A 444,169-nucleotide genomic window follows, 5' to 3' on the forward strand; every position below is an offset into this window, starting at 1 on the left:
ACAATGCTAACCTTCTCCATGGACGCTTCCTCCTCGTAGCGAATTTCGACACCGCTACCTTGGCACAGCGATGCCGTGAGGGGGCGTCCACACCATCAAGAGGGCGCGCCTCGACCCGACTTTTGGCGTGATAGCCCGTCCAGCATTTGCGCTGTGCGGAAGGCTCGCGTCGCAAGCCATTGTCGGCACCCGCCCAGATCGGCATATGTCTCGCAATTGCAGCGCGCTATGACGGAGCAACACCCGCATGATGAAAGACAAAACAACCGGATCACCGGGAAGGGTACGGTTCGTCCTTGGCGCGGCGGCCTTCCTTCTCCTGAGCGGTGCCGCGTTCTGGGCCATCGCCGCCTTCGTGGGAGACGGTATCCCCCGGTTCGATCCGCGGCTGGTCGCACCGAGCTCCGTGGCGCTGATTACGCTGTTACTGCTGATTTATTTCCTGGCGGACGGGCTGCGGCTCTACTTCGTCCTGCGCGCCCTGGACGCGCCTGTGACCTTGAGCCAGATCATGCCGCTCGTGTTCGTGAACTTGTTCTTCTCAAACATCACCCCGTTGGCGACCGGCGGCGGCTTTGCCCAGATCTGGTACCTGCAACGCTGCGGTGTCGGGGTCGGGCTTTCGGCGGCGGCAACGACGATCCGGACGATCCTTGCGATGCTGGTGATCTTCGTTTCGGCGCCGCTGTTCCTCGTCTTGGCGCCGGAGGTCGACGTCGCTGGCAGCTCCGGCGCGCTGGTGAACACGATCGCCGGGGTGATCGCGGTGTACATGGCGGGCTTTCTCGTGCTTCTTCTGCGCCCGGCCTGGATGGTTGCCGCCTGCGAGTGGGGCTTGGCAGTGCTGCAGCGGATGCATCTGCTTGGGCAGGAGCGCCGCGCCGCATGGACACAGGCGTTGCGCCGCGAAGCCCGGTCCTTTTCGGACGGCTTCGGCCGTTTCCTCTCAGGCGCGCCGCAGCTGTCGGTCGCGGCGGTGGTCGCGACACTGGCGTTCCTACTTGCCCTCTTCGCAATGCCGGCGCTGCTCATGGCGCTGCTCGGGCTCGAGCCGGACTGGCTGACCGTGATCGGAACGCTTTCGGTGGTGACGTTCCTGATGTATTTCGCACCCACGCCCGGAGGGGCCGGGTTCTCGGAGCTTGCCTTCGCAGGGCTCATGGCCGGGCAGGTGGGCGAGGGGCAGCTGCTTCTTGTCATTTTCGCCTGGCGTCTCTTGACGATCTACCTGGGAATGGCGATCGGAGCGGTGGTGTCGCTCCGGGTCCTGCGGCCGGGAAGGATACGCACGTGAAGCTCCGCAAGTTCCTCTCGCTGCTGCTTGTGATCAACGTCTCCGTGCTGCTCGCGGTGTTGGGGTACAAGATCTACCTCTACGTCAACGCGCCCACCGGGAGCGCGCTGCTGGTGTCGCAGATCGAAAGGATCGAGCAGGCGGACCGGGATCGTGAAACTCTGAGCCTTGCGGTGGTGGGGCAGGCCAATAATTCGATTGGTGTGTTCGAGAACGAGATCCTGCCTCGGATCAACGCGTCAGATGCTGATTTTATGGTTTCTGCGGGCAACATCGTCAGCGCCGGTGGCGAGGACAAGTACCGCGCTCTCCTCGGCACGCTGGGCCATCTGCGCAAACCCTACCTGCTGACCTTTGGCCAGAACGAGGTCGAGGAGTTCGGCGCAGGTCGGTTCTACCAGCGGTTCGGCCCCTATTTCTATTCCGTCAGCCTCAATGCCGCCCGATTGGTTTTTCTCGACGCCACCGGGCGCACCCCGACCGACTGGCAGGAGCGCTGGCTGCGCGACATTCTGGACGCGCGCGACGCGCGGCCGATCATCGTATTTCTCGGGCACCCATTGCTGGATCCGGTGCCCGACACTCTGTTCGAGCCCGACACCGGGGCTTGGTCCGAGCCTGAGGGCCGGGGGCGGCTTCTTGGCCTGTTGGACGAGCTGGGGGTCGACGTGGTGATCTCGGCCGGGGCCTCGACCTATTCCGACCAGACCGTCGACGGCACCCGTCATATCGTTACCGGCGGGGCAGGCGGGCTGGTGCTGAACGACGACACGAGTTTCTACCACTACCTCGAACTGGAGGTCGGGCCGGGCGGCGTCGATGTTGCCATGATACCGGTCGAGACCGCGCCGAGCCCGCTGGCCCGGCGGATCGAGGGAGTGTGGTTCTACATCTACTCACTTTTCTACGTCGGAATCTGGAATTTCCTGCTGGGGTTCACGCTGCTCGTGGTGCTGGGGGTGTACCTCTACGACAAGCTGTTCCGTGACCGGAGCTATTATCCCAGCTACGACATGCCCGATCCGGTCGATCTCGGGCGTCCGATGCGCATCGCCATGTTCACGAACTCCTATCTGCCCTTCACGGGGGGCTTGCCGCTATCGGTCGAGCGTCTCAAGCGCGGGCTCGAGGCGCAGGGACACGAGGTGCTGGTGGTCTGCCCGTCCTATGGCACGAGCCTGACCGAGCCGAGCGTCTGGCGCGTGCCGGCGCTTGCGCGCGAGGGCTCCATGATCCGGCTGGCAAACCCGTTCCACCTGCGCACCTGGAGGCGCCTGAGGGAATTTGCCCCGGATGTGGTCCACCTGCACCATCCGTTCTGGCTGGGGACGCTTGGGCTGCGACTGGCGCGTCGGCTCAAGGTTCCGGCAGTCTTCACCTATCACACCCGGCTGGAGCATTTCGCCCATATCGTACCGTTGCCGGGCGCGCTTTTCCGCAATGTCGTGGCACACTGGATCATCAACCGTTTTGCCAATCGCTGCGATAGCGTCATCGTTCCTACCCCTGTCACCCGCGATTACATCCGTCTGATCGGCGTCGACGGGCCGGTGGATGTGCAGCCGACCGGGGTAGAGACCGAGCTTTACTGCAATCAGGTGCCCGAACGGTTGAGGGACCTACGCCATGAGGTAAACCCCGACGGTCGCCTTCTGCTCGTGACGGCCGCGCGCCTGTCGCCGGAAAAGAACCTGTCCTTCATCCTCAGGGCGACGGCCGCCCTGAGGGATCGAGGCGCTCCCCGCTTTCGCCTGCTGGTGCTTGGAGAAGGGGATGAACGGGCCAGGCTGGAGGCGATGATAGAGGATCTGGACCTGCGGGACTGCGTACGCCTCGTGGGGGCGGTGCCCTCGGACGAGGTACCGTCCTGGCTGACGATCTCGGACATTTTCGTCTTTGCGTCGGCTGCCGAAACGCAAGGTATGGTGGTGCTCGAGGCGATGGCGGCGGGCCTGCCTGTGGTTGCCGTGAACTCCAGCGGCATTGATGCCTTCGTCGAGAACCGGGAGACCGGCTACGCGACGCCCGAGGACCTCGAGATTTGGACCGAGACGCTGCACGGGTTGATGGTCTCGAACACGAAACGTGAGGTCATGGGCAGCGCTGCGCGGGAGGCTGCGATGAAGCACTCTGTCGAAGCTTTCTCGGCCGCTGTCCTGACGATCTACGAGGCCGCCGTATCCAGAAAGGCCGCCAGTCAGAAGAAGGACGTGTGATCGGGCCCTGTAGCGCACCGATCAGGCCCGCGCCCCGCGTTTTACCGAATGGATCAGGGTCCGAAGGCGTGGCACGCAAGATGTTGCGCAACGCGGATCGGTGCCGTGGCGGCGATGCGGGGCAGGGCGACGCCGTCCCTTGACGGGGCGGCGACCCGGCCCGCTTGACCTCAGCCCGACGACATCTTCATCCACATGCCGCCAAGGATCACCAGCCCAAGGAGGACATATCCCGCCGCGACAACCAACCCATCTCTGCCCAGGACGCCCAAGGCAAATACGGCGACAGGCAGGCCAAGAAGCGGCGTCATCACCGGTATCGCGCCGAGAACGAGAAGAGAGCCGCCCGCGATCATGAGCAGGATTGCCATGATCGAAAGAGAAACGCGGCCCTCCGCAAGCGCGCTCCAGCGTGGCCGAAGCCGCTTGCGCAGCCAGTCGGCAACAGGCCGGATGCGATCGGCGGCGCGGCACAATCGCTCCGCCGAAAGTGTTCTGCGACCGAACACGGCCGGAAGCCCGATGCCTTCCCGCCCCAGAAGCATCTGTAGTCCGATTAACGCGACAATGGCCCCGAGAGCGCCACCGATCCCGGGGATCATGCCGATCGGGAGGATCATGAAAATTGAAACAACCATCAAAAGCGGTGCATGGCCCTGAGCCCCGATGGTCCTGTTGAGCTCTGCGAAGGACACAGTTTCGGCGCCGTCCGCGAGCTTATGCAGGCGCTCGACCAGCGCTGGCACCGCCTCAGGACCGGATCGAGGCTCATCCGAGCCATGTTCTGGGGTGTGCTGCCGGGTCGTCATGGCTCACTTTTTCCTTCGTCGGCTGCTTGAGTGAGGACAACCTCTGTTCCGATTAGAATGTTCCTGATGATGCGGGTGCCGCCGGGCACGGCGGCTCAGCCATCCCGCCGCTACCGGCGCCGGAACGCCTGCAGACAAGGCTCTGGGCAGTAGCTTGCCGACATCGCGCCGTGGCCGGAACGTTCAGGGCGCTCGCCTGTTGGGCTGACAACACCCACGGAACAACCACCGGAGATCATCCCCATGGACCATCCCCGCCCCCCGTTTCCCGAACAGTCGCAAGACCTGCCGGGTTATACCGAGCAAATGCAGCCCGTGCCGGACCACGGTGAGGACAGCTACCGTGGCTCGGGCCGCCTTGCCGGGCTGACGGCCCTTGTCACGGGGGCCGACAGCGGCATCGGACGAGCCGTCGCACTGGCATATGCGCGTGAGGGGGCCGACGTGGCGGTGTCCTTCCTGTCCGAGAGCGCCGAAGCAGATCGTACCCGACACCTCATCGAGGACGCTGGGCAGCGTGCCCTTCTGTTGCCTGGCGACATTCAGTCCGCGGAGCATTGCCGTGACATTGTCGCCCGTACCGCCGACCAGTTCGGCCGCCTCGACGTCCTTGTGAACAATGCCGCGCACCAGATGCAGTACGATACGTTCGAGGATATCCCGGACGAGGAATGGGAACTCACGTTCCGAATCAACATCTTTTCGATGTTCTACCTGTCCAAGGCTGCCGTGCCGCTGATGAAACAGGGCGGGTCGATCATCAACACAGCCTCGGTGAATGCCGACATGCCCAACCCGGGTCTCTTGGCCTATGCCAGCACCAAGGGCGCGATCCAGAACTTCTCCGCCGGTCTCGCACAGTCGCTGGGGCCGCGCGGGATCCGGGTGAACTGCGTGGCACCGGGCCCGGTCTGGACCCCTCTGATCCCGGCAACCTTGCCGGCAGAGAGCGTGGCGAATTTTGGCGCGAACTACCCCATGGGGCGCCCGGCCCAGCCTGCGGAACTGGCCTCGGCCTATGTCATGCTGGCGGATCCGGCCTCGAGCTACACCTCGGGGGCGACGATCGCGGTGACCGGGGGGAAGCCCTTCATATGAGACCCGGCGCGCTTCCTTCGGATGGCGCCCCTGATGCCACGCTCGCGCTCTTGCGAGAGGGCTATCGCTTTATCCCGGACCGCTGCATGCGGCTGGGGACAGACGCCTTTCGCACCCGGCTGATGGGGCGCAAGGCTGTTTGCCTGACAGGGGGGCGCGGTATCAGGCTACTTTACGGTGCCGACGGGCTGACACGGCGAGGTGCGATGCCGCCGACGGTGCTGCGTTTGCTTCAGGACAAAGGCAGCGTGCAGCAACTCGATGGGGCCGCTCACAGGCACCGCAAGGCGTTGTTCATGGCGGTCTTGGTGGAGGAAGACGCCGCGGAACGCCTTGCCGAGGCGTTTGGCCGTGTCTGGACCGCTCGGCTTTGCGATGAAGGGGAAGCCAATGTCCTGGCCGAGGCCAGCGATACCCTCGCGCAAGTGGCGTGCGAGTGGGCAGGATTCGACCAGAGCATCAGCGGTGATGCGGCGCTTCGCAAGGCACTCGTCGAGATGAGCGCTCGTGCCGGGTCAGTCGGGCCCGGAACGATGGCCGCACTGCTACGACGACGGCGCGTCGAGAGGCAGCTGGCGCGGGCACTGCCTGGCCTTCCCGAAGGGTGCCCGGCCCGCCGCGTCGCGACGTTTGAGGAAGATGGTGCTCCGCTTGCCACCAAAACAGCTGTGGTCGAGATCCTTAACCTGCTTCGACCGATTGTTGCAGTTGGTCGCTACATCGCCTTCCTTGCGCGCACCCTGGCAGTGGAGCCGGAATGGCAACAAACCCTTAGCTGCGCCGATCGGGTAGACATCGAACAGTTCTGCGAAGAAGTGCGGCGTCAGTCCCCGTTCTTTCCGATGGTCGGTGCGATGACCACCCGGAAGGTGTCGCACGAAGGTCTGGACTTGCCGTCAGGTCAGTGGGTGCTGGCTGATCTTTGGGGCACGTTGCAATCACAAGAGGCTTTCCCGCTGCCAAATCAGTTTCATCCGGGTCGACAGCTGAGTTGGCGGCATCCGAATGAGGACTTTGTGCCCCAGGGCGGAGGGGATGCCGCCACCACTCACCGATGTCCGGGGGAGCGTGTGACCCTGGCACTGATGACGGCGGCGGTGCGCATCCTGTGCGGCAGGCTGAGTTGGGATCTGCCCGAACAGAACCTAGATGTGGCACTGAACCGTATGCCGGCGGCGCCTGAAAGCGGCGTCCTACTATCGGGCATCCGAAGGCTGGATGCGTTATCCTGAAGCTGCCCCACGGCGCGATCACTGGCATCCCCTGCAATGCGGGTCAGCGAATTGTGGGTCAGCTTTGGTAAGGCTGACAGTCTTGCCCGCGTATGTTTGCGTCGCCAGTAAGTGCGAAGCAGTCTTTTGGCAGCTTGGCCAGCCATGCCAAGCCATCCGGGTCGTAGCTCAGTTCCGGGGCGCTTCCTTCGCTTGCGAAGAAACCTGAAATCAGCGTTGTCCCGAGGCCCCGGCGCGTCGGAGCTTGTACCGGAGGGCCGCCGCTTTCGCGCCACGACAGGTCAAGCGTGGCACTGTCATTATCCAACAACCAACGAACCTCCACTAGTCCGTCGGGAACGCTGAGCGCGCCATACTTCGCCGCATTGGTGGCCAGCTCATGGATCACGAGCGCGAGGTCGAACGCCACGGATTCCGTAAGCCTGACTGCGGGGCCATCTATCGTGACCTGCCCGGGATCTGGCGCGTAGGGGGCGACGTGATCTTTCACCAGTGTCGCCAGTGTGTTCTCGCCACCTGCTTCGTTGGCGAGCCGGATGTGCGCGTCAGAGAGGGTGCGCAACCGTTCACCGAAGGTGACGGACAGCTCTTCAACGCTTTGGGAGGTGCGCGCTGTCATTTTGAACAGAGATCGCAGCACCGCAAGGCTGTTGCGGACGCGATGCCGCAACTCGCCGAGCAGGAAGGTGGTGCGTTTCTCTTCCTCTTCCAGCCGCCTAAGCAGATCACGCGTTTGGAACTGACGCTTGCGGGTTCCCGCCAGGGTTCCCAGAAGCCTGACCATAACCGCAGGCGGGGCGGGACGCTCCAGCAGCACGTAGGACGCAGACTCAATTTCTCGGTCGAGCACGGCGCAGGCTGGCGGCGGCCGGTTGGCGACACTCGCGAGGATCAGGATTGGCAGGCGCGACCATTCCGGCTCGGCATTCATCGTGTCGGCAAGGATGCGTCCGACGTCCGCGTCGGCGGCCTCATGGGTGAGCACCACCATTAGGGCCTCCGGCTCGTCCGGCGCAGCAAGACGCTTCGCGAGTTGCGTCGCGCTGGACAGGCAGCATGCTTGCAGCCCGCTCGACTCGATGCATTCGGCAAGGGCATTCGCGTCACCGCCCAGCGGGGCGAGGACAAGCACAGGGTGCGCATTGCGGGCTGCCTGGGGCTTACTATCCGCCAAGTTGCCCCGCTGACTTCGTCCGCTTCTCTGTCTCCGCGGAAATTTTGCGAACCTCGACTGCGCCGGGGCGAATGACCAACTCCTCGATGTTGCGCTTATGGTTGCCGTGCCGTTTCTTGACCACTGCGATGGATCTGCGGATGTCCGCGCCGCTTTCGTATTGCCGCAGCAGGATCACCGAGTCAGCAATGAAACTGCTGTCGACGTCGGTTCTCGGTTGCGCGCCAAGCAGGCCGTGCTGCGACAATGTCGCGATGACCAGCACCTGTCGCCGTGTCAGGTGTTGGATGAGGGTGTGCAGATGCGTGATCGCGTGCTTCTGGTCTGGCAGCGCCTCAAGATACCCGGTGATGCTGTCGATCACCACGACGCGCGCGCCGTCGTCGACCGATTGCAGAACCGCGTTGGAAAATTCGCCGGGTGACAGCTCGGCAGGATCGAAGTGCTTCAGAAGGATCCGGCCCGCCGCCTCCTGATCCTCGATCTCCAGCCCGACACCGGCGGAGCGGCCGCGCAGCACCTCGGGACGTTCCTCGAACAGGAACAGCGCCGCCGTGAGCCCGCGGCTTGCCGCGTCCGCGCTCAGCACCGTCGCCATGGTCGACTTGCCGGTACCCGACTGCCCGGCAATCAAAAGCGAGGATCCAAATTCGATGCCGCCGCCGAGCAGGCTTGCCAGCGCCTTGTGGTGAGGGACAAGCCAATCCTCGAGCCGTACGGGCTTGGCCTGCTGCGGAATGACCCGCGGATAGACGATCAGACCGCCCGTCGCGATCTTGAAGTCATGGTACCCCTGCGTGTAGCGGGCGCCGCGCAACTTGGTGACGGACAAGCGCTGCTGCGGCACACCAATTTCCGGGGTCACCGTCTCAAGCTTGATCACGCCATGCACGATACCCTCGGCGTTCCGTTCGCCGCCAGCCGGTTCGAGGTGATCGACCAGCAGGGAGGTGGCTCCGACCTCGCGCAGCTCGCGGCGCAGCGAGAGAAGTTCCCGCCGGTAATGCGTTGGTGCATCTGACAGCAACCGCAGTTCCAGTAGCGAGTCGAACACGAACAGATCGGGTTTGGTCTCTTCCAGCGCAGCCGCGACCTGGTCCATTAGCTTCACCAGATCGGCTTGGTTGTTGTCCACCGAGAATACCCGTTCGTCGCCCGATGCGCCGAGCTCGGGGGTGTAAATCGAAATCTGATCGAGATCGAAGCCATGCGACCGGGCGATCATATCCAGTTCGGATCGGGACTGCGCGATGCTGAAGAACACCCCGCGTTTCCCCTGCCTGGCACCTTCGACCAGGAATTGCAGAGCCAAGGTCGTCTTGCCTGTTCCGGGTGCCCCCTCGACAAGCATGATGCGGCCCTGCGGATATCCCCCGTGCAGGACACGATCCAAGCCAGAGATCCCGGTTGCGACAGCTTCTCCGAAGGTGGCCTCTGGCATTCACTATCCCCCAATATTGACCTGACGAAAAATCTACTCACGAACACAAGTGATTTGCGCGAAGTCTAGAAGAGAAGACTGGATAATTAAAGGCATACACTGTCAGGCCGAAGACAGGATGTGCCGGGCGCCGCGTGGAGAGGCCAGCTGGGTGCCGCACTGCGTGGAGTGAAAGCATCCGTCGAACGTGAACTCTTTCGTCCGGTCATCACAGCAGTCTGCGGGCGAAGTGAAGCCGTACACCGGTCGGGTCGCAGCGATGTCTGAGCCCCAGACGGCCATCGCGCGCGTTTCAGACCGCGCGACAATCTTCCGCAATAGTTTCGCTCTTTGCGGCTTCTTTTGCGGATCACGAGGCGCGCTTCAGAATTTTTTCGGAACACGATCGCTGAGTGGGCGGTTCTGGCTTTGGGAGCGCCGCGCGTTGTGCGGTTCGAAGCCACCTTCATAAAGGAGAGCCATATGCGCACACGTTTCACAGTGAACGGTGAACCCCGCGAGGTCGAGCACGACACGCGCGCCACCCTTCTCGACATCCTGAGGGACCAGCTGGGCCTGACCGGAACAAAGAAAGGCTGCGATCATGGTCAGTGTGGCGCCTGCACGGTTCTGGTCAACGGCAAGAGGGTGAATTCCTGCCTCTGCCTCGCCGCCATGCACGAAGACGATGAGATGACGACAATCGAAGGACTTGGCAGTCCCGAAGCCCTTAGCGCGCTGCAAAAGGCCTTCGTCTCGCAGGATGGCTACCAGTGCGGGTTCTGCACACCGGGCCAGATCGTATCGGCCACCGCGATGCTCGAAGAACTGCGCGCCGGCGATCCGTCCTTCGCCTCGGCGTCGCTTGAGGGAGAGATGCCGCTCGATGACTCCGAGATCGCCGAGCGCATGAGCGGGAATCTCTGCCGCTGCTCTGCCTACCCGCTGATCCGTGAAGCCATTGCCATGGCGGCCGAGGTGAAATCATGAGGGAGTTCGATTACACACGCGCCGAGACCCTGTCCGGGGCTGCGGGCCAGCTTGGCGAGAACGCTAGCATCATCGCGGGCGGCACCAATCTGCTGGACCTGATGAAGATCCAGGTGATGACCCCATCGCGGCTGGTGGACATCACACGGATCGACGGTCTTAGGGATGTATCCGAAGACGGTGAGGGCCTGCGCATCGGTGCGCTTGTCACCAATTCCGAATTGGCGGCAGATCCCCGCGTCCGCGAAGGGTGGCCGCTGTTGTCGCGGGCCATCCTTGCCGGGGCGTCCGGGCAGATCCGCAACAAGGCGACCACCGGCGGCAATCTCCTCCAGCGCACGCGGTGTCCTTATTTTTACGACACGGCCATGCCCTGCAACAAGCGCAACCCGGGCGAGGGCTGTTCGGCGAAAGAGGGCGATGGGCGGATGCTGGCGATCTTTGGCACCTCCGAGCATTGCCTCGCGGCGCACCCATCGGACATGGCAGTGGCGCTGGCGGCCTTGCGTGCCGAGGTTGAAATCTGCGCGCCGCACGGGGATGCACGCCGCGTTCCGATCAGTGAGCTTTACAAGCTGCCGGGCGATCGTCCCGATATCGAGACCGTGCTGGCCCCGGACGACATCATCACCGCTGTGCATCTCCCCGCGCCGCAGGCCGACACACGGCAGGTCTACAAGAAAGTGCGGGACCGTGCGTCCTATGCTTTCGCGCTGGTTTCCGTGGGCGTTGCCGTCGCGATGGACGGTGACCGTATCGCTTCGGTCTCTTGCGCGATCGGCGGTGTCGCTCCGAAGCCTTGGACTGACCCGGAGATCGAGAAGGCGCTTGCCGGCCAAACCCCCTCCGACGAGGTCTTCGGTCAGGCCGCCGACAAGGCTCTGACGCAGGCCCGCTGCCAGCCCGATACCGAGTTCAAGAAGCCGCTGTTGCGGCGCACCCTGATCGCCGCGCTGCGCGAGGCCACCGGCCTTGCCGCATCAGCGCCCGGCGTCGAGACCGCGAGGATCCCGGCATGACCAAGACATTCCGTATGGACGAGGCGCAGCCGCGCCTTCTGGACGAAACCGGGCAGGGGATCGTCGGCGCACCGCTCGACCGGCCCGAGGGCCCCAAGAAAGTGTCTGGCCGCGCCGCCTATGCCGCCGACGGGCTGCCCGAGAACGCCGCGCACGGCGTGCTGGTGCGCGCGACCATCCCGCAGGGGCGCGTCACCAGGATCGACGAGTCGTCGGTCTCGGAGGTGGCGGGCCTACTTGGGGTGTTTCATGGCCCGAAGATGACCCGCAATCCGGCGCAGGGCATGGCGGGCGCCGCGCCGGTTCAGCCGGGCAACGAGGTGCATTATCACGGCCAGCCGATTGCGCTTGTGGTGGCCGAGAGCTTTGAAGCCGCGCGTGACGCGGCGCAACGGCTTGTGGTCAGTTACGACGCTGACGCTGACGTGATCACCGATCCGTCCCGAAGCGAAACGCATGAACAGGACGACCCGGAAACCGCAGGTGATTTCGAGGCAGCCTTCGCGGCGTCCGAAGTGACGCTCGACCGCACCTACACAACCGCGCCCCATGCGGCCGCGGCCATGGAACCGCACGCGGCGGTCGCGGAATGGGAGGGCGATGCGCTCACCCTTCGCGGCGCACTCCAGATGCTGCGCTTCAACAAGAAGGAACTGGCGGACTCGCTGGGGATTGACCCCGAGCAGGTGCGCATTCTTTCACCCTACATCGGAGGCGGCTTCGGCTCGAAGCTGGGGATCGGCCCGGAGGCGGTGGCAGCAGCGCTTGCCGCGCGCGAACTGGGGCGGCCGGTGCGGGTGGTGATGAGCCGCCAGACGGTCTTTGACACTGTGCTGCGCCGCACCGAAACCAGCCAGCGCCTGCGTCTTGGTGCCGATAAGGATGGCAGACTGCGCGCGCTCTCGCATGACGACCTCGTGTCGAATATCCGTGACGAGGGATTCGCCGAGCCGGTGAGCCAGGCCTCGCAGTTCCTCTACGGTGCCGAAGGCCTGAGCTTCACCCAGACGCTTGCAAGGGTTTGCCGCACGCCTACAGGCTCCGTCCGCGCGCCGGGCGAGGCTGTGGGGATGCTGGCGCTGGAACAGGCGATGGATGAGCTTGCGGAAGAGCTGGGCATCTGCCCGGTCGAGCTGCGCCTGAAGAACCTGCCGGACAAGAACCCGATGACCGACCAGCCGTTCAGCGCCACACGTCTTGCCGACTGCCTGCGCGAAGGCGCTGAACAGTTCGGCTGGGCCGGGCGCAAGCCCATGGGCGAGCGCCGAGAGGGCGATTGGTATGTCGGCATGGGTGTGGCCTCTGCCGCCCGCTCGAACATGCTGATCAAGTCCGCCGCGCGGGTGCGCCTGACCGGCGACGGCGCAGTGGTCGAGACCGATATGACCGATATCGGCACCGGCAGCTATGCCATCCTTGGCCAGATCACGGCCGAGATGCTTGGCCTTCCCGTGGCCAAGGTCGAGGTGCGCCTTGGTGACACCAGCTTCCCCGGCGCATCGGGATCCGGTGGCTCCTTTGGGGCGAGTTCCGCCGGCTCGGCGACCTTCCTCGCCGCGAAGGCGATCCGGGAAACACTTGCCGAGCGCATGGGGTGCAGCCTGTCCGAACTTACCTTGCAGAACGGCATCGCGCGCGGCGGCAACCGGGAGATGCCGCTGTCGGAACTGGTCGACGAGGAGCTTGTAGAGGAAGCCAGCGTCGAGGCGGGGGACACCGCCGACAGCCATTTCTCGGCCGGTTTCGGGGCGCATTTTGCCGAAGTGGCGGTGCATGTCTACACCGGCGAGGTTCGGGTGCGACGGATGCTGGGCGTGATGGCGATGGGCCGTATCCTCAACGAGAAGACAGCGCGCTCGCAGGCTCTTGGCGGGATGATCTGGGGTCTCGGTTCTGCGTTGACCGAGAAGCTCACGCATGATCCGCGCACCGGACATCTGGCGACGCGCGATCTTGCCAACTACCACGTGCCCGCTCATGCGGATGTGCCCGGTGACCTGAAAGTGGTGTTCCTCGAAGAACGCGACGACATGGCCAACCCGATCCAGACCAAGGGGATCGGCGAACTGGGCATTTCCGGCGCCGGGGCGGCGATTTTGAATGCCGTGCGCAACGCGTGTGGCGCCAGGGTCTACGATATGCCTGCTACTCCTGATCGGGTGATCGCCGCGATGGATGCTGCTGGCTTTTAAGACATCGTCTCCCGCCGCTTAGGCGGCGGGAGACGCAGGCGTTTAGTACGTGCCAGGGTGAAGCCAGAGGCTTTGCTGGGATGCGGCAAACTGAGCTGAACGTAGGATATCAACGAACGATGCATCGCCAAGGCAAATTCTGAGAGCGCGCGTTCTCATCCCTGCCGTGCCTTCACGAGCAACGATGGGGGCATTGGCCTAAAGCCGCCGTCTTGAGAGCGACTTAGGCACCACATCCGTCATTTCTTTCGTTTGAAACGCCCCCTACACGCGAGGACGCCACGTCCAAGCCGGGACCGGGTTTTACATGCGCGTCGCCTGCGCGCCTTCCGTCGACGTGCCGATTACCGAGAACGACCCATCAGACTCCAAGATCACGGCCGAGGCATCCATGAGGTCCGGGTGGCCTGCGGTGCGCACGACGGCCTCCAGCTCTTCATGGGTCACGCGAGCGCGGCGCATGGCGTCGGGCAACGGTTCGCCGTCGCGCAGCAGCAAGGCCGGTTCGGCCCGCACCACCCGGGCAAACTTGCGCGAATGCACCGACAAGGTTGTCACTCCGTATTGCAGTGCGATCAGCAAAATGAGCGCCGTTACGCCCTCGGCCAGCGCCACGTCCTCGCTCAGAAGGATCGACGCGAGGGTCGAACCGAACGCCACCGTCACGACAAGGTCGAACGCATTCAGCTTGGCGAGCGTGCGCTTGCCCGAAACGCGCAGTGAGACCACCAAGAACGCATAGGCCAGCGTGCCCACAACCAGCGTGCGAATGATCCCGTTCCATCCCTGAAAGAACATGTCGGACCAGTCCATCTGCGTCTCCTTCGCGGTCTGAGCTGGGCACCTAGCGCGCTATCCAAGTTCATCAACTTGCCCAAGCATCGGTCTGCCGCTTGGGCGTCGCAGAACAAAAGAGGTTATCCCGACAAACGCCCCACGCCTCCGATCTTCATTTACTTCCCCGCCTCACGCGAGACATCATGCTGAGATCGCAGGTGTCATGGCGGGCCGCTTCATGACAGCGGCCCGCGACAGCGATGGTCAGCCGCCTTCTTCGGAGCGCATATCCGCAACGGCGCCTGCCTCGACAGTTCCAGATGCCTCGTTGTTCCAGGCGGTCCGCAGGAAGCTGGCGAGGGTAGCCACCTCGTCGTCGGAAAGACGGTCTGCAAAACCCGGCATGCGCAGGGCGTAGGGGCGCGCCTCGGTCGAGGGCAGGGCACCGCCGTGAAGGATCATCGAGATGAGGCCGGTGGGCTCTCCAGCTTGGACGATCGAGCTCCCGTCGAGCTCGGGAAAGACTTCGTCCGCCCCCTTGCCGTCGACGAAATGGCAAGCCCCGCAATTGTCCAGGTAGAGCCGCGCGCCCTCGGGCATGCCGGGATCCGCAGACGCAAGGATCCGTTCGGTCTGGGTTGCAGGATCGTCCAACAGACGTTCTGCAAGGCCGCCGGAAGGCGTTCCTTGCTCCTGCCCCCTATTCGCGCCGTTCCCGTCAAGGCCAACCAAGTACTGAGATACCGCCATGAGGTCATCGGCAGTCAGGTATTGCGTGCTGTCCTCGACCACCAGCGCCATCTCCCCGTTGATCGCCGCGTGGGCGTTGCGCCCGGTGCCGAGGATCTGCGCGACCTCTTCGGCGGTCCAGCCGGCGATGGCGCTGTCCTCTCCGCGCAGGGCGGGGGCGGTCCAGCCCGCGATGACGCCACCGGTCAGGAAGCCGGCATCGCTGGCGGTATAGCCGTCCTGCACGAAGAGCGTGTTGCGCGGGCTGTGGCAAGCGCCGCAATGACCCGGACCTTCGACAAGATACGCACCGCGTTCGATCGGATCGTCCGAGGTTGCACCTGAAGCAAAGCCGACGTCGGGCATTGCAACCCATTTCCAGGCCCGCAGGCCCCAACGCTGGTCGAAGGGGAAGGGCAGGTCATTCGCGGGCACTTCGTTGCGCACCGGCTCGAGATCTTCGATGAAGTAGTGGTACAGCCCCGCAATGTCGGTTTCGGTCAGCCCGCGGTAATTGGTATAGGGCATCGCCGGATAGAGATGGTGCCCCTCCTCGTCGAGCCCGTCAATCAGCGCGCCGCGGAACTCGGCCAGGGTCCAGCCACCGATGCCGGTTTCGGGGTCCGGGGTGATGTTGGCCGAGTAGATGGTGCCCACCGGACTTTCGATGGGCCGCCCACCGGCGAAGGGCTCGCCCCCCTCGGCGGTATGGCAGGCCGCGCAATCGGCGAGGCGCATCGCGTATTCGCCGTGTTCCGCCGGTTCCGGAGCGTTGGCGGCCACCTGCGTCGGAGCGCTGCGTGACACCGGCCAGAAGATGAACACGAGAAGGGCGACGACGCCGACGATCACCAGCGCGCCGAGAATGCGAAGGAAGGTCTTCATGATGTCATCTCCTCAGACCAGGGGCCCTGGGTTCGGCAGGTATTGGTTCACGATGGCGTCGGTCGTCCAGTAGGCCAGTGCCCCCACCGCGCCGGTCGGGTTGTATTGGATGTTCTGCGGGAAGGAGGACGCGCCAAGCACGAAGACGTTGTGTTGCCCCCACGCCTGCTGGAAGCGGTTGATCGAAGAGGTCTGCGGGCTCTCCCCCATGATCGCGCCGCCGACGTTGTGGGTCGTCTGGTAGGGGCGCACGTCGTAGGTGGCACCGTCTTCCTTGTAGCTCGACTGCCAGCTGTCGGGCTCCATGGCCTCGACGATCTCCTCGATGCGCTGGCGCATGAACTGGGTCATGCGGATGTCGTTGTCCTTCCAATCGAAGGTCAAGCGCAGCAGGGGACGGCCATGCGGGTCGGTATACGTCGGGTCGAGATCGAGATAGCAATCCCGGTACGACATGTTCGACCCGTGCGAGCCGAGCGATGTCGAATGGCCGTAGTGTTCGCCAACCGCCTGCTTCCAGTCCGCGCCCCAGTTCGGCGTGCCCTCGGGCACCGCGATGCCGCGAATGGGCTGGCCGTTGGAATGGCCGCAGGTCATGTAGCTGCCGCCGATGAAGCCTTCTGCGGCGTAGTCGATCTGTTCCATGCCGAAATCGTTGATCGACATGCCAGACGAGCCCGCCGCCACGAAGGGATTGAACTGGCGGTCGTTGAAGAACATCGTGGTGCCGCCGTTCATCTGGTAGCTGTAGTTCTTGCCCGTGGTGCCGGTACCGGTCTGCGGATTGTAGGGCTCGCCGATCCCCGACAGCAGCATCAGGTGGACGTTGTGGATCGAGTAGGCGGCGAGGATCACGATATCGGCGGGCTGGGTCACCTCTTCCTCGGCCTCGGCATCCCAATAGGTGACGCCGGTCGCGGTCTGACCGTCCTCGGCGAGGTTGACGCGCAGCACCTCGGAATTCACCCGGTAGTTGAAGTTTTCATAGCGCTTCAGCGCGTCCAGGACGCAGGTCTGCGGCGAGGATTTCGAATAGTTCAGGCAGCCATAGCGCGCGCAGAACCCGCAGTAATTGCAGGGGCCCAGCTGCATCCCGTATTCGTTCACATGCGGGGCCGAGGCATTGGCGGCCGGGCGCGGGAAGGGGTGATACCCCATCTGCCGCGCTACGTCGGCGAAATGCAGGCTGTCGGGCTGCTGGGCCAGTGGCGGCAGCGGGTAGTCGCGGGACCGGTTCGGCTCAAAGGGGTTGCCGCCCTCGATCGTCTCGCCGTTCACCACGCCGGCCTGACCGGAAATCCCGGCCATGTATTCGAACCGGTCATAGTAGGGCTCCAGCTCCTCGGCGGTGACGCCCCAGTCCTGAATGGTCATGTCCTCGGGGATGGCATCGGCGCCGAAGGTCTCCTCGACATAGGTCCGCAGGCGGTACTCCTGCGCCTGCGGGCGCCAGGTCTGGCCGTTCCAGTGGATGCCTGCGCCTCCCACGCCATCACCGGGCAGGAAAGAGCCGAGCCGCCGGTAGGGCATGGCTTCTTCGTCTAGGCTGCGGCGGATGGTCAGCGTGGATTTCTTGGGGCGCTGCATATAGCCGTAGCGGATGCCGAAGCGCAGCTCGTCGATGACATCGGGATATTTGAAGTCGGGCACGGTGGACCGGTCCGGCCCGCGTTCCAGCGCGAGGATGTCGAGGCCTTCCTTGGCCAGTTCGATCCCAGCGATGGCACCGGTCCAGCCGAGGCCGACAATGACCACGTCGCGTTTCGTATCGGTTCTTGCCATGGCTTATGCCCTTTCGCCGGAGATGGAGACGGGGCCGAGCGGGTAGTCTTCCTCGCGTCCGACCCATTCGGCGTAGCTGCCCCGCGCACCGGGGAAGCCGATGTAGCTCCAAGCAGCCATGTCCGCGTTGCCGCCGTACATCGGGTCGGCGAAATAGCCTTCCTTGGTATTCTGCACGAGCAGCGAGAAGAACTCCTTGAGCTCGGGCGTGAGGCCGAAGGCGGTGCTGCCGTCCGTGTTGGGGGCGCCGCCGCCGGCATCCTCGGCCATGTCGGGGGTGTTGCCGCTGGTCGACGGGCCTTCCTCGAGGGCGCTCAGCACCTCGTCCTGCTGGGTGGGGTCAAGATCGGCAAAGACGTTGCCGTACTCATCGGTGCAGGCGGCATCGATGCGCTCAATGGCGCCGCGGTAGATCTCGGCGGGGGTCAGCGGGCTTTGCGGGCCGAGCGTGTCTGGGGCGTCCGGTTTGAACGGGCCTTCCATGTATAGGTCGGCGGCATTGCCGAAATCCCCGGCCAGCTGCAGGTCGATGAAGACCGGCACCCGGGTCTCGATCGCGCCCGGCCCGGCGCCGTCCGAAGGGATGATCCGCGCGGTGGCGGCCATGACAAAGGCCCATTCGGCCGCGCTCAGGTACTCTGGGGTGTACTCTTCCAGCGGAGGCGCGTCCTGTGCCTGGGCACGGTCCCCGAGGGCAAGTGCCGATGCGGCGGCAGTGCCGCCGAGAAAGCCCCGGCGCGTGGTGTTCAGATAGGTTGGATGGCTCATCGCGTCTGCCTCTCCCAAGGGGTTGGCAAGCACGGCGCGAGGGGTGCGTCACCCCGGGGCCGGCACTTGCAAGCGAATGCTCTCTTGCGTGCCTTTTGACCCTAGGGTGGCAAAGATGATTATCAAATACATTCAGGGTTGCGAACCTGTTGCTTAGCCCGAGACGGGCGGGCTGGCTTAGTTGTGCGGGTCACGCCGGTCGACAAGAGCACGAATTTCCCGGAATTCCTCGGCGATCCCAAGAGGCAGAGCCGCGACCTCGGTGGGCAGCGCCGCAGGGTCTTCTTGCCCGTCTCTCAGGACTTCGCGATCTTCGATCCAGGCGGTCAGCGCGTCCTTTTCCGCCGGCCCCAGCAAGTCCACGAGCCGGGCGAGCAGCTTGCGATGGGCGATCAGGCGGGCCTCGATGGTGGTAAGGCGTGTATCGACATCTGGCATCAAATCCTCCTGTCGAGCCGGCATAGGGCCGGCCGGAATTTCGGGGTGCTGGGCTCTTCAGGCCCTTCTGGCATGAGCCCGGGCTGGTGTTTCGGCGGTGCTTCCGGGCCGGGTGGCAGCGGCAGCACTTCCCATGGTCGCACGGGCGGCATTGTTGGCTGGCCGGGAGGTATTGTTGGCTGGCCGCGAGGTGACGCGGTGCGAGACCCCCTGTGTTAGGGCCTTAACGCGAGGAGCTGCCCAGCAGTTCCCGCATTGGCTGCGGCCGCTCGGAACGTCTGCCGCCGTTGTTGGTTGGCTTTCATAAGGGCACCGCCCGCAGCGACAAGATCTTCAACGGAGGACCCATGTCAGAGCCTGAGAAAAACGAAGAGCGTACGGTCTTTTCAGAACGCGCAGAGCCGGATCGCCCCGGCGGCTATCACGGGGTACGTCAGCCCATGGAGCCTGAGGCCGCCGTTCCCGTCCCCGGCGGAGAGCCTGCCACCGACGCCGGTCTTACCCACGAGGTTGAACAGGCACTTGCGGCAGATGGCAGACTCGAGGGCCAGCGGATTTCGATCCGCGTGTCTGGCAGTGTCGTGGAAATGGACGGGGCAGTGGCACTGGAATTTCAGCGCACGCTGGCAGCAGGTATCGCCCGTTCCGTGCCCGGAGTGCTCAGCGTACAGAACCGGCTCGCGGTAGGGGAGCAATAAGTCCCACGCGCCCGGTGTCGCGGGCCTGACCTAGCAGGCCCGCGGGGCAGGGCCTTGCGGCCCCAAGGCTCAGCCGATCAGCACTGCGAGGCTTTCATAGGGGGCCAGCTGCAGCTGCCGGGGGATGTGATGCCGCTCGCCGTGCGAGGCGACAAGGCAGGTCCCCGCTCCCTCGACACCATCGGGCAGTTCGACCTCCTGCTCTTGACCGGTGAAGTTGCCCAGCACCACCAGCCTCTGAGCGCCAAGGCGGCGCTGGTAAGCCATGACCGCAGGACTGTTTGCAAGGAAGGGCTCGGTCTCACCGAAGGCCACGATGTCGCGCTCTCGGCGCAGGGCGACCAGCTTGCGATAGTGAGCAAGGATACCGTCCGGCTGCGCACTGTCCTGTTCGACATTGATTTCTGAGGCGTTGGGGTTCACCTCGATCCATGGCGTGCCGGTGGTAAACCCGGCGTGCGGCCCTGGGCTCCATTGCATTGGAGTGCGGGAATTGTCGCGGCTGTTGCGCCGCGCCCCGGCGATAAACTCTTCAAGCGGCACGCCCGCCGCGATCTGTGCCTCGAAATGGTTCAGCGTCTCGAGATCGCGGTATTGGTCGATGCGCTCGAAGGGGGCATTCGTCATGCCGATCTCTTCGCCCTGGTAGATGAACGGGGTGCCCTTCAGCAGATGCAGCACGGTCGCAAGCATTTTTGCGGCCTCGCGGCGGTAGGGGCCGTCGTCGGCGTAGAACGAGACTTGTCGCGGTAGGTCATGGTTGCTCAGGAACAGCGAAGTCCAGCCGTCATGCCGCGTCAGATCCTGCCAGGCGAACAGCTCGCGCTTGAACCCGCGCAAGTCGAATGGTCGGGGTGCGAACTTGCCGCGTTCAGGGTCCCAGCCTTCCCGGATGTGGCTGAACTCGAACACCATGTCGAGTTCCCTCCGGTCGCGACCGCAATAAAGCAAACCGGTTTCAGGAGACACCGACCAACTTTCGCCTATGGTCACGATATCCCGGCCCGCCAGCACCTCGCGGTGCATTTCCTGAAGATGGTCGTGCAGGGATGGGCCTTCTTCGTAGACGCGCGCATCGACATCCTTGCCGATGAGACTGATGACATCCATCCGGAACCCCGCGATGCCGCGATCCAGCCACCAGCGCATCATGTCGTAGATTTCGGCTCGAAGCGCCGGGTTGGCCCAGTTCAGGTCAGGCTGTGCAGGGCTGAAATAGTGGAAGTAATACCGGCCCACCTCTTCGACCCAAGACCAGGCCGGCCCACCGAAGGCAGCCTGCTGATCATCGGGAGGGCCGCCGTCCGGAGCTGCGTCACGCCAGATATAATAATCGTGCTCGGGTGCCTCGCGGGAAGCGCGCGCCGCGCGGAACCAGTCATGCAACGATGAGCTGTGGTTGACGACGAGATCCATGACGATGCCGATGCCGCGCTCGCGGGCCTCGGCGATCAGGCGGTCCATATCCTCCAGCGTGCCATACTCGGGGGCGATGGCACGGTAGTCGGCGATGTCATAGCCGTTGTCGACCATCGGCGAGGCGTAGACCGGCGAAAGCCAGATGAAGCCGATCCCGAGGTCTGCCAGATGCCCGAGCCGCGAGATGATGCCGGGAATGTCGCCGACACCGTCGCCATTGCTGTCGGCAAAGCTGCGTGGGTAGATCTGGTAGCCGGTGGCTCGGTGCCACCACATCTCACGCTGCTCTCGGGCGGCTGCCGGGGCGGAGATCGAGCGTTGGGGAAGGGGCATGATGTCCTCTCCTTGTCTGTCGTCTTGGATGAGTCAGGCCAGCGCGACCGCGCCGAGGCCGCCGAGGGTGAGCTCGTCAGCCTCCACCGTCGCCGCACCGCTGGCAAACAGAGCGTTCAGCCCGGCTTGCGGAAGTGTGATCTTTTCGGAGCCTAGGCCGAAGTTAACGTAGCAATTGAGGTGCGTCTCGCCATGCTCGCGGCGATAGCCGATGACGTTCCCGGGCAGGTCATGCAAAGTGACCTCGCGTGCGATGCGCAGCATGGGGAGGCTGCGTCGCCAGGCCAGCAGGTCCCGGGTGCAGCGCAGGACCGACGCGGGGTCTGCCTCCTGCACATCGACCGCCATGGCGCGTTGCCCGTCGCGGGCCCGTTTCCAGGGCGTGTCCGCGTCGGAAAACCCGGCGGAGGCAGCGTCCTCCTCCCACGGGATGGGGCATCGCACGCCGTCGCGTCCCTCGAAATCCGGCCAGAGGGCTTTCGCCCAAGGGTCGGTGATCTCGTCCAGCGAAAGGTCGGGCTGCTCGAGCCCCAACTCTTCCCCCTGGAACAGGATCATACCCCCCGAGAGCGTGGCTTGCAGGAACAAAAGCATCTTCGCCGCCTCGGCGCTGCGTCCGGCGGCGCATGCCTCGGGCATCAGGTTCGAGACCGCGCGTGGGCTGTCATGGTTGGTGAAGACGTTCAGGCTTGCCCCCGGTACGAGGTAGCGCGAGCGGATGTCGAGCATGCGCCTCCAGTCCCAGATCGTCTCGCCACGATTGATGAGGTCGAAATCGTAGACCGCATGCAGGCGATCGTCGCCCACGGTGTACTTCGGCGCCAGACGTGAGCTGTCCACATCAGCGAGCTCGCCGATGAGCGCGCGCGGCGGGTCGTATTCGTCGGCCACACGGCGGATGTGATGCAGCAGGGGAAGTGCCTCGGGCACATCTCGATCAAAGAGGTGCATCTGTCCCTTGAAGGGGTTGTTCGGCCCGCCCCCGACCGAGGGGTTGTCGGCATCCCGCGCCGGTGGGTTCGACCGCAGCGCCGTGTCGAAGGAGAGGCACTGGATCGCGTCCAGTCGGAAGCCATCGATACCAAGGTCCAACCAGAAACGCATCACGTCCAGCATCTCGGCCATCACCTGCTGGTTGGCGAGGTTGAGCGCAGGCTGGCTGCGCAGGAAGGGGCGGTAGCAATACTGCGCCCGGCGCGGCTCCCATCGCCAGGCGCGTCCGCCGAAAGAACTGATCCAGTTGTTGGGCGGCCCGCCATCGGGGGCGGGATCGGCCCAGACGTACCAGTCTGCCTTGTCCCCCTCGCGCGAGGCAGCGCTTTCCTCGAACCAGGGGTGCCGGTCCGAGCTGTGCCCCATGACGAGGTCGAGCAGGATGCGCAGCCCCCTGTCGTGGCAGGCGGCAATTAACGCCTTCATGTCATCCATCGTGCCAAATGGCGGATGGATCGCCCGGAAATCCGACACGTCGTAGCCGTTGTCGTCCTGTGGCGAGGCATAGGGAGGCGTCAGCCAGATGCCGTCGACACCGAGTGAGGCGATGTAATCCATCCGCTCAGTCACGCCGCGAAGATCGCCCAGCCCGTCGCCGGACGCATCATTGAATGATCGCAGATAGACCTCGTAGAATGTTGCGCCGCGCCACCATTCCGGTGGGTCGGGCGGTTCCCTGAGATGGGTAATCGCGTAAACGAGATCCGCGTCGCCTTCCTGACCAGGCATACAAGGCCTCCTTTGAATGAGTGTAAGATAAAGGGGAAGAGCAACGTTTGGATGAATTGGGTTCCGATCCGGGCATGAGCCAGCCAACGACTTGCATCGCAGGTTAACCCGCAAGACCGGATGCCTGGCTTACACGCATCTAAATACCCCGGACGCACCATCTGGCGAAAGTGGAGCGGATGGCATCGCCGAAGCCGCACCGAGCCTAAGATGAACTGCTTGAAGATGCCGGGGCATAGCTTGACCAGGCGCGACTTCGATCATCAGGTCGCCGAACTTCAGGTCGGTGTGAACGGCTGCAACGCGCTCGGCATACCTTCGAGCCAGTCAGCGGGATAAATGCGTCCAGGACTGGGATAGCCCGGGGTTCAAGCGCTTTGCGCAACATAGCCGTCTGAAATCCACCGATATTGGACCCGTTGACGTGCTCCCCTGAAAAGTCCGCGGTTTGAAGTTAGCCTGTTCTCCAAATGAGGAGACTGTCCATGCGGAAAAACCTACGCCATCCCCGGGAGCTCATCTCGGTCTGGCGCGACGCTACAATCATCGCCTGCCGACACGGGCTTGTCCCCATGGGAGTATTACCAACGGTCGTAGAGGACCAAAACCTGGACGGAGCGAACTATAAAACGCGGATACTATGGGGAGCAGGTCAGGTGGCCCCTTGGAGATAGCGACGCTCGGGCCGTGGACCGGCTCGACGAGAGAGGCCTCCCCCCGCCCGGTATTTCAAGATGCTTCGCCTCGTGGTCTGGCCGCGCATGTAAAGCTTCAGCTGAGATTTTACTCATTGCCACGCTACAGCGGAACCCCAAAGCAGTTGATCTGTTTGAAGTTGGCATCCGAATTCAAACAGAGGACTTTGAAACTATGAGCGCTTTCTACAGTCACGCTCCGCTAACGCGATCCTGAGCGCCATGATTTTCGAACAGCTTTCGTCCTTCTTCGCCTTTGAGACCTACCACCTTCAACTCACCTTCTTGGGGATGGTCATCATCCTATGCTACTGGCTGCCTCGGCTGGTGTCCCGGAAGGAGCCCGTCGCTGCGCCTCTCATCTTGATCTTCAGTGGCGGGGCCGCGTTTCTGTTTCCCGAGTTTGCACCACTGTCGGATCCCATCAGCGCGCCGGCGATATGGGAACATATCAGCGAAATGGCGGTGATCGTTGCGCTTTTCGGTGCGGGGATGCGTATAGACGAAATTGGCTCGTGGCGGCTCTGGCGGCCTGCGACGAGATTGCTGATCATCGCGATGCCTCTTACCATCATCGCGGTTGCTATCTTAGGGGCAGGTCTTGTGGGTCTTTCTCTTGCAAGTGCGATCCTGCTTGGCGCCGTTCTGGCACCGACCGATCCTGTGCTGGCATCGGACGTTCAGGTGGGTCCACCGCATAAGGGGGGAGAACGTCCGGTACGTTTCGCTTTGACGACAGAAGCGGGTTTGAACGATGGGCTCGCCTTCCCATTCGTTTATCTTGCTTTGTTCGTGGCGGCCGAAGGGATGGCACCGACGTCCTGGGGGCTGGAGTGGGTCGGCATCGATGTCGTCTACAAGGTCGTGGTCGGGGGGCTGGTTGGCTGGGCTGGTGGCCGGATGCTGGGCTTGGTTTTGTTCAACATTCCCAGAAATGCCGCCCTCGCTGAAACGGGCTCCGGCGTGATCGCCCTGGCGGGCGTGTTCCTGTGCTACGGTTCGAGTGAGCTTGTCGAAGGATACGGTTTCATCGCGGTCGCTGTCATGGGCTTCACCCTGCGCCGGATCGAGAAGGAACATGATTTTCACCGCAGGCTTCACGATTTTTCCGAGGCCATCGAACATGGCCTGACAGCGCTTCTTCTAGTTGCGTTCGGGAGTGTCCTGCCCCTGCTTCTGGCGGACCTGAGCTGGACCCATGTTGCCGTTGCTCTGGGACTGATCCTGGGGATCCGGCCGCTCGCAGGGTGGATCAGTCTATCGGGAACCGGCTTGTCGACAGGTGAGCGGCTGGTTGTCGCAGTGTACGGCGTGCGTGGCGTCGGATCCATCTACTACCTCGCCTACGCCGTCTCCCACGGAGAGATCGAGCAGCAAGCTGAGCTGTGGTCTGTCGTTGCCGTCGTTGTACTGTTTTCGACGATGCTGCACGGTTTCACGGTGGGACACGCGATGGATCGGTTGCGTTCGGTCGGCCAATAACACCTGTCTCCAAGTGCTGCTTGGCACGCGAAGCTGATCAACACGGCACAGTACGCGCATGTCGCGATCAAGACGATCCGCGGCACGGTCAGCCCCTTCGGGATGCTGGCGAAGCTGAAGTGCAGGGCCGCGAAAGGAAGTCCCGGATGATCAGGGGATGGGGTGGCCCAGTCCGGGTAGGGGATCGCCGACATCTTCCGTGACCATGATCCCGCCTGACGGCGGGCCAATGCTGGGCATGTCAGGCTGGCCCAGCTGAAGGTCTTGTAGGCGATCGAGACCTGCCGTACGGAGGTGCTCGGCGGTCATGTGGCAGCCTGCAACGGCTGCGGCCATGCGTGGGCTATCCGTGCCGAAGAGAAAAACTTGGTGAGGCACCAAGCCTTTTGAAGCGTCGATGGTCTTGAAGGTGATCGTCAGGTGTCAATTCCTTTGCCGCAGGTGTGCATGTCGGGCTGAATAACCCTTCGCGTCCGGATGGCGTTTACTGGTGCAGGGAGACTGGCGAGCGGAATGCCGTACGCCAATTCGGCGACATACCTTTGTTCTCAAGCGTGCAGTGTCCGCATGCGCGGGTCGTGCGCTTCAGAGCGTCGGCCCTGAGATTCCGGCTATCGCTCTCTATGCGGCGGAAAGTGGAGGCTTATGCTTTGCTGCGTTTGTGACCTGCTGCCGGTTTCGTGGACACGAAGATAAGATCGTGACCAAGGAACTGGAGAGTGGAAATGAAGAGACGGAAGTTCAGCCGCGAGTTTAAAATTGAGGCGGTAAAGCTGGTGAGCGAGCGGGGCGTGTCGGTTTCTCAAGCTTGCCGGGATCTTGAGCTGGCAGAGAGTGTGCTGCGGCGTTGGATGCGTGAGGCGACGGTGGCGCCTGCGACTGCGTTCCCCGGCAACGGTCATCAACGCCCAGACCAGGCCGAGATCGCGGCCCTGAAGAAAGAGGTCGCCAAGCTCAAAGCGGAGCGTGACATCCTAAAAAAGGCCGCGGCCTACTTCGCGCGGGAAGCGACATGACATTCGCATTCGTTGCGAAGCATCGCCATATCTGGCCGGTCAGCTGGATGTGCGACGTGCTGGGCGTCTCCCGGTCTGGCTTCCATGCTTGGCTAAAGCGACCGATCAGCGCCCGTGCGAGCTACGACGCGAAGCTCGTCATGGAGATCGACAAGAGCTTCAAGGCCAGCGACCGCACCTATGGCGCTCGCCGGATCTGGCGTGACGTGCTCGAGGACGGGCTGTCCTGCGGGCTGCATCGGATCGAGCGCCTCATGCGACAGAACGCCATGAGGGCTCGACCGAAGCGGCGCGGAAAGCCGAAGGACGATGGCGAACGCTCGGTCATCGCCGACAACATTCTTGACCGGGACTTCCAGGCCGACCGGCCGAACCAGAAGTGGCTGGCTGACTTCACCTACATCTGGACCGCCGAGGGCTGGCTCTACGTCTCGGTCGTGCTCGACCTCTTCTCCCGGCGCGTCGTCGGCTGGTCGATGAAGGCGGACCGAGACACTTCGCTGGTCATGGACGCGCTGATGATGGCCGTCTGGCGCCGTGGGAAAGCCGACGCGCTGTTGCATCATTCCGATCAGGGATCGCAATATACCAGCGAGCAGTTCCAACGGCTTCTGCACGACAACGGCATCACCTGTTCAATGAGCCGGACGGGCAATGTCTGGGACAACTCGGCGATGGAGAGCTTCTTCTCATCGCTGAAGACCGAGCGCACCGCCAGAAAGGTCTACCGCACCCGCAATGCAGCACGAGCGGATGTCTTCGACTACATCGAGCGTTTCTACAATCCGAGACGACGCCACTCAAAATTGGGCTATCTCTGCCCTATGGCGTTCGAGGACCGCGCCGTGCAAACCTAACTCTGTGTCCACGGAACCAGCAGCAGGCCATTGTCCGCACTTAGGGAACAAGCTTGCCGATCTCCGAACCGCTGTAACAGCGGCTCCCACTGACACGCCTCAAGCCGCCGACGTCTGGGCGTCGATGCGCAAGCGGCGACCCGTACCTCCTTTGCAGTTTCGGGTGTTTGATCCCACGGTTTGACGGTGTGATCCTTTCGAGGAAATGGAAGGATTCCCTATGGGGCAGGTTCGTCACGGAAGCGCCACGTAGTGTTACCGGGCAGGCGATTTGCACCGCACATCTGCAGAGAGGGCACGCACGCCGTCAGAGCAGCAATACAGCAATCGCGAGCGTCGCTCGCGGCGTTGAGCCGGGAGTTCGGGATCAATCCCAAGACGGTTGCGAAGTGGCGTAAACGGCAGACGGTCGATGATCGTAAGACCGACCCAACAGAGCCTCATTCGACGGTCATCACCGAGGCTCAGGAGACGGCCATCGTCGCGTTTCGACGCCACACGCTGCTGCCGCTTGATGACTGCCTCTATGCCCTTAAGCCGTCCATCCCGCAGCTGACGCGCTCAGCGCTGCACCGGTGTCTACAGCGGCATGGTATCTCGCGCCTGCCTGACGTCGAGGGTTCCTCTCACACATGCAAGCATGTGTTGCCGGGCAGCGGACAAGCCGAAGCGGTCAAAGTTCAAAAGCTACCCGATTGGCATCTTCGACATCGCCGGAGTGCAGACTGCCGAAGGAAAGCTCTTCCTGTTCGTTATCGACCGCACGAACAAGTTTGCCGTGACCCAGCTCGTCGAGAAGGCGGACAGAAGGACGGCTTGGGAGTTCCTGCAACACATGCTCGAAGCCGTGCCATATCGGGTCCATACCGTCCTAACAGGCAACGGCATTCAGCTCGCCGAGCAGCCTCGGAACCGGAATACCGCGTATTCACGGCCGATGCGCTTTGACATGATCTGCGAGGGCGAGACCTTGTCCGCCATTGGTCCGAGGACAATGGTCGAGCGGGAGCGAGCACCGGCTGACCAAACCCAACCACCCTTGGACCAACGGACAAGACGAACGGATGAACCGCACGATTAAGGAGGCGACCGTCAAACGGTATCATTGCGACAGCCACGACCAGCTGCGCACGCAGCTCGCGGACTTCATGGCAGCTTTCAACTTCGCGCGCCGCCTCAAGACCATCAACGGGCTCACACCCTACGAATACATCTGCAAAACCTGGACTTCAGAGCCAGACAGATTCATCCTCGGTCCGATCCACCAGATGCCGGGACTGAACACCTAGGGCGGCCAAGACCAAATCAGCTGCTTGGGCTGATGGCCGCAGCTGGCGGGCGTCAGCCCAAGCGACATTTGTGCAAGGTGCAACTTTATGACAGGCGCCGACACGAAGGGCGGATGCCGGAGTTTAGTTGCGCCTAACACGAAGGTCCGCAGCGTGCAGGAAACCGCCACCGAGGACTTTGAAACCACTTCAGCTTAATTGGCCAGCAAATGCTCTGAGCTTTGTACGCGCCGTGGTTGCAGTTCTGGGCGGCCGATCCTGGCTTGCCCGCAAATCTCATCCTGAACGTCACCTGTGTCGCCGGCACCGGAACCAAGGAGGCTATCTGAGACGGGCGAAAGCCCTACGAAGCTATGTGAAGGAGCTCGTTGATTTCCTTGGAATCAGGCTAGGGGTAATCTTCCTGACGGTCGCCGTGTCGCCGTCATCGAACAGAAGCTGCAGGGCCACTTCGGCAACGCGATCGAATGGGACGCGGACCGTTGTCAGCGGCACGGGCAGGCGGCTGACGATTGGTATGTCGTTATAGCCGACCAACGAAATATCTTCAGGCACGGACAGCCCGGCGCGGGCGATGGCGGACATGCTGCCGATCGCCGTATTGTCGTTGATGGCAAAGATCGCGGTTGGTGGATGCGCCAGAGCCAGAAGGGTCTGCGCCGCGGTTTCACCGGATTCGATGCTGAAGCTCGAGGGTACGACAAGTTCGGGCGCGACGTCGATCCCGGCCTCGCACAGCGCCTGCCTGTACCCGGCGAGCCGCCCCAGGGAACTGGTGGCATAGTCCGGCCCGGCAATGATGCCGATGCGGCGGTGGCCAAGGTCGATCAGGTGCCGCGTCGCCAGATAGCCGCCCAGCTGGTCGTCTCCGACAGAGGCCGCGCTGGCCCCGTTATGGCGCAGAGCGTAGACGAAGGGCACACCGCGTCCGCGCAATTCATCCCCGAAGTGGTTGCCCTCGCGGGCGGTCGTCAGAATCAGACCGTCGACGCCCCGTCGGATCAGCGCCTCGGCGGCCTTGTGGCTGGCCTCGGGGTTGTCGTCGGTGGTCGCCACAATGGCAAAGCGACCCTGCTGGGCGGCGGCGGCACTGACCGCTTCGTAGAACATCGCCATGACGGTGTCCGTCAGGCGCGGCACGATCACCCCGATCGTCCCCGTCGATCCGCGCCGCAGGTTGGCCGCCGACAGGTCGCGGACATAGCCCAGCTTGCGGGCGATGTCCCGGACATGCCGCGCCTTGGGCGAGTCGCTGTTTGGAAGCCGTTCGTCCAGCATCCGGGAGACAGTTGACTTCGAAACGCCTGCTTCGCGCGCAACATCGTGAAGCGTCACCCGCGCCTTTGTTTTCATGGATGTTTCGCCGTCAGCCATGGGATCTCCTCAGGCGCGATCTGCGCCGATGCCCAAAACTATCACTTGACAGGCGCTTCTGGCAATGCACTTTTGGGAACGTTCCCGCAATCGTTCCCAAACGGGAGTTGCAACGCGGGTCAGACAGTTTCTTGAACGCATCTTGAGGAGTTTCCGACATGCAACCCATGGATATGCGCGGCCTGAACCCCGCACCCGTCACCGCCTTCAACAAAGACGGTTCGCTCGACATGGAGGCGAACATCCGCATCGCCAAATGGCTCGCCAGCTTCAATGAGGTCAAATCCCTGGTCATCCTCGGCCACGCTGGCGAAGGCACCTTCCTGACGACCGACGAGCGACTGGAGCTGATCCGCGCCTACAAGGACGCGGTCGACATTCCGATCATCGCGGGCATCACCGGCGAGGGCACCAAGGTTGCCGCCGAAGAGGCCAAGCGGTCCTTCGATGCCGGCGCGACCGGTGCGCTGGTCTATCCGAACCACGGCTGGCTGCGCTTCGGCTTCCAGAAGGGCGCGCCGCAGGATCGCTACAAGGCGATCTACGAAGAGGGCGGCCTGCAAACCATCCTGTTCCAGTACCCCGACGCGACCAAGGCATCCTACGATCTGGACACCCAGCTGGACATCGCCGCACAGCCGGGCTGCGTCGCCACCAAGAACGGCGTGCGCAACATGAAGCGCTGGTACGTCGAGATCCCCGAACTGAAGAAGGCCCAGCCCGACCTGCAGGTGCTGTCCTGCCACGACGAATGGCTGCTGCCGACCATGTTCGACGTCGACGGCCTGCTGGTCGGATACGGCAACATCGCGCCGGAACTGCTGATCGAGTTGATCGCCGCAGGCAAAGCGCAGGATTATACCGCTGCCCGCAAGGCGTTCGAACAGCTTCTGCCCGTGACCCGAGCCGTCTATCACCGCGGTTCGCACATGGAAGGCACCGTGGCGCTCAAGATCGGCCTGCGCCATCGCGGCCTGCTGGACCACGCGACCATCCGTGAGCCGCTCAAGGATCTGGGCGAGGCCGCCGAGCGCGAGATCGAAGCCGCCTTCGACGCCGCCGGCATCGGCCGTGTCGATCTGGCGATGGCCGCCGAACAAGAGTAAACCGTTTGCCCCCGGTCCCGTGCCGGGGGCAGATTGGCCATAAGGGAGGAAATCATGTTCAACTTCAAATTCGAAGGCCTGCGCCTGGCGGCCACCGCCACTGTCGCTGCCGCGATCGTGGCGACGTCTGTCGCCGCACAGGACGTCCGCATCGGCGCGATGCGCGAAGGCTCGTCCTGGTATGTCTTTGCCGCGACGCTCGAACAGATCATCGAGCCTATCCTTGGCGACAACTCGGTCGAGGTCATTGCGCGGGGCGGCGGCGTTGCCAACCCGATGGTGGTGCAGGGTGGCAAGGCGGAAATCGCTCTGTCCAACGTCGCCTCGGCCGTCTGGGCCGCGAACGGCAATGACGTCTATCAGGGCATGAATGCCCCGGACATCCGCGCGCTCGTCGGCGGCCTTAACAACGTTTACGTCGGCGTGATGGCAAACAAGAGCTTTGTCGACCAGATGGGCACTTCGGACCTCGCGGCGATCATGTCCTCGGGCAAGCCGGTGCGCGTGCTGATGAAGCCGGTCGGCTCGTCGGCGGTTCCGGTGGCCGAGATGATCTTTGAGGGGCTTGGCAGTTCCGCAGAGAAGATCAAGGCGGACGGCGGTGACATCATCCAGGTCGATACCGGCCAGATCGCCGACCAGATGCGCAACGGCAATGCCGACATCTACATCGACACGATGATCAAGGGGCATCCAACGATCACCGAGGTCGCGCTGACCACGGATGTTACCTTTCTCGACATCCCTGCATCGGCCATGGCTCTGTTGGAGAAGAACGGTCTGACGCCCGGCAGCTATGGCCCCGAGTGGTACAAAGGTCAGGCGGAGGCGACCTCTGGTGCGAACCTTGGTACCGTGCTGATCGCCAATGCCAACCTCGATGAAGAAACTGCCTATCAGATCACCAAGGCGATCATCGAGAATGCCGAGGCGCTGAAGGCGTCGCATGGCGCATGGTCCGGTTTCGATCCGGCCAAGGCGATGCTGCCCGAGAATGTCGGGATCGAACTGCATCCCGGTGCCGCGCGCTACTACCGCGAAGCCGGCCTGATGTGATCCACGGGCGCTGCCGCATCAAGGCTGCGCCCCCCCCCTGACGCGATGTGCCAACTGGAGGAGATCATGCGCGCCATGCTGTCCCGCAACCCCACCCACGCCATCGCCTTTGCGATCGGCATCGCCTTTGTCGCCTTTCAGGTCTGGCTGTTGTTCGAGGCCCAGCAACCATTGCTGGAACGCCCGGTTCACCTGACTGCCGCGCTTGTCCTTTTGTTCCTTTACAAGCCGTTGAAGTCCGAAACCCTGCCACGCTGGCTCTGTGCCGCGATCGACGCCGCCCTGATCCTTGGCGCGCTTGCGGTGCTTGGCTACTACCTGACCGGGTTCGAGCGCCTGACCACACGGATGGAGAACGTTTCTCCGATCTTCACCACCGACATCGTCTTTGGCGGGCTGCTGGTCTTCCTGTTGCTCGAAGGATCGCGCCGCGCGGTGGGGATGATCCTCGTCTGGGTGCTGCTGGCCTTCATCGCCTATGCGTTCTGGGGCAATGTCCTGCCCGGCTGGCTGCAATTCCGCGGCTTTGGCATCGAAGCGGCGACAGAGATCACCACCATGACCACGGCCGGTGTGCTGGGCATCACCACTTCGACCTCGGTCAGCTTCATCTTCTATTTCATCCTGTTCGGCGCGTTTTACTCTGCGGTTGGTGGTGGGCAGCTGTTCATCGACCTCGCCATCCGCGCCGCAGGCCGCGCCACCGGCGGTACCGCCAAGGCCGCGATCATCGGCTCGTCGCTGATGGGGTCTATTTCCGGTTCTGCCGTGGCCAATGTCGTGTCCACCGGCGTCTTCACCATTCCGCTGATGAAGAAAACCGGCGTGCCGGATCACCGCGCCGCCGGGATCGAGGCCATCGCCTCGACCGGGGGGCAGCTGATGCCGCCGATTATGGGGGTTGCCGCCTTCATCATGGCCGAACTTCTGGGCATGCCCTATGCGCAGGTGGCGCTGGCTGGCCTGATCCCGGCGGTTGCCTTCTATCTTGCGCTGCTGCTGGTCGTCGATCTTACCGCGCGCCGGGATGGAGTCCGCGCCATGACCGCCGCCGAGATCGCCGAGATCCCGGCGCTGTTGCCGCGCCTGCATCTGATCCTGCCGCCGCTGGTGCTGATCGGGCTTTTGGTCAGTGGCTACTCGGCCTCGTATTCGGCCGTGATCGCGTCGCTGACCTGTCTCGCAGCGCCGTTCCTGCGCCGTACCACCCGGATCGGCATGAAGGAGGTCATCGAGGCGCTGCGCGATGCCCCCCGGCAAGCCGCGGAGGTCGCCGTGCCCATCGCCGCGATCGGTATCGTCATCGCCGTGGCCGTTCAGTCGAACCTTGCGCTGAAATTCGCCGGATCACTGCTGTCGCTTTCCGAAGGGTCGATCTACCTGTCGCTGATGCTGGCCATGGTCGGCTGCATCATCATGGGCATGGGCCTGCCGACGGTCGCCGCCTATATCATCGGTGCGGTGCTGTTCGTGCCCGCCATCCAGAAGCTGGGGATCGAGCCGCTGGCCGCGCATTTCTTCATCTTCTACTATTGCGTGCTGTCGATGGTGACGCCGCCTGTGGCGCTGGCCTCGTTTGCGGCCGCAGCGGTGGGGCGGGCGTCTGCGGTCAAGACCTCGCTGTCTGCCTTTGGCCTGTCGCTGGTCGCCTTCTTCGTCCCCTTTGCCTTCGTCTTCGATCCCGGTGTTCTGGCCCAGGGGTCGCTGGCCCGCATCGGCTTCAGCGCCTTGTCGCTGCTGGTCTCGACCGCGCTTTGGGCCGTAGCCTTTGGCGGCTGGGCGGGCAGGCCGCTGGGCTGGGCCACGCGCTTGCCGATCGGACTGGCCGGGTTGGTCGCCGTGATTGCCCCCTCGGGGTCGCTGCCATGGCTGATCGCGCTGTGTGCGGGATGGCTTTTGACAATCTGTGTCGCCGTGCTGTCGCGACGCCACAAATCAACCGCCCTGCCGAACCCCGCGGAGTAATCCATGACCATCCTGCACCGGCCCGAAGGCCGCATCGTCAAGTCCTCTGACCGCGTGACCATCCGGCAGGTCACCGACCACCCGTCGATCCACCACCATCCCTTCTTTTTCGTGGATGCCTGGGATCAGGCGATGTCGTTTCTGCTGCTGATCTCGCACCGGACCGGCAAACCGCAGATCTGTATCGAGCCCGCGCCGGGCGAGGCTCTGGTGCAATTGACCGATGAGCCCGATCTTGCGGAATGGTCGGTGATCCCGTCCCGCGATGGGCGCTGGGTCTATTATGTGGCCGGGCAGATGGGCAAACGCGTCAGCCCGCGCGACGGCACGGTCGAAACCCTCGTTCATTTCGGCAGCCAGCAGATGCGCGAGGCCGGAATGGTGGGCGCCGCCATGGGCACCACGGCCCTCTCGGCCAGCGGACGCTTCTGGGCCGTTCCGGTGAAATCCGGTGCGGTCAGCCAGTTCTGGCTGGTCGACACGCAGGCACAAACCGCCGATGTCTTCCTTGAGGCCCCGACCATCGGTCACCCCCAGTTCTGTCCCGATGACGAGAACCTGATCCTCTACGCAGGCCCGATGACGGATCGTGTCTGGGTGACGAACCGGGCTGGAAAGGCGCGGCGGATCTTTCAGCGCGCTCATGATATGCAGTGGATCACACATGAGGTCTGGCGTTCCGGGCACCGTTCGGTCCTGTTCGTCGACTGGCCCAACGGCATGGGCGAGATCGATGTCGACACGGGCGCAGTGCGAGACGTCACCAATTTTCCGGTCTGGCACGGCGCGCCCGATGCTACGGGCCAACGGCTTGTCTGCGATACGAATTTTCCCGACAGGGGCCTGCATGTTCTGGATCTGACAGGGCAGGGGGACGCGGTTTTCCTGACCGAGCCGAAGGCACGCTCGCAAGGTGCACATTGGGCGCATCCGTTCCCCTATAATGACGGGCCGGTCAAGGTACACGCACCGCAGCATACGCACCCGCATCCCCGGTTTTCACCGGATGGGCGGCATGTGGTCTACACCTCTGACGCCAGCGGCCATGCGCAGGTGTTCGTTCTGACGATCCATTGAGCGGTCCGGTTTGACGTTTGCGACATTGAGGAACGAGTTACCAAGGCCTGACCGGAGTACTTGCCGCTTGCACCGCTCCACCTTCCGTTGCGTAAAGCTCCAATTTTGGGTCGCTGGATCTGCGGCTCTCTCGGGCGGGCTTCGGACCTTCGCTCCGTACGACGTGAATCTCCGCTCTGGGCCGGGAGTGACTGTGCCTCACTTACGACGGCAAGGGCAGAGAGCTGACCTTCGCTGCGCCAGGCACGTAAGTCCGCAAAGGGCCGGGAGCGACGATGGCTGCGGCACGTCAGTTGCTCGGCTCGCTGCGCCGCCGCATGACGGCTTCGAGCCCAAAACACCGGATGCTGCGGAGCATCCAAATGGCTGCTTCGGCAGAGGTACCCTTACCGCAGCGGGGCCTTCCACTTAAACCTGAAGCCACACTGATTGCCGTTTCGTACCCTGCTGAGACGCCTGAAGTGTTCGCGCAGCCGTATCTGCGGACTGCATCCATCAGCACCGTTTTAGTGCTCGCTCTCACAAGCCTGATGATCGGCCAAAGCGTGCAGCACTCGGCAGGGTTGCGCATCGGACTGACCGTCGCAGGCCTTCATGACGCGTTCCAATTCAGACTCCAGCCGCCGCAACCGAGCGATCCTATCACGGATTTCGACAATCCGATCTTTTGCGATGCGGTGCGCGTCGCCGTGGGCAGCATGGGGCGTCTCCTGCAACGTGATCAGTTCGGCAATGGCGTCGAGGTCAAAGCCCAACTGCCGGGCGTGGGCGATAAAAGACAGCCGGTCCAACTCGGCATCGCCGTAGCGGCGTTGCCCCCCATCCGTGCGGCCGGGATCAGGCAAAAGGCCCCGCCCCTCATAGTAGCGGATCGTCGTCACCTTAACGCCTGTGCGCTTGGACAGCGCACCGATGGAATGGCCCTGCATCGCGATTATCCCTTGAAGCTACAGTGGCTGTAGATTGTATCTACCATGGGGACGAAACGAATCAAGAGCACTGCAATGACCAACCAACACCTCCCCAGCCCTGACCTGCCGGTCTTCGATATCGCCACGATCTGTTCAGGAATAAACGCCCGAGTTGCTGACATCCGCCGTCGGCGCGTGCTCCCTAACCCCGGCGGCGGGCGCGCCGCTGACAAGGGTCTTTGGGCGGAGGAGCGGTGATGGGACATGATCACAGTCACGGGCACAATCATGCGCATGGGCATGGTCACAGCCACTCACATGGCCACGCGGGCCATTCGCACGGCCCAACCTTCTCGGCCAGTGACACGCCCGAGGCGCGCCGGTCCAAAGAGCGCGCCATCCTCATCGCTGCTGTCCTGACGGGCGGGTTTATGGGGGCTGAGGTCTTCGGAGGTCTCATTTCCGGATCTCTCGCGCTCCTGGCCGACGCGGGCCACATGCTGACCGACTTCGCCTCGCTGTTATTAGCCTGGTTCGCCTTCCGACTGGCGCGCCGTCCGGCGGACTGGAAACGGACCTACGGCTTCGACCGCTTTTCTGTGCTGGCCGCCTTCGTCAATGGGTTGACGCTGTTCGTCATCGCGGCATGGATTGTCTTCGAGGCGGTCCAGCGCTTGCGCGATCCGCACGAGGTGATGGGCGGCATGATGCTTTGGGTCGCCGTGGGGGGACTCGTTGTGAACGTTCTGGCCTTCTGGGTGCTCAGCCGCGCGGAGGGCGACAATCTCAACGTCCGCGCCGCCGCACTGCACGTGATGGGGGACTTGCTGGGGTCCGTCGCGGCGATCGCGGCCTCGCTGATCATCATCTGGACAGGCTGGACCCCAATCGACCCGATCCTGTCAGTGTTGGTCGCGCTTCTCATCCTGCGCTCGGCCTGGACCGTTGTGCGCGAGAGCGGTCACATCCTGCTCGAAGGCGCGCCCGCCGGTTTCGATCCCCGCGCTGTCGCAGCCGACCTGGAAGCGACGCTGCCCGGTGTGGCCCGCGCCCATCACGTCCATGCCTGGTCGATCACGCAAGAGCGTCCCATGGCCACCTTGGAGGTTGAGCTCGCGCCCGGCGCGGTGGCGGACGACGTGCGCCGTGCCGTGAAAGGCCGCGTGCGCGAGACGACCGGGATGGAGCATGTGACCGTCGAGGTGACGGCAGACGTAGCGCAGGAAGGATGACGTGCCATTCGTCCCCAGGCTGGACCGGGCTATGGATATCTCCCAACAAATCAGACATTCGCGCGTAGCGTCGCGAAAGCCCGGTTTGTCCGCACTGCTGACCTTGGGGCCCTGGACCATGCTGCGCGGTACCATCAAGGTCCGCTATGGGAAAGCCGCGCTGCGGCAATGGTGATCTGGCCAATGACCGCTCTGGGCCGCGAGCTCCCGCAGGTCTTGCGCGCCAGGGCAAAGGGCCTGCCGCTCCGCCGCAGGTCTGCTTTGAGCTCTCACTACCAAATGCTGCGGGGTGTTTGAGCGACGTCTTCGTCCGTTCTCGGCTGTCCCTGTCGACCAGTCCAGATTGCATTGGCTTTGATTTAGGTCTTTGAGGCGCGTTCTGGCTGGAACGCTCAAACCCCCAGCCACCCTAATCCCGCGAAGGCGGCCATACCGAGGGCCATGGTTGCAATAACGTGGTTCGTCCCAATTGCAACGCCAAGCGCGACACCGGCTGCGATCCAGGTCGCCAAGGGTTGGCCGGCCAGCGACGACGCGACCAGGCTGACCACGATCAGCCCGGGCAAATCATCCAGCACCCAGGCGTGACGCGACGCACGGATGCGCCCACCTGCGATAAGCCCGGTCACACGGATCGCGAACGCCGCGATGGCCAACAGCCCGATCACCGCCCAGTATTGCCCACTCATGCGACAGCTTCCTTCTTGCGGCGCATCAGAGCGCAGGCCGCCAGCCCGACAAGCGCCCCGATGACGATCCCGTATGCCTGCGGCACCCCGAGGGAGACTGTGGCCGCCGTCGCCCCCGCCGCAATGACCCAAGGCAGAGCCTGCGGCCGGCCCCGCCACAAGCCCCGCGCCATGGCAATGAAGGCGGCCGTGAACGCAAAGCCAAGGCCAAAGCGTTCGAGGTCGGGCAACACGGCTCCAATCGACGCACCCGCGACTGTCGACGCGGTCCAAACAGAAATCATGACGAAACCCGACCCCAATAGAAACGACGCGCCGATATCCGGCGACTTCGCTCGCTCTGCCATGGTCAGGGCCCAGTTCTCGTCACCCGTGACGTGGATCGCTAGGATCTTCCACCGCCACGAAAGCCCGACCAAGACGTCCGAGAGCGAGGCGATCATGCCGACGTAGCGCAGGTTTAGCGCGGCTCCGGCCAGCACCGCTCCCAGGACCGTGCCCGTCGTGGCGAATTGCTCGACGGCTACAATCTGCGACGACCCGGCATGAACGGACGCGCTCATCAGGCCAACGCCCCACGACGGAAAGCCGACCTGCGCCGCCAGAAACCCAAATGCGAAGCCGTAGACCGCTGCGCCGAGGGCAAGGGGAAGGATGGTAAGGGCACCGTGTTTCATGCCACTCAACATAGGTGGATTAGCTGATGCGAAATATATCGATCTTGGCAACTTAGTGATCGGATCGCATCATGTATGATGTGTGATGCAGGGGAGAAAGTCATGGACGCGACGGACCGGAAGTTACTCGATCAGATGCAGCGGAACTCGAAGATATCGATTCAGACGCTTGCCGACATGATTGGGGTCTCGACGGCATCCGTGCAGCGCAGGATGCGATCGCTCCGAGAGACCGGCGTAATTCAGCGCGAAGTGGCCATCCTCGATCCCAAACCCCTGGGCATTGGCATCACGGCCATAGTCGCGGTCGAGCTCGAGCGAGATCGTCTCGACCAGATCAACACCTTCAAGCGCAAGGCGCGGGAGGATCGGCAGGTGATCAATTGTTACTGCATTGCCGGGGACGCGGACTTCATCCTTGTCGTGATGGCCGAGGATATGGCGGATTACGAGGCGTTCACGCATCGGTTTTTCTTTGCCGACAAGAATGTCCGTAAGTTCAGAACGTCCATCGTGGTGTCGACAGAGAAGGCCACGTCGGAGTTGCCGATCTGACAGGTGGATATGATCTTTGTCGGCAATGATCACGTTCGAAATTTTCAGAATCTGTAGCGGCCATTCGAGACTGCGCTTCGGCAACGGTGATCCTGGCCAAGGTCGGTATCGGGCCGGGAGCGACGGCGGCCGCTGCCTGCCAAACCCACGATCCGCCGCGTTGCCGCATGTCTGCTTCTAGAGATCGCTCAATCAGTTATGGGTACTCGAAGGCTTGCTTTCACACGATCGACGACCACTGATGTGGCAAACCTTCGGATGTTGGGATTTTCAACGAAAACCTGACGCGTAAGGCGATCATAGTCCTTCATGTCCTTTGCCAGCACGATAAGAACGAAATCGGCCTGGCCGGTGACATAGTAGCATTGCTGAACTTCATCCAAAGCCATCATCGACCGCTTGAATTCGTCCAGCAGATCGACGCGCTCCCGTTCCAGTTCGACCTCGACCACGAAGGTCATCTGATCGTCGACCTGCTCCGGATCGATCTGCGCGACCTCTTTTGCGATGACGCCGGTTTCATTCAGTCGTTTCAAACGTCTCTGGATCGATGATCGGGACGCTCCGACCCGTTCCGCCAACGCGTCGGCGGACAGCCGAGCATCCTGCTGCAAGATCGTCAGGATTCTGCGATCGGTCTGATCCAATGTCTTGGTCAACTTGCCTCTCTGGAGCGGTTAATCTGAGACAGAATACTCGCACAAATGCGGTAATTCGAGCAATTATAACCACATCTTTAAGCTAGCTTGCGTCCTGATCGAATAGCAAAGCGACGCGACCACAAATGAGACTTACACCCGACCTCACGCCGGAATATTCAGACCCACACTCTTATCCCGCTGGCGTCGCCTGGCAGGACGGCCAGTACATCCCGGTATCGCAAGCGAAGATCTCGGTTCTCGACTATGGCTTCCTGCACTCGGATGCGACGTATGACACTGTTCACGTCTGGGACGGCGCGTTCTTCCGTCTGGATGCCCATATCGAAAGGTTCCTGGCAGGTGTCGAGCGGCTTCGCATGACGCTGCCGGTGTCCGTTCCGGAAATTCGCGAGATCCTGCACAACTGTGTCTCGCTTTCCGGTTACCGGCGGGCCTATGTCGAGATGGTTTGCACGCGCGGGACGGCGCGGGATTTCAGCCGCGATCCGAGAGCGGCCACCAACAGGTTCCTCGCCTTCGCCGTGCCTTACGGGTCGGTCGCTGATGACGCGCAGATGAAGCGCGGTTTGCACGTGACCATAACCAACACCACCCGTATCCCGCCAAGCAGTGTCGATCCGCGGGTGAAGAACTATCACTGGCTCGATCTGATCGGGGGGCTTTTCGACGCCTACGATCGGGGCGGCGAAACGGCCTTGCTGCTCGATAGCGACGGCAACATTGCCGAGGGGCCGGGGTTCAATGCCTTCTCGGTTCGCGATGGGGCCCTGATCACACCGGAGCATGGAGTCCTGCGGGGTATCACGCGCCGCACGGTCATGGAGATCGGGCACGAACAGGGCAGGACGGTTCGTGAAGGCACCCTGACAAGGGACGCGCTACGCAGTTCGGACGAAGTCTTCATCACTTCGACCGCAGGCGGGGTCATGCCCGTCACCCGGATTGACGGAGCGCCCGTGAACGATGGCGCGGTAGGGCCGGTCACCCGAGCCATCATGAGCACTTACTGGGCCTGGCACAAGGACAAGCGCTTCGTCGAGGACGTGGTTTACCCCAGCCAAGAGACGAAGGCGCCGAGTTGATGCCTGTTCGTGACGTACTGCTATTCGGCGATCCACGCCTGACCGCAAAAGCAGAGACCGTAGACATCGAGAAGGATAGCTGGAGGACAGACGCAGACGACCTGCAGCAGACCCTGGCTCATTTGAAAAGAACCATGGGGTTCGGTCGGGCTCTGGCCGCACCGCAGATCGGTTCATGCTTTCGGATGGTCGCCTTCGACTGTGAGCTGGGAACGTTCGTGGCGCTCAATCCCCGGATCGTCTGGTCGTCCGATAAGCGCCAACCAGTCTGGGACGACTGCTTTAGCCTGCCCGGAACGAGTGTCGCGGTGACACGAAGTGCTTCGGTTACGATGGAGTACAGTGGACTTGATGGGCGTGTTCAAATCCTGGCACGGCTTTGTCCGTCGCATTCCGAACTTGTTGAGCATGAACTTGATCATCTCGATGGGGTCTTGATGACACACCGGATGATCTCGCCTGTCTCTATTGTCGCGAGTCAGATGACCAGTCGCGCCGTCCACCCAGCAGGATCATCGACGTAACTAACCACTGAGTACGGACCCTTAAGCCTGAAGGCTGACAAGACATTGGGGAGCGGCGCAGCGAAGGGCAACTTCGGCCGCCATGCTGAGCTTGGGGCCTTGGGCTATGCCGCGCGACGACGTGAAGATCCGGTATGGGCAAACCGCGCTGCAGCAAAGCCTAAGCTGGCCAATGATCGGTGTGGGCCGGAAGTGCCGGACGACAGCAGATCCTTCATGGTAGCCATGTCCTCCATCAGTTGTGCTTGGTCTGTCCGGGTTGCGGTTTCCACACGCATTGCTCGCTGGCCCGCCGGGACCCGGGGAGCACGTGTGGCCACGCGAGCTCGGGGTGACGCTCTGCAATCTCTGCAATCTCTGCGCTCGAGGCTCTGGTAAACCGTCGCGCAAATGACGCGTTACGTGTTAAGCGAATGAGAGAATAACCCCGAGATCTTCCAGGCGCTTCCAATAGCTTGGAAAGGTCTTGTTGACGCATCCGGGGGCAAGAATGGATACGCCGGGGCAGCGCAGCCCTGCGAGAGCGAAGCTCATCGCCATTCGGTGATCCAAGTGGGGGTCTATCTCGCAGTCGAGCGCGTCGCGTCCTAGGGTTGGCCTGCCGTGAACAATCAGATCGTTCCCTGTAAGGGTTGCAAGGCCGGGTTGCATGCGGTTCAGTCCCTCGTGCAGGACTTGCAATCGATCGCATTCCTTGTGGCGTAGGTTTGAAATACCCGTGAAATGGACGTCTCCGTTCGAAAAGGCACTTAGAACGGCGAGGGCGGGGACCGCATCCTGCATTTGCGCGCCGTTGATGTGGTCGGGCAGCTCGGGAAATCGCCGCATGATCGCACGCGCCATCACGTCCGGCTGCTCTGACTGGGCGATGCCGAGGTCCAGCTGGCCGCCGGTGAGCGCTTCAGCAGCCCAGAAATAGGTTGCCGCAGAGGCGTCCGCCTCCACTTTCAGGCGCGTGGCGCGATACCCGCTGTTTGTAATGCCGATGGTCTGTGCGTCACGGCGCGTGATCTTTGCGCCAAAGGCACGCATGACGGAGATGGTCACATCTAGATACCCGCTGGCGTCGATCCGCGGTTCGGCGATGTGCAGCGTGGTGGGCCGCTCTGCCAAAGGTGCGATCATCATGAGAGCCGATATGTACTGGCTCGAAAGTGCCCCGCTGATCCGCAGGCCGCCGCCGGCGAAACGCCCGGAGCCGATGACGGTGCATGGCGGGCAGCCGGTCGGCGCTTCGATGGCAACGCCGGCTGCCTGGAGCGCAGACACGAGCGGTCCGATGGGGCGCTTGCGCATGTGACGATCCCCGTCCAGCTTGACCGGGCCGTTTGTAAGCACGGCAGCGGCGGCCAGAAACCGCATGGCCGTTCCGGCGTTCCCGAGAAAGAGCGGTGCGCCCGACGCGGTCCATTGGGCTGGTGGTGAGATCTTGAGATCGTCACCTTCGGAGATGCTGACCCCGAACGCACGCAGCGCGGTGATCATGTGCTGCGTATCGTCGCTGCGCAGGGCGCCGCAGATCCGCGACGTCCCGCGCGACAGCGCCGCAATCAGCAGGGCGCGATTGGTGATGGACTTGGACCCCGGAAGGCGGACGTGCCCGCGAAGGGCGCGCTCGGAGGGGTGGATGGTGACGCGCTGGGCCTGCTCGGCCAGTGCGCCAATCGGCGGGAGTGTCATGGTCTCGGGCATGATTGCTGACTAGCGGAACACGGCTTCCGGCCCTACGGTGTTCTTTGAACAAATGTGTTAGTTAAAGAGACCGATGAGATGCGTCGACTGCCTCCGCTGAAAGCCCTTTACGCCTTCGAGGCCGCCGCGCGCCACGAGAGCGTGACCAGGGCCGCAACCGAACTGAACGTCAGCCACAGCGCAATAAGTCAGCAGATCAAGATACTTGAACAGTATTTCAATCAGAAGCTTTTCGAGAAAAAGGGGAACGGGGTCACGCTGACCCCGAAGGCGCGTACCTTTCTGAAGGATGTGACCGAGAGCCTCGATCAAATCGCCGTTGCTTCAGAAAATCTTTCGGTTTCGCATGTGGTCAACCGGATCAGCGTCAACGCGACTCCGACCTTCTCGGTGCAGTGGCTGGTGCCGCGCATCGCGGAGTTTCAGCGCCAGTACCCTAGGATCGAGGTCAGGACGGAAACCTCGACAACCGACCTGCTGAGTAAGGAGTACGACGCCAGCGACATCATCATCAGGCGATTTCCGATGAAACGCACTGGCATGGAATGCACCCGTATTCTCGACGACATCACGGTGGCGGTCGCTTCACCGGAGCTGATCGAGCGTGATCCAGTGACGGAACCTGCGGATCTGCTGCGCTTCAAGCTGCTGCATATCAAAAGCAGGATCTCTGCCTGGCCCAACTGGTTTCGCAAGGCTGGCATCGAGACGAGCCAGACGCTGTCCGGGCAGATCTTCGACCACATCTTCCTGGGCCTCGCATCCGCCCGCAGTGGCGCCGGGATCTGCCTGTGCCCGCGCGTTCTGGTCGAGGACGAACTGGCTTCGGGCCGACTGGTGGCGCTGTTTCCTGAACATCAGGTGTCGGGCTCGGGATTCTATGCGCTCTATGACACCAAGAACCGGAACCTGCGCAACGTCGAGCGGCTCATTTCCTGGCTTAAAGACACATCGGACGACGAGGCGCAGGCGCCGAAGCAGGATGTGGAGTGGGAGCTCTATTCCTGACACCGGCGCAGATCGGACGCGCGGGCGAACTGCAAAGCTGGCGCGGCGTGCCTATTGTAACAAAAACTTATAATCTTAGTGAATTTTGCGCAAAATATGGGCGAAATAAAGTTAGTATGTAAGTAAAACTAACTTATGGGTTAGCGGAACGCGCTGGGATTGCGCGCCGCGTCGCCATTAGGTTCGCCGAAAGAGGCGGGCCGATCATACCCCGCACACACACCACCAGCGGGGTAAATCGGTGACTGAACTTTCCTTGAAAGATGTAAGTAAATCCTACGGCGGCGTAGAGGTCCTCAAGGGTGTCCGCCGGAAAATATCTGACGGCACGTTCTTCACGCTCCTGGGGCCAAGCGGGTGCGGGAAGACGACCCTCTTGAGGATCGTCGCTGGGTTCGTGTCCCCGACATCCGGTCGGGTCCTGTTCGGCGGTGACGATATCACCGGGATTTCGCCGCACCGGCGCGGTGTGGGAATGGTGTTCCAAGACTATGCCCTTTTTCCGGACAAGACGGTTTTCGACAATGTCGCCTACGGGCTGAGGGCGCGGCGCATCCCGGCCCGGACGGTCCGCACGAAGGTGCATGACTATCTCGACAGGGTGGGGCTTGGCGGCCTGGGAGACCGGCTGCCAAGCGAGATGAGCGGCGGTCAGCGCCAGAGGGTCGCATTGGCGCGCGCGCTCGTGATCGAGCCCCGGGTGCTGCTCATGGATGAGCCGCTGTCCAATCTCGACGCTTCGCTGAGGGTACAGATGCGGGACGTGATCCGCAGCCTGCAGCTTGAAACCAAAACCACAACCATCTTTGTGACCCACGATCAGGAAGAAGCGCTGGCGATGTCCGACGAGATCGCGGTGATGAAGAATGGTCGCATCGATCAGTGCGGCGCGCCGGTCGATGTCTACCGCAGCCCCGAGACGGCCTATGTGTCCGACTTCGTCGGCTCCGCCAACCTGCTGCCCGCGGAACTGCTGGGGGAAGTAGCCGGAGGGCTTCACCGCTTCCGCGTGATGGGAACCGAGGTTTCGGGGCGCATTACGCGGCAGTCGCAGACGGGGCGTTATCTCATGGTCGCGAGGCCTGAGAATCTTGGGCTCCGTTCATCCCAAGGCGCCGATCCCGGCGAGGGGCAGCTTCAGGGACATGTCGTCTCACTTCAGTTTCAGGGCTACCGCACGAGCTATCACGTCGCGCTTGCGGACGGTCGGGACATGCATGTCGAGACCTTCGGTGAGGATGGCGGCACCAGCATCGGACGCGGTGACGCGGTTGTCATCAGCCTTGGGAGCAAGTCGGTCTTCGTGCCGGAGGGGGACGCGTGAACCGGTTCTTTCCCTGGGTGCTTCTGACGGTCCTTGCTCTCGTCTTCCTTCTCATTTTCGTCGGATATCCCATTCTTGGTGTCCTCGCCCGCAGCTTCATCGGGGAGGGCGGGGGGCTGTCTCTTGACGGGTTCGCTACCTTCATGACGCGTGGCCGCTACCTCGAAGCGCTGATGAACACGATGATCCTCGGGGTCGTTGTCACCTGTACCTGCACAATCGTCGGCGTGTTCCTTGCGTTCGTAGTGGCCCGCTACGAGGTTCCCTTCAGCAACGTCATCATGCTGCTCCCGCTGTCGGTGCTGATCATTCCCGAGCTGATCTCGGCTCAGTCCTGGGTCATGGTCTTCGGGAACAACGGACTTGTCACCAACCTGTTCGATGCGATCGGTCTGGAGTTTCCGCGCTTCTACGGCTGGTTCGGGCTAGTCTATGTGATGACGCTGACCTTCTACGTCCACATCTTCCTTGCTGCTCTGGCAGCGCTGCGCGGCGTCGATCACAGTCTTGAAGAAGCCGGGCAGAGCCTCGGGACCGCGCCTTTGCCCACCTATCTGCGGGTGGTGTTTCCCACCATCATGCCGGCAGTACTGTCCTCGGGTCTGATCGTCTTCACGCTTGTGGTCGGGAACTTCGCGATCTCGATTGCCCTGGCGCAGCGGGTCGCCCTGCTGTCGGTCATGACCTACCAGAGCTTCATCAGCGAACTCGGCGGAAACCCGACGATGCAATCGACGCTGGCGACCGTCTCAATCCTGTTGGTCGCTGCCGTGCTGTTCATCCAGAAGCGTTACCTCGCCAAGCGTAACTACCAAATGGTGGCCGGTCGCACGCCGCCCCGTATTCGGCTGCGCGGCTGGAAATCCATCGTCGTGTCGGGGCTGGCCGGGCTGATCATCCTGCTCTCGCTTCTTCCTGCGCTGGTGGTCTTGGTCGGATCCTTCACCGTTTCGCGGGGGCCGGTGCTCTATTGGGGGCAGTTCACGCTCGAGCATTACCAGCGCATCTGGACCTTCAACATGCCGGTGATCGTCAACTCGCTGAAGTTCGCGTCGCTTGCCACTGTACTTGGCGTCACCTTCGCAACGCTGGTGTCGTACCTGCTGATCAAGAAGCGCACGGCGCTCAGTCCAGCGGTGGACTACCTGCTGCTGCTTCCTCTGACCATTTCGGGGACTGTGCTGGGCATCGCGCTGGCCCAGGGCTTCAACAGTGGGCCGGTGGTGCTGACCGGAACGGCGATGCTCATGGTGCTTGCCATGATGGTGCGGCGGCTGCCCTTCGGTGTCCGCAATGCCTCGTCCAACCTGCACAACATCTCCAACTCGCTCGAGGAGGCGTCGGTCAGCCTTGGCGTGCCGCCGATGCGGTCGGTTCGCAACGTTGTGCTGCCGCTCATGGCACCGGGCATCGCGGCGGCCGCGATCCTGACCTGGGTGACGACCGTGGCCGAGCTGAGCGCCAGCGTGGTCATCTACCAGGCCGGGCAGGAGACGCTGCCGATCCAGATCTTCCGCCTGATCTCTTCCGATCTGATGGCCCGGGCCTCGGCCTTCGGCGTCATCAACATGATCATCATCCTCGTTCCGGTCTTTGTCGGGATCAAGGTGATGAAAGTCCGTCTCTTCTCATCTTAACCAAAGGACCGAAGACCATGACTTTCCCAAATGCTTTCACCCTTCTTGCCGTATCGGCGACACTTTCAGTGTCGTCTGCGTCAGCCACCCTGGCTGCAGACGTGAACCTCTACACCTCCAACAGCGAGGATGCCGTTGCGCTGGTGCTGGATGCGCTGAACGAGCAGGCGCCCGACATCCGGGTCAATGTTATCGGTGGCGGCTCGGGCTCGCTTCTGCGCCGGATCGACGCCGAGAAATCCGCCCCCGCGGCGGACCTCTTCTGGAGCAGCGGCTTCTCGACCCTTGCCGGGTTCTCCGAGCTTTTCAGTGGCTATGACACGCCACAGGCCGACAACCTGTTGCCGTCGCTTCAGGCGCTGGACGACCCTTGGACCGGCACGAACACCCACGTCATGGTGCTCATGGTGAACGCCGATGTGCTCGATGGCAACGCCCCCGAGAGCTGGCAGGACCTGATGGATCCCGCATGGCAGGACAAGGTAACGATGGCAGATCCGGCCAACTCCAGCTCGGCCTACGCGCAGCTCTACGGCATTTACCAGCTCTACGGCGAGGACGGGGTGCGCAAGCTGGCGGACGTGGTCGAGGTGCAGGGCAGCACAAGCGGCGTCTACAAGGCCGTCGCCCAGGGCGAATACCCGGTTGGCATGACCATGGAGTACGCCGCGCAGCGCTACGTCGCCGGCGGGCAGGACGAGATCTCTCTCACCTATCCCTCCGATGGGACCTTCCTGTCGCCCGAAGGCATGGCGCTGGTGAAGGACGGCCCGAACCCCGAGGACGCGAAGCGGGTCTACGACATCCTGCTGTCGCGCGACCTCCAGCAGCAGCTTTTCGAACTGACCTTCCGGCGGCCCTCGCGCGGGGATCTCGATGAGGCAATCGCGGCAAGCGGTCTGCCGCTGATGAAAGACGTGAGCATTGTCGAGATCGACCAGACCGCCGCCGGAGACGAGCGCGAGCGCCTGCTCGACCTCTGGGCCGAGGCACGCGGCTGAACACTTTGGGGCGGCCCCCTCGGGGGCCGCTTCACCCAACTCCGAAAGGCAAAGACAAGACCATGGGAATCCTATCCTCGAAGCTGGCGGCGGTGAAACCGTCGCAGACCAAAGCCATGACCGCCCTCGCGGCCAGCCTGCGGGCAGACGGCAAGTCCATCATCACGCTCAGCCAGGGCGAGCCCGATTTTGCGACACCGCCCAACATCTGCAAGGCCGCAACCGATGCGATCGCCGCCGGGCACACCAAGTATACGGCGGTTGCCGGCATCACGCCGCTGCGCGAGGCCGTGGTTGAAAAGTTCAGCCGCGAGAACGGGCTGACCTTCTCGGTCGATCAGGTCACCGTCGGGTGTGGCGCCAAGCAGCTTCTGTTCAACGCGCTGGTGGCAAGCCTTGACGAGGGCGACGAGGTGGTGTTCCCGACGCCCTGCTGGGTGTCTTACCCCGAGATGATCAAACTGGCCGGCGGAACGCCAGTGGCCCTCGAGACCCGGGTCGAAAACGGGTTCATCCTCAGGCCCGAGGCGCTGCGGGCGGCGCTTGGTCCCCGCACCAAGTGGCTGATGCTCAACTCGCCCTCCAACCCGACCGGGGCCGTCTATTCACGTGACGATCTGCAGGCGCTGGCCGCCGTGCTGCGCGACTTTCCCGATGTCTGGGTTCTCGCAGACGACATCTACGAGCATCTTGTTTATGGCGATGCCGCCTTCGCCACCATGGCCGAGGTCGCGCCGGATCTTGCGGACCGCGTGCTGACGGTCAACGGGGTCTCCAAGTCCTATGCCATGACCGGCTGGCGCGTGGGCTATGCGGCTGGCCCGCTGGAGCTCATCAAGGCGATGAACACCGTACAGGGCCAGTCGACCTCCCACACCTGTTCGATTGCGCAACATGCTGCGCTCGAGGCGCTGACCGGCGATCAGAGCTTCCTGCCGGAGTTCCGCAAGGCCTTCCAGGCGCGCCGGGATCTCGTGGTGGGACTGCTGAACGAGGTCGATGGCCTGTCGTGCCGCACGCCTGACGGGGCCTTTTATGTCTTTGTCGCCTGCGACGCCCTGCTGGGCCGCACCGCGCCCTCCGGCAAGCGGATCGAAACGGACATGGATTTCGCCATGTACCTGATGGAGGAGGCAGGTGTCGCGGTGGTGCCCGGGTCGGGCTTCCTGGCCGACGGTTTCATTCGCATTTCCTATGCCTCCTCGGAAGAGGAGCTGCGGCAGGCCTGCAGCGCCATTGCCGCCGCCGTCGCGGCCCTTGCTGCCTGACATTCATTCCACAAATCAAGGACACCCGACTATGAGACCTACCAGCAAATGCCTTCGTGAGATCATTTCGTCTGGCGGCATGGCCCGCGTCATGGCGGCGCATGACCCGATGTCGGCCCGTCTGGTCGAGGAAGCGGGCTTCGACGCGATCTGGGCCAGCGGCTTCGAGTTTTCGGCCGCCATGGGGCTCGCGGACGTTTCGCTCGTGTCGATGACCCAGCATCTCGATAACATGCGGCGCATGGCCGACCGGTCGTCGCTGCCGATCGTGGCCGATGTGGATACGGGATATGGCAATGCGGTGAATGTCATACACACCGTGAAGCAGTTCGAGGCGGCAGGCGCCTCGGCGGTGGTGATCGAGGACAAGGCCTTTCCCAAGGTCACGTCTCTGATCGCTGGGGGCCGTCAGGATCTTTTGCCGATCCCCGAGAACCAGGGAAAGATCGAGGCGGCGGTGAGCGCGCGGCAGGATCCCGACTTTCTCGTCATTGCCCGCGTCGAGGCCCTGATCGCCGGGCGTGGCGAGGCTGAGGCATTGGAGAGGGCGCGGGCGTATGAGGCCGCGGGCGCGGACATGATCCTGATCCACTCCAAGCAGAAGACCCCCGATGAGATCGAGAGCTTCATCAACGCCTGGAACGGGGCCGTTCCCATCGTGATCGTACCGACGGCCTATCCTCAGATGACTGAGGCTCGCGCGGCTGCGTTCGGCAAGGTCGGCATGCTCATCTACGGCAACCATGCCATCCGCGCTGCCGTGACCGGGATGCAGAAGGTTTTCGCCCAAATCATCGCCGAAGGGGGAATCGAGACTGCGAACGACGAGATCGTGCCGGTGTCGGAAATCTTCCGCCTTCAGGACATGGACGATGTGAAGCAGATCGAAAAGCGCTTCCTGCGCTGAACAGAATTCAGGGGAGGGGGCAGTCTCTTCCTCCGCGACCTCCTGGCCATCGGGACACACGGAGCCATCATGTCCAGCACCCAGTTTCTTGCCGACGTCGACGCCATGTTCGACGATGCCGTTGCCTGCCTGCAACTCGAAGAAGGGCTCGCCACGAAGATACGCGTTTGCAACGCAACCTATGTTACCCGGTTCGGAGTGCGTCTCGACGGGCGCATGCACACCTTCACCGGCTGGCGGTCGGTGCATTCGACGCACAACTCGCCAGCCAAGGGCGGCATCCGCTTCTCGCCCGGGGCCAACCAGGAAGAGGTCGAGGCGCTTGCCGCCCTGATGACCTATAAATGTGCCCTGATGCGGCTGCCGTTCGGTGGATCGAAAGGAGCGCTGGCCATCGACCCGTCCGACTGGAGCGAGGCGGCCCTAGAAAAGATCACGAGGCGCTTCGCGCAGGAGTTGGTAACGCACAACTTCCTGGGATCTGCCATGAACGTTCCCGCGCCGGACATGGGGACCAACGAACGCCACATGATGTGGATTGCGGATGAGTACCGGCGGCACCGGCCACAAGACATCAACGCGATGGGCTGCGTAACCGGCAAACCGGTTGGCGGCAACGGGATCGAGGGGCGGACGGAGGCGACCGGGCGGGGCGTGCAGTATGCGCTGCACCAGTTCTTCCAGACCGAAACCGACTGGCGGCGGGCGGGGTTCGCGTCTGGAGAAATGGGCGCACTTCGCATCGTGGTGCAGGGTCTTGGCAATGTCGGGTATCACGCCGCCCGCTTCCTGAGCGAAGAGGATGGCTGCCGCATCGTACGGGTGATCGAACGGACCGGCACCGTCACCTGCCCGGAAGGCATCGACATCGTGGCGTTGCGGGCGCATCTCGACAGGGCACGGACCGTAATTGGGTTTGAGGGTGGCGAGGTCGCGCCGCCCGATGCCTCTGATCTCGAGTACCCCTGCGACGTCCTGATCCCGGCGGCCATTGAGGGCGTGATCCACGAGGGCAATGCCGCGCGGCTGCAGGCCCGCCTGGTGGTGGAGGCCGCAAACGGGCCGACAACCTACGCCGCCGACCGGATCCTGAGAGATCGCGGTATCACTGTCATTCCAGATCTTTTCGCCAATGCCGGCGGCGTGGTGGTGAGCTACTTCGAATGGGTAAAGAACCTCACGCATATCCCGTTCGGCCTTATGGAGCGGCGGCGCACCGAGGTGGGCAATCACAGGTTGGCCCGAACCCTCGAGCTGATGACCGGAAATAGCTTTCCCGAAGAGCACGAGAGCACATTCCTGCGCGCCGGGGCCGAGATTGATCTCGTGCGGTCGGGGCTTGAGGAGATGATGCGGTCTGCTTATGCGGCTATGTCGCGGCTGGTGAACGATCGGGGAACCTCGGTGCAGGATCTGCGCACGGCAGCCTATGTCCTCGCAGTAGGAGAAATTGCGGCAGCCTATCGGGCCATCGGGCTTTGAGCCACTTTTCAGAAAGGACAAGATGATGCGGATCCTTGCGTTTAGCGACCTTCACCGAGATCGCGAAACTGCCGCACAGATTGTGGCGGCCAGTGCTAATGCTGACGTGCTGGTGGGCGCAGGAGATTTCGCCATGCGCGGCCTTGGCTTGGCAGATACCCTTGATGTCCTGTCAGACGTGGCTGCGCCTCTGGTTGTCGTGTCTGGCAATCACGACAACTCCGCCGAATTGAGCGCTGCCTGCGAGGCGGCACCCATGCTTCACTATCTCGACGGGGATACTGTCTCGTTTGGTGGGGTAACCTTCTACGGTATTGGCCGCGAAATCCCCTTCCAGAAGGATGCGCCTTGGAGTGAAAGCCGTTCCGAAGACGCCGCACGCATGATGCTTCGGTCATGTCCGGAAGATGCCATTCTGGTTTCGCATGCGCCGCCGTACGGTGTCCTCGACCATCAGGCTGACGGACGATGTGGGGGAAGTCAGGCCCTGCGCGAACTGCTGGGGGAAAGGCCGCCAAGGCTGCACCTCTGCGGGCACATCCACCATTGCGCCGGGCAGAAGTCTCAGCTGGGCGCAACGCGGATCTTCAACCTTGGTCCGAGCCTGACCTGGATCGAATTTTGACCGCTGCCACTGTTGGCGCTGCAATCAAGCCTGACCTAGGAGTTTGGGTCATCATGATAACGGTCGCAATCACAACCGGATCGAGGCGATGTCGACACAGCCCAGGACGCTCTCAGTGGCTTTGTTGTGACGGGTCGCGATCCGCCGGGCATTCGTCAGCTTGTTGAAGCAGCGTTCTTCCAGGTTGCGTAGTCTGTAGAGCGACCGATCCACGCCCACACGCCTCCTGCGGGACTTCCGCTTAGGTATGAGTAGTGACCTACTCTCCGTGTCTTGGACAGCTTCCGAGATAGTTTAAGCCATTCTCTGGCTCTGCTGGTGGGTTGAAGTAGACCACGGCGGGCGGCTGTCTGCCATGGGCGGCGTGGCCCTCGTTTTGAATGTGGCAGGTCATCTGCTGGACGCAGTAGAACGGGGTTTCCGGGAACTGCCGGTCGATTACCTGCACCAGTGCCAGGTTCATCTCGGTCTCGCCCAGCGGTGCACAGTAGAACGATAACCACGAGATCGACAGCAGGAGGCCATTGGACCCAACGATGTGTGGGCGATGGACTTTCTCCACGACCAGCTCGCCTTGGGCAAAAAGCTGCGCATCCTGATCGTTGTCGACAGGCACTCACGCCTCTGCCCGGCAGCCGATCCACACTTCACCTACCGGGGCGAGGACGTCGTGCAGACGCTCGAACGGATCTGCGGGCAGATCGGGTATCCAAGAACGATCAGGGTCGACAACGGCAGCGAGTTCATCTCTCGCGACGTCGATCTCTGGGCCTATGCCAACGATGTCACGCTGGGCTTCTCACGACCGGGCAAACCGAGCGACAACGGATTCATCTTGCGTCGGGGCAAACACTCCCCCGGACTGTTTGCTGATCCCTCCTCACCTTCAACAGCAAACTCAGGGCTGAATGCCTGAACGCGCATTGGTTCATGAGCCTTGCGGATGCCATCGGCAGCTTCCGCTTTGCCTTAATGTTCTCCTACTCCGGCGGTGCTGCTGCAGGAAAGATGGCTCGACATCATCCATGTGGCCGTGACGGCAGTGGTCGGCACCGACCTGCTGTCCCGCGCGGTGCAGGGATGGCTCTTCAGTCATGCCGGTGCGCTGCTTCGGACGGCGCTTGCCATCGGCGGACTAACCATGATCGTGGCTGGCTGGACCAACGCACGCCGTCATTCTGGCCGAGGCCCAGAGCAGCTGGTCGTGGTGGCGCGTGCAACCGGTGTGGCCCCTGTCGCCTAGCGAAAGCTGAGAGTGAATATCGAGTGGGGCGTATTTCAGCATGCCCCATCCATCGGTTCAGGCGATCAGGCGCGCGGCAGCACCAGCCTCACGGTCAGCCCGCCGGTCCCGCTGTCAAGGCGCACATTGCCGCCGTGCCGCTGCACTATCTGTTCAACGATGGCCAGCCCCAGACCCGATCCCTCACCGTTGCGCAACTGTGAGAAGCGCCGAAAGGCGGCGTCCGTCTGATCCTCGGGGATACCCTCGCCGTCGTCTTCGATCAGCACGACGCATTTGTCGCCGTCTGGCAGTGTGCGGACCGCAATGCTGCGCAGGTCCGGTCCGCCGTGTATCAACGCGTTCTCCAACAGGTTCATGACAGCTTCGCCCAGAAGCATCGGGTTGCCCGCGACCACCAGCGGATCGGGTGCGGTGTCCATAACGAAGCCGAGATCCCGTGACAGCGCCTTGGGCGCGAAGTTGCGACAGGTCTCCTCGACAACCGTGTTCAGATCAAGGGGGCCCATCACTGTCCCGGTATCGTAGCGCAGCCGTTCCAGTGACAGCAGCTGTTCCGACAGCCGGGCGGACCAGCGGGCCGCCTTGATCAGTTCGTGATGACGCGCGGTGCGCGCCGCCGGGTCGCGCACGTCGGGCAGGGTTTCGGCCAGGGCCAGCACAGCAGCGGCCGGATTGCGCAGCTGATGCGCTGCATCCGAGATGAAGGCCTGATGCGTTTCGATGCTGTATTGTACCTGTCCAAACAGGCGGTTGAGTGTAGAAACGATGCCTGACACCTCTTTCGGGACAGCACGGCGGATTGGCCCCAGATCGTCCGGTGAGCGTTTGCGGATCGCCTCCTGCAGGTTGTTGAGCGGGCGCAGCCCGATCTGCACGCCGAACCAGATCACCAGCGCCAGCGCTGTCATCAGACCAGCGATGAGCGCCGCAGCGCGCAGGGCGAGTTCCCGCGCAAAGGCGCGACGTTCGCTGACGCGCTGCCAGACCGTGACGACAGTCTCGCCGGAGAGGTTGCCGATGGTGCGGCTTTCGATCAGGCGTAGCACGCGCATTTCTTCGCCCCGGTATTGCGCGACGTAATAGAAGGGCACGTCGTGCTCGACCTTCGTTTCCGGGCGGGGAGGGTAGGCGTAGCCGGTGACGTAGATGCCGCCCGGCCCGGTGACATGGTAGAACAGCTCGCCGCCGCCCGCGTCCGAGATCACGCGGCGCGTGCCGGGCGACAGCGCATCGCCTTCAGAGATCGCCACATCGCGCGAAATCGCCAGTGCTGCGGACAGCAGGCTACGGTCAAAGAGCTCTTCAGAGGTGTGCTGTGCCACATAGAAGCGCCACCAGCCCAACATGATGGACACCACAAGCAGCGGCGGCAGGATTACGAGGACCAGCCGCATCCGCAGCGACAGCGCCTTCATGGGGCGACGATCTCGAGCATGTAGCCAAGTCCGCGGGCTGTCTTGATCTTGATCCCGAAGGGGTCGAGCCTTTTACGCAGGCGCGAGACATGCGGCTCGATCACGCTGTCTTCGGCGTCCGATCCAGTGCCATAGACATGTGTGATCAGTTGCGCCTTGGATACGATCCGGCCGCGCCGTTCCAGCAGGCATTCCAGGGTGGCGATCTCCTTGCGGGGGATGTCCAGCGGCGACTCGTCCTGCAACAGCTGGCGGGATAATCGGTCAAAGATGAGTGGTCCAAGGGGGTCGCGCGCGCTGAATTCAAGCTCCTTGCGCCGCGCCATGGCGCGCAGCCGCGCCTCCAGTTCGTCCATCTCGAAGGGTTTCGTAAGGTAATCATCCGCCCCGGCGTCCAGCCCCGCCACACGCTCTGCGGTCTCGGATCGGGCGGTCAGCAAGATCACGGGCGTGCCGTCGCCCCTGCGGCGCAGTGCCCGCAAGACATCAATTCCATCCATGCCGGGCAGGTTCAGATCCAGGACTACAAGGTCTGCGCCCTCCCGCGACAGGAAAGCATCCGCCTCCGTTCCATCATGCAGAAGGTCCACCGCATGGCCCCGGTCCTTCAACCTGAAGGCGATGCCTTGGGCGAGGGCTTCGTTGTCTTCGATGACGGCAATGCGCATGGTTACTACTTCGTCATGTTGCGCAAGTTTCGCGCAAGGTTTGAACGGCAAGATAGCACCGCTGGAGGAGGGAATCATTCCCTTGAGATAAAAACAGAGTGTGCCGGCCCGTGGTCGGCATCCGCAAGGTCTATGGGAGGACACCAATGACCATCAAGCAACTTGCAACCTCGGTTGCGGCAGCCACACTGATTGCAGCCCCGGCGCTGGCCGAAGTCGACATGTCCGGGAAGACGATCGAATGGGTGATCCCGTTCTCGGAAACCGGCGGATCTGCTAAATGGGGGAACTTCTTCGCGCCGCTTTTGTCCGAAGAACTGCCGGGCAACCCGACCGTCGTGGTGAAATTCATGCCGGGTGCAGGCTCGACCAAGGGGGCGAACTGGTTCCAGGAGCAGGAATACGACGACGGCACGCTGCTGTTCGGCACCTCCGGCTCGACCCAGTTCCCCTACCTGCTGGGCGATCCGCGTGTGCGCTATGAATACAGCGACTGGGTGCCGGTCATGGCCTCGGGCACCGGCGGCGTGGCCTACCTGAACACCGAGGACGGCGAGAAATTCGACGGTTCGGCCAACAACCTTCAAGACATCGACTTCATCTACGGCTCGCAGGGCGCGACGCGCCTCGACTTGGTGCCGCTGCTGGCCTGGGAAATGCTGGGCATGAACGTGGAGCCGGTTTTCGGCATTAAGGGGCGTGGTGACGGCCGCCTGATGTTTGAACGCGGCGAGGCGACGATCGACTACCAGACGTCGTCGGGCTACCTCGGTGCCTCGGCGGATCTGGCCGAGCAAGGCAAGGCTGTGCCGATGATGACCTGGGGCGCACTGGACGACGACGGCAACATCGTGCGCGACCCCACCTTCCCGGATATCCCCACCTTCAAGGAAGTCTGCGAGGCCACCGATGGCTGCGAGACCTCCGGCGAGGCATGGGACGCGTGGAAAGCCTTTTTCGTGGCCGGGTTCCCGGTGCAGAAGATCGCCTTCCTCCCCGCGGGCACCCCGGATGACGTCGCCGCGACCTTTGCAGAGGCCTTTGACGCGGTGCGCTCGCGCGACGACTTCGCCACCATCGCGGCAAAGCAGGTGGGCAAGTACGAGGTGTTCGTCGGCGAAGGCGCCAAGCGCGCCACCGAAACCGGCACTACCGTGTCGCCGGAGGCCAAGGCCTACGTCCAGAGTTGGCTGCAAGAAGCCTATGGCGTGACGCTGAAATAAGCGCCGTTTCGGACGGTCCCGCCGCGCGGCCTCTGGCCTGACGCGGGACCGTCCTCCTCCTTTCTTCACAACTTAAACGAAAGCCGGTGTGATGGACCTTTTCGTCACCGCCCTGCCTGCGCTTGGCCAGGCATGGGCCATGATCTTGCAACCTGCCGTCCTGGGCTACCTTGTCCTTGGCGTCGTCATGGGCCTTGCCGTAGGGGTCTTCCCCGGGCTTGGCGGCATCGCGGGCCTGTCGCTGCTTCTGCCGTTCATGTTCGGCATGGACCCGGTGCTGGGGCTGGCACTGATGGTGGGGATGGTGGCCGTCGTGCCGACCTCCGACACCTTTGCGTCGGTGCTGATGGGCATTCCCGGCAGTTCGGCGTCACAGGCGACGGTGCTGGACGGATTTCCGCTGGCGAAAAAGGGGCAGGCGGCGCGGGCGCTGTCGGCAGCCTTTACCTCGTCACTGTTCGGCGGGCTGGTCGGTGCGGCCTTCCTGACGCTGTTCATCGTGGTGGCGCGGCCGCTGGTGCTGGCCTTCGGACTGCCGGAAATGCTGATGATCTCGATCCTCGGCCTGTCCATGGTGGCGGTTCTGGCGGGGCGCGTTGCGCTCAAGGGCCTTGCGGCAGCCGGTCTGGGCATGCTGATCGGGACCATCGGCGAGGCCGACGCGGGCGGCAGCCTGCGCATGGCCACCTATGACATTCCCTACCTGACCGACGGGCTGCAGCTGGTGATCGTGGGCCTTGGCGTCTTTGCCGTGCCGGAGATCGTCAGCCTGCTGCGCCAGGATCGCGCTATTGCCAAGAACGCCGAACTCGGCGCCGGCTGGGGCGACGGTGTGCGCGACTGGGTCGCCAACAAGTGGCTGTCGCTGCGCTGCTCACTGATCGGCGTGGTCGTGGGTGTGATCCCCGGCCTCGGCGGGTCTGTCGTAGATTGGATCGCCTACGGCCACGCGGTGCAGACCACCAAGGACAAGTCGAACTTCGGTAAGGGCGAGATCCGCGGCGTCGTCGGGCCGGAAAGCTCCAACAACGCCAAGGAAGGCGGCGGGCTGGTGCCGACGCTGCTGTTCGGCATCCCCGGTTCTGGGTCGATGGCGATCTTCATCGGGGCGATTGCCCTGCTAGGTTCGGGCGACATCGAAGTCGGCCCGTCGATGCTGCGTGACAATCTCGACATCACCTATTCCATCGTCTGGCTGCTGGCGCTGGCAAACGTGGTCGGCACATTGCTCTGCATCGCGGCCTCGGGCGGGATCGCACGTCTGACCACGATCCGCTTCACCTATCTCGCTCCGTTCCTGTTCATGTTGATCAGCTTCGCCGCGTTCCAGTCTGGCCAGAACTTCGAAGACATCCTCGCGCTGTTTGCTATCGGTCTGATCGGCATCTTCCTGCGACGCTTCGACTGGTCGCGTCCGGCCTTCCTGATCGGCTTCGTGCTGTCCAATCCGGTCGAGAAATTCTCCAACCAGGCGTTCCAGATCGCGTCCTTCCGCTTTCGCGACTCGTTCGAGGCAGGGATGCAATACATCTTCTCGCCGATTGTCATCGTGCTGCTGATCATCACGGTGGTGTCGGTGGTGCTGGGTCTGCGGCAGGCGAAATCCATCATGGCCGAGGGCGACGTCCAAGCCGGATCAAAGCGCGCGCCGCTGGTCTTCCTGATGGTTCTTCTGGCCTATGTCGTGGCCGCGCTGATCAATGCGAGCATGATCCCCGACTACAACATGACCGACAAGATCGTGCCATTGGTCGTGGGGGGCATCACGCTGGCTGCCGTGCTGATCGTGCTGGTGCAGATGCTGCTGCGCCCGGAGACCGACAGCATCTTCGCCGACAAGGAAATGGCCGGAGAGGACGCCGACGCGCCCTATGGGTTGTGGTCGACGCTGGCGTGGTTCGTGGGGCTGATCGCGGCAACCTATGTGCTTGGCTTCATTCTCGCGCTGCTGGGCTTCCTTGTGTCGTTCCTGCGGGTGCGCGCGCAGGCGGGCTGGCCGAAGACGCTGATCCTCACCGCCGCAGGCATCGCGCTGATGTGCGTGATGGCCGGGGCACTGAACCGTGATTTCCCGCCGGGACTGCTGCAGGACGTGACCGACCTGCCGTGGCCGCTGAACTGATCCAACAGGATGACTGACATGACACAGACAGGGATTCCCTACGTCTTCATGCGCGGGGGCACCTCGCGCGGGCCTTACTTCAACCGCGCCGATCTGCCTCAGGACCGCGAGACGCTGTCCGAGGTGCTGCTGGCGGTCGTCGGATCGGGCCACGTGATCAACATCGACGGCATTGGCGGCGGTGTCGCCGTGACGACCAAGGTGGCGATGCTCTCGCCATCAGACGATGACTGGGCCGACGTGGATTACTTCTTTGCCCAAGTCTCGGTCGAGGACCGGCTGGTGGACTACAAACCCACCTGTGGCAACATCCTGTCGGGCGTCGGGCCGGCAGCGGTAGAGATGGGGCTGGTCGCGCCCACGGGCGACGAGACAGAGGTCCGCATCCGCGCCGTCAACACCGACGCGCGCGTGCTGGCGCGGGTCCAGACGCCGGGCGGCGCGATGCGCTACGGCGGAGACGCGGCGATTGCCGGGGTGCCTGGCACGGCGGCGCCCATTGCGCTGAACTTCATGGGCGTGGTGGGATCGTCCACCGGCGCGTTCCTCCCCACAGGCAACCTGCGCGACAGCTTCGACGGGATTGAGGTCACCTGCATGGATGTGGCCATGCCCATGGTCATCGCCCGCGCAGCGGATTTCGGCCTGACCGGCTATGAAAGCGTTCAGGAGCTGGACGACAACCGCGACTTCTTTGCCCGGATGGAGGCGGTGCGCCTGCAGGCAGGTGCCGCGATGGGTATGGGCGACGTGGCGCAATCGGTGACGCCAAAATTCGGCCTGCTGGCCCCGGCACGGGACGGCGGCACGATATGCACCCGCTACTTCATGCCGTGGACAACGCATCCTTCGATGGCGGTGACCGGATCGCAATGCCTTGCCTCCTGCGCATTGACGCCGGGGACCGTTGCGGATGGTTTGCTGGACCGCCCGGTACAGAGCCCGGCCAATGTCGTGCTGGAACATGCCTCCGGCACCATCGAGGTGCTGGTGGATTTCGAACTGAACAATCAGTTCAAGCTCAACTCTGCGGGGCTGCTGCGGACCGCACGCAAGCTGGCGGATGGCCACGTCTATGTCCCCGCAACCGTCTGGGGAGGGCACTGACATGCCGGTGATGAACCTTCTGGTGGCCTTCAACGGGTCGGATGGGTCGGTGGCGGCCCTGCGCTATGCGGCGGCGCTCGCGAAACGCTTCGACGCCCATGTGACGGCCATGCTGGCGCATACGACACATGAGGTGATCGATAGCCGGTCCCGCTGGATCCCACGCGAGGCCCGCGCTCTGCTGGAGGCCGCCAGCACTGGCCTGCTGCAGGACATCGAGGCGCGCTTCGAAACCGAGCGCGCGGCGCTGGGGCTTGCCAATGCGCTCCAGCTCAAGGGGGTGACGGGGCGTGTCGATGCCGTGCTGTCGGAGGCCGCGCGGCATTACGACATGCTCGTTGTAGGCAACCATTCCGACACCGATGACGAGCACGTCACCTTGCATCCGGATCGCATCGCATTGCTGTCGGGGCGCCCGGTGATCGTCGTCCCGCGTGGCTATGACGCGGGCGCCGATCACGGCCATGCGGCGCTTGTGTGGGACGGCGGGCGTGCCGCGGCGCGTGCCCTGTCGGACAGCCTGCGCCTGCTTGAAGACGATGGCCAGGTCAGCGTTCTGACGGTCGGGCCGCGCCGGGACTGGCCGGTGGAGGATCTTCTGCGCCATCTCGAGCGGCACGGCGTCAGCGCCGTTCACGAAGACTGGCCGAGCACCCATCCCGTCGCCGAAACATTGCTGACGTGGTGTGGCAAGCACGACCCATCGCTGCTGGTGCTCGGAGCCTATGAGCATTCCAAGTTCCGTGAGGATTTCCTGGGGGGCGTAACATCGGAGATCCTGTCGCACACCACGATCCCCGTCCTCCTCTCCCATTGACGTCAAGGAGCCAGATATGAACGATTTCGAACACATCAGCCGCATCCGTCAGGAGCTGGAAGCCCTGCGCAAGGATCTGTGTCACCGCATGGAGCAGGCGCAGGACCAGGGTGATCTGAACCTCCTGCACGAGCGCGTCAGCCGGGCGATCAAGGCGCTTTCGGGACAAGGCTGAAGGCGTGCTATGAAGGTCCATATCCTCGATGACTGGTTCGATACGCTGCGTGGTCTGCCGTGCTTTGACCTGCTGAAAGGCCATGACGTCACGGTCTGGACCGATCATGAGCCCGATCCGGTGAAGCTGGCGGAACGGCTGGCTCAGGCAGACTGCGTCGTGCTCTTCCGTGAGCGGACACAGGTTACCGGGGAACTGCTGCAACGGCTGCCCAGGCTGCGTCTGATCTCGCAGCGTGGGCAGTATCCGCATGTGGACGTGGAGGCCTGTACCGACCATGGCGTTTTGCTGTGTTCCAACAGGGGCGGCGAGGGCGCAAACCACGCAGCGGCCGAGCTGACATTTGCCCTGATCCTGTCCGCCATGCGCCAGTTGCCACAGCAAATGGCTAGTGCGAAGGCGGGCGGCTGGCAGATGGGGGTGGGGCGCAGCCTGCGGGGACGCCGGTTGGGCCTCTATGGCTACGGACGCATCGGGCGAGCCCTGGCAGACTACGCCCGTGCCTTCGGAATGGAGGTGGTCTGGTGGTCGTCAGAGGCAGGCCGGGCGCGGGCAGAGGCGGATGGCCAGACGATTGCCACCTCGCGCAAGGCGTTCTTTGCAGACAGTGACGTGGTCTCCCTGCATCTGCGGCTGACGCCGGAGACGCGCGGCATCGTCACCGCACAGGATTTGGCGGCGATGGGGCCGCGCGCCGTGTTGGTAAACACCTCGCGGGCCGGCCTGATCGCGCCCGGCGCTCTGTTACAGACGCTGGATGCCGGGCGGCCGGGGATGGCGGCGGTGGATGTCTTCGACAGCGAACCGCTGACCGACGCGACTGATGCGCTGCTGTCCCATCCCAACCTGATCGCCACGCCGCATATCGGTTTTGTCACTGAAGACGAGTTCGACAAGCAGTTTGCCGATATCTTCGAACAGGTGAACGCCTATGCGGCGGGCGCGCCGATCCACATGATCAACCCTTCCGTCGTCGCGCGATAAGCCCCGCCACCACGGGCGCGCCGACGATCACGATCACGATGCGCGTCAGGTGGTGCGTGATGACGAATCCCAAGTCTGCGCCGGTCACGATGGCCAGCACCGTCATCTCGGCCTGACCGCCGGGCGCAAAGGCAAGGAAGGCCGGCACCGGATCGCCGAGACCAAGGCCCGTGACCAAGGCGGTGAACCCCGCCGCGAGCAGCGCCAGCAGCAGCACATAGGCCATGCCCGCCGCGACCACGCGTGTCAGCTCGCGCCATGTCACGCCGAGGAAATGGATGCCAATACCGCAGCCGATAAAGAACTGCGCCGCGAGGATTGCCTCTGCCGGGGGACGGAAATGGACCACGCCGGTCAAGGACAGCATTGCCGTGACGATCATCGGACCGAGAATCGAGGCCCCGAAGAGGCCGATGCGCTCTCCTCCTTTCCAGCCGATCACCGCCGCCAGCCCCATGATCGCCAGCTCGTGCCATGGCAGATCCGCCACCGGCGCACCGATTGGATTGCTCAGCTCAGCACCGTAAAAGTGCCCGAGGAAGAGCGGCGCGAGCGTCACGATCAGCAGCACACGGGTTGCGTGGATGAGTGACAGGGCGCGCGGATTGCCACCCGCTTCTGTGCCGAAGATGACCATGTCCTGCAGGCCGCCCGGCATCGCCGCGTAATAGGCGGTGGGCAGGTCAAAGCCCCAGATTCGCCGAAAGAACGGCACGCCCACCACTGCGATCACCGCAATGAAGATAGGCACCAGTGCCACCGACATTGCCATGCGCGGCAGCTCTGCAATCACCTCTGGCGTGATCGACGCACCCACGGCCACACCGAGGATCGTGCGGGCTGCGACGGACACCTGCCCGAAGCCTTTCAGCGGCAGATGCAGAAGCGCCCCGGCCAGGCAGAAGGCCATGGGCCCAAAGAGGAAGGGCAGGGGAAGGCCGAGCCACCAGAACAGCCCGGTGCCAAGGGCTGCTATCACGAAGGTCAGCGCGCGGCGCATGTGGGGCTGTGTGAGATGTTGGCGCAAAACGTCCTCCGAATGGCTTGACGTGAAAATGAATACGCTTGTATCCAGTTGGATACAAGAATCGATTTGAGCGAATGGAGGGTGACCATGACAGCCGACGACGGCACGCCACAGGGCAACAGCGCCTATGCGCGCCTGCTCATGGAGCTGCGCGAGGGACGCCTGAACCCGGGTGACCGTCTGCGCGAAACTGAATTGGCAGAGCGTCTGGGCATGTCGCGCACCCCGGTGCGCGAGGCCATCCGTCAGCTCGAGGCGGACGGGATCGTCACCCATTTGCCCCGGCAGGGCGCGAGCATCCGCAGCCTCGACTACGCAGAGGTCATGGAGCTTTACGAGATGCGCGCCGTGCTCGAAGGCACCGCCGCTCGGCTGGCCACGCGGGCGGCCTCGGATATCGAGATCGAGGAGCTTTTTGACATGAACCGACAGATGAAATCGCTTGGCAGCGCGCCAGAGGCTTTCATCCTGAACCGACAGTTTCATGCCGCGCTGCTGGATGCCTCCAAGAACCGATTTCTCACGCGGTCGATCCACGCGCTGCAACGCGCGTTGATGATCCTCGGCCCGACGACCCTTACCGAACCGGACCGGGCCGAGAAGGCGGTGGAAGAGCATTTCGGTGTGCTCGATGCGATCAAGGCGCGCGACGGCAGCCTGGCCGAGGCCGCCATGCGCGCCCACATCGAGGCAGCCCAGCGCGTCCGCGTTCGGGCCCTGCGCGCCCGTCCTGATCAAACGCCCAGCTATGATGGAGACCTGCTGTGACCTCTGACAGTCCAGACATCACTATCATCGGCGGCGGCAATGCGGCCCTCTGTGCAGCCATCACCGCAGCCGAGGCCGGTGCGCGCGTGCTGATCCTCGAAACCGCGCCAAAACCCTATCGCGGCGGAAACTCCCGCCACACCCGCAATTTTCGCTGCATGCACCACGGCCCGCTCGGGCCGCTGGTAGATAGCTACACCGAAGAAGAATACCTCGCCGATCTGATGAAGGTCACCGGGGGCAAGACCGACGAAGGCCTCGCACGGCTGGCCATCCGCTCCTCTGAAGAGTGCCTGCCATGGATGCAGGAACACGGCGTGCGCTTTCAGCCGTCGCTGTCCGGCACGTTGTCATTGGCACGCACGAATGCCTTTTTCCTTGGCGGCGGCAAGAGCTTGGTGAATGCCTACTACCGCACCGCCGATCGGCTGGGCGTGCAGGTCGAATACGAGGCCGCGGTCACCCATCTGGACCTCGACGATGATCGCGTGACGCGCATCGACTACACGCAGGACGGCAAGCGCCACTCGATTGCGCCGAAATCCGTCGTCGTTGCGTCGGGCGGGTTCCAGGCCGATACCGACTGGCTTGCGCGTGCATGGGGACCTGCGGCGAAGAACTTCCTCATTCGCGGCACGCCCTACAACCGTGGCGTTGTGCTGGCTGACCTGCTGGATCAGGGCATCGAACAGGTAGGTGACCCGACGCAATGCCACGCCGTGGCCATCGACGGCCGCGCGCCGAAGTTCGACGGCGGCATCGTCACACGGCTGGACTGCGTGCCGTTTTCCATCGTGGTGAACAAGGACGCGCAGCGCTTTTACGACGAAGGCGAAGATGTTTGGCCCAAACGATACGCCATCTGGGGCCGGCTGGTGGCCGCGCAACCCGATCAGGTGGGCTATGTGATCATCGACGCCAAGTCGCTGGAATTGTTCATGCCCTCGGTCTTCCCGCCGATAAAGGCCGACACGCTGGAAGAACTGGCCGACAAGATGGGTCTGCCCGCCGACGCGCTGGTGCAGACCGTGGCCGAGTTCAACAACAGCTGCGGCGACACGTCCCAGTTTCACCCGACCGAGCTGGATGGTGTCTCGACCACCGGCCTCAACCCGCCCAAGACCAACTGGGCCCGCCCGATCACCGAGCCGCCGTTCTACGGCTACTCGCTGCGCACTGGCGTGACCTTCACCTATCTCGGGCTGAAGGTGGATGACCGCGCGCAATGCGCCATCGGCAATCGCCCGGTCACGAACCTCTGGGCCGCCGGGGAAACCATGGCCGGGTCGATCCTCGGCCAAGGCTATCTTGCCGGGTTCGGCATGACCATCGGAACCGTCTTTGGACGCATCGCAGGCAAGGAGGCCGCCGCCCATGCAAATGCAACCTGATCTGCTGCAGGAGGCCCGTCGTCAGGCCGAGATCTGCAACGCCTGCCGTTACTGCGAAGGCTATTGTTCGGTCTTCCCGGCGCTGCATGCCGAACGCGCCTTTGCCGATGGGGATCTGACGCAACTGGCCAACCTGTGCCACAATTGCCGGGGCTGCTATTACGCTTGCCAGTATACGGCCCCCCACGAGTTTGACCTGAACCTGCCACAGGCGCTGGCCAATGTACGGCAGGACAGCTGGGAGGAACTTGCCTTCCCGCGTGCCGCCGGCAAGGCGTTCCAGAAGAATGGCGCGCTGATTGCACTGGTGACGGTGCTGGGATTTTCCCTGCTGTTCTGGGCCGCGCGTGCCCTGGCCTCGGTGGGCGGAGAAGGGTTCTACGCCGTACTGTCCCACAATGCGATGGTTGCCATCTTCCTGCCTGCCTTCCTGTTTCCGCTGGTCAGTATCGGCGTCAGCTTGCGCCGCTACTGGCGGCATGTCGGGGCAGGGCCGTTGCGTCCCGGCCAGGTTCTCGCGGCCTTGCGCAGCGCAGCGCAGATGAAGAACCTGAAGGGCGGGCACGGTGACGGCTGCAATTTCGAGGACGAAGACCGGTTCACCCACGCCCGACGCGCCGTGCATCAGGCGGTGATGTACGGCTTCCTTTTGTGTTTTGCCGCGACCAGCGTCGCAACGGTCATGCACTATGTGTTCGGCATGCCCGCGCCGTACGGGCTGTTTTCCGTGCCGAAACTGTTGGGAATCGCGGGCGGCCTGCTGCTGACCGCGGGCTGCGTCGAGATGATCCGGCTGAAGCTGCGCGCGGATCGCCAGCTTGGCGCGGTGCGCGCCTTTGGCGGCGAGCTTGCCTTCATCGGGTTGCTGGGTTTTGTGGCCTTCAGCGGGCTGGCGCTCTACGCTCTTGGCCAGACCCCTGCGATGCCGGTGCTGCTGGTGCTGCATCTTGGCGCCGTGCTGGCCTTTTTCCTGCTGACGCCCTTCACCAAGATGGCACATGGTTTTTACCGTCTTGCCGCACTGACCCTGGATGCGCAGCGCAAGGGCTGACACCGTCCCGGACCCGACCTGACGGGTCCGGGCGCTCATTCATACCGATGCAGAGCGAGGTGCCAGCCGCAGACCCCGGGTGGCGCCATTGGCAAAGCCTTTCCAGAAACAGTGATCGGCGTGCCGCGGGCCATGGACCAGACGCCGTTCTCTTCTGTTTCAAGGAGGCCGATGAGGGGCGGGACGGCCGCCTCGCCCCTCATGTGCAGATACACGATAGTGCCGCAACGCGTCGCGCAGGATCGCCGATCTTCCGAGAGGTCTGTAGCCGATCAGAATGCCACGGCGGGCAGCCCGGTGGGAGGATTGTCGGCGATGCGGGCCGGGGTTTATGGGTCATGTAATGGCGCGCTACGGCCCGTTCACCTTCGGTCTCCGGCGTCAGCCCGGCAGGCGATGGCTGGAGTGTTGGGAAAGATCCTGATGACATCAGCGCGCCGTTTCACCTCGCGGTTCGTGCGCCTGAGGGGATTGGTTGAAGCGATCTGGGTCCAATGCTCGCGCGGAACGGACATGTTGCACAGGGCATACTCGGGGGAGGTGTCCATCGCTCCGCTGAGCTTCGGCTGTTTCTCGCGAAGGATACCGGCAACGATGCTCCGCTGCGCTTCAGCGCCGGTCCTGCTTTCTTGGGCGAAGATCGTCTTCAGCATCGCCGCCACAGCGGTACGCTGCTTCGCCGGGGGGCGCGCCAGGGCCTTGCACAGCTGGTCAATGCGGGGGCGTTGAATATTTCGGCTACGATTGCCCCCCCGGATCGAGCGTGTAACGCCTCCAGCATGGAAGACGCGTCGCGCAGCGGCCCGTGGCCCCCTGTGATCGTCCCTTGCCCGGCTGGCGATTTGGCATGGCCAAATCTGCTGAGAGGGGTCTTTGACCAGCTTGACGCCCCGCAGCCCACGATCGGTCAGTGACCGAAAGAGCTTCTGCTTTAGAGAGGCTGGTGGCCACGCCCGGAACCTCGCGTTTCCCGCCCACCGCCCGACAGGGCTCTGTGCAGCAAGGTTCCCAGAGGGATCGTTCACGGCTACAACGAGTGTCACTGCCTTGTCCTCCTTCCCTGAGCTCGATATATCTGGCGTCGAGCTGCTGGCAGGTCCACGGCTCTTCAGGGGACGGGCCAGAAAGGCGTCGACGCGCTCGTCGATTTCCATGCAAAACCGGCTGATCTGGCTCTTGGACATGCCACCGGTGGCCCTCTTGGCAGATTGCGTCGCAATCGCCTGCCGGGCAATGCATGGCCTTGACCAGTTCATCAATCCGAGACGCACAAAGACATGGTGAGCGTATATTGCCTTGTGGGGACATGTACGAAGGCCATCAGGCATTGCGTGACCGGGCATCCCGCTATGATAATCCTCTTTCACGGAACGTAATCTCGCGCAGAACAACAGCTGGCTCAAGGCACAGCCCATTCCAGTGCTGAAGCTTCACGGCACTCAGAACAATGAAACTTAAGCTGAGGCAGTAGCAAGCGCGCTCGCATCCTCTGACGCGGAGGCCATGGCTTCGCTGCTCGTTTCGATGTGAAAGGTCACACTGCCCATTTCATTCGCTTGATCCTCTGTTCGCTTGGCGAGGTCCTCGGAGGCCGAGCCAATGTTCTTCGTGTCCGCCTTGATCCGCGTTGTGAGATCCCCTGCCGTCAATTCGGCCAATGCCGTGCTGATTTGCTCCATGACGTTGGATTGTTCCGTTTCCTTTCTCGTCAGGTGTTCCGGGAAGCCATCAGGCTGAGTGGCCGCAATAGCGAGAAGCACAAGTGAGGCGGGCGTCGGGCCGACGGAACGTCCGCCCGCACGGTGCAGGATTTCCGGCAGACCGTTCATCAGTCCGATAGTGAGAAAAGTGGCTTCTGCCTGAAAGGTACGACTTGGCAGAGCCAACACAGGCGCCGCGATCATGGACATGGAAACAACAAAATCATGGTGGCAGAGACCCGCGTCCCGGACTCCCGAGGGACTCGATACATGCGGTGGAGATACCATTGATACTTCACCTTGCGGTTAAGCTGCCCCCATATGCCAGTCGCGGAGGGTAGCTTGCCGCTGGACTGCCAATTGACAGATTTGATGCCCGGGTCTACCTCCTGCAGATTCCAAGGAGGCCGTCATGCCCAAACAGAAGTCTCGTAGTTTCGCCGTCATCGGCCTCGGAACTTTCGGCACAACTGTCGCGTCCGAGCTGGCCCGGTTCGGCAACCATGTACTTGGCGTCGACCTCCAGGAACGCAACGTTTCACGCATCGCTGACACGATTGCCGAGGCGGTGATCGCTGATGGCCGCGACGATCAGGCTCTGCGCGAGGTTGGGGTCGGTAGCTACGATGTTGCCGTTGTCGCCATCGGTGAAGAGCTCGACGCCAACATCCTTTGCACCATGAACGTCAAAATGCTTGGCGTGCCGACGGTCTGGGTGAAGGCGATCAACCGCACGCACCATCGCATCCTGTCCAAGCTTGGTGCCGACAGGGTGATCCTGCCCGAGCAGGAAATCGGTCGCCACATCGCCCAGATGCTGCACAACCCGCTGGTTCGCGATTACGTGAGCCTCGGCAACGGCTTTCACGTGGTGGACTTCCGTGTCCCCCAAAGCCTCGACGGCACGCGTATCGACAAGGTCGGCCTTATCGAGAGGTTCGATCTTCGGGCTCTGGGGCTCATGCGCGGCAGCGACTATGTGGCTTGTCAGGACGGGGCGACCGAACTGAGGGCCGACGACAAGCTGCTGCTGCTCGGACGCAGGGAAAACCTGCGCCGCTTTGCGGACGGGCTCTGAACGCCGATGCGGCCCGTCTGGCCCAAGGGGGTATGGCACATGCAACTGCCCCCGCCCGCGATCCTCGCCGGCCTCTACGCGGTGCTGATCGCCGTAGGTGGCGCTTTGCTGATGCTGCCTGCGGCGACAGCGATGCCGATTGCGTGGTCTGACGCGATCTTCACCGCCGCCTCGGCCGTGACTGTAACCGGCCTCGTGCTGTCGGACACCGGCAGCCAGTTTACCCTGCTCGGGCAGGGGATCATCATGGTGCTGATCCAGCTGGGCGGGCTGGGGCTTATGACCTTTGCGGTGCTGCTGTTGTCCATGCTGGGCCTTCCCGTGACCATCTCGCAGCGCATTTTCCTGCGTGAAGATCTCAACCAGACCTCGATCAGCGACCTGCTCCATCTGGTCCGCATGATCCTCAAGACCGTGCTGGCCTGCGAACTTTTGGGCGTCGCGTTGCTGTCTTGCGTCTTCGTTCCGGAATTCGGCTGGGGCAAGGGACTTTGGCAGGCACTTTTCCATACCGTCTCGGCGTTCAACAACGCGGGGTTTGCGCTCTTTCCCGACAGTTTGTCGCGCTATGTGGGCAACCCTATCGTCAACCTCACAATCCCGGCGCTCTTTATCTTCGGGGGACTGGGGTTCATCGTGGTCACCGAGGCCTACGGCAAGCGCCGCTGGAGGGCGTTCTCGCTGCACACAAAGCTCATGGTGGTCGGCACGCTGGCTCTGATCGTCTGGTCCGTTCTGACATTCGCCGCGCTGGAATGGACCAACCCTGCGACGCTGGGCGGGCTTGCCAGTACCGGTGACAGGCTGTGGGCCAGCTGGTTCCAGGGGGTGACAACCCGCACCGCAGGCTTCAACACCGTCGACATCGGTGGGATCCATGACAGCACTTCGCTGATGTTCATGTCGCTTATGGTAATCGGCGGCGGCAGCACCTCGACCGCCGGGGGAATCAAGGTCACCACCTTCATCGTGCTGCTGCTTGCGACCATTGCCTTCTTCCGCCGCAGCCAGCAGCTTCATGTCTTCGGGCGGAGCATCGGGGCCGAAGAGATCATGAAGGTCTTGGCGCTGACCATGGTAAGCCTGATGACGGTACTGGTCGCGATCTTCCTCGTGACCCTGTCCCACGATGGGAACTTCATCGATCTTGCGTTCGAGGTGACCTCGGCCTTCGGTACGGTCGGATTGTCACGGGGGACCACCGGAGAGCTGGACGGCTTCGGTCGCGCGGTGATCATCGCGGTGATGTTTGTCGGCAGGGTTGGCCCCCTGACCCTGGGTTTCTTCCTTGCAACACGATCCAAGCCACGAGTTGGGTACCCTGCGAGCAAGGTTTATCTCGGGTAGTCCTGCGCAAGAACCTGCTGATACGGGCCCTGACCGAGCCGCTCTTTGGTCGCGACCTCGGTCACGGGCTTCTTGGCGAACGAAAAGAGCGCTCGATGCCTGCTTTCATGGCAATGTCTACCACCCGTTGAGGGTCGTCTATCCTCTCTTCCAGCAAGACCTCCCGATCCAGCGGCACAGATCCAGCAACTGCAGCGGACGGCAGAGAACTCCGCTCTGCAGGCTTCCACCCGCGGAAATGCTGCGCGATCCGGCAGCGGTATAACCGCGGCGGAACACGATGAAGACCGTCCCGGAACCTGTTCAGATAGACCGAGCTACGTCTTTGCGGGATGTACACCTGTCAGGCGGTCGCGAATTTTGCCCGGCTATCGGTGTCCTGCAGAATTTCCCTCATCTGACATAGCTTTCAGGATATAGCCCAGCCGCCAAGGCGCGCAGCCGGCTCCGGTTAGCTGATCAGGCGCGTGTTCCGGCGCGTCAGCCCGCTTTGCCGGCTTCGACATGCTGCAGTGGTGGTTTAGCCATCGGTGCAGGGGAAGGGCGCATCAGGCCATGCTCGTGTGGTCGGGACACCGCCCTCCCGCAAGGTCTTATGTTCCCATTTTGGAACGTTAGGTAAAATAAAATGAACTTTTGTCATGATATGGCGCCGCCTAGAGTGAGCTCAGACGAAGATCAGGCCAATGGCGAGACATGAAAGACACGGCGGATACCATGAAACTTCATCAGGGACTGGCACAGGCGCTTGTCGCGCATGGGGCAACCCAACTGTACGGCCTTGTGGGCGATGCCAACCTCTTCATGGTGGACGCTTACGTTGATGCCGGGGCAGGGCGCTACATCGCCTGCACCCATGAAGCCAACGCTGTACTTGCCGCCATCGGCTATGCTCAGGTCACGGGCACCACCGGTGTCGCGACCATCACCCATGGACCGGCCCTGACCAACGCGGTTACCGCGCTGGCTGAGGCGGCGCGGGGTGGCATCCCGCTCGTGCTGCTGTGCGGCGATACCACGCCCGGTGACCTTCAGCATCTCCAGAACATCGATCAGCGCGAAGTGGTCGCGGCCTCCGGTGCCGCCTTCGTCGAGATGCGCAGCGCGCTGACCGCCATCGAGGACCTGGACCGCGCCTTTCGCATCGCGGCCCATCGCCGCTGTCCGGTGGTGTTCAACATGCGCGTGGACATGATGTGGGACGGGTTTGCCCCGTCCGAGATCGCCCCGGTGCCGACGGTGACACTGGCACCTGCCTCGGAAGCTGGAATCGAGGATGCGGCCGGCATGCTTGCCTCGGCCCGGCGTCCGCTGATCCTTGCCGGGCGCGGCGCCTGCACCCCCGAAGCGCGCGCCGCCCTGATCGCGCTGGCGCGCCGGATCGAGGCGCCGCTGGCCACCACGCTCAAGGCGCAGGGTCTGTTCGAGGGCGAAGCCTTCAACCTCGGCATTTGCGGCGGGCTCAGCCATGCCACGGCGATCGAGGCGATTGCCCAGTCGGACTGCATCCTCGCCTTCGGTGCCAGTCTCAGCAAGCATACCACCGAGGAACGCGCCTACACCCGTGGCAAGCGGGTGGTGCAGGTGTTGCCTGACATGGAGGAAACGCCGCGCCTCGATGTGCCGTCCCTACGCCTTGTCGGGGACATCGCGGGCACCGCGCGGGCGATCACCGACTTGCTGGACGTGGCAGAGATCCCCGGATCGGGGGCCACAGACGACCTTGCGGACAAGCTTGCCGCCGAGGCCGAGGCCTTCGCAACCGTGCCCGCTTTTGCTCCGACGGCGCCTGGTACCGTCGACATGGTCCCGGCGCTGCGCCGCCTGCACCAAGCGTTGCCGAAAGAGCGGGTGCTGGTTGCCGACCTCGGGCGGTTCGTCACCACCGCGTGGCGCAACCTGCCGGTCACCCGGCCCGAAGATCTTGTCTACACCTCTCATTTCGGCTCGATCGGGCTAGGGCTCGGCGAGGCCATCGGCACGGCCACGGCCATCACTGACCGGCCCACGGTGCTGGTCGCAGGTGATGGCGGCTTCACCCTGTCGGGCCTCAGTGAGCTGGTCACCGCCGTGCGCGAACGGGCCGACCTGATCGTGATCCTCTGCAACGACGGCAGTTATGGCGCCGAACACGTCCAGTTCACCAATCGCAAGATGGACCCGGAGCTGTCGATGATCGCCCGCATCGACTTTGCCGAGACTTGCGCGACCTTGGGTTTTGCCACCGTCAAGGTCACGGACGAGTCCAGCCTCGATGCTGCTTGTGCCGCCATTGAGGGCCGCAGCGGTCCGGTTCTTGTCGACCTGCGCCTCGATGCCGAGAAAATCGACATGTAAGGCGACCCCGAGATCCCGCCGCCAGCGCAGCGGGTTAACATGGCCGGCCACTGGCATTTGCTCCCCAACCGTCAGGGCGCCGGTCGAATGACAAAGAAGCACATCAACAGGAGAGAGTCTCTCATGAACCTCACCCGACGCAACTTCCTCCGGTCCTCGGCCGGTGCCGCGGCCCTCGGCGCAATCGGCGCTCCAGCGTTCGCCCAAGACGACACCTTCATCGTCAACATGTTCGGCGGCCGCTGGGAAAACGACTGGCGCCAGCACGTGATGCCGAAATTCGCCGAGCAGATCGGCCGTGATTTCGACCTCGATATCGGCCTCGGCATGGCTTGGATTTCCAACTTCCAGGCCGCCGGTCCCGAGAACCCTCCGTTCCCGGCCGTCATGCTGAACGAGAAATACACCGCGATGATCCGCAATGACGGCTACTTCGCGGAACTGACCCCCGAGAACGTGCCGAACATGGCAGACGTGATCGAACCCGCGATCCTCAAGGGCAACACCGCCGTCACCGGCATGCTGGCGCCGCTGGTCATCGCCTACCGCACCGACCTCGTGTCCGAGCCGCCCAAGGGCTGGGCCGACCTCTGGGACGAGCGTTTCAAGGGCCAGCTGGGTCTTTACAAGATCACCAACTCCGCCGCGACCATGATGGCGATGTGGGCGGGCGAGCACTTCGGTTCGGGCCGCGACGACATCGAGACCGCCGTTGCCAAGTTCAAGGAACTTGGGCCCTTCCCGCAGATTGGCTATTCCGCGCAGCTCACCCCGCTGCTGTCGCAGGGTCAGGTGGCCGTCGCTCCGATCGACCTCGGCGAGGTCAAGTCCATGCAGGAAGCCGGCATCCCGATCGACTACGTCGTGCCTGAAGAAGGCATGCTGGTGTTCGACCACTCGTTCTCGGTCTTCGAGAACAGCCCCGACAAGCAGACCGGCTTTGACTACGTCAACTTCGTGCTCAGCCCCGAAATCCAGCTGTGGATGGCGGAAAACTGGCTCATCGCACCGACCAACAAGACGGTCGAGCTGCCCGAGGAGCTTCAGAAGTGGCCGCTGCAGCCGGAAGTCGTCAGTCAGGCAATCCGCTTCGATTGGGACGAGACGCTGGCCATCATGCCGGCCCTGAACGACCTCTGGGAACGGACGATATAAGACATGGCGACGGTTGAAGTCAGGGATCTGCGCAAGCGGTATCAGGATTTCCTCGCGCTCGACGGGGTGTCGCTGAAGGCCGAAACCGGCCAGCTGGTGACCCTCCTCGGGCCCTCGGGATGCGGCAAGAGCACCACCTTGCGGTGCCTTGCGGGCTTTCTCGAGGCGAATGGCGGCGAGATCACGGTAGACGGGGAGTCCATCCTCGGGACCCCTGCCAACCGTCGCGGTTTCGGCGTGGTTTTCCAGAACTACGCTCTTTTCCCGCACATGACCGTAGCCGAGAACATCGGCTACGGACTCAAGATCCAGAAGCTCCCCAAGTCCGAGATCGAGACCCGCGTCTATGACGCCATGAAGCTGGTCCGGCTCGACGGCCTGGGCGACCGGCTGCCGCGCGCCATCTCTGGCGGCCAGCAGCAGCGCGTCGCCTTGGCGCGCGCGCTGGTGCTGAAGCCGAAGCTCCTGCTGCTCGACGAGCCACTGGCCAACCTCGATGCGCGGCTGCGCGACGAGGTGCGCTGGCTGATCCGTGACCTGCAACAGCAGTCCGGCATTACCGCCTTCTACGTCACCCACGACCAGTCCGAGGCGATGGCCATGTCCGACATGGTCGCCGTGATGAAGGCGGGCCGCGTGGCGCAGTTCGCCACCCCGCGCGAGATCTACCAGAAGCCCACCGAACGCTACGTCGCCGACTTCACCGGCGAGGCGAATTTCATCCCCTGCCAGTCGGTGACACCGCAGGGTGAAGGCCGCTATGCCATCACCGCCGCCGGTGCCACGCTGGAACTCGAAGGCGTGCCGGGCATCACCGGCCCCGCCGAGCTGCTGCTGCGCCCCGAGGCACTGTCGCTGACCGCGCCCGAGGCAGGCACCTTCAAGGGCACGGTGACGAAATCGGCCTTCCTTGGCGCCGCGCTGCATTGCGAGATAACGCTGCCGGACGGCTCCATGCTCAAGCTTGCTGCGGAACCCAACCACAAGGTTCGGACCGGCGAAGTGGTCGGCATCGCCATCGACAACAGCCATGCGTGGCTGATGCCCGAGGTCGCGCCATGAGCTTGAAGAACCCGAAGCTCTTGCTCGCCATCCCGGCGATCGCGCTCATCTTCGTGTTCATGATCCTGCCGATCACCAACATGGTCGAGATGAGCTTTCGCACGCCGGGGACCTCCGCACCCTTCGGCGACGATTACACCGCGCAGCATTACGACCGCATCCTGAGCGACGGCCACTACTGGTCCGTCCTCATTCGGTCGCTGCTGACGGCGGGGCTCGTGACAGTGCTTTGCCTGATCGTCAGCTACCCGATCGCCTGGCACATGTCGAAGGCGCGGGGGATGAAGGCGGTGTTCCTTTATGCCTGCATCGCCTCGCCGCTGATGACCGGCGTGCTGGTGCGCAACTTCGGCTGGATGATCGCCGCCGCGCTCAACGGTCCGCTGAACCAGACGCTGCTTGGCCTCGGCATCATCGAGATGCCGCTGCGGCTGCTGTTCACCCAAGGGCTGGTGATCCTGGCGCTGGTGCATGTCTTTGTGCCCTTCATGGTGCTGCCGATCAACAACGCCCTGCGCAACATTTCCCCGACGCTGATCGAGGCATCCTCATCGATGGGCGCCACCCGCCGCGAGGTGTTCCGCGACATCATCCTGCCGCTGAGCTTTCCGGGCATCTACCCCGGCATGATCCTTGTCTATGTCCTCGCTGTCGCGGCCTATGTCACCCCGGCGCTGCTGGGCGGAGCCATGGTCAGCTACATGCCGACGCTCATCATCGGAGAGCTGACCGGCACCTTCCAGTGGCCCTTCGGTTCGGCGCTTGCCATCGTGCTGTCGGTCTCCACCATCCTCGTTGTCGCGCTGTTCACCGCGCTGACCTCACGTCTCATGGAAAGGTCCAAGGCATGAGCGAGATGACCAACACCTTCGGCCACCAGAAGACGATGAACATCGGCTTCGGCGTGCTCATCGTGCTGCTCTACGTGTTCCTGATGGCCCCGCTGGTGATGATCGTCGGCGCGTCCTTCACCGAAAGCCTGATGATCGAGTTTCCGCCGCAGGGCCTGTCCTTCCGCTGGTATTTCGAGTTCTTCAACCGTCAGGACCTTGTGGATGGCCTGCTCATGTCTCTGCGCATCGGCGCCGTGACGGCCATCGTCACCATGAGCGTGGCGATGATGGCGGCGATGGCCGGGCAGGTGATCGCGGGCCGGCTGTCGGGCTGGTTCCAGCTGGGCATGACGCTGCCCCTGCTGGTGCCCGAGCTGCTGACCGCGGTGGGGCTGCTGTTCTTCCTCTACAAGATCGAGATGGCCAAGACCGTCCTGGGCCTGCAGATGGGGCACATCCTGATGTCCTTCCCCTATGCCTACGTGTCCATCGCCGCGGCGATGCGGCAGGTGCCCCATTCGCTGGAAGAGGCCTCGCAGAGCCTTGGCGCGAACGGCTGGCAGACCTTCCGGCTGGTGATCCTGCCGCTGGTGATGCCGGGGCTGGCGATGGGCGGGATCTTTGCCTTCATCAACAGCTTCGATCTCTACACCATCTCGCTGCTGCTCAAGCCGCTCGGGGGCAACACCCTGCCGCTCGCGCTGTTCGACTTCCTGACCTACGAGTTCAAGCCCACCGCCGCCGCCGCCGCGACCCTGTCGATCCTGCTGTCGATTGCCGGCGTGGCCCTTGTGCAGAGACTCGTCGGCCTGCAACGCGCTTTCTGACCCTTCGGGGTCAGGAGCCTCCCTTTCGAAAGACCGCAAGACCATGACCGACCCGTCGGCACCCCCACGCATTCTCTATCAACTGGCCAGCCCGCTGCACCTGACCGCCGGCACCGAGGTGGTGGGCAAGCGTTTGCGGATGCTGCGCGGCTGGGCGCCCTCGGCCGAGGTCGCGATCGACTCGCCGCAGACCGGCCCCCGCGCCATCGAAAGCACGGCGGATGCGGCGATGGTCTTCCCCGCCCTGCGCGAAGCGGCGGCGGACTGGTCGGACAAGCACGACGCCGTGCTGATCGGCTGCTTCAGCGATCCCGCCGTCGATGCGCTGACCGAGATCGCCGGCATCCCGGTGATCGGCCCCGGCGAGGCGGGGATGCTTGCCGCCGTGCAGCTAGGCGAGCGCTTTTCGGTGCTGTCCTCCGACCCCACGCCCAAGGGCCTGCGCCGCCGCATTCGCGGCATCGGCATTGAGGGCAGTTTCGTGTCCGAGATCACCGTGGGCGGATCGGTCGCCGATCTCAACCGCGACCCGGACACACACCTGCCCGCCATCGTCGAACGGGCGCAAAGCTGCGTGGCGCAGGGGGCCGACGTGCTGGTGCTGGGCTGCTTCGCGCTGTCCTTCATCCCGGGCCTGCCCGAACGGCTCACACAGGCGGTCGGCGTGCCGGTCGTCAACCCGGTGATCGCCGGTCTCAAGGCCGCCGAGGCGGCTGTCCTCTACCGCGCGGGCCTGCCGCGCGGCGCAATGCAACAGACCATCCGGAGTGCGGAATGACCTCCCCAGCTACCCCCGCCATGGCCCAGGACGATTTCCAGGCCCTCGTCGATACGGCCCGTTTCCAGCGCAGCCGCCGCATCCCGATCCCGGATTTCGCATACCCCGAGGGCGTGAAGATCGCGGTGAACTTCACCCTAGATTTCGACGCGATGCTGCTGCGCCGCCTGCTGAACGAGCCTTGGGGCCAGAAGGCCAAGGGCGAATTTGGTGGCCGCGTCGGCGTCTGGCGCATCATGGAGATGTTCGACGAAGAGGAGGTCAAGGTCACGCTCTTCACCCCCGGTCGCATCTGTGAGCTCTACCCCGAGGTGCTGAAGGAGGTCGTGAAGAACGGCCACGAACTCGCTGACCACATGTGGGAGCACGAGGTTTATCCCGACCCGGTCATCGAGGACGCGCATCTGACCCGCACTCTCGCCGCGCTGAGTGCCGTGCACGGCAAGCCCATCACCGGCACCCGGTCGAGCCACACGCCCGGCCTGCTGAAATCCAAGGGCGTGGTCTACAACTCTTTCACCTCGGCCCATGACATGCCGTTCTACGAGCTGGATGCCCAAGGCCGGAACCCGATCCTGCAGCTGCCCTTTCACTACGCGCTCGACGACGCGATGTATTTCAGCTTCGGCTGGCTCGACACGCCCAACGATGCGCAGCGGGTCATGGATGTCGACGAGGTGTTCGAGATCTGGTGGGCGGCCTTCCTCCAGCAATACAAACAGGGCGGCTACGTCAACTTCCTGCTGCACCCGTTCGTGTCGGGCCATGCCATGCGGGTCGATATGATCCAGCGGCTGATCCAGCGGATGAAGACTCTGCCGGGCGTCTGGTTCCCGACCTGCGACGACCTTGCCCAGCACATCCTGACCAACCACCCGATGCCGGAGGCGAAGTAATCCCATGCCCTGGAAAGACCATTACACCACCTCCGACGAGATCGGCATCCGCGACAGCGCCATTCAATGGCCCGCCGGGCAGCAGATGGCGCTTGGCCTGACGGTGAACCTCAACCCCGCCGGGGCTGGAAAGGGCATCACCGCCAAGGATCTCGCCTACCCGACATGGCATTATGGGCTGAACGAGGGGCTTGACCGCTTCCTGTCGCTTTTTGCCGAACTGGGCATCCGCGCCACCTTCGCCACCCCCGCCGTGATCGCCGAAAGCTATCCCGACGTGATCGAACGCATCCTCGGGCAGGGCCACGAGATCGCGGCCCAAGGGCTTTACGGCGAGAACCTCGCGCTGCTTGCCCCGGGCGTCGAGGCAGAGCACATGGACCGCGCGTTGGAGGTGCTTGCCCGCGTCACTGGCGTCGCGCCGAAGGGATGGTTCGCCCTGTCACGCCCTGACGATCGCGCCGCCACCGGCTGCGCCACGGATGGCACCATCGGCCTGCTCAAGGCGCGCGGCTACGACTACTTTGGCAACGGCCTTGCGGATGACGCGCCCTATTACTGGGTCTCGGACCCCGCAAAGCAGGAGGCGCTGCTTGCGCTGCCCTATTACTATCATTTCGACGATACATTCTTCCTGATGTTCCCCCGCGAAGGAACGGGCCTCGAGCGCCCGCAAGCGCTGCTGAACAACTGGCGGGCCGAGTTTCGGGCGCAGTATCGCCGGGGCCGCTACTTCAACCTTTGCGTCTCGCCGGCACGCTCGGGCTGGGGGCACCGCTTCGACAACCTCGCCACCGTGCTGCGCGAGGCCATGGCGCACCCCGGCGTCTGGGCCGCCACCGGCACCGAGATTGCCGGGCATTGGCTGGTTGCTCATCCCGCCCACACCTCGCTGAAGCTCGCCCCGAGCATCTGGCAGGATTACGAAGACAGCCTGAGCTGAGCCGTGACCGACATGATGAAGAGCGAAGACATCCTCCAAGGCCTCATGGCCTGGGTCGAGATCGATACTCCCACCGGCGACGTCGTGGGCATCGGCAAGCTTGTCGACCTGATCCAGTCGCAGTTGGACCCGCTGGGCTGCGACATTGAACGCATCCCCGGCCGTGACGGCATGGGCGACCACCTTGTCGCCCGGTTCAAGGGCGGCGAGGGGCCAGGCGTGCTGGTCACGTCACATATCGACACGGTCTGCGCCCCGGGCGCGGTCGAGATCCGCCGCGACGGCGATCGCCAGTATGGGCCCGGCATCGCCGACATGAAGGGCGGCGGCTATCTCGCGCTCTGTGCCATGCGCGAGATCGTCGCCAGCGGCACGCCGCTGCCCGGCCCGGTGACGCTGATCTACAACTCTGATGAGGAGATTGGCTCTCCGACCTCGCATGAGCTGATCCAGGCCGAGGCGCGCAAGATGGGCACGGCGCTTATCCCCGAGCCCGCTCGCGGCGATGAGGCGATCACCTTCCGCAAGGGCCGCGCCAAGTACACGCTCGACTTCCACGGGGTCGAAAGCCACGCCGGGTCGGCCTTTGCTGACGGGCGCTCTGCGATCTTGCAGATGGCCCGCACCATTGGGCAGCTTGAGGCGATGACCGATCTTGCGACAGAAACCACCGTCAACGTCGGCCGCGTGCGCGGCGGCACCGAGCCCAACGTCGTCGCGGGCCACGCCGCCTGCGACATCGACGTGCGCTTTGCCGACGATGCGCTGGGGGTGGCCGTCGAGGATGCGCTCAAGGCGCTGCAATCGCATGACCCCGACGTCACGATCACCCTCTTGGGCGAGATCGAGAAGCCGAGCCTTGCGCGCACGCCGGAAACCCTCGCCATGTTCGCCCGGGCGCGAGAGGTCAACGCGGCCCTCGGCGCCCAGATGATCGAGACCCGCTCCGGCGGCGGCAGCGACGGCAATTTCACTTGCGCCGCGGGCGTGCCAACCCTCGACGGGCTCGGAGCCATCGGCAACAACTGGCATTCGCCGCAGGAACACATCCTCGTCTCGCCGCTGGCGCGCCGCATGGCGCTGCTGCGCGAACTGATCCTGACCTATGCGGGCACCCGCCCCACTGGAGAGACCCAATGAACCCCAGCTTAGGACAGACCCGTTCCGAGATCCGCCGCAACCACGCGCTGCTGACCCCGGAAAGCCACGAGTGGATCACCCAGCCGGACTGGCCGGGGGCAGAGATCGCCTTCCTCATCAGCCCCGACATGGGCGCGAAATTCGCAATGGGTCTCGTGCGGTCGGCGCATGGCCTGAACGATATTGCCCCCGCCGCCCCCGGCGTCGCGCGCTTCGTCTTCGTGCTCGACGGCGAGATCAGCGTCTCGTCCGGCGAGACGCTCGGCCTCGAGTGCTATGGCTTCCTGCCGCCGGAAACGGACGTGACCGTCAACGCGACGCCCGGAGCCTCCTTCCTGCTGATGGAATGGCACTTCGTGGCACGCGGCGACATCCCCGCGCCGGTCTTCGGCAAGCTCTCGGACATCGAGGGCACGCCCCTGCGCGGCGACGATTGGCTCATGGTGCAGAAGATGCTGCCCACCGAGGCCGGGTTCGACGGCGAGGTCAACATCATGACCTTCCACCCCGGAGCCTCGCTTGCCTACGTGGAGACGCATTTCATGGAACACGGCCTGCTGATGCTGGACGGCGGCGGGGTCTACCGGCTGGATGACCGGTGGTATCCGGTCGGCAAGGGCGACGCGATCTGGATGGGCCCGCACGTGCCGCAATGGTTCGGCGCGCTGGGGCGCACGCCGTCGCGTTACCTCATCTACAAGAACTACAACCGCTCTCCGCTCGAGCGGCGATGACCGGCTCAGCCGCCATAGTTCACGAAGATCGTCTTGATGGACGCGGCAAAGGCCGCGGACGAGGCCGTCGGGGCCCGTCCGGCCATGCGACAGCAGGCCACGGGCGGGCTTTCGAATGGCAGGTCCAGCAGCTCCACGAAGGCGAGACGCTCGCGGCGGATCTGCAGGAAACTGCCAAAGACAATTCCGATGCCCATGCCGCTTTCGACCATCTGGCGCAGCAGGGTAAAGCTGTTGGTGTTCATTACCTCGCGCACCTCCACCCCTGCCTGCGCCAGGGCGTTCTCGAGCAGATGGCGCATGGGGATCGAGGTATCAGGAAAGATCACCTTTTCCCCGTCGATTTCCGACAGCCGCACCTGCCGCAGCCGTGCCATGGGATGATCAAGCGATGTGATCGCGTAGGTGCGCCGGCGCAGGGTCGCCAGCGTCTCGATCTCGGGCGTAGGCGGGAAGTTGTAGCCAAGGCCGATGTCGATCTCGCCTTCCTGCAGGCGCTGGACGATCTCGCGGGTGTTCTCGACGACGATGTGGAATTTCAGCCCGGGATGGTTGTAGCTCATGTCGCGCAGGATGCCGGGCAGCAGGTCGGAGGCCAGCACCTCATTCACCCCCAGCCGCAATTCGCCCCGTTGCAGGCCGCGGAGCTCGGCAATCTCGTCCTGCGCGATGGTCAGCTCGTTGACCACTGAGGCGCAGCGGAACATCAGGATCTCGCCGGCCTCGGTCAGCTCCAGCCCGCCACGACCACGATCGCGGCGGAACAGTTCGGTGTCGAGAGCGAGCTCGAGGTTCTTGATCTGCTTGCTCACAGCGGACGGGGCCACGTGCAGCTTGTCCGCTGCAGCCCGGAACGAGCCCTGCCGGGCGACCTCGATGAAATGCCGGAGGCCGGGCAGGCGTCCGAGAAGTGTGCTGGGTTGCATCGGGGCCTTTCACGATCAAACTGCCAAGCGTCAAGGAGCGCAGCATAAATGGACCAGATCGGCATTCAACACGACAATTTCCGAACTGCCGCGCTGGACGAGTTGGCCGTGGCGCTGGGGCACAAGGGCATACTGACCGCCCCCGGCGATTGCGTCCGCTATGCCTCGGATCAATCGGGATTGCACGGAGCCGCGCCGCTCGCGGTTCTGCGTCCGGCGTCCACCGAAGAGGTCTCGGGCCTGCTCGCCATCTGTCACCGCCACCGCATCGGCGTGGTCCCGCAAGGGGGGCGCACAGGCCTGTCGGGCGGCGCTTGCGCCCCTGCGGGCACGGTGGTGCTGTCCACCGAACGCATGACCGGCGTGATCGAGATCGACGAGGACGCCATGACCCTCACCGCATGGGCAGGCACCCCGCTCGAGACTGTGCAGGAGGCCGCGCGGACCGCAGGCCTCGATTACCCGGTAGATATCGGGGCGCGGGGCACGGCCACCATCGGCGGCACCATCGCCACCAATGCGGGTGGTATAAGGGTGCTGCAGCACGGAATGACCCGCGCCAACGTGCTGGGCCTCGAGGCGGTACTGGCAGACGGGTCGGTGATCTCGCGGCTGGGCAAGACGGTGAAGGACAACTCGGGCTTCGATCTCAAGCAGGTGTTCATCGGCTCTGAGGGTGTGCTGGGCGTGGTGACCCGCGCGGTCCTGCAGCTGCGCCGCTACGTGACGCAAAGCGCGCTGGCCCTGTTCGCCATGCCCGACCACGACGCGGCGCTCAAATGCCTCGTGGCGGCGCGCCAGCGTTTCGGCAGCCGGATCACCGCCTTCGAGGGCATGTGGCCTGACTACTGGGATTTCGTCTGTCACGAGACCTCGCTTGCCAGCGCGCCGTTGGAGGGGCGGCACGGCTTCTACCTGCTGATCGAGATCGAGGCCGAGGCCGCCGGGAGCGAAGCCGAGCTGGAAGAGTTCTTTGCCGAGCTCTTCGAGCAGGAGCTTGTGGAGGACGGCGTGCTTGCCAAGTCCCTCAGCGAGGCGCAGGCGCTATGGAAGGTGCGCGAGGCAGTGGGCGAGGTGGACGGTGATTTCGGTCATCACATCAACTTCGACATCGGCGTGTCCCCGTCGGCACTTGGCCGGTTCTGCACTGCGGCCGATGCGCGACTGGCGCAGCTGCCCGAAGCGGGCGCTGCGCTCAAGGTCGGGCACGTGGGTGACGGCAACGTGCACCTGCTGGTGGCCCATGACGGCAGTGCCGCCGCCGAAGAGCGGATCGAGGCGGTGATCTACGCGCTTCTTGAGGAATGGGATGGTGCGGTTACCGCCGAACACGGCATCGGACGGATCAAGGCGCGCTGGATTTCGCACAGCCGCAGTGCCGAAGAACTTGCGATGATGCGTGGCCTCAAGGCGCAGCTGGACCCGCTGGGCATCCTGAACCCCGGAGCGGTGCTGCAGGCAGCACAGGACTCACGGGAGGGGAGGTGGCGATACCGCGCCAACCCGGCGCGTGAGCTTCCGTAGGCAGGGAAGGGGCGGCACGAATACCCGGCACGTCCCCTGCGGCGCTTGGGGGCGGCCGTTACCGGCAGAGGGTTTGCCGTCGCGGGACGCGAAGCGCGGACTCCGCCGCAGAACGGCGTCGCGGCACTGTTCAACTTTCCTGTCTGCCGGCCCCGCCCCATGACGCAAGGCCAATGAGGCCGTTCGAGAGTGGCCGGCCGTGCAAGTCCCGGACCATGCCATGCCGTTGAGGGCGGGCTGCCCCATCCCGCTGATGGACTGGGGCCGGCCGGCGCTAATGCTTGATCTCACCCGCCACCTGCCCGTAGGCCATCAGCGCGAAAAGGCCGGTGCCACCGAGGATATTCCCCAGCAATGCGCCACTGCCTACCGAAAGTGCATGCGCAACCCCGATCTCGCCTGACATCAGCAGCAGGAACAGCTCGGCTGAGCCGGCGATCACGTGTGTGAATTCCGCGATGGCAATCAGGTAGGTGAAAAGGAAGATCACGAGGATCCCAGCGCTGCCGGCCGCGGGCATCATCCAAACGATGGCGGCAATGTAGAACCCCGAGGGGATGCCGTAGCGCAACGCCTCGGAAAAGCTCAGCTCTCCGAAATGCCGCGAGATCGCCAGCATCGAGTCCAGCGTTTCGGGTTTGAGCGTTCCGGCCCAGACACCCAAAGCCATGGAAAGGAACGTGCCGGCGAAGTTGGCCAGCAGGATCACAGACCACAGCCGCGCGGTGACCCAGAGCGTGTGCAGCTTGCGATGGGTCAGCAGCGGCAGGATAGCGCTCAGGGTGTTCTCTGTGAACAGCTGCAGCCGCCCCAGGATCACGAGGATGAACCCCACCGTGTAGCCAAGGTTTTCGATGGCGGCGCGATAGGGGTGGTCCTCGTAGATGCCGTGCAGGATGCCTTCCGCAAGCACCGAGGTCGAGATCCCCATGCCGGCTGCCACACCGGACCACCACAGGGACATCAACGGACGGCTGAGCTCATCGGTGCCGCTACGGTGGATGATCCCGTAAACGGATACGGCACTGAGGCCTTGGTTCTTTTCGATATCGCGCCGTTCCGAATGCGTCGGGTGACGAGGCTTGTTGGAGGGATCGGGTTCTGGCGTGGTCATGGGCGGTCCTTGGTCGGTGGGCCGCCTCGGGCTGGGCGTCCTGTGGCGGGGGGCAGGCGCAGGGCAGCGCCACCCTGTTCGGCACGAGGTTCGGCGCGCGCGCCGGTATCCTGTTCAGCACAGGAATATGGAGCGGGGAGACGCCGCGGAAAGTGCTCATTATTCGCGAGGACTTGTGCGCGCGGCTCATGACGTCGAAATGCAACCGGGGCGCGCAGGGGGACGCTTGGCACTGCGGCGGCGGACCAACCGCTGCGGAAGGGCGTGCCAGATGCCGACTGCAGCAATGCTCCGCGCATGAAGAACGGCGCCCCGGAGGGGGCGCCGCAGGGTCGCATCGGGAGGGGATGCGGATCAGTTCGCCGAAGCCAGCTGTTTCGGCAGTTTGAACGTCCAGACGGTGCCACCCTGGTTGAGGTAGTTGACCTTCTTGGCCACCTCTCCGCCCCAGAGCGGAACTGCGCCGCCCCAGCCGGACACGACCGACACATACTGCTCGCCGTCCATGTCCCAGGTGACGGGCTGGCCGACGATGCCGGACCCGGTCTGGAACGACCACAGCTCTTCGCCGGTCTCGTCATCGAGCGCAATGAACTTGCCCTCGGGCGTGCCGAAGAACACCAGGCCGCCCGCGGTGGTCATGGCGCCACCCCAGAGCGGTGCGTCGTTCTTGTATTCCCACTTCCATTCGCCGGTGGCTGGGTCGATGGCTTTCAGAGAGCCGATGTGATCCTCGTACATCGGCTTGATGGTGAAGCCGGACCCGAGATAGGCCGCGCCCTTCTTGTAGGTCACCGGCTCGTTCCAGATATCCATGCCCCATTCGTTTGACGGCACGTAGAAGAGACCCGTGTTCTGGCTGTAGGCCATGGGCATCCAGTTCTTGCCACCAAGGAAGCCGGGGGCCGAGAACACCACCTCGCCCTTGCCACCATCGGCCGCCGCCGAGGGATCGCCGGGGCGGTTGTCCTCGTTGAAGATCGGGCGGCCGTTGTCGTCGATGCCGCTGGCCCAGGTGATGTCCTTAACGAACGGGTAGGCGTCGACGAAGGCGCCATCCTCTCGGTTCAGCACATAGAAGAACCCGTTGCGGTCGGCGGTGGCGTAGCGCTTGTTGCCCTCCGCGTCCTCGTAGGCGACCACCTCGTTGACGCCGTCGTAATCCCAGCCTTCGCGGGGCGTGGTCTGGAAGTGCCACTTGATCTCGCCGGTGGCGGGGTCGATGCCGACGCGGCTCGCGGCATAGAGGTTGTCACCCGAATTGTCGTCCTTGGGCGTGCCCGCGCCACGCAGGTGGCTGTTCCACGGGGCGGGGTTGCCCGCGCCGAAGATCAGCGTGTCGGTGTCGGCGTCATACGAGCCGCCAAGCCAGGTCGCGCCGCCGCCGGTCTTCCACAGATCGCCCGGCCACGTGGCGTTGAGCGTGCCGGTCATGGTCGACTCTTCGCCGTTGAGTGTGCCCATGTGGCCTTCGATCATCGGGCGGGTCCAGATCATGTCGCCGGTTTCGGCGTTGCGGGCCTGCACCTCACCGACGATGCCGAACTCGCCACCCGAGTTGCCGGTGATGACCATGCCGTTCACCACGAGCGGCGCAGCGGTGTAGGAATACCCGGCCTTGTAGTCGGCGATCTTGTCGCGCCACACCACGTCGCCGGTCTTTCGATCCAGCGCCACGAGCCGCGCATCCAGTGTGCCGAAAATCACGAGGTCGCCGTAGATCGCGGCGCCGCGGTTGATCACATCGCAGCAGGGGAGGATGCCTTCGGGAAGGCGCGCGTCGTATTGCCAAAGCTCCTCGCCGGACGCGAGGTCGATGGCATAGAGCCGCGAATACGAGCCGGTGACGTACATGATGCCGTCATAGATGATCGGCTGGGTTTCCTGCCCGCGCTGCTTTTCGCCGCCCATGGAGAACGCCCATGCGGGCATCAGGTTCTTGACGTTATCCTTGTTGAGGATGTCGAGCGGGCTGTAGCGCTGCAGGTGGCGGCCCATGCCGTTGGTCACGACCTGGCTGGTCATGGTCTGATCGTTGGCGAGGTCTTCCTCGGTGACCTGCGCCTGCGCCACGCCGGTGGCGAGCAGGCTCGCGGTCACGGCCAGGATGAATTTGTTCATGTCGTCCTCCCTGTAGACGGTTCCGGGTGATCCGGCTGGCCCGCTCGGGCCGCGCCTCTCCTCCGGGGAACAGCATCACCGTGTGACCCCGCGTTATGAATTGCACCATGGTCGTACCCGGCGCGCAGCGAAGGATGCAGGCGCGGCGTCGATGGCCTGCCCTTGGTGGAAAAGCGGAAGGTATGTCAGGGGGTTGCGCCGTGTGCTGCGGCGCAGGGCAGGGTGGGAAGCGGTGGTCTATGCCACCTTGGTCCAATGCCCCCCTTGCCCTCTCCAAAAAGCAAGGGGGGATCCGGCGATGGTCACTCCTCCCAGTCGCCGGAAAATCCTTTGGGGATCATGAGGATGTCACGGTCCACGCTGTTGATGTCGGTGCGCCCGCACAGCCCCATGGAGGTGTCGAGCTCGGTGCGCATGACCCGCAGCGCTTCGGACACGCCCTGTTCGCCCATGGCCCCGAGACCATAGATGTAGGCCCGCCCGATCCACGCGCCCTTGGCGCCCATGGCCACGGCCTTGAGCACGTCCTGGCCCGACCGGATGCCGCTATCGATATGCACCTCGATCCGGTTGCCCACCGCATCGAGGATCGGACCCAGCGCCCGGATCGAACTCAGCGCGCCATCAAGCTGCCGCCCGCCGTGGTTGCTGACCACGATGGCGTCGGCGCCGACGTTGCACGCCTCGAGCGCATCGCGCGGGTCCATGATGCCCTTGATGATAAGCGGGCCATCCCACATCTTGCGGAACTGCCGGATGCGGTCCCAGTCCAGCGCCTGGTCAAAGGCATTGGCGGTCCAGGCCGCAAGGTTGCTCGGATCATCGACCCCCTTGGCATGGCCGACGATATTGCCGAAGAACCGGCGCTTGGTCTGCAACATCTCGAGGCCCCATGGCACCTTTGTCGCCATGTTGGCGACGGAGGCGGGCGTCAGCTTGGGCGGGGCCGACAGACCGTTTTTGATGTCCTTGTGGCGCTGTCCCAGCATCTGCAGGTCCACTGTGATCACCGCCGCCGAACATTTGGCGGCCTTGGCCCGGTCGAACAGGCGCTGCATGAACTCGTCGTCCTTGAGCGTGTAGACCTGCAGCCAGAACGGCTTGTCGGTGTTCTCGGCCACGTCCTCGATCGAACAGATCGACATGGTCGACAGGGTGTAAGGCACCCCCGCCTTACCGGCGGCACGGGCGGCGTGGATCTCGCCGTCGGCGTGCTGCATCCCGGTCATGCCCACCGGCGCGAGCGCCAGCGGCATCGACACATCCTGCCCGATCATCTGGGTGGCAAGGCTGCGCCCGGTCATGTCGATGGCCACCCTCTGGCGCAGGTAGATGTCATCGAAATCGGATGAATTCTCACGGAAGGTCTGCTCTGTCCAGCTGCCGGACTCGCAGTAGTCGAAGAACATCTTGGGGACCCGGCGGCGGTAGATCCGCTTGAGATCCTCGATTTCGGTGATCTTCGGCATGGGCTGTCCTTCATCTGGCGCAGATCGGTCAGGTTTCCTTACCGCTTTGCCGCACCGTGCGCAACGCCCGGTGTGATGCATTGCATGAGGTTCTGAAACCGGGACCGGCCTGCACACCGTGTTTGCCGCTGCCACGTTCCCATCGGGAAACCGATCTGCTAAACGCACGGCAACATCCAAAGGAGGGCACAGCATGGCCTGGAACGTGTTCATCGACGGCGAAGCAGGAACGACCGGATTGCAGATCCGAGAGCGTCTCGAGCAGCGGCCCGATATTACCCTGGTCCAGGTCCCGCACGAGCTGCGCAAGGACACCGGCGCCCGTTCCGAGGCGCTGGCCAAGGCCGACGTGGCCATCCTGTGCCTGCCCGACGACGCCGCACGCGAAACCGTGGCTCTGGCCGAACCGCATGGCACCAAGATCATCGATGCCTCGACCGCGCACCGGGTGGCGGACGGCTGGACCTTCGGTTTCCCCGAGATGACCGCCGGCCAGCGCGAGGCCATCGCGGGCGCACGGCTGGTATCGAACCCCGGCTGCTGGTCCACCTGCGCCATCGCCCTCATCCGTCCGCTGGTTGAGGCCGGCGTGCTGCCCGCCGATGCGTCCCCGTCGATCTCCGGCGTGTCCGGCTATTCGGGCGGCGGAAAGGCTATGATCGCCGAATTCGAGGACGGGGGCAGCTCCGGCAGTTTCCTTTACGGCGTGTCCCAGCGCCACAAGCACCTGCCCGAAATCTCGAAACACGGCCTGTTGACGAAGCCGGTCACCTTCGTGCCGTCCGTGGGCCAGTACGCGCAAGGAATGGCGGTGGCGGTCCAGCTTCCGGACCTCGGGGAGGGCGGCCTGAAGGCAGCCGAGGCTGCCCTGCGCAAGGCCTACGAGGGCGAACGCTTCGTGTCGGTCGTCGAGGCCTCGGCCAACGAGCCACGCGTCATGCCGCAGCGCCTCAACGGTACCAACGCGCTGGAGCTGTCGGTGCATGGCAATGCTGAAACGGGCACGGCGGTGCTGGTCGCGGTCCTCGACAATCTCGGCAAGGGGGCGTCGGGCGCCGCGGTTCAGAACCTCAACATCATGCTCGGCTGCGACGAGGGCGCAGGCCTCGACGCCGCTCCGCGCTGAAGCACCACGAAAGACCGATGAGGGGGCCACGTGCCCCCTTTTTCATGTCCGGCCCCACCCGCCCGCGCGGCGTCGATGTTGCCTCAAGCTTCCTTTGACCTCAAATATCCCCGCCGGAGGCCGGCCGACCCTGATCCACGCAATGCACCGCCGATATACCGCGCCAACCAATTGAAAAGGGCGCCCAGACCTCTCCAGTCCGGAACGCCCCCTCGATCATTCGACCTGAAGTCCGGTCAGGCCCGGTGCGCCCCGTCCGACAGGCTCTTGACGAAGGCCAGCACCTCGGCGGCGGGCTTGCCCTCGGCCTGCGCGGCAACGATGGCGGACCCCACGACGCAACCATCCGCAACCGAAGCGATGGCCTCGGCGCTTTGCGGCGTGCGGATGCCGAAGCCGACGATGACCGGCAGGTCGGTGGCGGCCTTGATGCGCGCAACCTCGGGGGCCACGTCGGTGGCCTCGGCGGCAGCGGCACCGGTGATGCCGGTGATTGACACGTAGTAGACAAAGCCCGAGGTGTTCTGCAGCACCTTGGGAAGCCGCGCGTCATCCGTGGTGGGCGTGGCAAGGCGGATGAAGTTCAGCCCGGCCTTCTGCGCCGGAATGCACAGCTCGTCGTCTTCCTCGGGCGGCAGGTCCACCACGATCAGCCCGTCGATCCCGGCCTCTGCGGCATCGGCAAGGAACCTGTCCACGCCGCGGCTGTAGATCGGGTTGTAATAGCCCATGAGGACGATCGGCGTGGTGTCGTCGTCGGCGCGGAAATCGCGCACCATCTGCAACGTCTTCTCGAGGGTCATTCCAGCCTCGAGCGAACGCTGACCGGCCAGCTGGATGGTCGGGCCGTCTGCCATGGGATCGGTGAAGGGCAGGCCCAGCTCGATGACATCGACACCGGCGGCAGGCAGACCGCGCACCACCTCGAGAGAGGCGTCGTAATCGGGGTCTCCGGCCATGACATAGGCGACGAAGGCCTTCTTTCCTTCGGCTTTCAGCGCGGCGAACTTGGCGTCGATGCGGCTCATGACGGTCCTTCCCTTATGATCGGGAGAGGGATGCCGGAACGGCGGGGGAAAATCAATGCCCCGCGCAGCAGGGCACCGTTTTGTCCGGGGCGGGGAGGGGCAGCAGCCTTGTTGATGCGCATCAAGGCAGGGCCACGTCGCATGGGGCAGGATTGGATACGCCATGCCGGGAAGGATAGCCATGACTGACTGGACACAGCCCGCCGCCTCCGCCCTCGACGCCGCCGCTGATGACAGAATGCCGCCTGCCAACGATGGCAGCGCGTCGCCGCCCACCGATCCGACGGGCAAGCCTCACGCTCGTGGCCCGGACGAAATCCGCCACGCCTTCGAAACCGGTGAATATCCATACACCACCCGCCTGTCTCGGCGCAGTTACGAACGCCAGAAAGCGCAGCTGCAGGCCGAGCTCCTGAAGGTGCAGCACTGGAACCAGCAGACCGGCCAGCGCTGCGTCCTGCTGTTCGAGGGCCGCGATGCTGCCGGAAAAGGCGGCACCATCAAGCGGTTCACCGAACATCTCAACCCCCGCGCCGCGCGGGTGGTAGCCCTGAACAAGCCCACCGAGACCGAACGCGGCCAGTGGTATTTCCAGCGCTACATCGAACACATGCCCACCGCCGGGGAAATCGTGCTCTATGATCGCTCGTGGTACAACCGCGCCGGGGTCGAGCGGGTGATGGGTTTCTGCGAGCCCAACGAGTACCTCGAGTTCATGCGCCAGACCCCCGAGCTCGAGCGCATGTTCGTGCGGTCGGGGACGCGGCTCTGCAAGTACTGGTTCTCGGTCACCCGCGAGGAACAGCTGCGCCGCTTCAAATCACGCGAGACCGATCCGCTCAAGCAGTGGAAGCTGTCGCCCATCGACAAGGCCAGCCTCGACAAATGGGACGATTACACCGAGGCCAAGGAGGCGATGTTCTTCTACACCGACACCGCCGACGCGCCCTGGACCGTGGTGAAATCGGACGACAAGAAACGCGCACGGCTGGCCTGCATGCGGCATTTCCTGTCGACACTGGACTATCCAGGCAAGGACCGGCGCATCGCGACACCGCCCGATCCGCTCATCGTCGGAGGAGCGAACCACGTGATCCACCGGTCGGAGCATATCCTCGGCCCCGCTTTACATGCGGCGGGGCGCCACGCCGAGCGCTGAACGGCGGGTCTGCCGCAGTGAAGCTCCGAACGGCGCCGCATTGGCAGCATCATTGGCGGGGCCTGCCGTGATCGACTGCCGTACGCAGGATCGTCAGATCCGGGCCGAGGCGGCGTGGATCATGGTGGCGCCCAGTTCGTACCAGCCTTCGCGGAGGCGGGGCAGGGTTTCGCCGTGGGATTGGGTCACCGACAAAGGCAGGCCAGAGCGATCTCCACTCAGAAGTGCCTCGGCGGCAGCGGCCCCGAAAACGGTTCCTGGCCCGATCCCGCGCCCTGAATAGCCAAAGCAGGCCAACCCGCTGTCCCCGAGGAGGAGGATCTTGGGCACGTGGTCCGACGTCATCGCGATGCGCCCGGACCAGCCGTGCTCGAAGGGCAGATCCGCCGCCTGCGGGAAAAGCTGGTGCAGCTTGCGCCGCGCCCAAGCCGTGTGGATGCCGCCGCCGGGGCCGCTCAGGTTGCCCATACCGCCGATCACCAGCCGCCCGGCAGCGTCGGTCCGGAACGACGACATGACCAGCGCCGTGTCCCAGCAGCCCTCACCTCCGGGCAGGATCCTGTCGCGCAGGGTGTCCGGCATGGGAGCGGTCGCGAACTGGCCGTAGTGAACGGCAGTGAAGGCGGGGGCGGCAAGGCCGGGGATCGCCTCGTGGTAGGCATTGGTGGCCAACAGAAGCGCACCGGCGCGCACCGTGTGGCCGCGGCAGGCCAACTCCCAGCCGTTGGCGGTCTGGCGTAGGGCGGTCACCGGGCTCTGGCCATGCAGACGTGCGCCCGCCGTGATGGCCGCGCGCGCAAGGCCATGGCAGTAGGCCAGCGGCTGCACGGTTCCTGCGCGTGGATCAAACAGGGCGCCGTGCACGGCGGAGCTTCCGGTGCGCTCGCGGGCCTCGCTGGCATCGAGAAGTTGCAGAGGGGCGCCGGCGGCGTTGCCCTGGCGAAAACGGTCCTGCAGATCTTCCATCCCCTTGGCCGAGTGGGCGCAATGCAGGGTCCCATTGCGTGTCGCCTCGCAGGCGATGCCCTCGCGGGCGATGATGTCGAAGACCCGGTCCGGCGCCTGGCCCAGTCGGTCGATCAGCGCGCGCCCGGTCTGCGGGCCAAGCGTGGCGGCGATCTCGTCAGGCTTGAGCCAGAGCCCGGCGTTCACCAGCCCCACGTTGCAACCTGAGCCGCCCTGGCCCGGCTCCTGCGCTTCAAGCAGCGCGACGCTGGCACCCCGCCGGGCAGCCTCGAGCGCGGCCGAGCAGCCGGTGAAGCCGCCGCCAATCACCGCAAGGTCGACATCGACATCTCCTGAGAGGGGAGGCGCGTCCACGCGTTCGGCGCTGCTGGCGCGCCAGAGACTGTCGATCGGGGGCTTCATCCGGATCTCCTTGAGGGGCTGCCCGACCAGTGGTGCAGCCTTTGCCCGGGGGATGCAATGGGGGCCTGCGATTGGGCCATGGAAACGCTGCCCGGGCTGTGGAGGTGGCCGCTCCGATGCCCGTACCTGCTGCGGCCTTGTCCTGTGCCTGTCCTGCTGCAGCGTCCATCCAAGAAAAAAGGGCGAGCCCGCAGGCCCGCCGCTTCTCACGCTGCGATTGGTATAGCGTCAGCCGCCCCAGACGTAGACGGCGGCGAAGAGGAACAGCCACACCACGTCGACGAAGTGCCAGTACCAGGCGGCGGCCTCGAAGCCGACATGCTTGGTCTGGGTGAAATCGCCTTTCTGCAAGCGGATCAGGCACACAAAGAGGAAGATGGTGCCGATGATCACGTGAGCCCCGTGGAAGCCGGTCGCCATGAAGAAGTTGGCGCCGTAGATGTTCCCCGAGAAACCGAAAGCTGCATGGCTGTATTCATAGGCCTGGAAGACCGAGAATATCGCGCCGAGCACGATGGCAAGGATCAGACCCCACTTCATGTCCTGGCGGTTGTTCTCGTGCACGAGCGCGTGGTGCGCCCAGGTTGCGGCGCAGCCCGAGCACAGCAGGATCATCGTGTTGATCAGCGGCAGGTGCCACGGATCGAACGTCTCGATCCCGGCGGGGGGCCAGACGCCGTCGACTGCCGGAGAGTTCGGTCCCATCGGGTACATGGCGTGCTTGAAGAAGCTCCAGAACCACGCGAAGAAGAACATCACCTCGGACATGATGAAGAGGATGAAGCCGTACTTGAGGCCGATCTGCACAACCGGGGTGTGATCCCCGACGCGGCTTTCGGCGATCACGTCCGACCACCAGCCGAACATGACGTACAGCACGCCGACGAACCCCGCGAGGAAGATCCACGGGCCGCTGCCGTGCATCCACAGCACCGAGCCGAACAGCATGACGAACGCCGCGATGGACGCCATGAAAGGCCAGATGGAGGGGTTCAGAATGTGGTAGTCGTGGTCTTTTGCGTGCGCCATCTCATGTCCCTCGTTGGATAGGCGTTCAGTTCACGGAGCTTTCGTCCGTGTTCCCTTGATCGAGATCGGCCCGCTCCTCCTGGGGAAGGTCGATCTCGTAGAAAGTATAGCTGAGCGTGATGTGGTTGGTATGCTTGGCATCCCGATCGTCGACGATCTCGGGGTCGACGTAGAAGCTCACCGGCATCATAACGCGTTCGCCGGGTTGCAGCACCTGTTCGGTGAAGCAGAAGCATTCGATCTTGTCGAAGAAGGCACCGGCCTCGTAGGGGTAGACGTTGTAGCTTGCCTGGCCCGCGATCACTCGGTCGGTGGGGTTGTAGGCTTCGTAGAAGGCAAGGCCCTCTTCGCCGATGCGGATCGTCATCTCGGTCTGGGCAGGTTTGAATTCCCAGCCGAAACCACGCGCTTTGGATCCGTCGAAGCGGATCTTGATGGTACGGTCGAGGATCTCGGACGAGGTGCCATCGGCCACGTTCGTGGTGCCGCCAAAGCCGGTGACCCGGCAGAACCAGTCGTAGAACGGCACCGATGCCCAGGCCAAGGCGCCCATGAACACCACGACGCCGACCAGCTGGAATACGGTTTTCGTCTTCGGATCAGTTGCCATCCGGCGCCTCTCTGGCGTCGGAGCCACCCTGCATCCCGCTCTGGATCGCGGCGTTGAAATTGCCGTTGGTGACCTTCACCACGGTCATGCCAAAGACGATTACGATGAAGGCCACGAGCAGCAGGCCAACGCCCACGTTGCGGCCAAAGCGACGCTTGTGCAGTTCATGTTCGGGCGCGATTGCCATTACCAGCCTCCGTATCCGAATTTGGTGAGCCCCGCCTCGAGCAGGATCGCGCCGAAATGCGCGAAAAGGTAAAGCAGCGAGAGCTTGAAGAAGCTGCGCTCGGCCTTGAAGTTGTCCGCCTCGGACGCGTTCTCGTCGCGGCGGTAGATCGACCATGCGCCGTGCAGGAACATCGCGTTCAGCACCAGCGCCACGGCGAGGTAGACCGGACCGCCGATCGAGGTGAACGCAGTACCCACCGCCAGCGCCGCCAGCAGGATTGTATAGACAAGGATGTGCACGCGGGTCGAGCGGCGGCCGTGGGTCACGGTCAGCATGGGCACACCCGCATCGTCGTAGTCCGAGCGCATGAACAGCGCCAACGCCCAGAAGTGGGGCGGGGTCCACATGAAGGTCAGGCAGAACATCAGCATGGATTCGATGCCGATCTGGCCGGTCGCGGCGGCCCAGCCGATCATCGGGGGAAAGGCGCCCGCCGCGCCGCCGATGACGATGTTCTGCGGCGTCGAGCGTTTCAGCCACATGGTGTAGATCACCACGTAGAAGAAGATGGTGAACGCCAGCAGCCCCCCGGCCAGCCAATTGGTCGCCAGCCCGAGAAACACGCAGGAGAAGGCCGACAGCGCCAGCCCGATGGCCAGCGCCTCGCCCTTGTCGACGCGACCGGCGGGGATGGGGCGCTTGGCGGTGCGCTTCATCACCTGGTCGATGTCCGCATCCCACCACATGTTGAGCGCGCCGGACGCGCCCCCGCCCACGGCGATGAACAACACGGCGCAAAAGCCGATGAAGGGGTGCACCGCGACTGGCGCTGCCAGCAGGCCCACGAAGGCGGTGAACACCACGAGCGTCATCACCCGCGGCTTGAGCAGCGCGAAGTAGTCGGCGAACTGGGCATCGCCGCTCTGCGTGTCGACGGTGCTGTTGGTGCTGAGATCGGTCATCGGGTTGCTGGGCTTCTCGGTCTAGGTGGCTGTGCCGCGCCCCGGTGGGGGCACGGCAGGGCGTGGATCAGGAGTTGGCCAGGAACTGGTTGACCTCCACGTAGCCGCCGTCCTCCTTGGAGGCCGCGAGCCAGGCATCGTAGGCCTCCTGGCTGACCACCTTGACGGTGATGGGCATGTAGGCGTGGGAAATGCCGCACAGTTCCGAGCACTGGCCGAAATAGACGCCTTCGCGCTCGGCTGCAAACCACAGCTCCGCGATCCGGCCCGGCACCGCGTCCTGCTTCACACCGAAGGCGGGGATGGTCCACGAGTGGATCACGTCCGCGCCGGTCACCTGCATGACCACGGTGGCGCCTACGGGCACGACCACGGCGGTGTCGGTGGCCAGCAGCCATTCGTCGCGGGAATAGCCGGCCTCGGTCAGCTGCGCCTCGACATCGGCATTGAGACGGTTGTCGCCGCCGGTGGCGGGCGCGCCGATCATGTAGCCGTCATAGGCGAGGTCCTCGCCCACGTATTCATAGCCCCAGTACCATTGGTAGCCGGTCACCTTGATGACGAGGTCGCCTTCGGGAATTTCCTGCTGTTTGAACAGGATGGGCAGCGAGAACACACCGATCACCAGAAGGATCAGGATCGGAACGATGGTCCACGCGATCTCGACCGGGGTGTGGTGGGTGAACGATGCCGGGGTCGGGTTGGCGCGGCGGTTGAAGCGCACGAAGGCGTAGATCAGCAGCCCTACCACGAAGAGGCAGATCAGCGAGATGATCCACAGCAGCATCCCGTCCAGCCATTGCAGGTCGCGAGCGACCTCCGTCACTGCGGGCTGGAAGCCGATACCGCCCTGATGCGGACGCCCCACCAGCTCGAGATCCTGTGCAAAGGCCGGAGCGGCTAGGAAGCTGGATGTGAGGCCCGTTGCCATCGTAATCTTGCGCATGTGTCTGTCACCTGGTCCGGTTGTTCTGTTCTACAGTCGTTCGCAGGGGGTTAACCCCGGGTTGGTCGCAGGGCATTTTGCCCCGGGTGTTGCCCGTGGTTTCCTCCTCCCTTGCATGTCCCGCACTTTAAAGAGCAGGTATTGCCTACCAAATAAACCGGATGACGGGTCGCAAAAAAGCGATTTTTTTGACTTGGATCAAATAAGACGAGGAAACTATGTCCGAACTCCCCTTCCGTCCCTTCGAAAGCGCCTTGGATCATGATCGTTCGCTCGCTCAACTGCGGGCTGCGCTGGACGGTGCGGATGACGGCGAGCTGTTCCTCGAACGGCGCCGCGCCGAGGCGCTGGTGCTCGATGACGGGCGAATCAGGACCGCGAGCTACGATGCCACGGAAGGGTTCGGCCTGCGGGCGGTGCGCGGCGAGGTTACGGGCTACGCCCATTCGTCCGAGCTGTCCGAAGCCGCCATTGCCCGCGCCTCCAAAACCGTACGCCTTGCGGTGGGGGACGGCGGCGGCGTGATGGCGCCGCCCCCCTCCGGGACCAACCACAAGCTGTACACCGATGCCGACCCGATCGCGGGGCACGCTTTCGGCGTGAAGGTTGATATCCTGCGCGAGATCGACGCCTACGCCCGCGCTCTTGATCCGCGCGTGGTGCAGGTGACCGCCACCGTCGCCGCCAGCTGCCAGGAGGTGGCGATCCTGCGCCCCGAGGGGGGGCTGGTGACCGACATCCGGCCCATGACACGCGTCACCGTCAGCGTCATTGTCGAGGACGCTGGTCGCCGCGAGGCCGGCAGCGCTTCGGGGGGCGGGCGCTTCGTGCTTGACGGGCTGCTGCAGCCCGAGGATTGGCAAGGCAAGGCCCGAGAGGCGCTGCGCATCGCACTGGTGAACCTGCGCGCCGAGGCCGCGCCTGCCGGCGTCATGGACATCGTGCTCGGGCCGGGCTGGCCGGGGATTCTCCTGCACGAGGCCATTGGCCACGGGCTCGAGGGGGACTTCAACCGCAAGGGCAGCAGCGCCTTTGCGGGGCTGATGGGCCAGCGCATCGCTGCGCCGGGGGTGACTGTGCTTGATGACGGCACGATCCCGGATCGGCGCGGGTCGATTTCGGTGGATGACGAGGGCACGCCGTCGGGCAAGAACGTGCTGATCGAGGACGGCATCCTCGTCGGCTACATGCAGGACCGCCAGAACGCGCGCCTGATGGGCGTGGAACCCACCGGCAACGGCCGCCGCGAAAGCCACGCCCACGCGCCCATGCCCCGCATGACCAACACCTACATGCTGGGCGGCGACGTGGCGCCCGGGGACATCGTGGCGGATCTCAAGGATGGGATCTGGGCCACGGGATTTGGCGGCGGCCAGGTGGACATCACTAACGGCAAGTTCGTCTTCTCCTGCACCGAGGCTTACCGGGTGAAGGATGGCAAGGTCGGCGCCCCGGTGAAGGGCGCCACCCTGATCGGCGATGGTGCCACCGCGCTGCAGCAGATCCGCGCCATCGGCAATGACATGGCGCTTGATCCCGGCATGGGCAACTGCGGCAAGCAGGGCCAGTGGGTGCCGGTGGGCGTGGGCCAGCCGACCATCATGATCGGCGGGCTGACCGTGGGCGGCTCGGGGTCCTGATTCGGCACCTTTCGGCCTTGTCGGTCTCATCGAGATGTTCATGCATGATTTCCCCCGCCCTGTCGCCGGGGGTTTTCGTTTGGAACCAGTCCCATGAAGAGCAGGGGTGAGAATTTCTGCTGATGGTTGGGCAACGGTTTACCTCTGGTTAAGCATCCCGGCGCTACACCTTGTCCTGCAAGCAGATGGAGTACGGGATGACCGAGGACAGCAGCAGCTACTCTTCCACTCACCCCCCAATCCCACCCACCACGGAAGATGATCGGGTGTCCTGGCTTCGTCTCTTGCGCTCTCGCAGGGTTGGTATCGCCACCTTTTGGCGGCTTCTGCAGGAACAGGGCAGCGCCGCGGCCGCGCTGGATGCGCTGCCGGGTATCGCCGCCGCCGCCGGTGTGGATGGCTACGAGGTCTGCCCCGCGGGGGTTGCCCACGCGGAACTCTCCAACGGCCGCCGCCATGGCGCGCGCCTCGTTTTCCATGGTGAGCCTGAGTTTCCCCCTCTGCTGGCGGAGATCGTCGATGCCCCGCCGTTCCTTTGGGTAGTCGGCGATCCACAGGTGCTGGCCCGCCCCCAGATCGCCATGGTCGGCGCCCGCAATGCCTCGTCCCTCGGGCTGCGCATGACGCGGTCTCTTGCGAAGGGACTGGGTGAGCATGGGGCCTGCATATCTTCGGGCCTGGCGCGCGGCATCGACACTGCCGCTCATGCCGCCGCAGTGGACACCGGTACCGTCGCCGTACTCGCGGGCGGGGTAGACATTCTTTACCCCTCCGAGAACACGCGCCTTGCCGAACAGATCCGCGACACCGGTGGCGCGCTCATCTCCGAGCACTCCTTGGGCATGCAGCCCCATGCGCGCCATTTTCCTGCGCGCAACCGCATCGTGTCGGGCATGTCCGCCGCAACCGTGGTGGTCGAGGCGGCGGCCAAGTCCGGATCGCTCATCACCGCGCGCTGTGCGCTCGACCAGGGCCGCGAGGTGTTGGCGGTTCCGGGTCATCCGCTTGATGCGCGGGCAGGGGGCTGCAACCTGCTGATCCGCGACGGCGCCCGTCTCGTACGCAATGCTGATGATGTGCTGGAAGCGGTGGGCCCGCTGCTCGCCTCTCCGGCGCAGCGTGAACTGCCGCTCGCCGCCGCCGCACCGCAGCCGAAGGCCGTCCCCGAGGGGCCGCCAGAACGGCGCGGCCTGCGCGAAACCGCGGACCTGCATTCGCAGATCCTCGCCCGGCTCGGATCCGCGCCGCTGGCCGAAGATCAGCTTATCCGCGATCTTGCGGCACCCTCGGGGCAGGTGGCCCCAGCCCTGACCGACCTTGAGCTCGAAGGCCGGATCAGCCGCCGTGCGGGGGGGCTTTTGACCATCGTGAACTAGGGTCAGCAGTAGGTCGGGCCGGAGCTGCGGTCTCGGCGCGGATTGACAATTCCCCCTTGCACCCCACATCTAGCGCCGCCATACGCGAGCCGCGGCCAGCGCGTCGTCCCCAGTTCAGGAAAGGTGGTCTGTCCATGCCCGTTGTCGTTGTCGAATCCCCGGCCAAGGCCAAGACGATCAACAAGTACCTGGGGTCCGACTACACCGTCCTCGCCTCTTACGGGCACGTGCGGGATCTGCCGCCGAAGGATGGCTCGGTCGACACTGACCATGATTTCGAGATGAAATGGGAGATCGCGAACGACTCGCGCAAGCATGTCGCCGCCATCGCCGAAGCGCTGAAATCCGACAACGCACTGATCCTCGCGACTGACCCCGATCGCGAAGGCGAAGCGATCTCGTGGCACCTCAAGGAGGCGCTGACCAAGCGGCGGTCGATCAAGAAGGACACCGCCGTCAGCCGCGTGACCTTCAACGCCATCACACAAGCCGCGGTCACCGAGGCGATGAAGAACCCGCGCGAGATCGACGCGCCGCTGGTCGAGGCCTACCTCGCCCGCCGCGCGCTTGATTACCTCGTGGGCTTCAACCTGTCGCCGGTTCTGTGGCGCAAGCTGCCCGGCGCGCGAAGCGCGGGCCGGGTGCAGTCCGTCTGCCTGCGCCTCATCGTCGAACGCGAGACCGAGATTGAAGCGTTCAATCCGCGCGAATACTGGCAGGTCAAAGCGCTGCTCAGCACCCCGCGCGGGCAGGAATACGAGGCGCGTCTGACCCTGCTGGGCGGCAAGAAGCTCGACCGGTTCGACATTGCCGACGCCACGCAGGCCGAGATGGCGGTGCATGCGATCACCACGCGCGCTCTCAAGGTCGACAGCGTCGAGGCCAAGCCCGGCAGCCGCAACCCGTCAGCACCTTTCATGACCTCGACCCTTCAGCAGGAGGCGTCGCGCAAGTTTGGCATGGGCGCACGGGCTTGCATGAACGCGGCGCAGCGGCTCTACGAGGCCGGGCACATCACCTACATGCGGACCGACGGCATCGACATGGCCCCCGAGGCGGTCAGCGCCTGCCGCGATGCCATCGCCGACCGCTATGGCAAGGACTATGTCCCGTCGAGCCCACGCATCTACAAGAACAAGGCCAAGAACGCGCAGGAAGCGCACGAATGTATCCGTCCCACGGACATGACCAAGGACGCCGCCAGCCTCAAGCTGCGCGAGGACGACCAGCGCAAGCTTTATGACCTGATCTGGAAGCGCACCCTTGCCGCCCAGATGGAAGGCGCCCGGCTGGAACGCACCACGGTCGAGATCCGCTCCGAGGATGGCGAGGTCGGGCTGCGCGCCACCGGTCAGGTGGTGCTGTTCGACGGCTTCCTGCGAGTCTACGAGGAAGGGCGCGACGACGTAACCGACGAGGATGACAACCGCCTGCCGCAGATCATGCAGGGGGAACCTGCGAACTTCGGCAAGCAGAGCCTTCAGGACCAGTTCGTCAAAGCTGCCGAGAAGGGTGGCGACATCGAGGCCTCGGGCGGCATGCGCCGCAGCGGCTCGGCTGTCATGGCCGACAAGGCGCCCGTTCTGGCCACCCAAAGCCACACCCAGCCGCCGCCCCGCTACACCGAGGCGACGCTGGTCAAACGCATGGAAGAGCTCGGCATCGGGCGCCCGTCGACCTACGCCAGCGTCATTACGACGATCCAGGACCGCGAATATGTCCGCAAGGAACAGAACCGCCTGTTCCCCGAGGACAAGGGCCGCATCGTCACCATCTTCCTGCTGAACTTCTTCCGCACCTACGTGGGCTACGAGTTCACTGCGGAGCTCGAGAACGAGCTCGACGAGGTCTCGGCGGGCGAGATGGACTACAAGGCGCTGCTGGAAAAGTTCTGGCGCGATTTCTCGGCGGCGATCTCGGAAACCTCCGAGCTGCGCATTTCCGAGGTGCTGGACGTGCTCGACGATGCTCTGGCGCCGCAGCTCTACCCGCCGCGCGAGGACGGATCTGATCCGCGCATCTGCCCCAAGTGCGGGCAGGGGCGTCTGCACCTCAAGACCTCGCGCACCGGCGGGTTCGTCGGCTGCGGCAACTACCCCGAATGCACCTACACCCGCCCCATCGCGGGCGAGGGTGCCGACGGCGAGGAAAAGCTGCTCGGCATGGATGGCGAGGACGAGATCTGGCTCAAGGCCGGCCGTTTCGGCCCCTATGTCCAGCGCGGCGAGCCGACGCCCGAGAACAAGAAGCCCCCGCGCGCCTCTCTGCCCAAGAAGGGTGGGGCCTACCTGCCCGGATGGTCGCCGGATGACGTGAACCTGGAAAAGGCGGTGACGCTGCTGACCCTCCCGCGGGTCGTTGGCGCGCACCCGGAGGGCGGCGAGATCAAGTCGAACCTCGGGCGCTTTGGCCCCTACATCATGCACCAGCGCCCCGACGAGGAAAAACCGGTCTACGTCAACCTCAAGGAATTCCAGGAGGTGTTCGAGATCGGCATGAACCACGCGGTGGAGCTGCTGGCCGAGAAACGCGCCAACCCTGGCCGGGGGCGTGGCAGCGCCGCCAAGGCGATCAAGGAGCTGGGCGATCACCCCGATGGCGGCAAGATCGCCGTGTTCGAAGGGCGTTACGGGCCGTACGTGAAGTGGGAAAAGGTGAACGCCACCCTGCCCAAGGACGTGGAACCTGCTGACCTCAGCATGGAGAAGGCGCTGGAGCTGATTGCCGAGAAGGCCGCCAAGAAGGGCGGCACCAAGAAGAAGGCGCCGGCCAAGTCCACGGCCAAGAAGGCTGCGCCCAAGAAGACCGCAGCGAAGACCACCGCCAAGAAGACCACCACGGCCAAGAAGGCCCCGGCCAAGAAAACCGCTGCCAAGAAGGATGACGGCGAGGGCTGATCGCCTCCCGAAATGACCCGAATTAGACAGAGTGCCCCCGGTCGTCGCGCCGGGGGCACATTTATGTGATGGGAACGCCACACATGGCGCCTGCGTTGGATGGGAAAGCTGCTGCCACAGCATAACCCCGAAACGAGAGGACGCCAGATGACTGCCCCCCGGTATTCCCGCCGCATGCTGCTTGGCGCTGTCGGTGCCGCGATGGTTCTGCCCGTCGTGCCCGCGCGCGCCCAAAGCTCCAACCTCACCGATCCGACCCCTGGCGCTGGGAACGTGCGCCACAACGCCTCGAGCTTCACCACGCAGCACTGGCGTGACCACTTCGACACCTTGGGCGCCGGGGCCATCGTGGCCGACACCGGCAGCCGCGCGCTGTTCTTCTGGAGCGGTGACGGCAACACCCATCGTGTCTATCCAACCTCGGTGCCCAAAACCGACGCGCTGACCAAGCGCGGCTATACCTCCATCGTGCGCAAGAAGGTCGGCCCGTCCTGGACGCCCACGCCGTCGCAGCTGGAACGATTCCCCGACTGGGAGCCGATCGGGCCGGGGCCCAACAACCCCCTTGGTACTCACGCAATGTACCTGGGCTGGCCCGCCTACATCATCCATGGCACCCACGACACGCGCAAGATCGGTCGCCGGTCGTCCGATGGCTGCATCGGTCTTTACAATGAAAAGATCGCCGAGCTGTTCCAGATGTGCCCCGTGGGCACGCAGGTACGGGTGATCTGATCGCCTCCCCATTAGCTTACGCGATGGCGGCCGCAGGGTGCGTGCCGCCTTCGTTGACTCTGCTGCTGCGGCGCGGCACAACTTTCGGGAACAGCTTCAGGAGGAGATTATTCCATGAAGAAAGTCTACGGGTCGGCGTCTGAGGCGCTTGACGGACTTCTGCATGACGGCATGCTGATCGCTGCGGGGGGCTTCGGCCTTTGCGGCATTCCCGAATTGCTCATCGACGCCATAGTCGAAGCGGGCACCAAGGATCTGACCATCGCGTCGAACAACTGCGGGGTCGACGGGTTCGGTCTTGGCAAGCTGCTCGATTCCAAGCAGATCAAGAAAATGATGAGCTCCTACGTGGGCGAGAACGCCGAGTTCATGCGCCAGTACCTGAACGAGGAGCTCGAGCTGGAGTTCAACCCGCAGGGCACGCTGGCCGAGCGCATGCGCGCCGGTGGTGCGGGTATCCCGGGCTTCTACACCAAGACCGGCGTCGGCACCCAGATTGCCGAGGGCAAGGAAGTAAAGCAGTTCCACGGTGAGGATTATATCCTCGAGGAGGGCATCTTTGCGGACCTGTCCATCGTGAAGGCGTGGAAGGCGGACGACACCGGCAACCTCGTGTTCCGCAAGACCGCCCGCAACTTCAACCCGCCGGCCGCCATGTGCGGCAAGGTCTGCGTGGTTGAGGTGGAAGAGATCGTAGAGCGCGGCAGCCTCGATCCCGATCACATCCACCTGCCGGGCATCTACGTGCACCGCATCATTCAGGGGCAGCACGAGAAGCGCATCGAGAAAGTCACCACGCGTAGCCGGGAGGAAGCATGATGCCCAGTGAAGCAATGGGTTGGGACCGCAACCAGATGGCCGCCCGGGCGGCAGACGAGCTTGAAGACGGCTGGTACGTGAACCTTGGGATCGGCATTCCGACGCTGGTCGCCAACTACGTGGGCGACAAGGACATCACGCTGCAATCTGAAAACGGCATGCTGGGCATGGGTCCTTTCCCCTACGAGGGCGAGGAAGACCCCGATCTCATCAACGCCGGCAAGCAGACCATCACTGAACTGTCGCGCACGTCCTATTTCGACAGCGCCACCAGCTTCGGCATGATCCGTGGCGGCAAGATCGCGGCGGCGATCCTCGGGGCGATGGAAGTGGCTGAGAACGGTGATCTTGCGAACTGGATGATCCCTGGCAAGCTCGTCAAGGGCATGGGCGGCGCCATGGACCTCGTGGCCGGCGTAGGCCGGGTCATCGTGGTGATGGATCACCAGAACAAGGCGGGCGAAAGTAAGCTGCTGAAATCCTGCACCCTGCCGCTGACCGGCACAGGCGTCGTCGACCGCATCATCACCAACCTTGGTGTGCTGGACGTGGTCGAAGGCGGGCTCAAGATCGTGGAGCTGGCTGATGGCGTGACCGAAGAGCAGCTGCGCGAGGCTACCGAGGCGACGATCGTCAACTGATCCCGTCTGTGGAAGGCATCGCAGAGGCGCGGCTCCCCGGGGACCGCGCCTTTTCATTGCGTCTCGGTTTTACGCTGTTCTGGTTTGTGGCGATGGACCGGGGGGAACGGGGTTGCCCATGAAAAAGGCCCGCCTCTAACGTGAGGCGGGCCTTGATGCATCTTGGGGCAGGGGCCGGATCAGGCCTTGTCGGCTGTCTCTGCCGCGGCAGCAGTCGTCTTCTTCGCCACTGCGGTGGTGCGACGGGTGGCGGCGCTGGCAGCAGCGGTGGACTTGGTTGCGGCGGTCTCGGTCGCCTCGGCAGCAGTGGCGCCGGCAGCGGTCGCGTCATCGGCCATGGTTTTGCCGGCGGACAGCATCAGGTCCAGCGTATCAGTCTGCACACCGCGTGCAACTTCGCCGAGGGCGGTCATGTGCTCGGTCATGCTGGTCAACTGGGCCGAGGCAAAATCCGACATCGCCTGCGCATAGTCAGACACTTCGGGGCGCGCCTTGGCGAGATCACCCATGCGGCCATAGGTTTCCATGGCCCAGCCCATGGTGATGTCGGTGGTCTTGTCCGCCGCGTCGAGCGCGATGGCCGATGCCTTTTCGCCGAAGGCGGCAGAGGTCTTCCATGCGTCTTCGGCGGCGTCAGTGTTGACCGGGAAGCTGCCCATCATGTCCTTCATGAAGGTGCCGAAATCCTGTGTCGTTGCCATGGTGTATCTCCTCCTTAAGGGATGCTTGGCGGATTCTCCGCCCGGCTACGCCCTTGGAAGTGTCGTTGCCGCACTGCAGCAATGCAAGGGGCCGGGCGATCGAGAGAGGGTGTTTTCAGAAAAAATTCACGTATTGCGAATGTACTGAGTTCAACAAGAGGGCAGAATCTGCCCGAATGAAAAAGGGGCGGGTCCGTAATTGAACCCGCCCCGTTCGATTGCGCCAATCTGGGAGGAGAGGAGGCGCAATCTCGCGGTCACCGGTGCCGGGAGCGGGCACCGATGCAGTAATTACTTCGTCGTTGCCTTCTTGGCAGCGGTGCTCATGTCGTCGGTCGCCTTCTTCATGGCGGCGGTCGCATCTTCCGAGAAGTCCTTGCCGGCGGCCATCATCAGCTCGACGGTGTCCATCTGGACCTTCTTGGCGATCTCGGCGTAGGCGGCCATGTGCTCGGCGGCGGTCTCGGCTTGTGCGGACGCGAAATCGGTCATCGCCTTGGCGTAATCGGCCGGCTCTTTCTTGATCTTGGACATGTCGGACATCTTCGACAGGGTGTCCTTGGTCCACTTGGTCGAGATCTCGGTCGACTTTTCAGCGGCTTCCAGGGCAACTGCCGACAGCTTTTCATTCAGCGTGGCGGTGGTCTTGAAGGCTTCGTCCATCGCCTTGGTATCGACGGGGAAAGAACCCATCATGTCCTTCATCATGGCGGAGAAGTCTTGCGTCTTGGCGGCCATTTCTAAAATTCCTGTTCTTTGCCTCGGGGGCCCACCCCCCGAATTGATCGGCTGAGATCAATATGAATGCTGCACCGCAGCATTTCAAGGGAAATTTCTGCGGTGCAGCAAAAGCAAGCAATTCAGGACGTTTACTGGTTGGCCTTGACCAGAACGTAGGTTCCGGGCGCATCACAAAGCGGCTCAAGATCCGAATCGCCGGGTTGTCTGGCGTCTATCTTTTTCCCGGATCGCTTGTGCAGCCAGCCAGTCCAGAACGGCCACCACGATCCTTGGTGGAAGTCGCCATCGCTCTGCCATTGCTCGACGGGCAGGCTGAGATCAGGGTTGAGGTAGTGGCCATATTTCTTTTTGCTGGGTGGGTTTACGATGCCGGCAATATGGCCGGATTCCGACAGCACGAAGGTCTTCGACCGCGAGCCCATCTTCTGCACCCCGCGGTAGCAGTCCTTCCACGCGGCGATATGATCGGTCTCGGCGGTGATCGAGATAAGGGGCACGTCCACGTCCGCGAGGTCCAGCGTCTCGCCCATCAGCTCGAACCGCCCTTCGGAAAACTCGTTGTTCTGGCACAGTTGGCGCAGGTACTGCATGGTCATCTTGCCGGGCAGGTTGGCGCCGTCGCCGTTCCAGTAAAGCAGATCGAAGGCCGGGGGCGTCTCGCCCATCATGTAGGATCGGATTGCGGGCGTGTAGATCAGGTCGGTCGAGCGCAGGTAGGAAAAGGTGCGCGACATGATGAAGCTTTTGAGGATGCCGGTTTCGGCGATCTCGGCCTCGATCCCGTCTACGAAATCATTCTGCAGGAAGGGCACGAATTCACCCTGGTCACTGAAATCCGTGAGCGCGGTGAAGAAGGTGGCGGACTTCACCTGCTTGTCGCCGCGTTTCTTAAGCAGCGACAGGGTCAGCGCCAGAGTGGTGCCCGCGATGCAGTAGCCCACCACGTTCAGCCGCTCCACACCGCAGGTCTCGCGGACGATGCGCATGGCGGTGAGGTAGCCCTCCTCGATGTAATCCTCGAGCCCAACGTCGCGGTAGCTTTCGTCGGCGTTGACCCAGGACACCATGAAGATCGTGTAGCCCTCGTCCACGAGGTACTGGATCAGGCTATTCTGCTTCTTGAGATCGAGGATGTAGAACTTGTTGATCCAGGGCGGAAAGATCACCAACGGCGTCTCGTGCACCTTGTCGGTGGTGGGGCTGTACTGGATCAGCTCCATCATCCGGTTGCGGTAGACGACCTTGCCCTTGGCGGTTGCGATGTTGCGGCCAACCTCGAAAGCTTCCTCGTCCACCAGCCGCACCACCAGCTCGCCATGGTTGGCCTCAAGATCCGCGACGAGGTTCTCGAGCCCCTTCACGAGGCTGTCGCCCTCGGTCTCGACGGCCTTCTGCAGGGCGTCGGGGTTGGTGGCGAAGAAATTGGTGGGCGCCATCAGGTCGGTGATCTGCTGGGCGAAAAAGCGCAGGCGGCGCTTTTCCAGTGGGTCCATCCCGTCGATCTCATCGACTGAGGCGCGGATCGCGCCGGCGTTGATCAGGTACTGCTGCTTGATGAAGTTGAAATAGGGGTGGCTGTCCCAGAGCGGGTTGCGGAAACGCTTGTCGCTGGGGCCGGTGTCTTCTGGCGGTGTCAGCCTGCCGCTGGCGAGGGCCTGCTGCGCTTCCATGAAATGTCCGAGCGACTTGCCCCAGTGCTCGACCTGCTGTTCGAAGACCTTTGCGGGATTGTTAATCCATTCCTGCCAGTATGCCTGTGCTGCTTCGGCATAAAGTATGGGGTCGGGACCGTTCAGGGCGGAATTGATAGGCTTTCGGTGGGCAAGAACATCCACCAGCCGTCGAGAGAGCGTTTCGATCTTCTCGAGATTCTCTTCGAACTTGCGGTGTTCCGAACCCACGATGTCCGCATTTGTTGTCATGGTGCCGAATCCCCCCTATCTTCCTACCAAAGCAGGATAACGACGCTGCCATGCAACTCAAGGCAGCGAATTGGTTTGACAACTGGCCTACAGCGCGCGCAGGGGAGGGCGGCGGGCGGTACGGTCCGGCAGACTGCGACCGCCGGACGTTCCGGCTGGCCGGGACACAGGAGAAGACGCACATGCGCTACATGGCGACCTACGATCTGATGGAATCCCTCCGCAACACCAACCAGTGGATGGGCGCAACGGCCAAGGCAATGGCTTCGTACCCGGCGATGGCTGCGCTGCCGAACCCCATGCTGACCTGGATGGGAGCCTGGGGCGAAGTGGCCGAGCGCAGCTTCGAACGCATGACCGTCAAGCCCAGCTGGGGCATCCGGTCCATCACCTGCAACGACGGCAAGGACCATCTCGTCCAGATCGAGACGATGATGGAGAAGGATTTCGGCAATCTCATCCATTTCAACGTGACCGAACGCGAGGAAAAAAGGCGCAAGGTCCTGCTGGTCGCGCCCATGTCGGGCCACTACGCGACGCTCCTCCGCTCGACGGTGATCTCGCTCATCCCGGATGCGGAGGTCTACGTCACGGACTGGAAGAACGCCCGCGACATCCCGGTGTCCGCCGGCAAGTTCGACGTCGAGGATTATACCCTTTACCTCGTTGATTTCATGCGCGCTCTTGGTCCCGATACCAACGTGATCGCGGTCTGCCAGCCTGCGCCTCTGACGCTTGCGGCCACCGCCTACCTCGCAGAGCGCGAGCCCGACGCACAGCCGCGCACGCTGACGCTGATCGGCGGGCCGATCAACCCGGATGCATCGCCGACCGAGGTGACCGATTTCGGCAACCGCGTGACCATGGGCCAGCTCGAGGAAGCCATGATTCAGCGGGTCGGTTTCAACTACAAGGGTGTCGGGCGGCTCGTCTACCCGGGGCTGCTGCAGCTGACCTCGTTCATGGCGATGAACGCCGAACGCCACTCAAAAGCCTTCAACGAGCAGATCCTTCGCGTAAGCCGTGGCGAGGCGCGGGACCACGATGCCCACAACCGCTTTTACGACGAATATCTCGCGGTGATGGACATGCCGGCGGAATTCTACCTCTCGACGGTGGAGCGGATCTTCAAGAACTGCGAAGTGGCCAAGAACACCTTCGTCGTGGATGGCAGCCGCGTGGATATCGGGCGGATCACAGATGTGGCCGTGAAAACCGTAGAGGGCGCGAAGGACGACATCTCCGCGCCGGGGCAATGCGTTGCGGCTCTCGAACTCTGCACCGGCCTGCCGGATTCGAAGAAGGCCAGCCACCTCGAGCCCGGGGCAGGCCATTACGGCATCTTCGCGGGCAAGAGCTGGCGCAACAACATCCGCCCGCTGGTGCTCGACTTCATCGACGCCAACGCGGACACCCCGCGCAAGGCGACCAAGGCGAACGCCGCCTGACGTTTTCTCTGCCCGTGCCGAGACCTGGCGCGGGTGACCTGCGAACGGCAGCGAGGGGCCAGCCCCGCGCGCTCCCCGGCGTATTTTTCTGAAGAGAAGAAGGGGCGGGAGCACTCGGGCGCTGGGTGCTCCGCTCGCATCGCTGCGGGGCTTCGCCTTGGGTCGTCATCGGGCCCCGTCGGCAAGCGGCGAAGTGCCGTGGTGCCGGTCATCAAAATGTTGCGTCCAACCTCGCCCAAGTACTCCGCTTGGAGGTCACCGCAGCTCTTTGTTTTTCTCTACTCAAATACGCGAGAATCCTGAGCGTCGGATCAAGCGCCACGTTTGGATGTCAGAGCCCGTCGAAGGCACAGAGCGCGTGAACGTCCATCCCTAGTTCCTCGAGCCGCTTGCGCCCTCCCAGCTCTGGCAGGTCCACCACAAAGGCACAGCCTGCAATCTCTCCGCCCAGCCGCTCAACGAGTTTGATGCCCGCTTCGGCGGTGCCGCCAGTGGCAAGAAGGTCGTCAACAAGCAGGACGCGTTCCCCGGCGGTGATGGCGTCATCGTGCAGTTCGACCTCTGCCTCTCCGTATTCCAGCGTATAGCGTTCCGAGATCACCGCACCCGGCAGCTTGCCCTTCTTACGGATCGGCACGAAGCCCACGGACAGCTGGTGCGCCACCGCACCGCCCAGGATGAAGCCGCGCGCCTCGAGCCCCACCACCTTGTCCACCCGCAGCCCTGCATAGGGCTGTAGCAGCTGGTCCACCGCCATCCGCAGGCCACGCGGGTCGGAGAACAGCGTCGTGACATCGCGGAAGATGATGCCTTCGTGCGGGAAGTCGGGGATGGAGCGGATATAATCCCGCACCTCTTTGGGCTTGCTCATGTCGCGGTCTTTCCTGTCGCTGAAATGGTCAGAGCACGCGCCCGGCCACGGCGTCAAGTCGGGCCAGAAGCGTGGGATCACGCCTGTCGGGGGCGGTCATGATGGCATGCTCCAGCGCGCGGTCACAGTTGTGGGGGCAGCGATCACGCTGCGTGCCAAGCAAGAAGGGCAGGCGGCCGATCATCCGTCGCGCCTTGTCTCCGTTGCCAGACATGACGCGGATGATATCGCTGATCTCGACCGCGCCGTGATCCGGGTGCCAGCTGTCGAAATCGGTGACCATCGCGACAGAGGCATAGCAGAGCTCGGCCTCGCGGGCGAGCTTGGCCTCGGGCATGTTGGTCATGCCGATGACATCGGCGCCCCAAGCCTCGCGGTACATCCGAGATTCCGCCATGGTCGAGAACTGCGGCCCCTCCATCGCAAGATAGGTGCCGCCCCGGTGCACGCGCACCCCGGCCTCGCGGGCGGCGGCGTGGCAGGCATCGCCGAGCCTTGGACAGGTGGGGTGCGCCACCGACACATGCGCCACGCAGCCAGTACCGAAGAAACTTTTATCGCGGGCGAAGGTGTGGTCGATGAACTGGTCGACGATGACGAAATCCCCCGGTGCCATCTCTTCGCGGAACGACCCGCAGGCCGACACCGAGATTACGTCCGTCACCCCCAGTCGCTTCAGTGCGTCGATGTTGGCGCGGTAGGGCACTTCGCTCGGCGAATGCACATGGCCCCGGCCGTGGCGCGGCAGGAAGGCCATCTCTACCCCACCCAGCGTGCCAGTCAGGATCTCGTCCGAGGGCGCGCCCCAGGGCGTGTCGACCGACACCCATCGCCTGTCCTCGAGTGCCTCGAGCTCGTAGAGCCCCGACCCTCCGATCACGGCCAGTTTCATCTTGTCCATGCGTTCACCCCCTGCTGTGCCTTGCAGGAGAATGGCGAGAATATAATCATGATCAACCGCTTTGGCCTTGGTGGAATCGGTTTGCATAGCCAGCGTGACGGATCTGCGCTTGGGACCGGGACGGAGTGCCGTGAGCAGGCCACGCGTCCGTAAGACGTCGCTACCGGAGAGCGGCAATCTGCATCCCATTGAGGGTGGACAGAAAAGTTCGGCGCACCGCCAGCAACTGCCCAAGATGTGAACGACTGGTCTTTTTTGCTGCATTGCCGTATCAGCGCCGCAACGAATTCACTGAAAAGACAGGACGCGCACATGGCAAAGGCATTGCTGGCAAGATTTGCCAATGGCATCACCAAGCCCGATCTGCGGGTGGCTCCGACCACCGCGCTGAGCCCGGGACAATTCCGCACCGATGTGCTGTCGGGGCTGACCGTCGCCCTCGCGCTTGTCCCCGAAGCGGTGGCCTTTGCCTTCGTCGCCGGGGTGCACCCGCTGGTCGGTCTTTACGCGGCCTTCATGGTCGGGCTTATCACCGCGATCTTCGGCGGTCGGCCTGGCATGATCTCGGGGGCGACCGGCGCGCTTGCGGTGGTCATGGTAGCGCTGGTGGCGCAGCACGGGGTGGAATATCTCTTTGCCACCGTCGTGCTCATGGGCATTCTCCAGCTCATCGCCGGGGCGATGCACTGGGGCAAGTTCATCCGGCTGGTGCCGCATCCGGTGATGCTTGGGTTCGTCAACGGGCTGGCCATCGTGATCTTCATGGCGCAGCTGACCCAGTTCAAGGTGCCGGGCACCGCCGATCCGTCGGGCCATGGGGCAGGCGGCGGTGAATGGCTGTCGGGCCTTCCGCTGGCGCTGATGCTGGGCCTCGTGGTGCTGACCATGGCGGTGATCTGGCTGCTGCCGCGCTTCACCAAGCTGATCCCCGCACCGCTTGCCGGCATTGCGGTGACCGCCGTGCTGGTGATCGTCTTCGGTCTCGACACTCCGCGCGTCGGCGACATGGCCTCGATCGAGGGCGGCTTGCCGGCCTTCCACATCCCCGCCGTGCCGCTCAACTGGGAGACGCTGCAGATCATCCTGCCCTACGCAGTGATCCTTGCCGCCATCGGGCTCATTGAATCGCTGCTGACCCTCAACCTCGTGGGCGAGATGACCGGCCAGCGGGGCGGTGCGAGCCAGGAGTGCATGGCGCAAGGCGCGGCCAACCTTGTCACCGGCTTCTTCGGCGGCATGGGCGGCTGTGCGATGATCGGCCAGTCGATGATCAACGTGAACTCTGGTGGACGCACCCGGATCGCTGGCATCGTCGCCGCACTGTTCCTGCTGAGCTTCATCCTCTTTGCCGCCCCCCTGATCGAGCTTATCCCGCTCGCCGCGCTGGTGGGGGTGATGTTCATGGTGGTGATCGGGACCTTTGCGTGGAATTCGCTGCGCATCCTCGCCAAGGTGCCGTTGATCGACGCCTTCGTCATCATTCTGGTAACCGTGGTGACCGTCTATGAGGACCTCGCGGTTGCCGTGGTCGTGGGGGTCATCGTCTCGGCGCTGGCCTATGCGTGGAACAACGCCCGCCGCATTCATGCCGAGACCGAGGTGACCGCTGCCGGCGCCAAGATCTACAAGGTGCAGGGGCCGCTGTTCTTCGGCTCGACCGACGGTTTCGCCGAGCTCTTCGATCCCGAGACCGACCCCGATCTCGTCGTCGTCGATTTCGCCGGCAGCCGTGTGGTGGACCAGTCGGCGCTGCAGGCGATCGAGGCGATTGCGGGCAAGTACGAAGCGGCGGGCAAAACCCTCCAGCTGCGCCATTTGTCGCGCGACTGCCACAAGCTGCTGACCAAGGCCGGCCACCTCGTGGTGGACAGCGACGATGACCCCGACTACGCGCTTGCCGCGGACTACAATGTCCGGACCGGCATCCTCGGCGGACACTGAATGCAAAAGGGGCGGCGCGGGCCGCCCCTTCTACCTTGTCTTGTTCAAGTGGTTCATTCGCCCGGGCGCTTGAGGGCGAACACCTCCCGGATCACCGCGTAATCGCGGTAGCCCAGGCGGCTCAGCGGCTCGAAGCGGGTCACGTCGAAGCGCCCCTCGGACAGGCAATCGTCGCGCATGTGGATGCCGGTGACCTCTCCGAACACCGCGAAATTCGCCTCGCCTTCGAGAGGCACGATCTGCGTCACCCTGCATTCCAGAGACGCCGGCGCCGAGGCCACGCGCGGGCAGTCGATGGTCTCGCACTCGGCCTTGTCGATACCGGCCATGGCGAACTCGTCTTCGCCAGCCTTCCACGGGCCGGAGGTCGCGTTCATCGCGTCCCGCGCTGCGTATTCCACGATATTGACGCAGAAGACGCCGCTTTCCCGCAATTGGGCGACGCTGTCCTTGGTGCCGTCGCGGTCAGGCTTGGCCGAGGTCGAGGCGAACATCACCTGCGGGGGCACATAGGCGACTGCGTTGAAGAAGCTGTAGGGCGCGAGGTTGTCGCCAAGCGTGCCACGCGTGGAAATCCAGCCTATGGGCCGGGGCGTGACGATGGCGTTGAACGGGTTATGTGGCAGTCCGTGACCATCTTCGGGGCGGTAGAACATGGCTGTCCTCTTGGAAAAAACTGAATATATGTCCCGTCATAGGCCGCAGGGCCGCTCTTTGCACGGATCATTCAACAGGGAGACAGACCGCTGTTCACACTGAGCCAGGAAAAGCCCGGGGATTGGTGGGAGGTCGAAACGCTGTACGATCTGTGTTTCGCACCGGGACGGACGCTGTTGTCATCGTACCGGCTGAGGGACGGAGTGGCTCCGGTGCCCGAGCTGTGCCGCGTGGCGCGCGATGAAGGCGGCACTCTTGGCGGCGCGATCCGCTACTGGCCGATCCGTATCGGGCGCTGGCAGGCGCTTTTGCTTGGGCCGGTTGCGGTCCACCCGATTGCGCAGGGCGAAGGGCTTGGTGCGGCGCTGATCCGCGACACGCTGGAACGGGCGCGTGACCTGGAATGGGGCAGGGTGCTGCTGGTGGGGGATGAGCCCTATTACAAGCGCTTCGGCTTCGTGAAGCTTGAAGGGGTCGAGATGCCGCCCCCCACCAACCCCGACCGCATCCTCGGGGTCGAATTGAAGCCCTGCGCCTGGCAGGGCGTCACCGGCGAGGTCGAGCGCAGCGCTTGATTTCCGGCCCGACGGCACGATCTTCAAAAGAAGAACAAGGATGCCAGCATGACCGGAACCAACCTCGTGACCACCGACCAGACCAGCACGGAAATCGCCGCCCTCGCCAAGCGCTACCGCGCGGCAGGGGGCATTGGGATCCAGATTCTCAATGTCATTGGCGGGCAGGCGGAGAACCTGCTCGAACGGCTGCCAGAAAAGGTGAAGGACCGCCTTGAAGCGGCGACAAGCACGGCGCTGGAGCTTGCGATGAACGCCGCCAGCGGCTCGCGCGGGGTCGTGCCGGACCAGAAAGGCTGGCTGAACACCGCGCTTGCGACCGCGATGGGCGCGGCTGGCGGGGCTGGCGGCCTCCCCACGGCGCTGGCCGAGCTGCCGGTGACCACGACAGTGCTGTTGCGCGCCATTCAGGGGGTGGCGGCGGACCACGGGTTCGACCCCAATGACCCCGAAATCCGGCGGGAATGCATCGCTGTCTTTGCTGCGGCCGGCCCACTGGCCAGCGACGACGGGTCCGACATGGGCTTCCTGTCGGCGCGGGTGACCCTGACCGGCGCGAGTGTGCATGGGCTTATCGCCAAAGTGTCGCCACGGCTGGCGACCGTCATGGGGCAGAAGCTTGCGGCGCAAACCGTGCCGCTGCTGGGCGCGGCCGCCGGGGCGGCGACGAACTACGCCTACACAAGCTATTACCAGCAGATGGCGCAGGTCCAGTTCGGCCTTCTGAAGCTGTCACAGGAGACGGGCCGGGACCGGGAGTCGCTCGTGGCCGAACTGCGGGACGCCCTAGCACGCCGTTAACCTCATCTTTCCGACTCGGATGGTAGGCCCTTAGGCGAGGGCGACAAAACCGCCTCAGGGTCCATCAGGTCCAGATGGGGGCGCTCACAAAGGGTTCTGGGGGCTGCCTGTCCGGAGGATGCCGGAACACTGAAGGGCCACCGCCTGTGCAGAAGGTACGGGTAGCGTCCGTCGCCAAAAAGGCGCGAGGCGCGAGACTTCTACAGCCCGGCCGCCGCAGGATTACGGACGGTCGGGCACTTTATCGGGGGCAAAGCCCCAGGTGCATTGCGTGGTTCGAGGGGCGTGATGACAGTGCCGGACGAAGCCTCTCTGAGGATGGGCCTTGCATGGTCTCTAGAGTATCGGCCTCGTCGCGAGAGGGCCTGATCGAGGGCTTCCCTGTTGCCGGCTCGCCGTGCGGTGGGCTAGGGCAAAGCCCTCATGAGGCGATCACTTGTGCTTAACGTGGCACCGCATTGTCGAAGCTGCGGGGTAGCGACGCCTCCGGCGGGCGTGCTTCTCAAGAGAAGATGCGCAGGGTCGTCCCCCTGTTCCTGCTCGCGCGCTTCTTCTCTTTCCAAATACGCATGTCCCAAGCTATCGGCCGGCCGCAGCGCCGGGGCTATACGATGCTCGCCGAGGACCGCCCGGTCTCAGGCCGACAACTTTGCTGTTCAGCCGTTCCAGCGCAGGTATTCCATGACCGATTCCCGGGCCGATTGTTCGCCCCGTTCGCGCGCGTCGCAGATCACGTCGTAAAGCGCATCGAGATCCGTGCGCATGATGAGGCTCTTGACCGGCCCGATGGAGGCGGGCCGCATGGACAGCCGGTTGATGCCGATGGCCGCAAGGCAAACCGCTTCGATGGGGCGGCCCGCATCCTCGCCACAAAAGCTCAGCGGTGTCCCGGTCTCGGAGCAGCGCTGCACGATGCCTTCGAGGAAGGTCAGGAAGCTGACATTGAGCGTATCGTAGCGGCGGCGCACCCGTTCGTTCTCGCGGTCGGCGGCAAAGAAGAACTGCTTGAGATCGTTGCCACCGATGGAGATGAAGGCCACGTCCTCGAAGAACTTGCTTGATGCGTAAGCCAGGCTGGGGGTTTCCAGCATGGTGCCGATCGTCACGCTTTCGGGGACCACGTGGCCCAGCTTGCGTTCGATGGCGAGGGCCTTGTCCACCTCGGTGCGGGCGGCGGTGAATTCGCTGTATTGCGCCACGAAAGGGAACATGACGTTCAGGGGACGGCCTTCGGCGGCGCGCAGAAGGGCCTGCATCTGCATGCGCATGACCCCGGGCTTGTCGAGGCCCACCCGGATCGCCCGCCAGCCAAGCGCGGGGTTCGGCTCGTCGTTGGGCTTCATGTAGGGCAGGACCTTGTCCGAGCCGATGTCGAGTGTCCGGAAGATCACCGGCGTGTCTCCGGCGGCGTCCATCACCCGCTTGTAGACCTCGGCCAGCTCGGTCCGCTTGGGCATCTGGTTGCGGATCAGGAACTGCAGCTCGGTGCGGAAGAGGCCCACGCCCTCGGCGCCGGAGCTGGGCAGGGAGGGCAGGTCCGCCAGAAGGCCCGCGTTCATGTAAAGGTGGATGCGGCGACCGCAGACCGACACCGCCGGCCGCTTGCGGATCGAGGCATAGCGCTCCTGCGCCTGTGCCTGCATCGCCATCTTGTCGCGGAAGGCGCTGACGACGGTGTCGTCGGGGCGCAGGTGGACCACCCCTTGGTCGCCGTCGATCATGATGTGATCGCCGTTCAGCGCCTCGTTGGTGATCCGGCCCGCGTGCACCACCAGCGGGATCGCGAGCGCCCGGGCCACGATGGCCGCGTGGCTGCCGACCGAGCCTTCCTCAAGCACGATGCCGCGCAGGGAACGTCCGTAATCCAGCAGCTCTGCGGGGCCGATGTTGCGGGCGATGAGGATGGGATGTTCGGGCATCTCGGCGCCGGTCTCGCGGCCCTGGCCGGTGAGGATGCGAAGCAGGCGGTTGGACAGATCGTCAAGATCGTTGAGCCGTTCGCGCAGGTAGGGGTCGGCCACCTGGCCCATGCGGGCACGGGCGGTGGACTGCTCTTTTTCCACCGCGGCCTCTGCCGACAGCCCGCGGTCGATGTCCTCTTCCATTCGGGTCCGCCAGCCCTTGGAATTGGCGAACATGCGGTAGGCTTCGAGTACCTCGAGCTGTTCGCCCTCGGCACCTTCGAGCATTTCGTCGACGCTGACCCGAAGCTGTTCGATGGCGGACTGCAACCGTTCGCGCTCGCTGTCGGAATCGTCTGCGACGAGGTTGGTCACCACGACGCGGGGCTCGTGCAGCCAGACGTTGCCCTCGGCCGTGCCTTCCTGGCCGGTGATGCCACGGATCAGCGAAGGCTGGGTGTGCCGCGCCTTGAGCGCCGCACTATCACCGACGAAGACACCAAGCTCGGCCATCTCGGCCAGTACCATGGCCACGACCTCAAGGGCGTAGATCTCGTCCGAGGTAAAGACGCGCTGTTCCTTGGTCTGCACCACCAGCACGCCCAGCTTTTCGCCCAGACGCTGGATCGGCAGGCCGAGAAAGCTGGAAAATACCTCTTCGCCGGTCTCGGGCATGTAGCGGAAGCCGCGCTCGGCGGGTGCGTCAGCGGTGTTGACCATCTTTCCGGTACGCGCGACCCGGCCCACAAGGCCTTCGCCCAACTTCATGCGGGTCTGGTGGACGGCCTCCTGCTTGAGGCCTTCGGTGGCGCATAGCTCGAGCGTCTGCTCGTCGCGGAAAAGGTAGATCGAGCACACCTCTGTGCCCATGGAATCGGCGGTCAGATGGGTGATCTTGTCCAACCGCTCCTGTCCCGCGGCCTCTTCGGCCATGGTGTCTCGCAGCCGCACGAGCAGCTTTCGGCTCTCGCTTTCGGTCCGGTCGATCATTGCGCCGATGTCCTCTCCAGTCACGCCAGCTATAGGGGACGCGAAGAAGCAGGGAAAGGGCAATCATTACTCAACCCTGAGAAGATTGCCCTTTAAAGGCCTATGGATACCGGCGCAGCCCTGCCGCGCCGGGGAGGCCTCAGGCAGCCTTGTCGAGCTCGAAGGCAGTGTGCAGGGCCTGCACGGCAAGTTCCATGTACTTGCGATCCACAAGCACCGAGATCTTGATCTCGGAGGTGGTGATGACCTTGATGTTGATGCCCTCGTTCGACAGCACCTTGAACATTTTGGCAGCAACGCCGGTATGGGAGCGCATGCCGATGCCCACCACCGAGATCTTGCAAACATCGGTGTCGGCCACGAGATCGTGGAAGTTGATGCTTCCCGCGTCCTGTGCGGCTTTGAGGGCCTGTTCGGCCCGCGCAACCTGGTTGGTAGGGCAGGAGAAGGTCATGTCGGTGCGGCCATCTTCGGAGATGTTCTGCACGATCATGTCCACGTTCACGCCCGCCTCGGAGAGGGGCGAGAAGATGGCGGCGGCGATGCCCGGACGGTCGGCGACCGAGATCAGGGTCATTTTCGCTTCGTCGCGCGAGTGGGCGACACCGGAGACAACGTTCAGTTCCATGATTTCCTCCTCGTCGCAGACCAGCGTGCCGGCCTCGTCCGATTGTTCTTCGAAGCTGGAGAGCACCCGCAGCTTCACCTTGTAGCGCATGGCAAGTTCGACGGAGCGGGTCTGCAGGACCTTGGCCCCGAGCGAGGCGAGTTCGAGCATTTCCTCAAACGCGATCTTGTCGAGCTTGCGGGCCTTGTCGCAGATCCGTGGGTCGGTGGTGTAGACCCCGTCCACGTCGGTGTAGATGTCGCAGCGTTCCGCGCCGAAGGCGGCGGCGAAAGCGACGGCGGTGGTGTCGGAGCCGCCACGGCCCAGCGTGGTGATGCGGCCCTCGGGCGAGATGCCCTGGAAGCCCGCGACCACGGCCACGCGCATGCCTTCGCCGAACTTGCGGTTGATGTTGTCGGTGGGGATGTTGACGATGCGGGCCGAGCTGTGGGCGCTGGTGGTTTCCAGCGGCACTTGCCAGCCCTGCCAGCTGCGTGCGGGCACGTCCATTTCCTGCAAGGTCAGCGCCATGAGCCCGGCGGTCACGTTCTCGCCCGAGGAGACGACGGCGTCGTATTCGCGGGCATCGAAGAGCGGCGAGGTTTCCTCGACGTAGCCGACAAGCTTGTTGGTTTCCCCGGACATGGCCGAGACGATGACGATGACGTCGTAGCCCTTGGCCACCTCGACACCGACGCGTTTCGCGGCCCGCCGGATGCGGTCGAGCGTGGCGACGGAGGTGCCGCCGAATTTCATCACGAGAACGGGCATGAGGGTGACCCCCGGGCAAAGAACTGTTTGGGGCGCGGTTTACTGTGCGTCCATGTGGCGCGCAAGGCCCGACGTTCACGCGCGCGTTAGGGCGTGGATTTTGCGTATTTGGACAGCGAAGACGCGGCAGGGCGCGCTCTTGCCGGCGAGTCGGATCCATCATGTGGAGGCGCAAGCCCGGCCCGCAACTTGGGCGCGGCGCGAGGTTCCGCAGGCCGGATCGTCGGTTCGGGCCGCCAGCTTTAATTTGCCAGCCCAGCCCGCCAACCCGGTCCGCCGCGCGGGGCGGATCAGCGAGGCCGTCGGGTAGGGCTGCCGATCACGGTTGTCAGTTGGTCTTGCGCGTGGGGCGGAAGGGAAGCGGGACGACTGGCACGCCGTCATTGATCAGCTTCTTTGCTTCATCGCCGCGGGCCTCGCCCCAGATCGGACGGTGGTCCTGTTCGCCCTCGTGCATGGCGCGGGCTTCGCGGGCGAAATCGCGCCCGACGTATTCCGAGCTTGCTTCCACCTTGCGGCGCAGCTCGCGCAGGGCCTGTTCGGCGGGAGAGGCGGGGGCCGAGAGGTCGGCCTTCGGCTGCGGCGCGGTATCGTCCTTTGAGCGGGCGTTGACGCGGGGGGCCATAAGGTCCTTTTGCACGTCTGACGAGCCGCAGACGGCGCATGTGACCATGCCGGCGGCGTGCAGCTTGTCGAAGGCGGTTGCGGACTGGAACCAGCTTTCGAAGCGGTGTCCGTCGTCGCATCTGATGGAATACTGGATCATGTCATCAGGCTCGGGGAATGTTGATTCATGTAACCGTTTCCTGCCGCGTTTCAAGATGGGGGCGCGTGGGGCAGGTGCCGCGCGATGGCGGCGACAAGGGCCTTGGCATCCGCCTCCGGTTTCAGTGCGGCGCGGGCGGCATCGGCCTGGCTGCGCTGCGCTTCGGGGGATTTCAGGCGGACCAGGGCAGCGGCAAGCTCGTGGGAATCCGTGATGGCACTGGCGGCGCCAGCGGCGTCAAGTCGGGCAAAGGGCGCGCGGAAATTGGCCACGTCAGGCCCGTGGATCAAGGCGGCGCCGTGGGCGGCGGGCTCGTAGGGGGTGTGGCCACCGCGATCTGTGAGGGTCCCCCCGATAAACACGCGGCCCGCCAGAGGGTAGATCAGGTCCATGTCGCCCAATGTGTCGACAAGGTAGACCGGCGCGTCACCGGGCGGTTCGGAGCGGCTGCGGCGAGCGCAGCCAAGGCCGCGGGCGGTGATGAGCGCCTCAATCTCGTCGCCCCGCCGGGGATGGCGTGGTGCGAGGATGAGCTTCAGGTCCGGCTCGTGCATCAGGGCCATGCGGTGGGCATCGAGCACCGTTTCCTCTTCGCCGTCATGTGTGGAAGCGGCGAGCCAGGTGGCCATTCGGTCGAAGCCTGCCGACAGCTCCGGGTCGTGGCGGGGCGTTGCGGTGTAAAGCGCCTTGAGGTCCACCAGCGGACCCTGCGCCGCTTTCGGCAGGCCGGCGGCCGCATAGCGGGTGGCCGAGCCTTCGTCCTGCGGTGAAACCAGTGCGAGGCGGCCCAGAACCCGCTTCAGCAGCCCGCCGAACAGCCCCCATGTGCGCGCGGTCGGGGCGCTGAGCCGTCCGCCCATCACCATCACCGGGCCGGGGCATGACAGCACGCGGTTGGGCCAGAGTTCGGATTCCATGGCAATATGGGCGCGCACGTTCCAGTCCCGGTGCATGCGGCGCACGACCCAGGACAGGTCCAGTGGGGCGAGCCGAGCGGCCATGCCCCAGCGCTGCGCCAACGCCACGCCGGTCGCGGAGTTGCAGGTCACTAGAAGAGGCAGGTCGGGACGGGCTGCGCGCAGGGCGTCGACGAGAGGGCGGGCTGAGGCCAGTTCTCCGTTCGAAGCGGCGTGTAGCCAGATGTGCGGGGCGGGGTCCGCCGGGCTACGGGCAAGCCGCTGTGACAGCGCCGTCCAGTCGCGCGCGATCACCAGCCGGACGACGACCCAGAGGGCAAAGAGCGAGACGAGCAGGCGGTAGAGCGGCATGGATCCTTTCCCGGGGCGCGGCGGCGCTGCCGGGGGGATTAGGCCGTGGTGATGCGTCTGGCAAGGGGCAGGCCGTTGCTCCGGCACGCCGACGCGGGCAACAACGCTCGCAAGGGCGCCTAAGCGTGCGCCGATCCCGGTGCAGGGAGAGAGGCCGCGTGACAGCGGGCTGCCAGTCCGTGAACGTGCTGCTTTTGATGCCGATCTCGCAGCTCCAAGGGGCGGCTTGGAGTCAGCCCTTGACGCAGGTCAGGGAGCCACGAGCCCCGATCCCGCAAGGAGCCTTGGCCGTCGTGAGCCCGCGGCGACGGCCAGGGGAAGGCGCCACTGCGTGAAGCGTTTGTGCCCGGCGGCCCCGTCCGCCGCAGTGCCGGATCAGGCCTGGAGTTCGGCATCCCAGTAGAGGAAATCCACCCAGCTTTCGTGCAGGTGGTTGGGAGGGAACTTGCGCCCGGTGTCCATCAGTTCGGACGCGCCGGGCTGGCGCGGCGGCTTGCGCAGGCACATGTGAGCCTGCCGCAGGGATTTCGACCCTTTGCGCAGGTTGCACGGCGAACAGGCCGCCACCACGTTTTCCCAGCTTGTGATCCCCCCCGAGGCGCGCGGCACCACGTGATCGAAGGTCAGATCCCCCTTCGATCCGCAATACTGGCAGCGGAATTCATCCCTCAGAAAAAGATTGAAGCGCGTGAATGCCACGCGCTTCCTTGGTTTTACGTAATCTTTCAGGACCACCACGCTGGGGATCTTGAGCGTCATCGAGGGGCTTCGCACCTCCTCGTCGTACTCGGCGATGATGTCGACCCGGTCGAGGAAGGCCGCCTTGATCGCCTCCTGCCAGGGCCAGAGCGACAGCGGGTAGTAGGAAAGCGGTCGGTAGTCCGCGTTCAGCACCAGCGCCGGGTGGTGTTTGAGCGCCGAGGGCTCTCGTACGAAATGAGTTCTGAAGTCGCCGTCCATGGAATGAATCGTTCCCTGCTCTGTCTGCTTCTTCGAAAGCACCAGAGCGGGGAGCCCGCCCCAGCTGAAACCACTATATCTCGCGTTCACTTTCTGACAAGCCTCGCAAGATGCTGTGGTGCTTCCGAGGCTATCGCGGTTACGTAAAGCCCAGATGACAGGCGTTCGCGGTGGCTTCCGGCCTCAGGAATGGCCCGACAGGGCGAAGGCCGCAGCTTCGGCCGGGGCTTCGGAGGGACCGTGGCAGAATGCGGCCACTGTGCGCGGCGGCGTGGCACTGGGGAAATGGTACACCGCGCCCGCGCTGAACGGCCCGGCGCCGGAATGGCCGATCGCAGGCTGGCCGTGCATGTCGCCGATCATCAGCCCGAGCCCGTAGCCGCAGCGCGTCCATGGCCGATCCGGCAGCGCGCCGCCCACGGGACGGGTGGTCAGCATCTCCTCCAGAAGGAGCGGTGGCAACACTGCCCCGCCAAGCAGCGCATGCAGCAGGCGCGCGGCGTCGCCCGCCGTGCCGATGAGGCAGCCGTGGTAGACCCAGCCGGGGTGGTAGCGCCGTGCCTCCGGCCAGTGGACCATGGCGAAATCCTCGCGGCTTCGCGCCAGTCTCACGCGGGTCAGACCAAGCGGGTCGGTGATATAGCTGGCAATGGCTTCTCCGAGGGGCAGACCCGAGGCCGCCTCGATCCGCTCTCGCGCCAACATGTAGCCAAGATTGGAATAGCGAAAGCCGGTGCCTGGTGTGTCGCAGCCCTGCGCCATGGCGGCCTTTGTCAGGCGGCCCCTTTTCCAAGGCTCCTCGTCTGCGCGGACCGCGGCCGCATAGCTGGGCAGGGGCCCGTAATCGGGAAGGCCAGCAGTGTGGGTCAGTAGCTGGCGCAGGGTCATCCCGTCTCCCCGGGCATCGAGCGCCAGCTTGCCGTGACCGGCGAGGCTCAGGGCAAGCGCGGCGATCACCGTCTTGGTAAAGCTCCACCACGGAAAGACGTGAGGCGGGCCATCCTGCCTGTGGGTCTCGTCGATCCACGCGACATGGCAGTCTGGCGCGGCCATCCGGTTTCAGCCCTCGGCGGGCTCTTTTGGGTAGGTTGCGTGGCACTGGGCAACGTCCGCCTCGGCGGTGCGGCGCAGGCCGGGCAGGGAAAGGGCGAGTTGCGCGTCACGGGCGCGCAGGGCGGCGGTGTCGACAGGGACCTTGCGGGTGCGCGGCTGGGTGTCGGTTTCCCAGCAGGGGATGAGCCCCCCGGCGCTGGTGCCGCACATGCGCATGCGGGTCGTGCGCTCGAACTCGGTCTCGAAGGTGTAGCCTCGGGCAAGATCGGCGGCGATGCGTTCACGCTCCTTGAGGGCGGACCGCCATGGCCCGGCCGCGTCGCTGAGACAGGCCTCGCGCGGGGTGGCGCAGGCAGCAAGGGCAAGAAGGCCCGCAAGGGGGATCAGCAACATCCGGCTCATGATTCTACGATAGCCCGCCGAGGGCCGGAGTCGAGCCCCCACGTGGTGGCTCGACCATAACGTGATCGGTCGCTACGCTCTATCCATTCTGGAACGATCCCGAAAGGCCTGACCCATGCGTCCTATCCACCTCCTGCTACCCCTGGTTGGCCTCTGTGCCACCGCCGGCCACGCGACACCGCAGGCGATGTCCCCCGGACAGCTTGCTACCCAGCCGTCGGTCCACCGGGTTGGTCTGCAAGAGATGCTTGGCCTCTCGGCCCGGCAGGAAGAGCCAGAGACAGCCTGTAATCCCGAGCAGTGGGAGGGCTTCGTCGGTGCCAACGTGGCAGCGATCACCATGCCCGCCGATGCGGACGTGCGCATTACCGGGCCGGGCTACATGGCGACGATGGATTACCGCGTCACCCGTGCCAATCTTGAGGTCGACGAGGACGGCGTGGTGCAGCGCGTCACCTGCGGCTAGGCCGCTTCAGGACTCCTTCGTCGGGTCCAGGGCGTGAGCAGCGCGAGGATCGGTTCGGGCGTGTGGCGGAAGGTCAGCGTGGTCCGGCTCACCCCGGCGTAGTGCTTCCGGTCGTTGAGAAGCGCCTCCTCTGACGGCATAGGGCTGCGCAGCTGTTCAGCGATCAGCGCGGTGCCAGGATCGGCGCTGGCAAGGATCCCGGGGTCATGATCGCAGCGGCAATCCATGGGTCGACAAGGCGTTCGATCCAGCAGGGCTTGACCACTGGTGACACGCCCGGCGGTTGCAACAGCCCGCCGCGCGGTCGGTTCCGTGCTGCAGCGCGGCATTTTCATGATTTTTGGGAACAATTTCGCGAGCCATGGAGTTGTTATGTCAATCGCAAGGTCGAACGACGGCCTGCAGAATAGCGGATACGAAGGATACCTAGGATGAAGACCGGAGCAACCATTGGGCTTGCAGTTGTGGCCGTCGCAGTAATTGCGTTTGGTGCATACATGATCGACTTTGATGTGACCGACGAAGGCGCACTGCCTGAGGTCTCCGTCGAGGGTGGTGAAATGCCCGAAGTCGATGCAGACGTGGGCTCGATCACTACCGGCACCGAAACCGAAACCGTGGAAGTGCCCGACGTCGATGTGGACGTGAGCACCGAGGAAGCCGAAATCGAGGTCCCCACGGTGGACGTCAACCCGCCCAAAGACGACTGATCGCTCTCACCCTCATGAGAGTTTGGCACGAAGCCCCCTTCGCGGACGCGGAGGGGGTTTTTTGTTAAGAGTTCCTTAAGCAATGTCTGACGAGCCTGCTGTGCAGGAAGGATCGCCATGCCTCCTGTCGACGCGTGTCAGCGGCTTCGCGCCGAGATCGCGCCACTGCAGCAGCGTTCAGAAGAGCTGTGAGAACTTCTCCTCTCCGGTAAGGCTTCGATGCGGAGCATCGGATACGGGGTGAAGGACTGTCGACAAACCCGCAGGAGGTTAGATTTAAGACCAGCTTTCCGCCAACCTCCTGACCAATCCGCGGTTCTGGACCGAAAAGCAGTCTGGTTGCGTCCGTATTGCCCGACCCGCTAACCGCAGCGATCGCACTCGGAGCGCCCATGCGTTCATAGCGAGGCGAACGGCTGGCGAGGAGGAAGGCTTCGAGGTTATCTCGCGCTGATAGCCTCTATTTCCCGCGCCGCTTTACATTCCCTCCACGCTGCCCCGGGCGGCCCGCCGTGGAGCGGCCGCGGGACTTGGTGGCGGCCTCGGATGCTGCCTCCACCGCCGATTGCCGCGCCAGCGGGTCGTCCGACACGGCAAGGTCCACCGCCTCGAGGCGCTTGACCTCGTCGCGCAGGCGGGCGGCTTCCTCGAACTCGAGGTTCTCGGCTGCCTTGCGCATGTCCGCGCGCAAGCCATCCAGTACCGCCTCGAGATTGGCGCCTGGACGGCTCTCGACCGTTGCGGTCACGCGGTTCATGTCCACGTCGCCCTGGTAGAGGCCGGCGAGGATGTCATCGACGTTCTTCTTGACAGTGGCCGGCGTGATGCCGTGTTCCTCGTTGTATGCGATCTGCTTTTCGCGGCGACGATCAGTTTCCGCCAGAGCCCGCTCCATGGAGCCGGTGACGCGGTCGGCATACATGATCACCCGGCCTTCGGCGTTTCGTGCGGCGCGGCCGATGGTCTGGATCAGCGAGGTTTCCGAACGCAGGAAGCCTTCCTTGTCAGCATCGAGAATGGCCACCAGCCCGCATTCGGGAATGTCGAGCCCTTCGCGCAGAAGGTTGATGCCGATCAGCACGTCGAACGCCCCGAGGCGCAGGTCGCGCAGGATCTCGATCCGCTCGATTGTGTCGATGTCGCTGTGCATGTAGCGCACCTTGATGCCCTGCTCGTGCAGGTATTCAGTCAGATCCTCGGCCATGCGTTTGGTCAGCACGGTGCAAAGCGTGCGGTAGCCGTCCTTGGTGACCTTGCGGATCTCGTCGAGCAGGTCGTCCACCTGCATCTCCACGGGGCGGATCTCCACCTGCGGATCCAGCAGGCCGGTCGGGCGGATGACCTGTTCGGTAAAGACGCCGCCCGCCTGCTCCAGCTCCCAGTTGGCGGGGGTTGCCGAGACGAAGATCGACTGCGGGCGCATGGCGTCCCATTCCTCGAACTTGAGGGGACGGTTGTCCATGCAGGACGGCAGGCGGAAGCCGTGTTCCGCCAGCGTGAACTTGCGCCGGTAGTCGCCCTTGTACATGGCGCCGATTTGCGGGACCGAGACGTGGCTTTCATCCGCGAACACGATGGCGGTGTCGGGGATGAATTCGAACAGGGTGGGGGGCGGCTCGCCCGGGGCGCGGCCCGTGAGATAGCGCGAGTAGTTTTCGATCCCGTTACACACGCCTGTGGCCTCGAGCATCTCGATGTCGAAGTTGGTGCGCTGCTCAAGGCGCTGGGCCTCGAGCAGCTTGCCTTCGTTGACAAGCTGGTCAAGCCGCTGGCGCAGCTCTTTCTTTATCTCGATCACCGCCTGGTTCATTGTCGGCTTGGGCGTCACGTAGTGCGAGTTCGCGTAGACGCGGATGCGCTCGAACGAGCCGGTCTTCTCGCCGGTGAGGGGGTCGAATTCGGTGATCGCCTCGAGTTCTTCTCCAAAGAAGGACAGCTTCCACGCGCGGTCCTCAAGGTGGGCGGGCCAGATCTCGAGACTGTCGCCGCGCACCCGGAAGCTGCCGCGCTGGAATCCCGCGTCATTACGGCGGTATTGCTGCGCCACCAGATCGGCGATGATCTTGCGCATTTCGTATTCGCTGCCCGCGTGCAGATCCTGCGTCATGGCGCCGTAGGTCTCGACCGAGCCGATGCCGTAGATGCACGACACCGAGGCCACGATAATCACGTCGTCCCGTTCCAGCAGCGCCCGCGTGGCCGAGTGGCGCATGCGGTCGATCTGTTCGTTGATCTGGGATTCCTTCTCGATGAAGGTATCGGAGCGCGGGACATAGGCCTCGGGCTGGTAGTAATCGTAGTAGCTGACGAAGTATTCCACCGCGTTGTCAGGGAAGAAGCCCTTGAATTCGCCGTAGAGCTGGGCCGCCAGCGTCTTGTTCGGGGCAAGGATGATCGCCGGGCGCTGGGTTTCCTCGATTACCTTGGCCATGGTGAAGGTCTTGCCAGTCCCGGTTGCGCCCAGAAGCACCTGGTCATGCTCGCCTGTTTTGATGCCGCCCGACAGCTCCTCAATGGCGGTGGGCTGGTCCCCCGCCGCGCTGAATTCGGTGTGCATGACAAAGCGCTTGCCGCCCTCGAGCTTTTCACGGACGGCGACGTCCGGGGCAGGGGCGTGCAGGAGGGCAGGGGACTTGTCGGAATGGGCGTAGGGCATGAGATTTCCTGCGGCAGAGGGCGGGCCGGGCATGGGGAGGCGTTTCAAGCATGTGTTCCCCCGGCGCAAGGAATCAAGTGTGTGCTGTGCCGCAGGCGGTGTGCCAAACCGGCGCTGCCGCCGAAAAGACGGGCATATCCCGAGTAACCAGCTGATTATGATAGGCGAAACGGATCTCGCCGCTGGTGGGGCCGCTGCAATAAGCTGCATGCGGGGAATTTTGGTTTGCTGAAAGTGGTAAACTGGACATACCTTTGACGGGCAAGCGGTTGGCCCGACGGGCTCGGGTGGTACAAACCCACCCCTCGCTCCCTTGTCCCGCCCGGCAACGTCGGGCCCCGCTTGCAGCCGTTCCGGCCGAATGCTTCGCAACGCGGGAGGCATGATGTCGTCTGCGGACTTGCTACGGCGCGAGGAATCCTAGATAATCCGCAGAAGTATTTTGGAGGGATTCCATGCGCGCACGGATTTACCAGCCGGCCAAGACGGCGATGTCCTCGGGTCAGGGCAAGACCAAGCACTGGGTGCTCGACTTCGTCCACGAGACGGCTCGAGAGGTGGATCCGCTAATGGGCTGGACGTCTTCCGACGACACGCAAAGCCAGGTGCGCCTGCGCTTTGACAGCAAGGAAGCCGCGCTGGATTATGCCAAGGAACATGGCATCGACGCCATAGTGACCTCCCCCAACAAGCGCCGCGCCAATGTGCGGCCCCGCGGTTATGCAGAGAACTTTGCGGTAGACCGTCGCAGCGTCTGGACGCATTGAGCAAGTAACTCGGGGCAAACTTGTCTCGAAATCGGGGCAGGGATCCCGCGAAGGCAGTCTTCGATCAGCATGCAGGGCGCCCAGGGGGCATCTTCTACGAAATGTTGGTTTCGGCGTTCGCTCACGTTTGAAACCGCAAACACCCGAAGTACCACTCATTCCTTTAGTGCTGGCGTAGGCGCTTGTGTCGTAGCTTCATGGCCTTTTGACGCGCTCGTCGCAACAGAGCCGACTGAAAAGGGCAAGGGTCAGGGCCAAAAAGGCATAGCATCCTGATCAAGGCAAGCGGACCGCGCCGGGCAGATATCCTTAACGCCCATCTGTGATCAGACAATGTGAGATGGCTGGCGTTTCGACGTTTCACAGTGACTCGCGCTGAGCCTCTGAAACCGTGGCAGGCGTGCCAGCCACAAAAGTTTCTCACCAGAAAACACGATTTTCTGAAACTTCCTTCACCTCCCCTTACGTTTCTTCGTTGTCGCGCGTCATGCTTCGTCTGGCGGTTGCGGTTAACAAACGAATTTCTCGATGGGAGTGAAGGATTTGACCAGTAAAGTAGCGCAAGGCCAACTGGGACGTCTCCTGCGGACAAGCGCCAGTGCAGTCCTGCTGATGACCGGCAGCGCCGCCTACGCGGATGGAAGCCCTGACTGCAACCTCGGCAGCGGGACCAACAGCACTGAGTGCGGCGTCAACAGCACCGCGGATGGAGAGTTTTCGGTCGCGGTTGGTGACGGGGCCACCACGGACGCGACCTCGACCGACGGCGTGGCGATCGGCAGCGAGGCGTTGACCTCCGGCCCCTCCACCACCGCTATCGGTGGCGAAACCACAGCCACCGGTCCCGGTGCAAGCGCAGTTGGCTGGCAGGCCACTGCGAACGGTGAGCGCGCTCAGGCATTCGGCCATTTGGCCACTGCCGAAGGTGAACGCAGCCTGGCCATCGGCGAGAACGCCGGCGCGCAAAGTGCCTTCTCCACTGCCATCGGCAATGAATCCACCGCCAACGGCGTCGATGCACTGGCGGTAGGCGACTCTTCCGCAGCCACCGGCCCGTCGACCACTGCCGTCGGTGGTGAGAGCGTTGCAACCGGTCCCGGTGCCACGGCCATCGGCTGGCAATCCTCGGCCACGGCTGAACGGGCACAGGCGTTTGGCCACCTTGCCAGCGCCGATGGCGTCCGCAGCCTCGCAGTGGGCGAGAATGCCAACGCGCAGTCCGACTTCTCCACTGCCATCGGCAATGAATCTACCGCCAACGGCGTCGATGCCCTGGCGGTAGGCGACTCTTCCGCAGCCACCGGGCCTTCGACCACTGCCGTCGGCGGTGAGAGCGTTGCAACCGGTCCCGGTGCCACGGCCATCGGCTGGCAATCCTCGGCCACTGCTGAACGGGCACAGGCGTTTGGCCACCTTGCCAGCGCTGATGGTGTCCGCAGCCTCGCAGTGGGCGAGAATGCCAACGCGCAGTCCGACTTCTCCACTGCCATCGGCAATGAATCTACCGCCGACGGCGTCGATGCACTGGCGGTAGGGGATTCCTCCGCAGCGACCGGCCCGTCGACCACTGCCGTCGGCGGTGAGAGCGTTGCAACCGGTCCCGGTGCCACGGCCATCGGCTGGCAATCCTCGGCCACTGCCGAACGGGCACAGGCGTTTGGCCACCTTGCCACCGCCGAAGGTATCCGTAGCCTCGCGGTGGGCGAGAATGCCAACGCGCAAAGTGACTTCTCCACCGCTATCGGGAATGAATCCGTTGCCAATGGGATCGACGCACTGGCGGTCGGCGACTCCAGCTCGGCCACTGGCCCGTCGACCTCTGCACTTGGCGGCGAAAGTGTTGCAACCGGCCCCGGCGCGACGGCCGTTGGCTGGCAGGCAATGGCCACCGCGGAACGTGCGCAGGCATTCGGCCACCTTGCCAGCGCAAGCGGCGTGCGTTCGACCGCCGTGGGCGAAGCGGCGACCGCGTCCGGCGACCGGTCGCTGGCCTTCGGCAACCTGTCCTCGGCAACCGGCACCAACTCGGCTGCCATCGGCAACGGCGCCGTGGCGAACAACGACAACCAGTTCACCTTGGGCAATTCCAACAACACCTACACGCTGACCGGTGTCGCATCGGAGCAAAGCTCTGAAGCGCAGGGCACTCCCGTGGGCTATGTCACCTCGGACGAGAACGGCAACCTCGCTGTGGATCGGGTGATCATGCCGTCGGTGGCGGCGGTGAACGCCAACGCCTCGGGCATCGCCAGCAACCGTCGCGCCATCGAAAGCAACCGCGACGCGATCATGGACAACAAGGAAGGTATCGCCATGGCGATGGCGCTCGAAGCGCCTTACGTCCCTGCGGACAAAACCTTCGCCATGTCCACCAGTGTCGGCGCCTTCGAGGGTACCAGCGCCCTTGCGCTCAACATGGGCTACCGCGTCAACGAGATGGTTCAGCTTGACGCCGGTGTCACGCACGGGTTTGATCGCGGCCAAACTGGCGGACGGATTGGTGTAACCTGGGCATGGTAACCAGAAGACTTCTGAACAACTTCCTTTCGCCGCGCAGGATCTGCGCGGCGATTGCTCTCTCTATGGTACTGGCCGTCCCCGCGACGGCGCAGGAAAAGGTCGAGCGCAGCTTTGCCGTTGCCCTCGTGCGTGACGTGCTCACGGCCATCAACCATGGCAACTGGACCGGCAACTACACGGTGCTACGCGATTACGCCTCGCGCGATTTCGCCGAGGTCAACGATCCGACACGGCTGGCGGGGCTGTTCACGGCCCTCCGGGAGGCCGGTCTCGACATGATGCCGATCCTCGTTGTCGAGCCGACGCTTCTTCAAACCGAGGTCTCCGCACGCGGGGACCAGATCCGTTTGACGGGCTATTTCCCCACCGAGCCGCAGCATTTCAGCTTCGACATGGTGTTCGTCAACGAATCCCGCCGCTGGCTGCTGTTCGACATTTCCGTCGGAGCCTTCGACCCGATCACAGAGCAGGACAGGCCGGCAGCGTCCGGGGAAAGCAGCGCCGAAGACGACGAGACAAGCCCGGAAAGCGGCGACTGAGGCCACCCTGCAATGCCCGCTCCGGCGGGCAGAGCTGCATGCCCTTCATCCTGTCCAGCGGCAAACAACGCAAAATGAAACGGGTATTGCAGCCGGGCCTGCGTCTCATGGCCGGGGCGGTGTGCACAAAAGTGAAGACGCTGCTGGCCTGCCGCATGTAACTTTTCGGGTGTGGCCGCTGCTTTTAACCGATCCCGGCCTGATGTCCGTTCCTGCCAAACCATAAGCCTCGACGGGCTGTTGCCGCGTAGGTATCACCAAGGTTCGGCAGAGGTGCCCGCCCCGGAGGATGGATCCGGGGGGCGACGGGTCGCGGAAGAAGGGGATCGCGAATGGCAGGCAAGGCGCTGAATAAGAAGAACCTTCTTGATCTTGGCGCCGACACGCTCGCGGATTTGCTGCTCGAGGCGGTGAAGGGGGACGCGGCACGCCAGCGGCGCGTCCGTATGGCGCTGTCCGCTGATCTTGGCCCCGAGGCGCTCAAGGCGGATGTGCGCAAGCGCTTCGCGGCGATCCGACGGGGACGCAGCTATATATCCCGCAAGGCGCAAAGGACGTTGGCCAAGGAGCTCACGGACCTGGGGCAGATCATAGATCAGCGGATCCGCCCCGAGGATGCCGATGCCGCCTTTGAGCTGTACTGGGCCCTGCTGCACCTTGGCGAGGGCATCCACGAGCGCACGGATGACAGCCAGGGAACGATCCGTGACGTGATGGCCGAGGTCATGGCCGCGATTCGACGTCTTGCTCCACGGATGGAGAGCGCTCCCGAGGCACTGGCCGAGACGGTCTTCGAGGCGCTTCTGGGCGACGATTACGGGACCTTCGACAGTGCCGTGCAGGCCCTTGCGGAGGCACTTGGGCCTGAGGGCCTCGGGCATCTGAAACAACTTGCGGAAGCCGCCTGCGAAGCGCCACTGACGGAGGCGGACCTTGGCCGGTACGATTTCATCACTGACCGCGATACCCGCATGTCGCGTGCCCTTGCCGGGCGAAACCGTGTGTCTGAAATGATCCTGCAGGACATCGCGGATGCCGAGGGTGACGTCGATGGCTGGATGGTGCAGTACACCTCCGACCAGCTGACCAACCCGGAAATCGCGCCGCTGGCAGCCCGGCGGCTGCTGTCCGCGGGCCGCCCCGAGGACGCGCTTCGCCTCGTTGAGGCGGCGCTGCCCGGAGAAACTGCTGATCCTTGGGACGATACGCCGGAGTTGGATGCGGTGCATTTTGCCTGCCTTGAGGCGCTTGGTCGGCGGCAGGAGCTTCGCGATGCGCTCTGGCAGCGGTTCGAACGTCGGCTCTGCCCGGATGCACTGCGCGGTCATCTGAAGACGCTGCCCGATTTCGAGGACATCGAGGCCGAGGACGCGGCCCGACGGATCGTCCTCGACTACCGGCCGGTGGAAAAGGCGCTGGCCTATTGTCTGCAGGCGCCGGATCTTGGCCTTGCCGCCGAGCTGATCGATGCCCGCTGGGAAGACATCGACGGTGACGCCTACGAAATCCAGACGCCGCTTGCGGATGCCCTTTATGCCGCGCATCCGCTCGCCGCGGTGCTGCTCTGGCGCGCCATGATTGATTTCGCCCTGAACCGAGCCCGGGCGGGTCGCTACGTGCATGCGGCCCGGCATCTACAGGCCTGCGCTGCGGCGGATGCGGATATCCTCGACTACGGTATGCACCTGGCCCATGAAGATTATGCCGAAGGCTTGCGCCGTCGCCACGGTGGAAAGACGGCGTTCTGGGATCGCCAGTCGGTCAACTGAAGCTTGCCTTTTCACCGCTGACCAAGCCGCAACGCCGCAACGCGCTTTTGCGACGGATACTCATCGACCTGCATGAGGGGGCAGCCTCCGCAGTCATGCCCCCCCCCGGGCAAGAGACATGGCCCCGTCCTTGGGCCGCTTGCCATGGCCCGTGCCGTGCGGCAGGCAAGCGATGCCGGCCCTGCCAGTTTGCGTTGACGGGGTGACTGGCTGACCGCGGGCCGGGCACATGCTAAAGGCGGGCTCAGGCCATCTCGATCCGGACGGGAGACGTCCTTTCGCTTTAGGGGGGCGCGACGGGGCTTTGGATCCGGCCTAGCCGGATGAGATCGTTGCGGGCGATAATCCTCTTTCAGCAGCACATGGGTTCCCCAAGCAGTGAAACAGCACAGATCGCCCGATGCTGCGTTGCGATAAGCCTCGGATCCGCGTTGGTCTGGCTGACAGCTATCCCCGGCTCGTGGATGCTGTGATGGGGGCGGGCAAAGACTGGGATCGGCGCGCTGTGGCGGTTGATGAGGCAGGCTCATGACCGCATCCCGGCTTAAGGGGCTAAATTCCCCGTGCCCGAAGGCCATGCTCTTGGCCAGAACAGTCACCCAACAGCACTTTCCATGACAGACAGTCCTTTGAGGGACACGGACAGTTCCGGCACCGACACAAACCGGCTCAGCTTCCTCAAAAAGGTCGGCACCGGCACTGCGGCCGTCGCTTCCCTTTGCAGTCTGCTGCGCACACAGGTCCAGGCTGGGACAAGACCTTCCCCAAGAGTGATGCGGCCGACCAACCCAAGGTCGAATTCACCATCCGATAGGCCCTCACGCCGGTGGGCGACCTTTACATGCCCGCTGATCGTGCCGAAGGCACGATGACCGCGCTGGCCGTTGCCGGCCCCTTGGCGCGGTGAAGGAACAGGCCGCCGGTCTCTATGCCAAGATCATGGCAAAGCGTGGTTTGGTCACGCGTGCCGTCGATCCGTCCATGCCGGTGAAAGCGGTTGTCAGCGCGCTTGGTCGCTTTGCCCGACACCAACGCCGAGGATTTCATGGCCGTCACTGATGTCCTCAGTCCGCACGGCGCGGTGGATCACGAAAGGAGCGGCATTATCGACATCCGTGCCCCTGTCTCGCGGATCTTGGGGCGGGTTTCGTGTTGCACGCTGCAGGATGCGCCTTGTGTGTCAGCGTGTGTCAGCGGTGCCGGCCCGCTTGGCGCTGCGCCTCTTGACCCGCTTGGGCGGGTCGGCCAATGGAGACCGTGATCTTAACCCGAAACGGTAGCGCGCTGATGCCCGATCCCACGACACCGCCCGATTTTCTCATGACCCCGGCCCGGGGCAATGCCATGGGCCTCACGCTGCTGCTGGGCCACGGGTCAGGGGCAGCGATGGACTCGGGCTTCATGGACGCCATGGCTAATTGCATCGCAGGGCAGGGGATCTCGGTCGCGCGGTTTGAATTTGCCTACATGGCCGCGCGGCGCAGTGGTGGGCCGAAGCGGCCACCGCCCAGGATCGACGGGCTGCTGGACGAATACCGTGCTGCCATCAGGGCGCTGCCTACGCAAGGCGGACTGCTGATCGGCGGCAAATCCATGGGTGGGCGCGTGGCAAGCATGATCCTGCAGGATCTGTATGCGGACGGCACCGTGCTGGGCGGGGTCTGCCTTGGCTATCCGTTCCATCCCAGTGGTGAGCCGGACAAGCTGCGCACGGATCACCTGAAGGACCTGAGCGCGCCGCTGCTGATCTGCCAGGGAAGCCGCGATCCTCTCGGCACACGGGACGAGGTGACGGGCTATGGCCTTGCGCCGAAGGTCGCGCTGGAGTGGCTCGAGGACGGCGACCACGATCTGGCGCCGCGCGAGCGCGTTACCGGGCTCTCGCAGGCGGACCACTTGGCAGCGGCCGCCGCCGCGATCCGCGCCTGGGCAGAGGGACTCGCCGAGACGCGCAAAGCGCTGTAACAGGGCGCCATGAGCGACACATTTGAAATCTTCCTCGCCTGCGCGCCGGGCCTCGAGGCCGTCCTTGCACAGGAGGCCAAGGCGCTGGGCTTCGGCCCTTTGCGCATGGCGGCGGGCGGCATTGCCTTTGACGGCACATGGGGCGACGTGCAGTGCGCCAACCTCAGGCTGCGAGGGGCCGCGCGGGTGCTGGCGCGCATCGGCGGCTTCCCGGCGGTGCATCTGGCCCAGCTCGACAAGCGCAGCCGCAAGTTCCCCTGGGCCGAGGTTCTGCGCCCCGATGTCCCCGTGAAGGTCGAGGCGACCACCGCGAGGTCGCGCATCTACCATGCAGGCGCCGCGAAGCAGCGGGTCGAGACCGCCATCACCGAGGAACTGGGCGCGCCCATTTCCGATGACGGCGTGCGCATCCTTGCCCGGCTCGAGGACAACCTCGTCACCTTCTCGGTGGACACCTCCGGCGAGCCGCTGCACCGGCGCGGCCACAAGCCGGCGGTGGGCAAGGCCCCCATGCGCGAAACCCTTGCCGCGCTGTTCCTGCGCGATTGCGGGTTCGATGGCACGGAGCCGGTGATCGACCCCATGTGCGGGTCGGGCACCTTCGTGCTCGAGGCGGCCGAGATCGCCATGGGCCTCGCGCCCGGCCGGTCCCGCAGCTTCGACCTCGAGCGGCTTGCGACGTTCGACGCCGAAGCATGGCAGGCGCTCAAGGCGCAGCCGGTGCAGCCGCCTGAGGGGCCGCCGCGCTTCCTTGGCTACGACCGCGACGCGGGCGCTGCGCGCAATGCCGCCGCCAATGCGGAACGTGCGGGGGTCGCGGCGATCTCTGCTTTCGCCTGCCAGCCGATCAGCGCGTTGGAACGGCCCGATGGCCCGCCCGGGCTTGTCATGGTGAACCCGCCCTGGGGCGCGCGGATCGGCAAGCCGGGGCCGCTGCATGCGCTGCACAAGTCCCTGGGGGACGTGCTGAAAGAACGGTTCCGTGGCTGGCGCGTGGGCCTCGTGACCTCGGACGCCGGGCTGGCACGCAGCACCGGGCTGACGTTCAAGCCGCCCGGTCCGGTGGTGTCGCATGGCTCGCTCAAGATCCGGCTTTACCGTACCGATCTGCTCTGACCGGGGGCGATGCCCCTTAACGCGCGGCTGCGGCGTCCTATATCAAGGGGTATGACACGCATCGCAGCCCTCCTTCTTTCCGCGACACTGGTCGCCGCACCAGCCTCTGCCCAAGAGGACGTAGACGGTGGCCTCATGAAACGCGGGGCCGAACTGTTCTTCCGCGGCCTCATGGACGAGCTTGACCCGGCCATGCGCGAACTCGAGGATCTGGCGCAGGACATGGAGCCGGCGCTGCGGTCCTTCCGCGAGGAAATGGGTCCTGCACTGCGCGACATGATGGGCGAGGTGCAGGACTGGTCCGCCTACGAGGCGCCCGAGATGCTGCCCAACGGCGACATCATCATGCGCCGCAGGGATGATGTCGCCCGCGATGACGAGGGTGGGCCGGACCTGCCCGAGCCTTACACCGAGGCCCCTGAAACCGATAAGCCGCGCGTGCCCTTCTGGCGGCGGGATGACAGTGACGAAAACGGGGACGCAGACGAAAACAGCCCCCGCAGTTTTGAACCGCAGGGGCCGGAATACGAACGTCCCGAGATCGAGCTGTAGGCCGGTCTCAGTCCGACCGCTCTACCTTGGTCGATTTCGCCCCCAGCGCCCGCGCGAGCGAGTTGAACCGCGCTTCCGCGACCTCACCGAAGAGTGGCGCTGCCTCCGCTGACAGGTGCAGGGCCAGCGCTTGGGTATCGTCATCCCACTCCATCCGTGCTGTGGCCTTGGGGCTGGCATCGCTCATCCACAGCATGGAGCCAAAGCGCATGGCCTTGCCAAGCACTTCGGCGTGGCGCTGCTGCTCTTCGGACAGAAGGGAATAGAAATCCTCGAACCGGGTGCCGCCGCGCTTGTTGCGGTACCGGTGCAGAAGCGCGAGGCCGAGGAACACGCGTTCCGGGTGGTCGAGACCGCCAAGGTTGGCGCGTGTTGCGAGGTCAAAGCAAGTCTCGGCCCGGTAGTCGGGGTGTGCGCGCCAGCTTACGTCATGCAGCAGACAGGCGGCCTTCACGATGCGCAGACGCGTTTCGGGCGAATTGGCATAAAGCGGCAGCACGAAATTGTAGAGCGTCTTGCCAAAGCCGGGCAGGCGCGCGTCCTTCTTTTCCGAGAACCGGCAAGCCTCGATCAGCGGATCGCGGTCACGCAGCTTCTGGGGCATCTGTTCGTAAAGAAGACCTTCGCGAATGCCGTAGGACGAAATGGCAATCTCGGACGGCTCGAAGGCGGCGACCAATTCGGTCAGCACTTCGGCGGCATAGGGCACAAGGCTCATGCGGGCATTCGAGATCGAGCACTTCCCGCGCAGCTCCTCGAGGTCGGCTTTCTCGATGAAGCGCAGCGTCTCTGCTACGGCCTCCATGTCCATGCGGTATTCGTGCAGCACGTGCAGCGGGTAGCCGCGGCGTTCCATGTCGATCCGCGCGATGGCGCGCCACGAGCCACCGACAAGGAACATCCGTTCCCCGGTGACGTCGATCTTGTCCAGAAGGGCCGCGATATGCTTGCGGATGTGCTTTTCCCGGGCCTTGCGGCCCCCTTCGAGATCCTTGAACCGCAGCGGCCCGAGGGGCGACGTCACTCGGCGGCCCACGGCGCCGCCGGACAGTTGCGCCAACTCCATGGACGATCCGCCTATGTCGCAGATCAGCCCGTCAGCGCCGGGCCATCCCAGAAGCACGCCCTGCGCCGAGAGCCGGGCTTCTTCCTCGCCGTCGATGACCCAGACCTTGAGGCCGGTCTCCTGTTCGATCTCCAGTCGGAAAGCGGGGCCGTCCTCGGCCTCGCGCATGGCGGCGGTGGCCACGACGGTCAGAGCCGGAATGCCCATGCCCTGCGCCAGCGCCTGAAAACGGGCGAGGGCCGACAGGGCGCGCTGCTTGCCTTCGGGGTTCAGAAAGCCCGTTTCCGGCATCCCGGCCCCCAGGCCACACATGATTTTTTCGTTGTAGAAATAGGCGGGGCTGCGCGCCGCGCCGTCAAAGACCACAAGCCGGACCGAATTCGATCCGATATCCACGACGCCCACGCGCGACAGGCGTCGCGCTTGCGGATCATCGAAGAGAGGCCGTCCGAAAGGGCCCCAGTCTCCTTGGGCGGAATCGGGTTGTCCGTCCATATCGCATCCCCGGCTGATTGGTGCCTGTTCCTTTAGCACGCGCTGTCCAAAAGATTAAAGGCATTCCGGGCCGGAACGCTTGCAGGGGACGAAGCGTTCCAGCCCGATTCCGTCAGCGGAAGAGGCCAAGCAGCGTCTGCGGTGCCGAATTGGCGATGGACAGCGCCTGTATTGAAAGCTGCTGTTGCACCTGAAGCGCCTGCAAACGGGCCGAGGCTTCCTCCATGTCCGCATCCACCAGCGTGCCGATTCCCGACTGCATTGCACTGGTCAGCTTGCTGTTGAAGGCGGTCTGGGTATCGAGCCGCTTTTCGTCCGAACCGAACGAGGCCGCGGCGTTGACCGACGTCTGCAACAGCCCCTCGATCTGGTCGAGCGCGGTCGTTGCGCCGCTTCCGGTGCTCACATCGATATCTGCCAGCGACGCAAGCCCGCCACCGATGGTGTTGCCCGCGTCCGAGCTGAGGCTGGCCAGCGTGACGGCGATGGTATCACTGCCAGTGGTCACGGACGATGCGATGCTCATGTTGTTGCCTGAGACGGTCATCGACAGCGTGGATGTGGCGATGCCGTTGTCGGCGGCATACCTGTCATAGGCTGCCTTCAGGCCAGTCATCACGTCGTTCATGGTGTCGCCGTCGCGGGCGACATAGCTGATCTCGGATGAGGCCATCTCCGCTTGCGTCTGCGCGGCGAGGGCAGAGGTGCGCATATCCGCCTGACTGAACGATGAATCATCGCCATCGGTGCCGAATATTTGCAGGTTGAAGCCCATGCCAGCGCTCACCGTGATGCCTGCGCCTGATACGGTGCCGGTTTGGGTCGCGTTCAGCGTCGTCGTGGCAGCGGAGGCGTCGTAGGTGCCGCCAGTAGCCGAGATCGTGCTTTGTGCGGTGCCGAGGTCATGCTTTGCGACCGCGATATCGACCCCGCGCACCCCCGAAGCGTCGCGTTGCAGGAAGCCCAGCACGTTGACCGCGCCGGATCCGGAGGCGCTGTCTTGGTTCTTGAGCAGGTTGAGCCCGTTGAACTGGGCGCTGTCGACCACCGCCCCGATCTGCTCACGCAAGGCATCCACGTCGGTCTGGATCTTGGCGCGGTCGACGTTTTCGCCCTGGGCCGAGACGATCTTGCCTTTCATCTCGGTCAGTAGGTCGGTGATCGTTTCCGCACCCTGCCGGGCAACGGAGAGCGTCGCGCTGCCAAGGGCGAGGCTGTCGGACACCTTCTTGTAGCCTTCGACATCCGCCTGCATGGTTTTGGCGATGGCCCAGACGGCGGCGTTGTCATCGGCGCCGGACACACGTTTTCCGGTGGCGATTTCCTTCTGGACGTCGGCGATGCTGGAATTGACGCCCTGCAGCGTCATCAGTGCGATGGACGCACTGTCGTTTGTGAGAATACTGGACATGGGTTGGCCTTTTCGGGGATGGCTGCGCGGTTCGCGCGGGGTGGCCCCAATTCAGGGCAACATGTACGGCTCATTTGGCCGCAAACGGGTCTGGCCGCGTTCCGTGCAGACCGCCCGTGCCACTTGCCCCCAAGTGCAGCTTTTCTTATCGCCGCTGGTCCTTGCGCGGGTCTTAAGAATATCGGTCGGAGAGGAGGCCATTTCTGGGCGATATCGTGACCACTGACCGCTTTGGGCCGTTGCGACGCGGCCGGATGAGCGCATGGCATTAGCCGCGTATGTCATTGTCCACATGCGAAAACAGGCTCGCCGCAGGGACCAGGCAACCCTGCGGCTTTCAGTGCACGCATGATGACCGCGCGACGCGGCTGCGGGCTGGAGCTCGCGGCAGGTGCCGAAGCTGGCGCGCAGGCACATGGCTTTGCCGGAAGACCGCCCCCCCCCAAAGATCGCGGGGGGGGGCAGAAGCGCCAGACGTGCCGCCAGATCAGGTCCGTTGGGACCGCGCCACCGCATCACCTCATGCGGGGCAGGACGGGTTGGGCCGCCTTGGGGTCTCGGTCAGGCCCGGCGAGCCGGTCTGCGCGAGGTCAATCCTCGTGAGTGAGGCGGGGCACATCCTTTGCACCGGCAGAACCTCGGCCTGACAGCGACGGGTTCTCCATGAAGAAGCGGTGGCACGAGAATGGCGTCTCGCCCTCGGGCAGCGGGTGTCGAACGAAACGCCCCGAGGCTTCCATCACCCAGCTTTGCGCGGTGTCGGCGAAATTCGCCGCCATCACCTGGCTGACGATCTGCGCCTTGACCGTGGGGTTGTGAATTTCGACCCCGGTTTCCACACGCCGGTTGAGGTTGCGGCCCATCCAGTCGGCGGAGGAGATGAACACCCGCGACTTGGGGTGGGGCAGGCCGTGGCCGTTGCCAAAGCATGCGATGCGCGAATGTTCGAGGAAGCGCCCGACGATGGACTTCACGCGAATGGTCTCGGACAGGCCCTTGATTCCGGGGCGCAGGCCGCAGATGCCGCGGATGGCGCAATCCACCTCAACCCCGGCCTGGCTGGCGGCATAGAGCGCGTCTATCATGTCAGGCTCAATCAGCGAGTTCATCTTGAGCCAGATCTTCGCGGGCTTGCCGGCGCGGGCGTGCTCGGCCTCAGCGGCGATCAGCTCGAGCATCTTGGGCTTGAGCGAATGCGGCGAGATGACGAGGTTTTCCAGCCCCTCGGGGGTGGCATAGCCTGACAGGTAGTTGAAGATCTTGGCCGCGTCGCGCCCCAGCGCGGCGTCGCAGGTGAAGAACGACAGGTCGGTGTAGATCTTGGCGGTGATCGGGTGGTAGTTGCCGGTGCCCCAATGGGTGTAGGTCACCAGCTTGTCACCTTCGCGGCGCACCACCTGGCTGATCTTGGCGTGGGTCTTCCAGTCGAGGAAGCCGTAGACCACATGCGCGCCGGACCTCTCCAGGCGACGGGACTGGCGAATGTTGGCGGCCTCGTCGAAGCGGGCCTTGAGCTCGACCAGAGCAGTGACGGACTTGCCGTCCTCGGCCGCCTCGCACAGCGCCTCGACGATGGGCGAATTCTTGGATGTCCGGTAGAGCGTCTGCTTGATCGCCACCACGTTGGGGTCTAGCGCCGCCTGTGCCAGGAAGCGGACCACCATGTCGAAGGTCTCGTAGGGGTGATGTAGCAGCATGTCCTTCTGGGCGATGGCGGCGAACATGTCGCCGTCATGGTCCTGCACCCGTTCCGGCACGCGGGGGGTAAAGATCGGCCACAGCAGGTCGGGGCGGCTGTCGAGCACCAGTTCCTTGAGATCGGCAATGCCCAGCATGCCGTCCAGTTCGATCACCTCGTCGTTGCGCACGTGCAGTTCGCGCTGGACGATGTCGCGCAGCCCCTGAGGCGCGCCCTTGGAGACGGTCAGGCGCACCACCTCGCCGCGGCGGCGGCGCTTCAGGGCGACCTCGAATTCGCGCACGAGATCCTCGGCCTCTTCCTCGACCTCGAGATCGCTGTCGCGCAGCACCCGGAAGCCGAAGTGATCGCGCACGCGGTAGCCGGGGAACAGGCTCTGGATGTGCAGCAGCAGAACATCCTCGAGAAGGATGAAGCGCTGGCGGCCCTCGATCCGCGGAAGCGCCATGAAGCGGTCCACCTGCTGGGGGATCGGCAGCAGCGCGTTGCGCGAGCGGCGATCGCGCTTGCGCTCCAGCGTGATGGCAAGGCAGTAGCCCATGTTCGGGATGAACGGGAACGGGTGGGCCGGGTCGATGGCCAGCGGCGACAGCACCGGGAACACCTGAGCAAGGAAAGCGGTTTCCAGCGCCTCGAGATCGGCCTCGTCGAGCTCGTCACGGGTGACGATGTCGATGCCCGCCTCGGCCATCTCTTCCTCGAGCTCGGCCAGCACCTTCTGCTGGTGCGCCATCAGGCCGCGCGCATCCTCGTCGATCAGCACCAGCTGGTCGATGGGGGACAGGCCGTCGGCGGCGGGGGTGGTGTTGCCCGCGTGGGCCAGCTCGCGCAGGCCGGCGACGCGCACGGTGTAGAACTCGTCGAGGTTCGCCGCCGAGATCGACAGGAACCTGAGCCGTTCCAGCAGCGGCACGCGGGGGTTCTCGGCCTCTTCGAGCACACGCCAGTTGAAGCCCAGCCAGCTGAGTTCGCGGTTGAAGAAGCGGCCCGGACCGCCAAGGTCCAGATCGCCGGGATCGGTCGGCGCCGGGAAGGGCGCGGAGAGAAAATCTGCAATGCTCATGGAGGGCTTATGCGCTGGCATCTGCAACAACTTCGTGACGGTGGAAACGGGCGCCCCCGGAGGCGGCGCGGGATGAAATGATGCGCTTCCGGGCGCTTTGCACGCGACGCCGCCTGGGCGCATCCGAACGCCAAGCGTCCCCGGCAGACACTGCGCGCCAGGGGCGCGACCGTCTCATAATGGCAGTGTCGGGGGCGTCTGTTCAAGACGTGACAGCACATCGCGCGCCAGAGCCCGCGTGATGCCCCGGGGACGGCCCATGGCCCGGGCGTCCAGCGCATCCACGATGCGGATCGCCATGGAGAAGCTGCGCGGCATGTGGCGCACCAGATACGAGATCACCTCGGGGGCGGGAACGCATTGCCGGTCGGTCAGCAGCTTGAGCAGCACCGCCGTCAGCAGCCGGTCGTCCGGTTCGGGCAGGGTCGCGGTCTGGGTGCCTTCCATGCGGCTGCGCAGGTCGGGGACCAACAGCTTCCATTCCCGCGGCGGCGCCGAGGCAGTGATCAGCAGCGGCTGGCCCTCGGCAAGCGCGAGGTTGTGGAGGTGGAACAGCGCCTCCTCGTCGGTACGGCTGCCCGCAATGGCATCGGCGTTTTCCACGCAGACCGGACCATGCGACAGGTCGGGGATGTGAATGCGGCGCAGGGCGCTTGCCGGTACGATCTCGGCCTGGGTCTCGGCGGCCCAGACGCGGGCGAGGTGGGTCTTACCACCCCCACGCGGCCCCACGAGGATCATCTTGCCGTTGGGCCAGGTCTGCCACTGGTCGATCAGCTTCACCGCCAGCGCGTTGGACGAGCTGACGTAGTAATCCTCGCGCCCCACTGCGGGGCGCACCGGCAAGGGGAGGTTGAGTTGCTCGGGTCCCTTGCTCATGGCTGGCCCGGTCCCCCGGTGCCCCGGTAGAGCTTGCTGTCCTTGTAGCGGTCCACGACAAAGCGCATCACGACCCCGATGGCAGCGGCGAGCGGCACCGCCACCAGCATCCCGATGAAGCCGAAGAGCGAGCCGAAGACCGACAGCGCGAGGATCAGCCACACCGGGTGAAGCCCCACCGATTCGCCCACCAGCTTGGGCGTCAGGAAGTTCCCTTCAAGGAACTGTCCGAAGAAGAAGATCCCCGCCACCGCCGCGATCCACACCCAGTCGCCCCAGAACTGGAACAGCGCAAGGCCGATGGCCAGCGCGCCGCCGACGATGGCGCCGACGTAGGGGATGAAGGTGAGCAGTCCGGCAATGACCCCGACCACGAGGCCGAAGTTGAGCCCCACTAGCCACAGCGCCACCGCGTAGTATACCCCGAGGATCAGGCAGACCGATCCCATGCCCCGGATGAACCCGGCCAGCGTGCGGTCCACGTCGCGGGCCAGCTGGCGGATCACCGGCTGGTGTTCACGCGGCAGCAGCTCGTCGATGCGGGCCACCATGTTGTCCCAGTCAAGCAGCATGTAGACCGCTACCACCGGCACGATGACGAACAGCATCAAGATGTTGATGAGCGATGCCGCCGAGGTCAGCGCGGTGTTGAGAAGCTCGGCGCCCCGGTCCCGGATCGTGCTGCCGATGGACAGAAGCGTCTCACGGACCGGATTGCCCTCAACCATGACCGACGGGAAATTCTCGGTCAGGAAGCGTTGGAGGTTCTGGAAGAGGGTCGGCGCGAATTCCACCAGCTGCGTGGTCTGGCGTACCAGCGCCGGTACCACCGCCAGGGCGATGATCACGAAGATCACGATGGCGGCCACAGTGATGGCGGCAGTCGCCATGGCGCGGCTCAGGCCCAGCTTCTGAAGCCGGTCCGCCAACGGGTCGAGGAAATAGGCCACTGCGCTGCCCAGCACGAAGGGCAGCAGCACATCGCCGAGGAACCAGAGCATGACAACAAAGACCGCCGCGGCGATGCCCCAGTATTTCAGCTGTGTGCGGACGGGCAGCGCCATGGTTCGCCTCGTGTGTGTTGATTGGTGCCTACATCGCGTCTAAGGGCGCCGGTTGCAAGCCTTCGGGCCTGCATTGCAGGGCCTCCCGGCCGCATCGTGAGAGAAGGTCGGGAATACCTGCCGCGATTTCGGCGGACCGTCGCCCGAAGGTCGGGTTTTCGCGTCTGTGCCTGTGCCTGTGCCTGTGCTTGGGCAGGCGGCTGCGGCCAGGAGGTGTTCAGCAGCCACAAGGTGCTGCCCAAGCTCCGCAAGAGGAGCTGGGCCATAAGAGGAGCAGGGCCATGACCCGCAAGATCGCCCCTCGCATCCTGTCCCACCTGCGTGCCGCCCCGGTGGGGCTCCGCCGGAGCGCCCTGCGCTGCGTTGCCTCCATGTCCGTCTCCGGGGCAGACGCAAAAGCGGCCCTCTGGACCGAACCGACCTCGCGCCAGTTCCGCGACATCGCGGAGTGCCTGTGATGTTGAGCCTATGGGACAGCGCCCATGCTTCACCGCCTCCGCGCCCGGGAAATCATCCGGCAGGAGCCTGATGTGCCACAGGACAAGGCAGGCGCCGGTGGTCCACGAGGGCTCATTCGGCGCCCCATGGGTGGCATCGAGATCAAGTCCCCCGGCAGGACGGTTCACGCACCGACATCATCGAAGGGCGGGGCCGGCAGGGGGCTGCGGCGCTGAACCGGCGCCTGTGGCTGCACGCGCACCCTTGCCCTTGCGCGGGGCTTCGCTTAGGCCATTCGGGACGAATTCCAGCCCGGAGGCCCGCCAAGATGCGCCTGAGCCGCTATTTCCTGCCCGTTCTCAAAGAGACACCCGCCGAGGCGCAGATCGTCTCGCACCGCTACATGCTGCGCGCCGGCATGATCAAGCAGGCGAGTGCCGGGATCTATTCCTGGCTGCCGCTCGGCTTCAAGGTGCTGCGCAAGATCGAGGACATCATCCACGAGGAACAGGCCCGCGCCGGTCATATCCCGATGCTGATGCCGACCATCCAGTCCGCCGATCTCTGGCGCGAGAGCGGCCGCTATGACGCCTACGGCGCCGAGATGCTGCGCATCACCGACCGGCACGAGCGTGACATGCTCTTCACGCCCACCGCCGAAGAGCTGATCACCGACATCTTCCGCTCCAACGTGTCCTCCTACAAGGACCTGCCGCTGACGCTCTACCAGATCCAGTGGAAGTTCCGCGACGAGATCCGCCCGCGCTTTGGCGTGATGCGGGGCCGCGAATTCTACATGAAGGACGGCTACAACTTCGACCTCACCAAGGAAGATGCGCTGCACGCCTACAACCGTCACCTCGTGAGCTACCTGCGCACCTACGAGCGCATGGGCCTTCAGGCGATCCCGATGCGCGCCGACAGTGGCCCCATCGGCGGTGATGATACCCACGAGTTCCTCGTGCTGGCGGAAACCGGCGAGTCCGAAGTGTTCTACGATTCCGAGATCACCGATCTGAAGTTCGGCTCCCGGGAGATCGACTTCGACGACAAGGCCCAGTGCCAGGCGGTGCTCGAGGAGTTCACCTCGCGCTATGCCCGCACCGACGAGACCCACGACGAGGCGGTCTTCCACCAGGTCCCCGAGGAACGCCGCCGCACCGCGCGCGGCATTGAGGTTGGCCAGATCTTCTACTTTGGCACCAAGTATTCCGAGGCCATGGGCGCCTCGGTCCAGACCCCGGACGGGCAGAAGGTGCCGGTGCACATGGGCAGCCACGGTATCGGCGTGTCCCGCCTGCTGGGCGCGATCATCGAGGCGTCGCACGACGACAAGGGCATCATCTGGCCCGAGGGCGTGACCCCGTTCCACTGCGGGATCGTCAACCTCAAGCAGGGTGACGCGGAGGCAGACGCGGCCTGCGAGTCGCTCTATGCCTCGCTCACCGCGCTGGGGCTCGAGCCGCTCTATGACGACCGCTCCGAGCGGGCAGGGGGGAAGTTCGCGACCATGGACCTCATCGGCCTGCCGTGGCGCATCACCGTGGGGCCGCGCGGCCTCAAGAACGGCGTGGTCGAGCTGACCTCGCGCCGCACTGGCGAGTCCGAGGAACTGTCCCCCGAAGCGGCGCTGCTCAAGATCGCGCAGATCTACGGCAAGGCCGCCTGAAGCCGCGCTACGCTGCCAATGTGACAGCGCGGACAAGCTTGCGTCAGGCCTGTTGCGACGGGCCTGACAGCGCCGCGGATTCGCGGTAATGTCGCTGCCGTTGGCCCCGTCAGAGGGCCGCAGGAGGCAGCCATGTTCATCAGGACCATCGCCCTTGCCGCCGGACTGACCGGCGCCGTGGGGCTTTCGCAGTTTCCCGAGTTCACCCAGCAATACACCCAGCGCCTTGGCGGCGCGGTGGACGAGCTGGCCCGGCAAATCGCCGAGTTCGACGCCGACGCGCAGGGGCTTGGCTTAGACCGCGAGCTGGCGCTGGGGCAGCTGGCGACCGGGGGCGACTTCGGCGCGGCGCGCGCCGAGAGCATGACTCGCACCATCGACCGTCACGACAGGCTCGCCGCAGATCTCGCCGCGCTCGAGGGGCGCAGCGCCTATGAGCGCATGACCCAGGCGGCCCGTTTCACCGACCCTGAAATAGCCGAGCGCACATGGCAGGCCTACCGTCCCGCGCTGCCCGCCACGCCGGAGGGGCTGGTCTTTGCCGGTGTCGGTTTCGGGATTGGCTGGATAGGCGTTGCACTGGTGCTATCGCTGCTGATGCTGCCGTTCCGGCGCCGCGACCATGCGCCCCGGCGTCAGGCGACGATACCGGTCGGGACGGGCAAGCCCAAGGCGCAGAGCCGCACGGAGCCGCCACTGCGCCGGGAACGTCAGGCCGCCCCCTCCGGGCCGGTGCTGCGCGCGGTCCGGAACGGAGCGCCCCGCAGCAGGCGCTGACCCTGCGGTGAGACGCGAAGAAGGGACGGACAGACCTGCCCGCCCCTTGTTATTATCGTCGTCAGGCAGGCGCGCCAGAAGGCCAGCCGACTGCCGCGATCAGCTGGCCGCCTGCACCTCGGCCACGATGCCGTCGACGACCTGCGCCAGAAGCGCCTCGTCCTCGCATTCGGCCATGACACGGATCAGCGGTTCGGTCCCGGATTTGCGGATCAGCAGCCGACCCTTGCCCACAAGCGCCTGTTCGGCCTCGGCAATCGCGCCCTGCACACTGGACGCCTCGAGCGGGGTCTGACCCGCCGAGAAGCGCACGTTCTTGAGCATCTGCGGCACCGGCTCGAAATTGCGCGCCAGTTGCGAAGCGGGCTGGCCGGTGCGCACCATCTCGGACAGGAACTGAAGCCCGGCCATGAGGCCGTCGCCGGTGGTCGCGTGGTCGGTCATCACGATGTGGCCCGATTGTTCCCCGCCGAGGTTCCAGCCATTGGCGCGCATTGCCTCGACCACATAGCGGTCACCGACCTTGGTGCGCTCGAGCGTCAGTCCGCGCGCCTGCATGAACCGCTCGAGCCCGAGATTCGACATCACCGTAGCCACCAGCGTGCCGTCGCGCAGCCGCTGTTCATCCGCCCAGCGGGCCGCCAGAAGCGCCATGATCTGGTCGCCATCCGCCACGGTGCCGGTCTCGTCGATGAGAATGATGCGGTCGGCGTCGCCATCAAGACAGATGCCTACGTCGGCTCCATGTTCGACCACCGCGCGCGCCGCTGCCTCGGGGTGGGTCGAGCCGCAGTTGTCGTTGATGTTGAGACCGTTGGGATTGGTGCCGAGCGGAATCACGTCGGCGCCCAGTTCCCACAGCGCCTCCGGGGCGGTGCGATAGGCCGCACCGTTGGCGCAATCCACCACCACCTTCACACCGTCAAGCCGCATGCCGTGAGGCAGGGTGGATTTCACCCGCTCCATATAGCGGAAGCGGCCATCGTCGATGCGCTTCGCCCGGCCGATGTTGCCCGCCTGCGCCGGGGTGACGCCGGCCTCGACCAGCGCCTCGATCTCGGCCTCGGCCTCGTCCGAAAGCTTGAAGCCGTCGGGGCCGAAGAACTTGATGCCGTTGTCATCGGCGGGGTTGTGGCTGGCCGAGATCATGATCCCGAGGTCGGCGCGCATGGCATGGGTCAGTAGACCCACGGCAGGGGTGGGGACCGGGCCCAGCAGCAGTGCGTTCATGCCCGTCGAGGTCAGGCCCGCGGTCAGCGCGTTCTCGAACATGTAGCCCGACAGGCGCGTGTCCTTGCCGATGACCACCCGGTGCACGCCGCCGGCATCGCGGCGGAAATAGCGGCCCGCGGCAGCGCCGATCATCAGCGCCATCTCGGCGGTCATGGGAAAGGCGTTGGCCTTGCCGCGCACACCGTCGGTGCCGAAAAGCTTGCGACTCATTGGTTGTCTCCCTGCTCGACGGCCTGCCAGAGCGCCAGTGCCTGGCGGGTGGCGGCCACGTCGTGAACCCTCAAGATCTGAACCCCCTGCGCCACACCGGCCAGCGCCACCGCAATGGAGCCCGGCGCCCGGTCGCGCGCCTCGGGGGCGCCGCCGATGCGGCCTATGAAGCCCTTGCGGGATACGCCCAGAAGGATAGGGCAGCCCAGCCCGTGGAACAGGGACAGCCCCGAGAGCAGGGCAAGATTGTGCGCCTGCGTCTTGCCGAAGCCGATGCCCGGATCGACGATGATCTTCTCGCGGGGCAGGCCGGCGGCGACCAGTGTTTCGACCTGTGCCTCGAGGAAATCATATACGTCGAGCAGCACGTCCTCGTAGCTGGGAGCGTCCTGCATGGTCTGCGGATCGCCTTGCGTGTGCATGATGCAGACCGGCAGGCCATTGTCGACGACAAGCGGCAGCATCTCGGGATCATGGGTGAGGCCCGACACGTCGTTGACCAGAGATGCACCGGCGCGGATCGCGGCACGGGCAACGGCAGCCTTGCGCGTGTCGATCGAGATCGGCATCCCCGCGAGCGCACGGATCACCGGCTGGGTGCGCGAGGTTTCCTCGCCATCGGCCACGAGGTGCGAGCCGGGGCGGGTGCTTTCCCCACCGATATCAAGGATGTCCGCGCCCTCCTTCATCAGCCTCCGGCCTCTCAGGGCGGCTTCTTCGGCGGTGCCGTCCAGGCCTCCGTCCGAGAAGCTGTCGGGGGTGACGTTGAGGATTGCCATGATCCTCGGGCTGTCCATGCCGAGGCCGAGCAGTGGCTGGCGCGGGGCGGTCAGCCGGTCGCGGACATTGGCGGGCAGGTCAGTCGCGGGAAGGCGGGTGACCGTGCCGTCGCGGCGATGCCGGGCGACATGAGTGAACCAGCGGGGGCCGCCGGCAAGCGGCAGGGCCTCATCGGGGCGGGGCGCGTCTGAGCGGACGAGCGGGCGGAAATAGTCGCGCATGGCTTTGAATAGACCGGTGGAATGGCGAATGGCAAGCAGGCTTCGGCGGGCGGCTCAGAGCCCGAGCGCGCGGGCGGGGACCGGCGGGGTTTCGGGCAGATCCGCGCCGATGACCACAAGCTCACGCGCTTCGAGATGACCCGCAAGCCATGCGGCGAGAGCGACGGAATCGCGCGGCTGCGTCTCGGGGCCCTGCGCCGCGTCGAGAACGATCTTGGACGGCGACCAGATGCAGATCTGGCCGTTCTTCATGGCCCAGTCGAGCTCGGTGCGGGTGGCCACCACCTTGCAGCGCGGATCGCGGGCCGCCAGGATCCAGCCGTTCTGTTCGATGGCCAGAAGATCCACCCTGCGCTGGGCCAGGGGATGCCCGGCGCGGGGACGTTCAAGATCCGGCAAGCCGGTGCACAGGATCAGCGGCGCATCCTTTGACAGCGTTTCGATCCACTCGGTCAGCCGTTCCGAGGCAATGGCGGAGTTCGACACATAGGCGACCCGGGGATGGGGGCGTTCCTGCGCCATTTCCTGCAGATGCTCGCCGAAATCGCGGCGGGTGCGGACGATCTCGACCCCGAGCGCGCCGGGCCCACGGTCGAGCTTTTCAATCCGCACAAAGGTGCGCATGGCCTGCGGTTCGAGAAGGATGCGTTCGGCGATGCGCTCGGCCAGCGTCTCAAGCAGGTTGACCCGCTCGGCGGCGAGCTCGGTAGTGATCGCTTCGGTCACGCGGTCGTAGCTGAGGATGCGGTCCACGTCGTCATCGAGCGGCCCGCCAGAGGGGGTGACCTCGACCACCACGTCAAACCGGATCCGCTGGGTGTGCCCACGTTCGGCCTGAAAGGCACCGATCTCGACCTCGCGCACGTGGTCGCGCAGTGAAATTCGGTCGCGGGGGGCTTCGCCTTCGGTGGAAATGGCGCGCTCGGACGGATGCGCGAAGGCTAGGCGGATTTCATCGGCCATCTTTGGCTCTCCCGGATCTTTGCGGCGCTCGGCCGTCCCGGGGCCAAATCTCTTGTTAAGAGATTTGCAAAAGTTCTCAGGAAAACTTTTCGCCCGGGGCCGACCTTGGCCCTCGGGGCGGGTTTAGCGCAGGTTGCGCGGTTGCGCGAGGGCCGGAACAGGCGTTTCCGGCCCCGCAAGCGGCATCAGTTGCTGCCGATCTGGTATCCGGCGCTGTAGAAGTAGTGATGGCCAATCGACGCGGTCTTGGCGAACTTGCGCGACCAGTACGGGTTGACCGCCTTGGTGTGGTAGAAGGTGGCACCGTTGGTCAGGGCACGTGGGGCTCCCGATAGCATGGCCTTGGCCACTTTCGACACGTCGTCCCAGGCACGTGGTTCGCCCACATGCTCGGGAATGCCGTCGCAGGTGTAGGAAAACTGGCAGGCGTGCTTGCGCCCGGTGCCCTGGTTGACCACGCCGCAGACCGAATTCGGGAACTTTGGCGAGTCCACACGGTTGAGTATGACTTCCGCCACGGCGAACTGGCCCTTGAGGCTTTCGCCGCGGGCTTCGAAATAGAGCGCCTCGGCAAGACACTCGAACTGGGCGCCGCCAGAGGCCTTGGGCTGGCTAGACAGCCAGTCGTGATCATAGGTGAGCCCGCGCACGGCAGCGCTGGCGGGCACGATCAGCCCATTGAGATGGCCGCGGGCAGCAGATTTCAGCCCACGTTGTTCCATGTTCACCAGGCGGCGGATATTGTCTTGTTTGACTTCGGCAGCAGCAGGCAGGGCCACGCAGAGCGCAGCCACCGCGAAAGCGATGGTCTTGATCATCTGTCCCTCATTAACGTCCCGAGAAAGCGGCACCCCAAAGCCGCTCAAAACTTGGGCGTCTCTAATAAAATTGGATCTAATGGTCCAGCAAAGGGAAAAATCGTTGGCGAAAATCAGCCCAAGGCTACGCTTAACCTAGCCGATGTGGTGGGACTCGCGCTGCGAAACTACTTTATCTTGTCCGCTATTGCGAGTTGCGCCGCAGCGAGCCGGGCCACCGGAACGCGGAACGGAGAACAGCTTACATAGTCGATTCCGGCTGTTCTGCAGAAGGCAATCGAATCAGGGTCGCCCCCATGCTCGCCGCAGATCGACAGCATGATACCGCCGTTGCCCTGACGTCCACGCTCCACCCCGATGCGCACCAGTTCTCCAACGCCCTCTGCATCGAGCCTGTGGAACGGGTCCTCGGCGAAAACCCCTTGCTGAACGTAATGGGACATGAAACGCCCCGCGTCGTCGCGTGACAGGCCATAGGTCATCTGCGTGAGGTCGTTGGTGCCAAAGCTCAGGAAATGCGCATGCTGGGCGATTTCGTGCGCCCTGAGGCAGGCTCGCGGTGTTTCTACCATGACCCCCAGCGAGTAGTCGAAGTCCCGCCCGCGTTCATTGCGGACCGCCGCCGCTACCGCATCGATGCGGGTGCGCAGCAGTTCTACCTCCCGGCAGGCGGATACGAGCGGCAGCATGATCTCGGGGACCACCGGTGCGCCGTCGTGGGAGGCCTCGATCGTCGCCTCGAAGATGGCGCGGGCCTGCATGTCGTAAATCTCGGGCACCGCGATCCCGAGACGCACGCCGCGCATGCCCAGCATCGGGTTGTATTCGCCCATGCTTTCCACCCGGCGGGTGACATCGGACACCGGCAGATCCAGCGCCTCGGCCAGCTCGCGCATGCCGCTGCGGTCGCTGGGCAGGAATTCGTGCAGGGGCGGGTCGAACAGGCGGATGCAGACGGGCATGCCTTCCATGATGCGGAAGAGCTCGGTGAAATCGGCTCGCTGCATGGGCAGCAGACGGGCCAGAGCCGCCTCGCGGTCCTTGGAGCTGTCGGCGAAGATCATCTCGCGCATGGGCGTGATGCGTTCCGCATCGAAGAACATGTGTTCGGTGCGGCACAGGCCAATGCCCTGCGCCGCGAAATTGCGTGCGGTCAGCGCGTCGGCGGGCGTGTCGGCATTGGCCCGGATGCCGATGTCGCGTTCCTCGTCGGCCCAGGACATCAGGGTCTGGAAACTGTCGTCCAGCACCGCCTCGATCATCTTGGGCGATCCGGCCAGAACCTGTCCGGAGGTGCCGTCCACGGTGATCACGTCGCCTTCGCCAAAGCGGCGGCCATCCTCGGCCACCAGCTGATGCTGCTGCGTCTTGAAGCCCATGCCCACGGCGCCCACCACGCAGGGCAGGCCAAGGCCGCGTCCGATCACCGCCGCGTGGCTGGTCATGCCACCCCGTTCGGTCAGCACGGCGACAGCGCAATGCATGCCGCGCACGTCCTCGGGCGACGTTTCGCGGCGCACGAGGATGCACGGCTCGCCCCGCGCGGCGCTGGCCTGCGCCTCGGACGAGGAAAATACGATGCGCCCGGTCGCGGCCCCCGGGGAGGCGGCGACACCGCGGCCGATGAGGTCGCGCTCGGCCTCCGGGTCCACCTGACGGTGCAGCAGTTCCGACAGGCCGCGCGGTTCTACCCGCATCACCGCCTCGGGGCGCGAGATGATGCCATCCTCGGCCAGCCGCACGGCAATGCGCAGCGCCGCGCGCGAGCTGCGTTTCACCCGTACGCCATCAAGGATGTGGACATTGCCGTTCTCGATGGTGAATTCGATCTGCATCTCGGCGCGCAGCTTGAGGCGCATGAATGCGGCGTATTGCTTGAGGCGTTCGAAAGCATCCGGCGCGAGCTCTTCCAGCGACGGCCCGCGCGGGTCCCGCTCGAGAAAGATCGACCCGGCCCCGCCGCGCAGCGCCTCGCGACCCTGGCTCTGGCGCAGGTAGCGGCCTGTCACCTGGGGCAGGCCCGTGTCGGAATTGGCCAGTTGCAGCACGCCCGAGCCGCATTCCCCGATCCCCAGACCCAGTGCCATTTCCTGCACGATGAGGCCCAGCCCCGCATCCACCGGGGCGCCCTTGGCCTGACGCAGCAGCCGCGCGGTGGTGCCCTCCCACGCGCGGGCCATGGAGCGTAACACCTCGGCCAGCTGGCGGGCGGGATCCTGGGGGAAGGGTTCCTCGGCTTCTTCCTCGTAGGCGCTGAGCGCCTCGCTGAGGCCTTGCTGGCCGGTCGCCTCGATCTCTTCGAAAACGTCGGGATCAAGCCGGGCCACGTGGATCGCGAAGGACACCACGAAACGCTGGTACAGCGCCGAGGCGGCATCGGCGCCGATCCGGTCCGACAGGTCCACGTAGGCCGCGTCATTCATGCCGATGTTGAGCACCGAGCCCGGGCCGCCCCAATCGGGATCCTCGGATGACGGGCGCACGCACAGCAGGGCACCGGGCCGGAAATGGTCGAGGATACGCTCCATGTTGGGCATGCTGCCATGGGCGATGCGGTGCACGGTGTCGAAATCAATGGCCACGGTGCGCGGCACGGGCAGGTCGAGCCGCACAAGCCGCTGAAGACACTTCGCCCGCCCACCGTGGGTGGGGTTGGCGATGGGTGCCGAGGGCGTGATCAACGTCACGCCGGGGTCCTGGTCCTGTCGGAGCGTGTCGGGCACGGGCTGAATCCTGAGCTTTCCGCACTGCAGCATAGCCTGGAAAAGGCTTGCTGCAATATCACCTTTGGTTTCGAACGTGACGTTAACCGTCGGCAAGGTCAGGGGCAAACGCGCGATAGGGGCAAAGCGACACTTTCATGTCGCTTTGCAACCTGTGATAATTCTGCGCGTTTTCAGATCTACCTGTATTAGCCGTCGAGGCGTGTCAGGTCCGCAACCTGCAGGCAAGTGTTGCGGATGCGTGACAACAGATTGAGCCGGTTGCGGCGGACGATCTGGTTGTCGGAATTGACCTGTACCGCTTCGAAGAAGGCGTCGATCGGCGCGCGCAGGCTGGCCATGGCCGCCATTGCCCCGGCGAAATCATTGGCCTGCATGGCGGGCTTGATCCGGCCATCCGCATGATCCAGCGCCTTGAACAGCGCGCGTTCCTCGTCGGTCTCCGAGAACTTTACATCGGCGCCGAAGCTGTATTCCACGCCGTCCTTCTCTTCGGCCTGCGCGAGGATGTTGTTGGCCCGCTTGAAGCCCTGCACGAGGTTCGCGCCATCCTCGGTGCCAAGCGCATCGCTCAGCGCCTTGGCACGGGCCTCGACCAGCGCGAGGTTGTCGTTTCCATCCATTGCCAGCACCGCGTCGATCACGTCATGGCGCACGCCTTCGCCCTTCAGGTGGACCTTGAGGCGGTCGTGGAAGAAGGACAGCAGGTCATCCACAGGAGCCTCGTCGCCGTGGGCCTTGAAAGCCTTGGCAAAAGCGTCCGTGAGGGGCAGGGCAAGGCCATTCACCAGAACCAGCCGGATCACCCCGAGCGCGGCGCGGCGCAGGGCGTAGGGGTCCTTGGAGCCTGTGGGCTTTTCGTCGATGGCCCAGAAGCCCGCAAGCGTGTCGAGCTTGTCCGCAAGCGCCACGGCAACCGAGACCGGCGCGGTGGGCACGTCGTCGGACGGGCCGAGGGGAGAATAGTGTTCCTGCGCTGCGGCGGCCACCTCGGTGGGCAGACCAGCGGCGTCGGCGTAATAGCGGCCCATGAGGCCCTGAAGTTCAGGGAACTCGTAGACCATTTCCGACGACAGGTCGGCCTTGGCGACGCGCGCGGCTTTATCGGCAAGGTCCGCTTCGGCACCGACCATGGGCGCGAGTTCGCGGGAGAGGGCCGCGATGCGCTCGATCCGGTCCTTCTGGCTCCCCAGCTTGTTGTGGAAGGTCACGTTGGATAGCCGGTCGGTCCAGGCTTCGAGCCCTTGGGTCTTGGCAACGCGCAGGTCGTTCTCCCAGAAGAACTTGGCGTCCGACAGACGGGCCGACAGCACCTTGTTGTTACCCGCAAGGATGGTCGCGCCGTCATCGGCGGCTTCCACATTTGCAACCGTCACAAAGCCTTCGATCCGCCCAGTGGCTGGATTCTTGACCGAAAAGAACTTCTGGTGCTCTTTCATCGAAGTTTGAAGGACCTCCGGTGGCAACCCAAGGAAATCCTCGCCGATCTGCCCCATGAGCACCACAGGCCATTCCACGAGGCCCGCAACCTCGGCCAGAAGGCCGCGATCCTCGACCACTTCGAGCCCAGCGGCGAAGGCGGCGTTGGTGGCGTCGTGCCATATGGTGGCTTCGCGCTCCTCGGCGGACAGAACCACCTTGGCGCGCTTCAGCTTGGCGGCGTAATCGTCGAAGCTGGTGACCTCGAAGGCGTCGCTGCCCATGAAGCGGTGCCCGCGCGTGGTGCGCCCGGCGACGATCCCGTCGATATCAAGCGGCACCACGTCCGAGCCGCCTTCATCGCTCAGCAGGCAGATGATGCTGTGCAGCGGACGTACCCAGCGCAGCGAGCCTGCGCCCCAGCGCATGGACTTGGGCCACGGGAAGGTGCGGACGGCGTTTTCCAGCACCTCTGCCACGATCTCGGCGGCGGGGCGGCCCGGCTTTTCGATGACCGCGAAAAGGACGGTGCCCTTCTTGTCGGTGCGTTCCTCGCATTGCTCGCGGGTGACGCCAGCGCCGCGCAGGAAGCCTTCGATCGCCTTCTCGGGCGCATCGACCTTGGGGCCGCGGCGTTCTTCGCGGGTGGGGGCGGAGGCGGCCAGCAGGCCCTCGACAGTCAGCGTCAGGCGGCGCGGGGTCGAGAACGCCCCGGCGGAGGCGTAGGTCAGGCCCGCCTCGACCAGCCCGTCGGTGACCAGCTTCTTGAGATCCGCGCTGGCGCGGCCCTGCATCCGGGCAGGGATTTCCTCGGAGAAAAGTTCGATCAGGAGGTTGGGCATCGTCTCACCACTGCAAATGGCCGCCCATATGGCGGCCTTGGGTTTCGCGTGGTGGATAACGGCAAGAGCGGGCGGGGTAAAGCGCTTACCCCGCCCGCTTTCAAGCTGAGATCAGGCGGTGGCCTCTTGCAGCTTGCCCTCAGCCTTGAGCTTGGCACGGCGGGCAAAGGTCATCACGTCGTCGCCGGCACGGCGCGGGACGATGCGGTAGGCGGCTTCGACGAAGTTCTCGATACCGAAGGCAATGAGACCGGCGGCAACAGCGCCCATCAGCACACGCCCATAGGCAACCGAGCGGATTTCCGACAGCGCGGTGCCGACACCGCCCGCCTCGGAGGGATCGCTGGTCATGCCGGCGTAGAAGATCAGCACGCCGATCACGCCGACGACGATGCCCTGTGCCACGAGACCGGCTTTCAGCACCGGTTCGAGCTTGCGGGCAAGGTCGGTGACGCGGATGTCTTCCTTGTACTTTTCGGCAATGCCCTTGTGAGCATAGTAGATCCCGGCCCCGATCACCACGATGCCAAGCGCCATCACGAGGTACGGCCCCCAAGGCATGGACATGAGCTTTTGTGTCGCGCTCTTCGCGCCGCCTTCACCGCCCGAACCGCCGCCCATGGCGGTTGTCGCCACCGAGACGCCGATACCGCCATGAATGATGCCTGTGATGGCCTGACCTGCGCGGGCGGCAAGTCCCTTGGCATCGCTGCCTTCGCATTCAAGGTCCATCCATGCGTCGATGAGACGCCAGATCATGTAACCGAACATGCCGATGGCGATGGCCCACATGAGCGCGACGCCCCAGGACTTGTCACGAAGCGAGGCGAGCGCGTCGGTGGTGCCCTGCGCCTGTCCCCCATAGATTGCAGCCGAAAGCGCGAGGCCCCCGACAATGATGTAAACTGCGCCGCGGGCGGAATAGCCTGCGCGCATGACGGGCACGACCCAGGCGGGGGCTCTGTCTGACATGGCATTCTCTCCTCTGCCGAGGAGTGGCCAATCACTCCCCTGTTACAAGGGAGAAGCCGCGAACCCGTACGCGGGTTCCATGCGAAATGCTGCGCTCGAGGATCATATATAATGAAAGGGTTCAGAGACTGTGAAGACAGGTCGGCCGATGCGCGCCTTGGCGCGCTCTTCGATGGGCCGCAGGCCCGCTGCGGCCCAGCCCGGCTTTGCCACGACATGGGCGCGAAACTACATGGGCCGGGCTTGGTGCTCCCGGGAGCCCCGGCTCAGTCGCGGGGCGGGCAATCCTCGCCCAGCGGGGTGCCGTCATACGCCTTGTCGCCGCAATCGTTGATCTCTTCCCAGATCCAGCCACGGCCATCCTCGGCGATGGCGACGACGCGGTCGATGCCATACTCGATGTTGCGCTGCGCGGCGTAGACATGCGCCTCGCCGGTCTCGACCAGCAGTCCCACCGCCTCGGCGTCGAAGCAGTCGAACCAGAACGGAGCGTTGCGCGGCACGGCGCCCTCGTAGCGCTCGTAGACCTCGTCAAGCTCCTGCGGGCGGGCAGGGGTCTCAAAGCAGGCGCGGTAGCGGATGGGGGAGCTGTCGGCGTCAATGCCCTCGAATTCGCTGTAGACGAGATGTTCGGGCGCTTCGCCCGAAAGGGGGGTCAGAAAGACCTGGCCCGCGTCATCCTCAACCGCTTCGTAGAAGTGGAAGACCTGGAAATAGTAGACCACCGCGCCGAATATCAGCGCGACCGCGATGATGGCCGAGGCCAGGATCTTGCCGCTCATGCCGGTGGCTCCCTTTGTCTGCCGGGAGGTCAGGCGGCCCAGCCGCCCGCCTCGGTCTGCACGAAGGCGTCAGCGCAGGCCTTGGCCAGCGTGCGCACCCGCCCGATGTAGGCCTGCCGTTCGGTGACCGAGATCACGCCGCGCGCATCCAGCAGGTTGAACAGGTGCGATGCCTTGATCGCCTGGTCATAGGCCGGGTGGGCCATGACGATGCGCTTGCCGGTCTTGGGGTCCGTCTCGGGGGCCGCGAGGATGCGGCCGCATTCGGCCTCGGCGTCCTCGAAATGCTTGAGCAGGGTGTCCGTGTCCGCCACGTCGAAGTTCCAGCGCGAATATTCCTCTTCCGTCTGGCGGAAGATATCGCCGTAGGTCAACGGCTGCGGGCTGGAGGGATCGTTGAACGGCATCTCCATGACATGATCGATGCCAAGCACGTACATCGCCAGCCGTTCGAGACCATAGGTCAACTCGCCCGAGACGGGGGCGCAATCATGGCCGCCGACCTGCTGGAAATAGGTAAACTGAGACACTTCCATGCCATCGCACCACACCTCCCAGCCAAGACCCCAAGCGCCAAGCGTCGGGCTTTCCCAGTCATCCTCGACGAAGCGCACGTCGTGCATGGACATGTCGATGCCGATGGCCTCGAGCGAGCCGAGGTAGAGTGCCTGCAGATCGGGCGGCGACGGTTTGATCAGTACCTGGAACTGGTAGTAGTGCTGCAGCCGGTTCGGGTTCTCCCCGTAGCGGCCATCGGTCGGGCGGCGCGACGGCTGCACATAGGCGGCGGCCCAGGGGTTTGACCCCAGCGCGCGCAGCGTGGTGGCCGGGTGGAAGGTGCCGGCGCCCACTTCCATGTCGTAGGGTTGCAGAACCGCGCAGCCCTTGGATGCCCAGTAGGTCTGAAGGCGCAGGATGATTTCCTGAAAACTGCGCGGCTTCGTGCTGGTGTCGATCATCCTGGGGGGCCCCGTCTCTTGGTCTGCGGCTTGGTCCGCACATTGGTCTGTCTGCGTATGGGGCACTGATTATGCGCCACAGATGCGGGGGTCAATTGCCGCCCGGGTCAAAAGTGATGTGACGGGTCTCATGGGTCTGCTACAAAAACCTGAACACAAGAACACGATTTGAGGGCCGGAAGGGCAAATTACGGGTATGTTGAAACGCATTCTTATGGCGGGAGCGGCTGTCGTCGCCCTTTCCACTGCCAGCGCCGCGCAGGCGCAGGACCAGGTCTATATCCAGATCGAGGCACAGCCGAGTCTGTCGCAGGCGGAAAACGCGCTGCGCGGTTACAGCGGCGCGCTGGACAACGTGAACGGCTTTTCGCTGGGCGCGGGCTGGTACGGTATCGCGCTTGGCCCCTACAGCCCCGAGGACGCGGGCGCGCTGCTGCGCCAGCTGCGGGGCGCGGGGCTGATTCCGCGCGACAGCTATCTTGCCGCTTCGACCGAATACCGTGACCAGTTCTGGCCGGTGGGCGCAGGCATCGGCGCGCCTCAACCCGTAGAATCCGCCCCCGAGACCCAGCCCACCCCGCAGGTGCAGCCCGAGCAGCCGCAGGAGCCGGCCGTCATCGCCGAGCCGGAGCCCGAGCCCCAGCCGCCCGTCATCGACGAGACCCCGGCACAGGCCCGCGCGTCCGAAGCGCAGCTGACCCGTGGCCAGCGCGAAATGCTACAGGTCGCCATGCAATGGTCCGGCCATTACAATGCGGCCATCGACGGGGCCTTCGGGCGCGGCACACGCGGCGCCATGGCTGCATGGCAGCGCGACAATGGCTACGAGGCCACCGGCGTGCTGACGACCATGCAGCGCGATGACCTGCTGGGCCAATACAATGCGGTGCTCGAAGGTCTGGACATGCAGCTGGTGCAGGACAGCCGGGCGGGCATCGAGATCGAACTTCCCTTGGGCGCCGTCGCCTTCGACCGCTACGAGGCGCCGTTTGCCATCTTTGAGCCCACCGGCGACATGCAGGCCAGCGCGCTGCTGATCAGCCAGCCCGGGGACCGCCGGGCGCTTGGCGGTCTTTACGAGATCATGCAGACGCTTGAGATCGTGCCGCTCGAAGGCCCGCGCGAACGGCGCGGCAACGGCTTTACCCTCACCGGAGCCAACGAGAGCATCGTCAGCCACACCGAGGTGTCGCTGGTGGACGGCGCGCTCAAGGGCTGGACGCTGGTCTGGCCCGCCGGTGACGAAGGGCGGCGGGAGCGGGTGCTTGCGCTGATGCAGGCGTCGTTCATCCCGACGCCCGGGGTGCTCGATCCGGCGCAGATCACCGATGCGGGGCAGTCGGTGGACCTTGTCTCGGGCATGGAGATCCGCAAGCCCAAGCGCAACGTCGCGGGCTTCTTCGTTGACTGGTCGGGAAAGGTTCTGACCTCGGCAGAGGCGGTGGCCTCCTGCGGGCGCATCACGCTGGACGAGGTGTACGAGGCCAGCGTGTCGGCCAGTGACGACGCGCTTGGCGTGGCGGTGCTGACCCCGGCGACCGCGCTGTCGCCGCGTGCCGTGGCCGCGTTCCGGTCGGACGTGCCGCGCCTCAACTCCGAGGTGGCGGTCGCAGGCTACCCGTTCGGAGGCGTGCTGACCGCTCCGACGCTGACCTACGGCTCGCTCGAGGACACTCGCGGGCTGGGCGGTGAACAGGAATTGTCGCGCCTTGCGCTTGCGGCGCAGTCCGGGGATGCAGGCGGGCCGGTGTTTGACGCCGGCGGCGCTGTGCTGGGCATGATGCTGCCCAGCCCCTCGGGCGATCAGCAGCTGCCGCAGGGCGTGTCCTTTGCCGCTGATGCCAGCGCGTTGCAGACTTTCCTGTCGGGGGCAGGCGTGCAGGGCGCCTCGACCAGCGGCGAGGCCGCCATCGCGCCCGAGGATCTGGCCGCCGAGGCCACCGGGATGACCGTCAAGGTGTCGTGCTGGGAGTGATCCGGCGGATCGCCGCCCACCTTTGATGGGTCACGGCCCCGGACGCTGCCACGTCCGGGGCCGTTCTTTTGAGCGGCCTGCGGCGGTGCCCCTTAGTGCGGGTCAGCGGCACCAGCCGGGTGTGCCGCGTGCGGCGGGCCATGTTTGACATACGCACCGCCGATAGTGTCGTACCCGGGACAGGCAGGTCATGGGTTCAGAGCGGCCGATGCATTGAGTGGCAGCGGGGCGCGTATCGCCTGTTTGAGAGAGCTGGACGCGTGCCTGCGGCTTGTAACCCAACGCCGCGCCGGTGTTAAAAAAGCCCAATCCTCCGGCGACCCCGGCACGACCACAGGAAAGGACGGTACATGCCCGGCTACCTCACGCTTATCTTCCTCTGCCAGCTCGTCGGAGAGCTGTTCGTCGGCGCCCTTGCGCTGCCCATCCCGGGGCCGGTGGTGGGCATGGTGGTGATGTTCCTCTACCTGCTGGTGCGCGGCCACGTGCCCGATGGACTTGGTCGCACGGCACAGGGGCTGCTGGGGGCCATGTCGCTTCTCTTCGTGCCGGCGGGGGCAGGGGTCATGCTGCATTTCCACCTGCTGGGCGAGGCGGCGGTGCCGCTGAGCCTCGGGGTCATCGTAAGCACGCTGGCGACCATGGCGGTAACGGCGCTGCTGATGAAGTGGCTTGTCGGAAAGGGTCAGGCGCATGGATGAAAGCCTTCAGAATCTTGCCGAAACGTGGGTTTACCTGTCGGCAAGCCCGCTGTTCCACCTGACCCTGACCATGGTCGCCTTCCAGATCGCGGCGTGGGTCTTTCAGAAGGCCGGGCGCAATCCGCTACTGAATCCGGTGATGATCGCCGTAGTGATCGTGGTCACCGTGCTGGTGCTCACAGGCACCAGCTATGCCACCTATTTCGAGGGCGCGCAGTTCGTCCACTTCCTGCTGGGCCCGGCCACTGTTGCGCTGGCGATCCCGCTCTACCGGCAGTGGCACGTGGTGCGCCGGTCGGCGCTTGCGATCCTCGTGAGTCTCACCTGCGGGTCGGTCACCGCGATCGTCACGGCGGTGGGGACGGCGTGGCTCGCGGGCGGCAGCCCAGAGATCCTTGCCACCATCGCCCCGAAATCGGTGACTGCGCCAGTGGCCATGGCGATCACCGACGAAATCGGCGGTCTGCCGTCGCTCACCGCGGTGCTGGTCATTCTTACAGGCATCTTCGGCGCAATGTTCGGCACGCATCTTCTGAACCTCTGCGGGGTGAAGGACTGGTCCGCCCGGGGCCTTGCCATGGGCACCGCCTGCCACGGCATCGGCACAGCGCGCGCGCTTCAGGTGCACGAGACGGCAGGGGCATTTTCCGGCCTTGCCATGGGGCTCAATGCGCTGGCCACCGCGATCCTGTTGCCGATCCTTTGGGGGCTGGTGTTCTGAAGGCACGTTCAGGCGCTTCCGGGCGAGACCGCCTTGGGAAAAACGGTTTCATGACAGCTTTGTGAGTGTACTGGCTGTTAATCCGGTAAAGGCTAACTCAACCCGCGGATATACATGGTGGAGGAGAGCAGAAACCATGGGACTATTTGGGATCATCCTGTCGCTGGTGCTGCTGATGTACTTGGCATACCGAGGCATCAACGTTCTGATCCTTGCGCCGCTGCTGGCGTCGCTGGCGGTGTTGCTGTCTGGGGGGCTGCCGGTCCTCGCGACTTACACGCAGATCTTCATGGACAGCCTTGGCGGCTATATCATCACCTATTTCCCGCTGTTCCTGCTGGGGGCGATTTTTGGCAAGGTCATGGCCGACGGCGGCGCGGCGCGGACCATCGCGGAACGCATCGTCGACTGGGTGGGACCGGGGCAGGCGATCCTTGCAGTGGTGCTGGCCTGCGGCGTGCTGACCTTCGGTGGCGTGTCACTGTTCGTGGTGGCCTTTGCCATCTATCCCATTGCCAACGCGCTGTTCCGCAGGGCGGACGTCCCCAAGCGCCTGCTGCCCGCGGCCATCGCGCTGGGGTCTTTCACCTTCACCATGACCGCCTTCCCGGGCACTCCGGCGATCCAGAATGCCATCCCGATCCCGTTCTTCGGCACCAACGTCTTTGCCGCGCCGGTGCTGGGCACGCTTGCCGGGGTGATCATGCTGGGGGGCGGCACGCTCTGGCTCAACCGGCGCCGCGCATCGGCGCAAGGCAAAGGGGAGGGCTACGGCACCCATGAAGAGACCGGCGCCGACAGCACGCTTCCCGCCGACGCCAAACTGCCAAGCTTTGCGGTCGCCATCGCGCCGGTCATCACGGTGATCGCGCTCAACGCTCTTTTCACCTACGTGCTGATCCCGATGATGTCCGCCGATTACCTGGCGGACCCCGAATACGGCGAAACCACGCTGTCCTCGGTGGCGGGGATCTGGGCCATCATCGTGTCGCTCACCCTGTCCATCGTGCTCGCCATCGCGCTCAACTGGTCGCGGTTCAAGGACCTGCTCGAGACGGTCAACACCGGGACCATGGGCTCGCTGCTGCCGGTGTTCAACACCGCGTCCGAGGTGGGCTACGGCGCGGTCATCGCCTCGCTGCCCGCCTTCGGGCTGATCCGCGACGCGGTGCTGGGGCTGTTCCCTGACAATCCCGTGGCCTCTCTCGCGGTGGCGGTCAACGTGCTGGCTGGGATCACCGGATCGGCCTCGGGGGGCATGTCCATCGCGCTCAACGCTCTGGGCGACCAGTTCGCGCAGATGGGGCAGGAGCAGGGGGTTAGCATGGGCCTCATGCACCGGGTTACCGCTCTGGCCTCGGGTGGCTTTGATGCTCTGCCGCACAATGGCGCGGTCATCACCCTGCTGGCGATCACCGGCATGACCCACAAGAAAAGCTACTCCGACATCTTCGTCGTGGCGGTTTGCATTCCCGTGCTGGCGACGATCCTCGTGATTGTCCTCGGGTCGCTCGGGCTCTGAGAAAACACCCTTCACGGAGTCTCGCCGGAGCGGTAGGGCGGAGGGGGCATCCCCTCCGCCTGTTTCGTTTAAGGCTGGGTTAGGTAGAGAGTGAGCGGTTTGTCATCCGGCCTGAGCTGCAATGCCCTAAGAAGCCCTGGAGGAGGGGGTGCGTTTGCCCTTGGGAAGAGGGAGGGCGAACCGCGGTACGGAGACCTCGTATGTGCATGCCACTTGGAGCTTTTGACCTGTTCCCTGCGCTGCTTCCCGAGGGCCTCGCGACCCATCAAGTTGTCTGCATAAAGGGCACGCAGAGATCGTCCGTCTGGGCCGCGCGCGAGGACAAGTGGTGAACCATGGCGCTGCAGATCGACCGGATGATCCGCTTTGCCCAGGGGGCCCCGGCCTGATCTGCCGGAAATGGAAACGGCGCGGATGGTCTCCCACCTGCGCCGCAAATTCCTTGAAGGAATTTGGCACGCCCCGGAGGGCGCGCCGTGATCCGGAAGATCAGTTCTTGGACTTGTCGACCATCTTGCCGGCCGAGATCCAAGGCATCATGCCGCGAAGCTTTTCGCCGGTGGCTTCGATCATGTGCTCGTCGTTGGCGCGGCGCGAGGCCTTGAGCGTCGGCTGGCCCACGGCGTTCTCGAGCATGAAGTCGCGCACGAACTTGCCCTGCTGGATGTCGGTCAGGACGTCCTTCATGGCTTTCTTGGTCTGCTCGTAGGGCAGGATGCGCGGGCCGGTGACATACTGGCCGAACTCTGCGGTGTTCGAGATCGAGTAATCCATGTTGGCGATGCCGCCTTCATAGATCAGGTCGACGATCAGCTTCACTTCGTGCAGGCACTCGAAGTAAGCCATCTCCGGCGCGTAGCCGGCTTCCACCAGGGTCTCAAAGCCGCAACGGATCAGCTCGACGAGGCCGCCGCAAAGAACCGCCTGCTCACCGAAGAGGTCGGTTTCGCATTCTTCGCGGAAGTTGGTTTCGATGATGCCCGAACGGCCGCCACCGATGGCGGAGCAGTAGGACAGGCCGATTTCAAGCGCCTTGCCGGTGGCATCCTGATGAACAGCCACGAGGCAGGGCACGCCGCCGCCCTTGGTGTATTCACCGCGCACGGTGTGGCCCGGGCCCTTGGGTGCCATCATGATGACGTCGATGCCTTCGGGTGCTTCGATCAGGCCGAAGTGAACGTTCAGGCCGTGGGCAAAGGCGATGGCCGAGCCGGGCTTGAGGTTGTCACGCACGTGCTTTTTGTAGGTCTCTGCCTGAAGTTCGTCGGGCATGGTGAACATGATGACATCGCACCATGCGGCGGCTTCGGCGATGCCCATGACCTGCAGGCCTTCGGCTTCGCATTTCTTGGCCGAGGGCGAGCCGTCGCGCAGGGCGATGGCGACGTTCTTTGCACCGCTGTCGCGCAGGTTCAGGGCGTGAGCGTGACCCTGGCTGCCGTAGCCGAGGATCGCGACCTTCTTGTCCTTGATCAGGTTGATGTCGCAATCGCGGTCGTAATAAACGCGCATGTTGTCGTCCTTCCTTGGCTCGTTTGTTGCGCAAAATCGAGGCTGCGCAGCTTGTTTGTGAGGCGCTTTATAGATGGGGCGTTGCGGATAGCGATTGCGTTCTTCTTGATTATTTCGACAGATGATGAAAAGTCATTCTCGTTATTCTTATTTTTCGGTGATTTCATGCTGGATGACACGGATCGGCGCATACTGCGCCAGTACCAAGCCGACCCGGAGACCCCGATGGCCGATCTTGCAGAGCGGGCAGGGGTCACACCCTCGACGCTGGCGCGCCGCCTCGCGGTGCTGCGTGAGGACGGGGTGCTGCGCGGCGTGCGCGGGGTGATCGACTGGGCGGTGCTGGGCTATTCCATCGAGGTGATGCTGCGGGTGACGCTGGACAAAACCGAACCGCGTGCCTTCGACGAGTTCCTTGCCGAGGCCCGGCTGGTGCCCGAGGTGACCGAGATCCAGACCTTCCTCGGCACGGTGGACCTGCGGCTTGCGGTGATCGCGCGGGATCTGTCCGATTACCAGAGGCTCTACCGCGAGCGGCTGCTGGTGCTGCCGCACATGTCCGACATTGAGGCGCTGATGCATGTCAGCCTGGTGAAGTCAGATGAGACGGTGCCGCTGTGATCGAGCTTGATGATATCGACCGGGCCTTGGTGCGCGCCCTTGCAACCGATGCCACCGCCAGCGCCGGGGCGCTGGGACGGCAATTTGGCCTGTCGCAGCCCGCCTGCTGGCGGCGCATCCAGCGGCTGCGCAATGCGGGCGTGTTTCGGGGCGCGCGGCTTGATCTCGATCTTGAACGGCTTGGGTTCGGCGTGACTGTCTTCCTTGGCATCAAGCTGGCGACCAAAGGACGGGTGAGTCTCGAGGATTTCGAAAGAGCTGTGCGAGCGATCCCCGAGGTGCAGGTGGTGGACCACGTGCTGGGTGCCTTCGATTATCGGCTGAGGGTGGTCGCGCGCGATCTGCCGGATTTCGAACGGGTGCTGCGGCGGCGGATCATGACGCTGCCGTCGGTGGGCAATGTCGAGGCCAATGTCATGCTGAGCGAAGAACGCAGGCCCGGCCCGCTGTGAGCGGCGGTGAGCGGCGCTCGCCTGCGGCAGTCGCCCCGCCCGCCGTCCCTGTTCGCTGAGGCGGCCTCAATCCCGCATGTTCCGCCCGGTCCGGCAGGCTGAGGTGCGGGCGGCGGGAGGGGGCGCCACCGTCACGTGCGACGTCGAGCCTTTCACCTGCGCGCCCGCTGCGGTAGCCATGGCGCAAAGCCAAAAAGGAGCATGCCCATGCCGCTGCGCGATGATGTTGACCCCAACGGTCTTGATGAATTCTCGGTGGTCTTCACCGACCGATCCCTCAACCACATGTCCGGCGCTTTTCAGGAAGTGATGCGTGACATCTCGTCGATGCTGCGCGAGGTCTACGGTGCCGATGGCGTGGCGCTGGTGCCCGGCGGCGGCACCTTCGGCATGGAGGCTGTCGCCCGCCAGTTCGGGCAGGGCGCGAAGGCCGTGGTGGTGCGCAACGGCTGGTTCTCGTTCCGCTGGAGCCAGATCTTCGAAGCTGGCGGTTTTGGCAGCGATGTCACGGTGATGAAGGCACGCCAGACCGCCAACACCGTCACCGCGCCCTTCGCCCCTGCGCCCATCGAGGAGGTGGTCGAGACCATTCGCCGCGAAGAGCCGCAGATCGTCTTCGCGCCCCACGTGGAAACCTCGGCAGGCGTGATCCTGCCCGACGACTACATCACCGCGCTTGCGGCAGCGGCGCATGAGGTGGGCGCGCTCATGGTGCTCGATTGCATCGCCTCGGGCTGTGCCTGGGTCGACATGAAGGCAACCGGGGTGGATGTGCTGATTTCGGCACCGCAAAAGGGGTGGTCCGCGACCCCTTGCGCGGGGCTGGTAATGATGTCCGAGCGGGCGCTGGCGCGGCTCGACGAGACCACGTCGGACAGCTTTGCCATGGATCTGAAGAAATGGCGCGACATCATGACGGCTTACGAGGCGGGCGGCCATGCCTATCACGCCACCATGCCCACGGACGGGCTGCGCATGTTCCGCGATGCCATGGTCGAGACCAAGGACATGGGCTTTGCCGCCGCGAAGGATGCGCAGTTCGAGCTGGGCGCCAAGGTGCGGGCGCTGCTGGCGTCGAAGGGCGTCGCTTCGGTCGCGGCCGAGGGCTTTGCCGCGCCGGGCGTGGTGGTGAGCTACACTGACGATCCGGAGGTGAAGTCGGGCAAGGCCTTTGCGGCCAAGGGCACGCAGATCGCCTCGGGCGTGCCGCTGCAGGTGGACGAGCCGGCGGGCTTCTCGACCTTCCGGCTGGGGCTCTTCGGTCTCGACAAGCTCAAGGACGTAGACGGCACCGTGGCCCGGCTTGAAAAGGTGCTGCGCGAGGTGCTTTGATGCCAGCGGGCCGCCCCATCGGGCGGCCCGTTTCACGACAGGAGGGCGCGACATGGCGCATGGATATCAGGGCGGGCGGCTGGACTTGCCCTTCACCGGCATCTGCACCTTTGCGAAAAAGCCGTACGTGGCCGACTGGGATGCCATCGAGGCAGACGCGGCCATCCTCGGCGCGCCCTTCGATGCGGGCACCCAGTGGCGGGCGGGGGCGCGGTTCGGGCCGCGCAGTGTGCGCGAGGCGTCGACGCTGTTCTCCTTTGGTCACGCGGGGGCCTATGACCACGAGGATGATGTCACCTACCTTGGGGAGGATGTGCGCATCGTCGACATGGGCGATGCGGATATCATCCACACGGACACACTGAAGAGCCACGCCAACATCCGCGCCGGGGTCGAGGCCGCGCTCAAGGCGGGGGCCCTGCCGGTGGTGATCGGGGGTGACCATTCGGTCAACATCCCCTGCATCGAGGCCTACGAGGGCCACGCGCCGTTCCATGTGCTGCAGATCGACGCGCATCTCGATTTCGTGGACGAGCGCCACGGGGTGACGCGGGGCCACGGCAACCCCATGCGCCGTGCCGCCGAAAAGCCCTGGGTGAGCGGGCTCACGCAGGTGGGCATCCGCAACGTGTCCTCCACCGCCCGCGAAGGCTACGAGGCCGCGCGGGAGATGGGATCGGACATCCTGTCGGTGCGGCAGGCAAGGGCGCTCGGGCCGCAGGGAGTGGCCGCGCGGCTGCCCAAGGGGGTGCCGGTTTATATCACGCTGGATATCGACGCCTTCTGCCCGTCGATCGCGCCGGGGACGGGGACGCCGAGCCACGGCGGGTTCCTCTACTATGACGTGCTCGAGCTGTTGCAGGCGGTGGCGCGGGACCATCCGGTGGTGGGGATCGACCTCGTGGAGGTGGCGCCCGATTACGATCCCACAGGATCGACGGCGATTCTCGCGGCGCAGGTGTTGATGAACCTGCTGGGGTGCGTCTTCCATGCCCGCAGCATTGGCGGGTTGGGCGGGAACTTCGCGTATTTTTAAAGAGAAGAAGCACAGGGCGGCGCAAGGATGTCACAGCTTGGCGCAGGCGGAATCCAGCGCTTGCGCGGTGGCGGGCTTCGGGTGAGCCTGTAGGAGAGCAGACACCGACATAAGGAGCCAAAGGCCCATGTCGCTACCCCTTGCAGGCGTGACCATTCTTGATTTCAGCCGGATCCTGTCCGGACCCTATGCCACCGTGATCCTTGTGGACATGGGCGCCTCGGTCATCAAGATCGAACGCCCCGGCCGCGGTGACGGCGCGCGCGGGATGCCTCCGCTCAAGGATGGCAAGAGCGGCTACTTTGCCGCCGTGAACCGGGGCAAGCGGTCCATCGCGCTGGATTTTACGAACCCGGACGACCGGGCGCTGCTGGACCGGATGCTGGCGCGTGCCGACGTGGTGGTGGAGAACTTCCGCCCGGGCGTCATGGCGCGGCACGGGCTGGACTGGGACACGCTCTCGGCGCGCGATCCTGCGCTGATCTACGCCTCGGTGAGCGGCTACGGCCAGACCGGCCCCGATGCGCACCGGCCTGCCTATGATGCCATCGTGCAGGCGCGCGGCGGGCTCATGGCGATGACCGGGCCATCGCGGGCGCCGCTCCGGGCGGGCAGTTCGGTGGCTGATCTATCGGGGGGCATGTTCCTTGCCCATGGCATTCTCGCGGCGCTCTTCGACCGGCAGCGGACGGGCAGGGGGCGGCGCATCGACGTGGGCCTTCTGGACGCGCAGGTGGCGCTGATGGAGCAGGCAGTGACCCAATGCGCCATCGGCCCCGCGCCGCAGCCATCGGGTTCGCGCCACCCGGCCATTGCGCCATCCGAGGCGGTGGAAGCGTCGGACGGGCCGTTCGTCATTACTGCCGGGACCGATGCGCAGTTCGAGCGGCTGTGCATGTGTCTGGAACTACCACTGGCGGATGATCCACGCTTTGTCGACAACGCCGCGCGACTGCAGCATGCCCGCCTGCTCAAGCGGCTGATCGAGGCGGTGACGCTGGGCCATCCGCGCACCCACTGGCTGGCGCGGCTGACGGCTGCCGGGGTGCCTTGTGCGCCGATCCAGAGCATGGAGCAGGTGATGAAGGACCCACAGCTGGCGGCGCGCAACATGATCGTCGACGTGCTCGACCGTTATGGCCGGGCGACCTTCAAGGCGGCGGGCAACCCGATCAAGATCTCCGGGATGGAGGACAAGCCGGCCCGCCCGGCAGCACCGGAGCTTGACGGCAACCGAGCCGATATCCTGCGCTGGCTGGACGCGGACTAGTTTATCGGGTTTCGCTTTCCGACAGGGAGCCTATGTTGCGGCCAAGCAGCAAGACAGGTGTCGTCATGAGCAAGGATCCCCTCGTCGTCTTCACGCCCTCGGGCAAGCGCGGCCGTTTCCCGGTGGGAACGCCGGTGCTCACCGCCGCGCGCCAGCTTGGGGTTGATCTTGATTCCGTCTGCGGCGGGCGCGGGATCTGTTCCAAGTGCCAGGTCGCGCCAGGTTTTGGCGATTTTTCCAAGCATGGCATCCACTCGGACCCGTCGGCGCTGTCCGAATGGACCACCGTTGAGCAGGCCTACCACGACAAACGCGGTCTGAAGCCGGGGCGGCGGATGAGCTGCCAGGCGCAAATCCTGGGCGATCTGCTTGTGGACGTGCCTGAGACCTCGCAGGTGCACCGGCAGGTGGTGCGCAAGGCCGCCAGCGCCAGGGTGATCGAGATGGATCCGGCCACGCGGCTTTACTATATCGAGGTGACCGAGCCCGACATGCACGAGCCGACCGGCGATCTGGAGCGGGTGCGCCGGGCGTTGAAGGAGCAGTGGGGCATCGAAGGCGCGACCATCGGGCTGCCGCTCCTGACCCGCCTGCAGACCGTGCTGCGCAAGGGGGGCTGGAAGGTCACCGTGGCGCTGCACAAGCGCGCCGCCGAGGCCGAGCCGCAGATCACCGCCGTCTGGCCGGGCCTGCACGAGACCGGCATCTTCGGGCTGGCCATCGACCTTGGGTCTACCACAGTGGCGGCGCACCTGACGAACCTCGACACCGGCGAGGTGGTGGCCTCGAGCGGCATCATGAACCCGCAGATCCGCTTTGGCGAAGACCTCATGAGCCGGGTGTCCTACGCCATGATGAACCCCGGCGGCGATGCCGAGATGACGGCGGCAGTGCGCGAGGCGATTTCGACCCTTGTTTCGGAAATTGCCGAAGAGGCGAAGATCGACCCGGCGCAGATCCTCGAGACGGTGTTCGTATGCAACCCGGTGATGCATCACCTGCTGCTGGGCATCGACCCGGTGGAACTGGGGCAGGCGCCCTTCGCGCTGGCGACCTCGTCGGCGATGGAGCTTGATGCGGCCACGCTGGGGCTGACCACGCTGCCCGCATCTTCCCAGGTCTACATCCTGCCCTGCATCGCCGGCCACGTGGGCGCCGACTGCGCCGCCGTGGCCCTGTCCGAAGAGCCGGGCAAGTCCGAGGACATGGTGCTGATCGTCGACGTGGGCACCAACGCCGAGATCCTGCTGGGCGACACCAGCCGGGTGCTTGCCTGTTCCTCGCCCACCGGGCCGGCCTTCGAGGGGGCGCAGATCAGTTCCGGGCAGCGGGCGGCGCCCGGCGCCATCGAGGCGATCCGCATCGACCCCGAAACGAAGGAGCCGCGCTTTCGCATCATCGGGTCCAAGTTCTGGTCCGACGAGCCGGGCTTTGCCAAGGCGGTGGCACGCACCGGGATCACCGGCATCTGCGGATCCGGCATAATCGAAGCGGTGGCCGAGATGCGCATCGCCGGGGTGCTCGACCCCAAGGGGCTTATCGGGTCCGCCGAGCAGACCGGCAGCGCCCGCTGCATCGCCGACGGGCGCACCCATTCCTACGTGATCCATGACGGCACCGCCGATGGCGGGCCGCTCATCACCGTGACGCAGGGCGACATCCGGGCGATCCAGCTGGCCAAGTCGGCGCTTTACGCGGGCGCGCGGCTGCTGATGGACGAGCGCGGCGTGGACAAGGTGGACCGGGTGGTGCTGGCCGGGGCCTTCGGCGCGCATATCTCGCCGCTGCACGCCATGGTGCTGGGCATGATCCCTGATGTGCCGCTGGACAAGGTGACCTCGGCGGGCAACACGGCGGGGACGGGGGCGCGCATCGCCCTGTGCAACCTTGCCGCCCGCCGCCAGATCGAGGCCGAGGTGCACCGGATCACCAAGGTCGAGACGGCGATCGAACCGCGCTTCCAAGAGCATTTCGTCGCCGCCAATGCGATCCCGCACGCCTCCGACCCGTTCCCGGAACTGCGCGGGCAGGTGACCCTGCCCGAGGTCAGCTTCAACACCGGCGGTGGCGGCGACAGCGGACGCCGCAGGCGGCGCCGGGGCTGAGGGCGCAGCGACAATCAGGACAAAAAAACCGGGGCCCGCGTGGCCCCGGTTTCATTTCGTCCCGCGATGGGCCGATGGCTTACGCCTGGTCCACCAGCATCAGGCGCTGCGCCAGCACCTGCACCTGGTCCATGAAACGGCCCACCAGCTTTTCGTCCGAGGGGGCGGCATGGACGCCGGGCGCGATCTCGCGGTTCAGGACCGCTTCGATGGCCATGGAAACCGGCACGGACACGAGGCGGCCCATGGCGTTGCCACGCTCGTCCCCCCAGGCGTCCATCACCCAGGTCTTGTGCCAGACGGTTTCGCCGTCCTCTTCGGCCTTCAGCGAGACGCACAGCACCACGCGGTCGGGCTCGCCCGGCTCGTAGCGGTTCTTTTCCAGAAGCTCGGCGGCAAGGGCGTTCAGCTCGTCGTCACTGGCGGTTTCCACCGTGGCGAAGACGTCCTTCCAGGCCTCGGACCAGCCGTTCAGGCGCAGGGTGCCACGGACGAAGTCCTTGACCTTCCAATCCTTCTCGAAATGGTACTGCTCCATGAAGGGCAGGCTGTCGCGGTTGGGGTAGACCTCGAAGGTCTCGGGCGGATCAAGCGGCGCGTCAAAGCGGCCAAGCGCATCCCACGGGCGCGACACGTCCAGTTCCGAAAACTGCCGGATCGACTTCGACGGGGATTTCAGCGCCTTCAGAACGCCTACTGGCGCCCAGGAGAACTTGTAGCGGAAGGCGTTGGCCTCTTTCGGCACGCCGCCGCAATAGCTGAGGAAGCTCAGCACGTTGTCCTTGTCGAAGGCAGGCGAGGCCTTGTAGGCGCGCACCAGATCATGGGCCATCAGGTGGTCGATGCCCGGATCGAGACCGATCTCGTTGACCAGCGCCACGCCCGCGGCCTTGGCCTTGGCGTCAAGCGCACGCATTCCCGGTGCGATGTAGCTCGAGGAGACGAAATGCGCGCCCTTGTCGATGGCAAGCTCGGCCAGCTGCACGTGCCAGTCGGCGGGCAGCATGGACACGATCACGTCACCGGCCTGCACCTTTTCGGCCAGCGCCTCGGGGGTGAAGGCCTCGATGGCGACATCCAGATCGCCCACCGCGTCGCGGGCCTTTTCCACGGTGCGGTTCCACACCGTCACCTCGTGGCCCGCTTCGATGAGGCGCCGCAGACCCGGCACCGAGGAAAGTCCTGTTCCGCACCAATGGATCATGCGTCAGCCTCCGGTTTGTATTTCAGGTAGGTGGCCCGGGCACGGCCCCAGACGCCGCGCTCGAGATCGCCGAGCTGCTTGAGCCATGGCAGAAGCTGATCCGAGAAATCCTCGGAGCTTTCCAGTGGCAGCAGCGATGGCAGGTTGTCGATGGCCATCACGTCGAGGGGCGGCGCATCGTGGACGCGCAGCACCGGCGCATCCCAGGTGGTGGTGTGGTTGTAGACCTTGATCGGCGAGTAATCACTCTCGGGATCGCAGGCGATGTCACCGATGACCCGCAGGCGGCGCGGCTCTTCGGGGGCGGTCTCGTGCACGAAGACCGGCGTGCCCGGGCGCGCGAGAATGCAGTTGAGGAAAAGGCCGTGGTCGGTCACCTCGGGGAAGGGGCCGCCGTGGGCGGTTTCCGCGATATCCCACTGGGTGACGCCGACGCCCATCTTTTCGCACAGGTCCGTGGCACCGTGGCCCACACGGCCAAGCGCGCCGATGACCAGAGCCTCGGGCAGAGGCTTGCCCTCGAGAGCACTGCGCAGGGCGGCTTCCATCGCGGGCACGTCGTGCCATTCGGACACCGGCGCACAGATGTCGCCGTCTTCCTGCGCCGCCCATGCGAACAGCGACACGGCGGCACCGGCGTAGCCCGCCCAGTAGCCGAAGGCCGCGACCCGGCGGCCGTCACCGTCCACGAGGTACTCGAGATCAAGCAGCATGCCGCCACCGGCAGCGAAGCGCTTCAGCAGCTTCTGACCGGCGGGCTGGCCCTTGTAGGCGTGGCCGAACATGATGTGCTTGTGGACCAGCGGCGTGCCGTCGTCGGGCAGCTCTTTGAGGCCGAAGATCAGCGCATCGCGCGGCGCATCGGGCCAGCTGCCCTCGGGGGCGATCTTTGCCCCGGCCGCGGCGTAGCCGTCGATGGGAATGATGCGCGAGGTGCTTTCCTCGACCGTCACGGTCATGCCGCGCGCGATAAGCGCCTTCACGCCCTCGGGCGTGATACCGACGCGATCCTCGTTGGGGCGGGGCTCTGACCTGACCCAGAGATGTGTCATCCTCTCTTCTCCGTTTCGTCTGTGGCGCCCGGCGGAGGAGCCGGGGGCCGGAGGGCGCACTCAGATGTGAGTGCGGGCATGGGTGCGGCCCGACACCTCGAGGTGCGGGACCGCGTTGAACTGCGTCAGCACGAGGCCCGAGGGCAGCGGCTGGAAGCGATGGACCGAGGTGTTTTCGATGGCGATGCAGGCATGTGCCAGCGCGCCCATCCCGAGGCCCATGGTCGCCCGCATGGCAAAGCCGATGAGTCCCCCCGATGTTACCACGAGCGCGCGGCCTTCGCCTGCGGCGATCTCGTGCAGCACCTCGGACACCCGCGCCTCGAAATGGGCGAATGGTTCGGGGGCGCCATCAAGCTGGTCTTCGGCCCATGCGGTGAACATCAGCGGCATGTGACGCACGAACTCTTCGCGGCCCTCGGGCAGGGCAACGCCGTGCTGTGCCTCGAAAAGCTGGGCCATGGTGAAGTATTCAAGCTCGTTGAGCCGCTCATCGAACGTCGGTTCGAGATCGGTGCCGAGCGCCTCGAAGGTCTCGCGGTGACGCCGCAGCGTGCCGCAATAGGCGCGGGCAAAGCGGTCCCCGGTGGCATCGAGATGTGCGCCGAGCCAGCGCGCCTGTTGCCAGCCCAGCTCGCTGAGCCGGTCATAGCTGATCTCGTCGCGGGCGCTGGAATTGGCCTGTCCGTGGCGGACAAGCGTGACATGTGCCATGGGGAACCTCCCTTTCACCGCGGGTCATAGGCCCCGTGTCCACGAAAGAAAAGCCGCGCCTGAGGGGGCGCGGCGGAATGATGCAGGGCAAGTGTGATTTTGCCGCGAAGATTGTCGGTGTAAGAACGCTGGCCCGTGGTTCAGGCGGCACCGCCCTGGCTGCGTTCGATCCACACGCGCAGCTCTTCGGCCTCGCGGCGGGCTTCGCGCAGGCCTTCCATGGCCGCCGACAACTCTGCTTCGGTCTGGGCCAGCTGGTTTGTCAGCTCGGCTTCGCGCTGTTGCAGGTAGGTGATTGCCTGGTCGCGGGTTTCCTCGGCCTCGTGCAGCTCCTGGCTCATGCGTTCGAGCTGATCGACGTCGGCCTGGGAGATGCGCTTGAAGCGATGAACGAGCCAGTTGGCGAACCAGCCAAGGCAAAATGCCACAAATAGGATGATCGCTGTCGCGATCACGAATTCCGTTCTGTTCATTCGCCTGTACCTTCTTCCGGGCTGTCGGCGTCGTCCGAGCTACTGCCATCCTCGGTATTCTCGCCGTCTTCGTCAGTCCCGGTATCGCCTTCCGTGGCGCTTTCTTCAAGTTCTTCCGGCGCCGTAGAGTCTTCTTCCGCCGGCTCGGCCTGCACCAGGGTGAACTCGATCCGGCGGTTGGCCTCGCGGCCCGCCTCGGTCGCGTTGTCTTCGATCGGGCGTTCCTCGCCGTAGCCCACGGCGCGGTAGGCCGATGTCAGAACGCGGCGATTGCGCAGCGCGTCGAGCACCGCCTGAGCGCGTTCCTGGCTCAGCTGTTCGTTCATCTCCTCGCGGCCCTGGCTGTCCGTGTGGCCCTGCACCTCGAGCGGGAAGTCGCCGCACAGCTGCAGAAGTTCGGCGATGTCGTCTATCACGTCGGCGGTCGAGGCGTCGAGGTTGGCCGAGCCCGGCTCGAAGGTGATCTTGCGATCTCCGACGATCTCGCGGATCTGCGCCACGCATTCCTGCGGGGTGGGGATGCCCAGAGACGCGTCGAGCTTTTCAAGGTAGGTGGCGTCGATCTCGAACTCACCGGCCTCGCCCAACTTGTCCGCCAACAGCGCGGCGATCTCGTCGGAGGCGTCGGGGTTGCCGGTGTTGCCGCGCACGCTCACGAGGTCGGGGGTGATGCGCACTGCACCGTTCGACAGCTCGCCGAGCGCCTCGAGGCCTGCCAGCACACGGGCGGCCCAGCTGGCGGGGAGCGTCTCGTCCACCCGCGCGGCGGTATAGACCGCTTCAGAGCCGAAGCTGGCGCGTGCAAGGCTGTCGGCGGTCTGGCGGGCGATCTCGGAATTGATGCGGCCGCGCAGCTGTACCGAGCCTTCCGGCGACAGGGTCGCGGTGAACTCGGGCGGGCCGGCATCGGTTTCGTCCGGGGTTTCGGGCAGCACCGCGTTAAGCGCGAAAAGGTCGGGCAGTCCGTTTTCCAGCTCGCCCACCACGCGGTCAAAAAGCGCCTCGTCGGTGCCTTCCTCGGCCAGCAGTGCCACATCGGCGTTGGAGAAGGTGATCGACCCAGCACCGAGCTCCTGCAGCGCCTTGATGCCCATGACGGCGGCGTCGCCCCACTGGCGCGAGGGCACGCCGAGGCCGAGGCGGCAGTTGGCGTCCTCGGGGACGCCGGCCGCGCGCGCGGCGGACAGGATGCGGTCACGTGCGGCCTCTGTATCGGCCGAACAGGCATCGAAGCGGGCGCCGTCCTCGTCGATGAGGAAGCGCAAGGTGAAGGGGGTGATGACCGGACGCGGTGCCGACAGGTCGAGCGCAAGCTCGACTCCATCGGGGGTGCGGCGGCGCAGATCGCCCTCGACCCGGCGGCGGGCGCTTTCGCTGTCGGTCATGGCCTTGACGGCGATGTGATCGGCGCTGACCGAGATCTTGGACCGGGGCAGGTCCCGCAGTGCGCGCATGGAAAAGTCGATAGCCTCGCGCCAGCCTTCGGGCGCCGGGAAATCGGCAATCTCGAGCAGGTCCGACACCTCGCCCGAGCTGCCCGCGATGCCGGTGAAGCGTTCGATCAGGGCCTCGCGGTCGGTTTCGCGCGGGATCAGCCCGATGACTGAGATGCCGTCATCGTTGCGCAGGATCTCGACTGAGAACTCCGGCGGGCGGATGCCTTCGGATTCGGCGATCAACATCTGGTCGATGACCCGGGCGCTGTCGACCACCGTTCCGGCGGCAGTCATCGCCTCGAAGCGGGCCGCCTCGTCCGGGGCCTCGCCGATGAGAAAGACCTGAAGCCCATTCACGTCAACCTCGGCCCAATCCAGCTCTTCGAGGGACAGCGCGGTCTCGACTCCTTCGAGAGAGCTGTCTTCGACCGCCTTCACCGAAAAGAATGCCGCAAGGACGCACAGTCCGGCGGCAATGATGAAGGCGAGTACGGGAATGCCGATGCGGGACAGGCGCATGGAAGGTCTTCCTCTTGTTCTTGGTGGACGACTGATAGGGGCACGTGGCCCCCGGCGCAATCAGACCAGCAGGGCAGCGGCGAAAAACAGCACAGGCAGCAGGCCCGCGTTGCGGTTGGAGCGGAAGAGGCCAAGCAGCCGGTCATGGTCGTCCAGCTTGAGGCGGCGCATCTGCCACATCATGTGCCAGCCCATCGCCCAAGGCCCGCCGATGAGGATCACCAGCGTCAGGATCTCTCCGCTCGGGGCGGCGGCAACGATGGCCAACCCCATGAGCGCGACGGTGGCCACGAGGAACCGGGCCAGCCATTTGGGCGTGCCCTCTTCGCCAAAGAGACGGGCGGTGGATTTCACCCCGATGAGCGCGTCATCTTCCTTGTCCTGATGCGCATAGATCGTGTCATAGAAAAGCGTCCATGCCATGCCGGCAAGATAAAGCAGCACCGCCGGAAGCCCGAGGCTTCCGGTGTGCGCCGTCCAGACCAGCAGCGCGCCCCAGTTGAACGCGATGCCAAGGAACACCTGCGGCCACCAGGTGAACCGCTTGGCAAAGGGGTAGACCGCGACGGGCAGCAGCGACACTACGCCAAGCGCGATGGCCATGGCGGGGAAGGTCAGCAGGATGCCAAGCGCGATCACACATTGCAGCGCCAGCCAGACCAGTGCCTGCTTCACGCTGACCTGCCCCGAGGGGATGGGCCGCGAGGCGGTGCGCGCCACCGAACCGTCGAAGTCACGGTCGGTGATGTCGTTCCAGGTGCAGCCCGCGCCGCGCATCAGGAAGGCCCCCACCGCGCAGGAGCCGAAGATCCACGCATCGAACCAGCTTGCCTGTCCATCGGACACCATTGCCAGCAGCAACCCCCACCAGCAGGGCAGCAGCAAAAGCCATGTCCCGATGGGCCGGTCGGCACGGCTCAGGCGCAGGTAAGGTCGGCTCCAGCGCGGGGCGATGGTGTCGACCCAGTTGCCGCGCACCGCATCGCGGACCTGTCCATCTGCCTCTGGCGTTGTGTGGTTGGGGGACATATGGTGCGCCTCATGACTACTGCGAAGGTTCGGCTGTTTGTAGATCACCCGCTTGGTGCGGGACAACCTGTCCCCCTGTCGCGGGAACAGGCCCATTATCTCTTTTCCGTGATGCGGATGTCCACTGGCGGTCTCGTCAAGCTGTTCAACGGGCAGGACGGGGAATGGCTGGCCGAGATTTCCGAGGCGGGCAAGAAGGGCGGCGAGTCCGTCTGCCGCGAAGCCCTGCGCCCCCAGGTGGTGCCCCCCGATCTTTGGCTTCTGTTCGCGCCGATCAAGAAGGCGCGCACGGATTTCATCGTTGAAAAGGCGGTCGAGCTTGGCGTGCGGCGCATCGTCCCGGTCCAGACCCGCTTCACCAATTCCGAGCGTATCCGGCAGGACCGCCTGCAGGCCCATGCCATGGAGGCGGCCGAGCAATGCGGCGCGCTCTTCGTGCCCGAAGTGGCCGAGCTGACCCGGCTCGACCGGCTGCTGGCGGACTGGCCGGCGCAGCGCGCGCTGGTGTTCTGCGACGAGGCCGAAGTGGGCAGCCGTGCCGGTACGCTGGCCGAGGCTCCGGCCCCCGCGGCGGTGCTGGTCGGCCCCGAGGGCGGGTTCTCGGACGAGGAACGGCGCGCCCTGACCGCGATGGAGCAGACCCGCGTCATCGCCCTTGGCCCGCGCATCCTGCGGGCGGACACGGCGGCGGTGTCGGCGCTGACCCTGTGGCAGGTGGCTCAGGGGGACTGGGCGTGAGGGGCCGGGAATGAGGAACTGGGCATGATCCGCCCCGCCGCGCGCGCCGCCATCGCCCGCTGGGCCGAGGCGCTCTGGGGGCTCGGGGTTCTGGCGCTGGGTCTTTACTGGGGCTTTTTCACCGGCGGTGGACTGCTGCACTGGGTCGGCTATGCGGTAGCCATCGCCGGGGCGCTTCTTTTGGTCGCAGGCCTCCAGAAGGGACGGTTCCGCACCGGATCGGGCGGGCCGGGGGTGGTGCAGATCGTGGAAGGGCGCATTGCCTATTTCGGACCGCTCACCGGAGGGGCTGCGGACCTTGGGGATCTTACCCGCGTTGTGCTTGATTCGTCAGCAAAACCGCCCCATTGGCTGCTGCATCGCCCCGGGGAGCCGGACCTTGCCATCCCCCTCAATGCCGAAGGCGCCGATGCGCTGTTCGATGCCTTTGCCACGCTGCCGGGGCTGAAAACCGAACGGATGCTGGCCGAGATGCGCAAGGACGGCACGCGTCCGGTGACCATCTGGGAAGCCGTTCCGCGCGAAAACGCACACATCCGTCTGCATTGACATCGCCGCGCGTTGCGCCCAAGCCTGACCTCCAACACGCAGACTGTACAAGACAATCGGAGCCCCCTCATGTCCATTCCCCAGACCGGCGGCGGGCCGATCGAGTCTCAGGAACAGCTGGCCGAATATCTCGCCAAGGGCTGCAAACCGGAAGCCGACTGGCGCATCGGCACCGAGCACGAGAAATTCGGCTATCTCACCGACACCCACGAGCCGCTGCCCTATGATGGCCCGCGTTCGATCCGCGCCGTGCTCGAAGGGCTGCGCGACCGATACGACTGGGCGCCGGTGGAAGAGGGCGGCCACCTGATCGGCCTAACCAAGGACGGCGCCAACGTCAGTCTCGAGCCGGGCGGCGCGCTGGAGCTGTCGGGTGCCCCGCTCGAGACCATTCACCAGACCTGCGACGAGGTGAACGAACACCTGCGCGAGGTCAAAAGCATCGCCGACGCCATTGGCGTGGGCTTCATCGGCCTTGGCGCCGCGCCCGAATGGTCGCATGACGAGATGCCGCTGATGCCCAAGGGGCGCTACAAGCTGATGGACAATTACATGGAGCGTGTCGGCACCGCCGGGCGCACCATGATGCGCCGGACGTGCACGGTTCAAGTGAACCTCGACTTCGGCTCCGAAGCGGACATGGTCAAGAAGATGCGCGTTGCGCTGGCGCTGCAGCCGGTGGCGACCGCGCTCTTTGCCAGCTCGCCCTTCTTCGAGGGCAAACCCAACGGCATGAAAAGCTACCGCTCCTGGGTGTGGCGCAACCTCGACGAAGACCGCACGGGCATGCTGCCCTTCGTCTTCGAGGATGGCTTCGGCTTCGAGCGTTACGTGGATTACGCCCTCGATGTGCCGATGTATTTCGTCTACCGCGACGGCAAGTACATCGACGCGCTGGGCATGTCGTTCCGCGATTTCATGCAAGGCAAACTCCCGGCGCTGCCGGGCGAAGTGCCCACCCTGTCTGACTGGGCCGATCACCTCACCACGATCTTCCCCGAAGCGCGCCTCAAGAAATTCATCGAGATGCGCGGCGCCGATGGTGGCCCGTGGCGCCGGCTTTGTGCGCTGCCGGCGTTCTGGGTCGGCCTGACCTATGACAGCTCGGCGCTGGATGCGGCCTATGATCTGGTCAAGGGCTGGGATGCGGAAACCCGGCAGGCGCTGCGTGTGGCCGCGGGCGAGCAGGGCCTGCAGGCCGAGACCGGCGGCATCCGCATGCACGACCTTGCGGCGCAGACGCTGCAGATCGCCGAAGCCGGGCTGAAATCCCGGGCCTGCACAGGGGCCGGTGGCCTGCTGCCCGACGAGACTCATTTCCTCAACGCGCTGAAGGAAAGCGTGGAGACGGGCAAGGTTCTGTCGGACGAGCTGCTCGACCACTACCACGGTGACTGGAATGGCGATCTCTCAAAGATCTACGCGCAGTACTGCTACTGACCGATCCGGAAGACAACATGCAATGGGGCGCCTTTCGAGGCGCCCTTTTGCTGTTTGGCGTCCGCGCTGGACGGGGGCGGTCCTGGGGCTGCGCAAAGCTCCGCGCCAGGCGCTCTCTGGCCGAGACGGTGGCATCCGACCGTGAGGGGAATCGCGTAAGGCTGGTCTGGGAGCGAAGCGTGTTCGGGTAGAATGTGCTTTGCGGGACTTTGAGCGTTGATTGATGTCCCGCCCGCGCGCTTTTGCTTGCCAGCACAGGGCCGCCAGTCCGAACGCGCCGTGCTGCCTGCCTTGAAGCGGTGCCTTGGGAAGCGGTGATGCTGGGGAAGTACCTCGACGCCACGTACTGGGTGGGGGCTGAAACGACGCAGCGCCGAGGGAAGCCATATAGCAGCTACCCTTACACCATCGCCGCTGAATCCGGCTGCAATGTGGTCAGGCAGTGGAATTCAGGTGTTTTTCTGCGGGCTTGATAGCGGTGATGCAGCATTCGTGGTCAAGGAACCGCGAGGTTCCCCGCCCCGAGAGGTCGGCACCCTGCGCTCTGCCATCGGCGCGCGCAACGATAGGAGCCCGCTCGCGATCGGGGTGGCGCCATTGGCATCTTTGGGGAAGGGTGGGGGGATTAGAGCCTCGGCGCCACGCACTGGGTGGGGGCTGAAACGGCGCGGCGCCGAGGGAAGCTTCAAGCAGCTACCCTTCTCTTATGGCGTCTGAATCGGGCTGAATTGAGATCGCTTTCGGGCGCATTCGAGAAAAGTCAGGGCCATTGCAAGAATGGATGCGCGCGAAGGGCCCGTCCCGGAGACAGAGCTTGCTTGAACAGGCTTTGCCGGGCCGTCTCATGGGGAGGGGAATGGATCGCCAAGCGCCGCGGCTGGCATGGGGTTGGTCACCAGCAGGTCATTTGCCTGAACAGCGACAGATCCGGATTTCGAGGTGGTTGACGCCGTTGCTGTGCCGATAGCTCAGCCGGTCGGACAGCCCGCGTATCAGCTGCCAGCCGAACCCGCCCTCGGGCAGATCGTAGCGCGGCACGTCGAGTCGGGCCGGGGCAGCGCCAGGCAGTGTCGCGCCCGGCAAGGCCATGCCGTGATCGGTCATCACGATGTCTGCCAGTTCGGCGGTCGCCCTGAGCCGGAGACTGATCTGGCCGGGGCACCCGGCGCCGTAGGCGTGTTCAACGATGTTGTTGAGTGCCTCCGCGATGACCAGTTGTACCGTGCCCCGAGGTTCTTCATCCCAACCCATGCAACAGAGCGTTTCGACCACCCTGGCCAGCGCCCCGCGCACCGCGACGGGGGTGCTTTCGAGCGACATGTCCAGCATGGTCTGCTCGGTCACAGGTTGGGGCATCGTGGCTGGCCTTTCAGGGGCACCGGTCAGTTCTCCGCGCCTGCGCGGCTGGCATCCACGGTGTCGTGAATGACGAAGATCGAATCCATTCGGGTCATGCGGAACACCTTGTCGACCATGGGCCGCAAACCGGCGAGGTCGAACCTCTGGTGGTCGGCCATTCCTTTCATCGCCGCGACGATGGCGCCAAGCCCGCTCGAATCGATGAAATCCACGGCATTGAGGTCGAGCACGACGCGCCCCACTTCTGGAGAGACGAGTTCGCGTACCGCATCCTTGAACTGGATGGCAATCGCGGAATCTATGCGGGTCACGGCCACCCGAAGGATCTGCGGATCGCCCGTTTCGGTCGTGATAAGGGTCATAAGGTCGCCTGACTGCTCCGGAGTATCGTCAGACTGCCTCAATTTTCTTACCAGCAGGTTTCCAGGCCTGCCCTCAGAACATCGGGGCATACCGCCAATTGTCCGCGTCCGGAGTCACCTCGTCCAGATCGTACCCCGCGCCACGCAGGCGCCGCGCGATGTCCAGCCCCGCTTCGGCGGCGCGGTCCACCAGCGCCCGGCCCGCGGCCTCGTCCTGCGCCACGCCGAAGCCGCGCATGAGGTCCAGCCCGTAGTTGAACTGCCCCACCGGATCGCCCGCCTCGGCGGCGCGGCGGTCCCAGCGGGCGGCGGCATCGGGGTCGAACGGCCCGCCAAAGCCATTCTGCTCCATGTAGCCCATCCAGGTCATCGCGCCGGTATAACCCGCTTCGGCGCAGGCTTCGAAGATCGCGCGGGCGGTGGCGTGATCTCCGGACTTGGTCATCAGGTAGCCTGAGGCGCAGGTCATCATGTCGGTCTGGCCGCGCGCCGCCTTGTCGCGCAGGGACTGCCATGTCAGCTCCTCGGGGTTGGTGGTGCCCAGCTCGTCCCCGATGGCTGGGCCGGCCAGCAGCAAAAACAGGGCCCACAGACGCATGGTCATCCCTCCGTCGGGCGCAGTGCCGCGCCCCAGGGGAAGCGGCCGACCTTGATGGTTTTCACCGGCTTGCGCGCGGCCACGTCGATCACCGTCACGTCGCCCGAGATGCCATTTGTGGTGAAAAGCAGCGAATGATCTGCGTTGAAGGCCATGTGCCAGACCCGGCGGCCCACCAAGAGGTAATCTTCGACCTCGTAAGTCTCCGCATTGACCACGGCCACGTGGTTGGCCGGCCCAAGCGCCACGAAGGCGGTCTTGCCGTCCGGCGTCAGCTCGAATCCCACGGGCTGCAGGCGGTCCTCGTGCACGCCCTTGATCTCGAAGCTGATCTTGGCCTTCTCCGCCTGCGTGGCCGCATCAAAGATCGTCAGCGTGCCGCCGATCTCGGCAGAGACCCACAGTTCCGCACCGTCCTTGACGAATTCCGCGTGGCGGGGGCGGCTGTCCACCAGCGTGTTGGCAAAGATCGCCTCGGTTTGCGTATCGATCCAGTGCGCCATGTTGGTGGTTTCCGAGGTCGTGACCACCGTGCTGCCATCGGGGCTGACGGCCATGCCCTCGGGTTCGATCCCGACGTCGATCTGGGCGATCACCCGACGGGTTTCGGTATCCACCACGGTGGTGATCGCATCATCCTCGTTGGCGATGTAGAGCCGCCGATCATCGGGGTGTAGCACGAACTGCTCGGGGTCTTCGCCAGAGGGCAGATCGTGCAGGATCTCGCCCGACACCGGATCCATCACCTGCACCGCGTCGCTGTCGGAGGCGCAGATGTAGACGCGGGAATAGTCGTGACTGAAGGTGATGCCGCGCGGGCGTTCCCCGGTGGGGATCGTGCGGGTGACCTCGAAGGTTTCCGCGTCGATGACGCTGATCGTGTCGTCCTTCTCGTTGGTGACCCAGATCTCGTCCGCGATGGCGGGCGAGGCGGCAAGCGCGAGGATGGCGGTCATGGTGCGGATCATTGCGAAGTCTCCGTGAAGGCGGTGCAGGCACTTTCGGGCGCGTCGAGCCCCAGCGTGTCGAGCTCGTTGCCCTGATGCATAAACCCCTCGAGCGGGGCGGTGGCGACGACGGCGCGGTCCGTCACGATGGGGATGGGCTGGCGCAGCTGACCGTTCCAGGCGCGATAGCTGAGGGGGCTTCCCTTGAAGCCGCCAAGCTCGAAAGCATCCGACAGGATGTAGGCGCGCAAGGCGTCCGTTTCGGTGCCGCCCGCGCGGGTGACCGCCTCGCCAAGGGTGCGTACGGCGGCCCATGCGGCGTAATCCTCGGGCAGCATGTCGCGGGCGGCGGCCTCTTCGAACCGGCCCTGAAGCTGCGCCGCGCCCCATTGCTCGACCACTGGGGACCAGCCCTCTGGCACCAGTTCCTCGGACCCGGCGACGGGGCGGGGGAGCCAGGTGTTGTAAGCGACGTAGCGGCCGAAATCATGGACCTCATCAGCGATGAGAAGTACGTCGTGATCGTCCAGGTCTTGAGTGAACAGCGGCACCTCGGCGCTGGCATTGCGCCGCATGTCCGCATCGAAGCGCCAGTCCTTGCGGCCCACGAGGCTGAGCCGGAACTTCTCGGCGGAGGCCGACATGGCGCGGGCAAAGGCGGCGTCCTCGGGGTGGGGGCCTTCGATCAGCGCCACGTCGGTCCAGCGCCGCCCGACAAGGAACTGCGCCAGCGCGTCGGTGCGCATGGCATGGGAGGGGATGGTGTGCAGCAGGTTCGCGCGGCAGCCTTCGTCGCGCAGCTCGCCGTCCTGCGCGGTGGCGTTGAACAGCAGAGCGCCTTTCGCCTCGGGCAGGTCTGCAATAGCTTGAAGGGTGCTTGCAGGCGCGTCGATCACCAGAAGCCGCGCCCCCGCCAGTGCGGTGCGGGCGCCCGCCAGCGCATCGCCCCCCTCGGGCACAACGGTTTCCGACAGCTTCCAGTCTTGCCCCATGAAGCGCCCGGTAGTGGCGTTCTCGGCCAGTCCCAGCCGCGCCCCCGCCAGCCCGAGGTCGTCGGGCCGCGGATCGAGGTTCGATAGCACCGGCGGCGCGGGCTGTGCCACCGACAGGTAGCCGATGCGGATGGTGGTCTCGGCTCCGGCGCTGCCTGCGCATACGGCAAGCACGCCGGCCAGCAGGGCCTTGCGCATGATGAAATCCTCCCTGCCGGTCACGTTACGCGGGCCCGCGCCCTGCCGCCGTAGGACCATGGTCGCAGAACCCCCGGTTTCAGGACCAAGGTCGCATTTAGCCGCCTCGGGGCTGTTGCTACCGATGGGGCAAGCAATGGAAACGGAGGAGGTCCCGATGTCCAAAAACACGATCCGAGGCGTGAGCGCCCTGGCGGCAATGCTTGTCGCGGGCATGGCGCTGGCCCATGGCGATGTCGCCCCGCAGCCCATGAACACCGATGCGCTGCCCGATGTGGGCGAGGAATGGCTGTCGGAAAATCCCTATCGCGATCAGGGGGATGACGTCTGGAAAACCGCCGTTTCCCTGGGCGAGTCGGGCTACACCCAGAACTGCGCGCGTTGCCACGGGCTCGAGGTCATCTCGGGCGGGCTGGCCCCCGACCTGCGGTTCCTCGAGGCGGAGGAATACGGCGACGAGTGGTTCATCGAACGCTTCCGCGACGGATACACCCAGAACGGCATCACCAAGATGCCCGCCTTCGGCGAGCTGCTGGGACAGAAGGCCGCCTGGGCGATCCGCACCTACGTGGAAACCCGCCCCGACGATGCGGCGGTTGAGGATGTGTCGGACGAGCTTGCCGAGATCCGCGACCATCTTGCCGCCGGAGACGCGGACGTGCCCGCCGTCACCGCCCGCCTGCGCGAGGTCGCCGGCGAGATCGAGACCCTCTCGGGCGCGCCGGTGGCGGACAGCATCGCCTTCCGCGCGGCCAACCTTCTTGAAGCCGATCCGTCGGCCACCGCCAAGGCGGCGGAGACCCTGACGATCGGGCTGTCCGCGGCGCATTGACATGAAGCGCCGTCACTTGGTGGCCGCGCTGGCCGGGCTTGCGATCGCAGGTCCGGCCCATGCGCGTTGCGAGGATTGGGTGCCCCAGCCCAAACCCCAGAACGCAGGCCGCGACATCGTGGGCAAGGACCTCGACGAGATCATTGACCGCGGCTGGATCGAGTTCGCCGCCTACGAGGATTTCGCCCCGTGGTCTTTCGAGGACGAGGGCGAGCCGCGCGGCATCGACATCGAGATCGGGCGGCTCATCGCGGCAGAGCTTGGGGTCGAGCCGCGCTTTCGCCTCGTGGGCGCGGGCGAGAACCTTGATGCGGACCTGCGCAACTACGTCTGGAAGGGCGCGGTGGTCGGTGGGCGGGTGTCGAACGTGATGCTGCACGTGCCCTATGACAGCGCCTACGCCTGCCGTATCGAACAGGTGGTCTTTACCGGGCAATATGCTGCCGAGGAGGTGGCGATTGCCTACCGGCAGGATGCCTATCCCGACGATCCTCCGGTCCCCGCCTATTTCCGTTTCGACACGGTTGCGGTTGAGAATGATTCCATCTCGGACTTCTACCTTGGTTCCTTTGCGGGCGGGCAGTTGTCGCAGGGTGTACGGCGCTATCCCACCTCCGAGGCGGCGATGGAGGCGCTGGGCATGGGTGAGACCATGGCGGCCATGGGGCCGCTGGCACAGCTCGAATACGGCGTACGGGACGGCGTGGCGATCCACCGCCCGCCCTTGCCGGGCTTCGCGGTTTCCAAGTGGACCGTGGGCGTTTCGGTGCACATGGCCTACCGGGCGCTGGGTTACGCGGTGGATGATGCCATCCGCGCCGGGCTCGAGGACGGGCGCATCGGGGCGATCTTCGAGGAGTGGGGCGTCAGCCACCTCGCGCCCGAGCGCTGACCGGGCCTAAAACGCCGGAAGGGGCGGGGGCGGGGCCTCCGCCCGGTTTGCTTGCCGGGGAGGGTGGCAGCTACGTCGCTGACGCTGACGCTGACGCTGACGCTGTCTCTGTCTCTGGTTGCTGCGTACTTTTAGGGGCCCCCGGGCCACGCCCGGATAGTTCTTCCGCACGCGGACTCATCGAGCCGGGGGTTTTCGTCTCCGGCCGCCTGCGCTCAGGTCGGTTGGAGCAGCTCTTTGGCCAGTTCTCAGGGCGGGGACGGAAACGCTACTCTGCCGGTGGGCTCGCCTTGAGAGGACGCAGGTTGGTCGCTCTGCGCACCTGCCGCCCCGCCAGCACAAGCGGCACGCATTGTTGCGGATCGTCGTGGATCTGCACGCAATCGAGGCACTGGAAACATTCGGAATAGTCGATCTTCCCGGTCTTCTCGATGGCCCCGTAGCGACACCGCACCCGGCACAGCTGGCAGGGCGATCCACAGTCCTCGCGCCGGGCGATCCAGTCGCGCCCGCGCAGCAGGCCACCGATGGCCATGACCGCTCCCAAGGGGCAGAGGTAGCGGCAAAAGCCCTTGAACAGCACCATGGAGAGCACCAGCAGTCCTGCCGCCCAGAGCACGAAGGGCCAGGCCCGCAGGAAGACGGTGGTGATGGCGGTCTTGAACGGCTCGAACTCGGCCACGGTGTCGATCCTTGCAGGAGCCACGAAGACCGTCAAAATCATGCTTCCCAGAACTGCGTATTTCAGCCATTTCAGCCGCTTGTCCCAGAGCGGCGATGGCTCGATCTGCGGCAGGCGCAGCTGGCGACCGAGGTGGGCCGCAAACTCCTGCAGCGCCCCGAATGGGCAGAGCCAGCCGCAGAAGAACCCGCGCCCCCAAAGGACAAAGCCAATCGCAGCCGCCGCCCACACCATGAGCGAGAACGGATCATAAAGCAGGAAGGCAAAGCTGCCTCCATCGAGGCCCGTGCGCAGCACCGCTAGCGGGGTGACCACCGACAGCTGCCCTTGTCCCCAGAAGCCGACGAAGCCCGTCATCGCCGCCAGCAGCGTGAGGCGAATGGCGGTAAAGCCCCGCATCCCGGCCATACGGCGCTGAAGCGGCCCCACCGCGAGCAGCATCAGCGCAAGGAAGGCCCCGAGCACCAGCAAGTCCGCCTGCCGCGCCCTGATCGCCTCGCGCCATGGCGGCAGGGTGCGGACGGGCTCGGGGCGCAGGAAGAAGCGCTCGGGCGTGGTGACGGGCACGTCGATCTCCTGGCGCCCGATCTGGGGCTGGAACATGCCATGTTCGCGCACCACCTCGACGGTCAATGTCCAGTCGCGGGACGGGTCGAACCCAAGCCGCCGGTCGGTGCGCAGGATCATCGCGGTGCCATCATGCAGCGCCTCGGGCAGGTCCGGTGACAGGTCCACCAGCAGGTCCGCGTCGCGCAGCGCGATAGGTAGCGAGTCCTGCTGTGCCGCCAGCCGGTCGGGGGCGGTGTTGCGGATGAAGGCATCCGACACCAGCCCGTGCCGCCCGGTCTCGATCAGCAGCAGCGGCTCTTCGTCAGGGGAGATGGCAAGGAAGCGGTCCAGCTCGGCCAGCGTGTCCTCGGAGAGCACCGCTCGGGCGATGCTGCGCGGGCCGATGTCCACAACCCAAAGGTCAAGATACGCGCCCTGCGGATCAGAGGCGCCCTCGGGGTCGTCATCGGCCCAGACCGTGCTGGCGAACAGCGCATCCGCCTCGGCGTTGGTCAGATGCGCATGGGTGGCGATGCCGCCTTGGGTCAGCGCGTCCCAGTCCAGCGCCTCGTCGTGGTCTGGATCGGGCCGCGCGGGGGGGCCGGCAGAGACGCCGCCAAGCTTTTCACGGGCGATCTCGCGGGTGGCGGCCATGAGGCTTTCATGGGCGATGCGTACGCTGGCGGTGGCCTTGGTCACCCCGTCGAGATGCACGAGCCCCGATGCATCGTCGCCTTGCCCCACCACCATGCCCTGCGACACGGAGTGCCCGGCGTACTGTTCGAGGAACCCCCTGAACGGTGCCTCTCCGAGGCCCGAGACGAAGATCGGCTCGTTATGTTCGATGAGGCGGACGTTGAGGAACTGCCCCTCGAGGTCCATCATCACGAAGAGATTGATCGGCGCGCCGGAGAAGCCAGGCAGGGGGGCGATTTGCCCAGTCTCAAGCGCATAGCCTGCCAGCGCCCCGCCGGAGTTCAGAAGCTCCCACACGCCATCGTCGCTGACCGGCTCTCCGAGGGCATAGGGCGCATAGACGAAGCGCTCCATCGCCGCGCGGTCGAGGGGCTCGGCACGGGCAGTGAAGGCGGTCAGGCACAGGAGCAGGGCAAGAAATAGTTGCATTGCCAGACGGTAGCCGGAGCGGCGCGGGCTGCCGATGCGACCAAGGTGGGGTGGGTCTCAGCCCGCGTCGTCGAAATAGCTTTCGTCGATCTGCTTGACGTGCAGCACGGTCCTGTCACGGCAGCCCACGTTGTAGCGGATCATCAGCCGGGCAAGCTGGGTGCCGTCGATGAGGATGATCCGGGTCCCCAGCGCATCGGCGGTTTCCCGGGCCGAGGCGGTGAAGGCCGAGGTCGTGAAGAATATCCCCTTCGTCGCCCTGCGGATGTTCAGTGCGCCGAAGAAGTCGCGGATGTCACCCGAACCGACGGTGTTGCCATCGGCATAGCGCTTGGCCTGAATGTAGATCTGGTCGACCCCGAGCGGATCCTGGTCGATCACCCCGTCGATGCCGTTGTCGCCGCTGCGGCCAAGGGCCCGGCCCGCTTCTTCGCTGGATCCTCCGTAACCCATCTGCAGCAGCAGATCGACGAGCAGATCCTCGAAGAAGGCGGGCGATGCGTCGCGCACCTGTTCAAGAAGGTTGGCCGCCAGCGTGTCGTTGAGCAGCTTGTAGGCCTGCAGGATGTCCTCGTCCGGGGTGGTCTGCGATTGCGGTGCCGGAGCCGCCGGAACCGGATCGTCACCGACGTCCCCTTTGGAACGCTGAAGAAAATCGTTGAACTGGTCGAAGTTGCGAAGGAAATCGCTGTTGACCTGCTGATCCCGATCCAACGCGACCTGTCGGCCTGTTTCGGTCAACTCGTACCACCCGCGCTGGGGATTGCGGACCAGCCCGGCCTGTTTCAGGTAGGAACGCGCCCAATGGACCCGGTTCCTGATTATGGTCTGCTTGCCGCTGGGCAGGACTTGCGCCCTTTCATCCTCGGTCAGCTGAAAGTGATCGGCCAGCTCTTCGACGACCGCCGAGATATGGCGCTTGCCGTTCAATGCGGCTTCGAGCGTGGGTCTCATGCAATCTTGGTAGGTCGGTATCATCTGGCCTGTCCTGTGTTTTCCACAGTCGTACAGGAGACGGGAACTGGAGCGCAATCGCCTCAAGCGTGTGGCCGCGCACCCAGATTCAGGGCATGACGCCACATACCAGGCCGCAACGCAAAGGCGCCGCCCCTGTCGGAGCGGCACCCGAGGCGCCGTGGCGGCGCGTGTGTTCCCCGAAGCGTAAGGGCTCCGGGGTGGGAGGATCAGAAGAACCCGAGCTTGTTGGGGTTGTAGCTCATCAGGATGTTCTTGGTCTGCTGGTAGTGGTCCAGCATCATCTTGTGGTTCTCGCGCCCGATGCCCGACTGCTTGTAGCCGCCAAAGGCTGCGTGGGCCGGGTAGGCGTGGTAGTTGTTGACCCACACCCGGCCTGCCTCGATGGCGCGGCCGAAGCGGTAGCAGCGGGTCGCATCGCGGGTCCACACCCCGGCACCAAGGCCATACATGGTGTCATTCGCGATGGCGAGCGCCTCTGCCTCGTCCTTGAAGGTCGTCACCGACACCACGGGGCCAAAGATTTCCTCCTGGAAGACCCGCATCTTGTTGTGGCCCTTCAGGATGGTCGGCTGGATATAGTACCCGCTCGACAGATCGCCGTCGAAGCTGGCCGCCGCGCCGCCCACGAGGCATTCGGCCCCTTCTTCACGACCGATGGTGAGGTAGGACAGGATCTTTTCCTGCTGCTCGGCCGAGGCCTGCGCGCCCACCATGGTGTCCATCTCGCGCGGGTCGCCCTGCTTGATGGCCTTCACGCGCTCGATGCAGCGGGCGATGAATTCCTCGTAGATGTCCTCCTGGATGAGGGCGCGGGACGGGCAGGTGCAGACCTCGCCCTGGTTGAAGGCAAAGAGCACGAAGCCTTCCACCGCCTTGTCGAGGAAGGCGTCGTCTTCTGCCATCACGTCCGAGAAGAAGATGTTGGGGGATTTGCCGCCCAGTTCCAGCGTCACGGGAATGAGGTTTTCGGTCGCCGCTTCCATGATCTTGCGGCCCGTTGCGGTCGATCCGGTGAAGGCGATCTTGGCGATGCGCTTGGAGCGGGCCAGCGGGCCGCCCACGTCCGGGCCCATGCCGTTGACGATGTTCAGCACGCCGTCCGGCAGCAGGTCGGCGATCAGCTCGACCAGCACGAGGATCGCGGCGGGGGTCTGTTCCGCCGGTTTCAGCACGATGCAGTTGCCTGCCGCCAGCGCCGGGGCCAGCTTCCATGCCGCCATCAGGATCGAGAAGTTCCACGGGATGATCTGCCCCACCACTCCCAGCGGCTCATGGTAATGGTAGGCCACGGTGTCTTGGTCGATCTCGGACATGTTGCCTTCCTGCGCGCGCAGGACACCGGCGAAGTAGCGGAAGTGGTCCACCGCCAGCGGGATGTCGGCGTTCATCGTCTCGCGGATCGGCTTGCCATTGTCCCAGGTTTCGGCCTGGGCAAGAAGCTCGAGGTTTTCCTCGATGCGGTCAGCGATCTTGAGGATGATGTTCGACCGCTCGGCAGCCGAAGTCTTGCCCCAGGCCTCGCGCGCTGCATGGGCGGCATCGAGCGCCAGCTCCACGTCGGCGGCGCCGGACTTGGGGATCTCGCACACCGTCTGGCCGGTGATCGGGGTGATGTTCTCGAAATACTCGCCGCCGACGGGTGGGACGAACTTGCCGCCGATGAAGTTGTCGTAGCGGGTCTTGAAGGGGGAGGCGTACTTGCCTTCCGTCTGGGACATGACGTTCATGATAAAATCCTCCTGTAGCGCCGGATCCTCCACCCGGAGCTGAGTGCAGTCTGAACCCGCGCCGCCCCTGTGTCATCAAGACCAAGGTAGGAGGGGCGGCAGGCGCGGTAGTTTGCCGGTCCCGCGCCTGGCCATAGGCGGTCCGTGGCCCGGAGCAGGCGGGGTCCGAGCCCTGATGCATACTGGGCTGTGCATCTGTCGCTGTTTGGCCCGCCTCCCTGCCTTACCAAATGATATACCAAGGCGTGCAGGGGTCTTTGGGCCAACAAGGAGAGTATCATTGAGTTCAAGGACAAGGTCATAATCGTGATCGCGCGGCGGGAGGCATCGGCATCGCGGCGGCGCGCAAGTTCGCGGCAGAGGGTGCGAAGCTGGCGCTTGTGGAACCCAAGCGTGACGCGCTCGAGGAGGCTGCGGGTGACATCGAGGGCGCGTTGCTGCTGACAGCGGACGTGTCGGTGCAAGGGGCGTCAAGGACTACGTGGCGCGCACCGTTGAAGCATATGGCCGCATCGACCGCTTCGTGAACAACGCCAGCATCAACGGCGTCATCAAGCCGACCGAAGAGCTGACATTCGAGAACTACCAGACGGTGCTGGGCATCAACGTGACCGGCGCGGCCATAGGGCGCAAGCACGTCGTGGCGCAGAGGAAGACCCAAGGTTCGGGCACCATCGTCACTTCCGCATCCAACGGACGCCCACTGGGGGACCCGGCAAGAGCGCCTGTGTCGCCTTGAAGCATGCGCTGATCGGGATAAACAAGAGCGTGGCGCTCGAGGTGGCCGGGAATGGCATCCGGGTCAACGCGGTTTGCCCCTCGGGGGGGACACGCAGATGATGAGCTCGGTCGAGCCCCATGCCCGCAAGGGACATGAGGATTAGGCCCGTGAGGAGTTCGAGAAATCCGGGTCGATGGGGCGGTACGCCGAGGCGGCCGAGTTCGCCCACCTGATGCTGTTCCTTGCAGGCGACAAAGCCGGCTTCATCACCGGCGCCTATTACCAGATCGACGGTGGCGCGGCGCGGCGTCTGCCTGACCGCCCCCCTCGCGTTGAACGATGCCCCGATGCCCGGTCCCGTGCCGGGCCTTTTCATGATGGTGTCTGATGGTTGCCCGCCCTGCGCTTGGGCAGAGGTGGCGCGGACCCGCGCAGCGCGAAGGGGGATCCGCTCACAAGCCTTTACAAGACCATGGTTAACGGCTCTGCTCCTTCGGACGATCCCGGAAAGACCAGTACCAGAGCGACGGCAGTTTCAGACGACAAGGGCGTTCCATGGCCATCACGGCAAGCATCCACCACCTCACGCATTACAAGTACGACCGGCCCGTGACCCTCGGTCCGCAGCTGATCCGCCTGCGCCCGGCGCCGCATTCTCGCACGCGCGTCATCTCGCATTCGCTCAAGGTGGCGCCGTCGGGGCATTTCGTCAGCCACCAGCAGGATCCCTATGGCAACTGGCTGGCCCGCTTCGTCTTTCCCGAGCCGGTGACCGAGTTCAAGATCGAGGTCGATCTTGTCGCCGACATGACCGTCTACAACCCGTTCGACTTCTTCGTGGACGAGGAGGGCGAGGAGTGGCCCTTCGAATACCCCGAGGAATTCCGCTCGGATCTCGAGATCTACCGCACCCCGGAACCGGTGGGGCCGCACCTTGAGGATTACCTCAAGACCATCCCGCGCGAGCCGGTGAACACCGTCAACTTCCTCGTGGACATCAACGCCAAGCTTCAGAAGCACATCGACTATATCGTGCGGCTCGAGCCCGGGGTGCAGACCCCGGAAGAGACGCTTCAGCAGGGGCGCGGATCGTGCCGGGACACATCGTGGCTGCTGGTGCAGATCCTGCGCCACTTAGGGTTCGCCGCGCGGTTCTGTTCGGGCTATCTCATCCAGCTGAAGCCGGACCTTCAGGCGCTCGACGGCCCCTCGGGGACAGATCACGACTTCACCGACCTGCACGCATGGTGCGAGGTCTTCCTGCCCGGCGCGGGCTGGATCGGGCTTGACCCGACCTCGGGGCTGCTGACGGGCGAGAGCCACATCCCCCTTGCTGCAACCCCGCATTACCGCAACGCCGCGCCCATCACCGGGGGCTTTTCCGCCGTGGGCAGCCCCAAGGTTGATTTCGACTTCGACATGACGGTGACCCGCACCGCCGAGCATCCGCGCATCACCAAGCCGTTCTCGGAAGAGGCGTGGGATGCGCTAGATGCGCTGGGCAACAAGGTGGATGAGGTCATCAAGGCGCAGGACATGCGCCTGACGATGGGTGGCGAGCCGACTTTCGTATCCATCGATGATTTCGAAAGCGCCGAATGGAATACCGCCGCCGTCGGCCCCACCAAGCGTGACCGCGCCGACATCCTGATCCGCCGCCTGAGGGACCGCTTCGCGCCGGGGGGCTTCCTCCATTACGGGCAGGGCAAGTGGTATCCCGGCGAGACGCTGCCGCGCTGGACCTTCTCGCTCTACTGGCGGCGCGACGGCAAGCCGATCTGGAAGAACTCGGATCTCGTGGCCCGCGAAACCGCCAAGGGGGCGACGGCCGAGCAGGCGGACCAGTTCCTGTCGACCTTCGCGGAACACCTCGGGGTGGATGGGGATTACGTCCATCCCACCTTTGAGGATCCGGTGGATTGGATCCTAAAGGAAGCGGACCTGCCCGCCAACGTGACGCCCGAGGACAACAAGCTCAAAGACCCCGAGGCGCGGGCACGCATTGCCAAGGTCTTTACCCGCGGCCTCGAGAAACCGGCGGGCTACGTGCTGCCGCTTCAGCGTATGTGGCAGAGCAAGCACCAGCCCTCGACCCGCTGGCGGTCCGAGCATTGGAAGACCCGCCGCGGCCACCTGTTCCTCGTGCCCGGTGACAGCCCCGTGGGCTTCCGCCTGCCGCTGGGCGCGCTGCCCTACATCGCGCCTTCGGCCTATCCTTACGTCTATCCCGCCGATCCCACGGTGCCGGTGGAGCCGCTGCCCGATTTCCACGCCGAGCGCGAGGAAAAGCGCCGCGCCCTGATGGAGGAGCTTGCGCGCATTGCGCAGGAGGAAGAGCAGATTGCGCAGGAGCAGGCCGATATCCTGCCCGAGATCACCGAAGGCCGCGACCAGCCGGTGAGCGTGGCGCGCGACGCGGGCCGCCGCCAGAAGGTCATGGAGCAGGGCGTCGATCCGGCGGGCGGACAGGTCCGCACCGCCATCGCCATCGAGCCGCGCGACGGGCGGCTGTGCCTCTTCATGCCGCCGGTCGAGACGCTGGATGATTACCTCGAACTGCTGGCCGCCGCCGAGGAAACTGCCGAAGAGCTGGGCCTGCCCATCCATATCGAGGGCTACACGCCCCCGCATGACAGCCGCATGAACGTGATCCGCGTGGCACCCGATCCGGGTGTGATCGAGGTGAACATCCATCCCGCACACTCTTGGGAGGACTGCAAGGAGATCACCGAAACCGTCTACGAAGAGGCGCGCCAGAGCCGCCTTGGCGCAGACAAGTTCATGATCGATGGCAAGCACACTGGCACCGGAGGTGGCAACCACGTGGTGGTGGGCGGCGAGACGACGCTCGACAGCCCGTTCCTGCGGCGGCCAGATCTGATGCGCTCGCTCATCCTCTATTGGCTGCGCCACCCGTCGCTGTCGTACCTCTTCAGCGGGCTCTTCATCGGCCCGACGTCGCAGGCGCCGCGCATCGACGAGGCGCGGCATGACAGCCTCTACGAGCTGGAAATCGCGCTGTCGCATTTCCCCAGCCCGGGCCAGGGCGAGCCGCCGCAGCCGTGGCTGACGGACCGGCTGCTGCGTAACATGCTGATCGACGTGACCGGCAACACGCACAGGGCCGAGATCTGCATCGACAAGCTGTTTTCGCCCGACGGGCCCACCGGACGGCTTGGCCTCGTGGAATTCCGCGGCTTCGAGATGCCGCCCGACCCGCGCATGAGCCTTGCCCAGCAGGTGCTCATCCGGGCGCTGCTGGCGCGGTTCTGGAAAGAGCCGGTGCAGGGCCGCCCGGTGCGCTGGGGCACGACGCTGCACGACCGTTTTATGCTGCCCTATTTCGTGTGGCAGGATTTCCTCGAGGTGCTGCGCGACCTGCGGTCCCACGGGTTCGACTTCCGGTCAGACTGGTACGAGGCGCAGAAAGAGTTCCGCTTCCCCTTCGCGGGCGAGGTCGAATACGAGGGCGTTCACCTTCAGCTCAACCAGGCGCTCGAGCCGTGGCATGTGCTGGGGGAACGCGGCGCCATCGGTGGTACCGTGCGCTACACCGACAGTTCGGTGGAGCGGATGCAGGTGCAGCTGACGGCGATGGACCCGGACCGCTACATCGTCACCTGCAACAAGCGGCCTGTGCCGCTGGCCGATACCGATGCGGGCGGGGTCAAGGTGGGCGGCGTACGCTTCAAGGCGTGGCAGCCCGGCGATGCGCTGCACCCGACGCTGCCGGTGAACGCGCCACTGGTCTTCGACATCTTCGACACTTGGACGGGCCGGGCGCTTGGGGGCTGCACCTATCATGTGGCGCACCCGGGCGGGCGCAACTACGAGACCTTCCCGGTCAACGGCAACGAGGCTGACGCGCGCCGACTTGCGCGATTTGAGAAGTTGGGCCATACCCCCGGCTCCTACTGGCCCGCGCCCGAGCACCCGCACCCGGAATTTCCCATGACCCTGGACCTGCGGAGGATGCCGGGACTCTGATCGCGATGACCCCCTTGCCATGGCACAGCCGACCCAAGACCGACCCAATACCGAGCCCGCCTCGGATCCCCGGGATCCGCTGAGGCGTTTCCTCGAGGGCTACGCGCCTCTCGAGGGAGTGTCGGACGAGCTCATGCAGCCGGACGGATCGCTGCGCCCGGTTTGGGATCCGCTGCTTCGGCGGCTGGCCGAGCAGGGGGCGCATGACCGCGACAGCGCCTTTGCGCGGGGGGACCAGTACCTTCGCGACACCGGGGTCTATTTCCGCCAGTACAGCGGCTCTGGCTCCGAGGAGCGCAGCTGGCCGCTGAGCCATGTGCCGGTGGTCATCGAGGGCCGCGAATGGCAGGCTCTGGCCAGCGGCATCGAACAGCGCGCCGAGCTTCTGGAACGGGTGATGGCCGACCTATACGGCGACGGCCAGCTGGTACGGGACGGCCACCTGCCCGCCGAGCTTGTGGCGCAGAACCCCGAATGGCTGCGCCCGGTTGTGGGGATCAAGCCGCGCTCGGGGCATTACCTGCACTTCCTCGCCTTCGAGCTGGGCCGGTCGCCGGACGGGCGCTGGTTCGTTTTGGGGGACCGTACGCAGGCGCCATCGGGGGCGGGGTTTGCGCTGGAAAACCGCATGGCCTCGACCCGGATCTTCCGCGACATGTTCCCGATGGGCAACGTGGAGCGGCTGGCGGGCTTCTTCCGCAGCTTCCGAGATGCCATGAACGGCATGCGCGGCGGCGGCTATGGCCGGGTGGGCATTCTGACACCGGGCCAGCACACGGACACCTACTACGAACACGCCTACATCGCCCGCTACCTCGGGTTCTCTTTGCTTGAATGCGAGGACCTCAAGGTGCAGGACGGTCAGCTCGCCGTGCGCACCATCAAGGGAGCTGAGCCGGTCTCCGTGCTCTGGCGGCGACTGGATTCACGCTTCGCCGACCCGCTGGAGCTGGACGAGACCTCGGCCCTCGGGACGCCCGGCATGGTGTCGGCGCTGCGGGCCGGGGCGCTCGACATGGTGAACTGCCTCGGGTCGGGCGTGCTCGAGGCGCGGGCGATGATGGCCTTCCTGCCGCGTTTGTCCGAAAGGCTCATGGGCGCGCCACTGGAACTGCCGAACATCGCCACGTGGTGGTGCGGCCAGAAGGCGGAACGCGATTACGTTCTGGCCAACATCGACCGCATGATGATCGGGTCCGCCCAGACCCCCAAGCTGCCCTTCGATCGCGGCGCCACCACGGTGCTTGGCGACAACTTCCGCGCCACCGCTTATTCCTCCATTTCCGAATGGCTGAACAATGACGGCGCGGCGCTGGTGGGGCAGGAGGCGGTGACGCTGTCCACCACCCCCGCGATGATCGACGGACAGCTTGCCCCGCGCCCCATGGTGGTGCGAGTGTTCGCGGCCCGCACGCCGGACGGCTGGACTGTGATGCCCGGCGGCTATGCCCGCATCGGGCGCTCCGGCGATGCGGCGGCGCTGGCGATGCAGGCGGGCGGCTCGGTGGCCGATGTCTGGGTGATGTCCGACAGCCCCGTGGAGCATGACACGCTTACCCCCAAGGCCTCCGGCCCCTTCCTGCGCCGCGGTCCCGGACTGCTGCCAGCGCGGGCCGCCGACAACCTGTTCTGGCTGGGGCGCTACATCGAACGGGCCGAAGGGCACATGCGGGTGTTGCGCGCCTATCACCTGCGGCTGGAGGAATACGGTCGCCGCGCGGTGCCGCTGGTGGCCCGCCTGGCGGGGTTCCTCGACAGCTACGGGCTGGACAGTGCCGAACCGCTGCCAAAGGCACTGGTCGGCCAGTTCGAAGCATCGGTGTTCTGTGCAAGCAAGGTCCGCGACCGGTTCTCGGTGGATGGCTGGAACGCGGTGAACGATCTGTCCACCACGGCGCGCGAGCTGGCGGCCAGGGTGAAGGACGGCGACGACGCCGCCCATGCCATGGGCGTGCTGCTGCGCAAGACCGCCGGCTTCGCGGGCCTCGTGCATGACAACATGTTCCGCTTCCTCGGCTGGCGCTTCCTGACCATCGGGCGGGCGCTGGAGCGGGCCGATCACATGGCCTCGGTCCTGATGACCTTCGCCGACGACAGCGCCCCTGAAGGCAGCTTCGACGCGGCGGTCGAGATCGGCGACAGCGTCATGACTCACCGCCGCCGCTACAGCGTCGAGACCGGGCGCGACACGGTGATTGACCTGCTGGCGCTCGACCGGGACAACCCGCGGTCTATCCTGTTCCAGCTCGACGTCCTGCGCGAGGAAGAGGCGCGGCTGGCGGAAACCTGCGGACTGCGGCACGAACTTGGCGACACCGGGCGCCGCATCCTGACGCTGCAGACCATGGTCGCCGTGTCGACCCCGCCCCAGATTGCGTCCCGCAGGCTGGCCCGCATCCGGCGCGAGCTGGCGGGAGTTTCCGAAGCGCTTACCGCGCAGTACCTGAGCTGAGGGCGGCCAAATGTCCCAGACCTACGATATCACGCTGCGCATCAGCTACCGCTACGACAGCCCCGCCGCTGCGCACCGCGCGATGCTGCGGATGCTGCCGCGCAACCTGCCCGAACAGCAGCTTCTGACAGGCCGGGTCACCGCCGACCCGGCACCGGATTACCGGCTGGACGACGTTGATTTCTTTGGCAACCCGGTGACCGAGCTGGCCCATGAACGGCGCCTGTCCGAGATCGACTTCCGCTTTGAGGGCCGGGTGCGGCGCCACCGCACGACCGTCGGGCTCGACCTGTCTTCGGGTCTCGCCACGCTGCCGCATGAGGTGGCGCAGATCGCCGACATCGGGCAGGCAAGCCCGCACCATTTCCTTGGCGGGTCGCCGAGGATCAGCCATCAGCCCGAGATCGCCGCCTTCGCCCGGGAGTGCGTCAGCTCCGGCATGTCCGCGCTGGCGGCGGCGGATGCCGTGAGCCTCGCGCTGAACGAGCTTTTCGATTTCGATCCCGGGGCGACCGAGGTTACCACAACCGCCATCGAGGCCTTCCGCGCCCGCCGCGGCGTCTGCCAGGACATCAGCCACGTGATGATCACCGCCCTGCGTGAACTAGGCATTCCGGCGGGCTACGTGTCGGGTTTCTTGCGCACTATCCCGCCCGAGGGGCAGCCGAGGCTCGAGGGAGCGGATGCCATGCACGCCTGGGTGCGCGCCTGGGTCGGGGGCGACACCGGGTGGGTCGAATTCGATCCCACCAACGCCATCCGCGTGGGGCTCGACCATGTCACCGTGGCGCATGGGCGCGACTATTCCGACGTGGCTCCTGCCAAGGGCGCGATCCGGACCGAGGGCTCGCACGAGACCACCCATTACGTGGACGTGGTGCCGGTCTAGGCCGGGTATCGAGCCTTTACCTTTGATCAAGACCTTTGCGGCTAGAGTGTCCCCGGTATGGGCGCTGCCTGTACCGCCATGCACCTGTTCCGCGACGCTTTGGTGTGGCCGGGGCGTGGCGTGGCAGGAATAGCAAGGCACGGGTGACATGCGACGCATCGACGAGAAACTGGCCAAGATCACCTCTGGCGACTACGGGCCGCGGGACTTCCTTGTCACCTTTTCAAAGGACGCGGACATGTTGCGTGGCTGTTCGGCCACCGGCAAGGATGCGAACGGGCGGCCCCGTCCGCTTGCTGCCTACCGCGCCGACGTGAAGCGGGTGATCGAAAGTGATCTGGCAGATATCGTGCTGACCTCTCTGTCCACCGCCGAGATGCTGGCCGAGAATGGCGTCTACAGCAGTTCCAACGCGACGCCGGCGGTGCGGCTTAACGATGCCACCGACCAATGGCGCGTGCGGGGCGGGACCTATTCGGCGCAACCAGGCATTCCCTTCCGGTCCTCGCGGCTCGATGCGGTCAAGCCGGTGTCCAACCTTGGGCTCTACGGCATGACCTTATACAACGACGCAGCACTCGACCATGCAACGCTTCGCGCCTATTGTGATTTCCGTGACCTGTCCACGCGCATGGGGATCCGCCATTTCCTGCAATTGTCGGATCCGCAGGTCGCGGTTGCCACCGGCGATCATGATTACGGTGCCTTTCGCAACGATATGCTGATGCGCAGCCTCGCGGGAATTGCCCGCCGCGAACGCCCACTCTTCATCGAGGTGGATTACCACGGCCCCGCCTACATGGAGGAACTGGCCGGCTGGTATCCCTGCCGCATGGTGGTGGGGATTACCGGCTGCGGGGCGGGCACCACCCGTGATTGCCTCGAACGGCTCGCGCAAGCTGAGAAATATGGTGCGCGGCTGGCGGGGTTCAGCCGTGAGAGCTTTGACTGCGAGGATCCGGTGCTGCTGCTTCAGGCCATGCGCCGGGTGATCCGCGACGGCATGGACAGCTTTGATGCGGTGAGGGCCTATCATGACGATCTGAAACGCGAGATGATCGTGCCGTTCCGGGCGCTCCAGGACGACGTGGAACTGACCTCGCCGTTGCTGAAGGCACATGCCTCCCGCGCTGCCTGACGGTGGGCACGCGTACCGCTCAAGCCGGCGATCGGGCAGTAGGCGCAGTTGCACGGGGATGAAAGCCTGAAGGGGCGGCTTCAGGCCAGATATGGTGCCGGTCCTCGTATTTCCTGAAGACGAACCACTCACTGATGCAGCGACGACGGCACTCACCGCCAGCTTTGCAGGGTCATCCGTAGCCTGGCAGACGGGAGCCGCTGCGATGGGTGCAGTTCTGTCGGCGTGGCAAAGCCGCTGCCGGCGCAGTGGAACCCGTTGCACCGCCCCCGTTGCCAAGGGCACACGCCGCTCGCGCCGCTGGACCTTCGGGGTCTATCCGGGCCGGGGCGCAGCCTGTAGGGCAGGGGCAAGCAGCAGGAGCGCCCCCCTTGGACATGGCAACCGACCCTTCCGTATCCTTCTGGATCGCGGCCATCATCGCGACGCTCTTCGTGGGCATGTCCAAGGGCGGGCTGCCGATGATGGCGATGCTGGGGGTGCCGATCCTGTCGGTCTTCATCGCGCCGGGCAAGGCGGCGGGGCTCTTGCTCCCGATGTACATCCTCGCGGATGTCTATGCGGTTTGGCTGTTCCGACATTCGTTCTCGAAACGCAACGTCGCGATCCTGATCCCGGCGGCAGCGATCGGGGTGGTGGTCGGCTTCGTGCTGGTCAGTCGCGTGCCGGTCGAGGCGACCAAGCTGGTTGTGGCGCTGATCGGGCTGGGCTATCTTGCCAATGCCCTGCGCAGCCGGCTTGCGGGCGACTACGCGGCCAGACCGGCGGATGTGCCGCGCGGCCTGTTCTGGGGCGCGCTGGCTGGGTTCACCAGCTACATCAGCCACGCGGGCGGCCCGCCATACCAAGCCTACACCCTGCCGCAGCGCATGGCGAAGATGACCTTCGCAGGCACCGCCGCCATCGTCTTCGCCGCGGTCAACTGGATGAAGTTGCCGTTCTACGTCTTGGCCGGCCAGCTTGACTGGCAGAGCCTGACACAGATTTCGATACTCGCACCGGTGGCGCTGTTCGGGGCATGGGCGGGGTATCGCGTCACGACGGTGCTGCCCGAACGGGCCTTCTTTGTGCTCGTCAACACCGCGCTGGGGCTGCTCAGCCTGAAGCTCCTGTGGGAAGTGGCCGAGGCCTGGCTCTAGCGCATCCGCCGACCCTCGGCGTCAAAGCGCATCTCGGAGGCCGCATCCCAGTCGAGCGTCACCGCCTCCCCGATACCGGGCAGGGGAGCGGCCCCATCCTGCCGCAAGGTCAGCGCCGTGCCGTCCTCCAGCATCACATGCACCAGCGTCTCCGCCCCGAGCGGTTCCACCGACACGGCGTGTCCCGATAGCCGGCCTGTGTCGGCCATGCGCATGTGCTCGGGGCGGATACCCACCCGCGCGCCGGGGCCGCCAAGGCCCGCGGCGTCGATGAAATTGGTGGGCGGAGAGCCGATGAAGCCTGCCACGAACTCGGTCTCAGGATCGGCGTAGACTTCGAGAGGCGCGCCGATCTGCTCGGCCCGCCCGGCGTTCATCACGATCATGCGGTCCGCAAGGGTCATCGCCTCGACCTGATCGTGGGTCACGTAGAGCGAGGTCACACCAAGTTTGCGCTGCAGCTGCTTGATCTCGAGCCGCATCTGCACGCGCAGCTTGGCATCGAGGTTGGACAGTGGCTCGTCGAAGAGAAACACCGAAGGCCGCCGCACGATGGCCCGCCCCATGGCGACGCGTTGGCGCTGCCCGCCCGAAAGCTCGCGGGGGCGGCGTTTCAGGTAGGGCTCCAGCTGCAGCAGGCGGGCGGCCTTGGCCACGCGGGCCTCGATCTCGGGCTTCGGGGTCTTCGCGATCTTCAGCCCGTAGGCCATGTTATCGAACACGGTCATGTGCGGGTAAAGGGCGTAGTTCTGGAACACCATGGCGATGTCGCGCTCCATGGGCTCGGCGTCGTTGACGCGCTTGCCGCCGATGCTGATCTCGCCATCCGAGACGCCTTCGAGGCCTGCGACCATGCGCAGCAGGGTGGACTTGCCGCAGCCAGACGGCCCCACGATCACGATGAATTCGCCGTCTGCCACGTCGATGTCGACGCTGTGGATGACTTGCGTGTCACCGAACCGCTTGCGGACGGAAGAGAGGGTAAGGGGTGCCATTGGGTTATTTCTCGCTGTCGACCAGTCCGCGGATGAAGAGTTTCTGCATCGAGATGACGACGATCACCGGCGGGATCATGGCAAGGATCGAGGTCGCCATGATGACCGGCCAGTCGGCGATGTCGTCGCCTGACGGGAACATCTGCTTGATGCCCATGACGATGGTGTTCATCTCGGGGTCGGTGGTGATGAGCAGCGGCCAGAGATACTGGTTCCAGCCGTAGATGAAGAGGATGACGAAAAGCGCGGCGATGTTGGTGCGGCTCATGGGCAGAAGGATGTCCACGAAGAATCGCATGGGCCGGGCGCCATCGACGCGGGCGGCCTCGGCCAGCTCGTCGGGGACAGTCATGAAGAACTGCCGGAAGAGGAAGGTCGCCGTGGCCGAGGCCACCAGCGGCAGGATCAGCCCGCCGTAGCTGTTGAGCATCCCGAAATTCGCCGCTACCTCGTAAGTGGGAACGATGCGCACTTCCACGGGCAGCATCAGCGTCATGAAGATGAGCCAGAAGAACAGCTTGCGCAGCGGGAAACGGAAATAGACGATGGCGAAGGCCGACAGCAGCGAGATGGCTATCTTGCCAAGGGCGATGCCCACCGCCATCACCGCCGAGTTCATCAGCATCCGCGCCACGGGCGCGTTGACGCCCGACAGGAGTGCGTCGCGGTAGTTCTCGAAGAATCTGTCGCCGGGAAGCAGGGGCATCGGTGGCCGCACGATCTCGGGCTGCGAGACGGTGGAGGCGACAAAGGCCAGCCAGATCGGGAAGAAGATGAACAGCACGCCAAGGATCAGCCCTGCGTGGGTCAGCCAGCGGGACGGTCCGCGCTTTTCGACCATGCCTGCGTGAGGATCGGACATCAGTAGTGCACCTTGCGTTCGATGAACTTGAACTGCGCCACGGTCAGCAGCCCGACCACCACCAGGAGCACCACGGATTGCGCCGCCGACGAGCCCAGATCCTGCCCGACGAAGCCGTCGGCATAGACCTTGTAGACAAGGATGGTGGTGGATTGCTGCGGCCCGCCCGCGGTGATGGTGTGGATGACGCCGAAGGTCTCGAAGAAGGCGTAGACGATGTTCACGACCATCAGGAAGAAGGTGGTGGGCGACAGCAGCGGGAAGACGATGGTGCGGAACCGTGTCCAGAAGCCCGCGCCGTCAATGGCTGCTGCTTCGATCACGCTGCGCGGGATGGATTGTAGCCCCGCAAGGAAGAACAGGAAGTTGTAGCTGATGCGGCCCCATGCGCTGGCGATGACCACGAGGCCCATCGCCTCGGTGCCGTTCAGCACATGGTTCCAGTCATAGCCAAGCTGGCCGAGGTACCATGTGATGACGCCGACGCGGGTGTTGAACATGAACATCCACAGCACGCCCGCCACGGCGGGGGCAACGGCATAGGGCCAGATCAGCAGGGTGCGGTAGGTGCCCGAGCCCTTGATCAGCCGGTCCGCCAGCACCGCGAGGAACAGCGCCACGCCCATGGACACCAGCGTCACCAGGACCGAGAATACCGCTGTGGTGACGAAACTGGCGCGGTAATAGGGATCGTTCAGCAGATATTCGAAGTTTCCAAGGCCGACGTATTGCATCGACAGGCCGAAGGGGTCGGGGATGAAGAGCGATTGCCAGATCGCCTCGCCTGCCGGGTAGAAGAAGAACACCGCCGTGACCGCTAGCTGCGGCAGGATCAGCAGCAGCGGCAGCCATTTGCCCTTGAAGATGACGCGTTTTTCCATGTGGCCCTTCATGTCGTGCGGCCTTTCGGCCGATGCCTTCGGGTCTTGGCCCCGTCGGGGCGAAAGTGGGAAGGGCGCCCCCGGTCATCCCGGAGGCGCCCCGCCATGTGATCGAGAGCGCTTAGCGGCTCGACTGTTCGAAGCGGCGCAGCAGCTGGTCGCCGCGGGTCTTGGCGCTGTCGAGCGCGTCCTGAGCTGTCTTGTCACCGGTCCAGACCGCCTCGAGCTCTTCGTCGATGATGGTGCGGATCTGGTCGTAGCTGCCAAGGCGCACGCCCTTGGAGTTGGCGGTGGGCTCGTTCGCGGTCATCTGCTCCACGGCGATGTCGGTGCCGGGGTTTTCCTCGTAGAAACCCTGCTCGCGCGTGAGCTCGGCCGCGGCCTCGGTGATCGGCAGGTAGCCGGTGTCCTGGTGCCACTGGGCCTGGACCTCGGGGCTCGAGAGGTAGTTGAGGAAGCTGGCGACGCCCGCGTATTCCTCGTCGGGCTGGCCGGCCATGACCCAGAGCGACGCGCCGCCGATGATGGTGTTCTGGGGCGCGGCTTCGACGTCGGACCAGTAGGGCAGGGGGCGCACGTCGAAATCGAACTCGGCCTCGGAGGCGATGCCTGCGTAACCGGCAGAGCTTTCGGTGAAGAGCGCGCATTCGCCGGCGCGGAAGTTGGCACCGCCCTCGTTGCGGCGGCCGGCGTAGACGAACTTGCCGTCTTCTGCCCACTGACCCATGGTCTCGATGTGTTTCACCTGCACCGGGCCATTCATCTCAAGCTCGGTACCGAAGCCCGCAAAGCCATTGTCTTCGGTGGCGAAGGGAACGTCGTGATAGGCCGACAGGTTCTCGAGATGGATCCAGCTTTGCCACGCCGTGGTGAGCGGGCACGAATGGCCTGCCTCGGCCAGCTGGTCGAGCACCTCGCCGACCTGTTCCCACGTGGTCAGGTCCACGTCTGCCGCGATGCCAGCCTCTTCAAGCGCGGTGGTGTTCACCCACAGCACCGGGGTCGAGGAGTTGAAGGGCAGCGACAGCATGTTGCCGTCAGTGTCGGTGTAATAGCCCTTGACCGCGCTGATGTAGCTGTCCGGATCGAAGTCCGCGCCCGCGTCCGCCATCACCTCGTAGACCGGCTTGATGGCGCCCTTGGCGGCCATCATCGTGGCGGTGCCCACCTCGAAGACCATGAGGATATCGGGCTGCTCGCCCGCGCGGAAGGCGGCGATCCCGGCGTTGAGCGTCTCGGAATAGTTGCCCTTGTGGGTCGCGGTGACCTCGTACTCGTCCTGCGAGGCGTTGAAGTCGGCGACCTGCTGGTCGACCAGCTCGCCGAGGCGGCCGGTGAAGGCGTGCCAGAATTCGATTTCGGTCGCGGCATTGGCGGTCTGGGCCGATGCGGCGGCGGTGGCGGCCGCGAGGGCCAGTGTGGAAATGCGCAGGGTCATCAAGGTCTTCCTCCTGTTTGGTCTTCCCCGGGTCATCGGGGGGCATGCGGGCGTGACAGCGCCCTCGGGCAGCGCGTCGCTGCCCGACATGCCCCACGACATGCATCAAGGGGACGACAGTTTCGTGACGATTCCGGGTGGGACCGTCCGATACGTCGCTGCCCCCGAGGGGGCGATGTTCATGGAAAGACCGCTGGCGCATTGCGCGGGCGGGACTCTCCTCCTCCGGGTGGGACTAGAACACGGCATGCGTGTTTCGACAAACCCTTTGTCGTGGACGTGACGCGCCGTCGCGCCTCAGGCCGCCCGTGGCCAGTGAAGGCCGCGCCGGGTTGCGCTGGGGGGCCGTGCGGCCTACCTCTGCGGCGCAACGCAGGAGGCATCAATGGCACATCCCGACTGGATCGCGGCGGAATACGGTCACGAGACGCTGACGCTGTGGCAGATGGCAGCCGACGGCACCGTGCTGGACCAAGGCACGGAGGCCCACGGCGGGCGGGCGCTGGCCGATCTGCTGCCACAGGGCGTTCCGGGTGTGGTAAGCGGGCAGGGACCGCTGCCCGCGCCTGCCGTCCCTGCCAAGGTGCCGGGGCCCGAGGTAGCGGCAACGTCCGGTGCGCTGCTGCTGCTTCAGGCCGTGGCGCAGGCGCAGCCCGTGGATCTGCTGGGGTTCGAGGCAACGCGGGTCGCGGGGTTCCTTGTGCTGAACCCTGGCTTTGACGGGGTGATCTGCCTGCCCGGGCAGACCAGCCGCTGGGTGCATATCAGCGCGGGCGAGATCGTCAGCTTCCGCAGTTTCCTGACCGGCGGCCTGATGCAGAGCCTCGGGGGCCTCCCAACGCGCGGTTTCGACAAAGCCGCGCTGGCCGAGGCGGTGGATCGCGCCATGAGCCGCCCCTCGGGTTTTGCCGGTGATCTCGCGCAGATCGCCGCAGAGGCGCGGCTGGCAGGGCTATCGTCCGAGGATGCCGCTGCGCGCATCGGGGGGCTTCTCTTGGGGCTCGAACTGGCGGCGGCCAAGCCCTACTGGTTGGGTCAGAACGTGGCGTTGGTGGCGGATGGTGCATTCGCCGCCCCGTGGCAGGCGGCGATCGAGGCGCAGGGCGCGCCGGTCGTCGTGGCCGATGGCCCGCGCATGGCGCTTGAGGGGTTGAAGCAGGCGTGGGCGGCGCGGGGGTGATCCGCGTGGCCGGGGTTCGGCATCTGCCTGCTTTTTCGGCAAGGTGTTATTTCCGTGGGCAATTTGTCACGCCAGAGCTTGCACTTCCCGGTCCGGCCAGCGCATGCCGGTCCGGCAGGAGGCAAGGCCCATACCCTACGATCAGGACACAGCGAAGATGACAGCTCCGGCGCAGCGTGCCCGAGGCCGCGCCCGTATCGGCGTGAAACTGCGCGGTACCCGCAGCGTGATCTCGGACCTGCACATGTCCGGCAGTTCCAAGTTGTTGTTCCCGCGTCCCAAGGATGCGCTGCAGGCGGTCTATCTCAACAGTTCGGGCGGCGTGACCGGCGGTGATGCCTTCGACATCGCCGCCCGGGTCGAGCCGGGTGCGCACCTTGTCATGACCACGCAGGCCGCGGAGCGTATCTACCGCGCCATGCCCGGGGAGCCGGGCCGGGTGCGCACCGAGGCGGTGCTCGAGGACGGCGCGCGGCTGGACTGGCTGCCGCAGGAGACGATCCTTTTCGATGGGGCCGCGCTTGACCGGTCCTTGCGGTTCGACATGCCCGCCAATGCCCGCCTTCTGGCCTGCGAGGCGCTGATCTTCGGCCGTCATGCCATGGGCGAGGCGGTGCATGACCTTCGCCTGCGCGACCGGATCGAGCTGCACCGAGATGGCCGTCTTGTGCTTGCGGACCGGCTGCACCTTGCCGGTGACGCCGCCGAGACCCTTGCGCGCAGTGGCGTGGCCGATGGCGCCCATGCCATGGCGACGGTCGTCTTCGCAGCCCTCGGCGCCTCTGCTCAGGTGGACTGCTTGCGCGAAATGCTGCCCCGGACGGCGGGGGTCTCGGCACTGGCTGACGATCTGCTGCTGATCCGGATGGTTTCCGTTGACGGCTTTGCGCTGCGCGGTCACCTTGCCCCTGTCCTGCGCCACCTTTCCGGCGCCGACCTGCCACGACCCTGGATGATCTGACCCATGCAATTGACCCCCCGCGAAAAGGACAAGCTGCTTGTCGCAATGGCCGCCGAAGTGGCCCGCAAACGGCTGAGCCGCGGCGTAAAGCTCAACTATCCCGAGGCGATCGCGCTGATCACCGACGCGGTGGTCGAGGGCGCCCGAGACGGTCGCTCCGTCGCCGATATGATGGAGGCGGGTGCCGCCGTCATCACTGCCGACCAATGCATGTCGGGAGTGCCCGAGATGATCCACGAAGTGCAGGTCGAGGCCACGTTCCCCGACGGCACCAAGCTGGTCACAGTGCACAACCCGATCCGCTGACGCGTCGTCCCCGGGCCGGTTCCGGGGCCGTTTACTGGCAAGAGGATGTCTTCCCATGAAATACGCAGCTTTCCTTGCACTTCTCGCGCCACCTGCCGCGGCCCATGCGGGCACCGTGCCGCATCTGCCCGCTGGTGGGGCGCTGCTGGGCGTGGCCCTCGTTCTGGGTGGCCTCGCGCTCGGCGCGCAGCTGCGCCAGACCCCTGACCGGGTCCTGGTTCGTGCTACTGTCGAAACCCGCCGCGGAGGCCTGCGCAAATGATCCCCGGAGAACTCTTTCCCGCAGAGGGTGACCTCGAACTCAATGCTGGGCGCGAGCCGATCACCCTGATGGTGGCCAATACCGGCGACCGCCCGGTGCAGGTGGGCAGCCACTACCATTTCGCCGAAACCAACGGCGCGCTCGATTTCGACCGGGCTGCGGCGCGGGGCCTGCGTCTTGATATCGCGGCGGGCACCGCCGTGCGCTTCGAGCCGGGTCAGCGCCGTGAGGTGTCGCTGATCCCGATGTCTGGCGCACGCAAGATCTACGGGTTCAATCAACAGGTCATGGGAGACCTCTGAGATGTTTGACGACATCCTGTCCTGGCAGCGCAGCGCCATCCGCATGGGCTCGCTCATGGTGGAATCGCAAAGCGTGGTGGCCATGCGCCTCATGGGGTTTGGAGGCGTCTGGTCGGTGCCCCCCTCGGAAGGCTACCGCATGATCGCCGAGAAAAGCCCGGCGATGCTGAAAAGCTGGTGGGGCATGCAGCAGGCGATCAGCCGGGGGGCCAACCCTGAACGCGTGCTGGCCGCATGGACCGGACCGCTGGAACGCGAGGCGCGATCAAACCGCAAGCGGCTGGCCCGGCGCGGCCCCAAGCTGACGCCAGGCCTCGAAGCAGAGTAAGCGGTCAGGAAAAGACGCGACCATGTTCGCGATGATGCCCTTCGGACGGAGCCGCTATCCCCTCGCAGCCGGTGCCAGGGTGGCCGCGTCCTGATCGAAATACCCGGTCACCGCCTGACCGAACCACATCGGTGCCGCGCCGCGCGGGCACCCCGAACGACAAGGATGATCCGCCATGCCTGCAAGGATTTCCCGCTCTGATTACGCCGCCATGTTCGGCCCCACCGTGGGCGACCGGCTGCGGCTTGCCGACACCGACCTCATCATCGAGGTGGAACGCGACCTGACCTCGGAGCTGGTCGGCCATGCGGCTGGCGCCAATGCCGGGGTTTACGGCGAAGAAGTGAAGTTTGGCGGCGGGAAGGTGATCCGTGACGGTATGGGCCAGAGCCAGGCGACCCGCGCCGAGGGCGCCGTGGACACGGTTGTGACCAATGCGCTGATCGTCGACCATACCGGCATCTACAAGGCGGACGTGGGCCTCAGGGACGGGCGCATCCACAAGATCGGCAAGGCCGGCAACCCCGACACCCAGCCCGGCGTGAACATCATCGTCGGCCCGGGCACCGAGGTCATCGCGGGCGAGGGGCGCATCCTCACCGCCGGCGGGATGGACAGCCACATCCACTACATCTGCCCGCAGCAGATCGAGGATGCGTTGCACTCGGGCCTCACCACGATGCTGGGCGGCGGCACCGGCCCGGCGCATGGCACGCTGGCGACCACCTGCACCCCCGGCCCGTGGCACATCGCCCGCATGATGCAGGCCGCCGATGCCTTCCCGATGAACCTTGCCTTCGCAGGCAAGGGCAACGCCTCGCTCGCGGCACCTCTGGAAGAGCAGATCAAGGCCGGGGCCTGCTGCCTCAAGCTGCACGAGGACTGGGGCACCACGCCCGCCAGCATCGACAACTGCCTTAGTGTCGCCGATGCATGGGACGTGCAGGTGATGATCCACACCGACACGCTGAACGAATCCGGCTTCGTCGAGAACACTGTGGCCGCCATGAAGGGCCGCACCATCCACGCCTTCCACACCGAGGGCGCGGGCGGCGGCCATGCCCCCGACATCATCAAGATCTGCGGCGAAGAGTTCGTGCTGCCGTCCTCCACCAACCCGACGCGGCCCTACACCGGCAACACGCTCGAGGAACACCTCGACATGCTGATGGTCTGTCACCACCTCGACAAGTCGATCCCCGAAGACGTGGCCTTCGCCGAAAGCCGTATCCGCAAGGAGACCATCGCCGCCGAAGACATTCTGCACGACATGGGCGCGTTCTCGATCATCGCGTCGGACAGCCAGGCCATGGGCCGGGTGGGCGAGGTTATCATCCGCACTTGGCAGACCGCCGACAAGATGAAGAAGCAGCGTGGCCAGCTGTCCGAGGAAACCGGCGACAATGACAACTTCCGAGTCCGCCGCTACATCGCCAAATACACCATCAACCCGGCCATCGCCCATGGCGTGAGCCAGCACATCGGATCGATCGAGGAAGGCAAGCGCGCTGACCTTGTGCTCTGGTCGCCGGCCTTCTTCGGGGTGAAGCCCGAGATGGTCCTCATGGGCGGCACCATCGTCTGCGCTCAGATGGGGGACCCCAACGCGTCTATCCCGACTCCGCAGCCGGTCTACTCGCGGCCCATGTGGGGTGCCTACGGCCGGTCGGTCGAGAACTCGGCTGTGATCTTCGTTTCCGAGGCGGCGCAGTCCGAGGGCGTGCGCGACAAGTACGGCCTTGCCAAGCAGACCGTCGCGGTGACCAACACCCGGGGCATCGGCAAGAAGGACCTGAAGCTCAACGATGCTCTGCCCGAGGTCGAGGTAAATCCCGAAACCTACGAGGTGCGCGCCAACGGTGAGCTTCTGACCTGCGAGCCGGCGACCGAGCTGCCAATGGCGCAGCGGTATTTCCTCTACTGAGAAGCAGCGTCCCGGCCACTGCATGGCTGGCGGGGCAAAGACGCCTCCGGCGGGCGTGTTTATAAAGAGAAGAAGGCCGGGGCGGCGAGAATGCCCCGGCCTTTCGCATTTCATCAGACGCGTTAGGGCGATTGTTTAAAATTAAACCATTTACCTATGCATCTGCAGAAACCCCAGTTTGCAGATGCAGCATTTGTCAGTTCGGTCAGCAGGCGTTACTTAGTTTGGCAAGGGAGGGGACCTGACACACCGGCAATATGTCGGACCGCACATGAAACGGAAGGTTTCCCAATGGCATTTCTCACCGCGAGCCACGCTCACGACACCGCACCTTTTTTCTCCCGCCTGATCGCCGGGATCGGCAACGCCCTCGTCACCATCGGTGAAGCGAACCCGCGTCTGCGCCGCGTCGAAGAGCTCCAGCGCCTGTCCGACGAGCAGCTGGCCGCTAAGGGTCTGCGCCGCGAAGACATCGTGCGTCACGTCTTCCACGACGTCTACTACCTCTGATCCGGTCCGCGGCGGGGCCCGTCTCGCCGGACCGTTCCGGTCAGTACCCGTGACAGCGGAACGCGCCGCTGTTCCGCCCGGGCGCGCACTGACCGCTCCACTCCGGTGGACATTGCTGACGCGCCGCCCAAGCGGACGACAAACGAGGTCACATGTCGGGGAAATCCCGGCTGTGACCTTGATCTTTCTGGGCCCCTGAAGTGATGTGTGGGAAACTACGGAGACCCCCGCATGACCGCTCTTCCCCACGCCCATGAGTTCTTGCGCAAGGGCGCATGGACCGGTGCCGCCGCCGACCGCGTGGTTCTCACCTATGACGATCGTTTCCTGCGTCGCAAGGTGCTGACCTGTGCCTCCGGCGCGGAGGTCCTTGTCGATCTTGCGCATACCGAAAGCCTCGATCACGGCGATGCCTTTCGGCTGTCTGACGGCCGCCTCGTGGAAGTCGAAGCCGCCGCCGAGCCACTGCTGGCGGTTACCGGCTCCGCGCTGCCGCGCATCGCCTGGCATGTGGGCAACCGACATACCCCCTGTCAGATCGAAGCCGCCCGCCTGCTGATCCAGCGCGATCACGTGATCCGCGACATGCTCACCCGCATCGGAGCCGAGGTCACGGAAGTGACCGAGCCCTTCACCCCCGAGGGCGGCGCCTATGGCCATGGGCGCACCCATGGTCACGATCATTCGCACTCCCATGGGCCAGATGATCACTCTCATGACCATGGGCACTCTCACGATCACGGACATCACCACCATGAACACTGACGCGGGGCTCGTCCTGCACCAGTTGTTTTCGCCGTCGTTCCCGACCGGTGCCTTTGCCTGGTCGCACGGGCTGGAAACCGCGGTGGAAACGGGGCACGTGACTGACGCGCGCTCTCTGCGGGCGTGGCTCGAGACGGTGCTCTGGCATGGCTCCGGCTGGTCCGATGCGGTGCTCTTGTCGCTGGCAGCGCGAGGGTGGGGTGCGGAGGGGCTTTCAGAGCTCGCGCTGGCGCTCAGCCCCTCGGCCGAGCGCCGGGCCGAGACCGCACAGCAGGGCAGGGCCTTCGCCGCAACCGTCTCGGCGCTGTGGCAGATCGAGATCCCCGCTGCACCCTATCCCGTGGCCGCGGGCCTCGTCACCCGCGCGCTGGAGCTGCCGCTCGAGGAAACACTGCGGATCTTCCTGCTCGCTGTCGCCTCGAATCTGGTGAGTGCCGGCGTCCGGCTGGTGCCGCTGGGGCAAACCGATGGGCAGAAGGTGCTGTGCCTGCTGCGCCCACTATGCGGCGATCTTGCCGCGAAGGCGCTGGAGGCCACCGATGACGATATCGGCGGGTTCGCCCCGCTGGTGGACATTGCCAGTCAGCGCCACGACATGCTCTATTCCCGACTGTTCAGATCTTAACGGAGGATCCCATGGCATCTCCCAACGGCCCCCTGCGCGTGGGCCTCGGCGGCCCGGTCGGCGCCGGCAAGACGACCCTGACCGCCGCCCTCGCAAAGGCCCTGCGTGACCGGGTTTCCATGGCCGTGGTCACCAACGACATCTACACACGTGAGGACGCGGAAGAGCTGATGCGCCAGCAGGTGCTGCCGCTCGACCGGATCAAGGGGGTGGAAACCGGCGGCTGTCCGCACACGGCAATCCGCGAGGATGCGTCGATCAACCTCGCTGCCATTGCGGAGCTGAACGAGGTGCACCCGGATCTCGACCTCGTGCTGATCGAAAGCGGTGGTGACAACCTCTCGGCCACCTTCTCCCCCGAGCTGGCGGACGTGACGATCTATGTGATCGACGTGGCAGCGGGCGAAGAGATTCCCCGCAAGGGTGGCCCCGCTATCACCAAGTCGGACATTCTCGTCATCAACAAGGCCGATCTTGCGCCCCACGTCGGCGCTTCCCTCGAGGTCATGCAGCGCGATGCCACGCGGATGCGCGCTGGCAAGCCTTTTGTCTTTGCCGAGGTCAAGCACGGCAAGGGGGTGGATGAAATTGTCGACCTGCTTGTCCGTATTGGCGGACTGGCACTGCCTCAGGCTGCGGACTAGGCTGTCAGGTCCGGGGGGGCTCTGCCCCCGTCCGCTGTCGCGGCCTCCCCCGGGATATTTCAGGTCAAAGGAAACAGGTGCCTGCGTTTCCTTTGACCTGAAATATCCCCGCCGGAGGCAGGCCGGACGCCGTGGTCTTTCTTTCTGCAATTAAAGGGCGCTGCGGATCAGCTCTCGCAGGACACAGCGGGGCCCGTCCTCGCTGAGGGGGCGCTCCGCGATGCAGGTCCAGCCTTCCTCGGGAATGTCGGGCAGGAACGTGTCCGCATCGGGCACGTCGAGCGCCACTTCCGAGATCAGCAGGCGATGGGCGAGGGGCAGCATCTCGGCATAGATGCTGGCCCCACCCACGGCGTAGATGCGCTGGTGGCCGTGCTTTGCCGCGAGCGCCACCGCATCGGCAACGCTCGGCACGACAATCTCGGCGGCCTCGGGGTTCGACGATACCACGATGTTGAGCCTGTTGGGCAGGGGCTTGAAGGGCAGGCTGTCCCAGGTCTTGCGGCCCATCACGACGGCGCCGCCGAGGGTCTCGGTCTTGAAAAACTTGAGGTCCGCCGGCACATGCCACGGAATTTCTCCATCACGGCCGATGGCATTGTTGCGGGCGCGGGCGACGATCACGGAAATCATCGATCAGACCGCCACAGGCGCGCGGATCGCGGGATCGGGATCGTAGCCGGTGATCTCGAAATCCTCATAGCGGAAATCGAAGATCGAGCTGACCTCGCGGGTGATGCTCAGCTGCGGCAGCGGCTTTGGTGTGCGTGAGAGTTGAAGCTCTACCTGGTCCATGTGGTTGGAGTAGATATGCGCGTCCCCGAGTGTGTGGATGAAATCGCCCGGCTCGTAGCCGGTAACATGGGCGAGCATGGTCTGCAGCAGCGCGTAGGAGGCGATGTTGAACGGCACCCCCAGGAACATGTCCGCCGAACGCTGGTAGAGCTGCAGGTGCAATTTCCGCCCGATGATCCGCACCTGCCACATGGTGTGGCACGGCGGCAGAGCCATGCGCGGCACGTCGCCGGGGTTCCAGGCCGAGACGATCAGGCGGCGGCTGTCGGGCGAGGTTCGGATGGCCTCGACCAACTGCGCGATCTGATCGATGGGGCGTGACAGGTAAAGCGGCTCGCCTGCCTGCTCGGCGCCGGTTGCCTCAAGCGCCGGGAAGGCACGCCATTGCTGACCGTAGACCGGGCCGAGATTGCCGTTTTCGTCTGCCCATTCGTCCCAGATGCTGACGCCATTGGCCTTGAGATAGCCGATGTTCGTGTCGCCCGAGATGAACCACAGCAGCTCGTGGATGATCGAGCGCAGGTGCAGTTTCTTTGTGGTGACAAGCGGGAAGCCGTCGGACAGCCGGTAGCGCGATTGCAGACCGAAATGCGACAGGGTGCCGGTGCCGGTACGGTCTGACGAGGGCTCGCCCTCCGCAAGGATCGTCTTCAGGGCTTCGTGGTACTGCTTCATGGCCTGTCTTTCGTGGGGGGCAGGGGCTGCCCCGGACTGCGGATGGGCGCGAATCCCTGCACGCGCCGGTCAGGTCGAGGCTTACCACATCTTGTGGCGAAGAATACCGCGTGGCCTACACCCACGGCCGCCCTGTTGCACGCTTTCAAACTGTGCCCTCGACATATGCGCCGTGGTCCCTACTGTTCATGGGCAAAGACGACAGAAAGGAAGCCTTCATGGGGATCAAGTACCTTCACACGATGGTCCGCGTCAAAGATCTCGACGCGTCGCTCGACTTCTACAAGCTGCTCGGACTGACCGAACGGCGCCGCATCGAGAACGACAAGGGGCGGTTCACGCTGGTGTTCCTATGCCCGCCGGAGCAGGCGGACGGCACCGCGGACGTGGAGCTGACCTACAACTGGGATGGCGATGACGGGCTGCCGTCGGATTCGCGGCACTTCGGGCACCTCGCCTATTCGGTGCCGGATATCTACGCCCTGTGCCAGGAGCTGATGGACGCAGGCGTGACCATCAACCGCCCACCGCGCGATGGGCACATGGCCTTTGTGCGGTCGCCTGACAACGTGTCGGTGGAGATCCTGCAGCAGGGCGACGCTCTTGCCCCGCAGGAGCCCTGGGCCAGCATGGAGAATACCGGGCATTGGTGAATACAGCCCTTCGGATCCTCGTGGTTGGCGCATTGGGCCTCTGGTCCGGTGTCGGCGCCGCTTGGGCCGAAGGGTGCCGCTTGGCGCTGCTTCTGGCGCTGGATGTATCCTCGTCGGTGGATGACGAGGAATATCTTCTGCAGAAGAACGGCCTTGCGGCGGCGCTGACGGACCCGGACGTAAGCAGGGCGATCCTGCAGGGAGAGGGCAGTGTCGCGCTGGCGGCTTACGAATGGAGCGGGCGGCGGCAGTCGGTCGTTGTGCTCGACTGGGCGCTGCTGACTGACGAGGCGGCGCTGGACGTTGCGGTAGGGCAGATCCTCGCAGCACCGCGCAGCAACAACCGCTTTCCCACCGCCATGGGCTATGCGCTTGGCTTCGGGTCCGGAATGCTCCGGCGGGCGCCGGATTGCACACGGCAGGTGATAGATGTGTCCGGGGACGGCATCACCAATGACGGCTTCCGGCCACGGCAGGCCTACAGAAATTTTCCTTTTCAGGATGTGACGGTGAACGGGCTTGCGGTGACGGGATCGGACCCGCGTGTGCTTGAGTATTTCATTGGAGAGGTCGCACATGGCCCCGGAGCCTTTGTCGAGATGGCCGAGGGCTACGAAGATTTCCGGCGCGCCATGACAATGAAATTGTTTCGCGAACTCAATGACATGATCATTGGAGGACTGCGTCGCTGAGCCCTGTGACATTCTGTCCGGTTGCAGAAAATTCGATTGCGCACGAGATGCGGCATTGTGACGCGGTCGAATCGTGCTAGCTTCTTCTTCAGGGAGGAACTTTCATGATTCATTTCGCGATCGGCCTGACCATCGGCCTTATCATCATGGCACCGGTTATTGCGCTTGCGCTTGCTGCGGGGCGGCTGACGAAGACCATCGGGTCCGAGACACCGTCCGTTCCTGTGCGTCTGCCGCAGGTCGGGCTGAAGCTGGTGCACACCAGAGCCTGACGGATCTGATGACATTCTGATACCTAGGGCTGCCGAGGAGGCGTTGCATGTTGCCGGTCTGACCGGAAGGCATGGGCGGGCAGCCAAGGGTTGGCACCGCGGAGCAGGGCGACTGCTTCGCGGTGCTGACGTTTCAGGTCCCGCTTCCTCGTATTCGGGAGGGGCGTGTTGGCGGCGCAGCGCTTTGTGGTGAAGCGCCGACAATGAAGGCGCAGCATGAGCGAATGATTTTCAACTAAAGTTTGGTGCTGGGTGATTGGCTGAAAGTCTGTCGGCTGAAGTGGGGGTGTTGACAGATCCCTCTCGAGCGGAGGCAGACTTTCTGCGAGGCTGCGAGGCTGCGAGGCTGCGAGGCTGCGAGGCTGCGAGGCTGCGAGGCTGCGAGGCTGCGAGGCTGCGAGGCTGCGAGGCTGCGAGGCTGCGAGGCTGCAGCCGGTGCAAGCCGTTCCAATAGCATTGGCACCCATTTTAATAAGCCGCTTTGACATCGTCGTGAGCCACTTGGGTCCGGTGATCATCAAGGATGATCGACATGGCGGCAGGCGGACCCAGCGTGCTTCGCCAACCGGTGAGGGCAGGGGCAGATCAGTCGGGAGCCATCCGACCCGCTGGCCCGGTCAGGATCTCTCCGGCGTGGCACCTCGGAACGAGGTAGGGCGCCCGCGCCACATGGTCTAAACCGCCCATTCGCGATTCACACCATTCGTTCGCAACAGGGAGAGGGCCAGTTCGCTTGCCTCCGAGTTAATAGATGTAGCGGATTTGGTCGGTCCAGAACCTTTCCAGCCGCCGCAGCGAGGTGTTCACGGAATCGAGCCCGTCCAGGTCGATGACGTTGCGCCCCTCCATGCCTGCGGAGTGCTTCTCGAACAGGGTCTGCACCGTGTCGCGGATGTCGCGCCCCTGAGCAGTGAGGCGGACACGTACGGAACGGCGGTCGATCTCGCAGCGCTGGTGGTGCATGTAGCCCATCTCGACCAGCTTCTTCAGATTGTAGCTGACGTTGCTGCCCTGGTAGTAGCCGCGCGATTTCAGCTCGCCTGCCGTCACCTCGTTGTCACCGATGTTGTAAAGCAGCAGCGCCTGCACCGCATTGATCTCGATGACGCCGGTGCGTTCGAATTCGTCCTTGATCACGTCGAGCAGAAGACGGTGCAGCCGTTCGACGAGCGCCAGCGTCTCCAGGTACCCGGTCATGTAGCCGGACATCGGCTGTTTTCCCATGGAGGCATGAATGCTCATTACCGTCTCCGCCTGTTTTCTTTGGACGGAAGGTTTGAGGCAAAAAAGCCAACAATACGTTAAGCCACGTCAAATGCTTAGAAGTGTCAGGATTTATGTCCGCAGCATCCAGACCGGTGACGCATCCGAAGCTAGACGGTGCGGTTCGGGCTGCAGGCGACGTCGACGATGTCCTGCACCAGCGGTGCAAATGGCCCTGGTGCGGGCTTCTGACCCGACACCCACTGGTAGAGATCCTGATCGTTCTCGTCCAGAAGCGCCTCGTAACGGTCCAGTTCGGCCGCGCTCATGCCCGAGAGCCGAGCCCCTGCGTAGCGCGACAGGATGATGTCCATCTCCTTGATGCCCCGGCGCATTGAGCGCATGGACAGCCGCTTAATCCGGTGTTCGGGAGACTCGGTGGCCTGCGTCATTGGCGTTCCTTCAGCAGCTTGCGAAGCGTCTTTTCGAGGCGGCCGAGCCGGTCGCCCGCTGCACCGATCTGGGTCTTGAGTGCACGAATTTCCAGCAGTGCCTCGTTCACGTCCGCGGGCAGGGAGGCTTCGACATCCTCAGGGCTGGCGACTCCGTCGCCTTCGCCGGTCAGCAGCCAGACCAGAGACACGTTGAGCAGCCCCGCGATCATCTGTAGCCGGTTGGCGCGCGGCTCGGAGATATCGTTCTCCCAGGCCTGCAGGGTCTTGAGCTTGACGCCAAGGCGGCGGGCCAGCTTTTCCTGGTCCATTCCCGCGGCTTCACGGGCGCCGGCGATGCGGTCGCCGAAGGTCGCGGACTCGGGGCCGTACCAGTCGGTCGTGTCGGTCATCTTCTTCTCCCTCAAGGCCCCTCGGGCCGCTTTTCCGGCTGCCGCAGGCCCGTCAACCCGCTTGAACGGCGCTTAGGCGCATCCTATGACAGTCCGGAACTCATTACAAACGGTGCCCTCATGGCTTTCCTTTCCGACACCCTCGCCCGCGTCAAGCCGTCCCCTACAGTCGCCGTCACCCAGCTGGCCGCCGAGTTGAAGGCGCAGGGCAAGGACGTGATTGGTCTGGGCGCCGGGGAACCCGACTTTGACACGCCGCAGAACATCAAGGAGGCTGCGATTGCGGCCATCCATGCGGGAAAAACGAAATACACCGCGCCGGACGGAATGCCCGAACTCAAGAAGGCGATCTGTGACAAGTTCGCCCGCGAGAACGGCCTGACCTACGAGCCAGCGCAGGTGACCGTGTCCACCGGCGGCAAGCAGGTGCTCTACAACGCGCTGATGGCGACCCTGAACCCCGGCGACGAGGTCATCATCCCCGCGCCCTACTGGGTGAGCTACCCGGACATGGTCCTGCTGGGGCAGGGCACCCCCGTGGTCGTCGAGGGCAAGCCCGAGCTGGGCTACAAGATCACGCCCGAACTGCTCGAGGCGGCGATCACGCCCAAGACCAAATGGTTCATCTTCAACTCGCCGTCGAACCCCACCGGCGCGGGCTACACGAAGGACGAGCTCAAGGCGATCACCGACGTGCTGATGCGCCATCCCCATGTCTGGGTGATGTCGGACGACATGTACGAGCACCTTGCCTATGATGGCTGGGAGTTCTTTACCCCCGCGCAGATCGAGCCGGGCCTCTACGACCGCACGCTGACCTGCAACGGGGTGTCCAAGGCCTATGCCATGACCGGTTGGCGCATCGGCTATGCCGCCGGCCCGAAAGAGCTGATCGCGGCGATGCGCAAGATCCAGTCGCAGTCGACCACGAACCCCAGTTCGATCAGCCAGTGGGCGGCGCTCGAGGCACTGAGCGGGCCGCAGGATTTCCTTGCCACCAACGCCGAGCTCTTCAAGCGGCGCCGTGACCTGGTGCTTGAAAAGCTCAATGCGATCGAGGGCATTACCTGCCCGACCCCGGAAGGTGCGTTTTACGTCTACCCGTCCATCGCTGGCCTCATCGGAAAAACCACAGAGTCCGGCGTGAAGATCGTCGATGACGAGACCTTCGCCAAGGCGCTGCTCGAGGACAAGGGCGTGGCCGTGGTGTTCGGTGCGGCCTTTGGCCTGTCGCCCAACTTCCGCGTTTCCTACGCGACGTCCGAGGCGCTCCTGGAAGAAGCGTGCAACCGCATCGAGGCCTTCTGCAAGGGTCTCAAGTAAGCATCCAGCTCAGGAGGCATCATGCCCGGCGATCTGCCCGATTATTATTTCCGTGTCCGTGACAATGGCGCCACCGTGTTCCGGGTGGACATGGAAAACCGCCAGCGGCGGATCGAGATGGATCAGATCGCCGTGGTCAACCTCAACCGTGAGGACATCAAGCCGCATGGCGACCGGGCGCTGTCCCACGAGGATACAGCCGCCATTCAGAACTGGATCGCCGAGCGCAAGGCCACGCTGGCGCGGCGAGATATCGATGACATCCACCGCGCCATCGACCACCTCAACCTGACCACCCATTGGGCGCAGACCAAAGCGGACGATGACCAGCTCGAGATCGTGACGGATGCGCTTCTTCTGGCTATGCATGATTTGCGGTCGGTACTGGTACGCAAGAAGGCCGACCGGCTGACAAGAACTTAGGCCTTCTTTGGACAGTTCTGCATGAAGCCCCTAATTGTCAGTTCTGAGGAAACAAACCCCTGCGATAAAGACAAAAATTTGACTTGTTTCGCGATGTCACTAACCTCTGCGCAACAACTCTGACGATTTTTTGGCTTCGTATCTTCGCCATGGGGGATTTCATGCGCGCCACTGCTTTCCTTGCCGCCGCCGCGGCCTTTACCCTTACCGCCTCGCAGGCCTTTGCCTGGAATGACATGTACCGGGGCGATGCCACCTCCGATGTCACCCGGCAGCCGTTGGTGCAGGCTTACCCGGCGGCGAACTACTGCCCGGGCGGGCTTGAGCCGGTGATCAACGGGGGAGTGATCTACTGCGGCACGCCGACTGCCGGCACTTACTACAACCCTGCCGACCACCTGCCGCGCAAAGCCCGCGGCGCGACCCGTGCGGCGCACCGCAGCTACATGCCGCAGCCCTATGCGCCGGTCGGTGAAAAAGGCGTCGTTTACCAGTGAGGCCTGTCGCCCGGTGCCGCCGGGCGTTGTGAGGCCGGCCGCGTGGACACGCGGACTTGGCAAATCCGGACAGGCCGCGTATATGCGCGGCCTGAACCATTTGCAGGGACCTATGTGATGCAGGGCAGTGCCAATCTCAACATCATGATCAAGGCAGCGCGGAAGGCCGGGCGGTCCCTCGTCAAGGATTTCCGTGAAGTCGAGAACCTCCAGGTGTCCATGAAGGGCGCCGGGGATTTCGTCAGCCGCGCCGACATCGCCTCCGAGGCGATCCTCAAGGAAGAGCTTCTGGGCGCCCGCCCGACCTATGGCTGGCTGGCCGAGGAAGGCGGAGAAATCGCCGGGGCCGATCCCACCCGCCGCTGGATCGTCGATCCGCTGGACGGCACCACCAACTTCCTGCACGGTCTGCCGCACTGGGCGATTTCCATCGCGCTCGAGCATAAGGGCCAGATCGTCGCAGGTGTGGTTTACGACCCGGCCAAGGATGAAATGTTTTATGCCGAAAAGGGGCAAGGCGCGTGGCTGAACGACTCGCGCCGCCTGCGAGTGTCGGGCCGTTCGCGCCTGATCGAGGCGCTGTTCGCCACGGGCATCCCCTTTGCCGCCAAGAAGACCCTTCCCGCCATGCTGGGTGATCTGGCCCGCCTGATGCCCGAGTGCGCCGGTGTGCGCCGCTTCGGCTCGGCCGCGCTGGACCTCGCCTATGTGGCGGCGGGCCGGTACGACGGCTACTGGGAGCGTGAACAGTACCTGTGGGATTACGCCGCCGGCATCCTCATTGCGCAGGAAGCGGGCGCGCTGGTGCAGGGCGTGCGCGAGGACCAGGATCCGCTCGAGAGCGGGTCGGTGCTGTGCGCCAACAATGCGATTTTCGACGGTTTCGCGAAGATCATCCGCAACGGCTGATTTCGCGGCGTGCGCCGCAGGGTGTTTGACGGGAGATCTGCACCCGCTCCACCCCCGGCGAATTTTCAAAGAGAAGAAACAGAGGGCGGCATCAGGCTGCCCTTTTTCATGTCCAGTGGCCGGGGTCGGATGGCCAGAGCCCGCTGGCGAGCATCAGCGGTCGGAGGGATGGTTGACGCCGTCGCTCCATGGGATCGGTTCGTGGTCTGCGGGATTCACGCCGTCTATGGCGCCCATGTTGACACCGTATTCGTTCGGGTTCGACCGGCGGCGGTGGAACATGTAGATGCCGCAGATGCGGCAGAAGTGGTGTTCGGCGGTATGGGTGTTGAACTGGTAGAGCGCGAGGCTCTCCACGCCCTTCACGACCTTGACGCCGTCCAGAGGGGCAGAGACAGCGGGCGCGCCCCGGCGGCGGCAGTAGGAACAATCGCAGCGCCGGGCAGTGGCGAGCCCGGCGCTTAGGGCCACCCGAAGCTCGACCGCGCCGCAGTGACAAGTTGCCTTTACTGGTTCGGCCATTGACGTTTCCTGACCTTGGGGATGTCCGAGGCCTGAAGCGCCGGCGGGTGGGGCGGCTGGCCATCGTTGTGGTTCCAGAAGCTGAGGCCGCCTCGCTTGCGCCATGCGGGCAGGATCAGCAGCATGCCTGCGGCAAAGCCCCCAAGATGCGCCCAGTAGGCAACTCCAGTTCCGCCGGCGCTGGCACTGACGCCGCCAAAGACCTGAAGCCCGAACCAGGCGCCCAGCAGGACCCATGCGGGGATCGGCAATACTTTGAAGAAGATCACGAGAAAAATGAAGATATCCACCCGTGCCCTTGGGAATAGCAGCAGGTAGCCGCCCATCACGCCCGCAATGGCCCCCGATGCGCCCACCGTGGGGATCGAGGAAAACGGCTCGGACACGTAGTGCACCAGCGCTGCGATGACCCCGCAGGCGATGTAGAAGCCGGCAAACCGCGCATGGCCCAGCTCATCTTCGATGTTGTCCCCGAAGATGAACAGGAACAGCATGTTGCCGGCGAGGTGCGCCAGCCCGCCATGCAGGAACATCGAGGTGACTAGCCCGCCAAGGCCATGGCCTTCAGTGACCAATGCCGGGATCAGCGCCCAGTCGAAGAAGAACGCCGCAAGCGCCCGGTCGTCAGTGAAGAGCGGCCAATAGTTCAGGAAGATCACGATATTCGTCGCGATCAGTGCGTATGTGACGTAGGGCGTGCGGCCCGACGGATTATGATCGCGTATGGGGAACATCGCCCCCGACTTTGTCTGGAAAGCCAGCCACGTCAAGCGCCTTGCGTCCGCAGGGGCGCAGCGGGGCAGTTTGCCGCGGCCTCCGACCGGTGCCTCGCGATCTTCCGCCTGACGCGGTCGGGCAGGAGAGCTTGCATACGCCCGCCAGCAGGCGCGGCGTGTGGGCTGAACCATGCGATGCCCTCCCGCCTGGCGGAGCCGGGCAGGAGGGAGGAGGAGGGCTCACATGTGACCGCCAAGAAGCGCGGCGTTGCCGCCCGAGGCGGTGGTGTCGACGCACACGTGCCGTTCGGCGCGAGCGTGGCCCTTGTCCGGCAGTCCGGTGATCAGCGAGAGCACCGCGCCGTCCCGCCCTGCAAGCGCCTTTCGGTAGGCGCGGGCGCTGTCGTCGTCCCCCCACCAGATCGCAGCCGAGAAGCCGGAGACCTCGGCCAGCGCCTCGGGCGGCACCATGCCGTGCGAGACCACTGCCACGCCGCCCAACTTGCGCACCGCGTCGGCTTGCGCCGCGGCGCAATCCGACCCCGGGCCGAGGCAAAGCACCGGGGGCCGCGCGTGGGTGGTGTACTGGTTGGCCTCGCCGGTGGGGCCAGGCAGTTCCGTCGTTTTGGGGCCGGCAGCCCTGCCTGCCGAGGCCAGCGCCTGCTGCACGCGCTCGGTCACGTCACGCGTGGACCAACTGCCCACGGGCCCGGTTTGCGCGTGCTCGCGGAAGCGGTCTAGATAGAGCGGCCCGCCCGCCTTCGGCCCGGTGCCCGACAGGCCCTCGCCGCCGAAGGGCTGGCTGCCGACAATGGCGCCGATCTGGTTGCGATTGACGTAGATGTTGCCCGCTTCGATACGGTCGGTCACGTGCTGCACCCGGTCGTCGATGCGGGTCTGAAGTCCGAAGGTCAGGCCGTAGCCGGTGCCATTGATGGTGTCGATGACCTTGTCCAGATCCTGCGCCTTGAAGGTGGCGATGTGCAGGATGGGGCCGAAGATCTCGCGCTCCATGTCCTCGATTCCGCCGACGCGGATCATCGCGGGGCCGATGAAATGGCCGGTGTGGGGCACGGCGATCTGGTGCATGAGGCGGCCATCGGCGCGGGCCTCGGCCACGTGGGCAGCGATGCCCTCATGCGCCTCGGCGTCGATCACCGGGCCAAGGTCCGAGGACAGCTTCCACGGCAGGCCGGGGGACAGCGCGTCCATGGCGCCTTTCAGCATCTCGATCACGTGGGGGGCGATGTCCTCCTGCAGGTAGAGGCAGCGCAGCGCCGAACAGCGCTGGCCCGCCGACTGGAACGAGCTTTCGATCACCGCGCGCACCGCCTGTTCCGGCAGCGCCGTGCTGTCGACGATCATCGCGTTGAGCCCGCCGGTTTCAGCGATGAAGGGCGTGCCCGGCGCGAGATGTTCGGCGATGGAACGGTGGATGATCTGCGCCGTTTCGGTCGAGCCGGTGAAGGCCACGCCCGCCACTTCAGGCGAAGAGGTCAGCGCCGCGCCCACGTCGCCCGCACCCGGCAGCAGTTGCAGCACACTGCGAGGCACACCGGCCTCGTGCAGCAGCTGAGCCGCGCGCCACGCGATCAGCGGCGTCTGCTCGGCGGGTTTCGACAGCACACCATTGCCAGCGGCCAGAGCGGCGGCGATCTGGCCGGTAAAGATCGCCAGTGGGAAGTTCCATGGCGAAATGCAGGCAAAGACGCCCCGGGCCGGGGCACCTGCCGCATGGGCGGCGTAGTAGCGCAGGAAATCCACCGCCTCGCGCAGCTCGGCCACGGCGTCCATCAACGTCTTGCCCGCCTCGCGGTGCAGCAGCGCGAAAAGCTCGCCATAGTTTTCCTCGTAGAGGTCAGCGGCGCGGATCAGTACCGCCGCGCGCTCCTCGGGGGAGGCGTCCCAGCGGGTCGCGGCGCCTGCGGCGGCGCGCACGGTGGCGGGGCTCGCCCAGGTGATCTCGCCTACCGTGTCATGCGGGTCGGCTGGGTTCACCATCGGTGCGGTCTCCCCAACGGAGGCCTCGCAAGCCAGCAGCGGAGCGGCGGTCCAGCGGGTTGCCTTGAAGCCATCCCGCGCGGTGTCGATCGCCTCCAGCGTCGGTCGGTGGGTCAGATCGAAGCCCTTGGAGTTGGGCCGCTCGGGGGCGAAAAGCTCGGGGCCACGGGGCAGGGGGCGGCCCGGTGCGGCCTCGAACGGGTCGGCGGCGACCACCTCGGGGGGCACGGTCTCGTCGACGATTTGGTTCACGAAGGACGAGTTCGCGCCGTTCTCCAGCAGGCGCCGCACGAGATAGGCCAGCAGATCACGATGCGCGCCCACGGGGGCGTAGATGCGGCAGCGGGTGCCTTCGCCCTTGTGTACAAGTTCGTGCAGCGTCTCGCCCATGCCGTGCAGGCGCTGGAACTCGAAGCTGGTGGTGTCCGTCGCCATCTCGAGCACCGCGGCCACGGTATGCGCGTTGTGCGTGGCAAACTGCGGGTAGATGCGGTCGGTCATCGACAGCAGTTTGCGGGCGTTTGCGATGTAGGAAATGTCGCTGTGCGCTTTCGAGGTGAAGACCGGGAAGCCCTCCAGCCCCATGACCTGCGCGCGCTTGATCTCGGTGTCCCAGTAGGCGCCCTTGACGAGGCGTACCATGAGGTGGCGGTCATGCGCCTCGGCCATGGCGTAAAGCCAGTCGAGCGCTTGCGACGCCCGCAGACCATAGGCCTGCACCACGACGCCGAACCCGTCCCAGCCTGCCAGCGTCGGCGAGGCAAAGGCCGCCCCGATCACGTCGAGCGAGATCGACAGCCGGTCGGCTTCCTCGGCGTCAACGTTGAGTCCGATGTTCGCCGCCTTGGCCTGCTGGCAGAGCTTCAGAAGGCGCGGCACGAGCACCTTCATCACCTGATCGTACTGCGCCTCTTCGTAGCGGGCGAAGAGTGCCGAAAGCTTGACCGAGATGCCGGGGTTGTCGCGGATGTCGCCCTTGGTGGCGGCCTTGGCAATGGCGGCGATGGCGTCGGAATAGGACTTGAGATAGGCCAGCGCGTCCGTTTCTGTACGCGCGGCTTCGCCCAGCATGTCGTAGCTGTAGGTGTAGCCCTTGGCCTCCATCTGCGCGCCGCGCTTCATTGCCTTCTCGATGGTTTCGCCAAGCACGAACTGCGAGCCCATCTCGCGCATGGCGCGGCCCACCGCGGTGCGGATCACCGGCTCGCCCAGCCGTTTCATGGCGTTGCGCAGGTGGCCAGCGGGGCCGGGGCGGGCCTCGGGGTCGAGCACCTTGCCCGTCAGCATCAGGGCCCAGGTTGAGGCATTGACCAGCGGAGAGGCCGAGCGGCCCATGTGCTTGCCCCAATCCGAGGGCGCGATCTTGTCCTCGATCAGCGCGTCGATGGTGTCGGCATCTGGCACCCGCAGCAGCGCCTCGGCGAGGCACATGAGCGCGATGCCCTCGTCGGTCGACAGACCATATTCCGCAAGGAAGACCTCCATCATGCCGGGCTTGGTGCTGGACCGGATGTCGCGCACCAGCTGGGCGCCGCGTTTGCCGATGGCGGCGCGGTCTTCGGGTGACAGGTTCGCCTCCGTGCGCAGGCGTTCGACGGTGGCCGCCTCGTCGGCATACATGTCGAGATCAATCAGTTGGCGGATGTCGGGGGCGATATCGCGGGGCATTCCATAACTCCGGTGATTTTTTCCATAGTACAGTGGTGCTGGCGGGCGGTTTGCCTTATTCAGGCATTATGACATTCCGAATCGTCTGAAATTGTCGGGATTTACTATGCAAGACGACTATGAGGGCTTTGATCGGTTCGACCGGGCGATTCTGACCACGCTTGCCGGGGACGGGCGGATTTCAATCACCGAGCTTGCGCGCCGCATCGGCCTTTCCAAGAGCCCCACACAAGCACGCCTGCGCCGGCTTGAAGAGTTGGGCGTGATCCGTGGCTATCGGGCGATCCTCGACCCGATCCGGCTTGGGCTCGATCACGTGGCTTTCGTCGAGGTGCGCATGCTCGACACCCGCGAGGCGTCCTTGGCCGAATTCAACAAGGCGGTTGCCGCGATCCCCGAAATTGAGCAGGTGCACCTTATCGCGGGCAATTTCGACTATCTTCTCAAGGTGCGCACCACGGACATGCGCGATTATCGCCGGGTGCTGGCCGAGCGCATCTCGACCCTGCCGCACGTATCGACCACGTCCACCTACGTTGCCATGCAGGCTGTCAAGGAAGACGGCATCGCGCAACCCCCGGGCGAAATCTGAGCAATCCATTGCGCGGTGCCTCTGGCCAAGGGCAAAAAAATCCTGCAAGGACGGGGCGGGCCCGCGTGGTGGAATGGTAGACACAGGGGACTTAAAATCCCTAGCCGCATGGCGTGCCGGTTCGAGTCCGGCCGCGGGTACCATTTGAAATTTTAGGAATCTTCCAGATTTTGAGGATGAGAGCGGCAGGTCAGTCCGCCACCGCTCACCCATCCCTCTCCCCCCTTTCTCGTTCTGGTCCTGCTCTGTTCTGCTGTCATTTGCGGCGATTCTGGGCGGCCCGGCTCAGCGCCCCGCGGCTCGCTTTGGCCCGGTTGTAGGCCAGCATCTCGGCGCTCTGACACGTGACGGCTTGGATTTCCGCATCGCTGCATCCGGCCTCGGCCAGCGGCACGATTGCCAGCTTGCGAAGACCGTGAAGTCTGTACCTTTTCGCCTCGGGGCCCAGCCCTTCCCGCCACGTGACAAACGCGGCCTTCACGCCCGAACAGGCGACTGGGTCGGCGAATTTCTTCGAGGAGGTGCCAGTCGCGCTTCGGCATTTGGGCGACGAACTCGCCCAGATGTTCGGGGCAGTAGACCTCGAGATCCTGCTTGCCCTTCTCATCCCACACGGTCATCCACCCGCCCGCAAACTGGGCGTGCCGCATCACGATGGCCGTATTGGGGCGCTCGCCGATCCCGAGCATCACCATGGCGGCGGCGCGGACACTCTGCGGCACCGTGACGAGCTCGCTGACCGTCCGCTTTGGCGATCCGCCACTCGCGCGAAACCCTTCCGCCGGCCCACGCCTTCGACGCGGCGGCGCTCGATACCAAGAATCTCGGACCTGAGCGTGAGGCGCTGCGCAGTCAGGCGCGCGGCGCCCGATCAAGCTGCTGCTGACCCGGTTCTGCACGGGCTGAAACGGCATCAAGGACGACACCGGCACGGCTGCGCCGCTTCAGGCCAAGGCCATCGACGCCTTCCTCGATCTGTTCCCCGGCACGGCATCGTCGCTGCATGCCGGGCTTCTGGCGCCAATGGTTGAGCTGAAGGCAGCCGTCTGCGCGCCCTCGCCGCATACCTCTACGGCAGAGGCCTGATCTTTTGCGCCGATTACCGGACCACGCCCGGCTTTTCCTGCGCGAGGTTCGGGGGCGAGGGCATCTGTCCCGGAGACACGCACGCACCGCAGAGCGTCGAGGGCCGCGCCACTGCCGCCACCGGTGCCAGTCTGGCGCATCAGCGTGGCATCGGGCCCGCCGGCTACGCTGGGCTCGACATGCCTGCCTCGCGATGACCGAGGCGCAGGGCATTCCGACATCCGTGGCGGCGCTTCTGCTGCCGTTCTGGGAGCTGGGCCTGCTGCAGGCCTTGAACCGCAATCGTGAGACCGAAGGCAAGTCATGAGCACCACCACGCGCAGCTACACGATCCGCCTTTCGGCCGCCGGCAAGCAGCAGCTCGAGGCGGATCTGAAGGCGCTCGGCCAATCCAGCGAGCAAAGCCTGAAGCGCATCCAGTCGGCGGGGCGTCCGGCAAGCGCCGGGCTGCGCGAAACCGATGGTGCAGCGCGGCAGCTTAAGGGGGCGCTATATGCCATGGGGCAGGGATTGGCCGCCGTCCAGCGCCTCGCGCGGTTCATGGGCACCACGGCGCTGGCCGGGGCTGGTGGCCTTCGGCAAGGGCGCGCTCGACGCGGGGCGTCAGTTCCAGACGATGATGCAACGGAACGAGGCGGCGACGCAGGCCAACTCGGTGCGGGCGCTTGAGGACGCGCAGCGAGAGCTGCAGGCGGCTCAGGACAGCATGAGCGGGGCGTTCTATCCGATCGCGCTGTGGGGCCGGTCCTCGATGTAGTGGCTGCATCGATCCTCCAGCTTTTCGCGGGCATCCGCAAGGCTCACAAACCGGTGCAGACATTCGGCGCTGTACCTGCCATCGGACGCTTCGATGAAGTCGTTATCCATCGGCTCGCCTGGCCGTGAGACATGGAGCGTGACGCTGCGCTGATTGACACAGAGATCCAGGTCGCGGGAGAGGAACTCGCTGGCCTGATCGACCCGTGGCGGGTCGGGGTAGCCCGATCTTCGGCACAATTGGTCCAGTGTGGCGACCACGTCACTGTCCCGCTAGCTGAGTCGTGATTTGAGCATCGAAGCTTAGCGGGAGAGCGTGTCCACGACCGTCAGAAGCCGACGTATCTCGCACGTTGCCAGCTGGTCATGGATAAAGTCCATTGCCGGACATCGTTCGGCTCAACGGTGCCAGCGTGGTCGTCGCGCAGCTTCGCCTTTACCCGCAGTTTCGGCGTCTGGTTTCTGAGCGTCATTCCCAACTACCTGAAGGTGTGACAGACTTTCTTGATGTTGATGCCCCAGCCCTCACGGTCCAGACGTACGTGAACCTGGCGATAGCCGCAACGAACCCGTGTCTGACAAATCTTCCTGATCCACTTCTCCAGGGCGGCCTCGTCGGCGCGGCGGGATTTGAAGTGCTGCGTTGAGCGGTCAAACCCGGTGGCGCCAAACCGTCCGGATCGACATTCCTAGTCGCTGCACATCCCGCGAACACGCTCGCCCATCCCACCAGGCCTGAGATCTTTCGCCGGATGACATCTTGCAACATACCGCTGCCCAGCGTGAGGGCTGCCATGATCTTCTTCAACCGACTGTTCTCATCCTTGAGCTGCTTAAGCCGCGTCATGTCGGTCGGCAGCAAATCCGCATACGTTTTCTTCCGACTGGGATGGGTCGTCTGGCTCATAGCTGCCTTGCGGCAGATTTCAGCTACTGGTGTGCCTTTCTTGCCCTGCTTGACGATGGAGGCCTTCTGCGGGTCGGGCACCTTCGATCCTTTCATGTGGTTCCGATCCTCTCCCAGCCGAGAAATTCTGGCGGAACACTCCAGCTGCAAAGGGGTGGGGAACCAGCAATCAGATCAGAGCGGCGACCGACCCAATCTCTCGTCCGTACGCTCGGCCAGCTTTGGCCGGGTGGCGGCATTCATCCGGAACTGACGCGCTGGTGCTCCAGAACCACAGCAAAGCCTTTCGGGGTTTGCAGGACCATGAGAAACGCACCCGAAGCTGGCCTGCGTAGTGGCGTTTCGGGGCGTCTCGAAATCACATCAGGCGCGATGCGATGTCGCCGGACAAGTGGGCGACGCGGCCCCCGGCGATGGTCATCACGATGCGGCGGTTGTCGCGGTCCATGACCACGAGGTCGGCACGCTTGCCGTCCTCGATCGTGCCCCGATCGTGCAACCCCAGCAGTCGCGCCGGGCCTTCGGACACCAGCCGCCACGCGCCGGGTTCGTCCAGCAGCCCAAGCTCCACGCAGCGCCAGGCGGCGCGGGCGGGGGAGGGGTAGTGGTAATCGGATGCCAGCGCATCGCAGAGCCCCTTGGCGATCAGCTCGGAGGCGGCCACGTTGCCCGCGTGGCTTGCCCCGCGCACCACGTTGGGCGCACCCAGTACCACCGCATCGCCGGCTTCGCGCGCGGCTTGCGCCGCTGCAAGCGTTTCGGGGAACTCCGAAATGTGCACGCCGCGTGCTCGCCATGCGGCACGGGCCTCAAAGGTCTGATCATCGTGGCTGCCCATCCGGACACCGCGCGCGCCCAGCCGCGCACAAAGCGCATCCAGCGCTTCGGGTACTTCCGAAGACCGCTTGTGCAGTTGCTGCATCAGCGCCAGATGGGCCTCTGGTGAGCGGCCGGATTTCAGCGCCTGACCGGTGAGGCGCGGCGGCTTGCGCCCCTCGGCCAACCGCTGGTGGGGCAGGTGGTCGTTGAAGACCACATAGGGGATGTCCCAGCGGTCCACGGCAGCTTCGGCGGCCTCGAAACTCTCGAGGAAATGCGTCTCGAGCCGCAGCTGCAGCCTCAGGTCGACAGGCACCGTCGGCGCGACACAGGCCACGGACTCGAACACCTCGGAGGCAAACTCCGGCCCTCGCATTCCACCTTCCCAGGACCAGAACTGCGCCAGCATGGCGGTGGTGATGCCGCAGGCTGCCAGCTCGGCGGCGCAGGCTACCATGCCGGAATCGCGCTCCCGCAGGGCTCCTCGGCGCGGTGCCATGTGCCGCTCGAACCCGTCTCCATGGGCATCGATGATGCCCGGCAGGATGTCGTAACCACCAAGGTCAACCGAACGCGCGCCACCACCGATGAGGCCGTCCTCGATCCCGACGGGGGCTTCATCCCAACCATCGGGGCGCATCACGCGGGCATTTTCGAAACGGATGGACAGCATCGGGGTCTCCTTGGTCGGGGCAGGGGATAAGCCCTTCCGCGTCCTCGCGAAAGATGCAAATCATGGGCGCATGTCATCGCCTCGCCTCGCCGCCCGCGCCATAATCCTGCACGAAGGCCGCCTGCTGGTGGTCAATGCCTACCCGGGCCACCGGAGTGATCTGTGGTGTGCGCCCGGCGGCGGCGTCGAAAAGGGTGCCTCGTTGCCGGACAATCTCGCCCGCGAGGTGTACGAGGAATGCGGGGTGAAGATCACCGTGGGCGCGCCCTGTCTCGTTAACGAATTCCACGATCCCGAAAGCGGCTTCCACCAGGTCGAGATCTTCTTCCGCTGCGAGCTGGTCTCGGGAGATCTGTCGGTCGACTGGGAAGACCCCGAGGGCGTGGTGAACCGCCGCCGCTTCGTCACCCGCGACGACCTTGGCGCGCTGCGCCACAAACCCGGCAGCCTTGCCCACGTGGCCTGGGGCCGGGGCTTTGGCTACGATCCTCTCGAAACCATCGTACCCTGACCATGATCGCCCATCTTGCCAAGCGTCTCGGTATCCTTGCCGCAAGCCTCGCGGTCGCCTCAATGGTGATCTTCGTGGTGGTCGAGATCGCGCCCGGCGATCCTGCCAGCTACATGCTGGGGATGAATGCCCAACCCGACACGGTGGCGGCGCTCAGGGCCGAGCTTGGCCTCGATCAGCCGAAACTCCAGCGCTACCTGTCGTGGGTGGCGGGCATGGCGACGGGTGAGTTCGGCACCTCCTATACCTACCGCGCGCCGGTGGCGCAGATGGTGGCCGAGCGGCTTCAGGTGTCGCTGCCGCTGGCGCTCATGGCGCTGCTGCTGGCGATGGCAATCGCGCTGCCCGCGGGCATCCTCGCGGCGGCGCGAAGGGGCCGGGCGGCAGACGCTGGGGTCATCGCGGCGACGCAGATCGGCATCGCGGTGCCGAACTTCTGGTTCGCCATGCTGCTGGTGCTGCTCTTTGCGCTGAAACTGCGCTGGCTGCCGGCGGGGGGCTTTGCGGGCTGGGACGACCCTCTCGCGGGGCTGAAATCACTGGCACTTCCGGCCATCGCGCTGGCCCTGCCGCAGGCGGCGATCCTTGCACGCATCATGCGCTCGGCGCTCATCGAGACGCTGGGCGAAGACTACATTCGCACCGCCCGCGCCAAGGGCCTGACCCGCGCACAGGCGCTGCGCAAACACGGTCTGCGCAACGCCCTGATCCCGGTGCTGACGATCATGGGGCTGCAATTTTCCTTCCTGCTGGCGGGGGCGATCATCATTGAACAGGTGTTCTACCTGCCGGGACTGGGGCGGCTGATCTTCCAGGCCATCACGCAGCGCGATCTCATCGTGGTTGAATCGGTGGTCATGCTGCTGGTCTTCGCGGTGATCCTCGTCACCTTCCTCACCGACATCGCCTACGCGGCGGTCGATCCAAGGTTGCGCCGCCGATGAAACCCACACTTCTCATAGGCGCCACCCTCACGGCCCTTGCCTTCGGCGCGGCGCTTCTGTCCTTCGCCTGGACGCCCTTTGATCCCTCCGCCATCTCGGTGCCGGACCGCTTCCAGCCGCCGAATGCCAGCCACTGGCTCGGGACGGACCACCTCGGGCGCGATATGCTCAGCCTTGTTATGACCGGCGCGCGCACTTCGCTGGGGGTGGCGCTGGTGGCGGTGGGCATCGGTACGGGCCTCGGGGTGCCACTGGGTCTTGCCGCGGCCGCCCGACACGACGGCTGGATTGACCAGCTCATCATGCGCGGCAACGATTTGGTCTTCGCCTTCCCCAGCCTTGTCATCGCCATCCTCATCACCGCCGTCTTCGGCCCCGGAGCGATCAACGCCATCATCGCCATCGGCATCTTCAACGTGCCGGTCTTTGCCCGCGTGGCGCGCGGCGGCGCCCTGCCACTCTGGCGGCGCGAGTTCATCCTAGCCGCCCGCACTGCAGGCAAGGGCGCGGCCCGCATCAGCTCTGAGCACATCCTGCCCAATCTTGCGAGCCTGCTTATCGTGCAGGGCTCCATCCAGTTCTCGCTCGGCATCTTGGCCGAGGCCGGGCTCTCCTACGTCGGCCTCGGTGCCCAGCCCCCCGTGCCCTCGCTGGGCCGCATGCTCGCGGACGCCCAGACCATGGTGTCCCTCGCGCCCCATACCGCCATCGTCCCCGGTGCCGTCATCGTGCTCACGGTCCTCGGCCTCAATCTGCTGGGCGACGGCCTCCGCGACCGCCTCGACCCACGCCTGACAAGAGCGCCCGCATGAGCGCTTCCTTTGACTTCAAATATCACGGGGGAGCGCAAAGCGCGGGGGCAGAGCCCCCCTTGCTTGGCATCGAAAACCTGTTCCTGCACATCCACGGCAGGCAGATCCTCCACGATGTCTCCCTGAACATCGCCCCGGGAGAGATCCTCGCCATCACCGGCGAAAGCGGTTCGGGCAAGTCCCTCACGGCGCTCGCGACCATGGGCCTGCTGCCCGACGGCGCCCTCACCGAGGGCCACATCCGCCTTGGTGGCAAGGACCTCCTGAGCACTCCCGAACGCGCCCTCTGCACCGTTCGCGGGCGCAAGATCGGCATGGTTTTCCAAGAACCGATGACGGCGCTCAACCCGCTCGCCCGCATCGGCGACCAAGTGGCCGAGACAATCCTTACCCATCGCGCCGCGTCTCGCGCCGAGGCCCGCCTTATCGCCGCTCAGACCCTTGCGCGTGTCGGCCTCGATCCGGACCGCATCCCGCCGTCGCGCTACCCGCACGAGCTGTCGGGTGGCCAGCGCCAGCGGGTGGTCATTGCCATGGCGATCGCGCTGAAGCCGCGCCTGCTCATCGCTGACGAGCCGACAACCGCGCTCGACGTCACCACGCAGGCGCAGATCCTTCGGCTGCTCAAGACCCTCGTGTGCGAGGATGGCATGGGTCTCATGATGATCACCCACGATCTGGCCGTGGTCTCGGACCTCGCCGACCGGATCGCCGTCATGCAAAATGGCCGGATCATTGAGTCCGGCCCGGCCCGGGCGCTCTTTTCCGAGATGCGGCATCCCTACACCCGCGCGCTTCTGTCTGCCTCCGGCCATCGCCCGACACTGCCCGCCCCCCGCCCGGCACCGCCGCTCCTCAAGGTCGAGAACGCCCTGCGCAGCTATCCCGGCAGGCGCCCGTCACTGCTTGCCCCGAAAGCGCAGCACCAAGCGGTGCGCGACGTCAGCCTCACCCTGCACGAGGGGGAACGGCTCGGCGTCGTAGGCGAATCCGGCTGTGGCAAGTCCACGCTAGCCCGCGCCATCCTCGGGCTGGAGCCGCTTCAGGGTGGCAGCATCGCCCTGGGTGGTAGGCCGGTCGATACGCCGGACCAACGCCGCCGGATCCAGGTGGTGTTCCAAGACCCGTTCGGGTCATTCAACCCGCGCCACAAGGTCGGGCGGCTTGTTGCGGAGCCATTCCATCTAGTCCCGGATGCGCCCAAGGGCCGCTCCTTGGAAGAGGCCGTCGCCGAGGCGCTGACCGAGGTGGGCCTGACCCCGGACGACGCCCACCGCCACATCCACGCCTTTTCCGGAGGCCAGCGCCAGCGCATCGCCATCGCGCGGGCGCTGATCACCCGTCCGGACATCGTGATCTTCGACGAGGCGGTCTCGGCACTCGACGTTCGGGTGCGGGCGCGGATCCTCGATCTCATCGCGGAGCTGTCGCGGCGGCATGGCCTTGGTTACCTCTTCATTTCGCACGATCTGTCGGTGGTGCGGGGCATCACTGACCGGGTGCTGGTGATGCGCGAGGGCCGGATCGTCGAAGAGGGACCGACCAACGCGGTATTTGACAACCCTCAGCATTGGTATACCAAATCTCTGACAGCTGCGGTGCCGATCCTGCCGCAGCCATCGGGAGGAGGAGAAACCGATGCTGGACACCCTGTCCCATGACACCGATCGCATGCTGATCGGTGGGCAGTGGCGCGCAGCCGCTGCCACGCTGCCCCTGTATGACCCGTCCACCGGCGCCGAACTCGGCCGCATAGCTCGCGGCACGGCGCAGGACATCGACGCCGCCGTCGCCTCGGCCACCGCCGCCCTGGGCGGCCCGTGGGGGGCGATGTCCGCCACCGAGCGGGGCCGCATCCTGACCCGCATCGGCCTTGCGGTGCTGGACCACGTGGACGAGCTTGCCGAACTCGAGGCGCGCGACGTGGGTAAGCCTCTGAGACAGGCCCGGGCCGACGCGCTGGCCCTTGCGCGCTACTGCGAATTCTACGGTGGCGCGGCGGACAAGCTGCATGGTCAGACCATCCCCTACATGGACGGCTACACCGTCTACACCCTGCGCGAGCCGCATGGGGTCACCGGCCATATCGTTCCGTGGAACTACCCGATGCAGATCATAGGCCGCTCGGTGGGGGCGGCGCTGACCATGGGCAATGCCTGCGTGCTGAAACCGGCCGAGGATGCCTGCCTCACCGCGCTCGCCTTTGCCCGCATCGCCCAAGGCGCCGGGCTTCCGGACGGGGCGCTCAACGTGGTGCCGGGCCTCGGGGCCGAGGCGGGGGCGGCGCTGTCGGCCCATCCCGGCATTCACCACCTGAGCTTCACCGGATCGGTCGCCACCGGGGCGGCGGTGCAGATCGCCGCCGGGGCCAACGTGGTGCCCGTGACGCTTGAGCTTGGGGGCAAGTCGCCGCAGATCGTCTTCGAGGACGCGGACCTTGAAGAGGCACTGCCCTTTCTCGTGAATGCCGGGCTTCAGAACGCCGGACAGACTTGTTCGGCCTCGTCCCGCATCCTTGTGCAGCGCGGCCTGCTGGGTGAGGTCATGGCCCGCATGGCCGCGGCCTATACCGCGAAACATGTGGGCCCCGCGATGGAGGATCCTGACATCGGCCCGCTGATCAACGCCACTCAAAAGGCGCGGGTCGAGGAATACATCGCCAAGGGCGCCGACCTGCCGCTGCTCGCGCGCGCAGAGCTGGCCAAGGATCTGCCCGAGGGCGGCCATTACGTGCAGCCCGCTCTCTTTGGGCCGGTTCACGAGAACCACCCGCTGGCGCAGGAAGAGATATTCGGCCCGGTGCAGGTCATCATCCCCTTTGACACCGAAGAGGACGCTCTGCGCATCGCCAACGGCATCGATTACGGCCTCGTGGCAGGCATCTGGACCCGTGACGGCGCCCGCCAGATGCGCCTCGCGCGCAAGCTTCGGGCAGGGCAGGTGTTCATCAACAACTACGGCGCCGGGGGCGGGGTGGAGCTGCCTTTCGGCGGCGTCGCAAAGTCCGGCCATGGCCGGGAAAAGGGCTTTGAGGCGCTCTACGGCTTCTCGGTGCTGAAGACCGTGGCCGCGCGTCACGGTTGACCGTCTACAGGTCCGAAGGGAGGAAACAACATGAGACTCGAGGGGAAATGCGCCATCGTCACGGGCGGCGGATCGGGCTTTGGCGCGGGCATCGCGGAACGCTTTGCCGCCGAGGGCGCGCAGGTGATGGTCGCCGACATCAACGCCGAAGCGGCGGACCGCGTGGCAAATCAGATCGGCGGCATTGCGCATGGGGTGAACGTGGCCGACGGCAACAGCGTGCAGGCCATGGCCGATGCCGCTGTCGAGGCATGGGGCAGGGTGGACATCCTTGTCAACAACGCCGGGGTCACGCATGTGCCCGCACCCATGGACGAAATCCCCGAGGAGGAATTCGACCGGGTCTTCGCGGTCAACTGCAAGTCGGTGTACCTCACAGCGCGGGCGCTGGTGCCGGGCATGAAGGCGCGCGGGGCGGGGGCGATCCTCAACGTGGCCTCCACCGCCGGGGTGTCGCCGCGCCCGAGGCTCAGCTGGTACAACAGCTCGAAGGGCTGGATGAACACCGCCACCCGCGCCATGGCCATCGAGCTTGCCCCCGAGGGCGTGCGTGTCAACGCAATCAACCCGGTGGCCGGGGACACGCCCCTGCTGCCCAGTTTCCTCGGTGAGGACACGCCCGAAATGCGCGCGAAGTTCCTCTCGACCATCCCCATGGGGCGCTTTTCAACCGCGCAAGACATGGCGAACGCGGCGCTCTACCTTTGCTCGGACGAGGCGTCGATGGTCACCGGGGTCTGCATGCAAGTGGACGGAGGCCGCTGTATCTGAAGGGTGGCGGGCTGCTGCGCAGGACTGGTGAACATCCTTGGTTCTGCCCCAAGGGGCTTTGACTGCCATAGCGCCGGCGGGTGGGGCAGGCTTCATGCTGTAGTCGGGAAGCGCGGAGAAAAAGCCAGACCAGCCACCACGCGGCTTTTAAGGACCGGCGTGCGCTTAACAGGGCGCTTCGAAGAGCGCCACGACTTCGGGTAATCAAGACGATGATGGGCAGCCCGGCAAGCGGCACCGCACCAGACACGCTTGCCCCGTAGTGAACCAGGCGACAGTTCCGCGCCGAGAGCCGGGAAACTGTTTCAATTGTCTGCAGATTTAAGGAAATCGCCGTTAGTCGGCCAAAATTGTGCCACAAGCCGCGGGCAGTTTGGTGGCACCTGGTTGAAGTGTGCCCGAGGTTTCCCGATGTTCCTGTCCGTCGTCGTTCCCTGCTACAACGAAGAAGAGAGCGTGCCTGCGCTGGTGCAGCGCCTTGCGAAGGCCATCGCGCCATGGAAGGACCGCTCCGAAATATTGCTGGTCGATGACGGTTCGTCCGATGCCACCTGGGCCGCGATCGAGGCCGCCCGCGCCGGCTGCCCACAGCTGCAGGGTATACGCCTGTCTGGCAACCGTGGCCATCAGGTCGCGCTGACCGCCGGACTCGAGGCTGCGCGGGGCGAGCGTATTCTGATGCTCGACGCGGATCTTCAGGATCCCCCCGAGCTGCTGGGAGACATGATGAGCCTGATGGATCGCGGCTATGACGTGGTCTACGGCCAGCGCGCAGAACGGCAGGGCGAGACCATGTTCAAGAAAGTCAGCGCGCATGTGTTCTACCGCGTCCTGAACCTGCTTTCGGATGTGGACATCCCCCGCGACACCGGCGATTTCCGCCTTGTGAGCCGCCGGGCGCTGGACGCGGTGCTGGCGATGCCTGAACGGGCGCGTTTTGTCCGTGGGCTGTTTGCGCTGGTGGGCTTTGAGCAGATCGCCCTGCAATATCGCCGCGCCCCGCGTGAGGCAGGGGAGACCAAATACCCCCTCAAGAAAATGGTGCGCCTCGCCGTGGATGCCATGACCGCGCTGTCCACCAAGCCGCTCAAGATCGCCACGCGCATGGCGTTTCTCAGTCTTATGGCGGCGGCGGGGGCGGTGGTCTACCTCGTGTGGTCCATGGTCACGCACCAGACCGCCCCGGGTTGGGCCTCGCTGTTCCTGACGATCTCGATATTTTCCTCGATCCAGCTGTTCACCCTTGGCATCATGGGCGAATACATTGGCCGCATCTACACCGAGGCCAAGGGCCGCCCGCTCTATTTCCTGTCCGAGGATACCCGCGGCACGATGGCAGCGCCGGGGACGGCCGACCCGGAAGTCCTGCCGCTGCGCAAGCGAGCCTGAGCATGCTCCTAATCGCGAAGCTGTTCCGGTTCTGCCTCGTCGGCGGTACGGTGACACTGATCTATATCGGTCTTTACGCGGGGCTGCGCAGGCTCGGGCAGGATGCGGTTGCCTCGAACCTGCTCGCGCTTGGGGTGGCCGTGGCCGTGCAGTATGCTGGTCAGGCCTGCATCACCTTCAAAAGGCCTCTCAAGAATGCCGGGCAGGCGTTCCGTTTTTCTGTCATGATAGGGGCAGGGCTGATGACCTCGTCTGCAATGGCATGGATGCTGGCGCCTCTGCCGGGGATCGCCGACTGGGCCGCTGCGACGTTCATTTCCATGGTCCTCGCCATTCAGAATTTCGTCTTCATGCAGGTCTGGGTTTTTGCCCGAACCGGTGTTTTGCGCGAAGATCTTTCCTGATCCGCCCTTGCGCCACGGCCAATGCGGCAGCGTGTTGGCCACGCCCAAGCCGAGGTATGCGCCTCGGCGACAGGGCGGCGGCGCATCACGGGCACATAGCTCGAGTCGCGAGCTGCCCATGGTCCTGGGTGTGAGGCTCAGGCATGGCTCAAGGCCAAACAGGCGCGTGACCGAGCGCTGGGGCGCACCCCGCAAACCGCGTGACGGCGCGCGCATGGCCGGAGGAGCTTTGGTGCCACCCCCCACTGGGGCGGTCCTGAAAGCTCCTCGGCGTTGCATCCCGAGGGCTGATACGGTCCCTCAGCCCTTCCAGGCGAAGAAATCGTCCCCGGCCTTTCCCAGAAGCTCGGTTGCCAGCTGGCGGCCAAGCGCCGCGCCATCGCTGGCCGCGCCACTGATTTCGCCCGCAAACGACTCGGCTCCGTCGGGGCTGAGGATCTCGCCACGCAGGCGCAGGCTGTCCCCGTCCAGTTCGGCCAGCCCGGCGATGGGGGTCTCACAGGAGCCATCGAGCGTGGCGAGGAAGCTGCGTTCGGCGCTCAGGCGCAGGTCGGTGTCACCGTCGTGGATCGCGGCCAGCATCTGCGCTGTGCGGTCGTCGTCCATGCGCCGCTCGATCCCAATAGCGCCCTGTGCCACGGCGGGCAGCATGTCGTTTGGGTCGATCGCGGTCATGGGGATGGTGCCGTCCATGTTCATCCGCCGCAGCCCCGCCATGGCAAGGAAGGTAGCCGCCGCCACGCCATCCTGAAGCTTTTTCAGCCGGGTCTGCACATTGCCGCGGAACTCCACCACCGTAAGGTCTGGCCGCCGGTTCAGCAGCTGGGCCTTGCGCCGCAGGGACGAGGTGCCCACCACCGTGCCATGGGCAAGATCGGTGATTGCGCCGCCACCGGGCGAAATGAAGGCATCGCGCGGATCCTCGCGCGGCAGGTAGCAATCAAGCACCAGCCCCTCGGGCTGCACCGTCGGCATGTCCTTCATGGAATGCACCGCGATGTCGATCCCGCCCGAGGACAGCTGCTGCTCGATCTCGCGGGTGAACAGGCCCTTGTTGCCGATCTCCTTCAGCGGCCGGTCCGCTGCGATCATCGCGCGGTCGTCGCCGGTGGTGCGGATCACAACCACCTCGAACGCTGCGTCGGGCAGATCGAAGGCGGCACCAAGCCTGCGGGCGGTCTCGTGGGCCTGTGCCAGCGCCAGCGGGCTGCCGCGGGTGCCGATGCGCAGGGGCTCGTCGGGGGAGGGAAGCTTGATCGTCATGGCCCAAGCTTTATGTCGCGGCAAAGCCTGTGGCAATGGGGCGCGAATTGTCCTATTGCCGCTGCGACAGGTGCCAAGGGCAGTTGCCACAGACAGTTAAGGGGAGGCCGCATCATGACCAAGACCATCCTTCGGGCGCTTGCAGGCGAAACGCTGCCCGTGCCGCCGATCTGGATGATGCGGCAGGCAGGGCGTTACCTGCCGGAATACAAGGCCACCCGGGCCGAGGCAGGCGACTTCCTGTCGCTGTGCTACAACCCCGAGCTTGCGGCCGAGGTGACGCTGCAGCCGATCCGCCGGTATGGCTTCGACGCGGCGATCCTCTTTGCCGACATCCTGCTGCTACCGCAGGCGCTGGGGGCTGACCTGTGGTTCGTCACCGGCGAGGGACCGCGCCTGTCGACCACCACCACCGACGCGGATTTTGCAAAGCTCGGGCAGGGCGAGATGATCCACGACACCCTGTCGCCGATCTACGAGACGGTGAAGATCCTGCGCCGCGAACTGCCCTCCGAGACGACGCTGATCGGCTTCGCGGGCGCCCCCTGGACCGTGGCGACTTACATGATCGCCGGGCAAGGCACCAAGGATCAGGGCCCGGCCCATGCGCTCAAGGCTGAGAACCGGGTGCTGTTCGAGAAGATCATCGACCGGCTCACTGAGGGCACCATTGACTACCTCTCGAAGCAGATCGAGGCCGGGGCCGAGGTGGTCAAGATCTTCGACAGCTGGGCCGGTTCGCTGAACGCCGAGGACTTCGACCGCTACGCGCTGGAGCCCGCGCGCCGCATCACTGCCGAGCTCAAGGCGCGGCATCCGGGCATCCCGGTCATCGCCTTCCCGCGACAGGCGGGGAACAAGTACATCGGCTTCCACGAGGCCACCGGCGCTGATTGCGTCGCGGTGGATGACAGTGTGAGCGCGGAGTGGATCGCCGAGCGTGTGCAGCCAAGCGGCTGCGTGCAGGGCAACCTTGCCTCGTCGCACATGGTCACCGGTGGTGATGCTCTGGTGTCGGAAACCCGGCGCATCGTGAAGGCGCTGTCGAATGGGCCGCATATCTTCAATCTCGGACACGGTATCACCCCGGATGCGGACCCCGAGAACGTCAAGCTGATGATCGACACCGTCCGCGAGAGTGCTGCGGCCAGTTGACAGCCGCGACAGGCCGGCGCGCGATTGCGGGCCGGCCGACGTGTGTGACGGGTTGCGCGGATTTGCCTGCCCGACGCGGCCACGCCTTGCACTTGCTCAGTTGGTCGGCGTCCTAGCTCTCAGCTCTCAGCTCTCAGCTCTCAGCTCTCAGTCCACCTCCGCCGGGTCGCTCTTGCGCTCGGCGGCGGGCTTGTCGCGCCCTGCAAGCGAGCGGACAGGGCCAGAGGCCACCACCTCCTGACTTTCGGCAAAGCGGTCGTGGTTCTTCTCAACCTTGCCGAGATCGTAGAGGTAGTTGACCATCACCCCTGCAGACTGGCGCAGGCCGTTTTCCGACACGTCAGCCCCCGCGTGCACCGCATGCAGGCTGGCGCCGTTGCCAAGGTGGAAGCGCGCCACCGGATCCAGCGGTGCGCCCCCCTTGCGCTTTGCGGTCAGCAGGTACTGGGCGGCAAGGCGGGACATGCCCTTTGGGTCGGCAGGCTCGTAGGCGATGCCTTGGGTCTCGAGCCAGCGCACGAGGCCGGGCACCGGCGACAGGGTGACGAATGTCTTCAGTCCCGGTAGCGCCTTGGCAAGATCGGCCACCACCTGCTTGATAAGCGAGTTGCCGAAGGAAATCCCCGCCAGCCCGGGCTGGCAGTTGGAGATCGAGTAGAACACCGCCGTGTCGGCATCCGCCGCAGGCTCGGGCGGGCGGTCCTCGGCCAGCAGCGTCTGCACGGAATTGGGCACGCCGCGCGTCAGCGCCACCTCGACGAAGATCAGCGGCTCGTCCGGCATGGCGGGGTGGAAGAAGGCAAAGCAGCGCCGGTCATCGGGTTTCAGCCTGCGGCGCAGATCGTCCCACGAATGGATCGTGTGCACCGCCTCGTAGGCGATGATCTTCTCGAGGATATGAGCAGGGCTTTGCCAGCTGATTGGGCGCAGCACGAGAAAGCCGCGGTTGAACCACGACTTGAAGAGATGCCGGAAATCCTGGTCGAGCGCCCGCAGTGCCGCGTCCTCGCCCGCCATGCGCCGCAGGTCCGCGCGCATCTGCACCAGGCGCTCGGTCGCGCCGGGCACCTTGTTGAGCCGCCGCACGAGTTCATGCCGGGGGGCTTCGGTGGCGGCGGTGAAGGCGCGGTAGCTGTCCGCGCTTGGGCTCGCCTCATAGGCCTCGAGCGCGGAGCGCACGGCAGAGGTGTCGAGGGTCAGCGCCTCAGCCACGTGGCGGAACAGTGCGAGGCGCGCCACGTCGTCCATCTCGGCATAGCGTTGCAGGATACGCCGGGCGAGATCCTGCGCCACGGTTTCCGAACTTGAGGCCATCAGGTCCGAGATGAGCGCCTCGGTGCTGCGCGGGTCGCGGCGCAGGATGGGTCCGATGCGCTCGGTCCGCTCGAAGACGGTGGAGAGCAGGTCTGCGAGAAGGGACATGGACTGCCTCGTGATTGCACATGGGGTGGGGGCCGTGGCCTCCAGCTTACAAAGTCGGATGGACGGACCACGAATTCAACCGATGCGAGCGCTAAAGCCGTCGCGGCACGGAAATGTCATGGGGAGGCAGGGCCGTATCCTATTGGCGTCAAGAAGGGCGGTGGTGGGGCGCGGGGCATCTTTGGGAAAGGTCGCTTTGCGGCAACAGGACACGTGCCGGCCCACCGCCTGAGCGGCCTTGATGGGAGATAGTGTGCATGTCGGCCAACCTTTTGCGCGGCATCGGTGATGGGCAGGACGCGCATCGGCCGACCGGTGAGGCGCGCCTGACGGACGCGGCGCAAGCAGGTCATGCGCGGGCCAAAGCCCTCGCGCGGCTCAGGCTCGCGGAAAAGCACTGCCATTAGACGTCCCCTGAGGAGGGTCGCTGATGGACCGCGCTCGGGGCTTCCTGCGTAAGAGGCACCGTCCGGTGCCCGGACATGAGCCGTCCTTGGCATCGTGGTGAGGCCGCCACGGTGATGCCTGTCGCCGTGATCTGCCGGGCCATGGCGTCGTGTTAGCGGACGAAGAAGATGACGGGGGTGCGCCTCTCTTTTTCCGCCACCGCGCCTAGCGTAGTGCGGATGTGTTTTTCCTGCGAGGGACGCATAGGAAAACGCCCGCGCGGCCATGGGACCGCGCGGGCGTGATGCGCTTTTCATCAGGGGACGGCGGTGTCAGTAGTCCTTTTCGTAGAAGATGCCGACGCCGGTGTTGCCCTTGCTCGACGCGCTGGCACGCGCGTTGACGTTGCGATTGATCTGATAGTTCAGATCAATCGTGGTCTCGCCCGAGGACTGGACCTCCACGTCCGTATAGACGTTCTCGCTGATGTATTTGCCCAGCCGCAGGCCAGCGTTGCCCTCGGCATCAGTGGTGACGTCCAGGTCGTCGAGGCCAAAGCCCTTGCGCAGGTTGCCGACGATGCCGTCGCCGCCGCGCCCAGCGAGGGTGTTCACCGCCGCCGCAATGCGCAGCGCTTGAAGCGCTGACAGCTCGGTCACGTCACGACCGAAGAGCAGAAGCGCAAGCACCTCTTCCTCGGGGCGCGAGGGTTCCGAACGGAAGCTGACCTCGGGCGAGGTCGCCTCGCCTTCGACGCTGACGAAGATCGTGCTGTCGTCTCGCTCGGTCACGGCCTCGACGTCGATGAGCGGGATGAAATCGCCAGTCATCTGAAGGCCAGCGGTGTTCAGGGTCAGCCGCTGCCCGAGGATGTCGAGCCGCCCGCGCACCAGATCGAACCGGCCCACCGGCACGATGTTCGCCGTGGTTCCCGTCAGCCGCAGCTCCCCGCCCAGTTCCGCATCAAGGCCACGGCCCCGGATAAAGATCTGCTGGGGTGCGCGGATCAGCAGGTCGATGGGCATGACATAGCCGGACCCACCGCCACCGCTCGCGTTGGCGACCTCGTCCAGCAGTCCGGCACGGGCGCGGCTTTGGCGGACGTCGGCAGGTTCGTTGATGTGGTGCAGCACGAAATCGCGGCTGGTCCCGCCAAGGCCGGTTTCGGGGATGCGGACTTCGGCCTCGTCGATGTTGATGCGCCCGCCAAGGCTCGGCCCGGTGAGAAGGGGGCCTTCGACCGTCAGGCGACCGCTTGCGGTGGCCTGATAGAGTCGGCTGTCCTGCAGGAGCAGCTGCTGCAGCTGCACGCCAAGGTCGGCCCTGTAGGGCGACGCCAGCGAGATGGTGCCATCGGTGGTGATGGTCCCGCCCGTGGACAGCGCGGCATTGACGTCAAGCCGCACCTGATTGCCACCGAGGTTCGCGTTGATGTCGATATCATCAAGCGTCAGCGCCGGTCCCGGCAGCACCATCTGTGCCCCCGCCACCGTGACGTTCCCGGACAGCGATGAGGGTTGCAGAGGACCGTCGAGGCGCAGGTTGATCTGGGCCATGCCGCTGATGAGGTTCGGCTCGAGGATCCGGTTTGCCAGCGACAGCGGAGCGTTGCCGTTGATCGCGAGGTTCGCGCTGTCGAAGCTGCGGGCCAGGCTGCCAGACACCTGCGCCTGCGTGCCCCCCGGCGCGGTCAGCTGGGTGCTGACCTGCCACGGGCCGTCGCCGTTCGATCCCAGCGTGCCGGTGGCGGTGGCGCGGCCCGGAAGCTGCGGCACCAGTGCGCCAAGGTCACGCACCGCCACGTCGTAGGTCAACTGGCTGGACCCGCTCGCGGCAAGGCTGCCGTTGGCGGTGACCGTCAGCTGCGACGTGGTGAGGTCGAGCCGCTCCACGGTGATGGTGCCGTCCGCGTCGCGCTCGGCCCGGAACTCGGCATTGCCGTTGCCGCCGATGAGCTCGTCCGCGGCGGGAATGCCGATGGCCAGGCCAGTCGTGCGCAGTGACCCTTCGGCCGACGCAGCGCCGCTGTCCAGCGTGTAGGACCCGGTGCCATCGAAGCTCACGGACCCGCGCATGTTCAGCCCCGTGAGAGGCGCGAAGGCGGCAAGGTTGTTCGCATTGGCATTGCCGTCGAAGGCGACGCTCTGGATGTCCGCGATGCCCAGCCCGCTGCCGTCCTCGGCGCTCGCAGCCTTGGTCGCTGTCACCACGCCGTCAAGCGCGGTGTCGCCGGGGCCGGTGGCAATGAGGTCCAACATGTAAGCGGTGTCGTTCTCGCTCAGGGTGCCGTTCAGCGTGGCGCGCCCGGACATGCCGGGGGCGGCCAGCGACAGGTCGGGCAGGGTCAGGTCAAACCGCGCCTGCGACCCGCCGACGACCACCTGACCATCAGCCTGGGCCACGATGCCCGGCCCGTCGATGTCGAGGGTGCGGATGAAGATCCCTTCGGTCGAGCGTGCGGCATCCACGTCCAGAAGCACGCGCCCGCCAAGCAGCCCGTCCAGCTGGTTGATCCCGGCGGCAAGGTCGGTGGCATCGCCGTTGACCCGCAGGTCGAACAGCAGTTCCGTCGGCTGGGCGCTGCCCACCACGGTCACGTCTACGGCGCCGCCAAGGTCACGCCCGGCCAGCTCCGAGAACCGCGACAGGTCGTCGGACTTGAGCGACACATTGGGCGAGACGGTCAGCACGTCATCCTCTCCAAGGCCCGAAGCGATGACGCTGCCCGCCACCTCGGTCGCGCCGGGGGCGGTGGCGGTGAAGTCGAGCGTGTAGGCGCCATCGGCCTGCACCACCGTGCCGTCAAAGGTGGCACGGCCCGAAACGCCCGGCTGCACGCGCGCAAGTTCGGGCAGCACAAGGCTGAGATCCGCGGTGGTGGCGTCTGTCTGGATGTTTGCGCTGCCGTTCATCGTGAGGCCGGGGCCGTCGAGCGACAGGCTGCGAAGTTCGGTCCCTGTCTCGGTCCGGGCGGCGTCAATGTCCAGCACGACGCGGCCTTCGAGCAGACCGTCAAGCTGCTGGATGTCGGTGACAAGGTCGGTGCCGCTGCCCGACACGCGCAGATCGAAGCGCCCGGCAAGAGGTTCAACCGTGCCGTTCAGCGCAAGATCCGCCGCGCCGCCAAGGCTGCGCCCGGCAAGGCCGGAAAAGCGAGACAGATCGTCGGTGCGGATGGTCATGTCGGGTGCGATGGTGGGATCGTCGCCCTGCGACAGGCCCGACAGCACCATGTCGCCGCCGATGGCGATGCCGGCACCGTCAAGGTCGATGCCCGTCAGCTCCAGCGGTTCGCCCTCGGCCCAGTCAAAGCCTAGGCTGCCCGCAAGGGTGGTGCCTGCGGCGGCGGCGAGGTTCTCGTCCGCCAGGGTGAGCCCGTCCACCGAGAGGTCGATCTGGCCGGCGACCTGCCCGGGGGTGGTGCTGCCCTCGTTGCGGGAAATCGTGCCGGTGCCACTGATGCGGGCCTCGTCCAGCGTCATCTCGGGGCGCTCTATGCCGGAAGCCAGCAAGTCGAGCGTAAAACCGTCGCCCTCGGCGGCATCATAGCTGAGGGTCAGCGTTGCCTCGTCGATGAGTGTGGCGTCGGAGGTAAAGGCCATCTGCACCGGCTCGCCATCGTCTGAGGCGATCCGGCCGTCGAGGGCCAGCCGCTCGGGCCAGCCGTCGGCGCCGATGCGCGCGTTGCCGGAGAGCGAGACGGCCGAGGTCTGCAGGTCCAGCGTATCGAGTTCCAGAGCGCCGCTGTTTTCGGTGATTCCCGAAACCTGAAGCGTCTGCTGAGCGCCGAGGAAGGCGCGCTGCTCTTCCTCGACCAGCGGGCGCAGATCGCCGCTGAGGTTGGCGGCAAAACGGTGGCCCAGTTCCTGCACCGTCTCGAGTGTGATCTCGCCGGTCAAGCGGTCGGTGTTGTCGGTGGCCAGCGCCACGTCGGCGGTGAAATCATCCACCGGGCCGCTGCCCTGCACCGTGAATCGGATCGACGGATCGCCCGGCAGCGCGGCGCGGGTGGCAATGAGCCCGCCGCGCGCACCATCCAGCGCAAGGTCGATGTCCAGCTGCCTTGTGTCGTTGGCATAGCTTGCCTGCAGCGTCACCGCGTCGCGCGGCCCGTCAATGCGCTGCACCGACAGTTCCACCTCGCCTTCGCCATCAGCCAGCTGGGCGGTGCCCGCCACGTTCAGCGCAAGCTCTTCGCCCACGACGGGCGCGCCCAGTTCGACACGCTCAATGGCGAATTCGCCCACGTTCACCGATACGGGAAGATCAGGCAACGAGAATGACATGCCGCCCGCCTCGGGGGCAGGCGCCTCGGTGTCCGAGGCCGGCAGGCGCGACAGTTCAAGCCGCTGTGCGGTCAGCTGTTCGACCTCGACGCGGCCGGTCAGAAGCGCGGTGCGGCTCCAGTCCAGTTCCGCGTCCTCGAGGGTCAGCCACACGCCGTTCTCGTCGGCGATGGTCAGCAGATCCATGGTGGCCTGCGAGCTCAGCGCGCCACGGAACCCGCGGACGGTGACGGACATGCCGTCCGAGGACAGTGCGCCCTCGATCAGCTGTTCGAGCCGTGTGCCCTCTTCGTCGTCTTGTGCCTGCGCGGGTGCGGGCAGGGCAGAGACCGTCAGGAAGGGAATCAGGAGAAGGAGGAGAAGTCGTTTCAAAACGCCTGTCCTATGCCGATGTAGATCTGGAAGCCCTCACCGGTGTCGCCACTGGTGGGGGTTGCGATGTCGAAGCGGACCGGGCCGATGCCGGTCTGGTAGCGCACGCCGAGGCCCGCGCCGGAATGCCAGTCGCCGTCCTGGCCGGGGGTGGCGGTGCTGCCGATGAACCCGGCGTCGGCAAAGGCCACAAGGCCCCAGCTTTCGCCGATGTCCTGCCGCACCTCGCCCGAGAGACCGACGAAGCTGAGACCGCCGGTCTCGTCACCGCCGCCAAGATCGACGGTCAGCGACTGGTAGGGCTGGCCCCGTACGGACCCCGCGCCGCCGGAATAGAACAGGAACTCGGGCTGGGTGTCAGTCAGTGACGGCCCCATGACAGAGCCCATCTGGAGCCGCGCCGCGAGAACGGTGCGGTCTTCCTCGCCGATGCCGTAGTAGCCGCGCAGGTCGGTATAAAACCGCGCACCGGAGCCTTCACCTTCGACGTTGATGAAGGGCATGAACTCGGTCGAGGCGTACCAGCCACCCCGCGGATCAAGATCGTTGTCGCGTTTGTCCCACGTCAGCGAGGTGGGCAGCGTCAGCAGGATGAACTCCCGGTTCCCGAGATCGTCGTCGGTGACCGAGTAGTTCAGGCCGATGCCGAGTTCGCCGGTCAGGTCCTCGTTGAAGCGGCGCGTCAGGCCGGTGGTGAGGTCGATGCTGTCCGAGCTGTAGGTCGGCTCGTTCTCGGTGGCCAGCGCCGCTTGGAAAAAGGCGTCGGTGTCGGGGCCTAGCTCGGCGATGGCGGCGGGCACCTCGAGCCGGGCGGTGACGCTCGCGTCGATCTGCCCGGTGTTGCCCGAGATGTCGCTGACCGCCCCGTCGATGCGGAAACGTTCCGCCCCGCCAAGGAAGTTGCGGTGCAGCCAGTAGGTGGTCAGTGCCAGCCCCTCGAGCGAGGACACTTCGGCACCGAAACCGATGCGGCGTGGCCGCGCGTCGGCGGTTTTCACCAGCAGGTCAAGCGTGCCGTCGGGATTGGCGGTGTCCGCCTCGGTGGCGGTGACGCTGGAAAAGGTGCCGGTGTCGACCAGGCGGCGGACCACTTCGTCGACCTCAGCGGGGTCGAACCGTTCACCTGCAGGGAAACCGGCGATCCGTCGCTGCGCGGCAGTGCGCACGGCGCTGTCGTTGACCAGGATCATCCGGCCAAACCGCAGCTCGCGGCCGGGGGCGATCCGCATTTCCACGTCGAGCCGCGCGCGCGCATGGTCGGCGGTAACGTTCTGGTAGCCGACTTCGGCCTTGGCATGGCCCACCTGCCGCCAGCCATCGATGGCGGCATCGGCGGCGTCACCGACCACGCTTGCACGGGCGGTAGAGGTGCGGGCAAATTCCTCGGGCAGCTCGGTGTTCGGGGCCAGCGGGGTGACGCTGGCCTCGCCGAACTTGAACTTCGGTCCGGTCTGAACGCGGACGGTCACCTGTCCGACGCTCTGCGGGGTCGAGAGCAGCTGGATCTCCGACGCCTCGCGCCCGTCAAGCAGGATGCTCACCGTGCCGCCGTAATAGCCGTTGGCATAGAGCGTCTCGGTCAGGATGCCGTAATCGGATAGCGCCGCGGCAAGCACGTCCGGCCCTGAAGTCCGGTCCTCGTTCTTGGCGAGGGTGAGGGCGGAGGCGTTTTCGATCTCCGAACGCAGGTCCTCGTCCATGCCGGGGGTCGAGAAGTTCAGGGCGTCGAAGGCGGAAGCCGGCGAGGTGGCAAGGCAGAAGGCGAGGCCGAAAGCGGCTGGCAGGCGCCGAAGGGTCACTGCTGAGATCCTTTCAAAGGCTGCTCGAGGGCGGCAAGTTTTGTTGGCGCCAAAGAGCTCCGGCGCAGATCAAGCTTAGGGCAGAGCAATTGGGCTGACCAGTGTCTGCTGACATATCTTGCCTGCCGTGGCTTGGCGGGCGCGGTTGGATTGGCTACCCCTGCGGCGAAGCTGCCGCCCGTGGGGGATGGGACGCCTCCCACCTCACGCTTGATCGCAGTGCCGGGGCGGGGCATGCAACAGCCGGTAAAGCGATCGTGAAGGAAAGAGGCGGATATGATCTACGTGACGGGAAGTTCGGGCGTCCTGGGCAATGCGATCCTGTCGCACCTGGCGGTGTCGGGAATCGAAGCCTGCGGCGTGTCACGCCGCCCGCTGCCGGTCCCCGATGCAGGGCTTGCCAATATCGAGACGCCTGATGTCCTTGGCGCCGACTGGGTCACTGGACCGGATGCCACCATTGTGCATTGCGCGGGCCTTGCCAGCCCGCGGGTGCCGTTCGACAGCTACGCGGATGTGTCGCGGCGCGAGATCGAGCCGCAAGTGGCCTTCGCCGAGGCGCTGGTGGCATCCGGCTGGCGGGGCCACTTGGTCTATCTCAGTTCTGCCGGGGTCTACGGTGACACCGATGATCTGCCGATTCTCGAGAGCGCGCCGATGCAGCCCAAGGGGTGGTACCCGTTGCAGAAGATGGCGACAGAGCAGGCGCTCATGCTGCTGGCGCAGCGCCATGGATTCCGGCTGACCATCCTGCGGGTGGCCAATGTCTACGGCGCGCCCCTTGCAGGACCGTCCTTCGGGGTGGTCACGATCCTTCTCGACAAGCTGCGCAGCGGCGCGCCGTTCGCGGTCTTTGGCAGTGGTGAGAGTCTGCGCGATTACATACATGTTTCGGATTTCTGCACCGCCGTGGCGCGTACCTGCGAAGTGCCGCTGCCCGAGCCCGTGACGGTGCTGAACATCGGCACAGGTGTGGGAACGTCCCTGCTGCGCATGACCGAGCTGGTACCGCGCATTGCCGGAGGCCACCTTGAGTTGCGGCGCGAGCCGGTGGCGAGCGAGGTGAAATCGAGCGTCCTCGATATCTCGTGCACGCGGGCGCTCCTGGGATGGGAGCCGGTGGTGGAGCTCGAGGAGGGGCTGCGCCGGACGGTTGCGATGATGGGGACCTGACCCTCTGGCGCAGTGCCCGTGGCACCCGTGCATTGTGAGTATTTTTTTAACAGAAGATGGGCAAAGCCGCGCATCTTTCAGCCCGCCGGTCCGATGAGGCGGGGCATCAGGTCGGCGCCGGCAAAAGCCGACCGCGCCGCCCGAGACACTGTGGCTCGGGGAGCATGATTCGAAACTCGCCGAATGGGCCCTGCGATGCATCTGTTCTTGCGCGTTGCTGGCGGCTCGCTATTCAGGCTCAAGGCTCAAGGCTCAAGGCTCAAGGCTCAAGGCTCAAGGCTCAAGGCTCAAGGCTCAAGGCTCAAGGCTCAAGGCTCAAGGCTCAAGGCTCAAGGCTCAAGGCTCAAGGCTCAAGGCTCAAGGCTCAAGGCGGCGCGAGCCACAGTGGGGCGCAACCTGCAGGGGGCCGCGCCGGGGGAGTGTGGCGGTTTCCGCCATGTGGCCAACGACCCCTCGCACGCGGAGCTCGCGCGTGCAACGAGGCCGGCAACAGAGCCGGGCAGCACGGCCCGCTTCCGAACGCGCCGCTCCCTGTTTCTTCTCTTTCCAAATACGCAAACGGTAAGACGCCGCCACGGGCGGGGCTCAGTCTTCCTCGAAGGGGTCCCACTCGTCCTCGACCTCGGGCAGCGCTTCCGACTGGGCCGAGTTCGCGATGTCTTCTGGCGTGCGGATCTCAACGATCTGCGCACCGGGGAAGGCGGCGAGCGCGGCTTGCACGAGGGGGTGCGACTCGGCCTCGGCGCGGCGGGCCAGTTCGGCGGCGTTGTTCTGCTCGTAGACCGTTGGCGCCTCGCAGCCATTCACCACCGTGATGCCCCATCGGTTGCCGGTCCAGCGCTGCAGCGCACCCCCAAGCTTCTGGGCAAGATCATTGGGTGCGTTGTCCGCAGGGGTGAACTCGATCCGGCCGGGCTGGTAGGCGGCGAGGCGAACGTGCCGCTCGACCTGCGCCAGCAGCAGCCCGTCGCGGTTGGCGCGAATGAGCTCGATCACGTGTTCGAAGGTGGGAAAGCGCGCCAGCGCTGCGTCCGCGGCAACCGCCACCACGGCGTTGCCGTGATGGGCCACCGGGCCAGAGGGGCCGGAGTGGGTCGGGGCGGGGCCGCCCATGGCCTGTGTGTCGGCATGCGCAGCACCACCTGCGGGCGCGTTGGCGTAGCCGCCTCCACCGGGGCCGGGGGGCGGCGGCGGGGGCGTGTCCTGAAGCTTGCGCAGCAGTTCCTCGGGCGATGGCAGCTCGGCCACCATGGTCAGCCGGATGACTGCCATCTCGGCGGCCATCATGGCGTTGGGCGCCTGCGCCACCTCGTCCAGCGCCTTGAGCAGCATCTGCCACATGCGGGTCAGCGCCCGCATCCCGAGGTTCGTGGCCAGCGCCTGTCCGCGTGCGCGCTCATCGGGGGAGATCGTCGGATCCTCGGCCGCCTCGGGCGTGATCTTGACCACCGAGGTCCAGTGCGTCAGCTCCGCGAGGTCGCGTAGCACCGCCAGCGGGTCAGCACCGTCGGCATATTGTGCCGACAGCTCCGTGAGGGCTGCGGGCGCATCGCCGTGCATGATCTTCTCGAAGAGATCCATCACCCGGCCCCGGTCCGCAAGGCCGAGCATGGCGCGGACCTCGTCCGCCGTGGTCTCGCCCGCACCGTGGCTGATCGCCTGATCCAGCAGAGAGGTCGCATCGCGCGCCGACCCTTCGGCGGCGCGGGTCACCAGCGCCAGCGCGTCGTCGGAGATCTGCGCCTGTTCTGCGTCGGCGATCCTGCGCAGCAGGGTCAGCATCACCTCGGGTTCGATCCGGCGCAGGTCGAAGCGCTGGCAGCGCGAGAGCACCGTGACCGGGACCTTGCGGATCTCGGTGGTGGCGAAGATGAACTTCACATGCGCCGGTGGCTCCTCGAGCGTCTTGAGCAGCGCGTTGAACGCGCTGTTCGAGAGCATGTGCACCTCGTCGATAATGTAGATCTTGTAGCGGGCCGAGGCCGCCCGGTAGTGCACGCTGTCGATGATCTCGCGGATGTCGCCGACGCCGGTGTTGGAGGCGGCGTCCATCTCCATCACGTCCACGTGGCGGCCTTCCATGATGGCGCGGCAATGTTCGCACTGACCGCAAGGCTCGGTGGTGGGGCCGCCGGTGCCGTCGGGGCCGATGCAGTTCATACCCTTGGCGATGATCCGGGCGGTCGTGGTCTTCCCGGTGCCGCGGATGCCCGTCATGATGAAGGCCTGTGCGATGCGCCCCGCCTTGAAGGCGTTCTTGAGCGTGCGCACCATGGAATCCTGGCCCACGAGATCGGCAAAGGTCTCGGGGCGATACTTGCGGGCAAGCACCTGATACTTGGGGCTGGCGTCTGCGGGGTGCTGGTCGGGCTGCTCGGACATGGGGCCTTCCGGGTGGAGATCGCTCCCAAGTTATGCGCCGGCGCGGCCAAGGTAAACCGGGCTGAGCGGTATTCGCCGCAATGCGCGGATACGCTGCCACCACCATGGTGATTGAACCGAAACGCCGGTTAAAGCGTTATTGTCCCATCGGGTTCACGGTGCCGTGAGATGCGGCGCCATCCCCACCAGCAGGAGAATGGCCATGCGGCTACGGGGTGTCAGGCGCAGCAACAACGTTGAGGACCGTCGCAGGTCCGGCGGAGGCATCGTGCTGGGCGGAGGGATTGGCGGGCTCGGGCTTATCGCGCTGCTTGCCTTCGGCTACTTCACCGGCATCGACGTGACACCGATCCTCGAGCAGGCCTCGGGTGGCGGCAGCGTCTCGGAGAGCCGTGAGCCCAACGCCGAGGAAGAGCGCGCCGCAGATTTCACCACGCGGGTGCTGGCCACCACCGAGAACGTCTGGACCGAGATCTTCGCCGAAGATCTCGGGCGCGAGTATCGCCCGCCGGTTCTGGTGATGTTCTCGCGCCAGACCTCATCGCCCTGCGGCAACGCAAGCGGGGCCACCGGGCCGTTCTACTGCCCCATCGACGGCAAGGCCTACCTCGACACCGATTTCTTTGCCACGCTGTCGCAGGAGCTTGGGGCGACGGGCGATTTCGCCGCCGCCTACGTCGTCGCCCACGAGGTCGCCCACCACGTCCAGAACGAGCTTGGCATCCTCGGGCAGGTGGCCGACGCCCGCGATGCTGCCGCCCAGACCGAGGCGAATGCGCTGACAGTGCGGCTCGAGTTGCAGGCGGATTGCCTGTCTGGGGTCTGGGCCTCGCGCGTTGAAGACCTGCTCGAGCCCGGCGACATGGCGGAGGCGCTGAATGCGGCGCGGATGATTGGCGACGACCGGTTGCAGCGGCGTGCCGGCATGGTGCCGCAACCCCACAGCTTTACCCACGGAACCTCGGATCAGCGCGAGGGGTGGTTCGCTGCCGGTTATGACAGCGGTGACATCCGCGCCTGCGATACCTTCGCCGAGTTGCGCCCATGACCGTGGCCGTGCCTCCGCCCGATCCCGATGGCGAGACCATCAAGATCCACGCGCTGACTGTCGGCGAGGGCATTCTTGCCCTGTCTGCCCTGCCCGGGCGGGGAGGGAACCTGCAGGGGGACCTTCACCATATCGCCGACTGGCGGCCGGCGCTGGTGATCACGCTGGTGACCGAGGACGAGCTGGCCGAGGTGGGCGCCTCGGCCATCGGCAGGTGGCTCAAGGATCACGGCACGAAGTGGGAGCATCTGCCGATCCCTGATTTCAGCACGCCCGATGCGGCGGCCAGTGTGCGCTGGGATCGGATCGCGGAGTTTGCCCGGCGTGCGCTTTTGGGCGGCGGCCGGGTGCTGGTGCATTGCAGGGGCGGCTGCGGGCGGTCCGGCATGGTGGCGCTGCGCCTGATGATCGAGGCGGGCGAGGCGCCGGACGAAGCGCTCGGGCGGCTTCGTTGCGTGCGCCCCTGCGCGATCGAGACCGACGCACAGATGGCCTGGGCCATGGGCGACGCGAGCGATGCGGCGGAGGCCCAGCACGATCGCGGCTGATCATGGGCCGGTCGTGATTAGGGCCTGGCCCGAGCACTGAACGGAACACTGACCGCAGGCGGTTTGAAAGCCGATCTGCCCTCGACCGTGGATCGTAAGACATGCCACGCGATCCGGGCACAAGCCCATCAGGCCGCCTAAGGCATCAGCGCTTCAGCTGCGCCGAAACTGAATACCGCACCTTGGGCACATCTTGTCGCGTCGAAGGATCTTAGGCGCATTGTGGGCCACGATGTACATGGCCATTCGAGGCCTCAACATGTTCTTTCAGCAGCCTGTTATCGCGGGGCTGACTGCGGTTTGGTGTCGGCGGTCAGTCCTTCCAGCGGGTGCGCCCCTCTGGGACCTAGCGGCTGGCGCGGTGCAGCGCATCCATGATGCCGGTCCAGGCGATCTCGAACCGGTCCTTCACGTCATCCCATGCATCATCACTGGTCTCGCGGGCTGTCGTGAGATGCTTTTCTGCCTCGTTGCGCTGGTATCGCATCAGCTCCAGCGTCTTCGCATAAAACTTGCGCGCCTCGAGGCTGTGACGGTCCATTTCCGCTTCGAGCTTGTCGATCTGGGCGTTCCATTCATCGAGCTGCGCCTTGGCATGATCGAGCCGTGCTCTCTGGTCATCATGATGGGCCTCCTCTCCCATGTCCGAAGTCCTGCCACGAGAGTAGCGGATGAGGCCCATGTCGGCCTTGATTTTGGTCAAGACCGTCTCCCCCCGGTGCGCGATGGCACCGGGACATGAACGATCATGCGAGGGGGAGGTAAGTGAGAGGCTGGACAACGACCCAAGCGGGGCTCGTTACGGCTGCTTCCTTCCGGACCTGACCGGGTTGGCGAGGCGCCTGCCCGCGCCAACCTCTCGAGGCTGCATCTAAGGGAGGGAAGGGCGCTTTGCAACCCCCTGCGATCCCATCGAATGTCACATTCATCCTCAGGACCCGGGACGCGCAGGCCATCCACCCGGGCCTCGTCCTGAACCGCCCGCAAGGTGCGACTGGTGTGCAGTGTCCCTCCGCAAGCTCTCGTGATGTGTGGCGAATTGCCTCTGATTGCAGCGCATGCGATGCAGGGCGCACGCGAGGCCGGGAGAGTAAAAATGAAACACAGCGAACAGGTGACCTTCGGCGGATCGGGGCTGGACCGGGCGGCGCATCTGCGTGGCGACATCCCCGCCCTTGCCTCGCTCATGCAGCGCGAGGACGCCCGCACGCTGGTCTTCTGGCGCGGCAAGATCCTCGTGGTCGGAGAAGGTGCCACCCCGATGCGCCTGCCGCTGGATCATGCGGCGTTGAAGGATGCAGAACAGCCTCCGATCTTTCTCGGCCTCGAGGAGGGTGGTGCACCGGTCTTCTCGCACGAGCTGACGGCGTGGGATGGCGCGGGCGAGGCACCCGATCAGGGCTTTCACGACCTCAGCGAACAGCGCCACCCGGCCTGCTGGGGCGACGAGCGTTTCGTGGAACTGCGCAGCCTTCTGACCTCGCTCACCCCGCGCGATGCCGAACTGGCGGCGACCGCAAGGGCGCTTTTCGAATGGCACCGCTCGCACCGGTTCTGTTCGCGCTGCGGCCATGGCTCCGAGCCGTTCCTCGCGGGCTGGCAGCGGGTCTGCCCTGACTGCGGCGCGCCGCATTTTCCGCGCACGGACCCGGTGGTCATCATGCTGGTGACGCATGGGAATTCATGCCTCATGGGTCGCTCGCCGGGCTGGCCAGAGGGGATGTATTCCTGCCTCGCGGGCTTTGTGGAGCCGGGCGAAACCCTCGAGGCCGCCGTGCGCCGCGAGGTGCTCGAAGAGACCGACGTACGGGTCGGCGCGGTGCGCTATCTTGCCAGCCAGCCGTGGCCGTTCCCCGCATCGCTGATGATCGGCTGCCACGGCGAGGCCACAAACACCGAGATCACCGTCGACCCCGCCGAGATCGAGGACGCGCGCTGGGTCAGCCGCGAGGAGCTGGCCGACGCGCAGGCGGGCGACGATCCCACCCTGCGGCCCGCGCGGCCCGGGTCCATCGCCCATTTCCTGCTGCGCAACTGGCTTGCGGACCGGCTGGATTGAGGCGACACTGCCCGGCAAAATCGAGCATGACGACAACATCTTGAAGGATGGAGCGGGGCACATGGAGTTTTCCACGCGCGAAGATATCGAGGCACCGGCAGAGCAGGTCTTTGCCGAACTGACCCGGTTCGAACAGATTGAACGGCAGGTAATGCGCCGGGGCGTGGACCTTCAGCGCACCTCGGGCTCTCCCGACGCTCCCGAGGAACTGGCCTGGACCGCCCGCTTCAAGCTTCGTGGCAAGGAGCGCACGGCGGACATCACGCTTGATGAATACGACGCGCCGAACCGTCTGACCTACAAGGCCAGATCGGGCGGGCTCGACGCGGTGACGGTGATCGACGTGATGGCACTGTCGCGGGGCCGCACCCGCATCGTCATGACCTTCGAGGTGCTGCCGCAGACCCTGTCGGCGCGGCTCATGGTGCAATCCATGAAGCTGGCCCGTGGTAACATGGAAAAGAAGTTCCGGGTCAAGATGGCTGAATACGCCCGCGATCTCGAAACACGGCTGAACCGTCCGGCCTGACCGGCATCCTGCCGCCAAGCAAGCTGGCCCCGGCCTGAGGGCGCTGGCCCGTTTGATCGGGGCAGTGCCTCAGACGTGCGTGGTGTGGGCGACCACAGCCCGCTTGATCGATCCCGTCCCGCGGTCTCGCCTGATTGGATCAGCGTCACCGTCTTTGCCCGTTCAAGCGGCTGAACCCGCCGTTCTTTGACAGCCGTGAACAGTCCCTGCCGGAGGCGCCACAAAGCACAAAGCACCAAGGTGCATGGGGTGCAGTTGCAGCGCCATGCCCCCCGTGGTCCTGCCCGCTCCAACTTGGTCGTGCCGAACAGGTGCCGCCATGCCGGGCAGGCGGCTGTCGACCGCTTGGCCCCGGCTATCCTTCGAGGGATATCACCGGCCCACCGGCCGCTTCGGCATCGGCGGCGTCGTGGGTGACCAGCAGCACGGGCAGGCCCTCGGCCTTGGCGCGGTCAAAGACCAACCTGCGCACCTGATCCCGCAGCGCCGCATCGAGTCGTGAGAACGGCTCGTCCAAGAGCAGTGCGCGGGGCTTCGACAGCAGCACCCGCATCAGCGCAACCCGCGCCTTCTGTCCGCCCGAGAGGGTCTCGGGGTCACGGGACGCGTGGCCTTCAAGCCCGATCTCGGACAGTGCCGCATCGATACGGGCGCGGCGGGCGGCGCGGCCTTTCACGGCGGGATCCAGCCCGAAGGCAAGGTTGCCGCCCACGGACAGGTGCGGGAACAGCAGCGGGTCCTGGAACAGGATGCCGGTGCGACGCGCCTCCGGCGGCAGTCCATCGAGCGGCGTGCTGTTCAGGGCGATGCGCCCGTGGCTGCGGAAGGCGCGGGGCAGGGTGCCGGTTATGGCCGCAAGCAGCGTCGACTTGCCGGACCCGGACGGGCCCATGAGGGTCAGCACCTCTCCGGGCGGGATGCGGGCGTCAACGCGCAGCATCTCCTCAGGGCCGCGCAGCAGGCGCAGGTGGTCCAGTACGAGGCCGGTCTGGTCGGTGTCAGCCATGCTGCATGCCTTTGCGGTTGCGCCATGCCAGCGCGGGAATGGCGAGAGCCAGCGCGAAGGGAAGGAAGGCGGCGGCGGTCTGGGCCAGCGCGGTGACCCCCACCACCCGCCGCGACCCGCCAGAGGCCAGTGCCACCGCCTCGGTGGTCAGGGTGGGAACCCGGCCCGCGCCCAGAAGCAGCGTCGGCAGGAACAGCCCCACGGAGACCGCCGTGCCCACGGCGGTGGCGGTCAGCACCGGGCGCAGCATCATCGGCAGGCTCACCCGCCAGAACACGCGGGAGGGCGAGGCCCCCAGCGCCCGCGCGATGCGGGCATGGCGCGGATCGCGGCGCCGCCACGGGTCCGACAGGGACAGGAAGACGTAAGGCAGGACAAAGACCACATGCGCGGCGATCACTGCGCCAAGGGTGCCGTCCATGCCCGAGATCAGCGCCAGCACCTGCAGTCCCGGCAGGAAGGCGATCTGCGGCACGAGAAGCGGCAGATAGAGCAGCCACAGCGCCCGCCGCCCGGGGCGCAGGCCAAGGTGGTCCTCAGCCTCGAGGCAGGCGATGACCAGCAGCAGCGCGGTGCCTACGGAAACCCCGGCGATCAGCGCCGTCTGCACCGCCGGTCCGGCCAGCGCCGCGCCGCTGCGGGTCCAGCCCTGCGCCGTCAGCGACGACGGCCATAGCGCCGGGAAGCCCCAGAACCCGGCCACCGACCAGACTGCCAGCATGGCAAGTCCAAGCACCACGGCCCCCGCCGAAACCGCCCCCGCCAACAGGGCCACGCCGCGCAGGAGCCCGTCGCGGGGGCCGCGTGCGCCGGTCTCGATCCACGCCCGTCCCGCGCGGGCGACGAGCAGCTCTCCAAGACGCCACATCCCCAGCGCACCAAGGGTCAGCAGCAATTGCAGCACCGCCCCCGCGGCGGCGCGCAGGCGCATGGCAAGGTCGGGATCGTTCATCCAGCGCAGCACCTGCACCGACAGCGTCGGTGGGGTGGACGGGCCGAGGATCATCGCCACGTCCACGACGCTCATGGAAAACGCCAGCACCGCGTAGAGCGGCAGGCGCAGCTGGGGGTAGAGCCTCGGGAACACCGTGCGCAGCCAGCCGCCCGTGCGGCTGTGGCCAAGGCTGCGGGCGGTGACCAGCGTCTCGGCGGGGCGCAGGGCGGGAAGGGCGGCAAGGCTCATGAGCAGCAGGAACGGCATCTCCTTCACCACCAGCCCGGCGATCAGCGACAGGCCCATGGGATCCTGAAGGATGAGCAGGTCCGGCGGGCGCTCCCACCCCGCCACCGGCGCGATCAGCCGCGCGATCCAGCCCGAGGGCGCGATGAGGAAGGCAAGGCCGAAGGCCGCTGCCGCATGGGGCACCGAAAGCAACGGCGACAGCACCCGTTCAAGCCACGAGAACGCCCGCGTGCCCTGCCATCCGGCACAGATCAGCATGGTGAGGGTGAGGGCAAGCGCGGTCGAGGCCAGCCCTGTGAAAAGGCTCAGCCCCGCGGCGCGGGGCAGGCCGGGCCATGCCAGAAGGTCGCGGACGGGGCCAAGGCCCGGCTCGGCGCTGCCCAGCACCGGCATGATGCCGATGGCGGGCAGCAGCGTGCCGCCGAGCCCGGCAATCACCGGGCCCAGCATCACGGCCAGCGTCAGGATCGGCGCAAGCCGCAGCAGCGTCACGTCACTCGGCCACGCCGTAACGGCTGGTCCAGTCCTCCTCGAGGCGCACCATCCACGAGGGGTGCGGCTCGGGCAGGGGGGTGCCCATCTCGGACGGCTCGAGCGTGGCCGGGCCGAAGGCGATCTCGTCGAAGGGGGCCTTCTGCTCGGGGCTCAGCGCCTCGAGGTCGAGCACGGTGCCAAGGCCCCAGACCGCCGGGTCCGCCATGCGGGCCTGCGCCTCGGGCGAGAGCAGGATGTCGGCCACCACCATGGCGCCGGCCTTGGCGTTGGCGTTGAAGGGGATGGCGACGAAGCTGGCGTTGCCGATGGTGCCGCCGTCATGGATGTAGGACCGCACGCTGTCCGGCAGCTGGCCGTTGGCGATGGCGTTGGAGGCGGCGTTGGGGTTGAACTCCATGCCGATGTCGATCTCGTTGTCGGCCATGAGCTGGATCAGACGCGCGCTGCTTTGGGGATAGGCCCGCCCCTCGCGCCACAGCTGCGGCGTGAGCTCGTCGAGGAAGGCCCAGAGCGGCGCGGTGGTGGCCTCGTAATCGGCAGCGTCCACGGGGCTTTCGAGGGCGATCATGTCGGGCGAGAACTCGATCAGCGCCTGCTTGAGGAAGGTCGAGCCGATGAAGTCCGGCGGCTGCGGGTAGGTGAAGCGGCCCGGGTTGGCCTGCGCCCATGCCAGCAGGGTGGCCATGCTGCGCGGCGGTTCTGCAAGGCGGGCGCTGTCATGGAAGAACACCAGCTGCGCCATGCCCCAGGGGCTCTCGTAGCCTTCGGTGGGCACGGTGAAATCCGCCGTGAGGGCGGCGTTGGACGGGTTGGTGAGCGCGCGGTTCGGCAGCTCCTCGGCCCATGGGCCGAAGAGCAGGCCTTCGTCCTTCATGGCGGCGAAGTTCTCGCCATTGATCCAGACAAGGTCGATGCCGCCGCCACTGTCGCGCCCGGCGGTCTTCTCCGCCAGAACGCGGGAGACCGCCTCGGCGGTGTCCGACAGCTTGACGTGTTCGAGGGTGACCCCCTGCTCGGCGGCCTTGTCGCCGATCCAGTCGATGAAGGCGTTGACGGAGTCCGAGCCGCCCCACGCGTTCCAGTAGACGGTTTCGCCCTCGGCTTCGGCGAGGACTGCGGGCCAGTCGGCCGGGTCGGGGGTGTTCCGGTCCCCTGTCTGGGCCGGTGTCTGGGGCGTGTCCTGGGTCGCGGTCTGGGCGAAGGCCTGAACGGGGCCGAGCGAGGCCGCAAGGGCCAGGGCGATCAGCGGCGGGGCTTTGAAGGTCATCTTGCTGCTTTCCGTCGGATTGGGCTCTCCCGCAGAAGAGCTCGGCGGGCATGCGGGGTCAAATGACACTGCCGGCAGAAAGGTTGCAAGCGCCGGGGTCTGCAGGGCCAGTTGTTGCACGGCGGCGACAGGGCCGCCGGGCAGAGACCTGGGCCCGGGCGGCAAATTCCTTGGAAAGGAATTTGGGGCGCCGTGGTGGGCGGCCCGCGCCGAGGTTAGGCTTCGGACGGGGCGAAGTGGGCGGCGACGATGTCCGGCAGCTTGTCCCAGTGATCGAAGGCATGGGCGTGGGGCAACTGCTCGTCCGGGGATTTGCGATAGCCTTCGGTGTAGAGCACAAAGGGCACTGCCGCGGCCTGCGCGGTCTGGGCGTCGACCTCGCTGTCGCCGATGTAGAGCGCGCCGTCGGTGCCGAGTTCGCGCATCACGTGCAGCAGGGGCGCCGGGTCGGGTTTCTTGACCGGCAGGGTGTCGCCGCTGGCCACCACCTTCATGTAGCGATCAAGGTCGAAGTGGCGCAGGGCGATGCGGGTCGGCTCTTCGGGCTTGTTGGTGCAGAGCGCAAGGGTGCAGCCCATGGCCTCGAGCCGGGCCAGTGCGTCGACCACGCCGGGATAGAAGACGGTGTTCTTGGGCTCGCCCTCGTAACGGTCCATGAAGCGGCCCAGCAGGCGGGCGTGTTCTTCGGGGTCATTCCCTGCGCCGACGGCCTGCATCACCTGCGAGACGAGCACGCCCACGCCCTTGCCGATAAAGCTGCGGGTTTGTTCGAAAGTGATCTTGGGCAGGCCCTCGTCTCGCAGCATGCCGTTGGCGGCGATATGCAGGTCGGGAGCGCTGTCGATGAGCGTCCCGTCGAGATCGAAGATGACGGCTTTCATGTGGGCTGGCCTTTCGCGTCCGGTCGGCGGGCGAGCCGTGGTGGGCGGCCCGCCATTTTGCGTATTTGTAAAGAGAAGATGGGTCGGGCGCGCTGGCCTCAGGCCGTCTTCCACTTGATGGAGCAGCCCATGGAGGGGATCTGTTCTTTTGGGCCATGCCCGGTTTGTGCAACCTGCTTCATCGCCTCGAAGAGGTCGCGGGGCAGGTCCGGGTCCCCGGCTTCGCGGCGCGAGGCATCGAGACGGCCGCGGTATTGCAGGCCGCCGTCCTTGTCGAAGCCGAAGAAGTCCGGAGTGCAGGCGGCATCATAGGCGCGGGCCACGCCCTGGCTTTCGTCGTGCAGGTAGGGGAAGGGGAAGTCGTACGTCTCCGCCATCTCCTGCATCTTGTCGAAGCCGTCCTGTGGGTAGGCTTCGGCATCGTTGGAGCAGATCGCCGCCACGCCGATGCCGAGCGCCTGCAGCTCGCGCGCGTCGCGGATGATCCGGTCGATCACCGCGAGCACGTAGGGGCAGTGGTTGCAGATGAACATCACCAGGGTGCCGTTCGGCCCCTTGATGTCATCGAACCGGTAGCGGCGGCCATCGGTGGCGGGCAGGTGGAAGCCCGGGGCCTGCCAGCCGAAGTTGCATACGGGGGGAATGGCGGCCATGGCTCAGGCCGCCTTTGCCCGGGCGCCCTCGGCCGCCTCGCGGATGGCGCGCATGTTGGCACCGTAGACGTCGGGATTGTCCACCGAGCCGCCCTTGAAGACCGCCGAGCCCGCGACCAGCACGTCTGCGCCGGCCTCGACCACGAGGGGGGCGGTTTCGGGAGTGATGCCGCCGTCGATCTGGATGTGGATCTCGCGGTCGCCGATCATCTGGCGGATCTTGCGGGTTTTATCCACGCAGGAGTGGATGAACTTCTGCCCGCCGAAGCCGGGGTTCACGGTCATCACGAGCACCATATCGCACAGGTCGAGCACACTTTCGACGGCCTCTGCCGGGGTGCCGGGGTTCAGCACCACCCCAGCCTTCACGCCCTGGGCCTTGATGGCCTGCAGGGTGCGGTGGATGTGGGGGCCGGCTTCGACATGGGCAGTGATCATGTCCGCGCCCGCCTCGGCGTAGGCCTCGATATACTGGTCCACCGGCGAGATCATCAGGTGCACGTCCATGAAGGTTTTCACATGCGAACGGAAGGCCTTCACCGCAGGCGCGCCGAAGGTGAGGTTGGGCACGAAATGGCCGTCCATCACGTCCACGTGGACCCAGTCGGCGCCCTGCGCCTCGATGGCCCGGATCTCGGCTCCGAAGTTGGCGAAATCAGCCGAAAGGATCGACGGGGCGATCTTGATCGAGCGGTCGAAAGTCATGCGCTGGCCTCCTTAAGTCGCGCGGCCCGCGTCCGGCCTTGTGGCGCGGATGCGGCTGGGGCGGGGTCCGCCACCATTGGTGTCCTTGGCGCGAAGGCATGGATCGTGGCGCATGCCTTCGGGAACAGTCTTCTTGTCTACCGCGGTTCAGCCCGTGGGCTGCGACGCGGATGGCAGGCCTGCGCGGGATATGGCAGGGCGCGCCTTGCTTGCGGTATACCCGGTCATCGCACGCTTGCCACCCTCGTCAAAGGGGAAATCACCAGTCGCACCCGGCGCTGCACCGCGGTGGGGCCGTCACGGGGGACGCATTGGATCTGAGCGGCGAAGCGCCCGGGAGTTCAGCGCTCCTGTCGGTATACGCGCTGCATGATGAGGGGCGTGAGGTACATCGGCACCTGGTAGCAGCCGATGAACAGCAGCAGGGTGTCCATCACCTGCGGTGGCAGCGCCACGAGGAACAGCGCAATGTTGCGGTTGCCAGCGCTGATCGCAAGGGCGGGCAGAGTGGCGGGGGCGACCTTTCCGCGTCCGAGCCAGGCCAGCGTCAGTTGCGGCCCGAGGTTTGCCGCCAGTGCCAGCGCCATCCACCCGGCCAGTTCCACCGGGCGGTGGATCAGGGCGGGGCCCACTTCGGACATCAGCCCCAGCACCATCACGGTCATGGTGATCGCCGACAGACCGTCAATCCGGGTGCGCCCTTTATCCGTCAGCTCGCGCAGGGGCCACGTGCGCAGCGCAAAGGCCAGCCCTGCCGCCAGCCCGATCGTGGCCAACAGCTTGAGCACGGAGGCGGTCACCGCCTCGGCGCTGCCAAGCACCGGGAGGCCCCAGAACACCGGCACAACGGTCAGCGGCAGCACCGCCGTTCCGAAGATCAGCAGCCGCAGCGACGGCGCGGGATCTCCACCCACCATCAACGTCAGGTTGGGGCTTCCGGCGATGGGCGAGGCCGACCAGCCCAGCACCAGCGCAAGCGCCGCCGGGTGGGTTTCGACCCCCGCCAGCGCAAACAGCGCCAGCATGGTGAGGGGCATCGCCACCTGAAAACACAGCGCGAGAAGCGCGGTGCCGCGCAATTCGTGCAGCGCGCCGACCGCGCGCCTCGGGCCGATCCTAAGGGCGGCGAGGAACAGCATAAGTGCGACAAGCTCGGGCAGGAGGGGTCGTATGGCGATGGCCAGGGGCGGGATGGCAATGGCCACGGGAAGGCCTGCGACCAGAAGCCAGCGCCCGTTGCGGGCGCAGAAGGCAAGCGGAGACACGAAACGGTCCTCTTTGAATGGTGTCCGGGCGGGGGCATGGCTCGGTCCGGGCTGGCAACGGGAGCACGCCCAACGGCCATGTAGCATGTCGCGTCGGGCGGCAGCCGGGGAAGACCGGGGCGTTTGCGTGACCTCATAGACCGAAAGCCGGGGGAGGGTGAAGCCACTCCGGGCGCAGCCAAGAGCCTTTCAGGGGCCTTTTCTGCGGAACGCGAGGGGGCGCCCGCGACAGGCTCAACCAAGCCTCGTCATGGGCCTATCGGCGGAACCGGTCCGGGGCATAGGCCGCGACATCGGTGTTGGTGGCGGTGCCGGACACCATCCGGGCTAACAGCTGGCCGCTACGCGGACCGCCCGTCAGGCCTACATGGTCATGGCCGAACCCCACAAAGGCGCCCTCCACGGCTGGGGCCGGGCCGATCACCGGCAGGGAATCGGCCACCGAGGGGCGGAAGCCCATCCATTCGCGGGTGTCTTTCCACGTCAGCCCCGGGATGGCCGCGCGGATCTGCCGTTCCAGCAGGGCAAAGGCCGCGCGCGAGGGCGGCGCTTTCAGCCCGCCGAACTCCACGATCCCTGCAAGGCGGATGCGTCCTTCCATCGGGGTCGCCACGAACTTGCCCGCGGCGATCATCATCGGTGCGCGGGGCATTACCGACGGCTCGAGCAGTTCAAGATGATAGCCCCGTTCCGCCTCCATCGGCACGTCCAGCCCCAGCTTGCGGGCAAGAGGCCCGGACCAGATCCCCGTGGTCAGCACGGCGGCGTCGCAGGCAATGGTCTCTCCCCCGGCGCGCAGCCCGGTGAGGCGCCCGGCCGCCTGCGCCACGTCCGTCACCTCGGCCCGGATCAGCCTGCCGCCTTGCGCCACCACGTGATCGGCCAGCGCCCTGACGTAGGCACCGGGGTCCGACACCCGGCCATGATCGCCGAAGCGCGCCGCGAAGCCGAGGGTGGGGGACCAGATGGGATCGTAATCGCGGAAGGCCTGCCCTTCGAGAATGTCCCAGTTGAACCCGTTCTCGCACCGCACCTCGAAGCCGAAGGCGTCGCCCTCGTAATGGGCGCGATCGTTGTAGACGAAGAGGTAATCGTCCGGGTGCAGCCAGCGTTCGGCCCCGGTTCCCGTCGCAAGAGCAAGGTGGTCGTCGAGGCTGCTGCCGATCAGCGCAGTCATGGCGCGGGCGCGGTGGCGCACCGCCTCGGGCGTGGCGTGGGACATGTATTTCATGAGCCACGGTGCCAGTTTCGGCAGGTAGGGCCACTTGAGGAACAGCGGCTGGTTCGGATCCAGCAGCATTCCCGGGGCCTTGCGCCAAAGCCCGGGGGTCGTCACCGGCACCACCGAACAGGCGGCGAGCACGCCGCCATTGCCGTGGCTGGTGCCCGCGGCAGGGCCGTCGCGGTCAATGAGGATCACGTCATGCCCGGCACGCTGCAGCCATATTGCCGTAGACACCCCGACGATGCCCGCCCCGATCACCGCGACGGTCTTGCGTGTACCCTGCTGCCCTGCGCCGGTCATCGTCCCTCTTCCCTTCTGCGAGTCGTCGCCCCGCATTCGTGCCGGGCCTTTCGGGCGCCGATTGAGCGTGCAGGGCGGGGGAGTGTCAATCGTTGGTGTGGCAACAGTGGGTGGAGACAGGCAACTTCCTCGGGCGCGCGCGCCGCTCAGGCAGGCAAGGCTGGATTCCGGGGGGCACACGAGGCTATGGCTTGGCCCGGACCCGTGCCGCCGCTCGGCGCGCCAGACCCGCAAAGGAGCCCCCATGGCCCAAGACATACCCAAGGTCGAGCAACCCTCGGTTGCCATTGTCGGCAGCGACGAGCGTTTCCCCGTCCGCCGCATCTACTGCGTGGGACGCAACTACGCCGCCCACGCCCGCGAGATGGGCAAGGACCCGGACCGTGAGCCGCCGTTCTTCTTCTCGAAGCCGGGGGACACGGTGGTGCCGGACGGCGCTACCATTCCCTATCCGCCGCAGACCGAGAACCTGCATTTCGAGGCGGAACTGGTGGTGGCGATCGGCACCGGCGGCCGTGACATCGCCGAAAGCGACGCGCTCGGCCATGTCTGGGGCTACGCGGTGGGCAACGACCTGACGCGCCGCGACATGCAGGCGGTGGCCAAGGACATGGGCCGGCCTTGGGATCTTGCCAAGGGCTTCGACCGCTCGGCGCCCATCGCGGCGATGCACCCGGTGTCCGGGGTCGGGCACCCTGACAAGGGGGCCATCAAGCTCTGGGTCAACGATGACCTGAAGCAGGACGGTGATCTGTCCGAGATGATCTGGCCCGTGCCCGCCATCATCGCTTTCCTGTCGCAAAGCGTGGAACTGGCTCCGGGCGATCTCATCATGACGGGCACGCCTGCTGGTGTGGGCAAGCTGGCGTCGGGCGATGTCTGCCGGGTCGAGATCGAGGGGCTGGGCAGCCTCACGACCACCATCGCCTGATGCGCGGCGGCGCGCCGTCGCGGGGCGCGCCGCATGATTGGCAGGCTGCAGAGCCAACACCCTGACGCCGTGTTTCGCCGGAATATTCTTGGCTCCCAACGCGATCTGAGGCCTTCGGCGCAACGAGAACGGCCGGAAACGCGGTGTTCAGTTGCCGGGCTTCTCGGACGGCGACGTCGTCAGCAGCCTGTCAGGATATTCCGGCAGACGACGTTTGCCCGTCGTCCCTGGATGGTGGCAGGACTACCGGTCGGTCGCACGCACTGGCATGGGCTCAGGCCTTCTCGAAGCCTCGGCGCAGCTCGTAATCGGTGACCGCGCGGGCGTAATCCTCGATCTCGACCTCGGCGGCGCGGGAATAATGCGCGATGACCTCCGGTCCCAGCGCGGTCCGCAGCATCTCCGAGCCTTGGAACGCTGCCAGCGCCGCCTCGATCGTCGAGGGCACGTCCGGCGCGCGGTCGTCGCCGTATATGTCTCCCGTGGAGGGCGGCGCTAGGTCCAGCCCTTCCTCGATCCCCGCGAGACCGGCGGCCAGCTGGCTGGCGGCGGTGAGGTAGGGGTTCATGTCGGAGCCCGGGATGCGGGTTTCGACCCGCACCGCCCTGGTGTTCTCGCCAACGAGGCGGAAGCCCGCGGTGCGGTTGTCCACCGACCACGCGATGCGGGTGGGGGCGAATGTACCGGGCACGAAACGCTTGTAGCTGTTGATGTAGGGCGCCATCAGCAGCAGGCAGTCGGGCGCATATTTCAACAGCCCGGCCACGTAGCTGCGCATCAGCCCCGACATGCCGTGGTCGCCCTTCGGGTCGTGGAAGACATTGCGGCCGCCCTCGAACAGCGACTGGTGCAGGTGCGCGGCGCTGCCCACCTTGTCCGCCTGCCACTTGGCCATGAAGGTTGCACCATGGCCCTTCTGGAAGGCGATTTCCTTCACCGCCTGCTTGGAGATCACGTGCTGGTCGCAGGCCAGCATCCCGTCCGCGTAACGGATGTTGAGCTCGTGCTGGCCTGCCTCGGCCTCGCCCTTGGTGTTCTCAACCGGCACACCCATGGCATAGAGCGCATTGCGCACCGGCTGCATGATGTGTTCCTCGCGGGCGCCGAACTGGATCGAGTAATCCTGATTGTAGCGCACCAGCGTCTCAAGATCGCGCCAGCCGCTGGCGCGGATCTCGTCATAGCTGCGTGCAAAGAGGAAGAATTCGAGCTCGGTCGCCATCATCGGCTCGAATCCCATGGCGCGGGCGCGCTCGATCTGGGTCCGCAGAATCTGACGTGGGGACAGCGCGATGGGTGCGTCCGTGGCGGGATCGAAGAGATCGCAGATCACCAGCGCGGTGGCATTGAGCCACGGCACCGGGCGCAGCGTGGCAAGGTCGGGCTTCAGGGCGTAGTCGCCAAAGCCCTTCTGCCAGTTCACAGCGTCATACCCTTCGGGGGTCGCCATATCGAGATCGGTGGCGATGAGGTAGTTGCAGCAATGTGTCCCGCTGCCTGCACTGTCGAGGAAATGCGCCGCGTGGAAGCGTTTGCCCATGAGCCGCCCCTGCATGTCGACAAACGCCACGAGGACGGTGTCGATCTGTCCGCTCGCCACCTGCTGGGCGAGGCTTTCGAGGGTCATGATTGTCATGGAGGGTCCTTTCAGGGGCAGTGCATGCCGGGAAGGCGGCGCGGCGACAGTTCCGCCCTCGCGGCGAAGTGTCAAGCGGGGGCAGCCGTGTGTGGGCGACAGGCCCGCGCAGGACCCACCGGTGCCGTTCGTGATGTCCCTCGAGCTCGTCTCATGCGCCTTGACCCGTGCAACGGGATCGCAAGTGTCTGGAGGCGCTTCTCGGTAGGGGCGGGGATGTGGGGGAAGAGCACGGGCATGCGCCGCTGGCCGCTGCGCGGCTTCGCGTCTGCGGACCGGGGTAGCTGACGATGGGTGGCTGGCCCAGCTCTATCTGCACGACAGCGCGGTGGCCGGATCGCCATGTCTCCATGGCCGGAGGAATGGCGCATGCAGGATCAGATGGGGGCGCGTGGTGGGACAGTGCCGTGCTGCCGGGTCAGCCGATAGGCCGGGGGCTTCGTCCCCGTCTCCTGCGGCGACGCCCCCGGAGTATTCTTGGCAATGGCGGCGTCGGGGAAGGGGTGGCCGGGGCAGGTGGGCTGCCCCGGCGCGAGGCTTACTGCATCCAGGTGAGCAGGTAGCCGGTCAGTTCGGGCCATGCGCCCACCACCGCGATGCCGATAAGGCTCGTGATGAGGAAGGGCAGGGCCGAGCCGGCGATACGCTCGAGCGTGAGGCCGGTGATGTTGGCCGCCACGAAGAGGTTGATGCCCACCGGCGGGGTGAAGAGGCCGATGGCAAGGGTGATCGACAGGAAGATGCCGAACCACACCGGGTCCCAGCCCATTTCATGCACCACCGGCAGGAACACCGGCAGGCAGATGAACATGATGGTGATGGCGTCCATGAACATACCGGCGATCAGCAGCACAAGCGCGATGACCATCAGCACGAGGAACGGCGCATGCGAGAACGATAGCAACGCCTCGGAGTACTTGCCGACCACGTCATCTACCGTGACCACCCAGCCGAAGAGGCTTGCGAAGGTCACCACCATGAGCACCACGGAACTTGCGCGGGCGCTTTCCTTGACCACCTCAACCAGCGAGGTCAGCGTCAGGGTGCGGTATACGAAGAACCCCAGAGCCATGGCGTAGACCGCCGCGATGATGGCGGCCTCGGTGGGGGTGAAGATGCCCACGTAGATGCCGCCCAGGATCACCACCGGGGTCAGCAGGCCCCAGAAGGCGTCCTTGAAGCTGAGCCAGACCTGTTTGGCCCAGGGCGCATCACCGTAGGAGACCTCGGCCCGGTGCTTTTCCGCAAGCGCATCCGGAGCGCCGCCGGCGTGGCGGCGGGCAAAGGGCAGGGTGGCCAGCATCATGACGCCCATGATGATGCCCGGCAGGATCGCCGCGATGAAGAGGCTGCCGATCGAGACTTCGGCGATCACACCGTAGACCACGAGGCCGATCGACGGTGGGATCACGATGGAAAGCGCCGCGCCGGTGCAGACCAGAGCCGCGGCATAGGCGCGCGAATAGCCGTCATCGACCATGCCGCGCATGATCATCGGGCCGATGGCCGCCACCGAGGCCGGGCCCGAGCCAGAGACCGCGCCCCAGAACAGCGACACGACCACGCCCACGACCCCCATGCCGCCCGGGAGCGAGCCGATGAGGATGCGGAAGAAGCGCACCATGCGGTCCGCAAGGCCGGCGGTGCCCATGAGCATGCCCGCGAGAATGAAGAACGGGATCGCCAGAAGCGAGAACTTGGTGATGCCCGAAGAGATCAGGTCGCCCACGAGATCGAGCCCGAAGCCCATCTGCCACATGGCGTACATGGCAGACACGCCGAGCGAGAACGCCACCGGCACCCGGATCAGCAGCAGGAAGGCGAAGAGGATGAGCATTTGCGTGCCCGCGGAAATATCAAGCATCTGCGGCCTCCGTGCGGCGGGTGGTGTTTTTGCGCAGCGTATCCTCGGGCGGGGTGCCGGGAACGCGGGCGGCCTCGGCGATGAGATCGCGCGTCTCGCGGTGGTCACTGATGGTGAACTCGATTGTGCGGATGGCGATCAGCACGAAGGCGAAAGGCAGGGCGACCGAGTAGTACCAGGCCGGAACCCCGAGGCCCGGGGAGGTCACGCCTGACGCCAGCTGGTTCGCCACCAGCTCCCAGCAGTACCACGCGGCGAGCAGCAGCAGCACCACGCTGATGATGGCGGCGATGATCTTGACGATGCCTTCGACGCGGGCGCCGAAGAGCCCGGCGAAATAGGTCACCGCCAGGTGCTGGCCTTCACGGGCAGCCATGGAGGCACCGAATACGGTCAGCAAAAGAAAGCCGGTCAGCAGCAACTCCTGCGTCGAGGCGAAGGAATAGCTGGTCAGGTAGCGTACGACCACGTTGGCAAACCCGATGGCGGTCATGCCAAGGAAGATTGCCACCGAGATCCAGGCTTCGAAATTGTGCAGAAGTTTCTTCATGGTCTCCTCCCGAGACGGGCGTCGATTCGTATGAGCGCGCAGGAACTTTTGCCGGAACCGTTAGCGCAATCACAATCGGTTTCCCAGTGCGCTCCGGTCGGGTACGGGGCCCGCCATGCCTTGGGGCGGCGCTGTGGGGGATCGCCCGGCGCGGGCCTGCGCGCCGGGCCGATATGCAAGGGGCGCCGGACCGTGTTTCGGTCGACGCCCCCCCCGTGTCATCGCATGCGCTTACTGCGAAGCGGTGGAGCCGCCTTCGATGGTCTCCTGGAAGAGGCCCACGAGATCGGTACCGACCTTGTCCGCCCACTTGTCGAAGGCGGTCTGGGTGGCGCTGCGGAAGGCATCGAGGTCGGCATCGGTCGGCTCGTAAACCTCCATGCCCTCGGCCTTCAGGGTCTCGAGACCCGAGGCGGTTGCCTCGCGGGTGATTTCCTTCTGGTATTCCATCGCTTCTTCGGCGGCAGAAGACATCAGCTCGCGGGTTTCCTCATCCCAGCTCTCCCAGTTCTTCTCGGAGGTGGCGATGAAGATCGGGTCGTAGGAATAGTGCCACGGGGTGATGTACTTCTGCACCTCGTAGACACGCTGCGGGATGATCACCGCGCCGATGGGGTTCTCCTGGCCGTCGACCACGCCCTGCTGCAGCGCCGAGAAGGTCTCCGTCCATTGCATCTGCTGGGGGTTGGCGCCGAGCGCTTCCATCACGTCGATGTACATCGGACCCGCGACGCGCATCTTGAGACCAGAAAGGTCATCGGGCGTCTTGATCGGATGCTTGTTGTTGGTCACTTCGCGGAAGCCGTTCTCGCCCCAGGCCAGCAGGTGCAGGCCGTGCTCGGCGAGGATCTCGCCCATGCGCTCGCCGGGTGCGCCGGAGGTGGTCGCATCGACCTCGTCGTAGTTCGAGTAGAGGTAGGGTAGCGAGAACACCGCCATCTCTGGGACCAGCGGGGTCACGTTGATCGCCGATGTGACGACGAAGTCGATGGAGCCGCGGCCAACCATCTCGGCCTGTTTCATCTGGTCGCCGCCGGTCAGCTGGGCATTGGGGAAGATGCGGACGGTGGTGTCGCCGCCGGTGCCTTCCGAGACCAGTTCCGCGAACTTGTCCGAGCCCTTCTGCCAGGTGGTGGTGTCGCCGGTGTTGTGCGACAGTCGCAGCGTCTCGGCCGAAGCTGCGGAAACTGTGTGGGTGAGGGCCAGTGCGGCAAATGCCACCGCCGTCTTGCGCAGATAGGTCATGATGTCCTCCCTAGGATATGTCGAAATCCGGTGCTGTCCTCCAACAGCGTGCTGGAGTGTGTCCATAAGGTGGACTTCGATTCAAGTCGATTTGGTCAAGAATCTTCACCATTTTCGGCAATTACAATCATCTATCTGAATTTAAAGGTTAAATAAATCATTTGACGAAGCAGCATGCACGTTGTCATCATTTATGGGTGTCCACAATGTGGATGCATTGGGCGAAAATCACGGTTTCGTTGACTGTCTAATAAGGCAGGCCGCCCGAGGGGAGGAACATCGCAAGTTGAAGGTCGCAGCATGAAGCAGCCTAGAATCGCTCTTCCCGACCAGGGGCAGATCGCCGGGGCGCAAAGCGTGTCCCGCGCCCTTGGCCTGTTGCCGCTGCTCGGGCGCAATCCGGTGCATGGCATGGGCATTGGCGAGATCGTCGAGGAAACCGGCCTAAGCCGTCCAACCGCCCGCCGGCTGCTGCTGTCGCTGATGTATAGCGGCATGGTGGATCAGGATCCCCAGACCAAATGCTACATGCTGGGCGAGGAAATCTATCTGCTCGGCTCGCTTGCGGCGCAGCGGTTCGGGCTGCTCGACGTGGCCCACGACAGCGTTCAAAGGCTCGCTGAAGCCACTGGAGACACTGCGTTTCTCTCCGTACGCCGCGATGTCTTCGCGCTGTGCGTCCACAAAGAGGAAGGCGACTTCCCGATCCGCGTTCAGGCCTTGCAAGTGGGCTACCGCCACCCGCTTGGCGTGGGGGCCGGATCGTTGTCGATACTCGCCGCGCTCGACGATGACGAGGTCGAAGAGATCCTCGAGCAAAACGCCCGCCTGCTGGCAGAGGACTACCCCCGCGCCTCGGTGCCGGCCCTGCGCGATGCGGTGGCCCAGACCCGGGAACGGGGCTGGGCGCTTAACCCCGGCATGGTGCTGGCCAACAGCTGGGCCATCGGCCGCGCCATCCGCATGCCCGACGGGCACGCTGTCGGAGCGCTGTCGGTGGCGGCCATCGACAGCCGCATGAGCCCCGACCGCCAGCACGAAATCGCCGCCCGCATCGCCGAGGCGGTAGAGCAGGTCGAAAGCCGTCTCGCACGCCGTCACGGCGCCGGGCATGGCAGCAACATCCGCCCGCGCGACAGCGCGCAGGCGCCGAAATCAGGGTCCAGACCGCGTCACAGCGCCTGACCCAAACCAGGAGGAGAATCCCATGACGTTGGCACAGATCGCAGGCTGGGCGCACACGCGTTTCGGCAAATCCGAAGCCCCCGACACCGAAGCGCTGCTGGCCGAGGTGGTGCCCCCGGCGCTGGACCACGCAGGCGTACCTGCGTCCATGGTCGACGGCATCTTCGTCGGCTGCTTCAACAACGGCTTTTCGAAGCAGGATTTCATCGGCGCATTGCCCGGCATGGTGGCCGAGGATCTGGCGCTAAAGCCCGCCGTGCGGGTCGAAAACGCCTGCGCCACCGGGTCGGCCGCGCTGTATGCGGCGCTTGATTTCATTGAATCGGGCCGGGGCAAGGTGGCGCTGGTCGTGGGCGTCGAGAAGATGACCGCCCTGCCGACCGCGGACGTGGGCGATATCCTGCTGGGCGCCAGTTACCGCAAGGAAGAAGCTGACGTCACGGGTGGCTTTGCGGGCCTCTTCGGACGCATCGCGCAGAGCTATTTCCAGAAATACGGCGACCAGTCCGAAGCGCTGGCGATGATCGCGTCCAAGAACCACACCAATGGCGCGGCGAACCCCTATGCGCACATGCAAAAGGCATTCTCGGTCGAGCAGTGCAACACCATCAGTGACAAGAACCCCTACGTCGCGCAGCCCCTGCGCCGCACCGACTGTTCGCTGATCTCGGACGGTGCCGCTGCCATGATCGTGGTGCACCCCGACATCGCCGCCGATCTTGAGCGTGCCATCGCCTTCCGCGCATCGACCCACACCAACGACGTGTTGGCCCTGTCGCGCCGCGATCCAATCGCCTTCGACGGCGCGCGCCGTGCCTGGGCGGGATCGCTTGAAGAGGCGGGCATGACGCTCGATGATCTTGATTTCGTCGAAACCCACGACTGCTTCACCATCGCCGAGCTCATCGAATACGAAGCCATGGGCCTTGCTGAGCCGGGCAAGGGAGCGGACGTCATTCGCAATGGTGTCTCGGCGCGGGGCGGCAAGCTGCCGATCAACCTGTCGGGCGGGCTGAAGTCCAAGGGCCATCCCATCGGGGCCACCGGCGTGTCGATGCACGTGATGGCTGCGATGCAGCTGGCCGGCGAGGCGCCCGAGGGCGTGCAGGCCGAAAAGGCCAACGTGGCCGGGGTCTTCAACATGGGCGGCGCTGCCGTCGCCAACTACTGCTCGATCATGGAGCGTGTGAAATGAATGACATGAACTTCACCTCCCCCCTGGCGGACCCGGTGGGGGGCATCGCGCCCCAGACGACCCGGGTGGCCAACCTTGCCCATTTCCTCACCCGCAACGCGCGCCGTTACCCGGACCGCCCGGCGGTGATCTGGGAGGGCACGATCTGGACCTGGGCCGAGATGGATGCCCGCGTGTCGGCGCTTGCCGCGGCCATGATGGAACGCTTCGGCGTCACCAAGGGCACCCGCGTGCTGGTGCAGTCGCAGAACTGCAACCAGATGTTTGAAAGCATGTTCGCCTGCTTCCGGCTTGGTGCGGTCTGGGTGCCCACCAACTTCCGCCAGAGCCCCGATGAGGTGGCGTGGCTGGCGCAAAGTTCGGGGTCGACGCTGATGATCACCGGGGCCGAATTCCCCGATCATGTGGCGGCCTGTGACGGCATTGACCGGCACATCACCATTGGCGGTGACGGCGCGGATGATTTTGACACCATCGTGTCCGAATTCATGGGCGCAAGCGTTGCCAACGAACCGGTGGACCGCGACGATCCCTGCTGGTTCTTCTTCACCTCCGGCACAACCGGGCGTCCCAAGGCGGCCGTTCTGACCCACGGGCACATGTCCTTCGTTGTGCTCAATCACCTCAACGATTTGATGCCCGGCTCGAACGTCGACAACATGTCTCTGGTGGTGGCGCCGCTCTCGCATGGTGCGGGCATCCACCAGCTGGTGAACGCCGCGGCGGGCGGCGGCATGGTGCTGCTGCCCAAGGGCAAGTTCGATGTCTCCGAGGCATGGCTCCTCGTGGCCGAGCACAAGGTGACCAACATGTTCACCGTGCCGACCATCGTGAAGATGCTGGTCGAGGACCCTTCGGTGGACGAGCATGACCGCTCGAGCCTCAAGCAGGTGATTTATGCCGGTGCGCCCATGTACCGCGCCGATCAGAAATATGCGCTGAACAAGCTGGGCCCGGTGCTGGTGCAGTATTTCGGCCTTGGCGAGGTCACCGGCAACATCACCGTGCTGCCGCCTTCCGAGCATTTCGCTGAGGATGCGGACATGCGCGTCGGCTCCTGCGGGCACGAGCGCACCGGCATGCAGGTGTCGATCCAGGACGACGAGGGCCGCGAGCTTGCGCCCTTCGAGACCGGCGAGATCTGCGTCTGCGGCCCGGCGGTCTTTGCGGGCTACTACGACAACCCTGAGGCCAATGCCAAAAGCTTCCGGGGCGGGTTCTTCCGCACCGGCGATCTGGGGCACGTGGACGAGCAGGGCTACCTCTACATCACCGGGCGCAGCTCGGACATGTACATCTCGGGCGGCTCGAACGTCTACCCGCGCGAGATCGAGGAAAAGCTGCTGACCCTCGACGGGCTAACCGAAGTGGCGGTCCTTGGCATCCCCGACCCCAAGTGGGGTGAGGTGGGCGTCGCCGTCTGCGTCGCGCGCGAGGGGGCAACCGTGTCCGAAGAGGACGTGGTGTCGTTCCTGAAACCCAAGGTCTCGGGCTACAAGGTGCCGCGCAAGGTCTTCTTCTTCGACGAGATGCCCAAGACCTCCTACGGCAAGATCACCAAGAAGCTGATCCGCGAGACCCTCGTGGAGCGCGGGCTGGTAACGCTGGAGGCCGCGCAGTGACCGCTGCCATGCGCAACACCAGCCCCGCTCAAGACGCGCTGCCCGGGGTGAACGCCCCGCTGCGCCACCCCGGACCCGCCGCCGAGGCGCGGGTTCAGGCGGTGGCCACCCCCCTGCGCGAGATCGAAATCACCTGCGATGGCGAAGCCTCTCTGGAGGCGGCGGTCATCGCTGCGTTCGATGCTGCGGGTGTGAAGGGCGGATTCGTCGAGATCGAAAACCTTGCCTGCAGCTGCATCGACTACGTTGTGCCGGCGCTGTCGGAATTTCCGGACCGGCTGGCGTGGTATTCCGCCCCGCGCAGCCCGCAGGGGCCGGCGCGGATCCGGCAGGGCTACATGTCCGTGGGCCGTGACGGCGAGGCGGGCTTTGTCCACTGCCACGGCATCTGGACGTTGGCCAATGGCCGCCGGGCGCTGGGGCATCTGCTGGGCGGCCAGACCGTCCCCGAGGCCGGGCAGACCCTGCGCGCCCGGGGGTTCGAGACCGCCTTCTTCGACCGTCAGCCTGACGCCGAAACCAATTTCAGTCTGTTCGGCGCTGTCGGCGAGGATGCGGCCAAGCCCACGGCGCTTGCCGTCACCCTGCGTCCGAACGAGGACATCCCCGCCACCTGCATGGCGCTTTGTGAGCAGATGGGCTGGGACGGCGCGACGGTGATCGGCCTTGGCAGTCTCAACGGCGCGGGCTTTGCCGGGGACAGCATCATGCAGGACCACGTGTCGGAATTTCTCGTCCGTCGTGGCCATGTCAGCCCCAGTCACGCGGACATCGACATCGCCGTGGTCGACAGCAGCGCCAACGTCTTCGAGGGCATCCTTGCCACGGGGCAGGGGCGCGTCTCGATCACCTCCGAACTCGTGCTTCTGGCCACCCCGCCACAAGACTGACCCCCATATGGGAGGAGAACCCATGAGCATCGTAAAACCCATCCTCATCACCGGGGGGGCGTCGGGCATCGGCTATGCCACCGCCGAGGCCTGCCAGAAGGCGGGCTTTGCGGTCGCCATTCTGGACATGAACGAAGCCGCGCTCGAGACCGCGCGCGCCTCGCTGCCCAATCCGGACCATGTGCTGACCTGCGCGGCCTCCGTCACCGACGAAGCCGCGGTCGAAGCATTCTGCGACGAAATCGAAGCCAGCTTCGGCACGCTTTACGGCGTGGTGAACTCTGCCGGGATCGGGCATGACGCCCGTGCGCTCGACACCTCGGCGGACGAGTTTCGCCGGGTGCTCGAGGTCAACCTGATCGGCAGCTTCACGGTCTCCAAGGCCGCCGCGCGCCGGATGCTGCCGCGTGGCGAAGGTGCTGTCGTCAACATCGCATCTGTGTCGGGCATGATGGGCAACGTGGGCCGCACCGCATATGGTGCCACCAAGGGCGGCGTCATCTCCATGACCAAGGTCATGGCGGTCGAGCTGAGCGAACACGGCATTCGCGTCAACGCGGTCGCGCCGGGCCCGATCGAAACGCCGCTGGTGCGTGATCACCACACGCCGGAAATGCGTGCGGGCTGGATCGACACCGTGCCGCAGCGCCGCTACGGCACTTCCGAGGAAATCGCGCAGGCGGCTCTGTTCCTGCTTGATGGGTCCAAGTCGGGTTACATCAACGGGCAAGTGCTGGCTGTAGACGGCGGCTTTACCATCGGCGGCGTGCTCGATGGCGTCGCGCCCCGCAGCTACGGGATGGCCTCATGATCGGCTATGCCCTCGGAGACACGGCCCCGCGCGGGCCGGAAGACGGCGAGGCCTGGGTCGCTCCTACCGCCACGCTTATTGGTGATGTGCGGCTTTGCAACGACGCCTCGATCTGGTTCGGCGCGGTGCTGCGCGCCGACGACGGCATCATCGAGATCGGAGAGGGATCGAACGTGCAGGACCTGAGCGTGCTGCATGTGGACCCCGGCTTTCCCATCCATGTGGGGCGCAACGTGACCATTGGTCACCGCGCCATGGTCCACGGCTGCACGATCGGCGACGGCACCCTCATCGGCATGGGGGCGACCATCCTCAACGGTGCGAAGATCGGCAACAACTGCCTGATCGGGGCCAATGCGCTGGTGACCGAAGGCAAGGTCATTCCCGACAATTCCATGGTGCTTGGCAGCCCCGGCAAGATCGTGCGCGAGATCGACGAGGCCACGGCCGAAGGCATCCTCGAGGGCAGCCGCACCTACCAGCGCCGCTGGCGCCGCTTCCGTGACGAGATGAAACAGCAACAGGCCCCGGCTGACGGGGTCTTGGCCGCGGTCTCCGCCTGAGCGGGCCGCCTCAACGCAAGGGACCAGTCCCATGAACAAGTTTCCTTCGCGGCACCGGGCGCGGTCCATGCGCCACCCGGGCCGCTTCAACCCGGTCCGCATCCAGTCCGAGAGCGATCTCGAGGGGCGGCATTTCCGCCTGCTCCTCACGCCCGGCCAGTCGCTGCGCGATGCCATCGTCGAGCCGCTTCGGGCGGTCGGCGTGACCTCGGCCTCGACGACGATCCTTGGCGGGTTCTTTTCGCAGCTGTCGTATTGCGTGGCGCCGCCCGATCCGTCGGGGCAGGCGGTGATCGCCTATTCGGCGCCCATCGACGCTGGCCCGACCTGCATGATCTTCGGCAATGCCACGCTTGGGCTCAGCTCCGAAGGCGATCCGCTGGTCCATTGCCACGCCGCCATCCGCACCTCGGGGGGCGAGTATCGCGGCGGGCACATCCTGCCGGACCGCTCGATCATCGGGCCGACGCCGATCCCGGTTCTGGTCACTGCCTTCGAGGGCTTCAGCCTGCGCCAGAGCTTCGATCCTGAAACCAACATTCCCCTGCTACAGCCCTTCAGAGAGGACGCCCGCAATGAATCTCATGCCTGACCAGCCCGGATCCGTCGTTGAGAAGGGCCGCATGGGCCGCGTCGCCTATGCCCGTATCGCGCCCAATGAGGATCTCGTGCGCGGGATCGAGAAGCTGTGCCTTGCGGAAGGGTTCGAGAACGCCTTTGTGCGCGGCGCGCTCGGCAGTCTCGTGGATGCCTGCGTGCTGGCCAATGACGGTACCGAGATCCACGTCTCGGGGCCCGCGGTCGAGATCGTCAGCCTTGCCGGTGAAGTGCGGTCCAAGGACGGATCGGTCGAGGCGTCGCTGTCGGGTGTCGTGGCCGACCCTTCGGGGATCATCCACGGTGGGCCGTTCGTCTCGGGAGGCAACCCCATCTGCATGACCTTCGAGGTCACGCTGGAGGAATGGCTGCCCGAAGCCTGAGGCCTGAGGTCCCATTGGTCCTGCCACGAGCGGCGGCCCTTGGCAGGATGACCGGGGCAAGCTACCTGCGAAGCGGGGGCGGCGCGATACGCGGCCCCCGCTTTTCCCTTTTGACGGCAGGGGGCCGGACATGGTGCAGGGCGGCGCGCAGATCACCCTTCTTGATGGCGGCCTTGGCCGTGAGCTGATGCGCTTCGGCGCGGAACTGACCCAGCCGGAATGGTCGGCGGGGGCGCTCATGGATGCGCCGGACGCGGTGCGGCAGGCGCATGAAGCGTTCTTTCGCGCAGGCGCCAGCATTGCCACGGCCAACACCTATGCCGTCGTGCCCTATCACCTCGGAAAGGACCGTTTTGACGCACGGGGGGCCGAGCTGGCCGCACTTGCCGGGCGACTTGCCCGCGAGGCCGCCGAAGCAGTGCGCGATGTGCGCCCCGGGGCGCGGGTGGCGGGATCCCTGCCGCCTGCCTGCGGCTCCTACCTGCCGCGCAATTTCGACCCCGTGGAAGGCGCACGCATCCTGTCGGTATTGGTGAGCGCGCTAAAGCCTTATGCCGATTTCTGGCTGGCCGAGACCATGAGCAGCCTCACCGAGGCGCGCGTTACCGCGAACGCGGTTGCCGGCACGGACAAGCCGCTGTGGATCTCGTGGAGTCTGCGGGACGATCCCGGTGACGACACCCGCCCGCCGGCGCTGCGCTCGGGCGAGCCGCTGGTCGATGCGGTGGCGCTCGCGGTTGAACTGGGGGCGGGGGCGGTGCTGTTCAACTGCTCCATGCCCGAGGTGATGGAGCGCGCGGTGCGCGAGACGCGCGCGCAGCTTGATGCGGCAGAGCAGGCGATTTCCGTGGGGGTCTATGCCAACGCCTTTACCGCGCGGGGCGAGGATGGCGCCGCCAACGAGGTGCTGGCGACGATCCGGGACGATCTGTCGCCGCAAGCCTACCTGCGCTGGACCGAAAGATGGGTCGCTGCGGGGGCCACGATGATCGGGGGCTGCTGCGGGATCGGTGCAGAGCATATAGCTGCGCTGCAAGATCGCTGGGTCGCAGTATAGAGAACGCGCCGCCCTGTCGCGAGGGCAGCGCGCAAGGGTCAGCGGCGCTTCAGCTCGAAGCGCAGCACCAGCACGAAGGCAACCGCCACCACGAGGGCGAGCGCAAACCATGTGATGGCATAGCTCAGGTGCGAGTTGCGGAAGCTCACCACTGTCTGGCCGCCGCGCGGCCAGCTGTCGGTGGTCGCCAACTCTTCGTCCACGAAGAAGGGCGCTGCGTTCTCGAACCCCTTGGCTTCGGTGATCGACCCGATGTCCCGGCGATACCACAGCCCCTCGTCGGGGTTGCTGTCGCGCGAGAACAGCCAGCCTTCGCTTTCCGAGATCCGCAGCAGGCCGGTGACGGTGGTCTCGCCGTCGATGCGGTCGAAATCGCCGGTGAGGGCGATGTCCTGCGGCACGATCCCGCGGTTGACCATGACGATGCCGCCCGAGGTCAGCTCCATCGGGGTCAGCACCCAGTCGGCGGGGCCGTAATCGGAGGGAGTGTAGATCTGCACCTCCTCGTCGTTGAGATAAGTGCCGGTCAGCGTCACACTGGTGTATTCGTCGTCGCGGCTGACATCCTGCCAGTCTGATGCCGGGGGCAGGGGGACGGGATCGGCGGCAAGCCGGTCGTCGACCTGCGCGATGAGATCGGTCTTCCACGCGAGGCGGTTGATCTGCCAGACGCCGAGGCTGCCGAAGCCCCAGATCCCGAAAAGCGCGATGGCGGTGACGATGGCCAGCCGGATCTTCGCGGGGCGGGAAAGGGAAAGGCCGCCAGTGGCGGCCTTTCCTCGTTGGTCGGGGGAGGCCATGCCTCAGCCTTCCTGCGACTGGAGCGAGCGCATCTGTTCGATCTGCTGCTCCATCTCGTGGGCGGGCATCATGTTCTCGTTCATGTTGTGCATGACCCACATCGAGCCTGCGAGAACGATCCCGAGGATGACCACCGAGAAGATCGTCGCGGTCAGGGTCCAGCCTTCTTCTACATTCTTGTTCACGTGAAGGAAGAACACGAGGTGAACGATGATCTGCACCGCGCCGAGGCCCATGATCCAGCCAATCTTGGCATTGGCGGTCATGTCGACCTCGCCCATGACGAGGTAGAAGGGGATGATGGTCAGGATTGCGGCAAGCGCGAAACCGATCATCAGGCTGGCCATGGTGCCGTGGGAGTGTTCGGTATGTTCAGCCATCAGACGAGCCTCACGAGATAGACGAAGGAGAACACCCCGATCCAGACGAGGTCGAGGAAGTGCCAGAACATCGACAGGGTGCCGAGGCGCTGGTTGTTGGCCGGGGTCAGCCCGTGCGTCTTGATCTGCACCATCAGCGTGAAGAGCCAGATCAGGCCGCCAGTGACGTGCAGACCGTGGGTGCCCACCAGCGCGAAGAACGCCGACAGGAAGGCCGACCGATCAGGCCCCGCCCCGATGTGGATCAGGTGGTTGAACTCGTAGATCTCCATCGCGATGAACCCGAGGCCGAAGGCCGCGGTGACCGACAGCCACATCAGGGCGCCGTTCACGTTCCGCTTGTCGGCCTGCAGCATGGCAAGGCCGAAGGTGATCGACGAGAACAGCAGCAGCCCGGTTTCCCACGCCACGAAGCTGGGCTCGAAGAGATCTGCGGGGGAGGGCCCCCCCGCATAGCTGTAGCCGAGCACCGCGTAGGTGGCGAAGAGCGTCCCGAAGATGATGCAGTCGCTCATCAGGTAGATCCAGAACCCGATGGGAGTCGGGCTGTGGTGTTGGTGTTCGGTCTCATGCGCGTGGGCTTCACGCGCATGATGCATCGGTCGGTCTGCACCGGGCTCGATCATGGATTGCTCCTGGGCTGTCGTTGCAGTGCTCATGCCAGAGTTCCTTTCGCCTCGGACTGACGCACTTCATCGGCAGGGATGTAGTAGTCGCGGTTGTAGTTGAAGGTATGCGCGATCCCCACACCAATCATCGCGACCAGCATCACGATGGCAAGCCACCAGATGTACCACACCATGGCAAAGCCGAAGATGAAGGCGAGAGCGGACAGAACCACGCCCGTTGCCGTGCTCTTGGGCATGTGGATCGACGTGTACTCGGTTGAGAACGCGTACTTCTCCTTCTTCATCTGCCAGAAGGCTTCGCGACCCACGACATGGATCTCCTGTGGGAAGTTGTACGGTGCGGGCGGGGACTGTGTCGCCCACTCGAGGGTCCGTGCATCCCACGGGTCTCCGCCACAGGCGAGCTCCTTGCGGTTCAGGATCGAAACGAAGAAGCAGATGAAAGTACAGGCGATGCCGTAGAGGATGATCAGCGCGCCGATGGCGGCGACGATGAAGTAGGGCTGCCAGCCCGCATCCGGATACATGTTCATGCGGCGGGTGACGCCCATCAGGCCCAGTGCGTACAGCGGCATGAAGGCGACGTAGAAGCCGATGAACCAGCCCCAGAACGCCTGGCGACCCCATTTCTCGTCCAGCTTGAAGCCGAACGCCTTGGGCCACCAGTAGACCACGCCCGCGATGATCGCGAAGACCACGCCGCCGATGATGACGTTATGGAAGTGCGCAATCAGGAACAGGGTGTTGTGCAGCTGGAAGTCGACGGGCGGGATGGCCAACATCACGCCGGTCATGCCGCCGATGGTGAAGGTCACGAGGAAGCCGATCACCCAGAGCATCGGCAGCTCGAGCCGCACGCGCCCCTTGTACATGGTGAAGAGCCAGTTGAAGATCTTCACGCCCGTGGGCACCGCGATGATCATCGTGGTTATGCCGAAGAACGTGTTGACGCTCGCCCCGGACCCCATGGTGAAGAAGTGGTGCAGCCACACGACGAAGCTCAGGACCATGATGCAGGCGGTGGCCCAGACCATGGTGCGGTAGCCGAAGATCGGCTTGCCCGAGAAGGTCGACACGATTTCCGAGATGATGCCGAAGCAGGGGATGATCAGGATGTACACTTCCGGGTGGCCCCAGATCCAGATCAGGTTCACGTACATCATGGCGTTGCCGCCGAAGTCGTTCGTGAAGAACCGGAAGTCCATGTACCGGTCGAGGGTCAGCATGGCGAGCGTGGCGGTCAGCACCGGGAAGGCGGCGACGATCAGCACGTTGGTGACCAGAGCGGTCCAGGTGAAGATCGGCATGTCGAACAGCTTCATGCCCGGCGCGCGCATCTTGAAGATGGTTGCGATCAGGTTGATGCCCGACAGGGTCGTACCGACACCGGCGATCTGCAGCGCCCAGAGATAGTAGTCCATGCCCGGTCCGGTGGAATAGCTCGATCCCGACAGCGGCGGGAAGGCCAGCCAGCCGACGCGTGCGAATTCACCGACGAAGAGCGACACGTTGATCAGCAGCGCGCCCGACACCGTCATCCAGAACGAGAAGTTGTTCAGGAACGGGAAGGCCACGTCGCGGGCACCGATCTGCAGCGGCATGACATAGTTCATCACGCCGGTGACAAAGGGCATGGCCACGAAGAAGATCATGATGACGCCATGCGCCGTGAACACCTGGTCGTAGTGGTGCGGGGGCAGCCAGCCTTCGGAGCCGCCAGCGGCCACGGCCTGCTGGGCGCGCATCATCAGTGCGTCGGCAAAGCCGCGCACCATCATGATGAACCCAAGCACCATGTACATGATGCCGATCTTCTTGTGGTCGATGCTGACCACCCACTTGCTCCAGAGCGGGCCCCAGAGCTTGAAGTAGGTCATCAGCGCGAGGAACAGCAGACCGCCAAGGGCGACGCCCGCGAAGGTGCCGATGAGGATGGGTTCATGGATCGGAATCCAGTCGAGCGTGAAGCGCCCGAAGATCGGCGAAAAGGTATCGGCCGGCTGGCCGTGTTCAGATGCCATTTGTCTTTGCCTCCGTCTGCGCCCCGGTGGGGCTGCAAAGTGCGTCGGGGTCCATTGCGAGCACGTAGGACAGGCTGTTCTGCGCATCCCCGTTCATCGCTTCTTCGTCAGATCCGTGCCCGGCGCCGTGGTCACCGCCGTGGCCGCCGTTGCTCTCCAGCGGCGGCAGCTCGATGAGGTTGCCAAAGCCGTCGATGGTGCGGGCGCGGTCGTAGCTGTAGGCCGCGGCATTGCCGACACCCTCGAGGCCGCCACCGCCCTGTTCGTCCACCATCATCATGTGGCCCATGCAGACCTTGCCCTCTTCCACGCAGAGCTCGACGATGCGGCCGAAGAGGCCGTCTTCGACCGAACCGTACTGACGGGGGGCCACGTTCATGGTGGGCTGCTCAAGCTCGAGGTAGCTGGCGCGGGTCAGCGGCTCGGCTTCGTCGCGGATGCCCTCGACCCAGGCGTCGAACTCTGCGTCGCTCACGGCCTCGGTGTCGAACACCATGCCGGCGAACCCGGGGCCAGAGTAATGCGCGGAGCGGCCCGGATAGGTGCCTTCCTCGTCGGCGATGAGGTGCAGCTTCGTCTCCATTCCGGCCATGGAATAGACCATGCCGCCAAGAGCGGGGATCGAGAGCGTGTTCATCACGGTGGACGAGGTCAGGCTGAAGTTGATCGGACGACCCGCGGGAACCACCAGTTCATTGACCGAGGCGATGCCCTGGTCGGGGTAGATGAACAGCCATTTCCAGTCGAGCGACACCGCCTGAACCTCGACCGGCGCGCCGGCATCGAGGTGATCGAGCGGGCGGTACGGGTCGAGCCGGTGGGTATAGACGTAGGTGTACCACCCAAGCGCCACGACGATGAGGATAGGAACGCCCCAGACGACAGCTTCGAGCTTGTTGGAGTGTTCGAACTCGGGGTCGTAATCGCTCTGGTCCTCGCGGTCGGCGCGGTACTTCAGGGGGAAGTATACCGACATGAAGAGCACCGGCAGAATGACGATGAGCATGAGCAGCACGGAGATGATGAGCAGGTTGCGTTCCTGCTCTGCCACCCAGCCGCTCGGCGAAAGGATTTCGTACTGGCAGCCGGACAGGGCGAGGGCGCCCGCCGCGGCCAGCAGCATTTTTGCGTATGGTCTCACTATATGCCTCTTGGTCGTCCGACAGGCAGCGGGCGCGTCATGCACGCGCAGTCCGGATCTGTAAGTTGCGGGCTCGGGTTAGTGACTTCGTCCCTTCAGCGCCCTGCGGCGCATTGCCGCGCAATGGGCGTAACGCCGCCGTTTCACGCCGTTTTGAAGGGTTCTCACGGTGCCGTGGGCCATTGTTGCGCAAAACAGGGGCGCAAATCTCATCTTTTGCTGCAGTGCAGAAAATGCAGGTGCGACAGCCTGTCGCGGAGCGCCGGTTGAGCGCGCGGCGTGAGTCGCCGGTGACGGTTGCGCATGGGTGACCTGCGATTGTGATCACGTCACCTAAGGCGACTCGCTCTGCCCCTCGGGGTATGACTATGGCCGGGCAGGGAGGAATGCGGCAGGCTTTCGCCCGGTTGTCCCGCCAAGCGATTGTACCGTGGGGCGGCGCGCCTATATCAGGCAGGACAGCAGTCAGGACAACGAGGTCGCACCCGATGGGCTATTTCAAGACGGCAATGCTGATGGCAGCCATGACGGCGCTATTCATGGGCATCGGCTACCTGCTGGGCGGATCCGGCGGTGCGGTGATCGCGCTGGTGGTCGCTGCCGGGATGAACGTCTTCACCTGGTGGAATTCGAACCGCATGGTGCTCAAGATGCACAATGCCCGACCGCTGTCGGCCAACGATCCGTCGGGCGTGCCGCAGTTGACCGCTGAGCTGGCGCGCAATGCCGGTCTGCCGATGCCGGCGGTCTACATGATCGACACCGACCAGCCCAACGCCTTCGCCACCGGGCGCAATCCGTCCAACGCCGCCGTAGCGGTAACCGCGGGCCTGATGCGCCGCCTGTCACGCGAAGAGCTGGCGGGCGTCATCGCCCACGAGCTGGCTCATATCAAGAACCACGACACCGCGATCATGACCGTCACGGCCACTTTTGCGGGTGCTATTTCGATGCTCGCCAACTTCGCGCTGTTCTTCGGCGGCAGCCGCGAACGGCTGGGCCTCGTGGGCACGCTTGCCATGATGTTCCTCGCGCCCATGGCGGCGGGCCTCGTGCAGATGGCGATCTCGCGCACCCGCGAATACGCCGCCGACAAGGCGGGGGCCGAGATCTGCCGCAACCCACTCTGGCTCGCCTCGGCGCTGCAGAGCATCCAGAAGGGCGCGTCCGTCATCGACAACCACGCCGCCGAGCGTCACCCGGGCACGGCGCACATGTTCATCATCAATCCGCTGCATGCCCACAAGCGCGACAGCCTCTTCGCCACTCACCCGGCGACCGAGAACCGCGTCGCCGCCCTCCGGGAGCTGGCTGGCGAGATGGGGCCGGGCGCACCGATGAGTGGCTCCGCGCAGCCGCAGGCCTCCGCACCGTGGGGGGGCGCGTCCGGATTTACCCCGCAGACGCGTTCTGAAAGCGCTCCGCGCCGGGATCCAGACGAGGGGCCAAAGGGCCCTTGGGGCTGAGATCGATGCGGCTGTCACTGCGGCACGCCAGTGGCGTTGGAGCTGTCCTGATCAATTCTGCGGCGTTGAGTGGCAGGCGAACATTTCACCGGAATTTGGGTCTCAGCAGGGCTGATAGCTGCCGATAATGCAGGGGGCAAAAAAAATCATACCCTCGGGAACCAAGCGTTGAAGCCGGCGTTAGGAAGATTCAGGGAAGACGACCCGAGTGCGGGTCAGGACAAAGCGGACAGAGTTGAACAGCCACATTTCCGACATCACGGGGCGTCCTGCGGCGTTCCGTTACGCACTTCGTCATGCGACACACGGCGAACATGACGCCGCCGAGCAAAGCTTTGCGGCATTTCTGGCGTCTCCAGAACGCCACTTGCGCTCATTCCTCGCCACACAGCGCTCAGCCCTCGCGGCGCTTCGGGATGCCTGTAGCGCGCCGGACGCGTTGAAAAGCAGCGGGCTGCTGAACCGGCTGCTTGATGATCTTGACGGTGACCTTGCGGACCTTGGCCATGCTCACACGGCTGTCCACGCGGGGGGCGCGCTTGATCCCGTGGCGGTGGACTACCTCGTCATCGGGTCGCGCCTCGGGGCCGAAACCATGCGGCGCACACTTTTCAAAAACGTTTCGGTATGCGATATTCCGACGTTTTTCGCCGAAGGCCATGCTCCTGAACTGTGGCGCGGCCTATGCCTCGAGCTAAACAAGATCGAGCATCCCAGCCGCCGGTCCGAGAGGATCGTCCAAGACACCGCCGACGGTTACGCGCTTTTCGCACGTGCCGCCGAACTGCAGACCGACTAGCGGCAGCTTTGTCGCTCCGAAGGGCCCAGCCTATGAACGTTCCGACCCAGAGCAGCGATGCGCAGGTAAGCGTGGATCTGACCAATTGCGACCGTGAGCCAATCCACAAGCTTGGGCGAGTGCAATCCTATGGCGCTCTTCTGGCTGTTTCGAGCGACTGGATCGTCCAGCATGCGAGTGAGAACCTGGAGGGGATCCTGGGCGTTCACTGGGACGACGCGCTTGGTCGCCCGCTGAGCGAGTTGATCGTCTCGGACGGCTTCGACCGCATACGCCGCAATCTGCGCATCATCGAGAACCCCGAGGGCGTGCTGCGCTTGTTCGGCGTGGCGCTTCAGGCCAACGGGCGGGCGTTCGATGTGTCCGTGCATGGCTCGGGCCAGCATATGATCCTCGAGTTTGAGCCCAAGTTCGACAAGACCTGCCGCGATGTGCTGGCCGAAGTCTATCCCCAGATCGCCCTGCTGCGCCGCGACCGTGACCTACCGGAGATGGCGCAGGGTGCGGCCCGCGGGTTGCAGCAGCTGTCGGGCTTTGACAGCGTCATGGTCTACCAGTTCCAGTCCGATGGTGCCGGCAAGGTCGTCGCCGAGGAACGGGCGGACGGCCGCAGCCAGTATCACGGGCTCATGTTTCCCGCGTCTGACATCCCGGCTCAGGCGCGGGCGCTCTACAAGCGGTCGCTGTTGCGGCTGATATCGGACGTGAATGACCCCGGCAGCCCGATCCTGCCGGAAACCGGTCTCGACGGTCAGCTGATCGACCTGTCGCTGGCGGTCACCCGCGCGGTGTCGCCCATTCATATCGAGTACTTGCGCAACATGGGCGTCCAAGCGTCGATGTCCGTGTCGATCATCAAGGATGGTGAACTCTGGGGGTTGTTCGCCTGCCACCATCACAGCCCGCGCTACATCGACTACGAACAGCGCACCGCCATCGAGATGTTCGCGCACATGTTCAGCTACGAGCTGTCGCGGTTCGAGGACGGCTTGCGCAAGCGGGCCGAGGCGGATGCTTCGCGGCTTCAGACCATGCTTATGGGCCATATGGCCGACGGTCGCCCGATGTCCGAAAGCCTGCTTGCTGTATCCAAGGAGATTAAGTCGGTGATCTCTCATGACGGCCTCGTGCTGTTCGAGAATGACGCATTCCACGCCACCGGCCACGGCTTCAGCGAAGAAGAATTCCGCCTGCTCGGCAGGTTCCTCGACCGCTCCATCGGCAGTTCTGTGTTTCACACCGATGAGCTTGGCAAACTGCATCCCCCGGCGCGCGATTATGAAAACCGCGTGGCCGGGATGCTGGCAATTCCGATCTCGAAACGCCCACGCGATTACCTCGTGCTGACCCGTGGTCCGCAGAAGGATACCGTGTCCTGGGCCGGTGATCCCGCCAAGCCCGCGACCATGGGACCCAACGGCGTGCGCCTGACCCCGCGTAAGAGCTTTGATGTCTGGCGCCAGACCGTCACCGGCAAGTCTTTGCCTTGGAAGCCGGTGGAAAGCCACGCCGCCGAGCGGCTGCGTACGATCCTGCTCGAGGTGTTTCTGAAGGTGACCGATGCGGCAAACCTTGAACGCAAGCACAATCAGGAACAGCAGCAGCTTCTGATCTCGGAGCTGAACCATCGGGTGCGCAACATCCTCAACCTGATGCGCGGCCTGCTGTCCCAATCGCGAAACACGTCCTCGACGCTGGAAGAATTCACCGACAACCTCGACGGGCGCATTCAGGCCCTGGCCCGGGCGCATGACCAGCTGACCTCGGAGCAATGGGAGCCGTCGTCGCTCAAGGCCCTGATCGAATGCGAGTTCGACGCTTATGTGGGCACTGAAAGCCGCGTCGTGATCAGAGGCCCGGAGGTGATGGTCGATGCCAAGGCCTTTACCACCCTTGCGCTGGTGCTGCACGAAATGGCGACCAACTCGATCAAGTACGGCGCACTGAGCTCGCCGAGCGGCGTCGTTCATGTCAACCTTGCGCAGGATCGCAACGGCGGCATCCTGATGGACTGGATCGAACGTGGCGGCCCGCCGGTCGTTCCGCCAAAACGGCGGGGCTTCGGGTCCATGATCATCGAAAGTTCGATCCCGCACGAACTAAGGGGCAATGCAGAGATTTCGTACCGGGTCACCGGGGTCGAGGCGCATTTCCGCCTGCCAGCGCAAGTCATTCATTCGATCGTCGAAAACGCACCCGCCACACAGACCGCAGCGCCCGCCCCGGTGCAGACCGCGAAGCCCGAGCGGCTGGAAGGCCGGGGGCTGGTGCTGGAAGATGCGCTCATCATTGCCATGGACGCCGCAGGTATCCTCGAGGATCTCGGTGCGTCGCATGTCGAGATCGTGTCCAGCGTCGCCGGCGCACTGAAGTGGGTCGAAAACAATGACGTGGATTTCGCGGTCCTGGACGTCAACCTCGGCAGTGAACAGTCGCTACCGGTGGCAGAGCTGCTTCATCGCAAGGGTGTGCCTTTTGTTCTGGCCACCGGCTACGGCAATGGAGATGAGTTGACCAGCGTCTACCCGCCCTGCGAGATCGTGCAGAAGCCGTTCTCGGGGTCGTCTCTCAAGATGGCGATGTTCGAGGCCATCTTGCAGGCCGGGCAACGCTGACGCCCGGCATAAGATACATTTGAGAAAGTTATTAAAACGTTTTTCCAATCGTGCTATGAGTGCCCGTCGCCAGGTACGGAGCGGATTCGATGGAAATGATCGTAGGTAGTGTTCAGCTATCTCAAGAGGCCTCTGAAGCTATCATGCGCTACATCTCGGCGCGATCCGAGGTCTGCGCGCTCGTCCTGGAACAAAGCGGCACGGTTTGCGCGGTGAACCGGGGCGGGCTCGATCGACTTGGGATGAGCAAGGGCGAGCTGTGCGGGCGCACCTGGCCGGTGCTGCTCGACCCGATGGGAAGCGCTGCGGCCGAAGACGCCATCTCGCATGCCTTCGATGGTCGTCCGGGCAGTTTCGTGGGGCGGGTGTTCGGCGACCGTTCACCCGACTTCTGGAGCGTGGACGTGGTGCCATTGCAACGGTCCACCGGTGCGGTGGTTTTGGCCCTCGCCCTGTGCCAGCCGGTCCGGCAGCGCGATGATCTGCGTGAAGAGCTGCGCGAGGCGCTGCACACGCTGTCCAACCTCACAGGGGTCACCGCCGCCAGCGCGCGTCTGCTGGAACGGATCGACGGGGCGCAGCGGCAAAGGCAAATTGCGGAAGGCCTTGAAGACGCTTCGCGCAAGGCCCGCAAGGTCCTTGGGCAGCTGAAACCGCGGGCCGCGCAGCTTCTCGACGATGAGGAATACAGGCAGGATAACACTCTCCGCGCCGGTTGATCCGTGCCGCGTATCGGCGCATGGAGCCGCGCGCCTGACCTGGGGCGGCTCGTCGGAACGCGCGTGTCTGCGGCGTTCCACGGGAGGGCTTTGAAGCAACGCGGCCCCTTCGTTTCCGAAGGAGCCGCGCGCGGCATCAGAATTTCGCCGTGAGGCCAAGCCACAGGCGGCGCCCCTCGCCAACGCTGTTGTTGTTGGTCGAGGTCAGGCGTTCATCGGTGACGTTGTAGATCGCCGCATTCATGGTGACCGTTTCGTTGAACTCATACGATCCGCCAAGGTCCACGGTGGTGTAGGGGTCGTATTCGTAAGCGATGACATCGCCGTCTTCGTCCCGCTCGTAGACCGACCCATTCGAGCCGATGCGCGACCCCGCGTTGATCTCGCGGCCGTGGTAGTTGACCGTCCCCCACGCTGCGAGGCCGGAAACCGGCGTCTGCCAGTCGGCACGCAGGCTGGCGGTGTTCTCGGGGGTGCGCATGAGCGGCAGGCCTTCGTAATCGCCGGACTGCTGTTCGCTGTCGGTGTAAGTATAGGTCGCCCTAAATCGCAGATCCTCAGTGGCATTCCACGACCCGCTCAGCTCGAGTCCACGAATGCGCGCCTTGCCGACGTTGTCGTATTCCCACAGGGATTCGTAATCGATGCCGCCCACGGTGATCGGCACGCCGGTGCTGTAGCTTTCGATCTTGTCGCGGAAATCCGTCTGGAAGAGGGTAGCGCCCACGTCCCAGCTCGAGTCGGTGTAGATCGCTGAAAGCTCGTAGCTGGTCGAGGTTTCCGGCTGCAGGTCCGGATCGCCGATCATCACGCCACGGCCGGGGCCGCCACCGGTGGTGTAGTAGTAGCCGTCCACCGTCTGGCGCAGGCCGGGCGCCTTGAAGCCCTTGGAGACGCCGCCCTTGATGGTCAGCGCATCGGTGGCGTTCCAAACCGCGTAAAGGCGCGGGGTCCATTCACCGCCGTAGTTCTCGTGGTCGGTGTAGCGCAGGCCGCCGGTCAGCGCGAAGGTGGAAGTGATCCACCATTCATCCTCGACGAAGAGCGCCCATTGTTCGACCTCGTACTCCTCCACCGGGGCACCAAGCGCGCCGGGGTTGGTGTCGGTCAGGGTATTTTCCGTCCACTGGCCACCAAAGACCAGCGTATGGTCGCCGCCCAGCTGGAAGGGGGTGGTGAACTTGGCATCAAGCGTGGTGTTGCGGATCTCCGGCTCTCGGTCGGATTTCTCCATCCGCCCGGTGTCCGCATCGCGGCCCCAGGTTTCGCGGGTGCCCCATTCACGGCTCAGCGAAACGTCGGCATCGGTGTTGCCGAAGGTGCCGTTGTATTTCAGCGTGACGTGTTCACGGGTGTTGAGGGTGCGGCCGTCGTTGGCGCGGCGCGCGTCTGGATCGACGCTGTCGCCCACGTTGCGGGTGCGGTCGAGCGCGGTTCGCCCGGCCTCAAGGAACATGGAATGCCCCGGCGCGATGGCCCAGCTGAGACGCCCCGACAGGCTGCGGTCACGGGTGCCATCGTTCCCGTCGAAGATCTGGCTTTCCTCCTGACCGAAGCCGCGGCCCCAGAGTTGCAGCCCCAGCTTGTCCTGGATCATCGGCCCGGCGAGGTAGAAGCTTAGCGCCTGACTGCTGCCGTCATCACCATCCTCGGGCAGGGTGGTTTCCACGGTGACTTCACCGGACCACTCTTCCGGCACAGGGCGCGTGATGATGTTGACCACACCGCCCATGGCTTCGGAGCCGTAGAGCGACGACATCGGCCCGCGCACAACCTCGATCCGCTCGATGGCCGAGACGGGGGGAATGTAGCTTTGCTCATAGCCCGAGCTGCCGTTGGGGCGGCTTTCACGGGTGCCTTGGCGCACGCCGTCCACGAGGATCAGCGTGTAATCGCCCGGAAGACCGCGGATCGAGATATCCTTTTCCTTGGCGATACCGGTCGTGACCACACCCTGCACACCGGCAAGCGCTTCTTCGAGGCTGTTGACCTGACCGGCCTCAAGGTCTTCGCGGGTGATGACGCTGACGCTGCCAGGGGCATTCTCGACGAGCTGTTCGAAGCCGCCGGCGGTGATAGTGATGGTGCCGAGGTCGTACGCGTCGAGGTTGACGGCGTCTTGGGCATGGGCGGGCAGGCCAAGCGCGCCAAGAGCCGTCCCGGCAAGCAGCACGCGGCGCACGGAAGAGGAGGAAAGTGGCATGGGAACTCCAGTCGGGGGATCCGGTTGCAGGATGGGGATCGCTGCCTGGAGAGCCGAGGGAGGGCCGGGTCTGGGTGGCGTGAGGGAAGCGCGTACCATTTGGGCGCCGCTTGAGCGGGGTGTGCTATGCAGGGCGGCGGGATTCAACGGGCCCCTATCGGATAACGGGCGGGTGTTGCATAATTCCGACTGTTTTCGTTGGCTAAATTCACCAAAGGCCACGGGGGTGGGCAGGCACGCCCCCTGATCGCTTGGTATGGCGAAAGTTCGTTTTTCCGTAGCGAAGCACAGATTTAGGCCACAACGAAAAAGGCAGGTGGCGCCGTGCCACCTGCCTTTTGCAGATTCTGAGTGGTGGAAAGGATCAGATGTCGATTTCTTCCACGAAACGAGCGTTTTCCTGGATATACTGGAACCGCAGCTCGGGCTTCTTGCCCATCAGGCGTTCGACAAGATCGCCGGTCTCGCCGGGCTCGTCCTCGTCGATAGTCACCCTGATCAGCTTACGCGTGGCCGGGTCCATGGTGGTCTCTTTCAGGTCCTTCGCGTCCATCTCGCCCAGACCCTTGAAGCGCTGCACGTCGATCTTGCCCTTGCCCCCAAGGCCCTTGGCCATCATCGCCTCCTTTTCCACGTCGTCGGCGACGTAGATCCGGCGCGCGCCCTGCGTCAGGCGGTAAAGCGGCGGGCAAGCCATGTAGAGGTGGCCATTGTCGATGAGCGGGCGCATCTGGGTGTAGAAGAAGGTCATCAAAAGCGCCGCGATATGGGCGCCGTCCACGTCCGCGTCGGTCATGATGATGACCTTGTCGTAGCGCAGATCATCAAGGTTGAACTTGGTGCCAAGGCCCACACCAAGCGCCTCGCACAGATCGCGGATCTCGGCGTTGGACGACAGCTTGTTCGACGCGGCGCCAAGCACGTTGAGGATCTTGCCCTTGAGCGGCAGCAGCGCCTGCGTTTCGCGGAACCGCGCGCCCTTGGCCGAGCCGCCCGCCGAGTCGCCCTCGACGATGAACAGCTCCGTGTTCTCGCGGTTCTTGTTGGTGCAGTCGGTCAGCTTGCCGGGCAGGCGCAGCTTCTTGGTGGCGGACTTGCGGGCGGTTTCCTTTTCCTGCCGGCGGCGCAGACGCTCTTCGGCGCGCAGGATCAGGAAATCGAGGATCGCGCCGGCGGATTTCGTGTCGGACGCCAGCCAGTTGTCGAAGTGGTCGCGCACCGCGCCTTCGACAAGGCGCTGTGCCTCGACGGTGGCCAGCCGGTCCTTGGTCTGGCCGACGAATTCCGGCTCGCGGATGAAGCAGGACACAAGCGCGCAGCCCCCGGTCAGCAGGTCGTCCCGGGTGATCTGGCTGGCTTTTCGGTTGTTCACCAGCTCGCCATAGGCGCGCACGCCCTTGAGAATCGCCGCCCAGAAGCCCGCTTCGTGGGTGCCGCCCTCGGGGGTGGGAACGGTGTTACAGTAGGACTGGATGAAGCCGTCACGTGACGGGGTCCAGTTGATCGCCCATTCCACCTTGCCCGGCGCACCGAACTTTTCCTTGAAATCGACGGTGCCTGAGAACGGCTTTTCGGAATAGGTGCTCGACCCGGTGAGGGTTTCGCCAAGGTAATCCGCAAGGCCGCCGGGGAAGTGGAAGCTGGCCTCGGTCGGGGTCTCGCCATCGTCAATGGCGGACTTCCAGCGGATCTCGACCCCAGAGAACAGGTAGGCCTTGGAGCGCACCATCTTGAACAGGCGCGCCGGCTTAAACCGGTGCGCGCCGAAGATTTCTTCGTCGGCGTGGAAGGTCACGGTGGTGCCGCGCCGGTTGGGGGCCGCGCCGACCTTTTCCACCGGGCCAAGAGGGACGCCACGGGAAAAACGCTGTTCGAACAATTCCTTGTTCTTGGCCACCTGCACGACAAGGGAATCCGACAGCGCGTTCACCACCGACGCGCCGACCCCGTGAAGGCCGCCCGAGGTCTCGTAGGCATCGCCCGAGAACTTGCCGCCCGCGTGGAGCGTGCACAAGATCACCTCGAGCGCGGACTTGCCCGGAAACTTGGGGTGCGGGTCGATCGGAATGCCGCGGCCGTTGTCGCGGACGGACAGGGCGTAATCTGAATGCAGTTCGATCTCGATGCGGTTGGCGTGGCCGGCCACCGCCTCGTCCATGGAGTTGTCGACGATCTCGGCCACCATGTGGTGAAGGGCACGCTCATCGGTGCCGCCGATATACATGCCGGGCCGCTTGCGCACCGGTTCCAGCCCCTCGAGCACCTCGATGGAAGAGGCGTCGTAGGTGGTGGTTTCGGTTGCCGCGAGAAGATCGTCTGCCATTTTGCCCTGCTCGTCTTGGTGCGAAGATTGAAGGCGAGTATGGCAGAGCCGGGGGCAGGGGGAAAGAGGCGCTGCGCGGCAGCACCCCATGATGCTGGGGGAAAGCCTGTGGATTACGCCGGATCTTGTGGCGTGTCGGCCCAATTCTGGCCCATGGCGACGATGCAGGATGTCCCCGAGGCGTAGGCGATCACCATGGTCCAGTCGCCGTCCGGGGCTGTCCAGAGCTCGACGATTTCGTCGGGGCTTCGTAGGCCGGTGGAGGCAAGTTGCGCCCCGTGCCGGGTTTTCAGCCGCTCCGTCAGGTGCGCGCCCGGTTCGCAGAGCGCATCCGCGATCGGCGATGCCGGCGATGCCGGGGCGGCGAGGGCAAGAAGGGGAATCACGAGGCAGGTGCGCATGCACCGAAGTGTAACGCGACGATGACGAACCGCCTAGCGCGTACGAAAAACGCCCGGCCACGAGGGCCGGGCGCGGTGCCTTTGATCTGGAGGATCAGAAGCGGTAGTTCATGCCCACCGTGGTGGTGGTCGCGTTCACTTCGAGGTCGTCGTTGTCGAAGTTGTTGAACTCGTTGTACTTCACTTCACCGTTCAGCGTGACGTTGTCGGAAACGTAGGTTTCGACGCCGGCACCGACGTAGTAGCCGTCCGAGCTGCCTGCATCGAGGCTACCGCCATCAGTGGTGGCGTGCGCATAGCCGCCGGTGCCGTAGACCATGGTCTTGCCGAGGTCATAGCCCACGCGGCCGCCGACACGGGCAATGCCATCGAGGTCGCCGGCATCGCCGAGGTCGATATCGGTCGCGTCGTACTCGATGCCGCCACCCAGCACGTAGTTGCCGAAATCGTGGTCGTAGTAGCCGCGCACGCCGTAGACAGCGCCTTCGTCGGATTCTTCAGCATCGCCGTCTGCATCGGCCCAGCCGTAACCCAAAGTGGCACCCAGCGATGCGCCGGTCCAGTCGGTGTCCGGGGTCATCACTACCGGCGCGGGTGCGGTCGGCGCGACTTGGGGCGGGGCGGTGTCGATGGAACCTGCCAGTGCGGGGGTGGCGAGGAAGGGCACGAGGATGAGGGGCTTGAGAGTCATGGTCGTCTGCTCCGTAGTCTGTCTATTGCTATTCGTTCAGGCGGCGACTGATGCGCCGTCGACAGGGAAGTAACGATAGGTCTGCCGGAACGCTCCACACGCGGCGGTCACATCATTTTGCTGTTGCGGAACTGCCGCGAAAATGCCCGAAAATCGCCTGTCTGGCAAAGGTTTGCCGCCGCTTCCTCATGTATGCGCTCGAATTGGCCGACTTGCCCCGACGTCAAAGGAACCAAGGGCGTGGAGCGGTTTCGAGCGGCATTTCGCCTCCAAGATTTGCCCGGCGGAGCGCTGCCGTCGGCGCGCGGAGAAAACGGCGGTGTCCCGCTGTTTTCACGTCGGTCCGGGTTGGGGTCTTCAAACCCGGGGGGAGGCATACCTAGGTCTTAGGCAACGGCACGGGATGAGCCCGTGTCCGCAACCTGAAGATCGAGATCCGGACAATCCGGAAGGAGATACCATGAAACGCAATACGCTTCTCACCTCGACCGTTGTCGCCGCCCTTGTTGCCGCTCCGCTGGCACCTGCCTTCGCTCAGACCATGGAGCCCGAGGCCCCCGTCCAGACGCAGGAAGCACCGGCCCAGGCAACGCCTGAAAGCGACTTCAGCGAAGACCAGCTGAATTCCTTTGTCGACGCAGCACTGGAAGTGCAGGGCGTTCAGCAGGAGTTTGCAGCCCAGATCCAGCAAGCGCCCGAGCCCGAGCAGAAGCAGGCTCTGGTCATGGAAGCGCAGGAAGAGATGGCCGCAGCGGTTGATGGCACCGAGGGTATGGACGTCGACACCTATAACGAGATCAGCACGGCGGCACAGGCCGACCCGGAGCTGAACGAGCGCCTGATGGCGATGGTGCAGACCCGTCAGGGTACTCAGGGTACCATGACCGAGTGATCTTCGAGCCCTAGCCCAAGCGATCAGTCCCTCTTGCTGATCGTCTTGGGGAGCCAAGGCACGTATCGGGCCGCTCCTTCGGGGGCGGCCCTTTTCTTATTCGCCCTGCATTGCAACGCGGAGTTTTGATCTCGTGATAGGCCGCTATCATGCCATCTGCACTCAGCGTTAACTTCACTTTGGCTTGCTTTAGAAGAGGTAGCATCCCCGGAATTCTGATCGTATTTGCGTCGTTGCCCGCTCTTGCATGTGAGGCTGGCGGCTGGTGGGCACTGATGAAGCGAAAGGTCACCGTCGACGAGCAGGATCAGAGCGCCGCTGTCGATGTGCCGCTCTTTGGCAAGATCACGACGAAGGCCGGGTGGGAAGATGTCTACGGAGTCTGGCGTGCCGGTCGGCGGCTGCGCCATGATCGTGAATCTGTGGAGCGAGCAGAAATTTGTCACCCTGACTGATGATGCGGGCGACTGGAGCTTTGACGCGGGCGCTTTGTACGGGGTGCCCCAAGGCACGCCTGCTCCAAAGGGGCAGCACCTCGGGTGGCCCCAATCCCTGAACATGCGCGAGCCGCTAGAAAGCGAAATCGCCCCTTATAGGGGCGATTACTGAGCTCTGGTCTGGATCAGGTGTCCATCTTGAGGGCGGAAATGAAGGCTTCCTGCGGGATTTCGACCTTGCCGAATTGGCGCATCTTCTTCTTGCCGGCCTTCTGCTTTTCCAGAAGTTTTTTCTTCCGGGTGGCGTCACCGCCGTAGCACTTGGCCGTCACGTCCTTGCGCATGGCCGACAGGGTCTCGCGTGCGATGACCTTGCCGCCGATGGCCGCCTGGATCGGGATCTTGAACATGTGGCGCGGGATCAGCTCTTTGAGCTTCTCACACATGGCGCGGCCACGCATCTCGGCACGGTCGCGGTGAACCATCATGGCAAGCGCATCCACCGGTTCGTCGTTCACCAAAATCGACATCTTCACGAGGTTGTCCTCGCGGTAGCCAATCATCTCGTAATCGAACGACGCATAGCCCTTGGTCACGGACTTCAGGCGGTCGTAGAAATCGAACACCACCTCGTTGAGCGGCAGATCATAGACCGTCATCGCGCGCCCACCGACATAGGTGAGGTCCATCTGGATGCCGCGCCGCTCCTGGCAGAGCTTGAGCACATCGCCAAGGTATTCGTCGGGGACCATGATGGTCGCCTTGATGCGCGGCTCCTGGATGTGGTCCACGGTCGACATGTCGGGCATGTCGGCAGGGTTGTGAAGGTCGCGCCGCTCACCGTCCTTGGTGTAGAGGTGGTAGATCACCGATGGGGCGGTGGTGATCAGCTCGATGTTGTACTCGCGCTCCAGACGGTCCCGGATCACCTCGAGGTGCAGCAGGCCAAGGAAGCCGCAACGGAAGCCGAAGCCAAGCGCCGCCGAGGTCTCCATCTCGAAGGTGAAGGACGCATCGTTCAGCGCCAGCTTTTCGATGGCGTCGCGCATGTCCTCGAAGTCGTTCGCATCGACCGGGAAGAGACCGCAGAACACCACCGGCACCGACGGCTTGAAGCCGGGCAGGGGCGTTTCGCACTGCTTCTTCTCATGAGTGATCGTGTCACCGACGCGGGTGTCGCGGACCTGCTTGATCGAGGCGTTGAGGTAGCCGATCTCGCCCGGTCCAAGCTCCTTCACCGCGGTCATCGCGGGGCGATAGACCCCCACGTCGTCCACGTCATAGGTGCCGCCGGTCTTCATCATGCGGATGCGGTCGCCCTTCTTGAGGACGCCGTCGATGATCCGCACGATACAGATCACGCCGAGATACTGGTCATATTTCGAATCCACCAGCATCGCCTTCAGCGGCGCATTTCGGTCGCCAACTGTGGGGGCGGGCAGGCGCTTGACGATGGCTTCCAGCACATCGGGGATGCCGATGCCTGTCTTGGCCGAGATCAGGCAGGCGTCCTGGCTGTCGATGCCGATGACGTCCTCGATCTGCTCCTTGACGCGGTCGGGCTCTGCGGCGGGCAGGTCGACCTTGTTGAGCACCGGGACGATCTCGTGATCGGCGTCGATGGCGGTATAGACGTTGGCGAGGGTCTGCGCCTCGACGCCCTGCGTCGCGTCCACCACCAGCAGCGAGCCTTCGACCGCATGCATGGAACGCGCGACTTCGTAGGCGAAGTCGACGTGTCCGGGCGTGTCGATAAGGTTGAGCACGTAGGTGTGCCCATCCTGCGCCGGGTATTCGATGCGGACGGTGTTGGCTTTGATCGTGATGCCCCGCTCGCGCTCGATGTCCATCGAGTCGAGCAGTTGCTCCTGCATGTCGCGTTCGGCGACGGTGCCGGTAAGCTGGATCAGCCGGTCGGCCAGGGTGGATTTCCCGTGGTCGATGTGGGCAACGATGGAGAAATTGCGGATATGCGCGAGATCGGTCATGATTGCCGGGATATGCGGTGGAAACGGCTGCCGGTCAAGGTGGTGTTTGGCAGTCTGCACACTTGCGCGCCGTATCGCGTGCTTTGGTATCCGCCTCGTGGCCTCGGCCGCGCTCTTGTATTTGAGCCCCGCAGACATGAACGGGCGTTTCCAGAAGCGGCCAGGAAAAGGCGCCCTCCGTGGGGCGCCTTTTGTGCTTTGTTCACTCCACCTGCGTCACCTTCGGCACCGCGATCCCCTGCTTGCCTTGCGTGATGAGGCGGGCGGAGTTCTGGCCCGTGGTGTGGGACCAGAACCAGCTCCAGACCACGGCCACGCGGTTGCGGGTACCGATCAGGAAGTAGATGTGGGCGACGCCCCAGACCCACCACGCCAGCGTGCCGCGCAGCTTGATCCAACCAAAATCGGCAACTGCCGCCTTGCGACCGATGGTGGCAAGGCTGCCCTTGTGCTTGTAGACGAAGGGTCCGGGATTGCGGCCCTTGCCAAGGCGCGAGGCCACGAGGCGCGCCACGTATTCGCCCTGCTGCTTGGCGGCAGGGGCGACGCCCGGTACCGGCTTACCGTCGGTGTTCCTGACCGACGCCGTATCACCGATGACGAAGATCTCGGGGTGATCCTCGACCGTCAGTTCGGGGCCCACCGGGGTGCGGCCCGCGCGGTCGGCCTCGAGGCCCAGCCATTGCGCCGCGCGCGAGGCCTTGACCCCCGCCGCCCAGATCGCCGTGCGGGAGGGGATGCACTCATCACCGATGGTAATCGACTCCTCGTCGCAGGCGGTCACGGCGGTGCCTGCGCGGACCTCGACGCCAAGCTCGGTCAGGGCGTGTTCGGTGTAGGCCGAAAGATCCTCGGGGAAGGCGGCCAGAACGCGCGGCCCCGCCTCGAGCAACAGTACGCGGGCATCTCGAGTGTCGATGCTGCGGAACTCGCGGGGCAGAACCCGCTGCGCCAGCTCGGCGATGATGCCCACCAGCTCCACCCCGGTGGGGCCTGCGCCGACCACGGCGAAGGTCAGAAGCGCCTTGCGCTCCTCGGGGTCCGAGGTGCGCTCGGCGGCTTCGAAGGCCGACAGCATGCGGCGACGGATCGCGGTTGCGTCCTCGAGGGTCTTGAGGCCGGGCGCTGCCGTCTCCCAATCGTCATGGCCGAAATAGGAATGCCGCGCACCGGTGGCCAGCACCAGTGTGTCGTAAGAGACGCTGTCGCCATCGGCGAGGCTCACCGTCTTGGCCTGCGGGTCAACGCCGTTGACCTCGGCCATAAGCGTGTTCACCTCGGGGCGGTCGCGCAGGAGGTGGCGCAGCGGCCATGCAATGTCCGATGTCGGCAGGATCGAGGTCGCCACCTGGTACAGCAGAGGCTGGAAGAGGTGGTGGTTGCGGCTGTCGATGAGGGTGATCTCGACATCCTTGTGCTTGAGATCCCTGACGCAGGCGAGGCCGCCAAAGCCTCCGCCGACGACGACTACATGATGTTTGCGTTCCATCCGTGGTGCCTTTTCATTCGCCTGTCGCTCCTCCCTCGACCGGGCAGTTAGGCCTCTTTTTCGAGATTGGCCAGTGGCGGTGCCGGGATAGCGGCGCGCCTCTCGTAAACGTGTGCTGCGGATGCATGGTATTGCAAAAGCTGTTTCGGAACAGTTGCTTGGATGCGGGGGTATGCAGCGCCCAGTATGCCGGTGCATGCCGCGCGCCGGTGCTGTGGCCGGCGTGCCCGCTGACAGCGAGGTGAATTGAAAAAGACCTTGTTTTGCGGCACAATCGCGCCAAATGCTCCGGCAAGAACAGGGTGCAAAGCCCTACAGGAGCGATCGAGCGGAAGGATGACAGGCAGATGAAGGCAATCAGCGGTATGATTGTGCTTGCCCTCTTGGCGGGCTGTGGCGGTGGTGGCGGCAGCGACTACCGGGTGACGCGGATGGCGAGCGGTCCGATCAGCAAGGCTTGCCTTGCCAGCGACCGCAAGGCCCGCAGCCCGGCGCTGTGCGGCTGCATTCAGGCGGCGGCGAACGCCGAGCTGAGCGGTTCGGATCAGCGCAGGGCGGTGAAGTTCTACTCGGACCCGCATGAAGCCCAGGAGGTGCGCCAGTCAGACCGTGGCCGTGACCGTGACTTCTGGGACCGCTACAGCGCCTACGTGAACCGGTCCGAACGCCAGTGCACCGGCCTTTGAAACAGCTCTGATCGAAGCTGAAGACGCTTATCTGAAACGGGATCATGGTTCGGCCTGTGTCCCGGTCCTGGTCGCATCGTCAAACCCGGCAGCGACGGGCTTGGCGACGGTATCGCCGTCGTGGCGCCTCGCGTGCTCACGCTGGCCTCGCAGCCATCCGATAGCCGGGGCAGGCCTCATGCGTGCTGTTCCCACCTTTCCGCCGAGTCTCACCCGAGAGGCCTGGGGCGGCCTTCAGGTGTCTTCGGAGGCAGGGCGCAAGGGCTTGACCTCTGAAGGAGAGTTTCGGAGAAGGTGAATCTGTGGCCCGAGCGGATCTGCGCTGGCCGGGGAGGGCGTTCGATGTTGATGAAGGGGATCAGCCTGCGCGGGCTTGAGGTCTTCGAGGCGCTGGCGGCCACCGGGTCCGTCGCCCAGGCCGCAGAGCGCACGGGGCTGAGCCAGCCGGCGGTGAGCCAGCAGATGCGCAACCTCGAGACCGCCCTCGGGGCCGAGCTGGTAGATCACGGACGGCGTCCCATGCAGTTGACCCAGGCAGGCCGGTCGTTCCTCATGCGAACTCAGACGGTGCTGGGACAGCTGCGGCTGGCACACAGCGAGCTCACGGTGATGGACCTGACGCACCTGAGCACGCTGAGCCTCGGGGTGATCGACGATTTCGACAATGACGTGACGCCCCAACTGGTCACGATCCTTGCTGAGAACATGACCCGCTGCCGCTTCAAGCTGGTCACCGCCCCCAGCCACGAGATCGCCGAGGCCATGCGCGAGCGGCGGCTCAACATCGCGGTCGCGGCAAGCTCCGGCGCGGTGCATGAGGGGGTGGTGGAATATCCGCTCGTGAGCGATCCGTTCATGCTGGTCTGTGCCAGGGACGCGGTGGCCGAGGCGGGCGGCGCTGAGGCGCTGATGCAGGCCTTGCCAATGCTGCGCTATGATCGCGACCAGCTGATCGGGCGCCAGATCGAGGCGCATCTGGCTCGCCACAAGCTGGAATTCCCCGAACGTTTCGAGATCGGCGCGCACCTGTCGCTGATGACGCTTGTATCGCGAGGGGTGGGATGGGGCATCACCACGCCGCTGGGCTACATGCGCGCCGGGCGTTTCCACGACCGGATGGAGGCCCACCCGCTGCCGTTCAGCCCGTTCTCGCGCACCATCTCGTTGTTTGCAGCCTCGGACTGGAGCGACCGGGTGCCGCGCGATGTGGCGCAGACCCTTCGCAAGCTCGTGGGAGAGCTGGTGATCGATCCCGCCCTTCGCCAGCTGCCATGGCTCGAGGGCGACCTGCGGCTGCTTGCGGACGGCTGATGCCGGGCCGCTTGGCGGTTCCCATCCGTGTCGTGTCGTGGGCGCTAAAGCCTACGTGTGACCCTTTTCAATGCCAGGCTGGCGCACGGGGCAGCGGATCAGGCGGGGCGTGGCCGGTTTGGCCAAGAAATCGCAAGATTTCATTTTTCGGAAGGAAGGGGTTTGGAAACGCTTCCGAGGCAGTCGGCCAATCTGCCACACGTCCGCTTAGCAAGAGCGTCCGGCACAACCGAGCGTCGCGCCGGGCAGGTAGTCATGCGAGCACTCAGACACGCATCATTGTCCCTCAGGCGGCCAGGAAGGCCCGCACTGCCGCTTCGAATTCGCGCGGCTTTTCCGCGTGCAGCCAGTGGCCGGCACCGGGGATCTTAGCGAAACGCGCCGCCGGGAACAGCGCCTTGATGTCGTCCCGGTGTTCACGCTGCACGTAATCACTGTCTGCGCCCGACAGGAACAGCGTGGGCTGGTCGAACTGCCCCTCCATCTTCGGGAAGCCGATGATCTTGTCCATGTCCCGGGCCAGCAGGTCCAGGTTCAGCGTCCAGCGCTTTTCGCGCAGGTCGAGTGACTGGGTGAAGAAAGCCTGCAGCTGCGGGTCGGGAATGTGCCGCGACAGCTGCTCCGCCGCATCCGAACGCTTCTCGCAAGAGGACAGGTCGACAGCGCGCATGGCGTCGATGTTCTCCATCTGGGAATGGGTGTAGGTCACCGGCGCCACGTCGGCCACGAGCAGTCGGTTCACCAGCTCGGGTCGGGTGAGCGCCAGCACCATCGCCGCCTTGCCGCCCATGGAGTGGCCGACCACGTCTGCGCGCCCGCCATGGGCCTCGATGACGTCGGCAAGGTCGGCGGCCATGCCGGGGTAGTCGTGGCTGTCCGTCCAGTCCGAGGCACCGTGGTTGCGCTGGTCCACGGTGATGACCTGCCTCTCGTCCGACAGGCGCCTGGCGATCACGCCCCAGTTGCGGGCGGATCCGAACAGACCGTGGACAATCAGAAGCGGAGGGCGGTCGGTGGCGTCACCGTGGAGGATCGTGTTCAGCATGGCTCCTGTTTAAGCAGGCATGCAGGCGAATGGAATGGGGAGAAGGACGAGGGGCGTGACGTTTCTACCGCAGCCCTGGACCCGTGGTGCGCACGAGGGCTTGCGCGAAAGGCACGACTGCGACGACATGGGGACATGACAACGATGACCGACCCCACCCTTGCCGCCGCCTGCGAGCGGATTGAGCGTCTCTTCGAGACGCGTCTGAAGCTGCGCAAGGGCGATTTCGAAAAGCGCGTGGCCCGGGCGCGCAAGATGCTGCCCCGTAGCCTGCGCCGGGATTTCGCCCGGCTCCTAGATGCCCGCCGCATGAGCGAGATTCCCAAAACCGCGCGAATGATCGACATGGTTTCTGTGCGCCGCTCGGCGGCGCGGATCGAAGCGCATCTCGCGGCGGTGGATCTTGCGGATCGGCGCAGGGGGCGGATGCTTGCCCTGCTCGCCAGTGTCATGGCGAGCCTGATCGTTGTCTTTGCGCTGGTGCTGTTCGTGCTTCGGTGGCGCGGCTACGTCTGAACCGGCAGGCGGCTGCAGGGCCGCAGGCAAATTCCTTGAAAGGAATTTAGCTGCCGTGCTCGGGCGTCACCGTGACGTTCGACCGGTTGAATGAGCCCGGTCAATGCGGCTGCGGTACGCCGTGTAGACGCATGAAGAGGCTTTCCTCGTCGTCATTGCGAAAGAACGGCACCGACGCGGGCGGCGCGCTCTCATGCAGCTGTGCGGTCACCTCGGCCAGAACCACCTCGGTGATGAAGGGCAGATCAAAGCTGCGCACCCGGTCCAGCGGAATCCACTGCAGGTGGCTCAGCTCGTCGCAGGCGGCCGAGAAATCGTCGATGTCAGTGGCGATCTCGCTTGCGTCGACCATGAAGAAGCGTGCGTCGAAGCGGCGGGGCCGTCCCGGCGGGGTGATGGCCCGGAACACGAATTGCAACGCCGATGCGTCGGGTACATGCCCGGTGGCGGCAAAGCTGTGCCAGTCGGTCGCCGCAGGCGCCCAGGCCCCGGAGGCGCCGAGGATCAGTCCGGTCTCTTCCCAAAGCTCGCGGATCGCCGCCACCGCCAGCGCATGCGACAGCTCCGCCGGAGCGGCCTGGGCCAGCTGGGTCCTGCATCCGGCGGGCAGGGGGCGGGCCAGCGGGATCGCCGCATCGCCTTCATCCACCGCGCCGCCGGGAAAGACGAACTTGTTAGGCATGAAGGCGGCGGTGGCCCCGCGCTGCCCCATCAGCACGCTCGGGGTGCCGGCGCGGTCCCGGATGACGATGACGGTCGCCGCATCGCGGACCGCTGGCGCGCCGGGGGCGGTGCTCATGGTCTGTCCTCCCGGGCGTTGCCATGCGTCGCCGGGGCGAGCACCCGGGGTTCTGACGGGCTGACCGAGAACCCGTGCATCCGCCGCGCCCATTGCAGTCCGACGATCCCGCCCTTCAGCCGTGGCAGCAGGAAGAGTGACAGGGCGACGCAGCCGGTGGCCAGAATCGTCAGCAGCACCAGCGGCTGCGGCCGCCAATGCACAAAGGACATGTGCAGGGCCGGTGCCATGATGTGCCCGACGATCAGGATCGTCAGGTAGGCCGGTCCGTCGTCGGCGCGGTGATGATACAGGTCTTCGCCGCAGACCGGGCACTGGTCGCGGACCTTGAGATAGCTATGCAGCAGCGGTCCCTTGCCGCAACTCGGGCAGCGCCCGCGCAGGCCCTTGCGGATCGCGGGCCAGGTGTCGCGTTCGGGCTCGGCCTCCGGGGCTGGGGGCGGCGTCGCGGGGCCGGCGTCCAGAGGCGCATCGGCCGGATCGGTCGAGCGCTGGATGTGATGATGCTCCTCCATGGTCCTCCTTCACCATGTTAGACTGTGCCAGACGCCTGTGGCGCCGGCCTTCAGCATGCCACGCCTTGCCTGTCCGGGTAAGGCGGCACGATGCCTTGCGGCGCCGTGTCGCAAACGCCCTCCAACGTTCACGGCTCCGGCGCTGACCATGCACGATCCTGCGCGCGTTCGGCAAGCCTTGAAAAATGAGAGAATTTTTCTGCGACGGAAGCTGCGCGCCTGGGCGTGAAAGATACAGATCGGCGGCCAGAGGGGCGCCGGCAGAAGTGATGAACAGGAGATCGCAGCGATGAAACCGATGACCAGAGTTCTGACCGGCGCAGCCTTGGTGCTTATGGGAACCGCAAGCCTTGCGGCCGCCTTCCCCGGTGAAAGCCGTGGTGACGGCCCGCAGGGTCAGCGGGGTCACGACCGTTCGGCACTGATGCTGCTCGGTCTTGACACTGACGGTGACGGCGCGATCAGCGCGGCCGAACTCGAGGCAGCAGGCCCCGCGGCGGCCTTTGCCGAGGCTGATGCCGATGCCGACGGTATGCTGACCGCCGACGAGCTTACCATCTTCCGGGCCGCGCAGGAGGCTGCCCGCGAGGCGCGGCGCTCGCGCATGATGATCGGACGTCTCGACACCGACGGGGATGGCCGGCTCACCCTTGAGGATCTGTCGAAGCGCAGTGACCGGCGGGCCGCGCTTTTCGAGAGAGCGGACACTGATGGTGACGGCACTCTAAGCGCTGAAGAGCTGGACACCTTGCGTGCCGATATGCGTGACGCGCGCGGCCCCCGGCATGGATCGCGTGAAGGTCACGGGGATCGTGGCCACTGGCAGCACCACGGCAAAACGCGTGGTGAGGGGCCGCAGGGCCCGCGCGAGATGCAGCGCGGAGAAGGCCCGGCGTCGGCCGGTGCCCCCACGGTACAGCAGGACGACGATCCCGCCACCGAGTGACCTGCAGACGGGTCTGTGGGCGGTGGCTTTGCCGCCCGCAGGCATTGCGCCGTGCCGGTCTCCGGGCTAGCGCAGTGGGAAGGGCCGGATGCCATATGACGCGATGAACGATTGCAGTGACGATATGCTGCTCGCGGCCTATGCCGCGGGGGATCCTGCCGCGGCGCGGGCGCTGACCGCGAGGCTGGGCCCCCGGGCGTTTGCCCACGCCATGCGCATGCTGCGCGACCGGGCCGAGGCCGAGGATGTGGCGCAAGAGGCGCTGCTGCGCCTGTGGCGGGCCGCGCCGGGCTGGCGGGCGGGCGAGGCGAAGGTGTCGACCTGGCTCTACCGTGTCGTCTCGAACCTGTGCATTGATCGGATACGGCGGCGCAGGGGCGGGCATCTGGACATCTGCGATGTGCCCGAGCCCGAGGATCCCGCTCCGTCGGTTGAGCAGGACCTGCAGCAGGGCGCCCGGGGCCGGGCGCTGGACGAGGCGCTCGGCAGCTTGCCCGAGCGGCAGAAACAGGCGGTGGTGTTGCGGCATCTCGAGGGGCTGTCCAACCCCGAAATCGCTGACATCATGGAGATCGGCGTGCGTGCGGTGGAAAGCCTTACCGCCCGTGGGCGCAAGACGCTGGAGGGGCTTCTGGCCCCGAGGCGTGATGAGTTGGGGTATGACGATGACTGACGATCGCAGAACGGAAGAGGGCGGGCTGGCACCATGGTTCGATGCCGGGCGGGACGAAGCGCCACTGCCGTCAGGCGACTGGTTGGCACGTATGGAAGCGATGGCGCTCGAAATGCAGCCTGCGCCTGCGCCCGCGGGCATTGCCACGCCCGAACGTGCAGCCCCTGCGTGGCGTGGCTGGCTGCGGGATATGCTTCGCGGGCTCGGCGGATGGCCTGCCATGGCCGGGTTGGTGGCTGCCTGCGCCACCGGGGTGTGGTTCGGTGTGGTCGCGCCGTCGGAGTTGTCCGATTGGTTGGCGCCTGCAGGTAGGGATGCGATGACGGCGATCGAGCCTGCCAGTGGCTTCGATTACGCAATGCTGGGACTTTGAAACATGAGCACTGACAGGACATCCGGCAGCACACCGCCCGCCTCAAGGCGGCTACGGGCACTACTTTTCACCTCGCTTGCGGTGAATGTCGCCGTGGCCGGGCTGGCGGCGGGCGCCTTCCTGCTGCGCCCCAATCATGACCGGCCGCCGCCACGCGGGCGCGACTACGTCTTCCTCTATACCGACGCATTCGATGACGGGCAGCGTGAGGCGCTCGGGCAGAGCCTCCGGTCACGCTTCAATCGCGAGAGTGGTGGCCCGGAAGGCGCTGGACGGCAGGGGCTGGGGCAGATGCTGACACCCTACCGCGAGGCGCTTGGCGTTCTGCGCGCAGAGACCTTCGACGAGGCTGCCTTTGCCCGCATCCTGCGCTCGCAGAACGCCCAGGCCGAACGGCGGCAGGCCGCCGGGGAAGAGATGCTGACGGACTTCATGGCAACGCTCGACCCGGCCGAACGGTCGGCCTACGCGGATCGCCTTGAAAAGAGGGTGAATCGCCTCGCGGGGCGGATACAGTCGTTCCGCGAACGGCACCGGCACAATTGATCCTGCCGGGCCGCGCCCCAGCAGGATCAGCCTATCGCCCCGCTATCCCCCCGCCGACGCGGCACGGGATGGGGTGGAGGTCATGTCGGGTTCAAAGAACCCGCCAGTCGGCTGCGTCGCTACGGCGGTGCGGTTCCGCCCCGAGCGCTTGGCGCTGTAAAGCGCCCGGTCCGCCCGGTCGAGCACCAGCTCGGGGTTTTCCCGCATCTCCAGTGCAGGAACGGCGATCCCGATGCTCGCGGTGATATGGCCGAGTGACCGGGCCTGATCCGGGAGATCGAACGGGGCGCCTGCGATGACCACACGCAACCTTTCGGCGGCCACGAGCGCGGCATGTTCATCAGTGTCAGGCATGGCCACCAGGAATTCCTCTCCGCCGATCCTTGCCACGAGGTCGGCGGCGCGAAGCGCGCCGGTCATGCGCTGTGCAACCTCGCGCAGGACAGTATCCCCGGCAGCATGCCCATAACCGTCGTTGATACGCTTGAAATGGTCGAGATCGACGGCCAGCAGCGCATAGGGCCGCTGCTGCAGGATCGCCCGTTCCGCGAGGCGGGCGATGTGGGGCATAGCGTAGCGGCGGTTGTAGAGCCCGGTCAGCGGATCGGTCACCGCCGCACGCAACCCGTGGCGCATGGTAGCGCGCAGCCGGTCTCCGGCGCGCTTGCGGGCGATCTGGCGCGGCAGGCGTAGCGCCAACTCTTCGGGGTCGAGCCCGTCCGGCAGTAGGTCATCCGCGCCAAGGTCGAGCGCGCTTGCAGCTTCGCGCCGATGGTCGCTGCGCGTCACGTAGATGATCCCCGCGTGGCGCTGGGCCGGGCTGGCCCGCAGCTGGGTGAGCAGCGACAAGCCGCTCCCTGCCACGCTGCCGGTGTCGATGATGACAAGGACCTCCGACCGGGCACCTTCATCCCGCAGGGCCTGTTCCGGCGAGAGTATCTCGAACCGGTGTGGCAGCCTGTCGCGCAGTTTCAGGGAGGCGGCGCGCAGTCCGATGTCTGCCTGTACCGCCACGAGCCCGACGCGCGCTGGCGCCTGCAGCTCGCCTGGCGGGTCGGCCATGCCCAGAGCGCGGCGCGCATCCTCGCGAAGGCGCAGTTCGTCATTGGCATGGCGGGCGCGCAGCAGGCTGCGGATCCGCGCCAGCAACATGGTCTCGTCGATGGGGCGGGGCAGTACATCGTCGGCCCCGGCAGACAGCGCCGCCATCCGGCGGCTGCGGTTTGGATCGGGGTGAATCAGGATGATGGGCGTTTCCGCGGTTTCAAGCTGTTTGCGCAGAGCATTACAAAGCGCGGCCCCGCTCATGTCCGGCAGCTCGGCCGAGACGATCACCAGGTCCGGGCGCTGACACCGTACCAGCTGCACGGCCTCCGCCCCGCTCGCGGACATCATCACATCGTAATATGCCGACGTCAGCTTGACCCCGAGGACGATCCTGTTCGTCGGCAGTCCTTCGACAATGAGAATTCTTCCTGTCATTGCACCAGTCAGACCCATAGGTTACCCAATCGCAAGACGGGCGTGCCTCGCATTAGGCAGTCTTTCTTTAAAACGGTTAACAAACTCTTTCGCATTTGAGGTGAAATGAACGTCTCTCGCGACACCGCCGAGATCGTCGGGCTGCAGGCGGTCGCCTGGCTTGCCTCGAACGATGAGCTGCTTCCGGTCTTTCTCGGGTCCACGGGGGCGTCGGTCGATGACCTGCGCTCCGGGCTTCAGGATCCGGGCTTCCAAGGGGCCGTCCTCGATTTCATCCTGATGGACGATGCGTGGATTGAACAGTTTTGCACCGCTCGCGATCTGTCGCCCGAGACGCCGCGAATGGCCCGGGCCATGCTGCCCGGCGGCGGCGAGGTTCACTGGACGTGACCCGCCGTGCCGATGCCATCCTGTTCGACAAGGACGGAACTCTCTTCGAATTCGGCGCCACCTGGAACGCGTGGGGCCGCGCGGCGCTGCAGTCCCTTTCGGCCGGGGACGAAGCGCTGCTGGCCAGGCTTGCGGATGCCATCCGATTTGACCTCTGCCGCGATGGGTTTACCGCCGACAGCCCGGTCGTCGCGGGCACCGCGGCTGAAACGGCGGACTGTCTCGCGGTTCATCTTCCCGGGCGCAGTGCGGCCGAGATCGAACACGAGCTGAGCCGCTCTGCCGCCAATGCGCCACTGGTCGAGGCGGTGCCGCTGGCGGCGCTCTTGGCGCAGCTGAACGGGATGGGTCTGACGCTTGGGGTCATGACGAACGATTCTGAGCAATCCGCTCGGTCTCATCTGGGCCGTTCGGGCGTGCACGACGCCTTCCGCCACATCATCGGGTTCGACAGCGGACATGGCGCCAAACCTGCGCCGGGCCCGCTGTTGGCTTTTGCGACGGCGGTGGGCATCGCGCCGGAGCGCATCGTGATGGTCGGCGACAGCCCGCATGATCTCGAGGCCGGACGGGCGGCGGGGATGCAGACTGTTGCGGTGCTGACCGGCCCCATCGGTGTCGAGCGGCTTGCGCCCATCGCGGACTGCGTACTGCCGGATATCGGGCATCTTCCGGACTGGATTGTCACGGCTCCGTGAAACGCGGGGCAGGGCAAAAGTTGTTTCGCTTACGGTGTTCTTAACGCTCTGCTGTCAGTGTTCTGCGGAACCAGAAACGGCGGACCCTTCAGATGCATGGGCTTATTGCGAGAACACTCCAGTGTTTCCTGCAGGATACCTACGGTCAGGCGGTCTGGCAGGATATCTGCCGGGCGGCCCGGTTCGATGCGGCTGAATTCGAGGCGATGCTCGATTACGAGACGGCGACGGTGCAGGCGGTTCTGGACGCGGCGGTGGATCGGCTCAATAAGCCGCGCGAGGTGATTCTTGAGGATATCGGCACTTACCTCATAACCCATCGCAACAACGAGGGGTTGCGACGCCTGATGCGTTACGGCGGCGTCGATTTCATCGACTTCCTGCATTCACTCGAAGAGTTGCCGGGCCGGGCGCGGCTGGCGGTCGCGGACCTGTCTCTGCCGGCGCTGGAACTCAGTGACAGCGCGGCGGGGCAGTTCCTGCTCGTGTGCCGGGACAGGGGGTTCATGCTGCCGGGCTTTGGCAATGTGCTGGTGGGCGTGCTGCGATCCATGGCCGACGACTACGGGGCGCTGGTGCTGCTCGATCACCTCGGGAGCGAAGACGCCAGTGAGTGCATCCGCATCTCGGTGATCGAAACCGACTATGCCGAGGGGCGAGACTTCGAGCTGTCCGCATCCTGCGTAGCGCGGCACGGGATCGCATCCTGATGCTGCCCAGGGACACTCTGGACGTGCTGTGCCCCCTGCACCTGCAGATCGCTCCTGACGGAATGGTGCGGCACCTGGGGCCGACACTGATCAAGCTGCAAGAAGGCGCTGTGGCGCAGGGGCGTCCGTTCACTGACGTGTTTGAGGTGTTCCGCCCGCGTCGCGTCCATGACCTGGCCGGGTTGCTTGACCTTGCGGGGCGCAAGCTGCAGCTGCGCCTGCACAGCGGGCAGGGGATGACGCTTCGGGGGCTTGTGATACCCGACGGCACCGGCGGCGCGATCCTCAACCTGTCCTTCGGGATCGGGGTGGTGGACGCAGTACGCCACCACGGTCTCACGAGCACCGATTTCGCAGTGACAGATCTTGCGATTGACATGCTTTACCTGGTTGAGGCCAAGTCAGCGGCGATGGAGGCGTCACGCACGCTCAACCGACGCCTTCAGGGCGCGATGCGAGAGGCCGAGCATCGGGCCATCACCGACACGCTCACGGGGCTGCAGAACCGCCGGGCGATGGATCACACGCTTCAGCGGCTTTTGCGTAACGAGGAAAGGTTCGCGGTCCTGCACGTGGATCTCGACTTCTTCAAGCAGGTGAACGACACCCGCGGTCACGCTGCCGGAGACCAGGTGTTGCAGGCCGTGGCAAGGGTCATGCTGGACCTCACGCGCAAGGATGACATCGTGGCGCGGGTGGGCGGAGACGAGTTCATCATCCTTCTTGTGGGGCTGGTGGACCGGCCCCGGTTGTCCGTCCTGGCCGAGCGACTCATCAGCCGGATTGAGCAGCCGATTTCCATTGATGGGGCGGATTGCAGCATTTCGGCGAGTATCGGTATTTCCGTTCATCTTCCGGATGTTGCTGGTGCGCAGGCGGGGAATCAACTGCTCGAGCAATCCGATCAGGCGCTCTATCTGGCCAAGCGTAGCGGGCGCGCACAGCATGCTTTTTACGAGCCATGGGAGCTGCGAAACGCGCCTTGAGAAATTCTGTGAGAAAGCCGAATTTTTTCGCAGATCGGGGGTTGCGCGTCTCTGCGGGCTGACGTAAACCCCGCGCCACGGATGGGGTGTAGCCAAGTGGTAAGGCACCGGTTTTTGGTACCGCGCACCGTAGGTTCGAATCCTACCACCCCAGCCAAATCCCCAAATAGCCATATGCGACAGTGCGTTAGCCCTTCATCAAGTGGCTGCATTATCGCGTTCAGGGAACCATGTCCCACCTGCCGCCGAGCGCAGGTTCGGGGACGTCCGTCGAAGCCGGGGCGGCGATGAAATGTCCATTTGGGTCGCTCGAGTACATAGCGTGTCATTGCAGGCGCTGGGCGGGCTCTCTGCCTGAAATCAGAGGGCATGAACCTTTGTTCCGACCCGTTTGGTACAGGGAGTTTCACCTGCTCGATGGGGGCACGGCGATTTCCTTTCGGTAACCGACGCAGAAAAGCCGCCAGCCTTTCCAAAGCGTCAGACGCCATCGCGGAGTGCACCGTTCTGATCCTGTGGGTGTCCGCGATCCGGCGTCAGGGTCTGCTCCATGAAAAAAGGCAGTCGATGGGCCCGATCCTGTTTGGAGAATGACACGAGATTCTCCGTCCGTGCATGCGACGTGGCGACTCATCCGCGCGTGATTTTTCACCGGTCAGTCAAGGACCGGCCCGCGAGCAGGCTGGCCCCCTGAAAGCGGGCACCAAGGGCGTTGGGCAGACGCGGAAATGAGAGCCGCATTGCGACCGGATATGGCGTTCCGATCGCAATGCGGCATCCCTTTGTCGTGGCTTGCCCGCCGGCCACAGACAGCCGGGCAGTGGCAGGCCCCGGAGGTTCTGTTGCGCAGAGGTGGGCGTCGTCCAAACACCCTGCGCTGCGGACACATGACCGGTGAGGATCATGATCCGTCTTTGTCGCAAGCGGGGGTGGGGGGGGCGGGATATCGTCGCCTGATAGGATGCCCTCCCGCCCGGCGGTCAGTTCAGGCGGGTGCCGGTTCCGGGCTCGAAATACGACACCTTGCCCAGATCGAAGGCCAGCGTCATCTGTTCGCCCGGCCTTGCGATGGTCTCTGCGTGCAGGCGGGCGGTGACACCGGTTCCGCCGAGCCGCGACATAACGTAGGTGTCCGCCCCCGCTGGCTCCACCATGTCCACGAGGCACTGTGCCTCCTGAACGTCTTCGCCAGCGCGGAAGCCCGCTTCGGCGATGTCCTCGGGGCGTAGCCCGAGGATGATGTCGCGCGGTAGGCCGCTGGCGTGCGGATCGTGCAGGATGATGGGGGCGGCACCCTCCCGGTCGATCTCGATCCGGGTGGCACCGCCCTCGGGCTCGGCCCGCGCGGGGATAAGGTTCATCGCGGGGGAGCCCATGAAATCCGCCACGAAGAGGTTGGCGGGTTTGTTGTAGATCTCGGATGGTGAGCCGATCTGCTGAACCACGCCGTCCTTCAGGACGACGATCTTGGTGGCCAGCGTCATCGCCTCGATCTGGTCGTGGGTGACGTAGACGATGGAGGCGTTCATCGAATGATGCAGCTTCTTGATTTCCGACCGCATCTCGACCCGCAGCTTGGCATCGAGGTTCGACAGTGGCTCGTCGAACAGGAACAGCTTGGGATCGCGTACCAGCGCCCGGCCCATGGCGACCCGCTGGCGCTGACCGCCAGAGAGCTGGCCGGGACGGCGGTTCAGCAGCTTCTCGATCTGCAGCTGGCGGGCGACGTCGGCAAGTTTGGCCTCCTGAGTGGCTTGATCGACGCCGCGCACCTTCATGCCGAAGGTGATGTTCTTGGCCACCGACATGGTGGGGTAAAGAGCATAGCTCTGGAACACCATGGCGATGTCGCGGTCCTTGGGGGACACGTGGGTCATGTCCCGCCCGCCAATGTGGATGGACCCGCCGGTGATCGGCTCGAGACCGGCGATGCAGTTGAGCAGCGTGGACTTGCCGCAGCCCGAAGGGCCGACGAGCACGAGGAAATCGCCTTCGTCGATCTGCACGTTGATGTCCTTGAGGACATGGGTGGCACCGTAGCTTTTCTGAAGCTTCGAGATGTCGAGGATGGGGGCCATGAGCGTTATCCCTTCACGGAACCGGCGGTCAGACCGCGGATGAAGTATTTCCCGGCGACGACATAGACCAGAAGGGTCGGCAGGGCGGCGATGATCGCGGCGGCCATGTCGACGTTGTATTCCTTCACGCCGGTGGTTGAGTTGACGATGTTGTTGAGCGCGACGGTCACGGGCTGCGTTCCGGCGCTGCTGAAGGAGACCCCGAAGAGGAAGTCGTTCCAGATTTGGGTAAACTGCCAGATGACCGACACCACGACGATGGGCAGTGACAGGGGCAGGAAGATCGACACGAAGATCCTCAGGAAGCCTGCGCCGTCCACCTTGGCCGCCTTCACCAGTTCCGACGGGATGGTGACGTAGTAGTTGCGGAAGAACAGCGTGGTGAAGCCCAGCCCGTAGATGATGTGGACGAACATGAGGCCTGGGATGGTGCCCGCGATGCCCATGAGGCCCAGCATCCGCGCCATGGGCAGCAGCACCACCTGGAACGGGATGAAGCAGCCAAATAGCATCAGCGCGAAGATGATGTTGGCCCCTTTGAAGCGCCACTGCGCGATCACATACCCGTTCAGCGCGCCGATCACGGTCGAGATCAGCACCGAGGGCACCGCTAGAATGACCGAGTTCCAGAAGAACGGCCGCAGCCCCTCGCACTGGATGCCGGTGCAGGCGCCAGACCATGCCTTTGCCCATGGCTCCAGCGTGGCATCGCGGGGCAGGGCGATGAGGCTGCCGGTGCGGATCTCCTCGAGGGTCTTGATCGAGGTGGTCAGCATCACGAAGAGCGGCATCAGGTACCACAGGGCAAAGAGCCCGAGAACTATGTAGAGTATCCAGCGCAGCGCGGTCTTGCCCCAGCTGCGGGCCGGGCGCACCGCCTGTGCGGGCGCATGGGTTGCGGTCACGTCAGTCATTGCGGACCCTCAGTTCTGAATAGAGGTAGGGGACGACGATGGCGAAGACGACGGCCATCATCACCATGGCCGAGCTTGCCGCCTGTCCAATGTCACCGCGCGAGAACGCCATGGCGTACATGTAGGTGGCGGGCAGGTCGGTGGCGTAGCCGGGGCCGCCTCCGGTGAGGGCGATCACGAGGTCGAAGGCCTTGATGGCAAGATGCGCCAGGACGATGAAGGCCGACAGGAAGATGGGGGCCATCGAGGGGATGATGATCGCGGAATAGATCCGCCACGTTGGGATGCCGTCCACCTGCGCGGCCTTGATGATCTCGCCATCCACCGACCTCAGGCCGGCAAGGAACAGCGCCATCACGAAGCCCGAGCTTTGCCAGACCCCCGCGAGCACCACGGTGTAGATCGCCATGTCCGGGTCCACCAACCAGTCGAAGCTGAAGTTCGGGTACCCCCAGCCCTGCACCATCGCCTCGAGCCCGAGACCGGGGTTCAGGATCCATTTCCAAGCCGTGCCGGTGACGATCATGGAAAGCGCCATGGGATAGAGGTAGATCGTGCGGATCGCCCCTTCGACGCGGATGTGCTGGTCCAGCAGGATGGCAAGGGCAAGGCCCAGCACCATGCAGATGCCGATGAACAGCCCGCCGAAGATGAAGAGGTTGCCGAAAGCGGTGTCCCAGCGCGGGCTGTCGAACAGCCGGTCGTACTGGATGAAACCGTCGATCTCGTAGCGGGGCAGCAGCTTGGAGCGGGTGAGCGACACCCAGGCGGTCCAGGCGATGAACCCGTAGACGAAGATCAGTACGGCGATGAAAGAAGGGGCGAGCACCATCTTGGGCAGATGGTTTTCTAGCCATTTGGTCATGGGGAGTCCTCCGGGGTGTCCTGCCCCCGCGTGATGGGGGGCAGGACGAAGGGGGCTTACATGGAATTCGCGACGGCGTCGGCCAGTTGCTGGACCGCGTCTTCGGAGCTCATGTCGGAGTTGAAGTGCGCGGTCACCACGTCGGTGATCGCACCGGCCTGCGCGCCGCGCAGGGCCATGCCGTGGGCGTAGGACGGCAGCAGCGAGCCAGCTTCGGCGCTGGCGGTCATGTCCTCGGACGACAGCTTGGCGCAATCGTCGAAGGCGTCGAGCGACACGTCGGTGCGTGCCGGGATCGAGCCCTTGTTGAGGTTGAACACCTCCTGGAAGCTCGGGCCGGTGATGAGCTTGGCCAGCAGATCCTGACCGGCCTGCTTGTCTTCGCCCTCGACCTCGAACATGGCGAAGCTGTCCACGTTGTAGAGGAAGCCGTCACCGGGGGTGGAGGCGCAAAGGAAGTCGGTGCCCGGCTCCTTGCCGGCGGCAAGGAATTCCCCCTTGGCCCAGTCGCCCATGATCTGGAACGCCGCTTCGCCGTTCATCACCATGGCGGTGGCAAGGTTCCAGTCGCGCCCTGAGAAGTTGTCGTCGACATAGCCGCGCATGGTGCGCATCTGGTCGAAGACCTGCACCATCGTGTCCGAGGTCAGCGCCTCGGGGTTCAGATCGATCAGCGCGTCCTCGTAGAACTCGGGGCCACCAAGGCCAAGCACCACGGTTTCAAACACGGTGGCGTCCTGCCAGGACTGACCGCCATGGGCCAGCGGGATGACCCCGGCTTCCTGCAGCTTGTCGGCGGCGGCATTGAACTCGTCCCAGGTGGTGGGCATCTCGATGTCGTTGGCCTCGAGCACCTCGGCATTGGCCCAGATCCAGTCCACGCGGTGGACGTTCACGGGGGCAGCGCACCAGCTGCCTTCGCATTTCATGTGGTTGGCAATGGCCTCGGGCAGCACGTCGGCCCAGCCTTCGGCCTCGGCCACATCCGAGATGTCGGCCAGAACGCCTTCCTCGTACCATTCCTGGATCGCCGGGCCCTTGAGCTGCACGGCGGTGGGGGCGTTGCCCGACAGAACGCGGGCGCGCAGGGCGGTCATGGCCGCGTCGCCGCCACCACCTGCCACCGGCATGTCGGTCCAGGTGCCGCCGTTCGAGGCGAATTCCTCCTGAAGGACGCCCACGGCCTTGGCCTCGCCGCCCGAGGTCCACCAGTGGAGCACCTCGGCCTGCGGCTCGGCAAGGCCGGGCGTGGCGAGGGCGAAGAGTACGGCCGAAGAGGCCGCCAGAGCGGATTTTTGCATGATAGAAGTTCCTCCCTAAGAACTGCCGCAGGTGCGGCTGAACGTCACACATCTTCGCGCCGGAAGATCGCACGCGCAACAGGGCGCGTAGGGGCAGCGCAAGCCCGGGGCACGGAAAATTGCGCCACCTGTTACAGCTTGTTACACGGTGTTGCAGCGACGCCGGGGAAGGCTTGCGGATGCTGCGTGCGCAGCATTCACAGTACGGCGGAGAGGGAAGGATTAGGGACGTGACGATTCCACGGCTGCTTGTGGTCGACGACGACATCGAGACCCGTTCGATGCTGACCGAGTACCTGCACCGGCAGGGCTTTGCGGCGCTGCCCTGCGGCACCGAGGCCGAGGTGCGCGCCCAGCTTGGGCAGGGACGGGTGGATCTCATCCTGCTCGACGTGATGCTGGGCGACGAAAGCGGGGTGGAGATCTGCGCCCGGCTTCGGGCGGAACAGGACGTGCCAATCATCCTTGTGTCAGCGCTGTCGGCGGATCACCAGCGCATGGCCGGTTACGAGGTCGGGGCGGATGACTACATTGCCAAGCCCTTCAACCCCGATTTGCTGCTGGCGCGGGTGCGGGCGGTCCTGGCACGGGCGCGGCGGTCGGCGTCGCTGATCTACCGCCGCCAGACATCGGTGTTCCGGTTCGGAGGCTGGACCTATGATGCCCGCCGCGACGAGGTGAGCGCCCCCGATGGCGTGCAGATCGCCCTGTCGCGGCGCGAGACCGCGCTGCTCAAGGTGCTGTTGGCCAACCCGCGCATTCCCCTGACCCGCGACGAGATCGCCGCTGCCATGGGCGGAGACGGGGACGAGCAGGGCCGAGCCATCGACGTGCTGGTGGGCCGCCTGCGCGGCAAGATCGAGGCCAACCCGCGCGAGCCGTCGCTTCTGCGCACCGAGCGGGGGGTGGGCTACGTGCTGGCCGCCGATGTCGAGATCGAGGCTGGGTGATGGCCACGCCCAGAGGCAGCCGTTCTGCGGCCACTGAAAACCCGGCACGTGGTCTCGGTGCCCGGCGGCAAAGCCCCCCTCGCAAGCCCATGCGCCTGCGCAGTCTCGGGCTGGCGCTGTGCCTTGCATCGATGCTGACAGGAATGGCAGTGGCGGCGCTCTGGGCCGTGTCGGTGCAGGGCTGGGACCGGCACCTGACACGCGCCTTTGTGGCGGGGATCGGGCTGTACGATTCCCTGCGCTACGGCATGCCCGCGCCCGAGGGGTTGGTGCTGACGCGGCTTGACCCCGACGAGGCCGCACTGGCGGACCGGGGTGGCTTTGCCCGGCTGCCGGGGATGCCGGTGCCGGGGTTCGTCACGCAGGTGTCGCTGATTGATCCCGGCCCCGACATGTTGTCGGGCCGTGTGCTTGGCCTCGGGATCGTGTCGGGGGCGTTGCAATATCCGGTGGCCGAGATCGCCTCGGCTCCCGGACAGGCAGCGGCGCAGAAGCTGGGCGAAGTGACGCGACTCATGGCGAGCTACTGCAGCACGCCGGTGCTGTTTGCGCAGCTGGGGGATGGCGGCTGGGTTAGGGTCGACGGCGCGCCGGTCTGGGGCTGTTCGGTGGCACCGCGCGACTATCGGCTGATGGCGATCCTGCTGGGGCTGGTGGCGCTGGCGGCGGTGGTGACGCTGGTGGGGGACGTGTCGGCACGGTTCGACCGCTTTGCCCGCAGCCTCAAGGACCGTGGCCGGGTGGGCGGCCCAGATGTCTACGAGGCCGAAGGGCCGGCCGAGCTGCACGACATGGTGTCGGCGGTGAACGCCTATCTCGACGCGGAACGCGCCCGGCTCGCCCATCGCGCGGTTGTGCTGTCGGGGGTGAGCCATGATCTTGGCACACCTGCCACGCGGCTGCGGCTACGGGCCGCGCTGATCGCGGATGATGACCTGCGGGCGCGCTTCGAGGCGGACATTGACCACATGACCGGCATGATCGAAAGCGTGCTGACGCTGACCCGCTCCGAGCTGGGGGCCGAAGCGCCCCGGCAGGTATCGCTTGGCTCGCTGGTCGAGGCGCTGGTGGACGATTACCACGACACTGGCCGCCCCGTAGCGTTGCTCGAGGCGCCGCCGCGGGTGGTGACGGGGGGCGGATCGCTCTTCAGCGCGCGGCATGGGCAGGGCGAGATGCCGCCCCCGAGCCACGTGCAGGTGATGGCAAGGCCCGTGCAGCTGCGGCGGGCGCTGGCGAACCTCGTGGACAATGCGCTGAAATACGGGCGCCGCGCCGAACTGAGTCTGCTGGCTGGGCCCGAACGGGTGGTGATCGTGGTGGAAGACGAGGGCTCGGCCATGTCGGTAGAGGAGATCGAGCGCCTCATCGCGCCCTTCCGCCGGGGCGAGGGGCACGGGCCGGTAAGCGGCTTCGGTCTCGGCCTGTCGATCGTCGCCACCGTGGCCGAGCAGCATGGCGGGCGGCTGTTCTTCGAGCGCGGCGCACGGGGGCTACGGGCCTGTCTCGAGATCGCCAGGGGATGAGGCTGGGCCCCTTGGGGGATCGGCTGCGCCGATGCCTGCGGCGCGCGTATTTTTCAAGAGAAGAAGAGGCTGGCAGTGCTTTTGGGGCAAGGTGGGCGCCGGAGCTTGTGCTTTCCTGTGAGGAAGACGGGGGCGGCGCCTTCGGGGATGGGACGGTGCCGATGGGGAGCCGGGATTTTGCGTATTTGGGAAGAGAAGAAGGATGGGGTTGCGCGTTTGACCTGAGGGGGCGGCGGCGATTTGCCGGGAGGCGTTCGCGCGGGCTTGGCGCGGGAGCGGGGCGGCGGTAGAACGGGTGCCCGACCATTCCGAGGAGGCCCCCGTCTTGGACCAGACCCCCGAGCGCATCGCCCGCACCATCGCCACCGAGATCAACGCCAGTCCGCAGCAGGTGAAGGCCGCAGTGGAGCTGTTGGACGGTGGCGCGACCGTGCCTTTCGTCGCCCGCTATCGCAAGGAGGTAACCGGCGGCCTTGATGACACGCAGCTGCGCACGCTGGGCGAGCGACTTGGCTACCTGCGGGAAATGGAGGCGCGGCGATCCTCGATCCTGAATTCGATCCGTGAACAGGGCAAGCTGACCGACGACCTTGCGAAGCGCATTGCGCAGGCGGGCACCAAGGCGACGCTTGAGGACATCTACCTGCCATACAAGCCCAAGCGCCGCACCAAGGCGATGATCGCCCGCGAGCGGGGTCTCGAGCCACTGCTGCGTGCGATCATGGACCAGCGAGGATCCGATCCCGAGGCGCTGGCCCAGGGCTATCTTGGCGAGGAGGTGGAAACCGTGAAGGCGGCACTGACCGGCGCGCGGGACATCCTTGCCGAGGAGCTATCCGAGAACGCCGAACTGCTGGGCCGCCTGCGGGAGTTCATGCGCAAGGAGGCCCGGATCAGCGCCAAAGTGCAGACCGGGAAAGAACAGGCCGGGGCGAAGTTCTCGGACTATTTCGACCATGTCGAGGATTGGGCCAACATCCCCTCGCACCGGGCGCTGGCGATCCTGCGGGCCGCCAAGGAAGAGATCGTCACCATCTCCATCGAGCCTGAGCCCGAGGCCGGGCAAGAGCGCGCGCTGGGCATCGTGTGCAGCGCCATCGGCACTCCCGGCACTGGAGCGGGCGATCAGTGGCTGCGCGATGCGGCGGGCTGGACCTGGCGGGTGAAGCTGAGCTTGTCGATGTACGTGGACCTGCTGACCGAGCTGCGTCAGCGCGCCCACCAGGAGGCCATCGACGTCTTTTCGCGCAACCTCAAGGATCTGCTGCTAGCCGCACCTGCGGGGAACAAGGCAACGCTGGGCCTTGATCCCGGCATCCGGACCGGGGTGAAGGCGGCGGTTGTGGATGCCACCGGCAAGCTGCTCGAGACGGCAACGCTCTATCCGTTCCAGCCCAAGAATGACGTGCGCGGCGCGCAGGCCGAGATCGCCAGACTGGTCAAGCGCCATGGCGTCGCGCTGATTGCCATCGGCAACGGCACTGCCAGCCGCGAGACCGAGAAGCTCGTGGGCGAGACGCTCAAGCTCATGGACGGAACCAAGCCGACCCGTGTGGTGGTGTCTGAGGCGGGGGCCTCGGTCTACTCGGCCTCCGAGCTGGCAGCGCGGGAATTCCCGGAGCTCGACGTGTCGCTGCGCGGCGCGGTGTCCATCGCGCGGCGTTTGCAGGATCCGCTGGCGGAGCTGGTCAAGATCTCCCCCGAGAGCATCGGCGTCGGCCAGTACCAGCATGACGTGGACCAGCGGCAGCTGTCCAAGGCCCTTGAGGCCGTGGTCGAGGATGCGGTGAACGCGGTGGGCGTCGATCTCAACACCGCTTCTGCGCCGCTGCTGGCGCATGTGGCGGGGCTTGGGCCGTCGCTGGCGCAGGCCATCGTTGCGCACCGCGATGCCAACGGCGCCTTCGGGTCGCGCAAGGCGCTCAAGAAGGTGGCGGGGATCGGCCCCAAGGCCTTTGAACAAAGCGCGGGCTTCCTGCGCATCCGCGATGGGGCCGAGCCGCTTGATGCGTCCTCGGTCCACCCCGAGGCCTATGACGTGGCGCGGCGCATCGTGAAAGCCTGCGGGCGTGACATCCGCCAGATCATGGGCCAGCCGGAGGCGCTGCGAGGCGTCCGCCCAGAGCAGTTCGTCGACGACAGCTTCGGCCTGCCCACGGTGCGCGACATTCTCTCGGAGTTGGAAAAGCCCGGCCGCGACCCGCGCCCGAGCTTCAAGACCGCCAGTTTTGCCGAAGGTGTCGAAGAGATCACCGACCTAAAGCCCGGCATGTCCCTCGAGGGCACGGTGACCAACGTGGCGGCGTTTGGCGCCTTCGTGGACATCGGTGTGCATCAGGACGGGCTGGTCCACGTGAGCCAGCTTGCGGACCGCTTCGTCAAGGACCCTCACGAGGTGGTCAAGGCCGGCGACGTCGTGCGTGTTCGCGTGACTGAAGTGGACGTGCCGCGCAAGCGCATCGGACTGTCTATGCGCAAGCAGCAGAGCGAGGACGAAGGGCGCAGCACGCGCGAGGGTCGAGGGCAGGAGAACCGTGGAGCGCGCGGTGGACCGCAGGGCAAGCCCGGTCCGCGCGGCGGGCCCGGCAGTGGCAGATCAGGCAAGGGTAGCCCGGACAAGGGGCCTAAGGGGGGCAAGCCCGCTTCCCGGGACAGCGGCAATGGCGCGCTTGGTGCCGCGCTGCTGGATGCCATGAAGAAACGCTGAGTGCGGCCTAGCTGCATGCCCGCCGTTCGTTGGCGGGCGTGCCTGCCGCAGCCATGCCGCGCCGGGGTCAGGCGATGATGCGCACCGGCGTGCCCTTGTAGGCCGGTGTGCCCGAGTTCTTCTCGTGGTAGCCCAAAGGCACCAGCGGGTTGAGCTCGGGGTAATAGCCTGCGACGCAGCCGGGGGGCAGGTCATAGGCAGTGACGCTCAGGCCCTCGACCCGGCGGTCGATTCCGTCGTCACACTGGGTTTCCACGGCTACGGTCTGGCCCTCCTGCAGATCCAGCCGCGCAATCTCGCCCCGGTTCATCATGAGCACCATCCGAGATCCCTCGAGCCCGCGCAGCCGGTCCGAGAAGCCGTAGATCGTGGTGTTGAACTGGTCGTTGGATCGCAGGGTGATGAGGGTCATCCCCGTATCCCCCTGAGGCGCGGCACCAAGCGCCGACAGGGTGGTGGGCGTGGTGAACTGCGCCTTGCCGCTTTGCGTCTTCCACACCCGGTCGCGTGCGGGGTTGCCGCGATAGAAGCCGCCGGGCTGCATCAGCCGGTCATTGAAATCGGCAAAATCGTCGGGGAACGTCTCGGCGATGAGATCGCGCACGAGGTCATAGTTCGCCGTCCAGTCACGCCAGCGCAGGGCGGGGTTCGACGGCAACGCCGCCTCGGCCATGCCTGCAACGATGGCCAACTCGGACCTCAGGTGCGCCGAGGGCGGTTTGGCCCCGCCGACCGAGCCGTAGATGTGGCTGAACGTGTCCTCCATCGAGATGACCTGTTCGCCCCCCGCCTGCACATCGCGGTCGGTGCGGCCGATGCAGGGCAGGATATACGACACCTCGCCCGGCACGAGGTGCGAGCGGTTGAGCTTGGTCGCGACGTGCACGGTGAGCCGCAGCTTCGGCCAGGCGGTCTCCATGCGCTCGCGGTCGGGCAGGGCGCGCAACAGGTTGCCGCCAAGCGATATCATCGCCTTCACCCGGCCCTCCAGCAGCCCCTCGCAGGCGGCGACGGCATTCATGCCATCGGTCGTCGGCGCCTCGATCCCGAATAGCTCGCGCAGCTTGTCCGCAGGCATGTGGGACGATTTCTCGCCTATGCCCACGGTACGCTGGCCCTGCACGTTGGAATGGCCCCGCACCGGCGAGATCCCGGCCCCCGGCTTGCCGATATTGCCGCGCAGCAGCAGCAGGTTGACCAGCATCCCGAGGTTCAGCCAGCCGTTCACATGCTGGGTGAGGCCCATGCCGTAGATCCCGATCACTTTGTCGGCCTTCAGATACACCTGCGCCGCCTGTTCGATCATCGCTCGGCTCAGACCCGACTGCGCCTCGATCTCTGCCCAGTCGGCGGCGCGGATGGCGGCCATGGCCTCGTCCATGCCGGTGGTGTGCTGGTCTAGGAACGCCTGGTCGAGGATCGTGCCCGGCGCGGTGTCCTCGGCGGTGAGCACGCATTTCATCATTCCCGCAAGCACCGCGATATCGCCGCCCGGCTTCACCTGGAAGTAATGCTCGGACATCTTGGTTGGGCTGGCGACGGTCATCTGGGCAGGGCTCTGCGGGTCCGCGAACTCGATCAGGCCCCGCTCGCGGACGGGGTTGAACACGACCACCTTGGCGCCGCGATCTACCGCCGCCTTGATGTTGTGCAGGAAACGTGGGGAGTTGGTGCCGGTATTCTGTCCAAAAAAGAAAATCGCATCGCAGTGGTCGAAATCCTCCAGCGTGCAGGTGCCGACAGGGGTGCCGATCGCGGTCTTCAGATTCACGCTGGTGGTCTCGTGGCACATGTTCGACGATTGCGGCAGGTTCTGGTGGCCCATGGCGCGGGCGAAAAGTGCATAGAGATAGGATGCCTCGAGCCCCGCATGCCCCGAGGCGTAGAACACCTGTTCCGCCGGCGGCATGGCACGCAATTCCTGTCCGATCCCGGCGAAGGCATCCTCCCAGCTCGTTGCCACGTAGGTGTCCTGTGCAGGGTCGTAGCGCAGCGGCTCGGACAGGCGCCCGGCGCTTTCGAGGTCATGGTCATGCCAGCCCCTGAGGTCGGTCAGCGTGCGTGCCTTGAAGAAATCGGCACCGACGCGACGTCTATCAAGCTCCCACAGGGTCGCCTTGGCACCGTTCTCGCAGAACTCGAAGGGCGAGGGTTTGGCGGGCTTGGCCCAGGCGCAGGACGAACACATCACCCCGCCGGGCTTGTTGAGCTCGCCGAGGATCTTGATGGCGACCGCAGATGGCTTTGCCTCCCCGGTGATGCGCGCGATCCCCTCGAGCGATCCCCAGCCCCCCGACGGTTCATGGTCAAAAGGCGTGCCGTCATCCTGGTGGGCGGGATCGTGACGCGTGTCGTCCATGGCATGTCCTTTCGGGGGGCTGTGTGCGGGTCAACCCGAAGTCCCCTTGGCGGGTTCCCGCCGTGCCGTGCAAGGCGCGGCAGACAGCCGGTAATTGTTCTGGGAACGTTGACCGGAACCGGCTTAGGGTGGTGCGTGACACCCTCCACCAATCTTTCGGATTTCCTGCACCAGCCCCCAGAGGAGCCTTCATGCGCCAACCTGTCACGACCGCCCTTGCCCTTGCCGTGCTGGGGGCGCTTGCCGCCTGCGGCCCATCGGCGCAGGTGCGCAACACCGCCGGGACCGGCGCGTCCGAGATGTATGTGCGTGAACACCGGGCCAGCGGCGTGCCGAACCGGTTCGGCGATCTGAAACCGCATGAGTGGGGGCGACTGAGCCCTGCCAGCTACCCGGTGCACGGCCTTGATGCCGCGCGCTATCAGGGGCCGATCGACTGGCAGGCGGCCAGCCGCGCGGGCATCCGCTTTGCCTGGCTGAAGGCGACCGAAGGGGGAGACATGGTCGACCCGGAGTTTGCTGGGAACGTCGCCGGGGCGCGGGCGGCGGGGGTGGCCGTGGGGGCCTACCATTTCTACTACTTCTGCCGCCCGGCCGAGGAACAGGCCGCCTGGTTCATCGAGAACGTGCCGCGCACCCGGGGGGATCTGCCACCGATCCTTGACATGGAATGGAACCACCTGTCGCCCACCTGCAAGCTGCGCCCGCCGCCCGCGCAGGTGCGGGCCTCGATCCGCACCTTCCTGCGCATTACCGAGGCGCATTACGGCACCGCGCCGCTGATCTACACGACGCCCGATTTCTATGAACGCAACGATCTGGGCTCTCTGGACGGGGTGGAATTCTGGCTGCGCTCCGTTTCGGCCCACCCGAATGAGCGCTATCCCGATGAGCGCTGGAGCTTCTGGCAATACACCGGCACCGGCGTGGTGCCGGGGGTGAAGGGGGGCGTGGACCTCAACGCCTTCGCCGGGTCCGAGACCGCGTGGCGGGTGTGGCTGTCGCAGCGCGGGCAGGGCTGAGCCCGTCGGCCCCATTTGGTCATGACCGGTCATCCCCGGTCGGGTCGTAACGCTTATGCCGTTGCCTCGATGGTGCCGCCTTGGGACAAGCTGTGCCGGGCAGAGAGGGCGCCCAGAGCGTTGTCAGGCGGGCGTCGCGGTGCTGCCCATCGGCGGTGACTGGCGATCATCGGGCTGCCTGTCAGACGGCAGTGACGGGCCAAGGGCTGCCCGAAGGGCAGCACGTCATGCTGCCGGACGGGCAGGGCGAGCGGTTCTGAGGGCCCGGCGCGGTCAGGGTATGTGGGCAGCAGTCGAGGGGCGTGCTAGACCGCGCTTCAACACCGTCTACCCGGAGCCTGCCATGAAAGCCCCGACGCTGCCGCTGACCCGCGACCTCGTGCTGATCGGGGGCGGCCATGCCCATGCGCTGGTCCTGCGCATGTGGGGCATGGACCCGCTTCCGGGCGCGCGCGTCACGCTGATCAACCCCGGCCCCACCGCGCCCTATTCGGGGATGCTGCCGGGCCACGTGGCTGGCCATTACCCGCGCGAGGCGCTGGATATCGACCTTGTGCAGCTTGCCCGGTTCGCCGGGGCGCGGGTGATCCTAGGGGCCGCCTCGGGGATCGACCTTGCCCGGCGCGAGATCGCTGTGGACGGTCGACCCCCGGTTGGCTTCGATGTCGCCTCTATCGACATCGGCGTAACCTCGGACATGCCCGACCTTCCGGGCTTTGCCGATCATGGCGTGCCGGCCAAGCCGCTCGGTTCCTTCGCGAGCCGCTGGCAGGCCTATCTTGGCGGTAATGGCCCGGCCTCCGTGGCCGTGATCGGTGGCGGTGTTGCCGGGGCCGAGCTGGCCGCTGCCATGGCCCATGCCCTGCGGGGGCGGGGCCGTGCGGCCTCGGTGCGGCTGGTGGACCGGGGGCCGGCGCTGTCGGCGCTGCGCCCGAAGGCTGCGGCCAAGTTGCGCAAGGCGCTGAGCGTGCAGGGGGTCGAGATCATCGAACAGGCGCAGATCGCCCAGGTCACTGCCGAGGGGCTGGTGCTGGCCGATGGAACCCAGCTGGCGGCGGATTTCGTCACCGGCGCGGCGGGCGCAAGGCCCCAAGGCTGGCTGGCAGAGACCGGCCTTGCGCTGAAGGACGGCTACGTGTCGGTGAACGCCTGCCTGCAAAGCTCGGACCCCGATATCTTTGCGGCGGGGGACTGCGCCCATCTCAGCGCCTCTCCGCGCCCCAAGGCCGGGGTCTTTGCGGTGCGCGAGGCGCCGATCCTGCTCGGGAACCTTCGCAGGCGGCTGGCGGAGGAGGGCGCTCTGAAGCCCTACCGGCCGCAGCGCGATTACCTCAAGCTGATCTCGCTGGGAGAGCAGAGCGCCCTTGCGGACCGCTTCGGCATCGCGCCCTCGGGGCCGCTCATGTGGCGCTGGAAGGATCACATCGACCGCAAATTCATGCGCAGGTTCACCGACCTGCCGCAGATGACCTCGCCGCCGCTGCCGGTACCCCGCGCCGCCGGCAGCATTGAGGCGCTCGGCGACAAGCCCATGTGCGGCGGCTGCGGCGCAAAGGTGGGGCGTGATGCGCTTGGCGCTGCACTGGCCCAGCTGCCTCCACCCCGCCGCGAGGACGTGACCGCGCTGCCTGGGGACGACGCTGCGCTGCTGCTGACCGGGGGCGTGCGGCAGGTGATGACCACGGACCACCTGCGCGCCTTCGTGGACGACCCGGTGATGATGACCCGCATCGCCACGGTCCACGCATTGGGCGACATCTGGGCCATGGGCGCCGAGCCGCAGGCGGCCACCCTCGCGCTGACCCTGCCACGTATGTCCGAAACTCTGGCCGCCCGAACCCTGACCGAGATCATGGCCACCGCTTCCGACATTCTGCGCGAGGCCGGGGCCGAGGTGGTGGGCGGGCACAGCTCCATGGGCGACGAGATGACCATCGGCCTGTCACTCACCGGCCTTTGCGAGGCAGACCCGATCACCTTGCGCGGCGCGCGGCAGGGTGATGACCTTGTGCTGACCAAACCCATCGGGTCCGGCGTTGTCATGGCCGCCGAAATGCAGGGCCTTGCCCGCGGGGCAGACGTGGCGGTGGCACTGGACAGCATGGCGCGGCCTCAGGGCGAGGCGGCGCGTCTTTTGCGCGGGGCCCATGCAATGACGGATGTCACGGGCTTTGGCCTTGCGGGGCACCTGCACGGCATTCTCATGGCCTCGGGCCTGTCGGCCAAGCTGGACCTCGCGGCGATCCCGCTGCTGCCCGGCGCGCTGGGGCTGGCGGAGCGGGGCGTGCGGTCGACGCTGTATCCCAAGAACCGTGATGCGGTGCCCGGTCTGGCGGGGACGGGCGCACTGGTGGACCTGCTCTTCGATCCGCAGACCGGGGGCGGGCTGCTGGCGGCGATCCCGGAAGGCGCGTCACGGGTGACAGAGCTGAGGGAGGCGGGCTTCGAGGCCGCTGTCATCGGCCGGATCGAGGGCACCTGGCCCGGTCATATCGAACTGGCCTGAGAGGGCGACCGTCGACACACGCTCGTCCAGCGTCCAGCATACCGTGAACGGTCCCTCACGCTCGGGGGAGGGGCCGTGCGCCGGGTCCAAAGACCTGCTTTGTCGGAGGGCGAGTGCCTGAGAGTTGCACCTTGGATCACACACCCGCCGCCCTGCGGTTCGGAGACTGTACCGAGCCTACCAAAGGCCGCTTCCCGGCGCTACGCACTGCTAACCTCTTCCATGTGGGTATCGCGTGCGGACGCCGGGCGGCCCACGCGTTTGGGCTTTGCTCAGCCTCCGGGCATCACATGATATGCCATGAGCCATGGTGCGCTGCATTGGCCCTTCGGCCTTGCAAGATGACGCCGATCAGCTCCGAAGCCGCTCGGCCATGCGCTCGGCCAACGCCTCGAGTCCGGCATCATCGAGGGTCAGCGTCTCAAAGCGGCTCATCACGTCGGGGGTCATGGCACGCATGGATTTCTCGTAGGCCGGATCGTAGTGATCCGCCGCCAGCGACCGGCAGAGCGCCACCCGCTCGCCTGCGTCGATCAGCGTGTCCCAATGGTTCACGAGCTCGTGGCCGCGATGGTAGCGCAGCGGCCCGAGCATGTCCTTCAGCCGTTCGCCGTCGGACAGGATGTCATCGTAGGCGGCATCGAGATAGTGCGCCCTTGCCTCGAGCGGGGCGGTGACCTCGACCCATTTCGCGGTCTTCATCGCCTCCCACAGGGAGGGTGGCAGCAGGATCTGCCCGATCTTGGAGCTTTCGGCCTCGACCAGTACGGGCCGGGCCGGATCGAGCGCGTTCATCGCCTGCGCCAACGCCGTCTCGAAGGCCTTCTGGCTGGGCTGCCCGCCCATGCCGCCAAGCAGCGAGCCGCGGTGGTTCGCCAGCCCCTCGAGATCAAGCACCTGCACGCCGCGTGCCGCAAGCTTCGGCAAAAGGGCGGTCTTGGCAGTGCCTGTGTAGCCGCCAAGCTGGATCAGCCGGAAGGGCAGCGGCTCGTCGTAGAGCGCCGCCGTCACGAGGCGGCGGTAGGTGCGGTAGCCGCCCTCGACAACCTCGGCCCGCCAGCCGATCTGGCTCAGCATCCAGCCGAACGAGCCCGAGCGTTGCCCGCCGCGCCAGCAGTAGACCAGCGGCCGCCAGCCACCATCATGGTGCGACAGCGGCCCCTCGATATGCGCGGCGGCATTGCGGAACACCAGCGCTGCGCCCAGCTTGCGGGCAAGGAAGGGCGACTGCTGCTTATAGATGGTGCCGACGCGGGCGCGTTCCTCGTTGTCGAGAACCGGCAGACTGATGGCGCCGGGGACGTGATCCTCGGCGTATTCGGCAGGGCTTCGCACGTCGATGACCGTGTCGAAGCCGTGGTTCAGGATGGCGGAGAGGGAGGTGAAGGCGCGCGGCATGACTGCGGTTCTACTCCGGGAGCGGCCAAGGGGGAAGCCTTTCCCGACAGCCGCGCCACAGGCCCGTCAGCAGGGTGCCCGGGGCAGGCCCGATGGGGCCGGGGGCTGGCCCCCGGACGCCGGATCGTCAGGGTTTCCAGCCGAGGAAGTTCGCGATCATCCGCAGGCCGGCGTGGGCGCTTTTCTCAGGGTGGAACTGGAAGCCCACCACCGTGTCCTTCGCCACCACGGCAGTCACGTCACCGGCGTAATCCACGTGGGCGACGCGCTGCGCGGGATCAGCCATCTCCATCTGGTAGGAGTGGACGAAATAGGCGTGCTCGCCGCTCGACAGCCCGTCAAGCACCGGGTGGGGCGTGTCGACCACGAGATCGTTCCAGCCCATGTGCGGCACCTTGAAGGACGGATCGGCGGGCCGGATGCGGCGCACTTCGCCGTCGATCCAGCCAAGGCCAGGCGTGTCCTCGTATTCATGCCCGGTGCGGGCCAGAAGCTGCATGCCCACGCAGATTCCAAGGAAGGGCACACCGCGGGTTTCCACCGCCTCGATCATCGCCTGGAAGCAGCCCGATTTGCGCAGCGCAGCGGCGCAGGACGGGAAGGCCCCGTCGCCGGGCAACACGATGCGGTCGGCCTTTGCCACAACGTCAGGGTCCGTGGTGACCACCACCTTGCCGGCACCCGTTTCGGCGGCCATGCGCTGGAACGCCTTTTCCGCCGAGTGCAGATTGCCGCTTTCGTAGTCGATGATTGCGGTCAGCATGGGCGTGCCTTCAGAGGTTCTCGTACTGGGGCATGCCCAGCACGTGGTAGCCGCCATCGACGTGGATGATCTCACCGGTGGTGAAAGCGCCCGCGTCGGACACGAGGTAGACCGCCGTGCCGCCCACCGCCTCGAGTGTGGCGTTGGAACGCAGGGGCGCGTTCGTGTCGGTGTGCTTGTAGGTCTTGCGCGCACCGCCGATGGCCGCCCCGGCAAGGGTCTTCATCGGGCCGGGGGACACGGCGTTGACACGGATGCCGTCGGGGCCAAGATCGTTGGCAAGGTAGCGGGTCGCCGATTCCAGCGCCGCCTTGGCCACGCCCATGACGTTGTAGTTCGGCACCACGCGGTGCGAGCCGTCATAGGTGAGGGTCAGCAGCGTGCCGCCGTTCTCGACCATCAGCGGATGCGCACGGCGCGCCACGTCGAGGAAGCTGTAGCACGAGATGTCGAGCGAGTTGCGGAAGTTGTCGCGGCTGGTGTTGAGGATCCGGCCCGTGAGCTCCGACTTGTCGGAGAAGGCGATGGCGTGGACCACGAAGTCGATGGTCGGCCAGCGTGCGCCAAGCTGCTCGAACGCAGCATCCAGCGAGGCATCGTCGGTCACGTCCACGTCGACCATGAAATCGCTGCCGACCGACGCCGCCAGCGGTTCCAACCGCTTGCCGAAGGCTTCACCCTGGTAGGTGAAGGCCAGCTCGGCCCCGGCTTCGTGCAGCGCCTTGGCGATGCCCCATGCGATCGAGCGGTCGTTCGCGACGCCCATGACCAGACCGCGTTTGCCCTTCAGAAGCTCCGACATGTCGTTCTATCCGTTGCTTTTATTGTTGTCAGTCGAGGTAGCGGGACAGCAGCATGGAGCCGTTGGTTCCGCCGAAGCCGAAGGAGTTGGTCAATACCGTATCAAGGCCCGCGTTCTCGACCAGCGAGGTGGCGATCTCGGCCGGCTTCAGCGCCTCGTCGAGGGTTTCGACGTTGATCGACGGGATGATGAAGTCGTTCTTCAGTGCCAGCAGGCAATAGATCGCTTCCTGCGCGCCGGTGGCGCCCTGGCTGTGGCCGGTCATCGACTTGGTCGAGCTGATGGGCGGCGTGCTGCCGTCGCCGAAGACACGGCGTACCGCCTCGACCTCGCCGACATCGCCGACCGGGGTCGAGGTGCCGTGCGCGTTGATGTAGCCGACCTTGCGGCCTTCGGCCAGGGTCTGAAGCGCAAGCCGCATGGCGCGCTCGCCGCCTTCGCCGGAGGGGGCGACCATGTTGTGCCCGTCAGAGGTGGCGGCATAGCCGGTGACTTCGGCGTAGATCGTCGCGCCGCGCGCCTTGGCGTGTTCCAGGTCTTCGAGCACGACGATGCCGCCGCCGCCCGAGATGACGAAACCGTCCCGGTCCTTGTCGAACGCGCGCGAAGCCTTTTGCGGCGTGTCGTTGTATTTCGAGGACATGGCGCCCATTGCATCAAACAGGCAGGACAGGGTCCAGTCCAGTTCCTCGCCGCCGCCTGCGAACATCACGTCCTGCTTGCCCATCATGATCTGCTCGGCTGCGTTGCCGATGCAATGCAGCGAGGTCGAGCAGGCCGAGGTGATGGAGTAGTTGATGCCCTTGATCTGGAACGCGGTGGCGAGGTTCGCCGACACGGTCGAGCTCATGGCCTTGGGCACGGCGACGGGGCCAACGCGCTTGGTGCTGCCCGAGTTCAGGACAGCCTGATGCGCGGTCAGCAGCGCCGAGGTGGACGGCCCGCCCGAGCCGGCGACAAGGCCGGTGCGCGGGTTGATGATGTCGCTCTCCTCAAGCCCCGCATCGGCGATGGCCTGCTGCATGGCGATATGGGCGTAGGCGGCACCCGGGCCCATGAAGCGCAGGGCGCGCTTTTCCACGTGGGCCGAGAGGTCGATGTCGACGGCACCCGCGATCTGGCTGCGGAAACCGTGTTCCTTCATCTGTTCGTTGGCGGTGATGCCCGAACGGCCCGCCTTCAGAGATGCGAGAACCTCTTCGGCGTTGTTGCCGATGGACGATACGATGCCCAGTCCGGTGACGACGACGCGGCGCATATGGCCTCCCTTGTGTTGGTTGCCCGGTGTTTAGGGCAAGAGGGGAGGGGCGTGCAAGGACGGGTTTGGCCCGCGCCGCTGCTTGCGGCGCGGCGAATGGCGTCAGTCGCGCGCCTTTTCAACCCGGCTGAGGATGTAATAGGCCTGCATGCGGCTGGCCTTGTGTTCCAGCGTCTGTAGGGCTTCGGCCTCGCGGGCCGCGGTGGCGCCTTCGCCGGAACAGGGGGATGCGCTGTCTTCGAGAGTTTCGGCGCTGACCTGCAGCATCCAGTCCATGAAATCCTCGAAGTAGTAGATCACCTGCGCATCGCGAAAGACCCCTGAGATGAGCTTTTCCGCATCGGTCTCGGTCGGGCCGGTGCCATTGCAGCTGAGCTGGGCATAGAAGTCGGGAAAATGCGCAAACTCCGAGATGGCGTCATCGCTGGGGGCCACCTTGGCGGCGCGGGCAAAGCGGTTGCAGTAATCGAGGTTGCTGTCCACGGCGTTGGCGGGGGTCACGCAGCGGGCGTAGACATCGGCCAGGGCGTTGCGGGGATCGGGGGTGTCGCCAAAGGCGCGGGCATACCGGTCGGCAAAGCCCTGAAGCGCATCTTCGGTCTGATCGGTCCGCAGCCCGTCGATGGCGCCAAGATTGAAGCCCAGCGAGACAAGTTCTTGCTGGACGCGGCTTGCATCCAGACTAACTGCGCTGAAGCCGCCGAATGCTGCGGCTGCCTCCGCGGCCGGTATCGGTGCGGTCCCAATTGGGCTGGGCGATGCAGCTGTCGTCTGTGCGGCACAAACCAAAGCTCCTGCAAGGCAGGCGATCCGAGACATGTGTTCCTCCTTTGGAATGGTCGATCGGTTCCTATTCGATGCTGCATCAATCCCGTCTTTCATAAAAGACAGGCACTAATATCCTGTTATCATCTTGCAAGAAATTGCCGCTTCAGCGTGTTGGGCCGAGATTACTGCCTGCGAAGCGTGCAGTTCGCGGCCGCGTCAGTCTTGGCCGGAGCTGTTTGGCGGGGCGGGCCACGCATGAAAAAGGGGACCGCCACAGCGATCCCCTTCCTGACATGCGTTGAGGTCCGGCCTCAGCTTTCGCTTAGTGCGACCTTCATGTCCTTGACCTGATAGATCACTTCGCCATCAGCTTCTACGATGCCGTCGGCGACACCCATGGTCAGGCGGCGGGTCTGCACGGCCTTGGTGAAGTCGATCTTGTAGGTCAGCATCTTGCGGTCCGGCCGCACCATTCCGGTCAGCTTCACCTCGCCCACGCCAAGCGCATAGCCGCGCCCCTGCCAGCCACGCCAGCCGAGGTTGAAGCCGGTCAGCTGCCACAGGCCGTCAAGGCCGAGGCAGCCGGGCATGATCGGGTTTCCGGGAAAGTGGCAGTCGAAGAACCACAGGTCCGGAGTGATGTCGAACTCGGCAATCACGTGGCCCTTGCCATGAGCGCCGCCATCCCCCGAAATCTCGGTGATGCGGTCCATCATCAGCATGGGCGGCGCGGGAAGCTGCGCGTTGCCCGGGCCGAAAAGCTCGCCGCGGGCGCATTTGAGAAGGTCTTCCTTGCCGAAGCTGGTCGGGTAGTCGGCCATGTGTCGAAGGCCCCTTGTTGCGTGTTGTGTCAATAGGTCGGGTTCGGGCCTTCCTCTATCACCGGCCGCGCGCCGCTTGCAAGGCTGGCGCGGTGGGGAAAGGGCGGGCGCAAAGCTGGTACGAAGAGCGCGGTCAGGGCGGGGCATGGGCCGCTCGCGAGAATTCCATTTGAAATCGCAGGCCCCGAACCCTTATATTCACAAGGCGTCGATACGATTGGAAAGCATATGACCACCGAAGCAATTCGCAGGGGCACGGAGTGGCTGGGCGAGGCGGGCGTTCGCCCCACCCGTCAGCGCGTCGCGCTGGCGGCATTGCTTGTCGGAGACGGGAACAACCGTCACGTCACCGCCGAAAGCCTGTTTGCCGCCGTCAAGGACCAAGGTGAAAGCGTGTCGCTTGCCACGGTCTACAATACGCTCAAAGCGTTCTGTGAAGCCGGCCTGATGCAGGAAGTCACGGTAGACGGATCGCGCAGCTACTTCGACACCAACACCCACGAGCATCCGCATTTCTTCTGGGAACAGGACGGCCATCTCACTGATGCGCCCGCCGACCAGATGGTGATCTCGCGGCTGCCGGACGTGCCGGAGGGTTCTGAGATAGCCTCGGTGGACGTGGTGATCCGCCTGCGCCCCAAGACCTGAGCCGGACGGCAAATTCCTTTGAGAGGAATTTGTGCTGCGGAACCACCGGGCGCGGCTGCTGGTTTGCCTGTCAAAGGAGGATTTCCAATGACACGCAAGATTACCATCCGCTCTATCGATACAGTCACCCATGACACGTTGACGCTGACCCTCGACAAGCCGGAGGACTTTTCCTACGCCCCCGGTCAGGCCGCGCACATCGCCCTTGACCTCGACGACTGGCGCGAGGAATGGCGATCGTTCACCATGACCTCGCTGCCGCAGGAAGATCACCTCGAGTTCGTCATAAAGTGCTACCCTGAAAGCGACGAGGATCACGACGGCATGACCGCCCGCCTCGCCAAGCTTCAGCCCGGTGACGCGCTGATCTTCAAGGACGTGTGGGGCGCCATCGAGGACGAGGGGAATGGGGTCTTCATCGCCGGCGGCGCCGGGGTCACGCCCTTCATCTCGATCCTGCGCAAGAAGCTCGACCAGAAGGGCACCCTGGATGGCAACACGCTCATCTTCTCGAACAAGGCGGAGCGCGACATCATCCTGCGTGACGATTTCGACAAGATGCCGGGCCTCCAGACCCGCTACATCGTCACCGACGAGCCCGACAGCCCGCTCTACCATGACCGCATCGATGCGGATCTGCTCTCGGAATACGTCTCGGCCGGGCGTGACACCTGCTACATCTGTGGGCCCCAGCCCATGCTGGACGAGTTAAGTGACGCGCTCAAGAAGATCGGCGTTAAAGACAGCGACATCGTCACCGAGCAGTTCGACTGATCCCGCAAAGGGGTATCCCGCATAAGGTCAGAGCGTCATCCTGCTTCGAACCGGAGCGGGGTGCGCTAGAACCATTGCCCGGGCTCCATCAACCCCAGGTCCAGAAGCTGGCGTGAATGCCATTCGAACGGCACGGAGTTGTGCCAGCGGAAGCTGTCGATGTCGAAGCTGCTTCCCGGATTGCGCTTCAGCGCTTTCGCTGTGCGGAACGACACCAGCGCCGCCGTGAGGTTGTTATGCCACGGGCAGGCATAGGTATTGTATTCCTCGTCCGAGAATAGGTGGCTCTCCCGCAGTTTCAGCCCTGCCTTGGCACGGAAGATCGAGATCCGGTCGATCCTGCGACGCTCCTCCGGGATGTGTTCTTCATAGCGCCAACGCAGACCTCCGAAGAAATCCAGTTGCCGTTCGTGCGGATGGTTGTGGCGGGCCGGATCGCTTCTGGCCTGCGCATAGTAACCCGACCGATCCAGCCATGCATCGTCCAGCGACACGCCGTTCGGGAACCGCGTCAGGCTGCCGGGGTAGAGGTCGATCACGTAGGTCAGCATGGCTGACCGCCGTTCTTCCGCATGGAAGGTCAGCATCTCGGCAATCAGCCGGGTCTCGCAATAGGGATAGAAGAGGTATTCCGCGTTGTAGCACCAGAACATCCACGTCCCCAGGCCTGCGTCGTTCACCCGGTTCACCGCGTCGGGGACCGCCCGGTCCGCCCCGAGATCGTAATCCACCCGGTGCACGCGGCGCTCCACGTCGCTGGCAAGGGTAATGTGCGGCGACATGAAGCCGATGACGCAGTGAAAACCGCACTGAATGTGGTGGCGCAGGGTGGTGTCGACTTCGGTCTGGTCCTCGCAGAACACCATGGCAACGGGCCCTTTCCCAAGGGCGGCCTTCCCCTGCCTGAGGAACGCGTCCAGTCCCGAATACCGCCCCGACATGCCCAAGACCTCCTTGAGGGAGTTTTGATGCAGAGTCCTTGATATTCCGTGGCTTTGCAAGGGCGGGCGTCAATCCTCGATGGCGTCGGTGAGGCTGCGAAGGAACCCATCCGCTTCGCCTGCGGTGAGGCACAGGGGCGGGCGCACCTTCAGTGTCGCGCCAAAACGCCCGGCGGCTCCGATGAGAATCCCGGCCTCGCGCAAGGCGTTGATGACGGTGACGGTGTATTCAGGGTCTGGCGCGGCCTCGGCATCCGCCGTGCAAAGGTCCACGCCGATGAACAGCCCCGCACCGCGCACATCCGCGATACGGGGGGACCTTGCTGAAAGCGCCTTCAGGCCTGACAGAAGATGTGCCCCGACCTGCGCGGCATTGGCCTGCAGCGCCTCGGTCTCGATCACCTCGAGCACCGCAAGGCCTGCCGCCGCCGCCACCGGATTGCCGCCGAAAGTGTTGAAATACCCCGTTTCCCGGCAGAAGGCCGCAAGGTGATCGGGCCGTGCCGCCATGCCCGCCACGGGAAAGCCGTTGCCCATGGGTTTGCCCATGGTCACGATGTCCGGGCAAAGCCCATGCCGCGCAAACCCCCAGAACGCCTCGCCGGTGCGCCCGAAGCCCGGTTGCACCTCATCTGAGATGACCAGCCCTCCGGCGGACTGCACGGCCTCTGCCGCCGGGGCCAGAAAGCCCGCAGGGTCCGCAAAGATCCCGTCGGAGCTGAAGATCGAATCCACCAGCAGCGCCGCCGTTCCCATGCCGCGTCGGGCCAGCTCTGCCATGGCGGCCTCGGTCGCCGCGCGGAACCCGGCAGAGATGTCCTCGCCATAGCTCGCATGGCCGGGGGCGGGGATGGCGATGACGCTGTCGGGCAGTCTGCCGCGCTTTAGGGCGGAAGGCGACGCCTCGGTCACCAGCGCGGTGTTGCCGTGATAGGCAGTCTCGGTGACGATGATGCCGCGCGCGCCGGTCACGGCCCGCGCTACCCGGATCGCAAGGTCGTTTGCCTCGGACCCCGAGCAGGTCAGCACCACGTTCTCAAGGTGGTCCGGAAGCCTCGCCTTGAGCGCATCAAGGTAGTCATCGACGATGCCCACCACGTAGCGGGTGTTGGTGTTAAGCGTGGCGATCTGGCGGCTCACGGCCTCCACCACCTTTGGATGCGAATGCCCCACCGACGGCACGTTGTTGTAGAAGTCGAGATAGCGCCTGCCGTCCTTTGCCATCATCCACGCGCCCGAGGCGGACACCATCTCGATCGGCTCGCGATAGAACAGCACCGACGCCGCCCCGAGGTTGCCCAGCCGCCGGGCCACCGCGCCGGTGGCGCCCGCGCCGTCAAAGGCGTTCATGTCGAGGATCTGCCGAACCTTGCTCATGCGCCATGCTCCGCCATGTAGGCGCGGGCCAGCGCGACGGTGCCTTGGGTATAGGTGCCGTGCCCCGCAAGGGCGGCCGTTTCAGTTTCTGCGTGGCTCGCGATCCATGCGGTCAGCAGCAGGCGGCGGACCATCACGAAGGTGGGGATCATGGCAACATGCTCGTCGCCTAGCGGCGCGACGCTGCGGTAGCCGCGCACCCAAGCTTCCTGAAGGACTGGCAGATAGGGTTCGGTTTCAAGGAAGGACACCGCGGCGGCGAAATCATAGACGAACCACGAAAAGCCGCAGTCGTCGAAGTCGATCACACCAAGCCGCCCGTCATCTTCCAGAAGGTTGGCAAGCCGCAGGTCCGCATGCACCAGCCCGAAGCGGTCCGGCCCCGCGCCATAGGCCGCAAGCTTCGCCTCGAGCAGGTTGCAAAGCCGTTCCAGCGTATCGCGCCCGCCTGCGTCGAGGGCGATGGCCTCGCGCCAGTCTCCCCAGAGCGGGGCGGGGCCAAAGGAGGTCTCGAAATTCCACGTCTTGCGGGTGAACCCCTCGGGCGGGGGCCAGCCGCGCACATGGGCATGCAGCCGGGCCGAGATCGCGCCCAGCATCTCGAACCCTGACGCAAGGTCTTCGCTTGCCTCGGGCTCGGACCCGGACATGAAGGCGAAGGCCACCACGTGCCGGGTCTCGGGTCCGTCCTCAAAGCTTGCGATGAGGCTGCCGTCGGTCATCGGCAGAGGAGCGGGGGTGTCCACCGCGCCATCGGCCCGCAGCGCCTCGATCCACGAAAGCTCGGACGCGATTTCGGACCTCGTGTGATAGGCGGGGCGGTGGACGCGCAGGATCACCGGCGCGGGGCGGGCGGGATCGGTGGCAAGGAAGGTGGCGTTCTCGGACAGGGTCAGCAACCGCACCTGCGTGTCCTCGGACAGCCCCCAGCGCGGCAGCAGCGATATCGCCCCAAGGCGCAGCCGTTCCGTGAAGCCGCTTTCATACAGTCCCGCCATGCCATCCTGCCCCTTTTCCATGCAATCCTCTCAGGGGCTAGGAGCTTGGCCTTTGACTTGCAACATTTTGCTTGCGGCTCGCCACACCATCGCGGCTCACTGCCGGGGAACTGCCCGAAAGCGAGGCATCCACCAACAGGGACAACAGGGAGAACGGCACATGCTCACATCCATCGCAGGCAAGTCGGTCATCGTTACCGGCGGCTCCAAGGGCATCGGTCGGGGCATCGCCATGGTCTTTGCCCGGCAGGGGGCAAAGGTGATGATCGCTGCGCGGGGCGAGGCTGCGGCGAAGGCCACGGTGGCCGAAATCGAGGCGGCGGGCGGGACCGCCGCATGGCATGCCACCGACGTCGCCGACTGGGACAGCGTGCAGCAGATGGTCGCCACCACTGTCGAAACCTTTGGGGGCGTCGACATCCTCTGCGCCAATGCCGGTATCTTCCCGCAGATCAAGCTGGTGGACATGTCCCCAAGCGACTGGGACGAGGTGATGTCAGTGAACCTCAAGAGCAGCTTTCTGTGCGTAAAGGCCTGCATCCCGATCTTCGAGAAGGCGAGCAAGGGGCGGGTGGTGCTCACCTCGTCGATCACCGGGCCGGTCACGGGCTATCCGGGCTGGGCGCATTACCGCGCGTCGAAATCGGGTCAGCTGGGTTTCCTTAAGACCGCCGCCATGGAGCTTGCGCGCTACGGCACGACCATCAACGCGGTGATGCCCGGCAACATCATGACTGAAGGGCTGGCGGATCTGGGGCAGGATTACCTCGACGGCATGGCCGCCTCGATCCCGCTGAAGCGGCTTGGCGCGGTGGAGGACATCGGCAACGCTGCGCTCTACTTTGCGTCCGACGAGGCGGGCTATGTCACCGGCCAGCAGATCGTGGTGGACGGCGGGCAGATCCTGCCCGAGAGCCTCGAGGCAATCAGCGAGATCTGATGTGTCTTGCGCCCCCGAGTGAAGGGACCGGGGCGATCCGCGTGGCCGCCCGTTGGCCGCCGTACTTTGCGCGGATGTGGGGGGTGGTGATCCATAAGACCGCCGCGCTGCAGGATCGGGTGCGTGCGCAGTGGATCGAGGCGATCCACGCTCGCATCGCCTGCCTCGACGACAGCGGCGCGGACCGCTCGCTCAGCCGGAAGACGCCGGGGGTCAACCACCTGCTGCCGCCCAAGGGCCGCGCTGACGCCCAGTTCGCCGACGCGGTCGCGCCGGTGGGGGACAAGCTCGTGTTGACCAAGACCACTGACAGCGCCTGACGGACACCAACCTTCGGATGGTGCTGCACAATCTGGGCGTGCGGGATGCCAAAGGGGCGGGGATCGTCACCGACCAGCGCATCAGCTCATCGGTGCGCTCGCTGGCTTACGAGAGCTTCGCTGTGGTGGTGGTCGAGGATTGCTGCGCCGCCGCCACGCGCGAGTTGCACGAGGTGGAACTGTGAATGATCAACATGATACACTGCCATGTGGCACCGGGCGAGGACGTCTGCAGCTTCTTGCCCTAGCGCGCCAGCCCGCGCCCGATGCCACGCCACGCGGCCAGTGTCAGCAGCCCGACGCCGATGGCGGCGATCCAGAACGGCAGCTCCAGCGCCGTGGCCCGTGGCAGCGGGCCATCGGCGGCGCGGGTGATGATCCCTGACAGGAGCAGCCCCACCGGCATCATGCCCCATGCCAGCAGCCGGTAGATGCTGTTGACCCGCCCCAGCAGCGGCCCCGGAATGAGGCGCTGCCGGGTGGCCACGGAGACCGTGTTCCACACCATCCCGGCGCAGTGGAATGCCGCCAGCACCGCCCCGAGGCTCGCCGCGCCCGAGGCCAGCGCGATGCCGACGAAGCTCGGTGCCGAGACCGCCAGCGCCCATTGCGCCACCCTGCCGGGGCCGAAGTGTTTGACCAGCGGCTCGCCGACAAAGCCGCCGAAAATGCCGCCCACCGCACCCGCTGCCAGCACGAGGCCGAAGGCCTGTGCCGACAGGCCAAGTCCCTCCTGCGCGTGCAGCACCAGCGCGATGCTGGCCATCTGGAAGAACAGGTTCCACAGCCCCGTGACCCCCGCCAGCAGCACCAGCAGCGGACGGGCGCGCAGGAACACCGCGCCCTCGGCCAGTTCGGTGCGCCATGGGCGCGGGCTGGTACGGCCCGGCGCAAAGCTGCCCGCGATGCTCAGGACCACCAGCGCGGCGGCGCCATAGGCCAGCGCGTTGAGCGCGAAGGGCAGGGGCAGGGCGATCGCCACCAGCGCCGCACCCAGTGGCGGGCCGATGAGGGCGTTGCCGGACAGCTCGGCGGCCCAAAGCCGCCCGTTGGCGGCCTCGAGCCGGGCATGGGGCACCATGGAGGGCAGCATAGTTTGGGCGGCATTATCGCGAAACACCTCCGCCGCGCCGACCAGCAACGCCCCCAGCACAAGCGCAAGGTAGGCGGGCACTGAGACAACGCCCACAACTGGCGCCGCCTGCGCGTTGGGCCGGGAGGCGGCTGCAGAGGGTGGAACGCTTACTGCGCCCGAGGGGGAAATTGCATCGGCGTGCGGCCCGGCCTCGAGGGACGGCGGCGCTGCCCCTGCAAATGTCGGCGCGGTCTCAGGCAGGGCCCACCATAACGCCAGCGCCACCAGCGCGAAGGCCGCCGCGCGCAGAAGGTCCATGGCAAGGATCAGTCGCCGCCGGTCGACCCGGTCGGTGATCACGCCCGCGACCAGCGCCAGAAGCGCCCATGGTGCCTGTTGCGCCACCGGCACCAGCGCCACCAGGAGCGGATCACGGGTCAGCAGAGACGCGGCCCAGGCCCATGCCACCAGCGCCACCCCGTCCCCGAGGTTGGTCAGCCCGCTCGCCGCGATGAAACGGGCGAGTGGGCTCATACGGCGCTAGGGGGCTGGCTCATCGGTCTCTCACAGGTGGCTCTTGCTGCGGCTTAAAGGGCGCTCACTCAGTGATGATCTTTTTCAGCAGGCGCAGCAGCGTTTCCTTCTCGCGCTCGCGCAGGGGGGCGAGGGTCTCGGCGCTGACCTTGATGGCGGCATTCACCGCCTCGTCGATAAGGGCGACCCCGTCCGGAGTGAGCGACACGAGATGCCGCCTCCGGTCGCCGGGGTCGGGGGCGGTGACGAGCAGGCCGCGCCCGATCAGCCGGTCAACCACGCCCTTGGTGGTCGCACCGTCCATGGCCACGGAACGCCCCAGAAGGTTCTGCGACATGGGGCCATCCTCGGCCAGCCGGTGCATGACGGAGAACTGCGTGGTGGTCAGGTTGCCCGGCACAAGCTCGGTGAAGATGTTGGAATTGCGCTGGTAGGCCTTGCGCAGCAGAAATCCGATCTGCTCATCAAGCAGGTAGCCATGGTCGGCCGAGGTACGGGCTCTGGGTGTATCGCTCACGTCGTGTCTCTCTCCCTGTCGGAAAACCGGAATAGCGGCATTCCATCTGCGGGGCAACGCCTTATGGTTGTTTCCGGCCCCGTGAAAGGGCCGGGGCTGGCGATCAGACAGACAGATATGCATCGCGGATCTCGGGGTGCGCCTCGAGCTCGGCAAAGCTGCCGTCGAACTTCTTTTCTCCGCCTTCGATGATAATGGCACGGTCGGCCACGGCGCGGGCAAAATGCAGGTTCTGCTCGGAGATCATCACCGTCAGCCCCTCGGCCTTGAGCCTCAGTATGGTGGCGGCCATCTGTTCGACGATCACCGGGGCGATGCCCTCGGACGGCTCATCCAGAAGCAGCAGTGCAGGGTTGCCCATCAGGGTGCGGGCGATGGTCAACATCTGCTGCTCGCCCCCCGACATGTGCTTGCCCCGGTTGGCCCGGCGTTCAGACAGGTTCGGGAAGATTTCGAACAGCTGCTCGGTGGTCCAGTGCGGTGCGTCCTTGCGGGCGGGCTGACGGCCCACCTCGAGGTTTTCCAGCACCGTGAGGTCGGTGAAGATGCGCCGGTCCTCGGGCACATAGCCGATGCCACACTTGGCGACGCGGAAGGCGGGCTCGCCCACCATGTCGCGGCCCTGGAAGGTGACCGCGCCCTTGCGGGGGCGGACCAGCTGCATCACCGATTTCATCGTCGTCGACTTGCCCGCGCCGTTGCGGCCCAGAAGTGCGACCACTTCACCCCGGCGCACCTCGAACGACAGGTCCGACAGGATGTGGGCCTTGCCGTAATAGCTGTGAATGCCCTCGACACTAAGCATGGGTGTCCTCCTTGAAGAGCGTCCCGCCGCCAAGATAAACCTCCTGGACCTGCGGGTTGTTGCGCACCTCTGCCGCGTTGCCGTCGGCGATGAGCTCGCCGCGGTTCAGCACCATGATGTGATGGGAATGAGCAAAGACCACATCCATGTCGTGTTCGGTAAACAGCACGCTGACCCCCTGATCGCGCACGATGTCCGCCACCAGCTGCATGAGCTCAACCCGCGCGGTGGGGGCCATGCCCGCCGTCGGCTCGTCCATCAGCAAAAGGCGCGGCTTGTGGCACAGTGCGATGGCCAGCTCGAGGCGTTTCAGGTCGCCATAGGCCAGCACCGAACAGGGCCGGTCCGCCTGATCCTGCATGGCGACGGTCTTCAGCAGCTCCATCGCCTCATCGCGGTAAAGTCTCCACGCCCGTGGTCCGATGGTGAAGATCCGGCGGTGGTGGGACATCAGCGCCATCTGCACGTTCTCGATCACCGTCATGGACTGATAGGTGCCGGTGATCTGGAAGGTCCGACCCACGCCCCGCCGCCAGATGTCGCGGGGTTTGTGGCCGGTGATCTCCTTGCCATCGAAGTAGACGCGGCCGTGCGTCGGCTTCAGCTGCCCCATGAGCATGTTGAAGCAGGTGGACTTGCCTGCGCCGTTGGGGCCGATGAGGGCTTTGAGCTCGCCCGCCGCGACGGAGAAGCTGACATCATTGACGGCAAGGAAGCCGTCATAGCTTTTCTTGAGGTTTTCGACCCGCAGAATCTCGGTCATTTCACCACCTCTTCGTCATCGTTGCGCATGCGGCGCCAGAGGGTGCGGAGCGTGCCCACGATGCCCTCGGGCATGAGGATCACCACCGCGATGATCACGAGGCCCAGCAGCAGGCGCCAGTATTCCAGCCGCACCAGCCAGTCCTCGACGCCGGTCATGAAGCCTGCGCCGACGACCCCGCCGGCCAGCGTCTTGACCCCGCCGAGGAAGACCACGATCAGCGCGTCGAAGCTTTCGGCGATCTCGAGCACAGTGGGGAAGACCGAGCCCTTGGAGAAGACGAAGATCCCTCCCGCAAGCCCCGCCATGACCCCCGCCAGCACGAAGGCGGCATATTGCACGCGCTTGACGTCGATGCCCATGGCCTCGGCCTGGCGTGGGCTGTCGCGTCCTGCCCGCAGGGCGTAGCCGAAGGGCGAATGGATAACATGGCGCAGGAAGACGATGCCGCCGACCCCCAGGATCAGGGTGAAGTAGTAGAAGGGCGCGGGCGCGTTGAGCCAGTCCGATGGCCAGATCCCCACCAGACCGTCATCGCCCCGTGTCACGCCGCGCCACTGGAAGGCCAGCGACCAGACCAGCTGACTGAAGGCCAGCGTGAGCATGGCGAAATAGACGCCGGTGAGCCGGATGCAGAACCAGCCGATGGCCAGCGCCAGCATGCCCGCAGCGAGCGGGGCGAAGAGGAAGGCCAGCTCCATCGGGGTGCCCGTGTGGAAGACCAGTAGCGCCGCCGCATAGGCGCCGCCCCCGAAGAAGGCGGCATGGCCGAAGCTCACCAGCCCGCCGCTGCCGAGGATGAAATGCAGCGAGGCGGCGAAAAGTGCGAAGACGATCATGTCGACGATCAGCGTCATAACGAACTGCTCGGCAAAGAGCGGCACGAGTGCCAGCACCGCGATGAACAGCGTAACAGCGAGGATGCCCGTGCGCCCGTAGGGCCGGATGGGCTGTTCCGGGGCGCCGACCTGTCCGTGCTCGCCCGCGACTTCCTCGCGCCCGAGAATGCCATAGGGGCGCACGATGAGCACCACGGCCATCACCACATACATCAGCACGAGGGTGGACTGGGGCAGGTAAGTGACGCCGAAGACATTGAGCACCGAGATGATCACGGCGGCGATGAAGGCCCCCGGAAGGCTACCCATGCCGCCGATGACCACGACCACGAAGACCTCGCCGATGATGTTGAAGTCCATCAGGAGATCCGCTCCGCCCTTGGGCAGTTGCAGCGCGCCACCGAGGCCGGCGAGAGCCGAGCCGAGCGCAAAGACCCCGGTGAAGAGCCACGCCTGGTTCACGCCGAGCGCACCGACCATCTCGCGGTCCTGCGTTGCTGCCCGCACCAGCACGCCGAGACGGGTCTTCGTGATGAGATACCACAGCGCAAAGAGGATGAATGGCGTGATCGCGATCAGCACGATGTCGTACTTGGGCACAGGTTCGCCGAAGATGCGCCATACGCCGCGCAGGCCGGGGGCGCGGGGGCCAAGCTTGTCCTCGGCGCCCCAGATCATCAGCGCGAGGTCCTGGATCACGAGGATGACGCCGAAGGTGGCGACGAGCTGGAACAACTCGGGGGCCTTGTAGATCGGGCGCAGGACGATGATTTCGGTAATCGCCCCGATCAGGCCCACGGCCACCCCGGTCAGCAGGATCGCCGCCCAGAAGCCTACATGGCCGGGCAGGATTTCCATGAGGTAGATGCCGATGAAGGCCCCCAGCATGTAGAAGCTGCCGTGGGCAAAGTTGACGATCCGGGTGACGCCGAAGATCAGCGAGAGGCCGGAGGCGACGAGGAACAGGGCCGCCGCATTGGCGAGCCCCGTCAGGAACTGGGCGAGGAAGAAGGCCATGTGCGGGGCGACTTTCCTTTGAGCGGCGCATGTAGCGGGGGCGGGAGGGGGCGCTGCCCCCTCTTGGCGGTGGGCGCCTTTCCGGCGCTCGGCGCATTCGTGGGCGAAACCGTCCCTTGGACGGTTTCCGGGAAGCCCACTCACCCCCCGGTCGTATTTGCAAAGAGAAGAAACGCAGGGCCACGCGTTCTGGCCGGCCCTGCGCCTGCGTCGGGCTTTATTCGGCGGGACGCATTTCACCGATCTCTTCATCGGTGGGCATGTAAGGTGCCGGGTCCTTGTATTCCCAGTCCACCATCACGCCCATGCCGTCCTCGACAGCCGTGGTGCCGACCCATGCGCCCAGCGTCGACTGGTGGTCGATGGCGCGGTAGGTCAGGTCTCCGATCGGGGTGCCGCTGACCTGCAGGTCTTCGAAGGCCTCGCGGATCGCGTCACCCTCGGTGGAGCCAGCGGCGTTGATTGCCGCCGCGATGGATTGCGCGGTCATGTAACCCACGAGGCTGCCGATCTTGGGTGTCTCGCCCGTGGCGTCTTCGTAGGCGGCCACGAAGGTTCCCTCGGGGGTGCCGTCTTCGAAGGCGTACCAGGGGAAACCGGTCACGAACCAGCCCTCGGGGGCCTCGTCGCCTAGCGGCTCGAGGTATTCCGGCTCGCCGGTGAGCAGGCCGTAGACATCGCGTCCGTCGAACAGGCCCCGGTCGCCGCCTTCACGTACCAGCTTGGCAAGGTCGGTGCCGAAGGTGACGTTGTAGATGGCGTCGGGCTTGGCGCGCTCGATAGCCTGCACCTCGGCACCGGCGTCGATGTTGAAGAGCGCCGGCCACTGTTCGGCAACGAATTCTACGTCCGGCTTCAGGCGGGTGAGGTTCTCCTTGAAGGCGGCCACCGCGTCTTGCCCGTAGGCGTAGTTCGGGGCGATGGTGGCATAGGTCACCGCGTCGGTCTTGGCCGCCTCTTCGGCCAGCATCGCGGCCTGCACCCAGGTCGAGGTGCGCAGGCGGTAGGTCCAGGGGTTGCCGGATTTCCACACCAGGCTGTCGGCCAGCGGCTCGGACGCGAGGTAGAGGTAGCCCTTCTCCGCAGCGAACGACGACAGCGCGAGACCCACGTGGCTGAGGATCGAGCCGGTGAACATCACCGCGCCGTCGCGGGTCATCAGTTCCTCGGCGATCTTCACCGCCTCGGCGGGGTCGCCCTGGTCATCGCGGAAGATGAACTCGAGATCCTTGCCGAGAACGCCGCCGTCCTCGTTGATCTCGGACAGGGCCAGCTCGATCCCCTTCTTGTAGGGCTCGGCGAAGGCGGCCATGCGCTTGTAGTGGTTGATCTCGCCGACCTTGATGCTGTCGTCCTGTGCCACGGCGGGAAGGGCAGCGGCCACGGCGACCATGCCAAGCACGGTCCGTCTGATGAAATTCATGATCTTCACTCTCCTGTTGGATGGACTCTTTGTCGGTCCAAATCCTGTTGTTCGGGCGCGTTGGCCCGGATCACCCGGTCTTTGTGCCGGTTAATCGTGGTAAACAAAAGCCGGAGATGGGTCGGAGGCAATATCTTCCGTCCGTTCCAGCTCGATCAGTTCGTTGATGCGCTTGCGATAGACAAGCGGGCCCTTGTCGATGGCGATGCGCAGGGGGCGGCGCTTCTGGGGGCGCAGCTCCTCCTGCTGGACCGCCTCGAGGATCTCCTTGTCCTCGGCGAAGGCGACGCGGAACATGGCGTCCATACGCTCCTCGGCCTCGGGGTCGTCCAGCGCCGTGTTGCGGATGTGCATCCAGCGGTCGATGGTGTGGGTTTCCGTGACCGGGGTCATGAAATGCAGCGCGAAGATGCGGACGCCTTGACCTCGGTCCTCTTCGGCGCAGTGCTTTTCCGTCTCGATGGAGCCGAAGTCGATGACGGCGGTGCAGGGGGTGTAGAGGTAGTAGTAATGCCAGCGGTCGACGTTGCCGGTGAAGCCGCCAAAGGCCTTGAAGAAGCCGATGGGCTCACCGTCGCGGATCCAGCGCCAGGCCACGATGGCCTCGCCTTCGGTCTGGACATGGACGGGCACGTTCTCCGACGCAGCATTGCCCAGCGTGGTGGGGTGGACGAAGCTCACATGAGCCGGATCCACGAGGTTTTCCGCCACGTTGAGGTAGTTCGATTCAAGGTGCAGCGCGTCACCGTGATGCACCGCCCATGCGGGATCGGTGAATTCGGGCATGTCGAAGACCGTTGCGGGATCGGCCTTGGCCGGATCGCCCATCCAGATCCAGACGATGCCGTGGCGTTCCTCGATGGGGAAGGCGTCCACATAGGCGGACTTGGGAAGGTTGGTCTGGCCCGGAACCCGTACGCAGGCGCCCGAGCAGTCGAAGGTCAGGCCGTGGTAGCCGCATTGCACCGTGTCGCCGATGCGCTTGCCCTTAGACAGGGGCAGCAGGCGGTGGGGGCAGCGGTCGTCCAGCGCCGCGACCGCCCCGTCGGACTTGCGGAACATCACCACATGGTCGCCAAGGATGGTGAAGCGGCGCAGTTCGTCGTCAATTTCCGTGGACCATGCGGCCACGTACCAGGCGTTTCTTACGAACTGCGTCATCGTTCCGTCTCCCTTGCCTCAGCTGGGTGGTGGTGTGGTCAGCGCAGCCCGTCCGCGCCGGTGATGTCGTCCTTGGTGAGGCCGCCGACCCGAGGGAGGGGGCGACCGGTCTGTTGCAGGGCCACCGCCACCACGATCTCGCCGGGGCGGGGGGCGTCATTCAGTTGCACACGCATGGCGTCAAAGTGGCTGCGCACATAGGCCGCATCCTTGTGACCCAGCGGCACGTCGAGCACCTCGCCCGCGCGGCCGATGGCTTTGGAGGAGGGGACCAATGCCTTGCCGCCCCCGATCACCGCCCTCAGCGGGGCGCCGAGTTTCGGGTGCAGCAGCGCGGCGGCATGTTCCAGTTCGCCCAACTCTCCCACGAGGGCGGCCTTGCCGTAGCCTTCGATGGTGTCGGGTCCGCAGCCGAGGGCCTTCAGCGCCTCTTCTCCCAGCAGCTGTCCGAGCGCCTCGCCGGTCCCCATGAGTTCCGACAGATCGTCCTCGTAGCGCGCGGCGAAGGGGTTCGCGATGACCGCCGCCGCCAGCGCACGGCGGGCGCGGGGCGAAACCTCGCGGCCCATCTCAAGCCGCGTCTCCTCGGTCAGGGTGATGAGCTTGCGCAGCTTCACCGCAGCCCGTCCTCGCCCTTGATGGTGTCCTTGGTGAGGCCGCCGATGCGGGCATGGACACGGCCCCCGGTGGTCATCGCCAGCACCAGAACGATCTCGTTCGGGCGGGGGGCATCTGGGATGCCGACCTCGATGGCGTCGTAATGGGTGCGCACATAGGCGGCGTTGGTGTGGGTGATCGGCACATCGAGCCGCGCCCCCGCCGCTCCGACCTTCTTGGTCGAAGGCACGATGGCGAGGCTTTTCTCGATGGCGTCGCGCATGGCGTAGCCACCGGGAACGTGCCAGAGCGCGCCATGCTCGATCTCGCCGTTGACGCCGGTGATGGCGCCCTTGCCGTAGCCTTCGATCAGCGATGCATCACCGCCAAGCGCGTCGATGCACATCTGCGCCATCTCGGCGCCAAGGGGTTCGAGATCCTTCATGAAGGGGGCGATGTCCTCGACATACTGCCCGGCGAAGGGGTTCTCGATCACCGCCATTGCGGCGGCGCGTTTCGTGGGTGTGTCAGGGGCGGGGCCGCCTTCGTGGAAGATGGTTTCGACCTGGACGAGGGTCTTGCGGACCTTGACCTCAGGCATGGGCGGGCTCCTCATGGTGTGCGTCGATGGTGCTGCCGAAGGCGATGCGCTCTCCGGCTAGGGCAAGGCAGGCGCCGCGGATCAGGCCGCGCCCGATGAAGTCCTGAGCGAGCCTCGCGCCGCTGTCCAGCGCGGCGGTGATCTCCGACGGCGTGAGCGGGCCGACATCGGTGGTGACCGGCCGGTCCCCAAGGTCGCTGTCGGGAGCAAGATCGCAGGCGCGCAGGCGGGTGATGGTGGGATGGCCGGGCAGGTTCACGGCATTGGCGATGAGCGTCGCCGCGACATCCGCCAGCGCCGCGTCCCGCGCCAGAACCGTGACCGCATCGGCGATGCCCAGCGAATGGGACCGCCCGCGCCAGCCGCTGGTGGCGATGCCGCCGATCCCGTCCTTCGTGCCTATGGTAGCCCGTCCGCCGGGGGCGCGGATGGTGGGATCTTCGCAGATCGCCAGCCGGAAGGGGCGCCCGGCGGTCCAGAGCGCGATGTCCCCGCCGTTGTTCACATGTGCGCGTTCGAGCCCGTGACCGGGTGTCAGCATGGCAGCCAGCACATGGTCCGCAACCGACCCCGCCACCGCCGCCATGGGCGTCACGAAAGCGGGGGCGAAGAGGTCGGCTGCGCTTTGCATCCGCCGGGCCACCTCACCTTGCGGCGCGGGGCCGTCCACACGGCGCAGGCGCGGCAGCTCGGCGCAGAGGTCTGTCAGGATGGGCTCGAAGGCATCGCGGGCGCGGGTCAGGGCCGCCGCGATCGCCTGGGTGGGGCCTTCGGCGCGCAGGATCAGGTCGATGGGCCCGTGGGTCAGGCGTATCCGCCCGTCGCGGGCCACCTGCACGGCGGGAGTATCGTGAAAGCTCATGGCTTCGCCGTCCCGAGCGGCCAGGGGCTGCCCTGTTTTGCCGCCTCGCCCCGGCGACCTGACAGGCGGTGGTCGCTTTGGCGCCCGGTGACGCCCTTCAGCGCCTCCTCGAGCGGCATGACATAATCCATGTGCCCGCCAAGCGCCTGGTAATCGGCACGGGACATGGTGAACTCGATGGGGGCGACCAGCGCGGGGGTGGGGACATAGCCGAAGGAATTCTTCGGCATTTGCGTCACGTCCGCCATGTAGGTGATCCCCCCACCGGGCCACATCATCACCGGCGCGCCGCCACAGGTCACGCGGGTGAGCCGCGATTGTACCGAGCGGGTCAGCGACACCGGGTTCTCGGTCACGCCCGACCGCAACGACCCGCCAGCGCCGGCCATGAACAGCACCGAGGCCAGCGACGGCTCGCAGTTTTCCTCGATCCGCCGGACGGAGGGCAGCAGCCGCTCGGGCATGTCCTTCTGCACCGGGATCAGGTCTTCGTTCAGCTCGAAATAGGCGGCGTGTTCGCCGGTGGTCGAGACCATGAGAAGCGACAGCCCCGGCCAGGCGTCGGCCTTCCACGTATCAAGAATGCTCAGCGGATCCGACAGGTCCGTGCCACCCCAGCCGGTGCCCGGCTCGGCCACCTGGAAATAGCGGCCGGGGGTGGAGCGGCGGCCCTTGATGCGGATGCCCGTGGGCTGCCAGCCGATCACCTTGCCCGCCTGATGTTCCGACATGACGCCGGTGATGTGATCGTCGATCACCACCACCTCGTCCACGAGGCCCTGCCATTGAGCGGCGAACATGCCCACGGTGGCGGACCCGCAGCCGACACGCATGCGCTGCTCGGCCACGCCGTTGACGATGGGGGCCTGCCCTGCGGCGATCTGCAGATCCGCGCCGCCGTCGATTGTAAGCGCCACCTCTTCGCCGTTGCACAGGGCCAGCAGGGTGGCGCAGGTGACGCGGCCTTCCTTCTTGGACCCGCCGGTCAGGTGATGCACCCCGCCGAGGCTGAGCATCTGGCTGCCGTACTCAGATGTGGTGACATGGCCGATCACCTCGCCATCGCTGCGCACTTCGGCACGTTCGGCCCCGAGGTGGCGGTCGGTATCGATCTTCACCTTGGCGCCGCAGTAGGAAAAGATGCCTTCGGTCACGACGGTGATCATGTCCGCACCCGCCACGGTCGAGGCAACGATGAAGGGCGCGGGCTTGTAGTCGGGGTAAGTGGTGCCGGAGCCGACGGCGGTGATGAAGTGCTCGTCCCCGGCCACGATGTCGCCGTCCCATTCGCGGTCGAGGAAGGGCACCACGGGCGCATCGGACTTCGACAGGATGGTCAGCGGATCGAGGCGCACCAACTCGCCGCCCTCGTTGGCATAGCGATCGCAAGCCCCCGCGCGGCCCTCGGCGATATAGCACATCACCGGGCAGGCATCGCAGCGGATCTTCTCGGGCTTGTCCGAGGCGGTACGCTTTGCGGGAGTCGGTTCGGCCGTCACGTGCGGGCTCCTGTGGCTGGCATGGTGGTCAGGCTATTTGTTTGTATACGAACGCATGTGAGTCGACGTTCTGTCAAGCATGACGTGTTGCGGCCCGAGGTGGCTCGCGTCGTCTGATGAAGATTTCGGCAAAGCGCCCGACGTGCTATGGTCTGGCCTCACAGGTGGATTGACAGGTTGCGGACACTGGGCCTAGCGTTGGGCATCTTCGTTTGTGTGCGAACAAAGTTTTCTGACGCATGTGAACGCGGATGGCGGTTGCGGGCGATATGGGAATCGCTTCTCGGCCTGTCATGTTGCAAAGCCATCCTGCCGGGAGATCGCCATGCCGCTGCACCGACCCGAGACTCTGAGCGAGGCCCTGTCGCTTCTTGCGGGCGGGGGTCGTGCGCTTGGCGGAGGCACTGATCTTTACCCCGCGCTGCGTGATGGCCCACCGCCTGCGGACCTCGTGGACTTGATGAACGTTGCCGGTCTGCGCGGCGTTTCGCGCGACGGCAATGGCTGGCGCATCGGGGGCGCGACCACCTGGACGGACATCCTGCGCGCGGACCTGCCGCCTGCCTTCGACGGGCTGAAACAAGCCTCGCGCGAGGTGGGGTCGGTACAGATCCAGAACGCCGGGACCGTGGCGGGGAACCTCTGCAACGCGTCCCCCGCCGCCGATGGCGTGCCCGCGCTGCTGACGCTGGAGGCCGACGTCGAGCTCAGCTCGCAAACCGGCACGCGGCGGATGCCTCTGTCGCAATTCATCACCGGGCCAAGGCGCACCGAGCTGGCACAGGGCGAAATCCTTTCGGCGATCTTCATCCCTGAAACAACGGGTTCCGGAGCGTTCCTCAAGCTGGGCGCAAGGCGCTACCTTGTCATTTCCATCGCCATGGTTGCTGCCGTGGTCGAGATCCGCGAAGGGCTGATCGTCAGTGCCAAGCTTGCCGCGGGCTCCTGTGCGCCAGTGGCGCAGCGGCTTCGCGGCCTCGAGGCGCAGCTGGTTGGCAAGCCCGCTCATGACGCCGCCGCCATCATCACCGCCCATGACTTCCCCGAACTCGCCCCCATCGACGACGTGCGCGCCCCTGCCGAATACCGCCGCGATGCGGTGGCCGCGCTGACGCTGCGCACGCTCAATGCCGCCATCTCGAAGGAGACAGCCCATGTCGCTTGATGCTCCCAACGGCCATATCGGCCTCACGCTCAACGGCGCCGAGATCACGGTGCCCGCGGACAGCACCATGCGCCTGTCGGAACTGCTTCGCGAGGTGGCCGGGGCGAAGGACGTGAAGGTCGGCTGCAATGCCGGCGACTGCGGCGCCTGCACGGTGCTCGTGGATGGCAATCCGGTGTGCGCCTGCCTGATGGCGGCGGGGCAGGCTCAGGGCGCGGTGGTAGAAACCCAATCCGGCCTTGTGGCGGATGATCCCATCGCCGAGCGTCTTGCGCAAAGCTTCCAGCGTCACCAGGCGGCGCAATGCGGCATCTGCACGCCGGGCATGATGGTCGCCGCCGTAGCGCTGCTGCGCCGGGGCGGAGCGTTAACCTCGGAGGCGGTCGAGGATGCCCTGGGCGGTGTGCTATGCCGCTGCACCGGATACCGCAAGATCATCGCTGCCGTGCTGGATGCGTCGGACACGGCCCCGCTGGCGGAGGGCGGGGTCGGCGCACCCATCGCGCGGCTGGACGGCTGGCCCAAGGTCAACGGCGCGGAGCGCTTCGGCGACGACGTGGCGCCTGAGGGCGCGCTGGTGGTGCGGGTGATCCGGTCGCCCTTCCACCGGGCGTCCTTTGCCTTTGGAGATCTGGATAAGTACCGCGAAGACAATGGGCTGGAGCGCATTCTTCTGGCCGCCGACGTGCCCGGAGAGAACTGTTTCGGCACCATCCCCGGCTTCGAGGACCAGCCCATGTTCGCCGAAGGCGAGACCCGCTTCAAAGGTGAGGCCATCGCCGCCGTGGTGGGGTCTACCGAGGCGGTCGAGGCCATGCAGGCCTTCCCGGTGGACTGGACCGAGCTGCCGTCAGTCACCACGCCCGATGGCGCAGGCGATGCGGCGTTGCTGCACGAAAATCGTGCGGGAAACGTCATGTGCCGGGGAATCGTCAGGCGCGGGGATGCCGCCGCTGCTTTGGCCGAAGCCCCACACCGGGTCGCGGGCGATTTCTCGACCGGTTTTATTGAACACGGCTATATCGAGCCCGAGGCCGCCTCGGCCATCCGCGTTGGAGACCGGCTTGAAATCCGCTGCTGCACGCAGGCCCCCTTCATGAACCGCGACGGCATCGCCCGGCTCATGGGGCTTGCGCCCGAGGCGATACGCATCAACCCCACGGCCACCGGGGGCGGCTTTGGCTCCAAGCTGGACCTGACGGCACAGCCTTATGTGGCGCTTGCGGCGTGGCTTCTGAACCGGCCCGTGCGCATCACCTATAGCCGCACCGAAAGCCTCATGTCCTCGACCAAGCGTCACCCGTCAGAGGTGCATATGGAGATTGGCTGCGACGCCGAGGGGCGCATCACGGCGGCGCAGTTCGATGGGGTGTTCAACACCGGCGCCTATGCCAGCTGGGGCCCAACCGTGGCGAACCGCGTGCCGATCCACGCCAGCGGGCCGTACCTCACACCGCATTACGAGGCGAAAAGCGTCGGCATCCACACCAACACGGCCCCCGCCGGGGCCTTCCGGGGCTTTGGCGTGCCTCAATCGGCAGTGGCGCAGGAACAGCTTTACGACATTATGGCAGACCGGCTGGGTATTGACCGGCTGGAGTTTCGCCTGCGCAACTGCCTGCGCAACGGTGATCCTACGGTGACGGGCCAGGTGTTCGAACGCGGTATGGGCATCGACGCCTGCCTCGAGGCGCTGAAACCCAGCTGGGACGAGGCTCTGGCAGAGTGCGCCGCCTTCAACGGGGCGCATGAGGGACGCAAGCGCGGGGTGGGGATTGCCTCGGGCTGGTACGGCTGCGGCAACACCTCGATCTCGAACCCCTCGACGATCCGCGCCGGGATCACCGCAGAGGGGCAGCTGTTCCTGCATCAGGGCGCGGTGGACATTGGGCAGGGGTCCAACACCGTCATCACGCAGATCTTCGCGCAGGCGCTTGGGGTCCCGGTGGCGGACATCACGCTGGTCGGCGCGGATACCGACGTGACGCCGGACGCAGGGAAAACCTCGGCCAGCCGCCAAACCTATATCACCGGCAATGCCGCCCGGCTTTGCGGCGAAGCGCTCCGGGCGCAGATCCTGCGACTGGGCAATGTCTCCAACGATGCCGTGATCTCGCTGGACGGAGGGCTCACGCTGACCGACGGCGAGGCCACGGTGACGGTCCCGCTGATGGGCGAGGGTTACGCCATCGAGGCGGTGGAAAGCTACGATCCACCCACCACGCCGCTCGACGAGAACGGGCAGGGCGATCCCTACGCGGTCTTCGGCACCGCGGCGCAGCTGTGCGTGGCCGAGGTGGACCTTGCCCTCGGGACCACCAAGCTCATCCGCATCGTCGCGGCGCATGACGTGGGCCGTGCGATCAACCCGCTGCTGGTCGAAGGCCAGGTGGAAGGCGGTGTCGCACAGGGCATCGGCCTTGCGTTGATGGAAGAGTTCCTGCCGGGCCGCACGGAGAACCTGCACGATTACCTCATTCCGACCATCGGCGACGTGCCACCCATCGACACGCTCATCATCGAGAGCGGCGACATGCATGGCCCATACGGTGCCAAAGGATTGGGCGAGCATTGCCTCATCCCCACCGCGCCCGCTGTGCTCAACGCCATCGCCCATGCCACCGGCGCACGCATCCACCATCTTCCAGCGACGCCCGACAGGGTTCGTGCGGCGATCCGGGCGCTGTGAGCATGAGCGAAAGCCTTGGCGCGGCGAAGAGGCGCAAGCGGCCGGATTGGCCCGGCTTGTGCGCTATGAACACGAACCGTCTCAGCGCCGATGCGCCAATGGGATGGCCTCATGAAGATACCCCGGTGAGCCGGGCCATTGCCCAAGCGGCCCTCGCGATGACGACGGGGCGCCCGGCTCGTTTCACCAAGCTCGCGCCCTGTCCCGCATGTTCGAGATTTCAGATGACACCGAAAAGGCCCCGCAGATGACTGACAAGACACTCACCGGTAGCTTTGCGGGCATCGACGTGGGCGGCACCTTCACCGACCTCGTGCATTACGACAGCACCGCGCGGGCGGTGAAGCTGGCCAAGGTGCCCACGACGCTCGACAACCAGTCGCATGGCGTGCTTGCGGCGCTGGATGCGGCGGGGGTCGATGCGGCGGCGCTCGATCTTATCGTGCATGGGACCACGACCACCACGAACGCAGTGCTGGAGCGGCAATTGTGCAAGACCGGCCTCGTGACCACCATGGGCTTCCGTGATGTGCTCGAGCTGGGCCGCCGCACGCGGCCCCACGCCTATGGCATGACCGGCCAGTTCCGCCCGCTGATCCCCCGCGATCTGCGCCTCGAGGTGCCCGAACGGATGTTGGCCGACGGGTCGGTCCATGTGGCCCTCGACGAGCACGCCCTGCGCGACGCGTTGGCACAGCTGGTGCAGGAGGGCTGCGAGGCGCTGGTCATCCACTTCTTGCACTCCTACGCCAATCCAGCCCACGAAAGGCGCGCCGGCGAGATCGCCCGCGAGGTCTGGCCCAACGGCAACATCACCATGGGCCACACGCTGATCTCGGAATCGCGCGAATACGAACGTGGGGTGACGGCGGCGGTGAACGCCTCGGTGCAGCCCCTCCTGCGCCGCTACGTCGAGCGGCTCGCGGACAAGCTGTCCGAGCGTGGCTATGACCGGGACCTGCTGGTGATGAACGGCAACGGCGGCATGGTGTCGGCCCGGGTGGTGGCCGAGGAAGCCGCCAAGACGGTGATGTCCGGCCCCGCCTCGGGCGTGATGGCTGCCGCCTACACGGGGCGCCGCGCCGGCATTCCCGACCTTCTGACCTATGACATGGGCGGCACCTCGACGGATGTGGCGATGATCCGGGGCGCGGACCCGGCGGTCAGCCACGAGATCGAGGTGGAATATGCCATGCCCATCCACGTCCCCATGGTGGACGTGCGCACCGTGGGCGCGGGCGGCGGGTCGATCGCACGGATCGACGCAGCGGGCCTGCTGCAGGTGGGGCCGGACAGCGCGGGCTCGACCCCGGGGCCGATCTGCTACGGCAAGGGCGGCACGCTTCCGACCATCTCTGACGCCAACATGGCGCTGGGCCGGCTCAACCCCGACCGGCTGAACACCGGGGCGGGGGGCGTGTCGCTCGACACCATCCGCGATGCCTTTGCCTCGCTGGGCGCGGGCCTCGGGCTAGCCGCCGACGAGGCCGCCGCCGCCGTACTGCGCGTTGCCAACGCGAAGATGGCCGACGCGGTGCGCATGGTGTCGATCTCGCTTGGTGAAGATCCGCGCGATTTCGCGCTCTTTGCCTTTGGAGGGGCAGGGCCGCTGCACGCCTGCGCCATCGCGCGCGAGCTGGGCGTGCCCCGGGTGCTGGTCCCGGCGCGGCCCGGCATCACCAACGCGCTTGGCTGCGTTGTGGCGGACCTGCGCCACGATTTCGTGGCGACGGTGAACAAACCGCTCGACGCCTGCGACATGGACGAGGTGCACGCGCTCTTCGCCCGCCAGATCGAGGACGGCCGCGCCGCCATCGCCCGCGAGAGGGTCGAGATCGCCGAAGAGCGCATCGCCCATTCGGTCGAGATGCGCTTCATCGGCCAGACCCACCTGCTGCGGGTGCCGCTGGACTCGGCCAAGCCCAGCCGCGAAGAGCTTCAGGCGCTCTTTGAAGACGCCTATTTCAAGCGCTTCCAGGTGCGCCTGCCGGAGATTCGCCCGGCGCTGGTGAACGTGAACAGCTCGGTCGTAGGCCGCCGCCCCGAGATCGACCTCTCGGCGCTGATCGACGCCTCCGAGCGCAAGCCATCGCTCCCCGAGGCGCAGACCGCCACCCGGCCCGTGTTCTTCGAGGACTGGACAGACACGCCGGTCTACTGGCGCGACCACCTGCCCGCCGATGCCACCCTGAGCGGCCCGGCCATCGTCGAGCAGATGGACTGCACCCTCGTGCTGGAACCTGGTGATACCGCCGAACAGGATGATGACGGCAATCTCATCGTGACAGTGGGGGCAGGCGCATGATGCGCTGCCCCGCCCATGCTGGGCGCTGCACCCGGACCCGCCGCCGGGGTGCGTATTTGGAAAGAGAAGAAGCGTGGGATTGTGCGCGCGCCCCTGCTTCTTCTCTCCAAAAATACGCAAATTCCAAGCCCGCCACACAGACCTGCGCCGGAGTATCGCGATGAGCCTCGATCCCATCACCCTCACCGTCATCCAGTCGGGCCTGCAGCAGGTCTGCGACGAGATGGACCTCTCGTTCTCCCGCGCGGCCTTCTCCCCGGTGATCGCCGAAGCCAACGACCGCTCTGACGGGATCTATTCCGCGGAGGATGGCAGCCTGATCGCGCAAGGCTCCATGGGGCTGCCGGTCTTTGTCGGGGTCATGCAGTATTCCACCGCGACGCTGATCGAAATGATCCGGGACGGCAAGGTGGGCGCACCGACGCCCGGCGACATCTACATCGTCAACGATCCATATCTTGGCGGCACCCACCTGATGGACGTGCGCTTTGCCATGCCCGTGTGGCGGGACGGCAAGATCTTCTGCTGGCTCAGCAACACCGGCCATTGGCCCGACACCGGCGGCGCGGTGCCGGGGGGCTTTTCCGCGTCCGCCACGGCGGTCGAGCAGGAGGGGCTGCGCCTGCCACCCGTGAAGCTTTTCAAGAACGGCGAGCTCGACCAGGAGATCTATTCGATCATTTGCTCCAACATCCGCGTGGCCGACCAGCGCATCGGCGACGTCAAGGCGCAGGCGGCGGCGCTTTACGTCGGCGAGGCGCGGCTGACCCGGCTGCTCGACCGGTACGGTGACGACACCGTGCGCGAGGCCATCGCCGAGCTGCGGACCCGCGCCGCCGATCAGATGCGCAGCCGCATCGCCGGGATCGCGCCGGGCACCTATCGCTCCACCGCCTATATCGACAGCGACGGCGTGGTGAACGAGCCTCTTGAAATCAGGCTTGCCATCACCGCCGACGGCGACACTCTCACCTTTGATTTCGACGGCTCGAGCCCGCCCTGCATGGGGCCGATGAATTCCGTCATCGCAACGACGCTGAGCTCGGTCTACCTTGGCATGAGGCACATCTTCCCCGAGGTGCCGATCAGCGCCGGTGCCTTCGAGCCGCTCAACATCATCCGTCCCGAGGGCACCTTCCTCGATGCGCGCTATCCGCGCCCGGTGTCGGGCTGCGCCGCCGAGGTCAGCCAGCGCATCGCCGAGGCGGTCTTTGCCGCTCTGGTTGAGGCGCTTCCGGGCAAGGTGTCGGCGGCGCCCGCAGGATCTTCGGGCAACTTCGCTCTTGGCGGCGAGGTGCCACAGACCGGGCAGAGCTATGTCATGTACCAGATCTCGGGCGGCGGCTACGGCGGCTATGCGGGGGGCGACGGCATCTCGAACGGTTGCTCGACCATCGGCATCTCCAAGGCGCCCCCGGTCGAGATCATGGAACAGCAGTTTCCCGTCCTCTACCATCGCTATGCCCTGCACGAAGGGTCCGGCGGGGCCGGGGAGCATCGGGGTGGCTTCGGCCTCGACTACGAGGTGGAGATCCTGCGCGGCCATGCGCGCGCCAGCTTCGTGATGGACCACGGGCGGTTCGGCCCGCAGGGGGCGCTTGGGGGCGGCGACGGCAAGGTCAACGAGGTCGCCGTGACGCGCGGGGGCGAGACGTTTACCCCTGAGCACCTGTCCAAAGCGCAGGACATCCAATTGACTGCCGGAGACCGGGTGCGGGTGAAGACGCCGGGGGGCGGGGGCTATGGCGATCCGGCCAAGCGCGACCGCGCCAAGGTGGCCGAGGATGTGAGGCTGGGCCGGTACACCGCCGAGGAGGCAAAGTGGCTCTTTGGCTGACAGAATAGCGCGGGCACGCAATGAGATGGTCCGCTAGCGGCCGGGCGATACGAAGGGCCGCCGGATTGCGGTAGCGCCAAGGTGGCCGAGGCTGAGGCTGGGGCGCTACGCGATGGCGCAGGCCTGGTGGCAGTGCGCTCGCACCGGGTGCATCGGCCTGTTGGCCAAGCGACTACAAATGGTTTGCTACACCCCGGCACAGCTGATGTGCCGGGGTGTATCGCCATATCAGGCGGCGTCGGGGGACTGGGCGTAGCCGCCGTTGTAATCCTCGCTCTTGCGGCGGATCTTGGAATGCTCGACCACGCGCTCGCGGGCGATGCCACGGAACGCCTCGATCGAGTCAAAGCCCTTGCGCTCGAGGAAGTCGGCCAGATCGCCGGTCAGCTCCTGGATCAGCTTCACGCCAACCCCGCCGCTGCCCTTTTCCTCCATCGCGGCGGTGCAGACCTGAAGGTTGCCCGCGCCGTGGGCGATGAAGTTGAACGCCTCGCGGAAACCCTTGATCCCACCAATGCCCGAGATGGCCCCGTCCGGATAGGCGCGCGAGATGTCCGACACCCGTTGCAGCGCCTGCGGCAGGATCGCGAGGCCGCCGAGACCGCCAGAGGTGACGAGGCCGTCCACCTCCACCTCGAACTTCATGGTCTCGGGATCCATCAGCGGCAGCGAGGGGAAGGTGTTGCACAGCGAGATCGACGATGCACCGGCCTCGTAGGCAGCGCCTGCAGCGTCCACCAGCGTCGAGGTCGCAGGCGTCAGCTTGACCCAGATCGGCACGTCCACCGCCTCGGTCACGGCCTTCAGCACGGAGCGGATGATGTCCTCGTCATTGGCAATATGCGCGCCCATGTCCTTGCGGTCCATGTGGGGGCAGGACATGTTCAGCTCGAGCGCATCGCAGCCGACCCCCACGCAGGCGCGGGCGAGCTTTTTCCAGTTCTCCATCTCTTCGTCCGACCCCGCGCCCGCCATGATCGAGGCGATCACCATGCGGTCGGGGTAGGTGGCCTTGATCTCTTCGAGATCCGGGAGCCACTGCTCCAGCGGCTGGTCCGAGATCAGCTCCCAGTTCCACGACGAATGCGACACCGTGTCGGGGCGCTTCATGCGCGACACGTAAGGTTTTTCTTCGCTGGTGCGCTGGTAGATCGTCTTGGGTCCAGCGACGTTCTCGACCGGGTGCAGACCGATGGTCTTGGTGACCACGCCGCCCCAGCCGGCCTCGAACGCCTTGAGGATCTTCCGCTTGCTTTCCGTCGGCGGGGCCGAGGCCAGCACGAACGGGTTGACGAAGTCGAGACCGGTGAACCGGGTCGTAAGATCAGGTGCCATGTGTCATCTCCCTTGGGTTTTTCTTTTATGGAGACGTTTTTTTACCAATCGGTCAATAAATTTCCGGGCACCCGCGATGCGGGACTGAAAAACAGGCGGCCTTCCTTGTCGATTGATTGAAACTTGGGCGGCCATGGGGCCCTGCGCAACGGAAAAGGCCCGGCAGATCGCTCCGCCGGGCCTTTCCTATGTCTTTGAAGAGGTGCTTACGACGCCGCGAGGCTGCGCAGCACGTAGTGCAGGACGCCGCCGTGCTCGACGTATTCCTTCTCGATCGCCGTATCGATACGGCACTTGAGAGTGATCTCCTTGGTGGAGCCATCCGCGAAGGTGATCGAGCAGGGCACTTGGGCCAGCGGGGTGACGCTGTCGAGGCCCGAGATCGAAACGGTTTCCTCACCGGTCAGACCAAGGGTCTTGCGGGTGTCGCCGCCGGTGAACTCGAACGGGATGACGCCCATGCCCACGAGGTTCGAACGGTGGATACGCTCGAAGCTTTCCGCGATCACGGCCTTCACGCCCAGCAGCGCCGTGCCCTTGGCCGCCCAGTCACGCGAGGAGCCCGCGCCGTACTGTTCGCCACCGAAGATCACCAGCGGGGTGCCGGCCTCCTGGTGGGCCATCGAGGCGTCGTAGATCGAGGTCTGCTCGCCATCGGGGCCTTTGGTGTAGCCGCCTTCGACGCCATCCAGCATCTCGTTCTTGATGCGGATGTTGGCGAAGGTACCGCGCATCATCACTTCGTGGTTGCCACGGCGCGAGCCATAGGAGTTGAACTCGCGAACAGGCACCTGACGCTCCACGAGGTACTGGCCGGCGGGAGTGCTTTCCTTGAAGGAGCCCGCGGGCGAGATGTGGTCGGTGGTGATCATGTCACCCAGCAGGGCGAGCACCTTCGCACCCTCGATGTTGGTGATGACGCCCGGATCCTTCGACATGCCCTGGAAGTAGGGCGGGTTCTGCACGTAGGTCGAGGTTGCCGGCCAGTCGTAGGTTTCGCCACCGTTGACTTCGACCGCCTGCCACTTCTCGTCGCCCTTGAACACGTCGGCGTACTTGGACTGGAAGGACTCGCGGGTCACGGTCTTTTCGACCAGCTCGGCGATCTCGGCGTTCGAGGGCCAGATGTCCTTGAGGTAGACATCGTTGCCGTCCTTGTCGGTGCCGATCACGTCGGTGGCGATGTTGACGTTCATGTCACCCACCAGCGAGTAGGCCACCACGAGGGGCGGGGACGCGAGGTAGTTGGCGCGGACGTCGGGCGAGATGCGGCCTTCGAAGTTACGGTTGCCCGAGAGCACCGAAGTCGCGATCAGGTCGTTGTCGTTGATGCACTGGGAGATCGGCGCTTCGAGCGGGCCCGAGTTGCCGATGCAGGTGGTGCAGCCGTAGCCGACGAGGTTGAAGCCGATGGCGTCGAGGTCTTCCTGCAGGTTGGCCGCCTCGAGGTAGTCGGACACGACCTGCGAGCCCGGTGCCAGCGAGGTTTTCACCCACGGCTTGCGGTTGAGGCCAAGCTCGCGCGCCTTGCGGGCCACGAGGCCTGCGCCGATCATCACGTAGGGGTTCGACGTGTTGGTGCACGAGGTGATCGAGGCGATCACGATGGAGCCGTCGTGCAGCTGGTAGGCACCGTCGTCGGACTTGTACCAGCCCTTCTTGTGGTTGCCGGTGTCGCCGGGGATGTCCTTGGGCTCGGGGGCGCCGCCTTCGGCTTCCCAGCGGCCTTCGGCGTTGGCGCTTTCCTTGCCGGCACGCTGGCCTTCCACGAACTTGGCGAAGGCCGGGGCGGCCGAGTCAAGCGCGATGTAATCCTGCGGACGCTTCGGACCCGAGATCGCGGGCACGATGGTGTTCATGTCCAGCTCGAGCGTGTCGGTGTAGACCGGATCGTAATCCGGCGTGCGCCAGAAGCCGTTTTCCTTGGCGTAGGCTTCGACCAGCGCGATGCGGTCCTTGTCGCGGCCCGACTGGTCGAGATAACGGATGGTCTCGTCGTCGATCGGGAAGAAGCCACAGGTCGCACCGTATTCGGGCGCCATGTTGGCGATGGTGGCGCGCTGTGCCAGCGGCAGGTTGTCGAGGCCCGAGCCGTAGAATTCCACGAACTTGCCCACCACGCCCTTTTCGCGCAACATCTCGACGACCTTCAGCACGAGGTCGGTGCCGGTGGTGCCTTCTACCATCTCGCCGGTGAGCTTGAAGCCCACGACCTCGGGGATCAGCATGGAGATCGGCTGGCCCAGCATCGCGGCCTCGGCCTCGATGCCGCCCACGCCCCAGCCCAGAACGGCCGCGCCGTTGACCATGGTGGTGTGGCTGTCTGTGCCGACGAGCGTGTCGGGGTAGGCGACTTCCTCGCCATTCTGGTCAGCGTCGGTCCAGACGGTCTGCGCGAGATACTCGAGGTTCACCTGGTGGCAGATGCCGGTGCCCGGGGGCACGACGCGGAAGTTGTTGAACGCCGACTGGCCCCACTTGAGGAACTCGTAGCGTTCGATGTTGCGCTCGTACTCGCGGTCCACGTTCATCTGGAACGCGCGCGGGTTGCCAAACTCGTCGATCATCACCGAGTGGTCGATCACGAGGTCGACGGGGTTCAGCGGGTTGATCTTCTGGGCGTCGCCACCCAGCGCCTTGATGCCGTCACGCATGGCAGCAAGGTCGACCACGGCGGGAACGCCGGTGAAGTCCTGCATCAGCACGCGGGCCGGGCGGTAGGCGAGTTCACGGTCGCCCTTGCCACCGTTCGCGGCCCAGTCGGAGAACGCCTTGATGTCGTCCACCGAAACGGTCTTGCCGTCTTCGAAGCGGAGCATGTTCTCGAGCACCACCTTGAGCGCGGCGGGCAGCTTGGAGAAATCGCCGAGGCCCGCGGCTTCGGCCGCCGGGATCGAATAGTAGGCATAGGTCTTGCCGTTCACCTCGAGCGACTTGCGCGTCTTCGATGTGTCCTGACCGACTTGGATGGGCATGAAATGGCTCCCTTGCATTGGCTGGGGTTAAGGGTTCGCTTGCGAGGATATCTGCCCCATGCCGCGCCTGCATTCAAGTGCTATGGTGGAATTTGTATACCGTAGAATACAGAAATTTATGCTATGGGCGTTTCCCACGCTCTCGCAAAACCTTGATTGGCCATTACAAGCGGGGTTGGTTAGCCAGAAAACGGGAACGGCAAAGGGACAGACGCAGTGATGCAGCGACTCACCTACTGGTTGGCGGGGGCGCTTGTTGCGTTTTCCGGCGCGGGCGCTTCGGCGCAGGATACGGCGCGGAACGAAACGCAAGGCACTCAGGACAATCCCGTGGTGGTGGAGCTCTTCACCTCGCAGGGCTGTTCCTCCTGTCCGGCCGCCGACGCGGTGCTGTCCGAGCTTGGCGCCATGGACGATGTCATTCCGCTGGCGCTGCACGTAGATTACTGGGATTACATCGGCTGGGCCGACAGTTTCGCCGATACCGCCTTCACCAAGCGTCAGAAGGGCTATGCCCGCGCATCGGGGCGGCGGTCGATCTACACGCCGCAGATGATGATCGGCGGCACCCATGACGTGATCGGATCGCGCCCGATGAAGGTGATGGACGCCATCGACAAGGCGTCGAACGTGCCCCCCAAGGCGCGACTGTCGCTGGAGCGGAACGGCGACATGCTGGTGATCCGGGCCGAGCCGCTCGAGACGCTTCCCGCCACGAACGTGCAGATGGTCCGCTACAAGCCGCAGGCCAAGGTCGACATTCTCGACGGGGAGAACGCGGGCCGCAACGTCACCTATACCCACATTGCCCATGACTGGCGGATGCTGGGCCTCTGGGACGGGGCGGAGCCGCTGGAGCTGCGCATCGCCGTCGAAGGCAGCGATCCCATCGTGGTCATGCTGCAGGGCGAGGATTACGGACCCATGTTCGCGGCAGCGCGCTTGCGCTGACGCTTGGCCTGGCGCCGGGGTTTCCAGCGGCGGTGGATCCAGAACCACTGGGCGGGATCTTCCTTGATTCGCGCCTCGAGCCGCGCAGTCGCTTCGCGCATCATCTCCACCGGATCCCCATGGGGGATGGGCGCCTCGAACACAGCCTTGAAGCTCTGCCCGTCCGATTGGCGAATGCCGAAGAACGGCACGAAGAGCGCCCCCGTTTTCAGCGCGATGTCCGCCGCCGAAGTGAGGGTGGGAGCAGGCTGGCCGAGAAAGTCGATGGGCACGCCGTCGCTGGAATAGACGTCGAACAGCAGCACGCCCATGCCGCCTTCGCGGATATGGCGTAGAAGGCCCATGGTGCCCCGCCGCCCCTGTTCGAAGACCGGGTCCGACAGGGCATGCATGTTGGCGGCGTAATGTTCGTTGAAGAACGGGTTGGCCATGGGCCGGTAGAGCCCCCCGATCCGCCAGCCGCGCGCCACGAGGGCGGCGCGGGGGGCTTCGAAATTGCCGTAATGCCCGGTGACGAAAAGGATCGGCCGCCCTTCGGCGCGGGCCTGTTCCATGGCAGGCAACCCGTCGCCCGTGACGCTGGCGCTGGCCATCCGGGCCAGCAGGCCGGGCACGTCGTAATTCTCGATCATCGTGCGGCCGGCGTTGTCGGACACCGCGTCAGCGATGCGCCGCCGGTCCGCCTCGGGCATGTCGGGCCAGACATGGGCGAGGTTGTCCATGGAGCGCTTGCGGTAGCCTGCCAGCGGCGCCACGATCTGGCGCACCGCCCAGCCCATGAGCCGCAGTCGCTGTTTCAGCGGAAGCGCCAGCGCGGCGGAGATCATCCCGCGCAGCACCTTGTCGGACAGTCGGTCCTGCCAGCCACCGCGCGGCTTTTGACTTGCAGGCTTGGAGGCCTTGCCCTTGGGCTTGCCTGCATGCGTGTCGTCGGCTTTGTGATCCGGTCCGGCCAAGCTGCGCTCCTTCGTGGTCCGGCGCAGAGATAAGCTCAGCGGGCAAAAGACACAACATCGGGGCGTGTCATGCTTCGGCGTGCACCCTCGCTGCGGGCGGCCCCAGATGCTCGCGGGGGTGCCGAGCAGACCACATGGGAGCTGCCGCGCGCAATGCCCAGCCCAAGTGTGCCGACGCGCCCGATGCCGGGGCAGGCGGCACTGTCATGCCTGTCGGGACCCGTCGTGGCGTTGGGCGCTTATGTCATTCGTCGTCGTCCGCGTCGGGATCGCGCAACTCGATCTCTCCGGCATTGATGAGATCGCGGATCACCGACACCACCTGGCTCATGGCCTGTTCGCCCTTCTTGGCGCCGACACTCATGCCAGCCGCCTCTTCGCGCAGGGCGCCGGCCATGCGTTTCGACATGTTCTCGAGCATGAATTCGACTGCCTTGGCATCGCCCTCGCTCGAGGCGGCGGCGACGGCGGCGGTAAGCACTTCCTGGGGGCAATCGCGGGCGAGCTTGGGCACGTCCTGAGCCTTGAGCCGGTCGGGGATGTTGGCAAAGGTGAAGATCGCCTTGCGCACGGCTTCGGCAAAATCCTTATCCGTCTCCTCGAGCCCTTCGAGCACTTCGTCGCGCTTGGCGCTGGCGGCGTAGTTGAGAATGGCGCCGACGCGCTGGTCGGGCTTCTTGTCGAAGGCTTTCGGCGGTTCGGCATCGAGGGCTGCGGCCAGCGACAGGCCGATGCGGTCCACCGCCTCGGGGCTGACACCTGCGGTCATGGAGATCGCATAGGAGATCCGCCGCGCCCGGTCGCCGGGCAGGCGGCCAAGCACCTTGGCCGCTTTAGACGTTTCGATCATCGACATCATCACCGCCGCCACTTCGGTGGATTCGCCCAGCACCAGTTCTTCGATCCGCTGTTCGTCGAGCTTGCTGATGCGCTCCCACGGATTGCCGGTTTCGCGCACGCCGGCTTCCTTGCGCAAGCGCATGGCGGTGCGGGTGTTGATCTTGCCGTCCAGCGCCGACAGCGCGCCGGCCATGTCGCCCGGGAAGGACATGCCGACGGATTCCAGCTGGTCCGTGAATTCCTGCACCACCGCGTTCAGCGTGTCGCGGTCCACATAGCGCATGCGCCCCAGCTGCTGCGTCAGCTCGGCCTGCAATTCGTCGGGCAGCGATGACAGGGGCACGTCGGCCCCTTCATTGAGCAGGAACTGCACGATGATTGCCGCCTTCGCCCGTCGGGTGAGGGGAGGCCGCCCCCCTGCTGACGGCGCGGGAAGGGCGGCAAGTGAGGTGAAATTCGACATCTGGAACCGCTCCGGTCTTGGTATTCCAGAGCTACATGGTCGAGGTTAACGAAGCCTCACTTCGCGAGAGCTTTCGAAGCACTGCCTCGTAGGCGCTTGTGGCGCGCCTAGGGCTTTCGGGCGGTCAGGCCATTCCGAAGGACGTGCGGCCTGCCAGTTCAGGCAAAGCCCGTCCAATCCGCCTCAGGAGACGAGTCGTCCGCGCAACTGACGCGACGGGCCCGACCGAGGGCGAGGCCCGTCCGAAGATTAGGCTGTCAGCCCGATGCCAGCGTGCAGCTTTGGGTTGCGCTGTCGTAGACCATGCCGTCGGCGCAGGTCATGGTGGCCTCCTTGTGGCCGGAACAGGCGGCGAAGGCGAGGCCGGGAGCCACGGCAAGAACGGTGGCGGTCAGGAAGGTCTTGATCGTCATCTTGGGTCTCCGGGGTTGCAATACGGCCAGACTAGCACGCATTGCGGGATTCCCGAAGAACGAAGGCCGGGCGTGGAGCCCGGCCTTCGTAAATGCTTGTCGGTGAGGCGTGGTTCACGCCTCGCCGAACACGCGTTTGAAGATCGTGCCCACATGCTTGGTGTGGTAGTCCATGTCGAACTTCTCGTTGATGCCGGCAACGCCGAGGGCCGCGACCACCTCTTCGTCCGCCAGCAGAAGCTCGCGGAAATCGAGACGTTCTTCCCAGACCTTGAGCGCGTTGCGCTGGACCATGGAATAGGCGTCCTCGCGCGACACGCCCGCCTGCGTAAGCGCCAGCAGCACGCGCTGCGACATCACGAGGCCGGGGAACTTGTTCATATTGTCGAGCATGTTCTGCGGGTAGATGATCATCTTGTCGACAACGCCTGCAAGGCGGTTCAGCGCGAAATCGAGCGTGATGGTGGCGTCGGGGGCGATGCCGCGCTCGACCGAGCTGTGCGAGATGTCGCGTTCATGCCAGAGGGCGACGTTCTCCATCGCCGGGATCACGGTCATGCGGACAAGGCGCGCGAGGCCGGTGAGGTTCTCGGTCAGGACCGGGTTCTTCTTGTGCGGCATCGCCGACGAGCCCTTCTGGCCCATGGAGAAGAACTCCGCGCCCTCGAGCACCTCGGTGCGCTGCATGTGGCGGATCTCGATGGCGACGTTCTCGATGCTGGAGGCGATGACACCCAGCACGGCGAAGAACATGGCGTGGCGGTCACGGGGGATCACCTGGGTGCTGATCGGCTCGGGCTTGAGGCCGAGCTGCTGGCAGACATGTTCCTCGACCGCCGGGTCGATGTTGGCGAAGGTGCCGACGGCGCCCGAGATCGCACCGGTGGCGATTTCCTCGCGGGCAGCCACGAGGCGGGCGCGGTTGCGGTCCATCTCGGCGTAGAAACGAGCGAAGGTGAGGCCCATGGTGGTGGGCTCGGCGTGGATGCCGTGGGAGCGGCCGACGCGCACGGTGTCCTTGTGCTCGAACGCGCGTTTCTTGAGCGCGGCCAGAACGTTGTCGACGCCCTTCAGCAGGATGTCGGCGGCGCGCACCAGCTGCACGTTGAGGCAGGTGTCGAGCACGTCCGACGAGGTCATGCCCTGGTGGACGAAGCGCGCCTCGTCGGCGCCCACGTGTTCGGCGAGGTGGGTGAGGAAGGCGATGACGTCATGCTTGGTGACGGCCTCGATCTCATCGATGCGGGCGACGTCGAAGTCCACGTCCTTGGCTTTCCACACGGCGTCGGCGTTTTCCTGCGGGATGACGCCGAGCTTGGCCTGCGCGTCGCAGGCGTGGGCCTCGATCTCGTACCAGATGCGGAACTTGGTTGCGGGTTCCCAGATCGCGGTCATCTCGGGGCGGGCATAGCGGGGGATCATCGGCGGTCCTCTGGTTGATTGGGGACTTGGTGGCGGGTTGCGGTTGGATTGGGCGCGTCATAGGCCCTGAGGGGCTGGGCGGCAAGTGCAGCGAGGGAAGGGGGCGCTGCCCCCCTCTTGGCTGCGTCAATCCACCCCCCGGCGTATTTGGAAAGAGAAGAAGGGGCGGGCGCGTGCGGCTGGCGGAGTTCATCGGGGAGTGGAGCCTTGAGCGCGAGATCTCGCAGGCGGATGGCGGGCAGGCGCGGTTCGAGGGGATGGCGGAATGGCGCGCCTCGGGGGGCGGCGCCGATTACCTTGAGCGGGGCGAGCTGGTGATGCCCACCGGACGCTTTGCCGCCGAGCGGCGCTATCGCTGGGAGAGCGATTTATCGGTGTGGTTCGACGATGGGCGGTTCTTTCACCAGGTGCCCGAGGCCGGGGGGGAGACCGGGCATTGGTGCGATCCCGATCAGTATGATGTCAGCTACGATTTCAGCCTCTGGCCGCTGTGGCTGGTGCGCTGGCAGGTGCGGGGGCCGCGCAAGGATTATGTGATGGTGTCGCGTTACGCGCCACTGGAGGCAAAGGGGTGAGATTTCCGTATCTTACGGCGCGGTATGCGGTGGTATTCCCGTAAGGTGCTGGAACCGCTTGGGAAAATCGCTTTACTTGGGCGCGGTTCCGGGTAGGTTCCCCGGGCCGGAACGAAAGGACGCCCCATGCCCCCCATCGCGGACCACCCGCTGCGCTATCAGCTGGCCAACGAGCTACATGCGCGGCCCTTCCCGTCGCTGCACGCACCGGGCCGGGCGGTATTCCTTGCGGTGAAGAAAGCTCAGGATGCGGCCTCGCGCGATCGGAGCGAGGATCTTGCGCATCTACTGGATCTGCTCGACCGCTACGGCACGCCGCATCCACAGCCCGGCGCCACCCATTTCAGCGCCGCTATCGGGCGGCATGTGTTGAAATGGGAGCAGCATACCGAGTTTGTCACCTACACCGTCTTCCTGCGGGGGCTGGGTGAGCGGCCCTATGATCCGGCGGACTTCGATGTCTTCCCCGAGGATTGGCTGGCGGCGGCGCCGGGCGTTCGCGTGACCTCGGCGATGATCCGGGTCTGCGAGCGGCCAGACCATGCGCGCGAGATCAACGATCTTGCCAACACCTGGCTGGTGCCGGACAGCATGGCGGTAAGCCGGGTTCTGGACGATGCCATCGTGGTGGCGGGGGATTTCCGCATCGACGCGGGCGGGCATCTGCGCTTTGCCGTCTTCCCCGCCGCCGGAACCGGCGAGCGGCGGGTGGGACGTGTGGTCCAGCGCCTGTGCGAGATCGAGACTTACAAGGCCATGTCCATGCTGGGCTTTACCCGGGTGCGCGAGATCGCCGCGAAAATGACCGCCATCGACGAAACCCTGACCGGCTTGATGACCGAGATGACTCACGGCTCGGCCCCTGAGGAAGAGACGCTGGGATCTCTTTTGCGGGTGTCCTCCGAGCTCGAGACGCTGTCAGCGCAGACCGCCTTCCGGCTCTCGGCGACCGCCGCCTACGAGGCGCTGGTGACACAGCGTATCACGGTGCTTAGGGAAGAGCGGTTCGAGGGGCGGCAGACCTTCCGTGAGTTTATGGCGCGGCGGTTCGATCCGGCCATGCGCACGGTGAAGAGTGCTGAAAAGCGGCTCGAGGCCATGTCAGCGCGGGCGATGCGGGCCGGGGACCTGCTGCGCACTAGGGTCGAGGTGAAGCGGTCCGCACAGAACCAGGACCTGCTGGCCAGCATGGACAAGCGCGCCGACCTGCAGTTGCGTCTGCAGCACACGGTCGAGGGGCTGTCGGTGGTGGCGATCAGCTATTATGCCGTGTCGCTTGTGGGATACCTGCTGTACCCGCTGGCGGAGCAGGTGGAGATGAGCAAGGGCATGCTCAGCGCGCTGTCGGTGCCGCCGGTGGTGCTGGCGGTCTGGTGGGGGCTGCGGCGGATCCGGAACAAGGTGTCCGGCGGCGATCACCCGTAATCATACCCCAGCCGCGCCTCGAGCCCGAGGTCGAGGCGGCTGCGCAGGAAGGCCATGTCCTCGGGGGGCATGGCGTCTGGCGTGGCGGGGCGATTTGCGATGGCGGGCAGGAATTTCGAGCCGAGGCGCTTCATCACCGGGCGGTAGGGGCCCGGTGCGGGCTGGCCTGCGGCCTCTGCCAGCTCTGCGAGGAACCGTTCGGGCGCGGCCTGCACTGCCTCGAGACGGCAGAAGACCACCGAGCACTCCCGGTTGAAGAAGCTCAGCAGCCCGCGCAGTTTCGCCTGCCGCAGGGCGAAGAGGTCGGGCCAGGGCAGGCCGGTGTAGGGATCGCGGTCATATTGCAGCGGCTGCCCCACGCCCCCCAGCGCCTTGACCTGCGGGAAATAGCGGGGGCGGTCGGCGATGGTGGCCCATTCGGTGCGGATGAAGTCGGAGAACGCCAGCGCCTGCATGGCGGGCGGGCAATGCCAGGGCTTGGCATGCATGGACAGGGCCCAGCGGGCCGCATCACGGACCAAGCAGATCACCGCCGTGTCCGGGGGGATCGCCGTCATGTGGGGCAGGGCGTGTTTCCAGCCCAGATCTTCAGTCGGGGCGAGGGCGGTGTTCCGGCCCACCAGCCGCTTGACGAAATTGGTCCCGGACGAACGTTCGCCGAGCACCTGGTAGCGACCAACCGGGCCGCGCAGGGCGATCTGCCAGCCGGTTACCGCAAACTGTTCTGAAATCATCGCATTACCGCCCGTTCTTGCCGCGTGCCCTGCGCGCCACGATAAACTGATCCCCGCCGATTGGCGATATTCAACCGCGGGGCGCGCCGCTAACATCGCATGAAAGACAAATGGGGGCAGGCAGATGCAATCGGTGGCTGCGGCGATCACCATGGTGCGGGACGACCCGTTCTTCCTTCGGACGTGGGTTCGATACTACGGCGACCTGCTGGGGCGCGAGAATTGTACCGTGGTGAACCATGGACACGGGGACGAGGTGCGGCGCATCGCCGAAGGGTGCAACATCGTCGGTATTCCGGGTGATCCCCACAAGAACTTCGACATGAAGCGCTGGCGGCTGCTGGGTGGGCTCGTGCAGGGGCTGCGCAGCTATTATTCCCACGTCATCGTCGGGGACGTGGACGAGCTGGTGGTGCTCGACCCCGAGGTGGGGGTGTCTTTGGTGGACTGGTTGGCTCAACAGCCGATCCGCCGGCTGCTGACGCCGCTGGGCATCGAGGTGATCCATCGCCCCGCGCTTGAATTGGAGCCGGTGAGCGGGGGCATCCTGGGCCCGCGCCGCCATGTTCGTCTCGCGCCGCATTACTCCAAGCCATGCGTCATTTCTCTGGGAACCAAGATCGCGCGGGGCGGACATTATACACAGGCGTCAAAGCTGTTCGCGCCGGACCCGCTTTACCTCTTCCATCTGAAGTTCTGCGATTTCGAGACATATGTCTCTACCCTGAACCAGCGAAACGCGATGACCGAAACGGTGGGGGGCGATGCGCGCGAGGTTTCCATCGGGCGCCACTGGTTTGCCGAAGCCCGGGGCGAGGACCGCGAGGTCTTTGCCCGGTTTGACGATCTGGAGATGCAGGAAGGGTTCGACTTGGCCTGGGTCCGCAAGCGCATGAAGCGTAGCTGGAAGGCGCGGAGCGATACGGGCTTCTGGCAGTTCGACCGGCCGGACTATCGGCTGCAGTATGTCCTGCCGGAGCGCTTCGTGGGGATGTTCTGACGCAAAGGCGCTCCGCTCAGCGGGGGCAGACGCCGTATCTGTTAGGGCGCGATGCGCAGCCGCAGCTCAGGGAGGGGGGCTCAGAACCCGCTTAGCGATGACACGAAAGCGATGGACGCGGCGCTTACGGGAACCGCGCTTTTGACGCCTTCGGAGGCGGCCACCAGAAGAGACCGCGAGTTGTCGTCCAGCAGCCCCATCCCGGCCTCGACCACGCTGGCAGGCGTGTAGATCAGAGCGGCCGCAAGGAAGGCCCCCAGTATCACGCCGCTGGAATTGCTGCGCTTGATGGTCTTGGGGCGGCTCATGGTCCAGCGGAAAACGTTGATCCCCAGCGCAACTGCGGCAACCGCGAGGAATACGGTGAGGGCGAGGAGGACGACATGCTGCTGGCCAGCTGACAGGCTGCCGTCCGCGAGGTGGACTTCGATGGCCTCGCGGTTGCGGGCCACGGTCATCACGATGTAGGCGCCGCCAAACCCGGTGAGCATGTTGAGGAAGGGACGGCGGCTTCCCTTTTCGGGGCGCTTGGTCTGACCGTTGCGGCAAGAGGACGCATCAATCCGACGCACGCGATCCCTGAAGTCCGCTTGGGTCATCTTTCTAAAAGCATATGTCCGCATCGGTCGTTCTTGCCCTTGCTGGCGATCTGCCTGTCTTCACGTCCGGTCCGCGGTTCCGTCTCCATTGGGGCTTCTGTCCCGGAGCGGCGCGGGGGTATCCGGCGCGATGTGTTAAGAGCTAGGGGTGAATAAAGGCAAATTCGTGCACTGATTAAGGCCGGCTGCGGATGAACTGGCGTTAAGTCGATAAAACCCCCTCAAATAACGCCTTGTTTGCTTAATTTTTGATCAATACCTGTCCTCACCTGTGACCATAGCGTGATGGGCGGCGCTGGAAGTGCCGCAAAGGTTGTTTAATCACTGCCTGAAGTCAGGTTTTTGACAGAACGGGGAACACAAGTGGCGACACCGGCGACAAATCCGCCGGTGCCAGAGAATCACCTGTGGATCCGCTGCGATTCATCCATGGTCACTCGGACATGGCCGCCAGCATGCGCGCCCAGCTACGGGTGCCCTTGTGGAAGCTCTCGAGGTCGTATTTCTCGTTCGGGCTGTGAATCATGTCGTCGTCCTTGCCCCAGCCAACAAGCATCGCGTCCATGCCGAGGATCGACTTGAAGTAGCCTGCGATTGGGATCGACCCACCGCAGCCCGCATAGGCCGCCGGATCGGGCCATTCGTCGGTCAGCGCCTTGCGCGCCGCCTCGAAGGCCGGGTGGTCGGTGGACATCTGCGAGGCGGGCGAACAGCTGTGGTCCTTCCACGTGATCTTGCAGTCCGCCGGCAGCTGCGCCTCGACCCAGGCGCGGAAGTTCTTGCGGATCGCCAGCGGATCCTGCGTGCCCACGAGCCGGAAGCTGAGCTTCGCCGAGGCCTCAGAGGGCAGGACGGTCTTGAAGCCCGCGCCGGTGTAGCCCGACCAGATGCCGTTGATCTCGGCAGTGGGGCGCGACCAGATCATCTCGAGCGGGGTGACCGATGCTTCGCCGGCCGGCTCGGAGAGGCCGACATCCCCTAGGAAGGTCTTGTAGTCAAAGCCAAGCCCCTCCCATTGCGCCTTCATCTCGGGGTTGAGCACCGGTACGCCTTCGTAGAGGTCCGGCACCTGGATGACGCCGTCCTCGTCGAAGAGGTTGCCGAGGATCTTCGTCAGCACTCGCGCCGGATTCATGGCAAGTCCACCATACATGCCAGAATGCAGGTCCTTGTCGGGGCCGGTGATGGTGAACTCCTCGCCCAGCAGGCCGCGCAGCATGGTCATGATGGCGGGGGTCTTCGACTGAAAGAGGCCGGTGTCGCAGATCAGAGCCAGATCACAGGTCAGTTCGTCCGCGTTCTCTTTCATGAAGGGCACGAGGGATGGCGATCCGGATTCCTCTTCGCCCTCGAGGAAGAAGGTGATCTTGCAGGGCAGCTCTCCATGTTCAGCCTTCCATGCGCGGCAGGCTTCGATAAAGGTCATCAGCTGGCCCTTGTCATCGGCAGAGCCACGGCCACGGATAACCTTGCCCTTGGCGGTGTCCTCGATCGCCGGATCGAAGGGATCACGGCGCCAAAGGTTCAGCGGGTCAACCGGCTGCACGTCGTAATGGCCGTAGAAGAGGATGTGCGGGCCGGTGCTGCCCTTTGGGCCGTCGACGTGCCCCACCACCATGGGGTGCCCGGGGGTGGGGCGTTTTTCCGCCTTGATGCCAAGAGATTGCAGGTCGGTCACGAGCCAGTCCGCGGCACGGTCGCAATCGCCCTTGTAGGCCGGATCGGTCGAGATCGAAGGGATTCGCAGCAGCTCGAGCAGGCGGTCGGTCGCTGCGGGCAGATCGGAATCGATCCGCGCCAGCACAGTGTCGAGCTTTGCATTAGGGGAGGATGTCATGGTGGGGAGAACTCCTGCGGTCGGTCACGTTCCCGCGACCCTAGGATCGCCCCCCGGTACTGTCCAGTCCGCCCCCGGATCAGAGCGTCAAGACTGCGAGACCGCCCAGCATCAGCGCCGTTGCCAGCCCCTGCCACAGGCTGAGCTCTTCTCCGATGGCGGGGGCAGAGAGCGGAACGATCAGCGTCCCGGCGACGCCGATGGCTATGTAGATCACCGAATGACCGACACGGCGCTCCAGCGTTGTTTAGTCCAGGAGGTCAGGAGAAGGAAGCGATATCAGAGGGTTATGTACCTTCTCTAACTCGCCTGATGACAGTTTCCGCCTCACGTTTGCAGTGGCGTGGCCAAGGGCGGTGGTCCGTGCAAGGGCGCGCTGCGGGAAACGAAGCAACGGCACTGCACGTGGGGCACTGGAAAAGGAGCAAGGTTGCGCGCGAGACTTTGTGCGGCGTGTCGAGTGTCTGAAGGGATGCGCCCGCGGGGGCGGCTAAGTCGGGCGCTTCACACCGTCCATGCCTTGAGAGCGGCTAGCGACTGTAATCCGAAAGTCTTGATGTATATCAAGGATGCGACATTTAGGATGCCTCTAAACCGTGGACATGACGTTTACCGGACGGTATCCAAACCCGACCAGGCCCGAACCAGAAACGGCTTGGACCCGCCCAGGAAGAGGCAGCGCAGAATGACCCCCAACCCGTTCCGTCAGGGCGGGGGTGCGCGGCAAGACCAAGGAAGGAGACGCCGGTGGACTACACCGCGAAGCTCGACGAAGCCCTGAACCGCCTGCACGAGGAAGGTCGTTACCGCACGTTCATCGACATCGAGCGCAAGAACGGCCAGTTCCCGCATGCCACGTGGCGCAAGGCGGACGGCTCCGAAGAGGCGATTACCGTCTGGTGTGGCAACGACTACCTCGGGATGGGGCAGCACCCGAAGGTCCTTGCCGCCATGCACGAGGCGATCGAGGCAACGGGCGCGGGCTCTGGCGGGACCCGCAACATCTCGGGCACCACGGTTTATCACAAGCGGCTCGAGGCGGAACTGGCGGACCTTCACCAGAAGGAAAGCGCATTGGTCTTTTCGTCGGCCTACATCGCCAATGACGCGACCTTGTCGACGCTGCCCAAGCTGTTCCCCGGCCTCATCATCTATTCCGACGAGCTCAACCACGCCTCGATGATCGAGGGCATCAAGCGCAACGGCGGCGCAAAGCGGATCTTCCGTCACAACGACGTCGCCCACTTGCGCGAACTGATGGCGGCGGACGATCCCCGCGCGCCCAAGCTCATTGCCTTTGAATCGGTCTATTCGATGGACGGCGATTTCGGCCCCATTGAAGAGATCTGCGATATCGCCGACGAATTCGGCGCGCTGACCTACCTCGACGAGGTGCACGCGGTGGGCATGTACGGCCCGCGCGGTGGCGGCGTGGCCGAGCGTGACAATCTTCTGGACCGGCTCGACATCATCAACGGCACTCTGGGCAAGGCGTTTGGCGTCTTCGGCGGTTACATCGCCGCGTCTTCCAAGATGTGTGACGCGATCCGCTCCTACGCGCCGGGTTTCATCTTCACCACCTCGATTCCACCGGCGGTGGCGGCAGGGGCGGCGGCATCTATCGCGCATCTCAAGACGGACAGTGCGATCCGCGAACGTCACCAAACCCAGGCGAAGATCCTAAAGCTGCGGCTCAAGGGCATGGGCCTGCCGATCATCGACCACGGCAGCCATATTGTTCCTGTGATCGTCGGCGACCCCAAGCACACCAAGATCCTGTCGGACATGCTGCTTGAGCGCTACGGCATCTACGTTCAGCCGATCAACTTCCCGACCGTGCCCCGCGGTACGGAGCGTCTGCGCTTTACCCCGTCGCCGGTGCATGGCCCGGGCGAGATGGACGCGCTGATCCGCGCCATGGATTCGCTCTGGTCCCATTGTGCCCTGAACCGGCAGGAACTGAGCGCCTGATACCGCGAACCTGACACCGCTTGGGGCTGAACCATCCTGCGCAGTGCTCAAAATCGAACCTCTTCCGTCCGTCGGGAGAGGTTTTTTTGGATCCCGTTTTCATCTTCATTGCATCAAATTCATCGGGAAAATCCGGCCAAATCGCGGCTTACCGCGTGGCATTCATGCCTCAAAGCCGCGAAACTGGACCGGAAAGGCTTGAATCCGCCGGGAACACTTGGGGTCAGCAGGAGTTTGCCCATCGAGAGCGCGTGCGCGACTGCACGCTCATGGCAGGGGAAATCCTGTAAAACCAGTTGTGATGTGCTAACGTAGTATCAATAAGAAGCGCGACGCGAATCGCGAAAGCGTGAGTGGCAGGGCACTTTTGGACAGCTGAAATTTAGGGACGGACGCATGATCGGGCGGAAATCCTCTCGAAAGCCGGAAACTGACGCGACCGACGCCGGACCCCGCGGGTTCGACGATTTTGCGCTTCGGCTCGGAGATGTGATGCGCGGCGAACGCGCAACCATGGGCAAATCGCTCTTGGATGTGCAGCGGGAGCTGCGCATCAAGGCAAGTTATATTGCCGCCATCGAGAATTGCGACCCCTCCGCTTTCGACACGCCCGGCTTCATCGCCGGTTACGTGCGGTCCTACGCGCGCTACCTCGGTATGGACCCGGACGAGTGCTTCAACCATTTCTGTGCCGAAAGCGGTTTTTCCGTCGCCCATGGCATGTCCGACAAGGCCTCGACCATCCGCAAGCCGGGCGTTGCGCCCGTAGTGGATGATCAGCCACGCCCCAAGGCCCGGGACCCGTTCCAGGAACCGCGCATGGCCTTCGTGCCCGCCGGTGACAGCTTCTTCTCGCGGATCGAACCCGGTGCCATCGGCTCCATGCTGGTGCTGGTCGCGCTGATCGGCGGTATCGGCTACGGCGGCTGGTCCGTGCTGCGCGAGGTGCAGCGCGTGCAGCTGGCGCCGGTGGATCAGACCCCGGTGGTGCTGAGCGAACTTGACCCGCTGGCCGGTGCGACGGAACCCGCTGATGATGAAACCGACGAGGTGCAGACCGCAGGGGCAGGGGTGTTTTCTCCGCCTCGCTCCGAAGCGATGGACCGGCTCTATCGGCCGCAGGCGCTTGATGTGCCGGTACTGGTGGCGCGGGATGCGCCGATCTCGTCACTTGATCCGTCGACCGTGGGGGCCTTTGCTTCGCGCGGGATGCCGAACCGTGGTCAGACCGTGGCTCCCGATGGCAGCGAACGTCAGGTGGCGTCCCTCACTCAGGGCTTTGGCACCGACGCGGCGCCGCAGACGCTTCCTTCCCTTGCAGGGCAGGTGACGCTGGTTGCCGTGCGCCCTGCATGGGTTCGGGTGCGCGGCAGCAATGGCGGCGTGCTTTACGAGCGGGTGATGAATGCTGGCGATACCTGGCAGGTGCCCGCAGGCGAGACGGACCCGAGCCTTAATGTGGGCGAGTCCGGCGCGGTCTATTTCGCCGTCAACGGCCAGACCTATGGTCCCGTCGGTGCCACTGGCACCGTGACCCGTGATCTGGGGCTGGACCCGGTGGTGTTGACCGCCGCCTACCAGCCCGCCGACCCCGGACGGGACGAGGATCTGCAGAGCATCGTCGCTGACCTTGGCTCTTCCGTGGCGTCGGTGGGCTCTGGCGCAACCGCTCTGCCCAAGGTTTTGGCCGACAACGCGCCGGGTGTGATGATGATCGCCGTGCGTCCCGCGTGGGTGCGGGTGCGTGCCGCCGACGGGTCGGTGATCTACGAGGCGACCATGAATGCTGGCGACACCTACAAGCTGCCGGCGACCGACAATCCCGCCACGCTGCGGGTGGGCGAATCCGGCGCGATTTACTTTGCCGTCAACGGCCAGACCTACGGCCCGGCTGGTCCGAATGGACAGGTGACGTCGAACCTTGCGCTGTCGGTGGACAACCTCACCCAGAGCTTCGCCGTGGCCGACGCCTCGGACGACCGCGATCTGGGCCGGGTGGTCGCCGAGCTTGCGGATCTTGGCCCCCGCCGCACCGACTGAGCGTTTCGTGGCCTGATCCCTTGGGGCCTGCACCCAGCGACCCCGGTAGCACCGGGGTCTTTTCATATGCGGACCGCAGGGTGGTCCGCGCGTCGCGGGCAGGCCCCGAACACAGTCAAGTGGCCGCCGCGCCCCTTGCTGCAAGCCGGACGGAGCACCATCTATGGACCGGCGTTGCAGGGGACAGGTTCACTTTCCCTCTGGTCCTATGGTGATTTCATGTCCATCGGGTTAAACAGACGCGTATGACCACGAACGCTCTGCGGAGGAGCATTTCCCCATGAGCCACAATCCCATTCGTCCCTGGCGCAACATCGACCGTCGCAAATCCCGCCAGATCATGGTGGGCAATGTCCCGGTCGGGGGCGATGCGCCGATTTCGGTCCAGACGATGACCAACACGATCACCACCGACGTCAAGGCGACGGTGGAGCAGGTGCAGCGCGCCGCCGAGGCCGGTGCCGACATCGTGCGTGTTTCCGTCCCCGACGAGGACAGCGCCAAGGCGCTAAAGGAGATCGTGCGCGAAAGCCCCGTGCCGATCGTCGCGGACATCCACTTCCACTACAAACGCGGCATTGAGGCCGCCGAAGCCGGTGCGGCTTGCCTGCGGATCAACCCCGGCAACATCGGCAGCCCCGAGCGTGTGCGCGAGGTCATCAGGGCCGCACGTGACAACAACTGCTCCATGCGCATCGGCGTCAACGGTGGCAGCCTCGAGCGCCATTTGCTTGAGAAATACGGAGAGCCGTGCCCCGACGCGATGGTGGAATCCGCGCTTGATCACATCAAGCTTCTGGAAGACAACGATTTCCACGAGTTCAAGATCAGCGTGAAGGCGTCTGACGTCTTCCTGTCCTCGGCCGCCTATATGGGCCTTGCCGAGGCAACCGACAAACCGCTGCACCTTGGCATCACCGAGGCGGGCGGGCTGACCTCGGGCACCATCAAGAGCGCCATCGGCCTTGGCCAGCTGCTGTGGATGGGCATCGGTGACACGGTGCGGGTGAGCCTTTCGGCGGACCCGGTCGAGGAGATCAAGGTCGGCTACGAGATCCTCAAATCGCTCGGCCTGCGGCATCGCGGCGTCAACATCATCTCCTGCCCGTCCTGCGCGCGGCAGGGCTTTGACGTCATCAAGACCGTGGAGGCGCTCGAAGAGCGGCTCGAGCACATCAAGACGCCGATGTCGCTGTCGATTATCGGCTGCGTGGTCAACGGCCCCGGCGAGGCGCTGATGACCGATGTGGGCTTCACCGGCGGCGGTGCGGGCAGCGGTATGGTCTACCTTGCGGGCAAGGCCAGTCACAAGATGTCCAACGACCAGATGATCGACCATATCGTCGAGGAGGTCGAGAAGAAGGCGGCCGAGATCGACGCCAAGGAACGCGCCTCCGAGGCGGCCGAATAAGGCGCGGCTTTGTCGCGTGCCACCCAGGCGCTTGTGAAACCCGCCGGGGTGGTTGCTTTACCGGCTCGCGGAGCCTTCGATGTCTCCGGTATCGGTACGGCCCCTTCTGGGCAGGGCCGCACCGGACAAGACCTCAGCCTTCCGAGCGGATCTCTTCGACCACCTGACGCATGCCGTCGAGCGGCACGTAGCCACGCAGCATCTGGTCGCCGAAGACGAAGCTCGGAGTGCCATTGATCTGCATCTGTTGCGCCAGCGTGCGGGTTTCCTGAATGCGGCGGGTGATCTCCTCGTCTGACATCCGCGAGATCACCGCGTCCGCGTCCAGCTCGAGCGTCTCTGCAAGGCGGCGCAGAACCGGCTCGGAGGGCTCGCCCTCGAGGGTCATGAGTGCGTCATGAGCTTGCTTGTAGGCGTCGTCCCCCGCTTCCATCATCACCGCCAGCGCAAAGCGCGACGAGGTCATGGACGCTTCGCCGAGGATCGGGAATTCCTTTAGGATGATACGGATGTTGCCGTCGCTTTCTACCAGTTCCTCGACCTCGGGAAAGGCGCGGCGGCAGTAGCCGCAACGGTAGTCGGCGAATTCTACGATGGTCACGTCGCCATCGGGGTTGCCGCCGACGTAGCTGTAGCCGTCGTCGAAGAGAGCGTCGGCGTTGGCGGCCACCAGTTCGTCATCGGCGGCGGCCTGCGCTTCGGCCTGCTGGTTTTCAAGGGCGCTCACCGCCTCCATGATGACCTGCGGGTTGTCGAGCAGGTAGCTACGAACCTCGGCACCGAAAGCCTCGCGCTGCTCGTCGGTCATGTTCGCCACGTCGAATTCCTGTGCGGGCAGGGTGGTGGCAGTCAGGCCGGCCGCAAGGGCGGCGGCACTGGCGGCAAGGCGGGGGCGGTTGAACATCGAAGCTCCGTTCTGTCTGGTTGGCCGCACTTGGAATGGCGGGCTTGCCTGTTTTGCCGCCCCAGTGGCGGCGGGCTTGTGCGGCGTCTATCACATTTCCGGCGCGGTGCCACGCGCCCGGAGGGGCAGATGTCACGCGCCCGGAGAGGGCTAGTGCGAAGCGCCCGAAGGGGCGGACGTTGACCCGTCCCGCCGGGCGGCGTAATCGGACACCCTCGGGCCAAAATGGGAGAGCGTGATGCGGAACTCAAGCCGGGGGGCAGTGGATCCCTTCATCGTGATGGATGTCATGGAGGCCGCGCGGGCCGCCGAGGAGGCAGGCCGCCACATCATCCACATGGAGGTGGGCCAGCCCTCTTCACCCGCCCCGGAACACGCCCGCAAGGTGCTGGCCGACACCATGAAGACCGACCCGCTTGGGTACACGGTCGCCCTTGGGATCCCCGAATTGCGCACACGCATCGCGCAGCTTTACGGCGAATGGTACGACGTGGACCTCGATCCGGCGCGGGTGGTCGTGACCCCCGGCAGTTCGGGGGGCTTTGTGCTGGCCTTCACCGCGCTCTTCGATGCCGGCGACAAGGTGGCGCTGGGGATGCCGGGCTACCCGTCCTATCGGCAGATCCTCAAGGCGCTGGACCTTCAGCCGCTCGAGGTGCAGGCAAAGCCCGAAAACGGATTGCAGCTGGTGCCCGACGATCTGAAGGGCCTCGATTATCAGGGTCTGATGATGGCATCGCCCGCGAACCCCACTGGCACGATGCTGGACCGTGGCCAGCTGGGCGACATGATCGGCGCCTGTCACGAGGCCGGCGCGGCCTTCCTGTCGGATGAGATCTACCATGGCATCGAATACGACAAGCGCGCGGTGACCGCGCTGGAAGTGTCGGACGATGTCTGCGTCATCAACTCCTTCTCCAAGTATTTCTCGATGACCGGCTGGCGGGTGGGCTGGCTGGTGGTGCCGCCCGCGCAGGTGCGTCAGATCGAACGCTTGGCGCAGAACCTTTTCATCTGTCCGCCCCATGCGGCGCAGGTGGCGGCGTTGGCGGCGATGGACGCCGGGGACGAGCTGAACGCCAACCTTGCCGTCTATGCCCGCAACAGGGCCCTGATGCTCGAAGGGTTGCCGAAGGCGGGATTCGACCGCATCGCGCCGCCCGACGGGGCCTTCTACGTCTACGCGGACGTGAGCCACATCACCGATGACAGTCGCGCCTTCGCCGCCGAGATCCTCGAAAAGGCCGGCGTCGCCGTGACGCCGGGCCTTGATTTCGATCCGGTGCGCGGCGGCGGCACGCTGCGCTTTTCCTATGCGCGGGGCACGGCTGACATCGAGGAAGGGCTCGAGCGGCTGCGGGTCTTCATGGAACACCGCTGAGTCGGCTTGCACGAATCCGCCGGGGCCATGCTAGGGTCCGGCGAAACGGACATGAGCAGAAAAAGAGCCGGGCGGATGAGCAGGATCCTGACAGTTGTGCTGGCGCTGAGCCTTGTTGCGGGGCTGTGCTCCGCAGCGATGGCGCAGCCCATGGGAGGGCGTGCGAGCTTCGAGGACGGCCGCTTCGAAGATGCCCGCCAGGGCGCGGCGCAGCTTGATCTGCAGCTCAGCCAGGGGGTGCCGTGGCGTGCCTTCACCTTGACCGACCCGGCGCGGCTGGTGGTCGATTTCCGCGAGGTTGACTGGACCGGCGCCGAGGCCACGGCGATCGTGCACACGGACGCGGTGAGCGATCTGCGCATGGGGCCGTTCCGCTCGGGGTGGTCGCGGCTGGTGGCGGTGCTGGCGCGGCCCATGGTGATCGGCCAGGCGGGCATGACTGTGGCCGAGGGCAGTGGCGCGGCATCTCTGCTGCTGCGGCTCGATCCCAGCGATCCGGCGGCGATGGAGGAGCTGTCGGGCGCGCCCCAAGACCCGCGATGGGATCTGCCCCCCGCCAGTGCCACCGCCGACCGGCGCGGCAGGGACGGGCCGCTGCGCATCGTGCTCGACCCCGGCCATGGCGGCATCGACCCCGGAGCGGAACGGCGTGGTCATTCCGAAGCCAACCTGATGCTCGCCTTCGCGCGCGAGCTGCGCGACGTTCTGCGCCGGGCGGGGTACGACGCGATCCTCACCCGGGATGACGACGTTTTCGTATCGCTCGAGGGGAGGGTGGCGCTGGCCCATGATCTGCGCGCCGACCTCTTCGTGTCGCTGCATGCGGATGCCATTGAAGAGGGTATCGCCCATGGTGCTTCGGTCTACACCCTGTCGGGCGATGCATCGGATGCCGCCTCCGAAGCGCTGGCCGAACGGCACAACCGCGATGACCTCCTTGCCGGGCTCGACCTGTCGGGCTCGGACGACCGGGTGGCGAACGTGCTGATGGACCTCGCGCGGCTCGACAATGGCCCGCGTAGCCTGTCGCTGGCCAAACACCTCGTGGGCGGCATCCGCAACGCGGTGGGCTCGGTCCACAAGCGGCCGCTGCGGCAGGCGGGGTTTTCGGTACTGAAGGCCGCCGACATTCCCTCGGTGCTGGTCGAGGTGGGGTTCCTGTCCACCGCGCGCGACCTCGAGCTTCTGCAGGATCCAGCATGGCGGGCCGGCATGGCGGCTGGCATCCGTGACGGGATCGAAGCGTGGGCTATCGAGGACGAGGCGCTGGCCCGACTGCGCCGCCAGTAGGCCAACATAGGGCGGTGACGGACCTGCGCCGACGTTGCTGCGGTGCCGGGCAGGGCGCTGGGGTCGTCGTGCCGCCGCTTGGGGACCGTCCCGTGCTTTGGGCGTGTGCCGACCCAGCGGACCTCATGCCGTATCTCTGTGGCGGGATAGTGCGCCACGGGTCCGGGACGCAGCGCCGTTACGGACACCTCGGCTCTGGGCGCGCGCTGCACCATGAGCCCGGTCCGCTTGGCTTTCTCAAAACGTGGTTTGGGATGCCCCTGTCGCCGGCCCCGGGTCTGTGTGGGCGGGGCTGGCCCGATCTCACCGCAGAAATGGTCCCAGCGGCACGAAACCGCCTGTCTTCCTCCGATCCATCCGTTATGTAGAGCGCCGGAGGCCGGTGCCTGCCTTGTCCCGCATCGGCAGGAGCAGGGCGGGGCAAAACGTGATCGCCCCCTGATGTTCATGTGTTTTGACCGGACGCCCCGTCTTGTATATTGGGGGCGGCAATCCCACGAAAGGCGGCCATCGCGTGCTACGGTTCATCTTCTCCTTCTTCGGCGGAATCTTCTCGATCCTGACCCTTGGCCTTGCCATGGGGGCGGTCACCATCGGTGCCGTTTTCTGGATGTATGGACAGGATCTTCCCAGCCACGAGAGCCTTGCACAGTACACGCCGCCGACCATCAGCCGGATCTATTCACAGGAAGGTCGGGTCATCGATGAGTTCGCGCAGGAGCGGCGAATCTTCACCCCTGCGGACCAGATCCCCGACCTCGTGAAGCAGGCCTTCATCTCGGCCGAGGACAAGAACTTCTACACCCACCAGGGGTATGATCCGCGCGGCATCGCCGTGGCGGCACTCGATGCGGTGAAATCGCGCGGGCGGGACGTGCGCGGCGCGTCGACCATCACCCAGCAGGTGATGAAGAACTTCCTGCTGTCCGGCGACCGCCGGGCCGAGCGCAAGATCAAGGAGATCATCCTTGCCTCCCGTGTGGAAAGCGCCCTGTCGAAGGAAAAGATCCTCGAGCTCTACCTGAACGAGATCTTCTTGGGGCAGAACTCCTACGGCGTGACCGCCGCTGCCCAGACCTATTTCAACAAGGCGCTGACTGAACTTGCGCCGAACGAGGCAGCTTTCCTTGCCTCGATGCCCAAGGCACCTTCGGATTTCCACCCGGTGCGCGCCAAGGAGCGCCTGCTGGCCCGCCGCAACTACGTGCTGCGCGAGATGGAGGACAACGGCTACATCGACACCGCGACGATGGAGCGAGAACTGGCCGCGCCGCTGCTGTCGGTTCAGAACGGCGATTACGAGCCTTACCAGATGGCGCTGCCGCCGCGCGACTACTTCACCGACGAGATCCGCCGCCAGCTGACACAGAACTTCGGCGAGGGCGAGTTCTACTCGGGCGGTCTGTCGGTGCGCGCCACGCTGGACCCCGAAATGCAGGTGGAGGCCGCCGAGAGCCTGCGCATCGCGCTTGAACAGTATGACCGTGGCCTCGGCCGTTGGACCGGCACCGGCGAGACCATCGCCGAGGATCAGCTGGGCAGCGAAGAGGCCTGGCGTGCTGCCCTGGCGTCGGCCAATGTGCCCCGTGACATCGACCTCGAAAGCCGCTGGTTGCCGGCGGTGGTGCTCGAGGTCGGGGACCAGTCGATGCAGCTGGGGATCGAGGGCGTGGCCTCGGATGACGCGCGCGGCTCTTCGGTGCCCCGTGATGACATCTCCTGGGTGCGTGGTAGCTTCGCCGATAATTTCGACCGTGGCGATGTGGTGCTGGTGCGCGAGATGACCTCGGACAGCGACGGCAGCTTCATTCGCTGGACCCTGCGGCAGGTGCCCAGGGTTCAGGGGGCGTTCATGGCGATGGACGTGAACACCGGCCGGGTGATCGCGATGCAGGGCGGCTTCAGCTATCAGGACAGCGTCTTCAACCGCGCGACGCAGGCGATGCGCCAGCCGGGGTCGAGCTTCAAGCCCTTCGTCTATGCCTCGGCGCTGGATTCGGGTTACTCGCCGTCCACAATCATCATCGACGCGCCGATCGAGATCGACACGCCGCAGGGCGTCTGGCGGCCCAAGAACTCGTCCAACACCTATTACGGTCCGACGCCGCTGCGCACCGGGATCGAGCAGTCGCGGAACCTCATGACCATCCGCCTCGCGCAGGAAATCGGTATGGACACCGTGGGCCGCTACGCCGAACGCTTCGGGGTCTATGACCACATGGGCCGGGTGCTGGCAAACTCGCTGGGGGCGGACGAGACGACACTCTACAAGATGATCTCCGCCTACGCGATGTTCGCCAATGGCGGGGAGCGCGTAGAGCCGACCCTCGTGGACCGGGTGCAGGATCGTTATGGCCGCACCATCTACAACCACGAGAGCGCGGCGGGGAACGAACGGGTCTGCGTCGATTGCGCCGATCCGAACCTTGCACCGGGGCAAAGCCCGCGCATCGTCAACAACCGCGAGCGCATCATGGACGCGGTCACCGCCTACCAGCTGACATCGATGATGCAGGGCGTGGTGCAGCGCGGGACAGCATCCGGCGTTGTGGATCTCGGGGTGCCCACCGCGGGCAAGACCGGCACCACCAACGATGCCAAGGACGTGTGGTTCCTCGGCTTCACCAGCAACATCGTGGCGGGCTGCTACATCGGCTACGACACGCCGCGTCCGCTGGGGCGCGGGGCCTATGGCGGCTCCATGTGCGGCCCGGTGTTCCAGCGCTTCATGACAAAGGCGGTGCAGAAATATGGTGGCGGCCCGTTCAAGGTGCCAGAGGCCTGCGAGTTCATCAACATCGACCGCTTCACCGGCTCGCGGCTCGGGCCGAATGCCTCGGGGTCGAACGTGGTTGCCGAGTGCTTCCGCCGTGGCGAAGAGCCGATGTTCGGGGTGCCGCTGGACGGCGGCTGGGCAATGTCGGGGAATTTCGACGTGATCCAGCCCGATGGCTCGACCCGGTCGCGCGAGGTCACCACCTCTACCGGCCGCCGCGCCGTGGTCGGCCCCAAGGCGAGCTTTGGCACGCTGTCGTCGGGCGGGCTCTACTGAGCGGACCCGGCGGAGCCTCCGGCGCAGGTTGAGCGCCTGCGGCGCGGCATGGGGGCTCTGCCCCCTGCCGCCTTCGGCGTCATTCCCCCGGCGTATTTTCCAAGAGAAGAAGGCCGGGGCAGGGCTTGGCGGTTCTTTGCCGGCCCGATGTTTTTGGTCGTGACGCCGATTTCGGGCTCTGCTAGGTTATCCACAGAACCGTGCACAAGACGCGGGCTCGGGATGTCGGGCAGACCTCCCCTTCAGATCGCCACAAGGCCCTTTCAGCACGTGTTCGTCACGTGGGCAGCTCAAGTGCGTTGCGTCTCCTTGTGGTTGAACCTCAAAATATGGTGAGCCCGGCAAAATAGCGCGCGAAAGTCCGCTTTCACCCCTAGATTTCGCGGTAAATTTGCGTTTTTCGCGTGACCGAACCTTGATATGCGGGTAATAATCGCAGTTAAAGGCGCAGGACAGGCGTGTAACAAAGTCATCAAGACAGGCGGAAACCACATGACACTCAACCTCTCGATGCCCGGTCAGGAAGAGCTGAAGCCGCGCATCACCGTATTCGGCGTCGGCGGTGCTGGCGGCAACGCGGTCAACAACATGATCACCAAGCAGCTGGAAGGCGTCGATTTCGTTGTTGCGAACACCGACGCGCAGGCGCTGCAGCAGTCCATGTCGCAGAGCAAGGTGCAGCTGGGTGTCAAGGTGACCGAGGGTCTCGGGGCCGGTGCGCGGGCCTCTGTCGGCGCTGCTGCCGCCGAGGAGAGCATCGAGCAGATCGTCGACCACCTGGCCGGCGCGCACATGTGCTTCATCACCGCTGGCATGGGCGGCGGCACCGGCACTGGCGCCGCGCCGATCATCGCGCAGGCCGCGCGCGAGCTGGGCGTGCTGACCGTGGGCGTGGTCACCAAGCCGTTCCAGTTCGAGGGTGCCAAGCGGATGCGCCAGGCCGAGGAGGGTGTCGAGACCCTTCAGAAGGTCGTGGACACGCTGATCATCATTCCGAACCAGAACCTGTTCCGCCTCGCCAACGAGAAGACGACCTTCACCGAGGCGTTCTCGCTGGCCGATGACGTGCTCTACCAGGGCGTCAAGGGCGTTACCGACCTGATGGTGCGTCCGGGCCTCATCAACCTCGACTTCGCGGACGTGCGCGCCGTCATGGATGAGATGGGCAAGGCAATGATGGGTACTGGTGAAGCCGATGGCGAAGAACGCGCCATCCAGGCGGCCGAGAAGGCCATCGCCAACCCGCTGCTCGACGAGATCAGCCTCAAGGGTGCGCGCGGCGTGCTCATCAACATCACCGGTGGTCATGACCTCACGCTCTTCGAGCTGGACGAGGCGGCCAACCGCATCCGCGAGGAAGTGGATGCCGACGCCAATATCATCGTGGGCTCGACCCTCGACGACAGCATGGCCGGTATGATGCGTGTCTCGGTCGTTGCCACTGGCATCGATGCCTCGGCCGCGCAGCAGGAAGTTCCCGTGCCGCGCCGCAAGCTGGCTGAGCCGCTGCGCCAGACTGCAGAGGAAGAGCCCGTTGCGGCCGCTCCGCAGCCTGCCGCTCCGGCACCGCGTCCGGCGCCCGCGCCGCAGGCCGCCCCCGTGCGTCAGCCCGCCGCGGCCCGTCAGCCCGAGCCGGTCTACGAAGAGGACGAGCCGTCGCTCTTCGAGAGCCACGGTGACAGCCATGCGCAACCGGTGTTCCGTGGCGAGGCGCCTGCCTCCTCCGCAGACGACGATCTGCCGCCCCCCGCCTACCGTCCACAGGTTGCGCAGTTCCAGCCGCAGCCCGACGCGCTCGATGCACAGCCCGAGGCCTTCGTTGCGCCGCGCGCGCCGCAGCCCGGTCAGCCGTCGCCCGAAACCATGGCCCGCATGCAAGCCGCCGCCGCGCGCAGCCGTCCGGCTCCCGGTGCCGCACCGCGCCAGCCGCAGCAGCCCCAGGCCGCTGCACAGCGTCCCACCCCGGAAGCGGACAAGCCGCGCTTTGGCATCAACTCGCTGATCAACCGGATGACCGGTCATGGCCAGGAGGCTGCGGCCCCCGCGCCGCAGCGGCGCCAGCAGCCTCCCGTCCAGTCGCACCAGCCGATGCCAGTGGTGGATGAGGACGAGCAGCAAGATCAGGACCGGATCGAGATCCCGGCCTTCCTGCGGCGCCAGGCAAACTGATTTCCCTGACGGGATCTGTCACGACAGCGTCAAGAGCGCCCCCTCAATGAGGGGGCGTTTTTCGTTTATGAACAATAGGTTGCCCGGAGCGTTTCCAAGAGTGGCGGTGGCCTGCCCATCGCGGCGGGGCCATGTTTCATACCGTTGCAATACTTGATTTGAGATGACGGGGCGGCGTTTGTATCTCAATGATCGAAGGTGTGTCAGTGGGGACGCGCCTTTGAGACCCAGAGGTGAGCATCGTGCAGACGACACTCAGAACCGCAGCAACATTCCAGGGCGTAGGCCTGCATTCGGGCAAGCCTGCCCGTCTGACCATCCGTCCTGCCGGTGCCGATCATGGCATCTGGTTCAAGCGGACTGACATCCTGCTGGGCGACACGATGGTTCCTGCGCATTTCAACTCGGTCGAGCTATCGCCGCTCTGCACCCGTATCGTGAACCGGGCCGGCGTATCCGTTTCGACCATCGAACACGTGATGGCCGCGCTGGCTGGCACCGGTGTCCACAACGCCCTGATCGAGATCGACGGCCCTGAGGTTCCCATCCTTGACGGATCTTCCGCCCCCTTTGTGCGCGGCATCCTGGCTCGCGGGGTGCGTGCACTGCACCGTCCGGTGCGCGCCATCGAGGTGCTGAGCCCGGTGTCCGTCTACACTGCCAAGGGCTGGGCCCGCCTGTCGCCCGCCAAGCCGGGGCAGGGCATGACCATGGACTTCCATATCGACTTTGCTGATGCCGCGATCGGCACGCAGGACAAGCAGCTGGATCTCGCCAACGGCGCCTTCGTGCGCGAGCTGTGCGACAGCCGTACCTTCTGCCGCCAGGCCGACGTCGAGACCATGCAGGCCAACGGCCTTGCGCTCGGTGGCACCTACGAGAACGCTGTGGTCGTCGACGGTGACAAAGTCCTCTCGCCGGGCGGTCTGCGCCACGGTGACGAGGCGGTGCGCCACAAGATGCTCGATGCGCTTGGCGATCTCTATACCGCTGGCATGCCAATCCTTGGTCATTACGAAGGTCACAAGGCCGGCCACGCGATCACCAACATGCTGCTGCACGAGCTCTTTGCGAATCCCGACTGCTTCCGCATCGTGGATTGCATCGGAGCACGCGCCGCGCTTCTGCCCGGGGCAGGGGTCGAGGTCGACGAGATCCCCGCGGTCGCCTGAAGGAAACGTCTGGCGTAAAACGCGGTTAAGGCGTTTTGCCCCGGAAAGTTCTGTGCTACGACCATCGCCGATGGGCCTATGGTCGGCCCGGAACAAGGAAGAGGATTGTCGGGCATGGCAGGCGGCACAGCGCGTGGTCTTGTGATCGGGGCGGGGCTCGTCGCGATCTTTCTGGCAGGATGTACCGCGAGGGAGCGCCCCGGCTACGCGCGGGGCAATGTCCCTCTCGAGACCTACAGCGCCCAGCAGATCTTCGAACGCGGCGCGTACGAGCTGGAACGCAAAGATGGTGAGCAGGCGGCCTACTACTTCGGCGAGGTCGAGCGACTCTATCCCTATTCGGACTGGTCCAAGCCGGCGCTGATCGAGCAGGCCCGCGCCTATCACCTTGAGAAGGACTACGACAACGCCCGCGCAGCGGCGCAGCGCTATATCGAGTTCTATCCGACCGATGAAAACGCGGCTTATGCGCAGTATCTTCTGGCGCTGAGCTATTACGATCAGATTGAACTGGTGGGCCGCGACCAGGGCCTGACCTACGAGGCGCTGGAGGCGCTGCGCGCGGTGATCGAACGCTATCCCGAAAGCGAATATGCGCGCAGTTCGGTGCTCAAGTTCGACCTCGCCTTCGACCATCTCGCCGCAAAAGAAATGGAGATCGGGCGCTATTACCTGAAGCGCCAGAACTTCGGCGCGGCGCTCAACCGATTCCGTTCGGTCGTCGAGGATTTCCAGACCACCACCCACACCCCCGAGGCACTGCACCGCCTGGTCGAGGCTTACCTGTCGCTTGGCCTCACAGATGAGGCGCAGACCGCGGGTGCGATTCTCGGTTACAACTATCAGGGCACCGACTGGTACGAGGACAGCTACAAGCTGCTCACCGGGCGCGGCCTCGAGATGCGCTCCGTGGGTGACAACTGGCTGTCCGCCGTCTACCGGCAGACCGTCCGTGGCGAATGGCTGTGAGGCTGATCTGAACGGTTTTCCCTCTCTGAGAAAGTGGCGCATCACATGCTGAGAGCGCTCGAGATCCGCGACATGCTGATCATCGACCGGCTGGACCTGAGCTTCCAGCCGGGACTTAACGTGCTGACCGGGGAGACCGGGGCCGGCAAGTCCATCCTTCTCGACAGTCTAGGCTTTGTCCTTGGCTGGCGCGGCCGGGCCGAACTGGTCCGCGCCGGTGCCAAGCAGGGCGAGGTCATAGCGGTGTTCGAGCTGGCCCCCGGCCATGCCGCCCGCGCGGTGCTAGAAGAAGCGGGGCTGCCTGCCGGGGACGAGCTGATCCTGCGCCGGGTCAACACCGCCGACGGGCGCAAGACCGGCTGGATCAACGACCGCCGCGCCAGTGGCGAAGTGCTGCGCCGTCTGTCCGAAACGCTTGTGGAGCTGCACGGTCAGCATGATGACCGGGGGCTTCTGAATCCCTCGGGGCACCGGGTGATCCTCGATGCTTACGCCGGGGTCAACACGTCCGGCACCCGCGCCGCATGGGCCGGGCGCCGCGAGGCACGCAAGGCGCTTGCCGCCGCCGAGGCCGCGCTCGAGGCCGTCCGCGCCGAAGAGGATTTCCTGCGCCATGCGGTGAAGGAGTTGACCGATCTTGCTCCCGAGGCGGGGGAGGAAGAGACGCTTGATACAGAGCGCCGCATGATGCAGGCCGCCGAGCGCATCCGCGAGGATATCTCGCGCGCTGCCGACGCGCTTGGCTACGAGGGTGCCGAGGGGGCTATGTCCAACGCCCTGCGCTGGCTCGAAGGCGCATCCGACAAGGCCGAGGGCCGGCTCGATGGCGCCATCGCCGCGCTGACCCGCGCCATGGCCGAGCTTGACGAGGCCTCGCGCGAGGTCGAGGGGAGCATCTCTTCGTTGGAATTCGATCCCTACCGCCTCGAGAACACCGAGGAGCGGCTCTTTGCCCTGCGCGGTCTTGCCCGCAAGCACGGCGTTGCCCCGGATGAGCTGGCCGAGTTGTCGCAGACCCTGTCGGCGCGTCTTGATGCGCTGGATCGGGGGGCCGAGGATATTGCCGACCTCTCTCGCGCCGTGGCCGACGCCGACAAAGCCTATGACGCCGCCGCCGATATCCTGACGGAGCAGCGCAAGTCTGCGGCCCACCGGCTCGACGCGGCCATGGCAGCCGAGCTGGCGCCGCTCAAGATGGAGCGGGCGGTGTTCCGCACCGAGGTTGTCGATGGTGAGCCAGGCCCCGAGGGCATCGACGCTGTGGCCTTCACCGTTGCCACCAATCCGGGCGCGCCCGCAGGTCCGCTTAACAAGATCGCGTCGGGCGGCGAACTCTCGCGCTTCCTTCTGGCGCTCAAGGTGTGCCTTTCCGAAGAGCGCGATCAGGCCGTCACCATGATCTTCGACGAGATCGACCGCGGCGTCGGCGGGGCGACCGCCAACGCGGTGGGCCGCAGGCTCAAGGCACTGGCCGATGGCGGGCAGGTGCTTGTCGTGACGCACTCGCCGCAGGTGGCGGCGCTTGGGGCGCATCACTGGCGGGTGTCGAAGCGGGTCGAGGACGGCGCGACGCTGTCCACCGTATCTTCCCTTGCCGAGAACGAGCGCGAAGAGGAACTGGCGCGCATGCTCGCGGGCGACACCGTCACCCCCGAAGCGCGCGCCGCTGCACGCGCGCTGATGGCCGGTTAAACATCATCTGGGCCTTTGTCTGGTCGCCTTGCCGGATCGCCCCGGCCCCTGATCTCGAATGCCATGCGACAGCGACTCGATCTTATGGATCTTCTGAGTCTTGTCGGAAGGCCATGCCACGCAATGCCAACCCATTGCCACTTTCCGTACGGAGGTCCGGTGAGCGGGCGAAGCGGACGCGGGCACTTGACTGGCCATTGTCCGCTTCACGCGCCTTAGAGCTTGTTGATCGAGTTTCCACCATCCGCGATCATTGCGGTCCCAGTCACGAAAGACGCATGATCAGACAGAAGGAAGAGAGCGGCCCGCGCGATCTCGGACGGATCGGCCATGCGCTTCAGCGCGTGGAAACCTCGCACGATCTCATGATAACCGGCATCCTCACCGGCCATCGGCGTCATGGTGCCTCCGGGCAGGAGCGCGTTCACGCGGATGTTCTCGGGCCCATGTTCCGCCGCCAAAACCTGCGTCATGCCGATCAGGCCCGCCTTTGCCGCGGCATAGGCGCCCATGCCGGGCAGCCCGATCGTGTGCCCGACAAAAGAGGACGTGAAGACAATCGAGCCGCCGCCGCGTTTGCGCATCGCCGGTATCTGGTGCTTTGCCGCATAAAATCCGCTGTTGAGGTTCACTGACATCACTCTGTGCCAGTTGCTCTCCTCCATGGAGGGGATAGGCCCAATGTCCCCTGTAGTGCCTGCATTGTTGAAGGCGCCATCAAGACCACCGAAGCGCTCTTCTGCGCGTTTCACCAGTGCTTCTGCATACCCATTTTCTTCAACGTCTCCGGCGATGAAATCCGCCTCGCCACCGTCAGCCAGAATTTCGTTGACGGTTTTCTCAAGCAGATCAACGCGGCGCGCACCGAGGACAAGTCTTGCGCCTTCCGCCGCGAAGAGCTTTGCAGCCGAGGCACCGATGCCGCTGCTTGCGCCGGTAATGATGATTGTCTTGCCTTCCAGAAGCATTTCAGTCTCCGTCTGATGATGTGTCGGAAACTGCTTAGGCAATGGTAGGCTGCTCGATCGACCCAGTTCATGCGCAAATGCCCCTCGTTCGAGTGATGACACCAGCCATTCGCTCATGATGCGCCATTTGGGAGTTCGGGCTCAGAGCGGTCATGCGGCGTCCACCTCATTTAGGCGAGGCGGTAATCTGGCGAGGACGGCCCTTTGCGGTCACTCGCCAAGTTGGGCTGTGCCGCGGCGCAGCTTCCCTACACCGGCCATCGGCGGTATTGGGCAGTATGATCTTGCCGACCAAGGGCGGCAGAGCGGACGAAGCCGCCGTGCAGGTTCTGGCGATTAATGTCCGCTTTAGGGCGCAAGGTCCGATTGGTACCACTCGAAGCCAGCAGTTATCATTTCACTAAATCCGCGGGAGTTAAGAGCGGTTTCAGCCATTTTTTCCAAAGCCATACTCTGGATTTCCTCGTCTCCTAATCGGGCACCAATTCTTGTCAGTGTACTGTAGATGAGAACAGCACGAGCCCCATCCAGTTCTTCAGTTTGCAAGAGCGCCGTTGCTGTCTCTTGCGCCCAGAATTTTTGTTCTTCGCTTCCCCCGAAGAAAAGCATCTCTTGCGCATGCTGTGCTCTGAGGTAGGCATGTCCTTCTCTTGAAACTGCATCCCTTGCCGCGTCCAAAAGACCATCAAGAGTTTCGATGGGAATTTCCGGGGTCAGCATATCGTTCCAAGCAAACACGGGCTCATCTATGCCATTCATAATCTGAATGGCTGCGTCGATCTCACCCATGCGTGCCCTTAAGTTCGCTATTTCACGTCTGGCCTGTGAATCAAGCACTGAGCTGCCCCAAACGATGGCACCGCTTACAACACCTACGCCCACGATTGCTTTATCATTCTGGGGAAAAAGGCTCTGTGCCCGCTCAAGCTTATCCTGAACTTCGCCCTCATCGGCACCCGCTATCATGAGTGCGCGCGCTGCTGCGATGTGTGAAAAGACCGGAAAGGCTGATGGCGCCGTATCGGCTTGGTTGCCCAAATCACGCGCCAACTCTAGTGCAATTGATTGCAAACCAAGATTTGCAGCGCGTACAACGGCACCTTCCATCTTGTCGAAGTCTGGCCAGGGGTCTTCGGAAGAAACTCGGTGAAAGCTCTTTTCAGATACTCTGTCGCAAGACTCAGATCTGTTTCAGCCGAAGCTGCAGTCAGAAGAATGTTATGGCCACTTCCACCGGCCTCGCGGTAGAGTCGCAATGCAGTCTGCGACCCAATGAGCCGGATGAGGTCATGAGACGGATTTATGAGAGGATTTCTTGTTTGTGGCAACGCTTCAAACAGTCGGATCACTTCAGTGCGGTTATTCAAGGCAGTTTGTAGTTCAGCGGCATACATAAGGTGGATTGTCTGCGGCCGTTCTGGTTCTTCTTGCGCCATCTTGGCGATCCGCTCTGCCATATCTGAAACAACATCAAGTATCTGGTCATCAGGCATGATCCTGGGGCCAGATCGAACGCCGTATGGGTTACGGTCAAGTAGATCGAGAGCACTGATCCATATGACACCAGCGTCAACATCAGGCGTTCTCTCTATGGCAGCGTCCAAGTCGATACCGTTTCGGATTGCGGCTGTTATTCGGTGGCTGGCCAGTCTGCGATTGACGGTCGCTTCTACGTTTCGCGATGGTTGATCTTTTTCGCTTACGACACGAAACTCCAAAGCGAGAGCATCTTCTATGCGCCCCATCTGAGCCAGCATTCCAACCTCTCGCATGTATGGTGGCAGGGCGCGGGCATTTAGCGCTAAGTCTACACCCAGATCAGTCAGGCATTGCGATGAACGCTCACTTCTGCAAGCCGAGAAATCTGCGTTTTGAGCGCTGATAGCTGGAGACAACGTGAAAGCGACAAAAACAATCGTTAGCGCTGCAAACCCAACGATGAAATATCGGCAAATGATACGTAACAACTGCGTTTGCTTCCCAACTCGACGCCATCCATAGTACACGATTACGCAAAATGTATGTTCAGAAAAGCTGACATTCGTGTACTGCGCCGCATTTGTAGAAGTGGGATCCCTGCCGGGCTCAACTGCAATTTTCACGAATGACCGCTTGAGCCCTTGTCCCGTCTGACGGGCGTAGCGCCGCGCTCTGGGGGAGCTCTGTGACGCAAAAGTCGGGTTTGATTGGTATCTGTCACCCGAGCGTTGGGCGATCGGGCAAAGGCAGGGCGCTGTTGCCACGGGGCCGGGTCAGTCCCAGCCAAAAGCAGCGATATGCCACGGTCTGGCTGTGGCTTGGGTTTGCTGACCTGTCAGCGTCAGCGCGGGGCCATGCGTAGCGCACCGTCGAGGCGGATGACCTCTCCGTTCAGCATCCGGTTGCCGATAATCTCGCGCACCATCGACGCGTATTCCTCCGGGTGGCCCAACCGCGGCGGATAAGGGATGGTGCCGCCTAGGCTGTCCTGTACCGCCTGCGGCAGGCCCAGCATCATCGGCGTGGCAAACAGCCCCGGCGCGATGGTCACGACCCGGATGCCGTGGCGCGCCAGTTCCCGCGCGGCGGGCAGGGTGAGCGAGGCAACGCCCCCCTTTGATGCGGCATAGGCGGCCTGTCCGATCTGCCCGTCATAGGCGGCGATCGAGGCGGTGTTAATGATGACACCGCGCTCTCCTTCTGTTTCCGTCTCCTGCGATGACATGGCCTGCGCTGCCAGCCGCAGCATGTTGAACGTGCCCACGAGGTTGATCGAGATCGCCCGCGCGAAGCTGTCGAACCCATGCGGCCCATCTTTGCCGACGATCTTCTCTCCCGGCGCGATCCCTGCGCAGTTCACCAGCCCCGAGATTGGCCCGCAGCTGCGCACCGCTTCGGCCACCGCTGCCTCGGCACTGTCCGCGCTGGTCACGTCGCAGTGGATGAACCGCGCGTTTTTGCCCAGCTCCTCCGCCCGCGCCGTGCCGGCCTCGGCGTTCACATCGAGCAGGACCGGCCTGCCGCCCGCCGAGGCGATCATCTCTGCCACGGCGGACCCGAGCCCGGATCCCGCGCCCGTGACCAGGTAGCTTGCACCCTCGATCTGCATTGCTCTTCTCCCTCATTGGCGCGGCAGCGCCATGTCTTTCTCGTGAGCGCGGCAGCGCCCTGTCTCCCTGCGGGCCAGACTGGCATGAGGGCCGCGCGGCGGGCAATGATGACGCGGCGTGCCGGGTCATGTGCCGGGCAGGTGCCGTGACACCTTCTAGCCTAACGTTTAAGTTGCGCCGCTATTTTCGGCAAACGCCTCACGAAAGACATCGGTACCGGCAGTCTCACGCCGTCGCGTGTGAAGGTGATTGGTGAAACGTTATAATCATATTGACTATCAGCGGAACTGTGGCTGGATTGAGGTGGAGTGATGCTGTCGGGGGGCGTGGTCGTCACGCGATACAGCGGCAAGCTCTACTGCTGTCTATTGCATCTGATCTGCGGGGAGGCGCCATGAACGCTGTCGTCGATTACTTCTTTTCTCCCAATTGCGGTGAGGCCTACCTCTGCCACGATCTCGCGATGTCGCTCGCAGCCGACTGCGGGGCGAAGCTGCGACTTTGGCCAATGGACCTTTACGTAGTGCATGATACCGCCACGGGACGGCGGCCATCGACCGATGACGAGATCACGCCCGAGGCCATCACCAACCGCCTGATCCGCGCCCGCCAGAGCGGTCTGCGCATGTCGCCGGTGCCGATGCATCACCCCACCGATCCGCGCATGGCATGCCGGCTGCTGCTGGCGGCAGGCCGGATGGGGCTCGACGAGGGGCCGCTGGCCCTGGCGCTTTTGCGGGGCACATGGGCGGAGGGGCTTAATATCGGTGATCCCGGTGATCTTGCGGATGCGCTGCGCCAGATGGATCTGCCGGCGCTGGAGCTGCTGCGCCTTGCGGACAGCGACCGCCTGCGGGATGCTGAGGACGACATCACCGCTAAGGCTGTCGAGGCAGGGGTGCGCTTCAGCCCAACGGCCGTGGTGGGTGGCGAGCGGTACGAGGGTGACGAAGGCCTTCAGCGCCTGCGCCGCAAGTTGATGCGCGCCGCCGCCTGACCGTTTGCCCCCCACCCCGCGCGATGCGGTGCCCGAATTGGTTAGAGGCCGTCCGGCATCCCCGCTGGCCGCGAGGGGCTGCGCAGGGGCCCGACACCCGGGCACCGAGAACAGGAGGCCGAGTACAGGGCGCCTTTGTCTCACAGGGTGAGATGGCGTCGTGCGGCAGGGCGACGCCCGCCGCATTCCTCTTTGTGGCCTCTTACCAGAACAGCGCATGACATTTGCGCGGCTCCGGGCCGCATGCCGCCGATCCGGGCAATCGGGGGCTTTTCGCGTTGAACCTCGGGCACATGGCCCTACTCTCGAAGGGCAACAGGACGGGCCGGGGAAGCTCAGGAAGCCCATGGCGCGCCGCGCCTCGTGGCGCAGGCCCGCCCCAGAGGCCCCCGGTCCTGGACAGGATGACAGGACGGAAGAGAGCCAGCACATGACCGACAGCCCAGCGATCACCAGCGAAGCCGCCGTGGCGGAAAACCGTGCCTCCTGGTGCCAGGAGGTGCTCAACACCGCGCCGGACCGGTTCCACGCGGGCCGCCAGATCGCCCGCAGGCTGGGCGCACTGGTCGAGAACGGACTGGTGGAGTTCGGCTTCTGGACCCCCGAACTGCAGGACTGGCGCATCGCCGACGGCGACGTCTACCTCGAGATCCTGCGCCCGCAGGAGGAGCTTGACCTGACCGCCACCAATGCCGACGTGACGTTCGACCGCACGCTGCTGCCGGTGGTGCGCTGCGATGCCTTCACCTTCGCCGCAGCCAGCGGGCTGCGCGCAGGGGACCGGGACAGCATCGGCGACTTCTATGCGTTGGTCTATCGAGACCAGGAGGGCGGGCTGCAACGCATACTCGACCCACTGGCCGCCTCACTCCCCTATGGCGCTTTCGCCCCGGCCGAGATCTACGACGTGCCCGCGATGCAGGCGCGGCGGCAGGACAAGGGCTATTTTGAGCAGGTGAAGGGCGAGACCCCGCACAAGTTTGCGCCCCCCACCTCGATCCTGCAGGTGCATGTGCCCACCGCCACTCCCGGCGGCACGCTCGCCAGCCTCACCCGGCAGTTCGAACGCATCGCCGCCCGCGTCGGCAACCGCCTGACACTGGAGCCGGACGACGAGCTCTTCGCCGGCTATGACGCGGTGCAGCTGCTGCCGGTGGAGCCGACCACGGTCTACGAGGCAGGGCCCGCCTTCTGGAACGACATGGAGGGCGACGACGAGGCGGTGACCGCCCACCTGATGCGCCCTGACACCACCAACTGGGGGTATGACGTGGTGATCTCCGGCATGGCAACGGTGAACCCCGTACTGCTGGAAACCGCGCGCCCGGACGAGCTGGTGGACCTTGCGGCAGTGCTGCACAACTTCCCGAGCTATCCCAAGATGCTGGTGCTCGACGTGGTGTTCGGCCACTCGGACAACCAAGGGCTCGGGGCGCTCAACAGCCACTATTTCGCCGGGCCGAACATGTACGGCCAGAACCTTGCTTACCATAACCCCTTCGTGCGGGCGATCCTGCTTGAGTTGCAGCGCCGCAAGGTGGATTTCGGCGCCGATGGCGTGCGGGTCGACGGGGCGCAGGATTTCAAGTGGTGGGATGCCTCGACGCAGGAAATGCGCCACGACGACGAATACCTGCGGGAAATGGCCGACACGGTGCAATGTGTCGCGGGCACCGAATACCGACCCTGGTTCGTCTTCGAGGACGGCCGCCCGTGGCCTCAGGAAGACTGGGAGCTGTCGTCGGACTATCGCGCCGTCATCAAGAGCCAGGCCGACAGCGATCCGGACGTGTTCCAGTGGGGACCGCTGACCTTTGCCCACAACACGCCTTTCATCTACACCTTCTGGCTGTCCAAGTACTGGCGCCTGAAAGAGATCCTGCACACGGGCTCCAACTGGATCTCGGGCACCGCAAATCACGACACCCTGCGCCGCGGCACGCAGGTGAGCCCCAAGCTCAACATCAACACCCGCCTTGGCGACACCAAGATGGAGATCCTCGACAAGGCCTATGACAACCCGGCGGTGTCGATCCTGACCTATTCGGTACTGCCCGGCGTGCCGATGGACTTCCTCAATGCCACGGCACGGGCCAGCTGGGGCTTCATCCGCAACCAAGATGACAAGTACGGCGTGAAGGTGGTGGCCGAAGAGGCGATCTCGCTAAAGTGGCAGGTGGACGCCTATTCCTATTCGATCCCCGGCGCGTTCCGTTTCCTCAAGGAGATGGGCTTCGAGACCCGAGAGGATCTTGCCCGTTTCCTCGAGTTCCTGCCCGCGCTTGTGGAGGTGACGGATTACGACCTCAACACTATCGCGACGCTGCTCAACGCGGTGGAGCCGCCGCTTGCCGGCCCGCATCCCATCACCGTGGGCGGGCTGAAACAGATCGCGCGGGCCTGGATGGACGACATGCACGAATACTGCAATGTCTCGCATTCCGTGTCGAAGCTCGACCCGGTCCAGACTCACGCTATGCGGCGCCTGCGGATTTTCCGGCTCAACAATCCGTGGCTGCGGGGCAACCTGCGCGATGACGACCATTTCCGCTATCTCGAACCCATCGAGGGTCGCACGGTCTTTGCCGCGCTGCGCAATGCGCCGCAGGGCGGGCAGGTGTTCACGGTCTGCCACATGGAGGGCGGCGAGACGGACGAGATCGACCCGCTTGACCTGCTGCCCGACAGCATCAGTCGCAACGGCTGGGAACTTGTGATCCGCGGGCCGGGGATCGGCGAGGATTACACCGGCGGGCCGATCACCCTGCGCGACTCCATGGGGCTAGTGTTCACCCGTGGCCTTGATGCCACGCGGCTTGCGGAAGAGAACGACTGACCGAATGACGCCTAGGCACCCCGAGCAGGGAAGCGGGCCTTAGGCGAATAACAAAAGCAGCTTTTGCGCAAGCGGCTCCAGCGCAGCCAGAAGCGCAGCGCCGCTTGCGGTCTGCGCAATGGCGGCCACACTGGCTGCGCAGGTCAGTGTTCCCAGAATGATGGCGCCGGTGATCTTCAGTGAGCAGGCCAGCAGGCTGGGCCGTTTGGGCGTTCTGTCCCGAAGATCGGCCAAAAGATCGGTTTGCCGTTTAATGGTGTCGCATAGGTGGCTCATGGTATCCCTGAGTGCGTCGCTGACAGAAAGATTGTCGAAGGCCCGGGCGGCGTCTTGGCTGATGCAGCGTATTTCTGCCGGGGCGATCTCGCTCCTCAGAGTGAGGGTTTCCGCGCCGCTGAACCCATCCGGCCCCAACCTGAGTGCCAGCCTATCATGCAGGTCGCAAAGATGGCGCCAGCCCGCAACAAAGCCGCTATCCAAGGCGCTGGTGACATATTCGTCTTCGACGCCGCCGCGCAGGAAGGTCATCGGCCCCTCCAGAAGGGGTAGCAGCGGCACGTCCTCCGTCAGCACGGTTTCATAAGCCGCAAAGCGCGTCACGATGTCGCCTGGCAGCTGCTTGCGTACCGCTTCCGCCTGCAATTGCGCTAGGTGGATGCGCAGCGACAAAAGCACCACTTCGGTGTCGGCAGGCAGCGCCTGCCTGTCAAGCGACACGGCTGCACGGTCAAGGTCGATACGCCCGTCCCGCTGCGTGACGAGTGCGCTGCCGATCTGTTCAAGCCGGTGACGAGGGGACGGTGCCGGTTGCCCGGCCAATTCCTAGGCAACTAATTCGACTGTCTCGTCCTGAGACAGAATCGTGGTTGTCAGCGCAAGAAATTCCTTTTCCCCAGATCCTTGTATCGCGACTGGACGGCCTTGAGGGTCGGGCCTTTCTCATGCAGCAGATATGCAACCACCTGCAGCAGGGCGATGTCTTCGCGCCGATAGTATCGCCTGCCACCGGCGCGTTGGACTGGGGTGAGGAAAGGAAACTTGGATTCCCAGAATCGCAGAATGTGCGGAGGGTACTGAAGCTGCTCCGCGACCTTGGATATCGTCTGGTATCGTTCGGTCGGAGTGGCAGGAGCAATCATGGCACGCCTCGGATATCGGGGAACATCGCCGGTCAGAGTGGCGATGCGGTAGAGTTTGGTCAAGCCAGTCGCGTGGGTAGGGTCAGCTCAGACCAGCGAAACGGCTTGGCGACGCTGGGCCCAGAGATGTCGCGCCGTCTTTTCGGGGTCCGCGACGCCCAGCGTGTCGAGCGCCAGCGCGGCGGTGCCGCAGACCACGTCCTCGGCAAAGGGATCATCAAGCTCCCCCCGCCAGAGGGCAGGCACCATGGCACCATCGCTCTCGCCCCCGTCGAGGCGGCGGGCTTCGCCCGTGGTCAGCGCCGGGAAATCGCCATCGAAGGACGTGCCGCCGCGCAAGCCAAAGCCCGCGATGGCCTTGCCGGGATGGCGTTCGAACTCGCCGCCGCCGCCCTTGATAACCGTGAGGCTGTCCAGCCCCAGCAGCGCGCCCGCGTCCTGTTGCAGCAGTCGGTAGGGCGGATGGAAGACCCCCTGCACAGACCGCTCCGCGCGGCCGGGGTTGAGCATCCGGCACACGGTGTTCACGCAGGACCGCAGGTGGAGCACGCTGCGCAGGGTGAGAAGGCGGAAAAGATCCGGCGAGAGCGTCTCCAGTGGCAGGTAGACGATGCCGTGCCGTTCCATAAGCGCCCTTGTCTTGGACGGGTCTTCGGCGAAGGGAATGCCAGCGCCGTCCAGCCCGTCGCGGATCGCGCGGTCGGCGCCGTTCCAGCCATGCATCAGCACCGGGTGCCCCGCATCAGCCACGAGCCGCGCCGAAAGCAGGAACCATGGCAGCCCGCGCGTGCGCCCCGCGGCATAGCTCGGCCAGTCGAGCGCCGGGCGCGGCAGATCGGGCAGGCTGGCCTGTGCCGCCGCGGCAAAACCGGCGATCTCGTCCGCCGTCTCGCCTTTCATCCGCATGAGCATGAGCACAGCGCCGATGGCATGGGGATCGGCGTCGCCTGACAGCATGAGCCGCATGGCGCTTTGCGCCTCGTCCCTTGTCAGAGACCGGGACCGTCCCGGCCCTCGGGCAAGGGTGCGGACATGGGCGCCAAGCGGCGCTTCGGGCGGGACCTCTTCGATCATTCGGCGGCTTCTTTCAATTGCACTTTGGTGAGGATCGCGGCAAGCGCGCGCGGGCACGACCCGCAGTTGGTCTCGGCCTCGAGCGCCGTGCCAATGGCCTCGGCGCTCATAAGGCCCTGGTCCTCGATGGTGGTGATGATGGCGTTGACCCCGACATTGAAGCACGAGCACACCAGCGGCCGGGAACGGGTCAGGCGGCGGAGGCATCGGCGCCAGGCAGGGTGGCGAGGAGATCGCGTTTCAACGCCAGTGGCTCGGGGCCTGCGAAAAGGGCTGCCACCAGCTGTCCATCTACGTTCAGCGCGATGCGGGCACGGCTCTTGCGGGTACCCACGAGCAACTGCGTATGCGCACCCGGCAGGCAGAACAGCGCGCGCGGCGGCCTCCCGGTCATCCGTGGCGACCGAGCCTGCAAAATCGGCGGGCGAGCCGTTTGGGGTACGGGCGCGGGCCCAGTTTACGGGCGCCTGGCGGGTGGTGGCGTGGCTCATGGCCTGTGGGTCGAGTTCCGTGGCTGACACGGAGAAACCGTACCATGAGGGGCTGAACTTCTCCAGAGCAACGACGCTTGCCTTGCTTTCGGGGTGTACCGAAACGGGGTGGGTGACGGCGGCGACCACCGCATCGATGCGCCCCGAGGGAGCGGTTTCGCCGGTCCAGTGTATGGAGGCAAAGACGTCGCCCTGCTGTATCGCATCGGGGATGCGGGCGCGCAGGATTGCAGTGCCTTCGGGGTTTGGCACCTTCACCAGCGTGGCCGCGTTGAGCCCGAGGCGGGTGGCGTCATCGAGGCGGATATCGAGGAACGGCTCGGCCGGGTGGGCCGAACGGCGCGGCGACAGCGCGGTGCGGGTCATGGTGTGTTACTGGCCGCGGATGCGCCCACTGTTAAGCGGAAGGGGCGGGCACTGTCGGGCTGTGCTGCGGAGGCGCAGGCGCGCACGGGGATCATCGGGGCCTTGCCGTCCGGATGATAGAACCGGCCATTGCTAAAGAACCGCTTGGCTTACCGCGTGACCGAGCAGGGCCAGCGGATGGGGCCATGGCCCTGTAGGCGCTGCCAGTCAATTCGGCAGTTTCCGAAATGTCGAAATCACGCCCCGGCTTGCCCACGATGACCGAGAGGGCGGCGTATTCGTGGAAGATCTCGGCGGGGCAGGCGATAGTCGAAATCGCCGTGCCAGCCCAGTCGCTGCCCCATCTGCGCTAGGATCTGCCACTCGGGCCGGGCCACGCCGGGGATGGGCAGCATCGCCCATTGGCGCGAGATGGCGTGGTCCGAGTTGGTGACCGTGCCGTCTTTTCCAGCCCATGCGGTGGCGGGCGGCATGACATCGGCCAGCCGCACCGTGCCCGTCGCGCCGGTGATGTCAGACACCGCCACGACATCGCAGCCTTCGATGGCAGCGCGCACCGCCTCGGCGTCTGGCATGGTCAGGGCGGGGATGACCCACAGCGCCTTGATCTTGCCGGTGCCGACCGTGCGGAACATGTCCACAGCCTTGTTGCCGGGGTCGGCAGCCATGCGGGGGCTCTCCCAGAACTAGTGAACGGCGGCGCGGCGGTTGGGGTTGTCGAGGTTGCGTTGGCTGTTGAGGATAGCGTTGCCCTTGTTGGCCCCCGATGTGGGCTGGTTCACCCATTTACTGTAGATCGTGACCATCTTTTGGTGCGCAGCGACGTCGTGGCGCAACTCATCTTTGGTGCCGCCTGTCGCCTATCCGGTGGCCGTTCTGGCGACGGCGTCGTTCTCGGCCCTGCCGAGGTGCGGCGTCGCCCGCACGGTCTCGTTGCGCGCCGATGCTGCGGGGCAGCCTTGTTCCCAGGCGCGGCCGTTTCGGCGGATGGGTGCGATGGCCTCGGCGCCGCGCGCGATGATGAGTGTGGTGTCGCCGCCTGTCGTATGCACCGTCCGCGGTGACGGTGGCGATATCTTCATCCTCAGGAATTTGGACAGCACGTCGGGCAGCAGGGGGCTGTCGCTCTGGCGCCTTTAGGTCACCTCAGCCGCGCGTACGTCCCCGGCTTGCGTGTCCATGGCGATGTGTATCTTGCGCCATTGCCTGCGACGCGACGGATCATGCGTGCGGGCTAGCCGGGCACCATTGCCACGGAACTTGATGCCGGTGCTGTCGACAAGGAGGGGCAAGGGTATGCCTGAGCAACCATAGGGGAGGGCTGCCCTGAACGGTCACTGCCGCCGACACAGCGTCGACTAGTCCTGCAGCGGCCAGTCGAGCCCAGCCATCCGGATCGGGCTCTCGACCAGCTCAGGTGTTTGCCGAAGGGCAAGGCCGAAGAGCACGTTCAGCATGAGGGCAGTCTTGGACCGCTGCACCAGAGAACGTCTCGGGCCGCCCACGATTGCTGGGCTTTCCTACCTGCCAGACTGTGCCGGGATCAAAATTAGATCCAGAGCGATGTCCGCTGGCGGAGCGTGGCGTCGTAGTCGGGCCAGTTTGTCCTGCGATAGCGGGTGGGAGAGGGCTTCGGCATGGCATTGATCTAGCACACTGGATTGGCGCGGTGTCTCCCCTTACCGCACTTCGCAACAAGCCCGCAGGCCCCCCACCCAGAGCGTCGCCATCATCATCCCGCCGCGTCCGCCACGCGGCCCTGATCCATGACGATTTGCGCAGAAAGGCATAGGCGGCATCCTCGTCGATGCCGAGGGCCTTCATCAGCATGCCCTTGGACTGGTCCATCATTTTACGTTTCTCTATGGCGGGCTTGGTCTTTGCCGGTTCCGTGCGCCTGCGCTGGAACATGCCGAACCGCGCGATGGCGGCATCCAGCAGCGGCTTGACCCGCTGCGGCTTCATGCGGTCGACCACGTGGGCCGACGCCCCGCCTTGATCGCCGCATCCGCCAGGCCTGCGCCGTTCTGGACCACGAACATCGCGAGGGCACGCTCCAGCGGACCCAAGACCAGCACCAGTTCCTCAAGGGAAGCGCGGAAGGGGGGCTGGAGGTCGATGAGCACGAGGTCGGGGCTCAGCGCCTGTATCTTGCGCGCGAGGCCTGCGACGTCCGAGATGGTGTGGATCTCGTAATCGGCTCCGTCGCGCAGCCTGTCGACAAACTAGAGCGCGCGGTCTCTGTCATGCTCGACGCCAACGATGGACAGCGCGCCCATGAGGTCAGCACCACCAAGAGCGGTGGAGGAAGGCAATGTCGCACCCCTGCCTGCGCCCTGTGTCTGGGCGCAAGTGCCTGCAAAAGCAGTAGATCTTAACCCAGTTCCAATGTCGCCGTGGCGAACAGCCGGGGCGAGGCGGTTGGGGCCTCGCCGCCCTGACCTGTCCTGTACATGCGTGCCGTGGCGAAGGTTTCGCTGAAACCTTCCGTCTCCAGCAGGCTGCGCAGCGGCTCGGTGCCCGAGGGCAGGTCGATGATGCAACGCGTGGCGCCGATGCTGCGGGCGGCGGCATGCGCAAGATCTCGCGCGGCGGAGGCGTCCGGGGCCACGACAGGACCGACCTTGCAGTCGGTCCGGCACAGCCGCGCGGTGGCAAAGCCCACGGGGCCGCCCGGGCCGTCCATCACCACCGTGCGGCGACAGCCGGTCTGCGTCAGCCACGCGGTGATGAAGCGCAGACGGTCCACGCCGGTCGCCTCTGCATCCAGCGCGGAAAGGGTGGCGATGTCTGCGGAAGTGGCCTCGCGAAGTCTCGGGGCATCGCCCAGAGGTTCGGCCACCGGGCCGACCAGGCGCGCGGTCGATCCGGCCAACGCGAAGCCCGAGCGCGCGTAGTTGCCCTGCTGCGCCGCAACACCATCGAGCCCCACGGCCCTCTCCCCCGCATGAGCCAGCGCGTGTTGCCAGAGCGCAAGCCCGATGCCGCGCCCGCGCCGGTCCGGGCGGCAGAGGTAGAGACCGAGGAAGGCGAAGCTGTCCGAATGATTCACAACGCTGATGGCGGCGACGAGGCCGGTTTCGTCCTCGGCCACGAAGAATCCCTCGGGGTCGGCGGCATGGAAGGGGGCCGCATCATCCAGCCCGGGGTTCCAGCCTTCGGCTGCGGCCCAGTCGAGGATCAGGCCCAAATCACTGGTGGTGGCGGTGCGCATGGTGGGGGTCATTCGGACAGCGCCTCGCGCAGGCTTTGGGGGACATCGTTGCGCTCGCGCAGGTCGAGCGAGGTAAGCAGGTCGAGCAGGTGGCTTTTCATCATCTCCTCGGCGCGGACCCCGTCGCCCTTGGCAAAGGCTTCCAGCAAAGCGTGGTGCGCGTGGCTTTCGCACAGGGCGGCGCGGCGCTGCCAGTAAAGGGCGATGATGAGCGAGCTGCGTGACACCAGCTGGCCGATGAATTCGGCCACCGTGGCCTGATCGGCGATGCGCGCGATCTCGATATGAAAGAGCCCCGACAGGTGCAGCGCGCGGCCCGTGTCGCCGCGGGCAAGGGCCGCGTGTTCCTCGTCGATATGCGATTGCAGGCGGGCAAGGTCGCTCTCGGTCATGCGGGCGGCGGCGGAGTGGGCGGTGCGTGGCTCGAGCAGGGCGCGGGCTTCGAAGACCTCACGCGCTTCCTTGACGGTGGGCTGCGAGACAAAGGCGCCCCGGTTGCGCTTGAGATCCACCAGATGCATGTGCGCCAGCTTCTGAAGCGCCGCCCGCACCACCGTGCGAGAGACGCCATAGACCTCGCCCACTTCGTCCTCGGACAGCTTCATGCCCGGAGCGATACGGTGTTCGTGAATGGCCGAGGCAAGCTTTTGGACGATCCGGTCTTCGCCCGTTTCCGATTTCACCGGTGCCGGTGCTTCGGTCTTTGATGCCTGGGTCCTGGGTGCCTGCGCCATCTGCGGTCCTGCCTTGTCTTGCCCTCTTGTCCAACGGAGCGCTCCGAATCTCAAGCCGTGGGGTCATATGAGGGATCGTCATCACAATTGTATACGATATACGCTGCAATCATGTGCGCAATGTTGTGGCGGCCGCTCAATACATGGGCGCTTGAGGTTTCCCACCGCCAAAGCTGCGAATTTGCGTTCCCAGGGCCCGCTTGCCGCGGGCAGCGTGCCGGAAAGCCGGGTGACAGCACCCCGACATCCTGAAGCGGAGTGGCACGATGCGGACGAAAGACGATCTCGAACTGGTCCACCTGACCAAGCGCTACGGCGACACGGTGGCGGTGCGCGATATCAACCACGTCTTTACCCATGGCAGCTATGTCTGCCTGCTGGGCCCGTCGGGTTGCGGCAAGTCGACGACGCTGCGGATGATCGCCGGGCATGAGGAGATCTCGGACGGCTCGATCCTGCTGCGAGGGCAGGACGTTGCACCGCTGCCCCCCGCACGGCGCGGCACCGCCATGATGTTCCAGAGCTACGCGCTGTTCCCGCACCTGTCGGTGCGTGACAACGTCGCGTTCTCCATGAAGATGAAGGGCGTCGACAAGCCCACCCGATACCGCGCCGCCGACGAGATGCTTGAACTGGTGGACATGAGCCACCTCGCGCAGCGACTTCCGGCCCAACTGTCGGGCGGGCAGCAGCAGCGCGTGGCACTGGCGCGGGCGCTGGTGACCAAGCCGCAGGTGCTGTTGCTGGACGAGCCGCTGTCGGCGCTGGACCCGTTCTTGCGCATTCGGGTGCGGGCCGAGCTCAAGAAGCTTCAGCGCGAGCTGGGGATCACCTTCATCCACGTCACCCACGGGCAGGACGAGGCGCTGGCGCTGGCCGACGAGATCGTGGTGATGAACGACGCTGTGATCGAGCAGGCGGGCCACCCCCGCGAGGTCTTCACCGCCCCGCGCACCGAGTTCGTCGCCCGCTTCATGGGTGGGCACAATGTGCTGCAGCTGGGTGGCGAGCGCTTTGCGCTAAGGGCCGATGATGTGCGCCTTGACGGGGCCGGGCAGGCCGCCGTGGTGCGCACGGTCGAATACCAGGGCCACCATGTGGCGGTGACCGCCGCCATGGGGGACGAGGAGGTGCTGGCCTTCGTGCCGGAGGCCACATTTTTTGCAGCGCCCCGGGCGCCAGGCGATTCCGTGGGCCTTGCCTGGGACGAGGCGCGACTGCACCGGCTTCAGGGCTGAGCGCCATTCAAGGGACATAATCAGACGGGCGGGCAGCGCCCGCAGCCAACATCGACAGGCCCTGAGGGCCTGCGGTGCACAAGAAGACAGGCAGCCAATGCCTGCCACGGACAACACGGATCAACCGACCAACGACAGAGAGGACCAACCATGGCCAAAGTCGGATACACCCGCCGCGCGCTGCTCAAGGGAGGCGCAGCCGCCGCCGCTGCATCGGCGCTTCCCGCCCCGATGCTCTGGGCGCAGGACATCAAGAACATCACCCTGCGCCAGTTCGGCACCGGGGTGTCGAACCTCAACGACGTGGCCACCAAGGTGAAGGAAGATCTTGGCTTCACGCTTGAGATGACTGCACTGGATTCGGACAGCGTGACCCAGCGGGCCGCCACCCAGCCGGACAGCTTCGACATTGCCGACATCGAGTACTGGATCTGCAAGAAGGTCTGGCCGACGGGCAACCTGCAGGCCATGGACGTGAGCAAGATCGCCAACTACGACAAGATCGTCGGCATCTTCAAGGACGGCAAGCTGACCCCCGACAGCGACATCGCGCAGGGCACCGCGCCGCACACCGTGGGGTTCATCCCCGAGCCGGGCGCGACAACCTTTGCCGATGAGCAGACCAACTGGATGACCCTCATCCCGACGATCTATAACGCCGACACGCTCGGCATTCGCCCCGACCTCATCAACCGTCCCATCGAAAGCTGGGCCGAGCTGCTGAACCCCGAGTTTCGTGGCAAGGCGTCAATCCTCGATATCTCGTCCATCGGGATCATGGACATGGCCATGGTTTGCGAGGCCATGGGCGAGATCCAGTACGGCGACAAGGGCAACATGACCCGCGAGGAGATTGACGCCACCTTCGCGATCTTCACCGAGGCCAAGCAGGCCGGCCAGTTCCGTGCCTTCTGGAAGTCCTTCGACGAGAGCGTGAATCTCATGGCCTCGGGCGAGGTGGTGATCCAGTCCATGTGGTCGCCTGCCATAACCGCGGTAAAATCGCGCGGCATCGACTGCGTGTACCAGCCGCTGAAGGAAGGCTACCGCAGCTGGGGCGGCGGCATCGGCCTGTCGCAGTCGCTGTCTGGCATGGAGCTGGATGCAGCCTACGAGTACATCAACTGGTACCTGTCAGGATGGGTCGGCGGCTACCTCATGCGCCAGGGGTACTATTCGGCGGTTCCCGAAACCTCGAAGGAATACATGTCCGAGAACGAGTGGGGCTACTGGTTCGAGGGCAAGGAAGCCACCGATGTCATCACCTCGCCCACCGGCGACACGCTGGCGCAGGCCGGCGAGGTCCGCGATGGCGGCTCGTTCGAAGAGCGCATGGGCTCGGTCGCGTGCTGGAACGCGGTGATGGACGAGAACCAGTACATGGTGCGCAAGTGGAACGAGTTCATTGCATCGTGATCCACTGACCGGTCGGCCCTTGCGGGCCGGCAGGCATGAGCTCGCGGCCCCCTTTGGGGACCGTGATCCGCCGGGGGGCTGCCGCCCCCCGGAGCCCCCCGCGCGTATTTTTCAAGAGAAGAAGGCGGCGGGGAATTCTCGGGATGATCGCCGCGCGCGAGGGGCAGGGGCCATATGTTGAAGAACCGTCATTTTCTGGGCTGGTTGCAGGCGGCGCCGCTGTCGCTGGTGCTGCTGGTTTTTTTGATCCTGCCGATCATCACCATCGTCATCGTGAGCTTCTGGCAGGCGACGGAGTTTTCCATCATCCCCGCCTTCTCGATGGAGAACTACCAGTTCCTCTTTGGCTCACCGGTAACCTACAAGGTGTTCCTCGCCACGTTCAAATACGCCGCGATCACATGGGCGCTGACGCTGGCGATCGGCTTCACCGTTGCCTATTACCTTGCCTTCCACATCCGCAGCCAGACCGTGCAGATCGCGCTGTTCCTGCTGTGCACCATCCCGTTCTGGACCTCGAACATCATCCGGATGATCTCGTGGATCCCGTTCCTCGGGCGCAACGGGATTGCCAATTCGACCCTGATCGACATGGGTCTGATCGACGAGCCGCTGGAGTGGCTGCTCTATTCCGATTTCTCGGTGATCCTTGCCTTCGTGCATCTTTACACGCTGTTCATGGTGGTCCCGATCTTCAACACAATGATGCGCATCGACCGCTCGCTCATCGAGGCCGCCTACGACAACGGCGCGTCGGGCTTCCAGACGCTGGTGCACGTGATCGTGCCGCTGACCAAGCCCGGCATCATGATCGGCACCATCTTCGTGCTGACGCTTGTGATGGGCGATTTCATCACCGTGCGCTTTATGAGCGGATCGCAGAGCGCCAACGTGGGGCGCCTGATTTCCAACGACATCGCGCTGCTGCAATACCCCTCTGCCGCCGCCACCGCCGTGGTGCTGCTGTGCACCGTGCTGATCGTGATCGGCATCCTGCTGCGCTTTGTCGACATCCGTAAGGAGCTTTGAGCCATGGATCGCCGCCCCCGTTCCTTCTACCTCCTCACCGCCTTCTTCGGGCTGTTCATCCTGTTCCTCTACGGGCCGACCCTGACCATCGGCATCCTCAGCTTCCAGGGGCCCGAGGGCGGGCTGACCTTTCCCATGCGCGGCGCGTCGCTGCACTGGTTTCGCGATCTATTCCAGGAGCAGGCGGTGGGCGATATCTGGGGCGCCTTCCGGCGCAGCCTTGCGCTGGGGCTCATGGTGATGGTCACCACGGTGGTCGTGTCGGTCATGGGGGGGCTTGCCTTCCGCAAACGGTTCGCGGGGTCGGGGGTGCTGTTCTACCTCATCATCGCCAGCCTCGTGATCCCGTCGATCCTGATCTCCCTTGGCGTAGGCCTTATCTTCAACCAGCTGGGGCTGCGGGTGCACTGGGCGACCTCGGGCTTTGGCTCGCAGCTGACATGGACACTGCCTTTCGGCCTGCTCATCATGTTTGCCGTCTTCAACCGCTTCGACAAATCCTACGAGGAGGCAGCGCGCGACCAGGGAGCAAGCGCGGGGCAGACCATTACCCACGTGGTGCTGCCGATCATCGCGCCGTCGCTGATCGGGGTGGGGCTGTTCGGCTTTACCCTCAGCTATGACGAGTTTGCCCGCACGCTGCTGACCTCGGGAAGCTACAACACCCTGCCGCTCGAGATCTTCGGGATGACCACCAATGTCACCACCCCGGTGATTTATGCGCTGGGCACCATGACCACGCTGTTCTCGCTGCTGATCATCGGGGCGTTCATCGTCACGGTCTGGGCGTTGGGGCGGCGGCGGGCGCGGCTTGGGTCGGACGCGGGAAAGGGTGTCTGAGAAATGATCCTCTTCCTGAACCCCAACTCGTCGGAGCACATGACGGACGGGATCGTTGCCACCGCGCGCGAGGTGCTGCCGGGGGTGCGTATCGAGGGGCGGACCAACCACGGCGCGCCCGCCGCGATACAGGGCGCCGAGGATGGCGCTGCCGCAGTGCCGGGCCTTCTGGCGCAAGTCGAGACTGCAAGAGATGCGGAGGTCATCGTTATTGCCTGTTTTGATGACACCGGCCTTGCCGAGATGCGGGCGCGGGCTCACTGCCCGGTGATCGGCATCGGCCAGGCGGCCTTCCACGCGGCAAGCTTGCTGGGAGAGAGGTTCTCGGTCCTGACCACGCTGCCGGTGTCGCTGCCGGTGATCGAGGGCAACATCCAAGAGCAGGGCTTTGCGCAGGCCTGCATTGAGGTCCGGCCCAGCGGCATTCCCGTCCTCGAGGTCGAGGCCGGGGGCACCGAGGTGATCGCGCGGCTGCGCGAGGGCATCGCGGCTCTGACAGACGGGGGCGCCGACGCGGTGGTCCTTGGCTGCGCGGGGATGTGCATCCACCGCGATGCATTGCGGGAGGGGATCGGCGCCCACGTGGTCGACGGGGTGCGGGCGGCGGCGCTGCTGGCCGATGTGCTAAGGCGAGTCTGAAGGCGCATGCAACGGCGCAGGCGGCCAAGCGCACAGCCTATGTGCGGGTCATGTGCGGGCGGCGGGGTTCACGCGGCCGGCTGCGCCTCTATGTTGCGTGCAAACAGGCAAAAGGTTTGGCGCAATGGAACTTGGTCTCTACACATTCGGCGATGTCGGCACGAACCCGGTTACCGGGGAAAAAGTCGATGCCAATCAGCGCATGAAGGAGCTGATCGCCGAGATCCGGCTGGCCGACGAGGTGGGGCTGGATATCTTCGGGCTCGGGGAACACCACCGAGCGAACTATGCCATTTCCTCGCCCGCGACGGTGCTGGCGGCCGCGGCCTCGGTGACAGAACGGATCCGCCTCAGCTCTGCGGTGTCGGTGCTGAGCTCGGATGATCCGATCCGGGTGTTCCAGCAATACGCAACGCTGGACAATCTCAGCGACGGGCGGGCCGAGCTCATGGTCGGGCGCGGCAGTTTCATCGAGAGCTTCCCGCTCTTCGGCTATGATCTCGACGATTACCATGAGCTTTTCGAGGAAAAGCTGCAGATGCTGCTGGCCATTGAAGAGCAGGAGGTGCTGCGCTGGCCCGGCTCGAAACACACGCACGCGGTAGATCGGCTCGGTGTATATCCGCGCCCGGTGTCGGGGCGCCTGCCGATATGGATTGCCGCCGGCGGGTCGCCGGAGAGCATGGTGCGCGCAGGCGCACTGGGACGGCCACTGGCGCTGGCCATCATCGGCGGTGAGCCGCGCCGCTTTGCGCCACTGGCCGACCTCTATCGGCGGGCAGCAGACCAGTCGGGCAACGCTGACAAGGCGCGGGTGTCGCTCAACGTGCACGGTTTTGTGGGTGAGGACGGCAAGGCAGCCGCCGACCTGTTTTTCCCGGCGCAGAAGGCGGTGATGGACCAGATCGGCCGCGAGCGCGGCTGGGGCCCGCAGAGCCGGGCGCAATACGATGCCTCGACCGGCCCCGAGGGCGCGATGTTCGTGGGCTCTCCGGCGCAGGTGACCGACAAGATCCTCGGTCTGCGCGAGGATCTCGGCTTTGACCGGGTGACGATCCAGATGGCGATCGGGGTGATCGACCATAAGGAGATGATGAAGGCCATCGAAGTGCTGGGCACCAAGGTCGCCCCCGAGCTGCGCCGCGCCGGCTGAGGACGAAGAGGGGCGCGCCGCCTTCGCAAATCCGTGTCACTTCGGGCGCATAACCGGCGCCGGCCTGCTGGGGCAGGGTGTCTGCTGCCGCAGCGGTCTCTGCCCCGCCGCAACGGTGCGGCCCGGACGTCGGAAGAGGGGCGCCGTTCTGACCATAGCGGCAGTGACCGCAAGTTGCGCTAATGCCAGTAAACTGACGTCCAACCTGTCGCTTGGCGATGCGCAGCATTGTGAGGTCGAAGCGCGCGCTGCCCCCGTCTCCTGCGGCGTATCTGAAAAAAAAGAAGAAGAGGTGGGCCGGGCCCATGTCCGGCGTCACTGCCTGCGGCGCTTCCTTTGACCGCAAATATCCCCGCCGGAGGCATGCCGACCGGTGCAACCGGACGGGTCTCGTGGCAAGGGCGGGGGGAAACCATATGGCAACGCTTGAAGGGATGCCGGGGCTGGTTTATGTCCCGTGGATCAACAGGACATATCCGAAGAGATCTTAGATGCGCGCCGAAACCCAGAAGAACGTCGAAAAGATCGAGAAATCGCTGGATCTGCTGGGGCAGCGGCTCGACTGGGAGACGGCGCCTCACCGGCTCGAGGAATTCAACGCCCGGGTCGAGGATCCCAACCTCTGGGATGATCCCGCCGCGGCGCAGAAGTTGATGCGCGACCGCCAGTTCCTCGTGGATGCCATGGAGACCTACACCTCCATCAAGCAGGAGCTGTCCGACAATATCGAGCTCATCGAGATGGGAGAGATGGAAGAGGACGAGGAGGTCGTCACCGAGGCCGAGACCTCGCTGAAGTCTTTGACCGAGAAGGCCGGGCAGAAGGAGCTGGAGGCGCTTCTGGACGGCGAGGCGGACGGCAACGACACCTTCCTAGAGATCAACGCCGGCGCCGGCGGCACCGAAGCCTGCGACTGGGCCGCGATGCTTCAGCGCATGTATGTGCGCTGGGCAGAAAAGCGGGGCTACGAAGTGGAGCTTCAGTTCGAGGAAGCGGGCGCCGAGGCGGGCATCAAGTCCTGCGGTTACAAGATCTCGGGCACCAACGCCTATGGCTGGCTGAAATCCGAAAGCGGCGTGCACCGGCTGGTGCGGATCTCGCCCTTCGGCAAGGGCACGCGCGAAACCTCTTTCGCCTCGGTCTGGGTCTATCCGGTGGTCGACGACAACATCGAGATCGACGTGAATCCGAGTGACATCCGGGTCGACACCTACCGTTCGTCCGGCGCGGGCGGGCAGCACGTGAACACCACCGACTCCGCGGTGCGGATCACGCACATCCCGACCGGCATCGTCGTGACCTCGTCCGAAAAGTCACAGCACCAGAACCGGGACATCGCCATGAAGGCGCTGAAATCGCGGCTCTACCAGCAGGAGCTGGACCGCCGCAATGCCGAGATCAACGCCCAGCACGAGGCCAAGGGCGATGCGGGATGGGGCAACCAGATCCGTTCGTACGTGTTGCAGCCCTATCAGATGGTGAAGGATCTGCGCACCAGCCACGAGACCTCGGACACCCAAGGGGTGCTCGATGGCGATCTCGACCCGTTCATGGGCGCCACGCTCGCCCAGCAGGCCAGCGGCAAAAGCCGCGCTGACGCGCAGTAGCGCCCTTCACTCCCGATTTTGACGCCAGGACGGGGCGCGTGCCGGAACGGGGCATGCGCCCCGTTTCGTGTCTTCAAGGCGGGTTTGTCGCCCGGCAACCCTGACGTGCGAAACTTCTTGCGGGGCGGCCCCCTCCCAAGCATCATCGCAGCCCACGGAAAAGGGGCTGTGAGGAGGGCAGGGGATGACCGAGACACCGACACCGGGCGTGCCGGAGCTTGCACCGGTGCGCCTTGCCACGCTGTTGGAGGCACTGAAACGCGGGGCCCGGGACCTGCGCCGGGCGCCAGGCTTCGCGCTGGCCTTCGCGGGGGGCTACGTGGCGGCAGGCTGGCTGATGGTCTGGATCACGCTCGCCACGGGGCAAAGCTACTGGCTGGTGCTGGCGGCCATCGGCTTTCCGCTGATCGGGCCCTTTGCCGCCGTTGGGTTTTACGATGTCAGCCGCCGGATCGAACTTGGCCTTCCGCTCGACCGGGTGCAGGTGATGTCGGTGGTTGTGCGGCAGTCGCGGCGTCAGTTGCCGTCGATCTGCGCGGTGATCGTGATCGTCTTCCTGTTCTGGTTCTTCCTCGGCCACATGATCTTTGCCCTGTTCCTCGGGCTGTCGGTGATGACCAACGTGTCATCGAGCCTCGCGGTCTTCATGACGCCGAACGGGCTTATGATGGTGGCGGTGGGCAGCATGGTGGGGGCGGGCTTTGCCGCGCTGCTCTACATGATCTCGGTGCTGGCGCTGCCCATGCTGCTGGACCGCGAAATCGACTTCGTGACCGCGATGATCACGTCATTCGGCTATGTCGCCGCCCACCCAGTGGTGATGTTCACATGGGCCGCGGTGCTGGCGCTGGCGAGCTTCCTTGCCATGCTGCCGGGGTTCGTGGGGCTGTTCATCGTGCTACCACTGCTGGGTCACGCCACATGGCATCTTTACGATCTGATAAGGGTCGGCGACGCCGCAGACACGGCCATGGTCAGTGCCCACGACCATGGCGCCAACATAGCCTCCGGCCAAGGTGCGGCGTAGCAACCGGCCGCGAGGCTTGATCAGGCAAATCCTTCATCGAAGCGCAGGTGCTGGCGATGGAATGGCGTCACATCTTCCAATTGCAGGTATCCGCCCCGGCGCGCAGCGGCAAGGATCTTGCCGGTGTCATAGCCAAGATGCTCATAGATCATCCGCGCGGCGCGACGGGCCGATGGGCTCTCCTGCGTGGTGCGCACGGCGTAACCCAGCCAGAAGGTGCGCGCGATGGACGGCATCCGCGACAGGTAGTTGAAGGAAGCGGTCAGGGCATCGCGCCGGTTCACGAGGAAGGCGATGCCCTCGGCCTGCTGCATCACGAGGCCACGAAATTCGCGGTTCTGGATGGTGGGCGTGACGCCGTTCATCTCGAGCGCGGCCTTGGGTTCCAGCCCCCGCAAGAAGCAGAAGCCATCCTTGCGGAAGACATAGATCACCCCGGTGACGAAGCGTTCGCTGTCGGAAAAGGCGGCGCGGGTGAAGCGGTAGAAGCCCGACGGAAAGGAGGCTTCTTCGACACCGCATAGGGCCGGTCCGGTGAAGCTTCCGAGCCAGGGGTGGCTTAGCAGGCCATTGGGCACATCGTCGGCAGGGTTGGCTTCGGGCACGGCTTCAGGCGCGATCTGTTCCACGGGTTCAAGCAGGATGCGTGCATCTACACCGAAGAAATCACAGATCTTGTGCAACACGTCGGGCCGCGGAAAGCTTTCCCCTGCAAGGTAGCGGTTGAACTGGGTCCGGTTGATTCCAAGCTCGCGGCACAGTGCCGACACCGAGGGCGCTTTTTTAACGAGAAGTTTGAGGTTTTCGCCGAAGACGCTGCGCAGGGCAGCGGGACTTGCGGTAAGTTCGGATTGGCGCGCGTGTCGCGTCATGCGTTCTTTGTCCCCGTGCGAATTAACGGAAAATGATGCGTTTCATACGAATGATGCGGAGTAGCGTCAATATGTGGCGCTAATTGGCGTCAATCAAGTTAAAACTGACACGATTTCGTGCGGCGCGGCCTGTTTCTAGTTCGGTGCGAAACGGGCTAAATTTGACATGCGTGTGAAGTGGTTCTGAATTGGGGGTCTCATGCCTAAGAGTACTGCCAAGGCACTGGGCGTCGTCATCTGGACGAAGGGGGCATCGCCCTGTGACTGCCGTGCCATCATCTGGTGCGAAGACCAGGGTGATCTTGCGCTGTTTGACAGCCGTGAGGATGGCCTAGGCCTCTCCGAGCCGCTGAAAGAAGGCGATCTTGTGCAGTTCGACCTTGCACAGGTCAGCAGCCAGCGCCGCGCACGCAATCCTCAGAAACTGGTGCGGCACTGTTTCTCCGGGCTGGTGGATGCCCTCAGACCCGTGTCCCGGCCGCTTGGGCTGGCACCCGTGGGCAACGTGGTGCCGTTCCCCGGCAGGTGATCCCGGCAGGGGAAGGATCTGCACCCGGCGCGCCATATCGCGCGCCGGATGACACGCCGATTACCGGGTTCCGCGCGACAGGGCGGCAACGCCGGTGCGGGCCACCTCGACAAGGCCCAACGGGCGCATGAGGTCGGCGAAGGCGTCAATCTTGTCCGGCGCGCCGGTCAGCTGGAAGATGAAGCTTTCCAGTGTCGAATCCACAACATTGGCCCGGAAGATATCCGCAAGGCGCAGCGCCTCGACGCGCTTCTCGCCGCTGCTCACAACCTTCATCAGCGCCAGTTCCCGCTCGACCGAGCTGCCCTCGGCGGTCAGATCATGCACATCGCGCACCGACACGATACGGCCAAGCTGTGCCTTGATCTGCTCGATCACCTGCGGCGTGCCGGTGGTGACGATGGTGATGCGGCTGAGGTGACCTTCGTGGTCCACTTCGGCCACGGTGAGGCTGTCGATGTTGTAGCCGCGCCCCGAGAACAGGCCGATCACGCGGGCCAGCACGCCGGGCTCGTTCTCGACCAGAACGGTGATGGTGTGTGCTTCGCTCACGTCCGAGAAGGTCGGGCGCAGGTTGTAGGCCGAATGCTTGTTCGAGCCCTTCTTGATCTGTAGTGCGGACATTTCGCCGGTTCCTCTCGCTTATGCCACCGGTTGAGTGGCTGAGTTCGTTCAATGTTGTCAGAGTTGCCAGATTGGAGACGCAGTGTTGACACAATCTGCCGAAACCCGGTTTCTCTCGTTTTCGTGACTCCTCTTGCGGTTGATGCCGCGGACACCTGGCAGAGGAGAAAATAGGATGTTCGGACTTTCCAAGCTTTTCGGAAGCAAGCAGGACGACAACCATACCGACGGCGGCCTGAACGTGGACCTGCTGGCCGACGTGGAGCTCGCCGGAGGCGACTTGCGCGATGTGGATGCCCTCGCAGATGTGGATCTCGACGAGGACGGCCTTGATACCGATGTCCTCGCCAGCGTGGACGTGCTGGACGATGACGGCGTCAACGTCGATGCGCTGGCCAGTGCCGACTTGGGCGAGGACGGGATCGAGGTGGATGCCCTATCTCTGGCCGAGGTCGGCGCCGATGAGCATATCGACCTTGGCGCCCTTGCGGATATCGACGTGGGCGATGACGTGAACCTCTTCGCGATCCTCGCATCCGGCGTTTCGGGCGGCGGAGAATATGGCGGTGACGCGGGCCACGATGACGGCTGTGGCTGTGACGACGGGCTTCTGGACGACATCCTGTAAGCGCAGACCATCGCAAGTCCTGTGGTGCGGCGTCCCTGCGGGGGGCGCCGTATTGCCGTCAGCGATAGCGCCGCGCGGATGCGCAAGGCGTTCGGTGCCATGCTCGGTCCTCCTCCTGAGCCGGTGCCGAAGATCCCGAGGGCCGCGTCCGCCATGGGCGGCGGGCCGGGGCCGGGCAGGGTGCCCGGCCGCCGGGATCAAATGGCGGGCCTCAGACCAGAACGGCGCCCTTGCCGGCGATCGCGTTGGTCGCCTGCGCATCCCCGAGCAGCATCTTGTTGTGCGGCTCGCCCGACGGGATCATCGGGAAGCAGTTCTCGTGCTTCTCGACGAGGCAGTCGAAGATCACCGGGCCATCGTGCTTGATCATCTCCATGATCGCGTCATCAAGGTCCGCGGGATCCTTGCAGATGATGCCCTTGGCTCCGAAGGCTTCGGCCAGCTTGACGAAATCGGGCAGCGCCTCGGACCAGCTGGAGCTGTAGCGCTCGCCGTGCAGCAGCTGTTGCCACTGGCGCACCATGCCCAGCCGTTCATTGTTGAGGATGAACTGCTTGACCGGCAGGCGGTACTGCACTGCCGTGCCCATCTCCTGCATGTTCATCAGCCACGAGGCTTCGCCCGCCACGTTGATCACGAGGCTTTCGGGATGCGCCACCTGCACTCCGACCGAGGCCGGGAAGCCGTAGCCCATGGTGCCAAGGCCGCCCGAGGTCATCCAGCGGTTGGGATCCTCGAAGCCAAGGAACTGCGCCGCCCACATCTGGTGCTGGCCCACTTCGGTGGTGATGTAGCGGTCCATTCCCTTGGTCAGCGCCTCGAGCCTTTGCAGCGCGTACTGCGGCTTGATGGTGGTTTCAGACCCGGTGTATTTCAGGCAGTTGGCCTGCTTCCATTCCTCGATCTGGCGCCACCACTTGGCAAGGCCCTCACGGTTGACCTTGCGGCCGCGCGCCTTCCAGACCTTCAGCATGTCCTCGAGCACGTGGCCCACATCCCCGACGATCGGCAGGTCGGTCTTGATGACCTTGTTGATCGACGAGGGGTCGATGTCGATATGCGCTTTCTTCGACTTCGGAGAAAACGCGTCGAGCCGCCCGGTGATCCGGTCGTCGAACCGCGCACCGATGTTGATCAGCAGATCGCAACCGTGCATGGCGAGGTTGGCCTCGTAGAGACCGTGCATGCCGAGCATCCCCAGCCAGCCCTTGCCCGATGCGGGGTAGGCGCCAAGGCCCATGAGGGTCGAGGTGATCGGAATGCCGGTGGCATCCACCAGCTCGCGCAGCAGCTGGCTGGCCGCGGGGCCCGAGTTGATGACGCCGCCGCCGGTGTAGAAGACCGGACGCTCGGCGTTCTCGATGGCCTCGACAAGGGCGGTGATCGTTTCCATGTCGCCCTTGACCTGCGGCTGGTAGTGACCGACCGGCGCCTTGGGCTTGGAGGTGTATTCGGCGGAAGCGAACTGCACATCCTTGGGAATGTCGATGAGCACCGGGCCGGGGCGGCCGCTGCTGGCCACGTGGAAGGCCTGATGCAGGGTCGACGACAGCTTGGCGGTGTCCTTCACCAGCCAGTTGTGTTTCGTGCAGGGGCGGGTGATGCCCACGGTGTCCGCCTCCTGGAAGGCGTCCGAGCCGATCATGAAGGTCGGCACCTGCCCCGAGAGGCACACCAACGGAATGCTGTCCATCAGCGCATCGGTCAGGCCGGTGACCGCGTTGGTCGCTCCGGGGCCCGATGTCACCAGCGCAACGCCGACCTTGCCGGTCGAGCGGGCATAGCCTTCGGCGGCGTGCAGGGCGGCCTGCTCGTGACGCACGAGGATGTGCTGGATGTCGTTTTGCTGAAAGATCTCGTCATAAATCGGTAGAACGGCGCCGCCGGGGTAGCCGAATACCGTGTCCACGCCCTGGTCCTTGAGGGCCTGAACCACCATTTTCGCTCCGGTCATCTGACGTGTCATCGCGTGTCTCCGTTTACGACGTCGTACTCTTGTAGCCCACTGTACGAGGGCCTTCGATCTGCCCGCAGGGGGGCGTGGTCTTGGGCACCTATCCGGGCTTGCGGGTGAACACCTGGTCGGGTGTCTTCCATATAAGCCGCCCGTAAGGCGCTGTCTTGCGGGCCCTCGGGAGAGGTGCCCTTGTGCGGGCACCTTGCATGTCCCGCGGCAACAAAAAAGCCCCCGAAGATTTTCGGGGGCGCATGGGGTCCTGAAAGGGTGTCCGGTCTACCGGCCCATGCGCGCGTTTCCTACAATGCCTACCAGCCGTGCCATGGCGCGGTCTCCTTTGTTACAGGGCGGACCATATGAGCGGCCAGTTGTCGCGTCAACCTGCAAATGGCCCCGAAATGCATCGTTCAGAAGTGTCTATATTTCATTAAGTTGCTAGGCAACACGAAATTCGGCAATTTTCGGAAAGTATTTTGGCCAATTGCGACATGGGCCGGCGTCCGGAAGTGATTCAGCACAGGCTGGCGAAGCTTTGCCTGTAACAGGGGCTTTCGCCTTCGTGAGTTGCCGTTCTGCCGCTGTTCTGGCATCCTTGCATCAAGTTCCGGTCAACCGGGCCACATGCCGACGAGGGAGTTTGCTCATGTCTAGGATCAGTCGTTTTCACCGCAGCGTGCGCAATTTCGATATGGTGCGCGCCGGGGTTCTCGTGGTGCTTCTCGGGATTGGGTTCTTCCTGACCCTTGGACAGGCGGACGATGACCTGATGGCCCATGATGGCGAGGAGCATTCGCTCGTGGTGCCGGCCTCGGGCATCGACATGGGCACCGCGCAACTGGCGCAGGCCGGCCCACTGGTCTGATTTCAGCCTGTCGCCGACGGCATGTCAGTGACAACATGCAGCGCCTCGCCCGTGACGGGCCGAGGCGCTTTTTTTTTCCGTCATGGTGCTTGTGGCGGGGCGAAGGGGGCTCTGCCCCCGTCTCCTGCGGAGACTCCCCCGGGATATTTGGGGTCAAAGGAAACGGGGGCGAGGTCAGCCGTTTACGCCGGTACCCTGCAGGACGCCATGTTCAAGCGCGTAGCGGGTGAGGCCGGCGGTGGAGCTGATGCCCAGCTTGCGCTTGATGTTCTTGCGGTGGGTTTCCACCGTGCGCACCGAGATGTCGAGCGCGATGGCCACTTCCTTGTTGGACTTGCCCTGTGCCAGCTGCAGCAGCACCACCTGTTCGCGGTTGGTGAGTTGCTCGCGTCCGCCGGACATCACCGGGCGCAGTGCGCCTTCGGCACCGGTGCAGAGGTAACGCTCGCCCGCCATGACCGCGTCGATGGCGCGCTTGACCTCCTCGGAGGGCACGTCCTTGAGCACGTAGCCCGAGGCGCCGTGGCCGAGCGCGGTGGAGACGTATTCCGGTGTGTCGTGCATCGAGAGCACCAGCACCCGGGTTTCGGGGCGCTGCTCCAGGATCATTTCGGTTGCCGAGAGGCCGCCTATGCCGGGCATGTTGAGATCCATCAGGATCACGTCAGGGGCCAGCTCTTCGAGCCGGTCGACGATCTCCTGTCCTCCGGAGAGGGTGGCGACGACAGTGATATCGTCGTAGCCGTCGAGGATGGCCTCGATGCCCTCGGCCACGAGGGGATGGTCGTCGACGATCACGACACGGGTCATGCGCTTGCCTTTGGTTGCGAGCGGCCCTCTTCGGGGGGCAGCAGGTGCGAGAGCGGGATCTGCGCTTCGATAACCGTCCCATGGCGCGAGGACAAGACGCGCAGGGCCCCTCCCAGTTGATCCATGCGCTCTTGCATGTTGCGCAGGCCAATGCCCCTGCGTCCTTCCTGCGGGGCTGGGGGGATGCCGCTGCCATTGTCGCTGATCCGCAGGGTGCAGCCCTTGCGGTGGCCACGCAGGTCCACGTCGACGCGGGTGGCCTCGGAGTGGCGTTCGATGTTGGTCAGCGCTTCCTGCGCGATGCGGTAGAGCGCGATACGCCCCTCCTGGTCGATGCGGTTGCGGAACACCACCGTCTCGAAGCTGGCTTCAATGCCGGTGCGGGTCGTGAAGTCGTCCACCAGAGCCTTGATCGCTGGGCCAAGTCCGAGATCGTCAAGCACGCCGGGCCGCAAATCGCGGCTGATGCGGCGCACCTCCTGAATGGCGCCGGAGAGGTTGCCCTGGCCGCGCTCGAGCGCCTCGGCCGCGCGGGGATCACCGGTGGTGACCCGCCGCTTTGCAATGTCGAGCGCGTATTTCACGCCCACGAGGATCTGGCTGATGCCGTCATGCAGTTCCCGCGCCACGCGGCCCCGTTCCTCTTCCTGCGCATCGAAGACGCGCTGGGTGAGTTCCTTGAGCTTGGCGTCCGCCAGCCGCCGTTCGCGCAGGTTCATCACGAGGCCCGACAGGAACACCGTGAGCAGCGCCGCCAAGGTGATGCCGCTGATGTAGAGAAAGGTCTGGCGCACGCGTTCTTCGACACCCGCGCGGGCCAGCGCGACCTGGTCGACAATGTCGTCGATCCACACCCCGGTGCCCACCGCCCATTGCCAGTCCTGAAAGCCCAGCACGAAGGTGATCATCCGCGCCTCTTCCCCGGTCGAGGGCTTGGGCCAGAGATAGCTGTGATAGCCCGAGCCCGCGCGCGCAAGTTCGATCAGGCGGTCGGTGATGGGCGTGCCCTCGCTGTCGGTCATGCCGGTCCAGTCGCCACCGATGAGTTCCGTGTGGCGGGGTGAGACGAGGTTCACCCCGTCGTAATCGTAGACGAAGAAGGATCCGTCCTCGCCGTAGATCATCGCGGCAAGGATCTGCGCCACCTCGCGCTTGGAGGCTTCGTCGTCGGGTGCGGCGCCGCCATAAATGAAGTAAAAGCCGTTGCGCGCTTGCGTCACGTAGTTGCGCAGCTCGGCCTTCTTGGTCTCGATCAGCTGGATCTCGAGCGCTCGGATCTCGCGGTCGGCCATCTCCCGCGATTGCCAGGCCACCACCACGGCGATGGCTGCCGCCGCGAAGATCAGCGGCAGCGAGGCAAGGAGGAACAGTTTCTGCCCGTAGCTCAGGTGAAGACGGTCGAGAATCGCACGCATGTCATTGGATATGCCGTGAGGCGGGCCGCTGTCCAAACCTGTTTCCCCGCCCGCCCTAAGACGATGATGCGCGCCGACGCTGGCCGAAAAGCCCATACAAGTGCCGCAAATTTCCGCAGCGTCCACGCAAGATAAATGCTCAACTCCGTAGCACTGGGTATTTTGCGGATAGCGTTCACGTTCTAGTGTGCCTGCTACGTAACGATCCGCGCGGGACCGGGAGGAGCTGGGGACCGCTCGTCAAATCGGGAGGACACACATGGATCGCCGTTCTTTTCTGAGGGCCACCACTGCCGGTGGCGCTGCCGCTGCCGCGTCTGCACTGGCCGCACCGGCCTACGCGCAGGGCAAGCGCACGCTGACCCTCGTCACCACCTGGGGCCGCGGCCTTGCCGGTGTGCATGACAGCGCGCAATACTGCGCCGACCAGATCACTGCTGCCACCGACGGCCAGCTGACCGTCGACCTCAAGGCAGCGGGCGAGCTCGTGGGCGCGTTCGAGGTGTTCGACGCCGTGTCCGCCGGGCAGGCCGACATGTACCACGGCGTGGATTACTACTTCCTTGGTCAGCACCCGGCGATCAGCTTCTTCAGCCAGATCCCCTTCGGCATGAACTTCATGGAATACGCCAACTGGTGGTACCATGACGGCGGCATGGAGCTGGGCGACGAGCTTTACAGCATCTTCGGCCTCAAGGCCTTCCCGGCGGGCAACACCGGTCCGCAGTCGGGCGGCTGGTTCGCGCGCGAGATCAACAGCCCCGAGGATTTCCAGGGCCTCAAGTTCCGGATGCCGGGGCAGGGTGGCCAGGTGCTTGGCAAGCTGGGCGCGAGCGTTCAGAACCTGCCCGGCGCCGAAGTGTACCAGGCACTGTCCTCGGGTGCGATCGACGGTACCGAGTGGATCGGGCCGTGGGCCGACGAGAAGGCCGGTTTCCAGGAAATCACCAAGACCTACTACACCGCGGGCTTCCACGAGCCGGGTCCGAACCTCAACCTGACCATGAACCTCGAGACCTACGAGAGCCTGTCGCAGCAGCACAAGGATATCGTGGCGAACGTGGCGCGCGCGTCGAACATCTGGTCGATGTCGCTGTTCATGGCCAACAACTCGGCGGCGCTGCAGCGCCTTCAGTCGGGTGGCGTGAAGGTCATGGAATTCCCCGACAGCGTCTGGGATGCCTTCGGTGCCGCCGCCAAGGAAGTGGTCGAAGAGCCCATGGGCGACGAGCTCTACAAGCGCTGCTACGACAGCTACATGGAGTCGCTGAAATCGTCGGCTCAGTGGATCGCCCGTTCCGAAGGCGCGACCGCCGCGCAGCGCAACCGCATCATGGGCCTGTGATCCCACGCGTTTGACGGCAAGACGCCCCCGCACCGCGCGGGGGCGTCCCTGTTTCCGGCGGATATCCCGCACCCGGCCCCGGGCCGGGCGGGCCCCGCCTCCTGACCAAAGACACAAGTCATAAAGACACAAGCAATGAGGGGGCTCCGGTCATGGAAGAGGCAGCCTCGGGCGGGGCAATCGCGGGTATCGCGGGGTTTCTGGCCTGGTTCTTCGGCAATATCGCCATGTCATTCTACAATTTCGTCTACGCCCTGACGCACCCGGCCAGCTGGCTGGACTGGTCGAACGCCGAAGCGGTCATGCGCTTCGTCTACTACGGTGCCTCGGCGGAGTTCTTCTTTGTCGTGCTCACCGCGTTTCTGGTGCTCACCGCCTTGGGGCTGTGGCGCAGCGGCGCCATGTGGGCGATGGTGCGGGGGCTCGAGTGGTTCCACAACGGCATCGGCCGCATCGCCGCCTGGGCAGGCCTCATCATGGTGCTGCAGCAGGTGGTCATCATCATGGTTCAGCGCATCTTCGCGCGGCCCGACATCGGCTTCGGCTTCGGCGTGCCCGTCAGCTTCGACGTGAGCTGGTGGTCCGAAGAGCTCAAGCTCTACAATGCCATCGTGGTCTGCCTGTGCCTTGCCTACACCTTCGTGCAGGGCGGGCATGTGCGCGTCGACCTCGTCTATGCGCCGGTAAGCTACCGCGCCAAGAAAATCATCGACATGACCGGCAGCATCATCTTCATGATGCCCATGGCCGTGCTCATGTGGCTCTATTCGTGGTACTTCATGTGGCGCCACCTCATCACGCCGAAGCCCTCGGCCTCCGAAGGATTCGACCGGCTGCTGATGAAGGCCCGCGCCCTGCGCTGGAACGTCGAGACCATCGGCTTCAGCCCCAACGGGTTCTCCGCCTACTTCCTGTTCAAGATCCTGATCGTGCTCATGTGCGCCTTCATCTTCCTGCAGGCGGTCACGTTCTTCTGGCGCTCGCTTCTGGAGCTGCGCGAGGGGCCCGAGAGCGAAGGCAAATACCATGACCATGACCGGATCGAGGCTGGTGAAGAAGCCTACGATCACGCCGAATTCTAAGGATTGACCCATGCTGTTCGGACTTGATGGCGTCGAGATCGGCCTGATCATCGTCTTTCTCACGCTCTTTTCCTCGATCCTCTCGGGCTTCCCGGTGGCCTTTGCCATCGGCGGGGCTGGGGTGATCTCGTTCGGGATCATCGCCGCGCTCGACAGCGCGGGCCTGCTGATCCACCAGGCCATCGACAACTCGTCGCAGGCCTACCGCGACCTCGTGAACACGGGCGTCGTGGAAAGCACCATCTCCACCTTCCGCTACCCGGACCTGCCGCGCTACGACATGCCGGTGTTCGAGCGGGGCTGGGAAATGGCGATGGACCGCAACGTGTCCTTCATCGTCAACCGCATCAACGAACGGGTCATCGCCGGTGCCAGCATCGAGACGCTGCTGGCTGTGCTGATGTTCGTCATGATGGGCATCGTGCTGGAACGCTCGAAGATCGCGGACGATCTGCTGCAGACCATGGCGCGGGTCTTCGGACCTCTGCCCGGCGGTCTTGCGGTGTCTATCGTGGTGGTGGGCGCGTTCCTTGCCGCCTCGACCGGCATCGTCGGCGCGACGGTGGTGACCATGGGCCTGCTGGCCCTGCCCACCATGCTGCGCAACAACTACTCGCCGGAACTGGCCACGGGTGTCATCGCCGCGTCCGGCACACTGGGACAGATCATCCCGCCCTCCATCGTGATCGTGCTTCTGGGCACGCTGGCGGGAGATCTCTATTCCACCGCTCAGGAAGCACGGGCGCAGTCCATGGGCTGCACCGATGCGCTCACCTACCTTGGTGAGCCTGCGGTGGTTTCGGTGGGTACGCTCTTCCAGGCGGCGCTTTTGCCGGGGATTCTGCTGGCGGGGCTCTATGCTGCCTATGCCTTCGGCTATGCCATGCTCAACCCGCACAAGGCACCGCCTGTCATGGGCGAAGGTGCCATCGGCGAGCCGGTGACCCGCGGCGAGGCCTTCACCTGGTACCTTGGCGTGCCGCTGCTACTGATCGTGGCGACGATCGGTTTCGGTCAGCTCAACGTGGTGGGCAGCCAGTCCTTGACCGTGTCGTCCTTCTCGGATGCGGGCCAGACGGCGAGCCTGCGCACCAACGTGAGCGAGCAGTGCCAGGCCGCGATGATCGACCTGCACGGCCAGTCCGCATGGGATGACGCTGTGGCCGAGCAGTCTGCCATCGACGCCTCTGGCGGCGTGGACAGCGGCCATCGCCTGTCGGAAGAAGAGATGTCGATCGCGTTTCAGGCCAAGATCGACAATGCCGCGCCCATCGGCACCGGTATCGCGGTCCTGACCGTTCTGCTCGGCATCACCCTTGCGTGGGGCCGGGCGGTGTCGCCCATGTCCTCGCCCCTGCCGCTGCTGATCGGCGCGGGGGGGCTTGCGCTCGGGCTGCTGGTGGACATCGCCTTCATCGGGCCACAGACCTCCGCGGGGGCGACCGTGCTGATGATGCTGATCCCATGGGCGCTGGCGCTTTACGGGTGCAAGCACGCGGCGCAGCGTCTGGCGACCAACGATCTCATCCGGGTGGTGTTCCCGCCGCTGGTGCTGATCGTGGCGGTGCTCGGCTCCATTCTCGGTGGCATCACCAACCCCACGCCCGCTGCGGCACTGGGGGCAGCAGGGGCCATCATGCTGGCCGCGTTCCGCAAGCTGAAGGAAGAGGACAAGTCCACCCGCGTGGTGCTGTGGTCGACCTTCGCGGTGGTGCTGATGATCCTCATCGGGATGAACTTCGATCTGCGGGTGCAGAACGAAAGCGTGAGCGCGGAAAGCTGGATCGCCTTCGTGCTGGCCAACGCCGCCTATCTCTACGCCCTGTTCGGCCTGTTCTTCAGCTGCTGGGTGCTGTTCCGCGCAGGGGTGCTGAGCCCCGCGGTGCGCGAGACGGCCAAGGTCACGTCCATGGTGTTCACCATCCTCGTGGCCTCGCAGCTGCTGAACCTCGTGGTGATCTCCTTCGGGGGTGAGCATTACATCCAGCAGTTCCTGCAAAGCTTCGACAATGAACACAAGGTGTTCCTCGTGGTGATGCTGGTGCTCTTCGTGCTGGGCTTCGTGCTCGACTTCCTCGAGATCATCTACATCGTAGTGCCCATCGTCGGGCCGGTGATCTACGGCGGCTCGTTCGACCCCAAATGGGTGACGATCATGATCGCAGTGAACCTGCAGACCTCGTTCCTGACGCCACCTTTCGGCTTTGCGCTGTTCTACCTGCGCGGGGTGGCACCTGCGTCGGTGACCACCGGGCACATCTATCGGGGCGTCATTCCCTTCGTGCTGATCCAGGTGGCGGGCCTTGCGCTGCTTTGGTTCGCGCCGGGCATCGTGACCATCGTCCCGGATCTCATCCCGAACTGATCCTCGGGACCATGACATGACAGAGAGGGGGCGGGCCGCAAGGTTCGCCCCTTCTCCTTGGGGCCACGCTTTCAGAGCAAACCTTATCAGGGCCCACCTTTCCCGCGCGCACAGGCTGCTGCTTCAGTATACGGCGCGCAGCGTCTCAGTCACGTCTTCGACGCCGTCTTGGGACAGGAGGTGGTGGCGGAAGATGAGGCGGTAGCTGTTGGTGTAAGCGTTGAAATCCGCCTCCCTGCGCACAAGGTCCGCCGGAAGGATCGCCGCCAGCCGGATACGGTACCCGGGATCGAAGATCACGACCGCAAGCCTGTCAAAACTGTCGAGATCGCGGATTGCCCCCAACTGGTAGCCGCTGGCATTGCTGCGCACCCGGCGAGACTTCACCTGGATCCGCAGGTTGCCGTCCGTGGCATCGAACCCCTTCTGAGAGCGCGCGGCGAGATCCCACCCGTGTGCCGTGGCAAATATGTGCTCGGCAAGATCGCCGGTCATGTTGCCGGAGCGGATGACGCCCCGGTCGTGCAGCTCTCGCGCGATGGCACCATCCATATCCAGAAGCTCGCGTAGAGACAGCCGGTCATAGGTGGCCTGATCCGCAGAGGCGGCCGGGCAGAAGACCATGAGAATCGCGACGAGAACCAGATGCATGACCACAGCCTGCCGCAGACCCGCTTAGAAGTGGTTAATGCCGATCTGCCCAAAAAGGGGGCAGCCGCAGGGTCGTCACGCATCCCCGCACCATTTTTTCTATGAAGAAATTAATTTTCCTTGAGGTGAAAATTACTCCAAGGGCAAGTGCGATAGGGACAGGGCCGACACCGGCCCCGAATACACCTCGGGCCATCGCGGCCCCAAGCAACAACGGAGACTGAAGATTTGCGGCATCGTTGGGCTGTTCCTCAAGAAGGAAGACCTGCGCCCCCGGTTGGGCGATCTGCTGACGGACATGCTGATCACCATGACCGACCGTGGACCGGACAGCGCCGGGATCGCGATCTACGGCACGCCCGGAGAGGGCCACAAGATCACCGTCCAGTCCGATACGCCGGAAACGGATTTCGACGGCCTCGGTGATGCATTGGGCGCGGAGATCGGCGGCACGGTGACAACCCGGGTCAATGACACCCACGCCGTGCTCACCGTGCTGGAGGGCAGCCGCGCTGCCGCCATTGCCGCGCTCGAGGCGCGCGGACTTCGGATCATGGGGGTGGGCGAGACGATGGAGATCTACAAGGAAACCGGCCTGCCGCGCGACGTGGCCAAGCGCTTCGGCCTGCGGGACATGTCAGGCACCCATGGCATCGGGCACACCCGCATGGCCACGGAAAGCGCCGTCACCACTCTTGGCGCGCACCCGTTCAGCACCGACGCGGACCAATGCCTCGTGCACAACGGGTCGCTGTCGAACCACAACACCATGCGCCGCATCCTCACCGAGAAGGGCTTCGCCCCGAAAACCGAGAACGATACCGAGGTTGCCGCCTGCTACATCTCGTCCCGCATCGCCGAGGGCGCGGATCTTGGCACGGCGCTCGAGGGCACGCTGAACGATCTCGACGGGTTCTTCACCTTTGTCATGGGCACGAAGGACGGTTTCGGCGTGGTGCGCGACCCCATCGCCTGCAAGCCCGCTGTGATGGCCGAGACTGACGATTACGTCGCCTTCGGTAGCGAATACCGCGCCTTCGCCGGGCTGCCGGGGATCGAAAGCGCGAAGGTTTGGGAACCCGAACCCGCAACCGTCTACTTCTGGGAGCGCTGATGATGACCGCAACCGCAACCGCCCAAGATGCCGTGACGCTCGACATGGGCAGCATGGAACTGCGCGAGGTGAACAGCACCCTGCAGGCGGCCGCCGCCACCAACCGCACGCAATTCGAGGTGCTCAACACCCTCGGCAGCCACGCCATCGCCGTGGGACTTGACGCCGAGATCAAGGTCACCGTGAAAGGCTCGACCGGCTACTACTGCGCGGGCATGAACAAACGCGCGACGGTGCATGTCACCGGCTCGGTCGGACCCGGCGTGGCCGAGAACATGATGAGCGGCACGGTGATCGTCGATGGCGATGCGTCGCAATACGCCGGGGCCACCGCCCATGGCGGGCTGCTGGTCATCAAGGGCAACGCCTCGTCGCGCTGCGGCATCTCGATGAAGGGCATCGACATCGTGGTGCATGGCAACATTGGCCACATGTCCGCCTTCATGGCGCAGAAGGGCAACTTGGTGGTGCTTGGCGATGCCGGGGACGCGCTCGGGGACAGCCTCTACGAGGCGCGTCTGTTCGTGCGCGGATCGGTGAAATCGCTCGGTGCCGACTGCATCGAAAAGGAGATGCGCCCCGAGCATCTCGAACTCCTCAAGGACCTGCTCGACCGCTCGGGCACCGATGCGAAGCCCGAGGAGTTCAGGCGCTACGGCTCGGCCCGCAAGCTCTACCATTTCAACGTCGACCACGCAGACGCATACTGAGGAAGGACACGGCGATGACCGAAGCCCCCAAGACCCTGCCGCGCCAGTCCTGGACATTCTCGAACGACACGAACGCCGAGATCCGCCGCGCCGCCCACACCGGCATCTATGACATTCGCGGCGGCGGAGCGAAACGCAAGGTGCCGCATTTCGACGACCTTCTGTTCCTCGGCGCGTCGATGTCGCGCTACCCGCTCGAAGGCTACCGCGAGAAATGCGAAACCTCCCTCACCCTCGGCACGCGCTTTGCCAAGAAACCCATCGAACTGGCGATCCCCATCACCATCGCGGGGATGTCCTTCGGCTCGCTCTCGGGGCCGGCCAAGGAAGCGCTCGGACGCGGGGCCACCATGGCGGGAACCTCGACCACCACCGGCGACGGCGGCATGACCGAGGAAGAACGCGGCCACAGCGAAAAGCTGGTCTACCAGTACCTGCCAAGCCGCTACGGCATGAACCCCGACGATCTGCGCCGCGCCGATGCCATCGAGGTGGTGGTGGGGCAGGGCGCCAAGCCCGGTGGCGGCGGCATGCTGCTCGGCCAGAAGATCACCGAGCGGGTCGCGGGCATGCGCGATCTGCCCGTGGGCATCGACCAGCGCTCCGCCTGCCGCCACCCGGACTGGACCGGGCCGGACGATCTCGAGATCAAGATCCTTGAACTGCGCGAGATCACGAACTGGGAAAAGCCCATCTACATCAAGGTCGGCGGCGCGCGCCCCTACTATGACGTGGCCCTCAGCGTGAAGGCCGGAGCGGACGTGATCGTCCTCGACGGCATGCAGGGTGGCACGGCGGCGACGCAGGACGTGTTCCTCGAACACGTTGGCCAGCCGACGCTGGCCTGCATACGCCCTGCGGTGAAGGCGCTGCAGGATCTTGGCATGCACCGCAAGGTGCAGCTGGTGGTCTCGGGCGGCATCCGCACCGGCGCAGACGTGGCCAAGGCGCTGGCGCTCGGGGCTGACGCGGTCTCGATCGGCACCGCCGCGCTCGTGGCGCTTGGCGACAACGACCCGAAGTGGGAGGCTGAATACCGCAAGCTCGGCTCCACCACCGGCGCCTACGACGACTGGCACGAAGGGCGTGATCCCGCAGGCATCACCACCCAGGACCCCGAGCTGATGAAGCGGCTCGATCCGGTCGAGGCCGGCCGCCGCCTGCGCAACTACCTCAGTGTGCTGACGCTGGAATGCCAGACCCTCGCGCGCGCCTGCGGCAAGAGCCACGTGCACAACCTCGAACCCGAGGATCTTTGCGCCCTCACCATCGAGGCCGCCGCCATGGCCGGTGTCCCACTTGCGGGCACCGACTGGATACCGGGCAAGGGCTTCTGAGCCCGGCTTCCTTTGACCTGAAATATCCCGGGGGAGCGCGCAGCGCGGGGGCAGAGCCCCCTCCGGCACAGGGTCGCCACCAATGGCGTCCCCGACACATAAAAAGACCACAGGGACCACCGATGACCGATCTCGCAGCCTTCGCCCGCGAAAAGGGCGTGAAATACTTCATGATCTCCTACACCGACCTCTTCGGCGGCCAGCGCGCCAAGCTGGTCCCGGCGCAGGCAATCGCCGGCATGGCCGAAGACGGCGCGGGCTTCGCGGGGTTCGCCACTTGGCTCGACATGACCCCGGCCCATGCGGACATGCTGGCCGTGCCGGACCCCGAAACGGTGATCCAGCTGCCGTGGAAGCCCGAAGTTGCCTGGGTTGCCGCGAACTGCATCATGGAAGGGCAGGAGGTCGACCAGGCCCCCCGCAACGTGCTGCGCAAACTCGTCACGAAAGCCGCCGAACAGGGCCTCCGGGTCAAGACCGGCATCGAGGCCGAATTCTTCCTGCTGACCCCCGAGGGCACGCAGATCTCGGACCCGTTCGATACCGCTGAGAAACCATGCTACGATCAGCAGGCGGTGATGCGCCGCTACGATGTCATCGCCGAGATCTGCGATTACATGCTCGAGATGGGCTGGGGCCCGTACCAGAACGATCACGAAGACGCGAACGGCCAGTTCGAGATGAACTGGGACTTTGACGATGCGCTGGTGACCGCCGACCGCCACAGCTTCTTCAAGTTCATGGTCAAGTCGGTGGCCGAAAAGCACGGGCTGAAGGCCACCTTCATGCCCAAGCCCATCGAAGGGCTGACCGGCAATGGCTGCCATGCCCACATCTCGGTCTGGGATCTGGACGGCACCACCAACGCTTTCGTCGACAATGACGCGGAACTGGGCCTTTCGGCCAAGGGCCGCACCTTCCTTGGCGGCATCATGAAACACGCCACCGCCATGGCGGCGATCACCAACCCCACGGTGAACAGCTACAAGCGCATCAATGCCCTCCGCACGGTCTCGGGGGCCACTTGGGCGCCCAACACCGTCACATGGACCGGCAACAACCGCACCCACATGGTGCGCGTGCCGGGTCCGGGCCGGTTCGAGCTGCGCCTGCCGGACGGGGCGGCCAACCCCTACCTGCTTCAGGCGGTGATCATCGCGGCGGGGCTCTCGGGGCTCGAGACGGACGCCGATCCCGGCCCGCGCCACGACATCGACATGTACGCCGAAGGTCACACCATCAAGGGCGCCCCGCGGCTGCCGCTCAACATGCTTGACGCAATCCGCGCCCTTGACGCCGACGCCGATCTGAAGTCGATGCTGGGCGAGGCGTTCGCGCGTGCGTTCATCACCCTCAAGCGCAAGGAATGGGACAGCTTCGTGTCGCACTTCTCGCATTGGGAGCGGGACCACACGCTCGACATCTGACATTGGCGGCAGGGCCCCGGGACCAAATTCCTTGCCAAGGAATTTGCCTCCCGGTCTCACCGTCCCGAAAAGGCAGGACAATGGACTTCAACGGCTTCCGCGTCGTCTGGGAAGGGCTTACCGGCCATCGTGGCTGGAAACCGCTCTGGCGCGACCCCGACCCCAAACCGGCGTATGACATCGTCATCATCGGGGGAGGCGGCGGCGGGCTTGCAACCGCCTACTACCTCGCGACGGTCTTCAAAGAGGCCCGCATCGCGGTGCTGGAAAAGGGCTGGCTCGGGGGCGGCAATATCGGGCGCAACACCACGATCATCCGGTCGAACTACATGCTGCCCGGCAACCAGCCGTTCTATGAATTCTCCATGAAGCTCTGGGAAACCCTCGAGCAGGAGACCAACTTCAACTCCATGGTCAGCCAGCGCGGCATCCTCAACCTGTGCCACAGCGACGGCCAGCGCGATGCGTTCCGGCGCCGGGGCAACGCGATGATCCTGTCGGGGGCCGATGCGGAACTGCTCGACACGGACGCGGTGCGTCAGATGTACCCGTTCCTTAACTTCGACAATGCGCGCTTTCCCATCAAGGGCGGACTGCTGCAGCGCCGGGCGGGGACCGCGCGCCACGATGGCGTGGCCTGGGGCTATGCGCGGGGCGCGGACCGGGCGGGTGTCGATCTCATCCAGAACTGCGAGGTCACCGGCCTGCGCATCGAGGCAGGCGCGATCAAGGGCGTTGAGACCACGCGCGGCTATATCGGCGCGGGCAAGGTGGGCGTTGCGGTGGCAGGCTCGTCGAGCCGGGTGATGCAGATGGCGGGCCTGCGCCTGCCCATCGAAAGCCACGTGCTTCAGGCCTTCGTGTCCGAGGGGCTGAAGCCCTGCATCGACGGGGTCATCACCTTCGGGGCCGGGCATTTCTACGTCAGCCAGTCCGACAAGGGCGGGCTGGTCTTCGGCGGCGACATCGACGGCTACAACTCCTACGCCCAGCGCGGCAACCTGCCCGTGGTCGAGGACGTGGCCGAGGGCGCCATGGCCCTCATGCCCGCGCTTGGCCGCGCACGGCTGCTGCGCAGCTGGGGCGGGCTCATGGACATGTCCATGGACGGCTCGCCGATCATCGACACGACGCCGGTGGACGGGCTCTACCTCAACGCGGGCTGGTGCTATGGCGGGTTCAAGGCAACCCCCGCCTCGGGCTATGCCTTCGCGCACCTTCTGGCCACGGGCCAGCCGCACCCCACCGCCACCGCCTACCGGCTCGACCGTTTCGCCAGGGGCCTGCCCATCGACGAAAAGGGCATGGGCGCCCAGCCGAACCTGCACTGAGATCCCATCATGCTGATCCCCCATCCGCTTCTCGGGCTGCGTGACGCGCAGGAATTCACCTATCTTGGTGACGCGTCGCTCATGTCCCCGCCGCCCTCGGACGATCCCGAGGCGCTCGAACGCCATGTCCACCTGCGGGACAACCCCGCAGGCCTCCTGCGCGAGCTGTGGTTCCATGAACAGGGCGACCGCTCGTGGCTCGTGGTCACCCGAGACACCCGCACGCACGAGATTCTCGGCGCGGAGCTTGCCACCGACATCCGCCGGGAGGGCGCACGATGACCCGTCTCGACGGCGGCCACGTGGACCGCACCCGTGCCCTGCGCTTCACCTTCGACGGCAAGCGCTACACCGGCCACTCCGGCGACACGCTGGCCTCGGCGCTGATGGCGAACGGCGTGCGCCTTGTGGGGCGCAGCTTCAAGTATCACCGCCCGCGCGGCATCTTCTCGGCGGGCTCGGAAGAGCCCAACGCGCTGGTCACCATCGGCACCGGCGCGCGGGCCGAGCCCAACAGCCGCGCCACCGTGGTCGAACTGCATGAGGGCCTTGCCGCCACCAGCCAGAACCGGTGGCCGAGCCTTGGCTTCGACGCGCTTCAGGTGAACGACCTGCTGTCGCCGTTCTTTGCCGCGGGCTTCTACTACAAGACCTTCATGCAGCCGGCGGAGTTCTGGGAAAAGCTCTACGAGCCGATGATCCGCCGCGCCGCGGGTCTTGGCAAGCTGTCGATGCTGCCCGACCCCGACGCCTATGGCCGGGGGTTCCTGCATTGCGACCTGCTGGTGATCGGGGCAGGGCCCGCGGGCCTTGCCGCCTCGCTCACCGCCGCGCGCGCAGGCGCCGAGGTGGTGCTGGCGGACGAGGATTTCGCCCTCGGGGGCCGTCTGCTGGCAGAGACCCACACGCTGGACGACGATGACGCCACCGCGTGGATCGCCGCCACCGAGGCCGAGCTGCGCAGCCTTCCCAACGTGCGCGTGCTCAGCCGTACCACGGTCTTCGGCACCTATGATCACGGTGTCTTCGGTGCGGTCGAACGGGTGGGGGACCATCTGCCGAGACCGCAAACCGTACGCCAGACCCTGTGGCGGATCACCGCGAAACGCTCGATCCTTGCCGCCGGTGCCATCGAACGGCACATCCCCTTTGCCGGGAACGACCGCCCCGGCATCCTGCTGGGCGGCGCCCTGCGCGCCTATGCCAACCGCTGGTCGGTGACGCCGCAAGCATCCGAGACGGACCGCGTGGCGATCTTCACCAGCACGGACGATGGCCACCGCACCGCGCTTGACCTCATGGCCAAGGGCGTGCCCATCCTGGCCGTCATCGACCCGCGCGAGGATGCGCCGCGCCTTGGCAACTACCCCCTGCGCAAGGGCGCGGTGGTGAGCGGCGCCAAGGGTGGCCGCAAGGGGCTGTCGTCCATCGAGATCACCGAAGGTGGCCGTTCGGACTGGTTCGAATGCGCGGTGCTTGGTGTCTCGGGCGGCTGGAATCCCAACGTGCACCTGGCCTCGCACCACCGGGGCCGCCCCGAATGGTCCGAAGCCGATGCGCAGTTCCTCCCGCCGTCGGAACTGCCGCCGGGCATGTCCGTGGCAGGCGCTGCCGCAGGGCAGGGCAGCACGCACGGGGCGCTTGCCTCCGGGGCCGAGGCGGCGAAGGCCGCGCTTGGCCTCGACACGCTGCCCGAGCTCCCGCGCGCCGAGGATGCGCCCAGCCGCGGCATGGCGCTGTGGCATGTGCCGGGGCGGGGCCGGGCGTGGGTCGATTTCCAGAACGACGTGACCGTCAAGGACATCGCGCTGGCCCACAAGGAGAACATGCGCAGCGTCGAGCACCTGAAGCGCTGGACCACCCTCGGGATGGCCACCGATCAGGGCAAGACCGCCAACGTGACCGCCCTTGCGGTGATGGCCGAGCTGACTGGCAAGACCATCCCGCAGACCGGCACCACCGTCTTCCGCCCGCCCTATACGCCCGTGGCGCTCGGGGTGCTGGGCGGTGGCGACACCGGTGCGCATTTCCGCCCCCGCCGCCTCACGCCCACCCACCCTTGGGCCAAGGCGCAGGGGGCGGAGTTCGTCGAGGTCGGCCAATGGATGCGCGCGCAGTACTTCCCGCAGGAGGGTGAAACCCACTGGCGCGAAAGCGTCGATCGCGAGGTGCTTGCCGTGCGGTCGGGCGTGGGCCTGTGCGACGTGACGACCCTTGGCAAGATTGACGTGCAGGGCAAGGATGCGGGCGAGTTCCTCAACCGCGTCTACGCCAACATGATGGGCACGCTGAAGGTGGGCCGGGTGCGCTATGGCCTGATGTTGAGGGCCGACGGCTTCCTCTACGATGACGGCACCTGCGCCCGCATGGCCGAGGATCACTACGTCGTCACCACCACCACCGCCAACGCCGGGCTGGTCTATCGCCAGATGGAATTCGCGCGGCAATGCCTGTGGCCGGATCTTGATGTGCAGCTCATTTCGACCACCGATGCATGGGCGCAGATCGCCGTGGCGGGGCCGAACTCCCGCGCGCTGCTCGAACGGGTGGTGGACGGGTTCGACCTGTCGACCGAGTCCTTCCCCTTCATGGCCTGCGCCGACCTCACGGTCTGCGACGGGCTGAGGGCGCGGCTTTTCCGCATCTCGTTCTCGGGCGAACATGCCTACGAGATCGCCGTGCCCGCCCGCTTCGGCAACGCCATGATGGACCGGCTGATGAGCCTTGGGCAGGATCTGGGGGCCACCCCCTACGGCACCGAGGCGCTGGCGGTGCTGCGCATCGAGAAGGGCCACGCCGCCGGGGCGGAGCTCAATGGCCAGACCACGGCGCAGATGCTGGGGCTGGGCCGCATGATATCGCGCAAGAAGGACAGCATCGGCGCGGTTCTGTCGCGGCGTGAGGGGCTAGAGGCCGACACCCGCCGCCTCGTGGGCCTTCAGTCGGTGGACCCGTCGCAGAAGATCCCCGCTGGGGCGCACCTGTTCACCGCCGGTGAGGCGCGAGACCTAAACACCGACCAGGGCTGGGTCACCTCGGCCTGCTGGTCACCCCACGTGGAAGGCCACATCGCGCTCGGCTTCCTTGCCGGGGGCGATGGGCGTATGGGCGAAGAGGTGATCGCCGCCAACCCGCTCGAGGGGCAGGAGGTCGCCGTGCGCGTCGTCTCGGCCCATTTCTTCGACCCCGAAGGAGACCGACTGCGTGCCTGATCTGTCCCCGCTCTGCGCCCTTGGCGCATTCGATTCTCGCAGCGAGCGCTTCGGCGCGCTGCGCCTTACCGAGGTACCGGACCTCGGGCTGGTCTCCATCGCCCTGCGCAAGGGGGCCGAGGCGCCCGCGCCCTTCGGCCTTGCCCTGCCGGGGCCGGGCGCGTGGGCCGAAGGGGCCACCGCCTCGGCGCTCTGGACCGGGCCGGGCCAGTGGCTGCTGGAACTGCCGGGGCAGGGGGCGGCCGACGTGGTCGGCCTCGTCGCCCCCGAGGCGCCCGGCTGTTCGCTTACCGAACAGACCGATGGCTGGGCCTGCATCGAGATCACCTCGACCGCGGGCGCCGCGCCCCTCGAGGCGCTGCGCGAGCGGTTGGTGAACCTGGCGCCGGGGACGCTGGCACCGGGGCACGGCACCCGCACCATCCTTCATCACATGAGCGTGCTGGTCATCCGGCGCGCCCCCGACCGCCTCGCGGTGCTCGGAATGCGCTCGGCGGCAGACAGCCTCTGGCATGCGCTGAGCGAAACCGCCGCCCGACTGGAGACACAGGAATGAACGACCAATACGCCCTCACCGTCACCTGCAAATCGACCCGCGGCATTGTCGCGGCGATCGCCGCCTTCCTTGCGGAGCAGGGGTGCAACATCAACGACAGCTCCCAGTTCGACGATTTCGAGACGGGCAACTTCTTCATGCGGGTGAGCTTCCGCTCGGAAACCGGTGCCGATCTCGCCAGCCTCGAGGAACGCTTCGC

390 protein-coding genes, 2 tRNA genes, 1 other RNA gene and 9 pseudogenes are annotated in these 444,169 nt (G+C 65.1%); 219 read left to right on the plus strand and 183 right to left on the minus strand.

Annotated features, from left to right (window positions below):
• Positions 1-247: 247 nt before the first annotated feature.
• Both IEX41_RS10135 and IEX41_RS10140 read left to right on the plus strand, forming a co-directional pair.
• A complete protein-coding gene (locus IEX41_RS10135) occupies positions 248-1,294 on the plus strand; it encodes a lysylphosphatidylglycerol synthase transmembrane domain-containing protein (RefSeq protein WP_188790143.1) in 1,047 nt (348 codons plus the stop codon).
• Positions 1,291-3,510 carry a glycosyltransferase gene (locus IEX41_RS10140; protein ID WP_188790144.1) on the plus strand — a complete coding sequence of 740 codons (2,220 nt, stop codon included), beginning with the start codon at positions 1,291-1,293 and terminating at the stop codon, positions 3,508-3,510. Before IEX41_RS10135 ends, IEX41_RS10140 begins: the two co-directional genes overlap by 4 nt.
• Positions 3,511-3,680: 170 nt before the next feature.
• Here IEX41_RS10140 and IEX41_RS10145 read toward each other — a convergent pair whose 3' ends face one another.
• Entirely contained in the window at positions 3,681-4,256 is a 576-nt protein-coding gene (locus tag IEX41_RS10145) for an exopolysaccharide biosynthesis protein (protein WP_229673135.1), read from the minus strand.
• Positions 4,257-4,562: 306 nt separating this feature from the next.
• Between IEX41_RS10145 and IEX41_RS10150 the strand changes: the two genes are divergently transcribed.
• Entirely contained in the window at positions 4,563-5,417 is an 855-nt protein-coding gene (locus IEX41_RS10150; RefSeq protein ID WP_188790146.1) for an SDR family oxidoreductase, read from the plus strand.
• Positions 5,414-6,649 (plus strand): cytochrome P450, encoded by a 1,236-nt coding sequence (locus tag IEX41_RS10155; RefSeq protein WP_188790147.1) that lies wholly within the window; start codon positions 5,414-5,416, stop codon positions 6,647-6,649. The genes IEX41_RS10150 and IEX41_RS10155 overlap by 4 nt, the downstream gene beginning before the upstream one ends.
• A 58-nt stretch (positions 6,650-6,707) precedes the next feature.
• On the opposite strand, the gene IEX41_RS10160 is transcribed toward IEX41_RS10155, so the two are convergent.
• A complete protein-coding gene (locus IEX41_RS10160) occupies positions 6,708-7,781 on the minus strand; it encodes a sensor histidine kinase (protein WP_188790148.1) in 1,074 nt (357 codons plus the stop codon).
• A gap of 31 nt (positions 7,782-7,812) precedes the next feature.
• Positions 7,813-9,264, minus strand: coding sequence for a DUF7125 family protein (locus IEX41_RS10165; RefSeq protein ID WP_188790149.1), 1,452 nt, complete (start codon positions 9,262-9,264; stop codon positions 7,813-7,815).
• Positions 9,265-9,726: 462 nt separating this feature from the next.
• On the opposite strand from IEX41_RS10165, the gene IEX41_RS10170 reads away from it, so the two are divergent.
• Genes IEX41_RS10170 through IEX41_RS10180 form a run of 3 tightly spaced genes read left to right on the plus strand, consistent with a single transcriptional unit; the run spans position 9,727 to position 13,444 of the window.
• Positions 9,727-10,233 (plus strand): 2Fe-2S iron-sulfur cluster-binding protein, encoded by a 507-nt coding sequence (locus IEX41_RS10170; protein WP_188790150.1) that lies wholly within the window; start codon positions 9,727-9,729, stop codon positions 10,231-10,233.
• Positions 10,230-11,252 (plus strand): FAD binding domain-containing protein, encoded by a 1,023-nt coding sequence (locus IEX41_RS10175; RefSeq protein ID WP_188790151.1) that lies wholly within the window; start codon positions 10,230-10,232, stop codon positions 11,250-11,252. Before IEX41_RS10170 ends, IEX41_RS10175 begins: the two co-directional genes overlap by 4 nt.
• Positions 11,249-13,444, plus strand: a complete 2,196-nt coding sequence (locus tag IEX41_RS10180) for a xanthine dehydrogenase family protein molybdopterin-binding subunit (protein WP_188790152.1) — start codon at positions 11,249-11,251, stop codon at positions 13,442-13,444. The genes IEX41_RS10175 and IEX41_RS10180 overlap by 4 nt, the downstream gene beginning before the upstream one ends.
• Before the next feature lie 303 nt (positions 13,445-13,747).
• Here IEX41_RS10180 and IEX41_RS10185 read toward each other — a convergent pair whose 3' ends face one another.
• The 5 genes from IEX41_RS10185 to IEX41_RS10205 form a co-directional block, all read right to left on the minus strand.
• On the minus strand, positions 13,748-14,257 hold the full coding sequence (locus IEX41_RS10185; protein WP_188790153.1) for a DUF421 domain-containing protein: 510 nt from the start codon (positions 14,255-14,257) through the stop codon (positions 13,748-13,750).
• Between the two features lie 228 nt (positions 14,258-14,485).
• On the minus strand, positions 14,486-15,835 hold the full coding sequence (locus IEX41_RS10190; protein ID WP_188790154.1) for a cytochrome c: 1,350 nt from the start codon (positions 15,833-15,835) through the stop codon (positions 14,486-14,488).
• Positions 15,836-15,847: 12 nt separating this feature from the next.
• Complete coding sequence (locus IEX41_RS10195) at positions 15,848-17,617, minus strand: GMC family oxidoreductase (protein ID WP_188790155.1); 1,770 nt, start codon at positions 17,615-17,617, stop codon at positions 15,848-15,850.
• A 3-nt stretch (positions 17,618-17,620) separates the two neighbouring features.
• Positions 17,621-18,385, minus strand: a complete 765-nt coding sequence (locus IEX41_RS10200) for a gluconate 2-dehydrogenase subunit 3 family protein (RefSeq protein WP_188790156.1) — start codon at positions 18,383-18,385, stop codon at positions 17,621-17,623.
• A gap of 177 nt (positions 18,386-18,562) precedes the next feature.
• Positions 18,563-18,823: a hypothetical protein gene (locus tag IEX41_RS10205; RefSeq protein ID WP_188790157.1), complete on the minus strand. Its 261-nt coding sequence runs from the start codon at positions 18,821-18,823 to the stop codon at positions 18,563-18,565.
• A 347-nt stretch (positions 18,824-19,170) separates the two neighbouring features.
• Here IEX41_RS10205 and IEX41_RS10210 point away from each other — a divergent pair, with 347 nt between their 5' ends.
• A complete protein-coding gene (locus tag IEX41_RS10210; RefSeq protein ID WP_188790158.1) occupies positions 19,171-19,521 on the plus strand; it encodes a BON domain-containing protein in 351 nt (116 codons plus the stop codon).
• A gap of 69 nt (positions 19,522-19,590) precedes the next feature.
• Here IEX41_RS10210 and IEX41_RS10215 read toward each other — a convergent pair whose 3' ends face one another.
• Both IEX41_RS10215 and IEX41_RS10220 read right to left on the minus strand, forming a co-directional pair.
• A complete protein-coding gene (locus tag IEX41_RS10215; protein WP_229673138.1) occupies positions 19,591-21,273 on the minus strand; it encodes a glycoside hydrolase family 13 protein in 1,683 nt (560 codons plus the stop codon).
• 33 nt (positions 21,274-21,306) lie between these two features.
• Entirely contained in the window at positions 21,307-22,995 is a 1,689-nt protein-coding gene (locus IEX41_RS10220) for an alpha-amylase family glycosyl hydrolase (protein WP_188790159.1), read from the minus strand.
• Positions 22,996-23,112: 117 nt separating this feature from the next.
• Here IEX41_RS10220 and IEX41_RS21500 point away from each other — a divergent pair.
• The 5 genes and pseudogenes from IEX41_RS21500 to IEX41_RS10240 form a co-directional block, all read left to right on the plus strand.
• A pseudogene (locus tag IEX41_RS21500) lies at positions 23,113-23,334 on the plus strand (IS5/IS1182 family transposase); the annotation flags it as partial.
• A 578-nt stretch (positions 23,335-23,912) separates the two neighbouring features.
• Positions 23,913-25,172 carry a cation:proton antiporter gene (locus tag IEX41_RS10225; RefSeq protein WP_188790160.1) on the plus strand — a complete coding sequence of 420 codons (1,260 nt, stop codon included), beginning with the start codon at positions 23,913-23,915 and terminating at the stop codon, positions 25,170-25,172.
• Positions 25,173-25,355: 183 nt separating this feature from the next.
• A pseudogene (locus IEX41_RS22030) lies at positions 25,356-25,508 on the plus strand (transposase zinc-binding domain-containing protein); the annotation flags it as partial.
• 389 nt (positions 25,509-25,897) lie between these two features.
• A protein-coding gene (locus IEX41_RS10235) for an IS3 family transposase (protein ID WP_188790162.1) occupies positions 25,898-27,045 on the plus strand; the annotation gives its coding sequence in 2 pieces (ribosomal slippage) (positions 25,898-26,147 and positions 26,147-27,045; 1,149 coding nt in all).
• Between the two features lie 220 nt (positions 27,046-27,265).
• Positions 27,266-28,334: pseudogene (locus IEX41_RS10240) on the plus strand (integrase core domain-containing protein).
• A gap of 351 nt (positions 28,335-28,685) precedes the next feature.
• Here IEX41_RS10240 and IEX41_RS10245 read toward each other — a convergent pair.
• The gene (locus IEX41_RS10245) at positions 28,686-29,708 is read right to left on the minus strand and encodes a LacI family DNA-binding transcriptional regulator (protein WP_229673145.1); all 1,023 of its coding nucleotides are present in this window, start codon (positions 29,706-29,708) and stop codon (positions 28,686-28,688) included.
• A gap of 158 nt (positions 29,709-29,866) precedes the next feature.
• On the opposite strand from IEX41_RS10245, the gene IEX41_RS10250 reads away from it, so the two are divergent.
• From IEX41_RS10250 to IEX41_RS10265, 4 genes are all read left to right on the plus strand, one after another.
• The gene (locus IEX41_RS10250; protein WP_188790163.1) at positions 29,867-30,814 is read left to right on the plus strand and encodes a dihydrodipicolinate synthase family protein; all 948 of its coding nucleotides are present in this window, start codon (positions 29,867-29,869) and stop codon (positions 30,812-30,814) included.
• A 54-nt stretch (positions 30,815-30,868) separates the two neighbouring features.
• Positions 30,869-31,870: a TAXI family TRAP transporter solute-binding subunit gene (locus IEX41_RS10255; RefSeq protein ID WP_188790164.1), complete on the plus strand. Its 1,002-nt coding sequence runs from the start codon at positions 30,869-30,871 to the stop codon at positions 31,868-31,870.
• A 66-nt stretch (positions 31,871-31,936) separates the two neighbouring features.
• Complete coding sequence (locus tag IEX41_RS10260; protein ID WP_188790165.1) at positions 31,937-33,835, plus strand: TRAP transporter permease; 1,899 nt, start codon at positions 31,937-31,939, stop codon at positions 33,833-33,835.
• Positions 33,836-33,838: 3 nt separating this feature from the next.
• Positions 33,839-34,912 (plus strand): TolB family protein, encoded by a 1,074-nt coding sequence (locus IEX41_RS10265; RefSeq protein WP_188790166.1) that lies wholly within the window; start codon positions 33,839-33,841, stop codon positions 34,910-34,912.
• A 506-nt stretch (positions 34,913-35,418) separates the two neighbouring features.
• Here IEX41_RS10265 and IEX41_RS10270 read toward each other — a convergent pair.
• Positions 35,419-35,841 (minus strand): MerR family transcriptional regulator, encoded by a 423-nt coding sequence (locus IEX41_RS10270; RefSeq protein ID WP_188790167.1) that lies wholly within the window; start codon positions 35,839-35,841, stop codon positions 35,419-35,421.
• Positions 35,842-36,080: 239 nt separating this feature from the next.
• Between IEX41_RS10270 and IEX41_RS10275 the strand changes: the two genes are divergently transcribed.
• Positions 36,081-37,055, plus strand: a complete 975-nt coding sequence (locus IEX41_RS10275) for a cation diffusion facilitator family transporter (RefSeq protein WP_188790168.1) — start codon at positions 36,081-36,083, stop codon at positions 37,053-37,055.
• Positions 37,056-37,447: 392 nt separating this feature from the next.
• On the opposite strand, the gene IEX41_RS10280 is transcribed toward IEX41_RS10275, so the two are convergent.
• Together IEX41_RS10280 and IEX41_RS10285 are read right to left on the minus strand one after the other, a co-directional pair.
• The gene (locus tag IEX41_RS10280; protein ID WP_188790169.1) at positions 37,448-37,744 is read right to left on the minus strand and encodes an AzlD domain-containing protein; all 297 of its coding nucleotides are present in this window, start codon (positions 37,742-37,744) and stop codon (positions 37,448-37,450) included.
• Positions 37,741-38,421 (minus strand): AzlC family ABC transporter permease, encoded by a 681-nt coding sequence (locus tag IEX41_RS10285; protein WP_188790170.1) that lies wholly within the window; start codon positions 38,419-38,421, stop codon positions 37,741-37,743. The genes IEX41_RS10280 and IEX41_RS10285 overlap by 4 nt, the downstream gene beginning before the upstream one ends.
• 102 nt (positions 38,422-38,523) lie before the next feature.
• Between IEX41_RS10285 and IEX41_RS10290 the strand changes: the two genes are divergently transcribed.
• Positions 38,524-38,976, plus strand: a complete 453-nt coding sequence (locus IEX41_RS10290; protein WP_188790171.1) for an Lrp/AsnC family transcriptional regulator — start codon at positions 38,524-38,526, stop codon at positions 38,974-38,976.
• 188 nt (positions 38,977-39,164) lie between these two features.
• Here IEX41_RS10290 and IEX41_RS10295 read toward each other — a convergent pair whose 3' ends face one another.
• Positions 39,165-39,635, minus strand: coding sequence for an Lrp/AsnC family transcriptional regulator (locus IEX41_RS10295; RefSeq protein ID WP_188790172.1), 471 nt, complete (start codon positions 39,633-39,635; stop codon positions 39,165-39,167).
• Between the two features lie 125 nt (positions 39,636-39,760).
• Between IEX41_RS10295 and IEX41_RS10300 the strand changes: the two genes are divergently transcribed.
• Together IEX41_RS10300 and IEX41_RS10305 are read left to right on the plus strand one after the other, a co-directional pair.
• The gene (locus IEX41_RS10300) at positions 39,761-40,720 is read left to right on the plus strand and encodes an aminotransferase class IV (RefSeq protein WP_188790173.1); all 960 of its coding nucleotides are present in this window, start codon (positions 39,761-39,763) and stop codon (positions 40,718-40,720) included.
• The gene (locus IEX41_RS10305) at positions 40,720-41,244 is read left to right on the plus strand and encodes a peptide deformylase (RefSeq protein ID WP_188790174.1); all 525 of its coding nucleotides are present in this window, start codon (positions 40,720-40,722) and stop codon (positions 41,242-41,244) included. The genes IEX41_RS10300 and IEX41_RS10305 overlap by 1 nt, the downstream gene beginning before the upstream one ends.
• A gap of 405 nt (positions 41,245-41,649) precedes the next feature.
• Here the strand turns inward: IEX41_RS10305 and IEX41_RS10310 are convergent, their stop codons facing one another.
• On the minus strand, positions 41,650-42,936 hold the full coding sequence (locus IEX41_RS10310) for a 3-phosphoshikimate 1-carboxyvinyltransferase (RefSeq protein ID WP_229673147.1): 1,287 nt from the start codon (positions 42,934-42,936) through the stop codon (positions 41,650-41,652).
• Positions 42,937-43,014: 78 nt separating this feature from the next.
• On the opposite strand from IEX41_RS10310, the gene IEX41_RS10315 reads away from it, so the two are divergent.
• The 8 genes from IEX41_RS10315 to IEX41_RS10350 all read left to right on the plus strand — a co-directional run bounded on the left by IEX41_RS10315 (position 43,015) and on the right by IEX41_RS10350 (position 52,188).
• Positions 43,015-43,944: a LysR substrate-binding domain-containing protein gene (locus tag IEX41_RS10315; protein WP_188790175.1), complete on the plus strand. Its 930-nt coding sequence runs from the start codon at positions 43,015-43,017 to the stop codon at positions 43,942-43,944.
• 241 nt (positions 43,945-44,185) lie between these two features.
• Positions 44,186-45,268: an ABC transporter ATP-binding protein gene (locus tag IEX41_RS10320; protein ID WP_188790176.1), complete on the plus strand. Its 1,083-nt coding sequence runs from the start codon at positions 44,186-44,188 to the stop codon at positions 45,266-45,268.
• Positions 45,265-46,905 carry an ABC transporter permease gene (locus IEX41_RS10325; RefSeq protein ID WP_188790177.1) on the plus strand — a complete coding sequence of 547 codons (1,641 nt, stop codon included), beginning with the start codon at positions 45,265-45,267 and terminating at the stop codon, positions 46,903-46,905. Before IEX41_RS10320 ends, IEX41_RS10325 begins: the two co-directional genes overlap by 4 nt.
• Positions 46,906-46,922: 17 nt before the next feature.
• The gene (locus tag IEX41_RS10330; protein WP_188790178.1) at positions 46,923-47,906 is read left to right on the plus strand and encodes an extracellular solute-binding protein; all 984 of its coding nucleotides are present in this window, start codon (positions 46,923-46,925) and stop codon (positions 47,904-47,906) included.
• A gap of 62 nt (positions 47,907-47,968) precedes the next feature.
• Entirely contained in the window at positions 47,969-49,174 is a 1,206-nt protein-coding gene (locus IEX41_RS10335) for a pyridoxal phosphate-dependent aminotransferase (RefSeq protein ID WP_188790179.1), read from the plus strand.
• A 31-nt stretch (positions 49,175-49,205) separates the two neighbouring features.
• The gene (locus IEX41_RS10340) at positions 49,206-50,081 is read left to right on the plus strand and encodes a phosphonopyruvate hydrolase (RefSeq protein WP_188790180.1); all 876 of its coding nucleotides are present in this window, start codon (positions 49,206-49,208) and stop codon (positions 50,079-50,081) included.
• Between the two features lie 69 nt (positions 50,082-50,150).
• Positions 50,151-51,563: a Glu/Leu/Phe/Val family dehydrogenase gene (locus IEX41_RS10345; protein ID WP_188790181.1), complete on the plus strand. Its 1,413-nt coding sequence runs from the start codon at positions 50,151-50,153 to the stop codon at positions 51,561-51,563.
• 22 nt (positions 51,564-51,585) lie between these two features.
• Positions 51,586-52,188 (plus strand): metallophosphoesterase family protein, encoded by a 603-nt coding sequence (locus IEX41_RS10350; RefSeq protein WP_188790182.1) that lies wholly within the window; start codon positions 51,586-51,588, stop codon positions 52,186-52,188.
• 69 nt (positions 52,189-52,257) lie between these two features.
• On the opposite strand, the pseudogene IEX41_RS21505 reads toward IEX41_RS10350, so the two are convergent.
• Both IEX41_RS21505 and IEX41_RS10355 read right to left on the minus strand, forming a co-directional pair.
• Positions 52,258-52,464: pseudogene (locus IEX41_RS21505) on the minus strand (IS5/IS1182 family transposase); the annotation flags it as partial.
• The gene (locus tag IEX41_RS10355) at positions 52,448-52,804 is read right to left on the minus strand and encodes a hypothetical protein (protein ID WP_188790183.1); all 357 of its coding nucleotides are present in this window, start codon (positions 52,802-52,804) and stop codon (positions 52,448-52,450) included. The gene IEX41_RS10355 and the pseudogene IEX41_RS21505, both read right to left, overlap by 17 nt.
• On the opposite strand from IEX41_RS10355, the pseudogene IEX41_RS10360 reads away from it, so the two are divergent.
• Positions 52,691-53,136: pseudogene (locus IEX41_RS10360) on the plus strand (DDE-type integrase/transposase/recombinase); the annotation flags it as partial. The gene IEX41_RS10355 and the pseudogene IEX41_RS10360 sit on opposite strands and share 114 nt — an antisense overlap.
• 43 nt (positions 53,137-53,179) lie before the next feature.
• Entirely contained in the window at positions 53,180-53,431 is a 252-nt protein-coding gene (locus IEX41_RS10365) for a hypothetical protein (RefSeq protein ID WP_188790184.1), read from the plus strand.
• Between the two features lie 65 nt (positions 53,432-53,496).
• Here the strand turns inward: IEX41_RS10365 and IEX41_RS10370 are convergent, their stop codons facing one another.
• Together IEX41_RS10370 and IEX41_RS10375 are read right to left on the minus strand one after the other, a co-directional pair.
• Positions 53,497-54,849, minus strand: a complete 1,353-nt coding sequence (locus IEX41_RS10370; protein WP_188790185.1) for a sensor histidine kinase — start codon at positions 54,847-54,849, stop codon at positions 53,497-53,499.
• Entirely contained in the window at positions 54,846-55,517 is a 672-nt protein-coding gene (locus tag IEX41_RS10375) for a response regulator transcription factor (RefSeq protein ID WP_188790186.1), read from the minus strand. The genes IEX41_RS10370 and IEX41_RS10375 overlap by 4 nt, the downstream gene beginning before the upstream one ends.
• Before the next feature lie 146 nt (positions 55,518-55,663).
• Between IEX41_RS10375 and IEX41_RS10380 the strand changes: the two genes are divergently transcribed.
• The 6 genes from IEX41_RS10380 (at position 55,664) to IEX41_RS10405 (ending at position 61,945) form a co-directional block, all read left to right on the plus strand.
• Positions 55,664-56,740 carry a type 2 periplasmic-binding domain-containing protein gene (locus IEX41_RS10380; protein WP_188790187.1) on the plus strand — a complete coding sequence of 359 codons (1,077 nt, stop codon included), beginning with the start codon at positions 55,664-55,666 and terminating at the stop codon, positions 56,738-56,740.
• Between the two features lie 91 nt (positions 56,741-56,831).
• Complete coding sequence (locus IEX41_RS10385; RefSeq protein ID WP_188790188.1) at positions 56,832-58,862, plus strand: tripartite tricarboxylate transporter permease; 2,031 nt, start codon at positions 56,832-56,834, stop codon at positions 58,860-58,862.
• Between the two features lie 18 nt (positions 58,863-58,880).
• Complete coding sequence (locus IEX41_RS10390; RefSeq protein ID WP_188790189.1) at positions 58,881-59,969, plus strand: 4-oxalomesaconate tautomerase; 1,089 nt, start codon at positions 58,881-58,883, stop codon at positions 59,967-59,969.
• 1 nt (position 59,970) lies between these two features.
• A complete protein-coding gene (locus IEX41_RS10395) occupies positions 59,971-60,786 on the plus strand; it encodes a universal stress protein (RefSeq protein WP_188790190.1) in 816 nt (271 codons plus the stop codon).
• 16 nt (positions 60,787-60,802) lie between these two features.
• Positions 60,803-60,961 (plus strand): hypothetical protein, encoded by a 159-nt coding sequence (locus tag IEX41_RS10400; RefSeq protein ID WP_188790191.1) that lies wholly within the window; start codon positions 60,803-60,805, stop codon positions 60,959-60,961.
• 9 nt (positions 60,962-60,970) lie between these two features.
• Positions 60,971-61,945 carry a D-2-hydroxyacid dehydrogenase family protein gene (locus IEX41_RS10405; protein WP_188790192.1) on the plus strand — a complete coding sequence of 325 codons (975 nt, stop codon included), beginning with the start codon at positions 60,971-60,973 and terminating at the stop codon, positions 61,943-61,945.
• On the opposite strand, the gene IEX41_RS10410 is transcribed toward IEX41_RS10405, so the two are convergent.
• Positions 61,920-62,945, minus strand: a complete 1,026-nt coding sequence (locus tag IEX41_RS10410; protein WP_188790505.1) for an AbrB family transcriptional regulator — start codon at positions 62,943-62,945, stop codon at positions 61,920-61,922. The two genes, IEX41_RS10405 and IEX41_RS10410, sit on opposite strands and share 26 nt — an antisense overlap.
• A 114-nt stretch (positions 62,946-63,059) precedes the next feature.
• Between IEX41_RS10410 and IEX41_RS10415 the strand changes: the two genes are divergently transcribed.
• From IEX41_RS10415 to tcuB, 3 genes are read left to right on the plus strand one after another with little or no spacing between them, the layout of a single operon-like run.
• A complete protein-coding gene (locus tag IEX41_RS10415; RefSeq protein ID WP_188790193.1) occupies positions 63,060-63,740 on the plus strand; it encodes a GntR family transcriptional regulator in 681 nt (226 codons plus the stop codon).
• On the plus strand, positions 63,737-65,131 hold the full coding sequence (tcuA, locus tag IEX41_RS10420) for an FAD-dependent tricarballylate dehydrogenase TcuA (protein ID WP_188790194.1): 1,395 nt from the start codon (positions 63,737-63,739) through the stop codon (positions 65,129-65,131). Before IEX41_RS10415 ends, tcuA begins: the two co-directional genes overlap by 4 nt.
• On the plus strand, positions 65,121-66,182 hold the full coding sequence (gene tcuB / locus IEX41_RS10425; RefSeq protein ID WP_188790506.1) for a tricarballylate utilization 4Fe-4S protein TcuB: 1,062 nt from the start codon (positions 65,121-65,123) through the stop codon (positions 66,180-66,182). Before tcuA ends, tcuB begins: the two co-directional genes overlap by 11 nt.
• 272 nt (positions 66,183-66,454) lie before the next feature.
• Here the strand turns inward: tcuB and IEX41_RS10430 are convergent.
• Both IEX41_RS10430 and IEX41_RS10435 read right to left on the minus strand, forming a co-directional pair.
• Positions 66,455-67,363, minus strand: a pseudogene (locus IEX41_RS10430) (transposase); the annotation flags it as partial.
• 273 nt (positions 67,364-67,636) lie between these two features.
• Positions 67,637-68,092, minus strand: coding sequence for a hypothetical protein (locus IEX41_RS10435; RefSeq protein WP_188790196.1), 456 nt, complete (start codon positions 68,090-68,092; stop codon positions 67,637-67,639).
• Between the two features lie 202 nt (positions 68,093-68,294).
• Between IEX41_RS10435 and IEX41_RS10440 the strand changes: the two genes are divergently transcribed.
• From IEX41_RS10440 to allE, 12 genes are all read left to right on the plus strand, one after another.
• Positions 68,295-68,960, plus strand: a complete 666-nt coding sequence (locus tag IEX41_RS10440; protein ID WP_188790197.1) for a potassium channel family protein — start codon at positions 68,295-68,297, stop codon at positions 68,958-68,960.
• A gap of 39 nt (positions 68,961-68,999) precedes the next feature.
• A complete protein-coding gene (locus IEX41_RS10445) occupies positions 69,000-70,307 on the plus strand; it encodes a TrkH family potassium uptake protein (protein ID WP_188790198.1) in 1,308 nt (435 codons plus the stop codon).
• A gap of 717 nt (positions 70,308-71,024) precedes the next feature.
• Positions 71,025-72,644, plus strand: a complete 1,620-nt coding sequence (locus IEX41_RS10450; protein ID WP_229673149.1) for a thiamine pyrophosphate-binding protein — start codon at positions 71,025-71,027, stop codon at positions 72,642-72,644.
• Positions 72,645-72,767: 123 nt separating this feature from the next.
• A complete protein-coding gene (locus tag IEX41_RS10455) occupies positions 72,768-73,799 on the plus strand; it encodes an ABC transporter substrate-binding protein (RefSeq protein ID WP_188790200.1) in 1,032 nt (343 codons plus the stop codon).
• A 3-nt stretch (positions 73,800-73,802) separates the two neighbouring features.
• Entirely contained in the window at positions 73,803-74,861 is a 1,059-nt protein-coding gene (locus tag IEX41_RS10460; protein WP_188790201.1) for an ABC transporter ATP-binding protein, read from the plus strand.
• Positions 74,858-75,712, plus strand: a complete 855-nt coding sequence (locus tag IEX41_RS10465) for an ABC transporter permease (protein WP_188790202.1) — start codon at positions 74,858-74,860, stop codon at positions 75,710-75,712. The genes IEX41_RS10460 and IEX41_RS10465 overlap by 4 nt, the downstream gene beginning before the upstream one ends.
• Positions 75,709-76,521: an ABC transporter permease gene (locus IEX41_RS10470; protein ID WP_188790203.1), complete on the plus strand. Its 813-nt coding sequence runs from the start codon at positions 75,709-75,711 to the stop codon at positions 76,519-76,521. The genes IEX41_RS10465 and IEX41_RS10470 overlap by 4 nt, the downstream gene beginning before the upstream one ends.
• 43 nt (positions 76,522-76,564) lie before the next feature.
• Positions 76,565-77,299 (plus strand): aspartate/glutamate racemase family protein, encoded by a 735-nt coding sequence (locus IEX41_RS10475; RefSeq protein ID WP_188790204.1) that lies wholly within the window; start codon positions 76,565-76,567, stop codon positions 77,297-77,299.
• Complete coding sequence (locus tag IEX41_RS10480; protein WP_188790205.1) at positions 77,296-78,195, plus strand: polysaccharide deacetylase family protein; 900 nt, start codon at positions 77,296-77,298, stop codon at positions 78,193-78,195. Before IEX41_RS10475 ends, IEX41_RS10480 begins: the two co-directional genes overlap by 4 nt.
• Before the next feature lie 4 nt (positions 78,196-78,199).
• Positions 78,200-79,138 carry a polysaccharide deacetylase family protein gene (locus tag IEX41_RS10485; RefSeq protein ID WP_188790206.1) on the plus strand — a complete coding sequence of 313 codons (939 nt, stop codon included), beginning with the start codon at positions 78,200-78,202 and terminating at the stop codon, positions 79,136-79,138.
• A 12-nt stretch (positions 79,139-79,150) separates the two neighbouring features.
• Positions 79,151-80,278 (plus strand): M20 family metallopeptidase, encoded by a 1,128-nt coding sequence (locus IEX41_RS10490; RefSeq protein WP_229673188.1) that lies wholly within the window; start codon positions 79,151-79,153, stop codon positions 80,276-80,278.
• A complete protein-coding gene (allE, locus tag IEX41_RS10495) occupies positions 80,275-81,012 on the plus strand; it encodes a (S)-ureidoglycine aminohydrolase (RefSeq protein ID WP_188790207.1) in 738 nt (245 codons plus the stop codon). The genes IEX41_RS10490 and allE overlap by 4 nt, the downstream gene beginning before the upstream one ends.
• 5 nt (positions 81,013-81,017) lie before the next feature.
• On the opposite strand, the gene IEX41_RS10500 is transcribed toward allE, so the two are convergent.
• Positions 81,018-81,938 carry a LysR family transcriptional regulator gene (locus tag IEX41_RS10500; protein ID WP_188790208.1) on the minus strand — a complete coding sequence of 307 codons (921 nt, stop codon included), beginning with the start codon at positions 81,936-81,938 and terminating at the stop codon, positions 81,018-81,020.
• Positions 81,939-81,986: 48 nt separating this feature from the next.
• Here IEX41_RS10500 and IEX41_RS10505 point away from each other — a divergent pair, with 48 nt between their 5' ends.
• Positions 81,987-83,462, plus strand: coding sequence for an FAD-binding oxidoreductase (locus IEX41_RS10505; RefSeq protein WP_188790209.1), 1,476 nt, complete (start codon positions 81,987-81,989; stop codon positions 83,460-83,462).
• Between the two features lie 274 nt (positions 83,463-83,736).
• On the opposite strand, the gene IEX41_RS10510 is transcribed toward IEX41_RS10505, so the two are convergent.
• The 3 genes from IEX41_RS10510 to IEX41_RS10520 form a co-directional block, all read right to left on the minus strand.
• Entirely contained in the window at positions 83,737-84,576 is an 840-nt protein-coding gene (locus IEX41_RS10510) for a formate/nitrite transporter family protein (RefSeq protein ID WP_188790210.1), read from the minus strand.
• Between the two features lie 354 nt (positions 84,577-84,930).
• Positions 84,931-86,697 (minus strand): PQQ-dependent methanol/ethanol family dehydrogenase, encoded by a 1,767-nt coding sequence (locus IEX41_RS10515; protein ID WP_188790211.1) that lies wholly within the window; start codon positions 86,695-86,697, stop codon positions 84,931-84,933.
• A 302-nt stretch (positions 86,698-86,999) separates the two neighbouring features.
• Positions 87,000-88,166, minus strand: coding sequence for an alpha-hydroxy acid oxidase (locus IEX41_RS10520; RefSeq protein WP_188790212.1), 1,167 nt, complete (start codon positions 88,164-88,166; stop codon positions 87,000-87,002).
• Between the two features lie 193 nt (positions 88,167-88,359).
• Between IEX41_RS10520 and argC the strand changes: the two genes are divergently transcribed.
• Complete coding sequence (gene argC, locus IEX41_RS10525) at positions 88,360-89,292, plus strand: N-acetyl-gamma-glutamyl-phosphate reductase (RefSeq protein WP_188790213.1); 933 nt, start codon at positions 88,360-88,362, stop codon at positions 89,290-89,292.
• Between the two features lie 236 nt (positions 89,293-89,528).
• Here the strand turns inward: argC and trpA are convergent, their stop codons facing one another.
• Entirely contained in the window at positions 89,529-90,320 is a 792-nt protein-coding gene (trpA, locus tag IEX41_RS10530) for a tryptophan synthase subunit alpha (protein WP_188790214.1), read from the minus strand.
• A gap of 181 nt (positions 90,321-90,501) precedes the next feature.
• Between trpA and ppk2 the strand changes: the two genes are divergently transcribed.
• Positions 90,502-91,479: a polyphosphate kinase 2 gene (gene ppk2, locus IEX41_RS10535; RefSeq protein WP_188790215.1), complete on the plus strand. Its 978-nt coding sequence runs from the start codon at positions 90,502-90,504 to the stop codon at positions 91,477-91,479.
• Between the two features lie 93 nt (positions 91,480-91,572).
• Here ppk2 and IEX41_RS10540 read toward each other — a convergent pair whose 3' ends face one another.
• From IEX41_RS10540 to coxB, 6 genes are all read right to left on the minus strand, one after another.
• Positions 91,573-92,847 (minus strand): NAD(P)/FAD-dependent oxidoreductase, encoded by a 1,275-nt coding sequence (locus IEX41_RS10540; protein WP_188790216.1) that lies wholly within the window; start codon positions 92,845-92,847, stop codon positions 91,573-91,575.
• A gap of 228 nt (positions 92,848-93,075) precedes the next feature.
• The gene (locus tag IEX41_RS10545) at positions 93,076-93,876 is read right to left on the minus strand and encodes a cytochrome c oxidase subunit 3 (protein WP_188790217.1); all 801 of its coding nucleotides are present in this window, start codon (positions 93,874-93,876) and stop codon (positions 93,076-93,078) included.
• A 25-nt stretch (positions 93,877-93,901) separates the two neighbouring features.
• Positions 93,902-94,486, minus strand: a complete 585-nt coding sequence (locus tag IEX41_RS10550; RefSeq protein ID WP_188790218.1) for a cytochrome c oxidase assembly protein — start codon at positions 94,484-94,486, stop codon at positions 93,902-93,904.
• Complete coding sequence (locus IEX41_RS10555) at positions 94,476-94,673, minus strand: cytochrome c oxidase system small membrane protein (RefSeq protein ID WP_188790219.1); 198 nt, start codon at positions 94,671-94,673, stop codon at positions 94,476-94,478. The genes IEX41_RS10550 and IEX41_RS10555 overlap by 11 nt, the downstream gene beginning before the upstream one ends.
• Positions 94,673-95,617, minus strand: a complete 945-nt coding sequence (gene cyoE, locus IEX41_RS10560; protein ID WP_188790220.1) for a heme o synthase — start codon at positions 95,615-95,617, stop codon at positions 94,673-94,675. Before cyoE ends, IEX41_RS10555 begins: the two co-directional genes overlap by 1 nt.
• Positions 95,618-95,684: 67 nt before the next feature.
• Positions 95,685-96,563, minus strand: coding sequence for a cytochrome c oxidase subunit II (gene coxB, locus IEX41_RS10565; RefSeq protein ID WP_188790221.1), 879 nt, complete (start codon positions 96,561-96,563; stop codon positions 95,685-95,687).
• A 218-nt stretch (positions 96,564-96,781) separates the two neighbouring features.
• Between coxB and tldD the strand changes: the two genes are divergently transcribed.
• From tldD to IEX41_RS10595, 6 genes are all read left to right on the plus strand, one after another.
• Complete coding sequence (gene tldD / locus IEX41_RS10570; RefSeq protein ID WP_188790222.1) at positions 96,782-98,203, plus strand: metalloprotease TldD; 1,422 nt, start codon at positions 96,782-96,784, stop codon at positions 98,201-98,203.
• Between the two features lie 197 nt (positions 98,204-98,400).
• The gene (gene dprA, locus IEX41_RS10575) at positions 98,401-99,579 is read left to right on the plus strand and encodes a DNA-processing protein DprA (protein ID WP_188790223.1); all 1,179 of its coding nucleotides are present in this window, start codon (positions 98,401-98,403) and stop codon (positions 99,577-99,579) included.
• A gap of 134 nt (positions 99,580-99,713) precedes the next feature.
• The gene (gene topA / locus IEX41_RS10580; RefSeq protein ID WP_188790224.1) at positions 99,714-102,476 is read left to right on the plus strand and encodes a type I DNA topoisomerase; all 2,763 of its coding nucleotides are present in this window, start codon (positions 99,714-99,716) and stop codon (positions 102,474-102,476) included.
• 147 nt (positions 102,477-102,623) lie between these two features.
• Complete coding sequence (locus tag IEX41_RS10585) at positions 102,624-103,211, plus strand: L,D-transpeptidase (protein WP_188790225.1); 588 nt, start codon at positions 102,624-102,626, stop codon at positions 103,209-103,211.
• A gap of 114 nt (positions 103,212-103,325) precedes the next feature.
• Positions 103,326-104,030 (plus strand): CoA transferase subunit A, encoded by a 705-nt coding sequence (locus tag IEX41_RS10590; protein ID WP_188790226.1) that lies wholly within the window; start codon positions 103,326-103,328, stop codon positions 104,028-104,030.
• Positions 104,031-104,044: 14 nt separating this feature from the next.
• Positions 104,045-104,671, plus strand: a complete 627-nt coding sequence (locus IEX41_RS10595; protein ID WP_188790508.1) for a CoA transferase subunit B — start codon at positions 104,045-104,047, stop codon at positions 104,669-104,671.
• A 179-nt stretch (positions 104,672-104,850) separates the two neighbouring features.
• Here IEX41_RS10595 and IEX41_RS10600 read toward each other — a convergent pair whose 3' ends face one another.
• From IEX41_RS10600 to IEX41_RS10610, 3 genes are all read right to left on the minus strand, one after another.
• Positions 104,851-105,372: a phasin gene (locus tag IEX41_RS10600; protein ID WP_188790227.1), complete on the minus strand. Its 522-nt coding sequence runs from the start codon at positions 105,370-105,372 to the stop codon at positions 104,851-104,853.
• 291 nt (positions 105,373-105,663) lie between these two features.
• Positions 105,664-106,110 (minus strand): phasin family protein, encoded by a 447-nt coding sequence (locus tag IEX41_RS10605; protein ID WP_188790228.1) that lies wholly within the window; start codon positions 106,108-106,110, stop codon positions 105,664-105,666.
• Positions 106,111-106,241: 131 nt separating this feature from the next.
• Complete coding sequence (locus IEX41_RS10610; RefSeq protein WP_188790229.1) at positions 106,242-108,035, minus strand: PHA/PHB synthase family protein; 1,794 nt, start codon at positions 108,033-108,035, stop codon at positions 106,242-106,244.
• 182 nt (positions 108,036-108,217) lie between these two features.
• Here IEX41_RS10610 and phaZ point away from each other — a divergent pair, with 182 nt between their 5' ends.
• On the plus strand, positions 108,218-109,483 hold the full coding sequence (gene phaZ / locus IEX41_RS10615) for a polyhydroxyalkanoate depolymerase (protein WP_188790230.1): 1,266 nt from the start codon (positions 108,218-108,220) through the stop codon (positions 109,481-109,483).
• A gap of 331 nt (positions 109,484-109,814) precedes the next feature.
• Here the strand turns inward: phaZ and IEX41_RS10620 are convergent, their stop codons facing one another.
• Both IEX41_RS10620 and IEX41_RS10625 read right to left on the minus strand, forming a co-directional pair.
• Complete coding sequence (locus IEX41_RS10620) at positions 109,815-110,354, minus strand: adenine phosphoribosyltransferase (protein WP_188790231.1); 540 nt, start codon at positions 110,352-110,354, stop codon at positions 109,815-109,817.
• Between the two features lie 28 nt (positions 110,355-110,382).
• The gene (locus IEX41_RS10625) at positions 110,383-111,255 is read right to left on the minus strand and encodes an S-methyl-5'-thioadenosine phosphorylase (protein WP_188790232.1); all 873 of its coding nucleotides are present in this window, start codon (positions 111,253-111,255) and stop codon (positions 110,383-110,385) included.
• Positions 111,256-111,567: 312 nt separating this feature from the next.
• Between IEX41_RS10625 and IEX41_RS10630 the strand changes: the two genes are divergently transcribed.
• Positions 111,568-113,196 carry a SulP family inorganic anion transporter gene (locus IEX41_RS10630; RefSeq protein WP_188790233.1) on the plus strand — a complete coding sequence of 543 codons (1,629 nt, stop codon included), beginning with the start codon at positions 111,568-111,570 and terminating at the stop codon, positions 113,194-113,196.
• Between the two features lie 53 nt (positions 113,197-113,249).
• On the opposite strand, the gene IEX41_RS10635 is transcribed toward IEX41_RS10630, so the two are convergent.
• Positions 113,250-113,852, minus strand: coding sequence for a flavin reductase family protein (locus IEX41_RS10635; protein WP_188790234.1), 603 nt, complete (start codon positions 113,850-113,852; stop codon positions 113,250-113,252).
• Positions 113,853-113,942: 90 nt separating this feature from the next.
• On the opposite strand from IEX41_RS10635, the gene IEX41_RS10640 reads away from it, so the two are divergent.
• On the plus strand, positions 113,943-114,428 hold the full coding sequence (locus IEX41_RS10640; RefSeq protein ID WP_188790509.1) for a GNAT family N-acetyltransferase: 486 nt from the start codon (positions 113,943-113,945) through the stop codon (positions 114,426-114,428).
• A gap of 48 nt (positions 114,429-114,476) precedes the next feature.
• Positions 114,477-115,229, plus strand: a complete 753-nt coding sequence (locus IEX41_RS10645) for an EcsC family protein (RefSeq protein ID WP_188790235.1) — start codon at positions 114,477-114,479, stop codon at positions 115,227-115,229.
• Positions 115,230-115,885: 656 nt separating this feature from the next.
• Here IEX41_RS10645 and ptsP read toward each other — a convergent pair.
• The 7 genes from ptsP to IEX41_RS10680 form a co-directional block, all read right to left on the minus strand.
• Positions 115,886-118,120: a phosphoenolpyruvate--protein phosphotransferase gene (ptsP, locus tag IEX41_RS10650; protein WP_188790236.1), complete on the minus strand. Its 2,235-nt coding sequence runs from the start codon at positions 118,118-118,120 to the stop codon at positions 115,886-115,888.
• Positions 118,121-118,259: 139 nt separating this feature from the next.
• Positions 118,260-119,498: an aspartate kinase gene (locus tag IEX41_RS10655; RefSeq protein WP_188790237.1), complete on the minus strand. Its 1,239-nt coding sequence runs from the start codon at positions 119,496-119,498 to the stop codon at positions 118,260-118,262.
• 328 nt (positions 119,499-119,826) lie between these two features.
• Positions 119,827-120,264, minus strand: a complete 438-nt coding sequence (locus IEX41_RS10660; RefSeq protein ID WP_188790238.1) for a DUF1178 family protein — start codon at positions 120,262-120,264, stop codon at positions 119,827-119,829.
• A gap of 50 nt (positions 120,265-120,314) precedes the next feature.
• Positions 120,315-121,532, minus strand: coding sequence for a 3-deoxy-D-manno-octulosonic acid transferase (locus IEX41_RS10665; RefSeq protein ID WP_188790239.1), 1,218 nt, complete (start codon positions 121,530-121,532; stop codon positions 120,315-120,317).
• Positions 121,533-121,907: 375 nt separating this feature from the next.
• Positions 121,908-122,492, minus strand: a complete 585-nt coding sequence (locus tag IEX41_RS10670; RefSeq protein ID WP_188790240.1) for an HNH endonuclease — start codon at positions 122,490-122,492, stop codon at positions 121,908-121,910.
• 183 nt (positions 122,493-122,675) lie between these two features.
• Positions 122,676-123,545 (minus strand): serine hydrolase domain-containing protein, encoded by an 870-nt coding sequence (locus tag IEX41_RS10675; RefSeq protein ID WP_188790241.1) that lies wholly within the window; start codon positions 123,543-123,545, stop codon positions 122,676-122,678.
• A 6-nt stretch (positions 123,546-123,551) separates the two neighbouring features.
• Positions 123,552-123,938 (minus strand): excinuclease ABC subunit B, encoded by a 387-nt coding sequence (locus tag IEX41_RS10680; RefSeq protein WP_229673151.1) that lies wholly within the window; start codon positions 123,936-123,938, stop codon positions 123,552-123,554.
• Positions 123,939-124,062: 124 nt separating this feature from the next.
• On the opposite strand from IEX41_RS10680, the gene IEX41_RS10685 reads away from it, so the two are divergent.
• Positions 124,063-124,413 (plus strand): I78 family peptidase inhibitor, encoded by a 351-nt coding sequence (locus tag IEX41_RS10685; RefSeq protein ID WP_188790243.1) that lies wholly within the window; start codon positions 124,063-124,065, stop codon positions 124,411-124,413.
• Here IEX41_RS10685 and IEX41_RS10690 read toward each other — a convergent pair.
• Positions 124,410-124,640 (minus strand): hypothetical protein, encoded by a 231-nt coding sequence (locus IEX41_RS10690; protein ID WP_188790244.1) that lies wholly within the window; start codon positions 124,638-124,640, stop codon positions 124,410-124,412. The genes IEX41_RS10685 and IEX41_RS10690 overlap by 4 nt on opposite strands.
• A 270-nt stretch (positions 124,641-124,910) precedes the next feature.
• Between IEX41_RS10690 and IEX41_RS10695 the strand changes: the two genes are divergently transcribed.
• Positions 124,911-125,123, plus strand: a complete 213-nt coding sequence (locus tag IEX41_RS10695; RefSeq protein ID WP_308421502.1) for a hypothetical protein — start codon at positions 124,911-124,913, stop codon at positions 125,121-125,123.
• 460 nt (positions 125,124-125,583) lie between these two features.
• Here IEX41_RS10695 and uvrB read toward each other — a convergent pair whose 3' ends face one another.
• On the minus strand, positions 125,584-127,779 hold the full coding sequence (gene uvrB, locus IEX41_RS10700) for an excinuclease ABC subunit UvrB (protein WP_188790246.1): 2,196 nt from the start codon (positions 127,777-127,779) through the stop codon (positions 125,584-125,586).
• Positions 127,780-128,234: 455 nt separating this feature from the next.
• On the opposite strand from uvrB, the gene IEX41_RS10705 reads away from it, so the two are divergent.
• The 8 genes from IEX41_RS10705 (at position 128,235) to IEX41_RS21510 (ending at position 137,007) form a co-directional block, all read left to right on the plus strand.
• On the plus strand, positions 128,235-128,546 hold the full coding sequence (locus IEX41_RS10705; protein ID WP_188790247.1) for an ETC complex I subunit: 312 nt from the start codon (positions 128,235-128,237) through the stop codon (positions 128,544-128,546).
• A gap of 612 nt (positions 128,547-129,158) precedes the next feature.
• A complete protein-coding gene (locus IEX41_RS10710; protein WP_188790248.1) occupies positions 129,159-131,066 on the plus strand; it encodes a YadA C-terminal domain-containing protein in 1,908 nt (635 codons plus the stop codon).
• Positions 131,060-131,605 (plus strand): hypothetical protein, encoded by a 546-nt coding sequence (locus tag IEX41_RS10715; protein ID WP_188790249.1) that lies wholly within the window; start codon positions 131,060-131,062, stop codon positions 131,603-131,605. The genes IEX41_RS10710 and IEX41_RS10715 overlap by 7 nt, the downstream gene beginning before the upstream one ends.
• Before the next feature lie 38 nt (positions 131,606-131,643).
• Positions 131,644-131,766, plus strand: coding sequence for a hypothetical protein (locus tag IEX41_RS21705; protein ID WP_277874173.1), 123 nt, complete (start codon positions 131,644-131,646; stop codon positions 131,764-131,766).
• 171 nt (positions 131,767-131,937) lie between these two features.
• Positions 131,938-133,374: a DUF6880 family protein gene (locus IEX41_RS10720; protein ID WP_188790250.1), complete on the plus strand. Its 1,437-nt coding sequence runs from the start codon at positions 131,938-131,940 to the stop codon at positions 133,372-133,374.
• A gap of 1,287 nt (positions 133,375-134,661) precedes the next feature.
• Positions 134,662-135,339, plus strand: a complete 678-nt coding sequence (locus IEX41_RS10725) for an alpha/beta family hydrolase (RefSeq protein WP_229673153.1) — start codon at positions 134,662-134,664, stop codon at positions 135,337-135,339.
• 9 nt (positions 135,340-135,348) lie between these two features.
• The gene (locus IEX41_RS10730) at positions 135,349-136,455 is read left to right on the plus strand and encodes a THUMP domain-containing class I SAM-dependent RNA methyltransferase (protein ID WP_188790251.1); all 1,107 of its coding nucleotides are present in this window, start codon (positions 135,349-135,351) and stop codon (positions 136,453-136,455) included.
• Positions 136,456-136,590: 135 nt separating this feature from the next.
• On the plus strand, positions 136,591-137,007 hold the full coding sequence (locus tag IEX41_RS21510; RefSeq protein ID WP_229673155.1) for a hypothetical protein: 417 nt from the start codon (positions 136,591-136,593) through the stop codon (positions 137,005-137,007).
• Positions 137,008-137,014: 7 nt separating this feature from the next.
• On the opposite strand, the gene IEX41_RS10740 is transcribed toward IEX41_RS21510, so the two are convergent.
• From IEX41_RS10740 to IEX41_RS10760, 5 genes are all read right to left on the minus strand, one after another.
• On the minus strand, positions 137,015-138,568 hold the full coding sequence (locus IEX41_RS10740; protein WP_188790252.1) for a Ppx/GppA family phosphatase: 1,554 nt from the start codon (positions 138,566-138,568) through the stop codon (positions 137,015-137,017).
• 112 nt (positions 138,569-138,680) lie between these two features.
• The gene (locus IEX41_RS10745) at positions 138,681-139,979 is read right to left on the minus strand and encodes a flagellin N-terminal helical domain-containing protein (protein ID WP_188790253.1); all 1,299 of its coding nucleotides are present in this window, start codon (positions 139,977-139,979) and stop codon (positions 138,681-138,683) included.
• Between the two features lie 590 nt (positions 139,980-140,569).
• On the minus strand, positions 140,570-142,741 hold the full coding sequence (locus tag IEX41_RS10750; protein WP_188790254.1) for an RNA degradosome polyphosphate kinase: 2,172 nt from the start codon (positions 142,739-142,741) through the stop codon (positions 140,570-140,572).
• A gap of 174 nt (positions 142,742-142,915) precedes the next feature.
• Complete coding sequence (locus IEX41_RS10755) at positions 142,916-143,620, minus strand: P-loop NTPase family protein (RefSeq protein ID WP_188790255.1); 705 nt, start codon at positions 143,618-143,620, stop codon at positions 142,916-142,918.
• Entirely contained in the window at positions 143,617-144,684 is a 1,068-nt protein-coding gene (locus tag IEX41_RS10760) for an AI-2E family transporter (protein WP_188790256.1), read from the minus strand. Before IEX41_RS10760 ends, IEX41_RS10755 begins: the two co-directional genes overlap by 4 nt.
• 281 nt (positions 144,685-144,965) lie before the next feature.
• Here IEX41_RS10760 and IEX41_RS10765 point away from each other — a divergent pair, with 281 nt between their 5' ends.
• The 3 genes from IEX41_RS10765 to IEX41_RS10775 all read left to right on the plus strand — a co-directional run bounded on the left by IEX41_RS10765 (position 144,966) and on the right by IEX41_RS10775 (position 147,568).
• On the plus strand, positions 144,966-145,142 hold the full coding sequence (locus IEX41_RS10765) for a hypothetical protein (protein WP_188790257.1): 177 nt from the start codon (positions 144,966-144,968) through the stop codon (positions 145,140-145,142).
• Between the two features lie 308 nt (positions 145,143-145,450).
• Complete coding sequence (proS, locus tag IEX41_RS10770) at positions 145,451-146,791, plus strand: proline--tRNA ligase (protein WP_188790258.1); 1,341 nt, start codon at positions 145,451-145,453, stop codon at positions 146,789-146,791.
• Positions 146,792-146,923: 132 nt separating this feature from the next.
• Positions 146,924-147,568: a DUF2937 family protein gene (locus tag IEX41_RS10775; protein ID WP_188790259.1), complete on the plus strand. Its 645-nt coding sequence runs from the start codon at positions 146,924-146,926 to the stop codon at positions 147,566-147,568.
• A 99-nt stretch (positions 147,569-147,667) separates the two neighbouring features.
• Here the strand turns inward: IEX41_RS10775 and glmM are convergent, their stop codons facing one another.
• The 9 genes from glmM to IEX41_RS10820 form a co-directional block, all read right to left on the minus strand.
• Entirely contained in the window at positions 147,668-149,011 is a 1,344-nt protein-coding gene (glmM, locus tag IEX41_RS10780; protein WP_188790260.1) for a phosphoglucosamine mutase, read from the minus strand.
• The gene (gene folP / locus IEX41_RS10785) at positions 149,008-150,012 is read right to left on the minus strand and encodes a dihydropteroate synthase (protein WP_188790261.1); all 1,005 of its coding nucleotides are present in this window, start codon (positions 150,010-150,012) and stop codon (positions 149,008-149,010) included. The genes glmM and folP overlap by 4 nt, the downstream gene beginning before the upstream one ends.
• A gap of 54 nt (positions 150,013-150,066) precedes the next feature.
• Entirely contained in the window at positions 150,067-150,975 is a 909-nt protein-coding gene (locus tag IEX41_RS10790) for a dihydroneopterin aldolase (RefSeq protein WP_188790262.1), read from the minus strand.
• A 185-nt stretch (positions 150,976-151,160) separates the two neighbouring features.
• Positions 151,161-151,793 carry a cell wall hydrolase gene (locus IEX41_RS10795; protein WP_188790263.1) on the minus strand — a complete coding sequence of 211 codons (633 nt, stop codon included), beginning with the start codon at positions 151,791-151,793 and terminating at the stop codon, positions 151,161-151,163.
• A gap of 167 nt (positions 151,794-151,960) precedes the next feature.
• Positions 151,961-154,516 (minus strand): putative PEP-binding protein, encoded by a 2,556-nt coding sequence (locus tag IEX41_RS10800; protein WP_229673157.1) that lies wholly within the window; start codon positions 154,514-154,516, stop codon positions 151,961-151,963.
• 188 nt (positions 154,517-154,704) lie between these two features.
• On the minus strand, positions 154,705-156,777 hold the full coding sequence (glyS, locus tag IEX41_RS10805; RefSeq protein ID WP_188790265.1) for a glycine--tRNA ligase subunit beta: 2,073 nt from the start codon (positions 156,775-156,777) through the stop codon (positions 154,705-154,707).
• A 111-nt stretch (positions 156,778-156,888) separates the two neighbouring features.
• Positions 156,889-157,749, minus strand: coding sequence for a DUF1206 domain-containing protein (locus IEX41_RS10810; protein ID WP_188790266.1), 861 nt, complete (start codon positions 157,747-157,749; stop codon positions 156,889-156,891).
• Positions 157,750-158,015: 266 nt separating this feature from the next.
• Positions 158,016-158,531 carry a DUF6446 family protein gene (locus tag IEX41_RS10815; RefSeq protein WP_188790267.1) on the minus strand — a complete coding sequence of 172 codons (516 nt, stop codon included), beginning with the start codon at positions 158,529-158,531 and terminating at the stop codon, positions 158,016-158,018.
• Between the two features lie 29 nt (positions 158,532-158,560).
• Positions 158,561-159,490, minus strand: a complete 930-nt coding sequence (locus tag IEX41_RS10820) for a glycine--tRNA ligase subunit alpha (protein ID WP_188790268.1) — start codon at positions 159,488-159,490, stop codon at positions 158,561-158,563.
• Positions 159,491-159,686: 196 nt separating this feature from the next.
• Between IEX41_RS10820 and IEX41_RS10825 the strand changes: the two genes are divergently transcribed.
• The 4 genes from IEX41_RS10825 (at position 159,687) to IEX41_RS10840 (ending at position 164,409) form a co-directional block, all read left to right on the plus strand.
• Positions 159,687-161,465: a serine protease gene (locus tag IEX41_RS10825; protein WP_188790269.1), complete on the plus strand. Its 1,779-nt coding sequence runs from the start codon at positions 159,687-159,689 to the stop codon at positions 161,463-161,465.
• Between the two features lie 350 nt (positions 161,466-161,815).
• Complete coding sequence (locus IEX41_RS10830) at positions 161,816-162,166, plus strand: CidA/LrgA family protein (RefSeq protein WP_188790270.1); 351 nt, start codon at positions 161,816-161,818, stop codon at positions 162,164-162,166.
• On the plus strand, positions 162,159-162,887 hold the full coding sequence (locus IEX41_RS10835; protein ID WP_188790271.1) for an LrgB family protein: 729 nt from the start codon (positions 162,159-162,161) through the stop codon (positions 162,885-162,887). Before IEX41_RS10830 ends, IEX41_RS10835 begins: the two co-directional genes overlap by 8 nt.
• Before the next feature lie 136 nt (positions 162,888-163,023).
• The gene (locus tag IEX41_RS10840) at positions 163,024-164,409 is read left to right on the plus strand and encodes a GntP family permease (protein WP_188790272.1); all 1,386 of its coding nucleotides are present in this window, start codon (positions 163,024-163,026) and stop codon (positions 164,407-164,409) included.
• A gap of 489 nt (positions 164,410-164,898) precedes the next feature.
• On the opposite strand, the gene ilvC is transcribed toward IEX41_RS10840, so the two are convergent.
• The gene (gene ilvC / locus IEX41_RS10845) at positions 164,899-165,921 is read right to left on the minus strand and encodes a ketol-acid reductoisomerase (RefSeq protein WP_188790273.1); all 1,023 of its coding nucleotides are present in this window, start codon (positions 165,919-165,921) and stop codon (positions 164,899-164,901) included.
• Between the two features lie 165 nt (positions 165,922-166,086).
• Between ilvC and IEX41_RS10850 the strand changes: the two genes are divergently transcribed.
• The 6 genes from IEX41_RS10850 (at position 166,087) to IEX41_RS10875 (ending at position 172,737) form a co-directional block, all read left to right on the plus strand.
• A complete protein-coding gene (locus IEX41_RS10850; RefSeq protein ID WP_188790274.1) occupies positions 166,087-166,542 on the plus strand; it encodes an Lrp/AsnC family transcriptional regulator in 456 nt (151 codons plus the stop codon).
• On the plus strand, positions 166,539-166,994 hold the full coding sequence (locus IEX41_RS10855; RefSeq protein WP_188790275.1) for an Lrp/AsnC family transcriptional regulator: 456 nt from the start codon (positions 166,539-166,541) through the stop codon (positions 166,992-166,994). The genes IEX41_RS10850 and IEX41_RS10855 overlap by 4 nt, the downstream gene beginning before the upstream one ends.
• Before the next feature lie 207 nt (positions 166,995-167,201).
• The gene (locus IEX41_RS10860) at positions 167,202-168,326 is read left to right on the plus strand and encodes an aminotransferase class V-fold PLP-dependent enzyme (protein WP_188790276.1); all 1,125 of its coding nucleotides are present in this window, start codon (positions 167,202-167,204) and stop codon (positions 168,324-168,326) included.
• Positions 168,327-168,378: 52 nt separating this feature from the next.
• Complete coding sequence (speB, locus tag IEX41_RS10865; RefSeq protein WP_188790277.1) at positions 168,379-169,362, plus strand: agmatinase; 984 nt, start codon at positions 168,379-168,381, stop codon at positions 169,360-169,362.
• Positions 169,363-169,489: 127 nt separating this feature from the next.
• Entirely contained in the window at positions 169,490-170,632 is a 1,143-nt protein-coding gene (locus IEX41_RS10870; protein WP_188790278.1) for a CaiB/BaiF CoA transferase family protein, read from the plus strand.
• Between the two features lie 65 nt (positions 170,633-170,697).
• Complete coding sequence (locus tag IEX41_RS10875) at positions 170,698-172,737, plus strand: ASKHA domain-containing protein (RefSeq protein WP_188790279.1); 2,040 nt, start codon at positions 170,698-170,700, stop codon at positions 172,735-172,737.
• Positions 172,738-172,816: 79 nt separating this feature from the next.
• Here IEX41_RS10875 and IEX41_RS10880 read toward each other — a convergent pair whose 3' ends face one another.
• From IEX41_RS10880 to ubiA, 6 genes are all read right to left on the minus strand, one after another.
• Positions 172,817-173,941: a saccharopine dehydrogenase family protein gene (locus IEX41_RS10880; RefSeq protein ID WP_188790280.1), complete on the minus strand. Its 1,125-nt coding sequence runs from the start codon at positions 173,939-173,941 to the stop codon at positions 172,817-172,819.
• The gene (locus IEX41_RS10885; RefSeq protein WP_188790281.1) at positions 173,938-174,993 is read right to left on the minus strand and encodes a saccharopine dehydrogenase; all 1,056 of its coding nucleotides are present in this window, start codon (positions 174,991-174,993) and stop codon (positions 173,938-173,940) included. Before IEX41_RS10885 ends, IEX41_RS10880 begins: the two co-directional genes overlap by 4 nt.
• A 60-nt stretch (positions 174,994-175,053) precedes the next feature.
• Positions 175,054-175,707 carry a histidine phosphatase family protein gene (locus tag IEX41_RS10890; RefSeq protein WP_188790282.1) on the minus strand — a complete coding sequence of 218 codons (654 nt, stop codon included), beginning with the start codon at positions 175,705-175,707 and terminating at the stop codon, positions 175,054-175,056.
• A gap of 140 nt (positions 175,708-175,847) precedes the next feature.
• Positions 175,848-176,180, minus strand: a complete 333-nt coding sequence (locus IEX41_RS10895) for a hypothetical protein (RefSeq protein ID WP_188790283.1) — start codon at positions 176,178-176,180, stop codon at positions 175,848-175,850.
• A complete protein-coding gene (locus IEX41_RS10900; protein ID WP_188790284.1) occupies positions 176,177-178,135 on the minus strand; it encodes an OmpA family protein in 1,959 nt (652 codons plus the stop codon). The genes IEX41_RS10895 and IEX41_RS10900 overlap by 4 nt, the downstream gene beginning before the upstream one ends.
• 60 nt (positions 178,136-178,195) lie before the next feature.
• Entirely contained in the window at positions 178,196-179,164 is a 969-nt protein-coding gene (gene ubiA, locus IEX41_RS10905; protein ID WP_188790285.1) for a 4-hydroxybenzoate octaprenyltransferase, read from the minus strand.
• A gap of 12 nt (positions 179,165-179,176) precedes the next feature.
• Here ubiA and IEX41_RS10910 point away from each other — a divergent pair, with 12 nt between their 5' ends.
• The 3 genes from IEX41_RS10910 (at position 179,177) to IEX41_RS10920 (ending at position 181,891) form a co-directional block, all read left to right on the plus strand.
• A complete protein-coding gene (locus IEX41_RS10910) occupies positions 179,177-179,902 on the plus strand; it encodes a 16S rRNA (uracil(1498)-N(3))-methyltransferase (protein ID WP_188790286.1) in 726 nt (241 codons plus the stop codon).
• 24 nt (positions 179,903-179,926) lie between these two features.
• Entirely contained in the window at positions 179,927-180,451 is a 525-nt protein-coding gene (locus tag IEX41_RS10915; RefSeq protein WP_188790287.1) for a hypothetical protein, read from the plus strand.
• Positions 180,452-180,520: 69 nt separating this feature from the next.
• Complete coding sequence (locus tag IEX41_RS10920; RefSeq protein ID WP_188790288.1) at positions 180,521-181,891, plus strand: glutamate--cysteine ligase; 1,371 nt, start codon at positions 180,521-180,523, stop codon at positions 181,889-181,891.
• A 903-nt stretch (positions 181,892-182,794) separates the two neighbouring features.
• Here the strand turns inward: IEX41_RS10920 and IEX41_RS10925 are convergent.
• The 5 genes from IEX41_RS10925 to pedA1 all read right to left on the minus strand — a co-directional run bounded on the left by IEX41_RS10925 (position 182,795) and on the right by pedA1 (position 186,347).
• Positions 182,795-183,247: an ATP-binding protein gene (locus tag IEX41_RS10925; protein WP_229673159.1), complete on the minus strand. Its 453-nt coding sequence runs from the start codon at positions 183,245-183,247 to the stop codon at positions 182,795-182,797.
• Positions 183,248-183,273: 26 nt separating this feature from the next.
• On the minus strand, positions 183,274-183,612 hold the full coding sequence (locus IEX41_RS10930; protein ID WP_188790289.1) for an STAS domain-containing protein: 339 nt from the start codon (positions 183,610-183,612) through the stop codon (positions 183,274-183,276).
• A gap of 73 nt (positions 183,613-183,685) precedes the next feature.
• Entirely contained in the window at positions 183,686-184,210 is a 525-nt protein-coding gene (locus IEX41_RS10935) for an SEL1-like repeat protein (RefSeq protein ID WP_373285631.1), read from the minus strand.
• A 2-nt stretch (positions 184,211-184,212) separates the two neighbouring features.
• On the minus strand, positions 184,213-185,178 hold the full coding sequence (locus tag IEX41_RS10940) for a YVTN family beta-propeller repeat protein (protein WP_188790291.1): 966 nt from the start codon (positions 185,176-185,178) through the stop codon (positions 184,213-184,215).
• On the minus strand, positions 185,175-186,347 hold the full coding sequence (pedA1, locus tag IEX41_RS10945) for a lanthanide ABC transporter ABC transporter substrate-binding protein PedA1 (RefSeq protein ID WP_188790292.1): 1,173 nt from the start codon (positions 186,345-186,347) through the stop codon (positions 185,175-185,177). Before pedA1 ends, IEX41_RS10940 begins: the two co-directional genes overlap by 4 nt.
• A 157-nt stretch (positions 186,348-186,504) precedes the next feature.
• Here pedA1 and pedF point away from each other — a divergent pair, with 157 nt between their 5' ends.
• Together pedF and IEX41_RS10955 are read left to right on the plus strand one after the other, a co-directional pair.
• Positions 186,505-187,179 (plus strand): cytochrome c-550 PedF, encoded by a 675-nt coding sequence (gene pedF / locus IEX41_RS10950; protein WP_188790293.1) that lies wholly within the window; start codon positions 186,505-186,507, stop codon positions 187,177-187,179.
• Position 187,180: 1 nt separating this feature from the next.
• Positions 187,181-188,071 (plus strand): substrate-binding periplasmic protein, encoded by an 891-nt coding sequence (locus IEX41_RS10955; RefSeq protein WP_188790294.1) that lies wholly within the window; start codon positions 187,181-187,183, stop codon positions 188,069-188,071.
• A gap of 268 nt (positions 188,072-188,339) precedes the next feature.
• On the opposite strand, the gene IEX41_RS10960 is transcribed toward IEX41_RS10955, so the two are convergent.
• From IEX41_RS10960 to adh, 3 genes are all read right to left on the minus strand, one after another.
• Positions 188,340-190,427: a 4Fe-4S binding protein gene (locus IEX41_RS10960; protein WP_188790295.1), complete on the minus strand. Its 2,088-nt coding sequence runs from the start codon at positions 190,425-190,427 to the stop codon at positions 188,340-188,342.
• Between the two features lie 57 nt (positions 190,428-190,484).
• Positions 190,485-191,405, minus strand: a complete 921-nt coding sequence (locus IEX41_RS10965) for a restriction endonuclease (RefSeq protein ID WP_188790296.1) — start codon at positions 191,403-191,405, stop codon at positions 190,485-190,487.
• 206 nt (positions 191,406-191,611) lie between these two features.
• Complete coding sequence (gene adh / locus IEX41_RS10970) at positions 191,612-193,132, minus strand: aldehyde dehydrogenase (protein ID WP_188790297.1); 1,521 nt, start codon at positions 193,130-193,132, stop codon at positions 191,612-191,614.
• Positions 193,133-193,613: 481 nt separating this feature from the next.
• Here adh and IEX41_RS21710 point away from each other — a divergent pair, with 481 nt between their 5' ends.
• The 8 genes from IEX41_RS21710 (at position 193,614) to IEX41_RS11000 (ending at position 203,458) form a co-directional block, all read left to right on the plus strand.
• The gene (locus IEX41_RS21710) at positions 193,614-193,871 is read left to right on the plus strand and encodes an SDR family NAD(P)-dependent oxidoreductase (protein ID WP_277874174.1); all 258 of its coding nucleotides are present in this window, start codon (positions 193,614-193,616) and stop codon (positions 193,869-193,871) included.
• Complete coding sequence (locus IEX41_RS21715; RefSeq protein ID WP_277874175.1) at positions 193,868-193,972, plus strand: SDR family oxidoreductase; 105 nt, start codon at positions 193,868-193,870, stop codon at positions 193,970-193,972. The genes IEX41_RS21710 and IEX41_RS21715 overlap by 4 nt, the downstream gene beginning before the upstream one ends.
• Positions 193,973-194,046: 74 nt before the next feature.
• Positions 194,047-194,241: a hypothetical protein gene (locus IEX41_RS21720; protein ID WP_277874176.1), complete on the plus strand. Its 195-nt coding sequence runs from the start codon at positions 194,047-194,049 to the stop codon at positions 194,239-194,241.
• A gap of 167 nt (positions 194,242-194,408) precedes the next feature.
• Complete coding sequence (locus IEX41_RS10980; protein WP_188790298.1) at positions 194,409-197,840, plus strand: transglutaminase family protein; 3,432 nt, start codon at positions 194,409-194,411, stop codon at positions 197,838-197,840.
• A gap of 19 nt (positions 197,841-197,859) precedes the next feature.
• Positions 197,860-200,292, plus strand: coding sequence for a circularly permuted type 2 ATP-grasp protein (locus IEX41_RS10985; protein ID WP_188790299.1), 2,433 nt, complete (start codon positions 197,860-197,862; stop codon positions 200,290-200,292).
• A 10-nt stretch (positions 200,293-200,302) separates the two neighbouring features.
• A complete protein-coding gene (locus IEX41_RS10990) occupies positions 200,303-201,181 on the plus strand; it encodes a transglutaminase family protein (protein ID WP_188790300.1) in 879 nt (292 codons plus the stop codon).
• 148 nt (positions 201,182-201,329) lie between these two features.
• Complete coding sequence (locus IEX41_RS10995; RefSeq protein ID WP_188790301.1) at positions 201,330-202,319, plus strand: hypothetical protein; 990 nt, start codon at positions 201,330-201,332, stop codon at positions 202,317-202,319.
• A 377-nt stretch (positions 202,320-202,696) separates the two neighbouring features.
• Entirely contained in the window at positions 202,697-203,458 is a 762-nt protein-coding gene (locus tag IEX41_RS11000) for a sulfite exporter TauE/SafE family protein (RefSeq protein WP_188790302.1), read from the plus strand.
• Here IEX41_RS11000 and ugpC read toward each other — a convergent pair.
• The 4 genes from ugpC to ugpB form a co-directional block, all read right to left on the minus strand.
• Entirely contained in the window at positions 203,455-204,453 is a 999-nt protein-coding gene (gene ugpC, locus IEX41_RS11005; RefSeq protein ID WP_188790303.1) for a sn-glycerol-3-phosphate ABC transporter ATP-binding protein UgpC, read from the minus strand. The two genes, IEX41_RS11000 and ugpC, sit on opposite strands and share 4 nt — an antisense overlap.
• A gap of 4 nt (positions 204,454-204,457) precedes the next feature.
• Positions 204,458-205,294 (minus strand): sn-glycerol-3-phosphate ABC transporter permease UgpE, encoded by an 837-nt coding sequence (ugpE, locus tag IEX41_RS11010; RefSeq protein ID WP_188790512.1) that lies wholly within the window; start codon positions 205,292-205,294, stop codon positions 204,458-204,460.
• 20 nt (positions 205,295-205,314) lie between these two features.
• Positions 205,315-206,196, minus strand: a complete 882-nt coding sequence (gene ugpA, locus IEX41_RS11015; protein ID WP_188790304.1) for a sn-glycerol-3-phosphate ABC transporter permease UgpA — start codon at positions 206,194-206,196, stop codon at positions 205,315-205,317.
• Positions 206,197-206,317: 121 nt separating this feature from the next.
• The gene (gene ugpB / locus IEX41_RS11020) at positions 206,318-207,634 is read right to left on the minus strand and encodes a sn-glycerol-3-phosphate ABC transporter substrate-binding protein UgpB (RefSeq protein ID WP_188790305.1); all 1,317 of its coding nucleotides are present in this window, start codon (positions 207,632-207,634) and stop codon (positions 206,318-206,320) included.
• A 385-nt stretch (positions 207,635-208,019) separates the two neighbouring features.
• Between ugpB and IEX41_RS11025 the strand changes: the two genes are divergently transcribed.
• The 11 genes from IEX41_RS11025 to ureG all read left to right on the plus strand — a co-directional run bounded on the left by IEX41_RS11025 (position 208,020) and on the right by ureG (position 215,441).
• Positions 208,020-208,814: a 2-dehydro-3-deoxygalactonokinase gene (locus IEX41_RS11025; protein WP_188790306.1), complete on the plus strand. Its 795-nt coding sequence runs from the start codon at positions 208,020-208,022 to the stop codon at positions 208,812-208,814.
• 157 nt (positions 208,815-208,971) lie between these two features.
• A complete protein-coding gene (locus IEX41_RS11030) occupies positions 208,972-209,775 on the plus strand; it encodes an urease accessory protein UreD (RefSeq protein WP_188790307.1) in 804 nt (267 codons plus the stop codon).
• Between the two features lie 3 nt (positions 209,776-209,778).
• Entirely contained in the window at positions 209,779-210,081 is a 303-nt protein-coding gene (locus IEX41_RS11035; protein WP_188790308.1) for an urease subunit gamma, read from the plus strand.
• Positions 210,082-210,136: 55 nt separating this feature from the next.
• On the plus strand, positions 210,137-210,343 hold the full coding sequence (locus tag IEX41_RS11040) for a hypothetical protein (RefSeq protein WP_188790309.1): 207 nt from the start codon (positions 210,137-210,139) through the stop codon (positions 210,341-210,343).
• Positions 210,340-210,645 carry an urease subunit beta gene (locus IEX41_RS11045; RefSeq protein ID WP_188790310.1) on the plus strand — a complete coding sequence of 102 codons (306 nt, stop codon included), beginning with the start codon at positions 210,340-210,342 and terminating at the stop codon, positions 210,643-210,645. The genes IEX41_RS11040 and IEX41_RS11045 overlap by 4 nt, the downstream gene beginning before the upstream one ends.
• Before the next feature lies 1 nt (position 210,646).
• A complete protein-coding gene (locus tag IEX41_RS11050; protein WP_188790311.1) occupies positions 210,647-210,973 on the plus strand; it encodes an antifreeze protein in 327 nt (108 codons plus the stop codon).
• Positions 210,974-211,148: 175 nt separating this feature from the next.
• Positions 211,149-212,897 (plus strand): urease subunit alpha, encoded by a 1,749-nt coding sequence (gene ureC, locus IEX41_RS11055; RefSeq protein WP_188790312.1) that lies wholly within the window; start codon positions 211,149-211,151, stop codon positions 212,895-212,897.
• Positions 212,898-213,188: 291 nt separating this feature from the next.
• The gene (locus tag IEX41_RS11060) at positions 213,189-213,407 is read left to right on the plus strand and encodes a DUF1127 domain-containing protein (RefSeq protein WP_188790313.1); all 219 of its coding nucleotides are present in this window, start codon (positions 213,189-213,191) and stop codon (positions 213,405-213,407) included.
• A 231-nt stretch (positions 213,408-213,638) separates the two neighbouring features.
• The gene (gene ureE / locus IEX41_RS11065; RefSeq protein ID WP_188790314.1) at positions 213,639-214,172 is read left to right on the plus strand and encodes an urease accessory protein UreE; all 534 of its coding nucleotides are present in this window, start codon (positions 213,639-213,641) and stop codon (positions 214,170-214,172) included.
• Positions 214,162-214,797, plus strand: coding sequence for an urease accessory protein UreF (locus IEX41_RS11070; RefSeq protein ID WP_188790513.1), 636 nt, complete (start codon positions 214,162-214,164; stop codon positions 214,795-214,797). Before ureE ends, IEX41_RS11070 begins: the two co-directional genes overlap by 11 nt.
• 11 nt (positions 214,798-214,808) lie before the next feature.
• Positions 214,809-215,441 carry an urease accessory protein UreG gene (ureG, locus tag IEX41_RS11075; RefSeq protein ID WP_188790315.1) on the plus strand — a complete coding sequence of 211 codons (633 nt, stop codon included), beginning with the start codon at positions 214,809-214,811 and terminating at the stop codon, positions 215,439-215,441.
• Between the two features lie 150 nt (positions 215,442-215,591).
• On the opposite strand, the gene IEX41_RS11080 is transcribed toward ureG, so the two are convergent.
• A complete protein-coding gene (locus tag IEX41_RS11080; protein WP_188790316.1) occupies positions 215,592-216,074 on the minus strand; it encodes a dihydrofolate reductase in 483 nt (160 codons plus the stop codon).
• 3 nt (positions 216,075-216,077) lie between these two features.
• Positions 216,078-216,911 (minus strand): thymidylate synthase, encoded by an 834-nt coding sequence (locus IEX41_RS11085; protein ID WP_188790317.1) that lies wholly within the window; start codon positions 216,909-216,911, stop codon positions 216,078-216,080.
• A 218-nt stretch (positions 216,912-217,129) separates the two neighbouring features.
• Between IEX41_RS11085 and IEX41_RS11090 the strand changes: the two genes are divergently transcribed.
• The 3 genes from IEX41_RS11090 to IEX41_RS11100 all read left to right on the plus strand — a co-directional run bounded on the left by IEX41_RS11090 (position 217,130) and on the right by IEX41_RS11100 (position 218,528).
• A complete protein-coding gene (locus tag IEX41_RS11090) occupies positions 217,130-217,564 on the plus strand; it encodes a VOC family protein (protein WP_188790318.1) in 435 nt (144 codons plus the stop codon).
• Positions 217,561-218,256 carry a DUF1194 domain-containing protein gene (locus IEX41_RS11095; RefSeq protein ID WP_188790319.1) on the plus strand — a complete coding sequence of 232 codons (696 nt, stop codon included), beginning with the start codon at positions 217,561-217,563 and terminating at the stop codon, positions 218,254-218,256. The genes IEX41_RS11090 and IEX41_RS11095 overlap by 4 nt, the downstream gene beginning before the upstream one ends.
• A gap of 104 nt (positions 218,257-218,360) precedes the next feature.
• Complete coding sequence (locus tag IEX41_RS11100; RefSeq protein ID WP_188790320.1) at positions 218,361-218,528, plus strand: hypothetical protein; 168 nt, start codon at positions 218,361-218,363, stop codon at positions 218,526-218,528.
• Positions 218,529-219,272: 744 nt separating this feature from the next.
• Here IEX41_RS11100 and IEX41_RS11105 read toward each other — a convergent pair.
• From IEX41_RS11105 to IEX41_RS11115, 3 genes are all read right to left on the minus strand, one after another.
• Positions 219,273-219,770 carry a MarR family winged helix-turn-helix transcriptional regulator gene (locus IEX41_RS11105; protein ID WP_188790321.1) on the minus strand — a complete coding sequence of 166 codons (498 nt, stop codon included), beginning with the start codon at positions 219,768-219,770 and terminating at the stop codon, positions 219,273-219,275.
• Positions 219,771-219,901: 131 nt separating this feature from the next.
• Positions 219,902-220,183: an FAD assembly factor SdhE gene (locus IEX41_RS11110; RefSeq protein WP_188790322.1), complete on the minus strand. Its 282-nt coding sequence runs from the start codon at positions 220,181-220,183 to the stop codon at positions 219,902-219,904.
• A complete protein-coding gene (locus IEX41_RS11115; protein WP_188790323.1) occupies positions 220,180-220,575 on the minus strand; it encodes a helix-turn-helix domain-containing protein in 396 nt (131 codons plus the stop codon). The genes IEX41_RS11110 and IEX41_RS11115 overlap by 4 nt, the downstream gene beginning before the upstream one ends.
• Positions 220,576-220,695: 120 nt before the next feature.
• Here IEX41_RS11115 and IEX41_RS11120 point away from each other — a divergent pair, with 120 nt between their 5' ends.
• The 4 genes from IEX41_RS11120 to IEX41_RS11135 all read left to right on the plus strand — a co-directional run bounded on the left by IEX41_RS11120 (position 220,696) and on the right by IEX41_RS11135 (position 223,727).
• Complete coding sequence (locus IEX41_RS11120; RefSeq protein WP_188790324.1) at positions 220,696-221,898, plus strand: pyridoxal phosphate-dependent aminotransferase; 1,203 nt, start codon at positions 220,696-220,698, stop codon at positions 221,896-221,898.
• Between the two features lie 21 nt (positions 221,899-221,919).
• The gene (locus IEX41_RS11125; protein WP_188790325.1) at positions 221,920-222,321 is read left to right on the plus strand and encodes a hypothetical protein; all 402 of its coding nucleotides are present in this window, start codon (positions 221,920-221,922) and stop codon (positions 222,319-222,321) included.
• 161 nt (positions 222,322-222,482) lie between these two features.
• On the plus strand, positions 222,483-222,818 hold the full coding sequence (locus IEX41_RS11130; RefSeq protein WP_188790326.1) for a hypothetical protein: 336 nt from the start codon (positions 222,483-222,485) through the stop codon (positions 222,816-222,818).
• A 117-nt stretch (positions 222,819-222,935) separates the two neighbouring features.
• A complete protein-coding gene (locus IEX41_RS11135; RefSeq protein WP_188790327.1) occupies positions 222,936-223,727 on the plus strand; it encodes an inositol monophosphatase family protein in 792 nt (263 codons plus the stop codon).
• A gap of 153 nt (positions 223,728-223,880) precedes the next feature.
• Here IEX41_RS11135 and IEX41_RS11140 read toward each other — a convergent pair whose 3' ends face one another.
• The 3 genes from IEX41_RS11140 to putA form a co-directional block, all read right to left on the minus strand.
• On the minus strand, positions 223,881-224,249 hold the full coding sequence (locus IEX41_RS11140; protein WP_188790328.1) for a GFA family protein: 369 nt from the start codon (positions 224,247-224,249) through the stop codon (positions 223,881-223,883).
• Positions 224,234-224,983 (minus strand): rhomboid family intramembrane serine protease, encoded by a 750-nt coding sequence (locus tag IEX41_RS11145; protein ID WP_188790329.1) that lies wholly within the window; start codon positions 224,981-224,983, stop codon positions 224,234-224,236. The genes IEX41_RS11140 and IEX41_RS11145 overlap by 16 nt, the downstream gene beginning before the upstream one ends.
• A 222-nt stretch (positions 224,984-225,205) precedes the next feature.
• Positions 225,206-228,634, minus strand: a complete 3,429-nt coding sequence (gene putA, locus IEX41_RS11150) for a bifunctional proline dehydrogenase/L-glutamate gamma-semialdehyde dehydrogenase PutA (protein WP_188790330.1) — start codon at positions 228,632-228,634, stop codon at positions 225,206-225,208.
• 106 nt (positions 228,635-228,740) lie between these two features.
• On the opposite strand from putA, the gene IEX41_RS11155 reads away from it, so the two are divergent.
• Positions 228,741-229,226: an Lrp/AsnC family transcriptional regulator gene (locus IEX41_RS11155; protein WP_188790331.1), complete on the plus strand. Its 486-nt coding sequence runs from the start codon at positions 228,741-228,743 to the stop codon at positions 229,224-229,226.
• A 59-nt stretch (positions 229,227-229,285) separates the two neighbouring features.
• Positions 229,286-229,369, plus strand: a tRNA-Leu gene (locus tag IEX41_RS11160).
• A 709-nt stretch (positions 229,370-230,078) separates the two neighbouring features.
• On the opposite strand, the gene IEX41_RS11165 is transcribed toward IEX41_RS11160, so the two are convergent.
• The gene (locus IEX41_RS11165) at positions 230,079-230,231 is read right to left on the minus strand and encodes a hypothetical protein (RefSeq protein ID WP_188790332.1); all 153 of its coding nucleotides are present in this window, start codon (positions 230,229-230,231) and stop codon (positions 230,079-230,081) included.
• Between the two features lie 85 nt (positions 230,232-230,316).
• On the opposite strand from IEX41_RS11165, the gene IEX41_RS22035 reads away from it, so the two are divergent.
• A complete protein-coding gene (locus IEX41_RS22035; RefSeq protein WP_444544447.1) occupies positions 230,317-230,619 on the plus strand; it encodes a DUF7697 family protein in 303 nt (100 codons plus the stop codon).
• On the plus strand, positions 230,616-230,981 hold the full coding sequence (locus IEX41_RS11170; protein ID WP_188790333.1) for a hypothetical protein: 366 nt from the start codon (positions 230,616-230,618) through the stop codon (positions 230,979-230,981). Before IEX41_RS22035 ends, IEX41_RS11170 begins: the two co-directional genes overlap by 4 nt.
• A gap of 51 nt (positions 230,982-231,032) precedes the next feature.
• Here IEX41_RS11170 and IEX41_RS11175 read toward each other — a convergent pair.
• Both IEX41_RS11175 and IEX41_RS11180 read right to left on the minus strand, forming a co-directional pair.
• Positions 231,033-232,071 (minus strand): annotated as a pseudogene (locus IEX41_RS11175) (integrase core domain-containing protein).
• Positions 232,072-232,333: 262 nt separating this feature from the next.
• Positions 232,334-233,467, minus strand: a complete 1,134-nt coding sequence (locus IEX41_RS11180; protein ID WP_188790334.1) for an alpha-D-ribose 1-methylphosphonate 5-triphosphate diphosphatase — start codon at positions 233,465-233,467, stop codon at positions 232,334-232,336.
• A gap of 70 nt (positions 233,468-233,537) precedes the next feature.
• On the opposite strand from IEX41_RS11180, the gene IEX41_RS11185 reads away from it, so the two are divergent.
• The 8 genes from IEX41_RS11185 to IEX41_RS11220 all read left to right on the plus strand — a co-directional run bounded on the left by IEX41_RS11185 (position 233,538) and on the right by IEX41_RS11220 (position 241,382).
• Entirely contained in the window at positions 233,538-233,978 is a 441-nt protein-coding gene (locus IEX41_RS11185) for an NUDIX domain-containing protein (protein ID WP_188790335.1), read from the plus strand.
• A 2-nt stretch (positions 233,979-233,980) separates the two neighbouring features.
• Positions 233,981-234,922, plus strand: coding sequence for an ABC transporter permease (locus IEX41_RS11190; RefSeq protein ID WP_188790336.1), 942 nt, complete (start codon positions 233,981-233,983; stop codon positions 234,920-234,922).
• Complete coding sequence (locus tag IEX41_RS11195; protein WP_188790337.1) at positions 234,919-235,734, plus strand: ABC transporter permease; 816 nt, start codon at positions 234,919-234,921, stop codon at positions 235,732-235,734. The genes IEX41_RS11190 and IEX41_RS11195 overlap by 4 nt, the downstream gene beginning before the upstream one ends.
• On the plus strand, positions 235,731-237,395 hold the full coding sequence (locus tag IEX41_RS11200) for an ABC transporter ATP-binding protein (protein WP_188790338.1): 1,665 nt from the start codon (positions 235,731-235,733) through the stop codon (positions 237,393-237,395). Before IEX41_RS11195 ends, IEX41_RS11200 begins: the two co-directional genes overlap by 4 nt.
• Entirely contained in the window at positions 237,373-238,818 is a 1,446-nt protein-coding gene (locus tag IEX41_RS11205; protein ID WP_188790339.1) for an aldehyde dehydrogenase family protein, read from the plus strand. The genes IEX41_RS11200 and IEX41_RS11205 overlap by 23 nt, the downstream gene beginning before the upstream one ends.
• A gap of 30 nt (positions 238,819-238,848) precedes the next feature.
• The gene (locus IEX41_RS11210) at positions 238,849-239,589 is read left to right on the plus strand and encodes a glucose 1-dehydrogenase (protein ID WP_188790340.1); all 741 of its coding nucleotides are present in this window, start codon (positions 238,849-238,851) and stop codon (positions 239,587-239,589) included.
• 411 nt (positions 239,590-240,000) lie between these two features.
• Positions 240,001-240,978 (plus strand): glycosyltransferase family 2 protein, encoded by a 978-nt coding sequence (locus tag IEX41_RS11215; protein ID WP_188790341.1) that lies wholly within the window; start codon positions 240,001-240,003, stop codon positions 240,976-240,978.
• 2 nt (positions 240,979-240,980) lie between these two features.
• Positions 240,981-241,382: a GtrA family protein gene (locus tag IEX41_RS11220; protein WP_188790342.1), complete on the plus strand. Its 402-nt coding sequence runs from the start codon at positions 240,981-240,983 to the stop codon at positions 241,380-241,382.
• Between the two features lie 300 nt (positions 241,383-241,682).
• Here IEX41_RS11220 and hemC read toward each other — a convergent pair whose 3' ends face one another.
• Positions 241,683-242,645, minus strand: coding sequence for a hydroxymethylbilane synthase (hemC, locus tag IEX41_RS11225; protein ID WP_188790343.1), 963 nt, complete (start codon positions 242,643-242,645; stop codon positions 241,683-241,685).
• A 114-nt stretch (positions 242,646-242,759) separates the two neighbouring features.
• On the opposite strand from hemC, the gene hemE reads away from it, so the two are divergent.
• Positions 242,760-243,800, plus strand: a complete 1,041-nt coding sequence (hemE, locus tag IEX41_RS11230; RefSeq protein ID WP_188790344.1) for a uroporphyrinogen decarboxylase — start codon at positions 242,760-242,762, stop codon at positions 243,798-243,800.
• 147 nt (positions 243,801-243,947) lie between these two features.
• Here the strand turns inward: hemE and IEX41_RS11235 are convergent, their stop codons facing one another.
• Positions 243,948-245,222 carry a malonyl-CoA decarboxylase gene (locus tag IEX41_RS11235; protein WP_188790345.1) on the minus strand — a complete coding sequence of 425 codons (1,275 nt, stop codon included), beginning with the start codon at positions 245,220-245,222 and terminating at the stop codon, positions 243,948-243,950.
• 257 nt (positions 245,223-245,479) lie between these two features.
• On the opposite strand from IEX41_RS11235, the gene IEX41_RS11240 reads away from it, so the two are divergent.
• Positions 245,480-245,629 (plus strand): hypothetical protein, encoded by a 150-nt coding sequence (locus IEX41_RS11240; protein ID WP_188790346.1) that lies wholly within the window; start codon positions 245,480-245,482, stop codon positions 245,627-245,629.
• A 312-nt stretch (positions 245,630-245,941) separates the two neighbouring features.
• Here the strand turns inward: IEX41_RS11240 and IEX41_RS11245 are convergent, their stop codons facing one another.
• Together IEX41_RS11245 and IEX41_RS11250 are read right to left on the minus strand one after the other, a co-directional pair.
• The gene (locus IEX41_RS11245; RefSeq protein ID WP_188790347.1) at positions 245,942-250,267 is read right to left on the minus strand and encodes a translocation/assembly module TamB domain-containing protein; all 4,326 of its coding nucleotides are present in this window, start codon (positions 250,265-250,267) and stop codon (positions 245,942-245,944) included.
• The gene (locus IEX41_RS11250; protein ID WP_188790348.1) at positions 250,264-252,066 is read right to left on the minus strand and encodes an autotransporter assembly complex protein TamA; all 1,803 of its coding nucleotides are present in this window, start codon (positions 252,064-252,066) and stop codon (positions 250,264-250,266) included. The genes IEX41_RS11245 and IEX41_RS11250 overlap by 4 nt, the downstream gene beginning before the upstream one ends.
• Positions 252,067-252,342: 276 nt before the next feature.
• Here IEX41_RS11250 and IEX41_RS11255 point away from each other — a divergent pair, with 276 nt between their 5' ends.
• A complete protein-coding gene (locus IEX41_RS11255) occupies positions 252,343-253,239 on the plus strand; it encodes an NAD-dependent epimerase/dehydratase family protein (RefSeq protein ID WP_188790349.1) in 897 nt (298 codons plus the stop codon).
• A 585-nt stretch (positions 253,240-253,824) separates the two neighbouring features.
• On the opposite strand, the gene IEX41_RS11260 is transcribed toward IEX41_RS11255, so the two are convergent.
• Entirely contained in the window at positions 253,825-255,621 is a 1,797-nt protein-coding gene (locus IEX41_RS11260) for a DNA polymerase III subunit gamma/tau (protein WP_188790350.1), read from the minus strand.
• A gap of 202 nt (positions 255,622-255,823) precedes the next feature.
• Here IEX41_RS11260 and ypfJ point away from each other — a divergent pair, with 202 nt between their 5' ends.
• Positions 255,824-256,669, plus strand: coding sequence for a KPN_02809 family neutral zinc metallopeptidase (ypfJ, locus tag IEX41_RS11265; RefSeq protein WP_188790351.1), 846 nt, complete (start codon positions 255,824-255,826; stop codon positions 256,667-256,669).
• Positions 256,666-257,217: a protein-tyrosine phosphatase family protein gene (locus IEX41_RS11270; RefSeq protein ID WP_188790352.1), complete on the plus strand. Its 552-nt coding sequence runs from the start codon at positions 256,666-256,668 to the stop codon at positions 257,215-257,217. The genes ypfJ and IEX41_RS11270 overlap by 4 nt, the downstream gene beginning before the upstream one ends.
• A 346-nt stretch (positions 257,218-257,563) precedes the next feature.
• On the opposite strand, the gene IEX41_RS11275 is transcribed toward IEX41_RS11270, so the two are convergent.
• On the minus strand, positions 257,564-257,920 hold the full coding sequence (locus IEX41_RS11275; protein ID WP_188790353.1) for a sll1863 family stress response protein: 357 nt from the start codon (positions 257,918-257,920) through the stop codon (positions 257,564-257,566).
• A gap of 61 nt (positions 257,921-257,981) precedes the next feature.
• Positions 257,982-258,078, minus strand: an RNA gene (gene ffs, locus IEX41_RS11280) — signal recognition particle sRNA small type.
• A 235-nt stretch (positions 258,079-258,313) separates the two neighbouring features.
• Between ffs and nudC the strand changes: the two genes are divergently transcribed.
• Complete coding sequence (gene nudC / locus IEX41_RS11285) at positions 258,314-259,276, plus strand: NAD(+) diphosphatase (protein WP_188790354.1); 963 nt, start codon at positions 258,314-258,316, stop codon at positions 259,274-259,276.
• 61 nt (positions 259,277-259,337) lie between these two features.
• Entirely contained in the window at positions 259,338-259,805 is a 468-nt protein-coding gene (locus tag IEX41_RS11290) for an SRPBCC family protein (protein WP_188790355.1), read from the plus strand.
• A 355-nt stretch (positions 259,806-260,160) separates the two neighbouring features.
• Here the strand turns inward: IEX41_RS11290 and IEX41_RS11295 are convergent, their stop codons facing one another.
• From IEX41_RS11295 to IEX41_RS11330, 8 genes are all read right to left on the minus strand, one after another.
• Positions 260,161-260,811, minus strand: coding sequence for an ATP-binding cassette domain-containing protein (locus IEX41_RS11295; RefSeq protein WP_188790356.1), 651 nt, complete (start codon positions 260,809-260,811; stop codon positions 260,161-260,163).
• The gene (locus tag IEX41_RS11300) at positions 260,804-262,444 is read right to left on the minus strand and encodes an ABC transporter permease (RefSeq protein ID WP_188790514.1); all 1,641 of its coding nucleotides are present in this window, start codon (positions 262,442-262,444) and stop codon (positions 260,804-260,806) included. Before IEX41_RS11300 ends, IEX41_RS11295 begins: the two co-directional genes overlap by 8 nt.
• 43 nt (positions 262,445-262,487) lie before the next feature.
• Positions 262,488-263,756 carry an ABC transporter substrate-binding protein gene (locus IEX41_RS11305; protein WP_188790357.1) on the minus strand — a complete coding sequence of 423 codons (1,269 nt, stop codon included), beginning with the start codon at positions 263,754-263,756 and terminating at the stop codon, positions 262,488-262,490.
• A 215-nt stretch (positions 263,757-263,971) separates the two neighbouring features.
• A complete protein-coding gene (gene gph, locus IEX41_RS11310) occupies positions 263,972-264,637 on the minus strand; it encodes a phosphoglycolate phosphatase (RefSeq protein ID WP_188790358.1) in 666 nt (221 codons plus the stop codon).
• 98 nt (positions 264,638-264,735) lie between these two features.
• Positions 264,736-265,290 (minus strand): thioredoxin family protein, encoded by a 555-nt coding sequence (locus tag IEX41_RS11315; protein ID WP_188790359.1) that lies wholly within the window; start codon positions 265,288-265,290, stop codon positions 264,736-264,738.
• Between the two features lie 3 nt (positions 265,291-265,293).
• Positions 265,294-265,995, minus strand: a complete 702-nt coding sequence (gene rpe / locus IEX41_RS11320; protein ID WP_188790360.1) for a ribulose-phosphate 3-epimerase — start codon at positions 265,993-265,995, stop codon at positions 265,294-265,296.
• 341 nt (positions 265,996-266,336) lie between these two features.
• On the minus strand, positions 266,337-267,260 hold the full coding sequence (locus IEX41_RS11325) for a hypothetical protein (RefSeq protein WP_188790361.1): 924 nt from the start codon (positions 267,258-267,260) through the stop codon (positions 266,337-266,339).
• A 256-nt stretch (positions 267,261-267,516) separates the two neighbouring features.
• Positions 267,517-268,785: an NAD(P)/FAD-dependent oxidoreductase gene (locus IEX41_RS11330; RefSeq protein WP_188790362.1), complete on the minus strand. Its 1,269-nt coding sequence runs from the start codon at positions 268,783-268,785 to the stop codon at positions 267,517-267,519.
• 244 nt (positions 268,786-269,029) lie between these two features.
• Here IEX41_RS11330 and IEX41_RS11335 point away from each other — a divergent pair, with 244 nt between their 5' ends.
• Positions 269,030-269,716: a fumarylacetoacetate hydrolase family protein gene (locus IEX41_RS11335; RefSeq protein ID WP_188790363.1), complete on the plus strand. Its 687-nt coding sequence runs from the start codon at positions 269,030-269,032 to the stop codon at positions 269,714-269,716.
• A gap of 274 nt (positions 269,717-269,990) precedes the next feature.
• On the opposite strand, the gene IEX41_RS11340 is transcribed toward IEX41_RS11335, so the two are convergent.
• From IEX41_RS11340 to IEX41_RS11355, 4 genes are all read right to left on the minus strand, one after another.
• Positions 269,991-271,352, minus strand: coding sequence for a glutamine synthetase family protein (locus tag IEX41_RS11340; protein WP_188790364.1), 1,362 nt, complete (start codon positions 271,350-271,352; stop codon positions 269,991-269,993).
• A 538-nt stretch (positions 271,353-271,890) separates the two neighbouring features.
• The gene (locus tag IEX41_RS11345) at positions 271,891-273,216 is read right to left on the minus strand and encodes a TRAP transporter large permease (RefSeq protein ID WP_188790365.1); all 1,326 of its coding nucleotides are present in this window, start codon (positions 273,214-273,216) and stop codon (positions 271,891-271,893) included.
• Positions 273,209-273,766, minus strand: coding sequence for a TRAP transporter small permease (locus tag IEX41_RS11350; protein WP_188790366.1), 558 nt, complete (start codon positions 273,764-273,766; stop codon positions 273,209-273,211). The genes IEX41_RS11345 and IEX41_RS11350 overlap by 8 nt, the downstream gene beginning before the upstream one ends.
• A gap of 231 nt (positions 273,767-273,997) precedes the next feature.
• On the minus strand, positions 273,998-275,011 hold the full coding sequence (locus tag IEX41_RS11355; protein ID WP_188790367.1) for a DctP family TRAP transporter solute-binding subunit: 1,014 nt from the start codon (positions 275,009-275,011) through the stop codon (positions 273,998-274,000).
• 300 nt (positions 275,012-275,311) lie between these two features.
• On the opposite strand from IEX41_RS11355, the gene IEX41_RS11360 reads away from it, so the two are divergent.
• From IEX41_RS11360 to IEX41_RS11400, 9 genes are all read left to right on the plus strand, one after another.
• Positions 275,312-276,196 carry an IclR family transcriptional regulator gene (locus tag IEX41_RS11360; protein ID WP_188790368.1) on the plus strand — a complete coding sequence of 295 codons (885 nt, stop codon included), beginning with the start codon at positions 275,312-275,314 and terminating at the stop codon, positions 276,194-276,196.
• A 22-nt stretch (positions 276,197-276,218) separates the two neighbouring features.
• Positions 276,219-277,391 carry an acetyl-CoA acetyltransferase gene (locus IEX41_RS11365; protein ID WP_188790369.1) on the plus strand — a complete coding sequence of 391 codons (1,173 nt, stop codon included), beginning with the start codon at positions 276,219-276,221 and terminating at the stop codon, positions 277,389-277,391.
• Positions 277,388-279,013, plus strand: coding sequence for an acyl-CoA synthetase (locus tag IEX41_RS11370; protein WP_188790370.1), 1,626 nt, complete (start codon positions 277,388-277,390; stop codon positions 279,011-279,013). The genes IEX41_RS11365 and IEX41_RS11370 overlap by 4 nt, the downstream gene beginning before the upstream one ends.
• Positions 279,010-279,903, plus strand: coding sequence for a DUF296 domain-containing protein (locus IEX41_RS11375; RefSeq protein WP_188790371.1), 894 nt, complete (start codon positions 279,010-279,012; stop codon positions 279,901-279,903). The genes IEX41_RS11370 and IEX41_RS11375 overlap by 4 nt, the downstream gene beginning before the upstream one ends.
• A gap of 22 nt (positions 279,904-279,925) precedes the next feature.
• Complete coding sequence (locus IEX41_RS11380; protein ID WP_188790372.1) at positions 279,926-280,714, plus strand: SDR family NAD(P)-dependent oxidoreductase; 789 nt, start codon at positions 279,926-279,928, stop codon at positions 280,712-280,714.
• The gene (locus tag IEX41_RS11385) at positions 280,711-281,277 is read left to right on the plus strand and encodes a gamma carbonic anhydrase family protein (RefSeq protein WP_188790373.1); all 567 of its coding nucleotides are present in this window, start codon (positions 280,711-280,713) and stop codon (positions 281,275-281,277) included. Before IEX41_RS11380 ends, IEX41_RS11385 begins: the two co-directional genes overlap by 4 nt.
• Before the next feature lie 31 nt (positions 281,278-281,308).
• Positions 281,309-281,869 carry a PPC domain-containing DNA-binding protein gene (locus IEX41_RS11390; RefSeq protein WP_229673162.1) on the plus strand — a complete coding sequence of 187 codons (561 nt, stop codon included), beginning with the start codon at positions 281,309-281,311 and terminating at the stop codon, positions 281,867-281,869.
• Entirely contained in the window at positions 281,853-282,257 is a 405-nt protein-coding gene (locus tag IEX41_RS11395) for a PPC domain-containing DNA-binding protein (protein ID WP_229673164.1), read from the plus strand. The genes IEX41_RS11390 and IEX41_RS11395 overlap by 17 nt, the downstream gene beginning before the upstream one ends.
• A 130-nt stretch (positions 282,258-282,387) precedes the next feature.
• Positions 282,388-283,314 (plus strand): homocysteine S-methyltransferase family protein, encoded by a 927-nt coding sequence (locus IEX41_RS11400; protein WP_188790374.1) that lies wholly within the window; start codon positions 282,388-282,390, stop codon positions 283,312-283,314.
• 38 nt (positions 283,315-283,352) lie between these two features.
• Here IEX41_RS11400 and IEX41_RS11405 read toward each other — a convergent pair whose 3' ends face one another.
• From IEX41_RS11405 to cyoA, 5 genes are read right to left on the minus strand one after another with little or no spacing between them, the layout of a single operon-like run.
• Positions 283,353-284,114, minus strand: a complete 762-nt coding sequence (locus tag IEX41_RS11405; protein WP_188790375.1) for an SURF1 family protein — start codon at positions 284,112-284,114, stop codon at positions 283,353-283,355.
• A 3-nt stretch (positions 284,115-284,117) separates the two neighbouring features.
• Positions 284,118-284,495, minus strand: coding sequence for a cytochrome o ubiquinol oxidase subunit IV (cyoD, locus tag IEX41_RS11410; protein ID WP_188790376.1), 378 nt, complete (start codon positions 284,493-284,495; stop codon positions 284,118-284,120).
• A complete protein-coding gene (gene cyoC / locus IEX41_RS11415) occupies positions 284,495-285,154 on the minus strand; it encodes a cytochrome o ubiquinol oxidase subunit III (RefSeq protein ID WP_188790377.1) in 660 nt (219 codons plus the stop codon). Before cyoC ends, cyoD begins: the two co-directional genes overlap by 1 nt.
• Positions 285,151-287,145 carry a cytochrome o ubiquinol oxidase subunit I gene (gene cyoB / locus IEX41_RS11420; protein ID WP_188790378.1) on the minus strand — a complete coding sequence of 665 codons (1,995 nt, stop codon included), beginning with the start codon at positions 287,143-287,145 and terminating at the stop codon, positions 285,151-285,153. The genes cyoC and cyoB overlap by 4 nt, the downstream gene beginning before the upstream one ends.
• The gene (gene cyoA / locus IEX41_RS11425; RefSeq protein WP_229673166.1) at positions 287,135-288,286 is read right to left on the minus strand and encodes a ubiquinol oxidase subunit II; all 1,152 of its coding nucleotides are present in this window, start codon (positions 288,284-288,286) and stop codon (positions 287,135-287,137) included. The genes cyoB and cyoA overlap by 11 nt, the downstream gene beginning before the upstream one ends.
• A 488-nt stretch (positions 288,287-288,774) precedes the next feature.
• On the opposite strand from cyoA, the gene htpX reads away from it, so the two are divergent.
• The 4 genes from htpX (at position 288,775) to IEX41_RS11445 (ending at position 293,885) form a co-directional block, all read left to right on the plus strand.
• Positions 288,775-289,752, plus strand: coding sequence for a zinc metalloprotease HtpX (htpX, locus tag IEX41_RS11430; RefSeq protein ID WP_188790379.1), 978 nt, complete (start codon positions 288,775-288,777; stop codon positions 289,750-289,752).
• Between the two features lie 235 nt (positions 289,753-289,987).
• Positions 289,988-290,551, plus strand: a complete 564-nt coding sequence (locus IEX41_RS11435; RefSeq protein ID WP_188790380.1) for a heme oxygenase-like domain-containing protein — start codon at positions 289,988-289,990, stop codon at positions 290,549-290,551.
• Positions 290,552-290,583: 32 nt separating this feature from the next.
• Positions 290,584-293,166 carry an HWE histidine kinase domain-containing protein gene (locus tag IEX41_RS11440; protein ID WP_188790381.1) on the plus strand — a complete coding sequence of 861 codons (2,583 nt, stop codon included), beginning with the start codon at positions 290,584-290,586 and terminating at the stop codon, positions 293,164-293,166.
• A 143-nt stretch (positions 293,167-293,309) separates the two neighbouring features.
• A complete protein-coding gene (locus IEX41_RS11445) occupies positions 293,310-293,885 on the plus strand; it encodes a PAS domain-containing protein (RefSeq protein ID WP_188790382.1) in 576 nt (191 codons plus the stop codon).
• Positions 293,886-294,021: 136 nt separating this feature from the next.
• Here the strand turns inward: IEX41_RS11445 and IEX41_RS11450 are convergent, their stop codons facing one another.
• From IEX41_RS11450 to IEX41_RS11465, 4 genes are all read right to left on the minus strand, one after another.
• Positions 294,022-296,088 (minus strand): TonB-dependent receptor domain-containing protein, encoded by a 2,067-nt coding sequence (locus IEX41_RS11450; protein ID WP_188790383.1) that lies wholly within the window; start codon positions 296,086-296,088, stop codon positions 294,022-294,024.
• Positions 296,089-296,452: 364 nt separating this feature from the next.
• Positions 296,453-298,411 carry a DNA topoisomerase IV subunit B gene (parE, locus tag IEX41_RS11455; protein WP_188790384.1) on the minus strand — a complete coding sequence of 653 codons (1,959 nt, stop codon included), beginning with the start codon at positions 298,409-298,411 and terminating at the stop codon, positions 296,453-296,455.
• Positions 298,412-298,524: 113 nt separating this feature from the next.
• Positions 298,525-298,797: a hypothetical protein gene (locus IEX41_RS11460; protein ID WP_229673168.1), complete on the minus strand. Its 273-nt coding sequence runs from the start codon at positions 298,795-298,797 to the stop codon at positions 298,525-298,527.
• Positions 298,798-298,906: 109 nt separating this feature from the next.
• Entirely contained in the window at positions 298,907-299,503 is a 597-nt protein-coding gene (locus IEX41_RS11465) for an outer membrane protein (protein WP_188790386.1), read from the minus strand.
• 460 nt (positions 299,504-299,963) lie between these two features.
• Between IEX41_RS11465 and IEX41_RS11470 the strand changes: the two genes are divergently transcribed.
• Both IEX41_RS11470 and IEX41_RS11475 read left to right on the plus strand, forming a co-directional pair.
• On the plus strand, positions 299,964-300,395 hold the full coding sequence (locus IEX41_RS11470; RefSeq protein WP_188790387.1) for a DUF4168 domain-containing protein: 432 nt from the start codon (positions 299,964-299,966) through the stop codon (positions 300,393-300,395).
• Positions 300,396-300,544: 149 nt separating this feature from the next.
• Positions 300,545-300,850 (plus strand): hypothetical protein, encoded by a 306-nt coding sequence (locus IEX41_RS11475; RefSeq protein WP_188790388.1) that lies wholly within the window; start codon positions 300,545-300,547, stop codon positions 300,848-300,850.
• Positions 300,851-301,017: 167 nt separating this feature from the next.
• Here IEX41_RS11475 and lepA read toward each other — a convergent pair whose 3' ends face one another.
• The gene (gene lepA, locus IEX41_RS11480) at positions 301,018-302,820 is read right to left on the minus strand and encodes a translation elongation factor 4 (RefSeq protein ID WP_188790389.1); all 1,803 of its coding nucleotides are present in this window, start codon (positions 302,818-302,820) and stop codon (positions 301,018-301,020) included.
• A gap of 202 nt (positions 302,821-303,022) precedes the next feature.
• Positions 303,023-304,309, minus strand: coding sequence for an NAD(P)/FAD-dependent oxidoreductase (locus tag IEX41_RS11485; RefSeq protein WP_188790390.1), 1,287 nt, complete (start codon positions 304,307-304,309; stop codon positions 303,023-303,025).
• A 347-nt stretch (positions 304,310-304,656) separates the two neighbouring features.
• On the opposite strand from IEX41_RS11485, the gene IEX41_RS11490 reads away from it, so the two are divergent.
• Together IEX41_RS11490 and IEX41_RS11495 are read left to right on the plus strand one after the other, a co-directional pair.
• A complete protein-coding gene (locus IEX41_RS11490; RefSeq protein WP_188790391.1) occupies positions 304,657-304,995 on the plus strand; it encodes a hypothetical protein in 339 nt (112 codons plus the stop codon).
• Positions 304,996-305,337: 342 nt separating this feature from the next.
• Positions 305,338-306,306: a LysR family transcriptional regulator gene (locus IEX41_RS11495; RefSeq protein ID WP_188790392.1), complete on the plus strand. Its 969-nt coding sequence runs from the start codon at positions 305,338-305,340 to the stop codon at positions 306,304-306,306.
• A 286-nt stretch (positions 306,307-306,592) separates the two neighbouring features.
• Here the strand turns inward: IEX41_RS11495 and IEX41_RS11500 are convergent, their stop codons facing one another.
• On the minus strand, positions 306,593-307,351 hold the full coding sequence (locus IEX41_RS11500; RefSeq protein ID WP_188790393.1) for an alpha/beta fold hydrolase: 759 nt from the start codon (positions 307,349-307,351) through the stop codon (positions 306,593-306,595).
• Between the two features lie 144 nt (positions 307,352-307,495).
• Here IEX41_RS11500 and IEX41_RS11505 point away from each other — a divergent pair, with 144 nt between their 5' ends.
• Positions 307,496-307,867 (plus strand): hypothetical protein, encoded by a 372-nt coding sequence (locus IEX41_RS11505; protein WP_229673170.1) that lies wholly within the window; start codon positions 307,496-307,498, stop codon positions 307,865-307,867.
• A gap of 100 nt (positions 307,868-307,967) precedes the next feature.
• Here IEX41_RS11505 and IEX41_RS11510 read toward each other — a convergent pair whose 3' ends face one another.
• Together IEX41_RS11510 and IEX41_RS11515 are read right to left on the minus strand one after the other, a co-directional pair.
• The gene (locus IEX41_RS11510) at positions 307,968-308,666 is read right to left on the minus strand and encodes an NUDIX hydrolase (protein WP_188790395.1); all 699 of its coding nucleotides are present in this window, start codon (positions 308,664-308,666) and stop codon (positions 307,968-307,970) included.
• Positions 308,663-309,181, minus strand: coding sequence for a DUF983 domain-containing protein (locus IEX41_RS11515; RefSeq protein ID WP_188790396.1), 519 nt, complete (start codon positions 309,179-309,181; stop codon positions 308,663-308,665). Before IEX41_RS11515 ends, IEX41_RS11510 begins: the two co-directional genes overlap by 4 nt.
• A 289-nt stretch (positions 309,182-309,470) precedes the next feature.
• Here IEX41_RS11515 and IEX41_RS11520 point away from each other — a divergent pair, with 289 nt between their 5' ends.
• The 4 genes from IEX41_RS11520 to IEX41_RS11535 all read left to right on the plus strand — a co-directional run bounded on the left by IEX41_RS11520 (position 309,471) and on the right by IEX41_RS11535 (position 311,719).
• Positions 309,471-310,127: an EF-hand domain-containing protein gene (locus IEX41_RS11520; RefSeq protein WP_188790397.1), complete on the plus strand. Its 657-nt coding sequence runs from the start codon at positions 309,471-309,473 to the stop codon at positions 310,125-310,127.
• A gap of 88 nt (positions 310,128-310,215) precedes the next feature.
• Entirely contained in the window at positions 310,216-310,800 is a 585-nt protein-coding gene (locus tag IEX41_RS11525) for an RNA polymerase sigma factor (protein WP_188790398.1), read from the plus strand.
• Positions 310,793-311,173 (plus strand): hypothetical protein, encoded by a 381-nt coding sequence (locus IEX41_RS11530; RefSeq protein ID WP_229673172.1) that lies wholly within the window; start codon positions 310,793-310,795, stop codon positions 311,171-311,173. The genes IEX41_RS11525 and IEX41_RS11530 overlap by 8 nt, the downstream gene beginning before the upstream one ends.
• A 3-nt stretch (positions 311,174-311,176) precedes the next feature.
• Positions 311,177-311,719 (plus strand): periplasmic heavy metal sensor, encoded by a 543-nt coding sequence (locus tag IEX41_RS11535; RefSeq protein WP_188790400.1) that lies wholly within the window; start codon positions 311,177-311,179, stop codon positions 311,717-311,719.
• A gap of 42 nt (positions 311,720-311,761) precedes the next feature.
• Here IEX41_RS11535 and IEX41_RS11540 read toward each other — a convergent pair whose 3' ends face one another.
• Positions 311,762-313,201: a diguanylate cyclase gene (locus IEX41_RS11540; protein WP_188790401.1), complete on the minus strand. Its 1,440-nt coding sequence runs from the start codon at positions 313,199-313,201 to the stop codon at positions 311,762-311,764.
• A gap of 105 nt (positions 313,202-313,306) precedes the next feature.
• Between IEX41_RS11540 and IEX41_RS11545 the strand changes: the two genes are divergently transcribed.
• The 5 genes from IEX41_RS11545 (at position 313,307) to IEX41_RS11565 (ending at position 316,142) form a co-directional block, all read left to right on the plus strand.
• Positions 313,307-313,591, plus strand: a complete 285-nt coding sequence (locus tag IEX41_RS11545) for a DUF3572 domain-containing protein (RefSeq protein WP_188790402.1) — start codon at positions 313,307-313,309, stop codon at positions 313,589-313,591.
• Positions 313,588-314,289 (plus strand): HAD family hydrolase, encoded by a 702-nt coding sequence (locus IEX41_RS11550; protein WP_188790403.1) that lies wholly within the window; start codon positions 313,588-313,590, stop codon positions 314,287-314,289. Before IEX41_RS11545 ends, IEX41_RS11550 begins: the two co-directional genes overlap by 4 nt.
• Before the next feature lie 92 nt (positions 314,290-314,381).
• Positions 314,382-314,999, plus strand: coding sequence for a heme NO-binding domain-containing protein (locus tag IEX41_RS11555; protein WP_188790404.1), 618 nt, complete (start codon positions 314,382-314,384; stop codon positions 314,997-314,999).
• Positions 314,999-315,985: a GGDEF domain-containing protein gene (locus IEX41_RS11560; protein WP_188790518.1), complete on the plus strand. Its 987-nt coding sequence runs from the start codon at positions 314,999-315,001 to the stop codon at positions 315,983-315,985. Before IEX41_RS11555 ends, IEX41_RS11560 begins: the two co-directional genes overlap by 1 nt.
• An 82-nt stretch (positions 315,986-316,067) precedes the next feature.
• Positions 316,068-316,142 (plus strand) — tRNA-Gln (locus IEX41_RS11565).
• 823 nt (positions 316,143-316,965) lie between these two features.
• Here IEX41_RS11565 and IEX41_RS11570 read toward each other — a convergent pair.
• Genes IEX41_RS11570 through IEX41_RS11585 form a run of 4 tightly spaced genes read right to left on the minus strand, consistent with a single transcriptional unit; the run spans position 316,966 to position 321,143 of the window.
• The gene (locus tag IEX41_RS11570) at positions 316,966-318,063 is read right to left on the minus strand and encodes an ABC transporter ATP-binding protein (protein WP_188790405.1); all 1,098 of its coding nucleotides are present in this window, start codon (positions 318,061-318,063) and stop codon (positions 316,966-316,968) included.
• Positions 318,064-318,068: 5 nt separating this feature from the next.
• Entirely contained in the window at positions 318,069-318,977 is a 909-nt protein-coding gene (locus IEX41_RS11575) for a carbohydrate ABC transporter permease (protein ID WP_188790406.1), read from the minus strand.
• Entirely contained in the window at positions 318,970-319,842 is an 873-nt protein-coding gene (locus IEX41_RS11580) for a carbohydrate ABC transporter permease (protein ID WP_188790407.1), read from the minus strand. The genes IEX41_RS11575 and IEX41_RS11580 overlap by 8 nt, the downstream gene beginning before the upstream one ends.
• Positions 319,843-319,898: 56 nt before the next feature.
• Positions 319,899-321,143: an ABC transporter substrate-binding protein gene (locus IEX41_RS11585; protein WP_188790408.1), complete on the minus strand. Its 1,245-nt coding sequence runs from the start codon at positions 321,141-321,143 to the stop codon at positions 319,899-319,901.
• A gap of 230 nt (positions 321,144-321,373) precedes the next feature.
• Between IEX41_RS11585 and IEX41_RS11590 the strand changes: the two genes are divergently transcribed.
• The 3 genes from IEX41_RS11590 (at position 321,374) to IEX41_RS11600 (ending at position 326,326) form a co-directional block, all read left to right on the plus strand.
• Complete coding sequence (locus IEX41_RS11590) at positions 321,374-322,093, plus strand: response regulator transcription factor (protein ID WP_188790409.1); 720 nt, start codon at positions 321,374-321,376, stop codon at positions 322,091-322,093.
• Complete coding sequence (locus IEX41_RS11595; RefSeq protein ID WP_308421503.1) at positions 322,093-323,619, plus strand: sensor histidine kinase; 1,527 nt, start codon at positions 322,093-322,095, stop codon at positions 323,617-323,619. The genes IEX41_RS11590 and IEX41_RS11595 overlap by 1 nt, the downstream gene beginning before the upstream one ends.
• Positions 323,620-323,944: 325 nt before the next feature.
• Positions 323,945-326,326, plus strand: coding sequence for a Tex family protein (locus IEX41_RS11600; protein ID WP_188790410.1), 2,382 nt, complete (start codon positions 323,945-323,947; stop codon positions 326,324-326,326).
• 67 nt (positions 326,327-326,393) lie between these two features.
• Here the strand turns inward: IEX41_RS11600 and IEX41_RS11605 are convergent, their stop codons facing one another.
• A complete protein-coding gene (locus tag IEX41_RS11605; RefSeq protein WP_188790411.1) occupies positions 326,394-328,685 on the minus strand; it encodes an FdhF/YdeP family oxidoreductase in 2,292 nt (763 codons plus the stop codon).
• A 191-nt stretch (positions 328,686-328,876) separates the two neighbouring features.
• Here IEX41_RS11605 and IEX41_RS11610 point away from each other — a divergent pair, with 191 nt between their 5' ends.
• Together IEX41_RS11610 and IEX41_RS11615 are read left to right on the plus strand one after the other, a co-directional pair.
• A complete protein-coding gene (locus IEX41_RS11610) occupies positions 328,877-329,707 on the plus strand; it encodes a GH25 family lysozyme (RefSeq protein ID WP_188790412.1) in 831 nt (276 codons plus the stop codon).
• A gap of 343 nt (positions 329,708-330,050) precedes the next feature.
• Complete coding sequence (locus tag IEX41_RS11615; protein WP_188790413.1) at positions 330,051-332,213, plus strand: selenide, water dikinase SelD; 2,163 nt, start codon at positions 330,051-330,053, stop codon at positions 332,211-332,213.
• A gap of 351 nt (positions 332,214-332,564) precedes the next feature.
• Here IEX41_RS11615 and mnmH read toward each other — a convergent pair whose 3' ends face one another.
• The 6 genes from mnmH to fabA all read right to left on the minus strand — a co-directional run bounded on the left by mnmH (position 332,565) and on the right by fabA (position 338,023).
• Positions 332,565-333,611, minus strand: a complete 1,047-nt coding sequence (gene mnmH / locus IEX41_RS11620; protein WP_188790414.1) for a tRNA 2-selenouridine(34) synthase MnmH — start codon at positions 333,609-333,611, stop codon at positions 332,565-332,567.
• A 127-nt stretch (positions 333,612-333,738) separates the two neighbouring features.
• Positions 333,739-334,374, minus strand: coding sequence for an imidazole glycerol phosphate synthase subunit HisH (hisH, locus tag IEX41_RS11625; RefSeq protein ID WP_188790415.1), 636 nt, complete (start codon positions 334,372-334,374; stop codon positions 333,739-333,741).
• A gap of 10 nt (positions 334,375-334,384) precedes the next feature.
• Positions 334,385-335,176 (minus strand): enoyl-ACP reductase FabI, encoded by a 792-nt coding sequence (locus tag IEX41_RS11630; protein ID WP_188790416.1) that lies wholly within the window; start codon positions 335,174-335,176, stop codon positions 334,385-334,387.
• Positions 335,177-335,204: 28 nt separating this feature from the next.
• Entirely contained in the window at positions 335,205-336,434 is a 1,230-nt protein-coding gene (gene fabB, locus IEX41_RS11635; protein ID WP_188790417.1) for a beta-ketoacyl-ACP synthase I, read from the minus strand.
• Between the two features lie 102 nt (positions 336,435-336,536).
• Positions 336,537-337,253: a peptidoglycan-binding domain-containing protein gene (locus tag IEX41_RS11640; RefSeq protein WP_188790418.1), complete on the minus strand. Its 717-nt coding sequence runs from the start codon at positions 337,251-337,253 to the stop codon at positions 336,537-336,539.
• A 260-nt stretch (positions 337,254-337,513) separates the two neighbouring features.
• On the minus strand, positions 337,514-338,023 hold the full coding sequence (gene fabA, locus IEX41_RS11645) for a bifunctional 3-hydroxydecanoyl-ACP dehydratase/trans-2-decenoyl-ACP isomerase (RefSeq protein ID WP_188790419.1): 510 nt from the start codon (positions 338,021-338,023) through the stop codon (positions 337,514-337,516).
• Positions 338,024-338,251: 228 nt separating this feature from the next.
• Between fabA and irrA the strand changes: the two genes are divergently transcribed.
• Complete coding sequence (gene irrA, locus IEX41_RS11650; protein ID WP_188790420.1) at positions 338,252-338,671, plus strand: iron response transcriptional regulator IrrA; 420 nt, start codon at positions 338,252-338,254, stop codon at positions 338,669-338,671.
• 87 nt (positions 338,672-338,758) lie between these two features.
• Positions 338,759-339,445, plus strand: coding sequence for an FAD-binding oxidoreductase (locus tag IEX41_RS11655; RefSeq protein WP_188790421.1), 687 nt, complete (start codon positions 338,759-338,761; stop codon positions 339,443-339,445).
• A 65-nt stretch (positions 339,446-339,510) separates the two neighbouring features.
• Here the strand turns inward: IEX41_RS11655 and IEX41_RS11660 are convergent, their stop codons facing one another.
• The 3 genes from IEX41_RS11660 to IEX41_RS11670 form a co-directional block, all read right to left on the minus strand.
• On the minus strand, positions 339,511-340,386 hold the full coding sequence (locus tag IEX41_RS11660) for a hypothetical protein (RefSeq protein WP_188790422.1): 876 nt from the start codon (positions 340,384-340,386) through the stop codon (positions 339,511-339,513).
• Between the two features lie 69 nt (positions 340,387-340,455).
• Positions 340,456-341,763, minus strand: coding sequence for an aspartate aminotransferase family protein (locus tag IEX41_RS11665; RefSeq protein WP_188790423.1), 1,308 nt, complete (start codon positions 341,761-341,763; stop codon positions 340,456-340,458).
• On the minus strand, positions 341,760-342,782 hold the full coding sequence (locus IEX41_RS11670; protein WP_229673174.1) for a phosphotransferase enzyme family protein: 1,023 nt from the start codon (positions 342,780-342,782) through the stop codon (positions 341,760-341,762). Before IEX41_RS11670 ends, IEX41_RS11665 begins: the two co-directional genes overlap by 4 nt.
• Before the next feature lie 139 nt (positions 342,783-342,921).
• On the opposite strand from IEX41_RS11670, the gene fabG reads away from it, so the two are divergent.
• From fabG to IEX41_RS21520, 3 genes are all read left to right on the plus strand, one after another.
• Positions 342,922-343,701, plus strand: coding sequence for a 3-oxoacyl-ACP reductase FabG (fabG, locus tag IEX41_RS11675; RefSeq protein WP_188790424.1), 780 nt, complete (start codon positions 342,922-342,924; stop codon positions 343,699-343,701).
• An 86-nt stretch (positions 343,702-343,787) separates the two neighbouring features.
• Entirely contained in the window at positions 343,788-344,021 is a 234-nt protein-coding gene (locus tag IEX41_RS21515) for a hypothetical protein (protein WP_229673176.1), read from the plus strand.
• Between the two features lie 17 nt (positions 344,022-344,038).
• Positions 344,039-344,206 carry an isochorismatase family protein gene (locus IEX41_RS21520; RefSeq protein WP_229673178.1) on the plus strand — a complete coding sequence of 56 codons (168 nt, stop codon included), beginning with the start codon at positions 344,039-344,041 and terminating at the stop codon, positions 344,204-344,206.
• 59 nt (positions 344,207-344,265) lie between these two features.
• Here IEX41_RS21520 and IEX41_RS11685 read toward each other — a convergent pair whose 3' ends face one another.
• The 11 genes from IEX41_RS11685 to IEX41_RS11735 all read right to left on the minus strand — a co-directional run bounded on the left by IEX41_RS11685 (position 344,266) and on the right by IEX41_RS11735 (position 355,636).
• Positions 344,266-345,630 carry an MFS transporter gene (locus IEX41_RS11685; protein ID WP_188790425.1) on the minus strand — a complete coding sequence of 455 codons (1,365 nt, stop codon included), beginning with the start codon at positions 345,628-345,630 and terminating at the stop codon, positions 344,266-344,268.
• 64 nt (positions 345,631-345,694) lie between these two features.
• Positions 345,695-346,147 (minus strand): MarR family winged helix-turn-helix transcriptional regulator, encoded by a 453-nt coding sequence (locus tag IEX41_RS11690; protein ID WP_188790426.1) that lies wholly within the window; start codon positions 346,145-346,147, stop codon positions 345,695-345,697.
• 103 nt (positions 346,148-346,250) lie between these two features.
• Positions 346,251-346,952 (minus strand): ABC transporter ATP-binding protein, encoded by a 702-nt coding sequence (locus IEX41_RS11695; RefSeq protein WP_188790427.1) that lies wholly within the window; start codon positions 346,950-346,952, stop codon positions 346,251-346,253.
• Positions 346,945-347,715 carry an ABC transporter ATP-binding protein gene (locus IEX41_RS11700; RefSeq protein ID WP_188790428.1) on the minus strand — a complete coding sequence of 257 codons (771 nt, stop codon included), beginning with the start codon at positions 347,713-347,715 and terminating at the stop codon, positions 346,945-346,947. The genes IEX41_RS11695 and IEX41_RS11700 overlap by 8 nt, the downstream gene beginning before the upstream one ends.
• The gene (locus tag IEX41_RS11705) at positions 347,712-349,571 is read right to left on the minus strand and encodes an ABC transporter permease (RefSeq protein ID WP_188790429.1); all 1,860 of its coding nucleotides are present in this window, start codon (positions 349,569-349,571) and stop codon (positions 347,712-347,714) included. Before IEX41_RS11705 ends, IEX41_RS11700 begins: the two co-directional genes overlap by 4 nt.
• Positions 349,572-349,788: 217 nt before the next feature.
• Positions 349,789-350,994, minus strand: coding sequence for an ABC transporter substrate-binding protein (locus IEX41_RS11710; RefSeq protein WP_188790430.1), 1,206 nt, complete (start codon positions 350,992-350,994; stop codon positions 349,789-349,791).
• A 90-nt stretch (positions 350,995-351,084) separates the two neighbouring features.
• The gene (locus IEX41_RS11715; protein WP_188790431.1) at positions 351,085-352,155 is read right to left on the minus strand and encodes an aromatic ring-hydroxylating dioxygenase subunit alpha; all 1,071 of its coding nucleotides are present in this window, start codon (positions 352,153-352,155) and stop codon (positions 351,085-351,087) included.
• A 38-nt stretch (positions 352,156-352,193) separates the two neighbouring features.
• Positions 352,194-352,772: an amino acid synthesis family protein gene (locus tag IEX41_RS11720; RefSeq protein WP_188790432.1), complete on the minus strand. Its 579-nt coding sequence runs from the start codon at positions 352,770-352,772 to the stop codon at positions 352,194-352,196.
• Positions 352,769-353,353, minus strand: a complete 585-nt coding sequence (locus IEX41_RS11725; RefSeq protein ID WP_188790433.1) for an amino acid synthesis family protein — start codon at positions 353,351-353,353, stop codon at positions 352,769-352,771. The genes IEX41_RS11720 and IEX41_RS11725 overlap by 4 nt, the downstream gene beginning before the upstream one ends.
• On the minus strand, positions 353,346-354,215 hold the full coding sequence (locus IEX41_RS11730) for a UPF0280 family protein (protein ID WP_188790434.1): 870 nt from the start codon (positions 354,213-354,215) through the stop codon (positions 353,346-353,348). Before IEX41_RS11730 ends, IEX41_RS11725 begins: the two co-directional genes overlap by 8 nt.
• Entirely contained in the window at positions 354,212-355,636 is a 1,425-nt protein-coding gene (locus IEX41_RS11735; protein ID WP_229673190.1) for a 6-hydroxynicotinate reductase, read from the minus strand. The genes IEX41_RS11730 and IEX41_RS11735 overlap by 4 nt, the downstream gene beginning before the upstream one ends.
• 403 nt (positions 355,637-356,039) lie before the next feature.
• Here IEX41_RS11735 and IEX41_RS11740 point away from each other — a divergent pair, with 403 nt between their 5' ends.
• The 4 genes from IEX41_RS11740 to IEX41_RS11755 all read left to right on the plus strand — a co-directional run bounded on the left by IEX41_RS11740 (position 356,040) and on the right by IEX41_RS11755 (position 363,710).
• A complete protein-coding gene (locus tag IEX41_RS11740; RefSeq protein ID WP_188790436.1) occupies positions 356,040-356,879 on the plus strand; it encodes an FAD binding domain-containing protein in 840 nt (279 codons plus the stop codon).
• Complete coding sequence (locus IEX41_RS11745; RefSeq protein WP_188790437.1) at positions 356,869-359,568, plus strand: molybdopterin-dependent oxidoreductase; 2,700 nt, start codon at positions 356,869-356,871, stop codon at positions 359,566-359,568. Before IEX41_RS11740 ends, IEX41_RS11745 begins: the two co-directional genes overlap by 11 nt.
• 247 nt (positions 359,569-359,815) lie before the next feature.
• The gene (locus tag IEX41_RS11750) at positions 359,816-361,873 is read left to right on the plus strand and encodes a hydantoinase/oxoprolinase family protein (protein ID WP_188790438.1); all 2,058 of its coding nucleotides are present in this window, start codon (positions 359,816-359,818) and stop codon (positions 361,871-361,873) included.
• Between the two features lie 160 nt (positions 361,874-362,033).
• A complete protein-coding gene (locus IEX41_RS11755; RefSeq protein ID WP_188790439.1) occupies positions 362,034-363,710 on the plus strand; it encodes a hydantoinase B/oxoprolinase family protein in 1,677 nt (558 codons plus the stop codon).
• Positions 363,711-363,938: 228 nt separating this feature from the next.
• Here IEX41_RS11755 and IEX41_RS11760 read toward each other — a convergent pair whose 3' ends face one another.
• Entirely contained in the window at positions 363,939-365,045 is a 1,107-nt protein-coding gene (locus IEX41_RS11760) for a tRNA-dihydrouridine synthase (RefSeq protein WP_188790440.1), read from the minus strand.
• A gap of 206 nt (positions 365,046-365,251) precedes the next feature.
• The gene (gene acnA, locus IEX41_RS11765) at positions 365,252-368,020 is read right to left on the minus strand and encodes an aconitate hydratase AcnA (protein WP_188790441.1); all 2,769 of its coding nucleotides are present in this window, start codon (positions 368,018-368,020) and stop codon (positions 365,252-365,254) included.
• 219 nt (positions 368,021-368,239) lie between these two features.
• Here acnA and IEX41_RS11770 point away from each other — a divergent pair, with 219 nt between their 5' ends.
• Positions 368,240-368,971 carry a DUF1223 domain-containing protein gene (locus IEX41_RS11770; RefSeq protein WP_188790442.1) on the plus strand — a complete coding sequence of 244 codons (732 nt, stop codon included), beginning with the start codon at positions 368,240-368,242 and terminating at the stop codon, positions 368,969-368,971.
• Here the strand turns inward: IEX41_RS11770 and IEX41_RS11775 are convergent.
• The 4 genes from IEX41_RS11775 to purB form a co-directional block, all read right to left on the minus strand.
• Positions 368,935-369,822 carry a lysophospholipid acyltransferase family protein gene (locus IEX41_RS11775; RefSeq protein WP_373285635.1) on the minus strand — a complete coding sequence of 296 codons (888 nt, stop codon included), beginning with the start codon at positions 369,820-369,822 and terminating at the stop codon, positions 368,935-368,937. The genes IEX41_RS11770 and IEX41_RS11775 overlap by 37 nt on opposite strands.
• 349 nt (positions 369,823-370,171) lie before the next feature.
• Positions 370,172-371,230: a flagellar motor switch protein FliG gene (locus IEX41_RS11780; RefSeq protein WP_188790443.1), complete on the minus strand. Its 1,059-nt coding sequence runs from the start codon at positions 371,228-371,230 to the stop codon at positions 370,172-370,174.
• 257 nt (positions 371,231-371,487) lie between these two features.
• Entirely contained in the window at positions 371,488-371,643 is a 156-nt protein-coding gene (locus tag IEX41_RS11785) for a carbohydrate-binding module family 14 protein (RefSeq protein WP_188790444.1), read from the minus strand.
• A 114-nt stretch (positions 371,644-371,757) separates the two neighbouring features.
• A complete protein-coding gene (gene purB, locus IEX41_RS11790) occupies positions 371,758-373,065 on the minus strand; it encodes an adenylosuccinate lyase (RefSeq protein ID WP_188790445.1) in 1,308 nt (435 codons plus the stop codon).
• A gap of 179 nt (positions 373,066-373,244) precedes the next feature.
• Here purB and IEX41_RS11795 point away from each other — a divergent pair, with 179 nt between their 5' ends.
• Positions 373,245-373,640 carry a DUF6314 family protein gene (locus IEX41_RS11795; RefSeq protein WP_188790522.1) on the plus strand — a complete coding sequence of 132 codons (396 nt, stop codon included), beginning with the start codon at positions 373,245-373,247 and terminating at the stop codon, positions 373,638-373,640.
• A gap of 126 nt (positions 373,641-373,766) precedes the next feature.
• Positions 373,767-375,065: a DUF3422 family protein gene (locus IEX41_RS11800; RefSeq protein WP_188790446.1), complete on the plus strand. Its 1,299-nt coding sequence runs from the start codon at positions 373,767-373,769 to the stop codon at positions 375,063-375,065.
• On the opposite strand, the gene IEX41_RS11805 is transcribed toward IEX41_RS11800, so the two are convergent.
• Positions 375,056-375,799 carry a hypothetical protein gene (locus IEX41_RS11805; protein ID WP_188790447.1) on the minus strand — a complete coding sequence of 248 codons (744 nt, stop codon included), beginning with the start codon at positions 375,797-375,799 and terminating at the stop codon, positions 375,056-375,058. The genes IEX41_RS11800 and IEX41_RS11805 overlap by 10 nt on opposite strands.
• Before the next feature lie 124 nt (positions 375,800-375,923).
• Between IEX41_RS11805 and IEX41_RS11810 the strand changes: the two genes are divergently transcribed.
• Positions 375,924-376,799 (plus strand): glycosyltransferase family 2 protein, encoded by an 876-nt coding sequence (locus IEX41_RS11810; RefSeq protein WP_188790448.1) that lies wholly within the window; start codon positions 375,924-375,926, stop codon positions 376,797-376,799.
• An 80-nt stretch (positions 376,800-376,879) separates the two neighbouring features.
• Here IEX41_RS11810 and IEX41_RS11815 read toward each other — a convergent pair whose 3' ends face one another.
• The 3 genes from IEX41_RS11815 to IEX41_RS11825 all read right to left on the minus strand — a co-directional run bounded on the left by IEX41_RS11815 (position 376,880) and on the right by IEX41_RS11825 (position 379,452).
• Positions 376,880-377,398, minus strand: a complete 519-nt coding sequence (locus IEX41_RS11815) for a hypothetical protein (RefSeq protein ID WP_229673180.1) — start codon at positions 377,396-377,398, stop codon at positions 376,880-376,882.
• A gap of 433 nt (positions 377,399-377,831) precedes the next feature.
• Positions 377,832-379,235: a M20/M25/M40 family metallo-hydrolase gene (locus IEX41_RS11820; protein WP_188790450.1), complete on the minus strand. Its 1,404-nt coding sequence runs from the start codon at positions 379,233-379,235 to the stop codon at positions 377,832-377,834.
• Positions 379,236-379,314: 79 nt separating this feature from the next.
• Entirely contained in the window at positions 379,315-379,452 is a 138-nt protein-coding gene (locus IEX41_RS11825) for a hypothetical protein (RefSeq protein ID WP_188790451.1), read from the minus strand.
• A gap of 530 nt (positions 379,453-379,982) precedes the next feature.
• Between IEX41_RS11825 and hemA the strand changes: the two genes are divergently transcribed.
• From hemA to ispG, 3 genes are all read left to right on the plus strand, one after another.
• Positions 379,983-381,206 (plus strand): 5-aminolevulinate synthase, encoded by a 1,224-nt coding sequence (hemA, locus tag IEX41_RS11830; RefSeq protein WP_188790452.1) that lies wholly within the window; start codon positions 379,983-379,985, stop codon positions 381,204-381,206.
• A gap of 396 nt (positions 381,207-381,602) precedes the next feature.
• Positions 381,603-383,246: a helix-turn-helix domain-containing protein gene (locus IEX41_RS11835; RefSeq protein WP_188790453.1), complete on the plus strand. Its 1,644-nt coding sequence runs from the start codon at positions 381,603-381,605 to the stop codon at positions 383,244-383,246.
• A gap of 280 nt (positions 383,247-383,526) precedes the next feature.
• Positions 383,527-384,657, plus strand: a complete 1,131-nt coding sequence (ispG, locus tag IEX41_RS11840) for a flavodoxin-dependent (E)-4-hydroxy-3-methylbut-2-enyl-diphosphate synthase (protein ID WP_188790454.1) — start codon at positions 383,527-383,529, stop codon at positions 384,655-384,657.
• Between the two features lie 133 nt (positions 384,658-384,790).
• On the opposite strand, the gene IEX41_RS11845 is transcribed toward ispG, so the two are convergent.
• A complete protein-coding gene (locus tag IEX41_RS11845) occupies positions 384,791-385,561 on the minus strand; it encodes a DsbA family protein (RefSeq protein ID WP_188790455.1) in 771 nt (256 codons plus the stop codon).
• Positions 385,562-385,799: 238 nt separating this feature from the next.
• Here IEX41_RS11845 and IEX41_RS11850 point away from each other — a divergent pair, with 238 nt between their 5' ends.
• The 7 genes from IEX41_RS11850 to recN all read left to right on the plus strand — a co-directional run bounded on the left by IEX41_RS11850 (position 385,800) and on the right by recN (position 397,286).
• On the plus strand, positions 385,800-386,942 hold the full coding sequence (locus tag IEX41_RS11850) for a pyridoxal phosphate-dependent aminotransferase (protein ID WP_188790456.1): 1,143 nt from the start codon (positions 385,800-385,802) through the stop codon (positions 386,940-386,942).
• Between the two features lie 75 nt (positions 386,943-387,017).
• Positions 387,018-388,232: an N-acetylmuramoyl-L-alanine amidase gene (locus IEX41_RS11855; RefSeq protein ID WP_188790457.1), complete on the plus strand. Its 1,215-nt coding sequence runs from the start codon at positions 387,018-387,020 to the stop codon at positions 388,230-388,232.
• A gap of 514 nt (positions 388,233-388,746) precedes the next feature.
• Positions 388,747-391,284, plus strand: coding sequence for a penicillin-binding protein 1A (locus IEX41_RS11860; RefSeq protein ID WP_188790458.1), 2,538 nt, complete (start codon positions 388,747-388,749; stop codon positions 391,282-391,284).
• 492 nt (positions 391,285-391,776) lie between these two features.
• Positions 391,777-393,453, plus strand: coding sequence for a cell division protein FtsZ (gene ftsZ / locus IEX41_RS11865; protein WP_188790459.1), 1,677 nt, complete (start codon positions 391,777-391,779; stop codon positions 393,451-393,453).
• Positions 393,454-393,695: 242 nt separating this feature from the next.
• Entirely contained in the window at positions 393,696-394,625 is a 930-nt protein-coding gene (gene lpxC / locus IEX41_RS11870; RefSeq protein ID WP_188790460.1) for a UDP-3-O-acyl-N-acetylglucosamine deacetylase, read from the plus strand.
• 114 nt (positions 394,626-394,739) lie between these two features.
• On the plus strand, positions 394,740-395,594 hold the full coding sequence (locus tag IEX41_RS11875) for an outer membrane protein assembly factor BamD (protein ID WP_188790461.1): 855 nt from the start codon (positions 394,740-394,742) through the stop codon (positions 395,592-395,594).
• A 45-nt stretch (positions 395,595-395,639) separates the two neighbouring features.
• Positions 395,640-397,286 (plus strand): DNA repair protein RecN, encoded by a 1,647-nt coding sequence (gene recN, locus IEX41_RS11880; RefSeq protein ID WP_188790462.1) that lies wholly within the window; start codon positions 395,640-395,642, stop codon positions 397,284-397,286.
• A gap of 215 nt (positions 397,287-397,501) precedes the next feature.
• On the opposite strand, the gene IEX41_RS11885 is transcribed toward recN, so the two are convergent.
• The 4 genes from IEX41_RS11885 to IEX41_RS11900 all read right to left on the minus strand — a co-directional run bounded on the left by IEX41_RS11885 (position 397,502) and on the right by IEX41_RS11900 (position 401,342).
• Positions 397,502-398,254 (minus strand): SDR family oxidoreductase, encoded by a 753-nt coding sequence (locus tag IEX41_RS11885; RefSeq protein ID WP_188790523.1) that lies wholly within the window; start codon positions 398,252-398,254, stop codon positions 397,502-397,504.
• A 348-nt stretch (positions 398,255-398,602) separates the two neighbouring features.
• Positions 398,603-399,361, minus strand: coding sequence for a hypothetical protein (locus IEX41_RS11890; RefSeq protein ID WP_188790463.1), 759 nt, complete (start codon positions 399,359-399,361; stop codon positions 398,603-398,605).
• Positions 399,307-400,356: a hypothetical protein gene (locus tag IEX41_RS11895; RefSeq protein WP_188790464.1), complete on the minus strand. Its 1,050-nt coding sequence runs from the start codon at positions 400,354-400,356 to the stop codon at positions 399,307-399,309. Before IEX41_RS11895 ends, IEX41_RS11890 begins: the two co-directional genes overlap by 55 nt.
• 218 nt (positions 400,357-400,574) lie before the next feature.
• Positions 400,575-401,342: an SDR family NAD(P)-dependent oxidoreductase gene (locus tag IEX41_RS11900; protein WP_188790465.1), complete on the minus strand. Its 768-nt coding sequence runs from the start codon at positions 401,340-401,342 to the stop codon at positions 400,575-400,577.
• Positions 401,343-401,737: 395 nt separating this feature from the next.
• On the opposite strand from IEX41_RS11900, the gene IEX41_RS11905 reads away from it, so the two are divergent.
• Both IEX41_RS11905 and gghA read left to right on the plus strand, forming a co-directional pair.
• The gene (locus IEX41_RS11905; RefSeq protein WP_188790466.1) at positions 401,738-402,340 is read left to right on the plus strand and encodes a DsbA family protein; all 603 of its coding nucleotides are present in this window, start codon (positions 401,738-401,740) and stop codon (positions 402,338-402,340) included.
• A 430-nt stretch (positions 402,341-402,770) separates the two neighbouring features.
• Positions 402,771-405,176, plus strand: a complete 2,406-nt coding sequence (gghA, locus tag IEX41_RS11910; RefSeq protein ID WP_188790467.1) for a glucosylglycerol hydrolase — start codon at positions 402,771-402,773, stop codon at positions 405,174-405,176.
• A gap of 39 nt (positions 405,177-405,215) precedes the next feature.
• Here the strand turns inward: gghA and IEX41_RS11915 are convergent, their stop codons facing one another.
• From IEX41_RS11915 to IEX41_RS11950, 10 genes and pseudogenes are all read right to left on the minus strand, one after another.
• Entirely contained in the window at positions 405,216-405,995 is a 780-nt protein-coding gene (locus tag IEX41_RS11915; RefSeq protein ID WP_188790468.1) for a hypothetical protein, read from the minus strand.
• Between the two features lie 50 nt (positions 405,996-406,045).
• Positions 406,046-406,378 (minus strand): MerR family transcriptional regulator, encoded by a 333-nt coding sequence (locus IEX41_RS11920; RefSeq protein ID WP_188790469.1) that lies wholly within the window; start codon positions 406,376-406,378, stop codon positions 406,046-406,048.
• 24 nt (positions 406,379-406,402) lie between these two features.
• Positions 406,403-407,389 carry a glycosyl transferase family protein gene (locus IEX41_RS11925; protein WP_188790470.1) on the minus strand — a complete coding sequence of 329 codons (987 nt, stop codon included), beginning with the start codon at positions 407,387-407,389 and terminating at the stop codon, positions 406,403-406,405.
• On the minus strand, positions 407,386-408,246 hold the full coding sequence (locus tag IEX41_RS21525) for a molybdopterin dinucleotide binding domain-containing protein (protein WP_229673183.1): 861 nt from the start codon (positions 408,244-408,246) through the stop codon (positions 407,386-407,388). The genes IEX41_RS11925 and IEX41_RS21525 overlap by 4 nt, the downstream gene beginning before the upstream one ends.
• 236 nt (positions 408,247-408,482) lie before the next feature.
• Positions 408,483-408,914 carry a molybdopterin-dependent oxidoreductase gene (locus IEX41_RS21530; protein WP_229673184.1) on the minus strand — a complete coding sequence of 144 codons (432 nt, stop codon included), beginning with the start codon at positions 408,912-408,914 and terminating at the stop codon, positions 408,483-408,485.
• Positions 408,915-409,142: 228 nt separating this feature from the next.
• A pseudogene (locus IEX41_RS21535) lies at positions 409,143-409,885 on the minus strand (IS5 family transposase); the annotation flags it as partial.
• Between the two features lie 179 nt (positions 409,886-410,064).
• Positions 410,065-410,211 (minus strand): annotated as a pseudogene (locus IEX41_RS21875) (two-component system response regulator); the annotation flags it as partial.
• The gene (locus tag IEX41_RS21540; protein ID WP_229673186.1) at positions 410,208-410,372 is read right to left on the minus strand and encodes a hypothetical protein; all 165 of its coding nucleotides are present in this window, start codon (positions 410,370-410,372) and stop codon (positions 410,208-410,210) included. The pseudogene IEX41_RS21875 and the gene IEX41_RS21540, both read right to left, overlap by 4 nt.
• 248 nt (positions 410,373-410,620) lie before the next feature.
• Positions 410,621-411,472, minus strand: coding sequence for a GNAT family N-acetyltransferase (locus IEX41_RS11945; protein ID WP_188790472.1), 852 nt, complete (start codon positions 411,470-411,472; stop codon positions 410,621-410,623).
• Positions 411,469-412,194, minus strand: coding sequence for a GntR family transcriptional regulator (locus tag IEX41_RS11950; RefSeq protein WP_188790473.1), 726 nt, complete (start codon positions 412,192-412,194; stop codon positions 411,469-411,471). Before IEX41_RS11950 ends, IEX41_RS11945 begins: the two co-directional genes overlap by 4 nt.
• Positions 412,195-412,460: 266 nt before the next feature.
• On the opposite strand from IEX41_RS11950, the gene IEX41_RS11955 reads away from it, so the two are divergent.
• From IEX41_RS11955 to IEX41_RS11990, 8 genes are all read left to right on the plus strand, one after another.
• Entirely contained in the window at positions 412,461-413,432 is a 972-nt protein-coding gene (locus tag IEX41_RS11955; RefSeq protein ID WP_188790474.1) for an ABC transporter ATP-binding protein, read from the plus strand.
• 150 nt (positions 413,433-413,582) lie between these two features.
• Positions 413,583-414,848, plus strand: a complete 1,266-nt coding sequence (locus IEX41_RS11960) for an ABC transporter substrate-binding protein (protein ID WP_188790475.1) — start codon at positions 413,583-413,585, stop codon at positions 414,846-414,848.
• 174 nt (positions 414,849-415,022) lie between these two features.
• Complete coding sequence (locus IEX41_RS11965) at positions 415,023-415,877, plus strand: ABC transporter permease (protein ID WP_188790476.1); 855 nt, start codon at positions 415,023-415,025, stop codon at positions 415,875-415,877.
• A 3-nt stretch (positions 415,878-415,880) separates the two neighbouring features.
• The gene (locus tag IEX41_RS11970; protein WP_188790477.1) at positions 415,881-416,717 is read left to right on the plus strand and encodes an ABC transporter permease; all 837 of its coding nucleotides are present in this window, start codon (positions 415,881-415,883) and stop codon (positions 416,715-416,717) included.
• A gap of 3 nt (positions 416,718-416,720) precedes the next feature.
• Positions 416,721-417,356: an aspartate/glutamate racemase family protein gene (locus IEX41_RS11975; protein ID WP_188790478.1), complete on the plus strand. Its 636-nt coding sequence runs from the start codon at positions 416,721-416,723 to the stop codon at positions 417,354-417,356.
• 124 nt (positions 417,357-417,480) lie between these two features.
• On the plus strand, positions 417,481-418,509 hold the full coding sequence (locus IEX41_RS11980; RefSeq protein WP_188790479.1) for an Atu2307/SP_0267 family LLM class monooxygenase: 1,029 nt from the start codon (positions 417,481-417,483) through the stop codon (positions 418,507-418,509).
• A gap of 491 nt (positions 418,510-419,000) precedes the next feature.
• On the plus strand, positions 419,001-420,116 hold the full coding sequence (prfB, locus tag IEX41_RS11985) for a peptide chain release factor 2 (protein ID WP_188790480.1): 1,116 nt from the start codon (positions 419,001-419,003) through the stop codon (positions 420,114-420,116).
• 184 nt (positions 420,117-420,300) lie between these two features.
• On the plus strand, positions 420,301-421,143 hold the full coding sequence (locus IEX41_RS11990) for a DUF2189 domain-containing protein (RefSeq protein ID WP_188790481.1): 843 nt from the start codon (positions 420,301-420,303) through the stop codon (positions 421,141-421,143).
• A gap of 20 nt (positions 421,144-421,163) precedes the next feature.
• On the opposite strand, the gene IEX41_RS11995 is transcribed toward IEX41_RS11990, so the two are convergent.
• A complete protein-coding gene (locus tag IEX41_RS11995; RefSeq protein ID WP_188790482.1) occupies positions 421,164-422,015 on the minus strand; it encodes a helix-turn-helix domain-containing protein in 852 nt (283 codons plus the stop codon).
• Positions 422,016-422,214: 199 nt separating this feature from the next.
• On the opposite strand from IEX41_RS11995, the gene IEX41_RS12000 reads away from it, so the two are divergent.
• Positions 422,215-422,544 (plus strand): hypothetical protein, encoded by a 330-nt coding sequence (locus IEX41_RS12000; RefSeq protein ID WP_188790483.1) that lies wholly within the window; start codon positions 422,215-422,217, stop codon positions 422,542-422,544.
• Between the two features lie 60 nt (positions 422,545-422,604).
• Here IEX41_RS12000 and ilvN read toward each other — a convergent pair whose 3' ends face one another.
• A complete protein-coding gene (ilvN, locus tag IEX41_RS12005; RefSeq protein ID WP_188790484.1) occupies positions 422,605-423,168 on the minus strand; it encodes an acetolactate synthase small subunit in 564 nt (187 codons plus the stop codon).
• A 175-nt stretch (positions 423,169-423,343) separates the two neighbouring features.
• Here ilvN and IEX41_RS12010 point away from each other — a divergent pair, with 175 nt between their 5' ends.
• Positions 423,344-423,796 (plus strand): hypothetical protein, encoded by a 453-nt coding sequence (locus tag IEX41_RS12010; RefSeq protein WP_188790485.1) that lies wholly within the window; start codon positions 423,344-423,346, stop codon positions 423,794-423,796.
• Positions 423,797-424,007: 211 nt separating this feature from the next.
• Here the strand turns inward: IEX41_RS12010 and IEX41_RS12015 are convergent, their stop codons facing one another.
• Positions 424,008-425,762 (minus strand): acetolactate synthase 3 large subunit, encoded by a 1,755-nt coding sequence (locus IEX41_RS12015; RefSeq protein WP_188790486.1) that lies wholly within the window; start codon positions 425,760-425,762, stop codon positions 424,008-424,010.
• Positions 425,763-426,396: 634 nt separating this feature from the next.
• On the opposite strand from IEX41_RS12015, the gene IEX41_RS12020 reads away from it, so the two are divergent.
• Positions 426,397-426,615 carry a hypothetical protein gene (locus tag IEX41_RS12020; protein WP_188790487.1) on the plus strand — a complete coding sequence of 73 codons (219 nt, stop codon included), beginning with the start codon at positions 426,397-426,399 and terminating at the stop codon, positions 426,613-426,615.
• Between the two features lie 174 nt (positions 426,616-426,789).
• On the opposite strand, the gene IEX41_RS12025 is transcribed toward IEX41_RS12020, so the two are convergent.
• Together IEX41_RS12025 and IEX41_RS12030 are read right to left on the minus strand one after the other, a co-directional pair.
• Positions 426,790-427,425 carry a response regulator transcription factor gene (locus tag IEX41_RS12025; RefSeq protein ID WP_188790488.1) on the minus strand — a complete coding sequence of 212 codons (636 nt, stop codon included), beginning with the start codon at positions 427,423-427,425 and terminating at the stop codon, positions 426,790-426,792.
• Positions 427,422-428,840, minus strand: a complete 1,419-nt coding sequence (locus IEX41_RS12030; RefSeq protein WP_188790489.1) for a cache domain-containing protein — start codon at positions 428,838-428,840, stop codon at positions 427,422-427,424. The genes IEX41_RS12025 and IEX41_RS12030 overlap by 4 nt, the downstream gene beginning before the upstream one ends.
• Positions 428,841-429,099: 259 nt before the next feature.
• Between IEX41_RS12030 and IEX41_RS12035 the strand changes: the two genes are divergently transcribed.
• The 3 genes from IEX41_RS12035 (at position 429,100) to IEX41_RS12045 (ending at position 433,632) form a co-directional block, all read left to right on the plus strand.
• Entirely contained in the window at positions 429,100-430,185 is a 1,086-nt protein-coding gene (locus IEX41_RS12035; RefSeq protein WP_188790490.1) for a TRAP transporter substrate-binding protein, read from the plus strand.
• A 152-nt stretch (positions 430,186-430,337) separates the two neighbouring features.
• Complete coding sequence (locus tag IEX41_RS12040; protein WP_188790491.1) at positions 430,338-431,267, plus strand: TRAP transporter small permease subunit; 930 nt, start codon at positions 430,338-430,340, stop codon at positions 431,265-431,267.
• A 10-nt stretch (positions 431,268-431,277) separates the two neighbouring features.
• Positions 431,278-433,632, plus strand: a complete 2,355-nt coding sequence (locus tag IEX41_RS12045; protein ID WP_188790492.1) for a TRAP transporter large permease — start codon at positions 431,278-431,280, stop codon at positions 433,630-433,632.
• A gap of 123 nt (positions 433,633-433,755) precedes the next feature.
• On the opposite strand, the gene IEX41_RS12050 is transcribed toward IEX41_RS12045, so the two are convergent.
• A complete protein-coding gene (locus tag IEX41_RS12050; protein WP_188790493.1) occupies positions 433,756-434,283 on the minus strand; it encodes a hypothetical protein in 528 nt (175 codons plus the stop codon).
• A gap of 226 nt (positions 434,284-434,509) precedes the next feature.
• On the opposite strand from IEX41_RS12050, the gene IEX41_RS12055 reads away from it, so the two are divergent.
• The 9 genes from IEX41_RS12055 to IEX41_RS12095 all read left to right on the plus strand — a co-directional run.
• On the plus strand, positions 434,510-435,397 hold the full coding sequence (locus IEX41_RS12055) for a class II glutamine amidotransferase (protein WP_188790524.1): 888 nt from the start codon (positions 434,510-434,512) through the stop codon (positions 435,395-435,397).
• A 2-nt stretch (positions 435,398-435,399) separates the two neighbouring features.
• Positions 435,400-436,107 carry a GltB/FmdC/FwdC-like GXGXG domain-containing protein gene (locus IEX41_RS12060; protein WP_188790494.1) on the plus strand — a complete coding sequence of 236 codons (708 nt, stop codon included), beginning with the start codon at positions 435,400-435,402 and terminating at the stop codon, positions 436,105-436,107.
• A 14-nt stretch (positions 436,108-436,121) separates the two neighbouring features.
• Positions 436,122-437,444, plus strand: a complete 1,323-nt coding sequence (locus IEX41_RS12065; RefSeq protein ID WP_188790495.1) for an FMN-binding glutamate synthase family protein — start codon at positions 436,122-436,124, stop codon at positions 437,442-437,444.
• Positions 437,445-437,566: 122 nt separating this feature from the next.
• Positions 437,567-438,871 carry a type III glutamate--ammonia ligase gene (gene glnT, locus IEX41_RS12070; RefSeq protein ID WP_188790496.1) on the plus strand — a complete coding sequence of 435 codons (1,305 nt, stop codon included), beginning with the start codon at positions 437,567-437,569 and terminating at the stop codon, positions 438,869-438,871.
• 80 nt (positions 438,872-438,951) lie between these two features.
• Positions 438,952-440,202 (plus strand): sarcosine oxidase subunit beta family protein, encoded by a 1,251-nt coding sequence (locus tag IEX41_RS12075; protein ID WP_188790497.1) that lies wholly within the window; start codon positions 438,952-438,954, stop codon positions 440,200-440,202.
• Between the two features lie 9 nt (positions 440,203-440,211).
• On the plus strand, positions 440,212-440,484 hold the full coding sequence (locus IEX41_RS12080) for a sarcosine oxidase subunit delta (protein ID WP_188790498.1): 273 nt from the start codon (positions 440,212-440,214) through the stop codon (positions 440,482-440,484).
• On the plus strand, positions 440,481-443,414 hold the full coding sequence (locus IEX41_RS12085; protein ID WP_188790499.1) for a sarcosine oxidase subunit alpha family protein: 2,934 nt from the start codon (positions 440,481-440,483) through the stop codon (positions 443,412-443,414). The genes IEX41_RS12080 and IEX41_RS12085 overlap by 4 nt, the downstream gene beginning before the upstream one ends.
• Positions 443,407-443,970 (plus strand): sarcosine oxidase subunit gamma, encoded by a 564-nt coding sequence (locus IEX41_RS12090; RefSeq protein ID WP_188790500.1) that lies wholly within the window; start codon positions 443,407-443,409, stop codon positions 443,968-443,970. The genes IEX41_RS12085 and IEX41_RS12090 overlap by 8 nt, the downstream gene beginning before the upstream one ends.
• Positions 443,967-444,169 (plus strand): ACT domain-containing protein (locus IEX41_RS12095; protein ID WP_188790501.1); only part of this gene is annotated, 203 nt, incomplete at its 3' end. The genes IEX41_RS12090 and IEX41_RS12095, both read left to right, overlap by 4 nt.

Origin of the sequence: Salipiger pallidus, assembly GCF_014643635.1 — a bacterium.
Taxonomy (GTDB): Bacteria; Pseudomonadota; Alphaproteobacteria; order Rhodobacterales; family Rhodobacteraceae; genus Salipiger; species Salipiger pallidus.

Bases quoted from the DNA above. Each gene is read 5' to 3' on its own strand.
- IEX41_RS10790 (WP_188790262.1), bottom strand. From the start codon at position 150,975: ATGGCCGATGAAATCCGCCTAGCCTTCGCGCATCCGTCCGAGCGCGCC.
- IEX41_RS10135 (WP_188790143.1), top strand. From the start codon at position 248: ATGATGAAAGACAAAACAACCGGATCACCGGGAAGGGTACGGTTCGTC.
- IEX41_RS10910 (WP_188790286.1), top strand. From the start codon at position 179,177: ATGACTACTGCGAAGGTTCGGCTGTTTGTAGATCACCCGCTTGGTGCG.
- IEX41_RS10715 (WP_188790249.1), top strand. From the start codon at position 131,060: ATGGTAACCAGAAGACTTCTGAACAACTTCCTTTCGCCGCGCAGGATC.
- IEX41_RS11670 (WP_229673174.1), bottom strand. From the start codon at position 342,782: ATGGAAAAGGGGCAGGATGGCATGGCGGGACTGTATGAAAGCGGCTTC.
- IEX41_RS10305 (WP_188790174.1), top strand. From the start codon at position 40,720: ATGCCTGTTCGTGACGTACTGCTATTCGGCGATCCACGCCTGACCGCA.
- cyoD (WP_188790376.1), bottom strand. From the start codon at position 284,495: ATGGCTGAACATACCGAACACTCCCACGGCACCATGGCCAGCCTGATG.
- IEX41_RS11370 (WP_188790370.1), top strand. From the start codon at position 277,388: ATGAATGACATGAACTTCACCTCCCCCCTGGCGGACCCGGTGGGGGGC.
- IEX41_RS11770 (WP_188790442.1), top strand. From the start codon at position 368,240: ATGCAGCGACTCACCTACTGGTTGGCGGGGGCGCTTGTTGCGTTTTCC.
- IEX41_RS10220 (WP_188790159.1), bottom strand. From the start codon at position 22,995: ATGCCTGGTCAGGAAGGCGACGCGGATCTCGTTTACGCGATTACCCAT.
- IEX41_RS12065 (WP_188790495.1), top strand. From the start codon at position 436,122: ATGACCGAAGCCCCCAAGACCCTGCCGCGCCAGTCCTGGACATTCTCG.
- IEX41_RS11955 (WP_188790474.1), top strand. From the start codon at position 412,461: ATGCGGACGAAAGACGATCTCGAACTGGTCCACCTGACCAAGCGCTAC.
- IEX41_RS11835 (WP_188790453.1), top strand. From the start codon at position 381,603: ATGATCGGGCGGAAATCCTCTCGAAAGCCGGAAACTGACGCGACCGAC.
- IEX41_RS11140 (WP_188790328.1), bottom strand. From the start codon at position 224,249: ATGGCCGAACCAGTAAAGGCAACTTGTCACTGCGGCGCGGTCGAGCTT.
- IEX41_RS10670 (WP_188790240.1), bottom strand. From the start codon at position 122,492: ATGGACGGCGACTTCAGAACTCATTTCGTACGAGAGCCCTCGGCGCTC.
- IEX41_RS11535 (WP_188790400.1), top strand. From the start codon at position 311,177: ATGAGCACTGACAGGACATCCGGCAGCACACCGCCCGCCTCAAGGCGG.
- IEX41_RS11740 (WP_188790436.1), top strand. From the start codon at position 356,040: ATGCCGCTGCACCGACCCGAGACTCTGAGCGAGGCCCTGTCGCTTCTT.
- IEX41_RS11470 (WP_188790387.1), top strand. From the start codon at position 299,964: ATGAAACGCAATACGCTTCTCACCTCGACCGTTGTCGCCGCCCTTGTT.
- IEX41_RS11330 (WP_188790362.1), bottom strand. From the start codon at position 268,785: ATGACCGGCGCAGGGCAGCAGGGTACACGCAAGACCGTCGCGGTGATC.
- ugpC (WP_188790303.1), bottom strand. From the start codon at position 204,453: ATGGCACCCCTTACCCTCTCTTCCGTCCGCAAGCGGTTCGGTGACACG.
- IEX41_RS21510 (WP_229673155.1), top strand. From the start codon at position 136,591: ATGAAACGCGGGGCCGAACTGTTCTTCCGCGGCCTCATGGACGAGCTT.
- IEX41_RS10960 (WP_188790295.1), bottom strand. From the start codon at position 190,427: ATGCAACTATTTCTTGCCCTGCTCCTGTGCCTGACCGCCTTCACTGCC.
- IEX41_RS10370 (WP_188790185.1), bottom strand. From the start codon at position 54,849: ATGAAGGCGCTGTCGCTGCGGATGCGGCTGGTCCTCGTAATCCTGCCG.
- IEX41_RS10605 (WP_188790228.1), bottom strand. From the start codon at position 106,110: ATGGCCGCCAAGACGCAAGACTTCTCCGCCATGATGAAGGACATGATG.
- IEX41_RS11110 (WP_188790322.1), bottom strand. From the start codon at position 220,183: ATGACGCAGGCCACCGAGTCTCCCGAACACCGGATTAAGCGGCTGTCC.
- IEX41_RS10195 (WP_188790155.1), bottom strand. From the start codon at position 17,617: ATGGCAAGAACCGATACGAAACGCGACGTGGTCATTGTCGGCCTCGGC.
- IEX41_RS10210 (WP_188790158.1), top strand. From the start codon at position 19,171: ATGTCAGAGCCTGAGAAAAACGAAGAGCGTACGGTCTTTTCAGAACGC.
- cyoC (WP_188790377.1), bottom strand. From the start codon at position 285,154: ATGAGCACTGCAACGACAGCCCAGGAGCAATCCATGATCGAGCCCGGT.
- uvrB (WP_188790246.1), bottom strand. From the start codon at position 127,779: ATGCCCTACGCCCATTCCGACAAGTCCCCTGCCCTCCTGCACGCCCCT.
- phaZ (WP_188790230.1), top strand. From the start codon at position 108,218: ATGCGCTACATGGCGACCTACGATCTGATGGAATCCCTCCGCAACACC.
- IEX41_RS11295 (WP_188790356.1), bottom strand. From the start codon at position 260,811: ATGGCTGACACCGACCAGACCGGCCTCGTACTGGACCACCTGCGCCTG.
- IEX41_RS11200 (WP_188790338.1), top strand. From the start codon at position 235,731: ATGAGCGCTTCCTTTGACTTCAAATATCACGGGGGAGCGCAAAGCGCG.
- IEX41_RS11390 (WP_229673162.1), top strand. From the start codon at position 281,309: ATGAACAAGTTTCCTTCGCGGCACCGGGCGCGGTCCATGCGCCACCCG.
- IEX41_RS10490 (WP_229673188.1), top strand. From the start codon at position 79,151: ATGATGAAGAGCGAAGACATCCTCCAAGGCCTCATGGCCTGGGTCGAG.
- IEX41_RS11735 (WP_229673190.1), bottom strand. From the start codon at position 355,636: ATGTGCTATATCGCCGAGGGCCGCGCGGGGGCTTGCGATCGCTATGCC.
- IEX41_RS10725 (WP_229673153.1), top strand. From the start codon at position 134,662: ATGCCCGATCCCACGACACCGCCCGATTTTCTCATGACCCCGGCCCGG.
- IEX41_RS11785 (WP_188790444.1), bottom strand. From the start codon at position 371,643: ATGACGATCAAGACCTTCCTGACCGCCACCGTTCTTGCCGTGGCTCCC.
- IEX41_RS10510 (WP_188790210.1), bottom strand. From the start codon at position 84,576: ATGACCACGCCAGAACCCGATCCCTCCAACAAGCCTCGTCACCCGACG.
- ilvN (WP_188790484.1), bottom strand. From the start codon at position 423,168: ATGTCCGCACTACAGATCAAGAAGGGCTCGAACAAGCATTCGGCCTAC.
- IEX41_RS11890 (WP_188790463.1), bottom strand. From the start codon at position 399,361: ATGGAAGGTGCCGTTGTACGCGCTGCAAATCTTGGTTTGCAATCAATT.
- IEX41_RS10980 (WP_188790298.1), top strand. From the start codon at position 194,409: ATGGCCATCACGGCAAGCATCCACCACCTCACGCATTACAAGTACGAC.
- IEX41_RS11555 (WP_188790404.1), top strand. From the start codon at position 314,382: ATGCATGGGCTTATTGCGAGAACACTCCAGTGTTTCCTGCAGGATACC.
- IEX41_RS10385 (WP_188790188.1), top strand. From the start codon at position 56,832: ATGGACCTTTTCGTCACCGCCCTGCCTGCGCTTGGCCAGGCATGGGCC.
- IEX41_RS10190 (WP_188790154.1), bottom strand. From the start codon at position 15,835: ATGAAGACCTTCCTTCGCATTCTCGGCGCGCTGGTGATCGTCGGCGTC.
- IEX41_RS11540 (WP_188790401.1), bottom strand. From the start codon at position 313,201: ATGACAGGAAGAATTCTCATTGTCGAAGGACTGCCGACGAACAGGATC.
- IEX41_RS10895 (WP_188790283.1), bottom strand. From the start codon at position 176,180: ATGAACAGAACGGAATTCGTGATCGCGACAGCGATCATCCTATTTGTG.
- argC (WP_188790213.1), top strand. From the start codon at position 88,360: ATGGCCTGGAACGTGTTCATCGACGGCGAAGCAGGAACGACCGGATTG.
- IEX41_RS11385 (WP_188790373.1), top strand. From the start codon at position 280,711: ATGATCGGCTATGCCCTCGGAGACACGGCCCCGCGCGGGCCGGAAGAC.
- IEX41_RS10550 (WP_188790218.1), bottom strand. From the start codon at position 94,486: ATGGCAACTGATCCGAAGACGAAAACCGTATTCCAGCTGGTCGGCGTC.
- IEX41_RS10505 (WP_188790209.1), top strand. From the start codon at position 81,987: ATGGACCAGATCGGCATTCAACACGACAATTTCCGAACTGCCGCGCTG.
- IEX41_RS11305 (WP_188790357.1), bottom strand. From the start codon at position 263,756: ATGACCTTCAAAGCCCCGCCGCTGATCGCCCTGGCCCTTGCGGCCTCG.
- IEX41_RS10685 (WP_188790243.1), top strand. From the start codon at position 124,063: ATGCGTCCTATCCACCTCCTGCTACCCCTGGTTGGCCTCTGTGCCACC.
- IEX41_RS11505 (WP_229673170.1), top strand. From the start codon at position 307,496: ATGACCGACCCCACCCTTGCCGCCGCCTGCGAGCGGATTGAGCGTCTC.
- IEX41_RS11445 (WP_188790382.1), top strand. From the start codon at position 293,310: ATGCGCTACATCTCGGCGCGATCCGAGGTCTGCGCGCTCGTCCTGGAA.
- IEX41_RS10765 (WP_188790257.1), top strand. From the start codon at position 144,966: ATGACCCGCAAGATCGCCCCTCGCATCCTGTCCCACCTGCGTGCCGCC.
- IEX41_RS10995 (WP_188790301.1), top strand. From the start codon at position 201,330: ATGCGACGCATCGACGAGAAACTGGCCAAGATCACCTCTGGCGACTAC.
- htpX (WP_188790379.1), top strand. From the start codon at position 288,775: ATGGGCTATTTCAAGACGGCAATGCTGATGGCAGCCATGACGGCGCTA.
- gghA (WP_188790467.1), top strand. From the start codon at position 402,771: ATGACCGACAGCCCAGCGATCACCAGCGAAGCCGCCGTGGCGGAAAAC.
- IEX41_RS10860 (WP_188790276.1), top strand. From the start codon at position 167,202: ATGCCGCTGCGCGATGATGTTGACCCCAACGGTCTTGATGAATTCTCG.
- IEX41_RS11085 (WP_188790317.1), bottom strand. From the start codon at position 216,911: ATGAAGCAGTACCACGAAGCCCTGAAGACGATCCTTGCGGAGGGCGAG.
- IEX41_RS12085 (WP_188790499.1), top strand. From the start codon at position 440,481: ATGACCCGTCTCGACGGCGGCCACGTGGACCGCACCCGTGCCCTGCGC.
- IEX41_RS11290 (WP_188790355.1), top strand. From the start codon at position 259,338: ATGGAGTTTTCCACGCGCGAAGATATCGAGGCACCGGCAGAGCAGGTC.
- IEX41_RS10720 (WP_188790250.1), top strand. From the start codon at position 131,938: ATGGCAGGCAAGGCGCTGAATAAGAAGAACCTTCTTGATCTTGGCGCC.
- fabB (WP_188790417.1), bottom strand. From the start codon at position 336,434: ATGCGCCGCGTCGTCGTCACCGGACTGGGCATCGTATCGTCCATCGGC.
- IEX41_RS12015 (WP_188790486.1), bottom strand. From the start codon at position 425,762: ATGACACGTCAGATGACCGGAGCGAAAATGGTGGTTCAGGCCCTCAAG.
- IEX41_RS11715 (WP_188790431.1), bottom strand. From the start codon at position 352,155: ATGACGCAGTTCGTAAGAAACGCCTGGTACGTGGCCGCATGGTCCACG.
- IEX41_RS11220 (WP_188790342.1), top strand. From the start codon at position 240,981: ATGCTCCTAATCGCGAAGCTGTTCCGGTTCTGCCTCGTCGGCGGTACG.
- ptsP (WP_188790236.1), bottom strand. From the start codon at position 118,120: ATGATCGACCGGACCGAAAGCGAGAGCCGAAAGCTGCTCGTGCGGCTG.
- IEX41_RS11080 (WP_188790316.1), bottom strand. From the start codon at position 216,074: ATGATTTCCGTGATCGTCGCCCGCGCCCGCAACAATGCCATCGGCCGT.
- IEX41_RS11120 (WP_188790324.1), top strand. From the start codon at position 220,696: ATGGCTTTCCTTTCCGACACCCTCGCCCGCGTCAAGCCGTCCCCTACA.
- IEX41_RS11335 (WP_188790363.1), top strand. From the start codon at position 269,030: ATGGCCCAAGACATACCCAAGGTCGAGCAACCCTCGGTTGCCATTGTC.
- tcuB (WP_188790506.1), top strand. From the start codon at position 65,121: ATGCAACCTGATCTGCTGCAGGAGGCCCGTCGTCAGGCCGAGATCTGC.
- IEX41_RS10155 (WP_188790147.1), top strand. From the start codon at position 5,414: ATGAGACCCGGCGCGCTTCCTTCGGATGGCGCCCCTGATGCCACGCTC.
- IEX41_RS10825 (WP_188790269.1), top strand. From the start codon at position 159,687: ATGTTGAAACGCATTCTTATGGCGGGAGCGGCTGTCGTCGCCCTTTCC.
- IEX41_RS10940 (WP_188790291.1), bottom strand. From the start codon at position 185,178: ATGATCCGCACCATGACCGCCATCCTCGCGCTTGCCGCCTCGCCCGCC.
- tldD (WP_188790222.1), top strand. From the start codon at position 96,782: ATGTCCGAACTCCCCTTCCGTCCCTTCGAAAGCGCCTTGGATCATGAT.
- IEX41_RS11820 (WP_188790450.1), bottom strand. From the start codon at position 379,235: ATGACATCCTCCCCTAATGCAAAGCTCGACACTGTGCTGGCGCGGATC.
- IEX41_RS10460 (WP_188790201.1), top strand. From the start codon at position 73,803: ATGGCGACGGTTGAAGTCAGGGATCTGCGCAAGCGGTATCAGGATTTC.
- IEX41_RS10275 (WP_188790168.1), top strand. From the start codon at position 36,081: ATGGGACATGATCACAGTCACGGGCACAATCATGCGCATGGGCATGGT.
- IEX41_RS21705 (WP_277874173.1), top strand. From the start codon at position 131,644: ATGCCCTTCATCCTGTCCAGCGGCAAACAACGCAAAATGAAACGGGTA.
- IEX41_RS10585 (WP_188790225.1), top strand. From the start codon at position 102,624: ATGACTGCCCCCCGGTATTCCCGCCGCATGCTGCTTGGCGCTGTCGGT.
- IEX41_RS11050 (WP_188790311.1), top strand. From the start codon at position 210,647: ATGTTTGACGACATCCTGTCCTGGCAGCGCAGCGCCATCCGCATGGGC.
- IEX41_RS11030 (WP_188790307.1), top strand. From the start codon at position 208,972: ATGACAGCTCCGGCGCAGCGTGCCCGAGGCCGCGCCCGTATCGGCGTG.
- IEX41_RS10310 (WP_229673147.1), bottom strand. From the start codon at position 42,936: ATGCCCGAGACCATGACACTCCCGCCGATTGGCGCACTGGCCGAGCAG.
- IEX41_RS11610 (WP_188790412.1), top strand. From the start codon at position 328,877: ATGCGCCAACCTGTCACGACCGCCCTTGCCCTTGCCGTGCTGGGGGCG.
- IEX41_RS10350 (WP_188790182.1), top strand. From the start codon at position 51,586: ATGATGCGGATCCTTGCGTTTAGCGACCTTCACCGAGATCGCGAAACT.
- adh (WP_188790297.1), bottom strand. From the start codon at position 193,132: ATGAACGTCATGTCCCAGACGGAAGGCAAGTACGCCTCCCCCTTCAAG.
- IEX41_RS10635 (WP_188790234.1), bottom strand. From the start codon at position 113,852: ATGTTCTACCGCCCCGAAGATGGTCACGGACTGCCACATAACCCGTTC.
- acnA (WP_188790441.1), bottom strand. From the start codon at position 368,020: ATGCCCATCCAAGTCGGTCAGGACACATCGAAGACGCGCAAGTCGCTC.
- IEX41_RS11545 (WP_188790402.1), top strand. From the start codon at position 313,307: ATGAACGTCTCTCGCGACACCGCCGAGATCGTCGGGCTGCAGGCGGTC.
- IEX41_RS11530 (WP_229673172.1), top strand. From the start codon at position 310,793: ATGACTGACGATCGCAGAACGGAAGAGGGCGGGCTGGCACCATGGTTC.
- IEX41_RS11710 (WP_188790430.1), bottom strand. From the start codon at position 350,994: ATGAATTTCATCAGACGGACCGTGCTTGGCATGGTCGCCGTGGCCGCT.
- IEX41_RS11805 (WP_188790447.1), bottom strand. From the start codon at position 375,799: ATGATTTCAGAACAGTTTGCGGTAACCGGCTGGCAGATCGCCCTGCGC.
- IEX41_RS10930 (WP_188790289.1), bottom strand. From the start codon at position 183,612: ATGACCCTTATCACGACCGAAACGGGCGATCCGCAGATCCTTCGGGTG.
- IEX41_RS10820 (WP_188790268.1), bottom strand. From the start codon at position 159,490: ATGATCGACACCAGCACGAAGCCGCGCAGTTTTCAGGAAATCATCCTG.
- IEX41_RS11995 (WP_188790482.1), bottom strand. From the start codon at position 422,015: ATGACGCGACACGCGCGCCAATCCGAACTTACCGCAAGTCCCGCTGCC.
- IEX41_RS21525 (WP_229673183.1), bottom strand. From the start codon at position 408,246: ATGACCCGCACCGCGCTGTCGCCGCGCCGTTCGGCCCACCCGGCCGAG.
- IEX41_RS10435 (WP_188790196.1), bottom strand. From the start codon at position 68,092: ATGTCCATGATCGCGGCGCCTGTGTTGGCTCTGCCAAGTCGTACCTTT.
- IEX41_RS11755 (WP_188790439.1), top strand. From the start codon at position 362,034: ATGAGCCTCGATCCCATCACCCTCACCGTCATCCAGTCGGGCCTGCAG.
- IEX41_RS10610 (WP_188790229.1), bottom strand. From the start codon at position 108,035: ATGACAACAAATGCGGACATCGTGGGTTCGGAACACCGCAAGTTCGAA.
- IEX41_RS11240 (WP_188790346.1), top strand. From the start codon at position 245,480: ATGTCGGCCAACCTTTTGCGCGGCATCGGTGATGGGCAGGACGCGCAT.
- IEX41_RS11655 (WP_188790421.1), top strand. From the start codon at position 338,759: ATGACACGCAAGATTACCATCCGCTCTATCGATACAGTCACCCATGAC.
- IEX41_RS11760 (WP_188790440.1), bottom strand. From the start codon at position 365,045: ATGGCACCTGATCTTACGACCCGGTTCACCGGTCTCGACTTCGTCAAC.
- IEX41_RS10375 (WP_188790186.1), bottom strand. From the start codon at position 55,517: ATGCGCATTGCCGTCATCGAAGACAACGAAGCCCTCGCCCAAGGCATC.
- IEX41_RS11580 (WP_188790407.1), bottom strand. From the start codon at position 319,842: ATGACCAAATGGCTAGAAAACCATCTGCCCAAGATGGTGCTCGCCCCT.
- IEX41_RS11070 (WP_188790513.1), top strand. From the start codon at position 214,162: ATGAACACTGACGCGGGGCTCGTCCTGCACCAGTTGTTTTCGCCGTCG.
- irrA (WP_188790420.1), top strand. From the start codon at position 338,252: ATGACCACCGAAGCAATTCGCAGGGGCACGGAGTGGCTGGGCGAGGCG.
- IEX41_RS11400 (WP_188790374.1), top strand. From the start codon at position 282,388: ATGGTGCAGGGCGGCGCGCAGATCACCCTTCTTGATGGCGGCCTTGGC.
- IEX41_RS10690 (WP_188790244.1), bottom strand. From the start codon at position 124,640: ATGGATTGCCGCTGCGATCATGACCCCGGGATCCTTGCCAGCGCCGAT.
- IEX41_RS11960 (WP_188790475.1), top strand. From the start codon at position 413,583: ATGGCCAAAGTCGGATACACCCGCCGCGCGCTGCTCAAGGGAGGCGCA.
- purB (WP_188790445.1), bottom strand. From the start codon at position 373,065: ATGATCCCCCGCTATGCCCGCCCCGAGATGACCGCGATCTGGGAACCC.
- IEX41_RS10925 (WP_229673159.1), bottom strand. From the start codon at position 183,247: ATGCCCCAACCTGTGACCGAGCAGACCATGCTGGACATGTCGCTCGAA.
- IEX41_RS11855 (WP_188790457.1), top strand. From the start codon at position 387,018: ATGAGCAGGATCCTGACAGTTGTGCTGGCGCTGAGCCTTGTTGCGGGG.
- IEX41_RS12060 (WP_188790494.1), top strand. From the start codon at position 435,400: ATGACCGCAACCGCAACCGCCCAAGATGCCGTGACGCTCGACATGGGC.
- IEX41_RS11190 (WP_188790336.1), top strand. From the start codon at position 233,981: ATGATCGCCCATCTTGCCAAGCGTCTCGGTATCCTTGCCGCAAGCCTC.
- IEX41_RS11090 (WP_188790318.1), top strand. From the start codon at position 217,130: ATGGGGATCAAGTACCTTCACACGATGGTCCGCGTCAAAGATCTCGAC.
- IEX41_RS10255 (WP_188790164.1), top strand. From the start codon at position 30,869: ATGTTCAACTTCAAATTCGAAGGCCTGCGCCTGGCGGCCACCGCCACT.
- cyoE (WP_188790220.1), bottom strand. From the start codon at position 95,617: ATGACCGATCTCAGCACCAACAGCACCGTCGACACGCAGAGCGGCGAT.
- hemC (WP_188790343.1), bottom strand. From the start codon at position 242,645: ATGACGATCAAGCTTCCCTCCCCCGACGAGCCCCTGCGCATCGGCACC.
- IEX41_RS10315 (WP_188790175.1), top strand. From the start codon at position 43,015: ATGCGTCGACTGCCTCCGCTGAAAGCCCTTTACGCCTTCGAGGCCGCC.
- ugpE (WP_188790512.1), bottom strand. From the start codon at position 205,294: ATGGTCGAAAAGCGCGGACCGTCCCGCTGGCTGACCCACGCAGGGCTG.
- IEX41_RS10440 (WP_188790197.1), top strand. From the start codon at position 68,295: ATGCCCAAACAGAAGTCTCGTAGTTTCGCCGTCATCGGCCTCGGAACT.
- IEX41_RS11195 (WP_188790337.1), top strand. From the start codon at position 234,919: ATGAAACCCACACTTCTCATAGGCGCCACCCTCACGGCCCTTGCCTTC.
- IEX41_RS10795 (WP_188790263.1), bottom strand. From the start codon at position 151,793: ATGATCAAGACCATCGCTTTCGCGGTGGCTGCGCTCTGCGTGGCCCTG.
- IEX41_RS11035 (WP_188790308.1), top strand. From the start codon at position 209,779: ATGCAATTGACCCCCCGCGAAAAGGACAAGCTGCTTGTCGCAATGGCC.
- IEX41_RS11115 (WP_188790323.1), bottom strand. From the start codon at position 220,575: ATGACCGACACGACCGACTGGTACGGCCCCGAGTCCGCGACCTTCGGC.
- IEX41_RS11585 (WP_188790408.1), bottom strand. From the start codon at position 321,143: ATGCAAAAATCCGCTCTGGCGGCCTCTTCGGCCGTACTCTTCGCCCTC.
- IEX41_RS11745 (WP_188790437.1), top strand. From the start codon at position 356,869: ATGTCGCTTGATGCTCCCAACGGCCATATCGGCCTCACGCTCAACGGC.
- IEX41_RS10330 (WP_188790178.1), top strand. From the start codon at position 46,923: ATGACTTTCCCAAATGCTTTCACCCTTCTTGCCGTATCGGCGACACTT.
- IEX41_RS10705 (WP_188790247.1), top strand. From the start codon at position 128,235: ATGCGCGCACGGATTTACCAGCCGGCCAAGACGGCGATGTCCTCGGGT.
- IEX41_RS11130 (WP_188790326.1), top strand. From the start codon at position 222,483: ATGCGCGCCACTGCTTTCCTTGCCGCCGCCGCGGCCTTTACCCTTACC.
- ubiA (WP_188790285.1), bottom strand. From the start codon at position 179,164: ATGTCCCCCAACCACACAACGCCAGAGGCAGATGGACAGGTCCGCGAT.
- IEX41_RS10740 (WP_188790252.1), bottom strand. From the start codon at position 138,568: ATGGACGGACAACCCGATTCCGCCCAAGGAGACTGGGGCCCTTTCGGA.
- IEX41_RS10680 (WP_229673151.1), bottom strand. From the start codon at position 123,938: ATGTTGCTGATCCCCCTTGCGGGCCTTCTTGCCCTTGCTGCCTGCGCC.
- IEX41_RS10660 (WP_188790238.1), bottom strand. From the start codon at position 120,264: ATGATCCAGTATTCCATCAGATGCGACGACGGACACCGCTTCGAAAGC.
- IEX41_RS11165 (WP_188790332.1), bottom strand. From the start codon at position 230,231: ATGCAGCGACGATGCCGTGCCGGGGAACAGATCGAGGAAGGCGTCGAT.
- IEX41_RS12020 (WP_188790487.1), top strand. From the start codon at position 426,397: ATGTCTAGGATCAGTCGTTTTCACCGCAGCGTGCGCAATTTCGATATG.
- gph (WP_188790358.1), bottom strand. From the start codon at position 264,637: ATGAAAGCCGTCATCTTCGATCTCGACGGGACGCTCATCGACAGCGCT.
- IEX41_RS10170 (WP_188790150.1), top strand. From the start codon at position 9,727: ATGCGCACACGTTTCACAGTGAACGGTGAACCCCGCGAGGTCGAGCAC.
- IEX41_RS11145 (WP_188790329.1), bottom strand. From the start codon at position 224,983: ATGTTCCCCATACGCGATCATAATCCGTCGGGCCGCACGCCCTACGTC.
- IEX41_RS10500 (WP_188790208.1), bottom strand. From the start codon at position 81,938: ATGCAACCCAGCACACTTCTCGGACGCCTGCCCGGCCTCCGGCATTTC.
- speB (WP_188790277.1), top strand. From the start codon at position 168,379: ATGGCGCATGGATATCAGGGCGGGCGGCTGGACTTGCCCTTCACCGGC.
- IEX41_RS11695 (WP_188790427.1), bottom strand. From the start codon at position 346,952: ATGCTTAGTGTCGAGGGCATTCACAGCTATTACGGCAAGGCCCACATC.
- IEX41_RS11845 (WP_188790455.1), bottom strand. From the start codon at position 385,561: ATGTTCAACCGCCCCCGCCTTGCCGCCAGTGCCGCCGCCCTTGCGGCC.
- IEX41_RS11125 (WP_188790325.1), top strand. From the start codon at position 221,920: ATGCCCGGCGATCTGCCCGATTATTATTTCCGTGTCCGTGACAATGGC.
- pedA1 (WP_188790292.1), bottom strand. From the start codon at position 186,347: ATGCGCAAGGCCCTGCTGGCCGGCGTGCTTGCCGTATGCGCAGGCAGC.
- IEX41_RS11060 (WP_188790313.1), top strand. From the start codon at position 213,189: ATGGCATTTCTCACCGCGAGCCACGCTCACGACACCGCACCTTTTTTC.
- IEX41_RS11490 (WP_188790391.1), top strand. From the start codon at position 304,657: ATGAAGGCAATCAGCGGTATGATTGTGCTTGCCCTCTTGGCGGGCTGT.
- IEX41_RS10885 (WP_188790281.1), bottom strand. From the start codon at position 174,993: ATGACACATCTCTGGGTCAGGTCAGAGCCCCGCCCCAACGAGGATCGC.
- IEX41_RS10695 (WP_308421502.1), top strand. From the start codon at position 124,911: ATGATCGACTTTGATGTGACCGACGAAGGCGCACTGCCTGAGGTCTCC.
- IEX41_RS10205 (WP_188790157.1), bottom strand. From the start codon at position 18,823: ATGCCAGATGTCGATACACGCCTTACCACCATCGAGGCCCGCCTGATC.
- IEX41_RS10200 (WP_188790156.1), bottom strand. From the start codon at position 18,385: ATGAGCCATCCAACCTATCTGAACACCACGCGCCGGGGCTTTCTCGGC.
- IEX41_RS11975 (WP_188790478.1), top strand. From the start codon at position 416,721: ATGATCCTCTTCCTGAACCCCAACTCGTCGGAGCACATGACGGACGGG.
- IEX41_RS11640 (WP_188790418.1), bottom strand. From the start codon at position 337,253: ATGTCTCGGATCGCCTGCCTTGCAGGAGCTTTGGTTTGTGCCGCACAG.
- IEX41_RS11485 (WP_188790390.1), bottom strand. From the start codon at position 304,309: ATGGAACGCAAACATCATGTAGTCGTCGTCGGCGGAGGCTTTGGCGGC.
- IEX41_RS12030 (WP_188790489.1), bottom strand. From the start codon at position 428,840: ATGCGTGCGATTCTCGACCGTCTTCACCTGAGCTACGGGCAGAAACTG.
- IEX41_RS10955 (WP_188790294.1), top strand. From the start codon at position 187,181: ATGAAGCGCCGTCACTTGGTGGCCGCGCTGGCCGGGCTTGCGATCGCA.
- IEX41_RS10180 (WP_188790152.1), top strand. From the start codon at position 11,249: ATGACCAAGACATTCCGTATGGACGAGGCGCAGCCGCGCCTTCTGGAC.
- ureC (WP_188790312.1), top strand. From the start codon at position 211,149: ATGCCTGCAAGGATTTCCCGCTCTGATTACGCCGCCATGTTCGGCCCC.
- IEX41_RS10775 (WP_188790259.1), top strand. From the start codon at position 146,924: ATGTTCATCAGGACCATCGCCCTTGCCGCCGGACTGACCGGCGCCGTG.
- IEX41_RS10415 (WP_188790193.1), top strand. From the start codon at position 63,060: ATGACAGCCGACGACGGCACGCCACAGGGCAACAGCGCCTATGCGCGC.
- IEX41_RS11665 (WP_188790423.1), bottom strand. From the start codon at position 341,763: ATGAGCAAGGTTCGGCAGATCCTCGACATGAACGCCTTTGACGGCGCG.
- IEX41_RS10830 (WP_188790270.1), top strand. From the start codon at position 161,816: ATGCCCGGCTACCTCACGCTTATCTTCCTCTGCCAGCTCGTCGGAGAG.
- IEX41_RS10215 (WP_229673138.1), bottom strand. From the start codon at position 21,273: ATGCCCCTTCCCCAACGCTCGATCTCCGCCCCGGCAGCCGCCCGAGAG.
- recN (WP_188790462.1), top strand. From the start codon at position 395,640: ATGCTGAGAGCGCTCGAGATCCGCGACATGCTGATCATCGACCGGCTG.
- IEX41_RS11525 (WP_188790398.1), top strand. From the start codon at position 310,216: ATGCCATATGACGCGATGAACGATTGCAGTGACGATATGCTGCTCGCG.
- IEX41_RS10465 (WP_188790202.1), top strand. From the start codon at position 74,858: ATGAGCTTGAAGAACCCGAAGCTCTTGCTCGCCATCCCGGCGATCGCG.
- IEX41_RS10900 (WP_188790284.1), bottom strand. From the start codon at position 178,135: ATGCGCCTGTCCCGCATCGGCATTCCCGTACTCGCCTTCATCATTGCC.
- IEX41_RS11970 (WP_188790477.1), top strand. From the start codon at position 415,881: ATGGATCGCCGCCCCCGTTCCTTCTACCTCCTCACCGCCTTCTTCGGG.
- ppk2 (WP_188790215.1), top strand. From the start codon at position 90,502: ATGACTGACTGGACACAGCCCGCCGCCTCCGCCCTCGACGCCGCCGCT.
- IEX41_RS10710 (WP_188790248.1), top strand. From the start codon at position 129,159: ATGACCGGCAGCGCCGCCTACGCGGATGGAAGCCCTGACTGCAACCTC.
- IEX41_RS11270 (WP_188790352.1), top strand. From the start codon at position 256,666: ATGACCGTGGCCGTGCCTCCGCCCGATCCCGATGGCGAGACCATCAAG.
- IEX41_RS10755 (WP_188790255.1), bottom strand. From the start codon at position 143,620: ATGAGCAAGGGACCCGAGCAACTCAACCTCCCCTTGCCGGTGCGCCCC.
- IEX41_RS10620 (WP_188790231.1), bottom strand. From the start codon at position 110,354: ATGAGCAAGCCCAAAGAGGTGCGGGATTATATCCGCTCCATCCCCGAC.
- IEX41_RS12040 (WP_188790491.1), top strand. From the start codon at position 430,338: ATGGAAGAGGCAGCCTCGGGCGGGGCAATCGCGGGTATCGCGGGGTTT.
- IEX41_RS11630 (WP_188790416.1), bottom strand. From the start codon at position 335,176: ATGTCGGAGCTTCTGAAGGGCAAACGCGGTCTGGTCATGGGCGTCGCG.
- IEX41_RS11105 (WP_188790321.1), bottom strand. From the start codon at position 219,770: ATGAGCATTCATGCCTCCATGGGAAAACAGCCGATGTCCGGCTACATG.
- IEX41_RS10595 (WP_188790508.1), top strand. From the start codon at position 104,045: ATGGGTTGGGACCGCAACCAGATGGCCGCCCGGGCGGCAGACGAGCTT.
- cyoB (WP_188790378.1), bottom strand. From the start codon at position 287,145: ATGGCATCTGAACACGGCCAGCCGGCCGATACCTTTTCGCCGATCTTC.
- IEX41_RS10470 (WP_188790203.1), top strand. From the start codon at position 75,709: ATGAGCGAGATGACCAACACCTTCGGCCACCAGAAGACGATGAACATC.
- IEX41_RS10250 (WP_188790163.1), top strand. From the start codon at position 29,867: ATGCAACCCATGGATATGCGCGGCCTGAACCCCGCACCCGTCACCGCC.
- nudC (WP_188790354.1), top strand. From the start codon at position 258,314: ATGAAACACAGCGAACAGGTGACCTTCGGCGGATCGGGGCTGGACCGG.
- IEX41_RS11945 (WP_188790472.1), bottom strand. From the start codon at position 411,472: ATGACCCCCACCATGCGCACCGCCACCACCAGTGATTTGGGCCTGATC.
- IEX41_RS11025 (WP_188790306.1), top strand. From the start codon at position 208,020: ATGGCACATCCCGACTGGATCGCGGCGGAATACGGTCACGAGACGCTG.
- IEX41_RS10540 (WP_188790216.1), bottom strand. From the start codon at position 92,847: ATGAAGCCCCCGATCGACAGTCTCTGGCGCGCCAGCAGCGCCGAACGC.
- IEX41_RS10655 (WP_188790237.1), bottom strand. From the start codon at position 119,498: ATGCCCGTTCTCGTGATGAAATTCGGCGGCACCTCCGTCGCCACGCTC.
- IEX41_RS10850 (WP_188790274.1), top strand. From the start codon at position 166,087: ATGCTGGATGACACGGATCGGCGCATACTGCGCCAGTACCAAGCCGAC.
- IEX41_RS11875 (WP_188790461.1), top strand. From the start codon at position 394,740: ATGGCAGGCGGCACAGCGCGTGGTCTTGTGATCGGGGCGGGGCTCGTC.
- IEX41_RS11100 (WP_188790320.1), top strand. From the start codon at position 218,361: ATGATTCATTTCGCGATCGGCCTGACCATCGGCCTTATCATCATGGCA.
- IEX41_RS21720 (WP_277874176.1), top strand. From the start codon at position 194,047: ATGGGGCGGTACGCCGAGGCGGCCGAGTTCGCCCACCTGATGCTGTTC.
- IEX41_RS10555 (WP_188790219.1), bottom strand. From the start codon at position 94,673: ATGGCAATCGCGCCCGAACATGAACTGCACAAGCGTCGCTTTGGCCGC.
- IEX41_RS10280 (WP_188790169.1), bottom strand. From the start codon at position 37,744: ATGAGTGGGCAATACTGGGCGGTGATCGGGCTGTTGGCCATCGCGGCG.
- IEX41_RS10455 (WP_188790200.1), top strand. From the start codon at position 72,768: ATGAACCTCACCCGACGCAACTTCCTCCGGTCCTCGGCCGGTGCCGCG.
- IEX41_RS10445 (WP_188790198.1), top strand. From the start codon at position 69,000: ATGCAACTGCCCCCGCCCGCGATCCTCGCCGGCCTCTACGCGGTGCTG.
- IEX41_RS11595 (WP_308421503.1), top strand. From the start codon at position 322,093: ATGGCCACGCCCAGAGGCAGCCGTTCTGCGGCCACTGAAAACCCGGCA.
- IEX41_RS11185 (WP_188790335.1), top strand. From the start codon at position 233,538: ATGTCATCGCCTCGCCTCGCCGCCCGCGCCATAATCCTGCACGAAGGC.
- IEX41_RS11450 (WP_188790383.1), bottom strand. From the start codon at position 296,088: ATGCCACTTTCCTCCTCTTCCGTGCGCCGCGTGCTGCTTGCCGGGACG.
- IEX41_RS10590 (WP_188790226.1), top strand. From the start codon at position 103,326: ATGAAGAAAGTCTACGGGTCGGCGTCTGAGGCGCTTGACGGACTTCTG.
- IEX41_RS10745 (WP_188790253.1), bottom strand. From the start codon at position 139,979: ATGTCCAGTATTCTCACAAACGACAGTGCGTCCATCGCACTGATGACG.
- prfB (WP_188790480.1), top strand. From the start codon at position 419,001: ATGCGCGCCGAAACCCAGAAGAACGTCGAAAAGATCGAGAAATCGCTG.
- IEX41_RS11510 (WP_188790395.1), bottom strand. From the start codon at position 308,666: ATGAGCACCGCCCCCGGCGCGCCAGCGGTCCGCGATGCGGCGACCGTC.
- IEX41_RS11950 (WP_188790473.1), bottom strand. From the start codon at position 412,194: ATGGCGCAGGCACCCAGGACCCAGGCATCAAAGACCGAAGCACCGGCA.
- IEX41_RS10665 (WP_188790239.1), bottom strand. From the start codon at position 121,532: ATGCCGCTCTACCGCCTGCTCGTCTCGCTCTTTGCCCTCTGGGTCGTC.
- IEX41_RS11520 (WP_188790397.1), top strand. From the start codon at position 309,471: ATGAAACCGATGACCAGAGTTCTGACCGGCGCAGCCTTGGTGCTTATG.
- IEX41_RS10840 (WP_188790272.1), top strand. From the start codon at position 163,024: ATGGGACTATTTGGGATCATCCTGTCGCTGGTGCTGCTGATGTACTTG.
- trpA (WP_188790214.1), bottom strand. From the start codon at position 90,320: ATGAGCCGCATCGACGCCAAGTTCGCCGCGCTGAAAGCCGAAGGAAAG.
- parE (WP_188790384.1), bottom strand. From the start codon at position 298,411: ATGGCAGACGATCTTCTCGCGGCAACCGAAACCACCACCTACGACGCC.
- IEX41_RS11575 (WP_188790406.1), bottom strand. From the start codon at position 318,977: ATGACTGACGTGACCGCAACCCATGCGCCCGCACAGGCGGTGCGCCCG.
- IEX41_RS11990 (WP_188790481.1), top strand. From the start codon at position 420,301: ATGACCGAGACACCGACACCGGGCGTGCCGGAGCTTGCACCGGTGCGC.
- IEX41_RS10185 (WP_188790153.1), bottom strand. From the start codon at position 14,257: ATGGACTGGTCCGACATGTTCTTTCAGGGATGGAACGGGATCATTCGC.
- IEX41_RS10935 (WP_373285631.1), bottom strand. From the start codon at position 184,210: ATGCGTCTGTGGGCCCTGTTTTTGCTGCTGGCCGGCCCAGCCATCGGG.
- IEX41_RS11815 (WP_229673180.1), bottom strand. From the start codon at position 377,398: ATGACCCAAGCGGACTTCAGGGATCGCGTGCGTCGGATTGATGCGTCC.
- coxB (WP_188790221.1), bottom strand. From the start codon at position 96,563: ATGCGCAAGATTACGATGGCAACGGGCCTCACATCCAGCTTCCTAGCC.
- IEX41_RS10730 (WP_188790251.1), top strand. From the start codon at position 135,349: ATGAGCGACACATTTGAAATCTTCCTCGCCTGCGCGCCGGGCCTCGAG.
- ftsZ (WP_188790459.1), top strand. From the start codon at position 391,777: ATGACACTCAACCTCTCGATGCCCGGTCAGGAAGAGCTGAAGCCGCGC.
- IEX41_RS10645 (WP_188790235.1), top strand. From the start codon at position 114,477: ATGACCGGAACCAACCTCGTGACCACCGACCAGACCAGCACGGAAATC.
- IEX41_RS10285 (WP_188790170.1), bottom strand. From the start codon at position 38,421: ATGAAACACGGTGCCCTTACCATCCTTCCCCTTGCCCTCGGCGCAGCG.
- ureG (WP_188790315.1), top strand. From the start codon at position 214,809: ATGGCATCTCCCAACGGCCCCCTGCGCGTGGGCCTCGGCGGCCCGGTC.
- proS (WP_188790258.1), top strand. From the start codon at position 145,451: ATGCGCCTGAGCCGCTATTTCCTGCCCGTTCTCAAAGAGACACCCGCC.
- IEX41_RS10835 (WP_188790271.1), top strand. From the start codon at position 162,159: ATGGATGAAAGCCTTCAGAATCTTGCCGAAACGTGGGTTTACCTGTCG.
- IEX41_RS11965 (WP_188790476.1), top strand. From the start codon at position 415,023: ATGTTGAAGAACCGTCATTTTCTGGGCTGGTTGCAGGCGGCGCCGCTG.
- IEX41_RS10260 (WP_188790165.1), top strand. From the start codon at position 31,937: ATGCGCGCCATGCTGTCCCGCAACCCCACCCACGCCATCGCCTTTGCG.
- IEX41_RS10150 (WP_188790146.1), top strand. From the start codon at position 4,563: ATGGACCATCCCCGCCCCCCGTTTCCCGAACAGTCGCAAGACCTGCCG.
- IEX41_RS11205 (WP_188790339.1), top strand. From the start codon at position 237,373: ATGCTGGACACCCTGTCCCATGACACCGATCGCATGCTGATCGGTGGG.
- IEX41_RS10810 (WP_188790266.1), bottom strand. From the start codon at position 157,749: ATGTCAGACAGAGCCCCCGCCTGGGTCGTGCCCGTCATGCGCGCAGGC.
- IEX41_RS10335 (WP_188790179.1), top strand. From the start codon at position 47,969: ATGGGAATCCTATCCTCGAAGCTGGCGGCGGTGAAACCGTCGCAGACC.
- IEX41_RS10920 (WP_188790288.1), top strand. From the start codon at position 180,521: ATGTCCATTCCCCAGACCGGCGGCGGGCCGATCGAGTCTCAGGAACAG.
- IEX41_RS11300 (WP_188790514.1), bottom strand. From the start codon at position 262,444: ATGCTGGGCCCGGTGATTGCCGGGCTCGGCGGCACGCTGCTGCCCGCC.
- IEX41_RS11905 (WP_188790466.1), top strand. From the start codon at position 401,738: ATGAACGCTGTCGTCGATTACTTCTTTTCTCCCAATTGCGGTGAGGCC.
- IEX41_RS11615 (WP_188790413.1), top strand. From the start codon at position 330,051: ATGAAAGCCCCGACGCTGCCGCTGACCCGCGACCTCGTGCTGATCGGG.
- IEX41_RS11685 (WP_188790425.1), bottom strand. From the start codon at position 345,630: ATGAGCCCACTCGCCCGTTTCATCGCGGCGAGCGGGCTGACCAACCTC.
- IEX41_RS11350 (WP_188790366.1), bottom strand. From the start codon at position 273,766: ATGAAGAAACTTCTGCACAATTTCGAAGCCTGGATCTCGGTGGCAATC.
- ugpA (WP_188790304.1), bottom strand. From the start codon at position 206,196: ATGGAAAAACGCGTCATCTTCAAGGGCAAATGGCTGCCGCTGCTGCTG.
- rpe (WP_188790360.1), bottom strand. From the start codon at position 265,995: ATGACTTTCGACCGCTCGATCAAGATCGCCCCGTCGATCCTTTCGGCT.
- IEX41_RS11255 (WP_188790349.1), top strand. From the start codon at position 252,343: ATGATCTACGTGACGGGAAGTTCGGGCGTCCTGGGCAATGCGATCCTG.
- IEX41_RS11700 (WP_188790428.1), bottom strand. From the start codon at position 347,715: ATGACCGAGATTCTGCGGGTCGAAAACCTCAAGAAAAGCTATGACGGC.
- IEX41_RS10265 (WP_188790166.1), top strand. From the start codon at position 33,839: ATGACCATCCTGCACCGGCCCGAAGGCCGCATCGTCAAGTCCTCTGAC.
- IEX41_RS12010 (WP_188790485.1), top strand. From the start codon at position 423,344: ATGTTCGGACTTTCCAAGCTTTTCGGAAGCAAGCAGGACGACAACCAT.
- IEX41_RS10625 (WP_188790232.1), bottom strand. From the start codon at position 111,255: ATGGACAAGATGAAACTGGCCGTGATCGGAGGGTCGGGGCTCTACGAG.
- IEX41_RS11260 (WP_188790350.1), bottom strand. From the start codon at position 255,621: ATGTCCGAGCAGCCCGACCAGCACCCCGCAGACGCCAGCCCCAAGTAT.
- IEX41_RS10300 (WP_188790173.1), top strand. From the start codon at position 39,761: ATGAGACTTACACCCGACCTCACGCCGGAATATTCAGACCCACACTCT.
- IEX41_RS11500 (WP_188790393.1), bottom strand. From the start codon at position 307,351: ATGCTGAACACGATCCTCCACGGTGACGCCACCGACCGCCCTCCGCTT.
- IEX41_RS10345 (WP_188790181.1), top strand. From the start codon at position 50,151: ATGTCCAGCACCCAGTTTCTTGCCGACGTCGACGCCATGTTCGACGAT.
- IEX41_RS10475 (WP_188790204.1), top strand. From the start codon at position 76,565: ATGACCGACCCGTCGGCACCCCCACGCATTCTCTATCAACTGGCCAGC.
- IEX41_RS10520 (WP_188790212.1), bottom strand. From the start codon at position 88,166: ATGCCGAAGATCACCGAAATCGAGGATCTCAAGCGGATCTACCGCCGC.
- IEX41_RS11800 (WP_188790446.1), top strand. From the start codon at position 373,767: ATGCCCCCCATCGCGGACCACCCGCTGCGCTATCAGCTGGCCAACGAG.
- IEX41_RS10270 (WP_188790167.1), bottom strand. From the start codon at position 35,841: ATGCAGGGCCATTCCATCGGTGCGCTGTCCAAGCGCACAGGCGTTAAG.
- IEX41_RS10675 (WP_188790241.1), bottom strand. From the start codon at position 123,545: ATGGCCGCGCCAGACTGCCATGTCGCGTGGATCGACGAGACCCACAGG.
- IEX41_RS11405 (WP_188790375.1), bottom strand. From the start codon at position 284,114: ATGGCCTCCCCCGACCAACGAGGAAAGGCCGCCACTGGCGGCCTTTCC.
- IEX41_RS12050 (WP_188790493.1), bottom strand. From the start codon at position 434,283: ATGCATCTGGTTCTCGTCGCGATTCTCATGGTCTTCTGCCCGGCCGCC.
- IEX41_RS10480 (WP_188790205.1), top strand. From the start codon at position 77,296: ATGACCTCCCCAGCTACCCCCGCCATGGCCCAGGACGATTTCCAGGCC.
- IEX41_RS11340 (WP_188790364.1), bottom strand. From the start codon at position 271,352: ATGACAATCATGACCCTCGAAAGCCTCGCCCAGCAGGTGGCGAGCGGA.
- IEX41_RS12045 (WP_188790492.1), top strand. From the start codon at position 431,278: ATGCTGTTCGGACTTGATGGCGTCGAGATCGGCCTGATCATCGTCTTT.
- IEX41_RS11705 (WP_188790429.1), bottom strand. From the start codon at position 349,571: ATGGCCTTCTTCCTCGCCCAGTTCCTGACGGGGCTCGCCAATGCGGCG.
- folP (WP_188790261.1), bottom strand. From the start codon at position 150,012: ATGCGCGACTATTTCCGCCCGCTCGTCCGCTCAGACGCGCCCCGCCCC.
- IEX41_RS10515 (WP_188790211.1), bottom strand. From the start codon at position 86,697: ATGAACAAATTCATCCTGGCCGTGACCGCGAGCCTGCTCGCCACCGGC.
- IEX41_RS11925 (WP_188790470.1), bottom strand. From the start codon at position 407,389: ATGATCGAAGAGGTCCCGCCCGAAGCGCCGCTTGGCGCCCATGTCCGC.
- IEX41_RS10815 (WP_188790267.1), bottom strand. From the start codon at position 158,531: ATGAGCGGCAAGATCCTGGCCTCGGCCATCATCGCGGTCGCGCTGATA.
- IEX41_RS11135 (WP_188790327.1), top strand. From the start codon at position 222,936: ATGCAGGGCAGTGCCAATCTCAACATCATGATCAAGGCAGCGCGGAAG.
- IEX41_RS10750 (WP_188790254.1), bottom strand. From the start codon at position 142,741: ATGAGCATTGCAGATTTTCTCTCCGCGCCCTTCCCGGCGCCGACCGAT.
- IEX41_RS11725 (WP_188790433.1), bottom strand. From the start codon at position 353,353: ATGCCTGAGGTCAAGGTCCGCAAGACCCTCGTCCAGGTCGAAACCATC.
- IEX41_RS11395 (WP_229673164.1), top strand. From the start codon at position 281,853: ATGAATCTCATGCCTGACCAGCCCGGATCCGTCGTTGAGAAGGGCCGC.
- IEX41_RS11750 (WP_188790438.1), top strand. From the start codon at position 359,816: ATGACTGACAAGACACTCACCGGTAGCTTTGCGGGCATCGACGTGGGC.
- IEX41_RS11360 (WP_188790368.1), top strand. From the start codon at position 275,312: ATGAAGCAGCCTAGAATCGCTCTTCCCGACCAGGGGCAGATCGCCGGG.
- IEX41_RS11780 (WP_188790443.1), bottom strand. From the start codon at position 371,230: ATGTCGAATTTCACCTCACTTGCCGCCCTTCCCGCGCCGTCAGCAGGG.
- IEX41_RS11660 (WP_188790422.1), bottom strand. From the start codon at position 340,386: ATGTCGGGGCGGTATTCGGGACTGGACGCGTTCCTCAGGCAGGGGAAG.
- lepA (WP_188790389.1), bottom strand. From the start codon at position 302,820: ATGACCGATCTCGCGCATATCCGCAATTTCTCCATCGTTGCCCACATC.
- IEX41_RS12075 (WP_188790497.1), top strand. From the start codon at position 438,952: ATGGACTTCAACGGCTTCCGCGTCGTCTGGGAAGGGCTTACCGGCCAT.
- IEX41_RS11170 (WP_188790333.1), top strand. From the start codon at position 230,616: ATGAGCACCACCACGCGCAGCTACACGATCCGCCTTTCGGCCGCCGGC.
- IEX41_RS10380 (WP_188790187.1), top strand. From the start codon at position 55,664: ATGACCATCAAGCAACTTGCAACCTCGGTTGCGGCAGCCACACTGATT.
- IEX41_RS11315 (WP_188790359.1), bottom strand. From the start codon at position 265,290: ATGGCCGCCATTCCCCCCGTATGCAACTTCGGCTGGCAGGCCCCGGGC.
- ilvC (WP_188790273.1), bottom strand. From the start codon at position 165,921: ATGCGCGTTTATTACGACCGCGATTGCGACATCAACCTGATCAAGGAC.
- IEX41_RS21530 (WP_229673184.1), bottom strand. From the start codon at position 408,914: ATGGCTGCCGACCCCGGCAACAAGGCTGTGGACATGTTCCGCACGGTC.
- IEX41_RS10890 (WP_188790282.1), bottom strand. From the start codon at position 175,707: ATGGCACATGTCACGCTTGTCCGCCACGGACAGGCCAATTCCAGCGCC.
- ugpB (WP_188790305.1), bottom strand. From the start codon at position 207,634: ATGACCCTGCGCATTTCCACACTGGCCCTCGCGGCCGCCACCGCCGCC.
- IEX41_RS11475 (WP_188790388.1), top strand. From the start codon at position 300,545: ATGCCATCTGCACTCAGCGTTAACTTCACTTTGGCTTGCTTTAGAAGA.
- topA (WP_188790224.1), top strand. From the start codon at position 99,714: ATGCCCGTTGTCGTTGTCGAATCCCCGGCCAAGGCCAAGACGATCAAC.
- IEX41_RS11885 (WP_188790523.1), bottom strand. From the start codon at position 398,254: ATGCTTCTGGAAGGCAAGACAATCATCATTACCGGCGCAAGCAGCGGC.
- putA (WP_188790330.1), bottom strand. From the start codon at position 228,634: ATGCCCCGCGATATCGCCCCCGACATCCGCCAACTGATTGATCTCGAC.
- IEX41_RS11980 (WP_188790479.1), top strand. From the start codon at position 417,481: ATGGAACTTGGTCTCTACACATTCGGCGATGTCGGCACGAACCCGGTT.
- IEX41_RS12000 (WP_188790483.1), top strand. From the start codon at position 422,215: ATGCCTAAGAGTACTGCCAAGGCACTGGGCGTCGTCATCTGGACGAAG.
- ureE (WP_188790314.1), top strand. From the start codon at position 213,639: ATGACCGCTCTTCCCCACGCCCATGAGTTCTTGCGCAAGGGCGCATGG.
- glnT (WP_188790496.1), top strand. From the start codon at position 437,567: ATGACCGATCTCGCAGCCTTCGCCCGCGAAAAGGGCGTGAAATACTTC.
- IEX41_RS10290 (WP_188790171.1), top strand. From the start codon at position 38,524: ATGGACGCGACGGACCGGAAGTTACTCGATCAGATGCAGCGGAACTCG.
- IEX41_RS10875 (WP_188790279.1), top strand. From the start codon at position 170,698: ATGAGCAAGGATCCCCTCGTCGTCTTCACGCCCTCGGGCAAGCGCGGC.
- IEX41_RS11040 (WP_188790309.1), top strand. From the start codon at position 210,137: ATGAAATACGCAGCTTTCCTTGCACTTCTCGCGCCACCTGCCGCGGCC.
- IEX41_RS11560 (WP_188790518.1), top strand. From the start codon at position 314,999: ATGCTGCCCAGGGACACTCTGGACGTGCTGTGCCCCCTGCACCTGCAG.
- IEX41_RS11515 (WP_188790396.1), bottom strand. From the start codon at position 309,181: ATGGAGGAGCATCATCACATCCAGCGCTCGACCGATCCGGCCGATGCG.
- IEX41_RS10405 (WP_188790192.1), top strand. From the start codon at position 60,971: ATGAAGGTCCATATCCTCGATGACTGGTTCGATACGCTGCGTGGTCTG.
- IEX41_RS10245 (WP_229673145.1), bottom strand. From the start codon at position 29,708: ATGGCTGACGGCGAAACATCCATGAAAACAAAGGCGCGGGTGACGCTT.
- ispG (WP_188790454.1), top strand. From the start codon at position 383,527: ATGAGCCACAATCCCATTCGTCCCTGGCGCAACATCGACCGTCGCAAA.
- IEX41_RS10870 (WP_188790278.1), top strand. From the start codon at position 169,490: ATGTCGCTACCCCTTGCAGGCGTGACCATTCTTGATTTCAGCCGGATC.
- IEX41_RS11730 (WP_188790434.1), bottom strand. From the start codon at position 354,215: ATGAGCTTTCACGATACTCCCGCCGTGCAGGTGGCCCGCGACGGGCGG.
- ypfJ (WP_188790351.1), top strand. From the start codon at position 255,824: ATGCGGCTACGGGGTGTCAGGCGCAGCAACAACGTTGAGGACCGTCGC.
- IEX41_RS11345 (WP_188790365.1), bottom strand. From the start codon at position 273,216: ATGCTTGATATTTCCGCGGGCACGCAAATGCTCATCCTCTTCGCCTTC.
- IEX41_RS10630 (WP_188790233.1), top strand. From the start codon at position 111,568: ATGGCAAAGGCATTGCTGGCAAGATTTGCCAATGGCATCACCAAGCCC.
- IEX41_RS11210 (WP_188790340.1), top strand. From the start codon at position 238,849: ATGAGACTCGAGGGGAAATGCGCCATCGTCACGGGCGGCGGATCGGGC.
- IEX41_RS11900 (WP_188790465.1), bottom strand. From the start codon at position 401,342: ATGCAGATCGAGGGTGCAAGCTACCTGGTCACGGGCGCGGGATCCGGG.
- IEX41_RS10545 (WP_188790217.1), bottom strand. From the start codon at position 93,876: ATGGCGCACGCAAAAGACCACGACTACCACATTCTGAACCCCTCCATC.
- IEX41_RS10965 (WP_188790296.1), bottom strand. From the start codon at position 191,405: ATGATACCGACCTACCAAGATTGCATGAGACCCACGCTCGAAGCCGCA.
- IEX41_RS10340 (WP_188790180.1), top strand. From the start codon at position 49,206: ATGAGACCTACCAGCAAATGCCTTCGTGAGATCATTTCGTCTGGCGGC.
- glyS (WP_188790265.1), bottom strand. From the start codon at position 156,777: ATGCCCAACCTCCTGATCGAACTTTTCTCCGAGGAAATCCCTGCCCGG.
- IEX41_RS11380 (WP_188790372.1), top strand. From the start codon at position 279,926: ATGAGCATCGTAAAACCCATCCTCATCACCGGGGGGGCGTCGGGCATC.
- IEX41_RS11045 (WP_188790310.1), top strand. From the start codon at position 210,340: ATGATCCCCGGAGAACTCTTTCCCGCAGAGGGTGACCTCGAACTCAAT.
- IEX41_RS11365 (WP_188790369.1), top strand. From the start codon at position 276,219: ATGACGTTGGCACAGATCGCAGGCTGGGCGCACACGCGTTTCGGCAAA.
- IEX41_RS10600 (WP_188790227.1), bottom strand. From the start codon at position 105,372: ATGGCAACGACACAGGATTTCGGCACCTTCATGAAGGACATGATGGGC.
- IEX41_RS21520 (WP_229673178.1), top strand. From the start codon at position 344,039: ATGGTGCTGCACAATCTGGGCGTGCGGGATGCCAAAGGGGCGGGGATC.
- IEX41_RS11810 (WP_188790448.1), top strand. From the start codon at position 375,924: ATGCAATCGGTGGCTGCGGCGATCACCATGGTGCGGGACGACCCGTTC.
- IEX41_RS11155 (WP_188790331.1), top strand. From the start codon at position 228,741: ATGCAAGACGACTATGAGGGCTTTGATCGGTTCGACCGGGCGATTCTG.
- IEX41_RS10760 (WP_188790256.1), bottom strand. From the start codon at position 144,684: ATGGCGCTGCCCGTCCGCACACAGCTGAAATACTGGGGCATCGCCGCG.
- IEX41_RS10225 (WP_188790160.1), top strand. From the start codon at position 23,913: ATGATTTTCGAACAGCTTTCGTCCTTCTTCGCCTTTGAGACCTACCAC.
- IEX41_RS10395 (WP_188790190.1), top strand. From the start codon at position 59,971: ATGCCGGTGATGAACCTTCTGGTGGCCTTCAACGGGTCGGATGGGTCG.
- IEX41_RS11235 (WP_188790345.1), bottom strand. From the start codon at position 245,222: ATGTCCCTTCTCGCAGACCTGCTCTCCACCGTCTTCGAGCGGACCGAG.
- IEX41_RS12035 (WP_188790490.1), top strand. From the start codon at position 429,100: ATGGATCGCCGTTCTTTTCTGAGGGCCACCACTGCCGGTGGCGCTGCC.
- pedF (WP_188790293.1), top strand. From the start codon at position 186,505: ATGTCCAAAAACACGATCCGAGGCGTGAGCGCCCTGGCGGCAATGCTT.
- allE (WP_188790207.1), top strand. From the start codon at position 80,275: ATGAACCCCAGCTTAGGACAGACCCGTTCCGAGATCCGCCGCAACCAC.
- fabA (WP_188790419.1), bottom strand. From the start codon at position 338,023: ATGGCCGACTACCCGACCAGCTTCGGCAAGGAAGACCTTCTCAAATGC.
- IEX41_RS11465 (WP_188790386.1), bottom strand. From the start codon at position 299,503: ATGACTCTCAAGCCCCTCATCCTCGTGCCCTTCCTCGCCACCCCCGCA.
- IEX41_RS10410 (WP_188790505.1), bottom strand. From the start codon at position 62,945: ATGCGCCGCGCGCTGACCTTCGTGATAGCAGCCCTTGGCACCGGGCTG.
- IEX41_RS10390 (WP_188790189.1), top strand. From the start codon at position 58,881: ATGACACAGACAGGGATTCCCTACGTCTTCATGCGCGGGGGCACCTCG.
- IEX41_RS10175 (WP_188790151.1), top strand. From the start codon at position 10,230: ATGAGGGAGTTCGATTACACACGCGCCGAGACCCTGTCCGGGGCTGCG.
- IEX41_RS11605 (WP_188790411.1), bottom strand. From the start codon at position 328,685: ATGGACGACACGCGTCACGATCCCGCCCACCAGGATGACGGCACGCCT.
- IEX41_RS10915 (WP_188790287.1), top strand. From the start codon at position 179,927: ATGATCCGCCCCGCCGCGCGCGCCGCCATCGCCCGCTGGGCCGAGGCG.
- IEX41_RS11215 (WP_188790341.1), top strand. From the start codon at position 240,001: ATGTTCCTGTCCGTCGTCGTTCCCTGCTACAACGAAGAAGAGAGCGTG.
- dprA (WP_188790223.1), top strand. From the start codon at position 98,401: ATGACCGAGGACAGCAGCAGCTACTCTTCCACTCACCCCCCAATCCCA.
- IEX41_RS11570 (WP_188790405.1), bottom strand. From the start codon at position 318,063: ATGGCCCCCATCCTCGACATCTCGAAGCTTCAGAAAAGCTACGGTGCC.
- IEX41_RS10985 (WP_188790299.1), top strand. From the start codon at position 197,860: ATGGCACAGCCGACCCAAGACCGACCCAATACCGAGCCCGCCTCGGAT.
- IEX41_RS12080 (WP_188790498.1), top strand. From the start codon at position 440,212: ATGCTGATCCCCCATCCGCTTCTCGGGCTGCGTGACGCGCAGGAATTC.
- glmM (WP_188790260.1), bottom strand. From the start codon at position 149,011: ATGAGTCGCAAGCTTTTCGGCACCGACGGTGTGCGCGGCAAGGCCAAC.
- IEX41_RS10400 (WP_188790191.1), top strand. From the start codon at position 60,803: ATGAACGATTTCGAACACATCAGCCGCATCCGTCAGGAGCTGGAAGCC.
- IEX41_RS10990 (WP_188790300.1), top strand. From the start codon at position 200,303: ATGTCCCAGACCTACGATATCACGCTGCGCATCAGCTACCGCTACGAC.
- IEX41_RS11355 (WP_188790367.1), bottom strand. From the start codon at position 275,011: ATGACCTATCTGCGCAAGACGGCGGTGGCATTTGCCGCACTGGCCCTC.
- hemE (WP_188790344.1), top strand. From the start codon at position 242,760: ATGACCAAGACCATCCTTCGGGCGCTTGCAGGCGAAACGCTGCCCGTG.
- IEX41_RS11000 (WP_188790302.1), top strand. From the start codon at position 202,697: ATGGCAACCGACCCTTCCGTATCCTTCTGGATCGCGGCCATCATCGCG.
- fabG (WP_188790424.1), top strand. From the start codon at position 342,922: ATGCTCACATCCATCGCAGGCAAGTCGGTCATCGTTACCGGCGGCTCC.
- IEX41_RS11495 (WP_188790392.1), top strand. From the start codon at position 305,338: ATGTTGATGAAGGGGATCAGCCTGCGCGGGCTTGAGGTCTTCGAGGCG.
- IEX41_RS11850 (WP_188790456.1), top strand. From the start codon at position 385,800: ATGCGGAACTCAAGCCGGGGGGCAGTGGATCCCTTCATCGTGATGGAT.
- IEX41_RS11180 (WP_188790334.1), bottom strand. From the start codon at position 233,467: ATGCTGTCCATCCGTTTCGAAAATGCCCGCGTGATGCGCCCCGATGGT.
- IEX41_RS11440 (WP_188790381.1), top strand. From the start codon at position 290,584: ATGAACGTTCCGACCCAGAGCAGCGATGCGCAGGTAAGCGTGGATCTG.
- mnmH (WP_188790414.1), bottom strand. From the start codon at position 333,611: ATGCCGCGCGCCTTCACCTCCCTCTCCGCCATCCTGAACCACGGCTTC.
- IEX41_RS10485 (WP_188790206.1), top strand. From the start codon at position 78,200: ATGCCCTGGAAAGACCATTACACCACCTCCGACGAGATCGGCATCCGC.
- IEX41_RS12025 (WP_188790488.1), bottom strand. From the start codon at position 427,425: ATGACCCGTGTCGTGATCGTCGACGACCATCCCCTCGTGGCCGAGGGC.
- IEX41_RS10880 (WP_188790280.1), bottom strand. From the start codon at position 173,941: ATGATCCATTGGTGCGGAACAGGACTTTCCTCGGTGCCGGGTCTGCGG.
- hisH (WP_188790415.1), bottom strand. From the start codon at position 334,374: ATGCTGACCGCAATCATCGACTACGAAAGCGGCAATCTGCACTCGGCG.
- IEX41_RS10165 (WP_188790149.1), bottom strand. From the start codon at position 9,264: ATGCCAGAGGCCACCTTCGGAGAAGCTGTCGCAACCGGGATCTCTGGC.
- IEX41_RS10450 (WP_229673149.1), top strand. From the start codon at position 71,025: ATGAAACTTCATCAGGGACTGGCACAGGCGCTTGTCGCGCATGGGGCA.